Origin of the sequence: Paenibacillus solanacearum (genome assembly GCF_910593845.1) — a bacterium.
GTDB classification, from domain to species: Bacteria; Bacillota; Bacilli; order Paenibacillales; family NBRC-103111; genus Paenibacillus_G; species Paenibacillus_G solanacearum.
In genome coordinates, this window is the sequence record NZ_CAJVAS010000004.1 from 1 (window position 1) to 326,735 (window position 326,735).

General features: G+C 52.5%; 308 protein-coding genes, 1 tRNA gene, 4 pseudogenes, 1 riboswitch and 2 other annotated features. Of the genes and pseudogenes, 39 read left to right on the forward strand and 274 right to left on the reverse strand.

The genetic code is table 11. From position 1 onward, the window contains the following. From KXG62_RS06045 to KXG62_RS06055, 3 genes are all read right to left on the reverse strand, one after another. Positions 1-742: IS4 family transposase (locus KXG62_RS06045; RefSeq protein WP_218091042.1), on the reverse strand; the 742-nt coding region annotated here is incomplete at its 3' end. A gap of 140 nt (positions 743-882) precedes the next feature. Then, the gene (locus KXG62_RS06050; RefSeq protein WP_218091043.1) at positions 883-1,308 is read right to left on the reverse strand and encodes a cupin domain-containing protein; all 426 of its coding nucleotides are present in this window, start codon (positions 1,306-1,308) and stop codon (positions 883-885) included. Positions 1,309-1,538: 230 nt separating this feature from the next. After that, entirely contained in the window at positions 1,539-2,534 is a 996-nt protein-coding gene (locus KXG62_RS06055; protein ID WP_218091044.1) for an aldo/keto reductase, read from the reverse strand. A 285-nt stretch (positions 2,535-2,819) separates the two neighbouring features. Here KXG62_RS06055 and KXG62_RS06060 point away from each other — a divergent pair, with 285 nt between their 5' ends. Next, the gene (locus KXG62_RS06060) at positions 2,820-3,365 is read left to right on the forward strand and encodes a TetR/AcrR family transcriptional regulator (RefSeq protein ID WP_218091045.1); all 546 of its coding nucleotides are present in this window, start codon (positions 2,820-2,822) and stop codon (positions 3,363-3,365) included. A gap of 303 nt (positions 3,366-3,668) precedes the next feature. On the opposite strand, the gene KXG62_RS34490 is transcribed toward KXG62_RS06060, so the two are convergent. The 4 genes from KXG62_RS34490 to sigJ form a co-directional block, all read right to left on the reverse strand. Next, positions 3,669-3,761, reverse strand: coding sequence for a putative holin-like toxin (locus KXG62_RS34490; RefSeq protein ID WP_343223434.1), 93 nt, complete (start codon positions 3,759-3,761; stop codon positions 3,669-3,671). Positions 3,762-3,927: 166 nt separating this feature from the next. Next, complete coding sequence (locus KXG62_RS06065) at positions 3,928-4,344, reverse strand: DoxX family protein (protein WP_218091046.1); 417 nt, start codon at positions 4,342-4,344, stop codon at positions 3,928-3,930. A 30-nt stretch (positions 4,345-4,374) separates the two neighbouring features. Next, a complete protein-coding gene (locus tag KXG62_RS06070; protein WP_218091047.1) occupies positions 4,375-6,069 on the reverse strand; it encodes a methyl-accepting chemotaxis protein in 1,695 nt (564 codons plus the stop codon). A gap of 308 nt (positions 6,070-6,377) precedes the next feature. Beyond that, positions 6,378-7,253: an RNA polymerase sigma factor SigJ gene (gene sigJ, locus KXG62_RS06075; RefSeq protein WP_218091048.1), complete on the reverse strand. Its 876-nt coding sequence runs from the start codon at positions 7,251-7,253 to the stop codon at positions 6,378-6,380. Between the two features lie 230 nt (positions 7,254-7,483). On the opposite strand from sigJ, the gene KXG62_RS06080 reads away from it, so the two are divergent. From KXG62_RS06080 to KXG62_RS06095, 4 genes are all read left to right on the forward strand, one after another. Then, positions 7,484-8,932, forward strand: coding sequence for a spore germination protein (locus KXG62_RS06080; protein WP_218091049.1), 1,449 nt, complete (start codon positions 7,484-7,486; stop codon positions 8,930-8,932). Then, positions 8,929-10,089 (forward strand): Ger(x)C family spore germination protein, encoded by a 1,161-nt coding sequence (locus KXG62_RS06085; protein ID WP_218091050.1) that lies wholly within the window; start codon positions 8,929-8,931, stop codon positions 10,087-10,089. Before KXG62_RS06080 ends, KXG62_RS06085 begins: the two co-directional genes overlap by 4 nt. Before the next feature lie 26 nt (positions 10,090-10,115). Next, the gene (locus tag KXG62_RS06090) at positions 10,116-11,216 is read left to right on the forward strand and encodes a GerAB/ArcD/ProY family transporter (protein ID WP_218091051.1); all 1,101 of its coding nucleotides are present in this window, start codon (positions 10,116-10,118) and stop codon (positions 11,214-11,216) included. Between the two features lie 220 nt (positions 11,217-11,436). Beyond that, the gene (locus tag KXG62_RS06095; RefSeq protein WP_218091052.1) at positions 11,437-11,916 is read left to right on the forward strand and encodes a carboxymuconolactone decarboxylase family protein; all 480 of its coding nucleotides are present in this window, start codon (positions 11,437-11,439) and stop codon (positions 11,914-11,916) included. Between the two features lie 221 nt (positions 11,917-12,137). Here KXG62_RS06095 and argC read toward each other — a convergent pair whose 3' ends face one another. The 5 genes from argC to KXG62_RS06115 form a co-directional block, all read right to left on the reverse strand. Beyond that, complete coding sequence (argC, locus tag KXG62_RS06100; protein ID WP_246627334.1) at positions 12,138-12,860, reverse strand: N-acetyl-gamma-glutamyl-phosphate reductase; 723 nt, start codon at positions 12,858-12,860, stop codon at positions 12,138-12,140. Continuing rightward, entirely contained in the window at positions 12,797-13,087 is a 291-nt protein-coding gene (locus KXG62_RS34015) for a hypothetical protein (RefSeq protein WP_246627315.1), read from the reverse strand. Before KXG62_RS34015 ends, argC begins: the two co-directional genes overlap by 64 nt. Positions 13,088-13,309: 222 nt before the next feature. Beyond that, entirely contained in the window at positions 13,310-13,705 is a 396-nt protein-coding gene (locus KXG62_RS06105; RefSeq protein WP_218091053.1) for a hypothetical protein, read from the reverse strand. Positions 13,706-13,894: 189 nt separating this feature from the next. Continuing rightward, a complete protein-coding gene (locus KXG62_RS06110; RefSeq protein ID WP_218091054.1) occupies positions 13,895-15,514 on the reverse strand; it encodes an AraC family transcriptional regulator in 1,620 nt (539 codons plus the stop codon). Between the two features lie 101 nt (positions 15,515-15,615). Continuing rightward, on the reverse strand, positions 15,616-16,632 hold the full coding sequence (locus KXG62_RS06115; RefSeq protein WP_218091055.1) for an ABC transporter substrate-binding protein: 1,017 nt from the start codon (positions 16,630-16,632) through the stop codon (positions 15,616-15,618). A 532-nt stretch (positions 16,633-17,164) separates the two neighbouring features. Between KXG62_RS06115 and KXG62_RS06120 the strand changes: the two genes are divergently transcribed. After that, on the forward strand, positions 17,165-19,330 hold the full coding sequence (locus tag KXG62_RS06120; protein WP_218091056.1) for an ATP-binding protein: 2,166 nt from the start codon (positions 17,165-17,167) through the stop codon (positions 19,328-19,330). Then, positions 19,305-20,006, forward strand: a complete 702-nt coding sequence (locus KXG62_RS06125) for a response regulator transcription factor (protein ID WP_218091057.1) — start codon at positions 19,305-19,307, stop codon at positions 20,004-20,006. Before KXG62_RS06120 ends, KXG62_RS06125 begins: the two co-directional genes overlap by 26 nt. A 149-nt stretch (positions 20,007-20,155) precedes the next feature. Here KXG62_RS06125 and KXG62_RS06130 read toward each other — a convergent pair whose 3' ends face one another. Next, a complete protein-coding gene (locus KXG62_RS06130) occupies positions 20,156-20,314 on the reverse strand; it encodes a hypothetical protein (protein ID WP_218091058.1) in 159 nt (52 codons plus the stop codon). A gap of 147 nt (positions 20,315-20,461) precedes the next feature. Between KXG62_RS06130 and KXG62_RS06135 the strand changes: the two genes are divergently transcribed. Both KXG62_RS06135 and KXG62_RS06140 read left to right on the forward strand, forming a co-directional pair. Beyond that, complete coding sequence (locus KXG62_RS06135; RefSeq protein ID WP_218091059.1) at positions 20,462-21,220, forward strand: peptidylprolyl isomerase; 759 nt, start codon at positions 20,462-20,464, stop codon at positions 21,218-21,220. 22 nt (positions 21,221-21,242) lie between these two features. After that, on the forward strand, positions 21,243-24,311 hold the full coding sequence (locus tag KXG62_RS06140; protein WP_218091060.1) for a peptidase domain-containing ABC transporter: 3,069 nt from the start codon (positions 21,243-21,245) through the stop codon (positions 24,309-24,311). Between the two features lie 994 nt (positions 24,312-25,305). On the opposite strand, the gene KXG62_RS06145 is transcribed toward KXG62_RS06140, so the two are convergent. From KXG62_RS06145 to KXG62_RS06175, 7 genes are all read right to left on the reverse strand, one after another. After that, entirely contained in the window at positions 25,306-27,030 is a 1,725-nt protein-coding gene (locus KXG62_RS06145; RefSeq protein WP_218091061.1) for an adenine deaminase, read from the reverse strand. A gap of 22 nt (positions 27,031-27,052) precedes the next feature. Then, positions 27,053-28,114 (reverse strand): ABC transporter ATP-binding protein, encoded by a 1,062-nt coding sequence (locus KXG62_RS06150; protein ID WP_218091062.1) that lies wholly within the window; start codon positions 28,112-28,114, stop codon positions 27,053-27,055. Between the two features lie 15 nt (positions 28,115-28,129). Further along, positions 28,130-28,918 carry an ABC transporter permease gene (locus tag KXG62_RS06155; protein WP_218091063.1) on the reverse strand — a complete coding sequence of 263 codons (789 nt, stop codon included), beginning with the start codon at positions 28,916-28,918 and terminating at the stop codon, positions 28,130-28,132. A 4-nt stretch (positions 28,919-28,922) separates the two neighbouring features. Then, positions 28,923-29,744 (reverse strand): ABC transporter permease, encoded by an 822-nt coding sequence (locus tag KXG62_RS06160; RefSeq protein ID WP_218091064.1) that lies wholly within the window; start codon positions 29,742-29,744, stop codon positions 28,923-28,925. A gap of 28 nt (positions 29,745-29,772) precedes the next feature. Further along, positions 29,773-30,702, reverse strand: coding sequence for a nucleoside hydrolase (locus tag KXG62_RS06165; RefSeq protein ID WP_218091065.1), 930 nt, complete (start codon positions 30,700-30,702; stop codon positions 29,773-29,775). A 79-nt stretch (positions 30,703-30,781) separates the two neighbouring features. Then, positions 30,782-31,867, reverse strand: a complete 1,086-nt coding sequence (locus tag KXG62_RS06170; RefSeq protein ID WP_218091066.1) for an ABC transporter substrate-binding protein — start codon at positions 31,865-31,867, stop codon at positions 30,782-30,784. 261 nt (positions 31,868-32,128) lie between these two features. Beyond that, positions 32,129-32,482 carry a Na-translocating system protein MpsC family protein gene (locus KXG62_RS06175; RefSeq protein WP_218091067.1) on the reverse strand — a complete coding sequence of 118 codons (354 nt, stop codon included), beginning with the start codon at positions 32,480-32,482 and terminating at the stop codon, positions 32,129-32,131. A gap of 400 nt (positions 32,483-32,882) precedes the next feature. On the opposite strand from KXG62_RS06175, the gene KXG62_RS06180 reads away from it, so the two are divergent. Continuing rightward, positions 32,883-33,749, forward strand: a complete 867-nt coding sequence (locus KXG62_RS06180; protein WP_246627335.1) for a metallophosphoesterase family protein — start codon at positions 32,883-32,885, stop codon at positions 33,747-33,749. Between the two features lie 67 nt (positions 33,750-33,816). Here the strand turns inward: KXG62_RS06180 and KXG62_RS06185 are convergent, their stop codons facing one another. The 14 genes from KXG62_RS06185 to KXG62_RS06250 form a co-directional block, all read right to left on the reverse strand. Continuing rightward, positions 33,817-34,110 carry a hypothetical protein gene (locus tag KXG62_RS06185; RefSeq protein ID WP_218091069.1) on the reverse strand — a complete coding sequence of 98 codons (294 nt, stop codon included), beginning with the start codon at positions 34,108-34,110 and terminating at the stop codon, positions 33,817-33,819. 370 nt (positions 34,111-34,480) lie between these two features. Then, entirely contained in the window at positions 34,481-35,248 is a 768-nt protein-coding gene (locus tag KXG62_RS06190; RefSeq protein WP_246627316.1) for a sugar phosphate isomerase/epimerase family protein, read from the reverse strand. Positions 35,249-35,335: 87 nt separating this feature from the next. Continuing rightward, entirely contained in the window at positions 35,336-36,619 is a 1,284-nt protein-coding gene (locus tag KXG62_RS06195) for an ABC transporter substrate-binding protein (protein WP_218091070.1), read from the reverse strand. 56 nt (positions 36,620-36,675) lie between these two features. Continuing rightward, a complete protein-coding gene (locus tag KXG62_RS06200; protein WP_218091071.1) occupies positions 36,676-38,775 on the reverse strand; it encodes a hypothetical protein in 2,100 nt (699 codons plus the stop codon). 62 nt (positions 38,776-38,837) lie between these two features. Beyond that, positions 38,838-41,336, reverse strand: coding sequence for an FIMAH domain-containing protein (locus KXG62_RS06205; RefSeq protein ID WP_218091072.1), 2,499 nt, complete (start codon positions 41,334-41,336; stop codon positions 38,838-38,840). Positions 41,337-41,382: 46 nt separating this feature from the next. Continuing rightward, entirely contained in the window at positions 41,383-42,450 is a 1,068-nt protein-coding gene (locus KXG62_RS06210; protein WP_218091073.1) for a Gfo/Idh/MocA family protein, read from the reverse strand. Continuing rightward, positions 42,443-43,312 carry an SGNH/GDSL hydrolase family protein gene (locus KXG62_RS06215; protein ID WP_218091074.1) on the reverse strand — a complete coding sequence of 290 codons (870 nt, stop codon included), beginning with the start codon at positions 43,310-43,312 and terminating at the stop codon, positions 42,443-42,445. The genes KXG62_RS06210 and KXG62_RS06215 overlap by 8 nt, the downstream gene beginning before the upstream one ends. A gap of 133 nt (positions 43,313-43,445) precedes the next feature. Next, positions 43,446-45,803, reverse strand: a complete 2,358-nt coding sequence (locus KXG62_RS06220; protein ID WP_218091075.1) for an FAD-dependent oxidoreductase — start codon at positions 45,801-45,803, stop codon at positions 43,446-43,448. Positions 45,804-46,257: 454 nt separating this feature from the next. Next, positions 46,258-47,331, reverse strand: a complete 1,074-nt coding sequence (locus KXG62_RS06225; protein WP_218091076.1) for a Gfo/Idh/MocA family protein — start codon at positions 47,329-47,331, stop codon at positions 46,258-46,260. 3 nt (positions 47,332-47,334) lie between these two features. Then, entirely contained in the window at positions 47,335-49,947 is a 2,613-nt protein-coding gene (locus KXG62_RS06230) for a sialidase family protein (protein WP_218091077.1), read from the reverse strand. A 93-nt stretch (positions 49,948-50,040) separates the two neighbouring features. Next, complete coding sequence (locus KXG62_RS06235) at positions 50,041-52,083, reverse strand: glycosyl hydrolase family 28-related protein (protein WP_218091078.1); 2,043 nt, start codon at positions 52,081-52,083, stop codon at positions 50,041-50,043. 55 nt (positions 52,084-52,138) lie between these two features. Beyond that, positions 52,139-53,413 carry a sialidase family protein gene (locus tag KXG62_RS06240; RefSeq protein WP_218091079.1) on the reverse strand — a complete coding sequence of 425 codons (1,275 nt, stop codon included), beginning with the start codon at positions 53,411-53,413 and terminating at the stop codon, positions 52,139-52,141. Positions 53,414-53,449: 36 nt separating this feature from the next. Further along, positions 53,450-54,775, reverse strand: a complete 1,326-nt coding sequence (locus tag KXG62_RS06245) for an ABC transporter substrate-binding protein (protein WP_218091080.1) — start codon at positions 54,773-54,775, stop codon at positions 53,450-53,452. 36 nt (positions 54,776-54,811) lie between these two features. Continuing rightward, on the reverse strand, positions 54,812-55,729 hold the full coding sequence (locus tag KXG62_RS06250; protein ID WP_218091081.1) for a dihydrodipicolinate synthase family protein: 918 nt from the start codon (positions 55,727-55,729) through the stop codon (positions 54,812-54,814). Between the two features lie 201 nt (positions 55,730-55,930). On the opposite strand from KXG62_RS06250, the gene KXG62_RS06255 reads away from it, so the two are divergent. Further along, a complete protein-coding gene (locus tag KXG62_RS06255; protein WP_218091082.1) occupies positions 55,931-57,007 on the forward strand; it encodes a LacI family DNA-binding transcriptional regulator in 1,077 nt (358 codons plus the stop codon). 244 nt (positions 57,008-57,251) lie between these two features. On the opposite strand, the gene KXG62_RS06260 is transcribed toward KXG62_RS06255, so the two are convergent. The 5 genes from KXG62_RS06260 to KXG62_RS06275 form a co-directional block, all read right to left on the reverse strand. Continuing rightward, positions 57,252-57,662, reverse strand: coding sequence for a CBS domain-containing protein (locus KXG62_RS06260; RefSeq protein ID WP_218091083.1), 411 nt, complete (start codon positions 57,660-57,662; stop codon positions 57,252-57,254). A 164-nt stretch (positions 57,663-57,826) separates the two neighbouring features. Continuing rightward, positions 57,827-58,525, reverse strand: a complete 699-nt coding sequence (locus tag KXG62_RS06265; RefSeq protein ID WP_218091084.1) for an MFS transporter — start codon at positions 58,523-58,525, stop codon at positions 57,827-57,829. 162 nt (positions 58,526-58,687) lie between these two features. Then, a complete protein-coding gene (locus tag KXG62_RS34495; RefSeq protein WP_343223436.1) occupies positions 58,688-59,083 on the reverse strand; it encodes a helix-turn-helix transcriptional regulator in 396 nt (131 codons plus the stop codon). A gap of 57 nt (positions 59,084-59,140) precedes the next feature. After that, on the reverse strand, positions 59,141-59,398 hold the full coding sequence (locus KXG62_RS34500; protein ID WP_343223437.1) for a hypothetical protein: 258 nt from the start codon (positions 59,396-59,398) through the stop codon (positions 59,141-59,143). Beyond that, positions 59,398-59,988, reverse strand: coding sequence for an ankyrin repeat domain-containing protein (locus tag KXG62_RS06275; protein ID WP_246627336.1), 591 nt, complete (start codon positions 59,986-59,988; stop codon positions 59,398-59,400). Before KXG62_RS06275 ends, KXG62_RS34500 begins: the two co-directional genes overlap by 1 nt. 243 nt (positions 59,989-60,231) lie before the next feature. Between KXG62_RS06275 and KXG62_RS06280 the strand changes: the two genes are divergently transcribed. Beyond that, entirely contained in the window at positions 60,232-61,014 is a 783-nt protein-coding gene (locus KXG62_RS06280) for a LysR family transcriptional regulator (protein WP_218091086.1), read from the forward strand. Here the strand turns inward: KXG62_RS06280 and KXG62_RS06285 are convergent, their stop codons facing one another. Beyond that, positions 61,015-61,398: a VOC family protein gene (locus KXG62_RS06285; RefSeq protein WP_218091087.1), complete on the reverse strand. Its 384-nt coding sequence runs from the start codon at positions 61,396-61,398 to the stop codon at positions 61,015-61,017. A 197-nt stretch (positions 61,399-61,595) separates the two neighbouring features. On the opposite strand from KXG62_RS06285, the gene KXG62_RS06290 reads away from it, so the two are divergent. Then, on the forward strand, positions 61,596-62,315 hold the full coding sequence (locus tag KXG62_RS06290) for a metallophosphoesterase family protein (protein WP_246627317.1): 720 nt from the start codon (positions 61,596-61,598) through the stop codon (positions 62,313-62,315). A 128-nt stretch (positions 62,316-62,443) separates the two neighbouring features. Here the strand turns inward: KXG62_RS06290 and KXG62_RS06295 are convergent, their stop codons facing one another. From KXG62_RS06295 to KXG62_RS06315, 5 genes are all read right to left on the reverse strand, one after another. Then, entirely contained in the window at positions 62,444-65,929 is a 3,486-nt protein-coding gene (locus KXG62_RS06295) for a collagen binding domain-containing protein (protein ID WP_218091089.1), read from the reverse strand. 280 nt (positions 65,930-66,209) lie between these two features. Further along, the gene (locus KXG62_RS06300; RefSeq protein ID WP_218091090.1) at positions 66,210-66,893 is read right to left on the reverse strand and encodes a class D sortase; all 684 of its coding nucleotides are present in this window, start codon (positions 66,891-66,893) and stop codon (positions 66,210-66,212) included. 195 nt (positions 66,894-67,088) lie between these two features. Then, positions 67,089-69,647 carry a bifunctional diguanylate cyclase/phosphodiesterase gene (locus tag KXG62_RS06305; RefSeq protein ID WP_218091091.1) on the reverse strand — a complete coding sequence of 853 codons (2,559 nt, stop codon included), beginning with the start codon at positions 69,645-69,647 and terminating at the stop codon, positions 67,089-67,091. Between the two features lie 25 nt (positions 69,648-69,672). Next, on the reverse strand, positions 69,673-70,482 hold the full coding sequence (locus tag KXG62_RS06310; RefSeq protein WP_246627318.1) for a 6-carboxytetrahydropterin synthase: 810 nt from the start codon (positions 70,480-70,482) through the stop codon (positions 69,673-69,675). A gap of 20 nt (positions 70,483-70,502) precedes the next feature. Then, entirely contained in the window at positions 70,503-71,795 is a 1,293-nt protein-coding gene (locus KXG62_RS06315) for a DNA-methyltransferase (RefSeq protein ID WP_218091092.1), read from the reverse strand. Between the two features lie 253 nt (positions 71,796-72,048). On the opposite strand from KXG62_RS06315, the gene KXG62_RS06320 reads away from it, so the two are divergent. Continuing rightward, positions 72,049-72,312: a late competence development ComFB family protein gene (locus tag KXG62_RS06320; RefSeq protein WP_218091093.1), complete on the forward strand. Its 264-nt coding sequence runs from the start codon at positions 72,049-72,051 to the stop codon at positions 72,310-72,312. Between the two features lie 134 nt (positions 72,313-72,446). On the opposite strand, the gene KXG62_RS06325 is transcribed toward KXG62_RS06320, so the two are convergent. From KXG62_RS06325 to KXG62_RS06335, 3 genes are all read right to left on the reverse strand, one after another. Further along, positions 72,447-73,052, reverse strand: coding sequence for a pentapeptide repeat-containing protein (locus tag KXG62_RS06325; protein ID WP_218091094.1), 606 nt, complete (start codon positions 73,050-73,052; stop codon positions 72,447-72,449). Between the two features lie 36 nt (positions 73,053-73,088). Then, positions 73,089-73,736, reverse strand: a complete 648-nt coding sequence (locus tag KXG62_RS06330) for a pentapeptide repeat-containing protein (protein ID WP_218091095.1) — start codon at positions 73,734-73,736, stop codon at positions 73,089-73,091. A 183-nt stretch (positions 73,737-73,919) separates the two neighbouring features. After that, complete coding sequence (locus KXG62_RS06335) at positions 73,920-74,570, reverse strand: copper amine oxidase N-terminal domain-containing protein (RefSeq protein ID WP_218091096.1); 651 nt, start codon at positions 74,568-74,570, stop codon at positions 73,920-73,922. A 187-nt stretch (positions 74,571-74,757) separates the two neighbouring features. Between KXG62_RS06335 and KXG62_RS06340 the strand changes: the two genes are divergently transcribed. Then, positions 74,758-75,099 carry a hypothetical protein gene (locus tag KXG62_RS06340; RefSeq protein ID WP_218091097.1) on the forward strand — a complete coding sequence of 114 codons (342 nt, stop codon included), beginning with the start codon at positions 74,758-74,760 and terminating at the stop codon, positions 75,097-75,099. Positions 75,100-75,259: 160 nt separating this feature from the next. On the opposite strand, the gene KXG62_RS06345 is transcribed toward KXG62_RS06340, so the two are convergent. The 10 genes from KXG62_RS06345 to KXG62_RS06390 form a co-directional block, all read right to left on the reverse strand. After that, on the reverse strand, positions 75,260-76,300 hold the full coding sequence (locus tag KXG62_RS06345) for a LacI family DNA-binding transcriptional regulator (protein ID WP_218091098.1): 1,041 nt from the start codon (positions 76,298-76,300) through the stop codon (positions 75,260-75,262). A 285-nt stretch (positions 76,301-76,585) separates the two neighbouring features. Next, positions 76,586-78,223, reverse strand: a complete 1,638-nt coding sequence (locus KXG62_RS06350; protein ID WP_218091099.1) for a glycosyl hydrolase family 28-related protein — start codon at positions 78,221-78,223, stop codon at positions 76,586-76,588. Positions 78,224-78,576: 353 nt separating this feature from the next. Continuing rightward, a complete protein-coding gene (locus tag KXG62_RS06355; RefSeq protein ID WP_246627337.1) occupies positions 78,577-80,832 on the reverse strand; it encodes a family 43 glycosylhydrolase in 2,256 nt (751 codons plus the stop codon). 105 nt (positions 80,833-80,937) lie between these two features. Continuing rightward, complete coding sequence (locus KXG62_RS06360) at positions 80,938-81,867, reverse strand: ArsR/SmtB family transcription factor (RefSeq protein WP_218091101.1); 930 nt, start codon at positions 81,865-81,867, stop codon at positions 80,938-80,940. Positions 81,868-81,978: 111 nt separating this feature from the next. Continuing rightward, complete coding sequence (locus KXG62_RS06365) at positions 81,979-83,295, reverse strand: ABC transporter substrate-binding protein (protein ID WP_218091102.1); 1,317 nt, start codon at positions 83,293-83,295, stop codon at positions 81,979-81,981. A 36-nt stretch (positions 83,296-83,331) separates the two neighbouring features. Beyond that, positions 83,332-84,810, reverse strand: coding sequence for a LamG-like jellyroll fold domain-containing protein (locus tag KXG62_RS06370; protein WP_218091103.1), 1,479 nt, complete (start codon positions 84,808-84,810; stop codon positions 83,332-83,334). Positions 84,811-85,221: 411 nt separating this feature from the next. Then, complete coding sequence (locus KXG62_RS06375; RefSeq protein ID WP_218091104.1) at positions 85,222-86,541, reverse strand: ABC transporter substrate-binding protein; 1,320 nt, start codon at positions 86,539-86,541, stop codon at positions 85,222-85,224. A gap of 447 nt (positions 86,542-86,988) precedes the next feature. Then, positions 86,989-87,822: a glycerophosphodiester phosphodiesterase gene (locus tag KXG62_RS06380; protein ID WP_218091105.1), complete on the reverse strand. Its 834-nt coding sequence runs from the start codon at positions 87,820-87,822 to the stop codon at positions 86,989-86,991. Between the two features lie 975 nt (positions 87,823-88,797). Beyond that, a complete protein-coding gene (locus tag KXG62_RS06385; RefSeq protein WP_218091106.1) occupies positions 88,798-89,901 on the reverse strand; it encodes a Gfo/Idh/MocA family protein in 1,104 nt (367 codons plus the stop codon). 15 nt (positions 89,902-89,916) lie between these two features. Further along, positions 89,917-90,774, reverse strand: coding sequence for a sugar phosphate isomerase/epimerase family protein (locus KXG62_RS06390; protein WP_218091107.1), 858 nt, complete (start codon positions 90,772-90,774; stop codon positions 89,917-89,919). A gap of 166 nt (positions 90,775-90,940) precedes the next feature. Between KXG62_RS06390 and KXG62_RS06395 the strand changes: the two genes are divergently transcribed. Continuing rightward, positions 90,941-91,777 carry a helix-turn-helix domain-containing protein gene (locus KXG62_RS06395; RefSeq protein WP_218091108.1) on the forward strand — a complete coding sequence of 279 codons (837 nt, stop codon included), beginning with the start codon at positions 90,941-90,943 and terminating at the stop codon, positions 91,775-91,777. A gap of 169 nt (positions 91,778-91,946) precedes the next feature. On the opposite strand, the gene metG is transcribed toward KXG62_RS06395, so the two are convergent. The 10 genes and pseudogenes from metG to KXG62_RS34510 all read right to left on the reverse strand — a co-directional run. Then, complete coding sequence (gene metG / locus KXG62_RS06400; RefSeq protein WP_218091109.1) at positions 91,947-93,605, reverse strand: methionine--tRNA ligase; 1,659 nt, start codon at positions 93,603-93,605, stop codon at positions 91,947-91,949. Between the two features lie 73 nt (positions 93,606-93,678). Next, positions 93,679-93,942 (reverse strand) — a binding site (T-box leader). Between the two features lie 104 nt (positions 93,943-94,046). Then, the gene (locus KXG62_RS06405) at positions 94,047-95,339 is read right to left on the reverse strand and encodes an MFS transporter (protein ID WP_246627319.1); all 1,293 of its coding nucleotides are present in this window, start codon (positions 95,337-95,339) and stop codon (positions 94,047-94,049) included. Positions 95,340-95,382: 43 nt separating this feature from the next. Continuing rightward, positions 95,383-96,312: an oligopeptide ABC transporter permease gene (gene opp4C, locus KXG62_RS06410; protein WP_425517335.1), complete on the reverse strand. Its 930-nt coding sequence runs from the start codon at positions 96,310-96,312 to the stop codon at positions 95,383-95,385. Between the two features lie 26 nt (positions 96,313-96,338). After that, entirely contained in the window at positions 96,339-97,289 is a 951-nt protein-coding gene (locus KXG62_RS06415) for an ABC transporter permease (RefSeq protein ID WP_218091110.1), read from the reverse strand. Continuing rightward, entirely contained in the window at positions 97,282-98,319 is a 1,038-nt protein-coding gene (locus KXG62_RS06420) for an ABC transporter ATP-binding protein (protein WP_218091111.1), read from the reverse strand. Before KXG62_RS06420 ends, KXG62_RS06415 begins: the two co-directional genes overlap by 8 nt. Positions 98,320-98,369: 50 nt before the next feature. Further along, positions 98,370-99,341 carry an ABC transporter ATP-binding protein gene (locus tag KXG62_RS06425; RefSeq protein ID WP_218091112.1) on the reverse strand — a complete coding sequence of 324 codons (972 nt, stop codon included), beginning with the start codon at positions 99,339-99,341 and terminating at the stop codon, positions 98,370-98,372. Positions 99,342-99,363: 22 nt separating this feature from the next. After that, entirely contained in the window at positions 99,364-100,977 is a 1,614-nt protein-coding gene (locus KXG62_RS06430) for an ABC transporter substrate-binding protein (RefSeq protein ID WP_218091113.1), read from the reverse strand. 21 nt (positions 100,978-100,998) lie between these two features. Next, on the reverse strand, positions 100,999-101,988 hold the full coding sequence (gene speB / locus KXG62_RS06435; protein ID WP_218091114.1) for an agmatinase: 990 nt from the start codon (positions 101,986-101,988) through the stop codon (positions 100,999-101,001). 64 nt (positions 101,989-102,052) lie between these two features. Beyond that, entirely contained in the window at positions 102,053-102,631 is a 579-nt protein-coding gene (locus KXG62_RS34505; RefSeq protein WP_343223438.1) for an arginase family protein, read from the reverse strand. Continuing rightward, positions 102,546-103,115 (reverse strand): annotated as a pseudogene (locus KXG62_RS34510) (arginase family protein); the annotation flags it as partial. The gene KXG62_RS34505 and the pseudogene KXG62_RS34510, both read right to left, overlap by 86 nt. A 249-nt stretch (positions 103,116-103,364) precedes the next feature. On the opposite strand from KXG62_RS34510, the gene KXG62_RS06445 reads away from it, so the two are divergent. After that, positions 103,365-103,925: an ANTAR domain-containing response regulator gene (locus tag KXG62_RS06445; protein ID WP_218091115.1), complete on the forward strand. Its 561-nt coding sequence runs from the start codon at positions 103,365-103,367 to the stop codon at positions 103,923-103,925. Positions 103,926-104,037: 112 nt separating this feature from the next. Here the strand turns inward: KXG62_RS06445 and KXG62_RS06450 are convergent, their stop codons facing one another. Continuing rightward, complete coding sequence (locus KXG62_RS06450; RefSeq protein WP_218091116.1) at positions 104,038-105,849, reverse strand: glycoside hydrolase family 97 protein; 1,812 nt, start codon at positions 105,847-105,849, stop codon at positions 104,038-104,040. A gap of 36 nt (positions 105,850-105,885) precedes the next feature. Then, positions 105,886-106,782 carry an AraC family transcriptional regulator gene (locus tag KXG62_RS06455; protein WP_218091117.1) on the reverse strand — a complete coding sequence of 299 codons (897 nt, stop codon included), beginning with the start codon at positions 106,780-106,782 and terminating at the stop codon, positions 105,886-105,888. Between the two features lie 178 nt (positions 106,783-106,960). Between KXG62_RS06455 and KXG62_RS06460 the strand changes: the two genes are divergently transcribed. After that, positions 106,961-107,752: a phytanoyl-CoA dioxygenase family protein gene (locus KXG62_RS06460; RefSeq protein ID WP_218091118.1), complete on the forward strand. Its 792-nt coding sequence runs from the start codon at positions 106,961-106,963 to the stop codon at positions 107,750-107,752. 90 nt (positions 107,753-107,842) lie between these two features. Here the strand turns inward: KXG62_RS06460 and KXG62_RS06465 are convergent, their stop codons facing one another. The 7 genes and pseudogenes from KXG62_RS06465 to KXG62_RS06495 form a co-directional block, all read right to left on the reverse strand. Beyond that, positions 107,843-109,180, reverse strand: coding sequence for an ABC transporter substrate-binding protein (locus KXG62_RS06465; RefSeq protein WP_218091119.1), 1,338 nt, complete (start codon positions 109,178-109,180; stop codon positions 107,843-107,845). A gap of 55 nt (positions 109,181-109,235) precedes the next feature. Continuing rightward, positions 109,236-110,066, reverse strand: a complete 831-nt coding sequence (locus KXG62_RS06470) for an MBL fold metallo-hydrolase (RefSeq protein ID WP_218091120.1) — start codon at positions 110,064-110,066, stop codon at positions 109,236-109,238. A gap of 41 nt (positions 110,067-110,107) precedes the next feature. Continuing rightward, positions 110,108-111,271: a Gfo/Idh/MocA family protein gene (locus KXG62_RS06475; protein WP_218091121.1), complete on the reverse strand. Its 1,164-nt coding sequence runs from the start codon at positions 111,269-111,271 to the stop codon at positions 110,108-110,110. Positions 111,272-111,389: 118 nt separating this feature from the next. Continuing rightward, positions 111,390-112,439 carry a LacI family DNA-binding transcriptional regulator gene (locus KXG62_RS06480; protein ID WP_218091122.1) on the reverse strand — a complete coding sequence of 350 codons (1,050 nt, stop codon included), beginning with the start codon at positions 112,437-112,439 and terminating at the stop codon, positions 111,390-111,392. Between the two features lie 370 nt (positions 112,440-112,809). Then, positions 112,810-112,983: pseudogene (locus KXG62_RS06485) on the reverse strand (cysteine hydrolase family protein); the annotation flags it as partial. A 192-nt stretch (positions 112,984-113,175) separates the two neighbouring features. After that, positions 113,176-114,213, reverse strand: coding sequence for a hypothetical protein (locus KXG62_RS06490; protein WP_218091123.1), 1,038 nt, complete (start codon positions 114,211-114,213; stop codon positions 113,176-113,178). 56 nt (positions 114,214-114,269) lie between these two features. Continuing rightward, positions 114,270-114,623: a helix-turn-helix domain-containing protein gene (locus tag KXG62_RS06495; protein WP_218091124.1), complete on the reverse strand. Its 354-nt coding sequence runs from the start codon at positions 114,621-114,623 to the stop codon at positions 114,270-114,272. A 132-nt stretch (positions 114,624-114,755) separates the two neighbouring features. Between KXG62_RS06495 and KXG62_RS06500 the strand changes: the two genes are divergently transcribed. Further along, the gene (locus KXG62_RS06500) at positions 114,756-115,745 is read left to right on the forward strand and encodes a DGQHR domain-containing protein (protein ID WP_218091125.1); all 990 of its coding nucleotides are present in this window, start codon (positions 114,756-114,758) and stop codon (positions 115,743-115,745) included. Positions 115,746-115,780: 35 nt separating this feature from the next. Then, entirely contained in the window at positions 115,781-116,128 is a 348-nt protein-coding gene (locus tag KXG62_RS06505) for a hypothetical protein (RefSeq protein WP_218091126.1), read from the forward strand. A gap of 160 nt (positions 116,129-116,288) precedes the next feature. On the opposite strand, the gene KXG62_RS06510 is transcribed toward KXG62_RS06505, so the two are convergent. The 4 genes from KXG62_RS06510 to KXG62_RS06525 all read right to left on the reverse strand — a co-directional run bounded on the left by KXG62_RS06510 (position 116,289) and on the right by KXG62_RS06525 (position 121,275). After that, entirely contained in the window at positions 116,289-117,194 is a 906-nt protein-coding gene (locus tag KXG62_RS06510; RefSeq protein WP_218091127.1) for a hypothetical protein, read from the reverse strand. A gap of 304 nt (positions 117,195-117,498) precedes the next feature. Next, the gene (locus KXG62_RS06515; protein WP_218091128.1) at positions 117,499-118,353 is read right to left on the reverse strand and encodes a hypothetical protein; all 855 of its coding nucleotides are present in this window, start codon (positions 118,351-118,353) and stop codon (positions 117,499-117,501) included. A gap of 548 nt (positions 118,354-118,901) precedes the next feature. Continuing rightward, positions 118,902-120,191 (reverse strand): cyclic GMP-AMP synthase DncV-like nucleotidyltransferase, encoded by a 1,290-nt coding sequence (locus tag KXG62_RS06520; protein ID WP_246627320.1) that lies wholly within the window; start codon positions 120,189-120,191, stop codon positions 118,902-118,904. A gap of 16 nt (positions 120,192-120,207) precedes the next feature. Continuing rightward, positions 120,208-121,275 carry an SAVED domain-containing protein gene (locus KXG62_RS06525; protein ID WP_218091129.1) on the reverse strand — a complete coding sequence of 356 codons (1,068 nt, stop codon included), beginning with the start codon at positions 121,273-121,275 and terminating at the stop codon, positions 120,208-120,210. 191 nt (positions 121,276-121,466) lie between these two features. On the opposite strand from KXG62_RS06525, the gene KXG62_RS06530 reads away from it, so the two are divergent. Next, positions 121,467-122,039, forward strand: a complete 573-nt coding sequence (locus KXG62_RS06530) for a hypothetical protein (protein ID WP_218091130.1) — start codon at positions 121,467-121,469, stop codon at positions 122,037-122,039. A 342-nt stretch (positions 122,040-122,381) separates the two neighbouring features. On the opposite strand, the gene KXG62_RS06535 is transcribed toward KXG62_RS06530, so the two are convergent. From KXG62_RS06535 to KXG62_RS06605, 15 genes and pseudogenes are all read right to left on the reverse strand, one after another. Then, positions 122,382-123,107 carry a M48 family metallopeptidase gene (locus KXG62_RS06535; protein WP_218091131.1) on the reverse strand — a complete coding sequence of 242 codons (726 nt, stop codon included), beginning with the start codon at positions 123,105-123,107 and terminating at the stop codon, positions 122,382-122,384. Positions 123,108-123,119: 12 nt separating this feature from the next. Then, positions 123,120-126,221, reverse strand: a complete 3,102-nt coding sequence (locus tag KXG62_RS06540) for a type I restriction endonuclease subunit R (RefSeq protein ID WP_218091132.1) — start codon at positions 126,219-126,221, stop codon at positions 123,120-123,122. Between the two features lie 44 nt (positions 126,222-126,265). Further along, positions 126,266-127,525 (reverse strand): restriction endonuclease subunit S, encoded by a 1,260-nt coding sequence (locus tag KXG62_RS06545; protein ID WP_218091133.1) that lies wholly within the window; start codon positions 127,523-127,525, stop codon positions 126,266-126,268. 9 nt (positions 127,526-127,534) lie between these two features. Further along, a complete protein-coding gene (locus KXG62_RS06550; RefSeq protein ID WP_218091134.1) occupies positions 127,535-129,064 on the reverse strand; it encodes a type I restriction-modification system subunit M in 1,530 nt (509 codons plus the stop codon). A 613-nt stretch (positions 129,065-129,677) separates the two neighbouring features. Further along, positions 129,678-130,421: a hypothetical protein gene (locus KXG62_RS06555; protein WP_218091135.1), complete on the reverse strand. Its 744-nt coding sequence runs from the start codon at positions 130,419-130,421 to the stop codon at positions 129,678-129,680. Between the two features lie 124 nt (positions 130,422-130,545). Next, a complete protein-coding gene (locus KXG62_RS06560) occupies positions 130,546-131,151 on the reverse strand; it encodes a hypothetical protein (protein WP_218091136.1) in 606 nt (201 codons plus the stop codon). Then, positions 131,141-132,793 carry a tyrosine-type recombinase/integrase gene (locus KXG62_RS06565; RefSeq protein WP_218091137.1) on the reverse strand — a complete coding sequence of 551 codons (1,653 nt, stop codon included), beginning with the start codon at positions 132,791-132,793 and terminating at the stop codon, positions 131,141-131,143. Before KXG62_RS06565 ends, KXG62_RS06560 begins: the two co-directional genes overlap by 11 nt. Positions 132,794-132,797: 4 nt before the next feature. Beyond that, entirely contained in the window at positions 132,798-135,233 is a 2,436-nt protein-coding gene (locus KXG62_RS06570) for a cell division protein FtsL (protein ID WP_218091138.1), read from the reverse strand. Between the two features lie 16 nt (positions 135,234-135,249). Then, positions 135,250-136,488: a hypothetical protein gene (locus KXG62_RS06575; protein WP_246627321.1), complete on the reverse strand. Its 1,239-nt coding sequence runs from the start codon at positions 136,486-136,488 to the stop codon at positions 135,250-135,252. Positions 136,489-136,686: 198 nt separating this feature from the next. Then, a pseudogene (locus KXG62_RS06580) lies at positions 136,687-137,070 on the reverse strand (cysteine hydrolase family protein); the annotation flags it as partial. Between the two features lie 47 nt (positions 137,071-137,117). After that, entirely contained in the window at positions 137,118-138,101 is a 984-nt protein-coding gene (gene msrA, locus KXG62_RS06585; RefSeq protein WP_218091352.1) for a peptide-methionine (S)-S-oxide reductase MsrA, read from the reverse strand. A gap of 201 nt (positions 138,102-138,302) precedes the next feature. After that, positions 138,303-140,276, reverse strand: coding sequence for a ribosomal protection-like ABC-F family protein (abc-f, locus tag KXG62_RS06590; RefSeq protein ID WP_218091140.1), 1,974 nt, complete (start codon positions 140,274-140,276; stop codon positions 138,303-138,305). A 92-nt stretch (positions 140,277-140,368) separates the two neighbouring features. Beyond that, a complete protein-coding gene (locus KXG62_RS06595; protein WP_218091141.1) occupies positions 140,369-140,512 on the reverse strand; it encodes a hypothetical protein in 144 nt (47 codons plus the stop codon). A 110-nt stretch (positions 140,513-140,622) separates the two neighbouring features. After that, positions 140,623-141,618, reverse strand: a complete 996-nt coding sequence (locus tag KXG62_RS06600; protein ID WP_218091142.1) for an aldose 1-epimerase — start codon at positions 141,616-141,618, stop codon at positions 140,623-140,625. Positions 141,619-141,756: 138 nt separating this feature from the next. Then, positions 141,757-141,984 carry an alpha/beta-type small acid-soluble spore protein gene (locus KXG62_RS06605; protein WP_218091143.1) on the reverse strand — a complete coding sequence of 76 codons (228 nt, stop codon included), beginning with the start codon at positions 141,982-141,984 and terminating at the stop codon, positions 141,757-141,759. A gap of 210 nt (positions 141,985-142,194) precedes the next feature. Between KXG62_RS06605 and KXG62_RS06610 the strand changes: the two genes are divergently transcribed. Continuing rightward, positions 142,195-142,413: a hypothetical protein gene (locus KXG62_RS06610; protein WP_218091144.1), complete on the forward strand. Its 219-nt coding sequence runs from the start codon at positions 142,195-142,197 to the stop codon at positions 142,411-142,413. Positions 142,414-142,504: 91 nt separating this feature from the next. On the opposite strand, the gene KXG62_RS06615 is transcribed toward KXG62_RS06610, so the two are convergent. The 6 genes from KXG62_RS06615 to glgB form a co-directional block, all read right to left on the reverse strand. Beyond that, positions 142,505-143,359 (reverse strand): HAD-IIB family hydrolase, encoded by an 855-nt coding sequence (locus KXG62_RS06615; protein WP_246627322.1) that lies wholly within the window; start codon positions 143,357-143,359, stop codon positions 142,505-142,507. Between the two features lie 33 nt (positions 143,360-143,392). Continuing rightward, positions 143,393-143,596, reverse strand: coding sequence for a hypothetical protein (locus tag KXG62_RS06620; protein ID WP_218091146.1), 204 nt, complete (start codon positions 143,594-143,596; stop codon positions 143,393-143,395). A 72-nt stretch (positions 143,597-143,668) separates the two neighbouring features. After that, positions 143,669-145,102 (reverse strand): glycogen synthase GlgA, encoded by a 1,434-nt coding sequence (gene glgA, locus KXG62_RS06625; RefSeq protein WP_218091147.1) that lies wholly within the window; start codon positions 145,100-145,102, stop codon positions 143,669-143,671. An 80-nt stretch (positions 145,103-145,182) separates the two neighbouring features. Then, complete coding sequence (gene glgD / locus KXG62_RS06630; protein ID WP_218091353.1) at positions 145,183-146,283, reverse strand: glucose-1-phosphate adenylyltransferase subunit GlgD; 1,101 nt, start codon at positions 146,281-146,283, stop codon at positions 145,183-145,185. A 14-nt stretch (positions 146,284-146,297) separates the two neighbouring features. Further along, complete coding sequence (locus tag KXG62_RS06635; protein WP_218091148.1) at positions 146,298-147,467, reverse strand: glucose-1-phosphate adenylyltransferase; 1,170 nt, start codon at positions 147,465-147,467, stop codon at positions 146,298-146,300. A 19-nt stretch (positions 147,468-147,486) separates the two neighbouring features. Beyond that, positions 147,487-149,406, reverse strand: coding sequence for a 1,4-alpha-glucan branching protein GlgB (gene glgB / locus KXG62_RS06640; RefSeq protein ID WP_218091149.1), 1,920 nt, complete (start codon positions 149,404-149,406; stop codon positions 147,487-147,489). 259 nt (positions 149,407-149,665) lie between these two features. On the opposite strand from glgB, the gene KXG62_RS06645 reads away from it, so the two are divergent. Further along, positions 149,666-150,799 (forward strand): peptidylprolyl isomerase, encoded by a 1,134-nt coding sequence (locus KXG62_RS06645; protein WP_218091150.1) that lies wholly within the window; start codon positions 149,666-149,668, stop codon positions 150,797-150,799. Positions 150,800-150,991: 192 nt separating this feature from the next. On the opposite strand, the gene KXG62_RS06650 is transcribed toward KXG62_RS06645, so the two are convergent. Together KXG62_RS06650 and KXG62_RS34020 are read right to left on the reverse strand one after the other, a co-directional pair. Beyond that, positions 150,992-152,254 (reverse strand): serine hydrolase domain-containing protein, encoded by a 1,263-nt coding sequence (locus KXG62_RS06650; protein ID WP_246627338.1) that lies wholly within the window; start codon positions 152,252-152,254, stop codon positions 150,992-150,994. Then, positions 152,160-152,372 (reverse strand): hypothetical protein, encoded by a 213-nt coding sequence (locus tag KXG62_RS34020; RefSeq protein ID WP_246627341.1) that lies wholly within the window; start codon positions 152,370-152,372, stop codon positions 152,160-152,162. Before KXG62_RS34020 ends, KXG62_RS06650 begins: the two co-directional genes overlap by 95 nt. Before the next feature lie 283 nt (positions 152,373-152,655). Between KXG62_RS34020 and KXG62_RS06655 the strand changes: the two genes are divergently transcribed. Together KXG62_RS06655 and KXG62_RS06660 are read left to right on the forward strand one after the other, a co-directional pair. Further along, a complete protein-coding gene (locus KXG62_RS06655; protein ID WP_218091152.1) occupies positions 152,656-153,519 on the forward strand; it encodes a class I SAM-dependent methyltransferase in 864 nt (287 codons plus the stop codon). Positions 153,520-153,522: 3 nt separating this feature from the next. Then, entirely contained in the window at positions 153,523-154,236 is a 714-nt protein-coding gene (locus KXG62_RS06660) for an RluA family pseudouridine synthase (protein ID WP_218091153.1), read from the forward strand. 57 nt (positions 154,237-154,293) lie between these two features. On the opposite strand, the gene KXG62_RS06665 is transcribed toward KXG62_RS06660, so the two are convergent. Beyond that, complete coding sequence (locus tag KXG62_RS06665) at positions 154,294-154,707, reverse strand: MarR family winged helix-turn-helix transcriptional regulator (RefSeq protein WP_218091154.1); 414 nt, start codon at positions 154,705-154,707, stop codon at positions 154,294-154,296. 204 nt (positions 154,708-154,911) lie between these two features. Here KXG62_RS06665 and KXG62_RS06670 point away from each other — a divergent pair, with 204 nt between their 5' ends. Then, the gene (locus KXG62_RS06670; protein WP_218091155.1) at positions 154,912-155,079 is read left to right on the forward strand and encodes a hypothetical protein; all 168 of its coding nucleotides are present in this window, start codon (positions 154,912-154,914) and stop codon (positions 155,077-155,079) included. Here the strand turns inward: KXG62_RS06670 and gyrA are convergent. The 18 genes from gyrA to KXG62_RS06760 all read right to left on the reverse strand — a co-directional run bounded on the left by gyrA (position 155,076) and on the right by KXG62_RS06760 (position 182,613). Beyond that, a complete protein-coding gene (gyrA, locus tag KXG62_RS06675; RefSeq protein ID WP_218091156.1) occupies positions 155,076-157,511 on the reverse strand; it encodes a DNA gyrase subunit A in 2,436 nt (811 codons plus the stop codon). The genes KXG62_RS06670 and gyrA overlap by 4 nt on opposite strands. 15 nt (positions 157,512-157,526) lie before the next feature. Further along, positions 157,527-159,500, reverse strand: coding sequence for a DNA topoisomerase IV subunit B (gene parE / locus KXG62_RS06680; protein WP_218091157.1), 1,974 nt, complete (start codon positions 159,498-159,500; stop codon positions 157,527-157,529). A gap of 66 nt (positions 159,501-159,566) precedes the next feature. Then, positions 159,567-160,559 (reverse strand): ABC transporter permease, encoded by a 993-nt coding sequence (locus tag KXG62_RS06685; RefSeq protein ID WP_218091158.1) that lies wholly within the window; start codon positions 160,557-160,559, stop codon positions 159,567-159,569. After that, the gene (locus KXG62_RS06690; RefSeq protein WP_218091159.1) at positions 160,552-161,541 is read right to left on the reverse strand and encodes an ABC transporter ATP-binding protein; all 990 of its coding nucleotides are present in this window, start codon (positions 161,539-161,541) and stop codon (positions 160,552-160,554) included. Before KXG62_RS06690 ends, KXG62_RS06685 begins: the two co-directional genes overlap by 8 nt. A gap of 37 nt (positions 161,542-161,578) precedes the next feature. Then, positions 161,579-162,403, reverse strand: coding sequence for a GDSL-type esterase/lipase family protein (locus tag KXG62_RS06695; protein WP_218091160.1), 825 nt, complete (start codon positions 162,401-162,403; stop codon positions 161,579-161,581). A gap of 171 nt (positions 162,404-162,574) precedes the next feature. Beyond that, the gene (locus KXG62_RS06700) at positions 162,575-163,987 is read right to left on the reverse strand and encodes a M23 family metallopeptidase (RefSeq protein WP_218091161.1); all 1,413 of its coding nucleotides are present in this window, start codon (positions 163,985-163,987) and stop codon (positions 162,575-162,577) included. A gap of 283 nt (positions 163,988-164,270) precedes the next feature. After that, positions 164,271-166,115, reverse strand: a complete 1,845-nt coding sequence (locus tag KXG62_RS06705) for an ABC transporter ATP-binding protein (protein ID WP_246627323.1) — start codon at positions 166,113-166,115, stop codon at positions 164,271-164,273. Beyond that, positions 166,112-167,983: an ABC transporter ATP-binding protein gene (locus KXG62_RS06710; RefSeq protein WP_218091162.1), complete on the reverse strand. Its 1,872-nt coding sequence runs from the start codon at positions 167,981-167,983 to the stop codon at positions 166,112-166,114. The genes KXG62_RS06705 and KXG62_RS06710 overlap by 4 nt, the downstream gene beginning before the upstream one ends. 462 nt (positions 167,984-168,445) lie before the next feature. Further along, on the reverse strand, positions 168,446-171,982 hold the full coding sequence (locus tag KXG62_RS06715) for a dynamin family protein (protein WP_246627324.1): 3,537 nt from the start codon (positions 171,980-171,982) through the stop codon (positions 168,446-168,448). Positions 171,983-172,064: 82 nt separating this feature from the next. Further along, the gene (locus KXG62_RS06720; protein WP_218091164.1) at positions 172,065-172,337 is read right to left on the reverse strand and encodes an NAD/NADP transhydrogenase alpha subunit; all 273 of its coding nucleotides are present in this window, start codon (positions 172,335-172,337) and stop codon (positions 172,065-172,067) included. Between the two features lie 21 nt (positions 172,338-172,358). Continuing rightward, entirely contained in the window at positions 172,359-173,045 is a 687-nt protein-coding gene (nth, locus tag KXG62_RS06725) for an endonuclease III (RefSeq protein WP_218091165.1), read from the reverse strand. Between the two features lie 167 nt (positions 173,046-173,212). Beyond that, the gene (locus KXG62_RS06730; RefSeq protein WP_218091166.1) at positions 173,213-175,945 is read right to left on the reverse strand and encodes an S-layer homology domain-containing protein; all 2,733 of its coding nucleotides are present in this window, start codon (positions 175,943-175,945) and stop codon (positions 173,213-173,215) included. Positions 175,946-175,990: 45 nt separating this feature from the next. Beyond that, a complete protein-coding gene (locus KXG62_RS06735) occupies positions 175,991-176,569 on the reverse strand; it encodes a GerMN domain-containing protein (protein WP_218091167.1) in 579 nt (192 codons plus the stop codon). 13 nt (positions 176,570-176,582) lie between these two features. Further along, positions 176,583-178,265, reverse strand: coding sequence for an N-acetylmuramoyl-L-alanine amidase family protein (locus KXG62_RS06740; RefSeq protein WP_218091168.1), 1,683 nt, complete (start codon positions 178,263-178,265; stop codon positions 176,583-176,585). Positions 178,266-178,503: 238 nt separating this feature from the next. Continuing rightward, positions 178,504-180,003 (reverse strand): AAA family ATPase, encoded by a 1,500-nt coding sequence (locus KXG62_RS06745; protein WP_218091169.1) that lies wholly within the window; start codon positions 180,001-180,003, stop codon positions 178,504-178,506. Continuing rightward, positions 179,996-180,532 carry a hypothetical protein gene (locus tag KXG62_RS06750; protein WP_218091170.1) on the reverse strand — a complete coding sequence of 179 codons (537 nt, stop codon included), beginning with the start codon at positions 180,530-180,532 and terminating at the stop codon, positions 179,996-179,998. The genes KXG62_RS06745 and KXG62_RS06750 overlap by 8 nt, the downstream gene beginning before the upstream one ends. Positions 180,533-180,800: 268 nt before the next feature. Further along, positions 180,801-181,307, reverse strand: a complete 507-nt coding sequence (locus KXG62_RS06755; protein ID WP_246627325.1) for a cell wall elongation regulator TseB-like domain-containing protein — start codon at positions 181,305-181,307, stop codon at positions 180,801-180,803. 7 nt (positions 181,308-181,314) lie between these two features. After that, positions 181,315-182,613 (reverse strand): amidohydrolase, encoded by a 1,299-nt coding sequence (locus tag KXG62_RS06760; protein WP_218091171.1) that lies wholly within the window; start codon positions 182,611-182,613, stop codon positions 181,315-181,317. Between the two features lie 315 nt (positions 182,614-182,928). On the opposite strand from KXG62_RS06760, the gene KXG62_RS06765 reads away from it, so the two are divergent. Together KXG62_RS06765 and KXG62_RS06770 are read left to right on the forward strand one after the other, a co-directional pair. Next, positions 182,929-183,549 (forward strand): DUF47 domain-containing protein, encoded by a 621-nt coding sequence (locus tag KXG62_RS06765; protein ID WP_218091172.1) that lies wholly within the window; start codon positions 182,929-182,931, stop codon positions 183,547-183,549. A 57-nt stretch (positions 183,550-183,606) separates the two neighbouring features. Continuing rightward, positions 183,607-184,608 (forward strand): inorganic phosphate transporter, encoded by a 1,002-nt coding sequence (locus KXG62_RS06770; RefSeq protein ID WP_218091173.1) that lies wholly within the window; start codon positions 183,607-183,609, stop codon positions 184,606-184,608. Positions 184,609-184,709: 101 nt separating this feature from the next. Here KXG62_RS06770 and KXG62_RS06775 read toward each other — a convergent pair whose 3' ends face one another. From KXG62_RS06775 to KXG62_RS06840, 14 genes are all read right to left on the reverse strand, one after another. Further along, on the reverse strand, positions 184,710-185,336 hold the full coding sequence (locus KXG62_RS06775) for a redox-sensing transcriptional repressor Rex (protein WP_218091174.1): 627 nt from the start codon (positions 185,334-185,336) through the stop codon (positions 184,710-184,712). Next, complete coding sequence (gene dinG / locus KXG62_RS06780) at positions 185,333-188,194, reverse strand: ATP-dependent DNA helicase DinG (protein ID WP_218091175.1); 2,862 nt, start codon at positions 188,192-188,194, stop codon at positions 185,333-185,335. The genes KXG62_RS06775 and dinG overlap by 4 nt, the downstream gene beginning before the upstream one ends. Before the next feature lie 88 nt (positions 188,195-188,282). Further along, the gene (locus tag KXG62_RS06785) at positions 188,283-188,930 is read right to left on the reverse strand and encodes a tetratricopeptide repeat protein (RefSeq protein ID WP_218091176.1); all 648 of its coding nucleotides are present in this window, start codon (positions 188,928-188,930) and stop codon (positions 188,283-188,285) included. A 126-nt stretch (positions 188,931-189,056) separates the two neighbouring features. Next, positions 189,057-189,440, reverse strand: a complete 384-nt coding sequence (gene panD / locus KXG62_RS06790; RefSeq protein ID WP_218091177.1) for an aspartate 1-decarboxylase — start codon at positions 189,438-189,440, stop codon at positions 189,057-189,059. A gap of 28 nt (positions 189,441-189,468) precedes the next feature. Next, on the reverse strand, positions 189,469-190,335 hold the full coding sequence (gene panC, locus KXG62_RS06795) for a pantoate--beta-alanine ligase (RefSeq protein ID WP_218091178.1): 867 nt from the start codon (positions 190,333-190,335) through the stop codon (positions 189,469-189,471). A gap of 16 nt (positions 190,336-190,351) precedes the next feature. Further along, a complete protein-coding gene (gene panB / locus KXG62_RS06800) occupies positions 190,352-191,281 on the reverse strand; it encodes a 3-methyl-2-oxobutanoate hydroxymethyltransferase (protein ID WP_218091179.1) in 930 nt (309 codons plus the stop codon). Between the two features lie 372 nt (positions 191,282-191,653). Continuing rightward, positions 191,654-192,622 carry a biotin--[acetyl-CoA-carboxylase] ligase gene (locus KXG62_RS06805; protein ID WP_218091180.1) on the reverse strand — a complete coding sequence of 323 codons (969 nt, stop codon included), beginning with the start codon at positions 192,620-192,622 and terminating at the stop codon, positions 191,654-191,656. Continuing rightward, positions 192,619-193,914 (reverse strand): CCA tRNA nucleotidyltransferase, encoded by a 1,296-nt coding sequence (locus KXG62_RS06810; protein WP_218091181.1) that lies wholly within the window; start codon positions 193,912-193,914, stop codon positions 192,619-192,621. The genes KXG62_RS06805 and KXG62_RS06810 overlap by 4 nt, the downstream gene beginning before the upstream one ends. A 22-nt stretch (positions 193,915-193,936) precedes the next feature. After that, positions 193,937-195,103, reverse strand: coding sequence for an N-acetyl-alpha-D-glucosaminyl L-malate synthase BshA (gene bshA / locus KXG62_RS06815; protein WP_218091182.1), 1,167 nt, complete (start codon positions 195,101-195,103; stop codon positions 193,937-193,939). A 39-nt stretch (positions 195,104-195,142) separates the two neighbouring features. Further along, on the reverse strand, positions 195,143-195,847 hold the full coding sequence (gene bshB1 / locus KXG62_RS06820) for a bacillithiol biosynthesis deacetylase BshB1 (protein ID WP_218091183.1): 705 nt from the start codon (positions 195,845-195,847) through the stop codon (positions 195,143-195,145). Then, the gene (locus tag KXG62_RS06825; RefSeq protein ID WP_218091356.1) at positions 195,840-196,262 is read right to left on the reverse strand and encodes a methylglyoxal synthase; all 423 of its coding nucleotides are present in this window, start codon (positions 196,260-196,262) and stop codon (positions 195,840-195,842) included. The genes bshB1 and KXG62_RS06825 overlap by 8 nt, the downstream gene beginning before the upstream one ends. An 80-nt stretch (positions 196,263-196,342) precedes the next feature. Continuing rightward, positions 196,343-197,146, reverse strand: a complete 804-nt coding sequence (gene dapB, locus KXG62_RS06830) for a 4-hydroxy-tetrahydrodipicolinate reductase (protein ID WP_218091184.1) — start codon at positions 197,144-197,146, stop codon at positions 196,343-196,345. Next, positions 197,130-197,699: a tetratricopeptide repeat protein gene (locus KXG62_RS06835; protein WP_218091185.1), complete on the reverse strand. Its 570-nt coding sequence runs from the start codon at positions 197,697-197,699 to the stop codon at positions 197,130-197,132. Before KXG62_RS06835 ends, dapB begins: the two co-directional genes overlap by 17 nt. Before the next feature lie 51 nt (positions 197,700-197,750). Then, a complete protein-coding gene (locus tag KXG62_RS06840) occupies positions 197,751-198,089 on the reverse strand; it encodes a nucleotide pyrophosphohydrolase (protein ID WP_218091186.1) in 339 nt (112 codons plus the stop codon). A 210-nt stretch (positions 198,090-198,299) separates the two neighbouring features. Here KXG62_RS06840 and KXG62_RS06845 point away from each other — a divergent pair, with 210 nt between their 5' ends. Beyond that, complete coding sequence (locus tag KXG62_RS06845) at positions 198,300-199,169, forward strand: YitT family protein (RefSeq protein ID WP_218091187.1); 870 nt, start codon at positions 198,300-198,302, stop codon at positions 199,167-199,169. Between the two features lie 23 nt (positions 199,170-199,192). Here KXG62_RS06845 and KXG62_RS06850 read toward each other — a convergent pair whose 3' ends face one another. The 12 genes from KXG62_RS06850 to KXG62_RS06905 form a co-directional block, all read right to left on the reverse strand. Further along, on the reverse strand, positions 199,193-200,059 hold the full coding sequence (locus KXG62_RS06850) for a sporulation protein YpjB (RefSeq protein WP_218091188.1): 867 nt from the start codon (positions 200,057-200,059) through the stop codon (positions 199,193-199,195). 42 nt (positions 200,060-200,101) lie between these two features. Further along, positions 200,102-200,785, reverse strand: a complete 684-nt coding sequence (locus KXG62_RS06855; protein ID WP_343223440.1) for a DUF1405 domain-containing protein — start codon at positions 200,783-200,785, stop codon at positions 200,102-200,104. A 70-nt stretch (positions 200,786-200,855) separates the two neighbouring features. Next, a complete protein-coding gene (locus KXG62_RS06860) occupies positions 200,856-201,740 on the reverse strand; it encodes a c-type cytochrome (protein ID WP_218091189.1) in 885 nt (294 codons plus the stop codon). A 59-nt stretch (positions 201,741-201,799) separates the two neighbouring features. Continuing rightward, positions 201,800-202,471 carry a menaquinol-cytochrome c reductase cytochrome b subunit gene (gene qcrB / locus KXG62_RS06865; RefSeq protein WP_218091190.1) on the reverse strand — a complete coding sequence of 224 codons (672 nt, stop codon included), beginning with the start codon at positions 202,469-202,471 and terminating at the stop codon, positions 201,800-201,802. Positions 202,472-202,490: 19 nt separating this feature from the next. Continuing rightward, positions 202,491-203,036: a Rieske (2Fe-2S) protein gene (locus KXG62_RS06870; RefSeq protein WP_218091191.1), complete on the reverse strand. Its 546-nt coding sequence runs from the start codon at positions 203,034-203,036 to the stop codon at positions 202,491-202,493. A 229-nt stretch (positions 203,037-203,265) separates the two neighbouring features. Beyond that, positions 203,266-203,727, reverse strand: coding sequence for a DUF2487 family protein (locus tag KXG62_RS06875; RefSeq protein ID WP_218091192.1), 462 nt, complete (start codon positions 203,725-203,727; stop codon positions 203,266-203,268). Between the two features lie 113 nt (positions 203,728-203,840). Next, a complete protein-coding gene (locus KXG62_RS06880; RefSeq protein ID WP_218091193.1) occupies positions 203,841-204,029 on the reverse strand; it encodes an IDEAL domain-containing protein in 189 nt (62 codons plus the stop codon). Positions 204,030-204,077: 48 nt separating this feature from the next. Then, positions 204,078-204,596 (reverse strand): gamma carbonic anhydrase family protein, encoded by a 519-nt coding sequence (locus tag KXG62_RS06885; RefSeq protein ID WP_218091194.1) that lies wholly within the window; start codon positions 204,594-204,596, stop codon positions 204,078-204,080. A 79-nt stretch (positions 204,597-204,675) separates the two neighbouring features. Beyond that, the gene (locus KXG62_RS06890) at positions 204,676-205,803 is read right to left on the reverse strand and encodes a hypothetical protein (RefSeq protein WP_218091195.1); all 1,128 of its coding nucleotides are present in this window, start codon (positions 205,801-205,803) and stop codon (positions 204,676-204,678) included. 144 nt (positions 205,804-205,947) lie between these two features. Next, the gene (locus tag KXG62_RS06895) at positions 205,948-206,562 is read right to left on the reverse strand and encodes a histidine phosphatase family protein (RefSeq protein ID WP_246627326.1); all 615 of its coding nucleotides are present in this window, start codon (positions 206,560-206,562) and stop codon (positions 205,948-205,950) included. A gap of 55 nt (positions 206,563-206,617) precedes the next feature. After that, entirely contained in the window at positions 206,618-207,247 is a 630-nt protein-coding gene (locus tag KXG62_RS06900; protein ID WP_218091196.1) for an anti-sigma factor family protein, read from the reverse strand. Next, positions 207,244-207,834, reverse strand: a complete 591-nt coding sequence (locus KXG62_RS06905; RefSeq protein WP_218091197.1) for an RNA polymerase sigma factor — start codon at positions 207,832-207,834, stop codon at positions 207,244-207,246. The genes KXG62_RS06900 and KXG62_RS06905 overlap by 4 nt, the downstream gene beginning before the upstream one ends. A 471-nt stretch (positions 207,835-208,305) precedes the next feature. Here KXG62_RS06905 and KXG62_RS06910 point away from each other — a divergent pair, with 471 nt between their 5' ends. Together KXG62_RS06910 and KXG62_RS06915 are read left to right on the forward strand one after the other, a co-directional pair. After that, the gene (locus KXG62_RS06910) at positions 208,306-208,515 is read left to right on the forward strand and encodes a hypothetical protein (RefSeq protein ID WP_218091198.1); all 210 of its coding nucleotides are present in this window, start codon (positions 208,306-208,308) and stop codon (positions 208,513-208,515) included. 417 nt (positions 208,516-208,932) lie between these two features. Next, positions 208,933-210,288 (forward strand): golvesin C-terminal-like domain-containing protein, encoded by a 1,356-nt coding sequence (locus tag KXG62_RS06915; RefSeq protein WP_218091199.1) that lies wholly within the window; start codon positions 208,933-208,935, stop codon positions 210,286-210,288. A gap of 233 nt (positions 210,289-210,521) precedes the next feature. On the opposite strand, the gene KXG62_RS06920 is transcribed toward KXG62_RS06915, so the two are convergent. From KXG62_RS06920 to KXG62_RS07180, 53 genes are all read right to left on the reverse strand, one after another. Further along, positions 210,522-211,610 carry a prephenate dehydrogenase gene (locus KXG62_RS06920; protein WP_218091200.1) on the reverse strand — a complete coding sequence of 363 codons (1,089 nt, stop codon included), beginning with the start codon at positions 211,608-211,610 and terminating at the stop codon, positions 210,522-210,524. Then, the gene (gene hisC / locus KXG62_RS06925; RefSeq protein ID WP_218091201.1) at positions 211,607-212,707 is read right to left on the reverse strand and encodes a histidinol-phosphate transaminase; all 1,101 of its coding nucleotides are present in this window, start codon (positions 212,705-212,707) and stop codon (positions 211,607-211,609) included. The genes KXG62_RS06920 and hisC overlap by 4 nt, the downstream gene beginning before the upstream one ends. Positions 212,708-212,846: 139 nt before the next feature. Continuing rightward, positions 212,847-213,656, reverse strand: coding sequence for a tryptophan synthase subunit alpha (gene trpA / locus KXG62_RS06930; protein ID WP_218091202.1), 810 nt, complete (start codon positions 213,654-213,656; stop codon positions 212,847-212,849). Further along, positions 213,643-214,848: a tryptophan synthase subunit beta gene (gene trpB / locus KXG62_RS06935; protein ID WP_218091203.1), complete on the reverse strand. Its 1,206-nt coding sequence runs from the start codon at positions 214,846-214,848 to the stop codon at positions 213,643-213,645. The genes trpA and trpB overlap by 14 nt, the downstream gene beginning before the upstream one ends. Next, positions 214,841-215,518, reverse strand: a complete 678-nt coding sequence (locus tag KXG62_RS06940; protein WP_218091204.1) for a phosphoribosylanthranilate isomerase — start codon at positions 215,516-215,518, stop codon at positions 214,841-214,843. Before KXG62_RS06940 ends, trpB begins: the two co-directional genes overlap by 8 nt. Positions 215,519-215,522: 4 nt before the next feature. Beyond that, a complete protein-coding gene (trpC, locus tag KXG62_RS06945) occupies positions 215,523-216,335 on the reverse strand; it encodes an indole-3-glycerol phosphate synthase TrpC (RefSeq protein ID WP_218091205.1) in 813 nt (270 codons plus the stop codon). Continuing rightward, positions 216,325-217,368: an anthranilate phosphoribosyltransferase gene (gene trpD, locus KXG62_RS06950; RefSeq protein WP_218091206.1), complete on the reverse strand. Its 1,044-nt coding sequence runs from the start codon at positions 217,366-217,368 to the stop codon at positions 216,325-216,327. Before trpD ends, trpC begins: the two co-directional genes overlap by 11 nt. A 79-nt stretch (positions 217,369-217,447) precedes the next feature. Next, on the reverse strand, positions 217,448-218,986 hold the full coding sequence (trpE, locus tag KXG62_RS06955; protein ID WP_218091207.1) for an anthranilate synthase component I: 1,539 nt from the start codon (positions 218,984-218,986) through the stop codon (positions 217,448-217,450). A 356-nt stretch (positions 218,987-219,342) separates the two neighbouring features. Continuing rightward, positions 219,343-219,720, reverse strand: coding sequence for a chorismate mutase (gene aroH / locus KXG62_RS06960; protein ID WP_218091208.1), 378 nt, complete (start codon positions 219,718-219,720; stop codon positions 219,343-219,345). A 3-nt stretch (positions 219,721-219,723) separates the two neighbouring features. Further along, positions 219,724-220,821 (reverse strand): 3-dehydroquinate synthase, encoded by a 1,098-nt coding sequence (gene aroB / locus KXG62_RS06965; protein WP_218091209.1) that lies wholly within the window; start codon positions 220,819-220,821, stop codon positions 219,724-219,726. A gap of 21 nt (positions 220,822-220,842) precedes the next feature. After that, the gene (gene aroC, locus KXG62_RS06970; RefSeq protein ID WP_218091210.1) at positions 220,843-222,006 is read right to left on the reverse strand and encodes a chorismate synthase; all 1,164 of its coding nucleotides are present in this window, start codon (positions 222,004-222,006) and stop codon (positions 220,843-220,845) included. 261 nt (positions 222,007-222,267) lie between these two features. Continuing rightward, positions 222,268-222,432, reverse strand: coding sequence for a hypothetical protein (locus tag KXG62_RS06975; protein WP_218091211.1), 165 nt, complete (start codon positions 222,430-222,432; stop codon positions 222,268-222,270). Between the two features lie 76 nt (positions 222,433-222,508). Next, positions 222,509-223,300 (reverse strand): CheR family methyltransferase, encoded by a 792-nt coding sequence (locus KXG62_RS06980; RefSeq protein WP_218091212.1) that lies wholly within the window; start codon positions 223,298-223,300, stop codon positions 222,509-222,511. Between the two features lie 18 nt (positions 223,301-223,318). After that, positions 223,319-223,762, reverse strand: coding sequence for a nucleoside-diphosphate kinase (gene ndk, locus KXG62_RS06985; RefSeq protein ID WP_218091213.1), 444 nt, complete (start codon positions 223,760-223,762; stop codon positions 223,319-223,321). A 109-nt stretch (positions 223,763-223,871) separates the two neighbouring features. Continuing rightward, the gene (locus tag KXG62_RS06990; protein ID WP_218091214.1) at positions 223,872-224,846 is read right to left on the reverse strand and encodes a polyprenyl synthetase family protein; all 975 of its coding nucleotides are present in this window, start codon (positions 224,844-224,846) and stop codon (positions 223,872-223,874) included. After that, entirely contained in the window at positions 224,843-225,706 is an 864-nt protein-coding gene (locus tag KXG62_RS06995; protein ID WP_218091215.1) for a menaquinone biosynthetic enzyme MqnA/MqnD family protein, read from the reverse strand. The genes KXG62_RS06990 and KXG62_RS06995 overlap by 4 nt, the downstream gene beginning before the upstream one ends. After that, positions 225,703-226,299: a UbiX family flavin prenyltransferase gene (locus tag KXG62_RS07000; protein ID WP_218091216.1), complete on the reverse strand. Its 597-nt coding sequence runs from the start codon at positions 226,297-226,299 to the stop codon at positions 225,703-225,705. Before KXG62_RS07000 ends, KXG62_RS06995 begins: the two co-directional genes overlap by 4 nt. Continuing rightward, positions 226,300-227,172: a UbiA-like polyprenyltransferase gene (locus tag KXG62_RS07005; protein ID WP_218091217.1), complete on the reverse strand. Its 873-nt coding sequence runs from the start codon at positions 227,170-227,172 to the stop codon at positions 226,300-226,302. A 17-nt stretch (positions 227,173-227,189) separates the two neighbouring features. After that, positions 227,190-227,909, reverse strand: a complete 720-nt coding sequence (locus KXG62_RS07010) for a demethylmenaquinone methyltransferase (RefSeq protein WP_218091218.1) — start codon at positions 227,907-227,909, stop codon at positions 227,190-227,192. Positions 227,910-227,922: 13 nt separating this feature from the next. After that, positions 227,923-228,786, reverse strand: a complete 864-nt coding sequence (locus KXG62_RS07015) for a heptaprenyl diphosphate synthase component 1 (protein WP_218091219.1) — start codon at positions 228,784-228,786, stop codon at positions 227,923-227,925. Between the two features lie 89 nt (positions 228,787-228,875). After that, positions 228,876-229,397, reverse strand: a complete 522-nt coding sequence (locus KXG62_RS07020; protein ID WP_218091220.1) for a hypothetical protein — start codon at positions 229,395-229,397, stop codon at positions 228,876-228,878. A 104-nt stretch (positions 229,398-229,501) separates the two neighbouring features. Then, the gene (mtrB, locus tag KXG62_RS07025; protein WP_218091221.1) at positions 229,502-229,723 is read right to left on the reverse strand and encodes a trp RNA-binding attenuation protein MtrB; all 222 of its coding nucleotides are present in this window, start codon (positions 229,721-229,723) and stop codon (positions 229,502-229,504) included. A gap of 143 nt (positions 229,724-229,866) precedes the next feature. After that, positions 229,867-230,787 (reverse strand): phosphatase PAP2 family protein, encoded by a 921-nt coding sequence (locus KXG62_RS07030; RefSeq protein ID WP_246627327.1) that lies wholly within the window; start codon positions 230,785-230,787, stop codon positions 229,867-229,869. 245 nt (positions 230,788-231,032) lie between these two features. Beyond that, the gene (locus tag KXG62_RS07035) at positions 231,033-231,686 is read right to left on the reverse strand and encodes a FusB/FusC family EF-G-binding protein (protein ID WP_218091222.1); all 654 of its coding nucleotides are present in this window, start codon (positions 231,684-231,686) and stop codon (positions 231,033-231,035) included. A gap of 478 nt (positions 231,687-232,164) precedes the next feature. Beyond that, positions 232,165-232,241: transfer RNA gene (locus tag KXG62_RS07040), tRNA-Pro, on the reverse strand. Positions 232,242-232,415: 174 nt separating this feature from the next. Further along, positions 232,416-232,688 (reverse strand): HU family DNA-binding protein, encoded by a 273-nt coding sequence (locus tag KXG62_RS07045; RefSeq protein WP_218091223.1) that lies wholly within the window; start codon positions 232,686-232,688, stop codon positions 232,416-232,418. 196 nt (positions 232,689-232,884) lie between these two features. After that, complete coding sequence (gene spoIVA, locus KXG62_RS07050) at positions 232,885-234,363, reverse strand: stage IV sporulation protein A (RefSeq protein ID WP_218091224.1); 1,479 nt, start codon at positions 234,361-234,363, stop codon at positions 232,885-232,887. Positions 234,364-234,631: 268 nt separating this feature from the next. Next, complete coding sequence (locus tag KXG62_RS07055) at positions 234,632-235,357, reverse strand: hypothetical protein (RefSeq protein ID WP_218091225.1); 726 nt, start codon at positions 235,355-235,357, stop codon at positions 234,632-234,634. Next, positions 235,357-235,695: a 2Fe-2S iron-sulfur cluster-binding protein gene (locus KXG62_RS07060; protein ID WP_218091226.1), complete on the reverse strand. Its 339-nt coding sequence runs from the start codon at positions 235,693-235,695 to the stop codon at positions 235,357-235,359. Before KXG62_RS07060 ends, KXG62_RS07055 begins: the two co-directional genes overlap by 1 nt. 20 nt (positions 235,696-235,715) lie before the next feature. Next, positions 235,716-236,342, reverse strand: coding sequence for a nucleotidyltransferase domain-containing protein (locus tag KXG62_RS07065; RefSeq protein ID WP_218091227.1), 627 nt, complete (start codon positions 236,340-236,342; stop codon positions 235,716-235,718). Positions 236,343-236,359: 17 nt separating this feature from the next. Next, entirely contained in the window at positions 236,360-236,653 is a 294-nt protein-coding gene (locus KXG62_RS07070) for a 2Fe-2S iron-sulfur cluster-binding protein (RefSeq protein ID WP_218091360.1), read from the reverse strand. Between the two features lie 19 nt (positions 236,654-236,672). Beyond that, positions 236,673-236,843, reverse strand: a complete 171-nt coding sequence (locus tag KXG62_RS07075) for a DUF2768 family protein (protein ID WP_343223445.1) — start codon at positions 236,841-236,843, stop codon at positions 236,673-236,675. Between the two features lie 114 nt (positions 236,844-236,957). Beyond that, a complete protein-coding gene (locus tag KXG62_RS07080) occupies positions 236,958-237,236 on the reverse strand; it encodes a stage VI sporulation protein F (RefSeq protein WP_218091229.1) in 279 nt (92 codons plus the stop codon). Positions 237,237-237,341: 105 nt separating this feature from the next. Then, entirely contained in the window at positions 237,342-238,391 is a 1,050-nt protein-coding gene (locus KXG62_RS07085; protein ID WP_218091230.1) for an NAD(P)H-dependent glycerol-3-phosphate dehydrogenase, read from the reverse strand. A gap of 28 nt (positions 238,392-238,419) precedes the next feature. Continuing rightward, a complete protein-coding gene (gene plsY / locus KXG62_RS07090) occupies positions 238,420-239,019 on the reverse strand; it encodes a glycerol-3-phosphate 1-O-acyltransferase PlsY (RefSeq protein WP_218091231.1) in 600 nt (199 codons plus the stop codon). Positions 239,020-239,031: 12 nt separating this feature from the next. Next, positions 239,032-240,354 carry a ribosome biogenesis GTPase Der gene (der, locus tag KXG62_RS07095; RefSeq protein WP_218091232.1) on the reverse strand — a complete coding sequence of 441 codons (1,323 nt, stop codon included), beginning with the start codon at positions 240,352-240,354 and terminating at the stop codon, positions 239,032-239,034. 173 nt (positions 240,355-240,527) lie between these two features. Further along, positions 240,528-240,716: a capping complex subunit for YIEGIA gene (locus tag KXG62_RS07100; protein WP_218091233.1), complete on the reverse strand. Its 189-nt coding sequence runs from the start codon at positions 240,714-240,716 to the stop codon at positions 240,528-240,530. Between the two features lie 3 nt (positions 240,717-240,719). Continuing rightward, positions 240,720-241,634, reverse strand: a complete 915-nt coding sequence (locus tag KXG62_RS07105; RefSeq protein WP_218091234.1) for a YIEGIA family protein — start codon at positions 241,632-241,634, stop codon at positions 240,720-240,722. Positions 241,635-241,694: 60 nt separating this feature from the next. Continuing rightward, positions 241,695-242,321, reverse strand: a complete 627-nt coding sequence (locus KXG62_RS07110; protein WP_218091235.1) for a hypothetical protein — start codon at positions 242,319-242,321, stop codon at positions 241,695-241,697. Positions 242,322-242,359: 38 nt separating this feature from the next. After that, entirely contained in the window at positions 242,360-243,469 is a 1,110-nt protein-coding gene (fni, locus tag KXG62_RS07115; protein WP_218091236.1) for a type 2 isopentenyl-diphosphate Delta-isomerase, read from the reverse strand. A 30-nt stretch (positions 243,470-243,499) separates the two neighbouring features. Continuing rightward, positions 243,500-244,720 carry a 30S ribosomal protein S1 gene (gene rpsA / locus KXG62_RS07120; RefSeq protein ID WP_218091237.1) on the reverse strand — a complete coding sequence of 407 codons (1,221 nt, stop codon included), beginning with the start codon at positions 244,718-244,720 and terminating at the stop codon, positions 243,500-243,502. Between the two features lie 86 nt (positions 244,721-244,806). Beyond that, complete coding sequence (locus KXG62_RS07125; RefSeq protein WP_218091238.1) at positions 244,807-245,391, reverse strand: lysophospholipid acyltransferase family protein; 585 nt, start codon at positions 245,389-245,391, stop codon at positions 244,807-244,809. A gap of 2 nt (positions 245,392-245,393) precedes the next feature. Beyond that, positions 245,394-246,080 (reverse strand): (d)CMP kinase, encoded by a 687-nt coding sequence (gene cmk / locus KXG62_RS07130; RefSeq protein ID WP_218091239.1) that lies wholly within the window; start codon positions 246,078-246,080, stop codon positions 245,394-245,396. Positions 246,081-246,203: 123 nt separating this feature from the next. Further along, on the reverse strand, positions 246,204-246,434 hold the full coding sequence (locus tag KXG62_RS07135; protein ID WP_218091240.1) for a hypothetical protein: 231 nt from the start codon (positions 246,432-246,434) through the stop codon (positions 246,204-246,206). A gap of 64 nt (positions 246,435-246,498) precedes the next feature. Continuing rightward, positions 246,499-247,152 (reverse strand): flagellar brake protein, encoded by a 654-nt coding sequence (locus tag KXG62_RS07140; RefSeq protein ID WP_218091241.1) that lies wholly within the window; start codon positions 247,150-247,152, stop codon positions 246,499-246,501. Between the two features lie 163 nt (positions 247,153-247,315). After that, on the reverse strand, positions 247,316-248,674 hold the full coding sequence (ypeB, locus tag KXG62_RS07145) for a germination protein YpeB (protein ID WP_218091242.1): 1,359 nt from the start codon (positions 248,672-248,674) through the stop codon (positions 247,316-247,318). A 103-nt stretch (positions 248,675-248,777) separates the two neighbouring features. After that, on the reverse strand, positions 248,778-248,942 hold the full coding sequence (locus tag KXG62_RS07150) for a hypothetical protein (RefSeq protein WP_218091243.1): 165 nt from the start codon (positions 248,940-248,942) through the stop codon (positions 248,778-248,780). 53 nt (positions 248,943-248,995) lie between these two features. Beyond that, positions 248,996-249,688, reverse strand: a complete 693-nt coding sequence (gene prsW / locus KXG62_RS07155; RefSeq protein WP_218091244.1) for a glutamic-type intramembrane protease PrsW — start codon at positions 249,686-249,688, stop codon at positions 248,996-248,998. A 27-nt stretch (positions 249,689-249,715) separates the two neighbouring features. Beyond that, the gene (locus KXG62_RS07160) at positions 249,716-250,960 is read right to left on the reverse strand and encodes a Glu/Leu/Phe/Val family dehydrogenase (protein WP_218091245.1); all 1,245 of its coding nucleotides are present in this window, start codon (positions 250,958-250,960) and stop codon (positions 249,716-249,718) included. Between the two features lie 294 nt (positions 250,961-251,254). Next, the gene (locus KXG62_RS07165) at positions 251,255-251,857 is read right to left on the reverse strand and encodes a genetic competence negative regulator (RefSeq protein WP_218091246.1); all 603 of its coding nucleotides are present in this window, start codon (positions 251,855-251,857) and stop codon (positions 251,255-251,257) included. Positions 251,858-252,082: 225 nt separating this feature from the next. Then, the gene (locus KXG62_RS07170) at positions 252,083-252,469 is read right to left on the reverse strand and encodes a hypothetical protein (protein ID WP_218091247.1); all 387 of its coding nucleotides are present in this window, start codon (positions 252,467-252,469) and stop codon (positions 252,083-252,085) included. Positions 252,470-252,613: 144 nt separating this feature from the next. Then, complete coding sequence (locus KXG62_RS07175) at positions 252,614-252,820, reverse strand: hypothetical protein (protein ID WP_218091248.1); 207 nt, start codon at positions 252,818-252,820, stop codon at positions 252,614-252,616. Position 252,821: 1 nt separating this feature from the next. After that, a complete protein-coding gene (locus KXG62_RS07180) occupies positions 252,822-253,415 on the reverse strand; it encodes a CPBP family intramembrane glutamic endopeptidase (RefSeq protein ID WP_218091249.1) in 594 nt (197 codons plus the stop codon). Positions 253,416-253,486: 71 nt separating this feature from the next. Between KXG62_RS07180 and KXG62_RS07185 the strand changes: the two genes are divergently transcribed. Beyond that, a complete protein-coding gene (locus tag KXG62_RS07185) occupies positions 253,487-254,398 on the forward strand; it encodes a hypothetical protein (RefSeq protein WP_218091250.1) in 912 nt (303 codons plus the stop codon). Between the two features lie 87 nt (positions 254,399-254,485). Here the strand turns inward: KXG62_RS07185 and KXG62_RS07190 are convergent, their stop codons facing one another. After that, on the reverse strand, positions 254,486-254,809 hold the full coding sequence (locus tag KXG62_RS07190) for a rhodanese-like domain-containing protein (RefSeq protein ID WP_343223442.1): 324 nt from the start codon (positions 254,807-254,809) through the stop codon (positions 254,486-254,488). 132 nt (positions 254,810-254,941) lie between these two features. Continuing rightward, positions 254,942-255,188, forward strand: a binding site (T-box leader). 116 nt (positions 255,189-255,304) lie between these two features. Between KXG62_RS07190 and serA the strand changes: the two genes are divergently transcribed. Then, positions 255,305-256,888: a phosphoglycerate dehydrogenase gene (gene serA, locus KXG62_RS07195; protein WP_218091251.1), complete on the forward strand. Its 1,584-nt coding sequence runs from the start codon at positions 255,305-255,307 to the stop codon at positions 256,886-256,888. Between the two features lie 115 nt (positions 256,889-257,003). On the opposite strand, the gene KXG62_RS07200 is transcribed toward serA, so the two are convergent. The 24 genes from KXG62_RS07200 to KXG62_RS07320 all read right to left on the reverse strand — a co-directional run bounded on the left by KXG62_RS07200 (position 257,004) and on the right by KXG62_RS07320 (position 280,808). Then, on the reverse strand, positions 257,004-258,839 hold the full coding sequence (locus KXG62_RS07200; protein ID WP_218091252.1) for an ATP-binding protein: 1,836 nt from the start codon (positions 258,837-258,839) through the stop codon (positions 257,004-257,006). Continuing rightward, entirely contained in the window at positions 258,840-259,556 is a 717-nt protein-coding gene (locus KXG62_RS07205) for a response regulator transcription factor (protein ID WP_218091253.1), read from the reverse strand. Positions 259,557-259,601: 45 nt separating this feature from the next. Continuing rightward, positions 259,602-260,849 (reverse strand): cytochrome c biogenesis protein CcsA, encoded by a 1,248-nt coding sequence (ccsA, locus tag KXG62_RS07210; protein WP_218091254.1) that lies wholly within the window; start codon positions 260,847-260,849, stop codon positions 259,602-259,604. Next, the gene (resB, locus tag KXG62_RS07215; protein WP_218091255.1) at positions 260,846-262,531 is read right to left on the reverse strand and encodes a cytochrome c biogenesis protein ResB; all 1,686 of its coding nucleotides are present in this window, start codon (positions 262,529-262,531) and stop codon (positions 260,846-260,848) included. Before resB ends, ccsA begins: the two co-directional genes overlap by 4 nt. 77 nt (positions 262,532-262,608) lie before the next feature. Next, on the reverse strand, positions 262,609-263,133 hold the full coding sequence (resA, locus tag KXG62_RS07220; RefSeq protein WP_246627328.1) for a thiol-disulfide oxidoreductase ResA: 525 nt from the start codon (positions 263,131-263,133) through the stop codon (positions 262,609-262,611). Positions 263,134-263,201: 68 nt separating this feature from the next. Next, on the reverse strand, positions 263,202-263,963 hold the full coding sequence (locus KXG62_RS07225) for a pseudouridine synthase (RefSeq protein ID WP_218091256.1): 762 nt from the start codon (positions 263,961-263,963) through the stop codon (positions 263,202-263,204). 436 nt (positions 263,964-264,399) lie between these two features. Next, positions 264,400-264,933 carry a spore maturation protein gene (locus KXG62_RS07235; protein ID WP_218091258.1) on the reverse strand — a complete coding sequence of 178 codons (534 nt, stop codon included), beginning with the start codon at positions 264,931-264,933 and terminating at the stop codon, positions 264,400-264,402. A gap of 7 nt (positions 264,934-264,940) precedes the next feature. Continuing rightward, a complete protein-coding gene (locus KXG62_RS07240) occupies positions 264,941-265,540 on the reverse strand; it encodes a nucleoside recognition domain-containing protein (protein WP_218091259.1) in 600 nt (199 codons plus the stop codon). Positions 265,541-265,560: 20 nt separating this feature from the next. Continuing rightward, the gene (locus KXG62_RS07245; protein WP_218091260.1) at positions 265,561-266,721 is read right to left on the reverse strand and encodes a D-alanyl-D-alanine carboxypeptidase family protein; all 1,161 of its coding nucleotides are present in this window, start codon (positions 266,719-266,721) and stop codon (positions 265,561-265,563) included. Positions 266,722-266,936: 215 nt separating this feature from the next. Next, positions 266,937-267,632 (reverse strand): SOS response-associated peptidase, encoded by a 696-nt coding sequence (locus KXG62_RS07250; protein ID WP_218091261.1) that lies wholly within the window; start codon positions 267,630-267,632, stop codon positions 266,937-266,939. 12 nt (positions 267,633-267,644) lie between these two features. Further along, positions 267,645-268,733, reverse strand: a complete 1,089-nt coding sequence (locus KXG62_RS07255; protein ID WP_218091262.1) for an HD-GYP domain-containing protein — start codon at positions 268,731-268,733, stop codon at positions 267,645-267,647. 150 nt (positions 268,734-268,883) lie between these two features. Continuing rightward, entirely contained in the window at positions 268,884-269,366 is a 483-nt protein-coding gene (gene ytfJ, locus KXG62_RS07260) for a GerW family sporulation protein (protein WP_218091263.1), read from the reverse strand. 76 nt (positions 269,367-269,442) lie between these two features. Next, positions 269,443-270,132, reverse strand: a complete 690-nt coding sequence (locus KXG62_RS07265) for a DUF2953 domain-containing protein (RefSeq protein ID WP_218091264.1) — start codon at positions 270,130-270,132, stop codon at positions 269,443-269,445. Positions 270,133-270,250: 118 nt separating this feature from the next. Beyond that, positions 270,251-270,871, reverse strand: a complete 621-nt coding sequence (scpB, locus tag KXG62_RS07270; protein ID WP_218091265.1) for an SMC-Scp complex subunit ScpB — start codon at positions 270,869-270,871, stop codon at positions 270,251-270,253. Then, positions 270,840-271,625 (reverse strand): segregation and condensation protein A, encoded by a 786-nt coding sequence (locus tag KXG62_RS07275; protein WP_218091266.1) that lies wholly within the window; start codon positions 271,623-271,625, stop codon positions 270,840-270,842. Before KXG62_RS07275 ends, scpB begins: the two co-directional genes overlap by 32 nt. 36 nt (positions 271,626-271,661) lie before the next feature. Beyond that, a complete protein-coding gene (gene ribH / locus KXG62_RS07280; RefSeq protein ID WP_218091267.1) occupies positions 271,662-272,132 on the reverse strand; it encodes a 6,7-dimethyl-8-ribityllumazine synthase in 471 nt (156 codons plus the stop codon). Positions 272,133-272,175: 43 nt separating this feature from the next. After that, the gene (locus KXG62_RS07285) at positions 272,176-273,387 is read right to left on the reverse strand and encodes a bifunctional 3,4-dihydroxy-2-butanone-4-phosphate synthase/GTP cyclohydrolase II (protein WP_218091268.1); all 1,212 of its coding nucleotides are present in this window, start codon (positions 273,385-273,387) and stop codon (positions 272,176-272,178) included. A gap of 40 nt (positions 273,388-273,427) precedes the next feature. After that, positions 273,428-274,096, reverse strand: a complete 669-nt coding sequence (gene ribE / locus KXG62_RS07290) for a riboflavin synthase (protein ID WP_218091269.1) — start codon at positions 274,094-274,096, stop codon at positions 273,428-273,430. Between the two features lie 3 nt (positions 274,097-274,099). Further along, positions 274,100-275,215, reverse strand: a complete 1,116-nt coding sequence (gene ribD, locus KXG62_RS07295; RefSeq protein WP_218091363.1) for a bifunctional diaminohydroxyphosphoribosylaminopyrimidine deaminase/5-amino-6-(5-phosphoribosylamino)uracil reductase RibD — start codon at positions 275,213-275,215, stop codon at positions 274,100-274,102. 307 nt (positions 275,216-275,522) lie between these two features. Beyond that, positions 275,523-275,691, reverse strand: a riboswitch (FMN riboswitch). Positions 275,692-275,749: 58 nt separating this feature from the next. Further along, entirely contained in the window at positions 275,750-276,181 is a 432-nt protein-coding gene (locus tag KXG62_RS07300; RefSeq protein WP_218091270.1) for a peptidylprolyl isomerase, read from the reverse strand. 234 nt (positions 276,182-276,415) lie between these two features. Continuing rightward, on the reverse strand, positions 276,416-277,747 hold the full coding sequence (lysA, locus tag KXG62_RS07305; RefSeq protein ID WP_218091271.1) for a diaminopimelate decarboxylase: 1,332 nt from the start codon (positions 277,745-277,747) through the stop codon (positions 276,416-276,418). A gap of 121 nt (positions 277,748-277,868) precedes the next feature. Continuing rightward, a complete protein-coding gene (locus KXG62_RS07310) occupies positions 277,869-279,704 on the reverse strand; it encodes a spore germination protein (RefSeq protein ID WP_218091272.1) in 1,836 nt (611 codons plus the stop codon). Between the two features lie 28 nt (positions 279,705-279,732). Continuing rightward, entirely contained in the window at positions 279,733-280,128 is a 396-nt protein-coding gene (locus KXG62_RS07315) for a stage V sporulation protein AB (RefSeq protein WP_218091364.1), read from the reverse strand. 14 nt (positions 280,129-280,142) lie between these two features. After that, positions 280,143-280,808, reverse strand: a complete 666-nt coding sequence (locus KXG62_RS07320) for a stage V sporulation protein AA (RefSeq protein ID WP_218091273.1) — start codon at positions 280,806-280,808, stop codon at positions 280,143-280,145. 183 nt (positions 280,809-280,991) lie between these two features. On the opposite strand from KXG62_RS07320, the gene KXG62_RS07325 reads away from it, so the two are divergent. Continuing rightward, the gene (locus KXG62_RS07325; protein ID WP_218091274.1) at positions 280,992-281,207 is read left to right on the forward strand and encodes a DUF378 domain-containing protein; all 216 of its coding nucleotides are present in this window, start codon (positions 280,992-280,994) and stop codon (positions 281,205-281,207) included. A gap of 73 nt (positions 281,208-281,280) precedes the next feature. On the opposite strand, the gene KXG62_RS07330 is transcribed toward KXG62_RS07325, so the two are convergent. The 20 genes from KXG62_RS07330 to KXG62_RS07425 form a co-directional block, all read right to left on the reverse strand. Further along, positions 281,281-282,612: an ABC transporter substrate-binding protein gene (locus tag KXG62_RS07330; RefSeq protein ID WP_218091275.1), complete on the reverse strand. Its 1,332-nt coding sequence runs from the start codon at positions 282,610-282,612 to the stop codon at positions 281,281-281,283. 108 nt (positions 282,613-282,720) lie between these two features. Beyond that, positions 282,721-282,942: a hypothetical protein gene (locus KXG62_RS07335; protein WP_218091276.1), complete on the reverse strand. Its 222-nt coding sequence runs from the start codon at positions 282,940-282,942 to the stop codon at positions 282,721-282,723. Positions 282,943-283,011: 69 nt separating this feature from the next. Then, positions 283,012-283,767, reverse strand: a complete 756-nt coding sequence (sigF, locus tag KXG62_RS07340; protein WP_218091277.1) for an RNA polymerase sporulation sigma factor SigF — start codon at positions 283,765-283,767, stop codon at positions 283,012-283,014. 12 nt (positions 283,768-283,779) lie between these two features. After that, entirely contained in the window at positions 283,780-284,226 is a 447-nt protein-coding gene (gene spoIIAB / locus KXG62_RS07345) for an anti-sigma F factor (protein WP_218091278.1), read from the reverse strand. Further along, positions 284,223-284,576, reverse strand: a complete 354-nt coding sequence (gene spoIIAA, locus KXG62_RS07350; RefSeq protein ID WP_218091279.1) for an anti-sigma F factor antagonist — start codon at positions 284,574-284,576, stop codon at positions 284,223-284,225. Before spoIIAA ends, spoIIAB begins: the two co-directional genes overlap by 4 nt. Positions 284,577-284,854: 278 nt before the next feature. Next, complete coding sequence (locus KXG62_RS07355) at positions 284,855-286,036, reverse strand: D-alanyl-D-alanine carboxypeptidase family protein (protein ID WP_218091365.1); 1,182 nt, start codon at positions 286,034-286,036, stop codon at positions 284,855-284,857. A gap of 141 nt (positions 286,037-286,177) precedes the next feature. Beyond that, positions 286,178-287,512 (reverse strand): pyrimidine-nucleoside phosphorylase, encoded by a 1,335-nt coding sequence (locus KXG62_RS07360; RefSeq protein WP_218091280.1) that lies wholly within the window; start codon positions 287,510-287,512, stop codon positions 286,178-286,180. A 125-nt stretch (positions 287,513-287,637) separates the two neighbouring features. Continuing rightward, on the reverse strand, positions 287,638-288,015 hold the full coding sequence (locus tag KXG62_RS07365; RefSeq protein WP_218091281.1) for a cupredoxin domain-containing protein: 378 nt from the start codon (positions 288,013-288,015) through the stop codon (positions 287,638-287,640). 255 nt (positions 288,016-288,270) lie between these two features. Beyond that, entirely contained in the window at positions 288,271-288,681 is a 411-nt protein-coding gene (locus KXG62_RS07370; protein WP_218091282.1) for a flagellar protein, read from the reverse strand. Positions 288,682-289,060: 379 nt separating this feature from the next. Beyond that, positions 289,061-289,525, reverse strand: a complete 465-nt coding sequence (locus KXG62_RS07375; RefSeq protein ID WP_218091283.1) for a hypothetical protein — start codon at positions 289,523-289,525, stop codon at positions 289,061-289,063. Between the two features lie 3 nt (positions 289,526-289,528). Continuing rightward, positions 289,529-290,317 carry a hypothetical protein gene (locus KXG62_RS07380; RefSeq protein WP_246627330.1) on the reverse strand — a complete coding sequence of 263 codons (789 nt, stop codon included), beginning with the start codon at positions 290,315-290,317 and terminating at the stop codon, positions 289,529-289,531. A 254-nt stretch (positions 290,318-290,571) separates the two neighbouring features. Next, positions 290,572-291,402, reverse strand: coding sequence for a purine-nucleoside phosphorylase (locus KXG62_RS07385; protein ID WP_218091284.1), 831 nt, complete (start codon positions 291,400-291,402; stop codon positions 290,572-290,574). Positions 291,403-291,434: 32 nt separating this feature from the next. After that, positions 291,435-292,610 (reverse strand): phosphopentomutase, encoded by a 1,176-nt coding sequence (gene deoB, locus KXG62_RS07390; RefSeq protein WP_246627331.1) that lies wholly within the window; start codon positions 292,608-292,610, stop codon positions 291,435-291,437. 152 nt (positions 292,611-292,762) lie between these two features. Then, complete coding sequence (gene xerD / locus KXG62_RS07395; RefSeq protein ID WP_218091286.1) at positions 292,763-293,662, reverse strand: site-specific tyrosine recombinase XerD; 900 nt, start codon at positions 293,660-293,662, stop codon at positions 292,763-292,765. A gap of 102 nt (positions 293,663-293,764) precedes the next feature. Next, on the reverse strand, positions 293,765-294,004 hold the full coding sequence (locus KXG62_RS07400) for a DUF4227 family protein (protein ID WP_246627332.1): 240 nt from the start codon (positions 294,002-294,004) through the stop codon (positions 293,765-293,767). 247 nt (positions 294,005-294,251) lie between these two features. Then, on the reverse strand, positions 294,252-295,376 hold the full coding sequence (gene ald, locus KXG62_RS07405; protein ID WP_218091287.1) for an alanine dehydrogenase: 1,125 nt from the start codon (positions 295,374-295,376) through the stop codon (positions 294,252-294,254). Between the two features lie 153 nt (positions 295,377-295,529). After that, entirely contained in the window at positions 295,530-295,982 is a 453-nt protein-coding gene (gene fur / locus KXG62_RS07410; RefSeq protein WP_218091288.1) for a ferric iron uptake transcriptional regulator, read from the reverse strand. Between the two features lie 101 nt (positions 295,983-296,083). Beyond that, a complete protein-coding gene (spoIIM, locus tag KXG62_RS07415) occupies positions 296,084-296,728 on the reverse strand; it encodes a stage II sporulation protein M (RefSeq protein ID WP_218091289.1) in 645 nt (214 codons plus the stop codon). A gap of 62 nt (positions 296,729-296,790) precedes the next feature. Further along, on the reverse strand, positions 296,791-297,966 hold the full coding sequence (locus KXG62_RS07420) for an endonuclease Q family protein (protein WP_218091290.1): 1,176 nt from the start codon (positions 297,964-297,966) through the stop codon (positions 296,791-296,793). 2 nt (positions 297,967-297,968) lie between these two features. Further along, a complete protein-coding gene (locus tag KXG62_RS07425; protein WP_218091291.1) occupies positions 297,969-298,532 on the reverse strand; it encodes an NUDIX hydrolase in 564 nt (187 codons plus the stop codon). 199 nt (positions 298,533-298,731) lie between these two features. Between KXG62_RS07425 and mciZ the strand changes: the two are divergent. Then, a pseudogene (gene mciZ, locus KXG62_RS34605) lies at positions 298,732-298,797 on the forward strand (Z-ring formation inhibitor MciZ); the annotation flags it as partial. Between the two features lie 91 nt (positions 298,798-298,888). On the opposite strand, the gene KXG62_RS07430 reads toward mciZ, so the two are convergent. Next, a complete protein-coding gene (locus KXG62_RS07430; RefSeq protein ID WP_218091292.1) occupies positions 298,889-300,034 on the reverse strand; it encodes a DUF3866 family protein in 1,146 nt (381 codons plus the stop codon). 82 nt (positions 300,035-300,116) lie between these two features. Continuing rightward, positions 300,117-301,253: a M20/M25/M40 family metallo-hydrolase gene (locus KXG62_RS07435; protein ID WP_218091293.1), complete on the reverse strand. Its 1,137-nt coding sequence runs from the start codon at positions 301,251-301,253 to the stop codon at positions 300,117-300,119. A 196-nt stretch (positions 301,254-301,449) separates the two neighbouring features. Here KXG62_RS07435 and prli42 point away from each other — a divergent pair, with 196 nt between their 5' ends. Beyond that, a complete protein-coding gene (gene prli42, locus KXG62_RS07440) occupies positions 301,450-301,545 on the forward strand; it encodes a stressosome-associated protein Prli42 (protein ID WP_218091294.1) in 96 nt (31 codons plus the stop codon). 14 nt (positions 301,546-301,559) lie between these two features. On the opposite strand, the gene KXG62_RS07445 is transcribed toward prli42, so the two are convergent. The 4 genes from KXG62_RS07445 to lpdA all read right to left on the reverse strand — a co-directional run bounded on the left by KXG62_RS07445 (position 301,560) and on the right by lpdA (position 306,494). Then, positions 301,560-302,927 (reverse strand): dihydrolipoamide acetyltransferase family protein, encoded by a 1,368-nt coding sequence (locus tag KXG62_RS07445; protein WP_218091295.1) that lies wholly within the window; start codon positions 302,925-302,927, stop codon positions 301,560-301,562. 14 nt (positions 302,928-302,941) lie between these two features. Further along, positions 302,942-303,925: an alpha-ketoacid dehydrogenase subunit beta gene (locus tag KXG62_RS07450; RefSeq protein ID WP_218091296.1), complete on the reverse strand. Its 984-nt coding sequence runs from the start codon at positions 303,923-303,925 to the stop codon at positions 302,942-302,944. A gap of 1 nt (position 303,926) precedes the next feature. Beyond that, on the reverse strand, positions 303,927-304,937 hold the full coding sequence (locus tag KXG62_RS07455; RefSeq protein WP_218091297.1) for a thiamine pyrophosphate-dependent dehydrogenase E1 component subunit alpha: 1,011 nt from the start codon (positions 304,935-304,937) through the stop codon (positions 303,927-303,929). A gap of 135 nt (positions 304,938-305,072) precedes the next feature. Then, positions 305,073-306,494 (reverse strand): dihydrolipoyl dehydrogenase, encoded by a 1,422-nt coding sequence (gene lpdA, locus KXG62_RS07460; protein WP_218091298.1) that lies wholly within the window; start codon positions 306,492-306,494, stop codon positions 305,073-305,075. A 145-nt stretch (positions 306,495-306,639) separates the two neighbouring features. On the opposite strand from lpdA, the gene KXG62_RS07465 reads away from it, so the two are divergent. Next, positions 306,640-306,906, forward strand: coding sequence for a DUF2627 domain-containing protein (locus KXG62_RS07465; RefSeq protein ID WP_218091299.1), 267 nt, complete (start codon positions 306,640-306,642; stop codon positions 306,904-306,906). 40 nt (positions 306,907-306,946) lie between these two features. On the opposite strand, the gene KXG62_RS07470 is transcribed toward KXG62_RS07465, so the two are convergent. Genes KXG62_RS07470 through steA form a run of 3 tightly spaced genes read right to left on the reverse strand, consistent with a single transcriptional unit; the run spans position 306,947 to position 309,634 of the window. Beyond that, on the reverse strand, positions 306,947-307,852 hold the full coding sequence (locus KXG62_RS07470) for a hypothetical protein (RefSeq protein ID WP_218091300.1): 906 nt from the start codon (positions 307,850-307,852) through the stop codon (positions 306,947-306,949). Beyond that, positions 307,798-308,496 (reverse strand): glycosyltransferase family 2 protein, encoded by a 699-nt coding sequence (locus tag KXG62_RS07475; RefSeq protein WP_218091301.1) that lies wholly within the window; start codon positions 308,494-308,496, stop codon positions 307,798-307,800. The genes KXG62_RS07470 and KXG62_RS07475 overlap by 55 nt, the downstream gene beginning before the upstream one ends. Further along, positions 308,456-309,634 carry a putative cytokinetic ring protein SteA gene (gene steA, locus KXG62_RS07480; RefSeq protein ID WP_218091302.1) on the reverse strand — a complete coding sequence of 393 codons (1,179 nt, stop codon included), beginning with the start codon at positions 309,632-309,634 and terminating at the stop codon, positions 308,456-308,458. Before steA ends, KXG62_RS07475 begins: the two co-directional genes overlap by 41 nt. Positions 309,635-309,806: 172 nt before the next feature. On the opposite strand from steA, the gene KXG62_RS07485 reads away from it, so the two are divergent. Both KXG62_RS07485 and KXG62_RS07490 read left to right on the forward strand, forming a co-directional pair. Beyond that, positions 309,807-309,980 (forward strand): DUF2524 domain-containing protein, encoded by a 174-nt coding sequence (locus KXG62_RS07485; RefSeq protein WP_218091303.1) that lies wholly within the window; start codon positions 309,807-309,809, stop codon positions 309,978-309,980. A gap of 178 nt (positions 309,981-310,158) precedes the next feature. After that, positions 310,159-310,353, forward strand: coding sequence for a hypothetical protein (locus tag KXG62_RS07490; protein WP_218091304.1), 195 nt, complete (start codon positions 310,159-310,161; stop codon positions 310,351-310,353). 17 nt (positions 310,354-310,370) lie between these two features. Here the strand turns inward: KXG62_RS07490 and KXG62_RS07495 are convergent, their stop codons facing one another. From KXG62_RS07495 to accC, 18 genes are all read right to left on the reverse strand, one after another. Next, positions 310,371-310,847: an SRPBCC family protein gene (locus KXG62_RS07495; RefSeq protein WP_218091305.1), complete on the reverse strand. Its 477-nt coding sequence runs from the start codon at positions 310,845-310,847 to the stop codon at positions 310,371-310,373. Positions 310,848-310,953: 106 nt separating this feature from the next. Further along, positions 310,954-311,364 (reverse strand): hypothetical protein, encoded by a 411-nt coding sequence (locus KXG62_RS07500; protein WP_218091306.1) that lies wholly within the window; start codon positions 311,362-311,364, stop codon positions 310,954-310,956. Between the two features lie 148 nt (positions 311,365-311,512). Next, positions 311,513-312,316, reverse strand: a complete 804-nt coding sequence (spo0A, locus tag KXG62_RS07505; protein WP_218091307.1) for a sporulation transcription factor Spo0A — start codon at positions 312,314-312,316, stop codon at positions 311,513-311,515. A 209-nt stretch (positions 312,317-312,525) separates the two neighbouring features. After that, entirely contained in the window at positions 312,526-313,866 is a 1,341-nt protein-coding gene (gene spoIVB / locus KXG62_RS07510) for a SpoIVB peptidase (RefSeq protein ID WP_281426674.1), read from the reverse strand. 188 nt (positions 313,867-314,054) lie between these two features. Further along, positions 314,055-315,761 (reverse strand): DNA repair protein RecN, encoded by a 1,707-nt coding sequence (gene recN, locus KXG62_RS07515; protein ID WP_218091309.1) that lies wholly within the window; start codon positions 315,759-315,761, stop codon positions 314,055-314,057. Positions 315,762-315,781: 20 nt separating this feature from the next. Further along, the gene (ahrC, locus tag KXG62_RS07520) at positions 315,782-316,231 is read right to left on the reverse strand and encodes a transcriptional regulator AhrC/ArgR (protein ID WP_281426663.1); all 450 of its coding nucleotides are present in this window, start codon (positions 316,229-316,231) and stop codon (positions 315,782-315,784) included. Between the two features lie 31 nt (positions 316,232-316,262). Next, positions 316,263-316,730, reverse strand: coding sequence for a hypothetical protein (locus KXG62_RS07525; RefSeq protein WP_218091310.1), 468 nt, complete (start codon positions 316,728-316,730; stop codon positions 316,263-316,265). 70 nt (positions 316,731-316,800) lie between these two features. Next, positions 316,801-317,640: a TlyA family RNA methyltransferase gene (locus tag KXG62_RS07530; protein WP_218091369.1), complete on the reverse strand. Its 840-nt coding sequence runs from the start codon at positions 317,638-317,640 to the stop codon at positions 316,801-316,803. A gap of 25 nt (positions 317,641-317,665) precedes the next feature. Beyond that, complete coding sequence (gene dxs, locus KXG62_RS07535) at positions 317,666-319,573, reverse strand: 1-deoxy-D-xylulose-5-phosphate synthase (protein ID WP_218091311.1); 1,908 nt, start codon at positions 319,571-319,573, stop codon at positions 317,666-317,668. 345 nt (positions 319,574-319,918) lie between these two features. Further along, the gene (locus tag KXG62_RS07540; protein WP_218091312.1) at positions 319,919-320,827 is read right to left on the reverse strand and encodes a polyprenyl synthetase family protein; all 909 of its coding nucleotides are present in this window, start codon (positions 320,825-320,827) and stop codon (positions 319,919-319,921) included. Beyond that, entirely contained in the window at positions 320,824-321,078 is a 255-nt protein-coding gene (gene xseB, locus KXG62_RS07545; RefSeq protein WP_218091313.1) for an exodeoxyribonuclease VII small subunit, read from the reverse strand. Before xseB ends, KXG62_RS07540 begins: the two co-directional genes overlap by 4 nt. After that, a complete protein-coding gene (gene xseA / locus KXG62_RS07550; RefSeq protein ID WP_218091314.1) occupies positions 321,053-322,432 on the reverse strand; it encodes an exodeoxyribonuclease VII large subunit in 1,380 nt (459 codons plus the stop codon). The genes xseB and xseA overlap by 26 nt, the downstream gene beginning before the upstream one ends. Before the next feature lie 3 nt (positions 322,433-322,435). Further along, complete coding sequence (gene folD / locus KXG62_RS07555; RefSeq protein ID WP_218091315.1) at positions 322,436-323,305, reverse strand: bifunctional methylenetetrahydrofolate dehydrogenase/methenyltetrahydrofolate cyclohydrolase FolD; 870 nt, start codon at positions 323,303-323,305, stop codon at positions 322,436-322,438. A 26-nt stretch (positions 323,306-323,331) separates the two neighbouring features. Further along, positions 323,332-323,790 (reverse strand): transcription antitermination factor NusB, encoded by a 459-nt coding sequence (gene nusB, locus KXG62_RS07560; RefSeq protein WP_218091316.1) that lies wholly within the window; start codon positions 323,788-323,790, stop codon positions 323,332-323,334. A 62-nt stretch (positions 323,791-323,852) separates the two neighbouring features. After that, on the reverse strand, positions 323,853-324,092 hold the full coding sequence (locus KXG62_RS07565; RefSeq protein WP_218091317.1) for a DUF2273 domain-containing protein: 240 nt from the start codon (positions 324,090-324,092) through the stop codon (positions 323,853-323,855). Positions 324,093-324,107: 15 nt separating this feature from the next. After that, entirely contained in the window at positions 324,108-324,668 is a 561-nt protein-coding gene (amaP, locus tag KXG62_RS07570) for an alkaline shock response membrane anchor protein AmaP (protein ID WP_218091318.1), read from the reverse strand. A gap of 79 nt (positions 324,669-324,747) precedes the next feature. Then, positions 324,748-325,161 carry an Asp23/Gls24 family envelope stress response protein gene (locus KXG62_RS07575; RefSeq protein WP_218091319.1) on the reverse strand — a complete coding sequence of 138 codons (414 nt, stop codon included), beginning with the start codon at positions 325,159-325,161 and terminating at the stop codon, positions 324,748-324,750. A 139-nt stretch (positions 325,162-325,300) separates the two neighbouring features. Next, positions 325,301-326,659, reverse strand: a complete 1,359-nt coding sequence (gene accC, locus KXG62_RS07580) for an acetyl-CoA carboxylase biotin carboxylase subunit (RefSeq protein WP_218091320.1) — start codon at positions 326,657-326,659, stop codon at positions 325,301-325,303. Between the last annotated feature and the right edge of the window lie 76 nt (positions 326,660-326,735).

A 326,735-nucleotide genomic window follows, 5' to 3' on the forward strand; every position in this document is an offset into this window, starting at 1 on the left:
TTTTGACCATGCCAATGACGTGTAGGTTACGATCACGTATCTCTTGAATCAGTGGTGCATGAGTAAACCAGCTATCCATGAGTACGTAGGATGCAGACATGCCGGCAGCAATAGCACGATCTAGCATGGCGGTGATGTTAACAGGAGCAGTTTGCAGCGCTTCTTTCCGACGCTTGTAACCTGATGAGCGTTTATCAATTCCAGCGGCGATTCCATTGATGCTGGAGTTGTTCGAGCTGAGCAGCGAGAAGTCAACTGGTACGAAGGAATGTCCATCGGTCCAGCCCATGGTTAACATGCGAAAACCCTTGTAGTACGCTCCGGTAGCATGATCTTTGAAGCGTGCGAGCATCTCGACAACCTTGCTCCGGTTACGTTCAAACATTGAATCGTCGAAGATGAACGCTGTCTCGCGCGTATCGGAGGTCAGACTTTCCATACGATGAACGGTCTCGCGGCTCAATAGCGTTAAAAAGCGGCGCCAAGCGTACCCGCTGTGGTTGAGAAAACGATACACGGTATCTTTCCCAGGATAATTTGTGCCCCGCCGGCTTTCGAGTAGACGAAACCAGTTCTTCTGTTGGAATAGCAGCACAAATATGATTCGGAACAAGGTCGCACAAGTGAAGCCAAATTTCTTCTTAAAGCCAGCGTCATTCAAGTGTTTGATGAGCTTCAGTTCATGGAAAGCCGGTTTAATTTCTGCTGGTAGTTGATCAATGGATAGTTTTTGTTCTATCATATAGAGGACACCTCTTCTGTGTGGTAGTAGTGTGACTTCGACACTCTCACTTTACCAAAGGAAGCGGTGGATTTCTATTTTTCAATCAAGGTATCTTATCGATCACAAATCCAGTACGCACACAGTCTTAGGCTGATTTATTAGATGCGAAAGTTGAGTTTTAAACTGTTATATTCCTCATCTGTTACTGGTTCCAACCATTCCGGTTTACCCGCAGTGATTGCAATGTGTTCAAACCAGCTGTCTTTTGTAGCTCCATGCCAGTGTTTTACACCATCATGGGTGACAATAACATCACCCACTTTTAAGAATTGAGCAGGTTTTCCCTCTTCTTGATACCAGCCTTCGCCACCAGTTACTAATAAAAGTTGAAACCCCTCACGATGAATGTGCCAGTTATTTCTGCATCCTGGTTCAAAGGTCACATTCCCAACACCAACATTCACTTGAGGATCAGCAATTAATGTTTTAAGATAACTTTGCCCCACAAAATATTGTGCAAATGCATCATTTTTTTCGCCCACTGGGAAAATGACGCCCTGTTTTACTTCTTCATGTTTTGCCATCTTAATTCCCTCACAAACTTTATTTTTTCTTATTTACCAACTTGAACGGTTGGGCGAATGATCATCTCATTAACAGCTACATCGGATGGTTGTTCAATGACAAATGCGATGGCGCGAGCAACGCTTCTCTTCTTCAACCTGCTTCTGGCTTTCAATCGGTAATGTAATGTTGTTTGATTTGAATACCTCATTAACTTCATAGTTGTGGGGAACCCAATGTACGGATCAAGCTAAAGTGCACCAACTACCGGATGTGGCACATAAGGTTCTTCTAAGAACGCAATTTCTTCAGGTGTTAGTGTAACGGATAAAGCACCCACTGCATCATCAAGATGGGATATTTTCGTCGCTCCGATAATAGGTGCTGTAACCGGTTCTTTCTGTAATAACCAAGCAATTGCAATTTGTGAACGAAGAACGCCGTGTTTTTCTGCTAGTTCTGCAACCCGCTCTGCAATTAATCGATCGGTAGCTACAGTTGCATCGTACTTGGATTTCTGAGTTTTGTCTGTTTCGGAACGAAGCGTGGATTCCGACCAATCACGCGTCAATCTTCCTGACGCAAGCGGGCTATATGGAGTCACCCCGATTCTTTCCTCCTTGCAAAGAGGCAGCATCTCCCGCTCCTCTTCACGGTATATGAGGTTTAGGTGGTTCTGCATGGATACAAACCGAGTCCACCCATGTTTCTCAGCCACATTCAGTGCCTTTAGGAACTGCCATGCATACATGGCAGAAGCGCCAATATATCTCGCTTTACCAGCTTTCACAACATCGTGTAATGCTTCCATTGTCTCCTCGATAGGCGTGTTATAATCCCAACGATGGATGATATAAAGATCTATATAATCTGTTCCTAAGCGTTTTAGACTCTTATCCATTTCACTCATAATATGTTTTCGCGAGAGACCTCTGCTGTTTGGACCTTTGCTGTTTAAATCTTTACCCAGCGGAAAATATACCTTTGTTGCGAGAACAATTTCATCTCGATTGGCATAATCCTTTAGGGCGCGTCCAACAAACTCCTCACTTGTTCCATCGGAATACACATTGGCCGTATCAAAGAAATTAATACCTAAATCAAGGGCTTTTTTGATTACAGAACGACTGCTTTCTTCATCAATTACCCAAGGGTGAACCCAACGTTCTTTCTCACCAAAGCCCATACATCCAAGGCAAAGCCGAGAAACATCCATTCCGGTGTTTCCAAGTTTCACATATTCCATCTTCTTTTCCCTCGCTCTCCGTTAATCTCCACTTATGATAACCATCATCCGTAATTACAGGCAGGAACAAGGTGCAATATATTGGTTAATATAAATGCTTTTTGTTCATTAATGAACAGTACTTTATTAATATTGTTCATTTTACATATATACATTAATGAACATTTGTATATAATTATAATTACAGTCAGGATGTTTACAATTGCTAAAAGAGCGCATTTTGTTCAGTATTGAACAAATCGTTTTAAATTGTTAATTATTTTATGAAATTTGGTGATTGTAAAAATGACTAAAGTAGATAGAAGAATACTCAAATCTCAAGAAGCAATAAAAAAAGCGGTTATTGCATTAATGTCTGAAAAAAGTTTCGATGACATTACCATTCAGGATATTTCGGATAAGGCAAATGTTAGTCGAGGGACTATCTACCTTCATTTCGTCGATAAATACGATTTGCTCGACAAACTCATCGAAGAACACATTAATGCAATGCGAGAAATTTGCGAATCGTCTTCTGAAATGGAATACAGTGAAGCCAATTTGCCTTGGTTCGAATACCTTGAAAAGAATTATTTATTCTTTTCGACGATGCTAGCGAGTAAAGGAGCACCATCTTTTCGTAGCCGATTCAAAGAGTTCCTCATCGAGGAGTTCAAGGATGAAGTGGACATAACAAAAGGAAAAAATCAAGGATTAAATGAAGATGTCATTATTCAATTTATTGTGACGTCTTACGTTGGTATCGTGGAATGGTGGTTCACGAATGGAATGCCTCTTCCTCCTCATGTCATGTCAGAGCAGGTAGGGATGTTATTAGAGAGGAATCTATAGTCTAATTTAGCCAGATGGATTATAAAACGTTAGTTTCATATCTTGAATCAGCAAGCAAGCTTACAGCTTAGGTCGTATGACGTCAGGATAGAACTATAATTCTTTTATCTACATATATTGTCAATACGAAATTTATTGTGTAATATAAAAGAAAATACAAGGTTTACTTTCATGTATTGTGCATATACTAAAAAAGAGCCGTGCTACTAACACGACTCTCTACACAATAGCCGCTTTTAAGGGCGGTTGGCTTCAACAAAGTTAGGTGCACGAATAGACCGTTAACCTTTGCGAGAGGGCGGTCTATTTTCGTTTGTTAAGGTAAGTCAGCAAAGCCAAGATGAACATGCCGAACATGAACATCAAGGTAAGTGCTTGGTATACCTCCACAGGCATCACCTCCCTTCCGAGAGGTTAGCCGACCGCCCATAAAGCCATTCAATTGTGATTGGATTATTATACCATACGATTCTAGTATTCCAGTAGATGACTCTCCATCCACTGTCTTCATCTCAACTAAGAATAGCTTCCACGGAATATCGGCCCGTCGCCTTTGTCTTGGTTACGTCATCGTAGTGTGCGATGCTTTGGCCTTCCTTGAAGGGAACAACATATGATCAACCGAATATCGGCCGCCGCCGCTCACTAATAATGCGAGCGATATGGCAAGAAAAGAAAGCTCCAGCTCATACCCTCCTAGAAAACCGCGATCCATTTTCACCTTCATAATAGCGACCGCCATGACAATAATATACAAGGCAGATAACAATCTTGTCGCTAATCCGGCCATCAGGGCGAGACCCCCCATCACTTCCAAGAGGGCAACACCGTAAGCTAATATGCCCGGAAGACCTAAACTGTTGAACCAGTTCGACGTGTTGACGATACCACCGCTAAATTTTACATAGCCGTGAACCGCAAAGCTGAGCCCAAGAAAAAGCCGCAGCAGAAATAAACTCCATGAATATGATTTGGTCATTACGATCCGGTACCTCCTATAAGTAGTTGATTAAGCCTTGAATTGATTAATGAGAACGTTCAGCTTGCCAGCCTCTTGGTCGAGGAAAGCGACGCTTTTCTCAACTTCCTCTATTGAATTGTGGAATTGGTCAGCGGTGGATGACACTTGAGAAATTCCGAGCGCCGATTGTTCCGATAATAAGGTCGTATCTTCAAGAAACTTGTGAATGACTGTAGTTTGACCCATGATATCGTCCAAAGACACAGACATTCGCTCGATCTGCAGTCCGATCTGATCGATCTCGGCTTTTAACTGTACGAACGTTTCACTCGTTGTATGGACAAGCCGTTGTCCGTCTGTGACCGTGACATAACCGCTTTCCAAAGAGGCTACCGCATTTTTGGATTCACCCTGAAGATCCTCAACAATCGTTGTAATATGCCCGATGGAATCATGAACCTGTTCGGACAGCTTCCGCACTTCGCTCGCCACCACCGCGAAGCTCCGGCCGTTCTCGCCAGCTTTGGCAGCCTCAATGGAGGCGTTCAAGGCCAATAAATTGGTCTGATTGGCAATGCCTTTGATCACCTTAACGATCTCGGAGATTTGCTCCGTCTTCTCATCCAGCCCCCTCACCAATGTTAACGACTGACTGATGCTGGCATCCATAGCCGTCATTTTCTCGATGGACGATACCATATGAACACTGCCTTTCTCGGTCAAGGACAGCATTTGCTTGGAATGCAAGCTTGTCTGCTCTTTCTCGTGAACTACGGCAACGATTTGCTGTGAATAATGGTTCATTCGATCGATTAAATCGGTGGATGAGCCAGCTTGATCTTCCGAACGCCCGGCTAACTGCTGCATGGTCACCGCGATTTCCCGGCTTCCGTCACCTACAAAGCTTGTATACCGGATTAGTTTTTTACTTTCGTCCGCCACAATGCTGGAGGTGTTCGTCATCTGCTCCATCATTTGCCGGAGAGTCCACTTCATCCGGTTCATCGACTTGCTTAATTGACCGATCTCATCGTCTTCAAAATAGTCCATATCTTCGAGCTGCAAATTTTTATTGGCGATCTGATCAGCCATGCGCACAACTTGTTTCAGACTGCGCTGCATGTTAAAGCTGACCATGATGACAAGAGTGAGAGCAACGATGGAGGAGGTCACAATCGAAACGATCAAAATAATCGAGTTCCCTTGCAGCTGGCTGTAGTTTCGGTCCAACCCATTACCGCTAATTTTTTTCTCGGTTTCGAGCAAACCGCTTATTGCGGAAAGCATGTTGAACCTGATCTCGGCCAAAGCATCAAGCTGCTGCTGCTTCGTATTCGATTCCCGTACGGAAGGGACGATCGTTTCCGTAATCATGACGTTATACTTCGTGTCGTTCTCAACAATACGCGTATACAACTGCTTTTGCTCGCTGGTCGTAAGAGTGGGCATGAGCGGTTGTAAACGATCACTGAATTGACGGGAAAGCTTTTGTAATTGCTCGAATTGCTTCTCGTCTTTGGTGCGGACATAATCGTTTAGAACGATTTCCTTGCTTTGATAGAGGGAGAGCAGCTCGGAAACTTCAAGCAGATTAGACTGCAGGACGTTCTGCTGATTCAGGTTTTTTTCAATAAGTCCGAGACCTTGTCCTACGATAAAAGAGGAAATACCGAACAATGAAATGGCCACGATCTGAACGATAAAAAATTTCCGCCCCAAACTGCGTTTGAATGTAAAACCCACACTGATTCTCCGTTCCTATGCACATTTTACTAGAACTCTTAATATCAGTTACTTAGACCTACTATTAAGAAGTCTTAATTTACTATATTATACCAAAAAAACATCGTCAATATGGCATGACGATGTTTATGTTACGGAACGGAAAGCGAGTTAGCAACCAACGATTGAATAACAACGAGAACGGATGCGTTACCTGATTTCAAGGCTGTTTCGTCGCAAGTTCTCGCAATAAATTTAACGTGTCATTCAACTGCACCATCGATACGCTTTCGCTAACGGTATTTCATGCTTATCCAAATTAATACGCTTTACACGATAGCGCCTTTTCCTACATGCTTCAACTTATCGGGGTTGCGGACAAAATACAAATTGCGTATCATGTTATTTTCGACATGGAATATCCCTATCGTATGAATGCCTTCGCTCGATTTAATCATCATTCCGTATTGTCCGTTCAGATGCCCTATTTCGATGATCACTTCTCCATCGACCATAGCGACCTGACGTATCGGACCAAGGAGAAATCGTGCAACCGGATCCCGCGTTTCAATCGGTTCAACGGCAGCCGCAACTTTGCCTCCTCCATCGGAGACCAATACGACGTCCTGATCCAGCATGGATAAAATTCGGTTCATATTTCCCTGTTTGAGTGCTGCGATGAAATCGTGAACCCATTCCTGACCGGCCGCTTCGGGAGGAACGGCTTCGTCGGGGTTAAGTCCCATCTTTGCGCTTGCGCGGCTGAATAGTTTGCGGCAATTCGCTTCGTTTTTATCTAAGAGCTCGGCGATTTCGTGATACGCAAAGCCGAGCGCCTCACGAAGGACAAAAACGACCCGCTCCGTTGTCGACAGCCGTTCCAGCAATACAAGCATGGCATAAGACAAGAGATCGTCGCGGACGATCGTCTCCATCAAGCCGTCATCCGAGCTCGTAAAAGGCTCCGGAAGCCATTCTCCATAATATTGCTCCCGCTTCTTGCGTGCCGCTTTATTTAAATCCCGGCAACGGTTGGTGACCATTTTGCACAGATAGGCTCTCGGTTCAGCCAGCCGCTCCGGCGGTATGTCATACGCTTTTAGAAAAACGTCCTGAACGACATCCTCTGCATCGGATACCGATCCAGTCAACTGATAGGCCAGTTTGAACAGCAGTCCTTTGTACTGCATATATAGCTCCTGCATGTATTCATTACCTTCCTTCGCTATTCACCTTTGGTCCCTATAACTTGCCCCAAATATAAAACGAGATGAGGGACGGATTCGTGACATTTCACCGGCTGATTCTTTGTTCCATGGCACATCCTGATTCAACATTGACGGTTCAACGAATAGGTTTCCAACATCTGCATAGGGGTATTCCGCATTGCCCATAATATCCAACAAGCGATATTAAAACACCGGAGTGATCGTCGATGAATTCCGTAAGCCGGAGTCTCGAAGCCAATGAGGCTTATCTTAAAGACCAATTCCAACACTGCTCGGACATTGTGTTCCGCTCTATCATGTTAAGGGATGAACCCCGGCTATTGCTCGTTTATCTCGATGGAATGACGCGGCTGCAAGGCGTTGAAGATAACATTCTGAAGCCCCTTATATACAGCGGATTGCCACAGGGCATGGACCGAATCCAGTCGTTGGCCGAGCTGTTCAGACGCGAATTGCTTCCATTGACGAACGTAAAGACGGAGGCTTCCCTGGACGGAGCGGTGAATCATATCCTCCAAGGCAGCTTGGTCTTATTGGCCGAAGGCCATGACTCCTCCCTCATCGCTCAGCTACAAGACTATGAAACGAGAAGCATCCAGGAGCCAACCAAGGAAGCGACCTTGCGCGGGTCCAAGGAAGGCTTTGTAGAGAATCTCCGCACGAATACATCGATGATCCGACGAAGAATTATTCACAAGGATTTAAAGATGGAATCGTATAAGATCGGCAAATACACGCAAACCGAAGTCGTCATGGCCTACATCCAAGGACTTGCGGCTGAGAGCGTATTATCTGAAATAAGAGAAAAGCTAGGTACAATCGAGATAGACGGCATCATCGATTCCGCTTATATCGAAGAGTGGATTGAGAACAGCTCCTTCTCCATCTTCTCGCAAATCCAGAATACCGAGCGCCCGGATGTCGTAGCAGCCAGTTTATTGGACGGGAAGGTTGCTCTCGTTACGAACGGGACTCCCTTTGTGCTCCTTCTGCCTATTACGTTCTGGTCTGGACTTCAATCGGCTGACGACTACTTCGAACGGTTCGTCTTCGTCATCATGACGCGGGCGATCCGATTCATTATGGCCTTTATTTCATTTGCCTTGCCGGCCATTTACGTTGCGCTTTCGACGTTCCATCCGGAGATGGTCCCCAGCTATCTCATGATCGGCATCGCAACGGCCAGGGAAAGTTCGCCATTTCCAACCGTCATCGAAGTCTTCCTCATGATGGTCATTTTCGATGCGCTGCAAGAAGCAGGCGTTCATCTTCCCAATCAGCTTGGCCCGGTGGTCAGTATCATTGGCGCGCTGGTGATCGGACAAGCCGCCGTTGAGGCCGGTATCATCTCGACGCCGATTATTATCGTCATTTCCTTAACGGGCATCGCGGCGTATTCGATTCCGAGATATAGCGCTGCTCTACCTTTCCGGCTGATCCGCTATCTCATGCTATTTATTAGCGGCATACTCGGTTTCGTCGGTTTTGCCTTCGGTCTCATCTTCTTGTTGATCCATCTGGTCACGCTTGAATCCTTCGGGACCCCATACTTGAGCCCGGTCGCCCCGTTCGATGGCAAACGGATAAAAGACATGATGATCCGCTATCCCTACTGGATCAAAAAAGGACGCAACCGGAAAGGAGGCTCGAGATGACTCGTTGCACCATCGTCATAGGCGTCTCGCTTCTCCTGATGTTGTGCACATCGGGCTGTACCGATTTTGTCGAACCGAACCAATTGGCTTTTGTCATGGGGACCGGCATTGATCATGTCGAAGGCGGAAACATCGAAGTGAGTCATCAGATCGTCATTCCGTCACAAATGGGAGGTTCGTCCAAAGGGGAAAGCTCCGGCAATTCGGAGCGTTTTATCGTGATCTCGGCTAAGGGAAAAGACGTTTTCGAAGCCAGTCAAGCCGTACAGCGTAAGCTTTCTCGCCGACTGCTAACAAGCCATCGCATCCTGATCGCGATCGGCGAAGAGTTTTTCAATAAGAACGACGTAAGCAAGTTATTCGATAAACTGAGCAGGGATCCCGCGAATAACCAGAGGGACTTGACCCTTATGATAAAAGGCAGCGCCAAGGAATTCCTTATGCATAAGCATCCGATGGAACAGCTCAACAGCATTGCCGCTAGCAAAGAGCTGCAAATCAACGGTATGAGGAACTTCACTACGAGGCACTTCATAATCGACAGTGTCGCTGAAGGAAGCCGATCAATGGTGCCGATTCTCCAAATCGAAAATCATAAGATACGCAGTAACGAAACGACTCCGGTGGGCGTATTCACCGGTTATGCTCTCTTAAGCAAGAAGCTGAAAGTCAAAGGGATAGTAAACGATGTCGAAGGCGCACGAGCAATCTGGATGTCGGGCAAAGGAACTTTTCAAGGGGTAACCATTCCATGGAAGAACGGCAGCGGCAATGTATCGTTCCGATTGACCCATCTTCAGCGACGCATTCACTCGGGACAAGACGATGATCCGAAGCATGTGGAGTTAACCGTTAGGGCGCGAGCTTATCTTCTTGAAAATACGGCCTCCCTCGACATGTCCGGGGCAGATCAAATGATGGACGTTCAGAAATATCTTAACGAGGTCATTCAAAAGGATCTGCAGCTTACGATGAATAAAATCCAGCATTGGGGTGCCGACGTATTCGGCATCGGCGAGTACCTTCATCGCAAGTATCCGTACTGGTGGAAGTCGCACAAAGATGATTGGGACGAGCATTTCGAGAACATCAACGTATCCGTCAAGGCTAACATTCAACTGAGGTCCATCGGGACAAGCGGCGCGCAGGTAAAATGAGTAAAGGAAAGGAGCGGTGATGAGCGATGAAAATAAGCAGTTATCAAATGTTCTGGCTGGTGAACATCTCCTCCATCATCGTCATGTCCTATCTCCCTATCCATCTGGCCCTGGAGCAGTCGCGTCAAGATGGGTGGATATCTATCTTACTCGGGGCATTGATCATGATGGCCATCACCTGGGTCACGCTCCGGGTATGCAAGCAAAATAAGGATAAAACGTTAATTACGTTCATAACCGATCTGCTGGGCACTATGCTTGGGAAAATACTCGTCACAGTTTATTTCCTCCTGTGGTTCATGCAGATGGTTATGATTGTAAAAGGAATGGCGGAGTTTCAAAATTTAGTTATGCTTCATAACACCCCGATGATCGTCATTTTGTTGTGCATGATGTTTCTCGTTGCTTATGCGGTATACAAAGAAGGAATAACAGCGATTAGCCGCTGTGCGGAGATTATAGGTCCCTTTCTCACCTTCATGTTTTACACACAGCTCTTCCTGAATCCTCAAGACATGGACGTGAAGCGAATTTTGCCGATCTATGCGGACTCGGGCTGGCTTCACATTCTGGAAGGCACATTATACTCGTTCAATTATATGGTAGATCCTTCGATCCTTCTCATGCTGTTTTTTTTCGCTGAGAATCAACAAACCGCGGCGCGGGCAATCCTGTGGGGAACGGCTACTTCTTTACTGTGGGGCGTGTTAGCTACGTTGGTCCTTCTGTTTGTCACCGGACCTCATATCGCCGTTCATTTGGTCGTCCCCATCTACTCTCTCACGAAATATATTTCCATTCTCCAGTTCGTTCAAAACATCGATGCTTTTTTCATCCCGTTATGGCTGTTAGGGGCGTTTATTAAATTATCGGTATGCTTGTTTATTCTAAGTTACGGGTTATCCGAATGGACCGGATTCAAAAATTGGAAGCTTATCGCTTGTCTCATTACCTTCGTCTGGCTGGCTTACGTGATCTATAGCACGTACCATATTCGAATTTCCTATACGTTTAAAAGCTTGATTCTTAACGGAGTTCTTTACCCCTTCGTCTACCTCGTCATTCCGTTGATATTATGGATGGTAGGCAGTATACGTAAAGGCCGTAAAGCATCGAGTTTCGAATAAGTTTGTCCACCCATGTCACAGAATGAGATCGTACGTCGTCATATATACGAAGTGATGACAATACAGACCGAGGTGAACGAATGGCGAACTCAACGTAGTGATAGACTTATTCCTTAAAGTGCCCGCACATCAGCGATGGAGCGTTTGATGTTCTTGACTTGAATGACGAATACGATCATGACCTAATACGACCATAACGAACCGAAGAGAGGGTAAAATAATGACACAACGTATGAATTATATGCAGCAATCGCCGGAGCTGTTTAAAAAGATGCTGGAATTCAGCAATGCGGAGAAAGAAAGTGTGATCGAGGAGAGCATTCTGCATCTTGTTCACATCAGAGCATCGCAAATCAACGGCTGCGGATTCTGCTTGGATATGCATATCAAGCAAGCCAAAATCCATGGCGAGAGCGAGCTTCGTCTGCACCATCTTTCGATTTGGTGGGAATCGCCTCTGTTTCAGCCACGCGAACGGGCTGCTCTGACATGGACCGAAGTATTGACCAAACTGCCCGAGCACGGCGTACCCGACGATGTTTACGACCGTGTTCGCGAGCAGTTCTCCGAAAAAGAACTATCGGACCTGACCTTCTCCATTATGGCGATCAATGCTTGGAACCGTGTCAATGTCGCCTTCAAGACGGAACCGGGCTCTGCCGATAAGGCGTTCGGATTGACAAAAGCCGGACTGAGCTAAGGTACACGTCCGGCAGCTACGGATGACAACTTAGGGGCGAAATCCGTGCCAGCGATATCCGTCTTTCATACCGGACAGCATCGCCCGACATGATTTGAAGCTTGATTATCAACGTCCATTGTGCCGTGGAGTATCGTTCGTCCGATGCTCCACGGTTTTCGTGTTTTTCCAATCCCCTATTATTTACGAAGCGCGAAGAGGATGGACCATCGGAGATGTTACTATACCAAACCTATCCCTTCGTCCAGTCCCAGCATGAGATTCATATTTTGCACAGCAGCGCCCGATGCTCCTTTACCTAAATTATCGTATCTGGACATGATATTGATTTTGTCGTTTTGCCCGAATACGAAAATTTCCAAACGGTTCGTATCATTACACTCGGTTATGCTAAAATGCCCCTCATCGAGATCCACTTCCGAATCAAACGGCATGACACGGACGAAACGCTCTGTTTCATAATACGCTGCTAAAACTTCATGCACATCTCTGGCAGAAGGCTTTGTCGGCATGCATCTGCTTAATAAAGGAATGGACATGGCAATGCCTTGCGCATAGTTCGCTTTCATGGGTGTAAACAACGGCTCGTATAAAAGTCCGGAATACAATACCATCTCAGGAATGTGCTTATGCTGCAGGTGCAGCGAATAATGTCTCGGAACGTTAAGCTTCTTTTCCACCGATAATGCCGGATTCTCATATTCCTCGATTCCGCTTCGTCCTGCTCCGGAATAACCGGTCACGGAATGACATGTAACAGGATAATCCTTCGGAACCATACCGGCATCGATCAGCGGTCTCATCGTAACGATAAATCCGGTGGCATGACAACCGGGTACGGAAACTCTGGGAGCCGAACGTATTACATCTCGTTGATGCTTCAACTCAGATAAGCCGTATGCCCAATGTGGATTTGTTCTAAAGGCTGTGCTGGCATTAATGATTTTCGTTTTTTCATTTTCACAAGTGCAACGGCTTCTTTGGCCGCCGCATCGGGCAGACAAAGAAAAACAATATCGGACGCATTCAAGAATGTGCTGCGCTCTTGGGGATCTTTTCTTTTATCCGCGTCAATTCTGAGTATCTCGATATCCGGCCGGTTGGATAAATACTCGAAAATCTTCAAGCCGGTTGTCCCTTCCTGTCCGTCAACGAATACGCTGTGTTTCATAGCAACCCTCCTTGAAGTGTATAATTATTCTTAATTGAGTATAATTATACATAACTTTTTCGTTTTATCCAGTCTTTTCTGCCATTTGCTGCAAATCAGGACTAGACTCCATGAAGTACAGGCCAGAACGCTGCATCCTGTTGACGCTGGTCCTGCTTTTCGTGAGGCGTCTCTCGACTTGTTTGGATTGTCGCATATGAAACTAACGAACTGACGGTGTGTCTAACCTTGCAGCAAATATACTAAAGAGCCATATATATTCCCCAGCTCCTTCTCCGTAACGCCCAATTCCTTGGCTTGCTGCTGGTAACTAAGACCAGGATGGCTGTCTATCGTATCGAGAAGATCGAATATGGCGGCTAGCGAAGTTTTCATCATGTCGGTATGTATCACGCGATACGCTGCGAAGCCTGTCTTTTCGATCAATCCGAAATTAATATATTTTTGCAGCATCATTGAAAAATCTTTTTTCGGCAGTCCTACATGCCTAGCCATATCCGCATGCGATATACGGCTTACCCCATCATGATTCATTTTCGCTAACAACAGCTCGACAAGATCGCTATATAGTTTAACTACGTATTGAAGCTCTGCTTGAATTTTTTCTCTCTCCTGCATTGATCATACCTCTATTCTGAAAAAACTCTGTTCATACTCGCAATGATTCGCTTTTCGTCCCTTATGCGGTTAAAACGAAATTGGCGTAGAGCTATTGTATCACAAGAAAATAGACTTCCGGTATATATGCCAGAAGTCTTCCAAGTTTCTTCCTATGTTGGTTCAGCTCACTCAGGATATAAAGCCTTGTTACCCAAGCACCCGCAATACATCGTCGATCTTGCGGTTATGCGACAAGACGCCGAAATTCATCCATGCCAGAAAATCGACCTCGTATACACGATGTCCCTTGACTGCCGGAAGGCTGTTCCAGAGCGGAGATTGCAGCAGCTCGCGTCCCGTCTGCTGGCCTTCCTCGTTGTCGAATGTCACGAACAAGTGGTCCGCATCCAGCCTCGCCAGCTCCTCCGGCGTCAAGCTGACGCGCCGCTCGTTTCGCGCAAGCGTTCGTACCACGTCAGGCTGCGCTAGACCGAGGTCCCCATACAACAACGGGCCTGTATATCCGCGTTCACTGCCGCCGTACAGTATAACCGACTTGGACGACAGGCGCAGTACAGCTACGGTCTCATTCCGCACCGTCCTCGACAGCCTCGCTTTTGCCTCTGCGCAGTTGTCGCGGTACCGGCGGATCGCGGCGGCGGCCCGGTCTGTCCGGCCGAGAATGGCTCCGACAGCCTGGAGGGTGACCTGCCAATCTTCCGCGCAGTAGGGCAGCTTGAAGACCGGCGAGATCCGGGCGCACTGCTCCAGATTCCAGCGCTTGTACCCGTCGTCCAGCAAAATGAACTCCGGCTTGTATCGCGCCAGAGCCGCCCAATCGCCCGACGTAATATCAAACGCCGGCACCTCCGGCAAGTTCAGGTATTCTTGGCGCCCCCAATGCTTGTGCGAATATTGCACGATCGGCACTACACCGAGAGCGAGCAAATAATCTTCCAGAAACGGGGCGAACAAACGCAATTGGTTCTGCTTGCAGCCGCGGTACTGTCCCGGCGTCACGCCAACCATCTGCTTGAACTTGCGATTGAAATAATATTCGCTGTTGAATCCGACCGTCCGGGCGATTTGGTGCAGCTTGTCATCTGTCAACATCAGCAGCTGCTGGGCTTTCTCGATGCGGACTGTATTCAGAAAGTCGACAGGAAGCTGTCCGGTCATTTCCTTGAACGTTTGCGTATACTTCCAGCGGCTCGTTGCGCTCATCGCCGCCAGTGCTTCTACGGTCAGCGGCTCGTCGTAATGCTCCAGCACGTATTCGACCGATCGCTGCACGTCATGACGCATGCCGCATAAGCCGCCTGCCTGGCGAAACTGCCGAAGCAGAAACAACAGCAGCGACTGGAATCGAAGCTGCTGCTCCATTCGTTCCAGCTCGTCCCGCTCCATCCGGTGGCGGTACAGCGTTTCGACCTGTGTCAAACATGCGGAAAAGGCACCGCATACCATCACGCTTTGCCGGAGCCACTCGTCGAATGCGGCGGGGCTTGTCATTGCAGGCGCGTCCGTTTCGGTTCCGCGGTAGGACACCGCTGCAAACTCGATCTGGTAAAAGATCGCCCCTTCTTCCCCCACCTCAAGCCTGGTCGACGTTCCAGGCCCCAGAAGGACACAGCCGCCGCGCTGCAAATCAGCTCCCCCGCCGGCCAGAGCCAGATATCCCGTCCCTTCCGAAACGATCAGCATGACGTAATGAGCGGTCCTCGCGTGAATATGCACCCGGCAGGCCGCTTCCCGGACCAGCTCCATCCTGCTGCAAATATAAATCGAGGAAGCTCCTGCTGCCTGTCCGTCCGCTTGCTCCATCATGACCGTTCCCCACCTTCAATATATTGATAATGATTATTATTATCTAAAGTCTAAATAAAAAAGAGAAGCGATTCAATGTAGAATTGAACAGCTTCCCTGATTCAGCGGGACGGTATTGATCGGGCCAACAAACGAAACAGATCGTCCAGCTTCATCATATTGGCGGTAATGGCGCCGGATTGCCAGAATGTGCGATCCACCTTGTATACGTGACCGTTCTTGAACGCAGGCACCGACTTCCAGAGCGGACTGTCGAGCAGCTTGAACGCCTCCTGGTTTTCCTTCGAATCCCAGCCTCCGTTGGATGGAAGCACGATGATATGATCGGCATCGAGCGACGGAAAGGCTTCCTCGGACAATATTTCCTGGAATGCCTTCATGGTTCTCACTAGCGGATGCGGCTCCAGCCCGAACTCGCTGTAGATTTGGCCCGTATACCGATTGGTTGCGCCGAACAAGGCGATCGTCTTGTCGCCGGTATTCACCCGAATGACGGCCACCGTTTGCTTGCCTACCGTCTTCTGGAACTTTGCTTTCGCATCGTTTACTTTAGCATTGTACGAAGCCAGCACGCTGTCGGCCTTCTCCGGAATGCCGAGCACATCGGCGATCGTTCTTAGTATGGCCTCCGAGCTTTGTAGAATCGGTTCAGGCAAGCGATATGTCGGCGCAATTTTCGAATATTGCTCGTACTTGGCTTGATCGACGCTTCCGTCAACGATAATCAGATCGAGATCTTGCGCGATCAGCGCCTCCAGGCTGCCGGTAATATCGAATTGGGGGACGTCCAGCTTCAAGTAATCCTGCTTCCCCCAGGTCGGATGATACCACTGCACGACGGGTGTCACGCCGAGCGCTTTCAAGTAATCCTCCACATAAATGCCGGCCACCCGCTTCGGACGCGCCGGAATTTCCACTTGGCTGAACTCGTCTTTCACCGTTCTTGTTTGCTTCGCTCCGCGTTCTGCTTCCGCCTGCTTCTGCTGCGAATTCAAAGGGGTGTCATTGCCACCGGCTGCTGCTTGTCCGCCGACTGTGTCACTGCTCCCGCTCCCGCACGCCGTCAGCATGGTTAACAGCAATGCGGCCGCCACGGCGCGTTGTACTAAGGCTATCATGGCCTTCACTCCTGAAACATTCTATATCACTGAGATTCATTCTCAGTGGATAACGTTATCTTAGACGATGGCCCGATCGGAAGCAATGCACATTTTGTCGAAGTTTCTTATACATTTGTGCTCTTTTTTTTAGAATTGTGCCTATGAACGATCTTGTTCCCATTTTCATCCAATATGATGATTACTTTTTCAATCGGAACATGTAAAATCGTACAGATCCGATCGTACGTCTCTCCAGTCATGGATGAATTTTTGCGGTTGTCCTTGAGGAGAAGCCCCCGTTCTCCTTCAGTGCCGATTCCAGCCTTATTACCATATATTTACTACCATCTTGCCTCCGTTAAAATTTTTCTCTGGATCTTCTCCAAACTTTCGCTTGAAATCCGTCACGTATTCCCAGATAATACACCTGACAGTAGTCCTTTTGGACCATTCTTCAAAAATATCATTCCATGTGAAGATGTTCCGAAGCAGAGGGCAAAATGTCCTAGTGACGCAGGTTGCGTCCACCTTATATAGCTGGAGAGTGTGCATGAGAAAATTCGCCGCTAGATTGCTGATCGTTCTGATGGCATGGTGCAGCGTACCGCCATCCGCATGGGCAGCGATTCTCGAATACGATACGGTGCCCATCACGCGCGATTTGCGGCAATGGCAGCCAGCACATGATGGGACTGTTTCCTTGAACGGACCTTGGGAGCTCTATTGGCATCGTCTGATGGAGCCGAGCGATCTGGCCGGCGCCGCAACGGAAGCTGCGCTGACGGTATCCATTCCGGCCCAGTGGGAAGCTTACGCCATCCACGGGCAGCCGTTATCCAATGAAGGCTATGCAACTTACCGAACGACATTCCTGCTATCCGGCGAGACAGCCGCACAGCCGCTCGGCCTGTATATTAATAATATCGCGAGCGCCTACCGGCTCTGGATTAACGGCGCGCCGATGGGCGGGATCGGAACCGTCGGTACCGATAGGGCAAGCATGGTTCCGAGAAGCTATCCGAACGTGTATTTTTATGTGCCTCGCCCAGGCGTGAACGAAATCGTGATTCAGGTTTCCAATTATGCTCAGCGTACAGGGGGCATCTGGGAGAACATCGAGATGGGGGATGCGGAGCAAATCGCTTCGATGCACAAGCACCGTGTCATGGTCTGGATGCTGCTGACTGGTTGTTTGCTGGTCATGACGGTCTTCTCCATCTTCCTTTATATGTTTCGCCGGAAGGAAATTGCGGCCCTATGGTTCGGCCTGATTTGTCTAGCCATCTGCATCCGCTCCTCCTTGCTTGGCGAATCGTATGTGTACGTCTTGTTTCCCGGGCTGTCCTGGGAATGGGGCGTCAAGCTGGAGTATGTATCGGAAATCATGACCATTCTGGGCTTGGCCGCCTTCGTCAATAAGCAATATCCGCAGGATGCCCTGCTGCGCCTGTTCCCGCTGTTTGCCGGTGCGCTCGCCGGGTTTGGTGCCCTCGTGCTTGCCACGCCGGCCCGGGTATTCACCCAATTCATGGTGCCGTACATTATCGTGCTGCTGCTTCCGGTCTTTCTGTATGTCCTGTACGTATATGTTCGCGCCGCGCTTCGCCGCAGAATCGGGTCGCGCAGCAACATGATCGGCTTTTTCGGCTTTTTTACCACCGTTCTTCACGAGATTTTGTATTATACGGGCTACGTTTCGTTCGGGGGACTCGTCTCGTTCGGGCTGTTGTTTTTCCTGCTGACCCAGCTGTTGAATTTATCGTTCGTGTACACGCGGGCGGTGACCCAATCCGAACGGCTGTCGGCCGTGCTGAGTCAAGTCATCGAATCGCAGGAAGAGACCATCCGGCAGCGAACCTCCTCCCTGCAAGCCCTGAATGTGCAGCTCGAGCAGGTCAATCAGGAATTAAGCCGGATCGAAAATGTGCGGAGCACACTGCTCGCTGAAGTACATCATGACTTGTCGACCCCGATCACAGCCATTAAAGGCTTCTCCAAAGCGATGCAGACGTCTGTCATCAAGGCAGAGGACGCTCCGCTCTATGCCGGTCGCATTTACGAACGCAGCCTGCTGCTGGAGAAGCTGATCGACAACGTCATCGAATTAAGCCAACTGAAGACGGGCGAAATTCAGTTTCAGTTCGAGGAAATGCCGCTGTGGCCCTTCCTGCGTCAGCTGTGTGTCCGATATGCTGCCGAGGCCAGTGCACAAGGAATCATGCTGTCGTGGGAAGAGTCTCATCGTTCGCAACCCGAGACTTCGTCCTCGTCCTTGTCCGGAGAGCTCCGCGTCGTGATGGACGGGTTCCGGTTCGAGCGCGTATTTGCCAACTTGATCGCAAACGCCGTGAAATATACCCCGCGCGAAGGCGTCATCCGGATCTGGACGCAGTTCGAGCCGGGCGAGTCGGCTGACAGCGGACAAGTAACCATACATGTGGCCGACACCGGCATAGGCATTCCCGAATCCGAGCTGCCTCACATCTTTAAGCGGCGCTACCGGGTTCCCGGCATTCATCAGGTCAGCACCGGCAGCGGCCTCGGACTAGCGATTTGCTCGGAGATCGTTGCGCGCCATCAGGGAACCATCGGGGCAACCAGCACGCCAGGAGAAGGAAGCGACTTCTTTATTATGCTGCCGGTCAAAATCGGGGAGGTTGCAGCGAACCGTCACCCCCAAGGAGGAGCGCATGGACACGAGTATTCTCATCATTGAGGACGATCCGGATATTAGCGATCTGATCGCCATTTACTTGCGGAAGGAAGGCTTCCGCGTCGACATCGCGAAAAACGCGGAGCAAGGGATGAGCCTGTTTGGGCGATCCGCCTACGATCTGCTGATCTCGGATATTATGCTTCCCTGCATGGACGGAATGAAGCTGGTGCAATGGGTTCGCAGCCAGTCCGACCTTCCGGTTATTTTCCTCACGAGCAGGAAAGAACCGCAGCAAATTATTGAAGGGTTGCGCATTGGCGGGGACGATTATATTACGAAGCCGTTCGAGCCGGAGGTGCTCGTGGCGCGTGTTCAGGCAGGACTTCGCCGTTATCGTTCAACGGAGCGGAAGTCTGAGGCGAGCGCTGCCGACCTATGGACCGACGGCTGGCTCACCATCCATAAGAAACGGCTGGAGGTATCTGTCGACGACAAGCCCCTCACCTTGCCGGCCAAAGAGCTCCAACTGCTCGTTCATTTGCTGGAGCATCCCAAGCAAGTATTCAGCGTAGCTCAGCTGTACGATAAAATATGGAGTTTGAACGGAGTCAGTGACGAGCGGACCGTCATGGTCCATATTCACAATCTCCGCAAAAAAATTGAAAAAGACCCCGCTCATCCCCAATATATCGTTACGGTCCGCGGCTTCGGCTACAAATTCGGCGGCAGGCCATGAATATAAGGCAGCCCGCTTGTCCGAAGGCTTCCTTGGTTCATATCCGATTCGCCGGTGCCGGACGGCTCTTCATCCCTTACGTTTGCATCGTGCGTATTAACGAACAAGTAACCCCAAGCAGGCGCTTGGGGTTACTTGTTATTGCAGTATTACGGACGGATTGTAACTTTCTTAACGATCACTCTCGTGCTCATATGGAAGTCTCCGCCTTTAACGTTCTTCATTTGCTGCTCGGATACTTCTTGCAGCAAGTCCGGAAGCTCAACACGGTTCGCTTCTGCGGCATGCTTTTTGTTTTGCATGGTCATTTCAAACACCTCCCTCCTCTTGTTGGAATCAATATAAAATATCCCGTTTAAGTTTTGTTTAAGTCCCGAAAAATAAAAGAATCGCGAAAAATCCCCGCTCCATGCTAGAATACTGGCATAAGCCAGTGGAACGAGAGGGATGCAAGTTTGAATCCGGCAACCGTCATTGTACTTCGGATCGATCATAAATCGATGACCTTGAAGCAGCTGCTGCAAAGATTGCGCGTCGGCGCTTCCCTTGCAGAGCCCGAGCGCTGCAAGGACGACCTAGCGATCGAATGCTGGGCTGAGACACTCGGCATCGATGCCGACACCGCGGAGCTGCAAGCGGCCGTGACGGCGTTTCGCCGGGCGAACGGACTGTATACGACCGTTCAGGCCAGCGAGTGGCTCGAGCAACGGGGGATGACGCTCGACGACCTCGTGGATCTGCTGAAACCGCAGGTGCTTCGGGAGCGGATCACCCGCCATATCGTATCCGACGATGAAATCGTACGACATTACCATGAATGGGCTCGAGATTACGACCGCGCCGAAATTTCGATGATCGTCACAGAGGAATACGGAGCTGCTCAAGAGCTGCGATTTCGCGTGGAGGACGGCTCCGACTTTCATATGCTCGCTCGCCGGTATTCCTCGGATGACGCAACAGCCAAAGCGGGCGGATATGTCGGCTTCATAGGCCGGGAGGCGCTGGAGCACGAAATCGCGGCAGCCGTATTTAACGCAGCCCGTGGCGCGCTGCTTGGCCCCTTCGAGCATAAGAACGGTTACAGCCTCATTCTGGTCGAAGCGCTCTATCCTGCCGAGCTGGACGAGGCTGTCGAAGCAAGCATTCGCGAGCTGCTCTTCGCGCAGAAGCTGGAAGCGTACCGGCGTACGCTCGAGATTCATGAAGATTTATGACATTAGGTGAGGGACATCGTTCGTGAGTGAAACCATTTTATCCGATCTGCATCATATTCCCCTGCTCAACCCGTTGCCTGCGGAGGAGAAGCGGCGACTGGCTCGGCAATTTGAGCGAGCAACCTTCGTCATGGGACAGCCGATCCTGGGCCGCGAATGTGCCGCAGATTACTTCTATGTGATCGTAACCGGCGAAGCGAGAAAAATCGGCGTCAACGCCGCAGGTGAAGAAACGAATCTGGGGCTGCTGCGACCTGGGGAACACTTCGGCGAGCATCACTTGCTTGTCGGAGAGCCGGCCATCCCTCTGACGATTCGCGCAGCCTCATCCCTGGAGACGCTTCGGCTTGACCGGCGATCCTTCGAGGATTGGGTTGCCCGCTATCCCGCCATCGCAAGCGGGTTGAGGCAGTCGGCTTCTTCGGACTCCATCCGCTTGTTCCTGAAGCACCGCACGATGTTTGCTCCTCTCGGCCCGGAGGCGCTTCGCTCGCTGCCCGGCATGCTGGAAGTGCGCATGTACGAGCCAGGAGAATGCCTCGTGCACCAAGGAGAGCCAAGCGACACCTTCTACCTGTTAAAGTCCGGCTCCGCTTTTGTGGAGAAAGCGCCGGAGGCTGCAATCGTCAACCGCCTGTATGCGGGCGATGGTTTCGGCGAGCTGGCGCTGCTGTCGGGTACGCCGTACCAAGCGACCGTACGGGCTGCCGAACCGGCGATTGCATTTCACCTGTCGAAGTCGAACTTCGACGAGCTGATCCGCAAGTACCCGATCCTGCTCGAATCGTTTCGCTCGAACGCCCGCAGCGATTCGGACCAACCGATGCGAATGCCCGAAGCTCCGGAACTTGCGGAAGCCGCCGCCACTTCTCCGACCGAAACCGTTTCATTCGGCGAAGCAACCGCGTCGGCCGAGCGAAGCGGCAGAGCACGAAAGGCATGGCGCTGGCGGCGTAAATTCCCCGTGCTGCTGCAGCAGAGCGAGATGGATTGCGGACCTACGTGTCTAACGATGATTGCCCGTTATTATGGGCTGAACGCCAGTGTGAACCGGATGCGCGAACGGTGCAATGTCGGGGCGGAAGGAACGTCAATGCACGGGCTTGTTGAAACGCTCGAAGCGCTCGGGTTTACTGCGAAGGGTCTCAGTTTGACGAGCAGCCTCCTGAATGAGCTGCCGACGCCTTTCATCGCACATTGGAAAGGCAACCATTTCATCGTCGTCTATGCGGTCGGCGAGCATCATCTCGTTGTAGCCGACCCGGCGCTCGGCTACGTCGAAGCCGTGCTTTTGGATGAATTCAGCAAGCATTGGACCGGCTTTGTTATCACGATGCAGCCAAGCGGTCCGCTCGCCGCGCTGGACGACAAGGAAATCCTGTGGAAACGCTACTTCGATTATGTTCGACCGTTTAAAAAGCTGCTTGTTTCGGCCATTGGGTTATCTGTACTGATTGAGGTTATCTACTTGATGTTCCCTATCATGACGCAGCAGATCTTTGACCGTGTGCTGAACGATGCTGAGTGGCCGCTGCTGCATCTGTTCGTTGCCGCCATGCTTGTCATGATTGTCTTCCATACCGCAAGCATCGCCGTACGCCAAGTACTGATCGGCCGGCTCGCCTACATCCTCGATCAAGCGATGCTGGACCGTTTTTACCGTCATCTGTTCCGGCTGCCTTACACGTATTTTTCCAAACGAACGTCAGGCGATATTTTGACCCGAGTGCATGAGAACGAAAAAATTCGCCGATTGATGACCGACCATGCTTCCGAGCTGCTGCTGGATGGTTTGACCTTGGTGGTTTATGGGGGATTGATGGCGTACTACCATCCTCGCCTCGCGGCGATCTCCTTCGCGCTTCTGCCGCTGTACGTTTGCCTCTATGGTTATATCCTGCCGCGAATGCGACGCAATCTGCGCAAGCAGTTCATCGCCGAATGCGAGTCCCAGACGCAAATCGTGGAAGCGGTACAGGCCATCGCTACCGTCAAAGGCTTGTCCGTCGAAGGGATGATCCGCGGGAAGCTGATGCACAAGCTGAACCGGCTGCTGGCGCTGCGGCTGGAGGGCAACCGGCTCGACGCTGCGTCCAAAGCGGCTTCCTCGGCATTGCGGTCACTAAGCAAGGTGGCACTGCTGTATTGGGGTTCCACATACGTGCTGGAGGGGCAGCTTACCGTCGGCATGCTCGCAGCGTACTCCGTCATGTTCGCTTCGTTCCTGTTTGCGCTGGAAATGATCTCGCAGCGCATAAGCGAGCTGTCGGAGGCGCGAATCTCGATGGAGCGGGTGAACGATGTGTTCGAATCGACGCCAGAGCATCCCCGGCCGGAAGCGATGCGATTGCTTCCCGCGATTCAAGGCCATATCCGATTCGAGAATGTATCGTTTCAGTACAGCCGAGGCGGGAAGCTGGTGCTGCAATGTCTCGACCTGGAGCTGAAGCCGGGGCACACGGTCGCGCTTGTCGGGCGGAGCGGCTCGGGGAAATCGACGATCGCGCACCTGCTGCTGAAGCTTCTGGAGCCGACGAGCGGCGCCATCTCTGTCGACGGTTACCCGCTGCGCGAGGTGCACGCCGCCTCGCTCCGCAGGCAGGTGGGTGTCGTGCAGCAGGAGTCGATGCTGCTCCGCGGCTCGGTGCGGGACAATATCGACCTGAGCGGCGAGAACATTTCCTTCGAAGAAGTGGAACGGGCCGCCCGGCTGGCCGGCGCCCATGCATTCATCGAAGCGCTGCCGCTCGGCTATGATACGATCATCGGCGAAGGCGGCATTCGCCTATCCGGCGGTCAGCGCCAGCGGATCGCCATTGCGCGCGCACTGATCCACGATCCGCGAATCGTTATCTTCGATGAAGCCACAAGCGCCCTCGATACGGAATCCGAGCGAATCATTCAACACAACATGAGCGAGATGCTGGAAGGCCGAACGACGCTCATCATCGCGCATCGGCTGAGCACGATTCGCCATGCCGACCGGATCGTGGTGCTGGATCAAGGAGCCGTCGTCGAGAGCGGCACGCATGAGCAGCTTATTGAGCGGAAAGGCTTCTACCATCACTTGCTTGAGCAGCAAGTCTTGTAGCGGAGCAGCGTTTCCAACGTGAGCGACTCCCAAGCGCGCGAGCTCGCTGGGCGGGCGGCGCGATGGTCTGTCGAACCCTGCGATGGAATGATGGGGCTGTGCTAGCGCCATTGAGTCGCAGTGGAATATATTGGAATGAACTTCCCCGAAAAGCTCGCATCGATTGGGACTACACCATCATGGAACGAAAAACCGTCCGGTTCATTCTAATCGCCGGACGGTCATTTGCTGTAAGTATGGCTCAAGCTAGGCGTTGTACATGGTGGTTACTCTTTTTAGCGTAGAGCCGCCCGACTCTCCATCTTACGTTGAGATGCACTCATAGAGTCAGGATCGCCTAAGATGATAACTGTATACATGCTCTCTTGATTCGGACAGCCTACAATGACATGACAAACTGAGCTTCACGCATTCGCGGATCATTAGAACCGTAAATAGACTAAATGACGAAAGAAGCTCCGATAGGTTATGTACGGGAAGACGAGCCGCAGTAGATTATAATGGCGTTCATATAGAAGCTGTTTGCGGCTAGTTCAGCCAACCGAATAGTTTATAGGTCAAATCGAACGATTGCAAGTGAATCTCCACTAAAAGAGCGAAATAGTGGAACAATCGAACGATTCAAAGCGTTACCCCTTCGAATAGTTCGGCTAGACCAATTAGAGCGCGTTTTTAAACTTTTTGAAACGAAAATAGTGGGGATTCCACAATAATTAATTGGTTTTGCTGTTATTCACTATCGGGGCTTTCGTGATACGCAACAAGTCGTGAATCCGTTTTCTGGCCTGGGATAGCCCCTTCGTGCATTGGAATAACACCTTCATACATTAAGATGGCCCCCTTAGTACATGAACAAAAAACATCGCCCCTCCTACCCGGAGAGGCGATGTCTTATGTCGCGTTGCGGAGCTGCTCGGCGGTTGGTCCAACTAGTTCGAACGAGGTCAAACTAGGTCGAACTAGCGATATGAACCTGCCCCCCCGCTTCGCTCAGTTACATCGCTTGAACGAGCAGCGGAATCACTTGACCTTTATTCACGTCGATCAAGCCGTGATCCGTTAGCTTAAGCGCCGGACTGACCGCCAGGGAATGGGTGCTGAGCGACATGATCGGATTGTAATGCTGGTAGCCTAACGATTTCATCGCGCCGATCAGCCGCTCGACTTCTTCGGCCGTTTGTTCGAGCGGCGCTTCCGTCAAGATGCCGCCGACCGGCAGCCGCAGTCCTGCCAGCACCTGTCCACCTTCAACCGCGCAAAATCCGCCTTGATTGGCGATGACCCAGTTCGCCGCGAGCATCATATCGGCCTCGTTATGGCCGACAACGAGCAGGTTGTGATTATCGTGGGAGTACGTCGTCGCGACCGCGCCGCGCTTGATCGTATCTCCGCCGATTAACGCATAGGCGCGCTGGCCGCCTTTGCCGTAACGCTCGAACGTCGCCAGCAGCCCGTAGCCGCTTTCCCGCCACAGCAGCTGACCGTCACGCACCTCTACTTCGGCCTGATGCTCCTCGACGAACGTGGAACCGTCCTTGACCATCATCACCCGGCCCATGAATCGGCCGTCGCCGGCACCGCCGGTCTGCACCGTAACCTGAAAGTCGGCTTCAGTTAGCTCCGCCAGCTTCACGCTTTCGTAAAAATGCGCCGGGAAGGCCCGCTCCGCCGTGGCAGGCTGATAAGACTCGCCCGCGTCGTAAACTTTGCCGCCGCGCTTGTACACCTGCTCGATCGTCAATTCGCGAATATCCGATACGAGCGAGAAGTCGGCGAGCTTCCCCGGTGCGATGGCGCCCCGGTCATACATCCGCATTCTGCGGGCCGGCGTCAACGTAGCCGCATAGATCGCCGCTTCCGGCTCCATGCCCATACGGATCGCCTTGCGCACGATATGGTTCAGATGGCCGCGCCGCTGGAACGAATCGGGCATCACATCGTCGGTTACGAAGCAGAAGTGCTCGGCAACCTGATTGCGGATCAAATATTCCATCACATCCGCAGTCATCGATTTCTCCTGAAGCTCGATGAACATGCCGGCGGCGATGCGGGCTTCCATTCCCTCGATCGTTTGATGCGTGTGGTCGGAATCGACGCCGCTGAAGATCATCCGGTGCAGATCCAGATCGAGCAGCTTCGGAACATGGCCCTCAATGATCAGCTGCGGGTAAGCCGCGCGAATATGGTTCAATATTTGGTTCGTCTTGCAGTCGGGATCGGTGATCACATCGACATAGTTCATAATTTCGCCGAGACAAATGATGCGCTCCGTACGCAGCAGCTCGTCCATGTCTTCGATCTCGATCGAACCGCCTGTCGTTTCCATCGACGTCGCAGGCACCGAGCTAGGAATGGCATAGAACATGTCGGCTACGCAGTTCCGGCTCGCCTTGATCATTTCCTTGACCCCTTCCAGGCCGAACACATTGGCCATTTCATGAGGCTCGGGAACGATCGTGGTGACGCCGTTGCGAATGAGGGCATGTGAGAACGCCTCGGGTGTTATCATCGAGCTCTCGATATGCAGATGAATGTCGATCAGTCCGGGGATCATGTAGCGGCCTTTCCCGTCGATGATCTCGCCCGCTTCGAAGCTCTCGCTCCCCCGCTTGCCGATATATAGAAACTTTCCGTCCAGCACCGCCGCGTTGCCGGGCATGAACCGCTTGAAATAGCCGTTATAAATCTGGACGTTCTCGATCAATAAATCCACGCGCATGCTGTCTGCACCTCCAAGTAAGCTACTCCACCAAAATCAACTTCTCCACGGGAAACTGAACGCGCACCTCTTGACCGCTCGCATACGGCTGCTCCATCTCTTGGTTCGCCGTAAAATCGCCGAGCTCCGTCTCGATGACGTACTGGTAGCTCCGGCCGAGGAAGGTGCTGACCTTGACGCGGCCCGTCAATACATTCGGTCCCGCATCCAGCTCTTCCGGCGTACCCAGCCTCAGATCGTCCGGCCGGATGGCGCCCTTCTGCCCCTTCTGTTCTCCCCGACCCGGTCCTTGCACCGCGCGGAAAACGTGAGTCCCCGCTTGAAGCTCAATCTCGCTGCCGTGGTCCTGCCTGCGGTCGAACGTAATAAAATTTGTAAATCCGATAAATCGAGCCACGAATTCGGTCTTCGGATATTTGAATATCGTCGACGGCCGGTCAAGCTGCTCGATAATGCCTTTGTTCATGATCGCGACCTGATCGGAGATCGAGAAGCATTCCTCCTGATCGTGGGACACGTAGACGGTCGTAATGCCGAGCTCCTGCTGGATGCGGCGGATCTCCACCCGCATGTTGACGCGCAGATTGGCGTCAAGATTGCTGAGCGGCTCGTCGAACAGCAGCAGATCCGGCTCGATCACCAGCGCCCGGGCAATGGCGACGCGCTGACGCTGACCGCCGGAGAGCTCCTTCGGATAGCGCTGCTCGAAGCCGGACAAGTTGACGACGTCGAGCATGCTGCGCACGCGGCGGTCAAGCTCCGCTCCGCTTACTTTCCGCAGGCGAAGACCGAACGCGACGTTGTCGTAAACGGACAAATGCGGGAACAGCGCATAGCTTTGGAATACAAAGCCAAAATTGCGCTTGTTAACCGGTACGCGCGTATAATCTTTTCCGTTCAGCGCGAATTTGCCTTCCTTCGCTTCAAGGAAGCCGGCGATCAGGCGCAGCGTCGTCGTTTTGCCGCAGCCGCTCGGACCGAGCAGCGAGATCAGGCTTCCTTTTTCGACGGACAGGTTGAAGTCTTTCAATATATATTGCTGATCATAGGCTACAGCTATATTTTCCAAGGTTAGCATGGCCATGGACGCAAGCCTCCATTATCGTTTGGTAAAGTAGGAAAATCCCATCAGTCGCTCGATCAGGAACATCAGTACGGCGGTGAACAGCATCAGCAGTACAGAGATGGCTGCCACCGTCGGGTCGAAGTTGTTCTCAACGTACAGCAGCATCTGGATCGGGAACGTGCTGACTCCGGGTCCGGTCATGAACACCGAAATGTCGACATTGTTGAACGATTCCAGAAACGCGATCAATACGGCGGCGATAATGCCCGACTTGATGTTCGGCAGCACGACGGTGAAGAACGTCTTCAGCCTTCCTGCACCGAGACTGAGCGAAGCCTCCTCCACGGCAAAATCGAAGTTGGCCAGACTGGAGGCGATGACCCGGATAATAAACGGCAGCATGATGACGGTATGCCCGAGCAGCAGCGCCGCGTAAATCGGCAGATGGTAAGTAATGATGACGTATTTCAGCATCGTAAATCCGAGTACGATGCCCGGAATGAGCACCGGCGATATAAAGACCGCATTCAGCGCGTCCTTCCCCCGGAACTGAAACCGGCTTAACGCATACGCTGCCGGCAATCCGAGCAGCAGCGCGAGCAGGTTGCCCGCCAGCGACACGACAATGGAAGTAATGAACGACGTCTTGAACATCGTCACTTCGAAAATATGATGATACCACTTGAGCGAAAAGCCTTGCGGCGGGAATTTCAGCGCGCTTCCCGGCTCGAATGAAGCGAAGGCGATAATCACCAGTGGTCCAAGCAAAAACACATATATAAGAAGTGTAAACAGGCCGAGCCCACGGTTCTTCTCCTGCATGCTTCTACCCCTTCGGATTTAATTTGTTGGCCAGCTTATTCATCAGCGCGATAATAACGAACGTGATCGCCATCATGATCGTGGCGACGACCGAAGCGAGGTACCAGTCGTTCAGCGTGATCGCGTTCTGATACAGGAACGTCGAGATGACCCGCTGCTTGCCGCCGAGCAAGGTCGGCGTTGTGTAAGCGGTCAAGCTGCCGACGAACACGAGAATGCCCCCGATGATCAGCCCCGGCACGCTGAGCGGTATGATTACCTTGCAGAACGCCGAGAACCGGCTCGCCCCCAGGCTTTCCGCCGCCTTAAGAAGATCGGGATCGATATTCTCCATGACGCCGACGAGCGTAATGATAATGAGCGGCAGGAACAAATGAATCAGACCGATCATCATCGCCGTCGGCGTGTATAAAATGTTCAGCGGCTCCTGAATCAGTCCGGTCGCCAGCAGCGTGTTGTTGAGCAGCCCTTTTTTCCCCAGGATGATCGTCCAGCTAAACGAGCGGACGACGGAGCTGGTCAGCAGCGGGAAGATGGCGAGCGCGAGCAGCAGTCCTTTTTGCCTCGGGCTGCGTCTGGAGATGTAATAGGCCACCGGAAAGCCTAGCACCATGCACAGAACGGTCGTCACCAAGCTGACGCGCAGGGTGGTCCATAATATTTTCAGAAAATATGGATCTTGAAAGAAGTGCAGATAGCCATCCGCCGTGAGACGGCCCTCATGGTAAAAGGTCGAGCCTACCGTCAGGAGAATCGGGATCACCATGAAAGCGGCCAAGAACAGCAGGCCCGGCACAAGCAATATAGCCAAATACGATTTCTTCATGTTACTGTTCTCCTGTTCTTAAGGTTCGCTAGCCGCGCAAAACGGTCGTAAACATGCGGAGAAATTCGTCTGCCGCCACATCCAAGCAGACGTGAACGTTCGGCTCGCGCGAGAGCCGGTTCTGGAAGTCGCAGACCGTCTGGCCGTCGCACAGCTCGCTGCGCGTCTCCACGTCGACGTAGTACGGCTTCGTCAGGACGAGCTCCCGGTTCAGCGCCACGCCGACCGCGAGCGGATCGTGCAGCGCACAGGCGCGCACCCCGTTGCGCTCGTAATAGCGCTGCATGTAATCGCCCGTGCTCTCGCGGACATAGCAGGCCAGCGCCGAATCTCCCAAGGAGGCGATATGCGCTTCCGTCAGCAGCGCCTTGCGCGTCACGTCCAGACCGACGAGCGTGAGGGAAGCAAATCCCGCCTGGAATACAAGCTTCGCGGCCTCCGGATCGACATACATGTTATACTCCGCCGTCGGCGTCACATTCCCGAACGTCTGCACGGCGCCGCCCATCACGATCACTTCCTTCACGAGCCGTACCAGCTCGGGGTCCTTCGTGACGGCCAGCGCCAGGTTCGTCAGCGGCGCGGTCATGACCAGCGTCACCTCGCCGGGATGCCGCCGAACCTGGTCGATGATAAAGTCGACCGCATGTCCGTCCTCCGGCTGCTTGCGCACAGGCATGTCCTTCAGCGCTCCGCCAAGGCCGTCCGTCCCGTGCACCCGATGCTCGAAATACGTGCTGCGCTTGATCGGGCGGTCCGCCCCCTTGACGACCGGAATATGCTCCGCGCCGGCCAGCTGCAATATTTTGCACGTATTGACGGTCGCCTGCTCCAAGGAAACGTTGCCATTCGCCGTCGTGACGCCGAGCAAATCCATTTGGCCGCTGCGAATAGCGAGCAGCAGACCGAGCGCGTCATCCACCCCCGTGTCCACGTCGAGAATCACTTTGTTGTTCATCCGTTCGGGCCTCCTTGTGCTTTAAATCAAACAAGGGTACATGCCGCAACATATACCCTTGTCCCTTCATCTCCGCGAATTATTGCGTGACTTCCCGGTTGAAGCGGTCGATCCATTTTTTCAGGTTGGCGTTGACGAACTTCATATCCAGCTTGTTCAGCTTGGCAATCGTTTCCTTGCCGTACGTAATGCCTGTCGCCTCTTCCGGCGTCAGTGTCAGCGTCATATTAACCGGCGAGTCCACCTTGGCCTTCGCCGACTTCTCCTGGACCGTTTTGCTCAAATGCCAGTTGATGAAGTCTTCCGCCAGCTGCTTGTTCTTGCTGCCTTTGACGACATTGACCGTGTTCATGATCGCGTAGCCGCCGTCTTGCGGCGTAATGAACTTCGTCTCCGGAACAGCCGCCTTCAAATCCTTGACGTACATTTCCATAATCGGTCCCGCGGCAATCTCGCCTTGCGAGAACATATTGACGAATTCGGACGTCTGGCTGTAATATTTCACGACGCCGGGGTTCAGCGCCTTCAGCTTCGCCATCGCCTGATCTTCATTGAATGTTGCGTTGCCGGCTACGCGCGAAGCCGCGTCGATCATCATCGGGCCCGTCGTCGACGTAATGTTCGGCATCGTCAGCTTCTTGGCAAGCTCAGGGCTCCATAAATCGTTCCACGTCTTGATCTCTTTGCCCCCGGTCGCTTTCGGGTTATAGGCGATACCAAGCTGTCCGATCGTATAAGCCGGACCGTAATCCTCGCCGAGCGGCGCCCTGGCTACCTCGTAAATTTCTTTCAGGTTCGGGATGCGGCTGCGGTCGATCTTCTCGAACAAGCCGGCTTCAATGCCCTGCTGCGCGTAATAGTCGGATAAATAAATCAGATCGACGGAAGATCCGCCTTGCTTCACCTTGTTCAAGCGGTCCGCGTTGTTCCCGGCCTCGACGACGATCTGAACGTTATGCTCCTTCTCGAATGGCGCGTATACTTCCTTCTTGAAGAAGTCGTCCGAGAAGCCCCATGTGGAAATGACCAGCTTCGTCGGTTGGCCCTTCGGCGCTTCGGTCGATGCGCCAGCATTCCCTTGTTCCTTCGCTCCGCCGCCACAGCCCGTAGCGACGAGCCCCAAAATTGTCAGTGAAGCCAAGCCTTGTACCCATCGTTTTCTCATCTTGCGTGTTCCTCCCCAATTCAATCATGATCTATAGTGGTGAATCGTGAATCCGCAGCCGGTTGTTCCATTAGGTAGTATCCGTACCGTCTCCTAAACTATACATTTCCCCCATGGATTTCCAAGAAAACAAAAAAGTGCCCTTGTTTTAGAAAAAAATCTTCTAAACAAGAGCACTTTTCGTTGTAAACAACGGAAAGAGACATCCGTTTGACCTATTCGGTTTCCTCTTAAGATAAATCAAAAGAGAAACGCCGATCGTTAATTATTTTCATTCTCGCTCAGAATCACATTCGTGATCGCCCATTGGGTGGCGGGATCATAATCCCTGAGCACCGCTTCAATGGCAAGTCCCAGCTCCTGCTCCAGCCTCTCGCGGATTCGCCGCTTGTATATCGAGGACATATAATAATCCACTTCATACTTCAAGGTAGGAATCTCGCCCTCCAGCGCCGTGGAACGGGGCGAACGGCGGTGCTTGGCATGGACCGTAATCATTTGGCTATCGATGAACACCTTCAGCATCGTCGTACCGAAACCGAACAGCTCTTTCGCGATCTCATTGTAGATGTGACTTAGCTTCTTCCTGTTCTCGTTGGAGTCGATCAGGGGCATGAGTTCACCTTCCGGTAATCTGTAAACCGAAATTTATAATCTAGCATTATCATAATACAGAAGATGACCGAATAAATCAAGGTATAGTTCGGCTTTTGGAAGCAAAAATACGAGATTCGCCGAATATTAACGTGAATGAAGCGCAGATTTACGAAATATGCGAAAAGCACCTAGCCAGCATTCCTGTCCATGCGATCCCGACAGGCTCGGTATAGAAAAAAAGGGAATGCCACATTCCTTTTTTGAACAGCTGACGGGGTGGAAATCATCGCCAAATCGCAGAGACAACGCTTATAATACGAATAGGTGCTCACATGCATGCTGAATGATTTTGCAGTCCTGAATCACGATAAGAATCGGATTTGCAAACCTATGGGGAGGATTGTTCATATTGATCGCAATGGAAGATGTACCGCAGCCGAGTCCGGATCGCACGGTCATACGGATCGCCGGCATCGATAAAGAAATTCGCATGCTGCATATTACGGATTCGCATTTAACGGAAACGGACGAGCGTGAAGAAGACAGCGTGACGGCAGCCGGAATCAAACGAAACAAAGTTTTTGGCGGACAGGCCCTTACGCATTTTACAGCAGCTTTGAACCTGCACGAGGATGAGCCGTATGACGGAATCGTGTTTACTGGCGACATCATTGATTTTCCAACCCGGAAAAACCTGGAGATTGTGCAATCCCAGCTCTCTAACCTGCCCTGCCCTTATTTGTTCACGATGGGCAACCATGACTGGAAACACGACCATGAACAGCCGAGCGACGAGCTTCGGCATGCCGCATATCCGATGTTCAATCATATGCTGGGCCTCAATCCGTCGCACAGCAGTATGGAAATCGGAGGCGTCAAGATCATCGCCATCGACAACAGCAATTACCAGGTAAGCCGCAAGCAGCTTGATTTTGTCCAAGAACAGACGGCGTCCGGTTTGCCTTGCTTGTTGTTTTTCCACATACCGCTTTCGCTGCCTTCGCTAACGTCGAAGGTGCTTGAAGTATGGAAAAGCCCTATCCTGGTCGGCGCCAAAAACTGGGATAAGGAGAAGCAAAAGCGCTGGGGTGTCAAGGATGAAGAGGCCGGCACGAGAGAATTTATCGAATGGATAAAAAGTCCCGATGCAAGTCAGGTGGCCGGAATCTTTTGCGGGCATGTCCATTTTGCTCACCGAGAGGAATTCGCCGCCGGAAGGTATCAATATGTAACAAACCCCGGCTTTCAAGGCGGATGCCGGACAATCGTGATCCAACCGCTATAGCGTACCATGACTGACCAGCCATGTTAAAAAAAGGGATGAACATCATAGGCGATGCTCTCCCTTATTTTTAATGCTCGCTAAATTCGATTTCGTTAAAATCGGTAACGCACACCAGAGCCGTATCCGACCGATGAACCTCAATAGCGAACAATTCCTTATACGGCGTTTCGGTAACGGCGATTCGATCGTCTCTCCGCTTCCATTGCTCGAATACTTGCTGAGATATTTCAAATGGCAATAATGGCTTGATGGAACGTTTGCTGTGCACCACGATGATTTTTTCTCCATCTCTCGCGACGATGACGTTATTTCGGTACACCATCTTCAGATGCTTCTCTTTCTCCTCGTGCGATACTTTCATGGTTCCCCTCCGGTATGTAAAATAGCATTCTCGGATATTTTTGGCCGTCGCCGCGCAGCTAACCCGCCATCAACGGCCGTAATCCTTTTCTTTTATCATAACACCGGCTTCTAAACAAAAAATAAACAAATCGGATAAAATCGCGAAATATGGCGATTTTTGTCAGAATGATTGACATTTGTACTAGCCGCTTGAACGGTCAAACCTCATGAAAAAAGAGGCTAACCAATGAACCAAGTTAACCTCTTTCAGAAACGATGCTGTTCATTTGCATGCTCCGGTACCGACGGATACAGGGTGTCCGGGCAGATGCACTTCGCTCTTTCCTATAGCGTGCCTGCATGCATTTCAAGGATCGCACTATCCGCGGCTAAGCCCCTGCCCCCAGCTTCATGAGGTTGCCGTAGCTGATCTCCAGGCATTCGAACGGACTCTTGTCATAGCACCGGTCTTGTTCTACGCAGCCCCATTCCACGCCGATCTCCTTGCAGGCTTGCAAAATGCCCTTGAAGTTCATCGTGCCTTCCCCGATTTCACCAAAGCGGCGCTCTCCTTCTCGGGTGATGATCATATCCTTCAAGTGAATGACCTTCATGCGACCGTTCGCTTTGCGGATCCATTCCGTAACGTCTCCCCCTCCGGCTTGCACCCAGAACACATCCAATTCGAAATCGACCGCTTCCGGGTCCGTCTCCGCAAACAGGATATCCAGACCGGACCTTCCTTCAAATTTCGTAAATTCGAAGTCATGATTATGGTAAATGAACTTGAACCCCGCCTTATCGAGCCTTCTCCCGATGTCTGTCATTTCCTTGGCAAAAGCGTCATAGCCCTCCAGACTCGTGCGGTACCGCGGAGGCATGCTGCCCAGTCCGACGTATCGGCTCTCCCACACGCGGTGCCTTTCGATGACTGCATCGAGATGATGAACCAGTTCGTCGTAGCTGACATGCGTAGCGCAAATAGCAAGTCCTTCCCGATCCGCCAACGCTTTCAATGCCCGATCGTCAATAGGACCCATTCCGGAAAGCTGGATCGCGCGATATCCCATGTTCCGAATTCGCTTGAAGGTTTCGCTTATATCCTCCGGTGTCTTCAAATAGTCTCTGAGCGTGAACAACTGCACGGCTATTCTCATTTTCCCCGTCTCCATTCGGTCCCCGACTGTATTCATATTGTGACAATTTCGCTTTTCCATCATAGCGGCACAGGCCAAGCTTGCGTTTTACTTGATTGTATCCAGAAGCGCCTGTACCTTCTCATTGGCTATGCGCAGCGCCGTATTCGTATCCTGACCTTCCTTCATCATTTGAGCGAACACATCGCCGGCAATCGTCTCCGCGTTGGTATCGTTATTGCTCGGCACATACGTAGCGACCGCAAATTTGCGGTTGGTGATGGCCTTTACATTTTTCCCCTTCATAGCCGGAATATCGGCCATAAACTGGTCTCGAATACTTGGTTTATTCACCGCGCTCATATTTCCGTTTCTCGTAAAAGCCGTCTGCACTTCATCGGATAACAGCGTCTGCATGACCAGGAACGCTGCGTCCTTCTTCTCGCTGACCGAAGATATGCCCGTGAATATACCGTCCGGCCTTGTACTGACGCCGGGGAGTGTCTTGTGCTCGGGGTACGTCACCAGATCGAAATTCAAATTCGGATTTTTCAATGCGTCTCGAATCGTGCTGATGCTGCACGCACACATCGCAATTTTGCCCTTGGAGAAGTCCTGCCAGCCGTATGCCAATTTTTGCGGCTCGTAAATGCTTTTCCACAGTTCGAAATGTTCCCGCCAGGCGTCGGTGATCACATTCGCCTTTCCGGCACTATTCACGAACGGAGTATTGACTTGCATCGACAATCGGAATACCCGGTCGGGCCAAAAGCCGAAGTACTCTCCATTACCGTCCGCTTTGCTGATCTTTATGCCGAGATCGCGGACTTTCTCCCACGTCATCCCGTCGACCGGCGGCTTCTCTCCGAACCGTTCGAATATATCTTTGTTGTACATCAGTGCGTTGCCGTTGTAATAAATCGGGAGTACATGGATTTTGTCCAGCCCGCTCATGACTTTCATCGATTTCAACGTTTCGGCTTCGATCACGTTCGTGTCGAATTTATTTTTTTGGATGAGCGGCTCCAAATCGGCGACCGCATTCAACTCGCTTAACGGTTTAATGCTCGCGAACCATAAATAATACAGATCGGGCAATGACCCGGATGCGACCATATCGGTAATATTGCCATTAATGGGCATCAGCTCCACCGTAATATGCGGATACTTCGCTTTGACCGGATTTTGTACGTATTTCGCGAAATCTTCTTCGGTGAACATGCTTTTGTATGTCATCAGCTTTACGGTAACCGGATCGGGAGCTTTCCCTTTGTCCGGGTTATTCGCTTCGGCCGGGTTACCAGTGCTGTTCGGTTGCCCCGCATGGTTCGTGCAGGCGGTCGACAAGACGAGGATGACGGCGATTAGCATGAAAACAAAGCGTTTGATCAACGAAAACACCCCTTTTGAACATATTTCGAAATGCTGCGTTTCCTGTCACGAATCATTCACGGATTTACCCGGTATACGCGAATTTCATCGAAATTCACCGATGCCGTTTCGCCGCCGAGCCCGATCTTCCCGCTGCTGAAGGAGCTGTCGGCTACACCGGTAAATAATGTAGTGGTAACGTTCCCTTTTTTCACTGTGGCCGACATACTTCCGCTGCTGTACGCGACATCGAAAAGCACCGTGCTGTTCTGAAAATCATAACTGGCCGTGCCGAGGGTAGTCACAACGCCGTTCACTTTTTTCTTTATCGCGGCTTGGTCCGAGCCGCCTCCGCTGAATTCCAGGAAGTAATAGTTGTTGTCGTTCTGATAGTTGAATAAAATGCGGCCCTTGTTTGCAGCGCTTAACGTTCCTGCTGTCGCTTCTACTTGGACATGATAGTCGCCCGAAAAATCCCTTCTGTCATGTATCGCCTGAGCCGTTCCGTTGATTTGCAGCCGTTCGGACTGACGTGTTGCATTACCCGTGATGACCCAGCCGGGACTTTGATTATTAAGGAAATCCCAGTGATACAGCGTGCTCGTCGGCAGCTGCGGCGGCCGAATTCCGATTCTGGCGCCCGGCCCCCCCGGATTTTGCTGCGAATTGTTGGTTACGACCTGAAGATAAGTAGCGACCTCGGCCATCTCCTCCAACAAAGCGCTTGACACTTCAGATTTACCTGCCGGATCGCCAACAAAGGAAATTTTACCCGCCCCATCCTCCGCGACTGTGCCCGCAACGCATACGGTATACGTGCCGAACTGCTGCAATGCTTTGGCAAAATTGCGGGCTTTGTTGGACAAGCGCTGGCCGTTCACCCGAATATCGTCGATATGGACGGACAACGGGATCGCGAGCAGCGATCCCAAGTACACATTGCCTGTGACGTTATAGCCATTCGGATACGGATTGTTGTAAAATGCGTCTTGGCTCGATGCGGGCCACGCAAAAGGCTTCCCGTTCGGACCATTCTTGTTAAAAGCCAGCGCCGGCATGCCGGAAGCGAGCGCATGATGGATGCCGTTATCCAATTCGCCCGGACGAATAACCCCGGCGATGGCTGAACCGCCATATGCGCGCGTACCATGCCACGTATCGTAAACCCCTTGGCCGTCCAAGTAGTTGCGGGCGTAGCCGGAAGCGGTGAAGTCGTTGTTACCGTCCCGCTGCGTGTTATACGACTCCACCACGTAGATATGGTCCTCGTCAATGAAATGCATGTTGGCGTCGGTCTGCGAATCCGGCTGCACGTAATCGGAGACCTTCATGCTCCAGACGAGCGTACCACCTTTATACATACGGCGGACCGGAGCGACTTCGTTGGCGATCGAGATCGGTTGCGTCCACCGGGTGTAGTTATAATTGACTCCCTTGGCCGTATCCCAGCCCGGCGAAGTCTCCGGCTCGTAAAGCGCGCCGTCGCCAATCGGGGTATTCCACGGGCTGTACGCATCGAACGGATGATAGGCGGGGTCTCGCTTCAACGCGGTCGATAACACCGTCGCCGTCACATTATCGAATTTCGCATTGCTTCCCCGGATGCCTACGCCGATTTTGCCGCTGGTGAACGTACTGTCCTGCACGGCTGCGAACAAGGTGGTAGTCACATTGTCTTTTGTCCCCTTCACCGTGATGCTTCCGCCGGTCACATATTCGATTTGAATCGTCGCTTTGGTGCTGGTCAGCGGGTACGCTCCGCTGTAAGTACCCAGAACCGTAACGACGCCGCCTACTTTCTTTTTCAAGAAGACGTCGTTCGCCGCGGTTGCGCCGATATCCACATAATAATGGTTGCTCGCATCGACATAATTAAAGTAAAGATGCTGTCGGTTGCCGGAGCTGCTGCCGAAGCTGCGAACATCGGCTTGGTACGAATAGTCGCCGGACCACGTTCGGCCTTCATAGATCGCATCGGCGATGACCCCTCCGAAGATGGAGCACTGAAGCTCGCCGCCGTTCACACTGCAGTTCGGATCCAATGTCCAATACGGCGCCGTATTGTCATTGAAATTGATCGCGTAATTTAAAAAGTTCGATTCCGCCAGGATTGGCCGCGTGACGACAAAAGAAAGGATCAACGATAAAATCATGACACCACAGACAAATCGCTTCATTCATATCGAACTCCTTCAATAGAATAGGATAACGAAAGAATAGAGTAACGAAGCCTTTCACCTTATCGAACATCGCCGGGCTTCCTGTGAAGCGGTTTCACAATGACGTTATCGAAGTACGCGCCGCTGCTCCATAGACCAACTCCGATTTTTCCCCCGGTGAATGTCGTATCCGCCACTTGATCGAACAGCGTTGTCGTCGTTCCATCCATCGCCGTTCCTTTGACCGTAATCGTTCCGCCGTTCAAGTACTCGATCTCGAACGTCACTTTCTCGCCTGTCAGCGGGTAATGACCGCTATATTTTCCCATGTCCGATATTTTGCCGTTCACCTTTTTCCGGAGGAACACGTCATTATTGGCCGTCGCGCCGATGTCCAGATAGTAACTATTGTTTTCGTCTGTATAGTTGAAATACAATCGCTGCCGGTTGCCATTCCCCTTGGATAATGTCCACACATCCGCTTGATACACGTAATCGCCCGACCAGATTTGTCCGTCATAAACGGCGAGCGAAGTGCCTCCGCCATAGCTCTCGCAGAACAAATTCTCCTTATCGTTGACGTAGCAGGCCGCGTTCATCGACCAATCCGGCGCTTCCCCACCCGAAAAATCGATCGAATATTCGCTTGCTTCGGAAGGCAATGGTCTCGCTGCCGATGCATCGTTATTGAATTGCTCCTTCAAAGCGTCGGCTCGATCGAATAGATTGGTTTTGGCGTCGGGATCCATTGCGGAAGCGCTTTCCGAATTGTCCAACAGCTGCATGAATGCATCCAACTGCTCCAATGCCTTATCCGGCATCCCGTCTTGTCGAAACCGCTCGGCTTGATAAAGGTTGTCGGAGAGCTTGCGGTACAGTTCATCGTTTAACTTGTTCCCGCGGCGGAGCGAATCGAGCAGCTCGCTCGTGCTTCTGAACGTAGGAGCTGCAGGCCATTGGTTTATACGGTAAATTCGCACCTCGTCGAAGGTGACCGCCGCATTGTCGCCGCCAAGTCCGATTTTGCCGCTCTTAAACGAGCGCTCCGGCACGCCGTCAAACAGTGTCGTGACCGTTCCGTTTTTACTGGCCGTAGCGGAAATGCGCCCCTTTTTGTCATAGGCGATCTCCAGCAGCACCGTACTGTTCTGAACATCGTAGCTCATGGAACCTAGCGGAGTGATGATCCCGTTTTCCTTTTTGTTCAGCGAAACTTGCCCCGTGCTGCCCCCGCTCGCTTCCAGGAAATAATAATTGTTGCGGTTTTGAAAATGAAATACGATATGCGCCTTATTGGCTTCGGTTAATGCACCGGAGGTCATCTCGACCTGGTAACAATAGCTGCCCGAAAAATCGCGTTTCTCATAAATCGCGAGCGCCGTGCCGTTCACCCGGAGCTGTTCGGCTTCATGGCTGATACCGCCGGAGTTGACCCAGCCTGGGGTCTGATCGTTCAAAAAATCCCAATGGTAGAGCGTGCTCGTCGGAAGCTGCTTCGGCCGCTCGCCGATGCGCTCGCCCGGACCCCCCGGATGCTGCTCCGAATTGTTCGTTACGACCTGCAAATATTTGGCGATCTCGTCAATCTCGCGCAGCAATCCCGGCGATACTTCGCCTTGTGCCGCCGGATCGGAAGGAAAGATGATTTTCCCTTTGCCGTCCGCGTTCAGATTGCCGCCGATCGCTACGATATACGTCCCGAACTGCTGCAGCGCCTGTGCAAAATGACGGCCCTTCGCGGACAATGCGCGTCCGTTCACCTGTATGTCGCCAATATTCACCGACCTTGGTATGGCGAGCAGCGACCCCATGTACACATTGCCCGTATCGCTGTAGCCTGTCGGGAGCGGCTCGTTCCATATCGCATCCTGGCTTGCCGCCGGCCACGTATACGGTTTGCCGTTCGGGCCATGCTTGTTGAGTGCCGTCGCATGTACGGCGGACGCAATCGCGTGCGGAATGCCCTTCTCGAACTCCCCGGGCCGGATCACTCCGCCGATGGCCGTGCCGCCGTACGCCCGGCTGCCGTGCCAAGTGTCGTAGACGCCGGGTCCGTCGATGTAGTTTCGCGCATAGCCGCCCACCGTCAAGTTTCCGTCGTCCTTGCGGACCGCACTGTAGGTCTCCACCACGTAAGTATGATGCTCGTCGATAAAATGGATGTTTCCGTCGCTCTTCGCATCCGGCTGCACGTCGTTTGATACCTTCATCCGCCAAAATAGCGCGTTCTTTTTGAACAAATCGCGGACCGGATCGCTGTCCGCCGCAACCGATATCGGATGCGTCCAGTTTTTATAATTCAAGTTCGCGCCCAATTCCGCGTCCCAGCCGGGCGACGTCTCCTTCTCGTAGATGGCGCCGTCTCCGATCGGCGTGTTCCATGGACTGTAAGCGTCGAACGGATGATAAGCCGGATCGCGGTCGAACCCTGCGGCCGTTCCGTTCGCAGATACCGCAGCGGCAGGTACGTCCGCTGCCTTCTGATCGTGCCTCGGAGCCTCGAACGCAGTCGAATGTTTGCAGGCGATAAGAAGCAAAAGCGCGGCCGTCGCTGCATACGAAGCTGCCCATCTTTTCAACCTAACCCCTCCTTCTTTGCGAGATTGAACTTTCCGCATGAACTGCCTATAATCGAACTTCCCTGCCGCATTCGGCCGATTCATAGATCGCGCATAAAATGTTGATCATATCCACGCCGTGCTCCGGGCGTATAATCGGCTCGGCTCGCCCCGCTACGCAATCGATGAAATGCTTGATGTTCTCCCCGTGCTGCGGCGGCGCTTTTTGCTTATGCAGCTGCGGCTTGATATCGGTCAATTGTCCTGCGGCTTCCGAGAACAGCGCCAACTCCCCTCTTTTGAGACTTGCGCCGGATTTCGTCCCGCGAAATTCAATAAAATTCATTTCCTCGCCGATGTTCGACGCCCAGCTGAATTCAATTTGCAGCGTCGCGCCGTTGTCGAACCGGATAAAGCCGGTCGCTAAATCCTCGACGTCATACGTGCCGCCGGCCTGCTTGTCGCCGGACGTGCTGTGAATCGAATCGGACAGCTCGTTATGGGCGAACTTCGTGTAGACCGCGCCGCTCACCGCAACGGGCTTCGGGTTCCCCATCAGCCACATGGACAAATCGATAAAGTGTACCCCCAAATCGATGAGCGGCCCGCCGCCGGAAAGCTCCTTGGTGGTAAACCATCCTCCTTTACCGGGAATGCCTCTGCGTCTTATCCATCCGCAGCGGCCCGTATAAATTTCGCCCATATGTCCTTCATCAATATAACGCTTCAAATACTGCGCAGCCGAGGAAAACCGGTTGTTTCGCATCACCATCAGCAGCTTGCCGCTTCGTTTAGCGGCGTCAGCCATTCTCTGCGCTTCCTGCGGATTGATCGCATCCGGCTTTTCGCAAAACACGTGCTTGCCCGCTTCCAAAGCGGCAACGGAGATGACCGAGTGAAATTTGTTCGGCGTACAAATATCGATCAGATCAATATCGCTGCGCCTTATGACCTCCCGGTAATCGGTATAAACATCGGTCACGTTCGCCTCTTTGGCGATCGCCTGCACCCGATCCGGCAGCACATCGCATAATGCGACGATTTCCGTGTCGGGATGCTCCAGCCACGTTTTCAAATGCGCCGTTTTGAAAATATTCCCGGTACCGATAACGCCGACTCTATACTTTTTACTCATGCGCATGCCCTCCTTTGTTTACTTGCAATTCTTGATTCATCAGCGCAGCCAGGTTATAGGCCATTGCCGTGTGCCCGTATTCGCCGGGATGAAGCAGATCGGTCGTCAAGCCCGAGCAATCGTCAAGCACTTGGCTTCCTTCGATCAAATACAGAGCGGGATGCTGGAAACACCTCGCATGATCTCGCAAAACCTCATTATACTGCGCAGCAACGGTCGACATCTCGGATCTGCTCAGCGTAGCCGAATACGGGTACATCGTAATCAGAAAAATCGGTTTATCCGGGTGCGCATCGATAAGCCGCTGAAGCAAATATTGCGTACGTTCATGAAATTGCTCCGGCGTGAAGCTGCCGACCATATTGATGCCAAGTTCCAGGCTGATCATATGCCAATCGTCCCGGGAGGCAAAATAATCGGCGATTTCCTTCTCGCTGCGGCAGGAACCGCCCAGACCGCAATTATACACATCGACGCCTAGTTGTCTGGCTGCCTGCTGGACGTAGGTCATCGGCTGATTGTGAAGGCCGTGCGTGATGGAAGATCCGTAAGCGAGCCATTTGACGGAAGGCACTTCATGCGCGTAAGGCGGACGGACGGGATAACCGTAAGTGTTCACCTCGCTCCAGCTGCAAATATATTTGCCGAAGCATATCCGCCATACTTCCGGAGCAAAGCCGGACTGCATCAGCTGCGTGCGGTCAGCTTGGCGAAGCTTAAGCGGCTCCTCCAGCAGGATAGATTGCTGCGCCCCCGCTTGCAGCCGATGCTTGGAGTGGAACAACCCGCCTTTGTAGACGAAAATGTCGCCATCGCTCTCCGGGATGCACAGCGTGATGCGAATCCACTTGGCCTCGGTCACAAACCGCACCTCGCAGCCGCAAGCATCCTCGGATATGAACCTCGCCCGATCGGATAATGAATTTCGCACCTCCTTCGGAAACCGGTGCTGTCTAACTCCTGGGGTTCCGGATTGCTCATCCAGCTCGGTTACGTTATGAAATTGAAGCTGATTGTAGAGCAGAGCAGGCACTCCTTTCCGAATAACAGCGCACCTCATAGATCGCAGCCGAAGGATCGCCATGCGTCGCTTCGATAACAATACGCAGCTTCTTCGTCGCCACCGATTGCGCTAAAACATGCTTTCTATGCCGATGGTAGTTATGTTCCTCCCTGTGGATTTCTTTCCACTCGTCATCGAGCCAAGCTTGAATCGAATACGCCTTAGTACATTGCGGGTCGCGATAAAACGGCTCGTACCAATGATATTCCCTGAATAAATGTCCCGGGAACGTAATAATGACTTCGCGAATGCTGACCGTATCGTTCCATTCCAGCTGCAGCCATTGTCCTAACGGCTCGTTCGGGTCGGATCTCCACAGGTTGGTCGAAGCATGAGGTCTCGCGGCTCCGCTGATCGCATTGGATGGAGCATAACAGGACTGAGCCGGCGTTATGCGAAAGCTTAACGTCCCTCCGTCGGACAAGTACCGTCTCATTTTGCCGTTACCCATTTCATAAGCGGACGTCAAGCCGGGAATGACCGTATTCGCCGAATGCCATTCGACGGCAGGGTTCGCGTCCAGGTCCAGCCGAATGTATCCTGTCTTCGGCAGCCCCGTTAGCCAGGTCAATCCCACGTTCCAATCGATCCATCTCTTCCTGCTGCCCGTCGGTACCTGCAGCTCGGTTGCGGCCAGCGGCTGCGAAGGCTCCGTCCGGTAATCCCAAATGTGATCGACCAGTACCATGTACGCCTTCACCACCTGATCACTCGCACTCGTATTGGTCAGGCAGACGGAGATAGCATCGATGCGGTCCGCACCGATCGCAATCCACTGTCCTCGGCGATGATGCAGCGGCTCATGCATCGTTTTGTATTTTTGCTGATCCTCCTTCTTTCGAAAGCCGAACGTGGTGTCCGTATTCTCCGGACCGGCTCCATACACCAGCGCCGAGCTGCTTGCCGTTGCGACCGCCTGGCGTGCCAAATCCCGGTTGTCGTCATGCTGTACATTCGGCAAAAAACAGCCTTCGCGCAGCAACGTTTGCTGGATCTCTGCGGCGTATAAGTGCAGTTCGTTTACCGGAATATCCCGCTGAACCGATATAGCTCCCGCAATTCCAACCGCCTGCCCCATCAGCGCGGTGGTGGACATGACTCTGACCGTTCCTAAAGCGGCATGCGTAGCGCTTACATTTCGGCCCGCCATCATCAGGTTGTTCACGTCTTTGGAGACGAGCATCCGCAATGGAATGCCGTATGGACCGCAATACGTTTTCTGCGCGTATTCGCTTGTTTTGCTGTAGCCTTCCGCGCTGGCGGGCTCCGCCGTAGCCGCAAGCAGTCCGCCCGCGGTATGCAAGTCAATAAACCATCCGCCGAACGCGACTTCATCATAGAATACCGTTCGGGCCGCGACATCGTTCGACGTCATGACATACTGCCCCATAATGCGCCGGCTTTCCCTCTTGCCGGGAACTTGCCCGATCCAGTCCAGCGCCATTTTCGCCGCTTTGTCTTTCATTTTCGGATCGTGGTTCTTGATCCAATCCCAGATGCCGAGCGCATGGCGCGTCAATTCATGCCGTATTTCCTCGTTGTCGTAAATGGTGTGCCACGGGACGCCGATTTCAATCCACCAATACCCGGAAACGATGTCGTAAAAATGCCGGCCCTGCTCGTAGAAATACGCGGGATCTACATGCTTGATCGCCCATTCCGGCGCTTGGAACGGTACGGGCCTTCCCATATCCTTCGCTTTAAAATGAATCGAGCTGCCCATCGTATCCGTGCTGGCTTGCTCCGGAGCATGCGGTTCATTGAACTCGTCTCTGCCTTCGGTGCCGAATCGCCACTCGCAGCCCGCCCCATCGGCCACGACTCCATCCCCCGTACAATCGATGAACACACGGCCTTGAATTTCCAGCGTCGTTTCCGCGCCTGCAATAACGGCATGAACCGCATGAATGTTGCGCTCATCGCCCATAAGCACTTGTGTAACCGCTGTGTTCAAATGAAACGTAAGGTTCGGCGTCCGTACAGCCATATCATACATCGCCATGTCCCATACGCTATTCGTCCACCCGTTTTCACGGATGCGTTCATGATTATGCGCTCTCTCCTCGATAAGCAGCTCGGACAAGATGCCGGTTTCTCTGGCATACGCATGAAATTGCGCTGCGCCGTGCGGCGTCACCCGAATTTCCGAGGAGCTGTTCCCGCCGAACACCGGGCGATTATGAATCAAGCAAGTGCGCGCCCCTTGCCGTGCTGCGGCAACCGCAGCGCAAAAGCCGGCCAATCCTCCTCCGCATACGACGACGTCATACGATTCTTTTTGAAGCTTCATTGCGATCTCCACCCCGTTTTACTCGTGTATATTTTTTGGCGTAATGATCCTCCGATCGGAGTACCTCCAAGCAGCCGAACTGTTTGTACTCGGTAAAACTGTTGATTCACGATTCGATCAATGATCGACTGCCTTTCATCCTACTGTAGCTCCCTGCGGCAAAGCATCGCTTCCATACGACAAACCGGGGTTCCACATATTTCCTCCTTTTCTTATTTACTCGTGTAAATTATATATGAGAACCTGCCGATTGGCAATATAGATTATTGTTTACGTTAAGAATAGCTTCTGATCGAAGCGTATTCGATGAAGATGCACTCCTGATTGAGATGAATCTTATCATAAAACGATGACCTCACCGCAAAGGGAGGTCATCGTCCGCACATCGATCTACTTCTCTCCGATCAAAAAGGCAAGTCGGCCGCCGCAAACAGCTTAGCGTAAGCTCCTGGCCTTATATTGTCCAATCCAATGTAACTTCGCGCCCGGTTCGGGACGATTCATAAATCGCTTCAAGAATCAAATTATTCGTAAACCCGCTCATCACCGGGGTAATCGGCTGTTTTCCTTCACGTATACATTCGATGAAATGACGGTGAAGACGGATGCGGGCTCCCTCGTCGCCTGCTGGCGGAGTCAGCTCGATCTCCAGAGCACGGTCGAATTGCTCGAACAGCAATTTGCCCTTGTTTCCTTGAACGGATGCGCCGCCTTCGGAACCCATCAGGTGAATAAACGGTTCGCTGTCCGTATCCATGTGGACGGCCCAGCTCACCTCTAGGTTCAGCGTACTGCCGTTCTCCATCTTGATGATTGCCGCCGCCAAATCCTCTACATCGTAACGGCCGTTCCAATCGGGCGTCCCCCAGGTGCCGATGCCTTTCTTCTTCGGACCGAACTCTGCATACGTGGAACCGGAAACGCTCACCGGCTTCGGGTTGCCCATCAAATGAAGCGACAGGTCAAGCAAATGAACGCCGATATCGATTAACGGACCTCCCCCCGATTCCTCTTTACGCGTAAACCACGTACCCCATCCCGGAATTCCTTTCCGGCGAAACCATCCGGCCTTCGCATAATAAATATCGCCGAGAGCCCCCTTTTCCATCTGCTCCTTGACCTGCATCGGTATCGGTTCCCAGCGCATCTGATGGGGAATCATCAGAACTTTCCCTGAAGCCCGCTGGGCGCGGACGATTTCCTTAGCTGACTCGACGTCGATCGCCATCGGCTTCTCCAGCATCACATGCTTGCCGCTGCGCAGCGCTTGAACCGCCAAAGAGGCATGCCACTTGTTGGGGACCCCGATGACGACCGCATCGATACTCGGATCGTTGATCAAGTTTTCCGCTGTTTCATGAACTGTTGGGATATGAAACTCGGCAGCTGCGCTTTGTGCTACTGGTGCAAATACATCCGTCACCGCCACGATTTCGGCTTCAGGCAGTTGTCCTAACGTATTCATATGTACGCGGCCGATATTTCCCGCGCCGATCATACCAAATCGAAAGTTGTCGGTTGCTTTCATATGCTATTCCTCCAATGAGCCTATACGATGATTGATTTTTTGCTGTTGGTACAAATGCTCGACTTCCAATGACGTTAATGTTTTGCCGAATATCATCACGTGATCCATCATGCCGGTGAAGTACGAAGTGCCGCCAGGACTTCTACCGATGGCATCCGGCTGGGTCGGGAGAAAACGCTCGTAAACGTTTCGGCTGAAACTGACGGAACCGCCGATCGGCTGTTGCTCGACCCCATCTACATATAACCTGATGTTGTTCCCTTTAAAGTCCAGTATCCCGACGATGTGGCGCCAAGTTCCCGATGGCTGATAGGCGAAATCTTTGGTCGAATACGGATCCGCAGGCGTACTTCTTCCGGCAACCCGGATGGAATTGCTTAATACAACAAGCTCATAGCCTGCAGTCGCTCCATTAATCCTTGTTCCGAACAGCGTTCTGCCGCCGGTACCAGCAAGCACCCTTTCGTTAATCCAGCCGGAAAACGCAATCGACGGCGAGCCGTTTAAAGCTGCCCCCATTTTGTAATCTAAGTCTACGTAGTCAACATTGCCGTCAAAACGCAAGCCTTGACCCTGTTTCCCAGAAAGCCACGAGGCCCCCATGATTTTTCCATCCAGCTCGGAATCGGATGAATCCGGAGCCGTCGTCCCGCTTCCTTCATTAAACTTCCAATATCCCTTCAGACCGTCGTATGCCAGCTCATTAATTTCATTCGGCGACAACGCTCTCCCATATACTTTCACCTCATCGATCAGACCGTCGAAGAACCCACCGTTCGCCGGACTTTTGCCAATCGTATCCGGTTGCTGTGAAGATCCGGGATGATAAGCTTGGCTGCCGAAGGTGATTTTCCGATCTTTCGCTGGGGTTTGCGGCACACCGTCGATATAAAGCTGAATAGAATTGTTCTTATAATCAATAATTCCCGCTACATGATGCCATTGCGCCGTAGAGGTATAGGGATAATCTTTATACTCGTAATTCTCACCCGCGCCGCTTCTTCCGCCTACTCTAATATGATTGCCGCGCAGCAGCACTTCGGCTCCCGCTTTATTATCGGCTGCGTTCGTGGCGAACAGCCAACCGCCTTCCGCACCTCCCGCAGGCAGCGAACGATTGTTGATCCAACCGGTAATCGTGACAGCAGAAGCATGGTTTAGCGCCGATTTCAACTGATTTCCAAGACCCACGTATTGATCTTCTCCATTGAAGCTCAGCCCGCCTCCCAAATAACTGGAAGTTCTCGTCGCTCCATACACGGTTCCGGTTACTCCGAATCTGGAGGAATCCGAAACGAGCGATCCGGAAGCTTCATTAAAGGACCATGCACCTCTGGGAGGATCCATATAGCTCCGAAAATTTTTGAACCGGTGGAATGTGATCCGGTTGCTGTTATGATACGTATCTGCGCCATCATAGGAGGTGCGGACAGCATAGATGATGTCGTCTCCGTCGATCTGCCAATCGACATATTGAAACCCGACTTTGGCTATCGAATTCTGCAGCGACAGGCCCGAGTCGTCCGATATCAACTTCCGAACATGATTCCAGTGCACAAGATCGGCCGAAAAATACAAGGAAAGCACATTTCTTTGATCCGCTTTGGAGGGAGCCGTATTATTGTTCACAAGGGATAAATAGGTGCCGCTCGCTTCATCATAGAGCAACGTAAATTTACTCATCCCGCCGGGAAAATCGATGAAGCCTGTGGCGGGATCGAAGCTGACGCTGCGGTTGTCTGCCGATAGCTTGACGTTTGCCGCTTTGCCGCTGATCGGAGTCGAATTCATCCGCAATACATTCCACATTTCTCCGCTTGGCGCTTGCACGATATTTCCTTCCAGCCAGCCGGGCTTCGTGCTGTTCCACGATGCGGGTGTCCAAGCCGGGTTGTACGCCAACTCGTTGGTTTTCGTCCAATTGGCCGCGTCCAGCAGATCTGCATTCGCAGGCGCGGAAACGACCATCGCCTTGAAGTGCTTCGGCCATTCATACGGAGGGCCCGCGGCTTCGAACGCCCGGTATATTCTCCCGTTTGCGATGATGACGGAAGTCGGTGCGGTCTGATACCCGTCTGTACCGTTCGTTCCGTTCGCTGTGAATAATAGACCGCTCTTCGAATCGGATGGCGTCGTCCAGGTGCTGCCGCGATCTATGGATTTGCGGATGACGATCGATTTGAACGGTTTGCCGGAAACACCGAACAAATAAACGCTGCCCTCGTGCATAAACAGTTTTCCGTAATACATTTGGTCGAGCAGAGCAACCTTCACCCAAGATAGCCCATTGTCCTCCGAACGAAAAACCGATGTCTTCTGACTCGGGTCGTTCGGACCAAAATAATCATGTGAAGCAAGCAGTGTATTTCCGTCTACGCGCACGATACTCGGCGAGCCAAGATAAACCTGAGTGGACGCATCGCTGAAGTCGATCTGCGAAACGAGCGTTTGGGAAAACGCCGAATCGTAGCGTTCCGCTTGATTACCGGGATCGACCGGCTTATCAGGTCGCTTCTGAGACCAGACCGACTGATCATTGTATAAAGAAGCAATCATACCGGCTAGAAAAGTAAGAACGAGCAGGTGTTTCTTCATGTTTCGAAATTGAAGTTTCACTGGCTTTCAACCCTTCCCTTCCATATCGATCGGCCCCCATCAGGCGGCTTCGAATCGGTAATCCACGCAGCCTTAACGGGGGTCATCCCGGCATCAGATTAGCGACGTTTTTAACTCGCCATTATTGTCGACGTATACTTTATATTTTTGGGTGCCGTCGGGCGTTGTCATGATCACGCCGTCCGCGACATGCACATTCGACCAGCGCTGCGCCGATGTGCCCAGACTGGCGCCTTTATCCGTCTTCGGACTGGCCGTCCCGGTGAAATCGGCGTTGCCGGAAGAAGCGATTTTTATTTTGGCATCGCCCTTGACCCGGAACTCGTAGCCGTCGATGCTGTCCGTAACGAAGCTGCCGCTCACTTTGTTAATATTGCCGTGCAGCTCAAGGTTCGCACCGGGCGTGACGGATAACGCCGATTTGCCGTCTGCATTTTGCATTTTGATTCGCTGATCCTTGGGACCCCGGATGACAAAATCCCGTTCGTCATCCAATGGAAACGTCTCGAAGCTGTCGAATACGTACCGGGGCAAAAAGAACCCGCCATCCGTATACCGGACTCCCGATAACCGCTTGAACTTCGGCGCTTTATCCACCGAAACGTGAAACTCCGTTCCGATAAATTGAACGTTCTCCGTTTGACCGCAAGGATAAGCGCCTCTGGCTCCTGCCGCATTCCGGTAAGGCGCAGCAATCATTCTGCCGCCGCCCAGAACGCCGTCGAACCTTCTGGCCGACTCGAAGTAACACGCGATAAACTGAATGTCGTCGGCGTCATGAAGATGGAGCAGTACGTCCTCAAATCCTTGAATCGTGCAGCTAATAAACTTCAGCGCACGCAAATTCCCGCTAGCTTCAATATTTTTGGAGACGCCAAGCCCAATATCGTTATGCGATGCTCCACGTTTGGAGGTATGCTCCAAGCCTGCAATGTAGCAGTTTAGATACGTCGTGCCGGAAAAGCCTGTACTGTACGGGGAAAGTCTCAAGCCGTCGCCAACATTTGCTACAAGCGAAGGGTTCGCCGAAATACCGCCAAGCGTCATTTTATCCCCCGATACCTGCGTCCAGGTGTAAGCCGCATAGGTCCCCGCCACCCTCACCAGTCCAGATGAAGGAATCGGGCTGCTGTTCCACCAAGGAATTTCGATCGTATAGTTGCCGCTCGAACCCCCGATCTCCGTAATCCGGTAAAGGTCTCCTCCGCGTACGCACACGCCGGTCCGGCCTTGGAATACGCAATCGTAAAACCGGTTTCGCTCCGCTCCCGCACTTTTATACTCGTCGCCCAGCGTTCCGGCCGTTTGCAGCTTGGCGGCGATACGCCAATAGCCGACAATCTGCACGTTATGCATCACAATATCCTGCGCGTTGTCGATAAATACGCCTACATCCCACTCATCTCCAAGCGCGAACGAATTTTTATTGTTATAGCCGTCAATGCCGTTGTAATTAGGAACGATTCGCAAATTACGGATGGCGGCATATTCACAGCCTTTGGGAAAATAAAGCCCCGCCGAAAACTTTCTCGTCGTCGCCGGACTGCTGCTCGTCGCATCTCCATTACGGAAATTGGTCAGCCTGTACTGGGCGTCGGCATGATTCGGCAGCGTATTCGTATTATCGAGTACGCCACCGGAGGGGTACATGTCTGTCGCATACGTCACCTGGTATGCTTTCGGGCCCGGACCGGTGAACCGCAGCTCTGTCGGAGCCGGACGCTTGATGCGATCCGTGAAATAAAGATCCCAGGCGCTCACGCCGACACCCTCCAGCGTCACTCCCGCTCTCATGATGAGCGTCCCGGTTACTTTATAAATCCCCGTAGGGAGCACTACGGTGCCCCCGCCGTGATCTGCACAATAATCGATCGCTTCCTGAATTTTTGCCGTATCGTCGGCCACGCCGTCGCCTATCGCTCCGAGCTCTTTCGCGTTCAGTACACCATACGTCGCCTGCACGACCGAACTGTTCTCGCCGCTCGCGACAGACGCGCTTGCTTGCAGCAGTCCTCCCGCAGCCACGACCACGCCGGCCGCTCCCATGGAAACAAGCAGATCCCTTCTGCTTATGCGTTTCGGAACTTCCTCTTTTCTCGTGTGGTCTGTACCATGCTCTTCATTGAACTCCGACATGTATTCGTCCTCCCTCTGGATAGAAGATCCGATCCTATGCCATCTCCATCCAGATTCAATACACGAGCTCCCGAAAATTCGCAATCCGATGGAATGAAATAAAATTGCCGTTATGCGCCGTCACTGCGCGCTCGTCCCCGGACCGGCTGAGAATGAGCAAATCTTCGCCGGAAATGGCCATGCTTGCGTAATGGCGAGCCTGTTTCGTATGATCCGTCTTCGCTACCAAACCTGCGAAGCACCAATCGATACCGTTTTTGGAAAAATGAAGCTGCAGCCGGTGACGCTCATTGTATGGCAGATCGAACCGTTCCTGCGGCAGCAGCTCGGCCCGCGTCATGCTGTCCGTCGTTTGCGAGCTGAGCAGCCAGTATAATTTCGTCGCTTCGTCGTATAAAATGTGAAATTTCATCTGGCCGCCCGGGCATGGGACAAAGGCAATGGTTTTCCCGGACGGGACGGTTTCCAGCATCGTCGTGATCGTACCGTCCCCGTTTTCCACCGCTTTGGCGATGTTGGCAAAGCCGACTCCACCTGTATGCGCTCTCATCCAGAGGTGAAATGTACGCCCTTGCGGATCGTGGAAGTAATGATTCGGATCGGTAAACTGGACAACGTTCGTTTCCAGCCAGCCGATGCGCACTGCGGGACGGCCCGGCGCGATGCGCGCGATCGTACCCGGTTCCACCTTGTAGAACGGAACGCCGAAATAGTTTAATTCATCCTCAGGCACGGCGTCGCGGAAACTAAGCTCCGAAGCAAACGTCCAGCTCTCCCGCTGCGTCAGATCGTTATTCAGCTGCGCGCGCATCAGTACGGGGGCAAGGACGCTGACCTGCCATCCCTTATAGTCCGGATCCGTCGTACGCTCCATGACGAGATATACGTTTCCTTTGGCATAGTGCACGTTAGCCGGTGCCTGATGCCACTTCTCGCCCTTCGTTAATGCCGCCGGCTCGCTCCATGTCTCGCCGTTATCGTCCGAGCGAATGATCATCAGATCGTTGCAGTGTCCTAGAATATACACGCTTTCTCCGGCAATAAACGGTCTTCCATGAATGAATGGAAAATCGGCCCGATGTTCCCAGGTGCGCCCCCCGTCATCCGAAGTGAATACTTTTCCTTGCCATGGCCGGCCAGGCTCCAGCTCTCCTTTGGCGCCGGGCAAAGCAGCGACACCTTTCCCGCCCAAATCCAGCGTGGCAATCAATCTGCCGCCAGGCAGTACGGCGAGCCCCGGACTGTATGCAAATATGGCTTCGGGGTCGGCCGATTCGTAAATTTTCACAAAATCGGGGGCCAGCTCCCTCACTTTATAATCGTTTGGCATGCTGTTCTTTCATCCTTTCTCTCGGCGAAAATACCGTTATTTTTTCCCATCGGCTATGATTTTGTTTATTTCTTCGTCGAGCTGGCGAAGCGCCGTGTTGATATCCTTCGTGCCCTTCAATATATCCGTATTGTATTTATTCATCGCCGTTCTCGCTTTGCTATCGAATAGCGTCGAAACGTGGGATTTAGCCGGGGTTGTTTTGTAGATGGCTTGAATATTTTTCCCCTTCAGGTAATCAACATTTTTACCGAATTCTTCTCTCACTTTCGCCTCTTTCAGTACAGGCATTTTGGCGTTCCGTGACATGTCAAGCTGCGTTTCTTCGGATAGAAGCACTTCCACCACCTTATATGCGGCATCCTTGTTCTCGCTGATGGATGTGACGGCGATGCCGTGTCCATCGAATTCATGACCGATCCCCGGCGCTTCCTTGAAGCTCGGGAAAGCCGCCATGTCCCAATTCAGTTGGCCGCTCACTTTCGATATATACGGCAGGAGATTGATTCCTGCAAACATGCCGACCTTGCCCTTCGTAAACTCACCATAATTGCCGGGGCTGACGAAATTTTCTTTATAGCCCGGTATTTCATAGAGCGTCTTGTACATTTCGTAAATTTCTTTCCATTTCTCGCCGGTAACCATTGACTTTTGCGTCTTTGCGTCGATGATCGGCAAACCGAGCGCCGAAGCCACACGGAACACGTGATCCGGATCGAGGCCCCTGTATGCGTTGCCGTCGACCGTCCGCGTAAGCTTGCGCGCCAGTTCAATCGTTTCCTGCCATGTCATGCCGTCCTTCGGGTAGGCCACACCGAATTTGTCGAACAAATCCTTGTTATAGTAAAGCACGTTAAAATGCCTCGTGAACGGGACGCCCGATAAATATTGGCCGCCACTGGCGATCTTGAACGATTCTAGAGCAACCTGCTCAATTTTATTAGTATCGATTTTATGCTTTTTGAGCATGGGCTCCATGTTATCCGCCAGTTTCGCCGTGATCACATCGTCGAACAGCAAGTTCGCCTCGAACAGCAAATCGAATTTTTCGCCTTTGGCCAGCAGCAGCTCATACCGATCGACGGAATATTTTTGCCGAATGAGCTCCAGTGTAATATTCGGGTATTTCTTCTTCACCGGCTCGACGATGAAACGCTGAAACTCCTCATCCGTCACCAATCCCGTATCGACAATTTTCAGCGTGACCGGCTTGCTCCGGTCAAATCCGTCTGCCGGCTCGCCAGGCTTCGGACTGTCTTCGCCAGCGCGGTTAGCGTTCCCTCCCGGGCTTGCGCTTCCGCATCCGGCCATGGTCATAGCGAAGGCAAGCGTAACGATAAACGACTTCCATTTGCGATTCATATGAAACTCCTCCTCTTAATAAGCTTGACTACCCGACTACAGATTCATGGCATCCCGGAATATGCGGGTTAATGAATGCAAATAATCCACTTCCAGCTTGTGTACGCCGGTTAAGGTTTGATGATCCTGACTGCGGCAGTCCAGCCCGATCGGCATCCCTTCCTTCCGTAAATGATACTTGGCGTTCGCCGGATACGGCTGCGAACCGATCAATGCCGTCGTGCTGAGAAACGCCTGGACGGCCTCCGCCTTCTGCGGCTCTTGCTTCCAGTTCTTCGTAAGCCAAGCATACAGATCGGGATGAAAATTACTCATCACGCCGCTAAATCCCGACACGCCCAGCTTCAATGATTCAAGTAATGTGGCGGAGTTTGCATTAAAGATCTTCAGCTCACTTCCTTGAACCGCTTTCATTTTGGCGCTCACATCGCTCAGGCTGCACGAAGTATCCTTCAGGAAGTAGAACCGTCCGGTCGAAGCGCACCATTTCAAAAGCTCGGGACTTAACAACCGCTTATACGGATAAGGACATTCATATAAGCCGAAGCGGATACCCGGCAGCTTCTCCAGCAGCGTTTGCGCATGCCGAATCCAAACTAAATCCGGTTCATCCGCTGCTGCAAGCCGGTTGGTCACCATCACAAAAGCATCGATCCCCGTTCGGGCGATGCTCTCAATTTCTTCGATCTGGTCTTCCAGACGATCCGAAATATGTCCCGAGGCGATCACTGGAATTCGGCCGTCAACGCTCTTCTTGACAAACCGGGCCAGTTCAACCCGTTCCTCCAGACGGAGAAAGAACATTTCACTCGACTGGCACACTGCGAACAGACCGTCCACCCCCTGATCAAGGTACCAGGCAATCAATCGTTCCAGACCGGCATAATCGATGGCACCCGATTCCTTGAAGGGAGTGACCATCGTAGGCCATACTCCATCTTCCATTTCATCCATTTCGTTACCCCCTATTTTGTTATGTTTGTAACCTTGTTAGCATTTTTACACCTTTAAAGTAATGCATTCCATACCAACCGTCAAGAGTGAAAAACAAATATTTCTTGTTTGACTTTTCACTGTTTTTATTTAAAATTAGTTTTGTTAGTACATATCATCCGAAGCTAACAATTTCCCGACCGGTGGTGAAGAACTTCCGATATGAAAGTGTCCATGCAACAAATTGCCGATCGTCTGGGCGTATCCAAATATTCCGTGTCCAAAGCATTGTCCGGTAAACCCGGCGTGAGCATGGAAACAAGGCTGCAGGTGATCGAAGCGGCCAAAGCCATGGGATATCGCTGGAAGCAGAAAAAAGCTTCCGGGGGGTCGGAAGCTTCCGGCGATCCGATTGCGCCTAACAAAAGAAATAAGAAGCCCGCCCACGAAGCTGCCGATTCACAGCCCTTCATCTTCGTATTGATCGACGCTTCCAAGCTGAACGAGGTATATTTTTGGAATCGTGTGTTAGCCGGCATTATTAGCGGGTGTAACGAAATCGGATGGAAGCATCTGATGATTACGAATTCCGGCGAAGACACGGCGTTCATATTCCCCGCTTATGCCGACCGCTCCGCTTGCGCAGGGATTGTGGTGATTGGCGATGTGCCCGCTTCTTACTTGTTATCTTTGAAAAAACTGGGCATTCCGATCATTTTGACGGATCACGAAGAACCTTTATCCGGGCTTGATTGCGTGGTCAACTCCAATTTCGAGGCAGCCAGGGAGCTGTGTAAGCGGATCATTGCATCCGGCAGCAGATCGATCTTGTTTATCGGCTCCGATCATCATTCCGTCAGCTTCACGCAGCGATGGTGGGGCTGCCAAAACGCGGTCTTCGAGGAGAATCAAGCGGCCAAAAAGCAGCTCGCCTTGCGCAAATGGAATCTGCCGTCCAAATATGAGCGGTGGCTTCCGGTACTAGAGGAAAAAATCGCGGGACTCCAGCAAGAGATGCTTCCCGATGCCATTGTTTGCGCCAATGACGAGATTGCGTTCGACCTGCTGAATTTATTGCAAAAATATCAGTTCGCCGTGCCTCGGGATTGCAAAGTGGTCGGATTTGACAATACCGACAAAGCGGCCCACTCCATTCCCCCTTTGACTACCGTCGATCTGGGCAAAGAGATGCTCGGGTATAGAGCGATCGAAGCGCTGCAGCGTAGAATTCTCAAGCCTGGTACGCCTACCGAAAAAATATTGCTCGCCTACCGGCTAGTAGAACGGGAATCCGGGTAACTCTCTCCGCTTGGAAATGATGAAGCCCACTTGTCCCATCGGACGAATCTGGTTTCGTCTCCAGCAGCCGATCAGGCCTAATCAAGAAAAGGAACCGATTTCCGAAAAAACCGAAAAGCCTTAGTCCGGTTCCGTACCGTACTAAGGCTGCCTGCCGCGCGAATGCACCGGCCTATGATGGACCTGCCGTTCGATCTAGCGGGTCCCGATTCGCCGTCCCTTCGGACGACATTCGAAGAGACATTCAATCCGTAATATTGCTCGTGTAGTACTCGATGATATCTTTGCGCCGTATAATTCCGATAAAGAGCTGGCTCTCTTCATCCTCTACGACGGGAACGAAGTTCTGATCGGCCGCCAGTTCGAGCATATCCTCCAGATTGGCTTTGACCGACACGCTCTCGTTGCGAATGCGTCGCTTGATTTCATGCACTTTGACCGTATTCAGGCTGTCGAATCTCAATCCGGCCGTACACTTCATCTTCCACAGCAAATCCCCTTCGGAGAGCGTGCCCACGTATTTCCCTTCCTCGTCAATGACGGGGATGGCGGTATATTGAGTTTGCTCCAGCTTCTCGAGCGCTTCCTGCATGTTGGCGGACGCACTGATGTAGGCCACCTTGTTCTTGGGGAACAAAAAATCGGATATTTGCATCGGTCCATACCCCCTTCTGTAAAAAAAATATGGTACCAGTGTAGCATACACCCGGCAAAAAAGAAAAAAGATGCCAGCATTCGGCCGCTAGCGATGTCTTACGCTACCCGAACTTTGGCGGCAGAAGGAACTGCGCAGCACCAACACGCCTGATAATAAGCCTATCAGCACGATGCAAGCCGAAAGCCGATCGTGACCTGCACGATGTTCAGCGCAACCGAAAGGATCAATCCCGACCAAATGTAAAGGCGTATCCGGGCATCGTTAACCGATAACAAGGGCGCTTCGCTCCCGTGCATCCCGTCACTGGCTTCATTAGGCACTACAACCAGCAGCAGGATGACCATCGCGAACAGCAGCACAGCCGCCGCGTACATCGGCGCCATTCCTCCGCTCATCGCCGGCCCCAGCACGAATCCGAGGCCGTTGGCTGCGCCGAACAAAGCCATTCCTCGCGTGCGCGTGTCCTGCGTCGTCCAGCCCATCACATACGCCTGAGCCTGGGCCGGTATGCCGCCGAAAGAAAAGCCGGCAATGCCTCGCAGCAGCAAAAATATCCAGAACAAGCCCGCCGCTCTCTCCGCTTTTGCCGAAATGTCTGCCAGCAGAGCAAAGGCAACCAATGCCGCTACGTAGATAAGCATATTTAAACTCAACATCGCTTTGCGACGCATAAACGTCCTTCGCTCCCAAAAATACCCTCCGAGGAGCCAGCAGAGCCCCGTTACGGATACGAACGCGCCTGATTGAATCTCGCTCAAGCCCAAATGGCGCGAAAGCGGACCAATGACAGGATTGAAGGCGGCAATCGAGTTCATTCCGCACAATACAATGAGAAACATAACAACAAACTTAACCTTCATGCGACATGCTCTCCATCCGGTTAGCCGAAAATACGCGGCCTCTTGATGCAACCAAGCATACGATGGGAGAAACTCCTCCGGCCACCGGCAGCCGGAGTACATTCCCGGTTAGCGGGATGGCCGCCGCGCAGAATGCCAAAAAAACCGCTCCGAAGAGCGGCTTCAAGGGGTATGGTTTGCATCGGCTTCCGAAACGTACCGGGCGCAGCTCCGAACGAAGACGCCTGGATTAATCCCGTACTTGCTCCGGAACGCTTCCGAGAAATGACTTGGATTGGAATAGCCGACGGCGAGCGACGTTTCCGTTACGTTCATATCGCCCTGCTGCAATAAGCGATAAGCCTTCTCCAGCCTGATTTCCCGCAGGAAGGCGAATACGGTCGTTCCGAACATCTCCTTGAACCCTTGCTTTAATTTGAAATCGTTCAGGCCGATCATCCTCGACAACTGCAGCAGCGTCGGCGGGTCCTCCATCATGTTCGTCATCAGGTCTTTGGCTTGGCGGATTTTGACCATATCGCCGGCTGACAGCTTGACTGCGTTGAACCGGTATGCCAATCCCTACCATCCGAAACGGCCGGCTGCCGACGAATTCAAAGCGGACATCCGCGGGGTTCATAACTTGACTTCTCTGGCCCCCTGCAGGCAATAATTAACTTCCACCATCGGCGTCTCGTTGACCAGAGGCACAGCGCGATGATGGTGCAGCGTATAATCGGAGACAACGACCTCCAAATCGGAACGGGGAACGAAACGGTGAATAATGCCTTCACCGATCCCAGGCAGCAACGGCAGCCGCTCCGTACGGCTGGCCTGCTGCCTCGGCAGCTGCAGTCCGTCGAAAAATTGGTTAAAGTTACGGTGAAAATCCATTAGGCTCCGGCCCTTAGCAAGATCGCCTCAATCTCCTTAAAGCCGCGCTGCCTTGCATGCATGAGTGGAGTGACCCCTTCCTTGTCCGCGATCGTCACATCCGCGCCGTGATCGATTAACAGCTGCACAATCTGCTGGTGCTTCTCTCCGCCGCTGCCCAAAATGACCGCTTCCAGCAGCGCCGTCCAATGCAAATGGTTGATATGATTCACATCGATATCCGATCGGGTCAGCAGCTCCCGCACTACCTCAACATGGCCGCGCTCCGATGCCGGGATGAGCGCCGTTCCCCCGTACCGGTTCGTCAGCTTCGTGTCTGCGCCGGCGCCAATCGCCAGCTTTACGATATCCAGCAGCCCTTCCGCCCCGGCATACAGCAGCACATTATTCAGGCTTTGATCCCGCAGGTTGATGTCTGCGCCTTTGCGAATCAGTGCTTGCACCGTGGCCGGCTGGTTTCCATAAGTCGCGGCCATGGCGGCCGTTCTGCCGCTCCGGTCGGTGCCGTTGAGATCCGCTCCCGATTCCAGCAGCTTCAGCACGGCGTCCGTATCGCCTTTTTGCGCCGCAGTTATCAGTTGTTCGTTCAATAGGCTCACCTTCTTTTCTTCATTCACGGATTGCGTTACCGCCGATTCGCTGTGCGGCGGCTGTGTTATGGAATTCGACCGGCATGCGGCCAGTAAAGCCACCGCAAGAAGCATCCAATGGCGGGTCATGTCAACACCTCTTTGCCCTTTCATAACAATATGCTACCATAGGGTAAAGCTATATGAATAATATTAATAAAATTACATTTCCATAGGTTTATCATATAAAAGGGGGCCTTCCCGTTGGACATCAGGCAGCTGCGATATTTCAAAGCGATCGTGGAGGAGCGGCAAATTTCCGCCGCGGCCAAAAAGCTTCATATGTCTCAACCGCCGCTAAGTCAGCAATTAAAGGCGATGGAAGAGGCGCTTCTTGAGGTACGAGAAGTCGGAGACGGAGTTAACGGACGTCTGTCGATCGGGGTCAATACATTTTCGGCAGTGGAGCTGCCGGACTTGCTGCGTCAATTCCAACGGCACTACCCGAAGGTAACCTATACCATTCAGCAAAACGAGTCGTCCCATCTATGCAAGCTTGTCAGGGACCGGACCATCGAGCTGGCCATCATCCGGCTGCCGCTGGAGCTTGGCGATTTTTCCGTTCTCCATCTGCACACGGAGCCGTTCTATTATATCGCCTCCCAGCAGCGGCCGCCGTTAGGTCATGACATATCGCTTGCGGATATAAGCGAAGCCCCGCTCTTATTGCCGAGCACCGAAGGACTCGGCGTCCACTACTTGATCTCGGAAGCATTCTCGCGGCGCGAGCTGCACCCCCGCATCGCGGGCGAATGCTCGGACATGACGCTGCTGATGGAGCTGATCTCCTCCGATTTTGCTGCGGCGATCGTTCCGGAGACCGTGCTTTCCCTTCATCAAGGGCACGCGATACACGCCAGCCGAATTTCGAGCGACGAGCTGTCCTCCCCGGTCGGCTTCATCTGGCTGAAGCATCATTACTTGTCTGCGGCCGCGCAGCATTTCATCGATCTGTATCGAGCGAGAATGAGCAGCGATTGGGCGTGACTAGGAGCCATATGGCGAATCGAATTCAATGATGTTATGATCCGGATCAAGGACGTAGATTTGAGCAAAACCCGCTACGCTTTGCGGTCTCGCCTCATACGGTACCCCGGCCTGTTCCAGCCATTCGATCGTGCCCTTATAGCTCTTGACCCAGACGGCAAAATGTCCGTCGACCGTATCGATCTCCCCGGTGCGCAGCGTTCCCCCTTGCGGGTGTTCCAGCAAATGAAGCTGATGAGGCCCGACAGCATACCAGATGCCCTTGGAATTGAAGGGCGGCCGCTCGATTTCCTGAAGTTGGAGCACTTCGGAATAAAAACGTCTTGCCTTCTTCAAATCTCTGACTGCAATGCTTACATGATGCAATCGCTCAAACTCGATCATCGTTCATCTCTCCTTCAGGCCCTCGTCTTGCGCTGAGGTCTTAAGCTTCTTTCCTCTCCATAGTCCACCCTTTTCCATATGAAGTCAAGCTTCCGACCGCACTCATTCAATAAATGTTCTGTTTAAATTGGGAAATAACGTATATAATGGGGAAAGTATTTTTACATTCAACGGGTTGTAGCAAGGAGGACTGGCATTTGGGCAGAACGCTTGCAATAAGCGACATTCATGGCTGCTTTGAGGAGTTCGGCGCCTTGCTGGAGCTGGTGAACTATCGCCCTGAGCAGGACCGGCTCATATTGCTTGGCGATTATATCGATCGCGGGCCGCAAAGCAAGGAAGTCGTCGAGAAAGTTATGACGCTTCATGAACAGTGGGGCGTCGTCGCCTTGCGCGGAAATCATGAACAGCTGATGATGGATGCGCTTCAAAAAGATGAAGATGCGCGATGGCTCAAAAACGGCGCGCTGCAAACGATCGCCAGCTACTGCGATTTGTCCGTCTACAGCGACAGGCTGGATGAATCGCATTACCGTGCAGCCAAACAATATATGAAAGAACATTTTGCGGCGCATCTAAGCTTCATTGAATCGCTGCCCCTATATTATGAAACGGATCGGCATATTTTCGTTCACGCTGGAATCAATCCAGCCGCGGAAGATTGGAAGAACCAGTCGCTGCGCGATTTTATATGGATTCGCGACGAATTTTACAATTGCCCGACGGAACTGACGCAAACGGTCGTCTTCGGCCACACTTCGGCCAACAGGCTGCATGAGTCGGACGACATATGGTTTGGCGAGGATAAAATCGGCATTGACGGCGGCTGCGTCTATGGACATCAGCTGAACTGCCTGGTGCTTGAAGAGAACGGGACATGTTCTTCACACTTCATCAAAAGAAACACGGGTTCATGAACAGAGGCCCCGATGAAGAGCGGACAGTCCGCCCGGAACGCGAATTTGCCGCAAAAAAATACAGCCCCTTCGTTGTAGCGAAGGGGCTGTTCCGCCTGCCGGCAGCATCAGCCGGCAGACGATCGCAGTTACTTGCCGGACAAAACATATTTTCTCCATACGAAGCCGAGCGCAATAAGGCAGAGCCCGGCGATTTGCAGTGGCAGAGCGCTTTGTTCCCCCGTCTGGGGCAACCGAGCTCCGCTTGGTACATTACCCGGCGCTTGGCCGGGCGGCGACGCTTCATCGGTGCTTGGACTGCCTTGCGGATGGATCGTCGTCTCGTCGGGCGGATGCCCGGCTCCCGGCGTCTCGCCCGCAGACGTTTCCGGCGTCGGAAGCTCGACTACCGGCACATCCGGGTTCGGTATTACAGCTCCCGGATTGTTCGGTAACGGGATCACCGGTGTTGTCGGGCTTGGATCCGGCGTTCCCGGGTTGGGCTCACCTGGAGCCGAAGGTCCCGGTCCCAGCGTATCCGTATCCGGAGACTCGGAGTCCGGTGTATCGGTTCCCGGCTGATCCGTTCCCGGGTTGCCACCTGGATTACCTCCTGGATTACCGCCCGGATCGCCGCCGGGATTACCTCCCGGATTGCCACCAGGATCTCCGCCCGGGTTCCCACCGGGATTGCCTCCCGGATCGCCGCCGGATTTCTTGTTCGTGATGTCCCTAAGGACCACTGCGGGCTTATCGATCGTAACCGGATATTCCTTCGGATCGAGGACATACCCTGCCGGCGCTTTGTCTTCCTTCAGCACGTAGCTGCCGTACAATACATTTTTGAATTCGGCAATTCCCGTCGCGCTGGTCGTCACCGTGTTCACCCAAATGCGGTCCGACCCGGCCACGCGGTACAAGCTGAAGACCGCGCCTTCCAGCGTCGTGGAAGCATTCGCTTCGTCGACCTTCTTCACCGTCACGGCACCCCGCACGCCGCTGCCCGTACCCGAGCCGCTGGACACGCCGACGATGATGTCCTTGGTGGTCGGTACAATGACCGTCTGGACATTCGTCCCGCTAAAATCAACCGTATTGGTCACATGGTCTCCGTTGTTTGCCACAATCAGCGATTGGTATTCGAGAATATAAGCGGTACGAATATCTCGCAGAAAGGTGAGGACAAACGTTTGACTGCCGTCATCTCCGGTTTGGATTTGCAAGCGGTAGTCGGTATCCTTGATCAGCTCAGGGCCGGATTTGCTCACGTTCCCGCCGGAGGCAACCGTCGTCGGGTACAGATGGAACGATTCCGGTATCAAAATCTGGTTGCCGCTCGGCGTATCGGTCAGCTTCGCATTTTGCACATACGATTGTCCCCGGTTCACCGCAATGCTCCAGTCGATTCGATCCCCGTTCTGCTTGCCGTCCTTGAAGGCGTATTCCCCGCCATACGGTATCGTAACCGATCCTTTCAAATCTTTGGAAGCCGGGGCTGTGCCGTCAAACACGTTCGCGGTATTGGGAATGACGTTTTCCACGATTTGGCCATCCAGGCTTGTCGCGAACTCCAGCCAATAAGGCGCCTGTATCGATTTGTTGAACTGCACGATCAGTTCTGCGCCGTTCCGGCTGACGGAGTAGTCGGAAGCTGGGATCTCCGCTCCCTTGCTCGGATTGCCGTTCGCAGCGATGAGCATGTCATACACTTTGACGCTTCCCGAAACGAGCGCCTGACCTTTCAGTAAGCTGTCAACAATACGGGCACTTGATAGTTGCTTCCCGTTATAATTGACCCCGACGGACCATATGATCTGCTTCGACGAAGCGTTGTAGCTGCCGAACTTGAAGCCGTTGTTTTTCGTTTCATTATTCGGTTCGAACGACGCCGACACGACTTTGGAGCCGCCGTCCCAATCGACTTTCGCCGTGTTCAGGAAGCTGGTCTTCCCGGCGGTGAGCCAGTCCACATTGAAATATGTTTTGTAGCTGATCGTGTACGTCGCGGAAGTGACCGTGTTGTTCAGCTTGATGACGAATCCGTCCGTCGCAGCCGGCGGGGTCGAAGCCCGATAGACGACTTCGTATACGGAGGAGGCCACACTCTGCGAAGTAATGCTGAGCGAACCCGGGACGAGCGTCAATCCGCCGTTCGTGAACGTGTCGGTAACCACGATATGGTTCATCGGATATTGATCTTCATTGATGCGAACCGTCCAGCTCACGGTCTTATCCTGATAATCGACGGTTCCCCGGCTTTTGTTCACGATCATTTGTATGACGTTCTGGGAATTCGTATCGGAATAAGTACCGGAAGTGACCGTATTCGCAATGCTGCCGTTGTCGTACACGCGATCGATCGCTTTCGTCTTGTAGACAATTTTGTAAGCGGATGTGACCTCATGTGCGAAACGGATCGTGAATCCTTTTTTCCCTGCTCCGGTCTCGGCAGCAACTTGGTAGTCCGCGCCTTCGGCAAGCGGAGAGCCTGCGGTCTCCTTGCCGGCCGAATCCAACGCAATCGGATACACGGCCAGCGAGCCTGGTACCAGCTCATGAAGCGCATCGAATCGATCTGTCAGCGAGGCGTCCGCTTGAGGGATGCGCTTCTCGTCGTAATTGTACAAGATGGCCCACGTGATCGTCTGTGTCTTCGCGTCGTAACCGGTTACAGCCTTCTTCAGATGGCTTCCCCGCTGAACGGTGACCGTTGCTGAAGAGCGGACTTCCGGGATATTGTCGCCTTGGAACACGGCTTCATTCGTGAAAGCCGCTGCGCTTGCATTGGCGATGCCGGTCGTGAACTCGACCCGGTAGGCGCTGCCGATCGTTTCGTCTTTGAACTTGACCGTCAGTATGCCCCCATTCAGTGCAGCCTCGTAACGATCCTCGCTGAGCGGATCTCCCCGCAGCACCGAACCGTCCAGATTCACTTGCAGCTTGTAGACGGCCGCAGTCACGGGTACCGCCATCGTGAGTCCCGCCGGAATCGAGTCCGTCACGATCGCGTTCTTCACCGGCTCCAGCGCCTTGTTGACATCGACCGCCCAGTCGATGCGGTCTGGATTAAAGCCTTGCGGGGTACCGCTCTTCTCGATGGAAGACTTCACGCTCGGCTTGAAATGCAGGGTGGCCGTGTAGCCGTTGCGAATCGGAAAGTAAATTTGCTGCTCCGTGCTTCCCTGAATCGTCTGCTTGTCGAACTGCGTGTTCACAGTAAGCGTGCCGTGTACATCGTCATTTTCAATTTTGTCGTTGAACGTCATCGTGACTTTACGCGAGGACGCTTCGACTTGGAACGTGCCGACGCTGCCGCCGTCTTCTTTTTTCAGCTCGGCGGCAATATCGTTGTACAGCTTGAACTGGGCGGGCAGCGAGAACGAGTAGACAGCTCCGTTCTTGTAGCCGTGACCGTTCGGAAGCTCCCAGGTGTAGTCCAGCGTGACGCTGGCACCTTGCTCGTACACGGGATCGGTTACCGTATTGCCGTCGGCATCCTTCACAGTGAGCGTAACGCCGGTCAAGATGTTCTCGCTGATCTGCTGCCCGGCGTCCGCATGGACCCATAGCGCTCCGTAAAAGCTTTGCATGAAAAGCAAAAGCGCCATGACCACAAGACTTGTCGTTTTCTTCAAAATCTTGTTCCTCCGTTCCTTCTCAGCATGGCAACAACCGCTGGAACTGGCGTTTGCTCCTTCGGATTTGATTGGCTTAACGAGTTCCTCCTTTCTCATAAAAGAAATGTTACATTTCGTATCACAATACATAATGTATCACAAACATTTTATTTATACAACCTCTGAGTCAGACGACCCATGCTTTGCCCGCAAATTACGCCAAGCCTTGCTCCAGCGCTAAATTACTGCATTCTCCCGTGCAGCTGCATGGCTTTGTTCAAGCCGCGGCGCATGACGTTCAGCTTGATTTCTCGATGATTTTCCCTTTGACAATGAGACGATGTGTAGCATTCCTCAGAGGATGACACGTAATCAACGTAATTTCCCGGTCTTTGCCGTTTCCTTTCAATACCCATACGTCCTCGGGTAGTACGTACAATTTCTCCTGCACCTCGTATTCGTATCGCTTGCTCCGCGTATCGACCTCGATCCGGTCCCCGACGTCCACCTCGTCCAGACGGTTGAAATTTTTCCCGTACGCCAAATTTCTGTGGCCGGCAATGGCATAGTTCCCGACTTCCCCCGCCTTGCCGGTGTTCGCCATGCTCGCTACGGACAACTGCAAGTTTTTCTCCGTCGCGTTCGTCAGCACCGGCAGCTTCAAGTCGATTTTGCCGATGACCAGCAGCGCCTCCGCCTGATCGGGCAGCTTCTCCCGCTGCGGCTCCGGTTCCGCAGGCTCCAGCGGTGACTCGGCTTGTACGGGGCGAATCGCTATAGAATCCGCACCTGCCGGGGGACTGGGTTCCTCGCTCTCCTCCAGCGGAGCTTGGTCCAGCCGAAGCAAGCTTTGCTGCCATTCGGCAAGTATTTGCTGCTGTCGGTAGTTATCATAGCGGTCCTTGACCGCCGGATACGCCAGCAAAATCAAGCCCGCGACGATACATCCCAGAAACGGAATTTGCTTGGCCGCCTTCTTCATCGCGCCTCTCCTCCTTCTCGCGCGCAGCGTTGCGCAACGTTCGGAACAACACTGCAAAGTAAGCTTATTATATGCCGAAGGACAAGCCTCGTCTATGCCGGCTATGAACTTGCCGTAAATAAATAAAATAAAACCGCATGCGAATTCGCATGCGGCTGCTGACTCTCGACTATTGAGGAATGCACCATACCAGTTTTACAGAAAGTCAAAGACAGACCTAGGCAGTCCGCCAACGGGATCCTTCTGTTTCATCAGCAATGCTTCAAAATCCTTATCCGACAAAGGTTTACTGAATAAATACCCCTGCGCTTCGTCGCAACGTCGTTGTTGAAGAAATTGAAGCTGTTCCTTGGTTTCTACTCCCTCTGCGATTACATTTAGCTTCAAGTTTTTAGCCAAGGCAATGATGGTTGAGGTGATCTCCTCTTCATCTGATTCATTTTTAATATCCGTTAAGAATGATTTATCAATTTTCAACGTGTTTATCGGGAGTTTTTTGATGTAGCTTAGTGAAGAGTATCCCGTTCCAAAGTCGTCGATCGCAATCTTAATTCCAATCCCTCTTAAAGCATTCAGCTTACTGACTACATACTCCTCTTGCTGCATGGCAATGCTCTCTGTAATCTCAAGTTCCAACAGCTCGGGATCAAGCCCCGTATCGGTCAATATTTGTTGAATATTTTCGACTAAGTTTTTTTGCACAAATTGCCGCGCTGAAAGATTGGCCGATACCTTCATCTGAGGATAGCCTGCTTTTTGCCACAAAACATTTTGTTCACACGCTCTGCGCAAAACCCATTCGCCGATCGGAACGATCAGTCCCGTCTCTTCAGCTATAGGTATAAATTCCATCGGAGAAACCAGTCCCATATCCGGCTGGTTCCATCGTATTAATGCTTCGCTTCCGGACACTTGTCCTGTTTTCAAATCGATCTGAGGCTGGTAATGAAGGACAAATTCATCATGCTCCAAAGCAGTACGTAACCGTTTCTCCAACTGAACCCGTTTGGATATTCGCTCATTCATTTCATGCGTATAAAACTGATAATTGTTTCTCCCTTGTTCCTTCGCACGATACATCGCAATATCGGCATTATGGACTAAGGTTTCAGCATCCGTTCCATCCGAAGGGTATAAACTGATCCCGAGGCTTGGCGTAATGTAAAGCTCGTTACCCTCGCAATCAAAAGGCTTGGACAGTTCGTCAAGAAGTTTTTGTGCGATAACCATGATATCCTCTTTTGTACTTCGCTGAATTTCAAGTACAAATTCATCTCCACCCGTCCTTGAAACGGTCCCGACCGCATTGATTTCTTTATAAATACGTGAAGCAACCCTCTGCAGCAAGATGTCTCCTACAGAATGACCGAAAGTATCATTAACAAATTTGAACCGATCAAGATCCACAAAAATTACCGCTAGACTACTTGCGCCATTATTCGTTTCTATACGTTCTTGTAATATCTTAATAAAAGAAATTCGATTGGGTAAGCCGGTTAAATAATCGTTAAAAGCAAAATATTCAATCTCTGCGTTCTTTGTCTTCAGCTCATCTGTATAGCGAACCAAACTATCTGACATAATATTGACTTGTTTTGACAACAAACCAAACTCGTCTTTTCTTTTTACTTTGAACTTGGCTTCGAAGTTGCCCTTTGCAACCTCATTCACTTTTTTCAAAATAACGCTAAGCGGGTTTACGATATAGGATGCGAGAATGATGCTAATAATCAAAACAACGAGAATGACGATTAAAGAAATGATTACGTTATTTTTAAGCTGCATATTTAATACATTCTGAATAATATGATAATCCGTTACGATCCCAATGACGTAAGGAGAATCAGACTTAATGGGTATAAAGCTTTTTAACACTTTCTTATCATTGATCGTTGTCATATAACTAATTACTTGTCCCGAACGCATCGACTCCGTAACGCTAGTAACGTCCCTTGACTTATCGATATAATTATATTTACCGAATTGAATTTCTTGGTTAACATAATCAATATGCTTTACGCCATCAATTTCTGTATATATCGGGGGTTGACCGAACGTTCGAGGATTAAAACCGGTAATTTCCAGTACGGTATCGTTGTTTTTAAGGAATGAGCTTAGTATCGATTCCGCTCCGACTTTATTTTTAAAGTAAATGATTTGCTCGTCTCGTACATACGGACTAATAATATAATCGGTCGTTCCATCATAATAATAACCCCATTTATCCACATGGTTGGGATCGGTATATGAAGTATTCATAGGACCTGACCAGTAATTCTCCAGCTTTTGACCTTCGGGAATACTTACCTTTCTAAAATCCAATAATTGATTAAAGGCGGTAAACCAATAGGTCCAACTTTTGGTGCTCATCCCTATCTCTTTGGGATCGGAAGCTTTTACGCCCTTAATGTCGTCATTTACTTTTGTTAGTAACGTAATGTGTGAAACCCCGATTTTTTTCGAAATCTCTTCCAGCTGTTCATTCGTCACTTTATCCACGTTTGGATTCAATGCATATTGCGCCGCAATTCCGGCAATGCGTAATTTTTCGCCAATCAAGTCTTCAACATACTGGGCACCGTATTGAGAATGCTCAATGGATATCCCTATTACTTTTGCGAGAATTTCGGTTTGCTTTACCTGGTCCGTTCTGAGAAGATTTTCAGTAAAATAATAATTTATAACGTTATTTAATAAAAGAATTAATGTCACAACTAATGAAAATATGATGGAGAGCTTCTTTTTTAGTGACATATTGATCATCCTTTGGCTGACATATCTATGCGAAATACTCGAAATAATTTTTCTTCGTTTCCCATAACCCTACTTTATATAGTTTTGGAAGATCTGTCTTAAGCATATCAAAGATTACAGCCGCCATGACTTCTCCCGTTGGATTTAATTCTTTAAATTGTTCCGTATCCAAATTCAAATGCTTATGATCAAATTTATCTAATACTGTTTTATTAACAACTGAATCCAGATCAGTTAAATTCATAATCATCCCCGTAATGGGATCCGGTTCACCGGCTACCGTAATATCGAGGTAGTAATTATGACCATGACCATGCGGATTATTGCATTTTCCAAACAACGCTTTGTTCTCCTCTTCCGATAGGTGATCGCTATGTAAACGATGCGCTGCACAAAAATGGTATTGCCTCGTTAAGAACACCATGGAATCTATCCCCTTTTCTGACTGCAAATAATGATTTTCTACCACTCGAATCCGGAACAATTCGACATCCACAAAACGATTACATAAGCGATCCCAAAGAAAGGCAGTTAAATTTTCTGTGGTTGGTATACGATCTATGAAAAATGGATGTTCTTTGTTTAAAAATTTGCCGTCAATTTCGTCGATAATTTGTTTAATCGTTTTATCAATTTCAATTACATTTATGACGACGCCCGATTTCTGGTCGATTTCTCCCCGAATCGTTAGTTCTAAAACATAATCATGTCCATGACCATTTCGATTGCTGCATAGCCCAAATATCCGATCGTTTTCCTCTTCACTCCATCCCTGGATCCGATAGGAATGAGCCGCCGAAAAACTTATTTTTCGTGTGATATAAGCTATCGCCATTTTCCCACTATCCTTTATGTTTAGAGTATTGATGTACATGTTGTGGTGTAATAATGTCCAAAGACATCCTTTATAATCAAATAACCATGATGCTGCTCCACATCGGATATCCATTGATCTCCTATGAGTGAGTTCGTTTTTTGAACTCTTTCTTGCAAAAGCGGCCAATCAAAACTATATTTTTTGTGATCAAGCTCGATATGCTGAATGTTATACAGAATCCATTCATGCGGAGAGTATATTTCCAATTCAACGCCATTACGACCCGCGACCGGTTTAGGGCGACGAACAAGCTTCAATTCGCTTTCACTAATTCCATCTTCATTAATGAGCGGCATTATATTATTAAAAATAATGCGGTTGTCAGGTAATAAATCAATGTCATTTGAGAAAAGAATAGCGTTTACGATTTTTACTTGATCCCCCATTTCCTCGACTAAGCCCTCGAGTTCAAAAAGAGAAAATGGAATATGGGTATGCTTTGAATAATGATCGCCTTGTACCAAAGATTTATCAAAACATTCTACCAGATTATGTACATTAATAGTAGTTCCAAGTTTAGCTAATCTATTTTGGGTGACATGAATGGCATGCTGACTACTATCACTTGCCATCCACCTGCGATTCAACTTCTCCGCGACAGCAACAAAGGAACCGCTTCCACAATAAAAATCTCCGACCAATGCATTTTCTTCAGTCGTCATTTCAATAATTCTTTCCATCAGTTTTTCCGGTTTTTGCGAAGGATACAACGTATCCTCGTCGCCTAGCGTTTGATAAATCCCCACATCATCCCATACCGATGATAGAAACATTTCATCTTTTTTAAGATAATGGGGTGTCCGGCTATACACAAACAAACATTCATGCGAAAGACCAAACTGTGAGTTATAGGGAAGTGGTTGATCATTGATCTTCCAAATGATCTCTGCAAGAAAATGATCTTTACCAAAGACCTGATCTAACATCACTTTTAAATAGTGTCCTTCTTTTTGATAGATTTGAAAGACGAATAGACCCGTTTCACTAAGCAATTCCTTAGCTAACCTTATTCTCTTTACATAATCTTGTTGGAACAGTTCCGAGTCTAAAAAGTGGTGCATCCCCCTAAACTCATCCCAAGCATTTATTAAATTGGTTTTGAGTTTGTCGCTGGGCATCGAAAATATTCTTCCGGAATTAAAGGGGCCGTCGAAATAGATTAAATCAAACTTCCCTTTATAACCATCGTTTAATAACTGTTCCATAATTAATAAATTATCGCCCCAAAACAATGCTCTTTCGGGTGATATTTCCTTGGGAATAAATTGCATATTTCGACCCCTTTTAAGCCTAACTGCCTATGATCTATTGGCATATTGACGTTTCGATTATGTATATTTCATTCGATTAAACAGCTTGGTCAGCACATTCCATTATTCTACATCATACGACTTTCTCCTGCAATCCATCCTAACTTTATAAGTAATGGAATTATCCTTTGGTTAGCAAAAAAGAGAGTTGTGGCAGCAGCACAAAATTATTGTATAATAACTTCATACTGATTGTAGAACAGGAGTCAGATCAATGGGTTTGCACAATGCAATGGAAACGATTGTTCTTGAAATATATGAGGAGTTTGAGAAGCAATATAAATTGGCATGCGTATGCAATCAATGCAAAGAAGATATTTGGGCGCTCGTTCTTAATCGAATTCCGCCGAGGTACGCTTCTACTCAAAAAGGTGAATTATTTGTCAAAGGTTTATACTTAAATCAACAACTCCGATCCGATGTGATGAGAGAATTAATGCGCGCATCATTAATTGTCGAACATAATCAACATCATTAAATGAATAATGGAATCCCAGCGATGCTAATCACAGCCTCTGGAAACAAAAGTGGAACGCATTGATGCGTTCCGCTTTTACTTTTTTTGTAAATTGTTTGTAGCATATACCGCTTCACGACTTGATGCTCGGAAAGTTAATCGATCCTGGCCCCGAACGAACGCAGAAATACAATTGCTTGAACCGCGTCCATCCGTACTCCCTTCACGTCCAGTGAACGGAAATCGATCCCGTCCATTACGGCCCCGCGCAAGTCGGCTCCCTGCAGCTTCGCCTTAGATAATTGGACCCGGGTAAGATCCGCATTGCGCAAATCGGCTTTTTCCAGATTGGCGCCGGACAGATCCGCTTCCGTGAACCGGATGCCTCGCAGCTGCTGCTTGGACAGCTGGACATGCCGCAAGTTCGTATAAGACCAATCCCCTTGCTGGATCGTCACTCCATCCAGCTGCGCTTTGGAGAAATCCGAGCCGGTCATCTTGCACTCCACGAATTTGGACACAAACAAGTTCGTTTCATGGAACGTGCAGTTCGTAAACGCGGATTCCGTATGTATCGAAGCATTCAGCTGAGCACCGCGAAAATCGCATTCCACGAACCGGCAGCCGGTCGTCGTAATCTCCTCCATCGAAGCGCCGTTAAACCGGCAGCGTTGAAAGGTGCAGCGCATCAGCTCCCCGAACCTTAAATCTTTGTGCGTCAAATCGACATGCTCATACGTTTGATCCACATATTGATACATAAGCGCTCCCCGTCCCGTCTTATTCTCTATAACCGGCTACTCTTTAATGACAAGTCCGAATTGCTTGGCAAACACGAATGCCTGCTCGCGGGAGATGACGCATCCCTGCAAGTCGGCCAGCGCCGCACCCAAGGCGTCGAATTCGCAGTCGCTCAAGTCGACTCCTTCCAGCTTAACGCCGGTCAGCTGCGCCCGATCGATGCGGGACCGGCTGAAATACATCTTTTGAACCGCCGCATTATAAAAATCCGCGCGGTACAGCGAGCACTCCCGAAACATCGTTTGCTTGGCGTTAGCGAAGCGAAATGTCGCGTAATCGGCGATGCAGTCGTAAAACCCGACATTCCGCAAGGTGGCCCCCGTGAAATCAATCCCGAGCATTTTGCAATCGTAAAACGCCGCACGATGGATGATCGCATCCTGGAGCACGGCGTTGGACAAATCGCATCGCTCAAACCGAACGTCGATCAGCTCCGCATCGGTCAGCGTCGTATCCGCAAAGGTTACGTTCCGAAAGACGATTTTATGGAACGAAACGTTGTCAGCCCGCTGGTTGTCCAAGGCGCAGTCGCTTATAATGCCCGCGCCGATCTCGTCTTCCGGCTGCAGCTGGTAAGCAGGCTGCGTAATATCAGCCAATGTTTTCGGAAGCTTGGGCGCTTCAATTAATGTTTTGCTACTCATCGGCAGCCTCCCCTTGCCACAGCTTCATCGCTCCACATGTACTCCTCTCACATTATACCATGAACAAACAAGTGCAAAAAAAGATCGATTGCAAGTTCCCCTGCATCGATCTTTCAGTACACCCAACGGAATAATCGGTTTTAGCGGGAGCGATAGGCTGCGGCAAGCGCATCTACGCGCTGCTTACGGTAAAACAACGATGCCATCCAATGGATCGGCGCCGCTGCCGGGCTGCAGACCGGTAACGAACCATTTGCCATCCTTCGCCTCCAGCGTCACTTTTACTGTGCCCTCTCCTGCACTGCCCGTCGACGTTTTCAGGTGAAATACGACATCATAGCTTGCGCTCGTGTTCCCCTCCTGAAGACCGCCGGTGACCTCGAAGCTGTCGACCCACGGGCTGGACAAACCGGTTACCCAGTGCAGTTCCTCGTACGAGGCGCGGGTTTGTCTTTGGAGCTCCGAAGACAGCAGCGCATACTGCACGGCGCCGTTCCGGCCTTTTACCGCTTCCGCCCATCCATTGACCGCTTGCCCGGCGGAAGTCGGCACAATCGCGCTTCGCAGCAAATTGACTTGCTGCTCAAGCGACGACCGGTCCGCATAATCCACCGTCACCTCCTGCTCCTTCTCATTCCACTTCACGTCTGCTCCCATCGCTTCGGCTACGGCGCGGATCGGCACCATCGTGCTGCCCTCGACGATTTGGGGCGGTACTTCGGCCGCGACCGGCGTGCCGTTGACAATGAGCTTGACCGGGTTAGCCGAATAGACGGCTCCGCAAAACAGAACTGCGGCAATCATCGAGCTGGGGATAACGATCCATTTCTTCATAGCGAACACCTCGTTAGCAGAATTTGTTTCTCTATCAAGGAGACGATACCGCAGCAAGAAAAGTTTCAGCAAGATGGCAATCGGTCTCAGGAAATGATTCCCATATCTTTCCGAACCGGCGGTTCCAACACGTTTAAAAGGTTGCCATCTGTACATAATGAGGGATGACAAGGAAAGGAGACGGCCGATGACGTTTACGAATATTGCCGCTTTTTTGCTGCTCACAAGCGTCGTTTATGTCGCCATGCAATATACGATCAGAGAGCTGCTGCTGTCCAAATTGCTCCCTCATGCCAAAAAAGCGGCCATGAACGGCAGCCAGTCCGCTCTTTACGTAAAAGACGCTTCGCTCAAAAAAGTGATCCATCATCCCGAGAGGTCCTCGCTGACAGCCATGATCGCCATGTGCACCGTAATCGACGGTACCTCGCGGAACGCAGTGGCACTCGTTGAATTTGTTTTTACGGAAACGAAACAAATCCGGGTTCACCGCACCGAGCTGATTGCCGAACCTGTCATGGGGCCGTAAGCGATCGGCTCTTGGCCGTTCCTCGCGCTTTCTCGTACCGCGCCTCATTGCCGCCTCCGCCGCTCCAGTCCCGTTCAGATCATGACTTGCCAGCCAATTCCGCAGGAAAAGACGCCGTCGGCCGGTTGGCACGAAAGCGCCCCTACGCTGTATCGCTTCGTTAGATTAGCTTCTTTACCGTATCGCCTTCGAAGAAAGGCCCCTGCAAGCGGATATGCTCATAAGGGAGGTGCGCGTTGGCGAGGCGCCACAGCATCCGGTCCGCCGCACGGTACCCGGTCTCCTTCATCGGCAGCACCGGATGCGTAATGCCCGGGATAAAGCTGTTATGGACATGGTCGAGCCGAATCATCGATACGTCCTCGGGGACCCGGTACCCCGTCTCGCTGAGCGCATAGTAGATCCAGGCCAGACTCATCTCCGTCGCGCACAGCAGCGCTGTCGGCTTCACCTGCTCCATGTGCCGCTTGAACGCACGGATCCATTCGACGCGGTTATCCGGCATATGAATCAGGTGATCCTCTTCGCAGAACGGCAAGCCCTCCTGCTTCATCGCTTCCACAAACGCCAGCCAGCGCTGCTTGTATCCGCGGGTCGTGTTCACGTCTCCGAAATAAAGCAGGCTCCGGTGCCCGTTCCGGGCCAAATACTGCACCGACTGCCACGTTGCATCGTGCACGTCCCAGATCACGCTGTCAACTTTCGCTCCGACTGGCGGAAAGTTGAGCAAGATCTTCGGCATTTTCAGCTCGAGCAGCAGCGCCTCCAGCGGCCGGCGAATGAGCGCGGTAATGAACAGGCCGTCCGCATACGGCAGCCCTTCCTGCTCCATCCAGCCAGGGAAGCTCGACGCGGTCAGCGAATCCGGCATAAATACAAGCTCGACCTTGTGCCCCATTTCCAGCATGCGCTCTTTAATTCCTTCAAACAGCATTTGAATGGAGGGACTGCGTGCAATATTCGAAGACGTAATGACGAGAAACCGCCGCTGTTTGACCGAAAGCCGCGGGATACCTTCATAGATCAGACTATTCTCCTGGTCTTTGGTCAAATAGCCCAGCTGATGCGCAAGCTGGAGCACCTCCTTGCGCGTATCCTCCGACATGCCCGGCAATCCTCGCAGCGCCTTGGACACCGTATAGACGCTTAATCCGAGCTGCTCCGCCAGAAGCGACAACGTCACTTTCTTTTTACGAGGCATGATTCCAAGTCCTTTCCGCCATGGATTCAACGAAATCACAACCAAGATGTATTGTGTTTTTATTGTATCATACGCCATGCGAAACCGCTTCCATAACCTTTCCATTTCCTGTTGCGGGGGTTGCAAGTTGAGTAGAACATCCAGCTGTTCATCGCAAACAAGAAGCAGGGGAATTCCGCTGGGTAGCGTGTATTCCCCTGCTTGCAGCAAATCCTCGGGGCAGCCGGATTCCTCTAGCTTGAGCTTGCGGCGTAGTGCATCGCGGGCCGGCTCGTTCCTCTGTCCCTATTCTTTCAGCTTAAATCCGCGTTTGGCCAGCTGATCCGCATATAACGACTGCGGCACCAGCGTATCTCCTTGCCCTACCCCTTCGACGAAATCTTCGGGCGATGAATTGTCGCCCGCCGGCACTTTCGTTTGCACACCGGAAGCCGGGCCTTTTGTGCCGATCACATAGCCATTGCCGAATTGCTTCGATTCGACGACAAAGGATTTGCCTTTCATATATTTGAGTCCGGCAGTGTTCCAGAACACCGATTGGGTTGTCGTTTGCCCGTGCAGCGTCGTGCCGTACGGACGGTACTTCGCCTCGAACAGATCGCCGTCCGCCGTCATGTTGTCGAACAGGTTCGCCATGCTCAGATGCATATGAAAGTCGCTGGCCAGCCGCGGGTCTTGCGACGAGCTGCGATACAGCACGTTGCCGCTGGTCCACATGCTTTTGAAGTCGAAGCCGTGCCGCGAATGAACCGACTTGCTGCCGATCACCAGGTTGTCGCTGCCGGCCATAATGAACCCGTAGCCGTTGCCGCCCTCGCCTTTGTACTGCGGATTTTGCACCGTGCTGTTGCGAATGGTGATCGAACGGGATTTATACAATTCAACGGCATCGGATAACGTGTGAATGTCGTCATTATTTTCCTGCGGCCGATACGTCGCAACCTCGTTCATCCACGCGTTGAGCGCATGGCGGAACTGGATCATTTTCGAGCCGTGCACCTCGTAAGCGCCGGTGCCCGCCTTGTCAAAGTCGAGATCGCCCCAGCCATCCTTCGGATTTTGCCGCATGCCGATCGACAAACGTTCGATGCCGACCTCTTCAATGGAAGGAGCCACCTTGTACACGGAAGCGTGATCGCGAAGCTTCAGCGGATAGCGTGTCGGAATGTCGACGGTAATCGTCCCGGCCTTGGCATCGACCGCCGTAATTTGCCTGTAAAACGTCGGCCCCTTCAAGCTATCGTTCCATTTGCCCGTCATGCCGTGCTCCGCAATGAACGCGCCGGTCGCCTCCGATTGAATAACGACGTACTCGCCCTTCTTCAGCCCGTCGACGGAGCTGACCGGTATGGTCCAGGTCGGCTCCATTACATCTTGCGACAGCGGTATTTTGCGGCCGGCGGGCTTGTGCCAATCGCCTCCTGCGGCCGGATACACCAGAATGACCCGCTTGTTCCGCATGGATGTTTCGTCGTTGCGGAGGAAGGTCGCTTGCGTGCCTTCGCCGCGCAGCACGACGCCGCTGTGCCGGATGCACAGGGCGCACTCCCGTCCTTTGTCCGGTCGGATGCCGTAGGTGCCTGCCGGCAGCAGCACAACACCGCCTCCAGCAGCCCCCGCCTGGTCAATCGCCTTCTGGATCGCAGCGGTGGAATCGCTCTTTCCCGTCGGATCCGCACCGAAGGTTACCGCATTGTACGTTTTGCCCGGCGGATTGGAAGGAATCGGCTTCTCGCCCATATGATAGCCAGCGTAAGAGAAGTCGTGCAGAAACCGTCCTTCTGCATCCTTGAACCCGGGCTTCCAGTCTTTCGGGTACAGCGCACTGCGCCATCCGCTCTCTTCGGCGGGCTTCTCCGAGCAGGAAGTAATCAGTACGGTAAACAATAGAGCAAGCGGAACAAGCACTTTCATTTTATACATCCGAATATCTCCCATCACGTGGCGTCAGTTTTATCTCGTCTTGCGCATCGTTGACTGAAATCGGCGTAACATCCATCGCAGCCTCCTCTCTTGAATTCGTCGAACTTCGGACGAGGCGGCTTCATGTATGCGCTTTCCAAAGCGCTCGCAGCTTTCGTCTCCTCATGCCATTGTACCAGCATTTGGCTCCGGGATATAGATATAATTTAAACGTTTATATCGCGATCACATAACCTCATAAGTTTGCCGATTGGACATGCATATGCTTCCGAATGAATGTGGCAAACTTAGGCTTCCCAAGACAAAAAGCCCTGGTATAACAAGGGCTTTTTGGATCCTTCCATCGCTTCGTCTCAGCTTTGCTTCATTGCCGTAACCGTCAGCGGCGAGACGGTCCAATCCGCGGATTCGCCCCGCAGACCGACCCGGCCAAGCAGAAACGCATTCGGGTCGGTCCACCTAAGGATGGGCTCGCTGCTGCCGCCTTCGAAAACCGCAATCGAAGCGCCCTTCAGCTTCACGGTTACCCGGCGGGTCTGGCCGGGTGCAAAGGCTAGAAGAGCGGAAGCCTTTTCTGCCGAATGCTCGTAGCTTACTCTCGTCAGAATTATTTTTCCGCCCTCGAACGCAAGGGCGTAGCCCATAAATGCGTCCTTAACCTGATGCCGGAAATTAGATTCATTCGACGTCCGCAGCAGCACCCCGATCTCATCCTTCGCCGCTTCATGAAGCGTCACATCAAAGCTTACGGTATAATCCGCCCAACCGGTATCGCCGCCGAACCGATGGACCGTGCCGACGGCCGACGGCTCGATGACCGACGACTCCGGCACAGGAGCCGCCACACTCGCTTCCACATACCGCAGGGCGATCTCGCCTTGCAAAAGCCGTAATGACAGCCGCTGCGGGCCTTTCTTCATCTCGAACATGCCGAGCGGTACTTTGGTCCATTCCGCTTGGTCGGCGAATAACGAAGCATCCAGCTTGATTTCCTTCGTCGCTCCATCGGTTTCGATCGTAAGCAGAGATCCTATAGATGTAGTGGCGACGTTAAGCGACAGCAAGTAAGTGCCGTCTTGACGAACGTTCAGCGGGTAAGTCAGACCGTCACCCTTATTCGCCAGAACGATGGCATCGCTGCCGTCGGGCGTTATGCCTGAACGAATGTCCGCCTCCCCTTCTGGAACGCCGTGAACGCCCTCCATCGTACCGGGCAGCGGTTGGATCGCGTTCCGGTCACTGCTGCCTCCTGCCTCATTCGAGAAGGCGGTGTAGTGCAGGATCGGCTGTGTCCCCTGCGGCCACGCATAGCCGATGCGTCCCGGTCTGGCAGTCAGTGCCGCTTGCCGGGTCTTAAGCAGACCATCCCAGAAGAGCGTCGTGCCGGCGCTATCCGACTCGATGCGAATTGTATGAAGCTTCGTCAGATCGGTGCCCTCCGGGAGTGGCTTCTCGGCCATCACCGTTTCGACGCCTTTCAAGCAATCGATCAGCAGAAGGGTCATCATTGCCTCATCCACGCGGACAGCACGGTAGTTGTCGGAATCTGCATAAGCAAATACGGCATCCAGCGAAGAAGACGAACTGTCGGTTAGCATACCGCCCCATCGGAAGTTGTACTCCGCCGTGTAGCGGCTGCCCGTGCTTATTCGGCTAAGCCGCGCTTCGCCATCGGCTCGGACGGTTCGCTCCCAGTTGTCATCGCTCGGCTCCACGCCCGGCGTATCTTGGAAGTCCGGCAGTCCGGGCGCTTCCTGCGGTGTCCCATGCGTCGGGCCGAGAACAGACATCTTGTCTCCGTTGAATGCAAGACGATCCAGATTCATCCTTCGGACAGGCGGCCCTTCCGCAGAACGCCCGATCAAGTTATGGTAAACGATGTAATACGAATCCAGATCCGGTCCCATGACCGTCGCGCTGTGGCCAAGACCATTGAAATCGTCCGCGGTGGAGATCAGAATCGGGTTGTTCTCTGGTATGGTATATGTACCTGTCGGCGAATCGCGGTTCACCCCGTAATTGACCCGATAGCCCTTACTGAACACATGATTGCCCGTGTAGGTCAGAAAAAAGCGTCCGTTTCGCTTGATGATCATGGACCCTTCCGTCCAATGCCCCAGTGTTGCGTTCAACTGCTTGCCCTCTCCAATCGTGAACGGATCGGTCATCGGACTTGCCATAATGCCCCCGAATTTGGCGTGTGTAAAATACCATTTCTCGTCGTCATCGATAAAGACGGAGCCGTCGATCGTCAGGCCCAGATTGTCCGTCTTCACCGCGAACGGTCCCGTCGGCTTGTCGCTTTGCAAGACGTAATGGCCTTTGCCCGCCGGAGACGTGTACATATAGAACGACCCGTTCCAATAAACCACCTCCGGCGCGTAGGCGCTTGCACTGACAGGCTCCTCGGTAACCAGACCTTCGTAGTACCATTTCACCAAATCGTCGGAGCTCCAAGCTTTAATCCCGATTCTTCGATCCTTTGTGCTGCAATAAAGATAATATTTGCCGTCGTAACGGAGAATGAATGGATCGCCAATCCCGTAATCCTCCCATTCCTGATCCAATACGAACGGATTCTCATATGTCCCATGCAGGGCCACCGTCATTTGGTCCACTCCTTTCTTCTCCCAAAAACTCGATTCATGCATGCTGTAAACGGATTCATAAGCGCGGTTGGCAAAGGGGCTTGGCCGGCAAGCCCCGCAATAACATTATGAACTTCTTGGCTTGTAGTCCATTCGCAGCAATATGTCCTGGTCGTAGTTTCCGAACTTGTGGCCGAACAAATTGATACCACCTTGATTCGCGGCGTTGGGCTTAATGCCGACCCTTACCTTGAAGGAGTGGCTGCCTTCAATTCCCAATTCGTTTACCTTCAAATTCGATACGCTTGTGCCGTCGATGAAGGAGCCTTCCTCGGTTACTTTCCATTTCTTCAGCATCCCGAATTGCGAGTCCTGCGTCTCCCACCAGGCTGGAGTCAGGTGCCCCCGCTCCCCGCCGAAATCCCCCGGACTCATCCACGTCCCGATCTCCATCCCGTTGATCCATACCGTAATATCCGACGGCCAGTTCGGATTGTTCAGCGGGGCCTCGGAGCATAGTTCCATAGACAGCTCAATTCCAGTCAGCCCGCAGTCATACGGAAGCCGGTTCGGAAACATGTATTCGACATAACCTTGCCTGAACCAGAGCAGTTGAGCATTCACCTTGTCCGGTTCATAAAAACTGCGCGGATCGTCGAAGAAGCCGATAATGCCGGTTTCCGAGGCTAACCCGCAGGTCGGGCGAATGCCGCAATCGACATAGTGGCCGATCGGCATGCTGATATGGCAATAATTCGTATCCCCCGCCTCCGGAATGGCGCCAAGGTGTATGACCAGCCGATCGTAATGAGCGGAGCATAGTTTTTGCGCCCCTCGGAGGCCGGGAACCAATTCCGTCCGGATCAATTTGGCATCCTCCAGCTTTTTGATATTCACGGTAGCGGTAGACGGCGGCAAATTGAACATTTCGGCAATTTCGTTGACATTGACTTTTCTTTTCTGTATTTCCTTGAATATGTCGATCCTGATTTCAGAAGATAGCGCTTTCGCGATTTCCAGCAATTCATCGACCGTGATAGACAATACACGTGACATCTGTTCAGATCCTCTCAGTGCGGGCAATTTAGTTCATCATTTTACGTTTAAATTCATTTTATCATAAGCCCTTCCATCAGTCGACTGAACAGATGTATCCGTTTATGGGTCCTATTTTTCTCCCAGCTTCATATTAGCGATATTTTTGTCCGCCTCTTCCTTCGCTGTTCTTAAAGCGGTGTTGATATCCGTTTTCCCCTCAAATACGGAAACGAAAGCTTTCCGGATGGCTGCGTCCACCGAACCGTTATACTTCGATTGCGGGATCAGCGTAGTTGGCTCGCTTTTGAAAATGCCTTTAATATTTTTCCCTTTGGCGAATTCCTGATCGGCGGCAAACTGATCCATAATCTGGGTGTTTTTCAACACCGTCAGCTTCCCGTTGCGCGTGGCGAGCGTCTGAACCTCTTCGGATAGTGCAATCTTGAGCACCTCAACCGCGGCATCGATGTTCTTACTCGTTCTGCTGACAAGGAATTGATGATAGTCAGCCTGAAGATACTTATTCGGCGCTTCCGGATGAGATGGAAGCTGAACGACATCCCAGTCCAATCCTTTCGCTTGCGGCAGGAAACTGAACATGCCGATGGAATAATAGGCAGCCATGGCAATATTCTGGTCCTTAATAAAGGCATTGATCGTATCGAGTCCCACGACTTTCGGTTTGTTGTTGGGAATATCGTAGATCTTCATCGCTCTATCGAAAACCGATTTCCAAACGTCCGGAACGAGAGCCTGCTGCGTGTTCTTGTCTACCATTGGGATCGAAAGCGGTGATGCAAATGTCGTTATTCCACCATGCGTGACATAGAGTCCGAGATAGTTGACTCCGTCTTCCACTCGGGAAACTTTCCTAGCCAATTCGGTCGCTTGATCCCAGGTCATTCCGTCCGTCGGATACGGAACGCCGAATTTATCGAAGATACCTTTGTTGTACCAAAGGGCGAAAGCGTTCTGTGTAAACGGAAGCCCGTAAATCTCACCCTTGTCGCCAAGCTGCTTGATCGAATCCATAATGTTCGGATTTATTTTCGAGATGTCGATATCGTGCTTCTTGAAGTGCTCCCTCAGATCGAGCGGAATTTGCTTATCGACCCTATCACTTTGCGGCGGCCCTCCGTATATCAAATCGGGGATATTGCCTGCGGCTATCAGGTCGTTCAACGTTTGACCCGGTCCAGGCCTCAAAATTTCGAACGAAATTTGGGGATACTTCTTTTGCACCGTTTCCGTAAAATACTTCTTCCATTCATCGTCGGTCATTCCCGGTATTTCGATTAATACGCTCAAGGTTACCGGGTCCTTGATAACAAAAGCTTCCTTCGGTTTATCCCCCGGCGCGTCTCCCGCTTTCTTTCCGGAAGAAGTGCATCCCGCCGATACCACCATAAGCGCGGAACATAGAACGGCCAACCATTTCTTTTTCATTTTGTACACCTTCCCCTTTTTGTTTGAATACTCAAGTTATTTATCCGAATGATGGAAAAAGTAACGCACATCCGCACCCTGCAGCGGTGTATTGTAAATGGCAATTTCGTCCATCAAACCTTCAAAATGTGCTCCATCTCCTTGGTCCCCGAATGCATCTTCGGAGAAACGTTGCCCCAAACCTCCAAGACCCTCATGAGCACCAACCTTCTTAAAGCTTGCTGTCGTTTGATTTACTAATCTTCCATCGATATACAGCCTGAAATTTCCCTCAGCAAAAACAACTGTCACATGGCGCCATGAGCCGGCTTTCTTCAGCTCGGCAGATACAGTCGCCCGCACGCCTCCTTCCGTCACAACCGCTTTTACCTGTCCATCCTCCAGCTTGATGGCAAGACCACTGTTCACCCCCCCTTCGTCGTATAATAATTGTGTTTTTCGTGTTCCCTTCGGGTTGATTCGCAGAGATACCGTTCGGAGTGCGAACGGATCGCGCATAGAGCCTATTAACGTGTTTTGGGCCGAAAAAGGAATCCCGTCCTGCTTTCCGTCGAATTGCAGCGGTTCGGCTTCGCCCATAGCAATAGGATAACGGGCCACCATGGAAAAACGCCGCATTAATTGCATTAATTCCTCTTCAGAAATAGGAAAAAAAGTGGCGTGCCGGGCTTGATAAGGAATACGGAATGAATCCTTCGGCAGCTCCGGCGACCAGCGAACCAGATCGCTCGATTCTTTCATGCCGTATTTGCCGCCGGCCCAATAATCGTAATAGAGATACCATTTTTGCTGCCCTGCCATTTGCAATGTTTCTGTCGCCTCTGTCCCATAGGGAGTATTGTGCAGGCTAATATCGCCATACCCGCGATCAAGCTGATTCGATATGGCAAGCCGGTTTCGCATCGGGCGCTCTTTCTCGTCCTTAAAGAACAAGTAGTATTTCTCGTTATAAAAGCTGATGTGCGAGTCGATGACACTATAGCCTGGATCGAATAACAGTTCAGCCGGTGTAAACGTTTCCCAATCTGTGGTGTAAGACTTGTATATCCGGTTATTATCCGCTTTGTCGGACCCGAGGGTGGAGGACCAGTGAATCATATACCGGTTACCAGCAGCGTCCCAATTCCATTCCGGCGCCCATACATTAGTCGAATTGGGGAAGCTCTCCATGACAGCCAATGCTTTAGGGTTTGTAAACGTTATCAAATCTTTCGATCTGGCGTATCCGAACTGTTTGCCCCGCTGCTCCGGCGCGGTTCCCGCAGCCGAATTCATCGTATACACCAAATGATACGTACCGTCAGGCCCTTTACTAATGAAAGGATCGCGAATAACGCCAGCCCCGACGGGAGTTTTCCAGACCGCTTTATTGTCGTTCAGTTCGTACCAATGAAGTCCGTCGCGGCTGAAAGCGTAATGCAGCGTCAAGTCCATTTGCGTTTGATTCAGCCCCGAACGAAAGTATGCCATCAAATATGCAGGGCTTCTTTCATTTTCATTGCTTTGTACCTGCACGGCATTCCGGCTGCCGTTGTAGATGCTAAAACACCATACGATAACAACGATAACGAAAAGAGGCAAAGCAAATCGCAGCCATCTGTGTCTCAACGTTCGACTCCCTCCTATTTCATATGTCATCACCGACATTATAAATCACAATACTTTATATTTACTCGTTAATATTTATAAATTTATAAACTAATTGACATACAAAAGGGAATGGACAGACTCCACCTAAAAACCGCTTTTCGGCAATCGTCTGTCCCGCCACATAAATGCTGCCGGAATCGACTAAAAAAACCATTGATTATTGTTAATTTAATTGTATTTTACATGAACCATTATGGATTTAAAAGGTCCTGTTAGAAAAAAAATCAAGGAATTCCTCGCCTCAAAAACCTTCACACACGCCGAGGGAGAAAGTCCCTACTGCTTCATCAGTTCCGCAATCTTCTTGTCCGCCGCTTCCTGCGTTTCTCGGAGTACCGTGTTAATGTCCTTTTTGTTGAGCGCCATCTGGGCCCGCATGTTACGGATCAGATTTTGTACTTCCTTGTCATATATATTGGGTGTCGGCGTCGGCGTAGGCGCGTATTTGGTAATGGCCGCTAAATTTTTGTCTTTCAGCAAAGGACTCTCCGTACCGAATGCTTTTACGATTTCCGGGTCATTCAGGACGGGAATCCGAAAAAACTTACTCATCAGCATTTGCGACTCTTGGGAGGTAATCATCTGGATCACTTGCATCGCTTGCTCCTTATGCTCGCTTCTTTTCGTAATGACCAGCATATCCGACAGCGCATGCCGTCCCTTCCCTTTTTTATCTTCGAAGGTCGGGTTCGTTACCAAATCCCAGCTCGGAGCGCCGCCTTTTTCCTCAGCTTCGAGAAGTTGACTGAGTATTTTCAAAACCCAATCCGCCTGCATGGCCAATCTTTTATCCTTAATGAACACATCTTCAGCATATGCGTACGATTTCCCTGAAACGATGCCGGGAATGTCGTAATGCGCCTGGAACAGCTCGAGAATTTTCCTGTACAGCGGAATATCGACAAGCGCTTTATTCGTCTTCGGATCGACGAACGGCTGCGTATACGGGCTAATAATATGGTCGGGGAAGCGCGGATCCCAGCCGATATATTGTACTCCGTCCGCCATTCTTGTCAATTTGCGGGACAATTCCAGCACATCGCTCCAGAGCATGTCGTCTTTCGGGTAAGCAACGCCGAACTTATCGAAAATATCTTTATTGTAGAATAACGCACCTGCATTTCGGGTCACCGGAATGCCCTGCAGCTCTTTCCCATTCGGATCTAGATTCCGAATGGCTTGAACCGTTTCTGGAACAAACTTGTTCAGGTCAAGCTTGGATTTTGCGACTAACTCGGTTAAGTCCGCTGGAAGATCCAGGATCCTCAGCGGCATATGCCAGTCATTATCCGAAAAAATGAGATCGGGCATTTCTCCGCCCAAAACCAGCTTTTCCAAATTCCCTTCCAGTTTTTCCAGCGTAATGTGCGGGTATTTCTTTTTAAGAGGTTCCACAAAGAACATATTGTACTCAACAGGCGAGAGTCTCGTTACATTCACATAAAACTTTAAAGTGACGGGCTCCGCAGATACTTTAAATTCCGTTTCATCAGATTTCCCCGGATCGGCAGCCGGCTTATTGGCGGAGGCACAACCCGTCAACGCCATAATGGACACCATAGCTAGCATAGAAATCTTTTTCAGCGATCTACTCATTTTCCATTCTCTCCTTCAACGATTGTGATAAGGATTTCAAATTCGATTGCTCTTGTCACGGTCCGTCGCAAATTCCGGACATACGAAGTCTATCACCCCCTTTAAGCAAGCCTGTCCTCGGTTTTTAATGCCAGTCTCACATTTCGTATATTTCAGATTACCGATATATACTTTATCTATTTTAGTTAATATTCATCTTTTTATAAAACAATTAACATGAAAAAGCGTATATACCACGATTCTAAGCAAAAATTGCAGATCACACGTTTTTTATTCAGAATATTCTCCATATACTTTAAGTTATTACAATAATATTCAATATTTAGTAAACTAATTGACATATAAAAACGGCTGGACCCAAGCAATCGAAGGACCGGCTACTACACGGTCCTAATCGCATGATGGATACGGCCTAACCAACGACACGGTAATGCATGGAAGGAATGACTACCCATTCTGCTTATCATTGAAATATCGATGTATCGTTTCAACAAACACTTTCGGTTCGTCAACGGCAAATCGTCGGATTCCCATATCCAGAAGCTCGAACATTGAATCCTGATCGAAGTGAAATGGCAATACTTCCAGTTCTAACCCGGCTTCGTTCAAATGCTTAAGTCCCTCACGCAAAAAATCACGCTGCAGCCTATATCTCCATTCTTCTTTCGTTGGGGCATCCACCAAATGAAATTGAACGATGTCAAGGGAGTCGAATCCGGTTGCAAGCGTCTCTTGAAATTTAAAGTCAACCTCTTTATCGGATATCCATTGCATCGTACGCACCTCGGGCGCTAACCGTTTAACCGTCTTGCAATTCTCATGATTGGAGTGGCAAAAAATAATTTGTCGCCCTACTCCATATTCCTTAATGAGCGATGCCATTTTCTCCAAGTCAACCTTTTTGAAATCCAGATAAAGTTCACGCTCAGGGTATTGAGCTAACTCGGTGAGGATATGTGCAAGTGCGGGGACCTTCTCCCCCCTGTACTGTTCACTGAATTTGATCCCTGCATCCCATTCTTGAACTTGAGCAAACGTACATTCCGAAATCAGTCGATCCTGTTCCGATTCCGGTGCGTTTGTTGTTCGCTTCGGCGTTGCATCATGCATACCGATAATAACACCATCAGCCGTTTGCCTAATATCGAGTTCCGGAATGCCGCCAAGCTCCCAAGCATATCGCATGGCCGCCAATGTGTTCTCAGGCATCTCGGCATTCGTGCTTTGATGGGCTTGCCAATGAACCTTTTGATTTGCCCCATTGCGATCTGTAATTATCATGAAAGTTCGCTCCTCACGTTTCTTTCGACAAAATTTTATCGACTTTTTTCTTAAAGGGTCGACAATTACCTCAGTCCAAGCAACAGGCTTGTATGTATCAACCACAAAGCATCAACATTCTTATGCTCAATCTCACCTCCTGACATACTCAAAAATAAGATAGCGGCTAAACGTATTAGATGCCTTCACATGATGCAACCATTCGTTAAAGATAAGACTCTATTCATTATATTTGCACTCAAACTATCATCTGTCAATATTTAGTTGTTAATTTGTTATTATTCATTTATGTTTATCGTCATTAATTAATTTATTTTAATATTATATTTTCGATTCAAAGTAATTTGCATGTTTAAGTAGGATTCGATCACCAATCAGCATTTTATCTCTTTTCCATCGATCAACAAAAATCAATAAAAATCAAAATACAACATTAATCATTGATGAAACAATTAACAATGGAACTGTGTCGTTCGCAACCATCAAACTGCGATAATGTTTTAACTACTACCATCCGCAGTAAAAGGCTGATTGCTAGTTCAATCAAGCCCCGCAGGACATAAGTTTAGAGTCCATTTTCCATTGGGTTTTGGCAAGAACTTGATCCCATAAAAAACAAAAGCCGCAATTTACGCGGCAAATTAATGAGATAATGTTTTTGTCACCTGACAAATGTATTGTTATATCATTTACACACTTACCAAGCTTTTCAGGAACTCAAGAGGGACATCGAGGCCAACATCCACTTTTACAATAACTAACGATTGCAACAAAACTAAAGGGCCTCAGTCCAATTGAATACAGGACCAAGGCCGCTTAATTGATTTTTAATAAAACCATAACAACGACAATTCAATGAAGTAACGTTTGTGGCATAAATTAATTATTCCCTTAATGTATGATGAGAACATTATCGAAGGGATCTCTAACTCTAAAATCCAAGCCGTATTGGATCAGGTGTCTTACAATGTAGAGTTATTTATCGATCCTTTCTTTGAGCTTTTCATAGTACAAGTCTTCATCTAAGGGAAGATCCACCCAACTGTCCGTCCACGCCGATAAATGCATCGCATTTGAAAGGGTCAAGCCTTTAATCCCCTCGATCCCAGGAGCAATTAGCTTGGTGCCATGTATAATCGCGCCAACCCAGTCCTTCAGGATTCCCGTATGCTGTGTATTTTCACCCGGAGTTGGGATTTCACATTTCCAGCACTCAGGACTTCCAAAACCGCCTTTAAAATCTCGATTAAAATCCCTTTCTGACTCACGCAGTCTCCAAAAAGTCAATTTGTCATCCTCTACCACTATTTTTCCGCGATCACCGGCAATTTCAAATCGATTCGTTCCGGGCGCCTCTCCCGTCGAGGTGACAAACAAACCTGTAGCCCCGTTTTCATACTCTACATAGCCCGTTACATCGTCTTCGACTTCAATATCATGATACTTTCCAAATGACATGAAGGCGCGCACTCTCTTCGGCATTCCACAGGTCCACTGCCACAAATCCAGTTGATGCGGATCTTGATTGAGCAGCACGCCGCCTCCTTCTCCGGACCAGGTGGCCCGCCATCCCGCAGCATCATAGTAGCTTTGAGGCCGGTACCAATTGGTTATAATCCATATCGATCTTTTAAGCTCGCCAAGCTCACCCGAATCGATGAGATCTTTAAGCTTTCGATACACCGGATTTGTTCTCTGGTTGTACATAATGGCGAATACCTTATCGCTTTGTAACGCAACTTCGTTCATCTCTCTTACGGCTTTCGTATAAACTCCCGCGGGTTTTTCGATAAGCGTATGGTAACCAGACCTCAAAGATTGTATAGCTAATCCGGGGTGATCATAATGACGTGTAGCGATTAATACGGCATCAAAAGCTTTGGAGTGAAAGAAGGCATCCACATTATCAAATCGCTTGACATTGCCGCCAAAGTTTTGTCTCACCCACTCCAATCGCTCCGTACTTATATCATATACCGCAGTAAGCTCCGCATGGGGCACCTTCCCTGCGATTATATTATTGGCATGCCCCGTGCCCATTCCCCCAATGCCAATAATCCCTATACGCACTTTTTCCACAGCATTTCCTCCGAGCTAGTTCTCGATTTTGTTTAATATTTTTTTTAACGCCTGGACAGCAATGGCGAAGCTTCTCGCTCCACCTTCGGGTAAATGATAACCAGGTGAATGGGGCTCCAGTTCCGCAAATCCTGTAAATTTCCCCAGATGAGGCTCAAGTGATAAAAATCCTTCATAGCCGCCGCTATGTAATTCTTTTAGAATTTCTTCTACACAACCGTCCCCGTCTCCGGCCGGCACCACGCGATGGCCATTGTAAACCGCATCCTTAATATGTACATACTCGATATGCCCCTTAAGCAATTCGTAGCCATCCGGATAATTTTTCACATCACATTGGACAAAATTTGCAAAGTCAAATATCCCTTTAACATCATTGGAATTCAAGCTTTCAAGGAGATCCTGGCATCTTTCCGGGGTATCCCCATAGATCCCTTTTTCATTCTCATGAAGAAGAATCACTCCGCTTCCTTGCGCTACCTTTACAAACTGCCTCCATCGATCAATTACTTCATCTCGGTATGTTTCCGGTTCTTCTCCCTTTGGGATAAAGAAGCTAAACATTCTTATATACTGACAATCCATGATTTTGGCGATCTCTAAAGTATGCTTGAACAGCTCCAAGTGAAGTTCAAAATCATCATTAATGCCGATCTTGCCTATCGGGGAACCGACAGCCGAAAGCTTAAATCCCCTTGCATCAATCCGGCTCTTAATCCCTCTGACTTCGTCCAGTGTGTAGTGTACAAGATTTTTCCCGTCTACTCCTCTCATTTCAATAAACTTAATCCCATGCTGATCCAATACATCCATCTGCGTCTCTAAATTCGCATCGATTTCATCCGCAAATGCAGACAATATAAATTTGCTCATATGCCGCCATCCTCTCGCGTCTATCATTTGTTCACTAAGTATTTAGAATTTTATAACAACCAAAGCTTTTATTCATTGGATTTGTTGCTTAATATATTGATAATATTGCTTTTTGTACATTGAAGAACTTCAGGACATCCAATAAAATGAATATAGAGGTGGATTTATGGACAACCAAATCTTGCGTTACAATAGCAACCCTTTTTCTTTGGCTCATACGGTAACGGATTCACCGAATGATATTAAGACACACATCCACAACTGTTATGAATTGTTTTATTATATTTCCGGAGATCTTACTTATTATATCGAAGGTCAGGCTTACAAACTTAGTCCAAACGATATGATCTTAACCAATTCAAGAGAGCTGCATCGAATTGTGTTTAACTCCAAGTGCCGTTATGAAAGAAAGTATATACACTTCAAGCCGGAGTACATCTCCTCGTTTCAAACGGATGATTATAATATGCTTTACTATATAGAAAACAGGAAGCTGGGGTATTTTAATAGAATACCCGCCAATGATGTCCTCGAATATAAGATCAATGAACTTTGGGAGCAAATTGAACAAACATCCCTCGAAACCTCTCCGGAAAGCCAGATCATGAGGAAAGCATTTTTTGTCCAACTGCTCATTACGATTAATAAAATCTTTTCCAAATACAATCATTCTCTCGTGGATCGTCACAAGTATGATCACAAAATAGTCGCTATATTAGATTACATTAATAAAAATTTGGATGAAAAAATTTCACTAGATTTGCTGCAGCAGACGTTTTTTGTTAACAAATTTTACTTATGCCACATATTTAAAATGAATACGGGTTTTACCGTAATGGAGTATATAACTTACAAACGAATTATGAGAGCGCTGGAGCTCCTCACGTCCGGAATGACCGCACTAGATGCAGCTCATGCCGTCGGATACGGAGATTATTCAACATTTTATAAAGCCTTTAAACATATTACCGGTGTATCCCCTAAACAGTATTATAGAAAATAAATGTTTCGTCCAACCGTCGTCCTCTGTCAATTTCATGTGTTGCCGCTTAAGTTTCAGGTTCGCCGAAAAAGCCAAAAAGCGACGGAATCAGCTCCATCGCTTGCGTTATCATAATCCGTTATTGCAGTGAAGGACTACGCGGCGGTAGTCTCGTCGATTGCCTTCCTTGTTACGGTTTAATTTCTCCTTCTTTCTCCAGCCGCTCCGTTTCCTCGTCAATCCGGCCGGCGTCGATCCGCTCGAATAAGAGCTCCAGGTTATGAACGGCGCTGCCGACAGCAACTTCCGTCCATTGCCAGCCCGGCTCGCCGAGCGACAGAAACGACCTTATTTTATCGCAGGAGAACGGCAGGAACGGATGAAGCAGCTGCGCTAGATTGGCAATGATCTGCACGCATACGAACAGCGTGTTCGCACAAGCCTCGCGGCCTTGCTTCGCCTGTACCCACGGCTTTTGCTCGTCAAAAAATTTGTTGGCCCGCCGCACATGCGCAAAAATAAGCTCCAGCGCCTCCTTCATATGCCCGCCCTCAATCAGCCCGCCGGCCCTGCCGTACAATTCACTTAAGACGCGCTTCCATTCTTCGTCCACCGTCCCCGCCGGAACGCGGCTCTCGAATGATTTGCCGACAAATGCCAGCGTGCGGTTTACGAAATTGCCGAAGGCGCCGAGCAGCTCGCCGTTGTGGCTGTGGATGAATTCCCTCCACGAGAAATCGGTATCCCGCTTCTCCGGGCCGTTCGCGATCAAGAAGTAGCGGATCGAATCCGGTTCGTACCGGCTCAGCATGTACGGCAGCCACACCGCCCAGTTCCGGCTTGTGGAGAACTTCCTTCCCTCCAGCGTCATGTATTCGCAGGAGACGATCCGGTCGGGCAGATGCCAACCGCCGCCGGCACCAAGCAGCAGCGCAGGCCAGATGAGCGAGTGAAATGGCACGTTATCTTTGCCGTGCACATAGTAAGCGGTTATGTCACTGCCGCCGGCGCCGTCCAGCCAAAACGGCTCCCATTGCCCGCCCGTCTCCGCCGCCCACTGCTTGCTGGCCGACAAATAGCCGCATACCGCTTCGATCCACACATATATTTTTTTATGCTCGAATCCCGGCAGCGGCACGTCGACCCCCCAAGACAAATCGCGCGTAGCCGCCCGGTCGCGCAGCCCTTCCTCCAGATAGCGCTTCGTCAACTGCACGGCATTGTCCCGCCAGCCCTCGGCCCCGCTAGCATACGCCGCCAATTCCTCCTGCAGCCGGGAAAGCGCAAAATAATAATGCTCGGTCGACCGTTCGACCGGGACGCTGCCGCAAATACCGCATGTACGGTCGAGCAAATCCGCCGGATCGAGCAATGTCTGGCAGTCATCACACTGGTCGCCTCGCGCCCGCTTCCCGCATACCGGACATGTTCCTTCCACATACCGGTCCGGCAAAAAGCGCGCGTCCGTCTCGCAATACGTCTGCTGCACCGATTTCGAATACAAATAGCCGTTGCTCAGCAGTGCGCCGAACAGCTCCTGCACAACCTGGTGATGAACATCCTGATCGGTGCGGGTATACAAATCGTATGTGAACCCGAGCTGCCTGAAACATTCGGCGAATTCGCTGTGATAACGCCCTGCGATCTGCCCCGGCTCCACCCCCTCGCGAATCGCCTGCACCGCAACCGGCGTACCGTGACAATCGCTGCCCGACACATACAGAACATGATCTCCTTTGGCCCGAAAGTAGCGGGCCAGCACATCGCCCGGCAGCAGGCTCGCCACCCGTCCGAGATGCAGCGAGCCGTTCGCGTAAGGCCATGCTCCGCCTATAAAAATATATCCCATCCTTACCGCCTCCTTGATCAAATAACCGCTTGGAAAAGCGTTGCAACAACAAAAAAACTCCCATCCCCAACAATATAGGGACGAGAGTTTTGCGCTCACGTGTTACCACCCAATTTCATGCATGCCTTGCGGCATTCACCTCTTCAGGTACGGCGCCTAATCGCGCGATACCCTAGCACGTTAACGGGTGCGGGTTCCGTCGCAGCCTACAACCGGATGAGGTTTCGGTGCGCAGCTCGGAGACCATGTTCCCAAGGGTATTCTTTGCCCCTTTTCACCAAGCGGGGCTCTCTGTAAAAGACGTCGCCAAGGTACTCTTTCTCTTAACAGCTTTTTCCAGCGGATTCAATTTATTGGCAATTATACGACTTTTGAATTCGCGGTGTCAAGTATGTTGGGTTCGAGATTGTCTTCTATTGCCAACTCGGATCAAATATAGAACTACTGCGATAAGGTGCCCAGTTTCGCATTGGAGACCGGATCGGGATCTTTATTCATATTCGCATGAATGTAGAACATCAGCAGCGCCGCAAGGGAAGCCATCGTACCGAAGAAGAATACGGAGGAAATCCCCCACAAGTCGTACGCATGCCCGAACACGAGCGGGCCGATCATGCGGCCCATATTGGCAAAGCCGCCGGCAAGCCCCATATAGAACGGAGAATGAACGCCTGCTTTCTCGGAGAAAAAGGTCGGGATTGCGGGCAGCAGCATCATTTCGCCCAGTGTCGCCAGCACCATGCCGATCGCCAAATACGCATAATTATCGTGGAAAAACAAGATAAACGTAAACGCCGTCACGGTAAACAACGCGCTGACGAGCATTTGCCAGACGATTTCTTTGGCAAACCGCCGTTTAATCCAACTTGTGAACGGCTGTCCGGCCAGAATGACGATGCCGTTGATTGTCCAGAGCAAGCTGTAATATTTGAGATCCAGCCCCTTCTCGTCAATGTAAGGCGCTACCCCGTTCGCCCATTGGGTGAATGACAGCCAGAAAAACATCGAGCCGACCGAGACGAACAAGTACAGCCGCACATTCCGCAGCAGCTGCCAGCGGTTCATTGGCACATGAACGGGATGCCGGCTTCCGTTTCCCGAGGCCGCACCGTTGCCGCCATCCGCCTCCTCTTCGCCTGCCGTCCGCGTATCGACTTCTTTCATAAACACGAGCAAAAACAAAGTAAACAGCAGCGTCGACGAAGCTGTTAGCAAATAGGTCAGCGAGAATGAGATCGAAGCGACGAAGCCGCCGACCATCGCGCCGATCGACAGGCCGACGTTATTGCATACGTACATCACATTGTACAGCTTGCGCCGATGCGCCTTCCACCGGAAGCCGACATAAGCGTTCATCGACGGCATACTGATGCCGTTAGCGAAGCCGAGCAGACAGACCAGCATCAAGTAAATTGGCCACTGCTGCGTGAACGCGATGGCGAACATCACACAGGAAGAGACGAAGAACGAACCGGTAATCATCCGTTTGGGGCCGATGCGGTAATATAAATTGCCGCCGGTAATTTCCCCAAGAATGCCGCACAGCGCCTGATACAAAATGACAAGGCCCGCTTCGCCGTAAGACTTGCCCATCACGTTATGCACGTACAGCGTCGTAAGCGGCCACATGACCGCTTTACCGGTCGAATTGACGAAACTGGCCGCCAGGAAGAACAGCGCGTCGCGGGGCAAGGAGCGAAACAGCGGGAGAGCAGATAGAGAGAGACGATTCACGTTAATCACCAGTTTGCATCAGATTTGGCGTCAGGACGATGGCCTACACATTCAATTTTTTCGGGTCCATGGCATCGCGAATCCCGTCGCCGATGAAATTGATCGACAGCACCGATACGATGATGACAAGACCCGGCGGGATCCACAGCCAAGGCTGGCTCGTCAGCGCCGTAATCGACTGGGCCGCATTCAGCATATTCCCCCAGCTTGCAGTCGGCGGCTGAACGCCCATGCCGAGGAAGCTGAGCGACGATTCCGACAAAATCGCCGCCGCCGCGCCGAACGTGGCGTTGACCAGAATCGGCCCCATCGCGTTAGGAAGAATGTGGCCGAAGATGAGCCGGGGCGTGCTGAGCCCGAGCGCAACGCCCGCCTTCACGAATTCGGTCTGTCTGAGCGACAGCACGCTGCCCCTCACCAGCCGGGCCACCGGAGGCCAGCCGAGCAGCGCGAGCACGATAATAATGTTGGATAATCCCGTGCCGAGCACGGTTACGAGCACCAGGATGACCATGAGTGTCGGAAACGACATGACGACGTCGATCACCCGATTAACGACCATATCGACCCAGCCGCCCATATAGCCGGCAACGGCGCCGATAACAGTACCCACTATAACATAAATCGCAACCGCCAGCACCCCTACCGACAAAGAAACGCGTGTCGCATAGATGAGCCGGCTGAGCACATCCCGTCCCACCTGATCCGTTCCGAGCCAGTGCTGCGCCGACGGTGCCGCGGAGAACGCGCCGCCGATCGCATTCGGGTCGTACGGGGCAATGAGCGGCGCGAATACGCCGATCAGCACGAGCAGGACGAAGGACGCGAGGCCGGCCACCGCCATCTTGTGCTGCAGGAACCGCCGGGCCACCATCTTGGCGTAGCTGTCGGATTCGAACCTCTCACCCTTGGACGACAGCAGCGACGGGATCGCTTCCGGAGCGGTCATCTCGTTGTGCATATTCATGGACATATGGCAACTCTCCCTTCCTTGTATTTTCAGCTGTACTTGATACGCGGATCGACGACGGCATACATGACGTCCGACCACAAATTCGCCGTCAGCACCGTCAACGCCGCCAGCATGTTAATGCCCATCAAGAGCGGGAAATCGCGGGACAAGATCGCTTGAATCGTCAGCTGCCCCATCCCGTTCCATTGAAAAATACTTTCCGTGATGACCGCCCCGCCGATCAAAATCGGAATGTCGAGACCGGCGATTGTGATGACGGGGATCAGCGCGTTCTTGAGCGCATGCTTGTTGACGACGAAAAACTCGCGCACCCCTTTGGCGCGGGCCGTCCGCAAGTAATCCTGATTCAGCACTTCCAGCACGCTGGAGCGGACATAGCGGACCATGCCTCCGGCGATCGAAGTGCCAAGCGTCACCGTCGGCAGCACCAGATGCTTCGCCTGATCCCAGAAGCCGCCGTCGCTGCCCACCGTATTCATCCCTCCGGTCGGCAGGATGCCGAGCATGACGCCGAATACGTAAATCAAGCCGAGTCCGAGAAAGAAGCTCGGAACCGATACGCCAAGAAACGAACCGGCGGACATGAAATAATCGAATTTGGAATTTGCCTTCACCGCGCAGTAAATGCCAATCGGAATCGCAATCAAGTAGCCGAACACAATGGCGCAGCTCATCAAGATGAACGTCGGCACTAGTCGTTCCCCGATCAGCTGTACGACCGGCTGGAAGGAGCTGAACGAATGGCCGAGGTCGCCATGCGCCAAATTCGCCAGCCACTTCACGTAACGGATCATAAACGGATCGTTCAGACCGAGGGCCTCCCGCCGGATTTGTTTATCAGCCTCGGACACGTCCGGATTCACGTACATGTCGACGGGATCGCCCGGGGTGAGATTAATCAGAATGAAGTTTAAGAAGGTCACCCCAAGCAGCACAGGGATCGCGATCAACAATCGGCGAATGATGTAATTAACCACAGGCAATCCCTCCCATCGGCTGCGGCGTGTCCCCGGCAAGCGGGAAATGGCAGGCGACGAGGTGCTCGCCTCCGCTTAAAACCGGCTCCCGCTCCCGGCATACCGGCTGCGCCAGCGGGCACCGCGTGTGGAACCGGCAGCCGGACGGCGGAGAAGCCGGACTCGGCACATCGCCTGCAAGAACGGTGCGCTCCGTAATTCGCAGTCGGGGATTCGGTACGGGGTACGCCTCCAGCAGCGCTTTCGTGTACGGATGCTGCGGCATGGCGAACAACCGCTTGGTTGGCGCGAGCTCGACAATTTTGCCTAAGTACATGACAGCAATGCGGTCACTCATATATTTGACCGAACCGAGGCCGTGGCCGATGAACAAATAAGTCAACCGGAACGAGCGCTGCAGCTCTTTGAGCAAGTTCAGGATTTGCGCCTGGATCGAGACGTCCAGCGCCGATACCGGCTCGTCGCATACAATCAATCTCGGGCGCAAGCCGACCGCACGGGCTATGCCGATCCGCTGACGCTGCCCCCCGGAAAATTCATGCGGATATTTGCCGAGGCTCTGCGGCGACAACCCGACGATGTGCATTAGCTCCGACGCATGCTTGACCGCTTCTGCATCGTCCATTCCCGACAGCACCTTCAGCGGCTCGGTCAACAGCTCGACAATGCGCTTGCGGGGATTGAGCGAAGAATACGGGTCCTGGAAAATCATCTGCAGCTCGCTGCGCATCGATCGCATTTGCGACGGGGGAAGCTGCGCCAAGTCCCTGCCCTGAAACATGACGCTGCCCTCGGTCAATTCCTCGAGCTTCATAATGCTTCGCCCGAGCGTCGATTTGCCGCAGCCGGATTCGCCGACAAGACCGACGGTTTCGCCGGGATATACGTTCAGGTCGATCCCGTCGACCGCTTTGATGTGCCCGACCGTCCGGGAAAATACGCCTTTCTTGATCGGGTAATACTTTTTGATCCCTTCCAGCTGGAGCAACGGCTTCAAGCTCGGCGTCTCGTCGATCTTCGTCGTCAGCATCAGTCATCCCCTCTTCCTTCCGAATTGGCGTTCATGCGGTGAATCTGTTTTTAAGCGCTCGCTTCCTCGGCGACCCAGCAGCGAACCTTATGGCCTTTGCCGGATTCCTTGAGCGGCGGGGCTGTCATGCAGCGTTCGGACACTAGCGGGCACCGGGCTTGATACCGGCAGCCTGCCGGCATATCCTTGAGCGAAGGCACAGCGCCCGGGATAGACTGCAGCACCTCATCCTCGATTTCGAGATGCGGGATGGACCGCATCAGCCCGGCCGTATACGGATGCAGCGGCCGGTCGAACAGCTCCTGCACGTCCGCTTCCTCTACGACCTGACCGGCGTACATAACCATGACGCGATCCGCCATTTCGGCCACAACGCCGAGATCATGGGTAATCAGCATGATGGAGGTGCCGTGCTCGCTGCGGATGCTTTTCATCAAATCAAGAATTTGCGCCTGAATCGTCACGTCCAGCGCCGTTGTCGGTTCATCCGCTACGAGCAGCTTCGGATGGCAGGCAAGCGCCATGGCGATCATGACGCGCTGCTTCATGCCCCCGGACAGCGTATGCGGGTACTGATCCATGACCGCCTCCGCCCGCGGGAAACCGACCTCCTTGAGCAGGCGGACCGCATGGTTCCGCGCTTCCCTCCGTCCCAAACCCAGGTGGAGCCGGATCGGCTCCGTCAGCTGATTGCCGATCGTGTATACGGGATTGAGCGAAGACATCGGGTCCTGGAACACCATGGCGATGTCCTTTCCCCTGTAAGCGTTCAGCTCGCGGTCGGACAAAGACGCAAGGTCTTTGCCCTGAAAGACGATCGAGCCGTGCTTCAAAAAGCCGTTGCGTCCGAGCAGCCGCAAAATCGACAGCGAGGTTACGCTTTTGCCGCAGCCCGATTCGCCGACGATGCAGAGCGTCTCTCCCTCCTTCAGCGTAAAGCTGACGTCGTCGACCGGCGTGACCTCTCCCTGTTCCGTCCGGTAGGACGTTTTCAGATGCCGCACTTCCAGAAGATTGTTCATCGCGGTGTCCTCCCTTACTGTGTTATTTTCGAGCCCACGCGTTCACATCGTAATGCATGCCGTCCATGACGCCGCCTTTTCCGTCCACACTTTTGTTAAGGGCGATCAGATTGTATTCCGAGAAGATTGTGATGAGCGGCACTTCCTCCTGAATAATGCCTTGCAGCTCGGAATAAATTTTGAACCGCTTATCCTTATCCGTCTCGTTCATGCCCAGGTTGAACAGCTCGTCGACGCGCTTGTTCTTGAAGCGCATGTCGTTCAGCGCCGCCGTGGAACGGTACACATTCGCCGGGCCGTCAGGGTCCATAATGCTGCCGAAGCTGCTGAGCGCCAGATCGAAATCGCCCTTGACCAGTCTGGACACGGTCGTCGGAAAATCGAAATTGACCTGCTTAACCTTCAGCCCGATCGCCTGGAAGTTTTGCTGAATAATATTGCCCGCCATCTCGCGGGTTTTGTCGCCGGTCGGCACGATCAGCTCGATCGTCTTATTCATGTCGAAGCCGGCTTCCTTGAGCAGCTGCTTCGCTTTCTCGGGCTCGTATCCGTAGCTCTTCACATTTTTATCGTGATACGGATGCGAGTTCGAATAAGGCCCGTCCTGCAGCTCACCGGCGCTCGGCATAAGCTGGTCCACGATCATTTTGCGGTCGATGGCGTAGGCGAGCGCCTGCCGGACCCGTTTGTCCGGGAACCGCTCCGTATTGATTTCTACGGAATTGTATCGCCGGGTCGGCTGCTCTTCCGTACGCAAATTCGCAAACGTCTTGACCGTCTTCCATTCCGAAGCCGGAATATTGCCGGTTCCTTGGGCCGCGTTCATATCCAGTTCGCCGGACTGCAGCTGGGCAACGATGTTGGCGGCCGGCATCACTTTAATAAATACTTTTTGAATTTTCGGCGCTCCGCGATAGTACGATTCGTTCGCGGCAAGCTCGACGTATGATTTGTTCTCGTATTTGACGAATTTATACGCGCCCGAGGTGACGTTCGGGTTTCTCCAGAACGACTGCTGGTTCAGCTGTGCCGGCTCGACCTGCTCCAGCACATGCTTGGGAACGATCAGAATATCGGAGAATCGCTCGTAGATCAGATTCGGATCGACCGGCTTGCTTGTCTTGATCTCCAGATGCTTGTCATCGGTAACCTTCACCGAGCTGAGCTTTGTTTCGCCCTCCGGCAGCATCCCCTTCTCATTCAGACCCGCCAAGGCGAATATCGCGCTGCGCATCGTCGTAACCGTCTTCGGATTGGCAATCAAATCCAACGTAAATTCCACGTCCTGTGCGGTAACCGGCTTGCCGTCGGTCCAGTTCGCCTTCGGATGAATGGCGATGCTGAACGTTTGATTGTCGGAAGTTTTGAACGACTCCGCCAGCATCATCTTGTACTCCAGCGGACCGACTGTCTTGACGAGCGAGTCGAAGAAATACCGGTACGTGAACACGGCGCCGCTCGAACCGCTGCCGTCGGCATCGATCGGATTGAACATCAACGGGGGATTCGTGATCCCGACGGTCAGTTGGCTCGCGCTAGCCGGAGCCGATTCCTTCGGCCCCGAGGCGCTGCACCCGGCGACGAATAATGCGCCGATCAGTGTAACGGCGGTAAGTTTTCTGTAGATTCCCCTCATGTTCCCGACCCCCTAGCGTAATTATCGAATCGTTCCTGCAGGTACCGCCAGCCCTTTGGACGGCGTACCGTCCATGCGCCGCTTCACGGCGAGCAGGCACACAAATTCAAAGGCGATGTTGGCGGCATGCAGCGCGGTAATATGGCTCGGGTCGCGGTCCGGCAGCACTTCGACCAGATCGAAGCCGATGAAGTTGATGCCCGCCAGCCCCCGGAGCATGCGCTGCGCCTCGTATGTTGTAAAGCCGCCGACCTCCGGCGTGCCGGTGCCCGGCGCATACGTCGGGTCAAGGAAGTCGATGTCGAAGGTGAGGAACACCGGCCGGTCACCGACCTTGCTCTTCACTTTGGCGCACAGCTCCTCAATCGTCAGCTCGCGGACATCGTCGGTGGTCAGCACCTCGAAGCCCATTGCCCGCGCCTCGTCCAGGCCGTTCGGCTTAAACGTGCTGCCCCGCATCCCCATCTGGATCGAATGCTCCGCATCGATCAGTCCTTCGTCCACTGCGTAGCTGAAGACGCAGCCGTGCGACCACATCCGCGCCGGGTCCTGCGCTCTTCCCGTATCGGAGTGCGAGTCGAAGTGAACGAGGCAGACCGGACCGTACTTCTTGGCCGCAGCCCGCAAGTGAGGCAGCGAAATCGAATGATCGCCGCCCAGCATAATCGGCACAATGCCCGCTTCAAACACCGGCGTCAGCTGCTCCTCGATAATCTTGTACGACTGCTCGATATAACCGGGATATACCCGCAAATCGCCATAATCGATGCCAGACAAATATTCGGAGGTGTCGATCTTGTGCACCGGCGAGATCGGACGAATCCGCTGCGACATCGTACGGATGGAGGACGGGCCGAAGCGCGCTCCGATCGCATAGCTTACACCGGTGTCGAACGGTACGCCGATCACGGCATAATCGACCTTCTCCAGCGTCTGCACGTGCGGAAGATGCATAAACGTATGAATTCCGGAATATAAAGGTTTTCCCATTTCGATTTGCGGACGATACATTGTGAACCACTCCTTGATCTGATTTGGAATAATGGATTTTGGGAATTATCGATGATTGCTGCGGTCATGGCGCAGACGGAATCGTGCTGCCTGCTGCAGGAACCTCTTCCATCCGGCGTCTGGCTGCCAGCAGCGCGACGAACTCGAAGGCGATGTTGGCCGCATGCAGCGCTGTGATGCCGCTGGAATCGCGGTCCGGCAGCACTTCGACCAGATCGAAGCCGATGGAGTGGATGCCCGCCAGCCCCCGCAGCATGCGCTGCGCTTCGTACGTCGTAAACCCGCCGACCTCCGGCGTGCCGGTCCCCGGTGCGAATGCCGGATCGAGGAAATCGATGTCGAAGGTGAGGAACACCGGCCGGTCGCCGACCTTGCTCTTCACTTTGGCGCACAGCTCCTCCACAGAGAGCGCCTTGACATCGTCGGTCGTCAGCACCTCGAAGCCCATCGCTCTCGCTTCGTCGAGACTGTCGGCCCGGTACGTGCTGCCACGCATCCCCCATCTGGATCGAATGCTCTGCATCGACCAGCCCTTCGTCGACCGCGTAGCTGAATACTGCGCCATGCGACCACATCCGTTCGGGAGACTGGCCTCTTCCCGTATCCGAATGCGAATCGAAATGTACGAGACAGACCGGGCCATGCTTCTTGGCGGCCGCCCGCAGATGAGGCAGCGAAAACGAGTGGTCGCCTCCGAGCAGGATCGGCACGATGCCGGCGGCAAAAACCGGCGTCAACTGCTCCTCGATAATCCGGTACGATTGTTCAATGTAACCCGGATATACTTTCAAATCGCCGTAATCGATGCCCGACAAGTACTCGGACGTATTGATCTTATGGCTGCGGGATATCGGAATGACCCGCTGCGACATCGTGCGGATCGCCGATGGCCCGAATCGGGCGCCGACGGCATAGCTTACTCCCGTATCGAACGGTACGCCGATCACTGCGTAATCGACATCGTCCAAAGTCTGAACGTGCGGAAGGTGCATGAACGTATGAATTCCGGCAAACTGCGGTTTTCCAGTGCCTACTTCGATTTGCGGACGGTACAAACGGATCACTCCTTGCGTTCGATAATGAAAAGGGACAAGTGACGGTGAAAAACACAAAGAGCCGCTTCCCATTCAAGATAGAAGCGGCCCCATTGCCGGAACAAACCGTCGCTGTTGACGTTTTGTCGTATGCAGTTGTCTGACTTGATTATAGCCCCGTGTCTCATATATGTCAATATATATAACACTAATTTATCTTTGAATAGAATTCCGTTATTTTAATGTAATGTTATATAACATTTAAGTATTGAGTTTTCGAAAACACACGGTTATTATTTTACATATACCTATCTTACAATTTGACTCCGAGGGGATGATATTATGAAAATACTTCATGTTCATGATATTCCGACAACAAAATGCCGCGTGGAAGTTAGGTTGAAGGATCTTGGTTTTCAGGTGAGATCGGTTGAAGCGGGGAGTATGGCAGCGGCCAAGCATATGCGCTTCGACATGATCGTACTCGATGTTCCGGCATGCCGGCTGAAGCCGTGGCTGTACGAAGCGAACCAGCATTTCGTTCTTCCGTATTTCTGGTGGTGCGAGGAGCGCAAGCCGGCCACGACGGCGCCGCACGAGAAGCTGGACGGCATCCTTTGCTGCGGCATGAATGATAACGAACTGCATTGGTCCATCCTGCTCGGCGTCAAAAACGGACACAGGCGGCTCCACCTGGAACGCGAATACACATTCTTGTCCAAAAAGCTCGAAGAGCGAAAGCTGGTCGACCACGCCAAAATCATTCTCAGTAAAATAAACAACGTCAGCGAAACGCGAGCATATGAGATGATGCGCACGCAAGCGATGAACGAACGTAAAAAACTGATCGACGTCGCAGCCACCGTGCTGCAAGAAAGCCACTTAACGGCAAGAGAAGGATAAAAAGCTCTCCAGCGCAGCTCGGACTGCCAGCACATGTATATGCATGACCTGCCGAAGGAGTTATGAACGAACTTCGGCACGGCCGTGCATCTCTTCACCTTGTCGGAATACCCTATACCGGTGCCAAATGAACCGCTTGACCTCCGCATGACGGGAGAACCGCCCGGAGCCGCGTCTCCGAATCGACGGTCAACCGACGAATGGCAACTTTCTTGCCATCCCCCGCCGCAAGATCATCCTCATAGATCGTTGCCGTGTACGTCCGGCCCTTTTCCAGCATGGATAAGGGAATGTCCAGGACCCGGGCCCGCTCGTTCGTAATGGCGCCGATGAACCATTCCTCCCCCTTCCTTCGGGCAATCGCCGCGTACTCGCCAATGCTTCCGAGCGGCACTTTCGTATCGTCCCATACGGTATGCAGCCGTTCAAAAAATTCAACCTCCGGTTCGCCGTTGTAATCGGCAGGACGGTCGTACCAAAATACGAACTGAAGCGGACTGTACACAATGACGCTCATCGCAAGCTGATGCGCCCGCGTATTGCTCAGCCGTTTCGTATAGTAGCATATCGTGTAATCCCCCGGCCCGCCGGGGAAACGGGTAAACGGCAGCGTGCAGTTATGCCTTGCCGTAGGGAAATGCTCATTGCCGCGAATGCCTTCCACCGTCAGCAAATTCGGATACGTTCTCGCATACCCGGTCGGGCGGTAGTAATCATGAATATCGACCATGAGCCGGTGCTCGGCGCATTTGCGCACCGCTTCGAGCAGCCACGCCGTCCATTCCTGCGGCCCTTCGTTGACGAAGCCGAACTTGATTCCTTTCACACCCCAGCTGCCGTACAGCGGCAATAGCGCATCCAGCTGCCGCTCCAGGTGGCGCCTGTTAACATAGAGCCACACCCCGATACCGTGCTCCGCGGCATACGCAATCACCTCCGGCAAATCCAGCCCATCCCAATCCGGCCGCTTCCGCTGCGGATCGACCGATACGGTCGTCGCATCTTCCCGATCGTCCGTTTCGCTTCCGTACCACCCTGCATCGAATTCGATATACTGCAGCCCATGCGCCTTGGCAAACTGAACGCATGCTTTGCCGCCACGGGTCGTCAGCGTCGTTTCACGAATGACTTTTCCCGGCCGGATCCATGAAGTATCTTCCAGCGCGCAAGGGCGATTCAATTGCAGTACCAGATCGCTGCGTTCCGCCAAATCGCCCGGACGGTCGCCTACAATCAGCAGCCTCCACGGCGTATCGAAAGGAGCCTCGCCCTTCGTCGGTCCGACAAGCGACGCACGCAGTACATCCGGGCGCCGCTCGTCTTTTGCAAGCAGCATCTTGGCATGATGATTCATCCCGGCTTCATGCAGGCAAGCATATGGGCCGTTCGCACATGCGACGGTCAGCGGACGCTCCGTCCGCTTCTCCAGCTCCCGCACGCGGATCGGATGATACTCGTCCTCCGGCCAATATTCCGCGTAGATCGTGCTGTCCGGCGCGAAAGCAAACTGTGTGAGCTCTTCTTCGATGACAAACGACCGTACCTGCTCCTGCTCCGGAATGTGGTACTGCAGCGCGACGCCTTCATTGTAGGCTCTAAACCGAAGCGCAAGACGCCGTCCCTCCCCTTGCGTCTCTAGCAGCGCAACGGTCATTTCCGTGAAATGATCGACAATCCGGCTTCGTTCCCCGTACACCGGCTGCCAGCTCTCCCGATGCGTCCGAGTATCTACACCGAGCACCGTTACATCGCGGCTCAGCGGAGCCGCACCTTGCAGTACCAGTCCAAGCGCGGAATCTTCCACGAGCGATTCTCCCTTATACGCGACCCGATAAACCATCGCATTCCCGCCATCCTGCGCCTGCCGGACGGCAAATGTGAGACTCACCTGATTGTCAGGCGAAGCAACGATCCATTCATTCATTTCAGCACACGTCTCCTTATCCGAAGAAATAGTCGATCAGCCCATGGCGGCCGCACGCATCGTCGACCGGTACTGTCCCGGCGTCATGCCCGTTATCTGCTTGAACGCTTTATTGAAATGGCTCAAATCGTTAAAGCCAACCTCCTGCGCGATATGGATAATTTTATCGCCGGAATGGCGAAGCAGCTCGCACGATACGCCGATCCGCACTTCGTTGCGAAACTCCGTGTACGTTTTCCCGGCGTACTGCTTGAACTTGGCGGTAAAAGCCGCAGCGCTCATGCCGCACATCTGATAAATTTGCTCCATCATGATCGGCTGCGCGTAATGCAGCTTCGTGAACTCGCACACCCAGTCCATCACGGTTTTCTCGTCCCGCACGGCAGTAAACGGCTCGGACATCCGTTTCTCGTAACAGCGGCTCAGCGAGATGAACAGCTCCATCAGCATCGCTTTGACGCACAGCCGGTAGCCTAATTCTTTTTTCCTATACTCGCCTACGATCCGGTCCAGTACAAACTTGGTCTCCAGCCCTTCGTTCACAGACAGCTTCAAATGATACTGAAAATCCGAAGGCACGCGAAGCAGCGGCTCCAGATAAAAAAAACGGATGAACGGCGTGACCTGGGACAGCTGGCGAAGCTCGGCCTGGAGCAGCTCCGGCAAAAACAGCACGTTGTACACCACCATCGGCCCGCTGCCCGTAACCCGGTAACCGTGCTCCGCCTGCGGCTCGATGACGAAAAAATCGCCTTTGCCGATCGGGTAAGACTCCCCCCGGTAAATATGCTCCCCCTCCCCTTCGGCCACGAAAACGCATTCAATGAATTCATGCCTATGCGGCGCAATCGCATTAGAGCGAAACGTGTAAGGCGTAATATGAAACGGAAAATCCGGGCTTTCCAGAAAATGCTCTTTCGTATAGTAAATCAACGTTCTCCCTCCGGCTGCGACCCGTCCAAGGAATTTTATTCCTATTGTAGCACCTTGAGCCGTTGAGCGGGAAAGAAAATAACCTAAGTTTTGCAGCAAATTCGCCAAGTGTACCGTTTCGCCGCATGCTATGCTTGGATCAGAATTCAGACATGATCTTCGAGAGGATGCGATGGCATTGGCAGAGAACACAGAGCAGTGGGTAACGCAGGAGAAAGTGGATTTTTATAAGGAAAACGGCTTCGTACAGATCGACAACGCCCTAACGGCGGAGGAGCTGGAGGAGCTGCGGGATTTCGCGGACGAGGCGATGACCTCGCAATCGAAACATGCCGTTAAGACGGACCAGGATGGCGGCGCTTACTACAAAGTATTGAACCAAAAAGTGAACGTATGGCGAGACCACGGAGGAATGGCCAAATATTCGCTTCATCCCCGCCTTGCTTCGATGGCGCTGCGGTTGACGGAAGCGAGCGGAATCCGGTTGTTCCACGATCATTTGCTTTGGAAAATGCCGGGCGATTCCAAGCCGACGCCATGGCACCAGGATACGGTCAAATGGCCGATGAACGAAACGGGAGCGCTCTCGATTTGGCTTACGCTTGATGACGTCGACGAGCGAAACGGCTGCATGATGTTCATTCCGAAATCGCATACGGCCGGTAAGCTGAAAAATATAAGCCTGACCAATCCCGTTGATATCTTCGAGTATGTCAAAGGAACGGAGCTGGAGAAGCAGCAGCCCGTCGTCGTGCCGCTTAAGGCAGGAAGCTGCACGTTTCACGACGGATTGACGTTCCACTACGCTCACGCCAACGAGACCGACAAGCCGCGGCGTGTGCTGGCGATTATTTACATGAAAGACGGCACAACGTACAACGGAGCAGGTCATGTGATGACGAACGAGCAAGGCTTGGTGCCGGGCGAGCCGATTCATGGACCGTTGTTTCCGCTGCTTGCCAAAGCGTAGAATCGCGCTGCATTACCGCTTCCTTCACACACAGCAAAAGATAAGGCAGCTGCCGGACGAATCCGCAGCTGCCTTGTTATTCGTAAGCCGTTACTTTTTCAACTGCGCCACCTGTTTGTCGATATCTTCTTCGGTTTCGCGGATGACGGTGTTGATGTCCTTCCCGGCGTACAGGTCAAGCGAGTGGTTATACGCAATGCCAAGCGCGTTTCCGTCGTAGACGGTCGGATTTTTCGGCCAATTTTGCTTGTTATAAAAGGCAGCTTTCACGTTCTTCCCTTTCGTATACGGCAGATCGGCGCTGAATGCGTCCATCGTTTCTTTCGTCAGCAGCACCGGTCCCCCGCCGTTTCGCGAAATGACCAGCTGCGTCTCTTGGGAGAGCGCCGTTGCGACGACCTTGAACGCCGCATCCAGCACTTTGCTGTTCGGGTTCATGAACAGACTGGAGCCGCCGGCCGCCTGCGCCGTCTTCGGATACCCTTCGAACACCGGATACGCCGTCATATCCCAATTCATGTCCGGCACCGTCTGCAGTCCCGCCGAGATCAAATTCGGCACGCCGGACATCGCGACGATTTGCGTCTTGTAAAAGTCCTCGTTATGCCATCTCGTAATTTTATCCTTATCCTGCGGAAACCGGTTGCCGGGGATCGCGATCAGCTCGCTGAGCAGATCGTACGCCATCCGCCATTCTTTGGTGGAAATATTCGCTTTGCCGGTTTTCGGATCAAAGTAATCTCTTGTAATGCCGCCTGCCAGGAAATGGACGCTGTTATGATCGAACCCGATATATTGGGTGCCGTTATCGGTTCTCGTCAGCTTTTTCGCGAGCTGGACGATCTCTGGAAACGTGACGCCGTCCTTCGGATACGGAACGCCGAATTTATCGAATATATCTTTGTTGTAGAAGAGCGCGATGAAGTTGGTGGAGTAAGGGAGCGAGAAAATTTCGCCATTATTGCCGAACGTTTTGACGTAATCGATCGTGCTTTTATCGTATTTGCTCAAATCCAGGCCGTATTTTTTAATCATCGGGGTCATGTCGTAATTGAAGCCAAGGTCGGTAATGCCTTTCGCCGTGCCGATATCGCTGATGACGATGTCCGGCGTCTGGCCTGCGACGATCATTTCTTCCAGCTTCTTCGTGCCGTTTTTGCCCGGCTTCACAATTTCCAGATCGATATTGGGGTACTTCTTTTTCAATGGCTGAATGAGCAGCTTATCCCAATACTCATCGGAAAACTCCTGCCAATACGAGTAGGCGACAACTTTGGCCGGTTCCGACGATTTGGGAGGCGGCGTATTCGCGGCCTCCGGCTTGGGCGATATAGGAGCATTCGCGCCGCCGCTGCTGCAGGACACCAGCAAGACGGAAGCGGCAAGCACCGGTAAGAGCGATGAAACCGAACACTTCATGTACTTCATTCGAATCCCTCCATGGATTGGTTCGACGATCGATGAAAATCGGCATTCAACTGAGCTAACTGCTTGCAGAAATATCCACAACCATGCCGTCATAGGCGCAAGTGACGCCCATTCCTCGTAAAATACGTTCCGTCACCTCGTGCGGTCCGATGCTTTGGTGGGAAAAATGGGTCGCGATCGTAACCGTACGGTCCGTCACGGCCCCAAGCTTCCGCAGCTTATCCAGCATGAGCTGATGATCAGCGAAGTTCAGATGCTCTCTCCCCGACGGGCGGCCGCCTAACGTCGCTTCCATGACGACAGCGTCGAAACGCCTCCCCTTGAAGTCATCCCACACCGAATCCGCATACATGCCGGTATCCGAAGCGTATAAGATCGATACCTCTCCGTCAGAGATCATGTAATTCATCGCGTCGCCGATGGCCGAGTTATGCGTTGCCGCAATCGATTGAATCGAATAAGGCGGCAGCTGCAGTTGGTTGCCCGGTAGAAACGGCACCCGCTTTATTCCTGCTTCCTGGTCTCTTCCTCCCGACAGCTCCCACTTGGTCAGCACGGACGGACCCGCGACCATCGTCATTTCCGGAAGCTCGGTTTCAATCCGGAACGGCTTCGCCCTCATTCGCAAATTCGTCGCATCGAAATGATCCAGATGGCTGTGGGTCATGAGCAAATATTGGACCTCGATCAACGAAATCCCCTGCGCTGCACAAGACGCGAATATATCAGGTCCCAGATCGACCAGCAAATCGCGATTGATCAGCACACTTTGCCGTTTGCGGATATTGACGCCCTTGTGTTCCCGGGCATGATGACAGGTGGCGCAGCCGCAAAACGGCGATGGGATGCCTTCGGCTGCCGCCGTTCCAAGAAAGGTGATCTTCATCTCAATTCCCTCCCGATTGATTGATGGGTCATGCGCTAACTTTATAAGGCTTGCGTCGGCACGCGCTCATGCAGCGGCTTGATCGCCACCACCCGGCCGCCGGACCGCATCGACTCGGCAGCCGCGCACCCGACGGCCACGCTCATCCGCCCGTCTCCGGGCGAGGCGATCGGTTCCGTGCCGTGAACGATCATGTCGATGAAATCGCCGCAAATTTTCGGGTCCGCTCCGTTGTGCGAGCCTTGGGCCGCTTTGATCTCGTAGATGCGGTCGGACAAGTCGCGCCACGTGCCGGAGCGCCTGGATTTGACGTACACCCGGTTCTCGGGCTCCGAGTTCTCGATTCTTCCTTCGGTGCCGATAATCGTATAATTTCTTTGGTAATCGGGGGTAAAATGGCATTGCATATACGACGCTTTAATCCCTCCTTCCAGCTCCATGATCAGCATGCTGTTATCCTCCACATCGACCTCCTCGCGAAAAGCGCACTGCGTTAGCGGACCGAATCTCGCTTCGGGGCAGCGAGCCTTCTCGGCGCAGGCCGGACAGGTCAAATCGTTCGGCTTGTCTCCGCCAAAGTAGTCCACCCCGCCGAAAGCGGAAACGCGGCGCGTATACCGCCCGGCCAGCCAGTGGATGATATCGATGTCATGCGATCCTTTTTGCAATAGCAGCGATGTTGTGTTACGTGAGCTCCCGTGCCAGCTGTGATAGTAATAATCGCTCCCGAGACCGACGAAATGCCGTACCCAAATCGCCTTCACTTCCCCGATCTCCCCGGAATCGATGATTTCCTTCATCGTACGGTACATGTTCATATACCGCATGTTAAATCCCATCATGAGCTTTTTCCCCGATCGCGTCCAAGCATCCAAGATCCGGTCGCAGCCTTCGACGGAGATGGCCAGCGGCTTCTCGCAGTATACATGCTTACCCGCTTGCAGAGCCGCTACAGCATGCTCTTCGTGGCAGCGGTCCGGCGACATGATGACGATTGCATCGATATCTTGCCGCTCCAGCAGCTCCTTGTAATCCAACGTCACATCGGCCTCCGGATTGATTTTGCTGCGAAATTTATCCAGACGGCCAGGATCGACGTCCGCTCCGGCAACGACAACCGATCTCCCTTCAGGCTGATGCCAATATTTCGTCAACACGCCTGCACGCCAGCCAAGTCCGATGACACCGATTCTGATTGGCTCCATAGATACCGACTCCCCTTATATTTTTTGGGCCCAAATTTTATTGTGTTTTTGGCTAAAAGCGAAAAAAAACGGATACTAGCGGCGATCAGGCCGCTACTATCACATATTCGACGATGCGTTACTCCTTCTTTGGATTATAATCCGAAGACTGGCGGACCAGCAGTTCAAAAGGCATATACAGCTTGAACGGCAGCGGATGGCTGTCGGTCATTTGATCGACCATCACTTTGGCCGCCATGACACCCATTTCGAATTTGGGTACATGAACGGTTGACAGCGGCGGCGACGTGAATTGCGATACCTCGATGTTGTCCAGCCCGACAAAAGCGATGTCTTCGGGCACGCGAAGCCTCTTCTCGGCGACCGCCCGCATGGCCGAGATCGCCATCATGTCGCTGGCCGCAAATACGGCTGTCGGCCATAAAGAACGGTCCTCCCGCAGCAGCTCGGCCATCTGTCCGTAGCTCTCATTCACGTCCCATCCGGCGTTGATGACGAGGCGCGGGTCCGCTTCCAGCCCCGCTTCCTGCAGCGCGTACCGGTAGCCGCGGTACCGCTTCTCGCGCTCGATCTCACCGGTCATCCCGGCACCTCCGATAAAGCCGATCTTGCGATGGCCTTGCGCCAGCAAATGCGCGACGGCGGATTTGGCCGCCTGCACCCGGTCGTACGTAATGACCGGCACGGACGGATCGGAAATATCGATCCCGACGACGACGGGAATCGTCTTCTTGATGTAAGCATACAAGTCGGATGGAATCCCTTCGACGATGACGATGCCGTCCACTTGCGAAGCCGTCAGCTTGCCCACGGCGGATTCGCCCTGCAGCTCCTCCAGCGTATGCACGAACGCAAGCGAATAACCGAGCTCCGTCAGCTTCTTCTCGATCCCGGCCAATATCGGCGAGAAATACGGATGATTGTACTTATGCTGGGGAGCGGACACAAGGCAGCCGATGCGGCGCGTCGGCTGACCGGCTTCCTTCTCGCTTCTCCGCGCCAGCTGCCGGGCGGGTTCGTTCGGCTCGTAGCCAAGCTCCTTGATCGCGCTCCAAATCTTCGCCTTCGTCTCTTGGCTAATATGACGCGAGGAATCGTTGTTGATGACACGGGAAACAGTAGAGATCGATACTCCCACATGCTGCGCGATGTCCTTTAACTTAGGCATCCTTCTCTAATGCTCCTTTAACCGGTATTCAATCGTCCGGCGGCACGCCGTCTTGATGCGGCGGATCGCACTTTCCGCGAACCGGCGCTTCGTTTGCCCCAAACGTTTTCCAACATCATCTTACTGCCGGCACCCAAAAGTTGTCAATCGTTATTTCCACCCTTTTCCACAGACATCAGACATGCATGCCGACGCTTTTAAAAAATCATTTGCGTATGGGGCCGGCGTTCCATCGTCCAAGGCATCTTCCTCCCGATTGCCGCATCCCCCCCTGCATCCCAGAAGCGAGAACACATGACAAAGAACCCTCGTTCCCGAACAAGCCGGGAGGCGGGGGCTCTGTCTAACGTTCCTAATCAATTCATCGTCCTTACGCTTCGCGGCGTTCTCCAACCACTTCCGCTCCGAGCACGCCGCGGAAATGCTCCAGCGCCCACGCATGACCCGCCGCGTTGAAGCTGGCGACCGCATCGGCATGCACGACGATCGAATAGCCTTTATTGTACGCGTCCACAGCCGTATGGAGCACGCATATATCGGTGCATTATCTTTACAAAATACATGTACATAATTCCATTATCGGTCAAAACACGTTGATAAATAAGGGTTTTTCGAAGTGTGCATAATTAAAAGTGTTCATAATTGATTGAAAATAAAGTTATTCAACACTAGACACTTAGAAAAAAACCGCCCCTCTTTAGAGGTTGCGATCTTAAATGAAATTCATTTTTATTTTTTAGTTACTGTATGTTTTAAGTCTTTCTTTGACCCATATTAAAACATCTTCTGTCATCCTTAGTCCCAACAACGCATCGTTTAATGTGGTAGTTTCGGGATAAAGCACACCATTTATTTTGGGAGCCTCGGTATTATGTGCCCCAAGATCAGATGTAAAGGAGTACAAATCGTAGAAAAGTGTAAATCTCGGATAGTTGAACTGTTTTGTTTGATCATCAAATACAATATTCTTATTAGCAGATCCCTGCACTATATTATTGGGGGTAACTACATTCTCGATGTTTCTATCTGTACTAAGATTTTGCAGACCCTTCACCCATTTGTTCCCGTCATTTTTAAACTCACTGAATATTCCGGTTATGACGTTACGACAACTCGATAGACATGGGACCGCTTGTCCATTGATGTAGTTTTCAACTGCCTCTTTATATGCTCTCCCTATTTCTGGATAATAATCGTTGAGCCAGTCAACCAACAAAGAAGGATTTCGAGTATTACTTTGTTCTGTAAAAGGTTTTAGTTGCAATTTACCTTTCGTAAAAATAATATCCTGATTTAATATATGGAGATTTTGGAGAAATTCACGAAAATCTGTAACAGCATTCTCCTTAATAAACTTCAGACCATCTTCATCCGACACGTCCTTAAAGTAATCATCTAGCGAATCAAAGTATCCCCTGGATCTTCTAGGCATCAGTTCGTTAATATCTCCATCAAACAGATCCATCAAATCCATTTCATCAACAATAGAACTTATCAGTATTACGAACTTATCTGTATTTTCCCCATTTGAATAAACAGCTTTTAAGATATTTTTGATAGCAGTGTAAAACTCATCAAATTTATGATTTTCATTTTGGTATGATCCATTATAGCTATAAGGATTCAAAAGACTACTATAAGCCTCATAAAGCCCACTTTGTCCGGCGTTTGAAAGTATTCTATTCCATGTTGCGTTATTATGGGTTCTGACGATTCGTTTTTTATTGATTATTGTGGCGATTCTTGAGAGAGCAATTTCATCGAAATTATCCATTAGTACGGTCCTTCTTTCATTGGTTGCAAAGAATTGTTTGGAAATGAGAACAATTCTCACTTTATTTTGTTGCGTTTATCGAACGCCTTTAAAACATCGGTAATAAGGTTGTGTATTATTTCAATCTCTGCCGGATTGCGATCATTTAATTGGAGAACGATTTTGTCGATCAATATTTCATCTTTCATGTTACTTTTCTTCCCGATTGTCAAAACATCTGACGGCTCTACCCCCAATGCATCAACTATTCGTTCTAATGTCTCCAAAGAGATGTTCTTTTCGCCACGCTCAATGCCGCCTATATAGGACTGTGGAAGATCCACTTTTTCTCCAAGTTTCTCCTGTGTTAAACCCCGATTTTTCCTTAAGAACCTGATACGGTCACCGACTATAGTCAACAGATTTTTCAAGAACTCACCCCTCTTTTAGAGTAGGCAAGTATACCCTAAACTTAAACTCACTTATAACATATATTTCCGTTTGAAATTAGATCATATAAGATCTATTATTGAGTTACAAGATATAGAAATGGAGGTTTTCATATGAATAAGTTGACAAGTCAAAAGGTTATCGAAAATATTCTGATGAGCAAAATGCGTGGAAAAGTATTATACCAAGGTTCATTTCTTACTTCCATAAGTAAAGAATTACTGTATGTAAAAGCATATGATATGGTCATGGGAAAAGGATATCAACGACCCGTTGATAAAAAACGTTGCATCGATTTTGCAAAATATTTATCAAAAGGCGATGATGCACTTTTTCCACCAATTCTGTTAAACGCCGCATCTGAATGGGAATTTGTCCCATACGATAAGGAAAGACCTAATTTTGGAAGGCTGTTATGCAGAGCGAAAGCATCGCTAATGGATGGGCAACATCGTGAAAGGGGAGCACAAATCTATTCTCAAGAGACAAATTCGGAGATTAACATTCCATTTTTAGCATTCCACTTTCTTGACGAGGATGAGGAGATCCGAGTTTTTGATACTATTAACACTAAAGGCAAGGCAATTGGACTATCGTTAAGCAAATATCTCCGCAGGGATTCGGATGAGCTTAGCTGGGTTGCCACAGAATTGATGATAAGAAAAGAAAGCCCCTTTCACCATATTGGTACAATCACCGGAAAGCGTTCAAAGGGTAGGCATGTGACACTGCAAAATATATATCGGCTGTTGCATATTTTAACGAATGATTCGAATATCTCTTCTTTTTCAAAAGAGGAGAAACTCAACATAGCTTTAACATATTTCCGCAGTATCCAGGAGCTTCTTACTGAAGAATGGAACGATTATAATGAGTATAGACTTTCACATATTGTTTGCCTAGAAGCTTTATCTTTAGCCGGAAAGGAGTTGCTACTCAAAAGCAAACACGAAACCCGCAAACAAATTGATTTTCAAAGTGTTCAAAAAAGCATCAATAAACTCAAATCGCTCGATTGGTCTGTAAACGGTCCACTACGATACCTAAAAGGGTTAAATGGTTCAAAATCACTTGCTAATGATCTGCGAAGCATTCTACTTTGATTGAATAATTTTTGCGAGAATGCAGTGGTGTTATAATGGATGCTGACATTTTCGAACATCGAGACATTATTGCAAAAAACATAATAGCTTTTATGCGACAAAGAGGTTATTCCAGACTCAGTTTATCAAAACTGGCGGGAATCCCCAGAGCTGAAATTGACAAACTGCTTAACCCTGATTACCCTAACTCACGTTTAGGCATGTTTGTCAAAAAGATAATAGATGCATTTGATCTACCATCTGACTACTTTCAAAATGCCAATACAAATTCTATATCTCCTACAAAGCGTAACAGGTACAACAATCGGCGAAATCCAAAAGCAATTGAGCTATTTGAAGGCTTAGAGAATGTACTAGATATCTATTCGATGTATCTGAAATAAATATTCCCAATATAAATCGAGATGAGATCCTATGTACGGATAAAGCCAGAGTTGCCGCGGCAACTTTGGCTTTGTCCTTTCTTATAAAGATCATTTACGTTGAAGCAAATCGATTATGACTGAATATTTTGCGGAAAGAAGTTCCTTAGCCTTTATTTATCTAATGTATTTTATTTCCACTAAAGTAATCATTAAAGAAATCTATAATCATTTTTTCTGCTATCTGGTTATCAATAAATTCATAACCTCCAAATCTAAACACATCATATCCTGCTAATCGATACATTCGATCTTCAGATACCATTTTGGCGTATTCTTGGGGATTAGGTGTTGGCTTTCCACCATTCCCTACAACACTGTAGTGATGAATTCCATCGATCTCAAAAATGGCTCGTTTGTTAGGAAGGAACATAAGAAAGTCCATCCTCTGAGTAATGCGTCTTTGGCCACCCAATTGTTTTATTGTTTTTGGGTCGTAGTTAAAATGTACTTGTGGTAACAATGCTGGTAACTTATCGCCGAGTAGGGGGCGAAAGTGCCTGTAATATGTAGCATAGAATAATTCTTCTGGGTCACTCTGGATTGAACTTAACATGCGATTGTATAAACTACTACCATTTCCGATGGGTTGCCACCAGTCCAGTAAATCTTGTAAATAAAGTCCTTCTGACTGCAAAATTTGTCTATCAAAAATCAGACTCCCATTGGCATTAATTATGTTTAACTTATGATTAATCAAGTCAAAAGTAATATCTGGTTTTTGATTGGAAGCAAAAATAATCTGCTCAACATTGCCGAATTGTCCTCGATGTAATTGTACCTCTTTTTCTAAGATTCGCTCATTTGTATCTCCATAATCCATCAAAACCTTATCCGCTATTTTTAGGAGTTCGGAGATATCTTTGTTTCTGAGCCGCTTCCTAACGTATACTCTTTTACTAATACTTGGGTTGTAATCAGTAGGCTCCAAGTTCAGTGAGTCACAAGCATCTCCAATCATATAGTCTTTTTGTTGTACGGCAAGAGCATCCGCGATGGCATCGATAAGGCTTTGCTTTGTAGGCATGATACCCCATACCCCCTCGTTTCCTTTGCATCTGTAACTGTGTTATTCCATTAATTCAGTCAATTATCTATGTTAGCGATGGTTGCGGAGGTTTGTTGATCGTTTCCATCGAAGGTGTGGAGTGTAGCTTAAATGAAACCTGGAATACATCCTCTAAAATAATTTACTAGGCGACAGAAATGTTCGCCCAATCATCAGCCCAATTGTCATTGATGAATTGGTACGCTTTATTTGGTTTTTCTTTTTCTGGTGCCTTGTACCCCAAGACATCATCGATATAATTTGTAAGGTGTGTAAATGGGCATTATTCCCTTTCCATATTCGCTCTCATTTCAGCCGCATACTCAGCCCTTATTTCTGCTTCTATCTCTGCTCGAATCGCTCTTGCTTCGGCTTCATACTCCGCTCTCGCCTCAGCTTCATATTCAGCCTGAATAGCCCTTGCTTCAGCCTCATATTCGGCACGAGCTTCAGCTTCGTACTCTGCTTGAATCGCTCTCATTTCGGCTTCAATTTCCCTTCTGTAAGCATCTTGGTCCTCCTGGCAAGATTTCAAATAATCTAATTGTCCATCCACACCATCAAAGTAATTGCTTAACTCTTGTATCCTGCTTTTTAAATTAACAAGGTCGTATCTCTCTTCTGTTTTAAAAACCGGAACCATGTCTTTTGTAATTGGGTACCTAAAGTTAAATGAAGATCTATCGGTATCATGAAATTGTTTAACATAAGATTTAACGGTATTGACCATATCCTTATTTTCTTTACCAGCATAAAGATTGAGTAACATCGGCTCTAGCTTCTGCCACATTTTCATGAGGTCATGACTAGCACTTTTTAATGTTGCTATTTTCTCAATTATAGGATCACTTGAGTAATCCAAGTATAATGATTTCAATGACAGCTCTAAAAACTGTCGATAATTAAATATGATCGGAAAAACATGAGTATCCAAAATCGCTATATCTTTTGATTGTACTGCATATTCTACGGCTTTATCACTTACCTCTTTATAGCCTCTGATATAACCGTAAAAACTCGATTTTAACCCCCATCCGAAATGAGCAAACTCGTAGTAATTACTAGTTTCCTGAAACAATCTCCCCCCCTTTTGAGGAAGCTTGATTTCTTCTTGTAATTCAAATTCCAGCTCGTCCACTTCTCATTCATCCCCTTCGTGTTGGTTCCATCCATTAAAATAAAAAAAGCAAACTAGGTTTCCCCAATCTGCTTTTCAACGATGCTATCTGATTTCTCTTAATTATATCCAACTAACTAGAATTGGTAAAGAGCTTCTCCTTCTTCTTCTTAAACCCCCAAGAAATACAACAACCGTCTTTTCCAACGGAACAAGGCTAGTCGTGCCGCCGACAATCTCGAACTCATCTCATTATTTTGTTTTTGTATAATCTTCAGTTCGGTCTGTGCCTCACTAAAATCCATCCATGAACCGACCATTTCGGGGAAAAACTCTAAAGACGAAGGAATGACTTTTCTGTAATTTATTTGAGGAGTCCCCCCGTAATTCTGAAATCCGGTCACTCTATATAAGTATCGTTCCTCGTCCCCATAACTAATGATCGTCACAACGTCACCGATTTCTGCATACCCGTTAATCACTTTACACCTCACTCACAATCCCCCTTTATGGTGGCTGATATGATGAACAGATCGGACAAACTTATTTCTTGTTTGTAAGATGATTGCTTATTTAATCTGAATTCTTACATCATCTTCGCATACGATAACGCCATGCCGATAAACACGACAAATCATTTTGTGAACACCTCTGTATGCTGTGTTTTCTGTTACGCTGACTCCCTCAGAGAAATGTCCAAGGTCGTCCTTTTCCAAGCTCTCATCACCATCATTTCTTACTTCCCACTCAACTTTAGAAAAGTCGAAGAAATTTGGCTTGGCAGTGAAGCGTATTCTCTTACCTTTTGGAAGAGGACCCAATACTTCATTGAGTGGAATATATTCGTCAGGATGCCACTCGACCATTGTTGTAATCTCTACAGAATAGTTACCATACATACTTTTTGCAAGTTTTGTCCTATTTTCAGAAGACTCCGTAACGAGTTCTCCCCAATAGGTATGATTGAAGAATTCTTTCCATGCTGAAAAGGCTTGATTTTCAGTGCAATCGTTTTTAAACAACACATCCAGCTTACTGATGTAGCTTTTTAATCGGGTATGCAAATTCTTAACTTTCTGATGGTCTTTGGCATTCAATAGCAAACTTGCTTCGGTATCTTTCGGATTGTACACTTCTTTATCGTCTTCAAGTCGATCTCGTATTTTTTTTATCGTGTAATAGAAGGTTTCATCGATTCTGTCTTTTGACTGAATGCATTCTTCAACAAGTACAGATTGAATGAGTCCACCAGGCATTGACCATCCGCTTCTTGATTTACAAAACATTTTAAGCAGTCGAACAACAATACGAACATTCCCACTATTATCTTTATTGCTTTTATTGAACCAGTTCGTAATTACTTCTGGATCCCGTTTTCGCCAGTCGCTTCCACAATGTTCGTAGACATCATTTCCATCTTCATCTTGTGATTTGCGGTAAACCGCAAAGTCAATGTGATATCCATCCGCATATTCAACACGAACACAATTGGTCTTTGCTTCTGGCTCGGTTTTAAACCTTTTGCATTTTCGCTTTAATGCATCTACGATAATATTTTTTGTTGCTATGGTTCCGTCGGGAAGATTATCTTTGTTGAAAATTATGGCTACATCAATATCGTATTCATTTTCCTCATTTTGTACGATTGTGCTCATAGCCATACTTCCCTGAACTTTATGGTCAATTAGCTTATGAGTGGTTTTGTTATCCGTATTATATTCGGCTAGTCCAGACTCCAATCGTTCGATATTGAGGTCTTTCTTCTCTCGTAAATTCGATTGTTCCGTGGCAGAAAGCACAACATGGTCATTGTAGAACGTATTAAACTTTGAGCTTGCATTGTACATACTTGTAGACATCCTTTTGCCTCCTTTTCTATGATTGCACAAAGTTGCCTTTTTGGTCGCCGTTAATAATAATGCCCCATGGATATTTCGGTACCGATTGGGCGTAGTATTGATAACTTATGACCATAGGCATTCTTGTATCTTCAATCAACTGACCGAGTTCAAATGCAAAACAACTTTGAGATGAAATAATGAGATGGATTTTTTTCAGATTTGACAGTTTGCCATGAGCATCTTTCAAAACGTCATGTGCCGTCTTCACATACGATCGCAATTGTTCATTATGTTTTATTAGATTATCGTCTGGATTAGATACAGATAAATGGACGTGAGGACATGTAAACTGGGCTAATTGCTCATCGCTAATTGAAGCAGTAATGCTGATTGCGATAGCAATTTCCTCACATTGCGTTGATTGTAGACGAGTAATCGAATCATTTTGGGCTAGAGTTAAATTTAGGAATCGGCTTTGGGAAGTAAGTCGGTAGTAGACTTGCTGAAACTTATCGTACTCGAAATACTCATTCATGATCGAACGCTCGAAGTATTTTCCGGCAAGCAAGACAAACGGAATCGATGCAATCCCCGTATAGCCTCGTTTCTTATCTTTGCTTTCTTGTTTAAATACTTCAACTTTGTGCTTGATTTCTTCAACGATTTCGCTGGCTACCTCAGCGGTCATCGTTTTTTTATACAAACGGACAAAATCAACTTCCTTCTCTTTGAACTGAAAAGGACTCAAGCCCACTTCTTTATGATGATTGTCAATTCTACGATCATGAAACATCCCATTGAGATTTAGAATGTACATCTTGTTTTTACTATGAAACATGAGAAATAAACCAATCCCAATCAAGATAAATCCAGAAATCAATTGAGCATAATTCGTATCTACATCTTTGTGGCTAAGAAAAGCAAATATCTTATCATCCAATGTTCCGAATGACGTAGCAATAATCTCAGCTCCGAACATGATGATGGAATCAGCAATACCTTCCTCACGCTGATGATTTTTAAAGTGACTCACCATGTAAATGATGCCGACAATAAGCACAACTGCCATTATCCCTAACGTAATCATATTGCCTACCGTCAAATAGTCCCCCTCCTTTAACTTCCTGATTATACCATTAGTCCTATTAAATTTTAAGCTTTTTACTAGGCTTTGTTATGCGAATTTACACTCCTCATAACGAGGTTACCTTACACTGTGAAAAATGGCTAAACCTATGTTAATGGAAGTGAAAAATTGGTATTATGTTCCTATCAAGCGATTTGGAGGATAACATGTTTTCTAAAGAGGAACTGAAAGACATATTGGCAACAATCGTAAGCAAGGGAAAATCTGAAATAAGTGATCCAATCGATTACCAAAATTATCTTATTAATACAAGTTGGATAAGGCTTGAAGGTGAGATCAAGAAAATAGAGAGTATACACAATGGTCATGTTGGAGTTTACATCATAAAGGGGATACCTGGAGACGATTTTTATATCGAAGGACTTGCCCATCAAAAGGATAAGATAAACGAAAAAATCCTTTACATAGGAAAATCGAAGAATGTCGGTGCCAGATTGAAACAGCAGTTTTATCAACCAAACAAGTCTCGTGTAATTAAAAATGCTAAGAAGCTCAATTATGCTGAAATCTCAGAGCTTAATCCTCACAATCATCTTGACTTCAAACAAAAACCGGAACCGCAGAAGCTTTATATTACAGAAATTCACATTTTCATATTCGATGATGATAATAAAGGTTTGGCTGGACGCGATATATGCGAAATATTGTTTATTCAGAAGCCAGATGAATATCCAATGCTTAATAGGGAATTTGCATACAGGGAAACTGGTCTGGAATGACCGAAGACGGCTTGAAGGCTGAGGTAGTAAGGAGTAATGCCCGAGGCGTTGTATTTGATGCCAATGTTGCTTAATCAGCCGCGAAGACATCGCAGCCTGAAAATGTATAATAGTGCCGTAATAGAAGATGTTTCCAGAAATGCTTTTCCGACCTTGCAAACGAGTTTGCGGAAAAGGAATTTAACAATTGTGTCTTTAAATGTTACTCTACCAGAAAATCTGAACTCCCTAAAGTGTCATTGGAAATAATTGAATCATGCATTCGGTAAGAAAAGAGCAGGTTGCCGCGGCACCTGCCCTTTTTTTGTTTCAATCACTTTTTTCTAAACTGTTTCCTCTAGCTTACAATTCTCTGACGATCTCCTCATCTAATATTTTTTTCCGTTTAACCCAGTCCGGCATAAGCGAATATAGCATATTATAAAAATTGTCACTATGATCGTTGTATTTGAAGTGGATAAGTTCATGCAGGATTACATATTCAATACAATGTTTTGGTGCTTTAATTAGCTCTGTATTTAAATGAATCGTTTGTGAATCGAGCAAAGCTGATCCCCAACGTGCTTTCATGACACGCATGTCAATGGAAGGCTTGCAAATGCCGTACTTTTGCACGATAGGATACAGCTTGTTTAATAATTCTTCAAAAACTTTCTTAGCCTTATTGCAGTACCATTCCTCCATCAATTTCGTCTTCTTGATATGGTTGGCAGTATCCATTACATATAGGTAAACGAAACCCCTATAATATTTTACTCCCTCTTCTGCATCTGTCTGTTTTACTCGTAGCCGATACTGTTTGCCTAAGTATTTAAACGACTCTCCGCTGACATATTCACGCTCGCTTTGTTTATACGGCTGGACGCCCTCAAAAGTTTTTACATTCCTTAAAATCCAGGCACCTTTTCCTTTCACAAAGTCATATATGAAATCCAAGGGGACTTTCTCTGAAGCGGATACCATGACCGTCATATCCGGCTTGATGTTGAGATTGACGTTTTTTACATGCTTCCGCTCTACAATGAACTCAATTGTCTTATCACCATATCGAATCTGATGCTTTTCCATGATGTCACAACCTTAATAACGACGTAAAGCAACCGTCTTGATCTGTTCGATAATCTTATCAATAATATCGAGACTCAAGTTGAGATTTTGGTTTTTTGAAAAATCAAAAAAAAGGTCATCCAACTCTTGTGCAATGCGATTATGTACCTGATTATTATCATGCCAATCAACCTTAGTGTGAATTCGTATAATTTCATCCATCCTCAAAGACAATTCGGCAATTATATCAGTATTTAAGCTGTTTTGTAGGACTTCACTTAATATATCCTTTGTCACACCGTAGAAAGCCTGGGCATTAGAATTCTTTTTAATCGAATCTGGATAATCCGCTGATGATTCACCATTCTGATAATCCTTCTTGATGTCATTCATTCTTTGCAGGTATTCAGCTTCCGATATCCGCTGTTCTTTATAAGCCTCAATCGCCTCTTTAATGCGTTCTGAAAACTTTTTATAATACGCGGGATTTTCGTCCCATTTGGTATTAATACTTTTCGTCAAGCGAGTCCGAATAGCGTCAGCCTTAGCTCGTTTAGAGTCTAATCGTTCTAATTCTTCTTCAAACGCTTTTGCATTCAGGATATCCACTGGATTCGTTATGCGAATAATTTCCTCAGCGGAAATGTAATTATCCATTAACTTCTGCATCTTTGCTTCGTATTCTTTATGGTCAATTGAATCTGAATACCTTAGCTTTACACTTTTGCGAAGTTCCTGAAAGAATTTCAAATCCCCTTTATACTTTTTCAGTTCTTCAAGCGGAAGTGCATTATAGATCTTTTCGGATTCTAACGCTATCCCAAGATTTTGAGCAAACTTGCTTAGAACGCCATAAAATTCTTCACGACGCTCTTCGTCCTCTAGCCAAACCTCATACTCTTCAGTATCCTGCTTATTCTTGATAGGTGCAAAGATTTGGAGAAGATCCGAATGATACTGCCTTAATGAACCGATAACGCTGATTACATCATAGATGGCACCTTTTAGATCGTTTGGATCAAAGTTTTCCAAACCAGCTCCAGAGTACATTTCCATTGCTTGGTCAAGCCTTACCAAAAGCCCCCTATAATCAATGATAAAACCATAATCTTTACCTTCATACAAGCGGTTTACCCTGGCAATCGCTTGAAGTAAAGTATGTTCCTTCATCGGCTTATCAATATATAAAACAGTTGCTCTTGGTGCATCAAAGCCTGTGAGTAGTTTGTCTACCACGATTAACAGATCAATTTCATCGCCATGAATAAATTCTTCCTTGATCGCATCTTCATAGGCTTCATCGTCACCATAACGATCCATCATACGCTTCCAAAAACTTTGCACCTTATCCTTGGAAACCTCATCAACAGCTTCATACCCCTCCCTTTGATCCGGCGGAGAAATTACGACAGCACAGTTAAGGTCATCAAGTTCTTCAAATGACTCTAAGTAACGAATAGCCTCGATTTTACTATTTGTCGCAAACATAGCCTTAAACTGGCTTCCTTGCGTCTTATAGTTGTCTACAAAGTGCTGATTAATATCAAAGGCAATCATGCTAATCCGTTGATTCGAGGAAGCAATTCGTTCAAATTGACTCCACTTCTTCATCACTTCATCTTTTTGTTTATCATTTAGATTTCGAGTTATCATGTCCAAACGTGCATCAATGGCTTTTTGATTAACGGTCTGATCAACCATTTTCCCTTCGTACAGAAGGGGAACAATAGCCTTATCTCTCACCCCATCAGCAATAGTGTAAGTATGGATGAGTTTCCCAAACTTGACCATCGTACTTTTCTCTTTTTTCATCAGCGGTGTTCCTGTAAAGCCAAGGTAACATGCGTTGGGAAACACTTTCTTCATCTTGATATGTAATTCCCCGTACTGAGTTCTATGAGATTCATCGACCAAAATAAAGATGTCCCTTGATTCCACGGGCTTTTGCTTTGTAGATGCGGTATCAAATTTATGTACAAGTGTCGTTACAATATCCGCATTGTTGTCATTAATCAAATCAACTAGGTGAGTACCGGAAGCAGCACGACTCGCTTTTAGTCTAGTATGGTTAAAGGTTTTATGAATTTGCTTATCCAACTCAACCCGATCCGTCACAACAACAACTTTTGGATTGTACTTAACCAACTCAGAAAGAATGTATTTGGCAAGCATCACCATCGTCAAACTCTTACCGGAACCTTGGGTATGCCAAATGACACCTGATTGCCGATTGCCGCTCTCGTCACGTTCCTGAATTGTATTGATGATTTCTTTTATGGCAAAGTATTGCTGGTAACGGGTGACTTTCTTTACGTCTTTATCAAACAAAGTGAAATACCGACTCAGTTCCAATAGACGTTCAGGATGAAACAGAGAGATGATGTTTTGATCCTGCATCGTTGGCAATCGATCTGTTACCGTCTTTTCCAACAAACCTTCCAACCACTCTTCTCGCTCTTCTTTCCAAATCGACCAAAATTTCTTAGGCGTATTGCATGTTGCATACTTTGTTTCGTTTTTATTTGTAGCCATTACCATTTGAACGAACTTAAACAATTGAGGAGCATAATCTTTCCCTTGATTTCGAATCATCTGGCTGATCCCCTGCTCCATCGAGATCGATGACTTCTTGCACTCGATGACAACAATAGGAATCCCATTTACAAACAGGACAATATCGGGACGTACTATCCCTCGCCCATCCATTCGTTCAACTGAAAACTCCTCTACCACCTGGAAAACGTTATTCCCAAAGTTATCCCAATCGATATACTGAATCGTAAATGATTTCTTGGATCCATCCGGTAGAAACTCTGTGTAGCTTCGACCTAACATTAACGTCTCAAAAATCTTCTCGTTTGTTTTGACGAGTCCATCCGTTAAAGGCTCATCCAAATCCCGAATCGCTTGCTGAATATTATTCTGACTGAACTTATATGTAATCCCCTTGTACTCATACGAGTTGAATTCCATTAGTCTTTCTTTCAATAACGTTTTCAACAAAACATCATAAAGACTGCCCCGCATAGCTTCAGCTTGCTCTGGTGTAATCACGTTAAAACCCAAGCCTTGCAAAACCTCTAACGCAGGCTTTTGGCTGATATATCGTTCATCATAGCTTTTCTCAGTTGTCACTTTTACACCTCCAAGCTTCAGGATTTATGGAAAAAGGGCAAAGGTTAAACCTTTACCCTCACTTTTCCGGTTAGAAATAACTGCATGAGACCCCGTTTTTGATGTTTTACAGTTTCTAGTTCACTTTCAAGTAACGTTATTTCTTTAGAAACAAGATTAAGCACTTTTGCAATTGCCTCTTGTTCTTCAACATTTGGAATTAAATATTTAAACGTGCCTAATTTTTTTAGTGACAATACTTTTTGTGCCGTTCCTTCAACAAATGAACTTGCTTGTCTCTCAATCGTAAAATTTAATAACTCTAAGATAAAATCGCCACATACTTTGTCATTAAACTTAAATACAGGATAAAAGTAACTAACAATACCATAATCAACAATAGTATTCTTGTTAAAAACAAATTTCCCATCATCACTTCGACTACGATATGTGATATAACCTTGTGGTATAATATTATATCCCACATTATCATTAGTTGTTACTTGATTATTTGAGTAATATTCAGATTGTAACATTAATCCTCTTCTTGAAGAAGTTAATATTGGGAACTGATTCGGCACAGTAGATTTACCCTTATATTCTTGGATAAATTTATCTAAAGAAGCTTCTTTCCATTTCCCTTCAAATCCTGGCAATCTGACTTTCCCCATCAACAACTTTTGCAATAAACCCTTTTTCTGTTCTCTTTTCAGCTCGATTAGCTTTTCTTTTAGCTCAATTGCTTTGTCCCAAGTATTAAACACTTCAGCAATAAGCTGTTGTTCTTTCATACTGGGTAGTTGAATCAGCATTTCCTTCATTATTTGAGTTGTTAAATTATTGAATACTCCACCCTTTGTAGCAGAAGACTGCATCTTCTCATGTAAATGTTCGAAAAAGTAATATAAATATTCGGGCAACAAGCCTCTGTAATCATCAAAGCCAAAGAATCCGTCATGTATGCAAGCAGGTATACCGAGTATTCCTGGTATAGCAACTCTTGTTCCAGAACAACTCAATACCAAAGACCCTTTAGGTAAATAACGGCTTTTTTTTGCCCCTTCTTCAGTTAGACTATCAACAGATGGAAACACATATTTTCCATCCCTTGTCACATCTTCGATTAATAGCCTTGGAATATTTCCTCCGTAATATCTGGGATCTTCTTTTGGTCTCGGACTCGCACCTCTAAAAACTCTAACCACTTCTGAAAGCGGAACTATCTTCCAATCATCCGGAAAAATACCGATATCTGTTTTTTCATAACCTCGGGGTACAATACCATTCTTTAGTTCTTCCAGTCTTTCCATTACCGAGTAATTCATTAAATTCACCTACAATCCAAGCTCATCAAGGCATTTTTCCATCTGTGCCTCGACTTTTTGAAGCTCCCGCTTAATACTCGAAATATTCTCCTTCACCCGAACCATATCGACTTGTTCTTCTTCCTCAAACGTATCCACATAACGTGGAATGTTCAGGTTATAATCATTTTCATTTATCTCATCAATTGTCGCAACATACGAGTATTTCTCTATGGTCTCGTACTTGTCGTAAGTCTCTATGATCTTCTGGATGTCTTCTTCTCGAAGCTTATTCTGGTTCTTACCCTTTTCGTAATTATCCTCTCCGGAAGCATCAATGAAAAGAACATCTTTACGTTTACGATCCTTCTTGAAGACCATGATACATGCTGGAATACTGGTTCCAAAGAATAGCCCCTCTGGAAGCCCGATGACTGCATCAAGTAAGTTCATTTCAATAATCTGCTGACGGATTTTCTCTTCACTTGATCCTCTAAATAAAACACCATGAGGCAATATCGTTGCCATGCGACCATTCTCAGCTAATGAGTACAGCATATGCTGGACGAATGCATAGTCACCCTTAGACGAAGGTGGTACTCCCCATTCAAACCTACGGTGTTGATCAAGACTTGCTTCCATCTTAAACTTCTCATCATTGCTGCCTTCACCTGCGAAGCCCATTGCCCATTTATCGAGCGAGAATGGCGGATTGGCTACGATAGCTTGAAATTTCATGAGCTTTCCATCTTCAAGGTGAAGTGGATTGGATAATGTATCGCCCCACTCGATTTTCGCGTCGTCAATTCCATGCAAGTACATGTTCATGAGAGCTAGTGAGTGAGTTTGCCCGTTTCTTTCTTGTCCGTAAATAGCTACCTTTTTATTCGGCACCTGATTCGCTACCTTAATCAGCAAGGAGCCGGAGCCGCAAGTTGGGTCATAGATGCGGTCATTTTCTTTCGGTTTAACCAGTCGTGCAAGAAGTTCAGATACCATTGAGGGCGTAAAGAACTCTCCGCCCTTTTTGCCTGCATCCGAGGCGAACCGCTCGATCATAAATTGATAAGCATCACCGATGACATCTTCACTACCAACAATCGATGGTTTCAAGGTGAGTTTATTGAAATCCTCCAATAAGGAACGGAGCATTGCATTTCGTTCTTTTGCCTTACCTAGCGTTGCCTCACTGTTAAAGTCGATATTCCGAAATACGCCGCGTAGCTTCCCAGTGTTTTCATTTTCAAGTCGTTCCAATGCTTTATTAATGATTTCGCCGATCTCTGGGTCATTACGTTTACCATATAGATAGTCAAAAGTAGATAGCTCATCTAACACAAATCGTTCTCGGGATAAAGCACGCTGGATCCGTTGCTGATCTCCGTCATAACGCTTCGTATATTCTTCTAAATGTTCTTTGTACGAATCGCTTAAATATTTGATGAACAACATCGTCAAGATGTAGTCCTTGTATGTACTCGAATCAATCTTTCCTCTGAATGTATCTGCCGCCTGCCATAATACAGCATTAATTTGTTGTGATGTTACCTTTTCATCCATGAGAATTTCCCCCAAAGTTCCTACTGAAGTATGATTAAAGTAAAAGTAATGGTGTCACAGTTATTCTATCAGAAAATATCTCCGCTGTAAGAGTTTTAATAGAACAATTTCCGACAATGAGTTACAGAAAATCGAGAAAAAGGGATGCCTAAAGACTCTGCCTTTGATGCATTCGGAATTAATAAATGAATATCACCTTCTTCGCTCTTCTCGACATGACTCGCATCGAAGCAGGCGACTGCAATCGTACAACATCCAAAAGAGAAAAATCGTTTTCTTATCTACCTAACTTAATTATACAGTTGCTCCAAAGATAAAACCCATCTTTTAATTCGGTCACTTCGTCGTTTGCTTTAACGAGTTTACCTGTATATTCTAAAACCCCGCCAATGCTCAATTCGATATCAATCCATTGATATAAGAAAAGCACAGATAACCCATGAATAGGATTAACTATGCTTAGAATCATACAAAAATTTTTTCCCATGAAAATCGAAGAAAAATATCACCAAAGTTCACCCTGCCTGTCCTTCGGGAAGAGCGTCATGTAAAAAATGCGGTCATGGTATCGAAGACGAGTAAACATAACTTTGATACTCGCCCTCAAACCGAACTATATCTCTTCATTTTCCTCAATAAATAACTCTAAATCTTCTGGAAGTTCTTCTGCTACTTCGTTATAATAGTTTTTTAACCATTGGTACTTCATTAGTACATCAGCCTTCTGCTGATTTTTCTCTATCTCACTTATTATTACACTTTTTATAGTGAGTAGTGCTCTATAATAATCAATTTCATAATCAACTTCTTGTCGTTGCCTCAAGAAATCTACATACCAATTTCCATCCCAATCTTTTAAACGCAATCCATCTATATATTCCAAATCTTCTTCAGGCGTATTTTCAGGGTTTTGCAACGCCGCTTCAAAAACTTTCGGGCTTACAATCACCCTTGGATAAATAGCCGCCTTACTTTCCAATTCATAAGCTTCTACCATTGCTGGACCATATACAATGTTATCATTGTGGCAAAGTTGACCAACAGCAATGCCTCCACGCATTAATATACCCATTCTCATCATTTCCAATTGAATATGAACCACATCTAGTAAACACCCAAATACAGCTCCAGGAAGTTGGACAGGATATGATATTACAATCGAATCGGAGAAAACCGTAATCTGCCTTCTCGTTTCATCATCACTCTCATCTTTTAATTCGGAAATAATGTTTAATGTATCTCTCAATTTAACAAAATATTCAGCATCATTCACCGACTTTTTGATATGTTCTCTAAAGCCGAGTATATCGATAAATACAACTACTCTTTCCTCATATTGCTCTAACTCAACAGTCATATTATTCGTTCACTCCAATCTGAAATTGTTGTTATTTTCTAGTAATAAGATAGCATAAAGCCAAAAATTAGTAACTATATATATGAGTTGGTGACATCAAGCAAAATGATATCCAAAGTGAAAATTACTCCTTGTCAAATAACCCTTCAAAGTATTTACCAAACTCTCCTGATGTAGCTTTTTCGATCGTTTCCGGCTTAGAGGGTGTTATTTCCAAAACATTTTGTAAGTTGTTGTTAAGCCGCTCCGAGGTCTTTTTTGACTTTATCGATACTTTATATAATTCGTTCTTATAGTAGTCTACATCTGCCTTTGCTAGTTTCAATTCGCCTTCAAGCTTCTTTATCTTTTCAGACATTTTTTCTTTTTCATTTGCGAACTTCTCATAATCCCTAGATTTTTGATAAAGGTCTCTAATGATTTTTTCAAAAAGCATTAGGTCCTTAATCATCTGGTTTCGATTGTTCCAATTTTTATCGATTATTTCCGGTATGTTTGGCAGAATTAAATCTTCTCTAACCTCACCAAAAAATTTTGGTGTCGGCTCTTTAATGTTTTGGATAACTTTGCTCATTCTACGCATCCAAACATGCCTTGGAATTCCTGTCTCCTTCGCTAAACTGCTATAATTCAATTTAGCTACAGTGTTTGAAATCAAGAATTCATTTAACTTTTGTTGTAAAATTTCGTCAGAATACTTGTCGGGAGCACCAACTTTTTTAGTTTTCATAGCTTGCCACCTCAATGATTGCGTCACACATTGATTTCTTTTTCATTAGACTCTTTAGGTTATTGGATGCCGTAACTAAACCCTCGTCTTTTTGTTCAAAATCATCGTCGATTTCGGCGTACCAAGTCAATCTGTTTAAATCAAATTTCGAGTTCTTGGCTAATTGATTCATAACACTAATTTGTTCGTTAATCTGAGTTTGAATGATATTAGAGTAATCTGTCAGCCATTCAATTGCCTTTGGATTCCGCTGTTCCTCTATGTCTAAATGGAAATGCGGACAACCACGACAATCACCACCGTTCACACATCCTTGGTTTATCAAATCAATCACACAAGCACCAAAAGGCTCTAATTTAAAATAGTGTTGGTAAGAATCCTTCGTGAAGGTTCTGCCTCTCCTGATAACTGCACTTTCATTGGTTTCAATAATTGACCCTTTACTATTGAAATTCCTTAAAAAACGAAGTCTCGTCAAAGTATAGACATAGCTCTCTGAGTATTCATTTAAGTGTTTAAAATAGTGGTTCTGTGTGGTGATTCTTGCGTGACCACCCATTCGAGCTATTGTCAAGGGATTAAATCCCTGGAGTCTCATATTGATAAACGCGTAGTGTCTTGTATCGCCAGGTTTTATCCGTTGCAGGTCGTCGCTTACATTGGCGTTGGCAGATACGATTTCATCATAAAATTTATGAATATATACTGTTAGCTGTGTTTCACCTGTCCAGTGGTCAATCGTCCTGTGTTTAATTTTCCCGAAATAGTTAATGAATTGCTTGGAAAACAGAAATCCACTTGCGTCCCCTATCTTACGTTTGATGTTTTGTGCTTCTGAAACAAGCCCATAAATGTAATCGTTGATTGGAAGTGTATCCTCTTTTTCCAATGCACCATATGTTTTTACATCAAGTTTCTTCCTTGGAATCGTGATAAATGGTCTCCCTTTTATAACGCTGAGACAGTCTGTTTTTATTCCAGCAAACTCTGACGGTCTCATAGGGATTATGTTCGTAAGTCTCCACCACAAGATTACGGGGAAGAAAGACATCTTCCTTTCCGCCTCGCTATTCATTTCGAAATCATTTAACACTTCGCTAAAAAATAACAAGTCCGAAAAATCGACCAGCGTCCTTGTGTTCGCGTCAGGAGGATCGAATTTTCTTAATACTTCGATATATTCCTCATAGTGCTCGTAGTTCAGAAAGCACAGGAACTGTGCTGTGCTTCTTGCATAATTGTACCGCTTAACATCACTTGTGAATCCATCAAGGTATTCTTCAAGCAGTTCAGGCTCTTTTTGAAAACCATTCGAGCAAACTAAGCAATTGATAATGCCTCCTAAAGCCTTTTGAACACTTTTTGGGGTTTGTTGTCCTAGCAAAAGGATAGCGTATGTCCTTACAGCTCTAAGTAGCTCCTTATCCTTAATCTGAATGAAATTCAAGTTGTATCCGTCTTTTGTGTCCCATAACAAGTCTTCAAACTTACTACTTACAACAATCCCGTCCTGTTTCAATGAAGCAAATTTCTCACGAACATCCGTTTTGGACATTTCCTCATATATCGCAGTTGATTCTGACCGGAATATCTTCCCGCCACTTTCGGTTGAAAGCACCTTTTGAAATAATGGTTGCTTCATTATCTCACCCTTCTAGTTCAGCTCGGTGTGCCCGTTTAATGCTTTCAATCCTCTCCGATACCATCCCCAATTGCTCTTGTAGGTCAGTTAAGTTCAAATATTCCTCCACATATTCAACTCCCAGATCCTTTACTGCTTCTCTCACTCTTTCCATTAGACTATGAATAACACTTCTATCCCGTAACATATTCGCAAAGTTGTTTTCGTTTAATATATTTTGAATCCTCAGATTCAACTCATTTGCTATCGAACCCATGACAGCGGCAAACGGTATTCCATACTCACAAGAAATACAGTCGTTCTCTGACTTTGCCGGATACGGGCATGGATGCTTGAAGCATTGTACATTTTTCGACTTTGAAGGCAAGTGTCCCAAATAAATTTGATCAATCATTTTCCGTAATTGAGTACCATTGAGTTTTGAAACCTCTGTTGCTAATGTCGTTCTTCGGCTTTCTGAGAATGCTAAAAAATCCGCAAGTGACTCTAGTCCTCTCGGGGTAAGCTGTGTTTGTATGTGATTGATTAAAGTTGTCTCCTGAGACATTGTTAAGTTCTTACCACATTCGGTTTTGGCACCCTCTGTGATTAAATAATATAAATATCCGAACTCTCCTCGGTTAAAGAGTTCTACGACAGCATTATCCATCATTCCTTCTTTGCTTATTTGACGCAGATATCCTTTTGTCGTTTCGCTCATTCCGAATTCCGATATTTCGTTTCCCCAATCATGGTTCCGAATTGCCATTGAAGCTATATAGGCAAGATATGATTCACCGGATTTGTCCTTTATGTCGTTATAGAGATATGTAAGCAAGCTTCGATTCATTTTCAACGTGCTATACTCTGATAATTTTGTCTTGTTAAAAAAATGTTTCCATACACTTTTGTATGATTGATTGTGCTTTGTATTAAAAAATATGATGTACTCGTCCTTTTCCCTTTCATTATGCAGTTGGCAGATTGCGTAAGCCGTTGCCACGCTCATTCTCAAGCTGTTATTGACATAAAAATTTCTTTTAAACTGATTCTTGCTTACCTCGAAGTAGGTTAAGTTCATTTTATCTATCTGGTATAAAATAGAATCCGATTGTGGTTTTGTCAGTCGATGGAACTCAAAATAGTCTAATGAATCGATACCCAAATGGTGTATTTCAATGTTTGGCAATAAATTTAGGTCAGACGGTCTCCAACCATTAACGGTAGTTAAAAGGACATGCAACCACGCTGAGGCATATATTCTGTCCTGCATGGCAGTTTGGCAATGTTTCTCTACATCTTTCACGTAAACATAGTAGGCAAGAAACGTATCAAACTCATATATCTCATCTTTTTCATTATTCAATTTTATATCCTTTACCGTGTATTTCTTTTGGTATTTTGTTTTCAAATTGATCCTAAGATAATTCAAAAACCTTGACATTATCGCCTTGTCTTTTTGTTTAAGCGTATCCCAATCATATAACTGTTCCAGTTCAATATCTGAGTAATCGAACAATTCCTTTTTTAATACTTCACAAAACATACTTGCACGATTCACCAAAGCCCTTGCAAACAAGGTTCTGGTTCTTAAATTTCCATTACTGTTTGCGAGCGTTCGATTTGCATACCGAACAAACCATTCCATCGTCACTTTTACTTGTGGGGGGATGCTAATATTGTCAATGCCCTGTTTTAATACTTCCATCGGGTTATCATTATCGACAAATACTTCAATAGATTTCGTATATTTTTTTACGGCTTCTTCGGGGATGTAGTATGTATTATGTTCTTTTTGAACTTTATATTTCCGTTCAAATGGGATAATCCCCCTTGATTTAATAAAGTGATATACGGAACTTCTATGTACGGTCTTATCATACGGAAAATACTTTACCGCCTCTTGTGAAGGAATTAAATTGTTCTCTTTAATATACTTATCTTCTTTTTCGAGTTCAGTTTTAAGTGACAAAACACTGCTTCGACGGTTGTAGAATATATTTGATTCCGATAAGGTTTCTCCAATTAAACCTTCGTCCCTTATTCGTCTCAATACCCTATGATCTCTAATTCCTAACAGTTTCATAATTTCATCACTAGCCACGAACTCGGCAGACTGCTTTAATCCTGTTCTGCTTCTTAATATTTCAACGTAACGCCGCGGTATAAAAATACTTGTTCTGTCGCCCAACCAACACAACATTCCGATTGGAATTACTTTTGTCAGTAAGATATCCAACTCGTCTTGCCCTAATCCTAGTTCCCTTCGCACCTTTATCTTCGTAGAATAGTTTTCGTCCAAGTATTGTTTGTGAGCCAGATAATCATTTAGCGATTTTTCGCTTATATAAATTCCCCCATTAATTTCAACCTGCTTTAAACCAAGTGTGAATTTTAAAATATCACTTTTTCCGATAGCTTTACTAGCCGCTGATTTGGATACACAGACTTCACCCGACACAAGTATGTTATTCCGCCTAGTTCTCGCCATTAGTGTGATCACCCTCATACATTCTTTCTAAGCTGTTATTGACAGGTACAATGATTTTTGATGAACCAGCCAAGTATGGCAACACTGACTTCGGGGAACCATCTCGTCTAGCCACCATAAGTTCGAGTACATTTTTACATTGTTCAGCTACTAAGTTGCTGTAAGTACCTCGACCAATATGGGTGTTCCAAGGAAGAGACATATAATTTAGAGCATATATTTTATCTGTCGGACTTTCGGAGTCGGACAATTGCTTGATAAAGGCTTCTTTCACCTCTATAAACCTGTTTCTAAAGGTCTGATATTGCATCGCTTCACCCCGACGATTTACCAACAGACTATCGCTTCCGTCAATCGGTTCGGGAAAATGTTTTAGATGGAATTGATACAACTCTCCCAATAAGTCTTGATATGCTTGTACCGCTTGATTCCCAGGAGTCTTTACACGATTACCGCTCCCTTTAGCAAACTTAACGTCAGTATCTAATTTTAAAATTAAGCCACCTTCGCCTTTAACACCCTTAGTTTTTATCTCCGAACGTTTAATTGAAAGGACTTCTGAACCCCTCACCCCCCCGAAAAAGCAGATATAGAGACCAAGAGCAATATCCGGTGCTATTTCAATGGCTGTTGCCACAAAAGGGATAATATGTTCGTCTGCAATCTTTCTAATTTTTTCCGGTGCCTTAGGCTTTTTATTCACTATGGAGATTTCGTCTTTGAAGAGACTACTGATTTCCTTTTCTTCCCCTTTAGGCAATGCCAATTGAGCTATGTATTCGTAGGAGTAGTTCCTTAAAATACCCTTTTTTGCTAAGTAGAGATAGAAGTGTGTAAGTGTTGAACTGTATGAATTCACCGTAGATTCATAATTACCCTCGGATGCTTTAGTCTCCAAGAAATGTATCGCGTGATCGAAGGTTAAATCTCGGAGTGATTTGATTTTTAATATTCTGTTGTATTTGAAGAATATATGGTTTAGGAACACAACCAAGTGCTTCGCTCTGGCTACTTGAGTGTTGTACCCCTTTCGTTTCCAGTTATCATATATAAAGCTTGTAAGCGGGTGGACCTTTTCTCTTTTGTTATCCTTATTCATCAACACTATCAATATGTAATCCTGAACAATGTCTTTTCCTTTCTTCTGTCCGATCACTAGCTTAGTACTTCTATAAGTAAACTTGAGGTTTTCATTTGGATTTAATCTGATAATCTCCCCCATCATATGAGCCCCCTAAAACCATCTATTACCCTGCCATCCTATCACAATATGTATAAATTTGTCGATACTATTATGCACACCCCTGCCTTTAACTAGATTTCATAAAAATGAAAATAATCCCTTTAATATAAAAGGGATCACAACATTTTTCAATCTATCAATTATGTACATTATTAGTTATGCACACTTCCATAAAGATAAGGTGCATACGCCGACAAGATGCAGCTCCTGAATGCCGCGCGCGCGGAGCCGAAGCTCCAGATCCGTGCCGCAAAAGGCGCTGTATCGCGTTTTGTCCATCCAGTAAATCGAGTCGCGGTTCGCCTGGTACACTTCATCCAGCTTGCCGTAAAGCTGTCTTCCCGCCGTTCCGCGAATATTGTGCGGCGGAAACAGCCGATGCTCAGGATGATACGCATCTTCGTCGTCATGCAAGTCGACAGCCATCACCACATCATCGCCGGCCTGGACGAACTGCTCCGTCAACTCCGAGATGCGGCCCTCAATGTCGATCGCCGGCTGGCCGCAGGGCAGCCGCCCCTCCACAAAATCGAACGTATAATCAATTACGATAAGCGCCTTCATCCGGTTCGCCCTCCTGTTCATTGTCGTACCGTTACGCTATAGACCGCTTAGCTCTTCCGATCGAACAAATGCCGGAATTCCCCGTACCCTTCCTTCTCCAAATCGTCCTTCGCGACGAACCGCAAGGCTGCGGAATTAATGCAATAGCGAAGCCCGCCCGGGGCCGGGCCGTCATGGAACAGATGGCCGAGATGCGAATCGCCTTCCTTGCTGCGCACTTCCGTACGAACCATCATATGGGATAGGTCCGTCTTCTCCTTGATGCGACTGGACACGAGCGGCCGCATGAAGCTCGGCCAGCCGCAGCCGGCGTCATATTTATCCAGCGAGCTGAACAGCGGTTCTCCCGACACGACGTCGACGTAGATACCTTCCTGATCGTGATCCCAATATTCGCCCGTAAACGGCCGCTCCGTGCCGTTACGCTGCGTAACCTCGTATTGGATCGGCGTCAGCTTGCTTTTCAATGCATTCAAATCTTTGGGCACCGCCCAATGCTCCTCGATGAAAGCGTCGCGGCCGGAGCCTTTCCGGTACATTTTGTACCGCAGCGGCTGCTTCCGGTGATAATCCTGATGATACTCCTCCGCCGGATAAAACGTCGCGGCCGGCACAATCGGCGTGACGATCGGCCGGGTAAATCTTCCGCTCCGATCGAGCTGTTCCTTCGACGCTTCCGCCAAGAGCCGCTGCTCCTCCGTGTGGTAAAATATTGCGGTCCGGTACGAAGATCCCCGGTCATGGAACTGGCCGCCGGCATCGGTCGGATCGATTTGCTGCCAAAAAATATCGAGCAGCTTCGCATATGGAAAAATCGCCGGATCGAATTCGATTTGGACGGCTTCCGTATGACCGGTCGCATCCGAGCACACTTCTTTGTATGTCGGATTTTCCGTATGGCCGCCGGTATAGCCCGACGTGACGCTAATAATGCCGGGCATCTCCTCGAACGGCGAAACCATGCACCAGAAGCACCCGCCCGCAAATGTGGCCAGCTCCTTGTTGTGCCCGTTGCTGTCTGTGTGACTCATCGTGATCGCCTCCGTAAGCATGTTTAGCCATATTTTATCAAAGTACAGCGGCAAACACCATGTTTGACGCACCTGCAGTCCGGCAAGCCGCTTGGCGTGCAGCGCGCGCTCACTCGGCAAGCAGCCATAGGCCGCCCTCGCCTCCGGCTGCTCCGCGGGAACGCGCCTGTTCCGCTGGCCTGGGCGCGTCAGGGAACGTCCCTACTCCCCCTCCAGCCGCATCCACTGCCCGTACAGCCGGTCCAGCTCGGCCTGCACCGCCTCCCGCTCGGACCACAGCGCAGACAGCTCCGCGGCGGACGTCGGCGAGGCGGTGTCTTCCAGCGACGCATCAAGCGCGGCTAAGCGGCTTTCTTCCCGGGCAATCGACAGCTCGAGCTGCTCGCGCAGGCGCTGCGCTTTGCGGGCTGCATCGGCTCCCTCAGCCTGCTCGCCGCGTTCGCGCCGCTTGGCGGCTTGGCTCCCGCTTCCGCTCCCGCCGGCCGGAGCGGCGCCGCCGGACTGCAAGCCAGGATCGGAACTCTGCTGCTCGGCCCGCAACCGGAGCTCCGCGCTTTTCTCTTTATACGCGTCGAAGCCGCCGAGGAACACGGTAATGTTCCCGCGATCAAGCTCCCATATTTTATCGGCCATCCGGTTGATGAAATAACGGTCATGCGTCACGGCGAGCACCGTCCCCGGGTACTCCGCAAGCGCCTCCTCCAGCGCCTCGCGCGATGCGATGTCCATATGATTCGTCGGCTCGTCAAGCAGGAGCAGGTTCGGCTTGCGCAGCACGAGCAGGGCCAGCCTCAACCGCGTCCACTCGCCACCCGAAAGCGTGCCGACCGACTTGAACACGTCAGCGCCGTAGAACAGGTAGCCGGCCAGGCAGGAACGCGCCTCGCCTTCTTCCATACGCGCTTCCTCGCGGAAATAATCGAGCACCGATTGGCCGTGATCGGGCGGGTACTGCTGCTGCGCCAAATAACCGATTTCAACGCGAGCGCCGATGTCGAGCATGCCTTCATCCGCCTGCTCTGCCCCGAGAATCAGCTTGAGCAGCGTCGTTTTCCCTGATCCGTTGCTGCCGATCAGCATCACCTTTTCCCCGTACTCCAGCATGCCGCTCGCCCGGTTCAGCAAGCGAGCTTCGCCGTATGCCTTGGAAATGTCTTCGAAGCGAATAACTCGCCGGCCCGAACGCTCCGACAGCTTCAAATCAAACTCCGCTCCTTTGGGCTCCAGCACCGGCCGTTTGATCTTTTCCATCCGGTCCAGCGCCTTCTGCATCGAAGCCGCCCTGCGAAAAAACTTCTCATAACCGCCGATGCGTCCCCACTCGATCAACTGCTTGATCGCTTCTTTCATTTTGTGGATCTTCTTTTGCTGCTCCTGGTATTCGGCGAACTGCTGAAGCAGCTTCTCCTCTTTCTCCTTCACATAGCCGGAGTAGTTCGTATGAAACGTGCAAGACTCGCCATCTTCCAGCTCCACGATTTTGTCCGCCACGCGGTCCAAAAAATACCGGTCATGGGATACGATCAGGCATGCGCCTTCATATTTGTTCAAAAACTGCTCCAGCCATTCGACTACGGACATGTCTAAATGATTCGTCGGCTCGTCGAGCAGCAGCACATCCGGCTGGCCGATCAGTTGAGACGCCAGAGCAATCTTCGTCTTCTCGCCGCCGGATAGCGAGGCGTACTCCCTTTCGTACATGCTGCGATCGATCTGAAGCCCTGTCGCCACCTTATCAATGCTGGCCTCCAGCTCGTAGCCTCCCCCTCGCTCATACTGCTCCTGCAGCTGTGCATACAGCTGCAAACAGCGTTCCAGCCGGCCAGCATGGCTAGCGATATCCGGATCGGCCATTTGCCGTTCCAGCTCCATCATGCCGGTTCGGCAGGCGATCGTATCGCGAAAGGGGGTAGCGAGCACTTCGTAGACCGTACATTTCTCCCATTCGGCAGGCATTTGCGCCAAATAGCCGATTTGCGTATCTTTGCGCACCGCGAGCTGCCCTTCGTCCGGTTGGTCTAGCTTCGCAATGAGCCGCAGCAGCGTCGATTTGCCGCTTCCGTTGCGGCCGACGAGCCCGATTCGCTCGCCTTCGTGAATCGCAATCGTCACATCATCCAATACGAGCTGCGTACCGTTATATTTCTTTATATGTTGACCGTGAACAAGTAACATGGGGATCCTCCTTGGATTCGAAAGATCCTATCCCGCCATACAAAAAAGCCGTAGGAAAAATTCCCTACGGCTTTCGGAACGCTCCGATGCGGTTAAGGTAGGAATCTTTTCGCGAGTGGTGAATGCGTATGGTTATCGATAGACAGACTTCTCCCGTCTTTTGCAAAACCATGAACGATGCCAGCCATCGCAATAGGCAATTGGCTAACACGGCTATTCACCAGCTCTTGATTCATCCTACCTCACCTCCATTCATGCATAATAATGTAAAAATATCATACCGCAGTTCATTTGGCAAGTTTATCCTTGCCTTTGGCAGTGCATACCCTTCCAACCGGATGTACTGCTACGCTTCGATCGCATACAATCTGGACGATGCTTCCCAGATCGCTCCAGGCTCCAGCGCATGCAAGCCGATCTCCTCGGCCGGCAGCTCCACGTTCGGCGCGTTGACCAGGTTCACCTGCGGTTCCGGACAAAAGAAGCGGCCGCCGGCGTTGTTGTTCCATATCATCCACTGCTTGTACGCCGTGCCGACATCGTATACCAGCTTCACGTTCAGACGCGTATCGGTCAGCTCCATCCGGTTCCGCCCGTTCTGCGGCACTGCGGTATAGTGGTTGTCCATCGCTTCAAAATACGGCGACACGCCGCCCTGTTTCATCCGTTCTTCTTCGGGCTTCAGCGGCTGGAACTTGCCTGTCGGCAGCATGCGCCCGCTCAGCTCCCAGCGCTGGCCGATCGTCATCGTGAACGTGCAGTCGGCGGCAGTGCTGCCCTCGGCGAACGGCGCGTTGATCGACGTGTGGAACGCCAGCAGGCAAGGCATCGATTCGGTTCCGTCATTGCGGACCGTAACCTGCTGCTGCAGGCCATCCTCGCTGAGCGTATAGTGAAGCCGGATCGTAAACGCGTGCGGGAAATAAGCGTAGACCGGATGGCTCTCGGTGACGCGCTGCACCAGCGTGACCCGCGCCTCCGTCTCGCTGCTGGAGCAGCTTTCGACAGCCCACGGAATGACATGCAAAAATCCGTGCAGGTGGTTGCCCGTGCTCGGCTCGTTCACCGGAAACGAATAGACTTTGCCGTTCCAAGGAAACTTCCCGTCTTCGTAACGGTTCGGCGGAAACAGCACCGGAATCCCGTGAATGACCGGCTTGGCCTTGAAGGACTCCATCTCCTCCGCCGTCGGCTCATGCAAGAACCGGTACTGCTTGACCGTGTCGCGAAATGCGATCAGATTGGCGCCGATTTCCGGCAGAACGGCTGCCTGGTAGGGGCCGGCTTCCAGCCAAACGGCTTTCTCTCCTTGATACAAACCTTCATATGTATTCGCTGCCATGAGATCCTCCTGTGCCTTAAGCAATCGTGTTTGTTCGACAGTATCACTTTACCAGATGCAGGAAGGATTGAACAGTGCTGTGACAGCAAAAAACCGGGAGAACGAATTCTCCCGGCTTTCATGCGCTGATGAAGCAGCTTATCTGAGTCTGTTTCCAGAAAGTTGTTGTTCTGCGATTTGAACCAAGCGGCGAGTGATGTGGCCCCCGATTGCGCCGGTATCGCGCGTAGCCATGAAACCGTAGTATCCGTCTTGCGGAATTTGAATGCCCAATTCTTGTGCGACTTCATACTTCATTTGCTCCAACGCTGCTGTTGCTTGAGGTACCACCAATTGGTTGCTGGAGCGAGATTGACCTGTTGCCATAAGTATGACCTCCTAAGTTGGGTGTGAAAGCACTTTATCGAGTGCTGTAAAAGTATTATGTACGGCACTTTCCGTTCTTATGCGAGCTTGCCTGAAAAATTTTCACAACACCAAAGTCGGCCTCCACATATTCGGCCAAGTCGCGCATATACTCTATTCGTCCCAGTTTTTCGGGGCTTACGGACAACACGAAAGGATGGTGGTCTTGACATGTGGGAAAGCGTATGGAAAAAAGAAACGCTCGAAATCCAAATGAATCCGGAACGCAAATCGATTATGCTGCAAATGTCGGAAGGAACGGAAACGGCCGCGCCGCTGCACGTACAGTTGAATCAATCCGAACTTTTTGAACTGCTGCATACGTTCTTGAATATTAACCGCTCCTTCAACAAAGAGACGATGTATTACGACGACGCCAGCCGTGTGTGAGGCGTTACATACACGGCAAATCAAGCCTTGGGTTACAGCCCAAGGCCTGACTGTTCCGTCAATGCCGAAGCCATACCGGCAAACGCGCCGCTCATTCGGACAAGCTTCTGCCTCGGAACAGTTCGCGCTCGAGATCGCAGGCGACGCCGTCTTCGTCGTTGCTGGCCGCCACGCGGTCGGCCTGCCCGAGAAGAACCGGATGCGCATTGGCCACGGCTACCTTGCGTCCGGCGGCTTCGAATAGCCCCGTGTCGTTCAGATTGTCTCCGTACACGACAACTTGCTCCGGACAAGCCCCTACGAGCCGCGCCCACAGCTTCAGTCCTTCCCGCTTGTTCGCTTGCGCATCGCTGAATTCCAGAAAATAATGGTCCTGTATATAACGGTCCGGCATCATATTCATATGTACATGCGTGCCAAACTTCTCCGCTGCCGCCCTGCGCAGCGGTTCCAGCTCCCGCTCGTAGCCGATGTAAGTGAGCATCAGCGTGCGCATTCCGGGCAGCGGCGTCAGAGACGGCTGTTCGCGAAATCGCGGATCTCCCGGCCGGCTGGCGAGAAACTGCCTGTCGCCTGTCCGTGTCATCGATTCATGCAGCACAATTTCCCGATCTTCCGCATCAAGCGCAAACCATAATGGCGCGACGCCGTGCGCCCGTCCCAGTTCAATAATCTCGAGCGCCGCCGACTCGCTTAGAAAATGTCCGTCCACCACGCTGCGATTGACCGGATCGTAGAGAAGCGCTCCGTTATACAGCACAACCGGATATCTCCATGGCACGGAGGACACGACATTCATGGAGCTGGTATAGCTGCGCGCGGTTGCGTAACTGATCACATGGCCGTCCTCCAGCGCGCGGGTCAACAGGCTCCGCGAGAAGTCGGACAGCGTCGCGTCGGATCGAAGCAGCGTACCGTCCAAATCGGTTAATACATAGGTCAGCAAACGCAACTCTCCCCTCTTGAACTCGTATTGCAGTTACTCTTCTTCCATGTCCGGGTCGGCATTCAGTTCCGTTTCCCACTCGATCTGCAAATGCTTGTCTGCCCAGTCGCGTACAATGATTTCTACCGCATTCTCTTTCTCTTCCTCGGTCAATTCTTCCATCTTCGCATCCGCCACGTCCACGTCGGCTTCCTTCACGAGCTCCCCTGCTACCGACAACTTGATCCGTATCTTCATGCGCTGCCTCCTTTCAAAGGAAAAAACCAACATCCGTGATGGACATCGGTTTCCTGTAACATCCTCCTGCCATTATACCCCGGCCGCCAATCTGCCGTACAGCTCGGCATACTGCTGCGCCGATTTACGCCAGCTGAAATCTTTTTTCTTCATGTTCGCCATGAGCTTGTCCCAAACGTCCGGCTCATGATACAGACGAACCGCTCTCCGAATCGTGTGCAGCATATCGTGAGCGTTATAGTTGGCGAAGCTGAAGCCGGTGCCTTCCCCGGTCGCCTCGTTATACGGCGTGACGGTGTCCTTCAAGCCGCCGGTTTCCCGCACGATCGGCACGCTGCGGTAGCGCATCGCAATCAGTTGGCCGATGCCGCACGGCTCGAAGAGCGACGGCATCAAGAACAGATCCGACCCGGCGTAAATTTGGCGGGCCAGCGCCTCGTCGAACAACAAGTTCGCGGACAGCTTGTCCGGATACGCGTCCGCCGCCCAGCGGAACAGCCGCTCGAACTGCGGCTCCCCCGTCCCCAGCACGACCCACTGTAAGTCCAGCTCCATCAGCTCGGCGATGACGCGGTCGATCAGGGCGATGCCCTTCTGATCTACAAGCCGGGTCACCAGCGCAATCAGCGGAATGTCCTTACGGACCGGCAGACCGAGCCGCTCCTGCAGCTTCAGCTTGTTGAGCTGCTTCTTGGTCAGCGAATCGCGGTAATGGGTCGTAACGTGCGGATCGGTCATCGGGTCGAACTCATCGTAATCGAGCCCGTTAATAATCCCCTGCAGCCGGTACTGCTGGCTGCGCAGCAGCCCGTCCAGAAATTCGCCGTAGTACGGCGTCTGAATTTCTTCCGCATACGTCGGACTGACGGTCGTGATGAAGTCGGAATACAGCAAGCCGCCCTTCATGAAGCTGGCTCCGCCGTGCAGCTCCAGCGCGTATCCGCTGAAATGCTCTTCCCCGAGTGCGAAATAGTCCTGGAACTGCTCTTTGCCGAACACGCCCTGGTACTTTAAATTATGTACCGTCATCACCGTGCGGATATGCGCATATGCCGGCTGGTGGCTGAAGTGCGCCCGGTACAGCACCGGAATCATGCCCGCCTGCCAGTCGTGGCAGTGCAGCACGTCCGGCACGAAATCGATGTGCTGCAGCGAATCAAGCACGGCCCGGCAGTAGAACGCGAATCGTTCCGCATCGTCGCCGTATCCGTAGCAGCCCTTGCGGGTAAAATAAAACTCATTGTCGATGAAATAAAAGATGACGCCGTTCATATCCAGCTTCCATACCCCGCAATACAATTGCCTCCAGCCCATCTGCAGCTGAAATTCGGCGATCCGCTCCATCCGCTCCTTGTAATGAAGAGGAATGTCCTCGTACTTCGGCAGCATGACACGTACATCCGTTCCAAGCTTGGCGAGTTCCTTGGGCAACGAGCCGATTACGTCGGCAAGTCCTCCCGTCTTCACAAACGGCACGGCTTCTGACGCGGCAAATAACACTTTCATGGCTTCCATCCACTCCTTTATATATCGTGACGCCACCCGCAAGCTCCGGCTTCGAAGCGTGCGGGCACGCCATTGTATCATTAAATGACTTTGGTTTTGGAAGCGATGAACGGTGCTTGTTTGTCCCCGGTGAGCACGCGGCCTCTGTTGATAAACACGTCTTTGTCCAGAATCGCGTTCTCGATGATGACGTTCTCGTCGATCTCGCAATTTTGCAATATAATGCTGTTCTTCACGTAAGCGCCCTTGCGGATCTTGACGCCCCGGAACAATATGCTGTTCTCGACTTTCCCTTCGATCACGCAGCCGTTGGCGATCAGCGAATTGCGGGCATGCGCATGCTCCGCGTAGCGGGCCGGCGGTTCGTCCTTGACCTTGGTATAGATCAGATTTTTTTGGAAAAACAGCTCGCGCCAAATTTTCGGATTCAGCAGCTGCATGCTGTGCTTGTAGTAGCTTTGAATCGTATTTACAATGCCAGTATGTCCGGTGTGCTGGTACCCGTAAACGCCGAGCTTGTCGACGTTTTTCATGATGCCGTCCCGCACCAGGTGGTCGTAGCCTTGCGCAAGGCAAGTTTCGACCATGTCCAGCAGCAGCTCCTTGCTCATGACGTACATCTCCATCGAGATGTTATCCGTGCGCAGCCGTCCCGAATGATCCTCGATCACCGTGACTTGCCCGTTATCTTTGACCGCCATGCGCCGGAATTTAGCCAATTCCTCGTCGTCCGATTTTTTGTAAACGACCGTCACGTCGGCTTTTTTCTCCAGATGGTAATCCAGGACGTCGTTAAAGTCGATATTGCACACCAGATGGCTGCGGGTGATGACGACATATTCCTCGCGCCCGCGGTAAAAGTAATCCCGGTGGCTGTAAAATTGGAACAAGTCGCCGCGGGCCATCCCCGTCCTCTCGTGCAGCAACGCCGGCAGCAGGAACAGTCCGCCTCGCTTGCGGTCCAGATCCCATTCTTTCCCGGAGCCGAGATGGTCCATCAGCGAACGGTATTTATGCTCGGTGAACACGGCGACGTTCTCGATCCCCGAGTTCACCATGCTCGATAACGTAAAGTCGATCAGCCGGTACCGCGAGCCGAACGGAACCGACGCGACGCAGCGGTTGTAGGTCAACTCTTCCAAATCTTCCGGCTCATTCACCAAATTGATAACGCCCATCATACGCTTCATGAGGCTCACCCTTTCGCCGATGCCATAGTCTCCGTGCTTATACGCTCGTTGCTGCCGATCAATATAATATCCTGACTTGCTCCGTTCTCGGGGTTGCCGATGACGCTTCCGTCCTCCACCACTGTACCTTCCCCGATGATCGCCTTATGGATGACGACGTTGCTGCCGATCGTCACATTCGGCATAATGACAGAATCCTTGATCACGCTGCCTTCGCCGACCGTCACCCCGTAGAACAGCACGGAATGATCGATTTCGCCGAACACGCAGCAGCCTTCATTGACGAGGGAACGGCGAATTTGCGCGGTAGAAGCGATATATTGGCCCGGTTGGCACGGATTCACCGAATAGATGCGCCATTCGCTGTCGTTCAAGTTGAATTCCGGCTTCTCCTCCAGCAAATCCATATTCGCTTCCCATAGACTTTGAATCGTGCCGACGTCTTTCCAATAGCCGTCGAACGGATAAGCGTACATGTTCCTGCCTTCTTGCAGCATGCCGGGGATAATATCTTTGCCGAAGTCTTTGCTCGATTCGAGGTTCGCCTCATCTTCGATCAAGCACTCCTTCAGCGCCTTCCAATTGAATATATAAATACCCATCGAAGCCAGGTTGCTCTTCGGCTCCTTCGGTTTTTCTTCAAATTCGGTAATCCGTTCTTCCTCATCGACGCTCATGATGCCGAACCGGCTCGCCTCCTCCCATTTGACGGGAATGACGGCGATCGTGGCGTCCGCCCCTTTCCGTTTATGAAAGTCGAGCATCAGGTCGTAATCCATTTTGTAGATGTGGTCGCCGGAAATAATAAGCACATATTCGGGGTCGTATTGCTCAATAAACGAAATGTTGCGGTAGATCGCATTTGCGGTGCCTTTGTACCAGTCCCCTCCGCTCTGCTCCATAAACGGCGGAAGCACGGTCACGCCGCCATGTTTGCGGTCCAAGTCCCACGGGGCTCCAATGCCGATATATGTGTTCAGCACGAGCGGCTGGTATTGCGTCAGCACGCCGACGGTATCGATTCCGGAGTTGGTGCAGTTGCTTAATGTAAAGTCGATGATCCGGTACTTTCCGCCGAAATGAACTGCCGGTTTTGCCAGTTTGTTCGTCAATAGTCCGAGCCTTCTTCCTTCGCCACCTGCGAGCAGCATGGCCACACACTCTTTTTTACGCATCGGCTTCTCTACCTTTCCATCACTTTTGGCTTGTGCTGTTGCGGTGAAGGTTCACCGGCTTGAAAAAAACGGTTGCCAGCGGCGGCACCTTGATCTGCAGACTGAACGGCTGATTGTGCCAAGGCCGTTTCCCCGCTTTGAGCATTCCGGCATTCCGCTGGCCGGAGCCGCCGTATTCGCCGGCGTCGCTGTTCAGCAGCTCGACGTAATCGCCGGCCGCCGGGACGCCGATCCGGTACTTCTCATGAAACACCGGGGTAAAATTGCTTACGATAATCAATTGGTCTTCCGGTTTGGACGACTTTCGCATAAAGGTGACGATGCTTTGTTTGTGATCGTGCGGATCGATCCAGGAGAAGCCTTCCGGCCGGTGATCCAGCTCCCAGAGCGAAGCCTCGTGCAAATATACGCGGTTCAAATCGCGAACGAACCGCTGCATGCCGCGATGGCTGTCATAGCCAAGCAGCTCCCAGTCGAGATCCTCCAAATCTTTCCACTCGTCGAACTGCCCGAACTCGCCGCCCATGAAGAGCAGCTTTTTGCCCGGATGCCCCATCATATACCCGTAGAGCGTCCGCAGCCCCGCGAACTTTTGCCAGTAGTCCCCGGGCATTTTGTTCAGCAGCGATTTTTTGCCGTGCACCACCTCGTCATGGGACAGCGGAAGCACGTAGTTCTCCGCGTACGTGTACATGAAGCTGAAGGTGAGCAGTTGATGGCGGCCGTGGCGAAAATACGGGTCCAGCTCCATATACTTCAGCATGTCGTTCATCCAACCCATGTTCCATTTGTAATTGAAGCCGAGGCCTCCGTCGTGCACCGGCGCCGTGACGAGCGGCCAATCGGTGGAATCTTCCGCCATCATCAGCGCGTCCGGGAAATAACGGAACACGGTCTGATTCAGCTTCTTAATAAATTCGATCGCTTCGAGATTCTCTTCCCCGCCACGGGCGTTTTTCACCCATTGCTCGCGCGGCTTGCCGAAATTGAGAAACAGCATGCTGGCGACCGCATCGACGCGCAGACCGTCAATATGGTAGCGATCGAACCAGAAGAGCGCATTGGAGATCAGGAAGCTGACGACTTCCGGCTTGGAGTAGTCGAACGACAAGGTGCCCCATTCGGTTTTTTCCGCTTTGGCCGGGTCGTTATACTCGAACAGCGGCTGCCCGTCGAACTGCCGAAGCCCGTGCTCGTCTTTGACGAAATGGCCCGGCACCCAGTCCATGATGACGCCGATGCCCGCGCTGTGGCAGCGGTCCACGAAATACATGAAATCGGCCGGTGCCCCGAAACGGCTCGTTACGGAGTAATAGCCCGTAGCCTGGTAGCCCCATGAACGGTCATACGGATGCTCGGCCAAAGGCAGCAGCTCGATGTGCGTGTAGCCCATGTCTTTCACATAGGCGACAAGCTCCTCGGCCAGCTCCCGGTAGGTGCGGTGGCTTCCGTCCGGGTTCTTCTTCCACGTCCCCAGATGCACCTCATAAATATTCATCGGCGACCGATAGGCTTGGCAGGTTCTTTTTTGCGTCTGCCAGGCTTGATCCGTCCACGGGTACCCTTCGAGCGAAACGACGCGGGAGGCCGTCCCCGGCTTCAGCTCCGACCAGAATGCATAAGGATCGGCTTTGTACAGCAGCGTGCCGGAGGAGGTCACCATCTCGTACTTGTAATATTCTCCTTCGCGCACCGCGGGTACGAACAGAAACCATACGCCCCATGTGCTGATCTTCTGCATCGGATGCGCCGATCCGTCCCAGCAGTTGAAATCGCCTACCACCCGGACCTGCCTGGCATGCGGCGCCCAGACAGCGAAACGGACGCCGGCTACACCGCCGATAACGGCCGGATGCGCGCCGAGCACACGGTAGCTCTGGAACAAATTGCCCTCATGGAACAAAAACAAGTCCTCCGGGCCGGGGATTAAGCTGTTCACGACCGATTCATCCCCTCTTTGTTTGATTTTTGAGCCTATATAACAGAAATACTACATCGCGCTTTAAATTCCTCTCTGTACATTTATTTTTCACATGTCTACTTTTGGCTGATCACGTCGAATCTTGCGGATGCATTTTATGGAAAAAGCAGGATTTTACAGACCGATGGAGAATTGGTTGTAGCATGCTTCATTCGCCGGGACGCCGGATACGGATGAACCATGACCAAGGTACAGGAAGAGAGGCTTAACGAAGACCATGAACGATAAGGTAAAAGGGCTTGTACTCGGTTTATCGCTGGGCGTGATGATGACCGGATCGATCGCCTTTGCGAGCGGGACACAAATTGAAGTATATTTCCAGAATCTGAAATATATGTTCGACGGCGTGGAGAAAAAACCGACGGAGGGGCAAGGCGCGGGCTTCATCTACAACGGCACGACATACGTACCGCTGCGCTTCGTCAGCGAGGCGCTCGGCAAGGAAGTCGGCTGGGACGCAGAGACCGAGACGATCTGGGTCGGCGCGAATCCGGGTGCCGTCGTCGCCGCTTATCAAGGCGGGCAAGTGAGCCAGAAAGAGCTGGATACGTATATGAAGCTGAACCGCTTCGTCCAATCTTCGGTTGTCGGCAATCCGCAGGATCCGCGATTCGTAGAGACGGCGCTGCGGCATTTGATCGGATACCGCATCCTGGATAGCCGAATGACCGACGACATGAAAGACGCGGTAACGAAAGAGACGGACAGGCAGCTAGAGCAAATCAAACCATTCCTTCAAATGACCCGCGGCGGAGGCGACCTGTCATCGGTTCTCGCGAAGGAAGGGCTTACCGAGGAAGATTTGAACAGCTTCGTGCGGCTGTATGTCGGAGGCAATCAAGTGCTGACTTCGGGGATATCGGATTTGGATATCCGAAATGTGTACGTCGATCAAGCGACCCATCTGCAGCTGCTGTCCGCATCCGTACGTCACATCCTGATCGGCTTCTCCGACCCGAACGGCAACGAGCGCACCAAGGAAGATACGCTCAAGCTCGCGCAAGAGTTAAAGGCGAGACTGGATAAAGGCGAAGATTTTGCGCAGCTGGCCAAGCAGTATTCCGAAGACCCGGGCTCCAAGGATAACGGGGGACTCTACAAGGATGCCATGGTTCGGGATTGGGTGAAACCGTTCGGGGATGCGGTGAAACAGCTGAAACCGAACGAAATCAGCAATCCGGTAGAAACCGATTTCGGCTATCACGTCATTCGCGTCGAGTCGCTAAGAACCCTTCCGCTTGAAGAAGCGAAGGATGCCATCGTTCGGGATTTGCTCAATGAGCATTACAATAAATTCATGAATGACGAGCTGCCGGGGTTGATTGAATCCATCACGCTGCCGAAGAAGTAAACCGGCTGAGCAAGGCTGCTGCTTACTGCTTTTCGAAGCATCATGCATATAAATTATTATCAGGGGCGAGCCGACGAGGCCGCCCCTTTTGCATGGAATTAAGCCGCCGCGACCGGTTACGCGGTTGTCCAATACGCTTCCGATTGCCCATGGCGTATGAACAAAATTTGCAATGTATAAACCTCCCTATTCCTAAGTTAATACGCGACTTCCATGCAGCCGGACAGGCTCGCCTGATTGCAGCGCTTCGGCGACTTCAATGCTAGCCTGCTCCTCCTCAAACGTGCATCTGATCTTGACCGTGTAAGGCGTCTCGATAAACCGCCATTCCATCTCGAAGCTCCCCTCGGCGCTCCACCTCCCGCTTGCGGCGACGGGAAACGAACGGTCCTGCAGCGGCATGCTACTCTTCGCCCAATAACCGATTCCGCACTTGACGGTATGCTTCCCATGACGATCCCACAGCGTAATCTCGCACGTATCTCCTTCATACCGGAGTGACGCGGCATGAACCTGCAATTGATTCTCGGAAAACGCATACCGAACGCCGGGTACCTTGTCGGCGATCGCTGACGCCGCCAGCCCGTTCGTCCCGAGCGGGGAGCAGGCCAGCGCGTCGATACAGCCTGCCAATTCGCTAAAGTTCGCGTCATCGGGAGGCATCGGGCGGTCCTGCATACCAGGCAGCAAATGAGCCCATACGAGATCAAGCACCTCCTGAATCTCCGTCACTCCAGCCATGATGATGAGGACCGCCTCTTGATCGGGCATCACGATGCAGAGCTGTCCCCGCGAACCGTCCGCCCGGTAAGCGCCGTGCTGACTGCGCCAGAAGTGGTAGCCGTACCCACGATAATCCGGCTTCTTCCGCCCCGTTCCAATATGCAGCGACGTCGCTTCGCGGACCCATGCTTCGGAAAGCAGCCGCTTGCCGTCCCACCATCCTTGCTGCAAATATAGCTGCCCGAAACGGGCAATGTGCTCCGGCTTCAACCAAAGTCCCGTGCCTCCGAGATGAATGCCGTCGGGGCAAGCCTCCCATCGCGCACCCTCAATTCCGAGCGGCTCGAACAGCCTCGGCGTCAAATAATCGAGCAGTGTCCGGCCCGTCGCTTCTTGAACAATAGCCGACAGCAAATAGCTGGCGCAGCTGTTATATGCAAAGTGCGTCCCGGGCTCGTACACGATCGGCACATCCAAAAAATCTTGCACCCAATTCGTCATCTCTCGGGTCCTGCTGCTCCAGCATCGGCGTACCGCCATATTCGATTGTCCGGTCGACATCGTCAATAAATGTTTGACGCGCAGGGAACGTATCGGACCGTCGCCAGCTCGCACTCCCAATAAGGGCAGTACGAGGTCATCGACATCGAGCAGCCCTTCGTCCACTGCCAGCCCTACGGCCGTCGAAGCGAAGCTCTTGCAGCGAGAACAGCATTCGCGGCAGCTCCGGATCGTATGGCGCCCACCGCGCCTCTGCCGCCACTTGTCCGTGACGCAGCAGCATGAAGCTGTGCAGGCCGATTTGCCTGGCATCCGCTTCCTTCACAAATGACAAAATGGATGACGGCATAACTCCGACTGCTTCCGGCCTGCATCGGGGGAAAGCAAAAGATAATGGCGGCACGTGCATTCGCTCCTTTCTAATAACAAAGTCCAAAATAACCGGATTAACTATTTTATCCTTTTTCTTACAAATCGGCAGCCCAAAAAACTAGATTCATTCGATCACGATTTTGATCGTATGAACAAACCTCTGCTGCCATGTTGGCGCCGAATTGTGGTATCCGATCGTCAAATCGTGTAGAATGTTTAAGAAACAAGAAACATTTACCGACAAAGGATGGTCCCTATTTATGTTTGCAGCACAGGATTGGAAAGATTACGAGCTGATCGATACCGGAGGCGGGGAAAAACTGGAACGATGGGGCAACATCGTGCTGAGACGTCCCGATCCGCAAATCATTTGGCCGCTGCTGAAAGAAACCGGCCCTTGGCGCGAAGCGGATGCGCATTACCACCGCAGTTCCAGCGGCGGCGGCAGCTGGGAATATAAGAAGCAAATTCCTGAACGATGGACGATCTCTTATAACGGGTTATCGTTTCATATCAAACCGACGAGCTTCAAGCACACCGGACTGTTTCCGGAGCAGGCGGTGAACTGGAGCTGGATGATCGATAAGATCCACAGCGCCGGCAGGCCGATCCGCGTGTTGAACTTGTTCGCATACACCGGCGGCGCATCCGTCGCCTGCGCTTCCGCCGGCGCGGAAGTATGCCATGTCGACGCGTCCAAAGGCGTCGTTACCTGGGCAAAGGAAAACTTGCAGTTATCGGGCCTCGGCGAACGTCCGGTCCGCTTCATCACCGATGACGTGTTCAAGTTCGTCCAGCGCGAGCAGCGCCGCGGCAGCAAATACGACGCGATCATTATGGACCCGCCGTCTTACGGCCGCGGCCCGAACGGAGAAACATGGAAACTCGAAACGAATTTGTTCCCGTTCGTCGAATCATGTATGGACATATTAACGGACAAGCCTTTATTTTTCCTGATCAATTCGTATACGACCGGGTTATCGGCTTCCGTGCTGAAAAATATTCTTTCCCTGTCGATCGCCCGCAAGTACGGCGGAACGATCAGCTGCGGCGAAATCGGACTGCCGATCACCGCCTCCAAGCTGTCGCTGCCGTGCGGCATTCTCGGACGTTGGGAGGCGTAGCTTATGGCTGGCGCTTCCCCTCCGATTCCCGTGCTGTACGAGGATAATCACGTGATCGTCGTCGTGAAGCCTCCGAACGTGCCGACTCAGGAGGACGACTCGCACGACCCGGACATGCTGACATTGATCAAGGCGGACCTCAAGGTACGCCATCACAAGCCAGGCAATGTCTTCCTTGGCCTTGTTCACCGGCTGGACCGTCCGGTCGGCGGCGTCATGGTATTCGCCAAAACGTCCAAAGCGGCTTCGCGCCTGTCCGACGCCGTTCGGACGCGAGACATCCACAAACAATATACGGCGATCGTGCACGGCAAGCCGAAAGAACCGCAAGGCCGGCTGAAGCATCATCTGCTCAAAGATGCGAAGACGAACACTGTCGCCGTCGTTCCGGCCGGCAAACCAGGCGCCAAGGAGGCGCTGCTCGATTACAGTGTGACCGGTCATGCCGACGGGCTGTCGCGCGTTCAGATCGAGCTGCACACGGGCCGGCCGCACCAGATTCGCGTGCAATTCGCGGCCATCGGCTGCCCGCTGGTCGGCGATCAGCGGTACGGCGGACAACACGCAGCGCCAGGGCAGCAGATTGCGCTCTGGTCGACGGAGCTCGGGTTCGCCCATCCGGTGACCAAGGAAGCGCTGCGCTTCACCTCCGCCCCGCCGCGCAGCTATCCGTGGATGTTGTGGGATGTAACGCGTATGCCGAGCGGAATCCTATGAGCGGAAACAAAACAGACCTCCCGGTGTGCGTACACCGCATGGAGGTCTGTTTTTCTATCAAGCGTGCGCTACTTTCCCCAGCAAATAAACGAGCAGCTGCTGATTATGCGACGAAATGCGGCTCAAGTACGTTTGCAAAAATTGTTCGCGGATAGCAATACCGCGCTCACATTCTTGCCGTCCTTTGCCCGTCACCAGCACCCAAACGATGCGCCGGTCCTTCTCGTCCCGTTCTCTAGCGATCAGCTCGCTCTTCTCCATCCGGTCCAGCAGCGTCGTGATGGCCGCAGGCGTCGTATCCAGATAGTCGATAAAGTCAGACGGCTTCATCTTCTCCTTGCCCGAATACATCAGCAGCTCCAGCACCTTCAGTTGGCCTTCCGTCAGCGTCGGCGCAAGCTCGGTCTCCATGTGCGTGCGCAAATCTTTGGACACTTTCCACCACAGCTTGGCAAATTCCTGGGTAATCATAGCACCACCACTCCCGTGAAATATCCAATGTTTTCCCTTATTATAGCATTCTTGCAAGTGCATTAAAAGGTTAATAGCATGAATATTTTAGGACATGAAGCGATAAAATGATGTACCTTTTGACGAGCTTCAACATATATTGCAACCATGATCGTCGCCTATCGGCGGAGCTTGTCATATCGTGAATCAGGGGAGAGAACGGCTATGGACGAAAGGAAAATGAAAATCGGCGAGCTGGCGCTCCAGAAAGGAATTATAAACGACCCAAACTGGCTCGAAAAGCTGGACGATTCGATGCCGGTCTGGGCCGTTCTTGAAATGCTGCTTGGAGTAATGGAGAAGCTGGAGACGAACTATTCCAGCTATGACTAAACGAATTTCAGCAAATTGATGACGCTGTCGGTTTTGTCGATGGAAACGACTTGTTTCCCTGTCGACTTGCGGTCGTCAATCGGCGTCTGCTCGGTCGAGAACGTGACCCGCTCTCCGCTGCCGAGCATGGCCGCGATATCGAACGGCTCTTTGACCGTGTATGCGCACACAAGCTTGGTGCCGTTCGGCTTCACCCGCTTGCCTTCTTTGAATTCAAACGTAATGATGCCTTTGCCGCCGCGCCCTTGCACAGGGTAATCGACGACAAGGGAACGTTTGGCGTAGCCGTGATCGGAGATGACAACCACTTCTCCTTCATCGCCGTCGATCCAATCGGCTGCGACGATCTCGTCGTCATCCTTCAGCTGAATCCCGCGAACGCCGCCCGCGGCGCGCCCCATCGGGTTGACTTCATCTTCCTTGAAACGAATCGACATGCCCTGCTTGGTGACCAGCAGCAAATCTTTGCCTCCGGCGCTCAGCAGCACGTTCAGCACGGCGTCCTGCTCGGCTACTTTGCAGGCGACGATACCGATAGACCGGTTCGTTGCATATTCCTTCAGATCCGTGCGTTTCACTTGCCCTTTACGGGTGACGAACACAAGCGATTTGCCCGCTTCTTCGAAATCTTTGACGGGAATCACATCGACGATCCGGTCGTCCTTCGGAATCGGAATCACATTGACGATCGCCGTCCCGTTGTCTTTCCACTTATACTCCGGTATTTGATGCACAGGCAGCAGGAAGTACTGCCCTTTTTGCGTGAAGATCAGCAGGTTCTCCAGCGTATTGACATCGAACAAGTGGCGCAGGTAGTCGCCTTCCTTGAGCCCCGTCTTGTCGATCTCGCCGCCGGAGCGGATGAAGGACAGCTTCCCGGTACGCTTGATATACCCGTCGTTCGATAGCGTGACGAACACATCCTCGGCCGTAACCATCACTTCCAGATTGACCTTCAGTTCTTCGACCTCATCCTGTATATCGGAACGGCGATTGATGCCGTATTTTTCGCGAATTTGCGTGATTTCGTCTTTGATCACGGCAAGCAGCTTCTTCTCGCTGCCCAATATCCCTTGAAGATACGCCACCGTCTTCTGGACTTCCTTCAGTTCTTTCTCCAGCGAGTGAATTTCCAGATTGGTCAAGCGGTACAGCTGCAGCGTCAAGATCGCGTCGGCTTGCCGTTCGGTGAAGCCGAATTTTTGAACGAGGTTATTCTGCGCATCCTGACGATTCTTGGAAGCTTTTATCGTCGCGATCACTTCGTCCAAAATATTGAGCGCCTTTACCAAGCCCTCCAACACATGAGCGCGGTCAAGCGCCTTCTCCAGCTCGTATTGGGAGCGGTGCGTTACGACTTCTCTCTGGTGCTGGATATACGCCCCAAGCATCTCGATCAGCCCGAGCTGCCGCGGCGTTTTGTTCACGATGGCGACCATGTTGAAATTATACGCCACCTGCAGGTCGGTCTTCTTGAGCAAGTACGCGAGGATCCCCTGCGCATCCGCATCCTTCTTCAGCTCGACGACAATTCGTAAGCCTTCGCGGCCGCTCTCGTCGCGCACTTCGGTAATGCCCTCGATTTTTTTCTCCAGGCGAATGTTCTCCATCGCCGTCACAAGCCGCGATTTAACGACCTGATACGGGATTTCGGTAATGACGATCTGCTGACGCCCGCCGCGCATGTCTTCGATCGCCGTGCGCCCGCGCAAATAAATGCGGCCGCGACCCGTGCGGTACGCTTCGCGAATGCCGTCCGAGCCCATAATGATGCCCCCGGTCGGAAAGTCCGGTCCGCGGACGATGCTCATCAAGTCCTCCAGCGTTGAATCGGGACGGTCGATCAAGGCGATGCACGCATCGATCACCTCGCGCAGGCTGTGCGGCGGAATTTCCGTTGCAAAGCCGGAAGAGATGCCGCTGACGCCGTTGACGAGCAGATTCGGAAAGCGCGAAGGGAGCACGACCGGCTCCTTCGTCGAATTGTCGAAGTTATCCTTGAACTGCACGGTGCGCTTCTCGATGTCCCGCAGCAGTTCCATCGCGATCTCGGACAGCCGCGCCTCCGTATAGCGCATTGCCGCTGCAGGGTCATCGTCCAGCGACCCCCAGTTCCCGTGCCCGTCGATCAGCACATGGCCCATCTTCCACGGCTGCGCCATCCGCACCATCCCGTCATAAATCGATGCGTCGCCGTGGGGATGGTAGTTGCCCATGACGTCCCCGACGGTTTTGGCCGATTTGCGGTACGGCTTGTCCGGCGTGTTGCCGGCATCGTACATGGCGTACAAAATACGCCGCTGTACCGGTTTTAAACCATCGCGCACGTCCGGGATCGCGCGGTCTTGAATAATATATTTGGAATACCGGCCGAAGCGGTCCCCGACAACCTCTTCGAGAAAGGCCGGCAAAAAATTTTCTGGTATGCTCAACCGTAAGGCCCCCCGTTATTCTTCGTATTCCGTGAAGTCCACATTCTCGATAATCCAGCGCTTGCGCGGATCCACTTTGTCTCCCATCAGTGTGGACACGCGGCGCTCGGCTTTCGCCGCATCCTCGATCTGCACCTTCAGCAAGGTGCGCGTCGCCGGATCCATCGTCGTTTCCCACAGCTGGTCCGGGTTCATTTCGCCGAGACCTTTGTACCGCTGCAGCTCGATATTTTTGCCGAGCTCCTTGGTTAAAACGTTCAACTGCTCGTCGGTCCAAGCGTAGCGAATCGAGCTGTTCTTGCCCGCCTTCTTCGTCACTTTGAAGAGCGGGGGCTGGGCGATGTACACTTTGCCCGCATCGATCAGCGGCTTCATGTACCGGTAGAAAAACGTCAGCAGCAGCACCTGAATATGAGCACCGTCGGTGTCGGCGTCGGTCATAATAATAATTTTCGCATAATTGCTTTCCGATTCGTCAAACTCCGGTCCGACCCCCGCTCCGATTGCGGCGATAATCGCCTTGTACTCATCGTTCTTCATAATGTCGAGCAGCTTGGCCTTCTCCGGATTCATCGGCTTGCCCTTCAGCGGCAGAATCGCCTGATGGCGGGAATCGCGCCCTTGCTTGGCAGAACCGCCGGCAGAGTCCCCTTCCACGATAAACAGCTCGTTGCGCGTGTAGTCCTTCGACTGCGCCGGCGTCAGCTTGCCGCCGAGGTTCGAGCTCTCGCTCTTCCCTTTCTTGCCGCTGCGTACTTCTTCCCGCGCTTTGCGTGCCGCTTCGCGGGCTTTGGCAGACTGAATCGCCTTCTTCATGACCAGCTGCGCCACTTGCGGGTTCTCCTCGAGGAACACCGCCATCTTATCGGACACGACGGAATCCACCGCGCTGCGCGCCGATGCGCTGCCGAGCTGGTCCTTCGTCTGGCCAACGAATTCGACTTCGCCCATCTTGATATTGATGACCGCCATCATGCCTTCGCGCAAATCCTGGCCGTCGAGATTTTTCTCCTTCTCCTTGAGCATGCCGCTCTTGCGCGCATACTCGTTCATGACCCGCGTGTACGCCGTCTTGAAGCCGGTTTCGTGCGTGCCTCCGCCGCGCGTAGGAATCGAGTTGACGAATGAAACGAGCGTCTCGGTATATCCGTCGTTATACTGCAGCGCCACTTCGACCTCGATCTCGTCCTTTTCGGAGACGAAATGAATGACATCGTGGAGCACGGCCTTTTCCTCGTTCAAAAATTGCACGAATTGGCTCGCGCCGCCTTCGTATTGGAATTCCTCCTTCTTGTCCGCGCGCTCGTCGGTGAGCGTCACTTTCAGACCGGAGTTCAAAAATGCGATTTCCTGCAGGCGCTCGTACAGCGTGTCGAAATTGATCGTCGTTCCGCTTTGAAAAACGCGTTTATCCGGCTTGAACGTTACTTTCGTGCCGGTTTTGCGCGTCGTTCCGATCACTTCCAGCCCCGTCACCGGTTCGCCGACATGCTCCTTGTCTTGCTTGTCCATCCAATATTCGAAGCGTTGGCGATGAATTTTGCCTTCGCGGTATATTTCCACTTCCAGCCATTCCGACAAGGCGTTCGTCACGGAGGCGCCGACGCCGTGCAGGCCGCCTGACTTCTTATATCCTCCGCCGCCAAACTTCCCGCCCGCATGCAAAATCGTAAAGACGACCTGCGGGGTTGGAATGCCCGTCTTATGCATCCCCGTTGGAATGCCGCGCCCGTTGTCATACACCGTGACCGACTGATCCTTGTGGATCGTCACGTCGATCTGCGAGCAAAATTTGGCCAAGTGCTCGTCGACGGCATTATCAACGATCTCCCAAACGAGATGATGAAGCCCCGAAGCGCTCGTGCTGCCGATGTACATCCCCGGCCGTTTGCGGACTGCCACGAGCCCTTCGAGCACTTGTATGTCGTCAGCGCCGTAATCCTGCGGCGCCGCTGTCTTGTTGCCGAAAATATCGAGTTGTTCCGCCAAAATTGCAGCCTCCCTAAACGCGTAAGTCATCCAATCAGCTAAAATGCATTATAACATTTGAACGAATTAGTTCAACACATCTTTTTTCGTGAATGCGGTAAAAGAAACGAGCACCGACACAATTCCCCAAACGGTCAGCACGGCCAGGGAGAATGGCAAATTCATGCCTTTGATTGGCGGAAGCGCCCCGCTCAAATAATCGGTCAGCTTCAAATTGACCATAAATAAATATTTTGCCGTCTCCCAGGAAGAGACCATATTGGTTAGGATGGAGCCGGAGATCAGCACCGCAAGCATGATCCCCATGCCGGCCGCCGTGCTGCGCACGAGCACCGAGAACATGAGCGTCATGACGCCGACGATCAGCGCCGAATACCAGACCAGACCGAACTCCATAATCAAGTAAAGCCACTGCCCCACCGGGCGGACGTTCGAGAAGTCGACCTCCGTCCCGCTTACCTGAAATCCGAAAAATACCGGCATATCCCATCCGCCGTAGCCGAACACGACCCCTGAGATCACATAACAGAGCAGGCCGGTCGCCAGCACGATAAACGAGACGGACAGCATGATCGTGATCAGCTTGCTCATCAGCACCTTCCACCGTCTGACGGGACGGGTCAGCAGCAGCTTGATCGTTCCCGACGTATGCTCGCCGGAGACGAGATCGGACGCGACGACCATGACCATGAGCGGAATGAAAAGCCCGACGGCGTTTTTTACAAACTCTCTTGTAAAGGTTACCCCGTTCGGTGACGCCGGATTCACATCTTTATCCAAGTAGTACTGGGCAAGCTTTACTTCAACCCGCCGCCACTGCTTCCATTCCTCGGGCATTCGGTTGCTTCCGATGCTTCGCGTATAATCGACAATTTTCTGCCGCTGCTCCGCGCGCCAATCGGTCGTCCCGAACTGCTTCTGATTGTTTTGCGTCACTTTCATCTGCGCGTATGTAAACATCGGGATGATCGCCGCGAGAATGAGCAGCACGACGAGCAGCCGGCGTTTTTTTACAAGCTTGATGCATTCGTTCTTGACGAGCGGATACAGACTAACCAATGCGCTCCCCCTCCGTCAGCTTCAAGAATAAGTCCTCCAGTGTCGGGTGCTTCAGCTCAATGCCGTACAGTTGAACGCCGGAATCGACCATCCTGCTGGAAAGCGCCGGTATCCGCTCCGGAGGCATCTCCGTGACGATCCGCTCGGCCAGCTCCCTCTGCCCGGCTGCTCCGGCGTTCCCCTGCTCCGGTTCGCCCAGCGCCAGCACCTTGACTTCCTCGTCCGCATGCAAAATCGACAGCGCGGGCGCCGCAGGGTGGACGCGCCAAACGACAGTGCCGACAGATTCGTCGATTAATGTCGAAACTTCGCCCACACGAATCACTTCGCCGTGGCTTATAATGGCGACCCGATCGCACAATTGCTGAATTTCGCTGAGCAAATGGCTGGAGACGAACAGGCTGAGCCCCTGATCCGCCAGCCGCCTTATAAATTCCCGCAGCTCCTTGATGCCTTGGGGATCGAGACCGTTGGTCGGCTCGTCCAAAATAAGCAGCTTCGGATCGTTCAGCAGCGCCTGGGCAATGCCGAGCCGCTGACGCATGCCGAGCGAATACGTCTTCACCTTGTCGTGAATGCGATGATCCATTCCTACAATCTCGGCCACTTCATGAATGCGCTGATCGGTAATTCCCGGCAGCATTCGGGCAAAATGCTCGAGATTTTCCCAGCCGCTCAAGTACGGGTACAGCTCCGGATTTTCGACGATACAGCCCACGTATTGCAGCGCTTCGTCATGCTCCTTCTGCACGTCGTAACCGCAGATCGAGATCGATCCTTCCGTCGGCCGGATCAGATCGACGAGCATGCGGATCGTCGTCGTCTTGCCGGAGCCGTTCGGTCCCAGAAATCCGAAGATTTCCCCTGCTCCCACTTCGAAAGAAATCCCTTTAATGATGAGCCGTTTGCCGATTCGTTTTTTTACGTTTTGCACCGATAGTACGATCTTCGCGTCTCTTCCTTTACCGGCCGCTTCTCCCACGGTGCCAGTCCCCCTTACGCATATTCAAGCAACGGCGTCATTGCAGCACGTCCGCGATCCGCTGCGCCATTCGTTCATAGCCGTATTGATTCGGGTGAAAATGATCGCTGTACAAATATTTATTCAAATTCAGCTCGAACAAATCGTACGTCGGCACAACCGTAATGTTCGTACGGCGATTGGCCATCTCGAATGCTGCGGTGTTCCACTGCTGCACAATCGGCCCTCCCACGCGGTTCGTATCCAGATCCGAGAACGGATGGTACAGTCCGACATACAAAATCTTCGCTTTCGGGTTCGCCGCGGATACGCGGTCGAAGATTTGTTCCAGCCGCTTCAACGCTTCCGGAATTCGCTTCGCCGCCGCGGCGGGATTGAAGCCGTCATCGTTTTGCCCGCCGAATAGGTCGGCGCCCCCTTCGAACAAGTCGTTGCCGCCGATCGTAAGCAGCACGAGGTCGGCTTCCCCGATCGATGCCGCAATGTCTTGTTTCGCATCCCAGTCCTTGAGCAGATCGGCAGTGCGGAAGCCCGGGATAGCGAAATTATTGTACACAAAAACCGGCTTGCCGAGCTGCTTCTCCAGCTTGTCCCGCAGTTGTCCGACATAGCCTTTGCCCGTCAGATCGCCGGTCCCCGCGGTCAGCGAATCGCCGAGTGCAACGATGCGAATCTGTTCCTTGGCTTCCCATGCCTCTTGATTCGAAGGCTGCTCCGGCTTGGGCGTGGCTGGCGTTTCCGATGCAGCCGGCTTCGGGAACATGATCTGATTGACGGCATAAATAAAGCCGAATGCGCATAGCAGCGTAGACAGCAGCGCGGTTACGCCGACGATGCGCCATAACCATTTTGTCGAAATCATGCGAAATCCCCTGCGCTCTCTTCAAGTTTCGTCTGCTTTTCCAAATTTTTTGCATGTACGGACAAGTTCACTTTTTAGAGTAGCGGTTTGTCGGGCGATTTGCAAATCAACGAGGCGCATGGCAAAGCCCCCGGAGGTCGCAGTCCGCCGGGGCTCGTTATGTACTACGGGCTACAACCGCACGTATTTCATCGGATTTTGCTGCTCGCCGCCTTTAATAATTTCAAAATGAAGATGGACGCCGGTAGCGTTGCCCGTGCTGCCCATCGTGCCGATTTTTTCGCCTTTGCTGACCGTCTCACCCTTCCGCACGTCGATCTTGCTCAAATGACCGTACAGCGTCTCAAAACCGTTCTGATGATCGATAATAACGCAGTTGCCGTACCCGGATTTGACGCCGGCGAACGCGACCTTGCCGTGATCCGACGCCAGTATGGCGCGCTGCTCCGAGACGAGATCCGTCCCGTTATGGTTCGTCCCCCATCGCAAGCCGAATTCGCTCGTAATTTTGGCTCGAAGAACCGGCGAAGCGAACGTACCGGTGCCGACGCCCGGAATGACTTTGGTCCCTTGGCGGACGACCGTCTGCACCGGGGGCTCAAGCAGCGTTTCGCTCAGCGTGCGCACTTCTTCCGTCTGTCCGTTCACCTTGACCGTTTCATAAGTCACCTTCTTGAGACCCGGCTTCCCCTGCGATTGAATCCGGATGACGCCGGACTTCAGCTCCTCGTCCTTCTCGTATACGACGCCGCTCGGCACCTTGACCTCCTCCGTACGCGTCTCCACCGCCTTCACCGCAAGCAGCGGCTGCAATACGGTCAAATTGAGCGTCTCGCCGGTTCGGATCAAATCGTTCTTGATGTACGGGTTGTTGTCATAAATCACTTGCGGAACGATGTCGAATTTTTGCGCGATGAGCGATATGCAGTCGCCCTTCTGCACCTTGTATTCAACCGGCTGCACATCCCCCGTCATGATCCGGCTCAGCACCGCATCGACGGATTCGATTTTACCCGGCGCAATGATGGTCTCGGCAACCTGCACGTCCTGCACGAATCCATAATCAATCGTCACGTCCGCTCCGGCTGCATTCGTACGCTCCACCGCCAGAGCGGTCACCTCTTTCCGTTTCTCCATAAACGGCGCCTTCACTTGCTCCAACAGCGCGGACGCGCTGCCGATATCTTTCACGACGCCGACAGGGGATCCGTCGATCCGAATTTCCGCCGCGAACACCGTTACGACAAGGGTATCGTTCAGCACGGCCAGCACCGCGTCATTGTCCACCGCGCCTTGAAATGCCGTATTATCTATAAAGCGAAGCCGTTCCAGGTTCGAGGTCACCCGCGAGCCGTCATACCGCAATGAATATTCGTCATATTTCGACTTTTTCCACTGTTTCACAAGCTCCGGGTCGCTTACCGTGCCAAGCAGCTGATCGTCCAAAAACACATCGTACCTCGTAATTACTTGCGCCTTTACGAACAACCGCCCCGAAACCAACACCGCCACAATCACGGTAAAGGCTGCAAGCCATTGAATGAAACCTAGCGTTGGAAATGCAGCGCGTCCGTCACCCTTCAATGTCCTTTTCCTCCCAGCTTATGGATGTTTTGGTCTCCACCGGTCGCCTCACGGGCCGGGGGGCACCGCCATACCTTTTCATGTATATGTAGGGCTCAGGATGATATCACTTTAAAAAAATAAGGAAGCTGTCATATGAGAAGCTCATCGGTACGAGGAACGCGGCTGGAGCGAAGTTATTATTTTTTTGAAAAAGCCTTTGAACGATTCGGAGCAATGCCCCTTTACGCAAAAAAACTCCTTCGATTCGCGATTGCAAACCGAAGGAGTTACTGCCTCGTTACTAACCCGTTTCCTTCAAGAAACGGTACTGCGCCTGAATGAGTCCATGATAAATGCCTTTGTGTTCCAGCAGCTGCTGATGGTTGCCCTGTTCCATAATATGGCCGTGATCGAGCACGAGGATGTGATCGGCATGGCGAATCGTGGACAACCGGTGCGCGATGATGAACGAAGTGCGTCCGGCGAGCAGTGTCTTCAGCGCTTCCTGAATTTTCAGCTCGGTCTCGGTATCGATGCTTGCCGTCGCTTCGTCCAGAATGAGAATGCGCGGATCGGCGAGCAGCGCACGCGCAAACGACAGCAGCTGCCGCTGTCCCATCGAGAGCACATTGCCCCGCTCCTGCACTTCCGTATCATAGCCCTGCGGCAGATTCACGATAAAATCATGCGCGCGGACTGCCTTGGCCGCCGCTTCAATCTCCTCGTCCGTTGCGTCCAGCCGGCCAAACCGGATGTTGTCACGGATCGTTCCGGAGAAAATGAACGTATCCTGCAGCACGATGCCGACCTGGGACCGAAGACTGGAGATCGTCACATCGCGAATATCGTGGCCGTCGATCGAAATGCTGCCGCCCGTCACATCATAGAAACGGCAAAGCAAGTTGATGATCGTGCTCTTGCCCGAGCCGGTATGACCGACAAGAGCGATCGATTGACCGGCTTTCACGCTCAGGTCGATTTGGTTCAGCGCATGCCTTCCGGGCTCGTATTCGAACTCCACCTGCTTGAACTCGATATCGCCGCGAATATTCGGCAAATCGACCGCATCTTCCTTCTCGCCCACATTCGGTTTTTCATCGATGAATTCGAAAATACGTTCCGATGATGCCATGGCGATCAGCATTTGCGAATACATTTGCCCCAGCCGGTTGATCGGCTCCCAGAAGTGGCCGATATACGTCGCGAACGCAACAAGCAGACCGATCGAAATTTCACCTGTCTGAATCAAATGCGCGCCAAACCAGAACAAAATACAATAGCCGACGGCGCCTGTGACCTCAATAATCGGACCGAACGACTGGTTCAATGTGGAAGCGCGATTCCAGTGGTAATGGTTATCTTTGTTCATTTCGTCGAAAAATGCAATATTTTCTTTTTCCTGTGTGAACGCCTGCGTTACTTTGACGCCCTGGATACATTCATTCAGGTGCGCGTTGATGCGCGCGGTCCGAATTTGCACGACCTGCCACGCACGGCGGATTTTGACCCGCAATTTCGTGGAAATGACGAACATGATCGGAACGGTGATGATAATCGCCAGACCCAGCTTCCAGTTATACAGCAGCAATATAACGATAATTCCCGCCAGCTGCACACAGTCGATCATTAGGTTGACGACCCCGTTCGTGAACAAATCTTGCAGTGAATTGACGTAGTTCGTGACACGAACGAGAATCGATCCGGCCGGCCTTTTGTCGAAAAAACGGAACGACAGGCGTTGAATATGGCTGAACAAATGATGGCGCAAATCGTAAATGACCCGCTGACCGATCATATTCGTATAGCGGATCCGGTACGTATTGGCTGCCCATTGAATAATATACAGCGTCAGCATCACGCCTACGCACAGCAGCAATGCGTTCTTATCGCCGTTCTTCAGCGCATGGTCGATCGCATAGGCGATCAGCAGCGGATTCAGCAGCTTCGTCATTGCGCCGACGACCATCATGATCAGGATGATCGGGATAATCTGCCTGGCATACGGCTTCATGTAGTGGCTCAAGCGCTTAACCTGAACCATATCGAACCCTTTGTCGAGCTCCTCGTCGTCCTGATAGACGAACCGGGTTTTCAGTTCTTCGGCGGCCTGCTGGTCGCCGGCTTGTTTTGCTTTATGCGCGCTCAATGTACGAACCCCCTGACTTTCGCTTGCGATGCAACCGCGATTTCTTCGGACGCAGGACAGGCTTGAGCGTCCACCGGACGGTTCGCCGCGCGGCGCCTTGCGCCCGTGTCTCCCTCATTCGCGGAATCCGTTTCCTCCGGCTGATCCGCGAACTGGATTTTATATGTTTCCAGGTACGGCCCCGCCTGCTTCATCAGTTCCGCATGCGTGCCCCGCTGCACGATGCGGCCTTCGTCCAGCACGAGGATTTCGTCGGCATGCTTCAAGGAGGAGATCCGGTGCGCGATGATGAACGTCGTCCGGCCGGCCATCACTTCCTCGAAGCCTTGCTGAATCTCGTGCTCGGTTTCCATATCGACGGCGCTCGTCGCATCGTCAAGAATTAATATTTTCGGGTTTTTGAGCAGCGCGCGCGCAATCGCAATCCGCTGCTTCTGTCCGCCGGACAGACCGAGTCCCCTCTCGCCGACAACCGTGTCATAGCCCATTGGCAGCTCCATAATGAAATCATGCGCCTTGGCCAGCTTCGCCGCTTTGACAATCTCGTCCATGGACACACTCTTCACGCCATAGGCGATATTGTTGCGGATGGTCGAAGAGAACAGGAACGTTTCCTGAAACACGATGGCCATTTGACGGCGCAAGCTGTCCAGCGTCACATCGCGAATATCCATCCCATCCACCGTAATGCGCCCTTCCTTGACGTTGTACGCGCGCAGCAGCAGCTGAATGACCGTCGACTTGCCCGATCCCGTTCCGCCAAGCAACCCGATGACCGAGCCTTGCGGCGCGTCAAGCTGAAAGTCGGTCAAGGCCGGCTGCTTCTCCGTATAGGCGAACGTCACGTTCTCGAACCGGACATGACCTCGAACCTGTTCGGACTTCAGCTCGATCGCATGGTCCTTGTTTTTCACGTGAACATATTGATGTAAAAGTTCGAGCAGCCGTTCGCCCGCCGCCTTCGACTGCGTAAAGTTGTTAATATGAAAGCCGATGCCCCACATCGGGCCGATAATGTACCAGATCAAGCTGAAGAAAGCGACGAGCTCCCCGAGTGAAATCGACCCGCCGATGACCATCAGCCCGCCGACACACAGCAGCACCACGACGCTCAGGTTAGCGAACAGCTCCATGAGCGGGAAAAATCGGGCCCAAATTCCGGACGTCGTGACGTTGTTCTCCTGATAATCTTCGTTCCGGTTCGAAAATTTCTCGACTTCGTGCGGCTCGCGCGCAAACGATTTGACCGTTCTTACGCCGGTGATGTTCTCCTGAACCGCGGTCGTCATCGAGCTCATCGATTTACGGATGGAGCGAAACGCGGGATGGATTTTCCCTTCGAAGCGGACCGCCGTAACGACCAGAAACGGCATAAAGATCATCGTCAGCAGCGTCAGCTTCCAGTTGATTGAGAACATCATGATGATCCCGAACGTGAACATCATAAATACGTTCAAAATCTGCACGAAGCCGAAGCCGATAAAATCGCGCACCGCCTGCAAGTCCGCAGTCAGCCGAGACATCAGGTCACCCGTTCGGGCTTGGTCATAATATTGAAAGGATAAATATTGCAATTTCTCATAAAGCTTGTTGCGCAAATTGTACGCTACCTGATTGCCGAGCCGCGAGCTTGAAGCGCCGTGCAAAAATTGAAACGACGCTTTGACCGTCATGACGCACACAACGCCGAGCGCCAAATACGGCACTTTCTCGAATTGATTTTTGGAGATGACTTCGTCAATCAGATAGCGCAGCAGATTCGGGTAAACAAGACCGAGCGCCGTTGCCGTCATCAAGCAAAAAATCGAGAAAAACAAAAACCTTCGTTCCGACCAGTAGTACTCTTTTAACTGCCGAAAAACATTCATGGAGACCCTCCTTCTCCGGACTCTGCCGTGTGGATCGCGTCACAGAGCCGCCTTCCTGTATATACAACGTTGTTTACCTTGCGGTTGCAAACGCTTCCGCAGCGTGTGCGTATCCGCCTTCCGGCTGCCGATTCGCCTGCTCGACGGCCGTAAAAGCAAAAATGGCTTTCGAAGCGGGTTGAGCCGCTGCGAAAGCGTTTCAGCTATGCTTTGAAGTGTAGCATCCCCTTCCGGGACCGGCAACAAGTGGAAATTCCATAATCTTCTTAAATACGTAAAATTCCATCAAATCGTCACATTTTTGAAGCAGAGTCTACCTTTCTCGTGCAAAAGGTGCGGAATGTTCCAAATGTAAACCCTTTCACCAAATCCGAAAAAATCCCCGCCGAAACTGCTTCGGCGAGGATTCCATTACGCGTATCCGTTCCTTTACAGACATCAACTGGAAAGCAGTAGGTTTAGTCACTCCCCAACGCCCTTAGGCGCTTCCGATTCCCCTTTCGCCTCGCTTGGGTCGATATATCGCAGCAGCCGTTCCTGCTTCTGCCCGAGCTCGTTCAGATCGATCTTCATCTCCAGCGCGTCAATCAGCCCTGCCGCGTGTTCTTCCAATTCCAGCGTCATCCGTTCCGTCAGCATCCGGTACGCGTCCCGCAGTTGACCCGCGTAGGCCGCTTCCAGCGCCGCCGCTTGCGCTTCGGCAAACTGCGTCATCGGCACGTTCAGTTTCGCCTCGAGCTCGGTCCGCAGCCTTTGCTTGCCGTCTCCTTCGAAAAACTGCTTCGTGTTTTTGAAAAAGCCCGACAGCCACTTGGCGCCGATGTCCTCCGCCGGCAGCGAGCCCTCCAGTGCGGGCGTCTTCATCTTGAACGGTTCAAAGCCCTCGTTCTCAAAAGACGGGATGCGCTCGCGGATGGTGTCCGCAAGCTGCCGCGCGGCCCGTTCCGCCAGCTTGTTGACTTTGTTTTCGACACGCAGCGTCGTCGCCAGCACTTCCTGCGTGAGGTCGAAGGAAATCATCCGCCGCAAGTCTTCCCAGGCGGACATCAGCACCGTCTTCGAATCTCTCGTGTCTTCGCGGAAGACCGACGGGTTGAACGCCAGCAGGAACAAATCCCCGAACCGGTACGCTGTCCGCTGTTTAACATAGTAAAGCAGCTCTTGAATTTCTTTGGACAGCTCCCGCAGGTCGGCTTCCGGCTCGAAGCCCGCCAGCTCCGCCTTGGCGACCGACAGCTTCTCCGTCAGCTCACGCGCTTGGCGGCCGCGTTCGTCGGCGTCCGCTTGGGCGCCGTCCATCCAGTGGCGCAGCACGCCGGCCGCCCTTCGAATATCGGCGAGCCCTGCAGCGATCGCCATTTCGGACAGCTCTTCGAACGTAAAGCGAACGAACTGCCGCTCGAACGGAAGAATGCCGGATTGCGCTACGGTGTCCCGGTCTTGATTCATTTTGCCTTCCAGCGCATAGTAGCTCGACAGCGGGTAAATGCGCGGATTGCGAATGCCGTGCTGCAGCAGGTTGCTCTCCAGGTGGCCGACTACGCCGGCCAATTCTTCCTCCGACGAGGCAAGATCTGCCGCATTGACGATAAAAAACATTTTATCCAGCTCGAAGCTGTCCTTCACCCGTCCCAGCTGCAGCAAAAATTGTTTGTCTGCATGCGAGAAAGCGTGATTGTAGTAGGTCACAAACAAGATCGCGTCCGCGTTCTTGATATAATCGAAGGCTACTCCCGTATGCCGCGCATTGATCGAATCCGCGCCCGGCGTATCGACCAGCACGACGCCTTGATCCGTCAGCGGATTCGCATAATACAGCTCGATCAGCTCGACGAAGCAAGAGCGGGACTCGTCGGCGGCGTACAGGCCGAATTCCTCCGCGCTTACTTTAAGCTGCTGCCCCAGGCTGGGGCTCATCGCGTCCCAGCCTTTCTCGACCGCTTTGAGGAACGCGTAGTGCGGCTTGCCTTTCCCCGGCACATGCTCGGCCTTCAGCTGCGCAATCGCCTTGACGGCCTGCTCCAGCGTGCCGGCGGCGACGCCGAGCACCTCAAGCGAGTAGAGGACGTCGGATTCGAGACGTTCCCTGCTCTTCATCTGGACCTTGGCCGTGCCATGCGGCCATCCGGCCTCAGGCTCCGGCGGCATGATCTTGTTGATCGCCGCCGTCGTCGGGTTCGGCGACACGGGCAGTATCCGCTCGCCGATCAGCGCGTTGGCGAACGAAGATTTGCCTGCGCTGAAGGCGCCGAACAGCGCGACCGTGAAGCGATTGTGCTCCAGCCGCTCGGCTTTTTCTCGCAAGGAGCGGCGGATCGTCTGCAGCGCAGCGACGCCCGCAAGCTCCTCCGCCGCGGCGGCTGCGGGCGCCGCCTCTGGCGCGGGCAGCGCCGGCGCGCTTGACGCCGGCAGCTGCGCCTGCAGCGCGGCGGCGTAGGCGGCCTCCGCCTGCGCGAGCCGCTCGAGCTCGCGCAGGCTGCCAAGCCGCGCCTCGAGAGCGGCGAGCTCGCACTGCAGCGCTTCGCGGCGCGGTGCCAGCGCGGCGCCCAGCGACGCGAGCATGGCATCGAGGGTCGCGAACGCTTCCTTGCGGTACAGCGACTTCGCTTCCGCCGCGATCTGCTTCGAATAATTGAGCGTATATTCATTGCCGAAGACGGCGGCTTCATTCACTTGCTTCGCCAGCCACTCTGGCGAAATATCCGCATGTATGCGGTCTGCCGCTTCCGTCACGGCCGCCTGCGGCAAGCCTTGCCCTTCCAGCCCGGCCTTCATCGCCTGCTGTACATGCCGCGCCACCTGCGTCTCGACCTGCGAGGCGAAGTCTTTGTGGAAGGCAGCGAGCCGCTGCTCCACTTCCGCCGCCGTCTTCGCGGACGAACCGAACCAGCCGACCTTGAAGCCGGGTCGGCGGCTCTCCAAATACACGTGCGCGAGATCCCGCGTCACGGCCGGAATAATATTCGCGTTATCGAGCACCGACGCGACCGATTGACGCACCGCTTTATCGAGCTGCTGCGGCAGCGCATGCAGACGCGCCAGCTCCGCGCTCGCCTGCGCGTACGCCTCTTGCGCCGCCTCGGCTCCCTCATCGGCGGCAAGCTTGGCGCGCAGCGCTTCCTTGGCCGGCTCGTTCGCTTCGGCCATCTTGGCGGCATGCGCCGCAGCCAAGGCGCGGGCCGACTTCTCCAGGCTGAGCCGCACCAGCGGCTCTCGCAGCTCGATCAGCCGGCCGAGCAGCCAGTCGAGCTTGCTCCACTCGCTCGCCGGATGATCCGGCACCCGTACCGAGGTGTACAGGATGCCGTCGGGATGCACATGCCAGTTGGCGAACGCTTCGCGAACGCCGGCTTTATATTTATCAAAAGGCAGCTCCTGCTCCCGGTGCTTGTCGACCATATTGACGATCAAATAAAGCGGTTTGCCCCATTCCGTCATTTTTTTCGTAAACGATAAGTTGATTTCCGATTGCACATGGTTATAATCCATGACGTAGAACACGACATCGGCCAAGTGAAGCGCCGACTCTGTTGCCAGCTGATGGGCATCGTCCGTCGAGTCGATGCCCGGCGTATCCAGCAGCGCTGCCGTGTTCCCCAGAAACGGAATCGGGTACCGGATCTCCACGGTTTCGATGCTTTCCCCGTTACGGCAGTGCTCGGCCAGCTCCTCCAGCGGAACCTGCTCCACCTTCGCTTCCGCTTGCTGTCCTACCCCGAGCCGATGAACGACTTGCGCGCCTGCCTCGCCGCTGACGATGCTGACGATATTCGCGCTGGTCGGAATCGGACTGGACGGCAGCAGCGGATGGCCGCACAGCCGGTTGATCAAGCTTGATTTGCCTGCGGAGAAATGCCCGCAGAACGCAATCGACAGCCGTCCGCTCTCCGCCTTCGCCAGCAGCTGCCGCAGCTTCCTTCCGTTCTCTGCGTCGCCCGCCTGCTCCACCCGCGTGAGCAGCGACTGTACCGCTTCGACCGATTGTTCCCCTAATGCCATTACGCTCTTCATCCTTCTCTCTACCCCTGACTGCTCTATATATGGTAAACAAAAAAAAGAAAAAACCGAATCGCTTCGGTTTTTAGTGTACCATACTTTCCGCTTCCGGGATAAAAATTTCGAACACGTCGCGGTGCTGCAAAATCGTAATATCGCGGTCGCGTACTTTCATCACGACGACTTCCGGCCGCTGCTTCATGCGATTCAAATAATTTTCCGGCACGCTTCCGGATTCCGATACGGTAACGCCTTCCACTTGCATCTCTTCGTTTTCTTGCAGCGGCGTCTCCAGCACCTTTTCGTAGATGTCCGAGAACACTTCAAAGTCATTTGTATATACCGATATGCATTTCATTATCGTTCAATCCTTTCTTTTTCACAACTTGGCTTGTTTTTCCTTCTGTTTAGGTTGCCTGCTTCGGGTCGTTTTCATACGTTTTTTCCCCTCGCGGCAATGCTCGGTAAGCGGGCAAGCTTCGCATTGCGGGTTTTGCGCTTTGCAATGGTACCTTCCGAAAAAAATGAGGCGATGATGCGTCTGCGTCCATTCTTCCCGGGGAACCCGTTTCATCAGTTTTTTCTCGACTTCAAGCACCGAATCGTTCTCTCCGGCAAAGCCCAATCGCTTGGACACGCGCTCAACATGCGTATCAACCGCAATGGCAGGAACACCGAACGCATTGGAAACGACAACATTCGCCGTCTTTCGACCTACACCAGGCAGCTCGACAAGTTTGTCATGCTCCCGGGGAACTTCCCCGTCGTATTTGTCCAGCAGCATCGCGCACAACGCCTGTATGTGTTTGGCTTTATTGCGGTACAGTCCGATTCGACGTATATCCTGCTCCAGTTCTTCCAGCGGAACAGCCAAGTAATCCTCGGGCCGTTTATACTTTTGAAAGAGCGTGGCAGTCACTTTGTTCACTGTTTCATCCGTGCATTGCGCGGATAAAAGCACGGCAATCGTCAATTCGAACGGATTCGAATGATGGAGCTCGCAGTGGGCGTCAGGGAACATCTCTGCGATTGTGTCGAGTATGTATCTTGCTTGCTTCTGATTCAACGTCCCTGCCCCTTTCTCTCCCTTTCTATCAGTTTACCCAATCGAAAGAGTCGAATCAATCACTGATCCGGGAAAAATAAGAACTTTTTACGAAAAAAACCGCCCATGCAGCAGATTGCCTACTACATAGACGGTAGAAGCGCTATAAAAGTTACGAATGAAATCGATTATTTCTTTTCAATTTCGATAATTTTGTCGTCAAGCACATAAATCGTCACTTCTTCATTTTCGACGAACGCACTGGCGGCCACCGATTGCGTTCCCTTGTGCAGGTACGCCTTGGCAAAGAAGTTATACGTTGTTTTGTCGTTGTTTGCCGTCGGCTTCAAATAAAGCTGATTGAGCACCGTATCGTAAGAGGAAATCGTGCGTTTCGACGGCGTCGCGACTTGAATGATCGACTTGTCGTTCACGTCTTTAATAATTTCCACGCGGTCATCCGGCTTGAGCGAGCTCAGCGCCGACGAGATCGACCCGTTCTGTTTGATAGTAAACTGCTGGCCGACCGGCAGCACCTGGATACCGCCTTGGAAGTCCTGAATCGTCAATGTGCCCAGCGACACGTCCATTGAAGTCACTTTGCCGCGAACCGTGTTGAGCAGCACGAGCTGGTCCGGCTTCGTTCCGTTGAACGTCGCTTTCACGTATTCGTCAAGGCCGATATCTTCGAAATTGTGAGTCGCTTTCCCCGGATTGACAATTTTATCGTTGTTATCAATGACAAATGTGAGCAGCGTGCCGTTCTCGTCCTTCACGCTGAGCTGGCGAGTGCTCGGGTTCGTCACCAATGTTTTGTATACGCCGACTTTCTTGGTTGCGATCGAGCTGACGTATTCCTGCGCTCCGCTGCTAATGACAAGCACAACCGTGTCTCCGACTTTCAGGTCAGCCATCGTGGCGCCCGTCTTATCCAGCGTTTCGACCGGCGTGCTGGAGCCGCCTTTGAATGAAAGATTTTGACCGCTCAAGCTGCGAATCGTAATTTCTCCCATTTGCGCATTGAGCTGCGCGACGGTACCTTCAATCTTCGTCGTGTTGGCGATCTGCACGATCTTGTCCTTGGAAATTTTCAGATCGACCTTCGTGTTTTTGACGAAGAGCGTCTGGAAGCTGTTCATCGGCAGCGTGCTGTCGCCATAGCGGATAATGGTCTTGTCTTCCATCTTGAACGCCGCTACGCTTCCGCTGTCCGTCGTAATCGTCAGCACCTTCGACTCGTTGTCATAGTTCAGGATCGAAGCGAACGTATACTGCTTGACCGATCGGCTCGTTACGGTCGTATTGATCACTTTGTTATTCAACAGATCGAGCTTCAGCTCGTCGCCGACTTCGAGATCGTACAGGCTGGCGCTGCTCATCCCTTCGATCGTCACAAGCGCGTTGCTGGCGATATAGTAGGCTTCCAGCGCCGTGCCGCCGCTGCGGGTGACTGTCATGATTTGCTTGTCGTCGCTCAGGCTGATCAGCTTGCCCTGCACCGTTTCGCCGAAATCCGCCTGCTTCGTAATTTTGATCGCGGTCAGTACGTTCGCCTTGACGTCATAGGTGACCGAATCGCCGACGCGCAGCTTGGACAAATCAATGAAGGTGCCGCTGGACTGCGTGACCGTTACGCCGTTCTTTGTGGAGTACGTTTCGTTTTGGCCGCTCTTTTCAAGGAATGTGATTTGATTTTGATCCGCGTTGATGCTGAGCACGGTGCCTTCCGCCGTTTTGGAGACAGGCGCCTGCTTCACGATGATTTGCGTAATCTTCGGATCTTTCAGCAGCGTGACCCGCTGCAGCGCAACGATGCTTCCCGGCGCGATCGAGCCGATGCTCAGGCCGCGGCCTTCGTTATCCGTTACGGTTACGTTTTGCGCGATTTCGAACAATTTCTTCTGCGAGCCCTGCTGAATCGATACGATCATTTGATCCAAATAAATTTCGTTCAGCGTGCCTTCGTTCGTTTCAAGCTGCTGCTGATCGTTCGTCAGTTCGATATAAAGTGCGTTACCCAGGTTTTGCACCACATAAATTTCATTGGTCAGCTTGATCGACGAGAGCGGAATGCGCGTATCGTCCTTCGCGTTATACACGACGGTATCCGATGTAATCGCGTAGTCCTTTGTTTCGCCCTTCGCATTCAGCACGCTGATCTTCCGGTCGGTCTGTCCCATCAAGTAACCGATGGTCACGCGGTCGGAACGCGTTGTCAAATGCTTGTCCGCCCGGCTCAGGAAGGTAGCCATCTGCGCCCGCGTCACTTTGCCTTTCGGCTGGAACGTGTTGCCGTCCATGCCCTGAACGATTTGCAGCTGCACCGCGGCGTTCACATAGCCGTTGGCCCACGTGGACATTTCCGTCGCGTCATTGAACGTAGAGCCGACGGTCGCCTGCTGGTTAGCCAAGTTCTGCTTGCCAAGCGCGCGGATCACCAGCTTCGCCACCCATTCACGGGACGCTTCCCGGGCTCCCCAGGCGGTTTTGTTCGTCGTATCGGCGATTTCTTCCTGTCTGTCGATCAGACCGCGCTCGAACGCATACGCGATGTAAGGCTTGAAGAACGTATCCACGCTGACCGGGAGTACCGTGTCCGCCTTGCTCTTGAGCGCTTCGGATTCAAGCCCCATCATGCGCAGCGCCATCACGATGACTTCCTGCTGCGAGACTGTGTTTTCCGGACGGTATTCTTGTCTTTCGTATCCTTGGATGATTCCGAGCGAAGCCAGCTTCGTAATATGTTTGATCGCCCAGTGCGTGGCGCTTACGTCGGCAAAGCTCAGCACCAGTCCGCCCACGACGCTGCTGGAGCTGCTAGTTATCGGGTCTGCCGCGTAAGCCGGGCTGCCTACGAGCATCGATAGTGCAAGCGCAGCCGCCGCCATTTTTCGCATCTGTTTCTGTTTGTTCCGTTTCATGAATTAACTCCTCTCGGTCTCATCGGTTGTCCACTCGTCATGATGTTAGTTCTGGCCCCGCTTGAACGGATGCGGAAGATCCATATGCCCCATCAAGCTTTCCACTTTTTTGCCGTCAAGCAAGACGTCGAACGTCTGGACTTCGTTGAACTGGAACAGCGTCTTTTGCAGCGCACGCAGCAGCATTTCTTCTCCGCCGGCGCCAAGCCGCGATTCCGGCGACATCGACAAATCGATCGTCAGCGCGCCGTCCTTGAATACGACGGACTTGAAGGTGAAGCCTTTAAACAACGGTACGGCTTTCGGGTCGTTGCTGACCGTGAGCGCTTGGAGCGCGGCTGCATACTTGTCCTGGTCCTGCTTATAGGCAAACGATACTTCTTTCTCAACCAAGTTCTCCAGCTTGTCGTCGGAGTAGTAAGCTTTTATTTTCAACTGCTTTTCCTGAGGCTGTGCCGGCGTTTGCGGCGCAGTGCCCTGCGTATTGCCGCCTCCGCTTCCTTGCGAAGAGGTCGCAGGAGGCGTAGCTCCCGTACCCTGCGGCGCAGGCTTTTGCCCGCAACCTGACATCAGCAGGGCGACGACGGCTGCTGCTGCCATTCCTTTATGCCATTTCTGTAGCATCGTTACCCACTCCTTAGTCGATATTCAGTTGCTTCTTGATCGCTGCGACGATGGATGCGGCAACTTTGTCCTGGAACGAATCCGAATACAACTGCGCTTCATCCGATCGGTTCGACAAAAATCCGATTTCAAGCAGTACGGAAGGCATGGTCGTATTCCGTATGACATGGAAGCTTTCTTTCTTCACCTTGCGGTCCGGGAACCCTGTTCCCTCCAGCAAATATTTGTGCATCAGGTTCGCGAAATCCTGGCTCTGCGGCGTGTAATAATACGTCTCCGTCCCGGATACGTTCTCCTTGGTGGCGGAGTTGCCGTGAATGGAGACGAACAAATCGGCCCCGATGTCATTGGCTTTCCCTGCGCGATCCGACAGTTCGATGAACGTATCGTTCGATCGCGTCATGACGACCTCGATCTTCGATTCCTTCTGCAGCAGTTCGACCACTTTCGTGGCGAGCGGCAGCACAAAATCTTTCTCGCTGCGCTTCGTCACCGAAATCGCGCCCGTATCCGTCCCGCCGTGTCCCGGGTCGATCACGACCCGATACTTCGATTTCACTTGTCCAGGCTGCCCGAGCTTCACGGCAAATTCGCCGGAAGGCAGCATGTCCGTCATCGAAAACTCGTATTTCTTCGGTAAATCTATTACTATTCTAACGATAGATGGCTCATTTGAAAATAGCGAATAGCGAATTTGCGAGACAAACTCGTTTTTTTCCGACACCGTGCCTTCCTTGTTCGGGCCAACTTTGGAAGCAAGCGATTCGGCAAGCTTGGCCTTCGGCACATCAATTACGATCCGGTACGGCTCCGCCAATTGAAACGCTTTGGGCTTCAACGTTTTATCGGTCGTTTTTACCGTTACCGTATCCCCTTGAAGTACAACGCCCATCACCAACGATTCTCCCGGCGCTACCGGCTTGTCTGCTCCAGGCGGCGCTGTTTCGCTCGGCTTCCCGCCGGTCGCCGTGTTAGCGGGCGACGTATCTCCCGCCTTGACGGGCGCTCCCGGATCGGTCAAGAAAGCAGGCTGATCCTTGGACGCGTCTTTGGACGAATCTTTGGATGGATCCTTTACCGGATCCTTGGCTTGGTCCTTCGAAGGTTCTGCGGAAGGCTCCTTCGTTTGGCCTGCCGCCGAATCTTTCGGCGCATCGGCGGCAATGCCTTCCTTGCCTGTCGTTCCGCCAGCGGCTCCGCTGCCGGATTCGCCGCCCTTGCCTGCGCCGCCGGCAATTTCTTTGTCCTGACCGCTGGTGGTGTCCGGCTTGGGCTTATATAAAAATACCGAACGCGTCGCTTCCTCCCACGTTACTTCAACACCAAGCTGTTCGCTGACAAAACGGAGCGGCAGCATCGTGTTTCCTTCAACTATCGCGGGGGCCGTTTCCAGCAAATACGACTTCTCGTTGACGATCGCATTCTTCTTGTCGATAAACAGCTGAATGCTCGTCTCTTCCTTGTTGATCGTCACCCTGCGCTCCTTCGCTTCCCAAGCTACGTTCGAGCCGATCGATTCGGCGATGATGCGCACCGGCACGATCGTATTTCCTCCCACAATTTGCGGCGGAACCTCGGCGAGCAGCGGCCTGCCGTCCATAAACAGCTGAACGGCCGGTACCGCGGCGTGGGCCAAGGTCGGCAGCGCAAGGAACGACATCAGCAGCATCATGAGCCAAGCGGAAATCTTCTTCATTCTCTGCACCTCGTTATGTATGTTTTTGAAGATTTATGTGGAACGCCGGAGCACCATCGCGCTCCATGCCGTATTAAGGAACACATTGGCGAAATATCCCATTATATTAGACTATATTCTATCAAAAAAGTTGCACGATCCGCTAGTTTCCGATGAATTAAATAGATTTCAGGCGAATGCGCCGGAAAAACGGAAAAATCCGGCGTATTTTGCACCGCCGGACCATACTTTTGCTTATTTAGTTATGGGCAACCGCCGCAGATTGATCGAGCAATTGTCTGAATTGCTCGCCCGACAACACTTCTTCCTTAATCAGGATGTCCAGCGACTGGTCGAATACTACTCTGTGACGCTCCAGCATCGAGCGCGTCTCTTCGGTCAGCTCTTCCAGAATCGCCGCATTTTCTTTCATCAGCTCCTGCTTGGTCACCATGTCGCGGTCAATGATACCGAGCTTCGTCAAGCCGGAATCCATCATCGTCCGCACCATGCCCAGCGCCTGCTCGAAATCGTTGCGCGAGCCGGTGCTGCGCCCGCCGTAAAACATCTCCTCGGCAACGGCGCCGCCCAGCGCAATCATGATCTGATGCTCGATTTGCTGCTTCGTGTACAGATACTGATCCTGCTGCGGATTATGCCGCACGAAACCGAGCGCCTTGCCGCGCGGACTGAGCGATACTTGAGAGACAGAGCCCGGTCTTACAAGCTCCGCGGCGATCGCATGGCCGAGCTCGTGAAGCGCGACGCGCTCCCGCTCTTCCTTCGTCGATTCGCGGTCCGTTTTCTCGCCCAGCATCACTTTGTCCACCGCAAGCGACAGATGCCGCTGCTGGATCAGTGCGGAATCGTCGCGCATGGCGTATATCGCCGCTTCGTTCATAACGCTCTCAAGCTGCGCCCCGGAAAAATGGAACGTTTCCTGCGCGATCGACTCGAGGCTCGCATCCGGAGCGAGCGGTTTATTTTTCGCATGAATGTTCAGAATGTGCATTCTGCCCTTTTTGTCCGGGAGATCCACCTCGATATGACGGTCGAAACGCCCTGGGCGAAGCAGTGCGGGATCGAGCATCTCCTTGCGGTTCGTTGCAGCCATAATAAGCACGCGCGGCGTCTCTGCCGTATGAATTCCGTCCATCTCCGTCAGCAGCTGGTTCAGCGTCTGGTCGTATTCGCGATGCTGACCGCCATCTCTTTTTCCGCCGATGACGTCGATTTCATCGATAAACACAATCGCGCTGTTTTTATTTTCCTTTACGGCCTGCGCTCTTGCTTCCTTGAACAAATCGCGAACTCGGCTCGCGCCCACGCCGACGTACATCTCGACGAATTCGCTCCCCGATGCCGCCATGAATACCGAATTGGTGTAATGGGCCGCGGCTTTGGCCATCAGCGTCTTCCCCGTTCCGGGAGGACCGGTGAGCAATATGCCTTTGAGCGGTCGTATGCCGAGCCGTTGTATATCGTCGTAGCGGATCAGGAAATCGAGCGCTTCCTGCAGCTCCCGCTTCGCCCGGTCTTGACCGCCGATCTCGTCAAACGTCAAGTAACTTGGCGTCCGGCTGCGCGACTTGCGGTCAGAGCCGATGCTCATCCCGCTGCGGGCCCGCGTCATAAACAGAAACGTGCCTAAAATAACCGTCATAAATAAAACCGGAATGATATTCACGCCGATAAACAAAAGAAATGCGAGCAGCACCGGAACGGTGCCGATCATAATCTCTTTACCGTACTTACTCATTCGGCCACACCCCCAATTTGGACGGCGTACGCGGAAGCATAACGTATTTGCTGTTCGCTCCTTCCGAGAGCGTAATATATACAAACTTATTATCCATCTCGGTCGTTACTTTTAAACCGCCGCCGCTCTGCTGAGCCCGCGCTTCAAGCGTCGCCGGGATTTGTGCATACTGCTTGGTTTCCATCGCCTGAGCAACCTCGAACAAAGCGGAAGACCACCATGCGTCCAGTTTCTGCGATTCCGAGCCCACGACTTTCAGGTCAAGCTCTTTTTTGCCAAGTGCCGAGCCGCCCTCCTTCATGATCCGGGCGTATACTTCGCGAACACTTGTGCCCGGCTGCAGCTTTACCTCTACGGTAGCCTCAGCCCCGCCAAGATTCATCGATACGAGCTCCACTCCGGGAATTGAAGATACCACTTTATTTAAAGGATTTTCCATCGCATAGCTTTGATAACCGAAATACCCGCCGAACAGAACAGCGGCTGAAATCACAACGCTAGTCAAAACAGGCAAGAGACGAATTTTCATTAAAAAACGTCCCCCTTTCTATTGATATATCAACTATCGAATACTGAAAGTATATCATATCGTATATCAATATGGCGAATGCAATGAGTGGCAGTCTGCCCAATGAAATTCGAAACGCGTGCCGCAAAGTCATGGTTGACAGTCATCCCAGCACGGTCTCGGCGCTGCGCGGCAGCGGGCCGAACCCGGTACCAGGCTGAATCGAGCTCGCTAAACAAATGAAAAAAACCGCCGGTGCGCATCCTTTGTGCGCGCCAGCGGTTCTTTATTATCGGATAGACAATCGCCATGAATCAATCAATTGTCCGTCCTTGAACGCATAGTAATCGTAAAAATATTGCTCTTGCTTTTCTTCTCCCCCTGGAGGAAGCTTATAAAATATTTCCCACACCGGCGCGTTATCCATCATCCCTGGCATCGTTCTCACAATTTGAGCATTGGCATGCCGCTCCAGCGTAGCCTGCTCGGCTTGCTGCGCCGTGATGCCGCCGGCCGCCATTTCGGAGCGGATCTCGTCTTCCGCCACCCAAACGATAACCGGCTGACCGATTTTATCTTCGCCTTGAATGACCGTGTACGGCTTCTGTCCCACGAAACGGTCGACCTTGACGGTTTTGGCCAAAATCGTTTTTTCGTATGCCGACAATACCGCGGCCCGTTCCCTGCTCCATTCGTCCTCCATTACCGAGTTAAAGAACCAGCTTCCCAAGGCAATCGCAACGACGATGAATGCCGAAAGCAGCAGCGCCGCCTTCCATTTGTTTTGCATGACCATACTGCCGTTACTCCGCGGTCAAGCGTTCAAAGCATTGCTGCGCTTCAAATTTGATTTTTTCTTCGTCCAATGTCAAGCATTCGCCGTTGCGGACAATGAACCGGCCGTCGACACACACGTCGGTCACATCTCGCGAAGAAGCCGAGTAAACGACATGCGATATCATGTTCGTGCGCGGGTAAAAATGCGGTTGATCCATATCCATCGCGATGAAGTCGGCCTTCATACCCGCTTGTAGCGCGCCGACGTCATGAAGCCAAATCGACTTGGCCCCGTCGAGCGTACCCATCTTCAATGCATCCCAAGCAGCAACCGCCACCGGATCGCCGGATACGCCTTTATGAATTAAAGCCGCCAGCCGGATCTCCTCCAGCATGTCCAGATTGTTGTTGCTCGCCGCGCCGTCGGTGCCGAGCGATACGAGCACGCCGGCTTTTTGCAAATCCGGTACGCGCGCAACGCCGCTCGCCAGCTTCAGGTTGCTGCCTGGATTATGCGATACGCGAACATCGTATTTCGCCATCACTTCGATTTCTTCGTCGGTCAAATGAACCGCGTGCGCGACCAGCGTCGGGCGCGTAAAGACGCCGAGCTTCTCCAGATGGGCTACCGGCCGAAGCCCGTATTGATCCACGTTGTCCTGCACTTCTCTTGCCGTTTCCGACATATGGGTATGCATCGGCAAGTCAAGGTCATGCGCCGCTTGAACGATTCTTTCGATATAATCCGGCGGGCATGTGTACGGGCCGTGCGGCGACATCATGGCCGTAATGCGACCGTCCGCTTGGCCGTGCCAGTTTTTGGCGAACTGAATCGCTTCCGCCAGCTTCGCGTCTTGAACATCCCGCGGGCATAATCCGATAACGCCGCGGGTCAGGCACGCGCGAATGCCGCTGATAACCGACGCTTCCGCTACCTGATCCATATGATCGTACATGTCGACGAACGTCGTCGTGCCGCCCTTGACCATTTCCAGCAGAGACAGCATCGTCCCGATTCTAACATCGTGAGAGCTGAATTTCCCTTCCATCGGCCACATCTTCTCCTGCAGCCACACCTGCAGCGCCATATCGTCCCCGTAGCCGCGCAGCAGCGACATTGCCGCATGCCCGTGCGTATTGACGAAGCCCGGCATAAACAGCTTGCCCTTGCCGTCTACCTTCTCTGCATACTGCTCCAGCGGCTGCGGCAGCTTGTCTCCAATATATGTAATCCGATTACCTTCGATCTCCATATTTCCATGAACCACTGGCGACTCCGCGTTCATGGTTATAAACGTACCGTTATAAATGATTGTTTTCGACATTTCTATTCCACGTCCTTTGCTGTCCGATTGCGATTCCATCCTCCAATGTACTTCTTTAAGCATTCAAAATCAAGCTTGTCCTGTTAGAATTTAGTAGGCATTCGCATGCGAAAACGTTCATGAACATAGTTTAAACGGGTGAAACTAGGATTGCATTCAACTAATGGAGTATGTTATTTTTATTTTTGTGTGAAATCTTACAAATTTTCTACATAAATCTTACAAATCTCACACGCATATCCGTTTTCATGCAGCAGGGGGTCTGCAACGGGCCGGTACTACAGAGAGAGAAAAACAATTTTAGGAGGAAAAATCATGCTGTTTTCAAAAAAAGACGATACCGATTTTCTGATGCTGTTGATCCATGCCGCGGAAAATACGCTGGAAGCCGCGCAAATGTTCCGCACCGCCGTTATGGGGGACGAGCCTCCGGCGACATACTACCCAAAGCTGAAGGAGCTCGAGAACAAAGGCGACAGCATTACGCATCAAATTTTTAAAGGGTTGAACAAAGTATTCATCACGCCGATCGACCGCGAAGACATTTTGGAGCTTGCCTCCAAGCTGGACGATGTGATCGACGGCATTGAAGCGACGATCGCGCGTTTCGATTATTTGAACATCACCGTTTCGGACAAATATATGAAAGAATTTTCTGCCGTTATCGTGGCCAGCTGCCAGCATATTCTCGATTCCTTCAAACTCTTATCGAAGAAGAAATATGCGCAGTTGACGGAACATACGGTGCAAATCAACAGTCTGGAGAACGAAGCCGACCGGTTGATGCGTGAAGGCATTCGCGAAATCTTTACGAATCCGAAAGATCCGTATCACGATTTCAAACTGAAGGAGCTGTACGAGCGGCTGGAGCAGACGACCGATGCATGCGAGGACGTAGCGAATATTTTGGAGAGCGTTGTACTTCGATACTCCTGACGTTGTTCCTTTAACGAGCCTATATTCGGAACGACAACGCCTACGTAGGAGGAATTTATGTTAACTATATTGATCATCATCGTTGCCCTTGCGCTCTTGTTTGACTTTATTAACGGTTTTCACGATACGGCCAATGCGATCGCAACGTCCATCTCGACCCGGGCGCTCTCCCCGCGCTTCGCCGTTATGATGGCCGCCGTGCTGAACTTTATCGGCGCGGTCTTCTCGTCGGAAGTGGCCAAAACGGTCGGCGGCAAAGTGGCGAACCCGGCTACGATCGACAACGGGATGCACATCGTGATTGCCGCGCTGTTGTCCGCGATTATATGGAATCTGGTTACATGGTACTTCGGCATTCCCTCTTCTTCCTCCCATACTTTGATCGGATCGCTTGCCGGCAGCGTCATTGCAGGTGCGGGAGTTTCCTCCGTCAACTGGTCGGGCTTCAAGGAGATCGTTCTTATTCTTGTGCTTTCGCCCATCGTCGCTTTTGCAACCGGCTTTATCGTGATGTGGATTATCAAAAGGATTATTCTGGCCACAGGCAATCAATCCCGCACGAAAATGAACCGTGTCTTCCGCTCGCTGCAAGTCGTATCCGCAGCGCTGCTGTCCTTCTCGCATGGCGGCAACGATGCGCAAAAGGCGATGGGTATCATCGTGTTCGCGCTCGTGGCGATGCAGTACCAGACTGAGCTGGATGTGCCGCTGTGGGTCAAGTTCGCAGCCGCGACGGCGATGGGGCTTGGCACTTCTATCGGGGGCTGGCGAATCATCAAGACGATGAGCAAAAAATTGATAAAAATCGAACCGATCAACGGTTTCGCCTCCGATTTGAACTCGTCCATCGTCATCCAGGTGTCCACGCATATGGGGATGCCGCTCTCCACAACGCATGTCATCACGTCTTCGATCATCGGTACCGGTTCGGTGCTGCGCTTTTACGATGTCAAATGGGCGACCGTCACGCGCATGATCTTAACATGGATTATTACGATTCCGATCAGTATTGCGCTGGCATATGTCATCTACAAAATCATATTCATGTTTGCTTCTTAACGGGATCACCGCATGTAGACATACCGCAAATCGAAAAAAACAAGCCTGGCGCGAACCGTTCGCGCACAGGCTTGTTTCGTTGAAAGAGGACAACCTTTCAGCTATTCATCCAAATAATAGGCCAAGCTTTGCAGTTCCGTCGTGAAATCGGCATGATGCACGCGAATTTCATTCGGTACTTTAATGATGATCGGCGCAAAATTCAAAATCGCTTCGACCCCGGATTCTACAAACTGGTTCGCGACCGATTGCGCTTCCGCCGCCGGTACGGTAATAATGCCGATACGCACGCTCAGCTCCCGGATGGTCGGACACAGCTCCTGCATCGGCTTGACTTTCAAATTGTTGATCGACTCGCCGATTTTATTCGGCTGGGCGTCGAACACGGCGACGATCTTCATATTATCTTTCAGATAGGCGTTATAATTGCACAATGCGCGGCCCAAATTGCCCGCCCCGACCAATGCGACGGGAATCACCTTATCGATTTTCAAAATTTGTCTAATTTTTTCGATCAAGTAATCAACGTCGTAGCCGATGCCTTTCTTCCCGAACTCGCCGAAATAGGCCAAGTCTTTGCGGATTTGCGCAGGATTCAGGTCCAACTTATGTCCCAAATCCTGTGAAGACACGGTTTGTACGTTTTTCTTGTGCAATTCGTTCAAAAATCGCAAGTATACGGGCAGTCGGCGAACGACCGCTTCGGAAATCTTCATTGTTTTCGTCATGCTTCGTTCACATCCATCCACTGCTTTATTCTGGGTACCAGCTGGTTCGAGGGCATATGTTCGATTTTCGGCCCTGGCAGCGAGTATAAAAAATATTTGCCATATGTTGTGTCAATCACGCGGGTGTCGTATATGATGACGATCCCTTTATCGGAAGCGGTGCGCACAAGCCGCCCGAACCCTTGCTTGAAGCGGATCACCGCCTGCGGCACGGACAGCTTCATGAAGGCATTCTGATTCAGCTTCTTGAGCTTCTCAATCTTGGCTTCTACGAGCGGATGATTCGGCGGCTGAAACGGCAAGCGGACGATCGCCAGACACGTTAATGCATCGCCGGGAATATCGACGCCCTCCCAAAAGCTGCTCGTACCAAGCAGTACGCAGGCCGGGCTGTTCTGGAACAGCCGCGTCAGCTTGCTGCGGTTGCTGCTGTCCACGCCTTGACCCAAAACCTGGATGCCGAACGGAGCCAGCGTATCCTTGAGCGCGGTATGCGTGTTTTTGAGCATGCGGTTCGACGTGAACAGTACGAGCATGCGGCCTTTCGTTTCCAGCGCTACCTCCGCCAGCGACGGAATGAGCTTGTCCAGAAATTCCTTCTCCCCGCTGCTTCCGCCGCGAAGCGTAGGGAAATCGCGGGGAATGGCGACGAGCGCTTGCTGGCGGTAATTAAACGGCGACGGCAGCAGGACCGTCTTCAGCTTGCCGCCTTCGGCATCTTCCCGTCTCAACCCCAGCTGGTCGCACGTGTAATCGAATGATTTGCCGACCGACAGCGTAGCCGATGTCATCACGACGCTTTCTTTGGCGTCGAAGAAATGCTGCCGCAGCAGCGCGCTCACATCAATCGGAACGCAAGTGAGCAGCAGCGACCGGTTTTTATTATAGCTGCCTGCTTCGAGCCAGTGCACGTAATTGTCGTCCGGCATCGTGATAAAGAAATGCAGGGCATCCCGATGCCGCTGCAACTGCTTTACCGTGCCGCCCAGATCCGTCACAAGGCTCTGAATATTATATTCTTCCTGATGATCCTTCATTTCACCGAGCATTTTCTCCAGCCGCTTGATCGCTTCGTTGAACGCAGAATACATGTTCTCTTCGATCAGCCCCAATTTATCCCAGCCGGCCGGAAGCGAATCTTTCATAACCCGATACACGTACGAGCTTCCTTCGTTTTGCGAAGGGTCGCTGCGGGAGACAACTAGCTGGTAGAACAGCTCCGTAATTTGATCCCATTCTTCTCTTAGTGCGATCAAGTGTTCAACTACCTGATCAATCACGATGCACCAAGCTTTGGGACGTTCTTCTTCGAATATGTGAAGGCGTGAGCGAAGTGTGGAAAGCTGACCGGACCGCGCATCCTTATACAGCCAAAACAGCGTATTCATCAAGCTGTGATAATGCAGCTCGATGCCCAGATGCTTACCGGCCACTTCTTCGAAATGATGTGCTTCATCAATAACCAGATGCTTATAAGCAGGCAGCAGCCGGTTCTCCGCAATCATGTCGGTGAACAGCAAGGAATGGTTCGTAATGATGACATCGGCCGTATTCGCATCGTTTTTGGCGCGGTGATAAAAGCATTTTTTAAACCACGGACAATTCCGGTTCAGACATGATTCCGAATCGCTCTGGACCGTATGCCAAAACTGCCTTCCTTTACCGGCAAAATGCAGCTCCTCTTCGTCGCCGCGTTCCGTCTCTCCGAGCCAAACGAGCATTTGCCCGGCGGTCACGCGATCGTCGCGTCCGTTTTCAAAATCAAGCATGTTAATTTTATGCTCGAATTTCCGGAGGCATAAATAATGGCTTCGTCCCTTCAGGACGGCGGCTTTGAAGCCGACTGGAAACAAGTGCTGCAGCAGCGGCACGTCCCTTTCCCGGAGCTGCTCCTGCAAATTGATCGTATGCGTGCTGACGACGACTTTTTTATCCTGCTTCAAGCCGTAATAGAGTGCAGGAATCAAATAACCGAGCGACTTGCCCGTCCCCGTCCCCGCTTCGATCATCAAATGCTGTCCCTGTTCGAAGGCGGATTCCACTTCGCTGAGCATCTGAACCTGGGACTCGCGGTCCTCGTAAGCTTCGAACCGCTTCTGCAGCACCTGCTTCAAATGTTCGTAAAAATCTCCGAAGGCTACGGGCATGGCCTGAACATCCGCCGCGCTGCGAATGTCCTCTTCCTCTCCCCAATCGCCGACACGAAGCGCAAATTGACGAAAGTAGGTTTCCGCTTCCGATTCTTGCTGCGGCTGCGCTTCACGGAACTGAATCATCTCATGCAGAAACCAGGCGAAGTCGTTGGCGGAAGAATCGTCGAACACCATTTCGAGCCGCTGCAGCGTAAGCAGCGGAAGCTTCTGAAGCCGCTCGACGCATTGGAGCCAGATGAGCGCCGTCACTTCGGCGTCGCTGTCCGCCTGATGAGGACGCTCATGCTCGATACCGAACTCCTGGCATACGGCGCTGAGCTGCAGGCTGGACAGACCGGGATACAGGATGCGCAGCGCATCCATCGTATCGAGTACCCGGCCGTCGAAGGCAAAGTACCCGCTCTCGTCAAGTCCCTTCTGCAAAAAGGCCAGATCAAATGCGACGTTGTGACCCACCAGCACCGATTCTTGGAGCAGCGGCACCATCTCCGCAATGACTGCGTCGATCGAGGGCGCTTCTTTCACCATGTCGTCGTCAATTCCGGTTAACTGTGTAATTGAAGAAGGTATACTCATACCCGGATTGACGAGAGAAGTATACCTGTCCGTAATCTCATGATCGTTTATAATAAAGAGCCCGACTTGGATAATTCGATCCGTCGCCGTGCTCCCGGTCGTTTCAAAATCCAAAACAGCGAATTTCATTGGTGCCAGTCAATCCCTTCATTTCCCGCATTCCTCATAAGCATACCAATTGTAACGGGAAAAGGGAATAGCAAACTTAACCTGGGCATTACTTCAAGCCGCGCGATGCAGCATGAGCAAAATGCAGGCCGCCTTTTTTTTCGGAGCAAACCCCGAGCTCGATCAACGGCTGGACGCTGACCGGATCAGTCCGGTAAGCCATATCGAAAAATTCGAACGCTTTTTCCATATTGCGCTGCTGTGCCTGAATGCAGCCCATGGCGTTGAAGGAAATGGCTCTCAGCTGCAAATTATCGGTTAATTGGGATAAAAAGTGAAAGTGCGAATAGCTTTCCTCGGCTTCGCCTTTGCGAAGATACGACATGGCGAGATACATGCGCGCCAAACTAAAATCCGGCTGTGTCTCGACGAGCGGCGCGAACGCATCGATCGCTTCATTGAACATGTGCAGCTTATAATAGCCTTGGCCGCGAATAAACCGGTCGTCCCGTTTGCCTGAAAATTCCGGGTCGAACGGATCCGCCGCCAGGTTCAATAAGGAATCGCCCGTTTGCTGGGTAATCTTCGCCCATTTCTCCTCGAACAGCAGCCATTCTTCAATGCACGTGTCGCTCATTGCCTTTAGAGCGCGCAGCTTTTCCTGCAATTCTTTTCGTTTCGTGCCGGTCGCGGACGGCAGCTCGGACGCCACTTCGTTTAGCATTTCGTTCATGGAAGCAAAAAGATGATTGAACATTCGCCGGATCCCACCTTGAGCTTCGTTTTTGCAACCGAGTCCGCTGCGCACTTCGGCAGCGGCGGAAGTATGGAACGTTGCAATGGTATCTACATTGTGCGCCCGGCCGTCCGGTTTCATTCCCGTTTACAGTACGGTGGAATGAATTTCTTCCTTCAATACGCTGACCACTTTATTGTTGTCGCCCATAATGGCGACTTGCGGCTTATGGGTGCGCGCCTCTTCGTCCGTCATGACAGCATAGGAAATAATAATGACGGTATCGCCGGGATGAACGAGTCTGGCGGCGGCCCCATTCAGACAGATGACGCCCGAGCCTCGGGGACCCGGGATAATGTACGTTTCAAACCGCGCTCCATTATTGTTATTAACGATTTGTACCTTTTCGTTGGGCAGCATGTCGACAAGTTCCAGTAAATCCTCGTCGATCGTAATGCTGCCTACATAGTTCAAATTCGCCTCAGTGACGGTAGCGCGATGAATTTTAGACTTCATCATGGTGCGAAACACGGCTTCTCGCCTCCTACTATTGAGTTCATTAAGCGTGTATGTGTAAAATCCGGTTGTCGATCAGGCGCGTTTTGCCGAATTTGACGGCGAGCGCCACGATGATGCGGTCGACTCCTTCAAAAGACTCGATCGGCTCCAGAGAAGGATACGATAAAACGTCGGCATAATCAATACGCGCGAGCGGCGCCGATTGGATGCGTTCCACGACGGCGGCTTGCAGCTGGTCCGGCGTTACTGTGGCCTCGCCCCGCATGAATGCCTCCGCATCGTTCAGCGCCGCAGAAAGCACGACCGCTTGCCGCCGCTCCTCTTCGCTCAAATATACGTTGCGCGAGCTCAGCGCAAGGCCGTCCGCTTCTCGAAGCGTCGGGCAAGGCACGATCGTGACGGGCATATTCAGGTCATACACCATCTGCTCGATGACGGCGACCTGCTGCGCGTCCTTCATGCCGAAATAAGCGAAATCAGGCTGCGCCATATTCAACAGCTTGGTTACAACGGTAGCCACTCCGTCAAAATGACCCGGTCTGGAGGCGCCGCACAGCCTTTCGGTGACGCCGGCAACGGTAACGATCGTTTTCGTCGGGGCCGGGTACATCTCCGATACTTGCGGCAAAAATACGATGTCGGTGCCAGCCGACCGTGCGAGTTCCAAATCTCTCTGCTCGTCGCGGGGGTACCGTTCGAAATCTTCATTCGGCCCGAATTGCAGCGGATTGACGAAGATGCTCAGCACCACCAGGGAGCAGTCGGTACGCGCCCGCTCCAGCAGCGATGCATGGCCGCGGTGCAAATATCCCATGGTCGGTACAAATCCGACCTTGTTATCTACGTGCTCGGCGCGATGCTTGCGAATGGCCTGACGCAGTTCATTTATAGTACGACAAATGATCATGGGCCGTTCATCCCCTTTATGATTCGCGTTGTCCTGCGGATTGCCTCACCCGGTCTTCCGCAGTCGAAGCCGGAGCCGGTTTGGCTTGTGCGCTTGCGCTGCTCCCTCCATACAAGCCGGCGACTTCGCCTTCCATATGGAACGCATGCTCCGACGCAGGGAAGCTGCGGTTTTTCACTTCATCCACATACTGGCGAATGCCGCTGCGAATCGCTTCGCCGATGTGGGCGTACGTTTTGACGAACCGTTTCGGATGAAGCTCCGCGGCATAGCCGAGCACATCATGGAAAACAAGCACTTGACCGTCACAGGAAGCGCCTGCGCCGATGCCAATCGTCGGGATGGACAGTGTTTGGGTCACATGAGCCGCCAGCTCATCCGTGACCAGCTCGAGCACAATCGCGAACGCGCCGGCTTGCTCCAGCGCCTTGGCGTCTTCCACCAGCTTTTCCGCCTGCGCCGAGTTTTTGCCCTGCACTTTGTAGCCGCCAATCTGGTGAATCGATTGCGGCGTCAGCCCGATATGGGCCATCACCGGAATGCCTGCCTGCGTCAATGCCCGAACTGCCGGGACGATTTCCATACCGCCCTCCAGCTTCAGCGCTTTGGCAAGCCCTTCCTGCATAAGCCGCGCCGCATTGCGCAGCGTCTCATCCACGCTGCCGTGATACGTCATAAACGGCATATCCGCGATCACAAAGCTTGTTTTCGCCGCGCGGGTCACCGCTTTTGTATGATAGATCATATCCTCTAACGTTACAGGAATGGTAGAGTCGTAGCCGAGCACGACATTGCCCAAGGAATCGCCGACCAGAATCGCATCAATTCCCGCCTGCTCCGCCAACATGGCGGAAGGATAGTCATAAGCCGTAATGACGCTAATCGGCACCCGATCTTCCTTCATTTTTTTCAGTTTCGCTGTAGTTACCGGTCTTCTCGCTTCCATCCGTTTCACCTGCTTCTTTCGTGGAATGGTCTTTCCGTTAGTATTGCGTGCAGAGGCCGGATTGTTGCAATAAGCAAAAAAACCTTTCAGCCGGCATAACGTGGCTAAAAGGTTCACATGGCAAACATCATATGATCCTTCTGTCTCGGTCCGGTTGGCTCAGAGCAGAATCCGACATATTGCGATAAAGCGATTCAGTTGGACGAGGAAGCATCCGAACGCTATCGGTAAACTTCCTTGTATTGGGGACATGCTCACTGTTGTACGCTTCGTAAGCGCGAGAGGAACATTCCGCACTAAGACAATAAAAGAGTGCAGTTCATTACGATACCGCCTCTGCAACGTATATTATACCAAAGTTTGCATACGATGTCATCTAAATTCGACAACGCCGGAGTACAGTTTTTGAAGACTGCCGTCTTGCAGACGGATCAGCAGCGCGCCGCTTTCGTCAATCGACTCCGCCGTCCCTTCGACAGCGCCTTGCGCCGTCTGCACGCGGATCGGGCGATGGAGCGAGACCGATTGAGCCTCCCAAAGCGTACGAATCGGAGCGAAGCCTTGTTCCCGGTACAGCGCATACAGCTGTTCCAAATCGCGCAGGAACCGGCACAGAAGCGCTTCCCGATCAATCGGATGCCCCGCCTCAATGGCCAAGGAAGTCGCAATCTCCTTCAGCTCCTCCGGATAATCCTGCGGCTCCAGATTTACGCTGATGCCGACGCCGGCAATGACGTGAAGCAGACGCTCGTCCTCGGCATTGGATTCGAGCAGGATGCCGGAAACTTTGCGCCCGCGGATGAGCAGATCATTCGGCCATTTAATCCCCGCCTCCAAACCAAGATACCCGCGAATCGTCCGGCACAGCGCAACGGCGAACAGCAGCGTAAGCTGGGGCGTCATCTGCAGCGGGATGCCCGGCTTCAAAATCAGGCTCATCCAGATGCCCTTCCCTTTCGGCGAGTGCCACTTCCGGCCCATTCGGCCGCGTCCGGCGTTCTGCTGTTCGGCGAGAACGAGCGTTCCTTCCTGCGCGCCTTCCTGTACAAGCCCGTGGGCTACGGTCTGCGTCGACTCGACTTCGTCGTAATATTTGAGATGCCGCCCGAAAGATGCGGTTTCAAGCCCCGTCACGACTCGCGCCAAGTCCAGCTTGACCGGCTTGGCCGTCAAACGATAGCCTTTTCGCGGCACGGCCTCGAACTGGTAGCCCTGCTCCCTGAGACGCTCAATATGTTTCCATACCGCCGTACGGCTGATGTTCAACTGGCCGCTGATCTCTTCGCCGGATAAAAAAGCGCCGTCCGATTGCTCGAACAGCTCCAGAATTCGTTGATTCATCGACATGGGTTCTCCCGTATTTGTTCATAATATGCTTCGGCCGCCTTCAGCAGCGATTCCGGTTCATTGAGCAGCTTCCCCAGCGCCGTATCCTCCAGCAGAGCCGCCAGCAGACGGCCGAGCCAAGGTCCCGGCTTGGCGGGAGCAAACTTCCGCAAAAGCGCTTGTCCCGACACCGCAAGCTCCGATACTTCCGACACCGGCATCGCGTCAAGCCATACTCTGCCTTCCGCAGCCCAGACGCTTTGGGAATGCGTCCGCTCCGCTTCCAGCGAATAGAGCTTGTGAACGCTGCGCAGCGTATCGCGGCCATATCGGATTGCCGCCAGAAGCCACTGCCGTTTCAACCATTCCCGTACTTCCGGCAAATCTTCCCCGTCCGGCATTGCCGTCTCGACCGCTTCATGCCGAAGCTGTTCATACGCGGCTACCATCAGCCGCACGTTGTCCGTTTGCTGCTTCGAGCACGCCAGATGGCGCATGTCCGCTTCCGCCTGCTCGGGCGTCGCGCCGATGCGGATATACATATACGCCAGCCGATGCAGCTCGTCCGGCAGCGTCTCTACGTCCGGCCAAGGCTTCCCTTCCGCGATGGACGCCAAACGCAGCTTCAGCTTCGTATGCTCCAGCACGCCGCTCTTACACAGCAGCTCCACGGCCAGATTCGGGTTCGCGCCGGCGAGCATCCGCAGAAGCTCGGCCTGCACCCGCTCCATCGCGATATGACCAAGCAGCGGCTTCATTCGCAGCAGCGCACTCCAGGTCTCCGGCTCCGGCTCAAGCCCGTACTCGGCGGCGAACCGCAAGCAGCGAAGCATGCGCAGCGCATCCTCGCGGAATCGCTCCTCTGCGCAGCCGACGCACCGCAGCCGTTTCTCGCGAAGATCGTCCTGCCCCCCGAACGGATCGATCAGCCGTCCGTATCGGTCGAGCGCCATGGCATTCATCGTAAAATCGCGCCGCTGCAAATCTTCATGCAAACTATCGATATACTCCACTTCGGAAGGACGGCGGTACCCTTCGTAATCGCCTTCCTTCCGAAAGGTCGTCACTTCGTAAGGCACGCGATCGATGAGCACCGTCACCGTTCCATGCTGCAGACCGGTCGGAATCGTGCGCTTGAATAACGACTGCACTTGCTCCGGTCTCGCGGCAGTTGCGATATCGTAGTCTTTGACCTTACGCCCCAGGCATTTATCCCGAACGCAGCCTCCGACCATATAAGCCTCGAAACCGTTGTCCGTTAATCGCCGTATAACTTCTAAGGCTCCTGCTTCCAGCTTTTCCGGCATGGGCTGCGCTCCTTCAGTCATGTCAGCAGTTAATGGGCCTAGACTTCAGCTCTTCGGGCAGCGGTCGTCCAAGCACGCGATAATAAATTTCTTCGTATTGTCTCGTAATGAGATCGTTACAGAACGTATAGCGCGCCCGGTGCAAGCATGCTTCCTTCATTTTGGCGTACAGCGCCTCGTCGGATAACACCAGCTTGGCATAGGCAGCCATCTGGTCGACGTCGCCGATTCCGGCTAAAAATCCGGTTTCGCCGTGCGTGATCAGCTCCGGTATGCCGCCGGCATTGGAAGCAATCGTCGGCACGCCGCACGCCATCGCCTCCAGCGCCACGAGACCGAAGCTTTCCTTCTCCGAAGGCAGCAGCATCAAATCGCCGAGCGACAACAGCTGCGCTACGTCGTCCTGCTTGCCGCAGAATGTCACACGGTCCAGGATGCCGAGCTCCTTCACCTTGCAAAGCACTTTGGACAGCTCGGGTCCTTCCCCGACGAACAGGAGACGCGACGGCACTTCCTTGCGCACGCGATCGAATATTTCGACGACGTCGGTAACCCGCTTCACTGGTCTGAAATTCGAAATATGGATCAATATTTTTTCGTCCGGATGCGCGAATTCCTTTCGAAGCTCGCTCACTTCACGCGGGTAGTAGACGCGTTTATCGACGAAATTATACGCAAGGTCGATCGGCTTGGAGATGCCGAGCAATCTGCGGGTTTCCTCGATCAAATCTTGCGAAACCGCCGTAACCGCATCGCTCTCATCGATCGCATAGCTGATCAGATCGCTTAACGATTCGTCCTGCGCGAGCACCGTGATGTCGGTCCCGTGCAGCGTCGTCACCACCTTCAGCTGCGGGCCGACCATTTGTCTTGCGAGGAGCGCGCAGACGGCATGCGGGATGGCATAGTGCACATGGAGCAGGTCCAGCTCCTCCAGCTTGGCGACTTGCGCCAGCTTGCTCGCCAGCGACAGATCGTACGGCGGGTATTTGAACACATAATAATCGTTGACTTCCACCTCATGGTACGAGATGTTCTTATCGAATTTCCCCAGACGGAACGGCATGCTGTGCGTAATAAAATGCACCTCGTGTCCTTTTTCCGCAAGCAGCTTGCCGAGCTCCGTAGCGACGACGCCCGAACCGCCGAGCGTTGGGTAACACGTAATTCCGATTTTTAAACGGTCCATAGCGAGGATAGCCTCCCTTATCTGCGGATAGTTAATGGTTTACAACAGTTCTGCCATGTAAGGCAGCTTATTTACAAAGCCTTCCGCATACGGCACGGATCTTCTTAATCCCAGCAGCCGGTCACGTGCTTCCACCCGCTCCAAATATCCTTGCGTCAATGGCGTCTGCACATAATCAGCGCTCGTTCCCGCAGGCTCGAATTGCGATCGGTAAGCGCGCAGCGAAGCGGCCTTCGTCTCGTAAACGTCCGTGACATCGACCATCACGCTAGGTTCAAACACATCATTTATGAAGTAATAATAGCTCTCCTTGACGGTATGCGCAGGCACATCCGGCCGAAACCGGCGCAGCTTCGCGTTGAACACCGCTTCCTGCACCAGCTTGCTGCAAGCGATATGATCGGGATGACGGTCTTCCCAATACGGCGCGAAAACAAGCCGTGGACGCCACTTACGGATTTCAAGTACGATGCGTTCCACGTGCTCCGGCGTCATATACAATCCGCGGTCAGGCAGCCTAAGGTTGCTTCGGGCCGCAAGTCCGAGCACGGCGGAGGCGGCCTCCGCTTCTTCTTGGCGGCTCTCCACCGTCCCGTTGGACGACATTTCGGCGAGCGTCAGATCGCAAATGCCCACACGCCGTCCGGCCGCCGTATGCTTGGCGATCGTTCCGCCCATCCCGATTTCCGCGTCGTCCGGATGAGCGCCGAAAATCAATATATCGAGCGATTCGTTCTCAGACATGGTCAACACCCGGCTTATATTTATGTACGAGCTCTCTCCACGCAAAGTCTCCGCGATCCAAAGCTTTAACCAGAAGCTCCGCCGTAGCGATGTTCGTCGCGCACGGAATACCTTGAACGTCGCACAAGCGGAGCAGCGCAATAATATCCGGTTCATGCGGCTGCGCCATGAGCGGATCGCGAAGGAAAACGATCAGATCCATCTCATTGGTCGCGACCAATGCGCCGATCTGCTGGTCTCCGCCGAGCGGGCCTGACATGAAACGGTGAATGTTCAGCTTCGTTTTCTCCATGATGCGCGTACCGGTCGTTCCGGTAGCATATAGCGTATGGCCGGCAAATACTCTTTCGTAGGCGATGACGAAGTTGACCATTTCTTCTTTTTTACGATCGTGAGCGATCAATGCGATATTCATTGTCATGACATCATCCCCTTGTCCGCAAAACAAAGACGACTGAGCGGACCGCCAGCGGTCTGCCCAGTGCCTGTATCACGCTAGTCTATAAAATGTTCGAACCCGTATACGAGCCCGCTGTATTCCATTACTTTTTTGATCGCGACGTTGACTCCCGGCATATAGCCTGCGCGGTCATACGAATCATGGCGAATTTTCAGCGATTGGCCGAAAGCGCCGAAGATGACTTCTTGCTGCGCAAACACGCCCGGCAGCCGAACGCTATGTATTCTGAAGCCGTTGTAGTAGCCGCCGCGTGAGCCTTCGATCGTCTCTTCCTCGTCCGGATTCCCTTGTCTGAGCTCTTTGCGCACTTCCGAGATCAGCTCGGCCGTTTTCACCGATGTTCCGCTTGGCGCATCCAGCTTCTGATCGCCATGATATTCGATGATTTCCAGATGAGGGAAATATTTTGCAGCCTGCGCGGCGAATTTCATCATCAGAATTGCACCGATCGAGAAGTTCGGCGCAATGAGGCCGCCGATGCCCTTCTCCTTGCATTGGTTGTCCAGGTCTTGAATATCCTGCGGCGTAAAACCGGTTGTCCCAATGACAGGACGAACCTTGTGCCGAATCGCCAGCCGGGTGTTGGACACGGCGGACTGAGGCGCCGTGAAATCGACGAGCACATCAGGCTGCGATTCCACGAGCGCCAGCTCCAGATCGTTGGTGACCATGACGCCGCAAGGCTCCAAGCCTACCAGGCGTCCGGCATCCATATTTTTTGTAGACCGGTCCGTCGCCGCCACGAGCGTCAACTGCGAATCCGCCAATACCATTTTTACAACTTCACGCCCCATGCGGCCGCTTGCGCCGGCTACGGCGACTTTAATGTTCTGACTCATCTTTTACTCCGTTCCTTTCCGCTTGCTCTTTGGGAGATGCTGTCTGCATATATTGTTTCCATTTTCGTCCATACTCTTCAAGCAGCCGGCTAGCCACCGGATGATCCGGGTTCAGCTTCAACAGTTCCTTCACTGCCCGAATGGCGAGTGAATAGTCTTCCAGCTGCGAATAAGCTATACTGAGAAGCAGATAAGCCTCGACCGACAGCGGATCCAATTCGACAGCCTGCTTCAGAAGCTCGACCGCGAGCCACAGCTGCTCATCCGATTCGTCAAACAGCCTTTCCGCCCGGAATAGTAATTCTTTCGCCTGCAAATGCCGATAATGCATCGCGTAATGCTCGTCATTCGGATCCAGCCGGACGGCCTCTTTCGCATGAAGCGTCGCCTTCTCCAATTTATTGCTGCGCGCATAGGTGATCGATAGCTTGTAGTGATAAGCAGCGCAATTCGGGTCCAGGGCAATGGCTCGTTCAAACCATACGACCGCGCTTGCGAAATCATGCTTTAATATCGATTCATAAGCTTTTTTGATTGCTTCTTCTCCGTTCAAGCGGCCCCATCTCCTTTGCGTTACAAGGGATGGTACAGCATATGAACCGAATTAAGATTCCGTGTCCCGTTTCGTCCAACGATTCGCGTCGCGCGTGCGAAATTTATGCATCACTTTATCATGCGCTTCGGTCAAATCGATGCCAAGCGAATTGGCGAAGCAGGCGGTAATGAACAAGATGTCGCCAAGCTCCAGCTCGATCGAATTTTCTTCCTCTGTCGCTTTTTTCGGCTTTTCGCCGAAACGGTGGTTCACTTCCCTCGACAGTTCGCCGACTTCTTCCGTCATGCGGGCCAGCATCGAGAGCGGGCTGAAATAGCCTTCCTTGAACTGGGATATGTATTCATGGACTTCCCCTTGGATATCCTTTAATGTTTTATTATCGGCCATAAATTCGTAAGTCACCAACCTTTCATTACCATGTTAACGCAAAACGAGGGATAAAGACAAATTTTTTTTGTATGAAGATGGCAACGCTAATGGAAGACGAACGCGGCTCAATAAGGCTGGGCGGCATCCGTTGTCATCCTGTAAATAAAAGAGCCCGTACGCCAAAGTAACGTACGCGCCAATACCCATCATTCAAGCAAGGAGGCCTTTATGCCGTTATCCCAATTACAAACCATCCTGCGCGGCGCATTGCCGATCATGCTCGGCACCGCCATCTATGCGTTCGGACTGCATTACTTCGTCATATCCAATGAACTGATGGAAGGCGGCATAACGGGGATCGCGCTGCTGCTCAACTACATATTCGGCTTTCCTCCCTCGGTAACGACGCTGCTGATCAACATTCCGCTGTTCGTTTTGGGCTGGCGTATTTTAGGCAAATCAAGCATGCTCTACACGGTCATCGGCACGCTGTCCCTCTCGTTCTTCTTATGGGTCATGGAGCAGCTTATCCGCACCGGCTGGCTCGTTCCGTTTCGATCAGAGCATGATTTCTTTCTGGCGACCGCTTACGCCGGATTCACGCTGGGAACCGGGCTCGGCATCGTGTTTCGTTACGGCGGCACGACCGGCGGATCGGATATTATGGCCCGCATCGCCCACAAACTGAAGGGCTGGAGCATCGGACGCACCATTTTGATCATGGATGCCGTGGTTATCGGCGCTTCCCTGTTCTTTATCCCAAAAGAAAAAATTTTATACACGTTCGTCGTCGTGTTCATCGCTTCCAAAATGATCGATATCTTCATTGAAGGCGCCTATGCCGCCCGCGCATTCACGATCATTACCTCGCATGCGGACCGCGTCGCGGCAGCCATTACGAAAGAACTGGATCGCGGCGCTACGCTCTTCCCCGCGATCGGCGCATATTCCGGACAACATAAAAACGTCGTCTACTGCGTCGTTGCCCGAAGCGAAATGAAAAGGCTTAAAGACCTTGTCCGCTCCGTCGATCCCCTCGCCTTTCTCATTATTACCGAGGTACATGACGTGGTCGGAGAAGGCTTTAAGCCTAATTAATCCTGTCCGTTGCTTGGGCACACTCACGCCTCATCGCCGCGATGAATCGTAACGAGTCCGTGATCTTTCTTGGACAAACGCCATCCGGCAAAACCGAGCGCCAGCATGATGACCGAGCCGATCGCAAGCGTCCATAAAATCGGATTTTGCTGCCCGTTGTATGGCAAGTATGCCGTCGTTTCCTGCTTCATGAACAGTTTGTCCAATACTTGTAGCATCGGACCGACTGCATTCAATACGTTTTTGAAAGGCTCTGCGGAAATGACGCTTTGATTTTTCACAAACGTGGCAAGCGAGTCCATTTTTTCCACATCGGCGGCATTTCGGCTGATGAGCAAGCTGGGATGAACGATTCCAAGATGATGCCCGAGCTGCTCCGACGCCTTTTGAAGCGCCGCCTTGTTCTGGTCTTTCGCCGCGCGTTCCAGACCGGTCACGTCATCCTGCAGCACCTTGTAATACTGCAGCCACATCGGCTGGTTCGTATGGGACAATGCATCCGTAGCCAGCCTTAACTTAGCGGCGGTAAGCTGCCCTTCCTCGGGATTGAACTTTACTGCATTGAATACCCGCTTGGCCTGCGTTACAGTCTCCGCAAGCGCATTCATGCCTTCTACGGATGTAATCCCTTCAAACCGGATGCGGATCACCTGTTCGCCGATTTGCTCCAGCGCTGTCCGTCCTCCGTCCACATCCCCCTTCAACACCTTTTGATACATGTCGTCCGCCGTCTCGTTAAGCCGCTCGACCTTCTGCACTTGCTCTCGTTCCGGCTTGACGGGAACCGTCTCTTTGCTTCCTCTTGCCGAACTGCAGCCGAAAAGTGCCGCCGCACTCAAGGACAGCAGCAATACAACCCCGATCCACTTCGTATTCCGCTTCCATCGCATCGGACATCCCCTCCACTACATCCTATGGGGCATGTCCTCCGTTTAGACCGCTTTTCTCCGTTTCGCCGCCCGTTTTTCCCTCGCGATCCACATCCCCAGCGCCGCTGCAATGCTGCATATGCTTAGGGTGACCGTAAACGCTTGAATGGTGGACAGATCATCTTCCAGCACCGAGGGCAACCGCGGGTACACATCGAACGTGTAATCCATGAAATCATTCAACAACGACCAGCAGGCGACGATTGCCACCGACGGCCATCGATAACGGTACAAGTTCACAAAGAGCAAAGCTTCGGCCGCCATCCCCAGATGCGAGAACGTCAGCATCCAATCCTGCCAGACGAGAATATCTCCCTGGGCCGCTGCGGCAAAAATCATCGTGACCGCCCAAATGCCATATTTGATCGAAGTCACGACAGCGAAAGCTTCCACAAAGCCGCGAAATCCTCCCGCGCTCTGTCGAAGGATTGCATCATGCCGGCCGCGGTTTTGATCGAGCAGCAAATAGACGATCGCTCCGGTGAAAAATAAACTGGCAGTCGGACTGTCGGGAACGAACGGCAAAAACCACGGGCTTTGCTTTTCCGCAGTATATACGAGCTGCTGCCCATACCAAATATAGCCGTAGATGGTACCCAGGAAGTTGACCCAGAACAAGCTCCATAGCATAAACCCGCTGCCCAAAAAAGAGGTGGAAACCAAATAACGTAACCGCCATTCTGACAATCGCTTGACCTCCTGCCATTCGAATTGATTTAAAAAACCTGACCGCAGCAGCGATCAGGTTTGTACGGTTCTATTGCTTTTTCTGTCTGGACAGCCAATCCGCAATTTTGTCGATATCTGCGTCGGTCAGCCCTTGCTTGATGTTGGCATCGTATTGAGCGGTCATATTGCCTTGACCTTTCTTGATAATGCCGAGTATTTCATCCTTGGAATGCTTGTCGCCTACGCCGCGAAGCGCTGGAATCCCGGAAGCCGGCATCCCTTTCAGCTCGCCGCCGTGACAAGCGATACAAGTCGATTTCTTGTACAATTCTGCAGCCGGATCGTCCGGAGCGACGATTGCCGCCGCCTGCGCTCCCGGTTTCGGGGCGCTTCCGCCGCCTTCCTTGCCTTTGTTCGCATGCATCTCTTCTTCGCGCTTGATATGCTCTGGAATGATGCCTTTTTCCTTCAGCTCCACTTGGTAGTGATGCCAGGATACGACCGTCAAGTAAATACAAGCGACCAAGCTGAGACCCATTAATGCCGATGCGATCGGACGTCTGTAGAACCGTCTTTCTTTCCCCGTATCCAGGAACGGAGCAAGCAGCAAGCCGCCGAACGCGATCCCCGGCACGCCGAGCGTACCCAGGACGACGAAATGGTTCGAAGTGTAAGGGTACTTCAGCAGCTGATACATAAACAGGAAGTACCAGTCCGGCATCGGAATGAATTGCGTATTCGTCGGATCGGCCGGATAACCGAGCGGAGCCGCTTCGGACATGACCAGAACCAGAATACCGACCAGTACGACTGCGCCGACCATCCATTCTTTTAAAAGGAAGTTCGGAATAAATACTTCCGATTTGCCGGGATAGGCAGAAAAATCTTGGGGTATCATTCGCGAAGATTTGGCACGAACGCGTGAATCCCCAACAAATACAATTTTTTCGTCAGATTTATGACCGTGAGCCACGTATCGCCCCTCCTTCTCGTTTTCTTTCGAAGAAAACCGTTCACATTACAAAGTCACGTTTAGAGCGGCCCCGAAATCCCTTGTTTGCGGATCATGAAGAAGTGTCCCGCGAGCAGAGCCAGCAATGCGCCCGGAAGGAAGAACACGTGCAGCGCAAAGAATCTCGTGAGCGTCTGAGCTCCTACGATCTCGCCGCCTTGCAGGAAGATTTTGATGTACTCACCAAGATATGGCACGGATGCGGCAATCTTGATACCAACCTGCGTTGCGAAATACGCTTTGTTGTCCCAAGGGAGCAAATAACCTGTGAAACCCAAGCCCAACATGACAAAGAAAATCAGCATCCCTACGACCCAGTTCATTTCACGCGGCGCTTTATAAGAACCGGTAAAGAAAACGCGAAGCGTATGTAGGAACATCATTACGATTACGAGGCTGGCGCCCCAATGGTGCATACCGCGAACGATTACGCCGAAAGCCACTTTATGCTGCAAGTAGTCGACGCTTGCGTAAGCGTTGATAATGTCCGGCACATAGTACATCGTCAAGAACATACCGGATAAAATTTGTATAACCGTGATAAAAAACGTCAATCCGCCAAAGCAATAAACGAATGCGGAGAAATGGTGCGCCGGGTTAACGTGCTCCGGCACTTCATGATCCGCAACGTCTCTCCACATCGGCGTGATATCCAGACGTTCATCAATCCAGTTATAGACGCTTTTAAACATCTGATGTTACGCCTCCTTCTTACACCCGTTTGTTTGGACCGAGCTGACCAAGATATACAAAGCCGTTTTCGATCTTCAATTCGTACTGATCAAGAGGCGCAGGCGCTACGGCCAAGTTTTTGCCGTCCGCCGTGTAGTGAGCGCCATGACACGGGCAATAGTACTGCTCTTTGTACTCCGGACTTCCGTTCCAGTTGACCGTACAGCCCAAATGCTTGCAGGTCGGATTGAGCGCAAAGATTTTGCCGTCGCTTCCTTTGGAAATCCACGCTTCCAGTTCCGGATCGCTCTCGTACCATCCGTCGACTTGATGCACTTTGAATTTGAAGGATTTCGGTTCGTTCGTTATTTTGGATTCCTCGACGACCTTCACCCAAGCGGCTTGCGCCTTAGGTTGAAGGACCGGATCCACAGCAAACCGAATCATAGGCACCAGCATACCGGCTCCCATGAACGCACCGGCTCCGCCAAGGGTGTAGGAAAGAAACTGGCGCCGGGACATTTCGCGGCGTTTGACCGGCTCCTTGCCATGATGCTGCGACTCTTGATTCGTGTGATCGTTCATTCTCGTTCTACCCCCTTTTGCTACATATATCAGTCGTTCGACATAACTTTACACCAGATACTAGGACATAACTAATAATAGCTTACGTCTTAGGGTGCGTCAAGAATGCAGACAAGCCATTCACGTGCGGATCGCCAAGTGCCGAAGTCACTTTTAACGAAATTGTCACAACTGTCCACAGGTTCAAATTTATTTCGCCGTTACATAGAATTTGCATAATTACCCCAGATCATACATCGGCATGATTCGCTGCGTGCCGCTGCCACAACGACGCCATTTCCGCCGCCGCTCTTCGTTTCGTTCCATCGGGAGAATCGGTCAGCTCGGCCGTCCCGAAGCGAAGAATCAAGTCCGCATTCGCAGCAGATAAAGGCAGCTCCGGTTCCGTCCTGGCCGTTACGACCACGACATGCCGGAATCCGGCTTCCGTCCTCAGCTTCAAGCATACGTCATCCAGAAGTGCCGACTGTCCGCCGCCGCTCGTCCCTGTGAAGTGCATTGCCGGGTAAGTCACGACTCTGCCTTTGAACGGAATTTCAAGCAGGTCCAGCGCGTCCCTTAACCGTTCCAGCTCCCGCGTTGCCTCCCACGGCAATTCGGCTCCGCTCAAGCCGGTTACCGGCAGCAGGCATGTATCCAAATACGGCCGCAGCTCGTCCCAGCCGTTCTCCTGTATATCGCTGAATTTCATGTGTTCACCTTCTTCCCGTAACATCCTCACCTACTTTACCATAAAAAAAGACATATGAAAGGAATTCACATGTCTTTTCGAAAAAATGTTGAATTTCCGCAAGGATCCGCCTGTCAGGCAAGGGAACGCAGTGTGTTCAGCTCAGCCGTGAGGGCAAAAAATGATTGTTCGTCTCCCTTGGCGAGCGCTTCGTCGATTTCTCTGTACAAGTACTGCTCCTTGTATTTGCGAAGCGCTTCGTCCAGCACCATTTCCGCGAACAGCCCCAGCATGATATCGTTAGTGACATTCATTTTGCCCATAAGAACCAACCTCCAAACCGGTCTAAGATCCTATTCGTTTGTTTCGTTCTACCGCTTAGCTTGCTCCTGCCTATATTCTTCGGCCTTCGCGCAGTAGCTTTCCATGGTCCGCTTCATTCGTTCCATGTCGGAGTCAACCAACTCACGGACGACTTTGGCCGGTGTTCCAAGCGAAAGCGTGTGCGGCGGGATCGTTTTGTTTTCCGTCACCAGCGCACCTGCCCCTACTAAAGCATATTCACCGATGGCGGCGCCGTTAAGTACAATAGCCCCCATCCCAATTAATGTGCCTTTGCCTATATGGCAGCCGTGGATAATCGCGCCGTGACCTACGGAAACTTCCTCCGCAACGATCAGCGGCTGATTCACATTGACATGACCGATGCAGCCGTCCTGAATGTTGGATCGTCTGCCGATCCGAATGGGGGCCAAGTCGCCGCGCAGCACCGTGTTGTACCAGACGCTTGCGCCTTCCTCGATCGTGACGTCGCCGATGATTTGAACGCCTGGAGCCAAAAATACAGACGGGTGGATTTGCGGCATGATGCCGTTATAGCTGTGAAGCATATATATAACACTCCTTCGAGGGTATCGGGCGAGCGCTCAGCCGTTACCTAATATTTGGGAGTGATTGTAGCAAAGCCTGCTACGGATTGTCAAACGGAATCACGATCTGCTCTTCATCGGCGATGTACGTTCCTTCAATAATACCGCTGCCCATTCGCGTCATCTGGACGACGGCCCCGTGACCGGTATCCTCGCCGACCCGGAGCAGCCCGAGATGCATCATCATCTGCAGCAGCCGCTGATCGAAGATCGAATCCGGCGTATCGTAATAGAAGGGACGAATCAACCCGCCAAGCGCCTCCTTCATCGATGCGACCGTAACCCAAGACTTCGCCAAATGGTTAATCCAATGAACAAGCGACTGGATGTTCGGAATCGGACCCTTGTACAGCCGCAGCCAAAACCGGTACACTTCCGCCGGGTCTTCCCTGACGCCGCTGTCCGCTTGCTCCGCGCCTTTGGCCGTCAGCGCCAGCACCTGGTTATGCTCGGTGATGTAGTCATGGAAGTAACAATAGTCATAAATGAACGAAAAGCGGTTTGGGTATTCGCGAAACATACGGCCATACCCGAATCTCCACGCCGTTTTGCCGACCGGCTCTTCCATAACGGCCATCTTCTCAAGCAGCTGCTGCAGATTTCGCTTGTACATCGCGTGATCGGCGGTCAGCATCATTTCCTGCCCGCGCAAATGAAGAAGCACGTTCCGAATGTCTTCTGCCACCAGTTTCTGCTCGTCCCGGTAAACGCCAGGCTCGTTGGTCCGCTGAAGTTTCTGCTCGAACTGTTTACCGAGCGCGGCGATAAATCTCCGTTTCAAATCGGCCGGCACCTGGAACAAGTACCTCGTCTGATGGGAGTACCCGCTGAACAACCAGCCCCGCTGCTTGAATCGCGAGATCACCTCACGCGGATTCCAGCCTTCATCCGCCGGTTCCTTGACAAACCGACTTTGCTGCACCCGGGCGATCAGTTCCTCCAAGCTGAACAAGCCGCGCTGGTCGAACAGCAGCGAATTCAAAAAACGAATATCCTCGAGCGTCATGTCGTCCACCTGCCGCTCGAAAATTTCTTTCCGTCCGACCGTCGATAAAATCGACTGAATCAGTTCGTTTTTCGAATGTCCGTTGCATTCGCAATTGTACGTCCCTGCTATGCGGCTCAAATCATGAATGTCCGCGTAACTTAACATATCCGCCAAATTCATGTTCGCGTCCCTCCGAAACGTATTTGTTACTATCCATTATGGGAAAATGTTCCGGTTTTAAACGCAGACAACCAAACTTCTTTCAACGTTTTCCCGCGCCATCCGCGGCGAAGAAACAAAAAAAAGCTTAAACCGGGTTTCGGTTTAAGCTCTGTCTTCTAACTGCGATAAGTGCTCCGTACAGTTCAGCAAACGGCATTCCCAGCTGTCCTCGCAACGTTCGAGCACGGTCAGCGACGTGTTCTGCAAATGCTCTTCGATCTTCTGGCCCATATGGCTGGCCACTACCGGGGCAATGAAGCCGCCGTGGCTTACGATCAGGATCCGCTTGCCGCCGTAACGATCCTCCACATCGCTCAAAAACGCGCCCCACCGGCTCAGCAAGCGGTCGTCGGATTCCATGCCGAGATCCAGCGTGCGCCACGCTTCTCCCCATCGCTTGATCCGATCGTCGAGCGTCGTCCCCTCCAGCTCGCCGAATGCGCGCTCTCTCAGCCGCGAGTCATAATCGTAGATCGGCGTTCCCGTAACGCTGGAAATCAGCTGTGCCGTTTCTTTGGCGCGCATCAAATCGCTCGCGATGATCCCGTCCCAGGCTTCCCCTGTGAGCCGGTTTGCAAGCAGGCTTGCCTGCAGCCTCCCCACCTCGGCGAGCGGCGTGTCCATCTGCCCTTGCAGTCGCCCCGCCAAATTCCATTCCGTCGTGCCGTGTCTGATGAAGCCGAGTGTCGTCATCGCTTGTGCGTCTCCCCTATCCAAAAAATAAAAGCCCCTAAGGGCCTCCAAATGCAGCATCCCATGCCGCTGCCACCGCCTATACTCTCGTGCGGGACAGCCAGTTCATAATAAGCAGCGTCATGGTCAGACCGATCAGCGAAATGAACAGCATATAATCTTTCACCGTTTGAATCGGACCAACATGATATTTGAACGGTTCATTGAATCCCTTCAGGCTTGCTACCGCCGTTGGCATGGAGTGCACGTTCATGGAATCCCGCCCCTGGCTGCTTGCCAAGACGACAGGGTCGCCGATTCGTCCGAATACGGCGGAGTCGCTGCTTGCGACCTGCTCGCCCTGATGCTGGTTAAGGACGGAGTAAAGGAACGTAAACATAAATAGCGTCAAGCACACCGCAATGACCGCCGTTACATTCCGGCGAAGCCTATATGAAAAGTGGTACATCCGATCGCTGATCGGCACTCTCCACGATTCATCCCGGTAGATCCGCTTCATCACGTCCGACGAAACGGAGATGACCGGAACTTCCGGCTCGCGGATGCCGGCCGCGGAACGGATCAGCTCCGTGCTCTCCTGCCATATTTCAAATTCCTCCGCACAAGATTCGCACTGCTTTATATGCTTATCAATGGCTTGACGATGCTCGTCATCCTCGGGCAAATCCCAATAAACCCCGAGCCATTCTTGAATGTCTTCACATTTCATCGCTGATTCATCCCCTCATACTCCTCAAAGATCGGCTCAAGAAAGTAGGGTTCCAGTTGAAGCTTCACGCTCGCTCTTGCCCTGAACAGCAAAGATTTGACCGAGCTGACCGTCTGACCCAATATATTCGCAATCTCCTGGTAATCGAGCTGATCGTACTCCCGCAATATGAGTGCGGAACGCTGCTTCTCCGGCAAATTGTTGATTGCGTCGCGCACCATCGTTACTTTCTCGTTGCGCAGAACCATTTGCTCGGGCAGCGTCTCAAGAGACGTCACCGGCTCGTTGCTCATCTCTAACGATACTTTGACCGTTTTATTTTTCCGCAGCTCGCTCAAAACCGTATTGCGCGCAATGGTATACAGCCATGTAGAGAACGTCGCCTCGACTTCACGGAACGAATGCAAGCTTCGATAAGCTTTGTAAAACGTTTCGTTGCATAAATCTTCTGCCATGGACTCCAAGTGGGCGCTTTTCAGCATGTGAAATATAAATGCCAAAATTTTACGTTCGTAGCGGCGCATTAATTCGTCGTATAGTTGAACGTTTCCGTCTTTTATTTCTCTGATCAACTGGGAATCGGTCATGATCAAGCGACCCTCCTTGTGATTCCTGGTTACTCCCAGCGATGCTACTTGTTTTTACTGTAAGGGAGTAAAAAAGTTGCGGTGCGTAAGAAAAATTTTTTCTGAAATGCGGTGTACTTAACAATATTCGTGATCAATGGTCAAAAATCCTGCTTAATCGACACATTTCAGAACATTTACCAAAAATAGGTGTGCACTTTTACCACTATATGTATAAACATTTAAAATAATATACAAAAAAAAGCCCGCCTGAATGATTCAGGCGGTTGCACATAGTGCCATTATTCGGATAGGAGTGGAGAGAAACCATACTGTACTTTTATTATATGTATACGTTTTCAATTTGTCAACGGTTATTTTGAAAACGCTTAAATTTGTATGGACCTCCCCTAAATCCCCTCCAAGGAGGGGACCCCAGGGGTTTCGCCCCCTGGACCACGATAAGGGAGCACGGGGTTACGCTGGCGCGGTATGGAGTTGGAGTTGGCGCGATGCTCGCGTTTGTCCGATTCCGCCTGGCTTTCAGCAGGCTGGGATCGGACACGCTTTACGCTGGATGCGGGCTGGTGGTGGCGTTACGGTGGCGGAGGAGGCTCGCTTTCGCCGGTCGACCTGCTGTCGGCAGGTCGGGGCACGCTTTTGTTCGAGCGATGGGTGCGTTGGAGGTACGGTGGCGGGTGACTCGTGGTCAGCCCATTGACCTGCCGGTGGACAGGTCTCGGGCTCGCTCGGTTCGAGCTTTGGGGACGGTGGCGTTACGGAGTCGGGTCGCTGATTAATAAACCATATCGATGCAATCGGGGCATCTCGGTTTTAGGAAAACTTTCGATTAAAATTCCATGCGGATCGACCTTTTTTCTATTTACGATAAACGTTCCCATCCGCAATACTGAATTTACGGAATTGGCATGACGGCAGAAGGGTTGTCATTCGTAACGAAGGGAGGTTAGCACCAAGAGGATATTCAATGAAAGCAGTTAGCGAGTGTGGAACATTTGCTATGGAGTGAGGAGGTTTGAGGCTATGAAGTGGCAAAGGTTAAGATCTTTATTATCGATTGTATCGATCTTCATATTGCTGTTGGGAGGCACTTTGCCAATGAATGCGGGAACGGCGGAGATCATTGTAGACAACAGCGATGCTAGCGGAGTGACATTTACCGGAACGTGGACAACGTCGACCAGTTCGACAAGCTATTATGGGACGAATTATACGCATGACGGCAACTCTGGTAAAGGCGCAAAATCGATTCAATATACGCCGACGCTGACGGATGCCGGTGAGTACGACGTATATCTTCAGTGGAACCAAGCGTCCAATCGGGCATCCAATGTGCCCGTGGACATCGCCCGCAGCGGCGGTATCGATACGATTGTCGTGAATCAGCGCGCCAATGGCGGCAAGTGGGTTCTGATCGGAAGATTCAACTTCCCTGCAGGGACGAGCGGTTACGTAAAGATTCGAAATGACGGTACGGACGGCTATGTCATCGCAGATGCCGTACGTTTCGTTAAAGCCGACGCCGCTCCGCCGCCGGGACCGGCTTACTCGCCTGCCGGCTCTCTCATTTTCCATTCGGGATTTGAAGCGGGTTCTACCGGCGTCACGAATGCGGCATGCATTACGAATATTACGGGTGTCGATCAGTCCGTCTCTTCGCCGAACGATTGGGTGAACGATCTGGACGGTTACCCGAATTTCGGCTCGCTGCGTTTCCAATACGAACCCGGCGATTGTACAGAGCGAAGCGCAAGCATAGCGGCAGATCCCACCTCGTTTAACGGGAATAAGGTGCTGAAATTTTCTTTGGGGAGCGTCGGAGCTTCGGCGACCAAAGGTCGTGTGCAGGCTATTATGCAAAACAACCCGAGCAGCCTGAAGGAAACATATTATAAATTCCGGATGTATTTGCACCCGAATCTGGAAAAGCTAAAACAAATGCCCGATCCCCTGACCTGGTTTACGATTGCGGAATTTTGGAACCAGCCAAGCTGGACGGCAGGAACGCAATATCCTTACCGCGTATCACTTGATATTCATAAGCCGGCCGGCAGCGGCGCTGGACAACCGTTATACTTCCATCTGAAAGGGGAACGTACGCCGATCACCAATTCAGAGGAAGGGGCGTTTGAAACGGTATGGACGGAACAAAACCTCGGCTACCGCATCCCTACCGGCCAGTGGTTGACATGCGAAATATATTATAAAGAAGGAAATGCGAGCACGGGCCGCTTTTATTTCGCTCTGACGCCCGAGGGCGGCACCAAAAAGGTCATTTTCGACGTGACCAACTGGACGTATGATCCGAATAATCCTTCTCCTTCCGGATTAACCGGGTTTCATCCTTTTAAATTGTATACGTCCAAAGCAACGGTGAACTACGTCAGAGATCACGGGGGCACGCTGCAAATCTTATGGGATGATATCGAATTTTGGCCGTCGATGCAGCCGTAGCGCGCGAACCGCATTACACAACGCACACGAATCCGAGTCACGCATGGCGTCGCTGCGCGGCAGTCGGTTGAACAGTCCATCCGATTTGTAAGACGATAATCAGGGGAAAGCTGTCTCTCGCTTCTCGGTTTATAGGACAATCGCTGCGGCAATTCCGGCAGTAGCAGAACCGAGCCGCGGTATTGTGACCGCATGTGTTCATGGAAAGTAAATATCTTGGCAAGAAAAAAAGACTACACGTAAACCGCGTAGTCTTTTTTGAGCAGTTCGAGCGCTTTGTCCATATGGGACTCTTCGCTGAACGATAGGCGCAGCACGCCGGGGATATCTTCCCTGCTCTCGATGATTTGGATATTGCTGAGATTGATCCGGCAGTTGCCGAGCAGCGTCGCGATTTGCCCGATAATGCCGGGATGATCCGGAACGTCGACATAGATGTCGTAAAAGGAATGGATGACGCCTTTGCGCCGCTCCGGCAGACTGCTGCGGAAATGGTTCGCCTTTTGGAACGCCTGCTCGATCCCTTGGCCGTCGCCGGACTCGATCATCTCGATGAAACCGGCGATTTCCGCATTCCAATCCTTGAGCAGGTTGAGCAGCACCGACTTGTTATCAAGCAATATATCGCGCCACATGACCGGGTCGCTGGAAGCGATTCGGGTAATGTCGCGGAACCCGCCGGAAGCTAAGTCTCCGAACAGCTCGTTCGATTCGTTATAGTGCTCGATCTGGTTGACCAGCGCAACCGCAATAATATGCGGGAGGTGGCTGATCGCGCCGACGACGCCGTCATGCAGCTTCGGGTCCAGCTTCACGATGCGCGCTTTCGTCCATTCCAGCAGCTTCGCCAGCCGGTCGTAAGCGTCCTGCGGCGTATCGGTGTCCGGCGTCAGCACATAAAAGGCGTTCTCGAACAGCAGCGAGGTCGCCGCTTCCACGCCTGACTTCTCTTTGCCGGCCATCGGATGACCGCCAATGAAATGAACGTCCTTCCGCTTCAACTGCGAGCCGGCTTCAACAATCGAAGCCTTTGTGCTGCCTGCGTCCGTAATGATACAGCCAGGTTTGAGCGGCATGTCGGACAACAAATGCAAGTATTGTCTGATCGTGCCGACGGGCGTGCACAAGAAAATGTAATCGGCATCGCGTACAGCTTCTTCCATCGAGGTCGTCGCATGATCAACGACGTCCCGCTTCAAGTACTTCTCTACCGATGCCGGATTGTTGGAATGGCCGACGACGGTAACGCCCGGCTTTCCTTTAAAACAAAGCGCGAGCGATCCGCCGATCAGCCCGACGCCGAATATCGTGATTTTGATCATGAAACGGCCACTTCGCTCAATACTTCCTCCAGCGCTCTCAGGAACTTATTGTTTTGCTCTTCGCTGCCTACGGTGACGCGAATTTTCGTTGGGTAGCCCCAGCCCGCATCGTGGCGAATGATGATGCCTTTGCGCAGCAGCGCCTGGAACACAACAGCGCCGGAACGTTTCACATCCACCATAATGAAGTTGCCGTGCGCTTCGAAGTACGGCAGTCCCAGCTCGTCAAACTTGGCCGTCAACTGACGAATCCCTTTGGCGTTCGCTTCGCGGCAGGAGTCGATGAATGCTGTATCTGCAAGCGCGGCTAGTGCGGCCTTTTGCGCAAAGCTTGTCGTATTGAACGGCTCGCGCACTTGGTTAATGGAGCGAATGACATCCGGGTGTCCGATCCCGTAACCGATCCGCAGCGAAGCCATGCCGAAAATTTTCGAGAAGGTGCGCAGCAGGATGACGTTCTTGTACTGCTTCATCAGCTTGAAGCCGTCCGGGTATTGATCGGTGACATTGTATTCTGCATAGGCTTCGTCCAGCACAACAAGCACGTGCGAAGGCACTTTTTCCATGAAGCTCTTGATTTGCGCTTCGGTAAGCATCGTGCCCGTCGGGTTGTTCGGGTTGCAGATCCAAACGATCTTCGTTTTCTCGTTCACTTTGGCCAGCATCGCATCCAAATCATGCGCGCCTTGCTCGTCTACCGGCACTTCGATGAACGTCGCGCCTTCGATCTCGGCGTTATGCTTATACTGCGGGAAAGTCGGAGAAGCGGCAATCGTTTCGTCGCCCGGAACAAAAAACGCGCGTGCGAGCATCAGAATGACTTCGTCCGACCCTGCGCCGAAAATAATTTGATTCGGTTCCACGTCAAAATGCGCGGCTACAGCCTGCGTCAGTTCGACAGCGCCGCCGTCCGGATATATGCTGACCTGGTCCACCATCGATACGATCGCTTCCTTCGCTTTCGGAGAACATCCGAACGGATTCTCGTTGGAAGCGAGTTTGATGACCTCGGATAATCCCAGCTCGCGTTTTACTTCTTCCATCGGCTTTCCCGGCTGATAGACCGGAAGATGCATAATATTTTTTTTGGGTTGCATGACAAAGGTCACCTCGGTTACATAAGTAAAATAGCTACTTGCTTCGACATTCATTCTCTCATAAGTATGGCAAATTGTGAAGTTTTTCGTTATTGCAAAAAACGTACCCCGCCAATCTGCGATTGGCGAGGTTCGGTCATCAGCCTATTAATTGTTTGACGAACGCATGAATTTCCGAGAGTCCTTGCGATTTGGTCGCTTCATTGGTCAGCAGCGGAAGCGCTTCTTCCACTTTGCGCACGAGCGCACTGCCGACGACAACCCCGTCGCAAGTTTTCGAGAAACGGGCATACTGCTCATGGTTCGAGATCCCGAAGCCGATCGCAATCGGAATGTTCGAAGCTTGCTTGACGGTATCCAGGAACTCATCAATCCCGCTGTGGAACTGCGACCGCGTCCCCGTGACGCCAAGCGAGGAAACGCAGTACACGAAGCCGCTGGCACGGGAGACGATCTTCTGAATCCGTTCCTTGGACGTCGGGGCTACGAGCGGAATCAGATGAATGCCGTAGCGAGCCGCGATTTCGCGCGTCTCCGCGTCTTCTTCCATCGGAAGATCCGGGATGATCAAACCGCTGATTTCATTTTCGGCGAGAATCGGGAAAATACGCTCCAATCCGATTTGCAGCACCGGGTTGTAGTAAGTAAATAAAATGAAGGGCAGCTCGCATCCTTCGCTGCGCGCGGTTTTCGCCGCTTGAATGCAGTCCATGATGGAGATGCGGGCATTCTTCAGTGCCCGCTGCGACGATCGCTGGATGACCGGGCCGTCGGCCAGCGGATCGGAATACGGAACGCCGAGCTCAAGGATGCTCGCTCCGGCCTTCTCAAGCTCTTTAATAATATCGACCGATGTCCGCACATCCGGATCGCCGATCGTAAGGAACGGTATGAACGCCGGCTGCTGTTTCTCGCGAAGCTCGGCAAATGCGCGATCAATGCGATTCATTCGCGGCACCTCCCAAATATTTCATGATCGCTTCCACGTCTTTGTCGCCGCGGCCGGACAAGCTGACCACGATGATCTGGTCTTTGTCCATCGTCGGCGCGAGCTTCATGACATGAGCGATCGCATGCGAGCTCTCCAGCGCCGGAATAATGCCTTCCGTACGGCTGAGCAGTTGCAGCGCTTCAAGCGCTTCCTGGTCCGTAATCGGAAAGTATTCTGCGCGTTTCGTTTCTTTCAAGTGGGCATGCTCCGGCCCGATGCCCGGATAGTCGAGCCCCGCAGAGATCGAATGTGCCTCCTGGACTTGTCCGTATTCGTCCTGCAAGAGGAAGCTGTACGAGCCTTGGAATACGCCGACCGTCCCTTTCGTCATCGTGGCGGCATGCTTGTCGGTGTCGGTTCCGTGCCCGGCTGCCTCAACGCCGATCAGCCGCACGCCTTCGTCCTGAACGAACGGATAGAAGATCCCGATCGCGTTGCTGCCTCCGCCGACAGCGGCAACGACCGCATCCGGCAAGCGGCCTTCCTGCTCCAGGATTTGCTTGCGCGACTCGTCGCCGATAATGCGCTGGAAGTCTCTGACCATCATCGGATACGGATGCGGTCCCGTCGCAGAGCCGAGAATGTAGAACGTATCTTCGACTTCGCTCACCCAGTAGCGAAGCGTTTCGTTGCAAGCGTCCTTCAGCGTCCGCGTTCCGGATGTGACGGGTACGACTTCCGTGCCCAGCAGGTTCATGCGGAATACGTTAAGCTGCTGACGCTTGATGTCTTCTTCGCCCATGAACACCTTGCATTCGAACCCGAGCAGTGCCGCAACGGTTGCAGTTGCAACGCCGTGCTGGCCGGCACCGGTTTCAGCGATGATCTTCTTCTTACCCATATATTTGGCGAGCAGCCCTTGCCCCAGCGCATTGTTGATCTTGTGCGCGCCGGTATGGTTCAAATCTTCCCGCTTCAAATAAATTTTCGCCCCGCCGAGCCGTTCGGTCAAACGGCCAGCATAATACAGGGACGTCGGCCGGCCGGAGTAACGGTGGAGCCAGTAGTTCAGCTCCTCCTTGAATTTCTCTTCCTTCGTATATTTCTTGAACGCTTCTTCAAGCTCGATCAGCGCGTTCATAAGCGTTTCCGGCACATACCGTCCGCCGAACTTGCCGAATCTTCCGTACTCATCCGGTCCGTTAAACAATGGTTTTCACCCTTTCGATAAACGTTCGTATTTTTTCGAAGTCCTTCACGCCGTCCGTCTCTACTCCGCTTGACACGTCGACGCCATCCGGTCCATACTCACGGATCAGCTCGCCGACGTTATCCGACTGCAAGCCCCCAGCGATCAGGAGCGGCAGTCCCGCCTCGCGGCACCAGTTCAAATACGCCGGTATTGCGCTCCAGGCGAACGTTTTGCCCGACCCGCCGCCATATTCCGGGTCAAACGTATCCAGCAAGACGCCGTCAACCCAAGGGCGGTACGCCTCCAGCTGCGCTCCCGGGTTCACTTGACCCGTCGCTGCGCCAGAAACGGAGACTACCTTGAACAGCTCGATTTCGGGAAAACGCTCCTTCACGGAGCGGAACTGTTCGGGCCCTTCCTGTCCATGCAGCTGTATCACATCGAGCGGCGCATGCGCCAAGACATCTTCCAGTTCCGCAAGCGTCGGATTGACGAAGACACCGACGGCTTTGGGCCGGGAGACGGAGGCCGCTTCATGCAGCCCTTTCCGAATCAGCTCCCCGGCCTGCTCCGGCGTCACTTGACGCTTGCTCCGCGCAAAGAGGAAGCCGATGTAGTCGACCGGCAGCTCCGCCGTCCGCCGCACCATATCGACGGTCTTGAGGCCGCATATTTTCACCGTAGCCATCCGGTTACCTCTCCTTCGACACCGCGGCCGCGTCATAGGCGCCCATTAACGAATGAACCGCCTCGGTGACATCAGGCTGGCGCATGAAATGCTCGCCGATCAGCACGCCGCGCGCGCCGACGGAATGCAGCCGCTCGATTTCGGAAGGCTGCGAAATGCCGCTCTCGCTAACGACGGTAATGCCGTCATGGATATGCTTGATCAACTGCTCGGTCGTGGCCAAATCAGTCACGAACGTCTTCAGATTCCGGTTGTTGATGCCGACAAGCGTCGGCTCCAGCTCCAGCACACGGTCCAGCTCCTCGCGGTCATGCACTTCGATCAATACGTCAAGGCCAATGCTGCGCGCAATCGCCTGATATTCTCTCAACTGGCTTGTCGTCAAAATGGCGGCGATCAGCAGAATCGCGTCCGCGCCGATGCAGCGCGCTTCATAGATTTGATGCGGATCGATCGTAAAGTCTTTGCGCAAGATCGGCAGCGAAACGGCATTCCGTACGCGGCTTAAGTATTCGTTCGAGCCTTGAAAATATTGAACGTCGGTTAATACGGACAAGCAATCCGCTCCCGCCCGTTCATAAGCCTGGGCCAGCAGAACCGGCTCAAAATCGTCGCGAATGAGCCCTTTGGAAGGGGACGCCTTCTTCACTTCGGCGATCAGTCCCATCGGACGGTTCCGGCCTTCGGTCAGCGCGCGTTCAAAGCCAAGGCATGGCGGAAGGTCCGCGATCGCGATCTCCATCTCGGCAATCGTCAGCCGTTCCTTCAGCTCCGCGACTTCCTGCTGTTTCGTAACTACGATTTTATCAAGAAACATGGTTCACTTCTCCCGTACATTGGACTAATTGCTCCAGCTTCTGCTTGGCGCGACCGGAATCGATCACGTCCGCCGCGTATTTGACGCCTTCCTGCAGCGTGCCGCACACCCCCGTCACGTAGAAGCAGGCGCCGGCGTTCGCAAGCACAACGTCGCGGCAAGCGCCCTGTGCGCCGTCAAAAATGCCGCGGATGATTTCCGCATTGACATTCGGGTCCCCGCCGACAATTTCTTTTACCGAATACGTCCGCAGGCCGAGCATCTCCGGCGTAATTTCGAAGGTGCGGATCTCGCCGTCCTTCAACTCCGTAATCTGGGTGGCGTCGGAAATGCTGATCTCATCCAAGCCGTCGAGGCTCGCTACGACGAGCGCCCGCTTGACGTCCAGCGCGCGCATGACGTGAGCGATCGTTTCCGTTTTGCCTCTGTCAAAAATGCCGAGCACTTGACGATCGGCTCCCGCCGGATTGGTCAGCGGCCCAAGCAGATTGAATACAGTCCGAACGCCGAGCTCTCTGCGCGGCGCAGCGACATGCTTCATCGACTGGTGAAACAGCTGCGCGAACATGAAGCAAATGCCGACTTGATCGAGGCAGCGCGCCGCTTGCTCATGGTTCAGCTGAATATTGACGCCGAGCGACTCAAGCACGTCCGCGCTGCCGCTCTTGCTCGACATCGCCCGGTTGCCGTGCTTCGCTACGCGAATGCCGCCAGCGGCCGCCACGATCGCCGATGTCGTCGAGATGTTGAACGTGTCTGCCCCATCTCCACCGGTGCCGCACGTATCAAGCAAGTTTGTTTGTTCCGTGCGCACCCGGCTCGCTTTCTCGCGCATCGTTTCGGCGAAGCCGGTAATTTCCTCGATCGTCTCCCCTTTGATGCGAAGCCCGGTGAGCAGCCCGCCGATTTGCGCCGCGGTCGCAGCCCCCTCCATAATTTCCGACATGACGTCCCGCGCTTCGGCCCGGGTCAAATGCTGCAGTGCGATTACTTTTTGAATCGCACCTTGAACCGATAATTTCGTATGTTCCATCCGTTTCATGCCTCCCCCGTTATCTTCCCAAGTACGGCCGCCATCGTGCCGTGAATGTCCCTTGCCGATCGAATCATAATCAATGGTAATCGTGATTGATGATCGCGTATTCCTTCGCTTTGGGCGCAAACACCGCTTCGGCCGTTCGGATCGATTTCAGCATGCCTTTCGCTTTGTTGCGCGTTTCCTCGTATTCGTTCTCCGGCACGGAATCCCAAACGATGCCGGCCCCGGCCTGCACGTACGCCTTGCCGTTTTTGAATACGATGGTTCGAATCGTAATGCACGTATCCATATTGCCGGAAAACCCGAAGTACCCGATCGCTCCCGCGTAAGTTCCCCGCGCTTCCGTTTCCAGCTCGGCAATGATTTCCATCGCCCGCAGCTTAGGCGCGCCTGATACGGTACCGGCTGGCAGGCAGGAAATAAACGCATCGAAGAAATCTTTGTCTTTGGCGATTTTGCCGGTTACATTCGATACGATGTGCATGACGTGGGAGTATTTTTCAATTTGCATGAACGTATCGCATTTGACGGTGCCGAATTCGGATACGCGGCCCAAATCGTTGCGTCCGAGATCGACTAGCATTAGGTGCTCCGCGCGTTCCTTCTCGTCGGCGAGCAGCTCACGCTCAAGCGCCGCATCCTCTTCCGGGGTTTTCCCTCTCGGGCGGGTTCCCGCGATCGGCCGCGTTTCCACCTTCTCGTCTTCCACCCGTACGAGCAGCTCGGGCGATGTGCCGACGATCACTTCATCATCCATCTTGAGGCAGTACATGTACGGCGACGGGTTCATCGTCCGCAAAATGCGGTACACGTGAAGCGGAGATACGTCCGTTTCGATCTCAAAGCGCTGTGACAGCACCACTTGGAAAATGTCGCCTGCGCGAATATATTCCTTCGCCTTCTCGACGTTGGCGATAAATTGTTCCTTGGTCAAATTCGACTGCACGTCTCCGAGATCGACATCGTCCGGAATCGGCTGATGATTCATCGAAAGCGCCGGCAGCGGCCGTTTCAGCCGTTCAATCGTGGTGTCGATCTTGGCGCAAGTCTTCTCGTACTCAGCGATAATTTCGGCGTCGGTGCCATGCTGCGGCACATGCACGTTCGCAATCACTTTCAGCTGCTGCTTGAAATGGTCGAAGACGATGACCTGATCGCAAAACATGAACTCGATGTCGTTCATTTGAAGATCGTCATGTTTATGCGCCGGAAGCTTCTCGTAATATTGCAGCAGGTCGTATCCGAAGAAGCCGACTGCCCCCCCTGTAAACCGGGGCAAATCCGGAAGCGACGGGCTCGTGTAAGCGCGCAAGTAAGCCTTAAGCACTTCGACCGGCTTCTCGCGCGACTCGCGAACACCGTCCGGACCTTCGATCTTGGTCACTCCGTGCTTCGCATGGATCAGCATAAACGGATCGGTGCCGATGAACGAATACCGCGCCCATTTCAGGCCGCCTTCCACGCTCTCGAGCAGGAAAGCCCGCTTCTCCTCATAAAAATGCTGAAATACACGAATCGGGGTTTCCGTATCGGCCATCAAATGGCGAACGACAGGAATCAAATTGTACTGCTTCGCCAGTCGAAGGACTTCCTTTGCTTCCGGTGTGTACATGAACCTCTCTCCTCTACTCGTCTCTTGAGTTGCCACAACTGTGCTAAAAAATCAAAAAGCCCCTACTGCAAAGTAGAGGCGTTCATTCGAAGATGATCGTTTCGGACGATGAAAAATACTCCAAGCCTGACACGTAGACGGCATACGCGAAAAGAATAAAATCACATGATACCGTGAGGCACATGTACGCTCGTCTATTCATAGCTCGATTCTTCGTCTGATTCTGCACTCGTCTCATCTCAACTGAACTCAACTGCACTCTACTCTGCTCTTCGATAACCATTCGTTCCGCCAGCCAGCTTAAGCTCCCAAAAGCTGCGAAGGCAAAACCCTTATGTTCAACTATACTACCTCTGTTATGCTTTTGTCAATTTGGATAAATCGGGACGGAGACGCATGGCCTCTTTCTGATAAACGTGATTGATTTGGTCCTGACGCTTGTCGGTGTTGGCCATTACCATCAGACGAATGCATCTGGGCAAGCTGCCTTCTACCGGAACTTCCAGAGAGCACATCAGCGGGACAAGCTCCCATCCGGCCTGCTCGCGAATCGCTTTGGCCGGAAATGCCGCCGTCAAATCCTGCGTCACCGTAATATAGACACAGGCCAATTCTTCCGGAACGATTCCGTTTTCGGCAATAATCTGGTTGATCAGTTCGGTCGTTGCCGCTAAAATCTCATGTTCGTCATTGCGTTCTACCGTTGTAGCGCCGCGAATTCCCCTTACCATCATGTGTCAATCCTCCCGTTTCAATTGATCCACGATGTCTCTAACCCATTCCGCGGATACGTTTTTGTTGATTTCTACCTGGCCGATTTCCGTCGGGACGATGTATACGATTTTACCTTCGTTGAATTTCTTGTCATGCATCATAGCGCGCATAATTTCATCCGTGTCCAGATGAGCCGGTATCGATACCGGCAGTCCGAACTTCTGGAATATCCGCTTGGTTACCGTGTAAATATGCTCCGGGTTGCCCAGACGGACGGACAGCTTGGCCGCGCCGACCATGCCGATCGCGATCGCTTCCCCGTGCAGCAGCTCATTGTACCCGCCAACCGCTTCGAGCGCATGTCCGATCGTATGGCCCAGATTCAAGATCGCACGCAAGTCGTTCTCCCGTTCATCCTGCGACACGACCGCCGCTTTGACGCTGCATCCTTTGTACAGCCCGTACTGCAGTGCCTCAGGGTCGAGACCGACGAGCCGCTCCGCGTTCGCTTCGCACCAGTCGGTGAACTCGGCGTCCCAGATCAAGCCGTGCTTGATCATCTCCGACAAGCCGGCGCGCACTTCGCGGTCCGGCAGCGTAAGCAGAGTCGCCGTATCGTACAGCACCATTTCGGGCTGGTGAAACGCGCCGATAATGTTTTTGGCGAGCGGATGGTTGACAGCCACCTTCCCGCCCACGCTGCTGTCATGCGCCAGAATCGTCGTCGGAATTTGGACGAACCGAACGCCGCGCATGTAGCTGGCCGCAGCGAATCCGGCCAAATCGCCGACAACGCCCCCGCCGAGGGCGATGATCGTCGATTTGCGGTCGAGTCCCGCCTCCAGCGCAGTGGCGACAATCTGCTCCAGCATGGCCAGAGACTTCGACTTCTCCCCCGCCGGAACGACGTGGGAAGCCGCAGTATAGCCGGCTTCGCCAAGCCGTCCCGTCACCTGATCTAGATAATGGGCTGCCACCTGCTCGTCGGTCACGACGAGCAGCGGCGAACCTTTGCCGATGCCATGCTTCTGAAACAGAGCACCGATGTCATTCAATATCCCTGCGCCGATATATATCGGATAAGATCTGTCTCCCAAGTCTACCGTAAGCTCTCTCATCATAACCGTCTCTCCCGATTCCGATTAATATTGTTTGATTTGCTCCAAGTAGCCTTCGTAATTGCGGCGAATTTCCTCCAGCGAATCCCCGCCGAACTTCTCCAGGAATGCGCGCGCCACTTCCCATGCAATTACATTTTCCATAATGACGCTGGCTGCAGGTACCGCACATGTATCGGAACGTTCCACTTGCGCCGTGAACGCTTCCTTCGTATCGATATCGACACTTTGCAGCGCTTTGTACAGCGTGGAGATCGGCTTCATGACGCCGCGCACGACGATCGGTTCGCCTGTCGTCATCCCGCCTTCAAAGCCGCCGGCGCGGTTCGTCGCGCGGTAGAAGCCGCGCTGCGGATCATGCATGATTTCATCATGAACCAAGGAGCCTCTGCGTTCGGCCGCTTCGAAGCCGATGCCGAACTCGACGCCCTTGAACGCCTGAATGGACAGCACCGCCTGCGCAATGCGTCCGTCGAGCTTGCGGTCCCATTGCACATGGCTGCCTAATCCGGACGGCACACCTTCGATGATGCACTCGACGATGCCGCCAAGCGTATCGCCGTCATCTTTGGCCGCATCGATCGCCGCGATCATGCGTGCTTCCGCGTCCTTGTCCGTGACCCGCACCGGCGATTGTTCCGTGACGTCGATCAGCTGGTCGATCGGCATTTCCGTCCGCTTCGCTTCCACATCGCCGATCCGAATGACCTGGCCGGCCACTTTAATGCCGAATTCTTGGAGCAGCTGGCGCGCCATGCCGCCGACCGCAACGCGCATCGTCGTTTCCCGCGCGCTGGAACGCTCCAAAATATTGCGCAAATCGCGCTGATTGTATTTCAATCCGCCGTTCAAATCCGCATGTCCCGGACGAGGACGGTTCACCCGCCGTTTCGTTTCATCGCTGCCTTCGATCGGCTCAATATTCATAACCGTCGTCCAGTGCTTCCAGTCGTTATTTTCAACGACGAGCGCGATAGGAGCGCCGGTCGTTTTGCCGTGTCTCACGCCGCCCGCGATTGCAGCCGTATCTTTCTCAATCTGCATCCGGCGTCCCCGGCCATAGCCTTTTTGGCGACGCGCCAGCTGAAAGTTCACTTCGTCAAAGTTAATCGTAATGTTGCTTGGAAACCCTTCAATAATACCCGTAAGCTGCGGACCATGCGTCTCTCCCGCTGTTAAATACCTCACCTGCGTTGTCCCCTTTCATGTTGCGGCTGCGCGCCGAATTCCCTGCGCCGCCGTCAACCTCCCTATCCGTAAAAGCGCAAACCTCGTATTCCGGCATAGCCTTCCGCGATTCCCCGACCGGGACGCTTTAGCGCTTTTATGTACTATAAATTCCTGTGCTAATTATAGTATAGGTCCCACCGTTTGACAAGAAACGCATACACAAAAAAAGCGCCGTCCACTGGCATGCCGCCGGGGACAACGCTTTTTTCGCCGCTTCCGTCAACCGTTTACGGGCTGGCTCTTCCTCAATCTCGAGCTATCCGTCCAGGACGGATCGTTCACCAGGCCCATAATTTGCAAGGAATCGATTCCGAGAATTTGCGCGCACTCCTGCATCGTGATAAAGCCGCGCCGGTATGCCGTGATCACCTTTCTCTTGTCCATAGGTTCCTCCTGATCGTAATGCGAAAGGTACGGTGTGCATCGTAATAATTCTCATTATCGGATCGTTTGGAAAATTTTATTCATGAGGGCTTGATTTTCGGTAAAAAAACGTATCCGCCGGCTCCAGCCCGTACTGTCCCGGACTGAAAATTTGCTCCGTGCTTCCCACGAATAAAATGCCGCCCGGCTTCAGCGCGCCGGCGAATTTATGATACAGCAGATGCTTCGCTTCTTCCGTAAAATAGATCATGACGTTACGGCAAACGATCAGATCGAAGTTCGTCTCGAAACGGTCGGTCAGCAAATTTTGCTTTTGGAAGCGAATGGCCTTTTTCAGCGAATCCGGAATGCGGTACGTCAAGTTTTCTTTGATATAGTAATTTTTCAAATACGACGCCGGCACGTCCCGAACGGAACGGTCGGAATAAACCGCCTTTTTCGCTTTTTCCAGCGCGCCTTCGTCAATGTCGGTCGCGATCAGCTGCGTGTCCGGCAAGGCGCCCAGCTCGGACAAAATCATCGCCAGCGTATATGGCTCTTCGCCGGTGGAGCAAGCGGCGCTCCAGCATTTCAGCTTGGCGGATTTGCGTCTCAGCTCCGGCAGCAGCCGCTTCTCGAGCACTTCCCACCGGTTCGGATTGCGCCAAAACTCGGAGACGTTGATCGTCATCCTGTCGAGAAACTCATAGAACAGCTCTTTGTCCTTCGTCATGGCTTCGAAGAAGGAGGCAAAGCTCATATATCCTTTTTTCACCCGCAGCGTCGTCAGTCGGCGCTTCATCTGCGCTTCCTTGTACTGCGCCAAATCGATCGAAGTATAGTCCTTGACCTTCTTGATGAACAATAAAAAATCTTTATCTTCTTCCAACGCGCAAACCCCGCCTCGTCAAATCCATTGTTCAATCAGTTTCTTGTAAACGACAAGCTCTTCCGGCTTGAAGTAATTGGCGATTTCCCGCTCCGCGCTTTCCGGCGAATCCGAACCGTGGATCAGATTGAAGTTCGTATGTACCGCGAAATCGGAACGAATCGTGCCCGGCGCCGCTTCGAGCGAATCGGTCTTGCCGATCATCGCGCGGGATTGGGCGATGACACGCTCCCCTTCCCATACCATCGCAAATACGGGTCCGGACGTAATGAAGCGGATAAGGTTATCATAAAACGGCTTGCCCAGATGCTCGGCATAGTGCGCTTCGGCCTGCGTCTGACTCACCTGCAAAAATTTGGCGGCGACGAGCCGAAATCCTTTTCGTTCGAAGCGGCTGACAATTTCGCCGATCAACCCGCGCTGCACGCCGTCAGGCTTTACCATTAAAAACGTTTTTTCCATGTCTACCGTCTCCCTTCAGCAATATCGGAATAACTTCAATATACCATGGTTTGCATCAAGATACATCTAGATCCATCCCGTTGAAACAGCCCATGCCGTGAACCCGGCATTAATAGGAACGGTTGCCGATGAAGCGGGCGATGCTGATCAAGTCTTTCTTGGCCTGAATGTCAGGCAGCGGCTCAAGCGCCGCGATCGCTTTGTCTATGTATTTGGAAGCCAGTTCCTCGGCTCGCGCAATGCCTTCGCTCCGCCGTATGATATCGATAAACGCTATAACGTCCGTTTGCCCGTCTGCTGCTTGAATGAAGGACAGCTCGCTCAGCAGTCGCGGCCGCAGATGCGGGTTTTGCAGCGCGAAGAGCACCGGAATCGTAATGTTGCCCTGCTTGATGTCGCTTCCGGGCGGTTTGCCGATCTCTTTCTCCGTTCCGCAAATATCAAGCAAGTCGTCGCGGATTTGGAACGCCATGCCGGCATTGTATCCGAACGAATACAGTCTGCGGGAGACCTCGGCCGGCGCGCCGACCGCAATGGCTCCAAGCTGGCAGGAGATAGCGAGCAGCAGCGCCGTTTTTCGTTTAATGCGGAGCAAATAATCGCGGATCGTCTGTCCGCTGTTGAAGAAGAAGCGGATTTGTTCCATTTCCCCGATCGACATCTGCACCAGTGCTTTGGACATGATCTGGTGGATCGACGGGTCCGGCAGTCGGGTTACGATGCTCAGTGCCTTGGCGAATATGTAGTCTCCCGTGTACATCGCGATGCGGTTATCCCATTTGGAGCGAACCGTCAGCTGTCCGCGCCGGGTATCGGCATCGTCGATTACGTCGTCATGCACGAGCGACGCCATGTGGATCAGCTCCAGCGGTACGGCTACATGCTTGACCCGTTCCAGATCATACGTGCCGAACTTGGCTCCAAGCAGTACGAACACGGGACGAATCCGTTTGCCGCCGGCTTTCAGCAGATGCAGAGACGCCTCGCGGAGCATCGGATGATCGACATCAATGCTCCGCTCCAGCTCTTTCTCGATATAATGAATGTCTTTCTTCAGCTTGGCGTAAATATCCAACAATTTCATTCCGTCACCCGTACTACAGAGTTATCGTTCCATATTTGCAGCGGCACCTTGCGGCTCAGGAAACCGAGCTCCGCCGCATAATCGTAATACATCTGAAGACCGGCCCACTGCTTCGGCCCGAATTCATAACAAAGATTGGAGAAGTAATGCTCCCAGTAAGCGATTGTGCCGCCGATGAGCCGCTGTGCATCCTGCACAAGCGCCGTCATATCGTCCATCGATTTGCGCTTGCTCTCAAGAAACGCTTCATAGATACGTCTGACTTGTTCCGGCTGCTCTTGCACCGTCTGTTTCCGAATTGCACACACGGCAAAAGACATCCACTGGCCGGTGAGCCGCGTCCATTCTTCTCCAAGGTCGGTCACCATATAACCGTTGTCCTGCCAATGCGCGCGGATCGCATGGTCGCCGATCAGCAGCGCAGCGTCCGTCGTACTCATCATCGTTTCCAACTCGGGAGCGGCGTACACATAATTCGGCTCATGTCCGTAAAATTTGCGCAAAATGATTTTGAGCAAATTGACGGAAGTGGCCGATGTCGTCGGCAGCGAAATCGTCGCATTGCCCAGCTGCTCGAGCGGTTTGCGGTGAAACAGCAAGATCGAATTGACCTGATGATAGGAGCTCACCGACATGTCCGGGAACAGCATATACTCCTCGAAGTTGTCGCCATACGCAAACGAAGAAATCGGACCGATGTCGATCTCGCCCTGCTTCATCGCCCGATTGAGTCCGGTCGGCACTTGCTGAAGCACTTCGATCTCGCCTTCAAAAGCCGAAAACGGAAAATAATAAAAAAGAGGCCATACGTTCGTAAAATCTATGCGGCCGATGCGGATTGTCTTAGGTCGGTTTGTCATTTGGCGCTACCCCATCTTGTGTACAGATCATGCTCCAGCTCCATGCTGTCGGCGATTTTGCCGACAATGAAATCAACCATGTCGTCCATCGATTGCGGCCCTTGGTAAAAAGCGGGCATAGCCGGCACGATCCGGACGCCCATCCGCGCGAGCTTCAGCATATTTTCCAGATGAATGGCGTGCAGCGGCGTTTCCCGCGGCACCATGATCAGCTTGCGGCTTTCCTTGAGCATCACGTCCGCCGTACGCTCCAGCAAGTTGTCGGAGGCGCCGTTTGCGATCGCGGACAATGTCCCCATCGAGCAAGGTACAATCACCATTCCTTTGGTCAAAAAAGAACCGCTCGCCGTTTTCCCGCCGATATCCTGATTCGGATAATATTCCAGCTTCCCGGGGCCACCGGGGAATTGCGCGGCAATCGTATCCTGCCGTCTGGCTGCGTCCCAGCCCAGCTCTTCCTTTAATACCCTCCATCCGGCATCCGTAATTATCAAATGCACATGCTCGCCCACAGACAGCATAAAGCGGCACAGGCGTACGCCATATGCCGCGCCGCTGGCGCCGGTAATGCCGATAACCCACGGCTTGATCATCTATACATTCACCACCAAATCTATGAGCGTAAAAATAAAGACGGCCATGCTGAGGACGCTGTTCATCGTAAAGAACGCCGTGTTCACCCGGCTTAAATCGTCCGCTTTTACAATAAAATGCTCATACATCAGAAGAGCGTAAGACACCAGAACCCCGATCAAATACACCCATGACAACTCCGTCAAAAAAAACAAGCTAATAAAGCCGGCCGCGGTAATGATATGAAACCAGCGCGCGATCTTCAGTCCCTTGGCCACGCCGAAACGGCTCGGGATGGAATGAAGGCCTTCCTTGCGGTCGAACTCGACATCCTGGCATGCGTATATGACATCAAATCCGGCAAGCCAAAACACGATAGCTACATAAAATACGAATGCCGTCAGCGAGAAGCTGCCTGTCACAGCCACCCAGCCGCCAAGCGGCGCAAGGCCGATCGTCAAACCGAGTATAATATGGCATGCCCAGGTGAACCGTTTCGTGTACGAATAAAACACAAGAAAAAACACGGCGATCGGAAGCAGCTTCACGCAAAGCGGATTGAGCTGAAACGCCGCCCAGAACAATAAAATAAACGAAATGATGACAAAGATGATCGCTTCTTTGGAAGAAATAAGGCCGGCCGGAATGGCTCTCATCGCCGTGCGCGGATTTTTCGCGTCGAACACTTTATCGATGATGCGGTTCAGCCCCATTGCCGCGCTGCGCGCTCCAACCATCGCCAGCAAAATCCAGCCGATCTTTGCCCACGAAGGCAGATGCCCGAACATGACGACGGAACCAAGCAGGGCGCCCATGAAAGCAAACGGGAGCGCAAAGAGCGTATGCTCGATTTTAATCATTTCCAGAAATACTTTTGTCTTTCTCCAAACCATGATGACATCTCCTCAACTCATTTTGCCTCAGTCGGCTTGATCCCGATGTGCAGGGCGGCGATCCCCCCGGTGAGAGGATATGCCTGTACGTCAGTCAAGCCGGTCTTCCGGAAAATGTCGGCGAGCTGCTTATGGTCGGGGAACTGTACCAGTGATTCCGGAAGCCATTTGTACTGTTCGTATCGTTTGACGATCAGCTTGCCGAGCAGCGGCAAAACCTTCTGAAAATAAAAGTAGTAGATCGACTTGAACGGCTGCCAGGTCGGCTTGGACAACTCAAGGGAAACGACCATCCCCCCAGGCTTCACAACCCGCTGCATTTCCTCGATCACCTTCACCAGATCGGGCACGTTGCGCAGCGCAAACCCGATCGTCGCGTAATCGAACGTGTTGTCCTCGAACGGGAGCTCCATCGCATTGCCGCGGACAAGGCGAATCTGCTTGTCCAATCCGGCATGCTTGATTTTCTCCGCGCCGACGTCCAGCATATTTTGGCTGAAATCAAGCCCGACCATTGAACCGGTCCGGCTTGCTTCCGCCAGCGAAATCGTCCAGTCGCATGTGCCGCAGCAAAGATCGATCGCGGAGCTTCCCGGAAACACCCGCATCTTTTTCATCGTAAACTTGCGCCATGCCTTATGTCTGCGAAAGCTTAATATATCGTTCATCAAATCGTATTTCGGCGCTATGCTCTCGAATACCGAATGAACGAATTGCTCCTTGGATTTCCCCTGCATCTTGCCATTCACCTCATATTCCCTGTGTCGCGCCCGGGCTGTTCAAGTATCGACGGATGGGCTCTCCGATGGAAAGCAGTTCCTTGCCGAGCTTTTCCGCATCCAGATGCTGCAGTTTGTCCTGCAGTTCCTTCAGACAGGAGTCGAGCATATCGTACAGCTGCGCGGTTACTTTGTATTTTAACCAGATGGAGCGGAGCTTCGCCGGATCGGGTTCCTCCTGCTGCAGCACCTTTTTCTCTTCTTTGGTGCATGATTGCAGCACATGCCAAAATCCCCAGCTGTCCTTGAATTGCTGGGAAATCTCAGCTCGCCCGATTTCCTGCACCAGCAGCTCGCAGCGTGTGAACAGGTTCAAAATTTCGGGCCATAGGGCCGAAACCCCTTCCTCGAGCAAAGCGGCAAACGAAAGAAACAGCTGCGCTTTGATCTGAATCGTCTGCCGCATATATTCATCAGCCGTAAGCTTCAGCTGCTTCATCTTCAAGTATAAATTCATCTTGAGCCGGTTCGCTTCGCAAATCGCGCCCGACAAGAGGCCCACCAAATCGATTTGCCCCGCATGGGACAACAAATAATAAAACCGGCTGCTGTAATAATCGCCGGCCAATACTTTGAGCTGCCGGGAGCGAGCTGCCTTGTGCTCCTTCGAATCGTTCGTGATACTCACCAGATCGTGCGTATCCAGTCCTACCTGAACGAGCGACGTGACGAGCGTATACAGTTCGCTGTACCCGGACAATGCGCTATGTTTGTTCAGAAAGGCGTACAGCACCCGAGTGCGGTATTCGGGAAAGCTGGGCAATTCCGTATGTTTCATGATCATGTCGTGCTCGATATACTTCCTGGCGATTTCGGGAATCCGATAAGAGTTCATATGTAAGCCTCCGAACCGTTGCAAATCAGTCTAACTCCATGCATCCAAACTATTATAGCATAAATGAAAAAGAATCGCATGCTGCCCCGTCAGCTTTTTTCCTTAACCCGGTCATGCCATTTGGCCGTATACGTCATGCGGTAATGAGAGTCCAAATATTGCGCCAGCTCTTCCATGCTTTGGTGGCCGAAACGAAGGTCTCCGGGCAGCCACTTTTCCCGCCTGGCATCGGAGGCGACGAGCAGTTGGGGGCTTCCGTTTCCGTCGGCGGAGGCATCGAGCACCCGAATAAACACCTGGTGAATGTTGGTGGAGGAGCCGAATAAATGACGCGGAATTTCGTATATGTCTTTGAGCATGTCGGACGACTCGGTCGATTTAACGGCGAGCAGATCGATCGAAACAATCGAATGGCTGATCTCTACGCGGCGAATGCGAAGGTGCAGCTGCATTTTCGACACGACGTCCACGATATTTTTTTCCGATACGGGTTGCGCACTGACCGTACGAAACACGCTGGTCGACTTATCCAGCTCGGACAAGTAAGATAAACCCGCCATTACGCCGATCGAAATCGTTGTCAATACAAGGATCCGGGATAGCCAGTTCATGAAGCCGCAGCCTCCTCTGTCATGGGTTCCGTGCTTGGCCAAAAACCTGTCCTTATCATTGTACAACGAAAAAAAGCAGGCTATGCCTGCGGCGGGTTAAAAAATTATTCCTGCGTATCCAGCGTGCCGAATTTTGTCATCACGATCGCTTTCCCGCGTATTTTCACGGCCGACGTATGATCAGTAAATTGCGCGATCATCACTTCGCCCTTGTCCAGCTTTTCCGTATGATGAAACTTCGTGTCCTGTCCCCGGGTCAAACCGATCACCTGCACACCGTTTTCTTTCGCTTTAATGACAAAATATTCGTTTTGCGTAGCGTCCATCTTATCCATCTCCTTCCAGCCGTATCCGTTATTTCTTCTATGATGCAGAAAAAAGCGACCGCTGTCAACCTGAATCCGATTCCGCAGCCCCTGCTTCGTCTTCAAGCTTCCGAACGGCCGCTCCGCCGCCAAGCCGCCCGGTATCAGGCAGCCAGCTTCTCCCGCGCGTATCCCTTCTTCTTTCCGTATAAACGCTGAACCGAGCCCGGAATGATCCGGGATGCCACATACAGAACCAAATCCGCCAGCTTGACCACGCCGTAGGCAAACGCCATCCCCGCGATCACGTCGAGCACCCAATGAATTTGCAGGTACATCGTCGAAAAAATAATCGATGCGCAATAGGTGACCATCGTGTACTTGAATATGTTATCCTTCTCGCGCAGCGCGAGCAGCAGCATCGCAAACGAGATCGAGGTATGCATGCTCGGGAAGCAGTTCATAACGTTCACCAGCAAATCGTTCTCCGTCGCGAATTCACGTCCCAGCAAATCCGGCTGCCCCTTCACCCACCACACTTCGCGAAGCAAGATCAAATTGTAAAACGGCAAGATCAGCGGAAATTGCAGCAAATGTCCCGACAGCGCGTAGGAGAGCATTTTTTTGACGCTTCGCGTCCAGTAGCTGCGCACAATGCAGATCCACAAGGACAGCACGAATCCGAAGTTGTATATCCACACCATGAGGCCGTCCAGCCAAGGGCGATGATACGCCCGTGCCCATGCCGCGTCATTATATGGAATGCTGTTCATGAACTCGTCCCATGTCCAGGGATGGCGATTGTTCTCGAACATCCAGTTGGCGATTTTCCACCACAGCCCGTTACCCGTTCCGTAGAAATAATAAAATACGCCCAAGAGCGGAATCCCTAATACAAAAAAACGGCCCCATTCGACGTCGACTTGATCTTTGCGAACGCCCATCAGGCAAATCAGGAGCAGGATCCAGCACTCGATGGTCCAACCGCCCACTTCGCCGATGCGCCACACCAAAAAAATCGAAACCAGGATGCCGTACATGACCCAATCGTTATTACGAACCCACCGGTTCAAGCTTTCCTTCATCTCCGTTATCCTCCCAAACATCCTTCGGCTCATCGTTCAAATGTCGACAACTCAGTATAACAAACTATCTCGAATGATGACGCTAAAATATTTTTGACAAAAAAAGAAAAAGACACCGGATCGAAGATGTCTCTTTCATGGCAGGCGCAGCGGGATTCAACCCTCAGCCTCACCCACCCTAACGGTGAAAACAAAGAACCCTCCCGAAACGGGAGAGTTCTTGCACCGGTCGATCGAAACGGGCGTCAGCCGGTGACGGCACGGACAAACCGCTCCAGCGCGGCGACGTCGGTAATGCTGCGATTGCATTCCTCGCTGTGAAGGCACATGTAATTGCCGACTGCCTTGTAATAATCCGGCGACGCATTCGCGGGCTTCGCTTTGGATACCGCCGTGAATAACGCTGCTTCTCTTTGCTTATGGCATATAAAGCAGGTGCTTTTCTTGTTCGTCGGCGTAAATTTCCCTTCAATTCCGACGACGTCTTCGTTCTGTTGATACACAAGGAACATCTTGCCGGTCGCAATGTCCTGCCAGCCCATGTACGTGGTACGGGCATAATCGATGGCATTGACGTCGGGAACGGTCAGCTTTTTATTTTTGTGAAACAGCTTTTTGATCTGCTTTTCCGTCACTTGCGGAAACGGTATGAGATACGGCTCAAGCGCATGCGCGTAGGCTTGAAAGTGTTCCGCCTTTTGCAGCGCGGAGAGTCCGCCGAGCCTATGCTGCTGTTCGTCCGTAAGGTGCTCGAACGCCTCTATGATTTTGGCTTCTGCACTGTATTGGACCGACTGCACGACCTTTTGATCGGAAACCGTGCTGCGGGCATGCTGCAAAAGTTCCAGTTGCTTCGTAATCAGGTTATATTGGTGGTTTCTAATAAATGGTGTCATCATGAATGTTCGCCCCTTATAGGAAAAATAAAAAACGCATAAGGTGCAAAACCCAATTATTAGAAACGACATCAGCGAATGTAATGGGCGATTGAATGATGTTATTCCCGCCCCATGCAAAGTATCGCCTCTAATATCAGGCTTTGCATGAGTCACCGCGGATCCCGGCAAATTGATTTGCCATTGCCTACCACCTCCTTGCAACATACGTTCAGTATAAAACAGTCCGGCGCCTGGCGGCAAGCGCCTTATTCTAGCAAGCCGCGGCAAATGCAGCTGCACTTCGTTCGAAGGGCTGCTCCGGTGAAGAATCATTCCTTGCCTGGCACGCGGAAGTCTATCCGGAGAAACAATAAAACGCTCCCTTCGGCCTTGAGCCGAACGAGAGCGTTCCATTGCTTGGCGTCCCCTGACGGATCGCGCCATATTTAGCGGTCCGCTTGCAGCCTGATTGCAAACGAGCCTGCGTTGTTGTTATACATGGTCGGAGTAACACGATTCGAACGTGCGACCTCACCCACCCCAAGGGTGCGCGCTACCAGGCTGCGCCATACCCCGATCTTGGACGGAAACATTTCCGGTATAGGAAATTATAGCTTACGCTGCTGGGATTGTAAAGGCTTTTATAACAAACTGTTATTAGTGCCAGCCAATATAAAAGCGCCTGAACCGCTCATCGGTCCAAACGCTTTGGAACTTGACTATGTAGAAATGCTAAGCCTGTCGGCCGGATTACTGAATTCCGTCTTTCAATGCTTTGCCTGGCTTGAAAGCCGGCACTTTACTGGAAGGAATTTCAATTTCTTCACCTGTTTGCGGATTGCGACCTTTGCGGGCGGAACGCTCGCGAACTTCAAAGTTTCCAAAACCGACCAGTTGTACCTTATCGCCGCTTTGCAAAGCCTCGGAAATAGCTTCAAATACGGCTTCCACCGCCTTGGTTGCGTCTTTCTTGGAAAGCTCAGAGGACTCGGCTACTTTGTTGATCAAATCGGATTTATTCATGCGATTCACCTCCCCCCACTACGATATTCCTGTTATTCTCTTTGTTAACCGTTTCTTCGCAAATTATACATGCCATGCGGGAAATCTGCCAAGGAAATCAACATTATAGTAATACAGGCGCACGGCTTTTTCAAGTAAAACGTAAAAAATGCACCCGCCGGAGTGCATTTTCTTTGTTCTTGCTATGCCCTTATGCCTACAAAATGATGGCAATCAACCCGCCCGAGCCTTCGTTAATGATGCGTCCCAACGTCTCCTGCAGCTTGTAACGCGCGTTGTCCGGCATCATCGCGAGCTTTCCTTGGATGCCTTCGCGCACGATGGAATGGAGCGAGCGGCCGAAAATATCCGATTCCCATATTTTAAGCGGATTTTCCTCGAAGTCCTGCATCAAATAGCGGACCAGCTCTTCGCTCTGCTTCTCCGTTCCGATAATCGGGGAGAACTCGGACTCGACATCGACGCGAATCATATGAATGGACGGCGCCGTTGCCTTCAGACGTACTCCGAATCGGGAGCCTTGACGAATCAGCTCCGGCTCGTCGAGCGCCATCTCCGCAAGCGACGGAGGCGCAATGCCGTAACCGGTCGTCTTCACCATTTCCAGCGCTTCGGCAAAATGATCGTATTCGCGCTTGGCATGCGTAAATTCCTGCATCAGTTGAAGCAGGTGATCTTTGCCGCGGATTTCTACGCCGACCACTTCCATCAAAATCCGGTCGTACAGCTCATCCGGGGCGTACAGATCGATCTCCGCGATGCCTTGGCCCATATTCATTCCGGCGAGTGCCGCTTTATCGACAAATTCGTATTCCTCAAAGTTGCTCACGACCTGATCGACATCGCGCAATCTTCGAATATCTTGCACCGTTTCGCGCACGGAATTTTCGAAGTTGGAGCGGAGCCAGTGATTTTCCGCCAGCACCATCACCCAGCTTGGCAAGTTGACGTTCACTTCATGAACGGGGAATTCGTACAACACTTCGCGGAGCACGGACATCATATCTTCTTCCTGCATGTTCGCAACGCTCATCGCGACGACCGGCACATCATGCTTCGCCTGCAGCTGTCCGCGCAGCTCCTGCACCGCTTCGCTTTGCGGCTTCGTGGAGTTGACGATGACGATGAACGGCTTGCCGACTTCCTTGAGCTCCGTAATGATGCGCTCCTCGGCTTCGACGTAAGACGTCCGCGGAATTTCTGCGATCGAGCCGTCCGTCGTAATGACGACGCCCAGCGTGGCATGCTCCTGAATCACTTTGCGCGTACCGATCTCGGCCGCTTCCTGGAACGGAATCGCTTCTTCAAACCAAGGCGTATTGATCATGCGAGGGCCGTTTTCGTCTTCGTAGCCTTTCGCGCCTTCTACGACATATCCTACGCAATCCACCAGACGTACGTTTACATTCAGTCCTTCGGCAACATGCAGTTGAACCGCATTATTCGGTACGAATTTCGGCTCTGTCGTCATAATGGTGCGACCCGCTGCGCTTTGCGGCAGCTCATCGGTTGCCCGAATCCGGTCGGCTTCATTCTGAATGTTCGGCAGCACGATCGACTCCATAAAGCGCTTAATAAACGTTGATTTTCCCGTACGGACCGCTCCAACGACCCCCAGGTAAATATCCCCGCCAGTACGCTCTGCAATGTCCTTAAAGATATCCACTTTTTCCAATGAGAATCCCTCCTACAGGTTGTTTAAGACGAAACTCGTACATGCTTCGGACTAGTACAAATATATGTATCGCGAATCAAAATATGATGCATTTTGCCAACTTTTATTTTGACCACTCCTTGTCACGGCTTGATGGAATCAGCGCTTGCGCAGTTCATCTTTGTCAAATATATGTGGGCCTGCCGCCGGTTATTCTAGCTTTTCGGAAAAAAAGAAAAACCTCTATCACCTTCGGAATCAAGGTTAATAGAGGTTGCCTGGGCAAACATTACGGCGCGGTAATCGGCACCGGCTGGCCGTCTCTCCACACGTAAGGGAACGAGCGCGCCGGCACGTAATACGACTCCCGTAAGAGCAGCTCGCGCAAATCCTGCGTTCCGTTCAAACTTCCCTGCAGCTTCTTTTTGTCGATCAGCCGCATCATTTCCGGCGCATAATCGATCGCCACTTGCCCGGAATCGTGAAGCAGGAACGGCAGCTTGAACTGCGGCGAATACATGCTGTTCACTTCCGCCGGCTTCCGGTTCAGCTTCGCGTAGTCGATAGAGGAGAAGCCTGTGGCGATAGCTTGTCCTTTCGGCAGCTGCCCGCCCGATTTCGACTTGTAATCGTCGACGGCTTTCTGCAGCTCCACCGTCTGCTGGAACGACGCCAGGTCCATCATTTTGACCGTAGGCTTCGTCTCCGCATCGACGATGACATACGAGGCCGAACCGCCATTCTCGAACGAGTTCGCCGGTGCGGCGCTCAAATAAGGCCCGACCAGTTTTTTGAAATCGATCGGATATTTCTCATACAGCGGTGTCGTTTCTTCGCTGTTCTTGATCGGCAGCACGCCGGTTTTCGCTTTGAATTGATCGACGGCGTTTTGGACCAGAACGATGAATTCACCGCTGGCCATCTGATTTTCCTTGCGTATGTCTTTCGGGTACAAACACCCGCTTAGCAGCGCGATAATAGCTAGGGCCATCGCTGCCCGCAGCACACGTGTCATTACCAATCCTCCTCCTGCTGTTCCAGCTGCTTGCGGATCGCCGCTTTCAGCGGATCTTCGGGAATCGTCACCGTGACGTCGCCGGTTATTTTGGCCTGACAGGCCAACCGGAATCCGCCGTCTTCCGCGGAGGTGCCGAGCTTCATGCGCTCGTTATGATTCGGTTCGGCGAGGCCCGCGCCACTCTGCACGATCACCTTGCACATCAGACAGGCCGCTTTGCCGCCGCAGCGTGTCCGGATGTGCACTTTCGCCTTGGCTGCGGCGCCGAGCACAGTCGTGCCGGGATGCACCTGAATCTTCTTGTTGTCCGGCAAAAAGGTGACGTAAGCCGCCATATCGTCATGCTCCTTCTCGTTTAAAATCCGGGATCGATGGTTTGCGAATCGCCAAGCAGCCGCTCCAGAATGCCCGTAAGCGCCGGACTGAAGCGGTTTCGTGCTGCGAGACGGTCGAGCATCTCCTTATGCACCGCCGGACCGAGACGGCGGCACAGACCGGCAATCGCTTCATAGCGGTCCGCTCGCGCACGCATCACATTGAAGATCAGCTCGTGGATGAGCGGCATAAGGCGGACGTTGTCCAATCCAGGCTGCGTAAGACGCGCCGCTCCCAAAGCCGAGAGGTATCCCGCTTCGACCTTGTATTCGCTATCCAGCGCCCGAACTTCAAAAGCGCCGACCAGTTCGACCTTCACGCCGCCGATATCATAATGGCTCAATATCGAACGGTAGAGCGGCGTCTGGCTTTCTTCCTGCTCATCAACGGCATACGGCTTGAGCGCCTCGTGCATGGCGGCCGCCTGCTCCCGGTCAATATACACATCCAGATCCCTCGGCGCCGCAGCGAGCGGCACGCCTTGCAGCATCAGCCCCGTGCTCCCTCCGACCAGCCAGGTCAGCTTGCGGCCGGCGGAACGTTCCACAATCGTCTTCAGCGCGGATAGCATCGCGCCGTCCAAAGCGATCGAACCCGTGTTCTTCATCTTTCATCATCCCGCAATCAAAAATAAGGTTTATTGGCTGCCGCGATCGTGCCGGCGGTTTTGATGATAGCCTGGCAGCCGAGCCGGAACCCTTCTTCGAGCTCTTCCGGCTCCAGCGCGTCCAATTCCGCATCGGACGGGGCGGATAAATGCTCCATCCCTTCGGTTACCTGACAGCGGCAGCGGCAGCAGGTACCCCGCGAGCAGGAAAAGCTCCAATCGACATCGTGCTTCAATGCCATATCCAAAATGGAGAATCCGGTAACGGGCTCCACCTGTTTTTGTATTCTGCGTCCTTTCAAGGATAACATCACGCGTGGCGTCCCTTCGTTACATGATGGAAACGATCATATACAGCAAGATCGGAACAAACAACAGAAAAGCGATGAACGACAATGCGAAACGAATGAACCCTTTTGTTTTGTTTCTTGCATATGTAATAAGAAACGATGCGACGAACATCAATCCGATGGCAATAAAAGATGCCCACATCTTGTCCATGGACGACACTGGAATCACGACCCCCGTTTATGTAGACTTTCGATGTAGCTATCATATCACAAAAAAAGCATAAGCGCGCTTGCCGGCCGCTTATGCCATGAAAATGTTAAAAAATCATTTTTTCATAATCATCTTCATCAGCTGCTCCATATTGCCGGGATTCATCTTGCTGCTCTTGATCGCTTGAATCAGCTCGTTCATCGTTTGGTCCGACACGGGCACCTTCACGAGACTGGACACCTGCTTGATGAGCTGCTTCAGCTGCGCATCGCTTTGCATCGTCGCCGGCTTGACGCCGCTCGCAAGCTTATATATGTCTTTGTCCGTCACGCTCTTGCCGGTCTTCTTCTTGACGACATTCAATACGTCCTTTTGCACGTTTTTGTCGGGCACAGGCTTTCAACCTCCTCAGACTTTGACAAAATAACCCGTCTCCAGGCGAAACAGTCAGTCTGAGGTATTATATGAACGAAAGCCGCTGTGCGTTCAGGCTTATGCCTAGTTAGCCCAACCGCTTTGGAACGGCTCGGCCAAATCCTCCATCTCGTGCGTTCGTCCGCGCTCCATCAAATCTTCAACGGCCGCCTTCGGCTGCTTCCCGTCGAACAGCACACGGTACAGCTCGTCGGCAATCGGCATCGTGATGTCGTATTGACGGGACAGCCTGTAAGCCGCCTGCGTCGTCTTCACGCCTTCGACGACCATGCCCATCCGGTCCAGCACTTCCTCCAGCGTCTGCCCTTGCGCCAGCATCGCGCCGGCTCTCCAGTTGCGGCTGTGCTTACTCGTGCACGTCACAACCAGATCGCCGATTCCCGCAAGGCCCGAGAACGTAAGCGGGTTCGCGCCCATCGCCACACCCAGCCTGGCGATTTCGGCAAGACCACGTGTCAGCAGCGCCGCCTTCGCATTGTCGCCGAACCCGAGGCCGTCGCTGAGACCGGCGCCCAGCGCGATAATGTTTTTGAGCGCGCCGCCGACTTCTACGCCGACGACGTCCGGATTGGTGTAGACGCGGAAAGACGGCGTAATCAGCAGATCCTGCGCTTTCTCCGCCGCCTCCTTGTCAACGCTGGCGACCACGACGGTTGTCGGACGCCGCTGAATGACTTCCTCCGCATGACTCGGACCGGACAAGACGGCCAATCGCTTCGGATCGTACCCGCTTAGCTCCTCCGCCAGCACTTCGGTCATCCGTTTCAGGCTGCCGGCTTCGAAGCCCTTGGTTGCATGAATGACGGTCGTACGCTCGTGCAAGTGCTGTTTCATCTGCGAAGCAACTTCCCGCATGGCGGAGGAAGGCGCGACGACAACGACGGCTTCCGCTTGATCCAGCGCCTCCTGCATGGAGCTTGTCGCCCGAATCCGGGGCGAGAGTTCCGCCTCGCTCAAAAACCGCGAGTTTCGGCGGTCGCGGTTGATCTCCTCCACCTGCGCCTCATTGCGCGACCACAGCATCACTTGATGCCCGTTATCCGCGAGGACGGCTGCGATGGCCGTCCCCCAACTGCCGGCAACGAGAACAGCCGTTTTGCTATTTACGGTCATGCGCGAACACCTCCCGATGAATGTGCGGTCAAGCTTGCCGTTTGGCTCCGAGCTTGTTCTCTGTGCCGGTTAGCAGCTTGCCGATGTTGGAGCGATGACGAACCCAGGCAAAAACGAACAGCAGCAGACTCAAAATGAAAATAGCGACGGGATAACCCATGAACCATATTAAGATAGGCAAAATGGCGGTAAACAGCAGCGAACCGAGCGAAACGTAACGCGTAAGAGCGATCGTTGCAATCGCAACCAAGCCTGCGATCAATGCGGGCAAAAACGCCAGCGTCACCATAACGCCAATCGTCGTTGCGATGCCTTTGCCGCCGCGAAATCCGAAAAATACGGGCCAGTTATGCCCCGCGATCACGCAGAGGCCGGCGAGCACCTGAATCAGCGCGTCGCCTCCGCTCAGCAAGCCGCCGATCCATACGGCCGCAACCCCTTTGAGCATATCGAGCAGCAACACGGTGATGCCCGGTCCTTTGCCGAGGACGCGCAGCGTGTTCGTCGCGCCGGCGTTGCCGCTCCCATGCTGCCGTATATCGATGCCCTTGAGCAGTTTGCCTGCCAAGTAACTGAAGCTGACCGAGCCGAGCAAATACCCGATCAGCAGCGATGCGTAACTTACCAAAGCGTTAGCCTCCTATTCGTCAACCGATTTTTTTCGCGTGAAAAATCGAAGCGGCGTTCCTTCGAAACCGAACGCGGCGCGTATTTTATTCTCCAGGTAGCGCTGGTAGGAGAAATGCATAAGCTCCGGATCGTTAACGAAAATGACGAAGGTCGGAGGCTTCACCGCAACCTGAGTCGCATAGTTGATTTTGAGACGCTTGCCTTTATCCGTCGGCGGCGGGGTGATCGCTACGGCGTCGGAAACGACGTCGTTGAGCACATGCGTTTGCACGCGAAGCGCGTGCTGCTCCGCTGCGGAATTGACGACCGGCAGCAGCTTGTGCAGCTTTTGCTTCGTCTTGGCCGACACGTACACGACGGGCGCGTAGGTCATGAACAAGAAATGATCGCGTATCTTTTGAGTAAATTGATGCATCGTCTTGTCGTCCTTCTCGACGATATCCCATTTATTCACGACAAACACGGCCGCTTTGCCCGCTTCATGCGCATATCCGGCAATATGTTTGTCCTGCTCGATAATGCCGACCTCGCCGTCGATGACGACCAGCACCACGTCCGCCCGTTCAATCGCTTTCATGGCACGCATGACGCTGTACTTTTCGGTCGTTTCATACACTTTACCGCGTTTACGCATACCGGCCGTATCGATAATTACGTATTTCTGGCCATCCTTCTCGAACGGCGTATCGATCGCATCGCGGGTCGTACCCTCCACATCGCTGACGATGACGCGCTCTTCGCCGAGAATGGCGTTCACTAACGAGGATTTGCCGACATTCGGCCGGCCGATCAACGCGACGCGAATAACATCCTCGCCGTACTCTTCCTCCGTCGTTTCCGGAAAATGCTTCACGACTTCTTCCAGCAGATCGCCGATGCCCGTGCCGTGCGAGCCCGAAATGCCGATCACTGCGCCGAATCCCAAGCTGTAAAACTCGTAAATATCGTCGGACCGCTGCAAATTATCCACTTTGTTGACGGCTACGACGACCGGCTTTTTGGCGCGATACAGCAGCTCCGCCACTTCGCTGTCCGCCGGCGTCACGCCGGCTTTGGCGTCCACCATAAACACGATGACATCCGCCTCTTCAATGGCAAGCTCCGCCTGTGCGCGGACGGAACGCATGATCTGATCATCGCCTTCAATCTCAATACCGCCGGTGTCGATAATGCTGAACTCGCTTGTCAGCCATTCGCCGATACCGTATAACCTGTCGCGGGTAACCCCCGGTTTATCCTCCACAATCGCCAGCTTGTCCCCAATAATCCGGTTGAAAATCGTAGATTTTCCCACGTTCGGGCGGCCGACGATCGCTACTACTGGCCTCGCCATTCAACTTCATTCCCTTCATACACCATAAGCCTCGTTAAAAGCGGCGCAACTTCTTTTTTTATCGATCCCAGCTGGTAAATCAAACCGTTCGGAAACAGTCTGTAAACTAAGATATTATAACAAAATCAAAGGGACAAGTAAATGAACCCCGCATGAAGCGCATTGAAGACCACTCAAGCGCCGCTCGAATGGTCGACAATAATAAAGGTGCCGTTTTGCAGATCGTGGGCCGCCGCATCCAATATTTTTTCCAGCTTGAATGCGGTTTGCTGCTGCTCCTCTGGAGTACCGGCGACAAAGATCGGAGCGCCGCCGCCTACCTTCTCATCGTCTAGCGTGACCACCGCTACTATTCTCCCCATGCGCTAAGCACCCGCCCTTTCTTCCTTGTTCACGCCCGCCTCGCTCGGCATGCGAACCGCGCATTCCAGTATCGGCGAGCGTTCGGCAACCGTACGCGCCTTCTCTGCGTCATACTCTTGCGGCAGCAGCAGCACGCCGAGGCGGCCGTCGTTCATATCAAGCTTGGCCAGCGGCATCAGCGCCGGCTCGCCCTCATCGCGATAAACGCCCATGATCGTTGACACGTCGTGCAGCAGTGCCTGGCGCTGCCCCGGATTAGCGATCGTGATCCGGCTGTTCCGGTTTTTGGGCACAAGCACGAGACCGATCGCTTTTTCCGAGATGATTTTGCGCGTATCGTCCAGCCCGACGTTCATCATATAGATGTCGTCGACAAACAAGTTAGGCCCGTCCAGCTTCACCTGGCCGATTCGAACCTCGGCGATATGAGACACATTTTTACCGCTTTTGAACATATTCGTGACAAGTATGGAGATAATCCCCGTTGCGATTCCCCAATACCATGCAAAGACGATGCTGAAGAAGGAAGTGACGAAAGCCGAGAAGATGACCAAGTAATTTCGCCCTTCGAACACCATCGCAATGCCTTCGATGTAAGAGGCGCCTCTGGGCACAAGCTCCATGCTGTCGATTTTGCTGAGCGACTGCCGTTCCATGTTGCGCACATCGCGAAACTGCTGCGCCGCCAGCGATAAAAAAGTGACGGCGGTGTAGTTTTTATCGATCAACGACGGAACGGCGACCGCCCCCAGCCCGGCCGCGATCACACCGAGCGAAATATGTACGATTCTTCCGTGCGGATAGGTCGGATACTGCCGATAATCGGTTCTGAGCATACTGAGCCGGGACGCTACGCCAAATAACACGCCCAAAATGATGCCCACCGTATACTTTTGCTCCACGATCCAAGCCCACATGGCTGTTCCTCCTTTGTCCTTAGCCGCGCGGCTTCCCGGGACGGCATGACGGTAGCCGGGTTACGGCCTGCGCTGACGAAGCGATTCCCACACGAATACGGCCGCTTTCTTGATCCCGAGCACCGTTTGCTGCAGTACGAGCGATACGCCTCTCGCCGCAAAGACTGTCAGACACCACAAATCTTGAAACGAAGTGCCTCCCAGGACGACATGCGCCTGCTTATAGTGAGAATAAGCGTACATGGCTTCGCCGGTAACAAAGCCGAGGGAAATGGCTGCGATTTGGACGGCAGGCCTTCGCAAGGCGGCCGCAGCAATCGTACCGGAAATCAACGCGATCGTCACGCTGCCGCTATACACGATCAGCGTTGGCATCAAATGAATCGTTTCTTTCAAAAAAAAGAAAATCGATCCGAGAAGCAGTCCTACCGATAGCGCATGCAGCCGCTGAAACGATTCGTAGGAACGAACAAACACATACAAGGCCGTGCCGAGCAGCAGCGGCGCAATACCGAAAATTTGCATGCCGTTCCACTCAAAGCTCCAGCGGAAAGCGATAAACCAGACAACAAAAAAAAGAAGTAAACTCGTATGAGAAATACCTCTTATCAATATGTCCTTCCAGCCGCTGGCAAACAGAATGAGGGCAACGATCATTAAGACAAACGACAAATATCCTGCATTCATGCGCACCCACCCAAGAAAAAGCTTGTCCCTTCTTTTCCTTAGTATGGCTCTCTATGTAGTTTTATAATCGCTTTCCATTCATTGGCATATCCGTTACGGCGCGCGTAGGCATCGGTCGCAATGCCGCGCGCGCCGCACCACCGCTCCGTCTCTCCCCCGATGACGACAGGCATCGATTGAAGCGCCTCGATCGAAGCGGCGCCCATCGCGGTCATCAATAAGCGGAGCTCGTCATGCATCGCGCCGATCCGACCGATCAATGCGGCTGTCCCTTTCGTACGCTGCACCTTCAGGAAGGCGCCGGCAATGCCGACGGCCGATGCGCCCAGCGTCAATGCTTTGCAAACGTCCGCCGTTTGCGCGATGCCGCCCGTAGCGATCAGGGAGACGTCAGTTTTCGCGCGGCGCTTCGCTTCCAGCGCTTCCAGCAGCGATATGGCCGTATTGCAGCCCCAGTCGTTCAGCCACCCCATCGGCTGTCCGCGTCTTGCATTTTCGATGGCTGCAAAATTCGTTCCGCCGGCGCCGCCGACGTCGATCATCTTCACACCGAGCGAAAGCAGCGTTTCTACGCTTTCGCGAACCATGCCAAAGCCGACCTCCTTGACCATAACAGGCACTCCGACTTGCCGCACGATCGCGCCGATTCGCTCCAGCATGCCGTTGAACTGACGGTCTCCCTCCGGCATGATCAGCTCCTGCATCACATTCAGATGGATTTGCAGCGCATCGGCCCGCAGCATATCTACGGCGCGCTTCGCCTGCTCCACCGTTGCTTCGCTGCCCAGATTGCCGAACACCAGTCCGTTCGGGTTCACTTTTCTAACGACCTGATAGCTGGAAGCCATTTCCGGATTTTTGATGGCCGCCATTTGCGAGCCGACCGCCATCGCCAGTCCCGCTTCCCGAGCGGCAACGGCCAGCTCTCTGTTGATTTCCTCCGTCTCGTTCGCCCCTCCGGTCATCGCATTAATAATAATCGGCGAGCTCAAAGTGAGTTCGCCGATACGGGAATTTAACGCTATTTGATCGGAGGAAATGCCCGGGAGACAGTTCGGCAGCAGCTTGATGCCGCCGAATCCGTTGTTGCCTCCCGGTCCAAGCTGGAGAGCGTGATGCACATGCTCCAGTTTTCTTGGGATTCGCAATTCCACTCCTCATTTCGTTACAGTAATGGCTTACTTGAACTTGCTCAGCTTGTCGCCGAATTTCTCGCCGAGCGTCAGGTTGAAGCCTTGATTCTCTTCGTAAGAAACGGTTTCCTTTTCTCTGCGAGGCGCGCGCTCTCCTCTTTCGGCTCTCGGCTCGCGAGCAGGCGCTTCTTCCGTTTCCTTGATGCTCAAGGAAATGCGTTTCTCGCTTGGGTTCACGTCAAGCACCTTCACTTGAACTTCCTGGCCTTCCTTCAACACCTCGAACGGCGTCGCGATATGGCGATGGGAAATTTGCGAAATATGCACAAGGCCTTCTACCCCAGGAGCCACTTCGACGAACGCGCCGAATTGCACCAGACGTCTTACCGTACCTTTGATGATATCGCCAATTTTGATATTGCCGACTTGCTGCCAAGGCCCTGGCTGGGTCGCTTTGATGCTGAGCGAAATGCGCTCGTTCGCCGGATCGACCTTCAGCACTTGCACTTGAACCTTGTCGCCTTCCTTCACGACTTCGGACGGGCTCTCTACATGGTGCCATGCCATCTCGGAGATGTGCACCAGGCCGTCTACGCCGCCGATATCTACGAATGCGCCGAATTGCGTCAGGCGCTGTACCGTACCGTCCAGCTGTTGACCTACGGACAGGTTCGACAACGTCTCCTTCTTCATAGCGTCCGCTTCTTCGTCAAGTACGTCTTTTTGCGACAGGATGACTTTGTTCTTCTCGCGATCCATTTCTTTCACGCGAAGACGAAGCGCGCGTCCTTTGTAATCGCTGAAATCTTCAACGAAAGTGCGCTCTACCATGGAAGCCGGTACGAAACCGCGCAAGCCCACATCAACGACGAGTCCGCCTTTGACAACTTCAGCAACGGTCGCTTCGAGAACGGTTTTGTTCTCCATGTCGGCCGACAGCTTATCCCATGCTTTCTCGCTGTCGATGGCGCGCTTGGACAGAACGACTTTCTCGTTCTTCTCATCGATGTTCAGCACCTTGAGTTCAACTTCCTGCCCGACTTCCACGCCGTGCGCCGCATCTTCCAGCGTAACGGAGGAAAGCTCGCGCAGCGGAATGACGCCGTCGTATTTGTAGCCAACATCGACAATGGCTTGATCCGCTTCCACCTTAAGGACTTTGCCTTTGACGATTTCGCCCTTCTTCAAAATATTGACGTTTGCCATCGACTCCTCTTGGGAAACGGCGGTTTGCAATTCTTGCTCTGCTTTGACTTCTTCTGACATGTCAAATACCCTCCTTAACAACCTGGCAACATTTAATGTATTTGGGAAATAATTTACTTCATCTGATTTATTCAGTATGCCACGATTTATGATTTCGATTCGTGCTGTTTCACGAGGCTGCGTATCGCTGTCATAATTTTATCGGTAGCCTGCTCCAAGCCTTCGGAACCGCTGTCGGCGAACTCGCTGATGTCGACCGGCGATCCGTACACGACCTTCATTTGGCGGAATAATTTATAATTCCCGACAATGGCAGCCGGTACAACCGTTGCGCCCGACTTCAGTGCCAGACTGGCGGCGCCCTTCTTGCCCATTCCCCCGGCGTTGCTTCGCGAGCCCTCAGGAAAGATTCCGAGCATCTCCCCGCTCCTCAGGAGCTGAATGGACAATTTGATCGACTCTTTGCTCACGCCCCCCCGTTTGACCGGGAATGCGCAAATGCGGGGCAGCACATAGCCAAGTACGGGAAGCTCGAACAATTCGGCTTTGGCCATATAATGAACTTTCCGGTCCAGCGGCGTACCCAACACAGGCGGATCAAAATTGCTGATATGATTGCAGCACAACACGACCGGTCCTTCGGCCGGAACGTTCTCTTTGCCGACCGCCTTCAGCCGGAATAACAGGCTGAACATGATTCGAAACAGGAAGCGAAATGTAAGATAAAGCATTCTTACTTCCCTCCGTGTACTTGCGTCTTGCACAACTCCAAAATGGCTTCCACCACTTGCGGAATCGGCATATCGGTCGTATCCATGAGCACGGCGTCATCAGCCCGGACGAGCGGAGACGCTTCTCTCTGCTGGTCCATCCGGTCCCGTTCCGCGATATCGCGCTCGAGCCGCTCCAGCGTAATGTCCACATCCGGCTGTGCTTCTTTCATTTCCCTGTACCGGCGTTCCGCCCGCACGCGAACGCTCGCAGTCAAAAAAATCTTCACCTCGGCGTCGGGGAGCACATGGCTGCCAATGTCTCGGCCATCCATGACAACGCCTTTGCTTTTGGCGAGTTCCTGCTGCTTGGCGGTCAAAACGGCGCGGATCTCGGCAATGGAAGACACTCTGGATACATTACCCGTAACGTCGGGCGTCCGAATCACGCCGGTGACGTCTTCTCCGTCCACATAGACAAGCTGGCCGTTCTCGCCGGGCACAAGCCGAATCTCCATGCCGCCTGCCAGAGCGATCATCGCTTCCGTCTGATCCGGACGGAGCCCTTCCTGCAGCACTTTCCATGTCACGGCCCGGTACATGGCGCCCGTATCGACATAAATGAAGTCAAGCTCCTTGGCGACAAGACGGGCGATTGTGCTCTTCCCCGCCCCTGCTGGGCCGTCGATTGCAATATTAAATTTTTCCAAAACTGCGGCCTCCTAACAAAATGAGCGCGGACAAGCTTCCTGAAAAAAAAACAGGCCGAAGCCTCGAACGATGAAAATTATACCATAGGTTCGACACGGATTGCAAAACGAACGCCCGTCCGCTTAGTTCGCCGTCGTCTTCGCGAGCGACGCATCGTAGCGGCTTCCCTCCATTTGCTCCACCTTCACAATCCTGTAACGAAGCTGCGGGATTTGCAGCAGCAGCTGTGAAACGACCAAGGCAAGCAGCAAGATCGCGATGGCGATGAGCAGCCAGCGCTCAACCTTCCGGCCAAACGCGATAAATAACGCTTCGTAACCGTCTTCCGCCTGCCGCCTCGGGTCTCGATCCATTACGTCCCACTCCGTCCCGTACATTTTGGGTCGTAGTGTGTCCCAATTGAACAAGCCTTATGCATCAATTTTTCCTGAATTCGAACTGCCGGTCGAAACAGAACTGAATGATCTTTTGCCGGTCGCGGTCGGAGATATCGATAAACCGCATCATCACCCGCTGCGTACCGGGCTCGGTCGATACGATCCGAACGACTTCGCTTTTGAACGGCACATGATCGTTGTGCCCGTTCTTGGCCGGGAGAAGCAGCCAGCAGTCCAAAACGTTATGCGCCGTCAGCGGTATGTAATCGTCGCATAGCAGCGAGATGCCGCCGCCCCCCACATCGTCGGTCAGCGCCACGAATTGAAGCTGTTCGGAATGCTTAACGGCCACCTCAAGCTCGGCATGGACGCGAAGGAAATTGCGCCGCTGCACTTTGGTAATCGATTCGGGAGCCGGTTTGGCAATATGAAACAGATGCATGACATGATTGGATACGCCGATAACCGTGCTGATAAAATAATTTTTAATTTCCATATCGTCGAAAAAATAGATCGACAGCACGTTGCCGTACGAGAGTGCGCGGGAACGCCCGGTGTTCACTTCGACCGGAATTTCTATGAATATCGTATCGTCCGTCATATCGGCGATTCTTGACTTATACTCCTCGACCGGCTCTCCTCCGTCAAACGGATTGATTTTTATATATAAAATTTGATTGATTTTCGGAAGCATGACTACACCCCCCTTTCCCTTAAAACATACATTCCGTCACATATTATAACACGAGTGAAATATATGGAAAGTAAAATATGCGGGGTTGTCCGCTCCCCACCTTGCCTTAGCGCCAAACAAGCCCGGCGAGTTTCACCGGGCTTGTTCATTCGTTGAGTCCGTATCAAGTTCGCAGCTGCGCCTCTTCGCTTCCAATCCGGTCGATTTTCTCTTGCGCGCCGCTGTCCGCATTGATATATATGCGGTAAATACCGCCGTTGACGCGTCCGATATACTGGTAACACTGCACCTCTTCGTCAATATCGTTGCGAATCAGCGCTTTGTCCGCGCTTTCCACTTTGAAATTGGTGCTCAGCGTTTTGCGGGCTTCTGCATCCGTCAGTTTCGGGGCATTGATTTGCCGTTCTTTTTTGTCGTAAGCATAATCGGCCGCATCCATTCCGATCACTTCGCCGTTATCGAGCGCCACCTTCACGGCCACTTTTTCCAGGTAATTGATGATGCCGTTCTTGTGAGTGGCGAAGGTCATGTTCGCTATATTGTTATATTCGTCATAGCTGACCGCGGTCATCTCTTTGTAGTCGCGCTCGTCCAAGAACTGGGCCGCCACATCGCGCGCCGTGCGCAGGTCCAGCTGCTTGGAAGGCACTTCCCGCATCGCAGAATACCATAACAGCTGCCCGCCTTTTTTGGAGTAATCCATGTACAGGTTGCCGTCCGAGGTCCCCTGCTTCGGCATGCTTACGCTGTAAGATTGATTTTCCGTGCCAGCGCCGTTCTCCACCACCTGCAGCGGAGAGCTATCTTGCAGGCTGAGAAACTTCGCCGCCTTCTGCTTGATCTGATCGATGCCCTCTTCCTGACCGGAGAGCATGCTCATGTTCCGGTTTTGGTACACGCTCATGACCGTTGGGCTCCACTCGATCTCTGGATATTCGCCCACCTTCTTGTCTACCGTGGTGAATCCGTCGATAATCGCATTATCATGCGGATTGTCTTGCTTGGCCAGCGCAAGCTCCACATCCATCCAGCGCAGGTTGCTCTGGAGTACCTTGCTCTGCACGCCCCGAAGCTCGGTGGAGATTTCGCCTGAATGCTCATAGAGCGTATTCAGCGTCTTCATCTCTTTCTCGTCCAGCGGCTGCTTGCTTAAATCACGAACGGCCGCACGGTACGAAAAATTCGCGATATTGGCCAAAAAGTCTTCCGTTTTGCTGAACGGCAGCAGCGTCAGCGGCAGCTGACTGATTTCGTTTTGCGCCTGACTCGTGATGCGCCATACGTTGATCAGTCCTTTTTTGTACGCATCCTGCGAGGTCGAATTGACGGCCAGCGTATTGCCAAGCTCGGTATGCAGCTTGTCCACGTGAAAGGATAAATCGTGAAACGCCCGTTGATACTGGTTCTCCGCTTTGATCAGCACGGAGTTTTTCTCCTGATGCTCCAAGTACCCCCATACGCCGGTACCGATGAGGGCAACGAGCAGGATGGGGAACATGACAATGCTCAATCTTTTATACATAGTCGAGAAATCTCCCTTCATCAGCAAAACTTGGGCTTAGTTTTCACCTGATGAACAGCGCTTATACATAGAAAAAAACCGGCGCTGCCGCCGGCTTTCCCGCTTAAAACTCATTCGTTTCGATGTCGAAATCGTTCTCGTTATTGCAAATGCATTGCTTGAAGCCGGTATCGATCCGGCCTTTTTCTTTTCTCCCTTTCAAGATGAAGCGTTCGCCGCAAGCTCTGCATCGAATCGTCACTTTCACGCGGACATTGGCTACCGTCATACATTCCCTCCGTACTTATAGAACGTTTCTGGTAGCCAGTATAGACCGATTTGTCAAATTTTAACCTGTTCCTCGCGCTGGATGACGCGAAGCGGCGACCGGGCGTTCGCGTGACTGACCTTCCACAGGCTGCGAATCCATAAAAACGTCATCAGCGGGACCATGAACCAGATCCAGTATGTCTTCGTGACAAGCATCGTATAGTCGAATACCCCGTGCCAGAAAATCGGCAAAAGCAAAGCGTAGCTTAAATGCTTCCGGCTTGCGTCCGGATTGAATTTGGCCTTGCCGAGATGGTAGCCCATAATGACGCCGAACATCGCATGCCCCGATACCGGCAAGAAAGCCCGCATCATCAGCGCCGAGAAGCCGGACGCGTTGAAAAACGCGTAAAAAACGTTCTCCAGCGTCGCAAAGCCGAGCGAAGCGGCAACCGAGTACACGATCCCGTCGTACGGCTCGTCAAACGACGTATGCTTGTATATGACGAAGTACACCAAAAACCATTTGAAAAACTCCTCCGTCGCCGCCGACGTCACAAACGCAAAGACGAACGGATGCTCTCCAAGCCCTTGAACCAGCGCACGCTGCAGCACCATGATCGGGAATACGAGCAGCACACCGAATAAGAACAGCTTCAGCACTTGGGAAATCGGCTCCGGATCGTAACGGTCCTTTAAGTAAAAGTAAGACAGCAGAGCGACACCAGGCGCAATCGCCGCCATCAAGACTGACAAGACGCTCATAGTGTCCCTCCAATCGCTATGGAATCATTAAACCCAGCCGCGGAAACGGGCGGCCTCCGCCATTTTGCGGACACCGACCATATAAGCGGCGAGCCGCATGTCGACATTTCTCGTCATATGAACATTATAGACATTTTCAAAAGCTTTTTCCAACATTTCTTGGAGTCTGGTATGCACTTCCGATTCCGTCCAGTAATACCCTTGGTTGTTCTGAACCCATTCGAAGTAGGAGACAACGACTCCTCCCGCGCTGGCGAGCACGTCCGGCACGATCAGTACGCCGCGGTCGGACAATATTTTGGTCGCTTCCAGCGTCGTCGGTCCGTTGGCCGCTTCGACGATGATCGGCGCCTTAATCCGGTGCGCATTCTCGGCCGTAATCTGGTTTTCGATCGCGGCAGGCACCAGAATATCGCACTCCTGCTCCAACAGTTCTTTATTGGTGATCGTATTCGTAAACAGCTTGGTGACCGTGCCGAACGAATCGCGGCGGTCGAGCAAATACTCGATATCCAGTCCGTCCGGATTGTACAGTCCGGCGTACACGTCGGAAATACCGACGACTTTGGCGCCCATCTCATGCATGAACTTCGCCAAATAGCTGCCGGCGTTGCCAAAGCCTTGAATGATGACGCGCGCGTCCTGCAGCGGGATGCTGCGTTTCTTAAGCGCCTGCTCAATCATGATGGTAACGCCCTTGGCGGTAGCCGTCTCGCGGCCGTGCGATCCGCCGAGCACGATCGGCTTGCCAGTAATGAAGCCGGGCGCGTCAAATTCCCGGATGCTGCTGTATTCGTCCATCATCCATGCCATGATTTGCGAGTTGGTCATGACGTCGGGCGCGGGAATGTCTTTGGTCGGGCCGACGATTTGGCTGATTGCCCGCACGTAGCCCCGGCTGAGACGCTCCAGCTCGCGGAACGACATTTGGCGCGGGTCGCAGATGATCCCGCCCTTGCCCCCGCCGTACGGCAGATCGACGATGCCGCATTTGAGGCTCATCCAGATCGAGAGCGCTTTTACTTCGTCTTCATTGACATCCGGATGAAAGCGGACGCCGCCCTTGGTTGGGCCGACCGCATCGTTATGCTGCGCCCGGTACCCTTTGAAAATTTTCACCGAATCGTCGTCCATCCGGACGGGGATGCGTACCGTCAACAGCCGGATCGGTTCCCTCAGCAAATCGACCATCGCAGAAGAGTAACCCAGTTTGGTAAGTGCCTGCTCTATAATATATTGCGTGGATTCGAGTACGTTCAAGTTTTCGGCCATAGCTCATCCCATCCTTTTGTCTGATCGTTATTGTCGCACGCAGGGCGTGATTATGAACGTGTGAACAGCCCGTAATATCCTGGCATTACATAGTAGTCTAACACTTTCGCGACGCGCCGATTCATCCGATTCCGCGGGTAGCTTCTCCAGTGGATTCCTTCGGCTTATGGCCAGGCAAATCTGCCGTTCCGAATCGCTGCCTGCGCCCGTTCAGCAATAAAAAAGCACTCCGCAAAAACTTGAACGTTTTTGAGAATGCTTGCCTATTTCATGTTGGTATGAATCGCCCGTTCTTTATGAAAACTTGGCGCAAAGTACTTTAACCGCGTCGGACTCAATCACGGTCTTCCCGTATTCTTGAAGTACCGCTTCCGTTACGGATGCCGCCTCTCCAAATTCGGAAAGAATCGCTACAACGGATTGGAGCAGCTTCTCCTCCATCAGTTCCGCATCAAGGAGCAAAATCCACTTGTCCTTGTACGAATACAGCGATCCGCCGTCAATTAAAAGCGGGTTCAAGACTTTGGCCATGCGCAGTAAATCCTCGAAATCATGGAAAGCGTAAGTAATCTGGTCGGTTTCGTCCATCGTGACTTCAAGCTCGTAGACTTCATCCACTTCGTCATCAAGTGTATCGTCCGAATGACTGAAATTCATCTTGCCGCGAGTGACGATGACGGCCATCCCTTGCGCCGGCATATTAAGAACTTCAACAGCGAGCGGCCCCGATGCGTCAAAACCGAGCTCGGTGTAAGCCTGATCCATCATTTCACTGAACAGCTCGTGAACTTTCGGGATTTCTCTCCACATGTCATCCTTATGAATGCCGCGCTCCGTTAAGTCATCGAATGTGAGGAAAATCCGTATCTTGTCCTGACTTAAACGCTCCATTTTCATACTGGATTCCTCCTTGCCGACTGTAATAACAGCTTATGAAGTGTGGTTGCAAAAGGTGTAACGTGGTGGCAAATCAATAGCTTGTATTAATACTACCACTATTATATCACAAACGTAAAAGAAAAGAACGGTTATAAGCTGAATTTTACCTCCATAACGCAAAAAGACGCGGCCACCGCCCGAAAAGGAGACGGTTTCCGCATCTTGAGCCGAATTACGGCTATTTTATTGGACTTGCAGCTCTTCCTTTTGCTTGTTGCCCGACAATATATCCTCGACCTGCGACTTGAGTTTCGGATCCTGATTGACGATGTCCGACACCTTGCCCAAGCTGCCGGAGGAGAACACTTCCTCGTAATCGCTGTTTTTGGCCGATTTGGCCGAATGGCTCTCCCCGGTTGATGCCGCCGATTTGGAAAACGCCGGAGTATCGTTAAATTTGCTCTTCGCGGAGTCCGATTTGTCGTTATTCGCCGAGTTCATGTTCATCATGCTGCCGACGGAGCCGTTCTTGCTCAGAACGGACCACAGCATCGACTTGTTCCGATTCGAGAAATAAACAACGGCCGCGGCTCCAACGATGCCGCCCAATAAAAAAGAACCGAATCTCATGGCCATCCCTCCGTTAGTAAGATGTATTCCTCCGTATTTTCCGCCATCTCGAAGGGACGCATGCATGATAAAATAAGGAAACCTTCCCTGCAGCCGCTGCTTGCGAGCGAGCCACCCCGGAGGAACCGGTTCCAGGGCCGTCAATCACCCTTGGAGCAGCCTCCATCCCCAAGCCAGAAGCCCGATCACAAGCAAAATAAACAGCCAGAGCAGCGTCCGGTAAAAGTACTTGAGCCATTTTTCTTTTTCCGGCTGGTGCACCGTCCTTCTCGGAGGCAAATAGTCGTCGGGCTTGTCCGTTTCCGGATTCGCCTGCTCATCCGGCACCGTAGTCGGTTGTTTGGTGTTCATTTTATTCCTCTCTCCTGTATCGAAGAATGCAGCCCATCGCGAAGTCGATCATAAAGTGCGCTGCAATCGGGGTCCACAGCGTTCCCGTGTGAATATAAATGTACCCGAGCCCGTAGCTGATGCAGAAGACGAGCCCCGTCATCAGCCAATGCTGCAAATACCGGACGTGGATCGCCGCGAAAATAATGCTGGTCCAGTACGGACCGCACCATGTCTGAACGGCGCCGCGGAACAGCAGCTCCTCGCAAAATGCGACAACAAACGACAGCAGCGCGATATGCCATAGCGGCCTGTTTTTGAACAGCATTTCGTTGATCCCGCCGTCATCGGTCACCTCCGGGGGGACCCATCGGGATATGAGCAGATCGACGGCCAGTACGATCAGCGCGAAGCCAAATCCCCAGATCAGGATCGTTTCCCCCGGGCCCAGCGTAAACACCGCGCCCAGGCGAGGCTTTTGAAAAAGCAGCAGCAGCACGGCCAAGATCAAAATGAGCAGCTGCGTGACATATACGTTGACAAGCAGAAACTTGTCGTCGATTTCATCGATGTTTACTTTATGCAACTTAAGTCGTTTCATGTCAAATTTCTTCATAAATGATGATTCCCTTTTTAGACAATTTCACCTATACTAACAGCATAGAAATAGGATAAGGGGGCCGTTTTATGGAAAAAAGGCTGAATCGAACGGACTATTTATTTGCCGCCACCTTTATTTTTATGCTGGTCGTGGCACTCGGAGCCTTCTTTTTCGGCATGCAAATGGGACAAGACCGCGCGACGCTCAAATATGAGGACCTGATCGTCAAACAGAGCGACGCTTCCAAAAGCTTTACCGCATACCATCAACAATATTTGGTGTCATTCTATCATACCATTTATGCACCCTACAGGGAATTTCATAAAAAGTGGTTCGATAAAATGGATGAGCTGCAGGCGGGCCGTTCGTCCGATGCATCGCTGATCATGAAGGATCTCAGCAAGCTCGCAAGCGACAGCTACGAAGCGCTCGGTTCCAAATCGATGCCGGATTCGTCGCCGCTGCTGCAGGACGCGCATAAAAACTATATGAAGAGCCTGAAGCTGTTCAACGAAGCGCTTCGCGGCTACGCATCCAAAGCGAATGCGGTCGCTGCGCCGGATTTGGTGAAGCAGCTAAACGGCGATGCTTATATTACGGAAGCCAAAAGCTTCGCGCTGACGGCGGAAAAACAATATTACGACGCCATTCTAAAATGGCATGAGAGCGTCGATCCGCAGTTCAAGCCGATCGATCCTTCCAAGCCGGTCGCGCTGCAAGACTGGAGCGGCCTCGCCTTCAATATGAAGAACGATTACGTCGCGCAGCAGCTCGCCGCCGCGAAAACGTTCACTGCCTTCACGCCGCAGGACTTGACGAGCCGGATCGACGAAATGATCGCCAGCGGGCAGGCCAAGAAGCTGAATTTGACCGGGGTAAATCAAGTGATCGACCTGCTCTCCGGTACCGACGCCGTGCGCAGCGGCGACTTCCTTCGTTATAAAAACCGTCTGTACGCGAACGAAACGTTACCGCAGCTTCCTTTCTTCACCAACTGATTCACCCGGTGCCGGCCGGCGTCCGGTATCGCGAATCATGGTTCAAAAGCCGCTGGATCCGATGCAATCGGCCAGCGGCTTTTCGTTTCAGTCGTATTGAAAGCCGGTCAGCTGCGCCAGCGCCGCCATCCCGCCTTCGACGTTCACCACCTGCTCGAAGCCGTGCTGCTTCAGGTAGTAGCACACATGCATGCTGCGAACGCCATGCGCGCATACAATGTATAACGGCCGATCCTTCGGCAGCTCCTCCAGCCTGTCCGGGATCGTATTCATCGGCATCAGCTCGGCTTCTTCCATATGGTAATATTCCCACTCGGCGGGCTCTCTAACGTCAATCAAGAGCGAATTCGTCAGCTCCCCGCGCTCCAGCTTCTCCATCAGTTTCGCGGGTTCTATGTTTTCCATCATCATTTGTCTGCGCCCCTTTCTTTCCCCTTTATCTTAGCACGGGGCAGCGGCGCAGCGAAAGTATGCGGAAAATTTCGACGGCTATTGACAAGGAAGAAACGCTCATGGTACGCTAGTTAAAAATTTCAACATTTGGATAAAACGAAGACGGAGACAAGAACAGCGCGAAGCGTGCAGAGAGCCGGTGGTTGGTGCGAACCGGACGTACTTCTACTGTTCGGAGCACTCCAGAGTTGCTGCGGTGAATGGTTCTCATGTAGTTGCAGCCGGCAGGAAGCCGTTACCTTTCCGGGTCCGGATCGTTCGGACCGAATGAGGCTGTTTGCGCGAGCAAGCAGCGAATTAGGGTGGTACCACGAGAATCAAGCTCCTCGTCCCTTGTATGCGCTAGACGTATCGGGATTGAGGGGTTTTTTGCTGTTTTCGCGGACCACGCGCCGGCACGGCGAGCTAATGAATGCGCAGGGGCAAAGACAAACAAACGGAGGGAAATCGAAAATGTACAAAGTACTGGTTATGGACGGCATTAGCGACATGGGGATTCAATTGCTGTATGATGCCCCGGATGTGGAAGTAGAGAAAAAGAACGGTCTTACCGAAGATGAACTGGTAGCCATTATCCCGCAATACGACGCACTGCTCGTGCGCAGCGCCACCAAAGTCACCGACCGCATTATGGGCGCGGGCGACAAGCTGAAAGTCGTCGGACGCGCAGGCGTCGGCGTAGACAATATTGACCTGGAAGCAGCGACCAAGCGCGGGATCGTCGTCATCAATGCACCGGACGGCAACACGATCGCAACTTGCGAGCTGACGTTCGCCATGATGATGTCGGTAGCCCGCATGATTCCGCAGGCTTACAAAAAAACGGTCGGCGGCGAGTGGGACCGCAAAACGTTCGTCGGCGTAGAGCTTCGCAACAAAGTGCTCGGTGTGCTCGGCATGGGCCGCATCGGCAGCGAAGTCGCCAGACGCGCCAAGGCGTTCGGCATGACCGTGCTCGGCTACGACCCGTTCTTGACGGAAGAACGCGCCGAAAAGCTCGGCGTGAAGCTAGGCACGGTGAACGAGATTTGCGCCCAGGCGGATTTCATTACGGTGCACACGCCGCTGACGAGCGAAACTCGCCATATGATCAGCCGCCCGCAATTCGAGCTGATGAAAAAAGGCGCGCGCATCATCAACTGCGCACGCGGCGGCATTATCGATGAAATGGCGCTCGTGGAAGCGATCGATACCGGCATCGTGGCCGGCGCCGCATTCGACGTATTCGAGCAGGAGCCGCCTACGGCCGATCATCCGTTCCTGAACAACCCGCGGATTATCGTAACGCCGCACCTCGGCGCTTCGACCGTCGAAGCCCAGGAGAACGTAGCGATCGACGTATCGGAAGAAGTGCTGCACATTCTGCGCGACGAGCCGTTCAAAAACGCGGTGAACATGCCGCCGGTACCGGCCAACGTGCTCAATAAAATTCAGCCGTACTTCGGTCTGGGCGTCAAGCTTGGCGAATTCCTCGGACAAACGGTCGAAGGCGCGATCAGCGAAATTACAGTCAGCTTCTCAGGCGACCTGATCGATACGGATACGTCCCCACTGACACGGCATATCGTCAAAGGCGTGCTGTCGCATCAGCTCGAAGGCGTCAATATCGTCAACGCGATGCATCTGGCGAAAACGCGCGGCGTCAATATCGTCGTTCAAACGTCGGCCGCATCCCAAACATTTACGAACCTGATCACGCTGACGCTGAAGACGAAGAGCGGTCAGCGCACCGCCGCCGGTACGCTGCTGGCAGGCTACGGCGAACGGATCGTGCAAATCGACCAGTTCCCGGTCGACTTCGCGCCAGCAGGCCACCTGCTGCTCATCTCGCATAACGACAAGCCGGGCATCATCGGTAAGGTTGGCACCTTGCTCGGCAGTAACGACGTGAACATCGCCACGATGCAAGTGGGACGCAAAACGTTCGGCGGCTCGGCCATCATGGTGCTTACAACGGATAAAGAAACCCCGAAGGACGTGATCAAGCAGCTGGAGCAGCTGCCAGAGCTGATCGCGGTCGCGGAACTGACGCTGTAATCCGACCGGCGCTCCTGCGCCGAGGCTTTCATACATTCACGGTTACCACCCCATATAGAGAATCAAAAAAAGAAGCTTCGGCGAACGCCGAAGCTTCTTTTTTTGGTTTCTTCGTCTAGTTCTGCTTGATTGGAAGCAAAATCGAAAATGTCGTCCCCTGCCCCAGCTGACTTTTAACCTGTACGGCCCCGTCATGCGCTTCTACGATGTTTTTGACAATAGAGAGTCCAAGACCTGTGCCGCCCGAAGCCCCCCGCGTACGGGCTTTGTCGGCCTTGTAGAACCGTTCGAAGATGAACGGCAGATCTTCCGGCGGGATGCCGTGTCCCTGGTCGGCAATATCGATCTGTACGGCCGGCTCGCCCCGCCATTCCAGCCGCGATGCTCTCAGTTCGATCGCCGCATGAGGCGGCGTGTGCCGCAGCGCATTGTCAAGCAGATTGGTGAGCACCTGCTCCAGGCGATCTTCGTCCGCCCGCATCAGCACAAGCCCATCGTCCGAAAACGAACACGTGATGACAACCTCGCGCTCCTTGGACAGCGCCGCGAATTTCCGTTGAATCCGCCGCAAGAACGGCTCCAGCTCCAGTTCGCGGAAATGAAGCTCCATGTTGCCCGTCTCCATCTTCGCCAAATCGAGCAAATCTTTGACCAGCCGGCCCATCCGCAGCGATTCGTCATGAATGACTTGAGCCAGCTCCTTGCGCTCTTCCGGCGATGCCGCAATGTCGTCGAGCAGTGCTTCGCTGTACCCCTGCAGCATCGACAGCGGCGTCCGCAGCTCATGCGAGACGTTGGCGACAAAGTCTTTGCGCAGCTTGTCGAGCCGGTGCTCCTCCGTCACGTCCCGCATGACGGCGACTACGCCGCGCACCGCATCGCGGGAGTAGAGCGGCGCCATGACGACGTCCCATACTTCACTTTGCACATGCAGCTTGGACGTCATCTCTGTGGCTTCGCTGATGACCGTCTGAAAGAGCGGCTGCATCGGCATCGGAATACGATAGGCCGGTTCCCCGGCGGAACCCGTGCCGCCCGTCTCCGACCAGCCGATCCGCCCCCATTCGCGGATGATCCGCTCGCCTTGGGGATTCGTCAAGATGACCTGCCCGTCCGCGTCGGACGTAATGACGGCATCCGTCATGCTTCGCAGCACGCTGGCCAGGTGCTCCTTCTCGTGGCTGAGCGCCTTGATCGTATCCGAAAGCTGCTCGCCCATATGGTTAAACGTCTGCCCCAGCTCGCCAATTTCATCGGATGACGTGATCGGCACCCGCGTGCCGTATTCTCCCTTGGAGATGAGATCGGCCGCTTTGCGCAGCTTTTGCAGCGGCTGGGTAATTTTCGTCAGCAGAAAGAAAGCGAAAAACGTCGTCATCAGAAAGCCGCAAACCCCGACGACTACGAACAAATGTTTGACGTAAGATTGCGTTTCTTCATAAGACTGCGTGAGTTGGTACAGGATGAGCGCCCCGCCGGTTTGCGACTGCGATTCATTCATGAACGGCACGGCGACGGCCGTATATTCCCGGTTCATCGGCGTTTGCGGAATCGGTCCGCCGACGACGCGGTTATCGATAATTTGGCCGGCAAACACCTTTTGCAGGTCGGCCCTGGGGAAAAAGGACTCGAAACTGAGCGCAGGGCTTTTCGGCTGGTCGATCGGCGAGTTGATCAGCTTGAACTCCGTATCGATCACGATCGTGCTCGCTTCCTGCGCGCTCAGCAGCTCATTGACAACCTGCAAGTATCTCCGCTCTTCCCGATGCAGCGATATTTCGTCCGCCACCTTGACGGCCATCTTGCGCAAATTGTCGACCTGGTCCTGCGACTTCGGAAACGACGTCTCAATATACCGGAATAAAAAGAGGCTGAGCGTCAACAGCACAACGACAACCAGCCCAATAATCGTAATCCACAATTTGCCTACGATGGTTCGGAGTATAAACACTTATTTCGGCACCTCGAGCTTGTAGCCGACGCCCCATACGGTCGTAATCATGCCCGCGGCATCCGGCGACACTTTATTCAGCTTCTCGCGAAGCCGTTTGACATGTGTATCCACCGTCCGCAAATCGCCGAAAAATTCATAATTCCACACGTCTTTGAGCAGCTCCTCCCGCGAGAACACCTTGTCGGGCGAGACCGCCAAATAATGGAGCAGCTCATACTCTTTCGGCGTGAGCGCCACTTCCTGGCCCCCGGCCGTTACCCGGTGCGCGTCGTGCTCGATGACCAAATTCGGGAACACGATATTGTTGCTCGTGTTCACTTCCTTGGACAAGTACGCCGTCACCGAGGAACGGCGCAAAATCGCCTTCACCCGGTAAATGACTTCCCGGGGGCTGAACGGCTTGACGACATAATCGTCCGCGCCGGATTCAAATCCCTGCACCCGGTTCGTCTCCTCGCCCTTGGCCGTCAGCATAATGATCGGCGTCGATTTCACCTGACGCAGCCTCGCGCAAACCTCGTTGCCGTCAATGCCCGGCAGCATTACGTCGAGCAGGATAAGATCGAAGTCGGCGTCCATTGCCTTGCGAAGCGCCGACTCCCCGTCCTCCGCTTCTTCGATCGCGAAATTTTCTTTCTCCAGATACATTCGCAGCAATCGGCGAATCCGTTCTTCGTCGTCTACGACCAAAATCGTCTTTTTCGGTTCTGTCATCTGCCCAACCTCCTTATTCACGTTCATTTCATATTCAAATCGTCATTACACGCCGGAATACGAGTGCAATCCGGCAATCACCAGATTGACGCCGATCAGCGTAAACATGACGACGAGAAAGCCGATTACGGACAACCAAGCAGAACGCTTGCCCTGCCAGCCCCGCGAAAGGCGAAGATGCAAATAGGCCGCATAGAACAGCCATACGATCAAGGCCCATACTTCCTTCGGGTCCCATCCCCAGAACCGCCCCCAAGCTTCCGCTGCCCAAATCATTGCGAAGATCAAGGCGCCGAGCGTAAAGATCGGATAGCCGATCGCAATCGCCCGGTAGCTGATCTCGTCCACATCATCCGGGTCCATGCCTTGCAGGAGCGGCTGCAGCGCCTCGCCGAGCGGACGGCGCACGATAAGCCGCAGGATGGCATACAGCAGAACTCCGCACAGTACAGACCAAATGACGGTATTCAGCTTCCGTCCGGCATTGGCGCCCTTCATCCAGGACGGCGCTTCGAACATCGGCTCTTTCATGCCGAGAAACGGCTTCATCTCGACCAGCTTGCCCTGATACGGGGCGACGATCGGAGGCAGCACGTAATCGACATTTTGCTGAATCACTTGCTCCACATTATCTTTTCCCGTTACGGTCACATCGTTGGCGAACCGGGCATGATACCCCGCTCCGTTAAAGCTGAAGATGGCTGCGACGAACGCGATAATCAACACAAGCGTGAACAGGGTGAACTCCACGCCGCGCTGTTCCCGCCGGTCCTTCGGGTCCGAGCTCTTGAAGTTGATGCTTTGCAGCAAATACATGAGCCCCCCGGCAAAGCCTACGGCGAAGAACGCTTCCCCGAAAGCGGCCGTCGTCACGTGAATTTTCAGCCAGTAGCTCTGCAGCGCCGGAATGAGCGGCTGCACCTCATGCGGGAACACGGAGGCATAGCCGATAATGATGATCGCGATCGGTACGGCAAAAATGCCGAGCACCGGCGTGCGGTACAAAAGAAAGACGATAATGAATGCCAGTACGATCATCATGGCTAGAAACGTCATAAATTCGTACATGTTGCTGGTCGGAATATGACCGGCTTCCGCCCAGCGGGTAAAGAAGAACGCGAGGTGGGAGAGAAAGCCGATCACCGTCAATAACAGCCCGATGTTCCCCCACCGCTTCCCGTATGCTTCCGGGTCGGTCACCATGACCGATTTTTTGCCGGTGATCGCGATCACGAATCCGATCAGCGCCAGCGCGTAGACGATAAAAGCAACGAGCAAAAAATTACTGCTCACGATTCTGCCACCCTTCTCTCTAACGACTTGGGATCGACTGCGATCCCGCTTTTCTGCAGCGTATCCGCCACTTCCTTGCGCACGCCGAACCAGTTTTTATTCGTATGGGCTCCCAGCGTGATCCGGTTGTCGTCGATGCGCAGCCAAACGCGCCGGTGCTGCCAATAAAATCCCATAATCAAGCCGATCATCGATATGGCGGCGCCAACCCAGATGTAAGGCATCGCCCGGTCGATCCGAATGTTAAGGAAGCTGATATATTCCGAGATCGTCACGTCATCCATCGATCCGACGGACAGTTCAAGCTTCTCGGCGAGCGCCCCGTTGATTTCGTCTTGTCGGAAATTGACCTTGTCGACCTGGCGCGGGAAATAAATAAACGGCTCCCACTGGGAGGACATCCCCGGCCCGGTAATCGTGAAGACGAATCCCGGCATCTTCGGCTCATTGGATTTCGTGAGGGGCACGCCCTTATCGTCCAGCGCGAATTCCGGGAAGTACGCCTTCAGCTTCAGCTCGTAAGGTCCCGCCTTGTACACTTCCTCCGGCTTGTCCATCCGGATATCCAGCGTACCATACACTTCGCCGGTCTTCTTATCCTTCAGCGACGGCTTCACGGCCAGCAGTACCGGCGACAGGCTAAAATCGAACTGATACGCCATAAAGCCTTTATATTCGAGCGGCTTGTTCACGACGATATCCTGCCGGTGCACTTCCTCGAGCACCGGCTCCTTCACCGGATCGCTGCAATTCGCTTTACACTCGTACAGCACCGCTTTCGTTTCATACACCTTCGGAACGTCCTGTCCTTTGGCGCGAAACTCCTCCGACATTTCATCCGGCGCGTAAAAGTCGATCGTAAACTTCTCGTTCTTCAAGTAATACGGCGTATCCTGAATCTTGACGAGCTTGCCCTCGGGAAACGCGAGATGCTGATCCATATGCCATCCGGGAATGCTGCGCATCAGCACGGCCCCGAGAAAGATGATCAGTCCGATGTGATTAATGTAAGGTCCCCAGCGGCTGAAACGATACTTTTCCGCCAGCAAAGCCGTACCGTCGGTATGTACGCGGTAATGCTTCTTTCTCAGCTGCTCCGCCGCTTTCGAGGTCCAGGCCACCGCCGCCGCCTCGCTCGAAGCGCTTTCCCCGGCGGACGGAAGCATGCCGCTGAACGTCACTTTCTGTCTCGTCAAAAAGCTCGGATGCTTGCGGATTTGCTGCTTGCTCAGCGCCCGGTACAGCGGCAGCACCCGGTCCAGGCTGCAGACGACGAGCGAAGTGCCGATCATGAACAGCAACAACTTGTACCACCAGGACTCGAATGTGTGGGACAATCCCAAAACATAATAAATTTGACCGAGCGTCCCGTACGTTTCCTTGTAGTATACCGACGGATCCAGGTTCAGGAACGTGCTCTCCTGCGGATAAACGGTTCCCAGCATGGAAGTCAGCAGCGTAATGACGATGAGATAAATGGCGATTTTGACGGATGAAAAGAAATTCCATATCCAATCCAGCAAGTCCGGGTTTGCCCGCTGCGAGCGTCGGGCAACGCCATCGTATTTCATCTCGAGCACTTCGCTGCCGTCCTCGTCCATCAGCGGCTTGCCGCAAGATTCGCATAGCACGGTGCCGATATGATTCTGATGTCCGCATTCGCATTTTGTATTTTGAATCATGGCGCCTCCTGCGTATACGCGAAAAAAAAGCAGTGGGTCTTGCATGGAACTCGCTGCTCTTTTTCCGGCATACACGCTTATTTTAATAAAGTCGTTAACGTACTGTCGATATAAGCCTCCGTCATTTCACCGATTTTGATTTCTGCAATTTTGCCGTCGGTGCCGATGAAAAACGTTGTCGGGTATTGCGTAACGCCATACCGCTTGCGGTTCTCTTCGTTCTTGTCGAACAAGATCGGAAAGGTCACGTTATATTGACTGATAAAATTTTGCACCGCCACGCGCGGTTCGTCGAGATTGAGTCCGAGAAACTCCACGTTTTTGCCCGCCCACTTCGCATGCTGGCGTTCCAGCGCCGGCATTTCGTTGCGACAGGGCTCGCACCACGTTCCCCAGAAGTTGACAACCGCGACTTTGCCTTTGGCATCCGAAAGCTTATACGTTTTGCCGTCCAGTCCGAGCAGCGTAAAATCCGGGGCTTTGGAACCGACCTCGGGCTTCTTGTCGCTAAAAAATAAATTGCTGACAAGCGTCAATGCGCCGACGGCGACAATGACGGCGAATATGGCAATCTGGATCCACTTTCTATTTTTCCCCATCATCCCACACCTTCAAACGAATTGCTGCGCAGCAGCATCAACTTTATTATAGCGAAAAAATACCGCGTGCATTATTCGCCTTTTTGAATATTATGTGACTCTGCGCTTCCAGCCGACAGCGCTTCCTCGCGCAGCTCGCGCACCTCCTGCGGTGTCAAGTGCCGGTACTTGCCCCGCGGCACGCCCGAAAGCTGGAGCGGACCGAACTGGACGCGCTTCAATTTGATGACCGGATGATGAATGGCGTCGAACATGCGTCTGACTTGCCGGTTGCGGCCTTCGAAGATCGTAATTTTGACGACGGTCTCGTTCGTCTGCGGATCGATATCATGGTACTCCACTTCGGCCGGAGCGGTCATGCCGTCCTCCAGCTTGATCCCGGTGCGCAGCTTGTCCAGCGCCGTTCCGTGCGGAACACCCTTGACCGTGGCCAAGTAGGTGCGCGGCACATGATGCTTCGGATGCGTCAGCAGATGCGCGAATTCGCCGTCGTTCGTCAGCAGCAGCAGCCCTTCCGTATCGTAATCCAGGCGGCCGATCGGATAAATCCGCTCCTTCAAATTTTTGAAAAAGTCGGTTACCGTCTTCCGGCCCTCTGGGTCTTGCGCGCTCGTAATGACACCCTTCGGTTTATTGAACAGCACATACACTTTGGACTCGCGCTTGATCGGACGTCCGTCCACTTTAATGGAATCTTGGGCCGGATCAACCTTAACGCCCAGTACCGTGACCACGCGGTCGTTCACTTCCACCCGCCCGGCCGTAATCAATTCCTCGCATTTGCGTCGGGATGCGATGCCCGCTTCAGCCAATACTTTTTGCAATCGTTCCATAAACGGAATTCACCTCAAGCTAATGATACCTATCCTCGGGTGAAATCACAAGTTGAGACCATGGGAATATAGGTCCCGGGCACGAATTCGAGTGCGGGAATATGTCCTGAGGCTGAAAATCGTTCAAATGGGCAAGACGAAGCACCAGTTTGTTGAGGATGAACATCTGTTCCTTCTGCATAGGGGTCCACTCGTTGCGCGGTTGGGAAAAGTCCCCCTCCAAGCAGATGTGAATGTAAAGCGGGTCGGTTTGTTCGGAAGAAGGGATGATTGCGCCGGATTTGGCGATAAAGAAATCATACCCTTTTCCATTGATGGCATAGCACGCGGAATGATGAACAACGACTCCATAGTACGGCAAGCAGCTCACCTCTTTGGCGAAGGTTTCCTGCTGCAGTATATGTGCCGGGCAAACGGGGGGTGCAGACGAAGCGATTTAGCCGAAGACGAGGTAACAAATGATGATCGAGGCGACGAAGCCGACGGCGTCGGAAATCAGGCCAACCTTCAGCGCATAGCCGGCCTTGCGGATGCCGATGGCGCCGAAATACACCGTAATGACATACAGCGTCGTGTCCGTGCTTCCTTGTATCGTGGAGGCGATGCGCCCGATCATCGAATCGGGACCAAACTGGGAGATGAGGTCGGTCGTGAACGCCAGCGAGCCGGCTCCCGTAATCGGGCGCAGCAGCGCAAGCGGAATGACTTCCGTCGGGACGCCGATCCATTCGCAAAGAGGCTTCAGCCAGCCGATGAACAGTTCCATGGCGCCCGAGGCGCGAAACACGCTGATCGCCACCATCATGCCGACCAAATGCGGGATGATGCGGATCGCCGTATCGAAGCCGTCTTTGGCCCCGTCTACGAACGATTCATAGACGGGGATTTTACGGTAAGCGGCATACAGCGGAATAAAGACGATAATGACCGGAATGGCCCATGCCGATATGATATTGACGAAATTGTACACGGTTCGTTCATCCTTTCCCGGGACCGATCGGCGTGCTTCGCTTGCGGTACCATCTGTCTACGAAGATGGCGGCCAGTGTGGATACGAACGTCGCCAGCAGCGTCGTTCCGACGATGTCGGTCGGACTCGCGGAATTGTAGCTCATGCGAATCGCGATCAGCGTTGTGGGAATAAGTGTAATACTCGCCGTGTTGAGTGCGAGCAGCGTACACATCGCGGGGCTGGCCGCCTCCTTGTGCGGGTTAAGCCGCTGCAGCTCCTGCATCGCTTTGATGCCCATCGGCGTCGCCGCATTGCCAAGACCGAAAATATTGGCGCTCATGTTCGACATAATATAGCCGAGGGCCGGATGATCCTTCGGAACGCCCGGGAATAAAAAGCGGACGATCGGCTGAAGCAGCTTCGCGAGCTTCTGCAGCAGCCCTGCATCTTCGGCGATTCGCATCATGCCGAGCCAGAACACCATAATGCTGATCAATCCGAAGCAGACGGTTACCCCGCTCTTGGCCCCGTCGAAAACAGCCTCCGTAACCAGCTCGATCTTGCCCTGAAAAGCGGCCACGACGAAACCGGCGACGATAAAAAAGAGCCATATGAAGTTCACCATGCGCCATGCCCCCCCTTCGTCTACCCGAGCCGTCCGGTGAACAGGACGCGCACGAGCGATTGCAAGATGTAAAGCCACTTATGCATGCGGCTGCTGCCATAATCGGACTCCGTAAAGGAGAACGACGATTTGTCTTTCATTTGCAGCCTCGGGCTGTCTTTCGGATAAAGCGGCACGCTGCCGACGGCTTTGCCGTTCAGCGCGATCTGCAGCTGTCCCGCTTCGCCGAGCCGGTATCCGGCCGACGCCGGGTCGTTCAGCACCGTTGTGCGGGTAAAGCGGCTGCGCTCCGACTCCAATGCAGCGTACGGGAACGACGCGCCGGCAACGAGCTCCGTTCCTTCGATCGGCTCGCCTTTCTGCACGACGGAATGAAGCGGATAATGTTTGAAGCCGTAGTCCAGCATCCTCGCATGGTCGATCCAATCGTCCCGGTCGTTCAGCGTGACGACGGCGAACTGCTGCCCCCCGCGGGTCGCCGAAGAGATCAGGCAGCGCTTGGCCAGTTTCGTATAGCCGGTCTTCACACCATCGGCGCCTTCATACATCGAGAGCAACTTGTTCTTATTGACCCATGTATAACCCCATGATTCATTCGGGTTCGGCACTTTCTTGACTTTCGTCTTCACAATTTCCTGAAAAACCGGATTTTTGAGCGCATAGGCGGTCAGCTTGGCCATATCGTTGGCTGTGGAATAATGCCCCTCCTCGTCGAGCCCGGACGGATTTTTGAAGCTGGAGTTCGTCATTCCCAGCATGCGCGCCTTCTCGTTCATCAAGTAGGCGAATCCTTCTACGCTGCCCCCTATGTGCTCGGCAATGGTCGTGGCCGCATCGTTGCCCGAGCGCAGCATCATGCCGTACAGCAAATCTTTCAGGTTCATTTCCTCGCCAAGCTTTAAGTAAATGGAAGATCCTTCTTTGCCGAACGCATTTTTACTTACTTTGGCCGTGTCCGACAAGGTCCCGTGATCGATCGCGACAATCGCCGTCATCACCTTGGTCAAGCTTGCGATTCGCATCGGCTTGTCTCCGCTTGTGCTGTATACGATGCGGCCGGAAGCCACATCGATCAATGCGGCCGCCTCGGCGCTCGTCGATATCGCGGGAGCGGCGTACGCGCCGGCAGGCACCATGACCCCTGTCCAAACGAGAAGCAGGGCAAGCAGTAATTTTTTCATGTTCATCCTCCTACAGGCTACAAGGAAAATACAAACCACAAACCAAGACAAGCTCCAACCTATCTTGTACATGTATATGCTTGTCAAGCCGGGTTATGTCCCGCAAGCCGTATAAAGGACGCTATGAAGGAGGAGAGCAGGCATCCCGGATCACGCAAAAAAGCGCACGGCGGTTGCGCAGCCGTGCGCTTCATGAACATGATATCTATTCCACTCTACCGTACTGCAGGTTCGACGCAATCGGGCTCGTCGTACTGTACGCGGCCAACCTTCGGGCTTACCTCGTACATCCGCATCTCGCTTGCAGGGTACGGCGCAAGCAGCGGCATCAGCTCGCGCTCTTCGCGGATGCGCCGGTTGAGCCATGTTCGTACGCCCTCGCGGTCCAGAATCACCGGCATCCGTTCGTGAATGCCGCTGACCAGCTCGTTCGCCGCCGTCGTCAGGATGGTGCATGTATGCAGCTTCTCCCCGTCCGGCGTCATCCATGTATCGTACAGTCCCGCCATCCCGAACAGTCCGCCGTCCTTTAGCGTCATGCGATACGGCTGCTTGACCTCGCCTATGCGGGCCCATTCGTAGAACCCGTCCGCCGGGATGATGCAGCGCTTGGACTTCAGCAGGGTGCGGAACGACGGCTTCTCCGCGGCCGTTTCCGATCTCGCGTTGATCATCCGTGCGGCGGACTTGTCGTCCTTCGCCCAGGAAGGCACCAGTCCCCAGCGCAGCTCGCCAAGCCGGCCCAACGCTTGCTCCGGCGCCGCGCCGTCCAGATCCGAGCCGATGATGGCCGGAATCCATTGACCCGGTGCCGCATTATATCGAGGCGCATACTTGGCCATCCGCCGGTCGAGCATAAAATGCAGCATGAGCTCGTCCCAACTGACGGTAATCGTATACCGTCCGCACATCCTGTCCCCTCCTTACATTTCCAGCACCTTCGTTACAAATACGGTCAGCTTGGTCGACAAATCGACCTCGTACGGCTGGGTCAACTTCTCCCCATCCGGACCGCTCAGCACCCGAACAACCGGACGCTGCGGTGCGGTCGGATTGATGCCGACGACAACGCCGGTTTCTCCGGTGCTGAGCGATACGGACAAGCCAAGCGGATAAATGGCCACGTTGTCGCGAAAGAGCGCCACTTTTTTTTGCTCATACAGCGTTCCTACGCCTGCGAACAGCACTTCCATCGCCTGATGCGGGAGCATGGCGAGCCGGTGCGGGCGATGCGTCGTCATGGCGTCATAGCTGTCCGCGACAGCGATCCATTTGGCGTAATCATGGATTTCCTTGCCCTTGATGCCTCTCGGATATCCGCTGCCGTCTTCCCGCTCATGATGCTGAAACGCGCAATGCGCCGATAACAGCGGCATATTCGGCTCGTCCTTCAACAAGCGGTAACCGATTTCGGCGTGTCTCTTCACTTCCGCGAACTCCTCGGGCGTCAAGCGGCCCTGCTTTTTAATGATGTCCTGGTTAATTTTCGTCTTGCCGATATCATGCAGCAGCGCACCTATGCCAAGCGTCATAATTTCATCCTTGGAGTAACCGTTCACCATGCCGAGCATCGTTGTATAGATGCAAACGTTCAATGAATGCTGGTACAAATAATTGTTCAGCACGTTCATATTCATCAGCATGATCAGCGTCCCCTGCTTATCGCTTAAATCGTCCACGATCATCTTCATCACGTTGCCGAACGCGCGGCCGAGCACAAGCCCCTTGGACAGCTTCGGCCTGCTGTTCACTTCCATAAACTGGCGATAGTGGGTACGAATTTCGGTAAGCGCCCTGAGCCGCGTCTCATCCGATAGCGGGTCTTCTATTTTGACGTCATCCGTCGCTCCGTCCTTAATATAAAGAAAGTCGATCCCGAATTGCATCAAACGGTTTAGCAAGCCTTGCGTCAGTTCCACATTTTCATTGAGAAGAATTACGCCTTCTTCGTTATGAATGCATTTTCCAAGCCGCATACCGGGCGTACAGGATCTAGTTGGCAGCAGCCTCACGCGAACCACGCTCCTATGACATAAGTCCTATATTGTATCTGAAAATAATATTAAGACATCGCAAACGAAAGAGCAATGCATATGTAACATTTGCGCATAAAAAAGCTGCCCCGGACAGAGCAGCGAGTTGGTTATGGCGTGAAGAGACTGTTACACGATAAAGTTCTGATTCTCAATATTATTCGTCACTTGCGTGCCCGAAGCCGAAGGAGCGGCGGTACCGCCATGGATGCCGCCTCTCATCATCGATTGAATTTTATCGACAACCTGAGGTGCGGAATCGATCAAACGCTCGAGCAGATGCGTTTGATTATCGAGCGGCACGATCTTGACGCCGTGCTTGCCCACTACAAGGAACGCGATCGGCGTAATGGAGACCCCACCGCCGCTCCCGCCGCCAAACGGCATTTGTACATGCGCGTTCATAGCGTCATTGCGGCTGTTAGCCGGATGATCCTCGGAGACAAACTCGCTGCCGCCTGCCGCGAAGCCGAAACCTACTTTGCTGATCGGCATAATGACGCTGCCGTCCGGTGTTTCGACTGGATCGCCAACGATCGTATTGACGTCGACCATTTCTTTTATATTCTCCATGGCCGTCTTCATTAAACCTTGAATCGGATGATCTGACATCGCTTTAGCCCTCCTATGATCATGGTATTAAAGGCGTTACCCATTCGTTAGGCTTCCCCCGCCCCGCTTCCGCTATTCAGGCGGCGCGCTTGGCCGAGCGCATCAATATGTCACGCCACGTTTTCCAGCCGTCCTTGACTTTGACGATGCGGGTCAGCAGCAAGATTCCCGCCTTCATAACGACGGCGAACCGTACATAAGCCTCCACCACCGCTTCCATTTCGAATCGCATCTGGTTAAAGTACGGCATGACCTGCAGCTTCGGCTCTGTCTCCAGCCGTACGTACCGGAAAACATAGCCGAGCAGCGACGTTTTGAGTCCCCACAGCGTGCCTACGGAGATGGCCGTATGGGGCGCGTCGTCCAGCCCGATGGACGTCTTCCACACAAGCCGGTCGCAATGCACATGCGTCAGCGCCGCCTTCAGCCATTCGTGAAAATGAAAGCAGTGCTGAAGCAACTGCTGGACATCGTGAAAAGCGCTTTTTATTTTGTCGATCGTAATGCGCTTGCGCTGATCGCCGAGCAAATGGCCCGCGTTGGCATTCACCTGCTCCGTCTTCAGTTCAAGCCCTTCCTTCATTCCCTTGAACTCAAACACCGGCATCGAATAACGAAAGCGAATGCATCCGAACAGCGCGCTGACATCGACGATCAGGTCGTCGTTCGTATCCTGCCGGTTGAACGAAGCGCGTATGCGCACCTTGCTCATTAAAATCACGATCAGCAGCAGGCCCAATCCGCCCGCAATCCACAGCCACATCATCGCAAATGAACACCCTCCCGCGCCGCAATCGGCAAACGCAAAAAACTTCCAAGTTCGGGAAGCTTGCAGCTTCGTTTCCTTGGAAGTTAGTATGGCCGCGATTCGCCGGATCATGCGTCTACGGCTCGATCTCGCCGGAAGCGGGGATGTCCTCGAAGGTCATCTGCTTGCCGTCCAGCTTCTCGAACAGCAGCCTCGTCTCCTCTTCGAGATTATCGTCATTCTCAAATAACGACGTCTCCGGCAAATCTTGAATCGAGGCAAGCGCGAAGTAATCCAAAAACGCTTTGGTCGTGCCGTATAAGATAGGCCGTCCGGGCGCATCCGCCCGGTCTACCTCATGAATCAAATCTTTGGCGACCAGCGTCTGGAGCGCACGTTCCGACTTGACGCCGCGAATCTCTTCGATATCGACGCGCGTAATCGGCTGTCGGTACGCTACGATGGCGAGCGTCTCCAGCGCGGCTTGCGACAGCGAAGCGCGGGAAGGCGAATGCGCCAGCTTCTCGAAATAGGGCGCATGCTCGGGGACGGTCGCCAGCTGGAATGTTCCGGCCAGTTCGACAATCTGGATCCCTCGCTTCTGGCGTTTCAGATCGCTCTGCAAATCAAGCACGAGCTCGGCCGTAAACTTGGGGTCCTGTTCCAGCACTTCAGCCAGCTGCTTGGCGTTCAGTCCTTCGTCACCCGCCACGAACAGCAAGCCTTCAATAACTGATTTCATTTGCCCAAAATCCATTGGCCGTTCCTTCCTCTCTTGCTTCGATCACAATATCGTCAAACAGCTTATGCTGAAAGCAAACGATGCGCTTGACCTTCATAAGCTCCAGCATCGCCAAAAACGTAACGACGATGGAATCTTTTGTCACTTCGGCGTCCAGCAGCTTGGAAAACATCATCCGTCCGCCGCTCCGTTCCAGCGCATCGACGACTTCCGCCATCCGATCTTTGACCGAAATTTCATCCTTGCGGATTTTCGCGATCGTATTGCGGCTCTGCATGCGGCGCATCGCTTTGCGAAACGCGCGCACGAGATCGGAGATGTGAAGCCCTTTGACCGGATTATCGGGAACCGTCGGCACATAAGGCGTCAAATCTTCCGGCTCGCGCGTGAAGATAAGGCTGCGCTCCACTTCCTTGTCCCGCAAATGCTCCGCGATCGCCTTATATTTGCGGTATTCGATCAGCTTGGCCACAAGCTCGGCCCGCGGATCGAAGTCTTCATCCATCATGTAATCGTCGTAATCGAGCTCCAGCACCGGCGGCTTCGGCAACAGCATATGGCTCTTGATAGAGAGCAGCGTTGCGGCCATCACCAAAAACTCGCTCGTGACTTCGAGTTCCAGCTCCTGCATGGCATCGAGATATTCCATGTATTGGTCGGTAATTTCTTTGATCGGAATGTCGTAAATGTCGACTTCCGCCTGATCGATTAAGTGCAGCAGCAAATCAAGGGGGCCCTCAAAGGTATCCAGTTTGACTGTGACTTTCACGTTCCGCTTGTTCCCCCTTAATGTTCATGAAGCTGCCTATTTCGAAAATTGCTTGGACAGATTCGCCATCTCGATCGCCGTGACAGCCGCTTCCCATCCTTTGTTGCCCGCTTTTGTGCCGGCGCGCTCGACGGCTTGCTCGATCGAGTCGGTCGTCAATACGCCGAAGATGGTCGGCACGCCGGTTTTCAGCCCGATCGCCGCTACGCCTTTGGCCGCTTCGTTGCAAACATAGTCGAAATGTGGCGTAGAACCGCGAATGACGGCGCCGAGCGTAATGACCGCGTCATAACGTCCGCTCTCGGCCATTTTTTGCGCGATCAGCGGGATTTCGAATGCGCCGGGAACCCAGGCAATCTCCACTTCGTCGTCCTGGACGCCGTGGCGTTTCAAGGCGTCCTCCGCGCCGCCAAGCAGCTTATGTGTAATAAATTCATTAAAACGGCCTACCACGATGCCGTATTTTAATCCTTGCGATACCAAATGTCCTTCGTATACTTTCGCCATTTGAACTCTACATCCTTCCGGTTTGTCGAATTTTTTTGCAAGCTTACTTATTGAACTCGAGCAAATGCCCCAGTTTCATCTGTTTCGTATGAAGATAGTCGGTGTTGTCCTCATTCTCTTCCATCTGAATCGGGACCCGTTCGACCACTTCCAGCCCGTAGCCTTCAAGGCCGCGGATTTTGCGCGGGTTGTTCGTCAACAGCCGTATTTTGCGAACGCCTACGTCCTTGAGGATTTGCGCGCCGATGCCGTATTCTCTCAGGTCGGGGGCGAAGCCGAGCTTCAGGTTCGCATCAACCGTATCCAGCCCCTGCTCCTGCAGTTTATAGGCTTTCAGCTTGTTGATCAAGCCAATGCCGCGGCCTTCCTGCCGCATATACAGTAACACACCGGAGCCCGCTTCGTCGATCTGTTTCAGCGCCGCGGCCAGCTGCGGTCCGCAGTCGCAGCGGTGCGAATGAAACACGTCGCCGGTCAAGCATTCGGAGTGAACGCGAACGAGCGTCGGACGGTCGCTGTCGATTTTGCCCTTGACAAGCGCGACATGCTCCTTCTGGTCGACCACGTTCGTGTAAGCGATCGCCTGGAACATGCCATAGTCTGTCGGCATCCGCACCTCGACTTCGCGCTGGACGAGCTTCTCTTTATGGTTGCGGTACTCGATCAAGTCGCGAATCGTGATGATTTTCAATCCGTGCTTCTCGCTGATCTGCATCAAGTCCGGTACCCGCGCCATTTCCCCGTCTTCCTTGATCACTTCGCAAATGACGGCGGCCGGATAGGAGCCGCACATCCGGGCCAAGTCGACCGACGCTTCGGTATGGCCGGCGCGGCGCAATACGCCACCTCGCTTGGCAATCAGCGGGAATATATGTCCCGGGCGGCGGAAGCTGTGGGGCTTCGTCTTCGCATCGATCATCGATTGGATCGTGAACGAGCGCTCCGCGGCGGAAATACCGGTCGTCGTCTCTACGTGATCGATGGAAACCGTAAAGGCGGTGCCGTGATAGTCGGTATTGCGCGCGACCATCGGGGGCAAATCGAGCTCCTGCGCCCGCTCCTCGGTAATCGGCACGCAGACGAGGCCGCGGCCTTCCTTGATCATGAAATTGATCACTTCCGGCGTCGCTTTCTCCGCCAACGCCACAAAATCGCCTTCGTTCTCGCGGTCTTCGTCGTCCACGACAATGACGACTTTCCCCAGGATCAGGTCGTAGATCGCTTCTTCAATCGAATGAAATTTCAAATCGGACATCTCTGCTCACTCCTTCTCTATATCGTGAAGCGCCTTGCGCTTACATAAAGCCGTGATCCGCCAAAAACGACGCCGTCAGCCGGCCGGAACTGCGCGCGGCCGCGCTGCCGGCACCCGTTCCGTGCGTGAGCAGCCGCTCGATATATTTGCCGAGCACGTCACACTCGAGATTAATCTCGTCGCCTTGCTTTTTATGCTGCAGCACCGTTTCGGCGAGCGTGTGCGGAATGATCGACACGGTAAACGTGGTTTCGGTTACGCCGACGACGGTGAGACTGATGCCGTCGATCGTAATGGAGCCGTGCGGAATGACGTATTTGAGTATGTCCGTCTCGCGCGGTGCGATCCGGAACACAACAGCGTTCTCCTCCGGCGTCCGGCTCTCGATGATGCCGGTGGCGTCGACATGCCCTTGCACGATATGACCGCCAAACCGGCCGTTCGCCGCCATCGCGCGCTCCAGATTGACCGGTGCGCCGACGGAAAGCCGCGACAAGTTCGTGCGCCGGAACGTCTCCGGCATCACGTCGACCGTAAACGACTGATTGTCGAAGGCGATAACGGTCAGGCATACGCCGTTCACCGAGATGCTGTCGCCAAGCTTCACGTCCGACAATACGGTGCGGGCGCCGATCGTCAGCACCATCGCCTGGCCTTGCCTGTCGATGCGGCGCATCGCGCCTATTTCCTCGATTATGCCGGTAAACATCGGCTACTGCACCTCCCTTTCATACCGGGGGTACCCGGTGATGCACACATCGTCGCCGACCTGCTCGACGCTGAACCGCTCCAGCCGGATCGCGTCCTGCATCGCGCCGAAGCCGGCGAAATCGAAATTGCCGGGAGCCAGCGCCCCCCCGCCGATAATGCGCGGCGCGTAGAACAGCACCAGCTTATCGGCCAGGCGCTGCTCCAGCAAGGCGCCGCTCAGCTTGCCGCCGCCTTCGACGAGCAGCGAGCCGATCTCGCGCTCGCCGAGCCGGTCCAGCGCGGCGTCGAGGTCGACAACCGGCCCCGGGCCGCAGTCGACCACTTCGACGCCGAGCGCTTCGAGCTCGCGGCGGCGCGCCTCCGGCGCCCTCTCGGTCGTCAAGACGACCGTAGGCGCCGCCCCGTCCCGCACGAGCTGGGCGCTCGGCGGCAGCCGCAGCGTCGAGTCGACGACGACGCGGATCGGGTTCAGACCCGGCACTTCCAGCCGGGTCGTGAGCGCCGGATCATCGGCCAGCACAGTGCCGATGCCGACCATGATCGCCTGGTGGCGGTGGCGCATAGCGTGGACCCGGGCGCGCGAGGCGCCTCCGGTAATCCACTTGCTGTCGCCCGTCTTCGCGGCGATCTTGCCGTCCAGCGTGCTGGCGGACTTCACGGTGACGAAGGGCCGGCGGGTGGTAATGAACTTGTTGAATGCTTCATTCAACAAGTTCGCTTCCCGCTCGAGCAGCCCGCTCGTCACCTCGATGCCGTGCGCGCGCAGCCGGTCCAGCCCGCTCCCCGCGACGAGCGGATTCGGGTCCGTCGCCGCGACGACAATCCGCTTCACGCCTTCGCGGATGAGCCGGTCGCTGCAAGGCGGCGTACGGCCGTGGTGACTGCACGGCTCCAGCGTGACGTACGCCGTGCTGCCTTCGGCTTCGCGGCCGGCCATCTGCAGCGCGTGAATTTCCGCGTGCGCTTCGCCGCGCTTCAGGTGCGCGCCCATCCCTACGATGCGCCCATCCTTGACCAGCACGCAGCCGACGACGGGATTGATTCCCGTCTGACCGGCCGCCGCGGATGCGAGCTGCAGCGCGAGCCGCATGTAATATTCGTCGTTTAACGGCTCCATGCCCATTCGTCCTTTCTCCTCGGTTGTATGCAAAAAAGCCCCTTTTCGAATAATCAAAAAGGGGCTTGGCGAATGCTTCCGGAAAATGCGCGGGAATGACTTCATTTGTTCCCGGTCCTTCATGCGGACTTGAATAAGCCTGTATATGCATATACCCGCATAAGAAACCGAACCGTCGGCCGCCGTCAAACTGCAAGCCAAGGAATGCATCCGCATTCGGCTGACCTGCTGAATTGGACAAACGTACCCCGGTCGGTCCGATATGTGAAATTAAGCACATATGAGGACGCGAACAAAACGTTTCCCGCTTTCCCTTCTCCCATCCAGACTATACTGTCGGTCTCGGAGTTACACCGAGTCCACCGGCGGCTGCGAGTCGCATCGCTTCTCGCAGCCGCACGGGTCACGGACTGATCCGGCAGCATGCTGCCGGAATCACCGCCGGTAGGGAATTTCACCCTGCCCCGAAGGTTTAGCTTTTATTGTAAAACAGTATAACGCGTGTTTCCTGCTTTGTCTATAGCTGCCCGTAAATCAAACTTCTTTTACTTCTACCGTTTCCATTTTGTCGCGGCCTTTGAATGTATCGATATGCTCCATGCCTTTGACTACTTTGCCGAATACGGTATGCTGGCCGTCCAGATGCGGCTGCGGCGCATAGCAGATGTAGAACTGGCTGCCGCCGGTATTGCGCCCTGCGTGAGCCATAGCGAGTGTGCCGCGCTCATGCTTGTTCGGGTTGATTTCGCAGTTGATCGTGTAGCCCGGACCGCCGGTGCCTGTCCCTTGAGGGCAGCCGCCTTGAGCTACGAAGCCCGGAATCACGCGGTGAAACACCAGACCGTTATAAAATCCGGAATTGGCGAGCTTCTCGAAGTTCGCAACCGTATTCGGCGCATCCTTGTCGAACAGATCAAGCACGACTTCGTTGCCGTCGGCCAGTTTGATAAACGCTTGCTTTGCCATAAGTATGTACGCTCCTTTAACTACCTCGGTTGTCGTTAACCACATTATTTTACTATGAATCCATTGGATATACAAATAGCGTCCGCAATCCCGCAGCGGACCGAAGGTGACAAGTTCGTTCGCAGGCTACACCAAAGAACCCTCTGCACACGCAGAGGGTTCCTAGCGGCATCCGTTGTCGCGCAGTCGCATGAACGCCGAACCGCCGTATAACGGCCTTACGCCTTAACTAACTTATACCGTTCGGCTGACCTGTTTCATCCGTTCCGGCACGATGTCGTTGCCTGCAATATCTTCGAACGATTCGCGCTTCACGACGATATCCGCCTGGCCGTTCTGTACGAACACGACGGCAGGACGGCGAATCCGGTTGTAGTTGCTTGCCATCGCGTAGTTATACGCGCCTGTGCTGGCAATGGCAAGCAGGTCGCCGGTTTGCACCTTCGGCAGGCGCACGTCCCATATGAGCATGTCGCCGCTTTCGCAGCATTTGCCCGCGATCGAGACGAGCTCGTCGGCCGGTTCACCGCCGCGGTTGGCCAGCATCGCTTCATATACCGCCTCGTAAAGCGCAGGACGCGGGTTGTCGGTCATCCCGCCGTCCACCGATACGTATTTGCGGACACCCGGAATATCCTTGTGCGTGCCGACCGTATACAGTGTCGTGCCCGCTTCGCCGACAATGCTGCGCCCCGGTTCCGTCCAAATCTCCGGAAGCGCGTAGCCGGCACGGCTGAAATTCGCAATTAGCGTATCGGTAATCGCCTTTACATATTCGGACACCGGAAGCGGCGTATCGCCTTCCACATAGCGAATGCCGAAGCCGCCGCCCAAATTGATGACCGGAAACACGACACTCAGCTCGTCTCGTACTTTGATCGCGAATTCCGTGACTTTGTCGACGGCCATCTTGAAGCCGGCCGTTTCGAAAATTTGCGAGCCGATGTGCGAGTGGACGCCGAGCAGCTCGATCTGCGGCAGTGCAGCCGCTTGCTTCACCGCTTCGAACGCGGCGCCGTTCTCCAAATCGAAGCCGAACTTCGAGTCGGTCTGGCCTGTCGAGATGTACTCATGCGTATGCGCTTCTACGCCGGGCGTAATGCGCAGCAGCACCTTGACCTTTTGCCGCTTTTCTTCGGCGATGGCATGCAGCATGCCAAGTTCGACGAAGTTGTCGACGACGAAGCAGCCGATTTTGGCATTGATGGCCATCTCGATTTCCTGCGGTGTCTTGTTGTTGCCGTGAAAATGAATCCGTTCCGGCGGGAACCCGGCTTGCAGCGCCGTGTACAGCTCGCCGTCGGATACGACGTCAAGCGACAGCCCTTCTTCTTCCACGAGCCGGCACATCGCCATGACGCAAAACGCCTTGCTCGCATAGGCTACTTGAAACTTCAAGCCTGAAGCGCGGAACGCTTCGACGTATTCGCGGCATCGCTGGCGAATCAAAGCTTCGTCCATTATATATAAAGGGGTTCCGAACTGTGCAGCCAGCTCCGTCGTATCGCAGCTCCCGATCTCCAGATGCCCCTTCTTGTTGATTGTGCTGGTTCCGTGTAAGTACATCGTCTGTTATCGCCTCTTCCTGAAAGACATTACAATTAAGGTACCATACAACCGCATCAACTGACAACAGCAAAAAGAACCGCGGCAGCCCATTTGCTGCCGCGGTTCTCGGGAGTCCGCTTTACTGCGGCTGCCGCGTGGAATCGGTCGTCTTGGTCAGGCTCATCCGCCGTGTCATCGACAAGAACGGGCGCCGTACGAGCAGATCGTACATCGCCTTGGCGTTAAACGGAATGAACGGCCACATATACGGCGTATTATAAGCGCGCTGCAAAGTCAGAAACACAAGCCACACCGTGCATCCGATGACGAAGCCCGGCACTTTGAAAACGGCGGCGGCAACGAGCAGAAGAAGCCTGGTGATCCGGTTCGCCAAGCTCAGCTCATAGCTCGGCGTGGCAAATGTGCCTACGGCCGCCACGGAAAGGTACAAAATGACCTCGTTGACGAACAAGCCACTCTTCACGGCGATATCTCCGATCAAGATCGCGGCGACCAGCCCCATCGCCGTTGCCAGCGGCGTCGGTGTGTGGACAGCGGCCATCCGCATCAGATCGATGCCCAGCTCCGCGATCAGAAATTGTCCGAGCAGCGGAATTTGCGCCGTCTTCTGCGGCCCGAGGAAATCGAGCGCCGCCGGCTTGAGGCCGGGCGTGCTGACGATCAGAAACCATAGCGGCAGCAAAAAAAGGGACGACGCGATTCCGATATACCGGACCCAGCGCAAGTACGATCCGACCAGCGGCGTTTGCCTATACTCCTCCGCATGCTGTACATGGTGGAAGAACGTCGTCGGCAAAATCATCACCGACGGCGACGTATCGACGAATACAATCATGTGGCCTTCCAACAGATGCGCGGAGACGACGTCCGGCCGCTCGGAATAACGTACCATCGGGTAAGGGTTCCAGCCCTTGCCCATGATCGACTCCTCCAGCTGCTTCTCCGCAAGCGGCACGCCATCGACCTTCACTTGATTGATCTTGTCTCTTACGGCTTCAACCAAGTTCAAGTCACATATATCCTTGATATACGCAATACATACATCCGTCTGCGTCCTCGCGCCGACCTGCATAATTTCCAGTGTCAGCTTCGGGTCGCGGATTCTGCGGCGCACTAGCGTTACGTTGGTCAGCAGCGTCTCCACGAAGCCGTCGCGCGAGCCGCGGACGACCCGTTCCAGATCGGGCTCTTCGGTCGAACGGACGGGAAACGCCTTGGCATCGACGAGAACAGCTTCTTCCACGCCTTCGAAGAAGAAGGCGGTTCCCCCCATCGCGACATTGTCGATGACTTCTTTCAGTTTCTTCGTCCGTTTGACCTGGATATGCGGGATCAGCGCTTCGTCGAACAGATCGATGACGCCGCCATGCAATGCGCTGGCATCCTGCTTCCCTTTTCCGTTATCCGATGCGCCATGACGCTCGTCCTGATTACGTCCGCTTCCGTCTTGATGCTTAGCCGTTCGCGCATGCCCTCGATCTTCTTCAGACGCCTGATCCGGGCTGTGCTCCCCGCCCGCGTAGGAGAGCCGGGCCAATATTTCGGTCAGTACGGCGTCTTTGGCAAAACCGTTGTAATAAAATATGCCCGTCTTCTGGCCGCCAAATACCATCTCGCGAAACACGACGTCGAAGCTTTGATTCAGACCGACCACGTTTTCAAGCGCCTGCTTCAATCGGTCGAAGTCCTCCGGTATGGCGGTATGCTGATCCAATTTTATGCCTGTCGATGGTTTGCTCGCTTGTTTATTTGCCCGGCGCGGCTTCGACGGCTGTTCAGGCGCATCGCCACCCGGCTCCTCCGCCATCTTGGCTTGCTGGGGTTTGCTCTGCTCCCCGATAATGTTGCCCTCGGCGTCGATTATAAGCGCCATCGCCGTCTCTTTGTCCCGATCCGGCTGCGGCGAACCCGTGCGGACTTTGACGAGCTTGGCCCGTTTCATCTGCTTGTACATCTTGATCCTTCCTCCTGTCTTGTGATCTTCAACCGAGTACGCCCAGCCAATCGATGATGGAGCCGATCACTTTGCCGAATATCATCGACATCAGCAGCCAGATCATGTAAGTCTCCATCCCGATTCGCTTCGCCAAGATCGGCAGGACGTTTATGACTTCTGTCAGCGCGGCTGCGAGCATGCCGACGAAGCATCCGGCGAATGCGCCGAATAGTGCGGCCGACATCGGAAACAAGGCGTAATGCCAGTCGAAGAAATCGGTAAAAGTGAAAAACAAGGAGCCCAGCACCACGGCGCCTTCATAATAACGAATACATCCGTAGGACTTGGTCGTCTGGGCAAGCCTCGGAATGACGTCGAGCACGACGAGAAATGCGACCATGCCGCTCCCCACCGCAAGCCCGCCGCCGATCCCGATGATCATCAGCAGACATCCGCTTACGATTTCCACGGCTTCGCCTCCTCGCTTTCGCGTTCGGCTTTTTCGTGAATTTTGCCGTATTCTTCGGTGATGACGTAATGGTTCACGTTCTCCTGATACATGAACATTTCGACTTCCAGCGGGCTCGGCTCCTCGTTGAATTTTTTTTTGAACAAATGATTGAAGAAGATGATCATCCCGACGCCAATGCCGATCGAATACGGGATTTGCAGCAGCAGCGGCCGCTCCGTCTCTCTTCCCGTCAGCAGCCGGTATATGCGCCTGTGCACTTCCGCCATGCTGACATCCGCATGAAAATTCATGATCGCCAGCCCCGATCCGATAAACAGCAAAATGCACACCATCGTAATGAGCAGCAGCTTCAGCTTCGGAGGCTTCGGCGAGTCGTACACTTCGACCAGAATATGCGGTTCTCCGTAATGCTCGATCTCCAGCTCCGGGTACTTCTCCTTAACCTTCCGGACAATCATCATCATGTCGATCAGGGCTAAATTGCCGTCATGGCGTTCCGGCCGGAACAGCACGAGCCGTTTCAGCCCTTCCTCGTAATCCGGGTCCGCGAGAAGCTGGGCAATATCGCCGAGCATGACGCTTTCGCCTTTGCGTACCCGCATTCTTTTGCGTAAACGTAGATACAGGGTCGGGATCGATGCTCGCGACATGTAACCGAATCCTCCCTTGCAATGCATTTATTCCGTAGTATGGGTAAATTGTATCGTTCGATACGACGGCTGCGTCTGGCAAAAAATACTCCGCGCCGCATGCATAATTCAGCCGATTCCAGTAAAACGTATAATCAAGAAGAACCAACAAATACCTATATCATCACAAGGAAGGTGTCAAGCATGGCGAAAACGGCTTTAACGCTTGTTATCATTGGGGCACTGAACTGGCTGCTTGTGGGATTGTTCGAATGGGATTTGGTTTCGGCGCTGCTCGGCGGAGACGTACACCGCGAATCCTCCGGCCTCAGCCGCATCGTGTACACGCTGGTTGGATTAGCGGGGCTTTACTGCATCGGCTTCCTGTTCCGGGACGATGTTCGCAGAGCCGCGAGGTAATATACTTCATTTTCACGCAAAAAGATCGCTTTCTCTGCCGACGGCAAGGATAGCGATCTTTTGTTTTGACGTCTTATTTTTTGGCCGCGGCCGCCGTTTCAAGCTCCTGAATTTTTTTGTTGGCCCGCTCAGCAGCTTCTCTGAGCAGCGTATTCGTATCTTTTTTGTTGACGATCGCATCGCGAAGACCTGTATTTATCTCACCGCTGGCCGTAGAGGTATATTTGCTGTAAGCGCCCAGGGGTGAATAATTGTTTGGTTGAAGCGCTTTCACATTTTTGCCTTTATACAGGGAACTTTCCGTACCGAACTGCGCTCTGATCGTTTTATTCGCGAGTGCAGTAAGTAACTTTCCTTCCTTAATAGGTTTCATTTGAAATTCTTCGCTAGTCAAATACGCGATGACTTCGAACGCGTCATCTCTTTTCTGGGACTGTGAAGTGATATAGAAGTTTATCGGGTATGGCTGAGGTCCAGCTTGAGGCTTATCTTTGTATACAGGGAAGGAGGCAATATCGAAATTCATGTCTTGGACTTCCTTCTCATTGTGAAGCGCGGTTGTGGCTATGAACATTGCTATATTTCGGTTTTTGAAAAAACGGTTTCTTTCCGCCGATTCAGATAGATCGCCGGTCTTGAATACTTCAAAGCCGGGAAGCCTATAGAAACGGATCAAGTTGTCGACGAACGTCTTCCAGCGGTCGTCCTTATCGAAGGTAGCGGTTTTGTCCGGACCGACCAGCGGGATGGACATTTGGTTCATCGTGGCCAGATGACCGTACGAGGAAGCCAGACCGTAATACTGCGTGCCGCCGTCGTTACGAGTCATTTTCTTGCTGAGCTCGAACAACTCATCCCACGTCATGTCATCCTTCGGATACGGAACACCGAACTTGTCAAATAAATCTTTATTGTAATAGATAGCTGACGGTGGAACGTATACCGGCAGACCATAGATGCCTTTTCCGTCTGCCATTTTGCGCGCCGCATCCACCATCGTCGGTTCCAAGCGGTTTAAGTCATAATTGAACTTTTTAATTTCCGGACTGATGTCGGATTCCAGCCCCAAATCCAAGAGATGAGCCTGCGAAGCCCCAATCGAAGCAAAGAGGATGTCAATTGTTTGCCCGGATGTAATGAGTTCTTGCGTTTTTCCTGAGTTAATGAATTTGATGGTGATATGTGGGAATTTCTTTTGAATCGGTTCGCCGAATGTCTTAAAAAAATCCTCCTCGGGCCAGTCCGCTGGAAACGGAAAATACACTACGAGTTCGACAGGATCTTTTTTCACGTTGCTGCCTTCACCACTTTTACTTGGTGTGTTTTGCGTGGAGCATCCGGTGATGAGGAGAGTAGTCACGAGCATGAGTGATACCGTATAACGGTACGCTTTTTTGCCGTTCATCTAATATAACCCCTCCGATTCAATTGTCAAATATCGTTCACAATTCGTATTATCTCACGTTATGCACACGCTTTCAATACAAATTTTGGATACTTTTTTGCTCATTTTCTACTCTCGGAGCGCTTCCTTAAGCCGGCTCGACATCCGGTCCGGTATACCGGAATTCCGCTGGGCTTGCAGCTTAGCCAGCTCGCGTCGCATGCGATCCGCGCTCTCCTTGAGCTGTTCCAAACTGCGAAGCAGTTCGCCGTCCGTGCGTCCGGTTTCTTCAAAGAGCCGTTCCAGCCCTTCTTTTAGCGTTTCGTACGATGCTTGATATGAGTTACTCATGTGTGTTCTCCCCCGGCTGTGCCATTATGTTTCTATACATACTAACACAAAAAAAGAAGACCAGCACAGCTATTGAGCTATCTGGTCTTTGATCGATTGCAATATTTTCTTCTCCAATCGGGATACCTGCACTTGTGAGATACCGAGCCGCACTGCCACTTCCGACTGCGTCTGATCGCGGAAATAGCGGAGATACACGATAAGACGTTCCCGCTCGCTGAGCGTGCCGATCGCTTCGTTCAGCGCCAGCTTGTCAAACCATTTATCCTGACCTTCGTCGGATATTTGATCCATCAGCGTAATCGGGTCCCCGTCATTTTCAAACACGGTCTCATGAATGGAAGAGAGCGGCTTGTTCGCCTCCTGCGCGAATACGACGTCCTCCGGCGAAATCCCCAGCTCTTCGGCCACTTCCTTGATCGTCGGCAGACGGCCGTTGCGCTTGGACAGCTCGTCCTTCGTCTTCCGGATTTTATTCGCCAGTTCTTTCAAAGAACGGCTCACTTTCAGCGTCCCGTCATCGCGCAAGAAGCGCTGGATTTCGCCGATGATCATCGGCACCGCATAGGTTGAAAATTTCACATCATACGAGAGATCAAATTTATCCACCGATTTCAGCAAGCCGATACAGCCGATTTGAAACAGATCCTCCGCCTCATATCCGCGGTTCAGAAAACGCTGGACCACCGACCAGACCAAACGGATATTGCAGCTCACAAGCCTTTCCCGGGCGAGCTGATCGCCGGATTGGCTTAGCGCGATGAGTCTCTTGACCTCAGAATCGTCCAAATAGCCGTGCGACGCGTGTTTCAAATCCACATCCATCTGATCAGACCCCTAATTGAACAAAGCTTTTTTCGATTCGATTCGCTTCTTCATCCGAATGGTGGTTCCGGTCCCTACAATGGTTGTAACCTCGATTTCATCCATGAAATTTTCCATAATCGTAAAGCCCATCCCCGATCGCTCCAGCTCCGGCTTGGAGGTGTAGAGCGGCGTCTTGGCCAGCTCCAGGTCGTCGATGCCGGCACCGCGGTCCTCGACCGAAAGGAATACGGTATCCCCGTCAATCTCGGCGGAAATGGTGACGATCCCGTCCGGTCGGTTATCGTATCCGTGAATGATCGAGTTGGTCACGGCTTCGGACACGACGGTCTTGATGTCGGTCAGCTCGTCCAGCGTCGGATCGAGCTGGGAGACGAAGGCGGCGACGGTCACCCGGGCGAACGCCTCATTCTCGGAACGGCTGGCAAATTGAAGGGTCATAAAATTTCGTTCGCTCATGATACGACCTCCAGACTGTGAAGCGCTTGTCTTTCGTTTTCTTGGATGGACAAAATCTTGAACAGCCCTGACATTTCGAACAGCCGGTATACGGCGGGATTGACGTTGCAGACGACCATTTTACCGCCTTTGGCCGTAATCAGCTTGTAGCGTCCAAGAATGACGCCCAGCCCTGAGCTGTCCATGAACGACAAATCTTTCAAGCTTAAAATGATATGGCTGCTGTTCCCCCGCATGATCGCCTCTTCCATCCGGGTTTTTACCGACTCGGCTGTATGATGGTCCAGCTCGCCCTTAAGCCGTACGATCAACGCTTTGCGGTAATGCTCCAATTCGATTTGTAAACTCAAAGCTGTTCACTCCTTCCACATTGCAACTGTTACTCTCGCGTTAGCCAGAGAGTCAGTTGTCAATCCCATTGCAACTGCTACTCTCACGCTAGCTAAAGAGTCAGTTGTCAATTTCACGTACACTCATTTCTACAGCCGGGAAACCTTTTCCTGCCCCCCGACAAAACTAGAAGAAATGCGCTACAAATAGAAGAAATGCGACACTTTGCGCAGATGCACGGGGACCCCGAAAGATACTCGATCTTCGGGGTCTGGCTGTCTGATTCTACGTTGTCCCTTTAGTCAAAGAAAAACATCTTCTTGGCAGTCCGCTTCGTCAACGTCCACCAGCCGGCTTTTTTCACGTCGACCGGCGATTCCAGCGCGAACTCGGTCAATATTTCGTTGCCTTTATACACAACGATTTTGCCGATCGGCTGCCCGACCGTGACGGGCGCCTTCAAATTCGGATCGAGCTGTACCTCGTGGCGGATTCCTTCGCCAGCCTCGCCTTTTTTCAGCAGCAAGCTATAGGAATGCTTGGCCGTCAGCGGCACAAGCGGCTGCTCGCCTTTTCCGATCTTCATTTCGCCCAGCGCGTCGCCCTTTTTGTAAATCGGGAGATTCGTATATTGCGAGAAAGCGTAATCGAACATTTTAGACACTTCCGCATTGCGCGTTTTCGTATCCGGTTCGCCCATGACGACCGAGATGACGCGGAAATTATCGCGCTTCGCCGTGGCAGATAAGCAAAACTTCGCTTCGCTCGTATAGCCTGTCTTCAGTCCGTCCGCACCCGTATAGAAACGCACCAGCTTATTCGTGTTGACAAGCCAGAACGGCTTCGGCGTATCTTTGCGGAGATAGTCCTGGTACGCACCCGTAAACTGCGTAATTTCCTCATGCTTGAGCAGTTCCTTGGACATCAGCGCAATGTCGTAAGCGGAGGAGTAGTGCTGGTCCGCCGGGAGCCCGTTCGGGTTGGCAAAATGCGTATTTTTCATCCCTAGCTGCGCGGCGCGCTCGTTCATCATACGGACGAACGCTTCTTCGGACCCGGCGATTTTTTCGGCCATGGCGACGGAAGCGTCATTGCCGGAAGCCATCGCAATGCCTTTCAGCATATCCTGAACGGTCATTTCTTCGCCCGGTTCCAGAAAAATTTGCGACCCGCCCATGGATGCGGCGTATTCGCTGGTACGCACTTTTTCGTCGAGCTTGATTTTGCCTTGGTCGAGCGACTCCATGATCAGCAGCATCGTCATAACTTTCGTAATGCTGGCCGGCGGAAGCTTGGCGTCCTTGTTTTTCTCGAAAATAACGGTTCCGGTATCTGCGTCGATCAGAACCGCCGAAGCCGCACTCGGCGTGATATCCACCGGTGCCGCCGGAGCTTTCGCTTCCTCGGCGTATGCAGCCGGAAGCGCGAAAAGCAGGAATAGCTGCGCTGTCATTGCGACTTTCAACATTTTGCTAAACATCACCTTGTTCTACCCCTCCTGATGGATTTGTAAGAAAGTTCTGGTAATCAGTGTTGACCTTTTTGGAGGTAAATATTCTTGACCCTGCAAAAACAAAAAACCGCAGCGGCCCTGAAAGGGGCTTCTGCGGCATACCAAAGGTCAGTTATAGTATTGCACGCCAGCACGTGTGACAACGGCGTAGACGAGCTTCGGCTTCTCCACCGGCTCCGGACGGATCGTAAAAGCCGATGCGGCTCGTTCGGTCATGTGCCGGACCGTGTCCGGGTCGTCGCCGCTCATGTACAGCTCGGCGATCGTCTCGCCTTCGCGCACTTCATCGCCGACCCGCTTCGTCAGCTTTAATCCGACGGCCAGATCGATCCGGTCGTCTTTGGTTGCGCGTCCGGCGCCGAGCAGCATCGCTGTCAGCCCGAGCGACTCAGCGTCAATGCCGGCAACGCAGCCGCCCGCCGTGGCCTGCACCGCGAAACGGCAGCGCGCCTGCGGCAGCCGCTGCGTATCGTCGACGACGCCGGCGTCCCCGCCCTGCGCGGCGATCATCTGCCGCAGCTTCTCCAGGGCGGCGCCGCTCGCCAGCAGCGCCTTCACTTGGCGCTTGCCCTCGGCCACGTCCGCCGCCTTGCCTCCGAGCACGACCATATGGGCGGCAAGCTCCAGGCAGAGCTCCGTCAGTTCGGCCGGACCGCTGCCGCGAAGCGTCTCGATCGCCTCGAGCACTTCCAGCGCATTGCCGATCGAAGGCCCCAAGGGCTCATCCATATTGGTGATGACCGCGATCGTTTCGCGGCCTACTTCGGAGCCGATCGCTACCATCGCTTCCGCCAGCTCCACGGCCGCCTCCAGCGACTTCATGAACGCGCCGCGGCCCGTCTTAACGTCGAGTACGATCGCGTCGGCGCCGGAGGCGATCTTCTTGCTCATAATGGAGCTGGCGATCAGCGGCACCGATTCGACGGTCGCCGTGACGTCGCGCAAGCCGTACAGCTTCTTGTCGGCCGGCGTCATATTGCCGGACTGCCCGACAACGGCGAGCCCGATCGCTCTCACCTGCTCCAAAAACTGCTCCTTCGTCCGCTCCGTCCGGAAGCCCGGGATCGCCTCCAGCTTATCGATCGTGCCGCCGGTATGCCCCAGACCCCGGCCGGACATTTTGGCAACCGGTATGCCGGCAGCCGCAACGAGCGGCGCCAAAATGAGCGTTGTCGTATCGCCGACGCCGCCTGTGCTGTGCTTGTCGACCTTGACGCCCGGGATCGAGCTCAGGTCGGCCTGGTCGCCGGAGCGGGCCATCGCCAGCGTGAGATCGGCCGTTTCCCGCGCCGTCATGCCGTTGAAATAGACGGCCATCGCCCATGCCGACATTTGGTAATCGGGAATGGAGCCGTTCGTATAGCCGTTAACCAAAAATGCGATTTCTTCCGGGCTCAGCTGCCCTCCGTCGCGTTTTTTATGTATGATGTCTACTGTTCTCATCTCATGCGCTCCCTCGCTTTCGGAATGCCGGTTGCACCGATACCAAGTATTATATGCGCCGTGCGGCAAAAAGAAAAGAAAGCCTCCGGGGCGACCCGGAAGCTTTCCTCTTGCACATCGTCAGTTTATTGGACAATCAATTTCGTTTTCATTTCCGCGTGACCCGGTCCGCATGGAAGTGCACAGTGCACTTCGTACGTGCCCGGCTTGTCGAACGTAAATTCCACCGACTTCGTATTGTTGTCCAGTTTCACGCCAAGACCCACAATTTCAAGCGCGTGCAGACCTTCCTTGTTTTGCAAGGAAACCGTCATTTTCTCGCCGGCTTTTACCGTATATTCCGGTTTATCGAATTGATAGTTCGTCGCAACGAACTTCAGTGTCGGTCCGGCAGCCGCCTCATGAGCCATCTCCGCTTGACGAGCCGCGATGTTTTGGAACAAAACGCCCGTGCCGAGGAGACAAGCGATGATGAACAGTGAAAACATGATCCACTTTTGCATAGGTAATCCCCCCTTACTGTTTAGCCGTGAAGACGCATAGTCTTATTGTACAAAATACACGAACATTTACACATGCCCTTTGGCGTCCATCCCGTGAAAACTTTGTGACAAATTTAAACAGGAGCGCCGCCTCATGGATACCCTTTGACATTTTAGCATAAGTTCGCCGTACTACCAAATATAACGAGCCGACAAAAAAAGGACCTGCGCCAGGGCAGATCCGATCCTTGACGTGCGTGGAAACAAAGCCGCCGGTTACCGCCGGAGCCGCTCGCGAATTTGAAAGCCGACGCCCCGCTCCAATTCCCGCAAGCTCACTTCCCGCTCTTTCATTTTGTTGATCTCCGAAACGATCCTGACGCGGCAATCGACACAAAGCTGGTGCTGACGAATAGGCGCGCTGCAGGAGTTGCACGGATAGGTCAAATTCGGATAGCCGGTCAACGGCAGCCGGTTTTCCCGGATAAACGCATACACTTCCTGCGGCGGCACGCCGGTAGCGCCGGCCAGCTGCTGCGTCGTCGCTTTTCGATTATATTTCAAAAAATCCAGGCAAGCGTTGAGCTTCCCGTCATACGAACGAATGCATTCCTGGCAAAGATTGCGCAAGTTATTTTGATAAACCTTCCCGCACTGCGGACAGTTGGAAACCTTCAACATCGTCATATTCGGCACCTCTTCCCTCCGACTAAGGTCCTTCACGATCATTTACGTAGTTCCTTTTGCCCAATTATAGCATGTCATTCCCGGTTGCGATAGTAATTCACTGCTAAAATTTTCATGCTATAGTGCTAACGATGCATCGGCGCTGGGATTGTCCACCGTTCATGCATTCCGGCGGTCCAGGCCATACTATGGACGAAACGAACGCTTTATTAAATCCGGTTCGGTAACGGAGGTGAGCAACTTGGCCAAACAGCAAGGTCACGGCAATCAAAATACGACGACCCGCAACAACGACAAAGGCTCCAGGAAGTCGAACTGAGGCCATCCCGCCGCCCTTGGCGCTCCGTTGAGAGCATCAAGGGCTTCCTCTTGCCTGCCTTCAGCCGGTTTCCTCGATCCGGCCGATCGACAGCGCCCGGTACTGCTGCAGGACGAGCCGGATCTCGGGAAAGGACGCGTCCGTACAGCGAATGATCACCACAAGCTCGGGTAATGGCCCCTTCTGCGCTTGGCCGCGCAAATAAGTCCGCTGCATCCAGCATGTCCCCCCTGCTCCCAGCATAAATCCTGCCAAAGCAGACACAATGCCCCATATAATCGGCCCCCAGTCCGATACGAAACCGAAGCTGATGCCGACCACGGAAAAAGCCGTCGCCAGCGCCATGCCGATTTCGAAGGCAAGCGTTTGTTTATGCGGATACCTCGTCGCCGTCACGTCCGAGCGCGAGACCGTCTCGTCCATGGAGACCGCCATGATCGAGCTGCGGGGAACTCCCGATTTCTCGAGAACGGACAATGCTTCCTCCATTTCAATTGTATGCTCAAATGTTCCGATAATAAGCATCCTTTATTCCGCCTTAGGGAAAATGTCGATGTGATAGGCCGGGTACCGTTCCCTGAAATATTGCATTTGTTCCGTCCGGAACAGCTGATTATTATCACGGGCCGACATATAGGCGTCGTACATGGCCCCGCCGATTACCGAAGGCATAAATAGCAGCCAGTGGGGGTTGAGCACCGCTTTGGCCTCTTGGAGACGCCCCGTAATCAGCAGCATAAGCGACTCATGCGAATGGGAAAGCGTCATATATATCGTCCACCAGACAACGCCATAAAACCCCAGCGATAGCCTGCTGTTATAAATTTGGCCCAGCCCCGGGAACATGAAAGAACAGAACATGGCGGACAACGGCCGTTTCTTGGCCAAGTACATGATGTTGAACCTGTCGATGCGAAACGGCGTTAATCGGGCACCCTCCAGTTTCGCCAGATGATATTGCTGATTCGCTTCAACCGCTTTCATATAGCTATCCCAAATCGCGAATAAATAGACGAGCAAATAAGCCAGCACCCATTTCGGCTCCAAAACAGCCGAAGCTTGCGCGAACCGGCCGCTGAGCGAATAAACGATGGCTTCGTTCATATGCGTTGCCGTATTGATCATCACTTCCCAGAAGGACAACAAAAACCCCCGAATATACTGATGCAGTAAGAAATGGCCGAAACCCGGGAAAGAAACCGACCACCAGGCGATAATATAAGGATTTTGCCAGCGCAGATATGTAAACCCGTCAGGGCTGATCAAAGCTTGCTGTCTTCGCATGCGTGCAGGGAAGGTTTGGTACCATGCTTTCAAGCGGATGCTCCTCTCCCCGGTCTGTAACCGATCCGTATTGGCAATGTTTGTATGCGGTACTCGCATTCGAATCATGCAATTTCCCTCTCGCTGCCAACTGCGGCGCCAACTGCCATAAAACAAAAAGACCGCCGCCGCCCGGTAAGTTCCTATCGAGCGGTGCAGTCCAGTATATCTTTAACAACAAGGCCGGTGCCCGGGAGGCACCGAATGGCAGCTGCGCTGCCTTGCGCATGAAACGGAGGCCGTCTTGATTACAGACGCGGCAAAATCCCCAAAATCAGCTGCAGAAACGTTTGCTTGACCCGCTCCGTCGTCTCCATCACTTCTTCATGCGAGAGCGGCTGATCTAAAATACCGGAAGCCATATTGCTGATGCAGGAGAAGCCGAGCACTTCCATGCCCGCATGACGCGCCACAATGACTTCGGAGACGGTCGACATGCCCACCGCGTCTGCGCCCAAGGTCCGCATCATGCGAATTTCGGCAGGCGTTTCGTAGGTCGGTCCGAGCAGTCCGATGTATATGCCCTCCTGCAGCTTCACGCCTTGCTCGGCGGCAACCGCCTTCGCCACCTCGCGCATCCGCTTGCTGTACGCTTCGGACATATCCGGGAAACGGACGCCAAGCTCACTTAGATTCGGTCCGATCAGCGGGTTGCGGAACGTAAAGTTGATATGGTCTTTGATCAGCATCAAATCGCCGGCTTCGTACGACGTATTGATGCCCCCCGCGGCATTGGTAACGAGCAGCTTCCCTACGCCAAGCTCTTTCATGACGCGCACAGGGAAGGACACCGTGTCCACGCCGTATCCTTCGTACATATGAAAGCGGCCTTTCATCAGCACGACATGCCTGCCGCCAACCGTACCAAGAAGCAGTTCTCCGGCATGGCCTTCCACCGTCGACACGGGAAAATGAGGAATGTCCCCATACGAAATCGTTACCGCGTTCTCCACCAGCTCCGCGATAACGCCCAATCCGGAGCCGAGGATCAATCCGATTTCCGGCTTCGCTTCGTATTGGGCGTGAATATAGGCCGCCGCTTCCTTGATGTTCTGCACTATGGAATGCTGATCCGTCATTTCATCGTCCTCCCGGATAGGTGTTAGGTGCCCTATTTCAATTGCTGCAAAAAGCTGTTCCCGTTGCCGGTCGATCCGGCTCCAAAGTTATCGGCCACTGTGGCGCCGAGATCCGAGAACGTCGCTCGGATACCCAAGGAGCTTGGTTCTTGCAGAGACGGGCTGTATACCAGCAGCGGGACATACTCCCTGGTATGGTCCGTCCCCGGATGAACCGGATCGTTCCCGTGGTCGGCGGTAATGATCAGCAAGTCTTCCGGCCCTGTCTTCTCCATCAGCTTCGGCAGCCATTCGTCGAACTCGTTGAGCGCCCGGGCATATCCTTCCGGGTCTCTGCGATGGCCGTACAGCGAGTCGAAATCGACCAGGTTCGTAAATAGCAAGCCTTCAAAATCGTGATCCAGCAGCTCCAGCGTCTTGTGTATGCCGTCCAGATTGCTCTTTGTCGGCGTTGCTTTCGTCACGCCTTCCCCGTCGAAGATGTCATTGATTTTCCCGACCGCGATCACGTCGCGGCCTGCGTCTTTGAGCAGGTTCATAACCGTCGGCGCCGGCGGCTTCACAGCGTAGTCATGCCGGTTCGGCGTGCGGACGAATGCCCCTGGCTTGCCGACATACGGGCGGGCGATGACGCGGCCTACCGCATACGGATCTTCCAGCGTCAGCTTGCGGGCGATTTCGCAGCCGAGGTACAGCTCGCCGAGCGGAATGACCTCCTCGTGGGCGGCAAGCTGGAACACGCTGTCCGCCGAGGTATACACGATCCATGCGCCTGTCTTCATCTGTTCTTCGCCGAGCTCGACCAAAATGTCCGTTCCGGAAGCCGGTTTGTTGCCGATCACCTTGCGTCCCGTTTCTTTCTCGAAGCGCTCGATCAGCTCCATAGGAAAGCCTTCGGGGAATACGTTAAACGGCGTTGCCACCTTCAAGCCCATAATTTCCCAATGGCCGGTCATCGTATCTTTTCCAACCGATACTTCGGCCATTTTGCCGTAATACGCTTGCGGGTGTCTGGCGGCCTCGATCCCGTGAAGCGGGGCGATTGCTCCGAGCCCAAGCCGTTCCAGGTTCGGCAGCCGAAGCGCTGGAACCCGCTCGGCGATATGTCCCAGCGTATGCGATCCGGCATCGCCGAACCGCGGCGCATCGGGGAGTTCCCCAATGCCGACACTGTCGAGAACGATCAAACAAATGCGCTTATATTTCAAGTTAAATTCCTCCTTACCGATAGACAAGCGTTGTGCGAAAAGCATATCGCTATTATCGCAAAACGGTTGATCGTTTGCAAAAACGGCCCGCGCGGGAACCCAAAAAAATAAGCCCGCTCTTGTGAATCGCGGAGCGGGCTCGTTAGAGTATGCTATTCGATTTTGGCCCGGGGATGCGTCCGGTCGTATACATCCTTCATTTTGCCCCGGGCGACTTGCGCGTAAATTTGCGTCGTCGAAATGTCCGCATGGCCGAGCATTTCCTGCACGGATCTTAAGTCCGCCCCGTTCTCCAGCAAATGCGCTGCAAACGAATGCCGCAGCGTGTGCGGCGTAATTTCCGAGCGAATTTCCGATTCCTGCGCGTAGCGCTTAATAATTTTCCAGAAGCCCTGCCGCGTGATGCGGGTCCCGAGGTGATTGACGAACAGTGCGTTTTCGATTTTGCCGGGCTTGAGCAGCTTGCGGCGGACCGTATCGGTATAGGCGGTCACATACTTCGAAGCGACCTTGCCGAGCGGTATGATGCGCTCTTTCCCGCTGTTCCCCCCACAGCGCACAAAGCCGAGCCCCGGATTGACGCTGTCCACATCGAGCGAGATCAGCTCGGATACGCGAATGCCTGTGGCGTAAAGCACCTCCAGCATCGCTTTGTCCCTCATGCCGCTTAAGCTCGTCGTCCGCGGCGCTTCCAGCAGCTTCTCGACGTCCTGCACGGACAAAATGATCGGCAGCCGCTTTTCCAGCTTCGGCGTTTCGAGCATCAAGGTCGGATCGCTGTCCAGCCGGCGCTCTCGGACCATATACTGATAAAACGAACGAATCGATACCGTGCTTCGCGAAATGGTCGCCGTCGCTCTCCCGAGCTGCTTCAGCTTTAGCAAATAGCCGGACACATGCACTTTTCCGCTATCTTTCAGCAATTGTACGCCGGAATGCTCCAAATATTCTATGTATTGAATCAAATCGCGATGGTACGATTCTAGTGTATTTGGCGCAAGTCCTTTTTCCTCAGTCAAATATTGGATGAATGACTGCAGATCCCTTTTCATGCGTCAACGATCCCCTTCTATGTTGTACGACGGTCAATTAAGAAAAGCCGTTAGATACATAATTCCACATTCAGGGGCCATTTCCTGCCAGAATGAAAAAGCTTATTCGCCGATTCGGTAAAAAAGCTTGAGCCTCTCTCCCATCGTCGTATAAGCATCGGGAAAAAGCGAAGCGTCGCTTTGAAAAACTTTCACCGCATGGCCGGCCGGCTCTTTATATTTATGCGCAGGCTCGAGAAAATGCGTAAGCAGCAGCAGACCATGATAGAGCATAAACGTCAAGGCGATGAACAGCAGCATGAAACGGAGCCGTTCCATCCACTTACGGGCATGAATGATCACAGCCTGTACCTCCTTTTCCCATGGCGTCGCCGTCTTCGGGACAAGCCCGAAAAAAGTGACGGCGGCAGCCTTTGTCGGCAGCGGCCGGGCAGCCGATACCGACTTGGCTCCTTACCGTAAGACTATGACGGGAAAGCTTAATTTATGCCCCTTGTCCGGCGGACCTGGCTTGTCGGGGACGTGCGATTCTTGTGCATATTCGGCGCAGCGGCGCGGCGTAAGGAATGCGCCATCCCCAAGCTAGCCGTCAGCTAAGAGGCAGGAGCGTATCCAGCCCCGCAAAAGGCAGGCCGACCGCTTCCGCCACGGCCGGATGGGTTACATGGCCCTGAAACGTATTGACGCCCAATCGCAAAGGCGGATTGCTGTACAGCGCCCGGGTTACGCCCTTGGACGCCAGCTCCAGCGCGTACGTAATCGTTACATTGGTCAGCGCCAGCGTCGAGGTGCGGGGAACCGCTCCCGGCATGTTGGCGACCGCGTAATGCAGTACGCCGTGCTTCTCGTAGGTCGGCTCGCTATGCGTCGTTACACGGTCGACCGTTTCGATCGAACCGCCTTGATCCACGGCGACGTCGACGATGACGGCCCCCGGTTTCATTTGCTTGACCATGTCCTCCGTCACAAGCTTCGGCGCTTTCGCTCCAGGGATAAGCACCGCGCCGATCAGCAGATCGGCTTTTTGCACGGCGTTGGCGATATTGTACGGGTTCGACATCAGCGTTCGAATGCGCCCGAGGAACACGTCGTCCAGATAGCGCAGCCGCTCCGCATTCCGCTCGATAACGACGACGTTCGCCCCGAGGCCCAGCGCCATCTTCGCCGCATTCGTTCCTACGATGCCGCCGCCGAGGATGATGACATCCGCGGCCGGCACGCCCGGCACGCCGCCGAGCAGCACGCCGCGCCCGCCATAAAACTTCTCGAGATATTGCGCTCCGACCTGCACTGACATCCGCCCCGCCACTTCGCTCATCGGCGTCAGCAGCGGCAGGCTGCCGTTCGGCAGCTGAATCGTTTCATAGGCGATGGCCGTCATTTTATGACTGACGAGCGCCTCGGTCAGCTTCGGCTCCGCCGCCAGATGCAAATAGGTGAACAGCGTCAGCTGCTCACGGAAGTAACCGTACTCGGACGGCAGAGGCTCCTTGACCTTCATGATCATCTCCGCCTGAGCCCATACGTCGGACGCCGCGGGAATGACCGCCGCGCCCTCCTGTGCGTATTCCTCGTCGGAAAATCCGCTGCCGGCTCCCGCCCCCGCCTCGATCAGCACTTGATGACCCGCTGCGGTCAGCATCGCTGCGCCCCCCGGCGTCAGCGCTACACGGTTTTCGTTATTTTTGATTTCTTTTGGTATGCCGATAATCATCCGTTACCCGCCTCCTGTTCTGGTGCGCATAGTATGCTTAGTGTGGGCCAAAACACCGACGATATAGATGTGAAGTGCAGGAAAAGCAAAAAACCTTCTACTTGATCATACTCAAGTCGAAGGTTTTGTTGATTACTATCGGTGTGGGCTTGGTCAAGACTTCCCTTTGTCGCGGCATCGATGACAAATGCCCTGAAAGTCCAGCCGGTGATCCAGCACCTGGAACCGGTATTCCCGCTCAAGCCGTTCCTCCAGCGCCAGTAGCCAGTCTTCCATAATTTCATCCACTGCGCCGCACTGCACGCAGATCAAATGATGATGATGGTGATGAGTGCTGTCGTTGCGCAAATCGTACCGGGCGACGCCGTCGCCGAAGTTCATCTTTTCAAGCACATGCAGTTCGCTCAGCAACTCCAGCGTCCGGTATACGGTCGCAAGACCGATCTCGGGCGCTTTGTCCTTTACAAGCATGAACACGTCCTCAGCGCTCAAATGATCTTCTTCATTCTCGAGCAGCACCCTCACGGTCGCTTCCCGCTGGGGCGTCAGCTTGTAGCCTTGCGATTGCAGCTGCTGCTTTATTTTTTCAATGCGAGATTCTTCCATGCTTCTCCCCCTGAGGGCTTTGCAAAAAAAAGCACAAAACCGCTGCGAAGTATGATTTTATTATAGGTTGTGGTCGCAGGGAAAGTCAAACCTTTTCAATCTTAAGCCAGATGCAGCGCAGCAAGCATCGGCGTCACCCATTTCATCATAACGGGAGACAGGTAAGCCTCGAAGAGGGAGACGCCGACGAACAATGCGGTCGAAGCGACGCTGACGCCGCAAAAGCGCATGAACGGTTCATAAATCGAGCCGTTGCGCGATACAAACCGGTTTTTGACCAGATGAATCGAGAAAGCCATCGCCGTTACGCTGCATACGAGGAGCACGGGAATAATGATCAGGTTTTGCGGCACGACGGAAACGAGCGCGAATAGCAGCCCTTGCCAGGACATCGTGCCGACCATGTATCCGACAGTAAAACCGACCAGCACGCCTTTCAAAAAATCAAGGATCAGGATCAGCGGCAGTCCGATCACCGATAATCCGAGTATCCAGATCAGCAAAACCCATTTGATATGCATCGAAAACGAGTCTTTAAACGAGCCCGTTATATCGCCTTCCAGCGCGCCTTGCTGCACCCTGGCAAAAAAATTGCCCAAATAGCGCGTAATTTCCTGCTTCTGCTCGAGCGACAGGGCGTTCACCATTACGGCTCCAAAGACAACGCCTGTCACAAAGATGACGCCGACGAAAATATAGAACGACAAATGCTCCTTCATATACTGCTCCAGCGTTCGGTTCCGCATCTTGTGCTTCGCCCCCTTGTCCGAATAATACAACTTATGACAAGGGGATACGCTTTATGACTTTACGATTTCACTTTCCCGTACTTGCCGCCTCCGCCGGTCTCCAGCTCCAGCGTGCCTTCCCGGGCCTGGATCAGGCAGAGGGCGATCGCATCGCCCGCCGTTTCGGCAATCGCTTCGTACGACGCGCGGTGCAGCAAGTTCATTTCCGTGCCGAAGCGCTCGATCAGCTTCGCGAACGTCTTGGGGCCGAGCTTCGGAATGTATTCCAGCGGCACCTGATAGTAATAAGGCGGCCGGTCGGCAGGCACCCAAGGCTCTTCCCTGTCGGCAATGCTTCGAATGCGGTCCAGCACGCCGCGGACGATCTTCGTGTGACCGCAGTACAGGCAGCGTTCGACGACAGTCACATCCTGCTCGTCCAGAATGCTCCCGCACTTGTCGCAGTATGTCCGGTGGTATTTGCCAAGCCGCGGATTCAATCCGTAGTTGGCCAGCACCTTGCGGCCATCCTCCTGCGCCAGCGCTTTGCGGAACTCTTCGAACGAAGGCTTGTCCAGCCAAAGCTTATTGTATTCCCGCCCGATCTTCGGCAGCGAATGCGCATCGGAATTCGTCAAGAACGTATACCGGTCCAGCTCGCTGATGTATCCCGCCATGACCGAATCGGCGCTGAGGCCGAGCTCCACGGCGGCAATCGCATCCAGATCCAGCAAATGCTCCATGCGCGTCGAGCCGCTGCCGTACATGCTTTTGTGCGGCGTAAAAATATGCGCCGGGATCAGCAGCCCTCCGCGATCCGTTACTTCCCGCTGCAGCTCCCGCGCGGTGACATAAATGCGCTGCGAACTGAGTTGGACGTTCTTCATATGCTTCTTGAGCCACTCGGTAAACTCCCGCATAATATCCAGCGTCGGCATGTACGCGAGCAAATGCGCGGTGCCGTAACCCGGGTCCCGCACCTCTATCTCGCAGCCGAGCAGGATCGTGGTCCGGTGGTACCGGATGCCGCCGCCCGGCAGCTCCTCCATCTCGCCTTGATCGAGATAGCGCGTCATCTCCCGCTGCACGCCGGGGGAGTGGCAATCGATGATGCTGACGATGTCCATGCCCTTCCGTTCCGAAGCTTCCTGCGCAATGTTGTAGAACGTCAAGTTGTTCGCGGCGCTGATCTTGACAGCCTGCCCTTCTTCCGTTCGCCCGATGTGAATATGCAGGTCAGCATAGTAGGCTTCCATCGTTAGAACGATCCGGTCAGCTTATAGAGCTGCCAGGCGTATACCGCCATGACCGTCTTGGCATCGCTGATCCGGCCTTCCCTCATGTAAGCTTGCGCTTGCTCCAGCGTGATCGCCTCCAGCTCCAGAAACTCGTCCTCGTCCGGATTCGCTTCCCCTTTGCTCAGCTGTTCGGAGGCGTACAGATGCAGAATTTCGTCGGCAAAGCCCGGCGATGTGTAAAAGGAGCTGATGTGCCGGAGCGATTCACAGCGATAGCCGGTCTCTTCTTCCAGTTCCCGCTTCGCGGCGTCGAGCGGATCTTCTCCCGCATCGAGCTTGCCGGCCGGAATCTCGATCTGGCTCTTCTCCAGCGGCTTGCGGTATTGCTCCACGACAAGCATCCGGCCGTCATCGGTCAAAGCCAGCACCGCAACCGCGCCGGGGTGCTTTACGATTTCGCGCGTAGCGGTCGCGCCGTTCGGAAGCTGCACGGTGTCTACCTGCAGCGAGATGATTTTGCCTTGAAATATCGGTTCGGTGCGCAAGGTCACTTCTTCAAACTTTCTATGATGAGATGCGTTCATGTCTGTGCGATTCCTTCCTTTCTTGGAAAAAGAGGATGACGGCGGCGGAAGCAATCACTCAGGTGACCGGGCTTGGCGCCGCCTACCGTTCATTATATCACGTTCGCGATGCATTGGTGATTTGGCAGAAGGAGGCATAAGGTGCTAGGACCCGACATAAGCTGGACTATATCAATCTAGCGAAAGCGGGGATGAACCTATGAAAATATATTACGCCTCCCATCAAATGCGCCTGGTCGGCAAAGCGCGCGACATTCGAAACTATCTCCAATCGATGCTGCATGCGGCGCCTGCAGATATTACATTATACGAACTTATGCATGGAAAGCGCAGAAAAGACGCTTCGGCGCTGGAGCTTATCCCTCTGCGCCATGCGCTGGACGAGTCGCAGCCAGCCCGGCGAGCGCCTCATCCGCTGCCGTACAGACGGCTGCAAAAAACGGCGGATCGTCGCGCCATCCTCTTCCCATCGAAGTAATCGCGGCGCCGTAGGCACATAGAGCCGCTTCCATGCGATCGGGCGAAGGCGCTTCGCGCCAGACGATCCGGTGTTTGTCCGCGATCCGCGACGATGCGGCCTGGTCCCGTAGTATATCTGCTTGTTCCGGCGAGGACAAGAGCGGCAGCGGGACTGCCGCCGAAGCGAGCGCCGCCGTCTTCAGCGCCGTGATCGAGTGATGGCTTAAGCCGCGGTGGCGCTCCCGGGCATCGCCGAAGCTAACCCTCGGCATGAAGACGGGAATGCCGCCAAGCGCGGATACGGCGTTAACGAGCTCTCCCGTCTCGATGCCGGTGTATCCGTACGGCGTCCCCGTTCCGACAATGCCGGGTCCCATCGTCACAATCGCGATGTCCGCTTCGAGCACATGCTTCGCAGCCAGCAGCGCCGTATATTTGTTCACGGCCTCCAGATCGCCGCCGTACGCGTGTCCGTAGGTAATCGTTCCGGCCAGCCAGCCGAGCGCATTCAGCCGATCGACATGCCGGCTCAGCGCGATCGGCAGTGCCGCGCCATCGGTCATAATATAGGCGATCCGTACTGGCTGCTTGCCATCGTTGCGGCAGCGCAGCCACGCCACGGCAGCCGGCAGCATGCTGTGCAGCTCGCCGATCAGAACCGGCATTCGTTCCAGCGTGCTGCGGCCGGCCAGCTTCTCCTGCATGCCGCTATCCGCTTCCTCTACCGCCAGCACGGCTCGCTGCAGCGCCGTATAGCGCAGCTTCATAATGTGCCCGGGCGGCAGCGGCCCGCCGCCGGAATGCACCTGTGCCAGCGGGGCCAGCACAAAGTGCGCGCCGCCGGTTCCGAGGCCGAGCGCGACCGCCGTCGTATTCGCCAGCACCTCGTCCCCCGGCCGCAGCGGCGCAAACGCGGTCAGATCGTGATATGCGCGGCAGCGGTCGCCGTCGGCCGTCTCCAGCACGATCTCCTGCAGCTTCTCACCTGCTGCGACGATTTCTATGACGATGCCTGTTTGCCATTGGATGCCTACGGGAACCACCTTCTTTGCAAAAAAATACTGCTTCGCCGCATCGTAATCGCAGCAAATACAATCAGCGACTGATGACGGGAAGCAGCATATCTTATGATCCGTTCGCCACTTCGTTGATGATGGCGACGACCACCTCGGTCGTTTTCACCAGATCGGCTATGGCGATGCGTTCTTTCGTTGTATGAATGTCCAGATACCCGATCGCCATATTGACCGTCGGGATGCCCATACCGTTAAACATATTGGCATCGCTGCCTCCGCCGGTATGGAAGGTCCGCGGCGTGCAGCCGACCTTCGTCAGCGCCTTCATCGCCAGTTGTACGACCGGCGACGATTCGTCATGCATGTAAGCGGGGTAAATGACGTCGCTCTTGAATTCCACCTTCGCGCTCATCTCTTGGGCGACTTCTTCGCAAGCTTGACGCATTTTCTCCACCTGCGTGTACATTTTCTCGTTGACGATGCTGCGCGCTTCGCCTTCCAGCTTCACGCGCTCGACGACGATGTTCGTCGCGCCTTCGACGCCGCCCTCGAACCGGCCGATATTGGCCGTCGTCTCGTTATCGATGCGGCCGAGCGGCATGCGGGCAATCGCTTTGCTCGCGACGGAAATCGCACTGATGCCGTCTTCGGGATTAACGCCGGCATGCGCGGAACGTCCCCAGAACGTAATGTACAGTTTGGCTTGCGTCGGCGCGGCAACGGCGATGTCGCCGATTTTGCCGTTCGAATCGAGCGCAAAGCCCATATCGGCGTCCATCCATTTGGCGTCCATGGCGCGGGACCCGCGCAAGCCCATCTCTTCGCCCGCAGTGATGATAAACTGGATTTGGCCGTGCGCGACGTTATTTTCCTTCAGCACGCGAATCGTCTCGATCATCGTGGCGAGCCCCGCTTTGTCATCGGCGCCCAGAATGGTCGTGCCGTCGCTGCGAATATATCCGTCCTCGCCGATCTGCGGCTTAATTCCTTTGCCCGGCGTCACGGTGTCCATGTGGGAAGTGAAAAACAGCTTCTTCAGCGGCTTCGACGACGTTGCCGGCAGCGTGCAGATTAAGTTGCCCGAACCGTGCCCGGTCACGGCCGCCGAATCGTCTTCCTCTACCTTCAGACCCAGCTCCGTAAACTTCTGCTTCAGTACCCGGCTGATCTCCTGCTCGTGCTTCGTCTCGCTGTCGATCTGCACAAGCTCCAAAAATTCATTTACCAAACGAGTTTGCTGTATCATAAGCTTTCCTCCAATATGCCGCATGAGTTAATATAGAAAAGAAAAAGCTTCTGTATCGATGTTCTGTCCCAACGACAGAGCGCATTCGATGCTGCTCGAAGCTTTTTCGCAAAATGGCCGAAGGACGAATTCCGGTTCCCACCGTACTTTCCGATCGCCCAACTATAAGTATTACCATGAAGAGGAGCTGAAACGCATGCAGAACAAACTGATTTTTAAAATTATCATTTACGTGATGATCGCTTCGATGGTGTTATCCACGCTGCTATTCACGGTCAATCTGTTTATTTAGGACAAGCCGTTACGTTAGTAAAGCTTCGTGTCCTGATTGTACGCTTCCAGGTTTTCCTTGACCCGCTGCATGAACCGCCCGCAGATGACGCCGTCAAGAATTCGGTGATCCAGCGACAAGCATAAGTTCGCCATCGATCTTACGGCGATCATATCCTGAATGACGACCGGCTTTTTGACGATCGATTCGAACGTCAAGATGGCCGCTTGCGGATAGTTGATGATCGGGTAAGACAAGATCGAACCGAACGATCCTGTATTGTTTACCGTGAATGTGCCGCCCTGCAAATCATCGAGCGTCAGCTTGCCCGCTCTCGCTTTCCGCGAATACTTGTCGATCTCGAGCGCGAGGCCGGCAATATTTTTTTGGTCGGCGTTTTTGATGACCGGCGTGACGAGCGAATCCTCCGTGCCGACGGCAAGCGAAATGTTAATGTCCCGTTTGACAATGATTTTATCGACGGCCCACACCGAGTTGATGATCGGATAATCTTTGATCGCGTTGACGACCGCTTTGAGCAAGAAGGCCAAGTAGGTCAGGTTGATGCCTTCCTGCTTCATAAATTCGCCCTTCAGCTTGTTGCGAAGCAGCACCAGATTGGTCACGTCGACTTCGATCATCATCCAGCCGTGCGGAATTTCGGTTTTGCTTTGCCGCATATTTCTTGCGATCGCATTGCGCATCGGCGTAACGTCCATCAAGTACTCGCCGCGACCTTCCAGCGGCTGCCCGATCACTTCGATATTCGGCAGCGGCGGGTTTTGCGACAAGTGAATGCCTGTCGAGCGGACGGGCACTTTCGGCGGCGCAGACACGAATACGCCCTGCTCTGCAGCGGCCGCGGAAGCGATCCGGTTGACCTCGTCCACCGGCTGCTGCGAGGCTACGGCCCCTTTGTCCTGACCCGGCCCCGCTGCAATATATTGTTCCACGTCCTTGCGCGTAATGCGTCCGCCCAAGCCCGTTCCTTTCACCTTCGACAGCGTGACGCCGTGATCGGCGGCAAGCTTCAGCACGGCCGGCGAATATCTTCCTTGCATCGGTCCGCCGGTTGTCACCGCCGGTCCTTCCGCAGACACCGATTCAACTGCGTCCCCCGCCGGAGCCCCGGACGTCTTGGCCTCCGCTTGCGGCTCCGCAATGATGCAGATCGCTTCGCCAACGGCAGCCGTCGTTCCTTCCTCCACCAGCAGCCGCATGATCCGTCCCTCTACGGGCGAGGGCATCTCCACCGTTACTTTATCCGTAATCAGCTCGCACAGCACATCGTACTGCTCGACATAGTCGCCCGGCTGCCTTAACCATTTGGCCACCGTGGCGGACACGAGACTTTCCGCCAAATGGGGAACGGTCACTTCCGTTCCGCCCGTTGTTTCGCCCATGATCTCGTCCCCTCCTAGAACAGCGCCAGCTTGCGCATGGCGTCCTTGATTTTATCGGTATTGAGCAGGAAAAACTTCTCCATCGGCGGGTTCATTCCTACGGCCGGAATGTCCGGCGTGCACAACCGCATGATCGGTGCGTCCAGCTCAAACAGCAGCTCTTCCGCGATCAGTGCAGACACCTCCGCGCCGACACCGCCCGTTTTGTTGTCCTCGTGAACGATCAGCACCTTGCCCGTTCGGCCTGCCGCTTCCAGCACCGCCGCCGTATCGAGCGGCTGGAGCGTCCGCAGATCGAGAATATGCGCGCTGATGCCTTCTTCCTTGGCGAGCTCCTCCGCCGCCCGAAGCGCATACTGCACTGTCAGTCCATACGAAATGACGGTGATGTCGCTGCCTTCCCGCTTCACGTCGGCTTTGCCGATCGGAACGATATAATCCTCTTCCGGTACTTCGCCGGTTACGCCGAGGTAGCATTTCTTATGCTCGAAGTACAGCACCGGGTCCGCGTCGCGAATCGCTGCTTTGAGTAAGCCTTTGGCATCGTACGGGTTCGAAGGGGCGACGATTTTCAGTCCTGGCGTTCCGAAGAAGACCGATTCCGGACATTGCGAATGGTACAGCGCACCGCCGCCGGTCGCTCCGTAAGGCGCCCGAATGACGATCGGGCAGCTCCAGTCGTTATTGGAGCGGTAGCGAATTTTCGCCGCTTCGCTAATGATCTGGTTGGTCGCCGGGAAAATAAAATCGGCGTACTGCATCTCGGCCACCGGCTTCATGCCATACATCGCTGCGCCGATCGCTACGCCGGCAATGGCGGATTCCGCAAGCGGCGTATCCATGACGCGTTCCTCGCCGAATTGGTCGCGCAAGCCTTTGGTGGCGTTCATGACGCCGCCTTTGCCGACGTCTTCGCCGAGAACGAATACGTTCTCGTCCCGCTGCATCTCCTCGATCATCGCGGTGCGAATCGCTTCCAAATATGTAATGACAGCCATGTTATACCTCCCCTTCTTCCGCATATACATGCCGAAGCGTATCTTCCGGCGCAGGGAATGGCGCGAGCTCGGCATACTTCGTCGCTTCCTTGACCTCTTCCAACAGGGCCGCCGCAAGCTCGGCATCCTGCGCTTCGCTCCAAAGCCCGCAATCGAACAAATATTGGCGGAACGCGAGCAGCCCGTCCTTCGCCTTGTTCTCTTCGACTTCCTCCTTGGTGCGATACAGCATATCGTTATCGGAGGTGGAATGCGGAGGGATACGGTACATCACCGCTTCGATCAGCGTAGGGCCTTCGCCCCGAATTGCACGTTCCCGCGCTTCTTTCACCACACGGTATACTTCAAGCGCATCCCGGCCGTCCACTTTGACGCCGGGAAAACCGTAGCCGATGGCTCGTTCCGCGATGCTGCCGCTGACCTGCTTGTGAAGCGGGACCGAGATGGCGTACTGATTGTTCTCGCACATCAAAATGACGGGCAGCTTGTGAACGCCGGCGAAATTGCAGCCTTCGTGGAAATCGCCCTGATTGCTGGAACCGTCGCCGAACGTGACGAACGATACGAACTCCTGCTTCTTCATCTTGGCTGCGAGCGCAAAGCCGGCCGCATGCGGCACTTGTGTAGTCACGGGACTCGAGCCCGTGACGATGTTCAGCTTCCGGTGGCTGAAATGACCGGGCATTTGCCGGCCGCCGCTGTTCGGGTCTTCCGCCTTGGCGAAAACCGACAGCATCAGCTCCCGCATCGTCATGCCGACCGTAAGCACAAATCCGTAATCTCGATAATAAGGAAGAAAATAGTCCTTTTCTTTATTCAAAGCATAAGCGGCGGCCACTTGAGCCGTTTCCTGCCCGATCCCGGATACATGAAAAGCGATTTTGCCGGATCGCTGCAGAACAAAGCTTCGCTCATCGAAGGTTCGCGCTTTCAGCATATAGGTATACATCTCGATGACCTGCTCATCTGTCAATCCGAGCTGTCTGTGCTTCAATCGTTGTCCGACGGACATGGGGCAGCGCCTCCTCTGGTTTACATGGAAATAGGCATCGATCCACTGCATTCATTTTATAACCAAACTTTAATACCTGGTGCTAATACTTAGCACTATGTATATTATAATCGGTTTCGATTATGAACACAATTTTTATATGCTGATCGCTTTGCCGTCCACGGCCAGCATGGCTTCTCCCAATATTTCCGATAAGGTCGGATGCGGATGAATCGTTTGCCCCACTTCCCACGGCGTCGCGTTCAACAGCTGCGCCAGCGCCGCTTCCGCAATATAATCGGTCGCATGCGGGCCGATCAGATGAACGCCGAGCAGGTCGTTCGTTTCCTTGTCGGCAATCACCTTGGCGAAGCCGTCGCTGTCGCCGTAAACGAGCGCTTTGCCCAGTGCCTTGAAGTGCACTTTGGCCGTCTTGACCTGATGCCCCCGCTCCTTCGCCTGCGCCTCCGTCCAGCCGACGCTGGCGATTTCCGGGCGTGAATAAATGCAGCGCGGCACTTGATGCTGCGCATACCGATGCGGCTCCAGACCGCTCATATGTTCTGCGGCGATGATTCCCTCATGAGCGGCGGCATGTGCAAGCTGCAGCCCGCCGATGCAATCGCCGACGGCGTAGATGTGAAGCTCCGCCGTTTGCATCGCATCGTTCACGCGGATATAGCCGTTCTCGATTTTGATGTCGGTGTTCTCAATACCGATACCTTCGATGTTTGCCTGCCGCCCGACCGATACGAGCACACGCTCAACGGTTAACGGCACTTGCCGGTCTTTATGTTCCACCGTCAAGATGACGCCGGATTCATGCTTCTCCAATGTTTCGGGCATCGCCTTGGCACCGGTCATTACCTTGACGCCGCGTTTTTTGAGCAGCCGCTCCAGCTCGCGGGATACATCTTCGTCTTCGCCTGGAACAAGCCGCGGCGCATATTCGATCAGCGTAACCTCCGTGCCGAAATCGCTCAGCATCGAAGCCCATTCCACGCCGATGACACCGCCGCCGATAATCAGGATCGATTGCGGCAGGCGGTCCATCACAAGCGCATCATCGCTGTTCATGATCCGTTCGCCGTCACGCTCCAGCCCCGGGATCGTTCGCGGCCGGGAGCCTGTTGCAATAACGAGCCGTTCCGGCACCAGCGTCAAGATCTCGCCGTCCTCCTGCTCGACCGATACGGTTCCGCTGCGCGGGGAAAAGATGGAAGGTCCGATGACTCTGCCGATGCCCCGGTAAACGGTAATTTTATTTTTTTTCATTACATATTGAAGACCGCTATGAAGCTGCTCCACAACGGCGCTTTTGCGGCTCATGATTTGACCGAAATCGATACGGACTTGATCCGCCTCGACGCCGAAGCGCCGGCTGTCTTTCATCAGGGCGTATACTTCCGCCGATCGGAGCAGCGACTTGCTCGGGATGCAGCCTTTGTGCAAGCAGGTGCCTCCCAGCTTGTCCTGTTCGACGATCGCCACGCTCTTGCCGAGCTGTGCGGCGCGAATGGCCGCCGTGTAGCCGCCGATTCCTCCACCGAGCACGATCACATCATATGCTTGGGTCATAGTATTCGATTCCTCCTGCCCTCTATGATTCTCTTATTTTAACCTTATTTGCCCGCAGAAATATAGTCCATTTTGTGAAATAGAATGATTTCGTTATAATTTTATGGTAACGTAGGATCGAACTATTGTACATGAAGGAGCACTTATGAAAGCGATCGTTTCCCGTTTTGTCGCCATTCTGCTGCTCGTCGTGCCCGGCATCTCCGCGACGTACGGCTTCCTCGCCATGAAAGACTCGCTCTTCACCGTATTTGATCCGGCCACGGCCGCCAGCGGCTTCCCCTGGGGCAAATTTATCGCCGGATTCCTATTGTTTGGCGCCGGTGTTGCTTTCATCGGCGGCTGGACTTTTTTTCGCGACCGCAAGCGCAATTATGTCGCCCCCCGCTTCCGCAAACGCAAAAGGAGGTAGGCCGCTGCCGCATGCCTGCCTCCACCCGCTTAACTCCCGCTCACATTCGATTCCGGCCGATCCCGTCGATGAAGCTTAACCAGCGGCTCTTCTCGATCATACGGGTCAGCGAACGTCTCCAAGTCAATCCGTGCAGTCCCAGAAGCAGCAGCAGCAGCGCTAATTGCGCAGCCTCCGGCGCATACTCCACCCAGCCGCAGCCTGCGGTAAAACCGAGCAGATTGGCCCCGGTGTCCCCAAGCATTAGCCGCCCCTTCATATCGCCATGCGTCAGCAGCACAGCAGCGACCGTGACCGGCAATACAGTAGTCCATCCCATCTGAGAGTTCCAAGCATGCGATGCGCCGGAGCCGAAGCTGGCCGCTCCCAACAGCAGCCCGAGCAGTAAATAGTAAAATTTGAGCGCTCTCCCCGGTCGAACATCCATTAAATTGACCGCGTTGGTCGTCAGCAGCAGCAGCGGCACTTGCAGCAGCAGAAGAGTCGTTAACGGCTGGTCTTCGGAACCTATCATCAAGCCGGCCGCTCCGACAGCCGCCACTTTGACAACCGCCGTCGTCGGCACGCCCCGCTGGCGCCATGCTTTCCAATGATTCGCAATGCCCTTCGTCTTTTGGTCTCCGATCAAATCATCGATCAGCCCGGCCATGCCAACCCCTACCAGAGCCAGCACAAACTCCGCCTCCGATGGAAGCGTCGCCCATCCCGTCAGCTTTTGCAGCATATAGCTCATGAGCAGCAGAAGAAGCAGAAATAAACCGCAGGCCGTTGGAATCGCTTCACCGCGGTAATTGACATCAACCAGCCGATGCTCACGCATGAACCGCAAAAATCCCGGCAGCACCAGCCCGCCTGCCGATAGCAGCAGTATGACCGTCAAACCTGCATTGATCAGCATACCGGCTTCCTCCAGCAGCGCCACAAGGCCCGTCCGACGGCCAAACATTGCTTGCCCCGGTGCAGCCATCCGCGCCAATCTCTGCCCGTTTCCCGGTGGGCAAAAGGCACTTCCAGCTCGCTTACCCGGTACCCCATCTTCACCGTATCAATCAGCATCCCGACTTCAACGCCAAAGCCCTGGAACGAGCGACGCCCGCAGCGTTCCAGCACTTCCCGGCGAACAGCGCGCTGGCCCGACAAGGGAGCCGCTGGCGTCAATCCGCATAAGGCTTGCACGCCATGCTTCGCCAGCTTCTTCACCAGCCCGATGCCTCCGCGTTTCACTGCAGGAGGAAGCATGGCGATGACCAGATCCGCTTCCCCGCGGAGCAGCGGCTCCAGCAGCCGCGGGAATTGGTCGGCTGTCTCCCCCAGGTCCGCATCCAGGAACAGGATGACGCTTCCCGAAGCGGCTTGCCAGCCGGCATGCATCGCCGCTCCCTTGCCTTGGTTGCGGGGCATTTGCAGTACCCGATCGGCCCGCGGCAGCGCAGCGGCAGCCGTACCGTCCGTACTGCCGTCATCGACGACGATGACTTCACAGCGCATGTCACTCCGCGCGCGGCATGCGCGTTCGATAGCCAGCAGCGTACCAGGAAGCCTATCTTCTTCATTCCAGGCGGGAATGATGACGGAAATGAGCGGCGCCATGGATGTTTCTCTCCTTCCGCGGAAAAATAATCAAGCGGCGGCATAGCTCCAGCAAGGCTCGGGATACCGTTCTCTTACCGGAGTATGAAGATTCAGGAACAGATCGTGCCGCCTGCGCTACATACGGATACAGCGTGCTGAAGCCCCGGGCGTCGATAAGCCGGCTTCCGACCTTCATCAGCACCAGCCACGTGCTGCCCATCCCGCTTCGTCCCTTCGCTGCGAAATCATGCAGATGGCTGTGCAGGCCAACGGTTACCATCCGCTCGCATTGATGATCGTACGCCAGCAGCAGCGCCAAATCTTCGCTCGTTCCGCCCGCGGCCAGCACCTGAGCCTGTAATCCGAGCCGCTCAAGGCGCGCCAGCCCCGGAGCGGCTCCGCCCCGGTAAGCGTGAACGATCAGTTCGGCGCCGGAGCGCAGCGCCCGGTCAGAGACGCTGTCCATATCCCCGACGATCATATCGGGCGTGTAGCCCTCTTCGATCAGCGCGTCGGCTCCTCCGTCAACGCCGATCAGGATCGGCTTAACGCTGGCAATATAAAACTTCAGACAGGCCAAATCTTCAATGTAATTTGTCCCGCGCGCAACGATAACGACCGACCGACCTTCCAAACGCGTCCCCAGCTGCGTAGATTCGATCGATTCCAGCATATAATGTTTCTCCTGCTCAGCGTGAAGCAGCGTATTGTCGACAAACTCGGCAAGGCAAGCGGTCTCCTGCGCTCTTGCGGCTTGGTACGCCCGATGCCAATCCTCCCTAACGAAGCGCTTGGCGGCAATCCAGGCGGAAGCCAGCAGAATGCCGTGCTCGCCGATGGCGATTTCGTCTTCTTCATGAAAATACGCAAAATGCTGCGTCTCGATTTCAAACAATGGGATTCCTTGCTCCAGCAAAGGCAGCACGGCGGTTGAAAGCAGCCTTCCGCTCATCGTCCGACCGGCGTTGACGACAGCTTTGACCTTGGCCTGCACTAAACCGCGAACGGCAAGCTCGTCCAAATCATCGTGGGCAATGACGGCGATCGCCCCGGGTCTAATGCGACGAAGCAGCCTTTTCGTGCTTCGATCAGCTTGCACAATCCCCTTGATCGACTTCTTGGTATTCCGGGATAAGCTCAACTTGGTCATGGTCATCGTGACGTTCAACCCCGATTCGATGTACTGTTCTTAACGTAACCAAAACCGTATAGGTGCATGCATCAGGGCTGCCCGTCTATCCTGTATTTGCTTTCGGCTTCCCGGCATAGTTCAACCGCAAGGATTCATACTAACAGATGATTTCATTCCACAACGGAGGTGCAGTTCCATGATCGACAACTTGGAAAGCAGCTACGATTGCTCCCATGCGGGCAATGACCTCAAGCAGTTGCAGGACGAGCTGCAGTCATTGCAGGCTTCGGGCGAAGATGGGCAAGAACAGCAGAACCGCCTCGAAAACCAAATCCGTTTCATCAAGAACAAGTGTGACATTCGTCCTTAGCGGCAGCAAAAAAAACAAGCCGGGTGCGTAAAGCGTACCCGGCTTTTGCTATGCTTGTATGGAATTATTTTTCCAATATGAATTGCCATTTCGAAAATAAAAAAGTAATATATTACCACTGGACAAATGGTATTTATTTTATAATATGGATGTAACTATACGTTAAGGGAGCTTCTTCATGAAGAACGATTTATATTATTATTGCTTTATTTGCGAAAAGGTGGAACCGATCCACACTGCGAAAAAAATATTCAAAACAGGCTTCAGCCGCATCGGAAGCGATAATTATCATGTCGGTTACTGCAAGGAAAGCAAGGACACTGAATCGAAGTGGAGCTCCTTCAACCGATCCTTATTCAAGTCGGATCCCTAGATTGATTAAGTAACCGGTTACAGCATGGTTGTGTGATCTCTAGCGGCTTGTTCTGCGACCTGCTTCATATATTCATTTCTCCGGACAAGGAATTGTTCCATATATTGTTGTAAAAACAGCTTGTCAGCCATGCGCCCCAGTAGGCCCAGCGGCGATGTATAATCGAACACATCGATCATCAGCGTCCCTTCGGAAGCGGGGATGAACTCGTGCTTGTGCCAAAATCGCTTGAACACGCCGCTGACCATTTCATCAACAAAATACCGCGGCCGATCGAACTGCGTAATTTGGGCTGTAAGCCGCTGCCGGATTCCAAAATGGACAGCCTCCCACGTGACGGATTGACCAAGCTCAATCAGCCCCGATGTGACGCCGGCAACGGCCTTTTCTCTCGTCTGCGCCGTCGAGCGGGCGTGTATATCGATGCTGCGGGCCAGATCGAAGCAAAGCGCGGCAGGCGCGCGAATATATAGTTCGGTTCGAATGACCGGCATAAATGATAGCAGCTCCCCACATCACGGGCTTGGACCCCATTCTCATTTTCTATGCATGGCTGAAACGGTATCGTTTCCTAGTGGGAGCGGTATTTTTTCGCTGCCGTCAAGAAGCCATCAGCCTTTCTATCGCTTTTTGCACTTTCTCGCTGGGCTCGTTCAAATCTCTGGCTTCAAAAATGAGTACGTTCTTCACCTTATAGATTTCGGATAATACCGCTTTCACATTCACGGTCTGCGCTTCGAAATCTTCCATCGCTCGGGCGATCGACTCCGGAGATTTGAAGACATATACAGCAAAAGCGCTTCCGTCCGCTTCCAGCATAAACGGTTCTTTGCCGTACAGCGTAAAATACGTAGAGTCCGGCACTTCCACAAGCGGAATACCTGCCTGTACAAAAGCGGCCTTGATTTCATAGAGCGCCAGCACCTGATTTTGCTTTCCTTGAGACCAGTCCTGGTATAAAGCGGCGGCAATGAGCGCCAGCACCAGCACAAACGTTATGATTTTCTTCATCCTTCTCGTACCTCCGGCTCGCATATCATCCTGTTGTTGCATTCTTTTCCAGCATACCACGTTGGCGTGAAAATAAAAATAAAAGCCCGCTAAATCGTCTCGATTTAGCGGACTTGATCGGGTACTTCTATGCTTACTCCTTACCCTTTCACGACACCTTATGCTCAATTCTCAGCTTATCCGCCACCATCGCGATAAATTCGCTATTCGTCGGTTTCGCTTTCGATATATTAATCGTATATCCGAATAAGTGGCTGATGCTGTCGATGTTGCCGCGGGTCCAGGCGACTTCGATCGCGTGGCGGATGGCGCGTTCGACGCGGCTAGGCGTCGTTTTGTATTTTTCGGCAATGGCCGGATAGAGCGTCTTGGTAATCGCGCCGAGAATTTCGATATTGTTATAAACCATCGTAATGGCCTCGCGCAAATATTGATACCCCTTGATATGCGCTGGCACGCCAATTTCATGAATGATCGTCGTAATGTTGGCGTCGAGATTTTTGCCTTTCGGCAGTTGAACGACGTTCGCCTTCATCGAATTTGAGCTGGAAACCATCGGCATCGACTGATTCGAACCGACAAGCTGGCGAATCCGGTTTGTCAGCACTTCCATATCGAACGGCTTCAATATGTAATAAGATGCACCGAGCTGAACGGCTCTTTGCGTAATGTTTTCTTGTCCGAATGCCGTCAGCATAATGATTTTCGGCTGCGGATTCAGATCCATTTCGCGCAGTTTTTCAAGAACGCCCAAACCGTCCAGATGAGGCATAATAATATCTAAGATGAGGATATCGGGCACTTTCTGGCTCTGCTCTATTAGGCGCAGAACGTCGTTCCCGTTATAAGCAATCCCAGTTACCCGCATATCGTCCTGGTCGTCGATGAATTCGGATAATAAATTCGTAAACTCCCGGTTGTCGTCTGCTAATAGAACTTCAATGGTTTGCAACGTTAAGCTCCTCCTTCGAATACAACAAAAATCATTAGCATTTTTTACCTATAATATAATTTCGACATAGAGCATAATTTTCCTTCTGTCGAATATTATTTTTCTGGATTTTTTTTTATTTTTAATTTATAATGAATATTTCTATCCAATATAATACATTATTCGACAAAACCAGTTGAATTCCACCAAGTAAATAAAAAAACTGAAGGTTAACTCGCCTTCAGTTCTTTTGCCTCCTGCGTGCCGCTCGTGCGCAGCATAATACCGGCATCCTGCAGCATCCATTCGATAAAACAGCCGTAGCCGCTGGTCGGATCGTTCACGAAAACATGAGTCACAGCGCCGATAACTTTATCGTTCTGCACAATCGGGCTGCCGCTCATGCCCTGAACGATGCCTCCGGTTTTATCCAGCAGTCTTGGGTCGGTTATCTTGATAACCATCCCCTTGGTCGCGGGATAATCCTGCTTCGCTACATGAACCACTTCAATATCAAACTTCTCGACCTTCTGTCCATTGACCACCGTATAAATTTGCGCCGGCCCTTCTTTTACGTCTTCCGCAAAGGCGACCGGCAAAGCTTTATTGATCAGTGCATGATCCGGGGCATTGAACATTTTGCCGAATATACCGAACTGCGTATTTTTCTCGATATTTCCAATCGCTTTGCTTTCCTTGGAAAATTGTGCCCGCTTCTCTCCCGGCTCGCCGTTCTGGCTTTTGGAGATGGACGTGACGTTGGAATGAACGATCTCTCCGTCGCCGACGATGATCGGCGTCTGAGTATCCATATCGGTTATCACATGACCGAGCGCGCCGTACACGCCTTGATCCGGGGCATAAAATGTCAGCGTCCCTACGCCTGCCGCGGAATCGCGGATGTATAAGCCGAGACGGTATGCTTTATCCGTCACATCATACGCCGGCGTGATCGGAATTTCGATCGTTTCATTGTTGCGAACGACAGTCAGGACAATCGGCTTCTTGCTTTCGCCCGCCGCCTTGACCAGATCGGCCACCTTGCTCACATCGTTCACCGGCGTGCCGTTCATTTTCATGATCAGATCACCCAGCTGCACTTTGGCTTCCTCGCCGGGAGAAATTTTTTTGTCATCCGATACGGCAACCAAATGATGACCGACAACCATAATTCCCGCGGATTTCAGCTTAACTCCGATCGTCTGCCCTCCCGGAATGATTTTCAAGTCGGGGACGACATTCACTTTTACGGTTTTTAACGGAATTTTACCGAAAAGCTTCAACTTCATTTCCGCTTGTCCAGCCTGATACGATTCGAGTGAAAGGGGATGAGTCAAATCGACTTGAAATGAGTGCTCCGCCACGCCATTGACTTTGAGTATTTCCGGGTGGTTTACGCTCACTTGCGCGCTGACCGGCATTGCAAGCTGCAATCGGGTCTGCTGTCCGGTGAATAACCGGAGTTCCTCGGGGAATGAGGCAAAGCTTCGGAAAGGGGTGGTCAAACAACCCAAACAAACGAAGAGGACGAGCATTAATCCAATCAATCTTTTTCTCTGGTTGGAACTCAATTCGCTCACGCTCCCTTGCTTCCTTGGCTTGGCGGCAGCCGGATTAATTGTAAAAATTACGTTGGGCAACGGCCCGGCTTCCGGATGCAGAAGCTTTCGGGCCTTGCGCCGTAAGGCTTAACCGCCGTTTGTGTACCTTTAAGGTAACCCCCGACCTCCGCTTTTATAACTCCAAAATGCTCCCACCCCTACAGTACGGCACCGAGCGTCGTCTTCTTATCATGCGCCAGCGCGAGCATTTCTTGCGCATGCTGCAGCGTTTTATCGGTCACTTCGACGCCGCCGAGCATCCGTGCAAGCTCATGAATTCGCTCCTCCTCGCTCAAATCGTCAATATGCGTATAAGTGCGTTCTCCATCCGTCATTTTATGAATCCGGAAATGAACATCCGCCATGCAGGCGACCTGCGGCAAGTGAGTGATCGAGAACACCTGACAGCCGCGGGACAGCTTCGACATTTTCTCCGCGATCGCCTGCGCGGCGCGTCCGCTAACCCCCGTATCGACCTCGTCGAAGACAAGCACGGGAATGCGGTCTACTCTCGCGAAAATCGATTTGAGCGCGAGCATGACCCGGGAAATTTCGCCGCCCGAGGCAATTCGGCTTAACGAACGCATCGGCTCTCCGGGATTGGCGGAAATGAGAAATTCCACTTGATCGGCGCCGTCGCGCGTCATTTTATGTACATTCAGCGGGTCCATTTGCACTTTGAATTGCGTTCGTTCCATATGAAGCTCGCGCAGCTCCGTAACAATCTCCGAAGCAAGCCGGTCGGCGACGAGACGCCGCTGTTCGGTCAGCTCGCCCGCCTTTTGCTGCAGCTCATGGATGGCAGCCACCTCTTGCTTCTGCAGCTGCTGCAGCTTCTCATCCTTGTTTTCGATCAAGTCGAGCTCCCGTTCGATTTTCTCGACGTGAGCTAGAATATCGGCGACATTCTCCCCGTATTTGCGGCGAAGCGACGAGATCAAGTCGAGCCGCTGCTCGATGAAGTCTAGACGAGCGGGATTAAACTCGATTTCATCCCGGTAGTCCCGAATTTGATAAGCCGCGTCCTCCAGCTGATAAAAAGCGTTATTCACCTGCTCCGCGAGCGGCTGCAGCTTGGCCGGATCGATAGCGGCAATATCCTGCAGCTTCTGCGCGGCGCGGCCGATCGCGTCCAGCCCCTTGCTGCCATACAGCAGGTCATATGCATCCGCCGCGTTCCGGAACAGCTTCTCAGCGCCGGAAAGCTTACGCTTCTCCTCCGCGAGCTGCTCATCCTCCCCCGGCTTCAGCTTGGCCGATCGAATTTCCTCTACCTGAAAACGATATAAGTCCATCATTTGCAGCGCTTGCTTGCTTGTTTCCTGAAGCTCCCGCACTTGTTTGCGTATCGACTGGTACGCATCGTACGCCGCCTGATACGCTTTTTTGACGGGGCCGATCTGCGCATCGCCGAACAAATCAAGCCAGCGCACATGCTCTTCCACTTTAAACAGCGATTGGTGCTCATGCTGGCCGTGAATGTTTACCAAGCATTCCCCGACTTCCTTGAGCATCGCCAAATTGATGATTTGCCCGTTAATCCGGCTGGCGCTTTTCCCTTGAGCCGTAATTTCCCTGCGAATAATAAGATGCTCCTCCGGGTCGCCTTCTATTCCCAACCTCGACAAAATTGTCCAGACCGGATGATCCGCTCCGACTTGGAACGAGGCTTCGATCGTGGCTTTATCGCTCCCATAGCGCACCAAATCGGAGGAGCTGCGTCCTCCGGCAATCAATCCGAGCGCATCAATGATAATGGATTTGCCGGCGCCCGTTTCACCGGTCAATACGTGAAATCCGTCTTTGCAATGCAGTTCCAACTGCTCGATCACCGCCAAATGGCGGATAGACAGTTCCTGAAGCATAACGACACCTCTTTAATCATTTAGCTGAGCATTCCTAAAATTTGGCTCACGATGTGCCCGCTGTGCTCTTTATTGCGGCATATAATGAGGATTGTGTCATCGCCGCAAATCGTCCCCATAATTTCATTCCATTCCAGGCTGTCGATCAGCGCACCGATGGCGTTCGCCGTGCCGGGAAGGCTCTTGAGCACAACCAGATTTTCCGTATAATCGATATGTACAAAATGATCATTCAGCGCCCGCTTGAGCCGGTGCATCGGATTATACCGCTGATCGGCCGGCATCGAATACTTGTACCTGCCGTCATCGAGCGGCACCTTGATCAAATGCATTTCTTTAATATCCCTTGAAATCGTCGCCTGCGTGACGTGAAACCCGGCAGCGCGCAATTGTTCCACAAGCTCGTCCTGCGTTTCGATCTCTCCATGGGTGATGATTTCTCTAATCTTAATATGTCGCTGGGCCTTCATGATATCCTCCCTGGTATGTCAATCCTGCGGTTTAGTCATTCGCATCGTCCAACACAAACATGAAACGATCGATGTGATTTTCCAGCATGTCGACGTAAAGCACGCCGGACGTTTGCGGGTAGGCGAGCTGATAGACGAGCAGCCGGTCGCGGATAGCGCTTCCCGAAATCTCCAAAGGCTTATGATCGCGGGAGAGCTTTACGGCGTAATACAAGCCGTCCTTCTCCACCATATAATCGATATACAAGCGGCTGTGCAGTTCTTCCTCATCGTTGACAGAAATCGTGATCGGTATTCGTTTCCTGCCGCATACGAGCCGATACCCTTCCTCCTCGAGCAGCACCGTCACATCGTCTTCCGGAACGTCTTCTTCCTCAATCGAGTCTAAAGGCGCCGTCTGCCCGACCGTGCGGCGCATTTGCGCGCGAATATAAAAGTAAAGCCAAGCGCCGATCAGGAGTACGATCAAAAAAATAACGAATCCATCCCCGCTTTGCATGGAATCACCTCAACCTACCTATTCGAGCCAAACCGCCCAATCTCCTCTAAAAAAGGCAAAAAAACTCATCCTAGACAGATGAGTTGTTCATATTTTGCGATGCTTCGACGATTGTATCGATGGCCTTTTCAATGGCTGCATCGTCCCAACCCGGCTCATCGGAAAGCTCCAGGCAAGTTAAAAATTCAATATTCCCTTCTCCGCCTTTGATCGGGGAGAACGTTAATCCTCTGACCGCAAAGCCGATTTCCGCAGCAAACGCCAAAATCGCTTGCAGCACTTCCTTATGCGTAGCCGAATCGCGGACCACGCCCGATTTGCCCACTTTGTCCCGTCCCGCTTCAAACTGCGGCTTGATCAGCGCAACGACTTTGCCTCCCGGAGCAAGCAGCGCCTTCAGCGGCGGCAAAATCAATTTCAGCGATATAAAGGAAACGTCGATGGAGGCAAAGGAAGGCTGAGGCCCTTTCAAATCGCCCGGCTGCATGTAACGGAAGTTCGTCCGCTCCATGACAGAGACGCGCGGGTCTTTGCGCAGCGACCAGTCCAGCTGATTGTAGCCGACATCGACGGCATACACATGAATCGCGCCGCGCTGCAGCGCGCAATCCGTAAAGCCGCCCGTCGACGCCCCGATATCGAGCATGACGGCGCCTTGCAGCTCGATTTGAAACGTATCGAGCGCCTTTTCTAGCTTCAATCCGCCGCGGCTCACGTAAGGGTGAACCGCGCCTTTCACTTGAATACGGGCATTGCGCGATATTTTCGTACCCGCCTTGTCAGCAGGCTCATCGTCGACAAGCACCAGCCCCGCCATCAGCGCAGCCTTCGCTTTTTCCCTCGTTTCGAAATGCCCGAGCTCTACGAGCAATACATCCAGTCTTTCTTTTTCCGCCTTATCTCCGGCCATAACCATGAATAGCTCCTAACCTTATTTACGCCCGCTGTCTTTTGCGCGGGACTAACGCTTGCAATTCGGCCACGAGCCGCTCCGACGTAAAGCCGACTTCCTGTCGCTGCTCGGCTACGGAGCCATGCTCGACGAAATAATCGGGAACGCCGATAATTTTGACCCGCATCCCGTGCAAATTTTGACTCGAATAAAATTCCATGACGCCGCTGCCGAAGCCGCCCATCTGTGCGCCTTCTTCCAGCGTAATCATCGGCAGGTCTTCCTTCGCCAGCTGCAGCAGCATCGCCTCATCCATCGGTTTGATGAAACGGGCATTGACGACGCGCACGCCGACGCCTTCCTTGGCCATCAGTTCCGCCGCTTCCAGGGCTACCGGAATCATCGGTCCGACCGCGAGGATCGCCGCATCCTCTCCCGGACGCAGCACTTCCCACGTCCCGATCGGAATCGACTTGAGCGGTTCATCCATTGACACGCCCAGGCCGCTAATTCGCGGGTAACGGACGGCAATCGGCCCGTCGTTATAATCGACTGCGGTCTTCATCATATGCCTTAGCTCATTCTCATCCTTAGGCATCATCAGCGTCAAGTTTGGAATGCTGCGAAGATACGCAATATCGTATATGCCCTGATGCGTTTCCCCATCCGGTCCGACGAAGCCGGCACGGTCAATCGCGAACGCCACGTTCAGATTGGCCCGGCATATATCGTGAACCACCTGGTCGTAGGCACGCTGCAGGAAGGTGGAGTACACCGCGAACACCGGCTTGAGTCCCTCCGAAGCGAGTCCGGCCGAGAACGTGGCCGCATGCTGCTCGGCGATCCCTACGTCGAACATGCGTTCCGGGAATATGCTCGCGAATTTGATCAACCCCGAGCCCGATGGCATCGCCGGCGTAATAGCCACGACGCGCTCGTCCTGTCGGGCCAGCTCGATGAGCGTATTGCCGAACACTTCCGTATACATCGGAGGCCCGACCGCTTTGATCATTTTGCCGGACTCGATCTTGTACGGGCTGGCGCCATGCCAGTTCTGCGAATCGGCCTCTGCCGGGGAGTACCCTTTGCCTTTCAGCGTGATGACATGCACAAGCACAGGTCCGATCACTTTGTCGGCCTGTTTCAGCGTTTCTAGCAGTAAAGGCAAGTTATGCCCGTCAACCGGCCCGAGATACGTAAACCCGAGCTCCTCGAACCACACGCCGGGAACAACCAAATATTTAAACGAATCTTTGAGCTTCTCGGCCGTCTTGGCCAGCGTGCCGCCGATCGCCGGAATTTTCTTGAGCAAATATTCGACTTCTTCTTTCGCCTTGACGTAATGCCGGTCCGAACGGATGCGGCCCAAATAATTGTGCAGCGCCCCGACATTCGGTGCGATCGACATCTCGTTGTCGTTCAAAATAACCATCAGATTGCGCTTCTCATGACCGATATGGTTGAGCGCTTCAAGCGCCATCCCTCCGGTCAGCGCACCGTCGCCGATTACGGCAACGACCCGGTTGCTCGCTTTCTTCAAATCCCTCGCAACGGCCATGCCCATCGCCGCCGATAAAGACGTGCTGCTGTGACCCGCTTCCCATACGTCGTGCTCACTCTCGGAGCGTTTCACAAAGCCGCATAATCCCTTGTACATGCGCAGCGTATCGAACCGGTCTTTCCGTCCCGTCAAAATTTTGTGGACGTACGATTGGTGGCCCACATCAAAAATAAATTTATCGTCAGGACTATCGAACAAATAATGAAGCGCAATCGTTAACTCGACAACACCAAGGTTTGGTGCGAGGTGTCCGCCTGTGACCGATAGCTTTTCGACAAGAAACTCGCGAATCTCCGCCGCCAATTGCTCCAGCTGTTCCGTTGTCAAATGCTTCAAATCTTCAGGCTGATGAATATGATCGAGCAGCACGTTTGTCCCCCCGCTTTCCATGGTTGATTTTTTCGTTATCATTGAAAAAAATTGAATGCCGAGACGATGCTCTCATATGTAGTACAGCTTGTTATTTTTTGAAAAGCCTTCCAATCATATGGGCGTAAAGGAGTCCGGCGTGGCCGAACCGTCGTTGTGATTGTATTTCGCTGCCATTCCATCGCATTTCGTAGCTCGGTAAGCAAGAACTGCCGTTTCGGGCTTCCTTCCCACCTGACACTTGAAGTCATTATAGCATACGACTAAAAAACGCTCAAATGAAACACGAAATGCAAATATTAGACAAGTTCGGCGTTTGGGCGCTGCGCGGAGCGTCGGCTCTTGCCCTGCGGGCGGCGGAGCGTATTAATAATCCCGCTTCACCAAATAGTCCGCCAGCTGCAGCAGCCGTTCCGGATAAGCGAACCGGGCTTCGGCGATCGCCTGCTTGGCTTCGGCCGTCAGCTCCTCTACTTTCGCTTTGGACGCGTCGATGCCGAGGAAGTACGGATACGTCACCTTCTGCTGCTTGACATCGCTCTGCACCGGTTTACCGAGCTTCTGCTCGTCGCCGATCAGATCAAGAATATCGTCCTGGATTTGATATGCCAGTCCGATGCAGGTCCCGAACCGTTCCAGCGCGGCCAGCTGCTCATCGTTCGCCCCCGCAATGCGCCCTCCCGCCTTCAATGAAAAGACGATCAAATCGCTCGTTTTGTGGAGATGAATGTACTCCAGCTCCGACAGCTTCGTAAGCCCTTGCTCCCCTTCCATGTCAGCGGCTTGTCCGCCAACCATTCCGGGCGCCCCCGCAAGCCTCGAGAGCTCTTCGACGATATCGGCGACAACGCCGGACGGCACGTCATGGGCGCGCGAAGCTTGTACTGCCGTATAGAACGCATGGGTGAGCAGCGCATCGCCGGCGAGAATCGCCATCGCTTCCCCGTACACTTTATGATTGGTGGGCTTGCCCCGGCGGAAATCGTCATTGTCCATCGCCGGCAAATCATCATGGATCAGCGAATACGTATGAATCATTTCCACGGCCAATGCGACCGGCATCGCCGACTCGCTATTTCCGCCGAGCGACTCGGCTGCCGCAAGCACGAAGATCGGACGCAGACGCTTGCCGCCCGCCATCAGCGAGTACATCATGGCTTCTCTCAGCGATTGCGGAATGTTCCATGCGGCAGGCACGGATTCCCGCAAAGCGGCTTCCACCTTAAGCGTATGCTGATCTATATACTGTGTGATGCTGACGTTTGTCACGCTCATCGGTTGTCCCCTTTTTCTTCAATCGGCTGAAACGGCTTCTTCACCATGCCGCCATCCTGTTCCAGTAAAATTTCGATTTTGCGTTCCACCTGCTCGAGCTTTTGACCGCACAGCTGGGAAAGCTTCATCCCTTCCTGGAACAGCTCGATTGCCTTCTCCAGCGGAACATCCCCGCTTTCCAGCTGCGCCACGATGCGCTCTAGCTGGTCCATCGCTTGTTCAAAGCTAGGCGTCGCTTCCTGATTCGTCATTGCGTTTCTCCTCCATTGACCAAACATGACAATCTATACGTCCGTCAACCATCCGCAGTTTCACAATATCCCCGATCTGAACCTGCTTCAGCGATTTGATTAAATGCTTTTCCTTTTCATCGTACACGAGGCCGTAGCCGCGCTGCATGATCTTCAAGGGGCTGAGCGCGTCCAATTGGCGTATGGCTGATACAAGCTCCTGCTTTTTCCGTTTGACGATCGTACCCGCGGACAGCTCGAGCCCACGGCTTGCGGCCTCGAGTCGCTTCCTCGAATACACGATCTGTTCCTTCGGGTTGAAGCCTGCTATTCGCCGTTCCGACCGCATGAGCCGCTCTTGCGATTTCGTCAGGCGGCTGCGCATCTTATACGAGAGCTGCTCCCGCATCCGATCGAGCCGCTCCGTCTGCTGCATTAGAAGCTGCCTACGCGGATTGGTCAAATAAGGCGAGCGCTGCAGCCGCTTGAGCCTTTCCTTGCCAGCGGCCAGCTGCTTGGACAAGCCGGCATACAGCTGCTGCTGTAGGAAGCTGAGCTGCTGCTTCAGCTCGAGGTGATGCGGCACCGCCAGCTCTGCCGCCGCCGTAGGCGTCGCCGCGCGCAAATCGGCCACGAAATCGGCAATCGTAAAATCCGTTTCGTGGCCGACAGCGGAAATGACCGGGATCGCCGAGCGATAGATCGCCCGGGCTACCGCTTCCTCGTTAAACGCCCACAGCTCCTCGAGCGAACCGCCGCCGCGGCCGACGATCAAGACGTCGACTTCGCCGCGCGCGTTCATTTCTTCGATCGCTTTGACGATGGACGGCGCCGCCTGGGCTCCCTGCACAAGCACGGGATACAGCAGCACCGGCACCGACGGATAGCGGCGCTGCAGCGTGATGATAATATCGCGCACGGCGGCTCCCGTCGGCGAGGTGATGACGCCGATCGCCCGCGGGAACCGAGGAATCGGCTTTTTGCGGTCGGCAGCGAACAGCCCTTCGCCTTCGAGCTTCTTCTTCAGCTGCTCGAACGCCAAATACAGGCTTCCGATGCCGTCCGGCTGCATTTGCGTAACGTAGAACTGATACTGCCCGTCCCGCTCGTATACGGAAATATTGCCGCACGCGAGCACCTTGGAGCCTTCCCGCGGAATGAACCCGATTCGCTGGTTGTACGAGGCGAACATGATGCTTTTCAGGCGGGAATCCGCATCCTTCAGCGTGAAATACATATGCCCGCTGGAATGATGCGTAAAATTCGATATTTCGCCGCGAACCCATACATCCTGCAGCCGATCGCTGCCTTCGAGCAGCATCTTGATATACCGATTCAGCTCTTTGATCGAATAAATCTGCTGCTTCGCTTTCATAGGCTACACGGTCACGTGCAAGCCGGCTGCCCGTTCGGCCGCTTCCAGCGTATTGCGCAGCAGCATCGTGATCGTCATCGGTCCTACGCAGCCCGGCACGGGCGTAATATAGCTTGCCGTGTCCAGCACATCGTCAAAATCGACGTCGCCGGCGAGTTTCCCGGTATCCTCCAGACGGTTGATGCCAACATCGATGACGATGGCACCCGGCTTCACGTGACGGCTTTTGATCATTTTCGCTTTACCGACGGCGGCGACAAGAATATCGGCCTGACGCGTAATTTCTTCCATATTTTTCGTGCGGGAATGACAGACGGTTACCGTCGCATGTTCGCGAAGCAGCAGCATTGCCATCGGCTTGCCGACGATGTTGCTGCGACCGATCACAACAGCGTGCTTGCCCGCAATGTCCGCGCCGATTTTCTTCAAGATTTCAATGACGCCGGCAGGCGTGCACGGCAAAGGACCTTCCTTGCCGATCATCAGGTTGCCGACGTTCACCGGATGAAAACAGTCCACATCCTTGGAAGGTTCGATCGCTTCCACGACCCGCTCTTCGGAAATATGCTTCGGCAGCGGTGATTGCACCAGAATGCCGTGTATTTTGTCGCTTCCGTTCAGCTTCTCGATCAGCTCGATCAGCTCCTGCTCCGGCGTGCTCTCCGTGAGCTTATGAACTTCGGAATACATCCCGGCTTCCTCGCACGCTTTGGCCTTGTTGCGCACGTATACGTGCGAAGCCGGGTCGTCGCCTACGATAACGACGGCCAGTCCAGGCTGAACGCCCTTGGACTGGAGCGACGCGACCTGATCTTTGATTTGGGCTCTGTAGTCACTCACGATTTCTTTACCATTGATAACCTGTGCGGACATGCGGTTCGCCTCCCCTAATGAATGTGTTACGCTTCCGGCGACTTTTGCCGAATCGAATCCAGATCCCGGATCATTTTCCCCAATACGCCGTTCACGAACTTGCCTGAATCGTCCGTCCCGAAATGCTTGGCCATCTCGATCGCCTCGTTAACGACGACTTTCGGCGGAACATCGTCGCGAAACACCATCTCGTACGTGGCCAGGCGCAAAATTTCACGATCCACCCTCGACAGCCTGTCCATTTGCCAGCCCTTCAAATAATCGAGCAGCAGCCCGTCGATGGACTGCTTGTGCGATAAGGTGCCTTCCACAAGCTCTATAATGTGCGGCGGCGAGATTTGATCGCGTTCCCGTGTCAGCTGCGCTTCGTCTTCCGTCCGTGCCTCCTCGACGACATGCGATACCGCATCCGCCGGAGCGACACCATTCATTTCAATTTGGTAAAGGCTCTGAAGCGCGAGCTCCCTTGCTAATCTGCGTCTCATTGTTAATACGTCCTCCTGCTCTCCTTGCGCCATGAAAAAAATCCTTGGGATTCTCCAAGGATTTACCGGAACAATCTCCATTTGTCCATGAGCTGGCGCCAAATGTCTTCAACGGGAAACGCCGGCTCGCCCCGGTCCAATCTCTTCCCTATATAATATCCAGTATATACGATTAGGGCAAATATTAACATATGCCAGAAACCGAAGAATAAATAAATGATGCCCAGCACCGCGCCGATCCCCAGCCCCGCCATCTTTCTCGGGTGCCCTTCCCAAAGCTGCTCCAACATCCGCTTCCACATCCGGGGAGCTCACCTCTATTCCACGCGACTTTTGAATGTCGGGGTCGATTGCTGAACATTCGCGATATAAACGGAAACGAATGCAACCGGGATGCCCGTAATTTCCTCAACGTGCCGCTTCACATTGGCCTGCATCTCTTCGGTCAGCGCCGGAATCGAGCTTTCTCCATCCACAATCGCGCGAATGATGATCTCCAGCCCCGCCTGACTCACTTTCACCCTTGCGCGCAAATCTTTCACGCCGCGCGAGCGATTCGCCGCTTTGAGCGACAAATTTTCCACCGTATCCATCGAGATCCGGATATCGCCGATCTCTGTACGCTGGTCGATGGACGGTGCAGCCGCCTTCCCTCGGCGAACGGAGACGAACAGAAACCGGATGCTGATCAGCGCCACGATCAAGGTCACGCTAATGAAAGGAATGGCCGCATCCACGTCATAATAAACGTCATGAGCAAAATTATTCGCCACATCGAGCGGAATGAATCCAAACGCGGCAAACAGGAGAATGACGCACGCAATCAGTACGACGACACTTAAAAGAAAAAGCAGCAGCTTGTCCAAAACTTTTACCACGTATGTATTCTCCTTCCATATATGGAGGAAACCCCCTGACGGTATGCAGGGGGTTCAACCGAGCGCTCTAAAGGTTTGTTTATTTAACGCGTTGCTGGGAGACGGGTTCCGCCTCTTCGATTTTTTCCGGCCCCTTGAAAATAACGTCATGGATATGAACATTAACCTGAACTACGTTCAAACCGGTCATCGATTCGATTGCATTTTTCACATTTTGCTGGACGCCGCTAGCGACTTCCGGAATACGCGAACCGAATTCGATCACAATGGAAACGTCAATCGCCGCTTCGCGCTGGCCGACCTCGACCTTCACGCCTTTGGACATGTTCTTGCGTCCGAGCAGCTCTGCAATGCCGCCTGCGAATCCGCCGCTCATTCCAGCTACTCCAGGCACCTCCACCGCGGCCATGCCGGCGATGATCTCGATTACCTCGGGGGCAATCTGAATTGCGCCCATCTCGGTCTTTTCATAATCCGCAGCTATGATACTCATCGTTTATGGTCCTCCTCCAAGTTATTGTTTTACCCTCGGAACAATAACTGCATCACGCGTTCGGCGCTGTCGATTCAAAAACTTGTCTTACAGTATACTATACCATTCTCCTATAAATATGACAATGAAGTGAACAGGCTTACGAATTCGGGTCGTTCACGTCATGCTCTTCCAAAAATTTGATATCGAAGTCCCCTGCCAGAAACTTTTTATGCTCCAGCAGCTTGAGATGGAACGGAATGGTCGAATGGATGCCATCGATGGCAAATTCGCTAAGGGCGCGCTTCATACGCTGTACCGCTTCCTCGCGGTCCTTGCCCCAGACGATCAGCTTGGCGATCATCGAATCGTAATGCGGAGGAATCGTATAGCCCGGGTATGCCGCGCTGTCTACGCGCACCCCGAACCCTCCCGGCGGCAAATAAAACTGAATTTGGCCGGCCGACGGCATGAAATTGCGGTCCGGATCTTCCGCGTTAATCCGGCATTCGATGGAATGGCCGTTGATCTGTACCTCTTCTTGGGTAAAAGAAAGCGGCTCACCCTCGGCAATGCGGATCATTTCCTTAATGATGTCGATACCCGTGACATACTCGGTTACGGGATGCTCCACCTGAATCCGCGTGTTCATTTCCATGAAGTAAAACTGTCCGTCCGGTCCGAGCAAAAATTCGAGCGTGCCCGCTCCGGCGTATTCCACGGCTTTGGCTGCGCGTACTGCGGCTTCCCCCATACGCTCGCGAATGTCCGGCGTCAATACAGGGCAAGGCGCCTCTTCGACCAGCTTTTGGCGGCGGCGCTGCACCGAGCAGTCGCGCTCGCCGAGATGCACGACATTGCCGTGCTTGTCGGCCAAAATTTGAATCTCTACATGCTTCATGCCAGTCAAATACTTCTCCAGATAGACGCCGGCGTTGCCGAATGCCTTCTGCGCTTCCTGCTGCGCCGTCGTGATCTGCTGAATCAGCATTTCTTCATTGTCGGCAAGGCGAATCCCTTTGCCGCCGCCGCCCGCCGTCGCTTTAATGATGATCGGATACCCGATCTCGCGTCCGAGCCGGATCGCTTCGTCCATGTTCTCAACTAACCCGTCGGAGCCCGGAATGACCGGCACGCCGGCATCCTTCATCGTCAGCTTGGCGACCGACTTGTCGCCCATCTTGCTGATCGCTTCGGGAGACGGACCGATGAACGTAATGTTGCAGCTTTCGCAAATTTCAGCGAAGTCGGCGTTTTCGGCCAAAAATCCGTAGCCCGGATGAATGGCATCCGTCTCGGTCAATGTAGCCACGCTCATCAAATTCATGTAATTCAAATAGCTATCCTTGGAAAGCGTCGGTCCGATGCAGTAAGCTTCGTCCGCAATCCGCACGTGCAGCGCGTCGCGATCCGCCTCGGAATATACCGCAACCGTCGAAATTCCAAGCTCGCGGCACGCTCTAATAATGCGAACGGCGATCTCTCCGCGGTTGGCGATCAATATTTTATGAAACTTCAAGTGTGTTCTCCTCCTAAGGGCTTACCGTAGGTAAGCCGTCGTCGAAAGCATTGCTGGGCTTACCGTAGGTAAGCCG

What these genes read in the sequence shown, in the direction of transcription:
- KXG62_RS06050 (WP_218091043.1), bottom strand. Translation starts at nt 1,308, where the DNA reads ATGGCAAAACATGAAGAAGTAAAACAGGGCGTCATTTTCCCAGTGGGC.
- KXG62_RS06055 (WP_218091044.1), bottom strand. Translation starts at nt 2,534, where the DNA reads ATGGAATATGTGAAACTTGGAAACACCGGAATGGATGTTTCTCGGCTT.
- KXG62_RS06060 (WP_218091045.1), top strand. Translation starts at nt 2,820, where the DNA reads ATGACTAAAGTAGATAGAAGAATACTCAAATCTCAAGAAGCAATAAAA.
- KXG62_RS34490 (WP_343223434.1), bottom strand. Translation starts at nt 3,761, where the DNA reads ATGCCTGTGGAGGTATACCAAGCACTTACCTTGATGTTCATGTTCGGC.
- KXG62_RS06065 (WP_218091046.1), bottom strand. Translation starts at nt 4,344, where the DNA reads ATGACCAAATCATATTCATGGAGTTTATTTCTGCTGCGGCTTTTTCTT.
- sigJ (WP_218091048.1), bottom strand. Translation starts at nt 7,253, where the DNA reads ATGCAGGAGCTATATATGCAGTACAAAGGACTGCTGTTCAAACTGGCC.
- KXG62_RS06080 (WP_218091049.1), top strand. Translation starts at nt 7,484, where the DNA reads ATGAATTCCGTAAGCCGGAGTCTCGAAGCCAATGAGGCTTATCTTAAA.
- KXG62_RS06085 (WP_218091050.1), top strand. Translation starts at nt 8,929, where the DNA reads ATGACTCGTTGCACCATCGTCATAGGCGTCTCGCTTCTCCTGATGTTG.
- KXG62_RS06090 (WP_218091051.1), top strand. Translation starts at nt 10,116, where the DNA reads ATGAAAATAAGCAGTTATCAAATGTTCTGGCTGGTGAACATCTCCTCC.
- KXG62_RS06095 (WP_218091052.1), top strand. Translation starts at nt 11,437, where the DNA reads ATGACACAACGTATGAATTATATGCAGCAATCGCCGGAGCTGTTTAAA.
- KXG62_RS34015 (WP_246627315.1), bottom strand. Translation starts at nt 13,087, where the DNA reads ATGAAACACAGCGTATTCGTTGACGGACAGGAAGGGACAACCGGCTTG.
- KXG62_RS06105 (WP_218091053.1), bottom strand. Translation starts at nt 13,705, where the DNA reads ATGCAGGAGAGAGAAAAAATTCAAGCAGAGCTTCAATACGTAGTTAAA.
- KXG62_RS06110 (WP_218091054.1), bottom strand. Translation starts at nt 15,514, where the DNA reads ATGATGGAGCAAGCGGACGGACAGGCAGCAGGAGCTTCCTCGATTTAT.
- KXG62_RS06115 (WP_218091055.1), bottom strand. Translation starts at nt 16,632, where the DNA reads ATGATAGCCTTAGTACAACGCGCCGTGGCGGCCGCATTGCTGTTAACC.
- KXG62_RS06120 (WP_218091056.1), top strand. Translation starts at nt 17,165, where the DNA reads ATGAGAAAATTCGCCGCTAGATTGCTGATCGTTCTGATGGCATGGTGC.
- KXG62_RS06125 (WP_218091057.1), top strand. Translation starts at nt 19,305, where the DNA reads ATGGACACGAGTATTCTCATCATTGAGGACGATCCGGATATTAGCGAT.
- KXG62_RS06130 (WP_218091058.1), bottom strand. Translation starts at nt 20,314, where the DNA reads ATGACCATGCAAAACAAAAAGCATGCCGCAGAAGCGAACCGTGTTGAG.
- KXG62_RS06145 (WP_218091061.1), bottom strand. Translation starts at nt 27,030, where the DNA reads ATGCGCGTGGATTTATTGATCGAGAACGTCCAGATTTATAACGGCTAT.
- KXG62_RS06150 (WP_218091062.1), bottom strand. Translation starts at nt 28,114, where the DNA reads ATGGCCATGCTAACCTTGGAAAATATAGCTGTAGCCTATGATCAGCAA.
- KXG62_RS06155 (WP_218091063.1), bottom strand. Translation starts at nt 28,918, where the DNA reads ATGCAGGAGAAGAACCGTGGGCTCGGCCTGTTTACACTTCTTATATAT.
- KXG62_RS06160 (WP_218091064.1), bottom strand. Translation starts at nt 29,744, where the DNA reads ATGAAGAAATCGTATTTGGCTATATTGCTTGTGCCGGGCCTGCTGTTC.
- KXG62_RS06165 (WP_218091065.1), bottom strand. Translation starts at nt 30,702, where the DNA reads ATGAACAACAAAGTGATTCTCGACGTGGACACGGGGGTGGATGACGCG.
- KXG62_RS06170 (WP_218091066.1), bottom strand. Translation starts at nt 31,867, where the DNA reads ATGAGAAAACGATGGGTACAAGGCTTGGCTTCACTGACAATTTTGGGG.
- KXG62_RS06175 (WP_218091067.1), bottom strand. Translation starts at nt 32,482, where the DNA reads ATGCCCCTGATCGACTCCAACGAGAACAGGAAGAAGCTAAGTCACATC.
- KXG62_RS06180 (WP_246627335.1), top strand. Translation starts at nt 32,883, where the DNA reads ATGGAAGATGTACCGCAGCCGAGTCCGGATCGCACGGTCATACGGATC.
- KXG62_RS06185 (WP_218091069.1), bottom strand. Translation starts at nt 34,110, where the DNA reads ATGAAAGTATCGCACGAGGAGAAAGAGAAGCATCTGAAGATGGTGTAC.
- KXG62_RS06190 (WP_246627316.1), bottom strand. Translation starts at nt 35,248, where the DNA reads ATGAGAATAGCCGTGCAGTTGTTCACGCTCAGAGACTATTTGAAGACA.
- KXG62_RS06200 (WP_218091071.1), bottom strand. Translation starts at nt 38,775, where the DNA reads ATGAAGCGATTTGTCTGTGGTGTCATGATTTTATCGTTGATCCTTTCT.
- KXG62_RS06210 (WP_218091073.1), bottom strand. Translation starts at nt 42,450, where the DNA reads ATGAGTAAAAAGTATAGAGTCGGCGTTATCGGTACCGGGAATATTTTC.
- KXG62_RS06220 (WP_218091075.1), bottom strand. Translation starts at nt 45,803, where the DNA reads ATGAAGCTTCAAAAAGAATCGTATGACGTCGTCGTATGCGGAGGAGGA.
- KXG62_RS06225 (WP_218091076.1), bottom strand. Translation starts at nt 47,331, where the DNA reads ATGAAAGCAACCGACAACTTTCGATTTGGTATGATCGGCGCGGGAAAT.
- KXG62_RS06235 (WP_218091078.1), bottom strand. Translation starts at nt 52,083, where the DNA reads ATGTCGGAGTTCAATGAAGAGCATGGTACAGACCACACGAGAAAAGAG.
- KXG62_RS06240 (WP_218091079.1), bottom strand. Translation starts at nt 53,413, where the DNA reads ATGCCAAACGATTATAAAGTGAGGGAGCTGGCCCCCGATTTTGTGAAA.
- KXG62_RS06245 (WP_218091080.1), bottom strand. Translation starts at nt 54,775, where the DNA reads ATGAATCGCAAATGGAAGTCGTTTATCGTTACGCTTGCCTTCGCTATG.
- KXG62_RS06250 (WP_218091081.1), bottom strand. Translation starts at nt 55,729, where the DNA reads ATGGATGAAATGGAAGATGGAGTATGGCCTACGATGGTCACTCCCTTC.
- KXG62_RS06255 (WP_218091082.1), top strand. Translation starts at nt 55,931, where the DNA reads ATGAAAGTGTCCATGCAACAAATTGCCGATCGTCTGGGCGTATCCAAA.
- KXG62_RS06260 (WP_218091083.1), bottom strand. Translation starts at nt 57,662, where the DNA reads ATGCAAATATCCGATTTTTTGTTCCCCAAGAACAAGGTGGCCTACATC.
- KXG62_RS06265 (WP_218091084.1), bottom strand. Translation starts at nt 58,525, where the DNA reads ATGAAGGTTAAGTTTGTTGTTATGTTTCTCATTGTATTGTGCGGAATG.
- KXG62_RS34500 (WP_343223437.1), bottom strand. Translation starts at nt 59,398, where the DNA reads ATGGATTTTCACCGTAACTTTAACCAATTTTTCGACGGACTGCAGCTG.
- KXG62_RS06285 (WP_218091087.1), bottom strand. Translation starts at nt 61,398, where the DNA reads ATGATCGAGTTTGAGCGATTGCATCATGTAAGCATTGCAGTCAGAGAT.
- KXG62_RS06300 (WP_218091090.1), bottom strand. Translation starts at nt 66,893, where the DNA reads ATGAAGAAGGCGGCCAAGCAAATTCCGTTTCTGGGATGTATCGTCGCG.
- KXG62_RS06305 (WP_218091091.1), bottom strand. Translation starts at nt 69,647, where the DNA reads ATGTCACTAAAAAAGAAGCTCTCCATCATATTTTCATTAGTTGTGACA.
- KXG62_RS06310 (WP_246627318.1), bottom strand. Translation starts at nt 70,482, where the DNA reads ATGGCGATAGCTTATATCACACGAAAAATAAGTTTTTCGGCGGCTCAT.
- KXG62_RS06315 (WP_218091092.1), bottom strand. Translation starts at nt 71,795, where the DNA reads ATGCAATTTATTCCCAAGGAAATATCACCCGAAAGAGCATTGTTTTGG.
- KXG62_RS06320 (WP_218091093.1), top strand. Translation starts at nt 72,049, where the DNA reads ATGGGTTTGCACAATGCAATGGAAACGATTGTTCTTGAAATATATGAG.
- KXG62_RS06325 (WP_218091094.1), bottom strand. Translation starts at nt 73,052, where the DNA reads ATGTATCAATATGTGGATCAAACGTATGAGCATGTCGATTTGACGCAC.
- KXG62_RS06330 (WP_218091095.1), bottom strand. Translation starts at nt 73,736, where the DNA reads ATGAGTAGCAAAACATTAATTGAAGCGCCCAAGCTTCCGAAAACATTG.
- KXG62_RS06335 (WP_218091096.1), bottom strand. Translation starts at nt 74,570, where the DNA reads ATGAAGAAATGGATCGTTATCCCCAGCTCGATGATTGCCGCAGTTCTG.
- KXG62_RS06340 (WP_218091097.1), top strand. Translation starts at nt 74,758, where the DNA reads ATGACGTTTACGAATATTGCCGCTTTTTTGCTGCTCACAAGCGTCGTT.
- KXG62_RS06345 (WP_218091098.1), bottom strand. Translation starts at nt 76,300, where the DNA reads ATGCCTCGTAAAAAGAAAGTGACGTTGTCGCTTCTGGCGGAGCAGCTC.
- KXG62_RS06350 (WP_218091099.1), bottom strand. Translation starts at nt 78,223, where the DNA reads ATGTATAAAATGAAAGTGCTTGTTCCGCTTGCTCTATTGTTTACCGTA.
- KXG62_RS06355 (WP_246627337.1), bottom strand. Translation starts at nt 80,832, where the DNA reads ATGACGGTGGCCCTGCATGGGACATATGAGAATCCGTTCGTATTGGAT.
- KXG62_RS06360 (WP_218091101.1), bottom strand. Translation starts at nt 81,867, where the DNA reads ATGTCACGTGTATTGTCTATCACGGTCGATGAATTGCTGGAAATCGCG.
- KXG62_RS06365 (WP_218091102.1), bottom strand. Translation starts at nt 83,295, where the DNA reads ATGAAAAAGAAATGGTTGGCCGTTCTATGTTCCGCGCTTATGGTGGTA.
- KXG62_RS06375 (WP_218091104.1), bottom strand. Translation starts at nt 86,541, where the DNA reads ATGAGTAGATCGCTGAAAAAGATTTCTATGCTAGCTATGGTGTCCATT.
- KXG62_RS06380 (WP_218091105.1), bottom strand. Translation starts at nt 87,822, where the DNA reads ATGATAATTACAGATCGCAATGGGGCAAATCAAAAGGTTCATTGGCAA.
- KXG62_RS06390 (WP_218091107.1), bottom strand. Translation starts at nt 90,774, where the DNA reads ATGAGCAAATTTATATTGTCTGCATTTGCGGATGAAATCGATGCGAAT.
- KXG62_RS06395 (WP_218091108.1), top strand. Translation starts at nt 90,941, where the DNA reads ATGGACAACCAAATCTTGCGTTACAATAGCAACCCTTTTTCTTTGGCT.
- metG (WP_218091109.1), bottom strand. Translation starts at nt 93,605, where the DNA reads ATGGGATATATTTTTATAGGCGGAGCATGGCCTTACGCGAACGGCTCG.
- opp4C (WP_425517335.1), bottom strand. Translation starts at nt 96,312, where the DNA reads ATGTCCATGAATATGCACAACGAGATGACCGCTCCGGAAGCGATCCCG.
- KXG62_RS06420 (WP_218091111.1), bottom strand. Translation starts at nt 98,319, where the DNA reads ATGCTGACGACGAAGATCGACGAGACGCCGAGCTTGAAGCCGTTGCTC.
- KXG62_RS06425 (WP_218091112.1), bottom strand. Translation starts at nt 99,341, where the DNA reads ATGAACAATCTTCTGGAAGTGCGGCATCTGAAAACGTCCTACCGGACG.
- KXG62_RS06430 (WP_218091113.1), bottom strand. Translation starts at nt 100,977, where the DNA reads ATGAGGGGAATCTACAGAAAACTTACCGCCGTTACACTGATCGGCGCA.
- speB (WP_218091114.1), bottom strand. Translation starts at nt 101,988, where the DNA reads ATGTATCGTCCGCAAATCGAAATGGGAAAACCTTTATATTCCGGAATT.
- KXG62_RS34505 (WP_343223438.1), bottom strand. Translation starts at nt 102,631, where the DNA reads ATGGCCCGGTCTGTCTCGTACATTTCGATTCGCATTCGGATACGGGAA.
- KXG62_RS06445 (WP_218091115.1), top strand. Translation starts at nt 103,365, where the DNA reads ATGAAAATACTTCATGTTCATGATATTCCGACAACAAAATGCCGCGTG.
- KXG62_RS06450 (WP_218091116.1), bottom strand. Translation starts at nt 105,849, where the DNA reads ATGAATGAATGGATCGTTGCTTCGCCTGACAATCAGGTGAGTCTCACA.
- KXG62_RS06465 (WP_218091119.1), bottom strand. Translation starts at nt 109,180, where the DNA reads ATGAAGTACATGAAGTGTTCGGTTTCATCGCTCTTACCGGTGCTTGCC.
- KXG62_RS06470 (WP_218091120.1), bottom strand. Translation starts at nt 110,066, where the DNA reads ATGAAGATCACCTTTCTTGGAACGGCGGCAGCCGAAGGCATCCCATCG.
- KXG62_RS06475 (WP_218091121.1), bottom strand. Translation starts at nt 111,271, where the DNA reads ATGGAGCCAATCAGAATCGGTGTCATCGGACTTGGCTGGCGTGCAGGC.
- KXG62_RS06480 (WP_218091122.1), bottom strand. Translation starts at nt 112,439, where the DNA reads ATGCCTAAGTTAAAGGACATCGCGCAGCATGTGGGAGTATCGATCTCT.
- KXG62_RS06490 (WP_218091123.1), bottom strand. Translation starts at nt 114,213, where the DNA reads ATGGATAATTTCGATGAAATTGCTCTCTCAAGAATCGCCACAATAATC.
- KXG62_RS06500 (WP_218091125.1), top strand. Translation starts at nt 114,756, where the DNA reads ATGAATAAGTTGACAAGTCAAAAGGTTATCGAAAATATTCTGATGAGC.
- KXG62_RS06505 (WP_218091126.1), top strand. Translation starts at nt 115,781, where the DNA reads ATGGATGCTGACATTTTCGAACATCGAGACATTATTGCAAAAAACATA.
- KXG62_RS06510 (WP_218091127.1), bottom strand. Translation starts at nt 117,194, where the DNA reads ATGCCTACAAAGCAAAGCCTTATCGATGCCATCGCGGATGCTCTTGCC.
- KXG62_RS06520 (WP_246627320.1), bottom strand. Translation starts at nt 120,191, where the DNA reads ATGTCTACAAGTATGTACAATGCAAGCTCAAAGTTTAATACGTTCTAC.
- KXG62_RS06530 (WP_218091130.1), top strand. Translation starts at nt 121,467, where the DNA reads ATGTTTTCTAAAGAGGAACTGAAAGACATATTGGCAACAATCGTAAGC.
- KXG62_RS06535 (WP_218091131.1), bottom strand. Translation starts at nt 123,107, where the DNA reads ATGGAAAAGCATCAGATTCGATATGGTGATAAGACAATTGAGTTCATT.
- KXG62_RS06545 (WP_218091133.1), bottom strand. Translation starts at nt 127,525, where the DNA reads ATGAATTACTCGGTAATGGAAAGACTGGAAGAACTAAAGAATGGTATT.
- KXG62_RS06550 (WP_218091134.1), bottom strand. Translation starts at nt 129,064, where the DNA reads ATGGATGAAAAGGTAACATCACAACAAATTAATGCTGTATTATGGCAG.
- KXG62_RS06555 (WP_218091135.1), bottom strand. Translation starts at nt 130,421, where the DNA reads ATGACTGTTGAGTTAGAGCAATATGAGGAAAGAGTAGTTGTATTTATC.
- KXG62_RS06560 (WP_218091136.1), bottom strand. Translation starts at nt 131,151, where the DNA reads ATGAAAACTAAAAAAGTTGGTGCTCCCGACAAGTATTCTGACGAAATT.
- KXG62_RS06565 (WP_218091137.1), bottom strand. Translation starts at nt 132,793, where the DNA reads ATGAAGCAACCATTATTTCAAAAGGTGCTTTCAACCGAAAGTGGCGGG.
- KXG62_RS06575 (WP_246627321.1), bottom strand. Translation starts at nt 136,488, where the DNA reads ATGATGGGGGAGATTATCAGATTAAATCCAAATGAAAACCTCAAGTTT.
- msrA (WP_218091352.1), bottom strand. Translation starts at nt 138,101, where the DNA reads ATGAGTCACACAGACAGCAACGGGCACAACAAGGAGCTGGCCACATTT.
- abc-f (WP_218091140.1), bottom strand. Translation starts at nt 140,276, where the DNA reads ATGTTACTTGTTCACGGTCAACATATAAAGAAATATAACGGTACGCAG.
- KXG62_RS06595 (WP_218091141.1), bottom strand. Translation starts at nt 140,512, where the DNA reads ATGAATCAAGAGCTGGTGAATAGCCGTGTTAGCCAATTGCCTATTGCG.
- KXG62_RS06600 (WP_218091142.1), bottom strand. Translation starts at nt 141,618, where the DNA reads ATGGCAGCGAATACATATGAAGGTTTGTATCAAGGAGAGAAAGCCGTT.
- KXG62_RS06605 (WP_218091143.1), bottom strand. Translation starts at nt 141,984, where the DNA reads ATGGCAACAGGTCAATCTCGCTCCAGCAACCAATTGGTGGTACCTCAA.
- KXG62_RS06610 (WP_218091144.1), top strand. Translation starts at nt 142,195, where the DNA reads ATGTGGGAAAGCGTATGGAAAAAAGAAACGCTCGAAATCCAAATGAAT.
- KXG62_RS06620 (WP_218091146.1), bottom strand. Translation starts at nt 143,596, where the DNA reads ATGAAGATACGGATCAAGTTGTCGGTAGCAGGGGAGCTCGTGAAGGAA.
- glgA (WP_218091147.1), bottom strand. Translation starts at nt 145,102, where the DNA reads ATGAAAGTGTTATTTGCCGCGTCAGAAGCCGTGCCGTTTGTGAAGACG.
- glgD (WP_218091353.1), bottom strand. Translation starts at nt 146,283, where the DNA reads ATGATGGGCGTTATCAATTTGGTGAATGAGCCGGAAGATTTGGAAGAG.
- KXG62_RS06635 (WP_218091148.1), bottom strand. Translation starts at nt 147,467, where the DNA reads ATGCGTAAAAAAGAGTGTGTGGCCATGCTGCTCGCAGGTGGCGAAGGA.
- KXG62_RS06645 (WP_218091150.1), top strand. Translation starts at nt 149,666, where the DNA reads ATGAACGATAAGGTAAAAGGGCTTGTACTCGGTTTATCGCTGGGCGTG.
- KXG62_RS34020 (WP_246627341.1), bottom strand. Translation starts at nt 152,372, where the DNA reads ATGCCGTCATCCATTTTGTCATTTGTGAAGGAAGCGGATGCCAGGCAA.
- KXG62_RS06655 (WP_218091152.1), top strand. Translation starts at nt 152,656, where the DNA reads ATGTTTGCAGCACAGGATTGGAAAGATTACGAGCTGATCGATACCGGA.
- KXG62_RS06660 (WP_218091153.1), top strand. Translation starts at nt 153,523, where the DNA reads ATGGCTGGCGCTTCCCCTCCGATTCCCGTGCTGTACGAGGATAATCAC.
- KXG62_RS06665 (WP_218091154.1), bottom strand. Translation starts at nt 154,707, where the DNA reads ATGATTACCCAGGAATTTGCCAAGCTGTGGTGGAAAGTGTCCAAAGAT.
- KXG62_RS06670 (WP_218091155.1), top strand. Translation starts at nt 154,912, where the DNA reads ATGGACGAAAGGAAAATGAAAATCGGCGAGCTGGCGCTCCAGAAAGGA.
- KXG62_RS06695 (WP_218091160.1), bottom strand. Translation starts at nt 162,403, where the DNA reads ATGATTTCGACAAAATGGTTATGGCGCATCGTCGGCGTAACCGCGCTG.
- KXG62_RS06710 (WP_218091162.1), bottom strand. Translation starts at nt 167,983, where the DNA reads ATGAATGTTTTTCGGCAGTTAAAAGAGTACTACTGGTCGGAACGAAGG.
- KXG62_RS06715 (WP_246627324.1), bottom strand. Translation starts at nt 171,982, where the DNA reads ATGGCATTAGGGGAACAATCGGTCGAAGCGGTACAGTCGCTGCTCACG.
- KXG62_RS06720 (WP_218091164.1), bottom strand. Translation starts at nt 172,337, where the DNA reads ATGAAATGCATATCGGTATATACAAATGACTTTGAAGTGTTCTCGGAC.
- KXG62_RS06730 (WP_218091166.1), bottom strand. Translation starts at nt 175,945, where the DNA reads ATGAAACGGAACAAACAGAAACAGATGCGAAAAATGGCGGCGGCTGCG.
- KXG62_RS06735 (WP_218091167.1), bottom strand. Translation starts at nt 176,569, where the DNA reads ATGCTACAGAAATGGCATAAAGGAATGGCAGCAGCAGCCGTCGTCGCC.
- KXG62_RS06740 (WP_218091168.1), bottom strand. Translation starts at nt 178,265, where the DNA reads ATGAAGAAGATTTCCGCTTGGCTCATGATGCTGCTGATGTCGTTCCTT.
- KXG62_RS06745 (WP_218091169.1), bottom strand. Translation starts at nt 180,003, where the DNA reads ATGAGTAAGTACGGTAAAGAGATTATGATCGGCACCGTTCCGGTGCTG.
- KXG62_RS06750 (WP_218091170.1), bottom strand. Translation starts at nt 180,532, where the DNA reads ATGAAAATTCGTCTCTTGCCTGTTTTGACTAGCGTTGTGATTTCAGCC.
- KXG62_RS06755 (WP_246627325.1), bottom strand. Translation starts at nt 181,307, where the DNA reads ATGGTCATGCAAAACAAATGGAAGGCGGCGCTGCTGCTTTCGGCATTC.
- KXG62_RS06760 (WP_218091171.1), bottom strand. Translation starts at nt 182,613, where the DNA reads ATGTCGAAAACAATCATTTATAACGGTACGTTTATAACCATGAACGCG.
- KXG62_RS06765 (WP_218091172.1), top strand. Translation starts at nt 182,929, where the DNA reads ATGCTGTTTTCAAAAAAAGACGATACCGATTTTCTGATGCTGTTGATC.
- KXG62_RS06770 (WP_218091173.1), top strand. Translation starts at nt 183,607, where the DNA reads ATGTTAACTATATTGATCATCATCGTTGCCCTTGCGCTCTTGTTTGAC.
- KXG62_RS06775 (WP_218091174.1), bottom strand. Translation starts at nt 185,336, where the DNA reads ATGACGAAAACAATGAAGATTTCCGAAGCGGTCGTTCGCCGACTGCCC.
- dinG (WP_218091175.1), bottom strand. Translation starts at nt 188,194, where the DNA reads ATGAAATTCGCTGTTTTGGATTTTGAAACGACCGGGAGCACGGCGACG.
- KXG62_RS06785 (WP_218091176.1), bottom strand. Translation starts at nt 188,930, where the DNA reads ATGTTCAATCATCTTTTTGCTTCCATGAACGAAATGCTAAACGAAGTG.
- panC (WP_218091178.1), bottom strand. Translation starts at nt 190,335, where the DNA reads ATGATCATTTGTCGTACTATAAATGAACTGCGTCAGGCCATTCGCAAG.
- panB (WP_218091179.1), bottom strand. Translation starts at nt 191,281, where the DNA reads ATGGAAGCGAGAAGACCGGTAACTACAGCGAAACTGAAAAAAATGAAG.
- KXG62_RS06805 (WP_218091180.1), bottom strand. Translation starts at nt 192,622, where the DNA reads ATGAATCAACGAATTCTGGAGCTGTTCGAGCAATCGGACGGCGCTTTT.
- KXG62_RS06810 (WP_218091181.1), bottom strand. Translation starts at nt 193,914, where the DNA reads ATGCCGGAAAAGCTGGAAGCAGGAGCCTTAGAAGTTATACGGCGATTA.
- bshA (WP_218091182.1), bottom strand. Translation starts at nt 195,103, where the DNA reads ATGGACCGTTTAAAAATCGGAATTACGTGTTACCCAACGCTCGGCGGT.
- bshB1 (WP_218091183.1), bottom strand. Translation starts at nt 195,847, where the DNA reads ATGTCTGAGAACGAATCGCTCGATATATTGATTTTCGGCGCTCATCCG.
- KXG62_RS06825 (WP_218091356.1), bottom strand. Translation starts at nt 196,262, where the DNA reads ATGAATATCGCATTGATCGCTCACGATCGTAAAAAAGAAGAAATGGTC.
- dapB (WP_218091184.1), bottom strand. Translation starts at nt 197,146, where the DNA reads ATGAGTCAGAACATTAAAGTCGCCGTAGCCGGCGCAAGCGGCCGCATG.
- KXG62_RS06840 (WP_218091186.1), bottom strand. Translation starts at nt 198,089, where the DNA reads ATGGCCGATAATAAAACATTAAAGGATATCCAAGGGGAAGTCCATGAA.
- KXG62_RS06845 (WP_218091187.1), top strand. Translation starts at nt 198,300, where the DNA reads ATGCCGTTATCCCAATTACAAACCATCCTGCGCGGCGCATTGCCGATC.
- KXG62_RS06850 (WP_218091188.1), bottom strand. Translation starts at nt 200,059, where the DNA reads ATGCGATGGAAGCGGAATACGAAGTGGATCGGGGTTGTATTGCTGCTG.
- qcrB (WP_218091190.1), bottom strand. Translation starts at nt 202,471, where the DNA reads ATGTTTAAAAGCGTCTATAACTGGATTGATGAACGTCTGGATATCACG.
- KXG62_RS06870 (WP_218091191.1), bottom strand. Translation starts at nt 203,036, where the DNA reads ATGAACGATCACACGAATCAAGAGTCGCAGCATCATGGCAAGGAGCCG.
- KXG62_RS06875 (WP_218091192.1), bottom strand. Translation starts at nt 203,727, where the DNA reads ATGAAATTCAGCGATATACAGGAGAACGGCTGGGACGAGCTGCGGCCG.
- KXG62_RS06880 (WP_218091193.1), bottom strand. Translation starts at nt 204,029, where the DNA reads ATGGGCAAAATGAATGTCACTAACGATATCATGCTGGGGCTGTTCGCG.
- KXG62_RS06885 (WP_218091194.1), bottom strand. Translation starts at nt 204,596, where the DNA reads ATGCTTCACAGCTATAACGGCATCATGCCGCAAATCCACCCGTCTGTA.
- KXG62_RS06890 (WP_218091195.1), bottom strand. Translation starts at nt 205,803, where the DNA reads ATGAATTTGGCGGATATGTTAAGTTACGCGGACATTCATGATTTGAGC.
- KXG62_RS06900 (WP_218091196.1), bottom strand. Translation starts at nt 207,247, where the DNA reads ATGAAATGTGAAGACATTCAAGAATGGCTCGGGGTTTATTGGGATTTG.
- KXG62_RS06905 (WP_218091197.1), bottom strand. Translation starts at nt 207,834, where the DNA reads ATGACCGATTCCCAGTTGATCAGAGAAATAAAAGACGGAAACGTTCAA.
- KXG62_RS06910 (WP_218091198.1), top strand. Translation starts at nt 208,306, where the DNA reads ATGGAGTTGGAGTTGGCGCGATGCTCGCGTTTGTCCGATTCCGCCTGG.
- KXG62_RS06915 (WP_218091199.1), top strand. Translation starts at nt 208,933, where the DNA reads ATGAATGCGGGAACGGCGGAGATCATTGTAGACAACAGCGATGCTAGC.
- KXG62_RS06920 (WP_218091200.1), bottom strand. Translation starts at nt 211,610, where the DNA reads ATGATCAAAATCACGATATTCGGCGTCGGGCTGATCGGCGGATCGCTC.
- hisC (WP_218091201.1), bottom strand. Translation starts at nt 212,707, where the DNA reads ATGCAACCCAAAAAAAATATTATGCATCTTCCGGTCTATCAGCCGGGA.
- trpA (WP_218091202.1), bottom strand. Translation starts at nt 213,656, where the DNA reads ATGAATCGCATTGATCGCGCATTTGCCGAGCTTCGCGAGAAACAGCAG.
- KXG62_RS06940 (WP_218091204.1), bottom strand. Translation starts at nt 215,518, where the DNA reads ATGGCTACGGTGAAAATATGCGGCCTCAAGACCGTCGATATGGTGCGG.
- trpC (WP_218091205.1), bottom strand. Translation starts at nt 216,335, where the DNA reads ATGTTTCTTGATAAAATCGTAGTTACGAAACAGCAGGAAGTCGCGGAG.
- trpD (WP_218091206.1), bottom strand. Translation starts at nt 217,368, where the DNA reads ATGGAACATACGAAATTATCGGTTCAAGGTGCGATTCAAAAAGTAATC.
- trpE (WP_218091207.1), bottom strand. Translation starts at nt 218,986, where the DNA reads ATGTACACACCGGAAGCAAAGGAAGTCCTTCGACTGGCGAAGCAGTAC.
- aroH (WP_218091208.1), bottom strand. Translation starts at nt 219,720, where the DNA reads ATGATGGTAAGGGGAATTCGCGGCGCTACAACGGTAGAACGCAATGAC.
- aroB (WP_218091209.1), bottom strand. Translation starts at nt 220,821, where the DNA reads ATGATGAGAGAGCTTACGGTAGACTTGGGAGACAGATCTTATCCGATA.
- KXG62_RS06975 (WP_218091211.1), bottom strand. Translation starts at nt 222,432, where the DNA reads ATGGACAAGAGAAAGGTGATCACGGCATACCGGCGCGGCTTTATCACG.
- ndk (WP_218091213.1), bottom strand. Translation starts at nt 223,762, where the DNA reads ATGGAAAAAACGTTTTTAATGGTAAAGCCTGACGGCGTGCAGCGCGGG.
- KXG62_RS06990 (WP_218091214.1), bottom strand. Translation starts at nt 224,846, where the DNA reads ATGAAATTGTTGGATATTTACGCCAAGCTGAAGAAAGACATTCATTAT.
- KXG62_RS06995 (WP_218091215.1), bottom strand. Translation starts at nt 225,706, where the DNA reads ATGACAAACCGACCTAAGACAATCCGCATCGGCCGCATAGATTTTACG.
- KXG62_RS07000 (WP_218091216.1), bottom strand. Translation starts at nt 226,299, where the DNA reads ATGATCAAGCCGTGGGTTATCGGCATTACCGGCGCCAGCGGCGCGGCA.
- KXG62_RS07005 (WP_218091217.1), bottom strand. Translation starts at nt 227,172, where the DNA reads ATGGTTTGGAGAAAGACAAAAGTATTTCTGGAAATGATTAAAATCGAG.
- KXG62_RS07010 (WP_218091218.1), bottom strand. Translation starts at nt 227,909, where the DNA reads ATGCAGGGGAAATCCAAGGAGCAATTCGTTCATTCGGTATTCGAGAGC.
- KXG62_RS07015 (WP_218091219.1), bottom strand. Translation starts at nt 228,786, where the DNA reads ATGAACTCTTATCGGATTCCCGAAATCGCCAGGAAGTATATCGAGCAC.
- KXG62_RS07020 (WP_218091220.1), bottom strand. Translation starts at nt 229,397, where the DNA reads ATGAACTGGCTATCCCGGATCCTTGTATTGACAACGATTTCGATCGGC.
- mtrB (WP_218091221.1), bottom strand. Translation starts at nt 229,723, where the DNA reads ATGGACGCTACGCAAAACGAATATTTTGTCATTAAAGCGAAAGAAAAC.
- KXG62_RS07030 (WP_246627327.1), bottom strand. Translation starts at nt 230,787, where the DNA reads ATGAAGGAAAGCTTGAACCGGTGGGTTCGTAATAACGATTGGGTCATG.
- KXG62_RS07035 (WP_218091222.1), bottom strand. Translation starts at nt 231,686, where the DNA reads ATGATGACACCATTTATTAGAAACCACCAATATAACCTGATTACGAAG.
- KXG62_RS07045 (WP_218091223.1), bottom strand. Translation starts at nt 232,688, where the DNA reads ATGAATAAATCCGATTTGATCAACAAAGTAGCCGAGTCCTCTGAGCTT.
- KXG62_RS07055 (WP_218091225.1), bottom strand. Translation starts at nt 235,357, where the DNA reads ATGACACGTGTGCTGCGGGCAGCGATGGCCCTAGCTATTATCGCGCTG.
- KXG62_RS07060 (WP_218091226.1), bottom strand. Translation starts at nt 235,695, where the DNA reads ATGGCGGCTTACGTCACCTTTTTGCCGGACAACAAGAAGATTCAGGTG.
- KXG62_RS07065 (WP_218091227.1), bottom strand. Translation starts at nt 236,342, where the DNA reads ATGAAGAACACGGGTTCGATCGCTTTGGACGGCGCGATGCTATCCGCG.
- KXG62_RS07070 (WP_218091360.1), bottom strand. Translation starts at nt 236,653, where the DNA reads ATGTTATCCTTGAAAGGACGCAGAATACAAAAACAGGTGGAGCCCGTT.
- KXG62_RS07075 (WP_343223445.1), bottom strand. Translation starts at nt 236,843, where the DNA reads ATGGACAAGATGTGGGCATCTTTTATTGCCATCGGATTGATGTTCGTC.
- KXG62_RS07085 (WP_218091230.1), bottom strand. Translation starts at nt 238,391, where the DNA reads ATGACCGTAAATAGCAAAACGGCTGTTCTCGTTGCCGGCAGTTGGGGG.
- der (WP_218091232.1), bottom strand. Translation starts at nt 240,354, where the DNA reads ATGGCGAGGCCAGTAGTAGCGATCGTCGGCCGCCCGAACGTGGGAAAA.
- KXG62_RS07100 (WP_218091233.1), bottom strand. Translation starts at nt 240,716, where the DNA reads ATGGGGAGAATAGTAGCGGTGGTCACGCTAGACGATGAGAAGGTAGGC.
- KXG62_RS07105 (WP_218091234.1), bottom strand. Translation starts at nt 241,634, where the DNA reads ATGTGGGCTTGGATCGTGGAGCAAAAGTATACGGTGGGCATCATTTTG.
- KXG62_RS07110 (WP_218091235.1), bottom strand. Translation starts at nt 242,321, where the DNA reads ATGAATGCAGGATATTTGTCGTTTGTCTTAATGATCGTTGCCCTCATT.
- rpsA (WP_218091237.1), bottom strand. Translation starts at nt 244,720, where the DNA reads ATGTCAGAAGAAGTCAAAGCAGAGCAAGAATTGCAAACCGCCGTTTCC.
- KXG62_RS07125 (WP_218091238.1), bottom strand. Translation starts at nt 245,391, where the DNA reads ATGCTTTATCTTACATTTCGCTTCCTGTTTCGAATCATGTTCAGCCTG.
- KXG62_RS07135 (WP_218091240.1), bottom strand. Translation starts at nt 246,434, where the DNA reads ATGGATCGAGACCCGAGGCGGCAGGCGGAAGACGGTTACGAAGCGTTA.
- KXG62_RS07140 (WP_218091241.1), bottom strand. Translation starts at nt 247,152, where the DNA reads ATGCTTCCGAAAATCAATCAAATTTTATATATAAAAATCAATCCGTTT.
- ypeB (WP_218091242.1), bottom strand. Translation starts at nt 248,674, where the DNA reads ATGTATAAAAGATTGAGCATTGTCATGTTCCCCATCCTGCTCGTTGCC.
- KXG62_RS07150 (WP_218091243.1), bottom strand. Translation starts at nt 248,942, where the DNA reads ATGACGGTAGCCAATGTCCGCGTGAAAGTGACGATTCGATGCAGAGCT.
- prsW (WP_218091244.1), bottom strand. Translation starts at nt 249,688, where the DNA reads ATGAGCGTCTTGTCAGTCTTGATGGCGGCGATTGCGCCTGGTGTCGCT.
- KXG62_RS07160 (WP_218091245.1), bottom strand. Translation starts at nt 250,960, where the DNA reads ATGGCCGAAAACTTGAACGTACTCGAATCCACGCAATATATTATAGAG.
- KXG62_RS07165 (WP_218091246.1), bottom strand. Translation starts at nt 251,857, where the DNA reads ATGAAAATGGAGCGTTTAAGTCAGGACAAGATACGGATTTTCCTCACA.
- KXG62_RS07170 (WP_218091247.1), bottom strand. Translation starts at nt 252,469, where the DNA reads ATGAGATTCGGTTCTTTTTTATTGGGCGGCATCGTTGGAGCCGCGGCC.
- KXG62_RS07175 (WP_218091248.1), bottom strand. Translation starts at nt 252,820, where the DNA reads ATGAACACCAAACAACCGACTACGGTGCCGGATGAGCAGGCGAATCCG.
- KXG62_RS07180 (WP_218091249.1), bottom strand. Translation starts at nt 253,415, where the DNA reads ATGAAGAAATTTGACATGAAACGACTTAAGTTGCATAAAGTAAACATC.
- KXG62_RS07185 (WP_218091250.1), top strand. Translation starts at nt 253,487, where the DNA reads ATGGAAAAAAGGCTGAATCGAACGGACTATTTATTTGCCGCCACCTTT.
- KXG62_RS07190 (WP_343223442.1), bottom strand. Translation starts at nt 254,809, where the DNA reads ATGATGATGGAAAACATAGAACCCGCGAAACTGATGGAGAAGCTGGAG.
- serA (WP_218091251.1), top strand. Translation starts at nt 255,305, where the DNA reads ATGTACAAAGTACTGGTTATGGACGGCATTAGCGACATGGGGATTCAA.
- KXG62_RS07205 (WP_218091253.1), bottom strand. Translation starts at nt 259,556, where the DNA reads ATGACAGAACCGAAAAAGACGATTTTGGTCGTAGACGACGAAGAACGG.
- resB (WP_218091255.1), bottom strand. Translation starts at nt 262,531, where the DNA reads ATGATTCAAAATACAAAATGCGAATGCGGACATCAGAATCATATCGGC.
- resA (WP_246627328.1), bottom strand. Translation starts at nt 263,133, where the DNA reads ATGATGGGGAAAAATAGAAAGTGGATCCAGATTGCCATATTCGCCGTC.
- KXG62_RS07225 (WP_218091256.1), bottom strand. Translation starts at nt 263,963, where the DNA reads ATGGAACGATTGCAAAAAGTATTGGCTGAAGCGGGCATCGCATCCCGA.
- KXG62_RS07240 (WP_218091259.1), bottom strand. Translation starts at nt 265,540, where the DNA reads ATGGTGAACTTCATATGGCTCTTTTTTATCGTCGCCGGTTTCGTCGTG.
- KXG62_RS07245 (WP_218091260.1), bottom strand. Translation starts at nt 266,721, where the DNA reads ATGAAAAAATTACTGCTTGCCCTGCTTCTCGTTTGGACAGGGGTCATG.
- KXG62_RS07250 (WP_218091261.1), bottom strand. Translation starts at nt 267,632, where the DNA reads ATGTGCGGACGGTATACGATTACCGTCAGTTGGGACGAGCTCATGCTG.
- ytfJ (WP_218091263.1), bottom strand. Translation starts at nt 269,366, where the DNA reads ATGTCAGATCATCCGATTCAAGGTTTAATGAAGACGGCCATGGAGAAT.
- KXG62_RS07265 (WP_218091264.1), bottom strand. Translation starts at nt 270,132, where the DNA reads ATGATGTGGCTGTGGATTGCGGGCGGATTGGGCCTGCTGCTGATCGTG.
- scpB (WP_218091265.1), bottom strand. Translation starts at nt 270,871, where the DNA reads ATGGATTTTGGGCAAATGAAATCAGTTATTGAAGGCTTGCTGTTCGTG.
- ribH (WP_218091267.1), bottom strand. Translation starts at nt 272,132, where the DNA reads ATGGCGAAAGTATACGAAGGACATTTGGTATCGCAAGGATTAAAATAC.
- KXG62_RS07285 (WP_218091268.1), bottom strand. Translation starts at nt 273,387, where the DNA reads ATGTCCGATTTGAAATTTCATTCGATTGAAGAAGCGATCTACGACCTG.
- ribE (WP_218091269.1), bottom strand. Translation starts at nt 274,096, where the DNA reads ATGTTTACCGGCATAATCGAGGAAATAGGCGCGATGCGCCGCATCGAC.
- ribD (WP_218091363.1), bottom strand. Translation starts at nt 275,215, where the DNA reads ATGGAGCCGTTAAACGACGAATATTACATGCGGCTCGCGCTGCAGCTC.
- KXG62_RS07300 (WP_218091270.1), bottom strand. Translation starts at nt 276,181, where the DNA reads ATGGCAAAGCAAGCGTTTATCAAACTGGCCGACGGCAACGAAGTCGTG.
- lysA (WP_218091271.1), bottom strand. Translation starts at nt 277,747, where the DNA reads ATGTACTTACACGGAACCAGCACAATCAACAAGAAGGGGCATCTGGAG.
- KXG62_RS07310 (WP_218091272.1), bottom strand. Translation starts at nt 279,704, where the DNA reads ATGTACAAGCAGATGAAACGGGCCAAGCTCGTCAAAGTCCGCACGGGT.
- KXG62_RS07315 (WP_218091364.1), bottom strand. Translation starts at nt 280,128, where the DNA reads ATGATCATCGGGATCGGCGGCGGGCTTGCGGTGGGGAGCGGCATGGTC.
- KXG62_RS07320 (WP_218091273.1), bottom strand. Translation starts at nt 280,808, where the DNA reads ATGTCGCGAGCATCGATCCCGACCCTGTATCTACGTTTACGCAAAAGA.
- KXG62_RS07325 (WP_218091274.1), top strand. Translation starts at nt 280,992, where the DNA reads ATGGCGAAAACGGCTTTAACGCTTGTTATCATTGGGGCACTGAACTGG.
- KXG62_RS07330 (WP_218091275.1), bottom strand. Translation starts at nt 282,612, where the DNA reads ATGAACGGCAAAAAAGCGTACCGTTATACGGTATCACTCATGCTCGTG.
- KXG62_RS07335 (WP_218091276.1), bottom strand. Translation starts at nt 282,942, where the DNA reads ATGAGTAACTCATATCAAGCATCGTACGAAACGCTAAAAGAAGGGCTG.
- sigF (WP_218091277.1), bottom strand. Translation starts at nt 283,767, where the DNA reads ATGGATGTGGATTTGAAACACGCGTCGCACGGCTATTTGGACGATTCT.
- spoIIAB (WP_218091278.1), bottom strand. Translation starts at nt 284,226, where the DNA reads ATGAGCGAACGAAATTTTATGACCCTTCAATTTGCCAGCCGTTCCGAG.
- KXG62_RS07355 (WP_218091365.1), bottom strand. Translation starts at nt 286,036, where the DNA reads ATGTTTAGCAAAATGTTGAAAGTCGCAATGACAGCGCAGCTATTCCTG.
- KXG62_RS07360 (WP_218091280.1), bottom strand. Translation starts at nt 287,512, where the DNA reads ATGAGAACAGTAGACATCATACATAAAAAACGCGACGGAGGGCAGCTG.
- KXG62_RS07365 (WP_218091281.1), bottom strand. Translation starts at nt 288,015, where the DNA reads ATGCAAAAGTGGATCATGTTTTCACTGTTCATCATCGCTTGTCTCCTC.
- KXG62_RS07370 (WP_218091282.1), bottom strand. Translation starts at nt 288,681, where the DNA reads ATGACGATGTTGAAGGTTTCCAACTGTCCGCAGTGCGGGAAGGTTTAT.
- KXG62_RS07375 (WP_218091283.1), bottom strand. Translation starts at nt 289,525, where the DNA reads ATGCTTATTATCGGAACATTTGAGCATACAATTGAAATGGAGGAAGCA.
- KXG62_RS07385 (WP_218091284.1), bottom strand. Translation starts at nt 291,402, where the DNA reads ATGACGGATCAGCATTCCATAGTGCAGAACATCAAGGAAGCGGCGGCC.
- xerD (WP_218091286.1), bottom strand. Translation starts at nt 293,662, where the DNA reads ATGAAAAGGGATCTGCAGTCATTCATCCAATATTTGACTGAGGAAAAA.
- ald (WP_218091287.1), bottom strand. Translation starts at nt 295,376, where the DNA reads ATGATTATCGGCATACCAAAAGAAATCAAAAATAACGAAAACCGTGTA.
- fur (WP_218091288.1), bottom strand. Translation starts at nt 295,982, where the DNA reads ATGGAAGAATCTCGCATTGAAAAAATAAAGCAGCAGCTGCAATCGCAA.
- spoIIM (WP_218091289.1), bottom strand. Translation starts at nt 296,728, where the DNA reads ATGCGGAACCGAACGCTGGAGCAGTATATGAAGGAGCATTTGTCGTTC.
- KXG62_RS07420 (WP_218091290.1), bottom strand. Translation starts at nt 297,966, where the DNA reads ATGGAAGCCTACTATGCTGACCTGCATATTCACATCGGGCGAACGGAA.
- KXG62_RS07425 (WP_218091291.1), bottom strand. Translation starts at nt 298,532, where the DNA reads ATGAACGCATCTCATCATAGAAAGTTTGAAGAAGTGACCTTGCGCACC.
- KXG62_RS07435 (WP_218091293.1), bottom strand. Translation starts at nt 301,253, where the DNA reads ATGATACAGCAAACTCGTTTGGTAAATGAATTTTTGGAGCTTGTGCAG.
- prli42 (WP_218091294.1), top strand. Translation starts at nt 301,450, where the DNA reads ATGCAGAACAAACTGATTTTTAAAATTATCATTTACGTGATGATCGCT.
- KXG62_RS07445 (WP_218091295.1), bottom strand. Translation starts at nt 302,927, where the DNA reads ATGGGCGAAACAACGGGCGGAACGGAAGTGACCGTTCCCCATTTGGCG.
- KXG62_RS07450 (WP_218091296.1), bottom strand. Translation starts at nt 303,925, where the DNA reads ATGGCTGTCATTACATATTTGGAAGCGATTCGCACCGCGATGATCGAG.
- KXG62_RS07455 (WP_218091297.1), bottom strand. Translation starts at nt 304,937, where the DNA reads ATGTCCGTCGGACAACGATTGAAGCACAGACAGCTCGGATTGACAGAT.
- lpdA (WP_218091298.1), bottom strand. Translation starts at nt 306,494, where the DNA reads ATGACCCAAGCATATGATGTGATCGTGCTCGGTGGAGGAATCGGCGGC.
- KXG62_RS07465 (WP_218091299.1), top strand. Translation starts at nt 306,640, where the DNA reads ATGAAAGCGATCGTTTCCCGTTTTGTCGCCATTCTGCTGCTCGTCGTG.
- KXG62_RS07470 (WP_218091300.1), bottom strand. Translation starts at nt 307,852, where the DNA reads ATGTTTGGCCGTCGGACGGGCCTTGTGGCGCTGCTGGAGGAAGCCGGT.
- KXG62_RS07475 (WP_218091301.1), bottom strand. Translation starts at nt 308,496, where the DNA reads ATGGCGCCGCTCATTTCCGTCATCATTCCCGCCTGGAATGAAGAAGAT.
- steA (WP_218091302.1), bottom strand. Translation starts at nt 309,634, where the DNA reads ATGACCATGACCAAGTTGAGCTTATCCCGGAATACCAAGAAGTCGATC.
- KXG62_RS07485 (WP_218091303.1), top strand. Translation starts at nt 309,807, where the DNA reads ATGATCGACAACTTGGAAAGCAGCTACGATTGCTCCCATGCGGGCAAT.
- KXG62_RS07490 (WP_218091304.1), top strand. Translation starts at nt 310,159, where the DNA reads ATGAAGAACGATTTATATTATTATTGCTTTATTTGCGAAAAGGTGGAA.
- KXG62_RS07495 (WP_218091305.1), bottom strand. Translation starts at nt 310,847, where the DNA reads ATGCCGGTCATTCGAACCGAACTATATATTCGCGCGCCTGCCGCGCTT.
- KXG62_RS07500 (WP_218091306.1), bottom strand. Translation starts at nt 311,364, where the DNA reads ATGAAGAAAATCATAACGTTTGTGCTGGTGCTGGCGCTCATTGCCGCC.
- recN (WP_218091309.1), bottom strand. Translation starts at nt 315,761, where the DNA reads ATGCTTCAGGAACTGTCTATCCGCCATTTGGCGGTGATCGAGCAGTTG.
- ahrC (WP_281426663.1), bottom strand. Translation starts at nt 316,231, where the DNA reads ATGAAGGCCCAGCGACATATTAAGATTAGAGAAATCATCACCCATGGA.
- KXG62_RS07525 (WP_218091310.1), bottom strand. Translation starts at nt 316,730, where the DNA reads ATGCAAAGCGGGGATGGATTCGTTATTTTTTTGATCGTACTCCTGATC.
- KXG62_RS07530 (WP_218091369.1), bottom strand. Translation starts at nt 317,640, where the DNA reads ATGGCCGGAGATAAGGCGGAAAAAGAAAGACTGGATGTATTGCTCGTA.
- dxs (WP_218091311.1), bottom strand. Translation starts at nt 319,573, where the DNA reads ATGGAAAGCGGGGGGACAAACGTGCTGCTCGATCATATTCATCAGCCT.
- KXG62_RS07540 (WP_218091312.1), bottom strand. Translation starts at nt 320,827, where the DNA reads ATGAGCGTGACAAACGTCAGCATCACACAGTATATAGATCAGCATACG.
- xseB (WP_218091313.1), bottom strand. Translation starts at nt 321,078, where the DNA reads ATGACGAATCAGGAAGCGACGCCTAGCTTTGAACAAGCGATGGACCAG.
- xseA (WP_218091314.1), bottom strand. Translation starts at nt 322,432, where the DNA reads ATGAAAGCGAAGCAGCAGATTTATTCGATCAAAGAGCTGAATCGGTAT.
- folD (WP_218091315.1), bottom strand. Translation starts at nt 323,305, where the DNA reads ATGTCCGCACAGGTTATCAATGGTAAAGAAATCGTGAGTGACTACAGA.
- nusB (WP_218091316.1), bottom strand. Translation starts at nt 323,790, where the DNA reads ATGAGACGCAGATTAGCAAGGGAGCTCGCGCTTCAGAGCCTTTACCAA.
- KXG62_RS07565 (WP_218091317.1), bottom strand. Translation starts at nt 324,092, where the DNA reads ATGTGGAAGCGGATGTTGGAGCAGCTTTGGGAAGGGCACCCGAGAAAG.
- KXG62_RS07575 (WP_218091319.1), bottom strand. Translation starts at nt 325,161, where the DNA reads ATGAGTATCATAGCTGCGGATTATGAAAAGACCGAGATGGGCGCAATT.